Annotated in this window: 472 protein-coding genes, 4 riboswitches and 1 other annotated feature (2 of these 477 running past the window's edge); of the genes, 404 read left to right on the plus strand and 68 right to left on the minus strand. The window is 40.9% G+C overall.

Going from position 1 to position 461,373, the window contains the following annotated elements; translation table 11 throughout:
• From htpX to MHH54_RS06545, 5 genes are all read left to right on the plus strand, one after another.
• Window positions 1-480 carry the 3' portion of a protease HtpX gene (htpX, locus tag MHH54_RS06525; RefSeq protein WP_003212518.1) on the plus strand. The gene continues 420 nt to the left of window position 1, outside the view, so 480 of the gene's 900 nt are visible here — the last part of the coding sequence; its start codon lies off the left edge, out of view; it ends in the stop codon at window positions 478-480.
• Between the two features lie 143 nt (window positions 481-623).
• Complete coding sequence (locus MHH54_RS06530; protein ID WP_342500801.1) at window positions 624-1,970, plus strand: TrkH family potassium uptake protein; 1,347 nt, start codon at window positions 624-626, stop codon at window positions 1,968-1,970.
• A 97-nt stretch (window positions 1,971-2,067) separates the two neighbouring features.
• Window positions 2,068-2,586, plus strand: coding sequence for a YetF domain-containing protein (locus MHH54_RS06535; RefSeq protein WP_003211987.1), 519 nt, complete (start codon window positions 2,068-2,070; stop codon window positions 2,584-2,586).
• 6 nt (window positions 2,587-2,592) lie between these two features.
• Window positions 2,593-2,757 (plus strand): hypothetical protein, encoded by a 165-nt coding sequence (locus MHH54_RS06540; RefSeq protein WP_095117787.1) that lies wholly within the window; start codon window positions 2,593-2,595, stop codon window positions 2,755-2,757.
• Window positions 2,750-2,932: a hypothetical protein gene (locus tag MHH54_RS06545; RefSeq protein ID WP_003211111.1), complete on the plus strand. Its 183-nt coding sequence runs from the start codon at window positions 2,750-2,752 to the stop codon at window positions 2,930-2,932. The genes MHH54_RS06540 and MHH54_RS06545 overlap by 8 nt, the downstream gene beginning before the upstream one ends.
• Before the next feature lie 27 nt (window positions 2,933-2,959).
• Here MHH54_RS06545 and MHH54_RS06550 read toward each other — a convergent pair whose 3' ends face one another.
• Window positions 2,960-3,979: an acyltransferase family protein gene (locus MHH54_RS06550; RefSeq protein ID WP_003212122.1), complete on the minus strand. Its 1,020-nt coding sequence runs from the start codon at window positions 3,977-3,979 to the stop codon at window positions 2,960-2,962.
• A gap of 293 nt (window positions 3,980-4,272) precedes the next feature.
• Between MHH54_RS06550 and MHH54_RS06555 the strand changes: the two genes are divergently transcribed.
• The 3 genes from MHH54_RS06555 (at window position 4,273) to MHH54_RS06565 (ending at window position 7,187) form a co-directional block, all read left to right on the plus strand.
• Window positions 4,273-6,468 (plus strand): PAS domain S-box protein, encoded by a 2,196-nt coding sequence (locus MHH54_RS06555; RefSeq protein ID WP_335365035.1) that lies wholly within the window; start codon window positions 4,273-4,275, stop codon window positions 6,466-6,468.
• Window position 6,469: 1 nt separating this feature from the next.
• The gene (locus MHH54_RS06560; RefSeq protein WP_342500802.1) at window positions 6,470-6,961 is read left to right on the plus strand and encodes a methylated-DNA--[protein]-cysteine S-methyltransferase; all 492 of its coding nucleotides are present in this window, start codon (window positions 6,470-6,472) and stop codon (window positions 6,959-6,961) included.
• Between the two features lie 91 nt (window positions 6,962-7,052).
• A complete protein-coding gene (locus MHH54_RS06565; protein ID WP_003211599.1) occupies window positions 7,053-7,187 on the plus strand; it encodes a hypothetical protein in 135 nt (44 codons plus the stop codon).
• A gap of 25 nt (window positions 7,188-7,212) precedes the next feature.
• On the opposite strand, the gene mtnA is transcribed toward MHH54_RS06565, so the two are convergent.
• Both mtnA and mtnK read right to left on the minus strand, forming a co-directional pair.
• Window positions 7,213-8,274, minus strand: coding sequence for an S-methyl-5-thioribose-1-phosphate isomerase (gene mtnA / locus MHH54_RS06570; RefSeq protein ID WP_106035826.1), 1,062 nt, complete (start codon window positions 8,272-8,274; stop codon window positions 7,213-7,215).
• Window positions 8,275-8,280: 6 nt separating this feature from the next.
• Window positions 8,281-9,474 (minus strand): S-methyl-5-thioribose kinase, encoded by a 1,194-nt coding sequence (gene mtnK / locus MHH54_RS06575; RefSeq protein ID WP_342500803.1) that lies wholly within the window; start codon window positions 9,472-9,474, stop codon window positions 8,281-8,283.
• 79 nt (window positions 9,475-9,553) lie between these two features.
• Window positions 9,554-9,712: riboswitch (SAM riboswitch) on the minus strand.
• Window positions 9,713-9,876: 164 nt separating this feature from the next.
• On the opposite strand from mtnK, the gene MHH54_RS06580 reads away from it, so the two are divergent.
• The 6 genes from MHH54_RS06580 (at window position 9,877) to MHH54_RS06605 (ending at window position 14,925) form a co-directional block, all read left to right on the plus strand.
• A complete protein-coding gene (locus MHH54_RS06580; protein ID WP_342500804.1) occupies window positions 9,877-11,067 on the plus strand; it encodes a pyridoxal phosphate-dependent aminotransferase in 1,191 nt (396 codons plus the stop codon).
• 44 nt (window positions 11,068-11,111) lie between these two features.
• Window positions 11,112-11,213: riboswitch (SAM riboswitch) on the plus strand.
• A gap of 72 nt (window positions 11,214-11,285) precedes the next feature.
• On the plus strand, window positions 11,286-12,536 hold the full coding sequence (gene mtnW, locus MHH54_RS06585) for a 2,3-diketo-5-methylthiopentyl-1-phosphate enolase (protein ID WP_342500805.1): 1,251 nt from the start codon (window positions 11,286-11,288) through the stop codon (window positions 12,534-12,536).
• Window positions 12,537-13,232, plus strand: coding sequence for a 2-hydroxy-3-keto-5-methylthiopentenyl-1-phosphate phosphatase (locus MHH54_RS06590; protein WP_003211553.1), 696 nt, complete (start codon window positions 12,537-12,539; stop codon window positions 13,230-13,232).
• Window positions 13,196-13,834 (plus strand): methylthioribulose 1-phosphate dehydratase, encoded by a 639-nt coding sequence (locus tag MHH54_RS06595; RefSeq protein WP_003210888.1) that lies wholly within the window; start codon window positions 13,196-13,198, stop codon window positions 13,832-13,834. Before MHH54_RS06590 ends, MHH54_RS06595 begins: the two co-directional genes overlap by 37 nt.
• Window positions 13,835-13,850: 16 nt before the next feature.
• The gene (locus MHH54_RS06600; protein WP_003210925.1) at window positions 13,851-14,381 is read left to right on the plus strand and encodes a cupin domain-containing protein; all 531 of its coding nucleotides are present in this window, start codon (window positions 13,851-13,853) and stop codon (window positions 14,379-14,381) included.
• A 301-nt stretch (window positions 14,382-14,682) separates the two neighbouring features.
• Entirely contained in the window at window positions 14,683-14,925 is a 243-nt protein-coding gene (locus MHH54_RS06605; protein ID WP_003211198.1) for an aspartyl-phosphate phosphatase Spo0E family protein, read from the plus strand.
• A gap of 47 nt (window positions 14,926-14,972) precedes the next feature.
• Here the strand turns inward: MHH54_RS06605 and MHH54_RS06610 are convergent, their stop codons facing one another.
• Entirely contained in the window at window positions 14,973-16,478 is a 1,506-nt protein-coding gene (locus MHH54_RS06610) for an ATP-binding protein (protein ID WP_034619953.1), read from the minus strand.
• Window positions 16,479-16,682: 204 nt separating this feature from the next.
• On the opposite strand from MHH54_RS06610, the gene MHH54_RS06615 reads away from it, so the two are divergent.
• Window positions 16,683-17,138 (plus strand): MarR family transcriptional regulator, encoded by a 456-nt coding sequence (locus tag MHH54_RS06615; RefSeq protein WP_003211701.1) that lies wholly within the window; start codon window positions 16,683-16,685, stop codon window positions 17,136-17,138.
• A gap of 29 nt (window positions 17,139-17,167) precedes the next feature.
• On the opposite strand, the gene motB is transcribed toward MHH54_RS06615, so the two are convergent.
• The 3 genes from motB to MHH54_RS06630 form a co-directional block, all read right to left on the minus strand.
• On the minus strand, window positions 17,168-17,932 hold the full coding sequence (gene motB / locus MHH54_RS06620; RefSeq protein WP_003211671.1) for a flagellar motor protein MotB: 765 nt from the start codon (window positions 17,930-17,932) through the stop codon (window positions 17,168-17,170).
• A complete protein-coding gene (gene motA, locus MHH54_RS06625) occupies window positions 17,925-18,719 on the minus strand; it encodes a flagellar motor stator protein MotA (protein WP_003212085.1) in 795 nt (264 codons plus the stop codon). The genes motB and motA overlap by 8 nt, the downstream gene beginning before the upstream one ends.
• 374 nt (window positions 18,720-19,093) lie before the next feature.
• A complete protein-coding gene (locus tag MHH54_RS06630) occupies window positions 19,094-21,202 on the minus strand; it encodes an ATP-dependent Clp protease ATP-binding subunit (RefSeq protein ID WP_034619951.1) in 2,109 nt (702 codons plus the stop codon).
• 244 nt (window positions 21,203-21,446) lie between these two features.
• Here MHH54_RS06630 and MHH54_RS06635 point away from each other — a divergent pair, with 244 nt between their 5' ends.
• The 6 genes from MHH54_RS06635 (at window position 21,447) to MHH54_RS06660 (ending at window position 25,585) form a co-directional block, all read left to right on the plus strand.
• Window positions 21,447-22,490: a hypothetical protein gene (locus tag MHH54_RS06635; RefSeq protein ID WP_003211932.1), complete on the plus strand. Its 1,044-nt coding sequence runs from the start codon at window positions 21,447-21,449 to the stop codon at window positions 22,488-22,490.
• A 71-nt stretch (window positions 22,491-22,561) separates the two neighbouring features.
• A riboswitch (PreQ1 riboswitch) is annotated at window positions 22,562-22,606 on the plus strand.
• Window positions 22,607-22,765: 159 nt separating this feature from the next.
• On the plus strand, window positions 22,766-23,422 hold the full coding sequence (gene queC, locus MHH54_RS06640) for a 7-cyano-7-deazaguanine synthase QueC (RefSeq protein ID WP_003211973.1): 657 nt from the start codon (window positions 22,766-22,768) through the stop codon (window positions 23,420-23,422).
• Window positions 23,423-23,863 (plus strand): 6-carboxytetrahydropterin synthase QueD, encoded by a 441-nt coding sequence (gene queD, locus MHH54_RS06645; RefSeq protein ID WP_003211826.1) that lies wholly within the window; start codon window positions 23,423-23,425, stop codon window positions 23,861-23,863.
• Window positions 23,856-24,587 carry a 7-carboxy-7-deazaguanine synthase QueE gene (gene queE, locus MHH54_RS06650; RefSeq protein ID WP_065097161.1) on the plus strand — a complete coding sequence of 244 codons (732 nt, stop codon included), beginning with the start codon at window positions 23,856-23,858 and terminating at the stop codon, window positions 24,585-24,587. The genes queD and queE overlap by 8 nt, the downstream gene beginning before the upstream one ends.
• Window positions 24,588-24,602: 15 nt before the next feature.
• Window positions 24,603-25,100: a preQ(1) synthase gene (queF, locus tag MHH54_RS06655; protein ID WP_003211403.1), complete on the plus strand. Its 498-nt coding sequence runs from the start codon at window positions 24,603-24,605 to the stop codon at window positions 25,098-25,100.
• A gap of 266 nt (window positions 25,101-25,366) precedes the next feature.
• Window positions 25,367-25,585, plus strand: coding sequence for a hypothetical protein (locus tag MHH54_RS06660; protein ID WP_044139792.1), 219 nt, complete (start codon window positions 25,367-25,369; stop codon window positions 25,583-25,585).
• Window positions 25,586-25,677: 92 nt separating this feature from the next.
• Here the strand turns inward: MHH54_RS06660 and MHH54_RS06665 are convergent, their stop codons facing one another.
• Window positions 25,678-26,202, minus strand: coding sequence for a GNAT family N-acetyltransferase (locus MHH54_RS06665; protein ID WP_003211151.1), 525 nt, complete (start codon window positions 26,200-26,202; stop codon window positions 25,678-25,680).
• Window positions 26,203-26,354: 152 nt separating this feature from the next.
• On the minus strand, window positions 26,355-26,543 hold the full coding sequence (locus MHH54_RS06670; protein ID WP_034324932.1) for a DUF2187 family protein: 189 nt from the start codon (window positions 26,541-26,543) through the stop codon (window positions 26,355-26,357).
• A gap of 167 nt (window positions 26,544-26,710) precedes the next feature.
• On the opposite strand from MHH54_RS06670, the gene MHH54_RS06675 reads away from it, so the two are divergent.
• The 6 genes from MHH54_RS06675 to MHH54_RS06700 all read left to right on the plus strand — a co-directional run bounded on the left by MHH54_RS06675 (window position 26,711) and on the right by MHH54_RS06700 (window position 33,254).
• Complete coding sequence (locus MHH54_RS06675) at window positions 26,711-26,905, plus strand: hypothetical protein (protein ID WP_003212409.1); 195 nt, start codon at window positions 26,711-26,713, stop codon at window positions 26,903-26,905.
• Window positions 26,906-27,212: 307 nt separating this feature from the next.
• Window positions 27,213-27,866: a cell wall hydrolase gene (locus tag MHH54_RS06680; protein WP_003211234.1), complete on the plus strand. Its 654-nt coding sequence runs from the start codon at window positions 27,213-27,215 to the stop codon at window positions 27,864-27,866.
• Between the two features lie 115 nt (window positions 27,867-27,981).
• On the plus strand, window positions 27,982-29,298 hold the full coding sequence (locus MHH54_RS06685) for a polysaccharide biosynthesis protein (RefSeq protein ID WP_342500806.1): 1,317 nt from the start codon (window positions 27,982-27,984) through the stop codon (window positions 29,296-29,298).
• A 54-nt stretch (window positions 29,299-29,352) separates the two neighbouring features.
• Window positions 29,353-29,841, plus strand: a complete 489-nt coding sequence (gene stoA, locus MHH54_RS06690; RefSeq protein WP_342500807.1) for an endospore biogenesis thiol-disulfide oxidoreductase StoA — start codon at window positions 29,353-29,355, stop codon at window positions 29,839-29,841.
• 294 nt (window positions 29,842-30,135) lie between these two features.
• Window positions 30,136-32,055, plus strand: coding sequence for a heavy metal translocating P-type ATPase (locus tag MHH54_RS06695; RefSeq protein ID WP_342500808.1), 1,920 nt, complete (start codon window positions 30,136-30,138; stop codon window positions 32,053-32,055).
• 104 nt (window positions 32,056-32,159) lie between these two features.
• A complete protein-coding gene (locus MHH54_RS06700; RefSeq protein ID WP_342500809.1) occupies window positions 32,160-33,254 on the plus strand; it encodes a Xaa-Pro peptidase family protein in 1,095 nt (364 codons plus the stop codon).
• A 53-nt stretch (window positions 33,255-33,307) separates the two neighbouring features.
• Here MHH54_RS06700 and MHH54_RS06705 read toward each other — a convergent pair whose 3' ends face one another.
• Window positions 33,308-33,451: a hypothetical protein gene (locus MHH54_RS06705; RefSeq protein WP_003211556.1), complete on the minus strand. Its 144-nt coding sequence runs from the start codon at window positions 33,449-33,451 to the stop codon at window positions 33,308-33,310.
• Window positions 33,452-33,544: 93 nt separating this feature from the next.
• Here MHH54_RS06705 and MHH54_RS06710 point away from each other — a divergent pair, with 93 nt between their 5' ends.
• The 10 genes from MHH54_RS06710 (at window position 33,545) to MHH54_RS06755 (ending at window position 45,101) form a co-directional block, all read left to right on the plus strand.
• Window positions 33,545-34,534 (plus strand): LacI family DNA-binding transcriptional regulator, encoded by a 990-nt coding sequence (locus MHH54_RS06710; protein ID WP_342500810.1) that lies wholly within the window; start codon window positions 33,545-33,547, stop codon window positions 34,532-34,534.
• A 55-nt stretch (window positions 34,535-34,589) separates the two neighbouring features.
• Complete coding sequence (locus MHH54_RS06715) at window positions 34,590-35,444, plus strand: transcription antiterminator (RefSeq protein ID WP_003212366.1); 855 nt, start codon at window positions 34,590-34,592, stop codon at window positions 35,442-35,444.
• 202 nt (window positions 35,445-35,646) lie between these two features.
• On the plus strand, window positions 35,647-37,746 hold the full coding sequence (gene ptsG, locus MHH54_RS06720; protein WP_106067350.1) for a glucose-specific PTS transporter subunit IIBC: 2,100 nt from the start codon (window positions 35,647-35,649) through the stop codon (window positions 37,744-37,746).
• A 93-nt stretch (window positions 37,747-37,839) separates the two neighbouring features.
• Window positions 37,840-38,106, plus strand: a complete 267-nt coding sequence (locus tag MHH54_RS06725) for a phosphocarrier protein HPr (protein WP_003211078.1) — start codon at window positions 37,840-37,842, stop codon at window positions 38,104-38,106.
• Window positions 38,106-39,824 carry a phosphoenolpyruvate--protein phosphotransferase gene (ptsP, locus tag MHH54_RS06730; protein WP_003211258.1) on the plus strand — a complete coding sequence of 573 codons (1,719 nt, stop codon included), beginning with the start codon at window positions 38,106-38,108 and terminating at the stop codon, window positions 39,822-39,824. Before MHH54_RS06725 ends, ptsP begins: the two co-directional genes overlap by 1 nt.
• 97 nt (window positions 39,825-39,921) lie before the next feature.
• The gene (locus MHH54_RS06735) at window positions 39,922-40,164 is read left to right on the plus strand and encodes a transcriptional regulator SplA domain-containing protein (RefSeq protein ID WP_044331928.1); all 243 of its coding nucleotides are present in this window, start codon (window positions 39,922-39,924) and stop codon (window positions 40,162-40,164) included.
• Window positions 40,165-40,246: 82 nt separating this feature from the next.
• Complete coding sequence (gene splB, locus MHH54_RS06740) at window positions 40,247-41,275, plus strand: spore photoproduct lyase (protein ID WP_003210815.1); 1,029 nt, start codon at window positions 40,247-40,249, stop codon at window positions 41,273-41,275.
• 118 nt (window positions 41,276-41,393) lie between these two features.
• On the plus strand, window positions 41,394-43,355 hold the full coding sequence (locus MHH54_RS06745; RefSeq protein WP_003212395.1) for a methyl-accepting chemotaxis protein: 1,962 nt from the start codon (window positions 41,394-41,396) through the stop codon (window positions 43,353-43,355).
• Between the two features lie 74 nt (window positions 43,356-43,429).
• Window positions 43,430-44,215, plus strand: coding sequence for an SDR family oxidoreductase (locus MHH54_RS06750; protein ID WP_003212246.1), 786 nt, complete (start codon window positions 43,430-43,432; stop codon window positions 44,213-44,215).
• A 13-nt stretch (window positions 44,216-44,228) separates the two neighbouring features.
• A complete protein-coding gene (locus tag MHH54_RS06755; protein WP_003211880.1) occupies window positions 44,229-45,101 on the plus strand; it encodes an NAD(P)-dependent oxidoreductase in 873 nt (290 codons plus the stop codon).
• A 39-nt stretch (window positions 45,102-45,140) separates the two neighbouring features.
• Here MHH54_RS06755 and MHH54_RS06760 read toward each other — a convergent pair whose 3' ends face one another.
• Window positions 45,141-45,935, minus strand: coding sequence for a CAP domain-containing protein (locus MHH54_RS06760; RefSeq protein WP_003212087.1), 795 nt, complete (start codon window positions 45,933-45,935; stop codon window positions 45,141-45,143).
• A gap of 336 nt (window positions 45,936-46,271) precedes the next feature.
• Between MHH54_RS06760 and MHH54_RS06765 the strand changes: the two genes are divergently transcribed.
• Both MHH54_RS06765 and MHH54_RS06770 read left to right on the plus strand, forming a co-directional pair.
• Window positions 46,272-48,398: a penicillin-binding protein 2 gene (locus MHH54_RS06765; protein WP_106029797.1), complete on the plus strand. Its 2,127-nt coding sequence runs from the start codon at window positions 46,272-46,274 to the stop codon at window positions 48,396-48,398.
• 155 nt (window positions 48,399-48,553) lie between these two features.
• Window positions 48,554-50,383 (plus strand): PAS domain-containing sensor histidine kinase, encoded by a 1,830-nt coding sequence (locus tag MHH54_RS06770; protein ID WP_106029796.1) that lies wholly within the window; start codon window positions 48,554-48,556, stop codon window positions 50,381-50,383.
• Window positions 50,384-50,408: 25 nt separating this feature from the next.
• Here MHH54_RS06770 and MHH54_RS06775 read toward each other — a convergent pair whose 3' ends face one another.
• Window positions 50,409-51,578 carry an aminotransferase A gene (locus MHH54_RS06775; protein ID WP_003210942.1) on the minus strand — a complete coding sequence of 390 codons (1,170 nt, stop codon included), beginning with the start codon at window positions 51,576-51,578 and terminating at the stop codon, window positions 50,409-50,411.
• 292 nt (window positions 51,579-51,870) lie between these two features.
• Here MHH54_RS06775 and MHH54_RS06780 point away from each other — a divergent pair, with 292 nt between their 5' ends.
• Window positions 51,871-52,755, plus strand: a complete 885-nt coding sequence (locus tag MHH54_RS06780; protein WP_342500811.1) for a cation diffusion facilitator family transporter — start codon at window positions 51,871-51,873, stop codon at window positions 52,753-52,755.
• A 60-nt stretch (window positions 52,756-52,815) separates the two neighbouring features.
• Here MHH54_RS06780 and MHH54_RS06785 read toward each other — a convergent pair whose 3' ends face one another.
• Window positions 52,816-52,968, minus strand: coding sequence for a hypothetical protein (locus tag MHH54_RS06785; protein WP_003212049.1), 153 nt, complete (start codon window positions 52,966-52,968; stop codon window positions 52,816-52,818).
• A 301-nt stretch (window positions 52,969-53,269) separates the two neighbouring features.
• On the opposite strand from MHH54_RS06785, the gene MHH54_RS06790 reads away from it, so the two are divergent.
• The 3 genes from MHH54_RS06790 (at window position 53,270) to MHH54_RS06800 (ending at window position 56,227) form a co-directional block, all read left to right on the plus strand.
• Window positions 53,270-53,809, plus strand: coding sequence for an RDD family protein (locus tag MHH54_RS06790; protein ID WP_003211813.1), 540 nt, complete (start codon window positions 53,270-53,272; stop codon window positions 53,807-53,809).
• Window positions 53,810-53,934: 125 nt separating this feature from the next.
• Window positions 53,935-55,245 (plus strand): MFS transporter, encoded by a 1,311-nt coding sequence (locus MHH54_RS06795; protein WP_342500812.1) that lies wholly within the window; start codon window positions 53,935-53,937, stop codon window positions 55,243-55,245.
• A gap of 73 nt (window positions 55,246-55,318) precedes the next feature.
• Window positions 55,319-56,227, plus strand: coding sequence for a chemotaxis protein (locus MHH54_RS06800; RefSeq protein WP_003212225.1), 909 nt, complete (start codon window positions 55,319-55,321; stop codon window positions 56,225-56,227).
• Between the two features lie 33 nt (window positions 56,228-56,260).
• Here MHH54_RS06800 and MHH54_RS06805 read toward each other — a convergent pair whose 3' ends face one another.
• Both MHH54_RS06805 and MHH54_RS06810 read right to left on the minus strand, forming a co-directional pair.
• Entirely contained in the window at window positions 56,261-56,722 is a 462-nt protein-coding gene (locus tag MHH54_RS06805) for a YkyB family protein (protein WP_012009774.1), read from the minus strand.
• A 225-nt stretch (window positions 56,723-56,947) separates the two neighbouring features.
• Window positions 56,948-57,841, minus strand: a complete 894-nt coding sequence (locus tag MHH54_RS06810) for an AraC family transcriptional regulator (protein WP_003210930.1) — start codon at window positions 57,839-57,841, stop codon at window positions 56,948-56,950.
• 112 nt (window positions 57,842-57,953) lie between these two features.
• Between MHH54_RS06810 and MHH54_RS06815 the strand changes: the two genes are divergently transcribed.
• Window positions 57,954-58,850, plus strand: coding sequence for a DMT family transporter (locus MHH54_RS06815; RefSeq protein ID WP_003211579.1), 897 nt, complete (start codon window positions 57,954-57,956; stop codon window positions 58,848-58,850).
• A 195-nt stretch (window positions 58,851-59,045) separates the two neighbouring features.
• Here the strand turns inward: MHH54_RS06815 and MHH54_RS06820 are convergent, their stop codons facing one another.
• The gene (locus tag MHH54_RS06820; RefSeq protein ID WP_003211341.1) at window positions 59,046-59,261 is read right to left on the minus strand and encodes a hypothetical protein; all 216 of its coding nucleotides are present in this window, start codon (window positions 59,259-59,261) and stop codon (window positions 59,046-59,048) included.
• A 159-nt stretch (window positions 59,262-59,420) separates the two neighbouring features.
• Between MHH54_RS06820 and MHH54_RS06825 the strand changes: the two genes are divergently transcribed.
• A complete protein-coding gene (locus MHH54_RS06825; RefSeq protein WP_003211106.1) occupies window positions 59,421-59,597 on the plus strand; it encodes a hypothetical protein in 177 nt (58 codons plus the stop codon).
• A gap of 64 nt (window positions 59,598-59,661) precedes the next feature.
• Here the strand turns inward: MHH54_RS06825 and MHH54_RS06830 are convergent, their stop codons facing one another.
• The 3 genes from MHH54_RS06830 to MHH54_RS06840 form a co-directional block, all read right to left on the minus strand.
• Window positions 59,662-60,939: an MFS transporter gene (locus MHH54_RS06830; protein ID WP_003211422.1), complete on the minus strand. Its 1,278-nt coding sequence runs from the start codon at window positions 60,937-60,939 to the stop codon at window positions 59,662-59,664.
• Between the two features lie 73 nt (window positions 60,940-61,012).
• Window positions 61,013-61,510 carry a L,D-transpeptidase family protein gene (locus tag MHH54_RS06835; RefSeq protein ID WP_034619946.1) on the minus strand — a complete coding sequence of 166 codons (498 nt, stop codon included), beginning with the start codon at window positions 61,508-61,510 and terminating at the stop codon, window positions 61,013-61,015.
• 156 nt (window positions 61,511-61,666) lie between these two features.
• The gene (locus MHH54_RS06840) at window positions 61,667-62,524 is read right to left on the minus strand and encodes a metallophosphoesterase (RefSeq protein ID WP_003211963.1); all 858 of its coding nucleotides are present in this window, start codon (window positions 62,522-62,524) and stop codon (window positions 61,667-61,669) included.
• Window positions 62,525-62,661: 137 nt separating this feature from the next.
• Here MHH54_RS06840 and fadH point away from each other — a divergent pair, with 137 nt between their 5' ends.
• From fadH to MHH54_RS06915, 15 genes are all read left to right on the plus strand, one after another.
• A complete protein-coding gene (gene fadH, locus MHH54_RS06845; RefSeq protein ID WP_003211125.1) occupies window positions 62,662-63,426 on the plus strand; it encodes a 2,4-dienoyl-CoA reductase in 765 nt (254 codons plus the stop codon).
• Window positions 63,427-63,490: 64 nt separating this feature from the next.
• Window positions 63,491-64,711 carry an EAL-associated domain-containing protein gene (locus tag MHH54_RS06850; RefSeq protein WP_050945469.1) on the plus strand — a complete coding sequence of 407 codons (1,221 nt, stop codon included), beginning with the start codon at window positions 63,491-63,493 and terminating at the stop codon, window positions 64,709-64,711.
• 303 nt (window positions 64,712-65,014) lie between these two features.
• On the plus strand, window positions 65,015-65,911 hold the full coding sequence (locus MHH54_RS06855; RefSeq protein ID WP_003210823.1) for a manganese catalase family protein: 897 nt from the start codon (window positions 65,015-65,017) through the stop codon (window positions 65,909-65,911).
• Between the two features lie 183 nt (window positions 65,912-66,094).
• Window positions 66,095-66,337 carry a DUF1797 family protein gene (locus MHH54_RS06860; protein ID WP_003212254.1) on the plus strand — a complete coding sequence of 81 codons (243 nt, stop codon included), beginning with the start codon at window positions 66,095-66,097 and terminating at the stop codon, window positions 66,335-66,337.
• 147 nt (window positions 66,338-66,484) lie between these two features.
• Window positions 66,485-67,000: a ribonuclease H-like YkuK family protein gene (locus tag MHH54_RS06865; protein WP_003212504.1), complete on the plus strand. Its 516-nt coding sequence runs from the start codon at window positions 66,485-66,487 to the stop codon at window positions 66,998-67,000.
• 149 nt (window positions 67,001-67,149) lie between these two features.
• A complete protein-coding gene (gene abbA, locus MHH54_RS06870; RefSeq protein WP_003210802.1) occupies window positions 67,150-67,341 on the plus strand; it encodes an antirepressor AbbA in 192 nt (63 codons plus the stop codon).
• A gap of 146 nt (window positions 67,342-67,487) precedes the next feature.
• Window positions 67,488-67,931 (plus strand): cyclic-di-AMP-binding protein CbpB, encoded by a 444-nt coding sequence (gene cbpB, locus MHH54_RS06875; protein WP_003210874.1) that lies wholly within the window; start codon window positions 67,488-67,490, stop codon window positions 67,929-67,931.
• 95 nt (window positions 67,932-68,026) lie between these two features.
• On the plus strand, window positions 68,027-68,908 hold the full coding sequence (locus MHH54_RS06880; protein WP_003211236.1) for a LysR family transcriptional regulator: 882 nt from the start codon (window positions 68,027-68,029) through the stop codon (window positions 68,906-68,908).
• A 122-nt stretch (window positions 68,909-69,030) separates the two neighbouring features.
• Entirely contained in the window at window positions 69,031-69,450 is a 420-nt protein-coding gene (locus MHH54_RS06885) for a DUF4275 family protein (RefSeq protein WP_342500813.1), read from the plus strand.
• A 186-nt stretch (window positions 69,451-69,636) separates the two neighbouring features.
• Window positions 69,637-70,113: a flavodoxin gene (locus MHH54_RS06890; protein WP_003212484.1), complete on the plus strand. Its 477-nt coding sequence runs from the start codon at window positions 69,637-69,639 to the stop codon at window positions 70,111-70,113.
• Window positions 70,103-70,996 carry a hypothetical protein gene (locus MHH54_RS06895; protein WP_095117790.1) on the plus strand — a complete coding sequence of 298 codons (894 nt, stop codon included), beginning with the start codon at window positions 70,103-70,105 and terminating at the stop codon, window positions 70,994-70,996. The genes MHH54_RS06890 and MHH54_RS06895 overlap by 11 nt, the downstream gene beginning before the upstream one ends.
• A 49-nt stretch (window positions 70,997-71,045) precedes the next feature.
• The gene (locus MHH54_RS06900; protein ID WP_050782665.1) at window positions 71,046-71,471 is read left to right on the plus strand and encodes a flavodoxin; all 426 of its coding nucleotides are present in this window, start codon (window positions 71,046-71,048) and stop codon (window positions 71,469-71,471) included.
• Between the two features lie 109 nt (window positions 71,472-71,580).
• Window positions 71,581-72,291, plus strand: a complete 711-nt coding sequence (dapD, locus tag MHH54_RS06905; RefSeq protein ID WP_003212204.1) for a 2,3,4,5-tetrahydropyridine-2,6-dicarboxylate N-acetyltransferase — start codon at window positions 71,581-71,583, stop codon at window positions 72,289-72,291.
• Between the two features lie 34 nt (window positions 72,292-72,325).
• Window positions 72,326-73,504: an N-acetyldiaminopimelate deacetylase gene (locus tag MHH54_RS06910; RefSeq protein ID WP_050782659.1), complete on the plus strand. Its 1,179-nt coding sequence runs from the start codon at window positions 72,326-72,328 to the stop codon at window positions 73,502-73,504.
• Window positions 73,505-73,554: 50 nt separating this feature from the next.
• Window positions 73,555-73,797: a YkuS family protein gene (locus tag MHH54_RS06915; protein WP_003211408.1), complete on the plus strand. Its 243-nt coding sequence runs from the start codon at window positions 73,555-73,557 to the stop codon at window positions 73,795-73,797.
• A 29-nt stretch (window positions 73,798-73,826) separates the two neighbouring features.
• Here the strand turns inward: MHH54_RS06915 and MHH54_RS06920 are convergent, their stop codons facing one another.
• Window positions 73,827-74,633 carry a mechanosensitive ion channel family protein gene (locus tag MHH54_RS06920; protein WP_003211570.1) on the minus strand — a complete coding sequence of 269 codons (807 nt, stop codon included), beginning with the start codon at window positions 74,631-74,633 and terminating at the stop codon, window positions 73,827-73,829.
• A gap of 271 nt (window positions 74,634-74,904) precedes the next feature.
• Here MHH54_RS06920 and ahpA point away from each other — a divergent pair, with 271 nt between their 5' ends.
• The 3 genes from ahpA (at window position 74,905) to rok (ending at window position 77,040) form a co-directional block, all read left to right on the plus strand.
• Complete coding sequence (gene ahpA / locus MHH54_RS06925; protein WP_003211758.1) at window positions 74,905-75,447, plus strand: biofilm-specific peroxidase AhpA; 543 nt, start codon at window positions 74,905-74,907, stop codon at window positions 75,445-75,447.
• 82 nt (window positions 75,448-75,529) lie between these two features.
• Window positions 75,530-75,988 carry a TlpA disulfide reductase family protein gene (locus MHH54_RS06930; protein WP_050945138.1) on the plus strand — a complete coding sequence of 153 codons (459 nt, stop codon included), beginning with the start codon at window positions 75,530-75,532 and terminating at the stop codon, window positions 75,986-75,988.
• 470 nt (window positions 75,989-76,458) lie between these two features.
• Window positions 76,459-77,040: a transcriptional regulator Rok gene (gene rok, locus MHH54_RS06935; protein ID WP_003210851.1), complete on the plus strand. Its 582-nt coding sequence runs from the start codon at window positions 76,459-76,461 to the stop codon at window positions 77,038-77,040.
• A gap of 52 nt (window positions 77,041-77,092) precedes the next feature.
• Here the strand turns inward: rok and MHH54_RS06940 are convergent, their stop codons facing one another.
• Window positions 77,093-78,010: a sigmaE regulated sporulation protein gene (locus MHH54_RS06940; protein WP_106035814.1), complete on the minus strand. Its 918-nt coding sequence runs from the start codon at window positions 78,008-78,010 to the stop codon at window positions 77,093-77,095.
• Between the two features lie 84 nt (window positions 78,011-78,094).
• Between MHH54_RS06940 and MHH54_RS06945 the strand changes: the two genes are divergently transcribed.
• From MHH54_RS06945 to moaD, 6 genes are read left to right on the plus strand one after another with little or no spacing between them, the layout of a single operon-like run.
• The gene (locus MHH54_RS06945; RefSeq protein ID WP_106029780.1) at window positions 78,095-78,676 is read left to right on the plus strand and encodes a molybdenum cofactor guanylyltransferase; all 582 of its coding nucleotides are present in this window, start codon (window positions 78,095-78,097) and stop codon (window positions 78,674-78,676) included.
• Window positions 78,677-78,706: 30 nt separating this feature from the next.
• On the plus strand, window positions 78,707-79,723 hold the full coding sequence (locus tag MHH54_RS06950; RefSeq protein ID WP_106029779.1) for a thiazole biosynthesis adenylyltransferase ThiF: 1,017 nt from the start codon (window positions 78,707-78,709) through the stop codon (window positions 79,721-79,723).
• A gap of 9 nt (window positions 79,724-79,732) precedes the next feature.
• The gene (glp, locus tag MHH54_RS06955) at window positions 79,733-81,010 is read left to right on the plus strand and encodes a gephyrin-like molybdotransferase Glp (RefSeq protein ID WP_342500814.1); all 1,278 of its coding nucleotides are present in this window, start codon (window positions 79,733-79,735) and stop codon (window positions 81,008-81,010) included.
• Window positions 80,992-81,516: a molybdopterin-guanine dinucleotide biosynthesis protein B gene (mobB, locus tag MHH54_RS06960; RefSeq protein ID WP_003211651.1), complete on the plus strand. Its 525-nt coding sequence runs from the start codon at window positions 80,992-80,994 to the stop codon at window positions 81,514-81,516. The genes glp and mobB overlap by 19 nt, the downstream gene beginning before the upstream one ends.
• Complete coding sequence (locus MHH54_RS06965; RefSeq protein ID WP_342500815.1) at window positions 81,513-82,004, plus strand: molybdenum cofactor biosynthesis protein MoaE; 492 nt, start codon at window positions 81,513-81,515, stop codon at window positions 82,002-82,004. Before mobB ends, MHH54_RS06965 begins: the two co-directional genes overlap by 4 nt.
• Window positions 81,997-82,230 carry a molybdopterin converting factor subunit 1 gene (gene moaD / locus MHH54_RS06970; RefSeq protein ID WP_003210852.1) on the plus strand — a complete coding sequence of 78 codons (234 nt, stop codon included), beginning with the start codon at window positions 81,997-81,999 and terminating at the stop codon, window positions 82,228-82,230. Before MHH54_RS06965 ends, moaD begins: the two co-directional genes overlap by 8 nt.
• 46 nt (window positions 82,231-82,276) lie before the next feature.
• Here the strand turns inward: moaD and MHH54_RS06975 are convergent, their stop codons facing one another.
• Entirely contained in the window at window positions 82,277-82,654 is a 378-nt protein-coding gene (locus tag MHH54_RS06975) for a hypothetical protein (RefSeq protein ID WP_003211488.1), read from the minus strand.
• Window positions 82,655-83,163: 509 nt separating this feature from the next.
• Between MHH54_RS06975 and MHH54_RS06980 the strand changes: the two genes are divergently transcribed.
• The 8 genes from MHH54_RS06980 (at window position 83,164) to lepB (ending at window position 91,461) form a co-directional block, all read left to right on the plus strand.
• Window positions 83,164-83,790: a YIP1 family protein gene (locus MHH54_RS06980; RefSeq protein WP_003211611.1), complete on the plus strand. Its 627-nt coding sequence runs from the start codon at window positions 83,164-83,166 to the stop codon at window positions 83,788-83,790.
• A gap of 9 nt (window positions 83,791-83,799) precedes the next feature.
• A complete protein-coding gene (locus MHH54_RS06985; protein WP_342500816.1) occupies window positions 83,800-84,906 on the plus strand; it encodes an efflux RND transporter periplasmic adaptor subunit in 1,107 nt (368 codons plus the stop codon).
• Window positions 84,903-85,604: an ABC transporter ATP-binding protein gene (locus MHH54_RS06990; protein WP_106032464.1), complete on the plus strand. Its 702-nt coding sequence runs from the start codon at window positions 84,903-84,905 to the stop codon at window positions 85,602-85,604. The genes MHH54_RS06985 and MHH54_RS06990 overlap by 4 nt, the downstream gene beginning before the upstream one ends.
• On the plus strand, window positions 85,591-86,784 hold the full coding sequence (locus MHH54_RS06995; protein ID WP_342500817.1) for an ABC transporter permease: 1,194 nt from the start codon (window positions 85,591-85,593) through the stop codon (window positions 86,782-86,784). The genes MHH54_RS06990 and MHH54_RS06995 overlap by 14 nt, the downstream gene beginning before the upstream one ends.
• A gap of 321 nt (window positions 86,785-87,105) precedes the next feature.
• Window positions 87,106-87,861 carry a DeoR/GlpR family DNA-binding transcription regulator gene (locus MHH54_RS07000; RefSeq protein ID WP_003211999.1) on the plus strand — a complete coding sequence of 252 codons (756 nt, stop codon included), beginning with the start codon at window positions 87,106-87,108 and terminating at the stop codon, window positions 87,859-87,861.
• On the plus strand, window positions 87,858-88,769 hold the full coding sequence (gene pfkB, locus MHH54_RS07005; RefSeq protein WP_003211041.1) for a 1-phosphofructokinase: 912 nt from the start codon (window positions 87,858-87,860) through the stop codon (window positions 88,767-88,769). Before MHH54_RS07000 ends, pfkB begins: the two co-directional genes overlap by 4 nt.
• Window positions 88,770-88,782: 13 nt before the next feature.
• The gene (locus MHH54_RS07010) at window positions 88,783-90,678 is read left to right on the plus strand and encodes a fructose-specific PTS transporter subunit EIIC (protein WP_342500818.1); all 1,896 of its coding nucleotides are present in this window, start codon (window positions 88,783-88,785) and stop codon (window positions 90,676-90,678) included.
• Window positions 90,679-90,888: 210 nt separating this feature from the next.
• On the plus strand, window positions 90,889-91,461 hold the full coding sequence (gene lepB, locus MHH54_RS07015; protein WP_034620046.1) for a signal peptidase I: 573 nt from the start codon (window positions 90,889-90,891) through the stop codon (window positions 91,459-91,461).
• Window positions 91,462-91,526: 65 nt separating this feature from the next.
• Here the strand turns inward: lepB and MHH54_RS07020 are convergent, their stop codons facing one another.
• Window positions 91,527-91,802, minus strand: coding sequence for a hypothetical protein (locus tag MHH54_RS07020; protein WP_034619939.1), 276 nt, complete (start codon window positions 91,800-91,802; stop codon window positions 91,527-91,529).
• A gap of 143 nt (window positions 91,803-91,945) precedes the next feature.
• Between MHH54_RS07020 and MHH54_RS07025 the strand changes: the two genes are divergently transcribed.
• The gene (locus MHH54_RS07025) at window positions 91,946-93,565 is read left to right on the plus strand and encodes an ATP-binding cassette domain-containing protein (RefSeq protein ID WP_003212114.1); all 1,620 of its coding nucleotides are present in this window, start codon (window positions 91,946-91,948) and stop codon (window positions 93,563-93,565) included.
• A gap of 240 nt (window positions 93,566-93,805) precedes the next feature.
• Here the strand turns inward: MHH54_RS07025 and MHH54_RS07030 are convergent, their stop codons facing one another.
• The 3 genes from MHH54_RS07030 to mreBH form a co-directional block, all read right to left on the minus strand.
• The gene (locus MHH54_RS07030) at window positions 93,806-95,038 is read right to left on the minus strand and encodes an aminopeptidase (RefSeq protein WP_106035805.1); all 1,233 of its coding nucleotides are present in this window, start codon (window positions 95,036-95,038) and stop codon (window positions 93,806-93,808) included.
• A 106-nt stretch (window positions 95,039-95,144) separates the two neighbouring features.
• Window positions 95,145-95,276 (minus strand): protein YkpC, encoded by a 132-nt coding sequence (locus tag MHH54_RS07035; protein WP_003210922.1) that lies wholly within the window; start codon window positions 95,274-95,276, stop codon window positions 95,145-95,147.
• A gap of 74 nt (window positions 95,277-95,350) precedes the next feature.
• Window positions 95,351-96,358: a rod-share determining protein MreBH gene (mreBH, locus tag MHH54_RS07040; protein ID WP_003211642.1), complete on the minus strand. Its 1,008-nt coding sequence runs from the start codon at window positions 96,356-96,358 to the stop codon at window positions 95,351-95,353.
• 276 nt (window positions 96,359-96,634) lie between these two features.
• Here mreBH and MHH54_RS07045 point away from each other — a divergent pair, with 276 nt between their 5' ends.
• The 5 genes from MHH54_RS07045 to ade all read left to right on the plus strand — a co-directional run bounded on the left by MHH54_RS07045 (window position 96,635) and on the right by ade (window position 101,906).
• Window positions 96,635-96,913 carry an AbrB/MazE/SpoVT family DNA-binding domain-containing protein gene (locus tag MHH54_RS07045; protein ID WP_003211634.1) on the plus strand — a complete coding sequence of 93 codons (279 nt, stop codon included), beginning with the start codon at window positions 96,635-96,637 and terminating at the stop codon, window positions 96,911-96,913.
• Window positions 96,914-97,055: 142 nt separating this feature from the next.
• Window positions 97,056-98,366, plus strand: coding sequence for an ATP-binding protein (locus tag MHH54_RS07050; protein WP_342500819.1), 1,311 nt, complete (start codon window positions 97,056-97,058; stop codon window positions 98,364-98,366).
• A gap of 4 nt (window positions 98,367-98,370) precedes the next feature.
• On the plus strand, window positions 98,371-99,207 hold the full coding sequence (locus MHH54_RS07055; protein ID WP_342500820.1) for a gamma-glutamylcyclotransferase: 837 nt from the start codon (window positions 98,371-98,373) through the stop codon (window positions 99,205-99,207).
• Window positions 99,208-99,244: 37 nt separating this feature from the next.
• The gene (locus MHH54_RS07060; RefSeq protein ID WP_003211815.1) at window positions 99,245-99,913 is read left to right on the plus strand and encodes a TrkA family potassium uptake protein; all 669 of its coding nucleotides are present in this window, start codon (window positions 99,245-99,247) and stop codon (window positions 99,911-99,913) included.
• Between the two features lie 262 nt (window positions 99,914-100,175).
• The gene (gene ade / locus MHH54_RS07065) at window positions 100,176-101,906 is read left to right on the plus strand and encodes an adenine deaminase (protein WP_003210985.1); all 1,731 of its coding nucleotides are present in this window, start codon (window positions 100,176-100,178) and stop codon (window positions 101,904-101,906) included.
• A 91-nt stretch (window positions 101,907-101,997) separates the two neighbouring features.
• Here ade and rnjA read toward each other — a convergent pair whose 3' ends face one another.
• Together rnjA and MHH54_RS07075 are read right to left on the minus strand one after the other, a co-directional pair.
• Window positions 101,998-103,665 carry a ribonuclease J1 gene (gene rnjA, locus MHH54_RS07070; protein WP_003212511.1) on the minus strand — a complete coding sequence of 556 codons (1,668 nt, stop codon included), beginning with the start codon at window positions 103,663-103,665 and terminating at the stop codon, window positions 101,998-102,000.
• Window positions 103,666-103,670: 5 nt separating this feature from the next.
• On the minus strand, window positions 103,671-103,880 hold the full coding sequence (locus MHH54_RS07075) for a DNA-directed RNA polymerase subunit epsilon (protein ID WP_003211882.1): 210 nt from the start codon (window positions 103,878-103,880) through the stop codon (window positions 103,671-103,673).
• Between the two features lie 395 nt (window positions 103,881-104,275).
• Here MHH54_RS07075 and MHH54_RS07080 point away from each other — a divergent pair, with 395 nt between their 5' ends.
• A complete protein-coding gene (locus tag MHH54_RS07080; protein ID WP_003211252.1) occupies window positions 104,276-105,055 on the plus strand; it encodes a Cof-type HAD-IIB family hydrolase in 780 nt (259 codons plus the stop codon).
• A gap of 39 nt (window positions 105,056-105,094) precedes the next feature.
• On the opposite strand, the gene def (MHH54_RS07085) is transcribed toward MHH54_RS07080, so the two are convergent.
• Together def (MHH54_RS07085) and MHH54_RS07090 are read right to left on the minus strand one after the other, a co-directional pair.
• On the minus strand, window positions 105,095-105,652 hold the full coding sequence (def, locus tag MHH54_RS07085) for a peptide deformylase (RefSeq protein ID WP_003210923.1): 558 nt from the start codon (window positions 105,650-105,652) through the stop codon (window positions 105,095-105,097).
• Between the two features lie 112 nt (window positions 105,653-105,764).
• Complete coding sequence (locus tag MHH54_RS07090; RefSeq protein WP_034620045.1) at window positions 105,765-105,953, minus strand: YjcZ family sporulation protein; 189 nt, start codon at window positions 105,951-105,953, stop codon at window positions 105,765-105,767.
• A gap of 234 nt (window positions 105,954-106,187) precedes the next feature.
• On the opposite strand from MHH54_RS07090, the gene MHH54_RS07095 reads away from it, so the two are divergent.
• The 5 genes from MHH54_RS07095 to lpdA all read left to right on the plus strand — a co-directional run bounded on the left by MHH54_RS07095 (window position 106,188) and on the right by lpdA (window position 112,228).
• A complete protein-coding gene (locus MHH54_RS07095; protein WP_003212388.1) occupies window positions 106,188-106,856 on the plus strand; it encodes a YkyA family protein in 669 nt (222 codons plus the stop codon).
• 410 nt (window positions 106,857-107,266) lie between these two features.
• Complete coding sequence (gene pdhA, locus MHH54_RS07100; RefSeq protein ID WP_003211678.1) at window positions 107,267-108,382, plus strand: pyruvate dehydrogenase (acetyl-transferring) E1 component subunit alpha; 1,116 nt, start codon at window positions 107,267-107,269, stop codon at window positions 108,380-108,382.
• Between the two features lie 3 nt (window positions 108,383-108,385).
• Window positions 108,386-109,363: a pyruvate dehydrogenase complex E1 component subunit beta gene (pdhB, locus tag MHH54_RS07105; protein WP_003211433.1), complete on the plus strand. Its 978-nt coding sequence runs from the start codon at window positions 108,386-108,388 to the stop codon at window positions 109,361-109,363.
• Between the two features lie 107 nt (window positions 109,364-109,470).
• On the plus strand, window positions 109,471-110,811 hold the full coding sequence (locus MHH54_RS07110) for a dihydrolipoamide acetyltransferase family protein (RefSeq protein ID WP_003211261.1): 1,341 nt from the start codon (window positions 109,471-109,473) through the stop codon (window positions 110,809-110,811).
• Window positions 110,812-110,815: 4 nt separating this feature from the next.
• Entirely contained in the window at window positions 110,816-112,228 is a 1,413-nt protein-coding gene (lpdA, locus tag MHH54_RS07115; protein ID WP_003211097.1) for a dihydrolipoyl dehydrogenase, read from the plus strand.
• Between the two features lie 116 nt (window positions 112,229-112,344).
• Here the strand turns inward: lpdA and MHH54_RS07120 are convergent, their stop codons facing one another.
• Window positions 112,345-112,725, minus strand: a complete 381-nt coding sequence (locus tag MHH54_RS07120; RefSeq protein WP_223250645.1) for a hypothetical protein — start codon at window positions 112,723-112,725, stop codon at window positions 112,345-112,347.
• Window positions 112,726-113,041: 316 nt separating this feature from the next.
• Between MHH54_RS07120 and MHH54_RS07125 the strand changes: the two genes are divergently transcribed.
• Window positions 113,042-113,161 carry a GapA-binding peptide SR1P gene (locus tag MHH54_RS07125; RefSeq protein ID WP_003212464.1) on the plus strand — a complete coding sequence of 40 codons (120 nt, stop codon included), beginning with the start codon at window positions 113,042-113,044 and terminating at the stop codon, window positions 113,159-113,161.
• Between the two features lie 43 nt (window positions 113,162-113,204).
• On the opposite strand, the gene MHH54_RS07130 is transcribed toward MHH54_RS07125, so the two are convergent.
• The gene (locus MHH54_RS07130) at window positions 113,205-114,677 is read right to left on the minus strand and encodes an aminotransferase class I/II-fold pyridoxal phosphate-dependent enzyme (RefSeq protein ID WP_268493042.1); all 1,473 of its coding nucleotides are present in this window, start codon (window positions 114,675-114,677) and stop codon (window positions 113,205-113,207) included.
• A gap of 190 nt (window positions 114,678-114,867) precedes the next feature.
• Here MHH54_RS07130 and MHH54_RS07135 point away from each other — a divergent pair, with 190 nt between their 5' ends.
• Window positions 114,868-115,137 carry a UPF0223 family protein gene (locus tag MHH54_RS07135; protein WP_050945118.1) on the plus strand — a complete coding sequence of 90 codons (270 nt, stop codon included), beginning with the start codon at window positions 114,868-114,870 and terminating at the stop codon, window positions 115,135-115,137.
• A 29-nt stretch (window positions 115,138-115,166) separates the two neighbouring features.
• Here MHH54_RS07135 and MHH54_RS07140 read toward each other — a convergent pair whose 3' ends face one another.
• Entirely contained in the window at window positions 115,167-115,802 is a 636-nt protein-coding gene (locus tag MHH54_RS07140) for a DUF1054 domain-containing protein (RefSeq protein ID WP_050945117.1), read from the minus strand.
• A 288-nt stretch (window positions 115,803-116,090) separates the two neighbouring features.
• Here MHH54_RS07140 and MHH54_RS07145 point away from each other — a divergent pair, with 288 nt between their 5' ends.
• On the plus strand, window positions 116,091-116,279 hold the full coding sequence (locus MHH54_RS07145) for a hypothetical protein (protein WP_003211901.1): 189 nt from the start codon (window positions 116,091-116,093) through the stop codon (window positions 116,277-116,279).
• Window positions 116,280-116,412: 133 nt separating this feature from the next.
• Window positions 116,413-117,219 (plus strand): inositol monophosphatase family protein, encoded by an 807-nt coding sequence (locus tag MHH54_RS07150; RefSeq protein WP_268493044.1) that lies wholly within the window; start codon window positions 116,413-116,415, stop codon window positions 117,217-117,219.
• A 157-nt stretch (window positions 117,220-117,376) separates the two neighbouring features.
• Here MHH54_RS07150 and MHH54_RS07155 read toward each other — a convergent pair whose 3' ends face one another.
• Both MHH54_RS07155 and MHH54_RS07160 read right to left on the minus strand, forming a co-directional pair.
• Window positions 117,377-118,012 carry a hypothetical protein gene (locus MHH54_RS07155; protein WP_044142020.1) on the minus strand — a complete coding sequence of 212 codons (636 nt, stop codon included), beginning with the start codon at window positions 118,010-118,012 and terminating at the stop codon, window positions 117,377-117,379.
• A 274-nt stretch (window positions 118,013-118,286) separates the two neighbouring features.
• Window positions 118,287-118,466: a DUF5325 family protein gene (locus MHH54_RS07160; RefSeq protein WP_003211596.1), complete on the minus strand. Its 180-nt coding sequence runs from the start codon at window positions 118,464-118,466 to the stop codon at window positions 118,287-118,289.
• 114 nt (window positions 118,467-118,580) lie between these two features.
• Between MHH54_RS07160 and typA the strand changes: the two genes are divergently transcribed.
• Together typA and MHH54_RS07170 are read left to right on the plus strand one after the other, a co-directional pair.
• Window positions 118,581-120,419, plus strand: a complete 1,839-nt coding sequence (gene typA, locus MHH54_RS07165; RefSeq protein ID WP_003212439.1) for a translational GTPase TypA — start codon at window positions 118,581-118,583, stop codon at window positions 120,417-120,419.
• Between the two features lie 54 nt (window positions 120,420-120,473).
• Window positions 120,474-120,797: a YlaH-like family protein gene (locus MHH54_RS07170; protein WP_003210819.1), complete on the plus strand. Its 324-nt coding sequence runs from the start codon at window positions 120,474-120,476 to the stop codon at window positions 120,795-120,797.
• A gap of 32 nt (window positions 120,798-120,829) precedes the next feature.
• On the opposite strand, the gene MHH54_RS07175 is transcribed toward MHH54_RS07170, so the two are convergent.
• Both MHH54_RS07175 and MHH54_RS07180 read right to left on the minus strand, forming a co-directional pair.
• Window positions 120,830-121,060, minus strand: a complete 231-nt coding sequence (locus MHH54_RS07175) for a YlaI family protein (RefSeq protein ID WP_003210787.1) — start codon at window positions 121,058-121,060, stop codon at window positions 120,830-120,832.
• A 101-nt stretch (window positions 121,061-121,161) separates the two neighbouring features.
• Window positions 121,162-121,779, minus strand: a complete 618-nt coding sequence (locus MHH54_RS07180; RefSeq protein WP_342500821.1) for a YhcN/YlaJ family sporulation lipoprotein — start codon at window positions 121,777-121,779, stop codon at window positions 121,162-121,164.
• Window positions 121,780-121,919: 140 nt separating this feature from the next.
• Here MHH54_RS07180 and MHH54_RS07185 point away from each other — a divergent pair, with 140 nt between their 5' ends.
• On the plus strand, window positions 121,920-123,242 hold the full coding sequence (locus MHH54_RS07185; RefSeq protein WP_034619937.1) for a PhoH family protein: 1,323 nt from the start codon (window positions 121,920-121,922) through the stop codon (window positions 123,240-123,242).
• 16 nt (window positions 123,243-123,258) lie between these two features.
• Here MHH54_RS07185 and MHH54_RS07190 read toward each other — a convergent pair whose 3' ends face one another.
• Window positions 123,259-123,741, minus strand: coding sequence for a peptidyl-prolyl cis-trans isomerase (locus MHH54_RS07190; protein ID WP_342500822.1), 483 nt, complete (start codon window positions 123,739-123,741; stop codon window positions 123,259-123,261).
• Window positions 123,742-123,860: 119 nt separating this feature from the next.
• Here MHH54_RS07190 and glsA point away from each other — a divergent pair, with 119 nt between their 5' ends.
• The 5 genes from glsA (at window position 123,861) to MHH54_RS07215 (ending at window position 131,676) form a co-directional block, all read left to right on the plus strand.
• On the plus strand, window positions 123,861-124,790 hold the full coding sequence (glsA, locus tag MHH54_RS07195) for a glutaminase A (protein ID WP_003211229.1): 930 nt from the start codon (window positions 123,861-123,863) through the stop codon (window positions 124,788-124,790).
• Between the two features lie 122 nt (window positions 124,791-124,912).
• A complete protein-coding gene (locus tag MHH54_RS07200) occupies window positions 124,913-125,194 on the plus strand; it encodes a YlaN family protein (RefSeq protein ID WP_034318078.1) in 282 nt (93 codons plus the stop codon).
• Between the two features lie 210 nt (window positions 125,195-125,404).
• Window positions 125,405-126,616: a putative lipid II flippase FtsW gene (gene ftsW, locus MHH54_RS07205; protein ID WP_044142014.1), complete on the plus strand. Its 1,212-nt coding sequence runs from the start codon at window positions 125,405-125,407 to the stop codon at window positions 126,614-126,616.
• A gap of 80 nt (window positions 126,617-126,696) precedes the next feature.
• The gene (gene pyc / locus MHH54_RS07210) at window positions 126,697-130,143 is read left to right on the plus strand and encodes a pyruvate carboxylase (protein ID WP_342500823.1); all 3,447 of its coding nucleotides are present in this window, start codon (window positions 126,697-126,699) and stop codon (window positions 130,141-130,143) included.
• Between the two features lie 99 nt (window positions 130,144-130,242).
• Window positions 130,243-131,676, plus strand: coding sequence for a deoxyribodipyrimidine photo-lyase (locus tag MHH54_RS07215; protein ID WP_342500824.1), 1,434 nt, complete (start codon window positions 130,243-130,245; stop codon window positions 131,674-131,676).
• Window positions 131,677-131,716: 40 nt separating this feature from the next.
• Here the strand turns inward: MHH54_RS07215 and MHH54_RS07220 are convergent, their stop codons facing one another.
• Window positions 131,717-132,640, minus strand: a complete 924-nt coding sequence (locus MHH54_RS07220; protein WP_003210766.1) for a heme A synthase — start codon at window positions 132,638-132,640, stop codon at window positions 131,717-131,719.
• Window positions 132,641-133,033: 393 nt separating this feature from the next.
• On the opposite strand from MHH54_RS07220, the gene cyoE reads away from it, so the two are divergent.
• The 6 genes from cyoE to ctaG all read left to right on the plus strand — a co-directional run bounded on the left by cyoE (window position 133,034) and on the right by ctaG (window position 139,196).
• Window positions 133,034-133,951: a heme o synthase gene (cyoE, locus tag MHH54_RS07225; protein ID WP_003211774.1), complete on the plus strand. Its 918-nt coding sequence runs from the start codon at window positions 133,034-133,036 to the stop codon at window positions 133,949-133,951.
• 278 nt (window positions 133,952-134,229) lie between these two features.
• A complete protein-coding gene (gene coxB, locus MHH54_RS07230; protein WP_003212202.1) occupies window positions 134,230-135,297 on the plus strand; it encodes a cytochrome c oxidase subunit II in 1,068 nt (355 codons plus the stop codon).
• A gap of 166 nt (window positions 135,298-135,463) precedes the next feature.
• Window positions 135,464-137,335 carry a cytochrome c oxidase subunit I gene (gene ctaD, locus MHH54_RS07235; RefSeq protein WP_050945109.1) on the plus strand — a complete coding sequence of 624 codons (1,872 nt, stop codon included), beginning with the start codon at window positions 135,464-135,466 and terminating at the stop codon, window positions 137,333-137,335.
• Window positions 137,332-137,955 (plus strand): cytochrome c oxidase subunit III, encoded by a 624-nt coding sequence (gene ctaE, locus MHH54_RS07240; protein WP_088001578.1) that lies wholly within the window; start codon window positions 137,332-137,334, stop codon window positions 137,953-137,955. Before ctaD ends, ctaE begins: the two co-directional genes overlap by 4 nt.
• 2 nt (window positions 137,956-137,957) lie before the next feature.
• Entirely contained in the window at window positions 137,958-138,287 is a 330-nt protein-coding gene (ctaF, locus tag MHH54_RS07245) for a cytochrome c oxidase subunit IVB (RefSeq protein ID WP_003211520.1), read from the plus strand.
• A 30-nt stretch (window positions 138,288-138,317) separates the two neighbouring features.
• Window positions 138,318-139,196: a cytochrome c oxidase assembly factor CtaG gene (gene ctaG, locus MHH54_RS07250; protein ID WP_268494188.1), complete on the plus strand. Its 879-nt coding sequence runs from the start codon at window positions 138,318-138,320 to the stop codon at window positions 139,194-139,196.
• Between the two features lie 31 nt (window positions 139,197-139,227).
• On the opposite strand, the gene MHH54_RS07255 is transcribed toward ctaG, so the two are convergent.
• Entirely contained in the window at window positions 139,228-139,593 is a 366-nt protein-coding gene (locus MHH54_RS07255) for a YugN family protein (RefSeq protein ID WP_106029745.1), read from the minus strand.
• 161 nt (window positions 139,594-139,754) lie between these two features.
• On the opposite strand from MHH54_RS07255, the gene MHH54_RS07260 reads away from it, so the two are divergent.
• From MHH54_RS07260 to coaD, 9 genes are all read left to right on the plus strand, one after another.
• Entirely contained in the window at window positions 139,755-140,177 is a 423-nt protein-coding gene (locus tag MHH54_RS07260) for a CBS domain-containing protein (protein ID WP_050945467.1), read from the plus strand.
• Window positions 140,178-140,299: 122 nt separating this feature from the next.
• Window positions 140,300-141,343, plus strand: coding sequence for a CAP domain-containing protein (locus MHH54_RS07265; protein ID WP_003212349.1), 1,044 nt, complete (start codon window positions 140,300-140,302; stop codon window positions 141,341-141,343).
• A 108-nt stretch (window positions 141,344-141,451) separates the two neighbouring features.
• Window positions 141,452-141,865: a YlbD family protein gene (locus MHH54_RS07270; protein WP_003212038.1), complete on the plus strand. Its 414-nt coding sequence runs from the start codon at window positions 141,452-141,454 to the stop codon at window positions 141,863-141,865.
• 19 nt (window positions 141,866-141,884) lie between these two features.
• Window positions 141,885-142,133, plus strand: a complete 249-nt coding sequence (locus MHH54_RS07275; RefSeq protein ID WP_034619936.1) for a YlbE-like family protein — start codon at window positions 141,885-141,887, stop codon at window positions 142,131-142,133.
• Between the two features lie 72 nt (window positions 142,134-142,205).
• Window positions 142,206-142,613: a hypothetical protein gene (locus MHH54_RS07280; RefSeq protein ID WP_050945107.1), complete on the plus strand. Its 408-nt coding sequence runs from the start codon at window positions 142,206-142,208 to the stop codon at window positions 142,611-142,613.
• A gap of 57 nt (window positions 142,614-142,670) precedes the next feature.
• Window positions 142,671-143,120: a YlbF family regulator gene (locus MHH54_RS07285; protein ID WP_007499807.1), complete on the plus strand. Its 450-nt coding sequence runs from the start codon at window positions 142,671-142,673 to the stop codon at window positions 143,118-143,120.
• Between the two features lie 66 nt (window positions 143,121-143,186).
• Window positions 143,187-143,459 (plus strand): YlbG family protein, encoded by a 273-nt coding sequence (locus tag MHH54_RS07290; RefSeq protein ID WP_003212137.1) that lies wholly within the window; start codon window positions 143,187-143,189, stop codon window positions 143,457-143,459.
• Between the two features lie 280 nt (window positions 143,460-143,739).
• Entirely contained in the window at window positions 143,740-144,327 is a 588-nt protein-coding gene (gene rsmD / locus MHH54_RS07295; RefSeq protein ID WP_257736834.1) for a 16S rRNA (guanine(966)-N(2))-methyltransferase RsmD, read from the plus strand.
• Between the two features lie 3 nt (window positions 144,328-144,330).
• Window positions 144,331-144,813, plus strand: a complete 483-nt coding sequence (gene coaD / locus MHH54_RS07300) for a pantetheine-phosphate adenylyltransferase (RefSeq protein ID WP_044142001.1) — start codon at window positions 144,331-144,333, stop codon at window positions 144,811-144,813.
• Between the two features lie 13 nt (window positions 144,814-144,826).
• Here coaD and ylbJ read toward each other — a convergent pair whose 3' ends face one another.
• Window positions 144,827-146,035: a sporulation integral membrane protein YlbJ gene (gene ylbJ / locus MHH54_RS07305; protein WP_113386985.1), complete on the minus strand. Its 1,209-nt coding sequence runs from the start codon at window positions 146,033-146,035 to the stop codon at window positions 144,827-144,829.
• Between the two features lie 158 nt (window positions 146,036-146,193).
• Here ylbJ and MHH54_RS07310 point away from each other — a divergent pair, with 158 nt between their 5' ends.
• Together MHH54_RS07310 and MHH54_RS07315 are read left to right on the plus strand one after the other, a co-directional pair.
• Window positions 146,194-146,973, plus strand: a complete 780-nt coding sequence (locus MHH54_RS07310; RefSeq protein ID WP_034619932.1) for a patatin-like phospholipase family protein — start codon at window positions 146,194-146,196, stop codon at window positions 146,971-146,973.
• A gap of 4 nt (window positions 146,974-146,977) precedes the next feature.
• Window positions 146,978-148,006 (plus strand): SepM family pheromone-processing serine protease, encoded by a 1,029-nt coding sequence (locus MHH54_RS07315; protein ID WP_050945105.1) that lies wholly within the window; start codon window positions 146,978-146,980, stop codon window positions 148,004-148,006.
• A 177-nt stretch (window positions 148,007-148,183) separates the two neighbouring features.
• On the opposite strand, the gene MHH54_RS07320 is transcribed toward MHH54_RS07315, so the two are convergent.
• Window positions 148,184-149,428, minus strand: a complete 1,245-nt coding sequence (locus MHH54_RS07320; RefSeq protein WP_034620043.1) for a nucleotidyltransferase — start codon at window positions 149,426-149,428, stop codon at window positions 148,184-148,186.
• Between the two features lie 206 nt (window positions 149,429-149,634).
• Here MHH54_RS07320 and MHH54_RS07325 point away from each other — a divergent pair, with 206 nt between their 5' ends.
• The 3 genes from MHH54_RS07325 (at window position 149,635) to gerR (ending at window position 151,032) form a co-directional block, all read left to right on the plus strand.
• Window positions 149,635-150,153, plus strand: a complete 519-nt coding sequence (locus MHH54_RS07325) for a DUF177 domain-containing protein (protein ID WP_003210956.1) — start codon at window positions 149,635-149,637, stop codon at window positions 150,151-150,153.
• Window positions 150,154-150,179: 26 nt separating this feature from the next.
• A complete protein-coding gene (gene rpmF / locus MHH54_RS07330; protein WP_008354700.1) occupies window positions 150,180-150,353 on the plus strand; it encodes a 50S ribosomal protein L32 in 174 nt (57 codons plus the stop codon).
• Window positions 150,354-150,492: 139 nt separating this feature from the next.
• Window positions 150,493-151,032, plus strand: coding sequence for a sporulation-specific transcriptional regulator GerR (gerR, locus tag MHH54_RS07335; RefSeq protein WP_106029737.1), 540 nt, complete (start codon window positions 150,493-150,495; stop codon window positions 151,030-151,032).
• Window positions 151,033-151,078: 46 nt separating this feature from the next.
• On the opposite strand, the gene MHH54_RS07340 is transcribed toward gerR, so the two are convergent.
• Window positions 151,079-151,558 carry an N-acetyltransferase gene (locus MHH54_RS07340; protein ID WP_003211702.1) on the minus strand — a complete coding sequence of 160 codons (480 nt, stop codon included), beginning with the start codon at window positions 151,556-151,558 and terminating at the stop codon, window positions 151,079-151,081.
• A 209-nt stretch (window positions 151,559-151,767) separates the two neighbouring features.
• Between MHH54_RS07340 and MHH54_RS07345 the strand changes: the two genes are divergently transcribed.
• The 59 genes from MHH54_RS07345 to MHH54_RS07635 all read left to right on the plus strand — a co-directional run bounded on the left by MHH54_RS07345 (window position 151,768) and on the right by MHH54_RS07635 (window position 213,388).
• Window positions 151,768-152,667, plus strand: coding sequence for a 2-dehydropantoate 2-reductase (locus MHH54_RS07345; protein ID WP_003212350.1), 900 nt, complete (start codon window positions 151,768-151,770; stop codon window positions 152,665-152,667).
• Window positions 152,668-152,732: 65 nt separating this feature from the next.
• Window positions 152,733-154,352, plus strand: a complete 1,620-nt coding sequence (bshC, locus tag MHH54_RS07350) for a bacillithiol biosynthesis cysteine-adding enzyme BshC (protein ID WP_342500825.1) — start codon at window positions 152,733-152,735, stop codon at window positions 154,350-154,352.
• Window positions 154,353-154,480: 128 nt separating this feature from the next.
• Window positions 154,481-154,912: a division/cell wall cluster transcriptional repressor MraZ gene (gene mraZ, locus MHH54_RS07355; protein WP_003211163.1), complete on the plus strand. Its 432-nt coding sequence runs from the start codon at window positions 154,481-154,483 to the stop codon at window positions 154,910-154,912.
• Window positions 154,913-154,982: 70 nt separating this feature from the next.
• The gene (gene rsmH / locus MHH54_RS07360; protein ID WP_342500826.1) at window positions 154,983-155,915 is read left to right on the plus strand and encodes a 16S rRNA (cytosine(1402)-N(4))-methyltransferase RsmH; all 933 of its coding nucleotides are present in this window, start codon (window positions 154,983-154,985) and stop codon (window positions 155,913-155,915) included.
• Window positions 155,916-155,952: 37 nt separating this feature from the next.
• The gene (ftsL, locus tag MHH54_RS07365; RefSeq protein ID WP_044141994.1) at window positions 155,953-156,300 is read left to right on the plus strand and encodes a cell division protein FtsL; all 348 of its coding nucleotides are present in this window, start codon (window positions 155,953-155,955) and stop codon (window positions 156,298-156,300) included.
• 7 nt (window positions 156,301-156,307) lie between these two features.
• Complete coding sequence (locus MHH54_RS07370) at window positions 156,308-158,458, plus strand: penicillin-binding protein (RefSeq protein ID WP_342500910.1); 2,151 nt, start codon at window positions 156,308-156,310, stop codon at window positions 158,456-158,458.
• 125 nt (window positions 158,459-158,583) lie between these two features.
• Entirely contained in the window at window positions 158,584-160,503 is a 1,920-nt protein-coding gene (locus MHH54_RS07375; protein ID WP_034619930.1) for a stage V sporulation protein D, read from the plus strand.
• A 212-nt stretch (window positions 160,504-160,715) separates the two neighbouring features.
• A complete protein-coding gene (locus tag MHH54_RS07380; RefSeq protein WP_034620041.1) occupies window positions 160,716-162,191 on the plus strand; it encodes a UDP-N-acetylmuramoyl-L-alanyl-D-glutamate--2,6-diaminopimelate ligase in 1,476 nt (491 codons plus the stop codon).
• A 135-nt stretch (window positions 162,192-162,326) separates the two neighbouring features.
• Complete coding sequence (mraY, locus tag MHH54_RS07385) at window positions 162,327-163,301, plus strand: phospho-N-acetylmuramoyl-pentapeptide-transferase (RefSeq protein WP_003211854.1); 975 nt, start codon at window positions 162,327-162,329, stop codon at window positions 163,299-163,301.
• Entirely contained in the window at window positions 163,302-164,657 is a 1,356-nt protein-coding gene (gene murD / locus MHH54_RS07390; protein WP_034619929.1) for a UDP-N-acetylmuramoyl-L-alanine--D-glutamate ligase, read from the plus strand. It abuts the gene before it with no gap.
• Between the two features lie 59 nt (window positions 164,658-164,716).
• Entirely contained in the window at window positions 164,717-165,817 is a 1,101-nt protein-coding gene (spoVE, locus tag MHH54_RS07395; RefSeq protein WP_003212197.1) for a stage V sporulation protein E, read from the plus strand.
• Between the two features lie 197 nt (window positions 165,818-166,014).
• Window positions 166,015-167,109 (plus strand): undecaprenyldiphospho-muramoylpentapeptide beta-N-acetylglucosaminyltransferase, encoded by a 1,095-nt coding sequence (gene murG / locus MHH54_RS07400; RefSeq protein WP_003212323.1) that lies wholly within the window; start codon window positions 166,015-166,017, stop codon window positions 167,107-167,109.
• 31 nt (window positions 167,110-167,140) lie between these two features.
• Window positions 167,141-168,052 (plus strand): UDP-N-acetylmuramate dehydrogenase, encoded by a 912-nt coding sequence (gene murB, locus MHH54_RS07405; protein ID WP_342500827.1) that lies wholly within the window; start codon window positions 167,141-167,143, stop codon window positions 168,050-168,052.
• Window positions 168,053-168,179: 127 nt separating this feature from the next.
• The gene (locus MHH54_RS07410) at window positions 168,180-168,959 is read left to right on the plus strand and encodes a cell division protein FtsQ/DivIB (protein WP_003211861.1); all 780 of its coding nucleotides are present in this window, start codon (window positions 168,180-168,182) and stop codon (window positions 168,957-168,959) included.
• Window positions 168,956-169,645, plus strand: coding sequence for a DUF881 domain-containing protein (locus MHH54_RS07415; RefSeq protein WP_342500828.1), 690 nt, complete (start codon window positions 168,956-168,958; stop codon window positions 169,643-169,645). Before MHH54_RS07410 ends, MHH54_RS07415 begins: the two co-directional genes overlap by 4 nt.
• Window positions 169,646-169,665: 20 nt before the next feature.
• Complete coding sequence (locus tag MHH54_RS07420) at window positions 169,666-170,391, plus strand: DUF881 domain-containing protein (RefSeq protein WP_003211224.1); 726 nt, start codon at window positions 169,666-169,668, stop codon at window positions 170,389-170,391.
• The gene (locus MHH54_RS07425; protein ID WP_003210988.1) at window positions 170,391-170,759 is read left to right on the plus strand and encodes a small basic family protein; all 369 of its coding nucleotides are present in this window, start codon (window positions 170,391-170,393) and stop codon (window positions 170,757-170,759) included. The genes MHH54_RS07420 and MHH54_RS07425 overlap by 1 nt, the downstream gene beginning before the upstream one ends.
• A gap of 159 nt (window positions 170,760-170,918) precedes the next feature.
• Window positions 170,919-172,241, plus strand: a complete 1,323-nt coding sequence (ftsA, locus tag MHH54_RS07430; RefSeq protein WP_342500829.1) for a cell division protein FtsA — start codon at window positions 170,919-170,921, stop codon at window positions 172,239-172,241.
• Between the two features lie 33 nt (window positions 172,242-172,274).
• The gene (gene ftsZ / locus MHH54_RS07435; RefSeq protein WP_003211613.1) at window positions 172,275-173,420 is read left to right on the plus strand and encodes a cell division protein FtsZ; all 1,146 of its coding nucleotides are present in this window, start codon (window positions 172,275-172,277) and stop codon (window positions 173,418-173,420) included.
• A 291-nt stretch (window positions 173,421-173,711) separates the two neighbouring features.
• Window positions 173,712-177,215, plus strand: a complete 3,504-nt coding sequence (locus MHH54_RS07440; RefSeq protein WP_342500830.1) for a S8 family serine peptidase — start codon at window positions 173,712-173,714, stop codon at window positions 177,213-177,215.
• Window positions 177,216-177,452: 237 nt separating this feature from the next.
• The gene (gene spoIIGA, locus MHH54_RS07445; RefSeq protein ID WP_003211533.1) at window positions 177,453-178,382 is read left to right on the plus strand and encodes a sigma-E processing peptidase SpoIIGA; all 930 of its coding nucleotides are present in this window, start codon (window positions 177,453-177,455) and stop codon (window positions 178,380-178,382) included.
• Window positions 178,383-178,440: 58 nt separating this feature from the next.
• Window positions 178,441-179,160, plus strand: coding sequence for an RNA polymerase sporulation sigma factor SigE (gene sigE / locus MHH54_RS07450; protein ID WP_003211142.1), 720 nt, complete (start codon window positions 178,441-178,443; stop codon window positions 179,158-179,160).
• Between the two features lie 143 nt (window positions 179,161-179,303).
• On the plus strand, window positions 179,304-180,083 hold the full coding sequence (gene sigG, locus MHH54_RS07455; protein WP_003211879.1) for an RNA polymerase sporulation sigma factor SigG: 780 nt from the start codon (window positions 179,304-179,306) through the stop codon (window positions 180,081-180,083).
• 151 nt (window positions 180,084-180,234) lie between these two features.
• Window positions 180,235-181,173 (plus strand): sugar-binding transcriptional regulator, encoded by a 939-nt coding sequence (locus tag MHH54_RS07460; protein WP_050945093.1) that lies wholly within the window; start codon window positions 180,235-180,237, stop codon window positions 181,171-181,173.
• A gap of 243 nt (window positions 181,174-181,416) precedes the next feature.
• On the plus strand, window positions 181,417-182,661 hold the full coding sequence (locus MHH54_RS07465; RefSeq protein WP_003212501.1) for an SAF domain-containing protein: 1,245 nt from the start codon (window positions 181,417-181,419) through the stop codon (window positions 182,659-182,661).
• A gap of 12 nt (window positions 182,662-182,673) precedes the next feature.
• On the plus strand, window positions 182,674-183,105 hold the full coding sequence (locus tag MHH54_RS07470; protein WP_003212289.1) for a transcriptional regulator GutM: 432 nt from the start codon (window positions 182,674-182,676) through the stop codon (window positions 183,103-183,105).
• A gap of 18 nt (window positions 183,106-183,123) precedes the next feature.
• On the plus strand, window positions 183,124-183,654 hold the full coding sequence (locus MHH54_RS07475; RefSeq protein WP_003210918.1) for a PTS glucitol/sorbitol transporter subunit IIC: 531 nt from the start codon (window positions 183,124-183,126) through the stop codon (window positions 183,652-183,654).
• Between the two features lie 13 nt (window positions 183,655-183,667).
• Window positions 183,668-184,678, plus strand: a complete 1,011-nt coding sequence (locus tag MHH54_RS07480; protein ID WP_342500831.1) for a PTS glucitol/sorbitol transporter subunit IIB — start codon at window positions 183,668-183,670, stop codon at window positions 184,676-184,678.
• A 26-nt stretch (window positions 184,679-184,704) separates the two neighbouring features.
• Window positions 184,705-185,061 (plus strand): PTS glucitol/sorbitol transporter subunit IIA, encoded by a 357-nt coding sequence (locus MHH54_RS07485; protein WP_007499733.1) that lies wholly within the window; start codon window positions 184,705-184,707, stop codon window positions 185,059-185,061.
• Between the two features lie 129 nt (window positions 185,062-185,190).
• Complete coding sequence (locus MHH54_RS07490; RefSeq protein ID WP_034620040.1) at window positions 185,191-185,967, plus strand: ABC transporter ATP-binding protein; 777 nt, start codon at window positions 185,191-185,193, stop codon at window positions 185,965-185,967.
• A 79-nt stretch (window positions 185,968-186,046) separates the two neighbouring features.
• Entirely contained in the window at window positions 186,047-186,283 is a 237-nt protein-coding gene (locus tag MHH54_RS07495) for a YlmC/YmxH family sporulation protein (RefSeq protein ID WP_008344958.1), read from the plus strand.
• Window positions 186,284-186,520: 237 nt separating this feature from the next.
• Entirely contained in the window at window positions 186,521-187,360 is an 840-nt protein-coding gene (pgeF, locus tag MHH54_RS07500; protein ID WP_342500832.1) for a peptidoglycan editing factor PgeF, read from the plus strand.
• A 6-nt stretch (window positions 187,361-187,366) separates the two neighbouring features.
• Window positions 187,367-188,056, plus strand: coding sequence for a YggS family pyridoxal phosphate-dependent enzyme (locus MHH54_RS07505; protein WP_106028978.1), 690 nt, complete (start codon window positions 187,367-187,369; stop codon window positions 188,054-188,056).
• A gap of 1 nt (window position 188,057) precedes the next feature.
• Window positions 188,058-188,516 (plus strand): cell division protein SepF, encoded by a 459-nt coding sequence (gene sepF / locus MHH54_RS07510; protein ID WP_003212271.1) that lies wholly within the window; start codon window positions 188,058-188,060, stop codon window positions 188,514-188,516.
• Between the two features lie 6 nt (window positions 188,517-188,522).
• The gene (locus MHH54_RS07515) at window positions 188,523-188,804 is read left to right on the plus strand and encodes a YggT family protein (RefSeq protein WP_106028977.1); all 282 of its coding nucleotides are present in this window, start codon (window positions 188,523-188,525) and stop codon (window positions 188,802-188,804) included.
• A gap of 53 nt (window positions 188,805-188,857) precedes the next feature.
• On the plus strand, window positions 188,858-189,634 hold the full coding sequence (locus MHH54_RS07520) for an RNA-binding protein (RefSeq protein WP_342500833.1): 777 nt from the start codon (window positions 188,858-188,860) through the stop codon (window positions 189,632-189,634).
• A gap of 26 nt (window positions 189,635-189,660) precedes the next feature.
• Window positions 189,661-190,155 carry a DivIVA domain-containing protein gene (locus MHH54_RS07525; RefSeq protein WP_044141980.1) on the plus strand — a complete coding sequence of 165 codons (495 nt, stop codon included), beginning with the start codon at window positions 189,661-189,663 and terminating at the stop codon, window positions 190,153-190,155.
• A 61-nt stretch (window positions 190,156-190,216) separates the two neighbouring features.
• Window positions 190,217-190,451, plus strand: a binding site (T-box leader).
• 59 nt (window positions 190,452-190,510) lie between these two features.
• Window positions 190,511-193,276, plus strand: a complete 2,766-nt coding sequence (gene ileS, locus MHH54_RS07530; RefSeq protein ID WP_342500834.1) for an isoleucine--tRNA ligase — start codon at window positions 190,511-190,513, stop codon at window positions 193,274-193,276.
• A 160-nt stretch (window positions 193,277-193,436) separates the two neighbouring features.
• Complete coding sequence (locus tag MHH54_RS07535; protein ID WP_050945086.1) at window positions 193,437-193,811, plus strand: TraR/DksA family transcriptional regulator; 375 nt, start codon at window positions 193,437-193,439, stop codon at window positions 193,809-193,811.
• A 94-nt stretch (window positions 193,812-193,905) separates the two neighbouring features.
• Window positions 193,906-194,373, plus strand: a complete 468-nt coding sequence (gene lspA / locus MHH54_RS07540) for a signal peptidase II (RefSeq protein ID WP_003212011.1) — start codon at window positions 193,906-193,908, stop codon at window positions 194,371-194,373.
• The gene (locus tag MHH54_RS07545; RefSeq protein ID WP_003212422.1) at window positions 194,370-195,284 is read left to right on the plus strand and encodes an RluA family pseudouridine synthase; all 915 of its coding nucleotides are present in this window, start codon (window positions 194,370-194,372) and stop codon (window positions 195,282-195,284) included. The genes lspA and MHH54_RS07545 overlap by 4 nt, the downstream gene beginning before the upstream one ends.
• A gap of 170 nt (window positions 195,285-195,454) precedes the next feature.
• Window positions 195,455-195,997 (plus strand): bifunctional pyr operon transcriptional regulator/uracil phosphoribosyltransferase PyrR, encoded by a 543-nt coding sequence (gene pyrR, locus MHH54_RS07550; RefSeq protein WP_003211705.1) that lies wholly within the window; start codon window positions 195,455-195,457, stop codon window positions 195,995-195,997.
• 153 nt (window positions 195,998-196,150) lie between these two features.
• On the plus strand, window positions 196,151-197,479 hold the full coding sequence (locus MHH54_RS07555; protein ID WP_050945084.1) for a solute carrier family 23 protein: 1,329 nt from the start codon (window positions 196,151-196,153) through the stop codon (window positions 197,477-197,479).
• Window positions 197,480-197,609: 130 nt separating this feature from the next.
• Window positions 197,610-198,533, plus strand: a complete 924-nt coding sequence (locus tag MHH54_RS07560) for an aspartate carbamoyltransferase catalytic subunit (protein WP_034620039.1) — start codon at window positions 197,610-197,612, stop codon at window positions 198,531-198,533.
• A complete protein-coding gene (locus tag MHH54_RS07565; RefSeq protein WP_106035795.1) occupies window positions 198,517-199,803 on the plus strand; it encodes a dihydroorotase in 1,287 nt (428 codons plus the stop codon). Before MHH54_RS07560 ends, MHH54_RS07565 begins: the two co-directional genes overlap by 17 nt.
• On the plus strand, window positions 199,800-200,894 hold the full coding sequence (locus tag MHH54_RS07570; RefSeq protein WP_003211459.1) for a carbamoyl phosphate synthase small subunit: 1,095 nt from the start codon (window positions 199,800-199,802) through the stop codon (window positions 200,892-200,894). Before MHH54_RS07565 ends, MHH54_RS07570 begins: the two co-directional genes overlap by 4 nt.
• Window positions 200,879-204,094 carry a carbamoyl-phosphate synthase (glutamine-hydrolyzing) large subunit gene (gene carB / locus MHH54_RS07575; RefSeq protein ID WP_106033179.1) on the plus strand — a complete coding sequence of 1,072 codons (3,216 nt, stop codon included), beginning with the start codon at window positions 200,879-200,881 and terminating at the stop codon, window positions 204,092-204,094. Before MHH54_RS07570 ends, carB begins: the two co-directional genes overlap by 16 nt.
• Entirely contained in the window at window positions 204,091-204,867 is a 777-nt protein-coding gene (locus tag MHH54_RS07580; protein WP_003211895.1) for a dihydroorotate dehydrogenase electron transfer subunit, read from the plus strand. The genes carB and MHH54_RS07580 overlap by 4 nt, the downstream gene beginning before the upstream one ends.
• Entirely contained in the window at window positions 204,861-205,793 is a 933-nt protein-coding gene (locus tag MHH54_RS07585; protein WP_106028972.1) for a dihydroorotate dehydrogenase, read from the plus strand. The genes MHH54_RS07580 and MHH54_RS07585 overlap by 7 nt, the downstream gene beginning before the upstream one ends.
• Entirely contained in the window at window positions 205,765-206,469 is a 705-nt protein-coding gene (gene pyrF, locus MHH54_RS07590) for an orotidine-5'-phosphate decarboxylase (protein WP_342500835.1), read from the plus strand. The genes MHH54_RS07585 and pyrF overlap by 29 nt, the downstream gene beginning before the upstream one ends.
• Before the next feature lie 7 nt (window positions 206,470-206,476).
• Entirely contained in the window at window positions 206,477-207,115 is a 639-nt protein-coding gene (gene pyrE, locus MHH54_RS07595) for an orotate phosphoribosyltransferase (RefSeq protein ID WP_106028970.1), read from the plus strand.
• 213 nt (window positions 207,116-207,328) lie between these two features.
• Window positions 207,329-207,431, plus strand: a riboswitch (SAM riboswitch).
• Between the two features lie 68 nt (window positions 207,432-207,499).
• Window positions 207,500-207,691: a DUF2292 domain-containing protein gene (locus MHH54_RS07600; protein WP_003211143.1), complete on the plus strand. Its 192-nt coding sequence runs from the start codon at window positions 207,500-207,502 to the stop codon at window positions 207,689-207,691.
• A complete protein-coding gene (locus MHH54_RS07605) occupies window positions 207,678-208,379 on the plus strand; it encodes a phosphoadenylyl-sulfate reductase (protein WP_003211029.1) in 702 nt (233 codons plus the stop codon). Before MHH54_RS07600 ends, MHH54_RS07605 begins: the two co-directional genes overlap by 14 nt.
• 13 nt (window positions 208,380-208,392) lie before the next feature.
• Complete coding sequence (locus MHH54_RS07610; protein ID WP_003211192.1) at window positions 208,393-209,457, plus strand: inorganic phosphate transporter; 1,065 nt, start codon at window positions 208,393-208,395, stop codon at window positions 209,455-209,457.
• 57 nt (window positions 209,458-209,514) lie between these two features.
• Complete coding sequence (gene sat, locus MHH54_RS07615; RefSeq protein WP_050945075.1) at window positions 209,515-210,651, plus strand: sulfate adenylyltransferase; 1,137 nt, start codon at window positions 209,515-209,517, stop codon at window positions 210,649-210,651.
• A gap of 14 nt (window positions 210,652-210,665) precedes the next feature.
• Window positions 210,666-211,259: an adenylyl-sulfate kinase gene (gene cysC, locus MHH54_RS07620; protein ID WP_003212173.1), complete on the plus strand. Its 594-nt coding sequence runs from the start codon at window positions 210,666-210,668 to the stop codon at window positions 211,257-211,259.
• 29 nt (window positions 211,260-211,288) lie between these two features.
• Entirely contained in the window at window positions 211,289-212,044 is a 756-nt protein-coding gene (gene cobA, locus MHH54_RS07625) for a uroporphyrinogen-III C-methyltransferase (protein WP_106032936.1), read from the plus strand.
• Between the two features lie 74 nt (window positions 212,045-212,118).
• Window positions 212,119-212,904: a sirohydrochlorin chelatase gene (locus MHH54_RS07630; RefSeq protein WP_342500836.1), complete on the plus strand. Its 786-nt coding sequence runs from the start codon at window positions 212,119-212,121 to the stop codon at window positions 212,902-212,904.
• Window positions 212,885-213,388, plus strand: coding sequence for an NAD(P)-dependent oxidoreductase (locus MHH54_RS07635; RefSeq protein WP_003211818.1), 504 nt, complete (start codon window positions 212,885-212,887; stop codon window positions 213,386-213,388). Before MHH54_RS07630 ends, MHH54_RS07635 begins: the two co-directional genes overlap by 20 nt.
• A gap of 30 nt (window positions 213,389-213,418) precedes the next feature.
• On the opposite strand, the gene MHH54_RS07640 is transcribed toward MHH54_RS07635, so the two are convergent.
• Window positions 213,419-215,128, minus strand: coding sequence for an NFACT RNA binding domain-containing protein (locus MHH54_RS07640; protein WP_342500837.1), 1,710 nt, complete (start codon window positions 215,126-215,128; stop codon window positions 213,419-213,421).
• Between the two features lie 164 nt (window positions 215,129-215,292).
• Between MHH54_RS07640 and MHH54_RS07645 the strand changes: the two genes are divergently transcribed.
• The 17 genes from MHH54_RS07645 (at window position 215,293) to spoVM (ending at window position 232,860) form a co-directional block, all read left to right on the plus strand.
• Window positions 215,293-217,968, plus strand: a complete 2,676-nt coding sequence (locus tag MHH54_RS07645) for a calcium-translocating P-type ATPase, SERCA-type (protein WP_268493068.1) — start codon at window positions 215,293-215,295, stop codon at window positions 217,966-217,968.
• A gap of 83 nt (window positions 217,969-218,051) precedes the next feature.
• Window positions 218,052-218,927, plus strand: a complete 876-nt coding sequence (locus tag MHH54_RS07650; RefSeq protein ID WP_342500838.1) for a YicC/YloC family endoribonuclease — start codon at window positions 218,052-218,054, stop codon at window positions 218,925-218,927.
• A gap of 76 nt (window positions 218,928-219,003) precedes the next feature.
• Window positions 219,004-219,273 (plus strand): extracellular matrix/biofilm regulator RemA, encoded by a 270-nt coding sequence (gene remA, locus MHH54_RS07655; RefSeq protein ID WP_008344898.1) that lies wholly within the window; start codon window positions 219,004-219,006, stop codon window positions 219,271-219,273.
• Window positions 219,274-219,282: 9 nt separating this feature from the next.
• A complete protein-coding gene (gene gmk, locus MHH54_RS07660; RefSeq protein ID WP_003212381.1) occupies window positions 219,283-219,897 on the plus strand; it encodes a guanylate kinase in 615 nt (204 codons plus the stop codon).
• A 3-nt stretch (window positions 219,898-219,900) separates the two neighbouring features.
• Window positions 219,901-220,104: a DNA-directed RNA polymerase subunit omega gene (gene rpoZ / locus MHH54_RS07665; RefSeq protein ID WP_003211647.1), complete on the plus strand. Its 204-nt coding sequence runs from the start codon at window positions 219,901-219,903 to the stop codon at window positions 220,102-220,104.
• Between the two features lie 117 nt (window positions 220,105-220,221).
• Complete coding sequence (gene coaBC, locus MHH54_RS07670) at window positions 220,222-221,439, plus strand: bifunctional phosphopantothenoylcysteine decarboxylase/phosphopantothenate--cysteine ligase CoaBC (protein ID WP_003211524.1); 1,218 nt, start codon at window positions 220,222-220,224, stop codon at window positions 221,437-221,439.
• Entirely contained in the window at window positions 221,436-223,844 is a 2,409-nt protein-coding gene (gene priA, locus MHH54_RS07675; protein ID WP_342500839.1) for a primosomal protein N', read from the plus strand. The genes coaBC and priA overlap by 4 nt, the downstream gene beginning before the upstream one ends.
• A gap of 15 nt (window positions 223,845-223,859) precedes the next feature.
• Window positions 223,860-224,342, plus strand: coding sequence for a peptide deformylase (gene def, locus MHH54_RS07680; RefSeq protein WP_342500840.1), 483 nt, complete (start codon window positions 223,860-223,862; stop codon window positions 224,340-224,342).
• Window positions 224,343-224,347: 5 nt separating this feature from the next.
• On the plus strand, window positions 224,348-225,301 hold the full coding sequence (gene fmt / locus MHH54_RS07685; protein WP_050945065.1) for a methionyl-tRNA formyltransferase: 954 nt from the start codon (window positions 224,348-224,350) through the stop codon (window positions 225,299-225,301).
• Entirely contained in the window at window positions 225,288-226,631 is a 1,344-nt protein-coding gene (gene rsmB / locus MHH54_RS07690) for a 16S rRNA (cytosine(967)-C(5))-methyltransferase RsmB (protein ID WP_342500841.1), read from the plus strand. Before fmt ends, rsmB begins: the two co-directional genes overlap by 14 nt.
• Window positions 226,632-226,634: 3 nt before the next feature.
• Window positions 226,635-227,717 (plus strand): 23S rRNA (adenine(2503)-C(2))-methyltransferase RlmN, encoded by a 1,083-nt coding sequence (gene rlmN / locus MHH54_RS07695; RefSeq protein WP_003212089.1) that lies wholly within the window; start codon window positions 226,635-226,637, stop codon window positions 227,715-227,717.
• Window positions 227,718-227,720: 3 nt separating this feature from the next.
• The gene (locus tag MHH54_RS07700) at window positions 227,721-228,491 is read left to right on the plus strand and encodes a Stp1/IreP family PP2C-type Ser/Thr phosphatase (RefSeq protein ID WP_251191279.1); all 771 of its coding nucleotides are present in this window, start codon (window positions 227,721-227,723) and stop codon (window positions 228,489-228,491) included.
• Window positions 228,485-230,440 carry a Stk1 family PASTA domain-containing Ser/Thr kinase gene (pknB, locus tag MHH54_RS07705; protein WP_003212486.1) on the plus strand — a complete coding sequence of 652 codons (1,956 nt, stop codon included), beginning with the start codon at window positions 228,485-228,487 and terminating at the stop codon, window positions 230,438-230,440. The genes MHH54_RS07700 and pknB overlap by 7 nt, the downstream gene beginning before the upstream one ends.
• A 12-nt stretch (window positions 230,441-230,452) precedes the next feature.
• Window positions 230,453-231,349, plus strand: a complete 897-nt coding sequence (rsgA, locus tag MHH54_RS07710; RefSeq protein ID WP_050945062.1) for a ribosome small subunit-dependent GTPase A — start codon at window positions 230,453-230,455, stop codon at window positions 231,347-231,349.
• Window positions 231,350-231,352: 3 nt separating this feature from the next.
• A complete protein-coding gene (gene rpe, locus MHH54_RS07715) occupies window positions 231,353-232,003 on the plus strand; it encodes a ribulose-phosphate 3-epimerase (RefSeq protein WP_050945061.1) in 651 nt (216 codons plus the stop codon).
• A 60-nt stretch (window positions 232,004-232,063) separates the two neighbouring features.
• Complete coding sequence (locus MHH54_RS07720) at window positions 232,064-232,708, plus strand: thiamine diphosphokinase (RefSeq protein WP_268493064.1); 645 nt, start codon at window positions 232,064-232,066, stop codon at window positions 232,706-232,708.
• A gap of 71 nt (window positions 232,709-232,779) precedes the next feature.
• Window positions 232,780-232,860: a stage V sporulation protein SpoVM gene (gene spoVM / locus MHH54_RS07725; protein ID WP_008354550.1), complete on the plus strand. Its 81-nt coding sequence runs from the start codon at window positions 232,780-232,782 to the stop codon at window positions 232,858-232,860.
• A gap of 69 nt (window positions 232,861-232,929) precedes the next feature.
• Here spoVM and rpmB read toward each other — a convergent pair whose 3' ends face one another.
• Window positions 232,930-233,118 (minus strand): 50S ribosomal protein L28, encoded by a 189-nt coding sequence (gene rpmB, locus MHH54_RS07730; protein WP_003212514.1) that lies wholly within the window; start codon window positions 233,116-233,118, stop codon window positions 232,930-232,932.
• A 271-nt stretch (window positions 233,119-233,389) separates the two neighbouring features.
• On the opposite strand from rpmB, the gene MHH54_RS07735 reads away from it, so the two are divergent.
• From MHH54_RS07735 to MHH54_RS08155, 85 genes are all read left to right on the plus strand, one after another.
• Window positions 233,390-233,752 carry an Asp23/Gls24 family envelope stress response protein gene (locus MHH54_RS07735; RefSeq protein WP_003211680.1) on the plus strand — a complete coding sequence of 121 codons (363 nt, stop codon included), beginning with the start codon at window positions 233,390-233,392 and terminating at the stop codon, window positions 233,750-233,752.
• A gap of 15 nt (window positions 233,753-233,767) precedes the next feature.
• Entirely contained in the window at window positions 233,768-235,441 is a 1,674-nt protein-coding gene (locus MHH54_RS07740; RefSeq protein ID WP_003212056.1) for a DAK2 domain-containing protein, read from the plus strand.
• A gap of 149 nt (window positions 235,442-235,590) precedes the next feature.
• A complete protein-coding gene (gene sdaAB / locus MHH54_RS07745; protein WP_342500842.1) occupies window positions 235,591-236,253 on the plus strand; it encodes an L-serine ammonia-lyase, iron-sulfur-dependent subunit beta in 663 nt (220 codons plus the stop codon).
• 20 nt (window positions 236,254-236,273) lie between these two features.
• On the plus strand, window positions 236,274-237,176 hold the full coding sequence (sdaAA, locus tag MHH54_RS07750; protein ID WP_034620038.1) for an L-serine ammonia-lyase, iron-sulfur-dependent, subunit alpha: 903 nt from the start codon (window positions 236,274-236,276) through the stop codon (window positions 237,174-237,176).
• A complete protein-coding gene (gene recG, locus MHH54_RS07755; RefSeq protein WP_268493062.1) occupies window positions 237,154-239,202 on the plus strand; it encodes an ATP-dependent DNA helicase RecG in 2,049 nt (682 codons plus the stop codon). Before sdaAA ends, recG begins: the two co-directional genes overlap by 23 nt.
• 112 nt (window positions 239,203-239,314) lie before the next feature.
• Window positions 239,315-239,881 carry a transcription factor FapR gene (gene fapR / locus MHH54_RS07760; RefSeq protein WP_003210820.1) on the plus strand — a complete coding sequence of 189 codons (567 nt, stop codon included), beginning with the start codon at window positions 239,315-239,317 and terminating at the stop codon, window positions 239,879-239,881.
• 15 nt (window positions 239,882-239,896) lie between these two features.
• Window positions 239,897-240,895, plus strand: coding sequence for a phosphate acyltransferase PlsX (gene plsX, locus MHH54_RS07765; protein ID WP_003211133.1), 999 nt, complete (start codon window positions 239,897-239,899; stop codon window positions 240,893-240,895).
• 15 nt (window positions 240,896-240,910) lie between these two features.
• On the plus strand, window positions 240,911-241,855 hold the full coding sequence (gene fabD / locus MHH54_RS07770; protein ID WP_003211326.1) for an ACP S-malonyltransferase: 945 nt from the start codon (window positions 240,911-240,913) through the stop codon (window positions 241,853-241,855).
• Complete coding sequence (gene fabG, locus MHH54_RS07775) at window positions 241,855-242,598, plus strand: 3-oxoacyl-[acyl-carrier-protein] reductase (RefSeq protein ID WP_050945057.1); 744 nt, start codon at window positions 241,855-241,857, stop codon at window positions 242,596-242,598. The genes fabD and fabG overlap by 1 nt, the downstream gene beginning before the upstream one ends.
• A gap of 81 nt (window positions 242,599-242,679) precedes the next feature.
• Window positions 242,680-242,913, plus strand: coding sequence for an acyl carrier protein (gene acpP / locus MHH54_RS07780; protein ID WP_003212028.1), 234 nt, complete (start codon window positions 242,680-242,682; stop codon window positions 242,911-242,913).
• Window positions 242,914-243,097: 184 nt separating this feature from the next.
• Window positions 243,098-243,841: a ribonuclease III gene (gene rnc, locus MHH54_RS07785; RefSeq protein ID WP_003211549.1), complete on the plus strand. Its 744-nt coding sequence runs from the start codon at window positions 243,098-243,100 to the stop codon at window positions 243,839-243,841.
• 105 nt (window positions 243,842-243,946) lie between these two features.
• Window positions 243,947-247,507 carry a chromosome segregation protein SMC gene (gene smc / locus MHH54_RS07790; RefSeq protein ID WP_003211380.1) on the plus strand — a complete coding sequence of 1,187 codons (3,561 nt, stop codon included), beginning with the start codon at window positions 243,947-243,949 and terminating at the stop codon, window positions 247,505-247,507.
• 22 nt (window positions 247,508-247,529) lie between these two features.
• Window positions 247,530-248,516, plus strand: coding sequence for a signal recognition particle-docking protein FtsY (ftsY, locus tag MHH54_RS07795; protein ID WP_003211188.1), 987 nt, complete (start codon window positions 247,530-247,532; stop codon window positions 248,514-248,516).
• Between the two features lie 142 nt (window positions 248,517-248,658).
• Window positions 248,659-248,991, plus strand: a complete 333-nt coding sequence (locus MHH54_RS07800; protein WP_003210763.1) for a putative DNA-binding protein — start codon at window positions 248,659-248,661, stop codon at window positions 248,989-248,991.
• Window positions 248,992-249,004: 13 nt separating this feature from the next.
• Complete coding sequence (gene ffh / locus MHH54_RS07805; RefSeq protein ID WP_003211019.1) at window positions 249,005-250,345, plus strand: signal recognition particle protein; 1,341 nt, start codon at window positions 249,005-249,007, stop codon at window positions 250,343-250,345.
• 105 nt (window positions 250,346-250,450) lie between these two features.
• Window positions 250,451-250,723, plus strand: a complete 273-nt coding sequence (gene rpsP, locus MHH54_RS07810; RefSeq protein WP_003212139.1) for a 30S ribosomal protein S16 — start codon at window positions 250,451-250,453, stop codon at window positions 250,721-250,723.
• A complete protein-coding gene (locus MHH54_RS07815) occupies window positions 250,723-250,968 on the plus strand; it encodes a KH domain-containing protein (RefSeq protein ID WP_012009937.1) in 246 nt (81 codons plus the stop codon). Before rpsP ends, MHH54_RS07815 begins: the two co-directional genes overlap by 1 nt.
• Window positions 250,969-251,071: 103 nt before the next feature.
• Complete coding sequence (locus MHH54_RS07820) at window positions 251,072-251,458, plus strand: YlqD family protein (protein ID WP_003211186.1); 387 nt, start codon at window positions 251,072-251,074, stop codon at window positions 251,456-251,458.
• 8 nt (window positions 251,459-251,466) lie between these two features.
• Window positions 251,467-251,991: a ribosome maturation factor RimM gene (rimM, locus tag MHH54_RS07825; RefSeq protein ID WP_003210936.1), complete on the plus strand. Its 525-nt coding sequence runs from the start codon at window positions 251,467-251,469 to the stop codon at window positions 251,989-251,991.
• Entirely contained in the window at window positions 251,988-252,722 is a 735-nt protein-coding gene (trmD, locus tag MHH54_RS07830) for a tRNA (guanosine(37)-N1)-methyltransferase TrmD (protein ID WP_003211682.1), read from the plus strand. The genes rimM and trmD overlap by 4 nt, the downstream gene beginning before the upstream one ends.
• A 137-nt stretch (window positions 252,723-252,859) precedes the next feature.
• On the plus strand, window positions 252,860-253,207 hold the full coding sequence (gene rplS, locus MHH54_RS07835) for a 50S ribosomal protein L19 (protein WP_003212364.1): 348 nt from the start codon (window positions 252,860-252,862) through the stop codon (window positions 253,205-253,207).
• Window positions 253,208-253,295: 88 nt separating this feature from the next.
• Window positions 253,296-254,144: a ribosome biogenesis GTPase YlqF gene (gene ylqF, locus MHH54_RS07840; RefSeq protein WP_050945052.1), complete on the plus strand. Its 849-nt coding sequence runs from the start codon at window positions 253,296-253,298 to the stop codon at window positions 254,142-254,144.
• A 76-nt stretch (window positions 254,145-254,220) separates the two neighbouring features.
• A complete protein-coding gene (locus tag MHH54_RS07845) occupies window positions 254,221-254,985 on the plus strand; it encodes a ribonuclease HII (protein ID WP_003210902.1) in 765 nt (254 codons plus the stop codon).
• A 27-nt stretch (window positions 254,986-255,012) separates the two neighbouring features.
• Window positions 255,013-256,749 carry a hypothetical protein gene (locus MHH54_RS07850; RefSeq protein ID WP_003212009.1) on the plus strand — a complete coding sequence of 579 codons (1,737 nt, stop codon included), beginning with the start codon at window positions 255,013-255,015 and terminating at the stop codon, window positions 256,747-256,749.
• Window positions 256,746-257,021, plus strand: coding sequence for a FlhB-like flagellar biosynthesis protein (locus MHH54_RS07855; RefSeq protein WP_003211418.1), 276 nt, complete (start codon window positions 256,746-256,748; stop codon window positions 257,019-257,021). Before MHH54_RS07850 ends, MHH54_RS07855 begins: the two co-directional genes overlap by 4 nt.
• Window positions 257,022-257,197: 176 nt before the next feature.
• A complete protein-coding gene (sucC, locus tag MHH54_RS07860; RefSeq protein WP_003211841.1) occupies window positions 257,198-258,358 on the plus strand; it encodes an ADP-forming succinate--CoA ligase subunit beta in 1,161 nt (386 codons plus the stop codon).
• Between the two features lie 22 nt (window positions 258,359-258,380).
• Complete coding sequence (gene sucD, locus MHH54_RS07865; protein WP_003212080.1) at window positions 258,381-259,283, plus strand: succinate--CoA ligase subunit alpha; 903 nt, start codon at window positions 258,381-258,383, stop codon at window positions 259,281-259,283.
• 63 nt (window positions 259,284-259,346) lie between these two features.
• The gene (dprA, locus tag MHH54_RS07870) at window positions 259,347-260,249 is read left to right on the plus strand and encodes a DNA-processing protein DprA (protein ID WP_342500843.1); all 903 of its coding nucleotides are present in this window, start codon (window positions 259,347-259,349) and stop codon (window positions 260,247-260,249) included.
• A 193-nt stretch (window positions 260,250-260,442) separates the two neighbouring features.
• Entirely contained in the window at window positions 260,443-262,518 is a 2,076-nt protein-coding gene (gene topA, locus MHH54_RS07875; RefSeq protein ID WP_003212237.1) for a type I DNA topoisomerase, read from the plus strand.
• A 70-nt stretch (window positions 262,519-262,588) separates the two neighbouring features.
• Window positions 262,589-263,893 carry an FADH(2)-oxidizing methylenetetrahydrofolate--tRNA-(uracil(54)-C(5))-methyltransferase TrmFO gene (trmFO, locus tag MHH54_RS07880; RefSeq protein ID WP_003212444.1) on the plus strand — a complete coding sequence of 435 codons (1,305 nt, stop codon included), beginning with the start codon at window positions 262,589-262,591 and terminating at the stop codon, window positions 263,891-263,893.
• A 62-nt stretch (window positions 263,894-263,955) separates the two neighbouring features.
• On the plus strand, window positions 263,956-264,873 hold the full coding sequence (gene xerC, locus MHH54_RS07885; RefSeq protein WP_003211704.1) for a tyrosine recombinase XerC: 918 nt from the start codon (window positions 263,956-263,958) through the stop codon (window positions 264,871-264,873).
• A gap of 14 nt (window positions 264,874-264,887) precedes the next feature.
• Complete coding sequence (gene hslV / locus MHH54_RS07890; protein WP_003211247.1) at window positions 264,888-265,433, plus strand: ATP-dependent protease subunit HslV; 546 nt, start codon at window positions 264,888-264,890, stop codon at window positions 265,431-265,433.
• Between the two features lie 16 nt (window positions 265,434-265,449).
• Window positions 265,450-266,850, plus strand: a complete 1,401-nt coding sequence (gene hslU, locus MHH54_RS07895) for an HslU--HslV peptidase ATPase subunit (RefSeq protein ID WP_003211907.1) — start codon at window positions 265,450-265,452, stop codon at window positions 266,848-266,850.
• 34 nt (window positions 266,851-266,884) lie between these two features.
• Window positions 266,885-267,664: a GTP-sensing pleiotropic transcriptional regulator CodY gene (gene codY, locus MHH54_RS07900; protein ID WP_003210838.1), complete on the plus strand. Its 780-nt coding sequence runs from the start codon at window positions 266,885-266,887 to the stop codon at window positions 267,662-267,664.
• A gap of 286 nt (window positions 267,665-267,950) precedes the next feature.
• Complete coding sequence (flgB, locus tag MHH54_RS07905) at window positions 267,951-268,340, plus strand: flagellar basal body rod protein FlgB (protein WP_012009952.1); 390 nt, start codon at window positions 267,951-267,953, stop codon at window positions 268,338-268,340.
• On the plus strand, window positions 268,340-268,792 hold the full coding sequence (gene flgC, locus MHH54_RS07910) for a flagellar basal body rod protein FlgC (RefSeq protein WP_012009953.1): 453 nt from the start codon (window positions 268,340-268,342) through the stop codon (window positions 268,790-268,792). The genes flgB and flgC overlap by 1 nt, the downstream gene beginning before the upstream one ends.
• Window positions 268,793-268,803: 11 nt before the next feature.
• Window positions 268,804-269,121: a flagellar hook-basal body complex protein FliE gene (fliE, locus tag MHH54_RS07915; RefSeq protein WP_003212183.1), complete on the plus strand. Its 318-nt coding sequence runs from the start codon at window positions 268,804-268,806 to the stop codon at window positions 269,119-269,121.
• 49 nt (window positions 269,122-269,170) lie between these two features.
• Complete coding sequence (gene fliF, locus MHH54_RS07920) at window positions 269,171-270,763, plus strand: flagellar basal-body MS-ring/collar protein FliF (protein WP_034619909.1); 1,593 nt, start codon at window positions 269,171-269,173, stop codon at window positions 270,761-270,763.
• Window positions 270,764-270,774: 11 nt separating this feature from the next.
• Window positions 270,775-271,791, plus strand: a complete 1,017-nt coding sequence (gene fliG, locus MHH54_RS07925; protein ID WP_003210883.1) for a flagellar motor switch protein FliG — start codon at window positions 270,775-270,777, stop codon at window positions 271,789-271,791.
• Complete coding sequence (gene fliH / locus MHH54_RS07930) at window positions 271,784-272,548, plus strand: flagellar assembly protein FliH (RefSeq protein WP_003212485.1); 765 nt, start codon at window positions 271,784-271,786, stop codon at window positions 272,546-272,548. The genes fliG and fliH overlap by 8 nt, the downstream gene beginning before the upstream one ends.
• The gene (gene fliI, locus MHH54_RS07935) at window positions 272,545-273,861 is read left to right on the plus strand and encodes a flagellar protein export ATPase FliI (protein WP_003212478.1); all 1,317 of its coding nucleotides are present in this window, start codon (window positions 272,545-272,547) and stop codon (window positions 273,859-273,861) included. Before fliH ends, fliI begins: the two co-directional genes overlap by 4 nt.
• A gap of 8 nt (window positions 273,862-273,869) precedes the next feature.
• Window positions 273,870-274,313 (plus strand): flagellar export protein FliJ, encoded by a 444-nt coding sequence (gene fliJ / locus MHH54_RS07940; protein WP_034620036.1) that lies wholly within the window; start codon window positions 273,870-273,872, stop codon window positions 274,311-274,313.
• 12 nt (window positions 274,314-274,325) lie between these two features.
• A complete protein-coding gene (locus MHH54_RS07945; protein WP_050945049.1) occupies window positions 274,326-275,024 on the plus strand; it encodes a MotE family protein in 699 nt (232 codons plus the stop codon).
• Entirely contained in the window at window positions 275,025-276,347 is a 1,323-nt protein-coding gene (locus MHH54_RS07950) for a flagellar hook-length control protein FliK (protein WP_113386995.1), read from the plus strand. It begins immediately after the preceding gene.
• Window positions 276,347-276,793, plus strand: coding sequence for a flagellar hook assembly protein FlgD (gene flgD, locus MHH54_RS07955; RefSeq protein ID WP_003211424.1), 447 nt, complete (start codon window positions 276,347-276,349; stop codon window positions 276,791-276,793). Before MHH54_RS07950 ends, flgD begins: the two co-directional genes overlap by 1 nt.
• Window positions 276,794-276,810: 17 nt before the next feature.
• Entirely contained in the window at window positions 276,811-277,602 is a 792-nt protein-coding gene (gene flgG / locus MHH54_RS07960; protein ID WP_003211619.1) for a flagellar basal body rod protein FlgG, read from the plus strand.
• Window positions 277,603-277,639: 37 nt separating this feature from the next.
• Window positions 277,640-277,855, plus strand: coding sequence for a flagellar FlbD family protein (locus tag MHH54_RS07965; protein ID WP_034620035.1), 216 nt, complete (start codon window positions 277,640-277,642; stop codon window positions 277,853-277,855).
• Window positions 277,852-278,280 (plus strand): flagellar basal body-associated protein FliL, encoded by a 429-nt coding sequence (gene fliL, locus MHH54_RS07970; RefSeq protein WP_003212424.1) that lies wholly within the window; start codon window positions 277,852-277,854, stop codon window positions 278,278-278,280. The genes MHH54_RS07965 and fliL overlap by 4 nt, the downstream gene beginning before the upstream one ends.
• A gap of 32 nt (window positions 278,281-278,312) precedes the next feature.
• The gene (gene fliM / locus MHH54_RS07975) at window positions 278,313-279,311 is read left to right on the plus strand and encodes a flagellar motor switch protein FliM (RefSeq protein WP_003212239.1); all 999 of its coding nucleotides are present in this window, start codon (window positions 278,313-278,315) and stop codon (window positions 279,309-279,311) included.
• Complete coding sequence (fliY, locus tag MHH54_RS07980) at window positions 279,301-280,425, plus strand: flagellar motor switch phosphatase FliY (protein WP_003212315.1); 1,125 nt, start codon at window positions 279,301-279,303, stop codon at window positions 280,423-280,425. The genes fliM and fliY overlap by 11 nt, the downstream gene beginning before the upstream one ends.
• Before the next feature lie 27 nt (window positions 280,426-280,452).
• Complete coding sequence (locus tag MHH54_RS07985; protein ID WP_003212360.1) at window positions 280,453-280,815, plus strand: response regulator; 363 nt, start codon at window positions 280,453-280,455, stop codon at window positions 280,813-280,815.
• 18 nt (window positions 280,816-280,833) lie between these two features.
• Window positions 280,834-281,493 carry a flagella biosynthesis regulatory protein FliZ gene (gene fliZ / locus MHH54_RS07990; RefSeq protein ID WP_034619906.1) on the plus strand — a complete coding sequence of 220 codons (660 nt, stop codon included), beginning with the start codon at window positions 280,834-280,836 and terminating at the stop codon, window positions 281,491-281,493.
• Complete coding sequence (gene fliP / locus MHH54_RS07995; RefSeq protein WP_003211147.1) at window positions 281,486-282,151, plus strand: flagellar type III secretion system pore protein FliP; 666 nt, start codon at window positions 281,486-281,488, stop codon at window positions 282,149-282,151. Before fliZ ends, fliP begins: the two co-directional genes overlap by 8 nt.
• Window positions 282,152-282,167: 16 nt before the next feature.
• Window positions 282,168-282,437: a flagellar biosynthesis protein FliQ gene (gene fliQ / locus MHH54_RS08000; protein ID WP_003211206.1), complete on the plus strand. Its 270-nt coding sequence runs from the start codon at window positions 282,168-282,170 to the stop codon at window positions 282,435-282,437.
• Between the two features lie 6 nt (window positions 282,438-282,443).
• Window positions 282,444-283,223: a flagellar biosynthetic protein FliR gene (gene fliR / locus MHH54_RS08005; protein WP_012009967.1), complete on the plus strand. Its 780-nt coding sequence runs from the start codon at window positions 282,444-282,446 to the stop codon at window positions 283,221-283,223.
• A complete protein-coding gene (gene flhB / locus MHH54_RS08010) occupies window positions 283,220-284,308 on the plus strand; it encodes a flagellar biosynthesis protein FlhB (protein ID WP_003211738.1) in 1,089 nt (362 codons plus the stop codon). The genes fliR and flhB overlap by 4 nt, the downstream gene beginning before the upstream one ends.
• Before the next feature lie 29 nt (window positions 284,309-284,337).
• Entirely contained in the window at window positions 284,338-286,371 is a 2,034-nt protein-coding gene (gene flhA, locus MHH54_RS08015; protein WP_003212241.1) for a flagellar biosynthesis protein FlhA, read from the plus strand.
• A complete protein-coding gene (gene flhF, locus MHH54_RS08020) occupies window positions 286,371-287,486 on the plus strand; it encodes a flagellar biosynthesis protein FlhF (RefSeq protein WP_106032949.1) in 1,116 nt (371 codons plus the stop codon). The genes flhA and flhF overlap by 1 nt, the downstream gene beginning before the upstream one ends.
• Complete coding sequence (locus tag MHH54_RS08025; protein WP_012009971.1) at window positions 287,483-288,388, plus strand: MinD/ParA family protein; 906 nt, start codon at window positions 287,483-287,485, stop codon at window positions 288,386-288,388. The genes flhF and MHH54_RS08025 overlap by 4 nt, the downstream gene beginning before the upstream one ends.
• Window positions 288,385-289,458, plus strand: coding sequence for a chemotaxis response regulator protein-glutamate methylesterase (locus MHH54_RS08030; RefSeq protein ID WP_003210900.1), 1,074 nt, complete (start codon window positions 288,385-288,387; stop codon window positions 289,456-289,458). The genes MHH54_RS08025 and MHH54_RS08030 overlap by 4 nt, the downstream gene beginning before the upstream one ends.
• Window positions 289,459-289,463: 5 nt before the next feature.
• Window positions 289,464-291,494: a chemotaxis protein CheA gene (locus MHH54_RS08035; RefSeq protein WP_003212481.1), complete on the plus strand. Its 2,031-nt coding sequence runs from the start codon at window positions 289,464-289,466 to the stop codon at window positions 291,492-291,494.
• 24 nt (window positions 291,495-291,518) lie between these two features.
• Entirely contained in the window at window positions 291,519-291,980 is a 462-nt protein-coding gene (locus MHH54_RS08040; protein WP_003211606.1) for a chemotaxis protein CheW, read from the plus strand.
• A gap of 12 nt (window positions 291,981-291,992) precedes the next feature.
• Window positions 291,993-292,619, plus strand: a complete 627-nt coding sequence (locus MHH54_RS08045) for a chemotaxis protein CheC (protein ID WP_003211405.1) — start codon at window positions 291,993-291,995, stop codon at window positions 292,617-292,619.
• Window positions 292,619-293,119 (plus strand): chemotaxis protein CheD, encoded by a 501-nt coding sequence (locus tag MHH54_RS08050; RefSeq protein ID WP_003212153.1) that lies wholly within the window; start codon window positions 292,619-292,621, stop codon window positions 293,117-293,119. Before MHH54_RS08045 ends, MHH54_RS08050 begins: the two co-directional genes overlap by 1 nt.
• Window positions 293,120-293,143: 24 nt before the next feature.
• Window positions 293,144-293,911 carry a FliA/WhiG family RNA polymerase sigma factor gene (locus MHH54_RS08055; protein WP_012009976.1) on the plus strand — a complete coding sequence of 256 codons (768 nt, stop codon included), beginning with the start codon at window positions 293,144-293,146 and terminating at the stop codon, window positions 293,909-293,911.
• A 21-nt stretch (window positions 293,912-293,932) separates the two neighbouring features.
• Window positions 293,933-294,472: a Swarming motility protein SwrB gene (locus MHH54_RS08060; protein ID WP_106028950.1), complete on the plus strand. Its 540-nt coding sequence runs from the start codon at window positions 293,933-293,935 to the stop codon at window positions 294,470-294,472.
• Window positions 294,473-294,627: 155 nt separating this feature from the next.
• Window positions 294,628-295,362 (plus strand): 30S ribosomal protein S2, encoded by a 735-nt coding sequence (rpsB, locus tag MHH54_RS08065; RefSeq protein WP_003212093.1) that lies wholly within the window; start codon window positions 294,628-294,630, stop codon window positions 295,360-295,362.
• A 91-nt stretch (window positions 295,363-295,453) separates the two neighbouring features.
• Window positions 295,454-296,335, plus strand: coding sequence for a translation elongation factor Ts (tsf, locus tag MHH54_RS08070; protein ID WP_003211584.1), 882 nt, complete (start codon window positions 295,454-295,456; stop codon window positions 296,333-296,335).
• A gap of 134 nt (window positions 296,336-296,469) precedes the next feature.
• On the plus strand, window positions 296,470-297,192 hold the full coding sequence (gene pyrH / locus MHH54_RS08075) for a UMP kinase (RefSeq protein ID WP_003210919.1): 723 nt from the start codon (window positions 296,470-296,472) through the stop codon (window positions 297,190-297,192).
• Between the two features lies 1 nt (window position 297,193).
• Window positions 297,194-297,751, plus strand: coding sequence for a ribosome recycling factor (gene frr / locus MHH54_RS08080; RefSeq protein ID WP_003212469.1), 558 nt, complete (start codon window positions 297,194-297,196; stop codon window positions 297,749-297,751).
• Between the two features lie 129 nt (window positions 297,752-297,880).
• Window positions 297,881-298,663 carry an isoprenyl transferase gene (locus tag MHH54_RS08085; protein WP_003212321.1) on the plus strand — a complete coding sequence of 261 codons (783 nt, stop codon included), beginning with the start codon at window positions 297,881-297,883 and terminating at the stop codon, window positions 298,661-298,663.
• Window positions 298,664-298,675: 12 nt separating this feature from the next.
• Entirely contained in the window at window positions 298,676-299,470 is a 795-nt protein-coding gene (locus tag MHH54_RS08090) for a phosphatidate cytidylyltransferase (RefSeq protein WP_003211667.1), read from the plus strand.
• 39 nt (window positions 299,471-299,509) lie between these two features.
• Window positions 299,510-300,661 (plus strand): 1-deoxy-D-xylulose-5-phosphate reductoisomerase, encoded by a 1,152-nt coding sequence (dxr, locus tag MHH54_RS08095; RefSeq protein ID WP_003211521.1) that lies wholly within the window; start codon window positions 299,510-299,512, stop codon window positions 300,659-300,661.
• A 6-nt stretch (window positions 300,662-300,667) separates the two neighbouring features.
• Window positions 300,668-301,933, plus strand: coding sequence for an RIP metalloprotease RseP (gene rseP / locus MHH54_RS08100; RefSeq protein WP_342500844.1), 1,266 nt, complete (start codon window positions 300,668-300,670; stop codon window positions 301,931-301,933).
• Between the two features lie 79 nt (window positions 301,934-302,012).
• A complete protein-coding gene (locus MHH54_RS08105; RefSeq protein ID WP_106028948.1) occupies window positions 302,013-303,710 on the plus strand; it encodes a proline--tRNA ligase in 1,698 nt (565 codons plus the stop codon).
• A 135-nt stretch (window positions 303,711-303,845) separates the two neighbouring features.
• The gene (locus MHH54_RS08110; RefSeq protein WP_229200392.1) at window positions 303,846-308,099 is read left to right on the plus strand and encodes a PolC-type DNA polymerase III; all 4,254 of its coding nucleotides are present in this window, start codon (window positions 303,846-303,848) and stop codon (window positions 308,097-308,099) included.
• Window positions 308,100-308,520: 421 nt separating this feature from the next.
• On the plus strand, window positions 308,521-310,371 hold the full coding sequence (locus tag MHH54_RS08115) for a glycoside hydrolase family 9 protein (RefSeq protein ID WP_226805187.1): 1,851 nt from the start codon (window positions 308,521-308,523) through the stop codon (window positions 310,369-310,371).
• Between the two features lie 30 nt (window positions 310,372-310,401).
• Window positions 310,402-312,507, plus strand: a complete 2,106-nt coding sequence (locus MHH54_RS08120) for a glycoside hydrolase family 48 protein (protein ID WP_003210908.1) — start codon at window positions 310,402-310,404, stop codon at window positions 312,505-312,507.
• 84 nt (window positions 312,508-312,591) lie between these two features.
• The gene (locus MHH54_RS08125; RefSeq protein WP_106032953.1) at window positions 312,592-313,821 is read left to right on the plus strand and encodes an endo-1,4-beta-xylanase; all 1,230 of its coding nucleotides are present in this window, start codon (window positions 312,592-312,594) and stop codon (window positions 313,819-313,821) included.
• Between the two features lie 18 nt (window positions 313,822-313,839).
• Window positions 313,840-314,970 (plus strand): cellulase family glycosylhydrolase, encoded by a 1,131-nt coding sequence (locus MHH54_RS08130; RefSeq protein ID WP_342500845.1) that lies wholly within the window; start codon window positions 313,840-313,842, stop codon window positions 314,968-314,970.
• Between the two features lie 236 nt (window positions 314,971-315,206).
• Window positions 315,207-315,800, plus strand: coding sequence for a hypothetical protein (locus tag MHH54_RS08135; protein ID WP_003211448.1), 594 nt, complete (start codon window positions 315,207-315,209; stop codon window positions 315,798-315,800).
• Window positions 315,793-316,086, plus strand: coding sequence for a transcriptional regulator (locus tag MHH54_RS08140; protein WP_034619900.1), 294 nt, complete (start codon window positions 315,793-315,795; stop codon window positions 316,084-316,086). The genes MHH54_RS08135 and MHH54_RS08140 overlap by 8 nt, the downstream gene beginning before the upstream one ends.
• Window positions 316,087-316,107: 21 nt before the next feature.
• Window positions 316,108-317,001, plus strand: a complete 894-nt coding sequence (locus tag MHH54_RS08145; RefSeq protein WP_003211121.1) for an ABC transporter ATP-binding protein — start codon at window positions 316,108-316,110, stop codon at window positions 316,999-317,001.
• A gap of 262 nt (window positions 317,002-317,263) precedes the next feature.
• Window positions 317,264-318,010: an ABC transporter permease gene (locus tag MHH54_RS08150; protein ID WP_003212220.1), complete on the plus strand. Its 747-nt coding sequence runs from the start codon at window positions 317,264-317,266 to the stop codon at window positions 318,008-318,010.
• 145 nt (window positions 318,011-318,155) lie between these two features.
• Entirely contained in the window at window positions 318,156-318,875 is a 720-nt protein-coding gene (locus MHH54_RS08155) for a pentapeptide repeat-containing protein (protein WP_342500846.1), read from the plus strand.
• Window positions 318,876-319,212: 337 nt separating this feature from the next.
• On the opposite strand, the gene MHH54_RS08160 is transcribed toward MHH54_RS08155, so the two are convergent.
• Window positions 319,213-319,338, minus strand: coding sequence for a plantazolicin family TOMM peptide (locus MHH54_RS08160; RefSeq protein ID WP_003212531.1), 126 nt, complete (start codon window positions 319,336-319,338; stop codon window positions 319,213-319,215).
• 419 nt (window positions 319,339-319,757) lie between these two features.
• On the opposite strand from MHH54_RS08160, the gene MHH54_RS08165 reads away from it, so the two are divergent.
• From MHH54_RS08165 to mutL, 55 genes are all read left to right on the plus strand, one after another.
• A complete protein-coding gene (locus tag MHH54_RS08165) occupies window positions 319,758-320,456 on the plus strand; it encodes a hypothetical protein (protein ID WP_003211085.1) in 699 nt (232 codons plus the stop codon).
• A 24-nt stretch (window positions 320,457-320,480) separates the two neighbouring features.
• On the plus strand, window positions 320,481-321,461 hold the full coding sequence (locus MHH54_RS08170) for a TOMM precursor leader peptide-binding protein (protein ID WP_003210769.1): 981 nt from the start codon (window positions 320,481-320,483) through the stop codon (window positions 321,459-321,461).
• A gap of 2 nt (window positions 321,462-321,463) precedes the next feature.
• Window positions 321,464-322,810 carry a YcaO-like family protein gene (locus tag MHH54_RS08175; protein ID WP_003211025.1) on the plus strand — a complete coding sequence of 449 codons (1,347 nt, stop codon included), beginning with the start codon at window positions 321,464-321,466 and terminating at the stop codon, window positions 322,808-322,810.
• A 24-nt stretch (window positions 322,811-322,834) separates the two neighbouring features.
• Complete coding sequence (locus tag MHH54_RS08180; RefSeq protein WP_050945016.1) at window positions 322,835-323,644, plus strand: SagB/ThcOx family dehydrogenase; 810 nt, start codon at window positions 322,835-322,837, stop codon at window positions 323,642-323,644.
• 82 nt (window positions 323,645-323,726) lie between these two features.
• A complete protein-coding gene (locus tag MHH54_RS08185) occupies window positions 323,727-324,320 on the plus strand; it encodes a CPBP family intramembrane glutamic endopeptidase (RefSeq protein WP_342500847.1) in 594 nt (197 codons plus the stop codon).
• Between the two features lie 28 nt (window positions 324,321-324,348).
• Entirely contained in the window at window positions 324,349-325,152 is an 804-nt protein-coding gene (locus MHH54_RS08190) for a class I SAM-dependent methyltransferase (RefSeq protein ID WP_003211105.1), read from the plus strand.
• A gap of 658 nt (window positions 325,153-325,810) precedes the next feature.
• Window positions 325,811-326,284 carry a ribosome maturation factor RimP gene (rimP, locus tag MHH54_RS08195; RefSeq protein WP_003211398.1) on the plus strand — a complete coding sequence of 158 codons (474 nt, stop codon included), beginning with the start codon at window positions 325,811-325,813 and terminating at the stop codon, window positions 326,282-326,284.
• Window positions 326,285-326,316: 32 nt separating this feature from the next.
• Window positions 326,317-327,432, plus strand: a complete 1,116-nt coding sequence (nusA, locus tag MHH54_RS08200) for a transcription termination factor NusA (RefSeq protein ID WP_003211013.1) — start codon at window positions 326,317-326,319, stop codon at window positions 327,430-327,432.
• A gap of 15 nt (window positions 327,433-327,447) precedes the next feature.
• Window positions 327,448-327,732, plus strand: a complete 285-nt coding sequence (locus MHH54_RS08205) for a YlxR family protein (protein WP_003210758.1) — start codon at window positions 327,448-327,450, stop codon at window positions 327,730-327,732.
• Window positions 327,725-328,027, plus strand: coding sequence for a YlxQ family RNA-binding protein (locus MHH54_RS08210; RefSeq protein WP_034619894.1), 303 nt, complete (start codon window positions 327,725-327,727; stop codon window positions 328,025-328,027). Before MHH54_RS08205 ends, MHH54_RS08210 begins: the two co-directional genes overlap by 8 nt.
• A gap of 19 nt (window positions 328,028-328,046) precedes the next feature.
• Entirely contained in the window at window positions 328,047-330,167 is a 2,121-nt protein-coding gene (gene infB, locus MHH54_RS08215; protein ID WP_003212253.1) for a translation initiation factor IF-2, read from the plus strand.
• The gene (locus tag MHH54_RS08220) at window positions 330,164-330,442 is read left to right on the plus strand and encodes a DUF503 domain-containing protein (RefSeq protein ID WP_012009994.1); all 279 of its coding nucleotides are present in this window, start codon (window positions 330,164-330,166) and stop codon (window positions 330,440-330,442) included. Before infB ends, MHH54_RS08220 begins: the two co-directional genes overlap by 4 nt.
• A 17-nt stretch (window positions 330,443-330,459) precedes the next feature.
• A complete protein-coding gene (gene rbfA, locus MHH54_RS08225; RefSeq protein WP_003210803.1) occupies window positions 330,460-330,810 on the plus strand; it encodes a 30S ribosome-binding factor RbfA in 351 nt (116 codons plus the stop codon).
• A 68-nt stretch (window positions 330,811-330,878) separates the two neighbouring features.
• On the plus strand, window positions 330,879-331,808 hold the full coding sequence (gene truB, locus MHH54_RS08230; RefSeq protein WP_003211771.1) for a tRNA pseudouridine(55) synthase TruB: 930 nt from the start codon (window positions 330,879-330,881) through the stop codon (window positions 331,806-331,808).
• Window positions 331,809-331,826: 18 nt separating this feature from the next.
• Window positions 331,827-332,777 carry a bifunctional riboflavin kinase/FAD synthetase gene (gene ribF / locus MHH54_RS08235; RefSeq protein WP_342500848.1) on the plus strand — a complete coding sequence of 317 codons (951 nt, stop codon included), beginning with the start codon at window positions 331,827-331,829 and terminating at the stop codon, window positions 332,775-332,777.
• A 155-nt stretch (window positions 332,778-332,932) separates the two neighbouring features.
• A complete protein-coding gene (gene rpsO / locus MHH54_RS08240; RefSeq protein WP_012009997.1) occupies window positions 332,933-333,202 on the plus strand; it encodes a 30S ribosomal protein S15 in 270 nt (89 codons plus the stop codon).
• A 181-nt stretch (window positions 333,203-333,383) separates the two neighbouring features.
• A complete protein-coding gene (gene pnp, locus MHH54_RS08245) occupies window positions 333,384-335,501 on the plus strand; it encodes a polyribonucleotide nucleotidyltransferase (RefSeq protein WP_003211098.1) in 2,118 nt (705 codons plus the stop codon).
• A 174-nt stretch (window positions 335,502-335,675) separates the two neighbouring features.
• Entirely contained in the window at window positions 335,676-336,569 is an 894-nt protein-coding gene (locus MHH54_RS08250) for a polysaccharide deacetylase family protein (RefSeq protein WP_223250646.1), read from the plus strand.
• 33 nt (window positions 336,570-336,602) lie between these two features.
• Window positions 336,603-337,832: a pitrilysin family protein gene (locus MHH54_RS08255; RefSeq protein ID WP_050945004.1), complete on the plus strand. Its 1,230-nt coding sequence runs from the start codon at window positions 336,603-336,605 to the stop codon at window positions 337,830-337,832.
• A gap of 73 nt (window positions 337,833-337,905) precedes the next feature.
• Window positions 337,906-338,829, plus strand: coding sequence for an aminoglycoside phosphotransferase family protein (locus MHH54_RS08260; protein WP_342500849.1), 924 nt, complete (start codon window positions 337,906-337,908; stop codon window positions 338,827-338,829).
• 70 nt (window positions 338,830-338,899) lie between these two features.
• A complete protein-coding gene (locus MHH54_RS08265) occupies window positions 338,900-339,172 on the plus strand; it encodes a YlmC/YmxH family sporulation protein (protein ID WP_012010001.1) in 273 nt (90 codons plus the stop codon).
• A gap of 123 nt (window positions 339,173-339,295) precedes the next feature.
• Entirely contained in the window at window positions 339,296-340,198 is a 903-nt protein-coding gene (gene dpaA, locus MHH54_RS08270; RefSeq protein ID WP_340961103.1) for a dipicolinic acid synthetase subunit A, read from the plus strand.
• Entirely contained in the window at window positions 340,195-340,788 is a 594-nt protein-coding gene (gene dpaB, locus MHH54_RS08275; protein WP_050945000.1) for a dipicolinate synthase subunit B, read from the plus strand. Before dpaA ends, dpaB begins: the two co-directional genes overlap by 4 nt.
• 139 nt (window positions 340,789-340,927) lie before the next feature.
• Entirely contained in the window at window positions 340,928-341,947 is a 1,020-nt protein-coding gene (asd, locus tag MHH54_RS08280) for an aspartate-semialdehyde dehydrogenase (protein ID WP_340961102.1), read from the plus strand.
• A gap of 92 nt (window positions 341,948-342,039) precedes the next feature.
• Window positions 342,040-343,254: an aspartate kinase gene (gene dapG / locus MHH54_RS08285; RefSeq protein ID WP_012010005.1), complete on the plus strand. Its 1,215-nt coding sequence runs from the start codon at window positions 342,040-342,042 to the stop codon at window positions 343,252-343,254.
• A 30-nt stretch (window positions 343,255-343,284) separates the two neighbouring features.
• Window positions 343,285-344,151 (plus strand): 4-hydroxy-tetrahydrodipicolinate synthase, encoded by an 867-nt coding sequence (gene dapA / locus MHH54_RS08290; RefSeq protein ID WP_003211660.1) that lies wholly within the window; start codon window positions 343,285-343,287, stop codon window positions 344,149-344,151.
• A gap of 171 nt (window positions 344,152-344,322) precedes the next feature.
• Window positions 344,323-345,990: a ribonuclease J2 gene (gene rnjB, locus MHH54_RS08295; protein ID WP_003212233.1), complete on the plus strand. Its 1,668-nt coding sequence runs from the start codon at window positions 344,323-344,325 to the stop codon at window positions 345,988-345,990.
• Window positions 345,991-346,109: 119 nt separating this feature from the next.
• Window positions 346,110-346,838 (plus strand): ClpP family protease, encoded by a 729-nt coding sequence (locus MHH54_RS08300; protein WP_342500850.1) that lies wholly within the window; start codon window positions 346,110-346,112, stop codon window positions 346,836-346,838.
• Complete coding sequence (locus MHH54_RS08305) at window positions 346,835-347,071, plus strand: YlzJ-like family protein (RefSeq protein WP_003211099.1); 237 nt, start codon at window positions 346,835-346,837, stop codon at window positions 347,069-347,071. The genes MHH54_RS08300 and MHH54_RS08305 overlap by 4 nt, the downstream gene beginning before the upstream one ends.
• A gap of 110 nt (window positions 347,072-347,181) precedes the next feature.
• Window positions 347,182-349,554, plus strand: a complete 2,373-nt coding sequence (locus MHH54_RS08310) for a DNA translocase FtsK (RefSeq protein WP_342500851.1) — start codon at window positions 347,182-347,184, stop codon at window positions 349,552-349,554.
• A 164-nt stretch (window positions 349,555-349,718) separates the two neighbouring features.
• Window positions 349,719-350,444, plus strand: coding sequence for a GntR family transcriptional regulator (locus MHH54_RS08315; protein ID WP_050944992.1), 726 nt, complete (start codon window positions 349,719-349,721; stop codon window positions 350,442-350,444).
• 99 nt (window positions 350,445-350,543) lie between these two features.
• Window positions 350,544-351,776, plus strand: coding sequence for an MFS transporter (locus MHH54_RS08320; RefSeq protein ID WP_340989469.1), 1,233 nt, complete (start codon window positions 350,544-350,546; stop codon window positions 351,774-351,776).
• Window positions 351,777-352,093: 317 nt separating this feature from the next.
• Window positions 352,094-355,210: an MMPL family transporter gene (locus tag MHH54_RS08325; protein WP_342500852.1), complete on the plus strand. Its 3,117-nt coding sequence runs from the start codon at window positions 352,094-352,096 to the stop codon at window positions 355,208-355,210.
• A 145-nt stretch (window positions 355,211-355,355) separates the two neighbouring features.
• Window positions 355,356-356,636, plus strand: coding sequence for a pitrilysin family protein (locus MHH54_RS08330; protein WP_003212075.1), 1,281 nt, complete (start codon window positions 355,356-355,358; stop codon window positions 356,634-356,636).
• Window positions 356,633-357,925, plus strand: a complete 1,293-nt coding sequence (locus MHH54_RS08335; RefSeq protein WP_003211037.1) for a pitrilysin family protein — start codon at window positions 356,633-356,635, stop codon at window positions 357,923-357,925. The genes MHH54_RS08330 and MHH54_RS08335 overlap by 4 nt, the downstream gene beginning before the upstream one ends.
• Before the next feature lie 153 nt (window positions 357,926-358,078).
• Window positions 358,079-358,555: a MarR family transcriptional regulator gene (locus MHH54_RS08340; protein ID WP_003212512.1), complete on the plus strand. Its 477-nt coding sequence runs from the start codon at window positions 358,079-358,081 to the stop codon at window positions 358,553-358,555.
• Window positions 358,533-361,652, plus strand: a complete 3,120-nt coding sequence (locus tag MHH54_RS08345) for an MMPL family transporter (RefSeq protein ID WP_342500853.1) — start codon at window positions 358,533-358,535, stop codon at window positions 361,650-361,652. The genes MHH54_RS08340 and MHH54_RS08345 overlap by 23 nt, the downstream gene beginning before the upstream one ends.
• Window positions 361,653-361,683: 31 nt before the next feature.
• A complete protein-coding gene (locus MHH54_RS08350) occupies window positions 361,684-362,412 on the plus strand; it encodes an SDR family oxidoreductase (protein ID WP_003212491.1) in 729 nt (242 codons plus the stop codon).
• A gap of 73 nt (window positions 362,413-362,485) precedes the next feature.
• A complete protein-coding gene (locus MHH54_RS08355) occupies window positions 362,486-362,743 on the plus strand; it encodes a DUF3243 domain-containing protein (RefSeq protein ID WP_003211590.1) in 258 nt (85 codons plus the stop codon).
• A gap of 131 nt (window positions 362,744-362,874) precedes the next feature.
• Window positions 362,875-363,666 carry a DUF3388 domain-containing protein gene (locus MHH54_RS08360; RefSeq protein ID WP_003211480.1) on the plus strand — a complete coding sequence of 264 codons (792 nt, stop codon included), beginning with the start codon at window positions 362,875-362,877 and terminating at the stop codon, window positions 363,664-363,666.
• A gap of 23 nt (window positions 363,667-363,689) precedes the next feature.
• The gene (locus MHH54_RS08365) at window positions 363,690-364,601 is read left to right on the plus strand and encodes a helix-turn-helix domain-containing protein (RefSeq protein ID WP_003212257.1); all 912 of its coding nucleotides are present in this window, start codon (window positions 363,690-363,692) and stop codon (window positions 364,599-364,601) included.
• A 75-nt stretch (window positions 364,602-364,676) separates the two neighbouring features.
• Window positions 364,677-365,258, plus strand: a complete 582-nt coding sequence (gene pgsA / locus MHH54_RS08370; protein WP_044141864.1) for a CDP-diacylglycerol--glycerol-3-phosphate 3-phosphatidyltransferase — start codon at window positions 364,677-364,679, stop codon at window positions 365,256-365,258.
• Window positions 365,259-365,274: 16 nt separating this feature from the next.
• A complete protein-coding gene (locus MHH54_RS08375; RefSeq protein ID WP_226805207.1) occupies window positions 365,275-366,525 on the plus strand; it encodes a competence/damage-inducible protein A in 1,251 nt (416 codons plus the stop codon).
• 177 nt (window positions 366,526-366,702) lie between these two features.
• On the plus strand, window positions 366,703-367,743 hold the full coding sequence (gene recA / locus MHH54_RS08380) for a recombinase RecA (protein WP_003211102.1): 1,041 nt from the start codon (window positions 366,703-366,705) through the stop codon (window positions 367,741-367,743).
• A gap of 306 nt (window positions 367,744-368,049) precedes the next feature.
• Window positions 368,050-369,612, plus strand: coding sequence for a ribonuclease Y (gene rny, locus MHH54_RS08385; RefSeq protein WP_003211958.1), 1,563 nt, complete (start codon window positions 368,050-368,052; stop codon window positions 369,610-369,612).
• 88 nt (window positions 369,613-369,700) lie between these two features.
• Window positions 369,701-370,495, plus strand: coding sequence for a TIGR00282 family metallophosphoesterase (locus MHH54_RS08390; RefSeq protein WP_003212177.1), 795 nt, complete (start codon window positions 369,701-369,703; stop codon window positions 370,493-370,495).
• A 201-nt stretch (window positions 370,496-370,696) separates the two neighbouring features.
• Window positions 370,697-370,957, plus strand: a complete 261-nt coding sequence (gene spoVS / locus MHH54_RS08395) for a stage V sporulation protein SpoVS (protein WP_029281188.1) — start codon at window positions 370,697-370,699, stop codon at window positions 370,955-370,957.
• Between the two features lie 202 nt (window positions 370,958-371,159).
• Window positions 371,160-374,204: an efflux RND transporter permease subunit gene (locus tag MHH54_RS08400; protein WP_342500854.1), complete on the plus strand. Its 3,045-nt coding sequence runs from the start codon at window positions 371,160-371,162 to the stop codon at window positions 374,202-374,204.
• 174 nt (window positions 374,205-374,378) lie between these two features.
• Window positions 374,379-375,443: an L-threonine 3-dehydrogenase gene (gene tdh / locus MHH54_RS08405; protein WP_342500855.1), complete on the plus strand. Its 1,065-nt coding sequence runs from the start codon at window positions 374,379-374,381 to the stop codon at window positions 375,441-375,443.
• Complete coding sequence (locus MHH54_RS08410; RefSeq protein WP_342500856.1) at window positions 375,440-376,621, plus strand: glycine C-acetyltransferase; 1,182 nt, start codon at window positions 375,440-375,442, stop codon at window positions 376,619-376,621. The genes tdh and MHH54_RS08410 overlap by 4 nt, the downstream gene beginning before the upstream one ends.
• Before the next feature lie 158 nt (window positions 376,622-376,779).
• Complete coding sequence (miaB, locus tag MHH54_RS08415; protein WP_342500857.1) at window positions 376,780-378,306, plus strand: tRNA (N6-isopentenyl adenosine(37)-C2)-methylthiotransferase MiaB; 1,527 nt, start codon at window positions 376,780-376,782, stop codon at window positions 378,304-378,306.
• 1 nt (window position 378,307) lies between these two features.
• Window positions 378,308-378,742, plus strand: coding sequence for a RicAFT regulatory complex protein RicA family protein (locus tag MHH54_RS08420; RefSeq protein ID WP_003211238.1), 435 nt, complete (start codon window positions 378,308-378,310; stop codon window positions 378,740-378,742).
• Window positions 378,743-379,219: 477 nt separating this feature from the next.
• Window positions 379,220-379,765 (plus strand): outer spore coat protein CotE, encoded by a 546-nt coding sequence (gene cotE / locus MHH54_RS08425; RefSeq protein ID WP_003212450.1) that lies wholly within the window; start codon window positions 379,220-379,222, stop codon window positions 379,763-379,765.
• A 124-nt stretch (window positions 379,766-379,889) separates the two neighbouring features.
• The gene (gene mutS, locus MHH54_RS08430; RefSeq protein WP_342500858.1) at window positions 379,890-382,466 is read left to right on the plus strand and encodes a DNA mismatch repair protein MutS; all 2,577 of its coding nucleotides are present in this window, start codon (window positions 379,890-379,892) and stop codon (window positions 382,464-382,466) included.
• A gap of 20 nt (window positions 382,467-382,486) precedes the next feature.
• The gene (gene mutL, locus MHH54_RS08435; RefSeq protein ID WP_003210950.1) at window positions 382,487-384,388 is read left to right on the plus strand and encodes a DNA mismatch repair endonuclease MutL; all 1,902 of its coding nucleotides are present in this window, start codon (window positions 382,487-382,489) and stop codon (window positions 384,386-384,388) included.
• 209 nt (window positions 384,389-384,597) lie between these two features.
• On the opposite strand, the gene bslA is transcribed toward mutL, so the two are convergent.
• Together bslA and MHH54_RS08445 are read right to left on the minus strand one after the other, a co-directional pair.
• Entirely contained in the window at window positions 384,598-385,134 is a 537-nt protein-coding gene (bslA, locus tag MHH54_RS08440) for a biofilm surface layer hydrophobin BslA (protein WP_050944961.1), read from the minus strand.
• Window positions 385,135-385,259: 125 nt separating this feature from the next.
• Entirely contained in the window at window positions 385,260-385,658 is a 399-nt protein-coding gene (locus tag MHH54_RS08445; RefSeq protein WP_003211318.1) for a hypothetical protein, read from the minus strand.
• Window positions 385,659-386,226: 568 nt separating this feature from the next.
• Here MHH54_RS08445 and MHH54_RS08450 point away from each other — a divergent pair.
• The 3 genes from MHH54_RS08450 to MHH54_RS08460 all read left to right on the plus strand — a co-directional run bounded on the left by MHH54_RS08450 (window position 386,227) and on the right by MHH54_RS08460 (window position 389,077).
• Window positions 386,227-386,700, plus strand: coding sequence for a CarD family transcriptional regulator (locus MHH54_RS08450; RefSeq protein WP_044141851.1), 474 nt, complete (start codon window positions 386,227-386,229; stop codon window positions 386,698-386,700).
• Window positions 386,701-387,013: 313 nt separating this feature from the next.
• Window positions 387,014-387,763: a poly-gamma-glutamate hydrolase family protein gene (locus tag MHH54_RS08455; protein WP_106028923.1), complete on the plus strand. Its 750-nt coding sequence runs from the start codon at window positions 387,014-387,016 to the stop codon at window positions 387,761-387,763.
• A gap of 165 nt (window positions 387,764-387,928) precedes the next feature.
• Entirely contained in the window at window positions 387,929-389,077 is a 1,149-nt protein-coding gene (locus MHH54_RS08460) for a Rap family tetratricopeptide repeat protein (protein WP_003211287.1), read from the plus strand.
• Between the two features lie 91 nt (window positions 389,078-389,168).
• On the opposite strand, the gene MHH54_RS08465 is transcribed toward MHH54_RS08460, so the two are convergent.
• Entirely contained in the window at window positions 389,169-390,494 is a 1,326-nt protein-coding gene (locus tag MHH54_RS08465) for a S8 family peptidase (protein WP_226805216.1), read from the minus strand.
• 584 nt (window positions 390,495-391,078) lie between these two features.
• Between MHH54_RS08465 and MHH54_RS08470 the strand changes: the two genes are divergently transcribed.
• Entirely contained in the window at window positions 391,079-391,813 is a 735-nt protein-coding gene (locus MHH54_RS08470; protein ID WP_003211920.1) for a poly-gamma-glutamate hydrolase family protein, read from the plus strand.
• Window positions 391,814-391,890: 77 nt separating this feature from the next.
• Window positions 391,891-392,340: an OsmC family protein gene (locus MHH54_RS08475; protein WP_003211845.1), complete on the plus strand. Its 450-nt coding sequence runs from the start codon at window positions 391,891-391,893 to the stop codon at window positions 392,338-392,340.
• Window positions 392,341-392,387: 47 nt separating this feature from the next.
• Here MHH54_RS08475 and MHH54_RS08480 read toward each other — a convergent pair whose 3' ends face one another.
• From MHH54_RS08480 to MHH54_RS08495, 4 genes are all read right to left on the minus strand, one after another.
• Entirely contained in the window at window positions 392,388-392,756 is a 369-nt protein-coding gene (locus tag MHH54_RS08480) for a multidrug efflux SMR transporter (RefSeq protein ID WP_003211537.1), read from the minus strand.
• Between the two features lie 15 nt (window positions 392,757-392,771).
• On the minus strand, window positions 392,772-393,089 hold the full coding sequence (locus tag MHH54_RS08485; RefSeq protein ID WP_106032480.1) for a multidrug efflux SMR transporter: 318 nt from the start codon (window positions 393,087-393,089) through the stop codon (window positions 392,772-392,774).
• Window positions 393,089-393,634 carry a TetR/AcrR family transcriptional regulator gene (locus tag MHH54_RS08490; RefSeq protein WP_342500859.1) on the minus strand — a complete coding sequence of 182 codons (546 nt, stop codon included), beginning with the start codon at window positions 393,632-393,634 and terminating at the stop codon, window positions 393,089-393,091. The genes MHH54_RS08485 and MHH54_RS08490 overlap by 1 nt, the downstream gene beginning before the upstream one ends.
• Before the next feature lie 112 nt (window positions 393,635-393,746).
• Complete coding sequence (locus MHH54_RS08495) at window positions 393,747-394,007, minus strand: hypothetical protein (RefSeq protein ID WP_003212477.1); 261 nt, start codon at window positions 394,005-394,007, stop codon at window positions 393,747-393,749.
• A gap of 104 nt (window positions 394,008-394,111) precedes the next feature.
• Between MHH54_RS08495 and MHH54_RS08500 the strand changes: the two genes are divergently transcribed.
• The 9 genes from MHH54_RS08500 (at window position 394,112) to MHH54_RS08540 (ending at window position 400,992) form a co-directional block, all read left to right on the plus strand.
• The gene (locus MHH54_RS08500) at window positions 394,112-394,513 is read left to right on the plus strand and encodes a YmaF family protein (protein ID WP_003211728.1); all 402 of its coding nucleotides are present in this window, start codon (window positions 394,112-394,114) and stop codon (window positions 394,511-394,513) included.
• Window positions 394,514-394,582: 69 nt separating this feature from the next.
• Window positions 394,583-395,539 carry a tRNA (adenosine(37)-N6)-dimethylallyltransferase MiaA gene (gene miaA / locus MHH54_RS08505; protein WP_003211526.1) on the plus strand — a complete coding sequence of 319 codons (957 nt, stop codon included), beginning with the start codon at window positions 394,583-394,585 and terminating at the stop codon, window positions 395,537-395,539.
• 25 nt (window positions 395,540-395,564) lie between these two features.
• Complete coding sequence (gene hfq, locus MHH54_RS08510; RefSeq protein ID WP_003211269.1) at window positions 395,565-395,786, plus strand: RNA chaperone Hfq; 222 nt, start codon at window positions 395,565-395,567, stop codon at window positions 395,784-395,786.
• A 161-nt stretch (window positions 395,787-395,947) separates the two neighbouring features.
• Window positions 395,948-396,280 (plus strand): YmzC family protein, encoded by a 333-nt coding sequence (locus tag MHH54_RS08515; protein WP_003211073.1) that lies wholly within the window; start codon window positions 395,948-395,950, stop codon window positions 396,278-396,280.
• A 79-nt stretch (window positions 396,281-396,359) separates the two neighbouring features.
• Complete coding sequence (locus MHH54_RS08520; protein ID WP_003212415.1) at window positions 396,360-396,572, plus strand: hypothetical protein; 213 nt, start codon at window positions 396,360-396,362, stop codon at window positions 396,570-396,572.
• Window positions 396,573-396,837: 265 nt separating this feature from the next.
• Complete coding sequence (gene nrdI / locus MHH54_RS08525; RefSeq protein ID WP_008360380.1) at window positions 396,838-397,230, plus strand: class Ib ribonucleoside-diphosphate reductase assembly flavoprotein NrdI; 393 nt, start codon at window positions 396,838-396,840, stop codon at window positions 397,228-397,230.
• Window positions 397,190-399,292 (plus strand): class 1b ribonucleoside-diphosphate reductase subunit alpha, encoded by a 2,103-nt coding sequence (gene nrdE, locus MHH54_RS08530; RefSeq protein WP_003212060.1) that lies wholly within the window; start codon window positions 397,190-397,192, stop codon window positions 399,290-399,292. Before nrdI ends, nrdE begins: the two co-directional genes overlap by 41 nt.
• A gap of 17 nt (window positions 399,293-399,309) precedes the next feature.
• Window positions 399,310-400,290: a class 1b ribonucleoside-diphosphate reductase subunit beta gene (gene nrdF / locus MHH54_RS08535; RefSeq protein WP_003212452.1), complete on the plus strand. Its 981-nt coding sequence runs from the start codon at window positions 399,310-399,312 to the stop codon at window positions 400,288-400,290.
• 84 nt (window positions 400,291-400,374) lie between these two features.
• Window positions 400,375-400,992 (plus strand): hypothetical protein, encoded by a 618-nt coding sequence (locus tag MHH54_RS08540; RefSeq protein ID WP_003211636.1) that lies wholly within the window; start codon window positions 400,375-400,377, stop codon window positions 400,990-400,992.
• A 67-nt stretch (window positions 400,993-401,059) separates the two neighbouring features.
• On the opposite strand, the gene MHH54_RS08545 is transcribed toward MHH54_RS08540, so the two are convergent.
• On the minus strand, window positions 401,060-401,818 hold the full coding sequence (locus MHH54_RS08545) for an N-acetylmuramoyl-L-alanine amidase (protein ID WP_003211781.1): 759 nt from the start codon (window positions 401,816-401,818) through the stop codon (window positions 401,060-401,062).
• 320 nt (window positions 401,819-402,138) lie between these two features.
• On the opposite strand from MHH54_RS08545, the gene spoVK reads away from it, so the two are divergent.
• From spoVK to MHH54_RS08615, 14 genes are all read left to right on the plus strand, one after another.
• The gene (spoVK, locus tag MHH54_RS08550) at window positions 402,139-403,098 is read left to right on the plus strand and encodes a stage V sporulation protein K (protein ID WP_003211912.1); all 960 of its coding nucleotides are present in this window, start codon (window positions 402,139-402,141) and stop codon (window positions 403,096-403,098) included.
• Between the two features lie 121 nt (window positions 403,099-403,219).
• Window positions 403,220-404,482 (plus strand): GTPase HflX, encoded by a 1,263-nt coding sequence (gene hflX, locus MHH54_RS08555; RefSeq protein WP_342500860.1) that lies wholly within the window; start codon window positions 403,220-403,222, stop codon window positions 404,480-404,482.
• Window positions 404,483-404,500: 18 nt separating this feature from the next.
• Window positions 404,501-405,781, plus strand: coding sequence for an aminotransferase class I/II-fold pyridoxal phosphate-dependent enzyme (locus MHH54_RS08560; RefSeq protein WP_003211518.1), 1,281 nt, complete (start codon window positions 404,501-404,503; stop codon window positions 405,779-405,781).
• A 90-nt stretch (window positions 405,782-405,871) separates the two neighbouring features.
• Window positions 405,872-406,282, plus strand: a complete 411-nt coding sequence (locus MHH54_RS08565; protein WP_003211674.1) for a MerR family transcriptional regulator — start codon at window positions 405,872-405,874, stop codon at window positions 406,280-406,282.
• Window positions 406,283-406,341: 59 nt separating this feature from the next.
• The gene (glnA, locus tag MHH54_RS08570; protein WP_003211015.1) at window positions 406,342-407,676 is read left to right on the plus strand and encodes a type I glutamate--ammonia ligase; all 1,335 of its coding nucleotides are present in this window, start codon (window positions 406,342-406,344) and stop codon (window positions 407,674-407,676) included.
• Between the two features lie 221 nt (window positions 407,677-407,897).
• Complete coding sequence (locus MHH54_RS08575; RefSeq protein WP_034619886.1) at window positions 407,898-408,371, plus strand: hypothetical protein; 474 nt, start codon at window positions 407,898-407,900, stop codon at window positions 408,369-408,371.
• Between the two features lie 56 nt (window positions 408,372-408,427).
• Window positions 408,428-408,625, plus strand: coding sequence for a hypothetical protein (locus tag MHH54_RS08580; protein ID WP_034619884.1), 198 nt, complete (start codon window positions 408,428-408,430; stop codon window positions 408,623-408,625).
• 452 nt (window positions 408,626-409,077) lie between these two features.
• Complete coding sequence (locus tag MHH54_RS08585) at window positions 409,078-409,701, plus strand: hypothetical protein (protein ID WP_231953223.1); 624 nt, start codon at window positions 409,078-409,080, stop codon at window positions 409,699-409,701.
• Window positions 409,702-409,929: 228 nt separating this feature from the next.
• Window positions 409,930-410,436, plus strand: a complete 507-nt coding sequence (locus MHH54_RS08590; RefSeq protein ID WP_003211709.1) for a hypothetical protein — start codon at window positions 409,930-409,932, stop codon at window positions 410,434-410,436.
• A gap of 49 nt (window positions 410,437-410,485) precedes the next feature.
• Window positions 410,486-410,674, plus strand: a complete 189-nt coding sequence (locus MHH54_RS08595; protein WP_003211444.1) for a hypothetical protein — start codon at window positions 410,486-410,488, stop codon at window positions 410,672-410,674.
• A 1,098-nt stretch (window positions 410,675-411,772) separates the two neighbouring features.
• Window positions 411,773-412,864, plus strand: coding sequence for a Rap family tetratricopeptide repeat protein (locus tag MHH54_RS08600; RefSeq protein WP_342500861.1), 1,092 nt, complete (start codon window positions 411,773-411,775; stop codon window positions 412,862-412,864).
• A 2-nt stretch (window positions 412,865-412,866) separates the two neighbouring features.
• Window positions 412,867-413,001, plus strand: coding sequence for a hypothetical protein (locus MHH54_RS08605; RefSeq protein ID WP_257736826.1), 135 nt, complete (start codon window positions 412,867-412,869; stop codon window positions 412,999-413,001).
• Window positions 413,002-413,128: 127 nt separating this feature from the next.
• Window positions 413,129-415,054: a T7SS effector LXG polymorphic toxin gene (locus tag MHH54_RS08610; RefSeq protein WP_342500862.1), complete on the plus strand. Its 1,926-nt coding sequence runs from the start codon at window positions 413,129-413,131 to the stop codon at window positions 415,052-415,054.
• A gap of 3 nt (window positions 415,055-415,057) precedes the next feature.
• A complete protein-coding gene (locus tag MHH54_RS08615; RefSeq protein ID WP_342500863.1) occupies window positions 415,058-415,534 on the plus strand; it encodes an immunity protein YezG family protein in 477 nt (158 codons plus the stop codon).
• A gap of 79 nt (window positions 415,535-415,613) precedes the next feature.
• Here MHH54_RS08615 and MHH54_RS08620 read toward each other — a convergent pair whose 3' ends face one another.
• Complete coding sequence (locus tag MHH54_RS08620; RefSeq protein ID WP_342500864.1) at window positions 415,614-416,075, minus strand: macro domain-containing protein; 462 nt, start codon at window positions 416,073-416,075, stop codon at window positions 415,614-415,616.
• 200 nt (window positions 416,076-416,275) lie between these two features.
• Between MHH54_RS08620 and MHH54_RS08625 the strand changes: the two genes are divergently transcribed.
• Both MHH54_RS08625 and MHH54_RS08630 read left to right on the plus strand, forming a co-directional pair.
• Entirely contained in the window at window positions 416,276-416,818 is a 543-nt protein-coding gene (locus tag MHH54_RS08625) for a GNAT family N-acetyltransferase (protein ID WP_044141647.1), read from the plus strand.
• A 139-nt stretch (window positions 416,819-416,957) separates the two neighbouring features.
• On the plus strand, window positions 416,958-417,539 hold the full coding sequence (locus tag MHH54_RS08630; RefSeq protein WP_342500865.1) for an undecaprenyl-diphosphatase: 582 nt from the start codon (window positions 416,958-416,960) through the stop codon (window positions 417,537-417,539).
• 52 nt (window positions 417,540-417,591) lie between these two features.
• On the opposite strand, the gene MHH54_RS08635 is transcribed toward MHH54_RS08630, so the two are convergent.
• A complete protein-coding gene (locus tag MHH54_RS08635; protein WP_050944919.1) occupies window positions 417,592-417,963 on the minus strand; it encodes an iron chaperone in 372 nt (123 codons plus the stop codon).
• A 633-nt stretch (window positions 417,964-418,596) separates the two neighbouring features.
• On the opposite strand from MHH54_RS08635, the gene MHH54_RS08640 reads away from it, so the two are divergent.
• The 3 genes from MHH54_RS08640 to MHH54_RS08650 all read left to right on the plus strand — a co-directional run bounded on the left by MHH54_RS08640 (window position 418,597) and on the right by MHH54_RS08650 (window position 420,970).
• Window positions 418,597-418,926 (plus strand): hypothetical protein, encoded by a 330-nt coding sequence (locus MHH54_RS08640; RefSeq protein WP_342500866.1) that lies wholly within the window; start codon window positions 418,597-418,599, stop codon window positions 418,924-418,926.
• A gap of 256 nt (window positions 418,927-419,182) precedes the next feature.
• Complete coding sequence (locus MHH54_RS08645; RefSeq protein WP_342500867.1) at window positions 419,183-420,295, plus strand: Rap family tetratricopeptide repeat protein; 1,113 nt, start codon at window positions 419,183-419,185, stop codon at window positions 420,293-420,295.
• Between the two features lie 456 nt (window positions 420,296-420,751).
• Window positions 420,752-420,970 carry a hypothetical protein gene (locus MHH54_RS08650; protein ID WP_044141425.1) on the plus strand — a complete coding sequence of 73 codons (219 nt, stop codon included), beginning with the start codon at window positions 420,752-420,754 and terminating at the stop codon, window positions 420,968-420,970.
• Between the two features lie 40 nt (window positions 420,971-421,010).
• Here MHH54_RS08650 and MHH54_RS08655 read toward each other — a convergent pair whose 3' ends face one another.
• Both MHH54_RS08655 and MHH54_RS08660 read right to left on the minus strand, forming a co-directional pair.
• A complete protein-coding gene (locus MHH54_RS08655; protein WP_106035491.1) occupies window positions 421,011-421,706 on the minus strand; it encodes a YoaK family protein in 696 nt (231 codons plus the stop codon).
• A gap of 34 nt (window positions 421,707-421,740) precedes the next feature.
• The gene (locus tag MHH54_RS08660; RefSeq protein ID WP_342500868.1) at window positions 421,741-423,606 is read right to left on the minus strand and encodes a DNA ligase D; all 1,866 of its coding nucleotides are present in this window, start codon (window positions 423,604-423,606) and stop codon (window positions 421,741-421,743) included.
• A gap of 116 nt (window positions 423,607-423,722) precedes the next feature.
• Here MHH54_RS08660 and MHH54_RS08665 point away from each other — a divergent pair, with 116 nt between their 5' ends.
• Complete coding sequence (locus MHH54_RS08665; protein WP_003211891.1) at window positions 423,723-424,571, plus strand: Ku protein; 849 nt, start codon at window positions 423,723-423,725, stop codon at window positions 424,569-424,571.
• A 23-nt stretch (window positions 424,572-424,594) separates the two neighbouring features.
• Here the strand turns inward: MHH54_RS08665 and MHH54_RS08670 are convergent, their stop codons facing one another.
• Window positions 424,595-425,038 (minus strand): DUF2188 domain-containing protein, encoded by a 444-nt coding sequence (locus tag MHH54_RS08670; RefSeq protein WP_106028908.1) that lies wholly within the window; start codon window positions 425,036-425,038, stop codon window positions 424,595-424,597.
• A 160-nt stretch (window positions 425,039-425,198) separates the two neighbouring features.
• Between MHH54_RS08670 and MHH54_RS08675 the strand changes: the two genes are divergently transcribed.
• The 15 genes from MHH54_RS08675 to MHH54_RS08745 all read left to right on the plus strand — a co-directional run bounded on the left by MHH54_RS08675 (window position 425,199) and on the right by MHH54_RS08745 (window position 443,381).
• Complete coding sequence (locus MHH54_RS08675) at window positions 425,199-425,672, plus strand: VOC family protein (protein ID WP_106028907.1); 474 nt, start codon at window positions 425,199-425,201, stop codon at window positions 425,670-425,672.
• A 48-nt stretch (window positions 425,673-425,720) separates the two neighbouring features.
• Complete coding sequence (locus MHH54_RS08680) at window positions 425,721-426,134, plus strand: Rrf2 family transcriptional regulator (protein ID WP_106028906.1); 414 nt, start codon at window positions 425,721-425,723, stop codon at window positions 426,132-426,134.
• A 131-nt stretch (window positions 426,135-426,265) separates the two neighbouring features.
• Window positions 426,266-427,117: an SDR family oxidoreductase gene (locus MHH54_RS08685; protein WP_342500869.1), complete on the plus strand. Its 852-nt coding sequence runs from the start codon at window positions 426,266-426,268 to the stop codon at window positions 427,115-427,117.
• A gap of 281 nt (window positions 427,118-427,398) precedes the next feature.
• Entirely contained in the window at window positions 427,399-428,994 is a 1,596-nt protein-coding gene (locus tag MHH54_RS08690; RefSeq protein ID WP_342500870.1) for a M48 family metallopeptidase, read from the plus strand.
• 241 nt (window positions 428,995-429,235) lie between these two features.
• Window positions 429,236-429,952 carry a (Fe-S)-binding protein gene (locus MHH54_RS08695; protein ID WP_268493890.1) on the plus strand — a complete coding sequence of 239 codons (717 nt, stop codon included), beginning with the start codon at window positions 429,236-429,238 and terminating at the stop codon, window positions 429,950-429,952.
• 21 nt (window positions 429,953-429,973) lie between these two features.
• Complete coding sequence (locus tag MHH54_RS08700) at window positions 429,974-431,395, plus strand: LutB/LldF family L-lactate oxidation iron-sulfur protein (RefSeq protein ID WP_268493767.1); 1,422 nt, start codon at window positions 429,974-429,976, stop codon at window positions 431,393-431,395.
• Window positions 431,395-432,117 (plus strand): lactate utilization protein C, encoded by a 723-nt coding sequence (locus tag MHH54_RS08705; RefSeq protein WP_268493770.1) that lies wholly within the window; start codon window positions 431,395-431,397, stop codon window positions 432,115-432,117. The genes MHH54_RS08700 and MHH54_RS08705 overlap by 1 nt, the downstream gene beginning before the upstream one ends.
• Before the next feature lie 143 nt (window positions 432,118-432,260).
• Entirely contained in the window at window positions 432,261-433,169 is a 909-nt protein-coding gene (locus MHH54_RS08710) for a DMT family transporter (protein ID WP_268493772.1), read from the plus strand.
• Between the two features lie 313 nt (window positions 433,170-433,482).
• The gene (locus tag MHH54_RS08715) at window positions 433,483-435,699 is read left to right on the plus strand and encodes an RNA ligase (protein ID WP_342500871.1); all 2,217 of its coding nucleotides are present in this window, start codon (window positions 433,483-433,485) and stop codon (window positions 435,697-435,699) included.
• Window positions 435,700-435,763: 64 nt separating this feature from the next.
• Entirely contained in the window at window positions 435,764-436,474 is a 711-nt protein-coding gene (locus tag MHH54_RS08720; RefSeq protein ID WP_003210832.1) for a DUF421 domain-containing protein, read from the plus strand.
• A 223-nt stretch (window positions 436,475-436,697) separates the two neighbouring features.
• Window positions 436,698-437,276, plus strand: coding sequence for a TetR/AcrR family transcriptional regulator (locus MHH54_RS08725; protein WP_106032495.1), 579 nt, complete (start codon window positions 436,698-436,700; stop codon window positions 437,274-437,276).
• A 21-nt stretch (window positions 437,277-437,297) separates the two neighbouring features.
• Complete coding sequence (locus tag MHH54_RS08730) at window positions 437,298-440,441, plus strand: bifunctional cytochrome P450/NADPH--P450 reductase (RefSeq protein ID WP_342500872.1); 3,144 nt, start codon at window positions 437,298-437,300, stop codon at window positions 440,439-440,441.
• Window positions 440,442-440,833: 392 nt separating this feature from the next.
• Entirely contained in the window at window positions 440,834-441,742 is a 909-nt protein-coding gene (locus tag MHH54_RS08735; RefSeq protein WP_106032497.1) for a trypsin-like serine protease, read from the plus strand.
• Between the two features lie 261 nt (window positions 441,743-442,003).
• Window positions 442,004-442,384 (plus strand): NucA/NucB deoxyribonuclease domain-containing protein, encoded by a 381-nt coding sequence (locus MHH54_RS08740; RefSeq protein ID WP_223251255.1) that lies wholly within the window; start codon window positions 442,004-442,006, stop codon window positions 442,382-442,384.
• A gap of 148 nt (window positions 442,385-442,532) precedes the next feature.
• Window positions 442,533-443,381 carry an STAS domain-containing protein gene (locus tag MHH54_RS08745; RefSeq protein WP_342500873.1) on the plus strand — a complete coding sequence of 283 codons (849 nt, stop codon included), beginning with the start codon at window positions 442,533-442,535 and terminating at the stop codon, window positions 443,379-443,381.
• Between the two features lie 32 nt (window positions 443,382-443,413).
• Here the strand turns inward: MHH54_RS08745 and MHH54_RS08750 are convergent, their stop codons facing one another.
• A complete protein-coding gene (locus MHH54_RS08750; protein ID WP_003211360.1) occupies window positions 443,414-443,956 on the minus strand; it encodes an IseA DL-endopeptidase inhibitor family protein in 543 nt (180 codons plus the stop codon).
• A 294-nt stretch (window positions 443,957-444,250) separates the two neighbouring features.
• On the opposite strand from MHH54_RS08750, the gene MHH54_RS08755 reads away from it, so the two are divergent.
• Window positions 444,251-444,685 (plus strand): hypothetical protein, encoded by a 435-nt coding sequence (locus MHH54_RS08755; protein ID WP_044141410.1) that lies wholly within the window; start codon window positions 444,251-444,253, stop codon window positions 444,683-444,685.
• 46 nt (window positions 444,686-444,731) lie between these two features.
• On the opposite strand, the gene lexA is transcribed toward MHH54_RS08755, so the two are convergent.
• Entirely contained in the window at window positions 444,732-445,352 is a 621-nt protein-coding gene (lexA, locus tag MHH54_RS08760) for a transcriptional repressor LexA (protein ID WP_003212311.1), read from the minus strand.
• A 159-nt stretch (window positions 445,353-445,511) separates the two neighbouring features.
• Between lexA and yneA the strand changes: the two genes are divergently transcribed.
• The 6 genes from yneA (at window position 445,512) to MHH54_RS08790 (ending at window position 449,927) form a co-directional block, all read left to right on the plus strand.
• Window positions 445,512-445,823 (plus strand): cell division suppressor protein YneA, encoded by a 312-nt coding sequence (gene yneA / locus MHH54_RS08765; RefSeq protein ID WP_003211955.1) that lies wholly within the window; start codon window positions 445,512-445,514, stop codon window positions 445,821-445,823.
• 17 nt (window positions 445,824-445,840) lie between these two features.
• On the plus strand, window positions 445,841-446,488 hold the full coding sequence (locus MHH54_RS08770) for a recombinase family protein (RefSeq protein WP_268493779.1): 648 nt from the start codon (window positions 445,841-445,843) through the stop codon (window positions 446,486-446,488).
• A gap of 69 nt (window positions 446,489-446,557) precedes the next feature.
• Window positions 446,558-446,788, plus strand: coding sequence for a DUF896 domain-containing protein (locus MHH54_RS08775; protein WP_003211509.1), 231 nt, complete (start codon window positions 446,558-446,560; stop codon window positions 446,786-446,788).
• A gap of 187 nt (window positions 446,789-446,975) precedes the next feature.
• Complete coding sequence (gene tkt, locus MHH54_RS08780) at window positions 446,976-448,979, plus strand: transketolase (RefSeq protein WP_003211423.1); 2,004 nt, start codon at window positions 446,976-446,978, stop codon at window positions 448,977-448,979.
• Window positions 448,980-449,177: 198 nt separating this feature from the next.
• Entirely contained in the window at window positions 449,178-449,624 is a 447-nt protein-coding gene (sirA, locus tag MHH54_RS08785) for a sporulation inhibitor of replication protein SirA (protein ID WP_003212113.1), read from the plus strand.
• Between the two features lie 84 nt (window positions 449,625-449,708).
• A complete protein-coding gene (locus tag MHH54_RS08790; RefSeq protein WP_003212379.1) occupies window positions 449,709-449,927 on the plus strand; it encodes a YneF family protein in 219 nt (72 codons plus the stop codon).
• 263 nt (window positions 449,928-450,190) lie between these two features.
• Here MHH54_RS08790 and MHH54_RS08795 read toward each other — a convergent pair whose 3' ends face one another.
• Window positions 450,191-450,358, minus strand: coding sequence for an aspartyl-phosphate phosphatase Spo0E family protein (locus tag MHH54_RS08795; RefSeq protein ID WP_003211291.1), 168 nt, complete (start codon window positions 450,356-450,358; stop codon window positions 450,191-450,193).
• A 214-nt stretch (window positions 450,359-450,572) separates the two neighbouring features.
• Here MHH54_RS08795 and MHH54_RS08800 point away from each other — a divergent pair, with 214 nt between their 5' ends.
• Window positions 450,573-451,280: a cytochrome c biogenesis protein CcdA gene (locus MHH54_RS08800; protein WP_065097365.1), complete on the plus strand. Its 708-nt coding sequence runs from the start codon at window positions 450,573-450,575 to the stop codon at window positions 451,278-451,280.
• Window positions 451,281-451,374: 94 nt separating this feature from the next.
• Window positions 451,375-451,857, plus strand: coding sequence for a CcdC protein domain-containing protein (locus MHH54_RS08805; protein WP_342500874.1), 483 nt, complete (start codon window positions 451,375-451,377; stop codon window positions 451,855-451,857).
• A 187-nt stretch (window positions 451,858-452,044) separates the two neighbouring features.
• Here MHH54_RS08805 and MHH54_RS08810 read toward each other — a convergent pair whose 3' ends face one another.
• From MHH54_RS08810 to sspO, 4 genes are all read right to left on the minus strand, one after another.
• The gene (locus MHH54_RS08810; protein WP_342500875.1) at window positions 452,045-452,473 is read right to left on the minus strand and encodes a DUF2621 domain-containing protein; all 429 of its coding nucleotides are present in this window, start codon (window positions 452,471-452,473) and stop codon (window positions 452,045-452,047) included.
• Between the two features lie 260 nt (window positions 452,474-452,733).
• Entirely contained in the window at window positions 452,734-453,135 is a 402-nt protein-coding gene (locus MHH54_RS08815) for an Hsp20/alpha crystallin family protein (protein WP_342500876.1), read from the minus strand.
• Window positions 453,136-453,237: 102 nt separating this feature from the next.
• Window positions 453,238-453,384 (minus strand): small acid-soluble spore protein P, encoded by a 147-nt coding sequence (locus MHH54_RS08820; RefSeq protein ID WP_044141403.1) that lies wholly within the window; start codon window positions 453,382-453,384, stop codon window positions 453,238-453,240.
• 16 nt (window positions 453,385-453,400) lie between these two features.
• The gene (sspO, locus tag MHH54_RS08825; RefSeq protein WP_034660777.1) at window positions 453,401-453,547 is read right to left on the minus strand and encodes a small acid-soluble spore protein O; all 147 of its coding nucleotides are present in this window, start codon (window positions 453,545-453,547) and stop codon (window positions 453,401-453,403) included.
• 220 nt (window positions 453,548-453,767) lie between these two features.
• Between sspO and acnA the strand changes: the two genes are divergently transcribed.
• From acnA to MHH54_RS08860, 7 genes are all read left to right on the plus strand, one after another.
• Window positions 453,768-456,497 carry an aconitate hydratase AcnA gene (gene acnA / locus MHH54_RS08830; RefSeq protein ID WP_342500877.1) on the plus strand — a complete coding sequence of 910 codons (2,730 nt, stop codon included), beginning with the start codon at window positions 453,768-453,770 and terminating at the stop codon, window positions 456,495-456,497.
• 72 nt (window positions 456,498-456,569) lie between these two features.
• A complete protein-coding gene (locus MHH54_RS08835) occupies window positions 456,570-457,073 on the plus strand; it encodes a TlpA disulfide reductase family protein (protein WP_050944895.1) in 504 nt (167 codons plus the stop codon).
• 48 nt (window positions 457,074-457,121) lie between these two features.
• Entirely contained in the window at window positions 457,122-457,271 is a 150-nt protein-coding gene (locus MHH54_RS08840; RefSeq protein WP_223251180.1) for an FbpB family small basic protein, read from the plus strand.
• Window positions 457,272-457,322: 51 nt separating this feature from the next.
• Window positions 457,323-457,466, plus strand: coding sequence for an acid-soluble spore protein N (locus MHH54_RS08845; RefSeq protein ID WP_008357830.1), 144 nt, complete (start codon window positions 457,323-457,325; stop codon window positions 457,464-457,466).
• Window positions 457,467-457,479: 13 nt separating this feature from the next.
• Window positions 457,480-457,722, plus strand: a complete 243-nt coding sequence (gene tlp, locus MHH54_RS08850; RefSeq protein ID WP_342500878.1) for a small acid-soluble spore protein Tlp — start codon at window positions 457,480-457,482, stop codon at window positions 457,720-457,722.
• 104 nt (window positions 457,723-457,826) lie between these two features.
• The gene (locus tag MHH54_RS08855; protein WP_003211985.1) at window positions 457,827-458,249 is read left to right on the plus strand and encodes a thioesterase family protein; all 423 of its coding nucleotides are present in this window, start codon (window positions 457,827-457,829) and stop codon (window positions 458,247-458,249) included.
• Window positions 458,250-458,252: 3 nt separating this feature from the next.
• Window positions 458,253-458,564 carry a hypothetical protein gene (locus MHH54_RS08860; protein WP_342500879.1) on the plus strand — a complete coding sequence of 104 codons (312 nt, stop codon included), beginning with the start codon at window positions 458,253-458,255 and terminating at the stop codon, window positions 458,562-458,564.
• Window positions 458,565-458,603: 39 nt separating this feature from the next.
• Here the strand turns inward: MHH54_RS08860 and MHH54_RS08865 are convergent, their stop codons facing one another.
• Window positions 458,604-458,891, minus strand: coding sequence for a HesB/YadR/YfhF family protein (locus tag MHH54_RS08865; RefSeq protein WP_342500880.1), 288 nt, complete (start codon window positions 458,889-458,891; stop codon window positions 458,604-458,606).
• Window positions 458,892-458,990: 99 nt separating this feature from the next.
• Complete coding sequence (plsY, locus tag MHH54_RS08870; RefSeq protein ID WP_003212462.1) at window positions 458,991-459,572, minus strand: glycerol-3-phosphate 1-O-acyltransferase PlsY; 582 nt, start codon at window positions 459,570-459,572, stop codon at window positions 458,991-458,993.
• Between the two features lie 154 nt (window positions 459,573-459,726).
• Here plsY and MHH54_RS08875 point away from each other — a divergent pair, with 154 nt between their 5' ends.
• Window positions 459,727-460,140, plus strand: coding sequence for a CoA-binding protein (locus tag MHH54_RS08875; protein WP_050944892.1), 414 nt, complete (start codon window positions 459,727-459,729; stop codon window positions 460,138-460,140).
• A gap of 414 nt (window positions 460,141-460,554) precedes the next feature.
• Window positions 460,555-461,373, plus strand: the 5' end (the start) of a protein-coding gene (gene parE / locus MHH54_RS08880) for a DNA topoisomerase IV subunit B (protein ID WP_095117801.1). 1,149 nt of this gene lie beyond the right edge of the window; the window shows 819 of its 1,968 coding nt (coding positions 1-819); it begins with the start codon at window positions 460,555-460,557; its stop codon lies off the right edge, out of view.

Here is a 461,373-nt window from a genome sequence, read left to right on the forward strand (position 1 = left end):
CTTCATGAAATGGATGATGCAGCAGTTGAAGGTGTAATCGCTCATGAAGTTGCTCACGTTGCGAACGGTGATATGGTGACAATGACGCTGCTTCAAGGGATCGTCAACACGTTCGTTGTCTTCCTTTCAAGAATTGCGGCATGGATCGCAAGCCGCTTTGTTTCGCGTGAAGAGCTTGTTCCGATTGTTCATTTTATTGCAGTGATTGTTTTCCAAATCATTTTCTCTGTCCTAGGAAGCCTTGTCGTGTTTGCATATTCTAGACACCGTGAATTCCATGCAGACCGCGGCGGAGCTGATCTTGCCGGTAAAGATAAAATGGTTCATGCGCTTCGCTCACTTGAGGCGTATACGTCAAGAATCAAAGATGATGATCAAACAGCAGTTGCTACGCTTAAAATCAGTGGTAAACGAAAAGCTTCTCTTTTCTCAACACACCCTGATTTAAACGAAAGAATCAGAAGACTAGAAGCAAAATAAGAAAGACGAAAAGACATTCTGCAACAGGATGTCTTTTTCTTTTTGATGAAAAAGAAAATAAAGCATAAAATATCTTTAAAATCATGTCTCTTTTCATTAAAATGATAAAGTATTCGAAAAGATAGATAAAAGAAGGAATGACAATGAATCCTATCAAAAAGCTAATTGACCGGCTGTCAGCATTTCAGCTGATTGCCCTCTATTATTTTCTTGCTGTAACCGTATCACTTATTCTTCTCAGCCTCCCAGTGGCTCATCAAGAGGGAGTGAAATGGACATTTATTGATGCTTTATTTACGGCGGTGAGTGCGGTAAGTGTCACAGGACTCACTGTCGTTGATACCTCGCAAACATTTAGTGTGGCAGGTATGTGGATCCTTGCGTTTGTCCTGCAAATCGGAGGTATCGGCATTATGACGCTCGGTACCTTTGTGTGGATTGTCATGCGAAAAAGGATTGGGATTAAAGAAAGAAAGCTCATCATGGCAGATCAAAACCAGAGCAATTTATCAGGTATTGTGAAATTAATGAAGCAGGTCTTATATTTAATTTTGCTCATTGAGTTTTTAGGCGGTCTGATTTTAAGCATGTATTTTCTCAAATATTACGATGTGCAAGGAGCATTCTTGCATGGCTTCTTCTCAAGTATTAGTGCGACCACCAATGGGGGCTTCGATATTACAGGGAACTCGCTCATCCCTTACAAAGATGATTATTTTGTCCAATTTATTACGATGCTGCTGATCATCTTTGGAGCGATTGGCTTTCCTGTGCTCGTCGAAGTAAAGGATTATTTATTTAATCAGGACCGAAAGCACGCATCGTTTTCATTGTTTACAAAAATCACAACGATTACGTTTGGCGGTCTTGTCGTTGTTGGAGCGATTGGCGTATATGCACTTGAAGCCGGGTTCAGCTTCCTAGGGAAAAGCTGGCACGAAATCTTGTTTTATTCTTTTTTCCAATCGACCGCAACAAGAAGTGGGGGTTTGACAACATTAGATATTACCCAGCTGACAGAACCGACCCTTTTATTTCTATGTATGCTTATGTTTATCGGGGCTTCCCCAAGCTCTGTGGGAGGCGGAATTCGAACAACTACGTTTGCCCTGAATTTACTCGCACTGTTTCATTTTGCTAGGGGAAATAAGTCCATTAAAATTTTCAAAAGAGAGCTTCATCAAGCGGATATTAACAAATCCTTGATGGTGACGATGATGGCTTTTATTTTGGTGTTTGGCGCTACGTTCCTGTTATCCTTATCCGAGCATAATACACTTCTAGAAAATTTATTTGAAGTTTGCTCTGCATTCGGAACAACAGGGCTATCGCTAGGAATCACCTCGGACCTTACGGTGTTCGGTAAATGTATCATTATGGTCGTCATGTTTATTGGACGGATCGGCATTCCAAGCTTCTTATATTTAATTGGCCGAAGAGAAAGCGAAGCGAATTATCATTATCCGAAAGAGCGCGTCATCATCGGCTAAACAGCATTCCGAGCGAATGCTGTTTTTTTATTTCCATTATCTAACTGGCTAAATCACATGGGATGTTCGCAATCTATAGGTAAGAGGTGAACGAGACGTGCTGGATGTAATATGGAAAGCAATTGTCATGCTGCTAGTTGGTACCTTGCTGCTGAGAATAGCAGGGCCTAAATCCATTAGTCAATTAACTGTTCAACAAACAGTGATCATGATTTCAATCGGATCGATTATTATCCAACCCTTTATTGAGCACAATTTACTTGAAACGATTTATGCCGCCGCTACATTTATCATTGCACTCGTCATCATGGAAAAATTGTCTATCCAATCTGATTTCTTTGAAAAATTGGTTTCAGGGAAATCTGTGGTCATTTTGCAGGATGGAGAAATGCTTGATCACAAACTTAAGAAAACGCGGCTCACAAGGGATGAATTCAAAATGCGCTTAAAGCAGCAAGGCATTACAGACATCAGCAGTCTCAAAAAAGCCACCCTAGAAGCCAATGGACAAATCGGCTATGAGTTAAAGCCAGAGGAAAAGCCGGTGACGGTCAAACAAATGAAGGAACTTCTAGACCAATTAAGAGAAGAACTAAATATGTCAAAAAAGGACTGATTTCAGATGAAAAGAAAAGCAGCGAAAAATGAAGCACTGACAAATAATATGACACCGACAGAAAGCATGGCACATGATCAAGGAAAAACGCAATTTGATGAACATTCAAGAGATCGTCAAGCAAACCGAAATTCTCATAAAGGGAAACAAGGGGGAGGATCTCGTGACTAAGAAGCATGTAAAAAGCAAGGACATGAAAGACCATAAAAAGCCAATGGACCCAGATATCTTAGAAGAGGAATTTGGCAGTGAGCTTGGAGATATCAACAGCAGCAAATGGATTGATACGCTTGTAAAGCCTAAGAAAGATGCTGAATGTCACAATGGACACATGAATGAAAAATAGAAAAAACGATCCGTGCGGGATCGTTTTTTATTTGCTATAACTGCCCTGCCTGCCGGTGATTGTACGCATGAGATTGGTCATTTTGAGCTCAATCACTGGCTGTGCAACGGTTTTAACAAAGGTGCTAGACAGGGTAAAGGTTAACAGAATGGTCAGCAGCAATAACATGACCACACTTGCTGCATTCAAGGCCCAGTCATCAAACCAAGTCGTTCTAAGCAGCTTAATGACAAAGCCATGTAATAAATACACATATAACGTTCTTGTGCCCCATTTTGTAAAGAAGAAACGGCGTGTTGGCACTAAAGCAAAGAAGCTGAATGTAGCGCCGAATGCAAGCAGATACCATGCCATTCGTTTCATTGCCGCAATCACTCCCTCATCACCAAGAGAAGCATATGACTGTGATCCAAATAAGAAGGAATAATCAAATTCATAGAAATAGCAAAACAAGAATACAGCCATTAATACAAGAAGTGCTGACAGCTTTCCTTTACTTGTACGGATGAATTCAAAATGCTGCTTTTTTAAATAGAAGCCAGCTAAAAACATCGGCAAAAAGACAAACGTACGCGATAAGCTCAGCGTATTGCTAATACTGTCCACGTAACCGACAAGTAACGCAATCGACAAACTGACGATCATCGCCCAGTGAAATGGCAGTTTAGAAAAAGGAATGAGCAGCAAATTCCAAAAGAATAAACTAATTAAAAACCATAAAGACCATTGCGGATCAATTGGATTTAAATTGGCCATGCTTTGATCCTGCAAGAGATAATAGTAAACGGAATAGATCACCTGAAAAATGAAATATGGGATGATCAGCTTAATAGCAACTTTTTTCATAAAACCTGGCTTTCTAAACCCTTTTGCAAAGAAGCCGGAAACCAAAATAAAGGCAGGCATATGAAAAGTATAAATAAATTTGTATAAATAAAGCATCCAATCATTATCATGAATGAATGATCGTAACAAATGACCAAAAACAACTAGAAAAATCAGAAGAAATTTCGCATTATCAAAATAACTATCTCGTGAAGATGCCATAACATCACCTTTCCTGCTCGATTTTAAACATAAATGTTCTAAGTGCACTGTTCCCGTATTTGCCCCATTTTAAAATACATTTTGGCTCATTTCGCTATTTGATGTGAAATTGTAGAACGGCTGTAAAAGAAGCGTAAGAAAAGAGAATCGAGGTTCGATCCTGTCATCCAAATGAAATAAATGAGACAGTCTTCGTGTAAAAAGTTATCTTTTTTTATGAGTCGAATGAAGGAACAATGAAAATATTGTAGAAATATTGTAGAGGAATGAGGCTGGAAAAGGAGTGTAAGAGAATGACTGAAACGCTCGATGGCGCAGAAGATATCAGAAAATTAGAAAAAGAGAACGAATATTTGCGAACAGAGTTGATGCAGCAAAAAATGCTGTTAAATAAGACGTTAGATGCCATTTTCATATTTGATCAACACCTCAACATCATCCAAGCCAATGAAGCAACATGCAGGCTTGTACAGACACCGAAAGAAGACCTCCTCAATAAATCCGTTCTAGATTTCCTTTACGGCATCCCGAAAGATAAAATTGAATGCTCACTCGATCTATTTTTTCGAAAAGGTACGTTAAAAAGAGAAATCTCCATTCAGCTGGAAAATGGTGAAACAAAATACATTGAATTTGTCGCAGAGCACGACACCATGAATCAGCAATATATTGTCGTCATGCGAGATATTTCCTCAAAGAAAATATTAGAACGAGAACGCTCCATGAATGAGCAGCTGTTCAAAGATTTGTTTGACCGAGCCATTGACGGGATGGTCATTTTTGATCAGGATGGCTGCATGATTGATGCGAATCATTCTTTTTGTCAGAGCTTTGAGCTGCAAAAGACTGATTTAACCGATCGCTATTTACATGAATTTGTCGACGAAGAAAATCTTCCATCCTTACAGCACCTTTTAACGTCACTTAAAGAAACAGGGAAAGCCAAGGGAGAACTTCCCGTTACCCTTCAATCTGGCCAGTACAAATTATTCGAGCTCACCATTACATCAAATGTGATGAGTGGTTTTTATATGTCGATCATGAGGGATATTACAGAAAAAAGGTTAATGGAAGAAAAGCTGTTAAAAAGTGAGGAACGCTTTAGAGAAATTTTTGAAAATGCAATGGATGCGATCATCATATGGGCGGATGATGGAGAGATTGTGAGAGCCAATGAATCAGCCTGCCGCATTTTTGAATTGCCTATGCATTCACTGATTGGCAAGAAACTCACAGACTTTCTCGTGAAATCTGATCAGAGATATAGATCGACTAGAAGACGATATATTCGGAATCATGAAATAAGGGAAGAGCTTTTGTTCAGAATGGCAAATGGTCAGTTTAAAGAGCTCGAGTTTACATCAAAGCATACGGTATTAGAAGGACAGCACTTAACCATTTTACGTAATGTGAGTGATCGAAAAAGGATGGAGGAGGAGCTGCGCGAAAGTGAGCTCAAATTCCGTAAAGTATTTAATGGATCAATGGACGGCATTGTTCTGTTTGATAACCAATACCGCATTATCGAAGTCAATCCATCCGCAAGCGAGCTACTAGGATTGAAAAGTGATCATTTAACGGAAATGAACCTTTTCCATATCCTTGCGCCTTATCAAATTGAACATTTGGCACAGCCTGCCCAGGCGATGTCATTAGATGAAATGGACAATGAAGTGCCATTTGTGCTGAACCACCCAGATCAGCGGATATTGGAATTCTCTTTTAAACGCAACATCATTCATAATATGAATTTGGCGATCTTTAGAGATGTGACAGAGCGGAAGGAATTAGAAGAACGGGTGAGAAAATCAGATACCCTTCATGTGGTCGGAGAGCTTGCCGCTGGAATTGCGCATGAAATTAGAAACCCGATGACAGCATTAAAAGGCTTCATTCAGCTGCTAAAAGGAAATATAGAAGGGGAGTATTCGCTCTATTTCAATGTCATCACTTCAGAGCTGAAAAGAATTGAATCGATCATCACCGAATTTTTGATTTTAGCAAAGCCGCAAGCCATCGTATTTGAAGAAAAAAATGTGGTGCAAATTGTGAAAGACACGATGGATCTGTTGCACGCACAGGCGAATCTTGGCAACGTTCAAATGCATCTCAATGTGATTGATGAGATTCCGCTCATTTATTGTGAACAAAACCAATTAAAACAAGTCTTTATTAACATTTTAAAAAATGCAATTGAAGTCATGCCGAGAAAAGGAAATGTCTATGTGAGCATTCAGCGGAAGGGCGAAGAGCATATTGTCATTTCACTGCGGGATGAAGGGTGCGGAATGGCAGAGGACAAGCTGAGGCGTCTAGGGGAACCATTTTATACGACAAAAGAAAGAGGAACTGGACTTGGCTTAATGGTTAGTTATAAAATTATTGAAGAGCATCAAGGAACGATTGAGGTAGAAAGTGAGGAAGGGGTAGGAACCGTCTTCCATCTCACGCTGCCACTGAGGCAGAAGAAACAAGAAGGAGAGCATTAATGTGTATTATACCGTCTATCACGCACCAATTGGGGCACTATACATACTAGAAAAAGACGATGCCATCATCGAAGTGATGTTTGATGATGAGCCGTTTTTAGCAAAAAAGCAAGCATCCAATTTAAAAGAAGAAGAAACGTCTGTATTACAACAAGCAAAAAAGCAGCTAGATGAATATTTCAAGGGTGAGCGCCAAGTATTCGATCTCCCGCTCAAGCAAAAGGGAACTTCGTTTCAAGAGCAAGTGTGGGAAGCACTTTCGACTATTCCGTATGGTGAAACAAAAAGTTATGCAGACATTGCAAAAGCGATTGGTAACCCAAAGGCTGTGAGAGCCATTGGACAAGCCAACAGACGCAATGCATTACCTATTTTTATTCCCTGTCACAGAGTGATTGGAAAAGACCGTTCTCTGACGGGCTATGCAGGAACGAAGACAGATATAAAAGCGATTCTGCTTGAATTAGAAGGTATCCCATTTGTTCAAAAATAAATCGATTGACCTGTTCCAAATGTTTTCCATGCGACATATCCTTTTATTAAGCTAAAAAAGTTGGTTGAGGGAAAAAGGAGGGCGCTAGGGAATGTTTTGGGACAAAAAGAATAAAATGTATGCCGTCACATCACTATGTGTCAAAATGAAGGTTTTGACAGAAGAACAGAAAAAAGAAATTTTAGCAAAAACGAATGAAATAAAAAAGCGCGGTGCTCTTAAATAAGAAGTACACGGCGCTTTTTTTATGATCAGAGTGAGATGCTTTCAGTGAACAGAGCATCAATCTCTTCTGTATAGTTCGACGTAATAATCCCTTTCTCTGTAATGATCCCTGAAATGAGATGGTGAGGAGTGACATCAAAGGCGGGATTGAATACCTGAACATCAGGTGGTGCAATTTGGACGCCGTTTAATTCCTTTACTTCCAGCGGGTCACGCTCTTCTATTGGAATATCTGCCCCGTTTTTGGTTGAGATATCAAAGGTAGAAAGCGGTGCAGCTATAAAAAACGGAATTTGAAAATGCTTGGCTAAAATGGCGAGACTTAACGTGCCAATCTTGTTCGCCGTATCTCCATTACGGGCAATGCGATCAGCTCCAACAATGACTGCAGAAATTTGTTTTTCTTTCATCGTATGGGCTGCCATGTTATCTGTAATGAGCGTCACATCTACGCCGCCTTGCATGAGTTCCCATGTTGTCAGCCTAGCCCCTTGGAGAACAGGGCGTGTTTCACAGGCATAAATGTGAAGGTCGAGATTTTTCTTTTTGGCTAAATAAAATGGAGCAAGGGCTGTTCCGTACCGGCTCGTGGCGATGGAGCCTGCATTGCAAATGGTCATAATCCGATCACCCGATTTAAAGAGCTGGAGTGCATTTTGACCGATTTGTCTGCATGTTTCTTCATCTTCAATTTGAATTTGAATGGCCTCATGGACAAGGTCTGTTTTGGCTGCATTGACCGAAGCTGCACGATCAATGCGCTGCAACAATCGCTCTAATGCCCAGGCTAGATTCACAGCGGTTGGACGAGCACTGTTTAAATATTCTTTTATCTGAATGACTTCTTGTCTAAACACATCAATTTCTTCTGTCTCAATGTCTTGGGCACTGAGCGCCAGTCCAAAAGCTGCTGTAATGCCAATGGCAGGTGCTCCCCGCACTTTTAACGTGACAATGGCATCATACACGTCTTCTTTTGTATATAGATGCTCAAACTCAGTTTCTGCCGGTAATTTTTGCTGATTCAAAATGTTAATATAGTTTTCTTCCCATTCGACAGAACGGGGGACTTCAAATTCTTTAGACAAAACCCGTCACTCCTTTACAGATTGCTGGAATAATGCGACGAGGTCAGACGCTGTTTCCACTGCATGATATTGTTTGATGAATGTTTTTCCGAGCGTAAGTGCTGCTTTTTTCTGCTGAATCCGTTTAGATGGTGATGGAATCGCATCGAGATCAGCGGCATGAGCAAGGCCAATCGTTCGGCGGACAAGTTCACAGCCTGCAAAGCCTGTCGCTTCTTTTAAAATACGGTTAAAGGTTGTTTCTAAAAAACTGTCAGATACACTAAACGCTTCAATGCTGTCTTCTTTCCAAGCTTTTGCGAACACTTCTTTGAATGTTGCCCATACATTGACGACATGGGCAAAAAGGTGCTGCTGATCATGTTCATTCTCACGAGACAAAGCATTCAGGAACAGGTTAGCGATAAAGTGACCGATATCGAATCCGAAGGGACCATAAAAAGCGAATTCTGGATCAATGATTTTTGTTTCCGTCTCACTTGCAAAAATACTGCCTGTATGAAGATCTCCATGAACAAGTGTTTCGGCAGATGTCAGGAAAATAAGCTTCAATTCAGCTGCTTTTGCCTGCACTTCAAGATCTGCCCAAAGCGCTTCGGCAGCTTCTCTTAATTCTTCTTCGAAATCATTTGTGCCGCTATCAAAGAAAGGATCTGTGAAGACGAGCTTTTCGGTAATGTCACAAAGGTCCGGATTCGTAAATTGCTTCACAAATTGTTTTTTAATTTTAGGATTTGTGGCAAAGTCAGAAGTGTAAAAAAGTGTTTTTCCTAAAAATTCTCCGACATGATCGGATAAATGCGGATATTGTTTTCCGGCAATTAGCCCTTTTCTGACGATTTCGAGGTGTGATAGATCCTCCATTGCCGTCACAGCAAGAGCTGTATCTGAATAATAGACTGCTGGTACGAGGTGCGGTGTATACTCTGACTGCTTGATCAGGGCAGTACTTTCGATTCTCGCACGGTCTAATGTAAGCGGCCAGCTCTCTCCGACCACCTTGGCGTAGGGCAGTGCCTGCTTGATGATCAAACCTTTTTCTTGTTTATGATCAAAAATATGAAAGACGTAATTTAAATTCCCGTCCCCGATTTCCGTACATGTCAAATGACTACTTTCTTGGATCAAGCCAAGTCTAATTGCGAGTGCAACTGCCGAGCTTTCTGTTAATTCTTCATATGATGCCGTAAGTGTAACCAATTGCTTCCCCTCCAAATCATATAAAAAAGCCTCTTTCTCCTGAGAGAAAGAGGCTTGATAGTGTGTATGCTCAAAGCCTCTCTTATCTCTCAGCACATACGTCTGATGGAATTAGCACCGTGCCCTATAAGACGATTGTCTTGGCGCTTACTTGCTGCGCCCCACTTCACAGTGGTATTAACGGTCGGTTGCTGTTGGGGTCAAAAGGCCAAATCCCTCGCCCAACTCTCGATAAGAGAAATCAATATGTAATTGTCTCGTGTCTGTTTGCATTTCTTAATTCAAGATATTATCAGAGCTGCGCTTCACATGTCAATCCTTTTTCAAAATTGCTTTACAATTCGTAAAACAATCCATTACAGTGTTTGTATTGCTACGTAACTTGAATAGAAGGTGAAAAAAATGGAATTCCAGCAATCAGATGTATTGAAACAATTACCGACACAATTTTTTGCATCCCTTGTCCAAAAGGTCCAGAAAAAAGTGCAGGAAGGCGCTGATATTATTAATTTAGGGCAGGGAAATCCTGACCAGCCAACTCCCGCACACATTGTAAAAGCCATGCAGGAAGCGGTATTAAAACCTGAAAATCATCAATACTCGTCATTCCGCGGAACAGCGAAATTAAAAAAGGCTGCCGCTGCCTTTTATGAAAGAGAATATGGTGTCACGCTTGATCCGATGACGGAAATTGCGATTTTATTTGGCGGGAAAGCAGGGCTTGTAGAGCTGCCACAATGCCTGCTGAATCCGGGTGACACGCTCCTTGTTCCAGACCCAGGTTATCCTGATTATTGGTCAGGTGCCGTGCTTGCTGGAGCTCAGATGGTGACGATGCCGCTTCTTGAACAAAATGATTTTTTACCTGACTATGACAGGTTGCCTGAGGATGTTAAGAAAAAAGCAAAGTTGATGTATTTAAATTATCCCAACAATCCGACAGGTGCCACGGCAAGCCGTTCATTTTTTGAAGAAACCGTTACATTTGCAAAAGATCACAAGCTCTGTGTTGTCCATGATTTTGCCTATGGCGGCATTGGGTTTGATGGGGAAAAGCCAATCAGCTTTTTGCAAACAGATGGAGCGAAAGAGACAGGAATTGAAATATACACATTGTCTAAAACGTATAATATGGCCGGCTGGAGAGTAGGTTTTGCAGCAGGAAATCCGTCTGTTATTGAAGCGATTGAGCTTTATCAGGATCACCTGTTTGTTTCACTGTTCAAAGCCACTCAAGATGCGGCAGCGGAAGCTTTGTTAAGCGACCAAACGTGCGTACAGGTGCAAAATGATCGATATGAGAATCGGCGAAATGTGTGGATTGCTGCCTGCAAGGAGATTGGCTGGGAGGTCACTGCACCAAAGGGGTCGTTTTTTGCTTGGCTAAAGGTGCCAGAAGGATATACATCTGAATCTTTTGCTGGCGTATTATTAGAGAGAGCACATGTGGTTGTGGCGCCGGGGAATGGGTTTGGTACTCACGGTGAAGGATACGTGAGAGTAGGACTTTTAACAAATGAGGAGCGGTTAAAAGAAGCCGCTCGGCGAATCGATGCCTTGAATCTGTTTGAAAATAAGCCATTGACAACATGAATAAACGGTGCGATAATTCAGACAATATTTAAGAAAATTGAATATTCTTATCAAGAGTAGGCAGAGGGACTAGCCCAATGAAGCCCGGCAACCGACTTCCATGAAGCACGGTGCTAATTCTTGCAGCAAGCGCTGAGAGATAAGATTCGGATGAATGACACGAAACAACCTCTTTAAGGCGCTGATAAAGCACTTGGAGAGGTTTTTTTATTGACCATATGCATGACGCAATCGAAAGGGGATTCCTAGTGAGTGAATTACTGGCAACATACGTATTAACACATCGAGAGGATGAACAAGTAAACCGAAAAGCGGAGCAGATCGCACTTGGTTTAACAGTTGGATCATGGACGGATTTGCCGCAGCTCAAAAAAGAGCAGCTTCAAAAGCATAAAGGCCGGGTGGAAAAGGTATCAGAAAAGTTTGCTCTAGCCGAAAATGGCCTATATCAATCTGAGGTGACCATTGCTTATCCTGAGGCTAACTTTTCAGCGGATATTCCGGCCGTTTTGACGACGATCTTTGGAAAGCTTTCACTAGATGGAAAAGTGAAGCTAATCGACATTCAATTCTCGGATCGATTTAAAAGAAGTCTGCCAGGACCGGTATTTGGAATTGATGGCATACGAAAAAAAGTAGGCGTGTTTGATCGACCTTTGTTGATGAGTATTTTTAAAGGTGTCATTGGCCGTGATATGGCAGATTTAAAAGAACAGCTCCGTTTACAAGCATTAGGCGGCGTTGACTTTATCAAAGACGATGAAATTTTATTTGAGAGCCCACTAGCCCCTTTTGAAGAACGAATCAAAGAAGGAAAAAAGATATTAAAAGAAACATATGAAGAGACAGGGCACCGAACGCTATATGCCGTTAATTTAACAGGCAGAACCTTTGAACTAAAGGATCGAGCAAGAAAGGCAGCTGAGCTTGGAGCAGATGCACTCTTATTCAATGTTTTTGCCTACGGGTTAGATGTCATGCAAAGCTTAGCTGAGGATCCAGATATTCGATTGCCTATTATGGCCCATCCCGCAGTAAGCGGCGCTCTGACAACATCGCACGAATATGGATTCTCCCATTCACTTCTTTTAGGTAAATTAAATCGATATGCAGGCGCTGATTTGAGTCTTTTTCCCTCACCGTATGGGTCGGTCGCACTTCCGAAAAAAGATGCCTTTGGAATCTATGAAGCTTGTGTAAAAGAGGATTCGGTTCAAAAAACGTTCCCTGTTCCGTCAGCAGGCATTCATCCTGGAATGGTTCCAGTTTTGATGAAAGATTTTGGACTCGATCATGTGATAAATGCTGGTGGAGGAATTCACGGACATCCGCGTGGAGCCATCGGCGGAGGGAAAGCATTTCGATCGATCATTGATGCGGTGATACATGGAGAGTCGATCCAAGAGAAGGCAGCTTCTTGCCAAGACTTAAAAGCAGCACTTGAACTATGGGGAAGGGTAGCAGAATAAATGAAAAAACCAATTGTATGTTGTGATTTTGATGGAACCATTACGAAAAATGATAATATCATTCGCATCATGAAACACTTTGCACCAAGTGAATGGACGAAGCTGAAGGACGATGTTCTCACAAAGGAGATCACCATTCAAGAAGGCGTCGGGCAGATGTTTCAATTACTGACGAGTGATCAAAAAGAAGCCATTCAATCGTTTATTTTAGAAGATACAGAGATTCGAGAAGGATTCAAGCAATTTGTTGATCATGTGAAAAAGGCTGATATTCCCTTCTATGTGCTAAGCGGCGGGATGGACTTTTTTGTTTATCCCATACTCGAGGGCATTGTGGATCGAGACGATATTTATTGCAATCATGCGTCATTTGGGGAAGAGCATATTCAGATTGAATGGCCGCATGCCTGCGATTCGCAATGTCAAAATGGCTGCGGATGCTGCAAGCCGTCAATCATTCGAGAGCTGACCTGTGAGAATGACTTCATTATCATGATTGGAGATTCAGTCACCGATGTGGAGGCGGCAAAGCATGCGGATCTCACATTTGCGCGTGACTACTTGCTAAACGAATGTAAAGAGCTCGGGCTTGTTCATGAAGAGTATGAAACATTTATTGATCTTAAAGCACAATTTGATCAAATAAAGGAAGTGAAGGAATGGCAGACGCAAAGAGCAAGCGCTGGCAGGAGCTAGCAGACGTCAAACGTGAACTGGCACAAAGAGACTGGTTTTATGGAACAAGCGGCAATTTATCGATCAAGGTGTCGGATGATCCAATCACGTTTTTGGTGACGGCAAGCGGCAAAGATAAACGAAAAGAAACAGATGAAGACTTTGTTTTAGTAAATGCAGCAGGTAAGCCTGTTGATCCGAACGAACCGCTTAGACCATCAGCTGAAACATTGCTTCACAACTACGTGTATGAGCAGACGAATGCAGGCTGCTGTCTCCATGTTCATACAATCGATAATAATGTGATGTCTGAGCTGTATGGGGATAGGGGCGAGGTTCGTTTCAAAGGAAACGAAATCATCAAAGCGCTTGGTTACTGGGAAGAGGATGCAGAAGTGTCGTTACCGATTATTGAAAATCCAGCCCATATCCCGCATCTTGCAGCACAATTTGCAAAGCATCTCACTGAAGAGTCGGAATCAGGAGCTGTGCTCATTCGAAATCACGGCATCACAGTCTGGGGAAAAACAGCCTCTGAAGCAAAACGAGTATTAGAGGCGTATGAATTTTTGTTTAGCTACCACTTAAAATTAACGCTTTATCAAAAGCAGCTTGTCACATAAAAAGGAGGAAAAGCAAATGGCGACGATTTTGATTCATAACGAAGAGAACACATTACTTGAAAGCGAGCAAGAGGTGGCAGCCTATTTAGAAAACCAAGGGGTCATTTATGAGCATTGGGATATTGCAAAGCTGCCAAACCGATTATCAGAAAAGTATGATTTAACAGATGAGGAAAAGGAAGAGATTTTGACTGTTTTCCAAAAGGAAATCGAGAGTATATCTGAAAAACGAGGATACAAAGCGCAGGATGTGATTTCATTATCTGACGCCACACCAAACCTAGATGACCTGCTCCAAAATTTTCAGCGTGAGCATCACCATACAGATGACGAAGTACGCTTTATTGTAAGCGGACATGGAATCTTTGCCATTCAAGGTAAGGATGGCGTCTTTTTTGACGTGAGACTGAATCCAGGCGATTTAATTTCTGTTCCGCCACATATTCGTCACTATTTTACACTTCAAGAGGATCGAAAAGTGGTTGCCGTTCGCATATTTGTCACAACTGAGGGCTGGGTGCCAATTTACGAGGAAGAAAAGGTTTAATGACAAAAGCTGATCATTCCGCATGAGGCGGAAGATCAGCTTTTTTTTAGGGAAATAGACATAAAATGAGAAAGAAAATAGTTGATTTTGATCTTCTACATAGGATAAAATTCTGTTTAATCCATGTGTCAGTCCTGTCCAAATTTGAAGTTTACCCCCAAATATGATTGGGTAAGAGGTCTTTAGGCTGTAAAAAATTAAATAAAATTAGCATATTTAATTTAATTTACAAATAAAGTATAATTTTGGTGTCGGATCATTTTGAGCATAGACAGTCGAATTCATTGCGGGAGCTGAGATCATGAATATTTATGTAAGAAAAGAACAATTGCTAATGTCCATTGATGAGAAGAGAAAACAGATGGTAGAAGCTGCTCAAGCAGAAGGCTACACTGGTGAGACGACAATTAAATATAGTCAAGAACTGGACAACCTGATGAATGAGTATCAGCATCTCCTTTTTCATGAGAAACAATCTGCCCCCTCCTTTCATGATCTTGTATCTCAAATGAGTCTTCTATCTGTGAACCGTCCCTCTTATTGACATGAAAAAACCGGTCTTGCCTAAGCAAAACCGGCTGAATGTTTCAGCTATGCTGAGTGAGCAGAAGGAAGCATGATCATGACGGTTGTTCCTTTATTCACTTCGCTCTCGATATCAATTGTTCCGCCATACATCGAAATGATTCGTTTACACACAACAAGCCCAAGACCTGTCCCTTTTTCCTTCGACGTAATAAAAGGGAGGAAGATATGTTTTAACATTTCTTCTTGTATGCCTTCACCCGTATCTTTCACTTTAATAATGACATGTTCTTTTTCAGCCTCAATTAAAATCTTCAAATGACCGCCATTTGGCATCGCTTCTAACGAGTTCTTCGCTACATTTAATACGACTTGTTTAATGTGATCCTTTGTGCAATATACCCCAACATCTTGAATCGTATTAATTTGCAAATCAACCTCAACATTATAAAGGTTCGCCTCAGAGAAAACGATCGGCATGATCTCACTGACAATTTCTTTGACAGAGTTATTCTGCCATTTTTCTGCCGTTGGTTTCCCTAATACAAGAAACTCACTGACGATTTGATTGATTCGTTTAATTTCTTCTTCAATGACAGAAAAATAGAGCTGATCTTCTTCAGAGTGATACTTCTTTTGCAAAAGCTGTATAAATCCACTAATCCCTGTTAATGGGTTGCGAATTTCGTGTGCCGTACTTGCTGCGAGGGTTCCGATTAATTCAAGCTTTTGCGCTTCATTTTGGTGACGCTCCTGCTGGGTTTGACGCCTTAAAATGACATATTGAACAAGTGTGAATAAAATATTTAATAAAATAAAAGCACTGGATAAAGGGATCAGCATAACAGACAGCACTTCACCTGTAGAAGCGCGCTGCGGATAGACCTCTAGCTTCCAGCTGTTTTCATCTAAATATGTAGACACGGTGCTGCCATTTTCTGATGCTGGCTGTGGACCACTTGTAAACACGACATGTCCATTTTGATTCAGCATCTTAAAATGAAGATCAGGGTTCAATACATTCATAATATTTCTTAAATAATCAATTTGAATGGCGGCGACTAGCACATTGGTGACTTCTTCGTTTTCATCCAGCACAGGCACGCAAATGGAAAGAATCCGCTGTTTTGTAATTCGGCTAACATAGTTATCTGTGATCACCGTCTGCTTGGTCACTTGAATGCGCTTAAAGTAATCTCTGAATGATAGGTTGATTTTTTCCTTTAATGGTGTGGTGCTTACTGTTACATTTCCTTTTTTGTCTAGGAGATACAGACCTGAAAAACGAGGTTCTTGTTTATAGATTTTCTCTAGGATGTTTTTTACTTTTTTCGTCTCAAGAGGCTGGTCAAATCCCATGGCAAGTGAAGTTAATCTCGCTTCTGTTTCACTAATTAAATAATTCATTTGGTTTTTGTGAATATTTAACATAAGTGTAGCAGTTTGTTTGTTTTTTAAGTCGATTTTTTCCGTTTCTTTTTCATAGATAAAATAACTAATGATTAGGGTTGGAATCATGACCAAAATAAGGTACAGCCTGATCTTCTTCCAAAACCCTTTCAGTATACTCATCATTCATCGCTCCAACGTATTACCTAATAGACTTATTATAGCATTGAACCTATGTTTATTACGATGACTTGTGTGATTTTTAAAAAATTAGGTGATTCGTTCTGGTCTCATTTTCATGCTAAAGATAGATCAAGATGTTGACATTTTACTTATTGTTTATTAATGTCACATTAGTGGGTTGTATTTCATAAAGGATGATAAAAAATGGAAAATCATAATGTTGAAAAATCTTTGAAATTATTTATTGTATTATCACGTGCCTATCGCTCAATTAATCATCACATGAACAAACATATTGTGAAGCACGGGCTGAATCCGACTGAATTTGCAGTATTAGAATTGCTGTATCATAAAGGGGATCAGCCGCTTCAGCAAATCGGTGATAAGATTTTACTTGCAAGCGGCAGTATCACGTATGTGGTCGATAAATTGGAGAAGAAAGAACTCCTCAGTCGTAAGGCCTGTGCAGAAGACCGCAGGGTCACATTTGCGCATATTACCGAGCAGGGACGAGCTTTGCTTGATGATATCTTCCCAGATCATGCGAAAGAAATTCATGAGATGATCAGTGTCCTGAGCGAAGAAGAGAAGGATGCCTGCATTGACATGCTTAAACATGTGGGACTGCGTGCAAAACATTTATATGATCATAAAGAATAAATAAAAAAGGAAGCCGAGAGCTCCCTTTTTTATTTTGCTTTTTTCTCAATCGGTAAAATAAGTACTTCTACGCGTCGGTTTTTACTTCTGCCTTCTGCTGTGTCATTTGAAGCGATTGGCTTGAATTCACCGAAACCTTTTGTACTAAAGTTTTCTTGGTTTAAATTGCTGTTCTCAAGAAGAATACTTAAAAAGTTTACAGCACGTATGGCACTTAAATACCAGTTGGATTCAAATTCTGAATTTCTGATCGGAACATTATCAGTATGTCCGCTAATGACGATGTCACGAGCGGGGTTAATGACGAGTAGTTTTGAGATTTCCTTTGCTAACGGGACATCTTGAGGGCGAATAATCGCCCGGCCAGAATCAAAGAAGATACTGTCTTCTATCGTAATGAGCAAACCTTCGTCCGTGAGCTTTGTTTCGAGCTTAGCTCCAAGTTTCTTATTGGCAATGAAGGAATCCACTTGCTTTTTGACCTTTGTGAGAACGGCATGATCTCGAGCTTTCGCTTGAGCTTCTTCATCCTCTTCAGCTGCTTTTTTGGTCTGGTTGCTATTTTCAGTTTCTTCAGTGCTTTGCATGCTGGTTTGATCCATGACACCTGTACCGCCCGTAAAGACGACATTAAAAGACTTGGCCATCTGTTCATACTTTGCCGCATCAATCGAACTTGATGCAAAAAGCACAATGAAGAGAGCGAGTAGAAGCGTCAGAAGATCGGCATAAGGGATCAGCCAAGATTCATCTACATGGTCATCGTGATCATGTTTTTTACGTTTCCTAGCCATTTTGTTTTTCTCCTTCTTCAATGACAAGATTTGCACGTTCTTTCGCTGGTAAGTACATGAGAAGTTTTTGTTCAATCACTTTTGGAGATTGACCTTCAAGAACAGAAAGGATCCCTTCGATCATAATTAGACGAAGTTTTACTTCTTCCTTTGATTTACGCTTTAGCTTGTTGGCAAATGGATGCCATAACACATACCCAGTAAAAATCCCAAGCAGTGTGGCAACGAAGGCTGCACTGATTGCATGTCCAAGTGCTTCAATATCTCCCATGTTAGCAAGTGCAGCAATAAGTCCGACAACGGCGCCAAGTACACCAAGCGTCGGAGCGTATGTACCGGCTTGTGTAAAGATTAATGCGCCTGACTGATGTCTTTCAGACATGGCGTCAACTTCCTCTGTTAAGACGTCGCGAATAAATTCTGCACTTTGACCGTCAACCGCCATGCTTAAGCCGTTCTTGAGGAAATCGTCATCTACTTCCTCAATGCTAGCTTCTAATGCTAAAAGACCTTCACGACGCGCAATTTGTGCCCAGTTTGAAAAAAGAGGGATCATTTCTTGAATCGTTGGTAGCTTGTTGTCTTTGAAAATTTTGCCGAACAATTTTGGTGTTTTCTTAATTTCACTAGATGGGAATGCGATGACAACAGCTGCAATCGTCCCAACCACAATGATCAATATAGCCGCTGGGTTGATAAGAGCGGTTAGACTTACACCTTTCAGAACCATACCGACACTCAGTGCAATAAATGCTAAAATAATACCTATTAACGATGTTTTGTCCATTATCTCACCAAATCCTTTAACTATCTTTTTCTATAGTTAATATCGGTGTCTTCTAGAAGGGTTTTAGTCTGAATATCAAATTAAGGCAGTTTCTGTGAAGAATTTTTGACGAAAGCGCTTTCTATTACCTTAAAAAAGAAACTCCCTCTGATATAAAGGGAGTTTCTTTTTAATTTCTTTGAGCGGTTTCAATTAAAAGCAGCTCTTTTAATTTTTCCTCATACATGATTTTGACAAGATCATAGCTCCAATTCATCATGTGATCCACCTCTTTTTCTTTTATCTTAAAGGAATAGAGGCGGGGGAGCGTCGGCGTGCGGATGGAACTTAGACACCGCAACATGATGGAGTTATAGATCCTTCTTAAGATGTACTTATCCTTTTTTTACAACAATTTCGTTATCTTCAACTTCTACAGTAAATCCTGAAAGCTGTTCTTCTTCAAGCAATATTTCCGTCATTTGATCTTCAACATGCTCTTGAATGGTTCTTCGCAGTGGACGAGCACCAAATGCAGGATGGTATCCAAGTTCTGCAATTTTTTCTTTCGCTTCTTTTGTCACATGGACTGTTAAATTTTGCTCTTTTAATTGTTCTGATAGCTCATTGAGCAAAAGATCCACAATCTTCACTAAATCATCTCGATCTAATGAATCAAACTGAATGATGCTGTCAAAACGGTTCAAGAATTCTGGCTTGAAATAGGCGCTGAGTGAATCAATGAGTGATTGCTCCTCAATTGCTTCTTCCTGATCAGACTGGAAGCCGACTTTGACCGTTTTATCTGTGCTGCCTGCGTTACTTGTCATGATAATGACCGTATCTTTAAAGCTGACGGTTCTACCTTGGCTATCTGTTAATCGGCCATCTTCCATGATTTGAAGGAACATGTGCTGCACATCAGGGTGTGCTTTTTCGATTTCATCCAGCAAAATGATGCTGTATGGTTTTCTGCGTACTTTTTCCGTCAGTTGACCCGCTTCATCATGTCCAACATAACCAGGAGGAGAACCGATGAGCTTAGATACTGAGTGTTTCTCCATGTACTCACTCATATCTAAACGGATGATCGCATCTCTCGAACCAAATAATTCTTCAGCTAGTGTTTTTGATAATTCGGTTTTCCCGACACCTGTTGGTCCAACGAATAGGAAGGAGCCAGTTGGTCTATGTTTCGATTTTAAGCCGGCTCTGCTTCTCTTCACAGCTTTCGCTACCTTTTCAACCGCATGTTCCTGACCGATCACTCGTGCTTTTAAGCGGACGTCAATTTCTTTCATTTTGGTTTGTTCGTCTGCTTGCAGTTTGCCGACAGGGATGCCTGTTTTTTGTTCCACAATGGCTTGAATGTCTTCTGCTGTGACGACATGTTCTTTGTCATTTGTTTTGTTTTGAAGTCTAGCTTCAATGGCCTCTTCTTCATCTCGAAGCTTCGCTGCTTTTTCGTATTGTTCTTCTTTTAAAGCGGCTTGTTTTTCAGTAGCAATTTCTCTCAGACGATTTGTTAGTTCATCTTCACTTGCTGCATCAATGGAGAGGTTCGCTTTTGAACCTGCTTCATCCATTAAATCAATGGCTTTATCCGGTAGATGACGGTCTTGAATATACCGGGAAGATAATTGAACACACGCTTGAATGGCTTCGTCTGAATAGGTGACGCCATGGTAGCTTTCGTACTTATCTTGAATGCCTTTTAAAATTTCGATCGCTTCAGCTTGTGTTGGCTCATCTACAATGACGGGCTGGAAGCGTCGTTCAAGTGCGGCATCTTTTTCAATTTGACGATATTCTTTTAATGTCGTCGCACCTACTAGCTGGAGCTCGCCTCGTGCAAGAGCTGGTTTTAAGATGTTTCCAGCATCCATTGACCCTTCGGCAGATCCAGCGCCTACAAGAAGATGGATTTCATCTACAAATAAGATAATATTTTTACGGCTTTGCAGTTCTTTGATTAACTGCTTCATTCTTTCCTCAAATTGACCACGTATCCCTGTATTCGCTACAAGGGAGGAGACATCTAATAAATAGATTTGTTTGTTCTTTAATTTATTTGGTACATCGCCACTTGCAATTTTCAATGCAAGTCCTTCAGCGATCGCTGTTTTCCCAACACCTGGTTCACCAATGAGGACAGGATTGTTTTTATTTCTTCTATTTAAAATCTCAATGACTCTTGCGACTTCTTCATCACGGCCGATGACTGGATCAATTAAACCAGCATTTGCGCCATCTGTTAAATTGCGGCCAAGTTCATCAAGTAAGCCTTTTTGCTTTGGCTGCTCTACGTTTTGCGTATGTCCTGCTTGCTCTTGCCCAGAGAAGAATGAGCTTCCTCCGAACAATTGAGGTCCCATTTTCATTTTTGATTGCTCCATCAAAGAGGTGTAGCAGTCTTCACATAAAACCATTTGGCTCCGGGATGAATTCACTTGCATATTCAGGCGAATAGTTGCTTCATTTACTTGACAATGTTGACAACGCATTTGCCATGACCTCCTTATGATAAAAGTTTGACTTTATTTGACCAATGAATGTTAAAGAAAATGGTCTGTTGTTTGACCATCTTTGACTATAGTATACTCTGACCTATTTTGACTTTCAACTGTTTTGCTCAAAGGCGGGTGAAAATCCTTTTTTGCATTTAATCATGGTTTGTCCTTCTTTTCAAGGAACTTGTCTCATAGGATAAAAAAAGACAATCGAAAGTGATGGGTGCGGAGGGGTCACATGAAACGTTCAAATGAATCCGCTTTTCAGCTTGCCTTTGTATATGTAGGAACAGTGGTTGGAGCTGGGTTTGCGACAGGAAAAGAAATCGTAGAATTTTTTGTTCGTTTTGGCTGGATTGGATTATTCGGAATCTTGATTAGCGGCGCTGTTTTTACTGGACTTGGGGCAAAAATGATGCTCATTTCTAAACGAATTGAAGCAGAGTCTTATCAAGATATGAACGGTTTTCTATTTGGCGCAGCTGCAAGCAGGTATATTAATGTCGTCATGTTTTTTATTTTATTAGGCGTCACTTCAGTGATGATTTCTGGCGCAGGTGCTATATTTGAAGAGCAACTTGGCATATCGAAGGAATATGGGATCTTTTTGACGATCATTCTGAGCGTGATTGTGCTTTTGAAAGGATCAAAAGGATTATTTGGTGTCAATGTTCTCGTCGTCCCAATGCTTATTTTCTTTTCATTGATCGTGTTTCTTGATTCATTCGTTTTTAGCAGTAGTGAAAGTTATGTTCTTGCGCTGCAAATGGGTGCGGGAGAGTGGATTTTATCAGCTATCTCATATGGTGCTTTTAATTTGGCACTTTCTCAAGCAGTGTTAGTGCCCGTCGCAAATGAAATGACCTCTGAAGCGGTGATTAAAAAGGGAGCTGTGCTTGGGGGCGTCATGCTGACAATTATTTTATTTGTATGCTTTTTATCTCTTTCTTCATTAGATATGCTGGAGGCGTTTGATATTCCAATGGCTCAGGTCGTGTATCAAGTAGCAAATTCCATTCACCTCATTTATTTATTTGTGATCTTCGGCGAAGTCTTTACATCCGTCATAGGCAATTTATATGGACTTGAGAGACAAGTGAGGGCGTATATACGAATGAACAGTGTCTTGACAATATCCCTTATTCTCTTATGCTGCTATGTGATTAGTAAAATTGGTTACGGTACATTGATATCAACAGTTTATCCTATTTTTGGCTATGTGAGCATCTTTTTTATCCTCTTTCTTTTTCTAAAAAAAGTGCCTGCATCACATGATAAGTAAAGAAAGGATAGCCTGCATGGAAAATATGTGGTACACTATCCTCTGTGAAAATTGAACAAAAATCCGTGTAAACGGGAGAGGTTCTAGCAAAACCCTCTATAAAAAACTAAGGACTTGCCGTATCCTTGGATGTGGCATTTTTTATTTTTTATGGCTGGGACACCTCGTACACATGTAAAGGTGTCTTTTCTTTTGAGAAAAATAGGGGTTTTCATGAGCCTTTCAGATGCAGCTTTGTACGAGTGTATAGATCTGCAAAAGGAGGAGAACAGAAGATGAAAAATGAAAAAGCAGTCGTTGTCTTTAGCGGGGGACAAGACAGTACGACATGTTTATTATGGGCACTTCAACAATTCGAAGAGGTAGAAACCGTGACCTTTCATTATAATCAGCGTCATCAAGAAGAAATTGATGTCGCCAAAAGAATTGCTGACAAGTTAGGTGTGAAGAACCATCTATTAGATATGTCTCTTTTGAATCAGCTGGCACCAAATGCTTTAACAAGAGATGACATTGACATTGAGGAAAAAGAAGGAGAGCTGCCTTCCACATTTGTACCAGGAAGAAACTTAGTGTTCTTATCCTTCGCTTCTATTCTTGCGTATCAGATCGGTGCAAGACATATTATCACAGGTGTATGTGAAACAGACTTTAGCGGCTATCCAGATTGCCGTGACGAGTTTGTAAAGTCTTGTAATGTCACAGTGAATTTGGCGATGGAAAAACCATTTGTCATCCATACACCACTCATGTGGCTCAATAAAGCAGAAACATGGAAGCTAGCAGACGAGCTGAATGCATTAGATTTTGTGAAAAATGAAACGCTCACTTGCTATAATGGCATCATGTCTGATGGCTGCGGGGAATGTCCTGCGTGTAAGCTTCGGAAAAAGGGCTATGACACTTATATGGAAATGAAGGAGGCAAAATAAATGCTTTCTCAAATCTATCCACAAACGAATCATCCATACTCATTTGAATTGAACAAGGATATGCATATATCAGCTGCCCATTTCATCCCAAGAGAGGATGCAGGTGCTTGCAGCCGTGTACATGGTCACACGTACACCATCAATATAACCATTGCTGGAGATGACCTAGATGAATCGGGTTTCCTTGTCAATTTTAGTACACTGAAAAAACTTATTCATGGACAGTATGATCACACGCTACTCAATGATCATGAGGAATTCTCATCAACTGATCCATACGCGATGCCTACTACAGAGGTTGTGGCAAAGACAGTCCATGACAAAGTCGCAGCATATTTATCGACTTTAGCAAATAAACCAGTATGTGTTCAGGTCTTTGTTAGGGAGACACCAACAAGCTACTGCATTTACCGGCCGAAACGAGTTGAACACAATGGCTAAAGCAATTCCTGTATTAGAAATTTTTGGTCCGACCATTCAAGGAGAAGGGATGGTCATTGGACAAAAAACCATGTTTGTCAGAACAGCTGGCTGTGACTACTCATGCAGCTGGTGTGATTCCTCCTTTACATGGGATGGCTCAGCAAAGCATGACATTCAGTGGCTTCACGCAGAGGACATTGTCAAGGAATTAAAAAGAATAGGCGGACAGGCTTTTTCTCATGTCACCATTTCAGGGGGAAACCCTGCGCTTTTAAAACAAATGGAATCACTTATTGATTTGCTACACGAAGAAGGAATTGATACAGCGCTTGAAACACAAGGGACAATGTATCAGGACTGGTTTTTGAAAATTGATGATTTAACCATTTCTCCGAAGCCGCCAAGCTCTAATATGAAAACAGATTTTACGAAACTCACACGTATTATAGATGAGCTGAAAAACGGAAATAGATTACAGCATGCAAGCCTGAAAGTCGTGATTTTTGACGATCATGATCTAGCCTATGCAAAGGATGTTCATGCGAAATATCCAGAGCTTCCTTTTTATTTGCAGGTAGGAAATGATGACACGACAACAGGTGATGATGCGTACTTATTGACGCACTTATTAAAGAAGTATGAAGCGCTTGTCGATCAAGTAGCGCAAGACCCAGACTTAAATCGCGTAAGAGTGCTGCCGCAGCTGCACACATTATTATGGGGCAATAAACGAGGCGTATAGAAAGGAAGAGACGACATGACGACAAGAAAACCAGAAGAATTAGAAGGTGTCACTTTACTAGGAAATCAAGGAACCAATTATTTGTTTGATTATGCACCACAAGTGCTTGAAACATTTCCGAATAAACATACAAATAGAGATTATTTTGTGAAATTTAACTGCCCAGAATTTACGTCACTTTGTCCGCAAACAGGTCAGCCGGACTTTGCGACAGTTTATATCAGCTATATCCCAAATGAAATCATGGTTGAAAGTAAATCATTAAAATTGTATTTGTTCAGTTTCCGTAACCATGGTGATTTCCATGAGGATTGTATGAATATTATTATGAACGATCTCATTGAATTGATGGACCCAAGATACATTGAAGTATGGGGCAAATTTACACCAAGAGGCGGTATTTCAATTGACCCGTACACGAACTACGGAAAACCTGGTACCAAATATGAAGAAATGGCTTCATATCGCATGATGAATCATGATATGTATCCTGAAACGATTGATAATCGCTAATAAAGGAAAAGACATGCCTAATGACATGTCTTTTTTTATGGGTTTGAATGGGATGAATTAGATTGAAGTGATAAAAAAAGAGAAGAGTCATGTCGCTCTCCTCATAAAATGGGAATAGAACTTGCTAGGACGGCTGGGGGCTACCAGCTCGTAAATTTATTATACATGACAGAACGTATGTTTGTAAAGATAAATTGTGTTTTTTGCTTATCTTATTTGCTTTAAGATAAAATAGAGGCAATGAACGAATAACGGAGGCGTTTGAGTTGGCAAACAAAGAAGAAAAGACAGAGAAGCTGCTGATGGAACTAAAAGAAGAGCTTCAAATGCTCGAACATCAAAACAAAGAACGATATAAATGGAGTGCCTCCACATTGCTTGGAGTGATTGCACTTTTAATCGATAAAGGCGTTATCACCCCAGAGGAGGTTGACATGTACAAAACGAAAGCGGAAATGCAAACCTTTCATACGCAAAAAGACTGACACTAGTACAGGTAAAATAATAAGAAAAGGACATAACAAATTGATGAATCAATTTATGTTATGTCCTTATTTCTGCATCTATTTTTATGGTATTAAACAAGTTTATACATTAAAACATCGTCCCAGTATTCATGTTCACTTATTTTAAATTCTTTTATTTTACGACCTTCTTCTCTGAATCCCATCTTTTTGTACAAAGAAATGGCCTTTTGATTTGTAGAGAATACGGCTAAACTAACCTTTTCGATCGAAGGATTCATTTCTGCCCAATTTAATAACGCTGTTAGCAACATTTCCCCTACGCCTAAACCTCTAAAGCTCTTATGAACCATCAAACCAAATGAACCTGCGTGGGCAGTTCTTTTTCTATTTGATCCATTTTCAAATGCTATAAACCCAATGACTTTTCCGTCTTTTTGAGCAACTATGTACGTTTCGTTTTCGTTCTCTATTCTTTTTTGTATCCAAGCCTTGTGTTCTAAAAGGGTTTTTTTGTTTTCTTCAGGCGTTGTAAGTAAATAATCTGATTCAGCAATCACTGATGACTGTATGTCTAAAGTAGTTTCAGCGTCTTCCATATTCCCAAAACGCACAATGATATCATTTGAATTTTGCATTTTAGTTTCTCCTGTCTAGAGCTAATACTGCATCTCATCACTTTATAAAAATAGAAAGTTGTCTGAAATACTATTCACCTTTTCAACAAATAAATGAACAGCTTTGCTTCGTATTTACGTATGTATCGATAGTCTGAATTGAGGATTGCAAATTAATGTGCGGAGTCTTTGATGATTTTATAGTTTTTATGATTAACGACTGTTAGTGAATCCAGTTCTAAATCTCTATAGTTGTCCATAATGGTGACATCCACAATGACAGAGTTTTCATTCACTTTTTCAACTACACCTGTTAAACCATTTCTAAATTCGATCACATTTCCAATTTTTGCAATCTTCAACCGATCCCTCTCCTTTAAAAACAGATTTCATTCCCTATTAAAAAGTATTTTGCAATATTTTCATACCAATGTAAAGGATAAAGACGTTTTTGTTTCGTTTTCGTTGTATGCTTTCCTAACGGATGATATATTTAATATTTGATGATGGCTGTAAAGGAGCGGTTTATTTGACGGAAGAACAAATGCTCACAATACTTGAATCGTTACGAAATGGGACAGAAAAGCAAGTGACCATTCAGAAAGATGATTTTTTAACGTTTCGTTCGATCTTGGTGAATCAAGATGATTTTAAGTATTTTCGCGGGATTGCGAAACATGGTGGAGATGTTATTTTTGAATATCTTACAGAAGCAAGAAGCTAAAGCTTTTTCTCATGAATGAGAGAAAGCTTTTTTATTTTAGTTCTTTTGTCACACTTCAAACGAGCTTGATACATCTGAAAAGAAAATGTAATAACCCATAATCAGGAGCATAAGGATGATTATAGGCGGAAAAGGGGTCTTTTTAAGCGCTAACAATTCCAGTTGATACGCAATTCAACTAGGACATGCCATTTAATGACGGAATTTGGTTAGGCATGCAAATCTTTGTGCGTGAAAATAGAAGGAGCTCTTGTTAGAGTGGACAAGTATCTTACCGCCTACTTTAATTAAAGGAGGAATGAGGCGAATGATGAAAATTCATACCGCTCTTTTTGTCATCCTTATGCTAATCGCAGCCATGAAGATGGACAACATACAAGAGCAGCAAGGCACATTAAGTCACGAACTTTCACAAGCACCTGTTAAGCATGAGCTTTCATATATAGATCAAGATGAACACGATCAAGTCATCCCAGCATTTTCAGAGGAGAAGCGTCAGCCGAAAGTCAAAATGCTAAGTACGTCTTCAGAAAAAATGTCTTCAAAACCGAAGCAAAAGAAAAGAGTAAAATCAGAAACGACGAACGAGGAAAGCGCCAAACGCTATTCTAATGAGGAAATGGAACTGCTCTCACGATTGGTACATGCTGAAGCGAAAGGTGAATCTTACGCAGGTAAAAAAGCTGTGGCCAGCGTCGTCTTAAACAGGGTGGAGCATCGCTCTTTTCCTGACAGTGTCAAAGGTGTTATTTATCAGCGAAATGCTTTCCAGCCAGTATCGAATGGAAGTATTCATGATAAAGCAGATCAAGATTCTGTTAAAGCTGTGAAGCAAGTAGTGAAAGAACATGACAGAACAACAAAGGCCATTTATTTTTATAATCCCAAAACGGCAACAGATAACTGGATTCGTTCTCGCAAAATTGTAGAACGTATCGGTCGTCATGTATTTGCTGTATAAAGAAATGAAGCGATCAATCAGATCGCTCTTTTTTTTGTCTTCATTTATCAAAATATTTTCAGGACTTGTCTCATAGAATGTGAAAAGAATTTGCTTTAGATAAAGGGGAGGCTACATGAATCGATTTGTAAAAGGGGTCATTCTGCTATCTGTCGCAGCTTTCATTGCGGAGTGTATAGAGTTTTTAGTCAATATGATTTTAGCGAGAGAGCTTGGAGAACATGGAATGGGTCTATATATGAGTATCCTTCCAATCATCATGCTGGTCCTCGTGATTGCCAGCTTAGAGCTGCCAGTCTCCATTTCTAAATTCATTGCAGAATCGCATGAGCGGCTCCATAAAAGTATGCTCCGCCATGCGTTTAAAATGACGCTTGTGGTGACATGTACAACAACGGGGATCGCTGCGATTGTCCTGCCGTTCATTCCAGTGTTTCAGTCGTATCATCCGCTCATGAAAGGGCTTGTGCTGTCTCTTATTCCAATTATTGCGTTTACCTCGATTGCACGCGGCTATTTTATGGGAAAGCAGCAAATGGGCAGGATCGCTCTTGCCAATATGCTGAAGAAAACGATCCAGCTTATCTGCCTGTTTTTGTTCTTCCATTGGTATTCGTTTGATATTGAAACAGCGGTACTCATTGCCATCGGTGTCATTGTCGCGAGTGATCTTGTCGTCTTTATTTATTTATACTCCCAATACGTCATGGCGAAAAATGCTGTCAATGTCAGGTCTGTTGAATTAAGAGGAATTGACGTGAGAAAGCGCCTATTAGCTGTCTCCATTCCAACAACGGGCATGCGGATTTTTCATGCGATCGCAAATGCGATAGAACCGTTTTTAATCAAAGGTGCCCTTATTGCTGCAGGCACCTCTGGCACACTTGCTGTTGATCATTACGGCATGCTGGCTGGTGTCGCGATGTCGATCGGTTTTTTCCCTGCATTTATCGCTCATTCCATCATGATTGTGATGATTCCGAGTGTATCTGAAGCCTATGCTTTAGGTCAGTATGCCCTTGTGAAAAAACGTGTCAGGCAGGCAATAATCATTACGTTTGGGTACGGGGTACCGGCAGTGATGGTGATGTATTATTTTGCTTATCCGCTCACACAGCTCTTTTTTGATTCACCGCAAGCTGCTGTCTACTTACAGCTGCTTTGGCCGTACTTTTTATGCCACCTGTTTGTGATGCCATTTCAAGCGTGCTTAATCGGTATGGGGCTCATTAAAGATGTGTTCCTACATAATATATGGGTGCATGTCGTCTCGTTTTCAATGGTGTATTTTCTCGGATCAATTGAAAGCTTAAATATGATGGGGGTTATATTAGGGATGAATACGGGCATGCTTCTGTTGACTGCACTGCATTATGCGACGATTTGTAAGGAGCTCGGCGTTTCCATGTTTCTTAGAGTGAAAAAAGCATGAATGTCCTCTTCGTCGAGCGGGCAAGCTATAAGAAAACTGGGAAGGAAGATCCTGATGAATCGTAAATATCTACCCGCCTGTCTTCTTATTATGACCTTGCTTCTATTACTCTTAGGCAGCGAGGCTGAAGCGAAAGAGCCCGTTATGGCGCCAAAGATAGAGGCTCCTGCATTAACTGGTGAAACGCAGATGATTCCGGCGAAAGGAAAAAAGACCATTTTGCATTTTTGGACAACATGGTGCCCGTCCTGCAAAATGGAGCTGCCTGTATTTGACCAGCTCGTGAAAGAAAATCAGAGTGATGTTGATATCTTAACGGTGAATTTACTAGGGGCAGAACAAAGTAAACATGCGGTTGCCCAATTTGTGAAAGACAGAAAGTTTACATTCCCGGTCATACTAGATGAGCGAGGGGAAATGATGAAGAAATACCAAATCATCACCATTCCAACCAGCTTTTTGATAAATGAAAAAGGGGAAATTGTGAAAAATCATGTAGGTCCACTGACGAAAAAACATATCAAGGAGTGGACGGATTTTTAGAACGAAACATTATTTCAAGAACCAAGGATCATTCCTTTGGTTCTTTTTTTGTGTTCAATTGCTTTTTATCTGAATAAACTGTGCTCAGAAGAGATGAAAGGGTCTACATCAATAATGATAATTATTATCAAAAAGAAATTATAATAATTATTAATTGAAAATCGGTCAGAACCTGTTATAATGAATAACAGACCTATAAAAAGCTTGAAATAGCAGTAAATATAGATGAAAAAAGGAAACGGGCAACAATTGATGATGTGAAAATCATTATCAATTAGAGAGGAGAAAACAATCATGAATGAGAATACAGCACTTTATCAAACAACAAATCAAAAGGAATCGAAATGGTCCCTTCATCAATGGGCACAGCACGGAGAATTAATAGCAGCAGGTATCTCGGGGATTCTCATTTTGGTTGGATGGATGTTAAAGGATGAGAGCATGTGGAGTATTCCTTTATTTATCCTTGCGTTTATTATTGGAGGTTTTGCAAAGGCGAAGGAAGGAATTGAAGAAACCATTTCGTCTAAAAGCTTGAATGTTGAACTTTTAATGATTTTCGCAGCTATAGGCTCAGCAATCATTGGATATTGGGCAGAGGGCGCGATCTTAATTTTTATTTTCTCATTAAGTGGTGCGCTTGAAACGTATACTTCAAATAAAAGCAAGAAGGATTTAACAGCTTTAATGAGCATCGCACCAGATGAAGCGACTTTTATTGAAGAAGATGGCACGACCATTCAAGTCGCTGCTTCATCATTAACACCAGGTGACCGTATCATGATCAAAGCTGGGGAACGTATTGCAGCAGATGGTGTGATTCTAAGCGGCAGAACAAGTGTGGATGAATCTGCGCTTACGGGCGAGTCTGTGCCCCAGGAAAAAGGGCAAGGCGAAGATGTGTTTGCGGGAACAGTGAACTTAAATGGTTCCTTAACAGTAGAAGTGACAAAACATAATGAAGAAACGCTTTTCCATAAAATTATTAAACTTGTCGAATCCGCACAAGAAAGTGTGTCACCAAGCCAGGCTTTTATTGAAAAATTCGAAGGTGTGTATGTAAAAGGTGTACTGATCACCGTTGCGATTTTAATGGTTCTGCCTCATTTTGTACTAGGCTGGAGTATGAGTGAAACCTTCTACCGGGCCATGGTGTTTATGGTTGTTGCATCACCTTGTGCGCTTGTTGCATCCATTATGCCAGCTGCTTTGTCACTGATCTCAAACGGCGCAAGAAACGGAATGCTCGTCAAAGGGAGCGTCTTTTTAGAAAAGCTAGGCACAAGCAGCATGATTGCTTTTGACAAAACGGGAACGATTACAAGCGGAAAGCCAGCTGTGGAGCAGGTGGTGATCGCTAAAGGACAAGAGGAAGCGGCCTTTTATCAGGCGCTTTATCAAATTGAAAGTCAATCAAACCATCCATTAGCGAAAGCGATCTCTGATATGGCACAAGAGCAACAAATAGAAAGATCAGCTCATGTCACCATTGAAGAAACCTCTGGTTTTGGTGTAAAGGCACAATTGAATGGAGAAACGTGGCGGATTGGGAAGAAAGACTTTGCTGGCAAGGCTTCAATGGACCGCGAGATTGAAGAGGCAGGAGAGCATCTTTCTGAAAAAGGATATACAGTGGTGTATGTTCAGAAGGAGCAAGAAGTCGTTGGATGCCTTGGCCTTAAGGATCAAATTAGACCTGAAGCGAAGAAAATGATTCAAGAGCTGAATGATTTAGGCATCCAAACCGTCATGCTGACAGGAGATCAGCAAAAAACAGCTGAAGCCATTGCGCAGGAAGCCGGCATCCAAACGGTTGTTGCTGAGTGTCTGCCAGATGAAAAGGTCCATGAGGTCAATCAATTTAAAAAACAAGGGAACTCGATCATCATGGTAGGCGACGGAATCAATGATGCACCGGCACTCGCCACAGCAGATGTCGGGGTTGCGATGGGCGGAGGCACAGACGTAGCCTTAGAAACAGCAGATTTGATCTTAATGAAAAACAATTTAAATAACTTAACAAAAATGATCCGTCTTTCAAGAAACATGAATCGAATTATTAAGCAAAATATTATTTTCTCATTAACGGTGATTTGTTTGTTAATTTGTGCGAATTTCTTACAAGTGCTTGATTTGCCTTTTGGCGTCATCGGGCATGAAGGAAGTACGATTTTGGTCATTTTAAATGGATTGCGTCTGCTTCGTGCATCTTAAGCAAATCATCATAGCGCACTTGGCTTTTGCCAGTGCGCTTTTGTGCGAAATAAAGCAAAAACTGATACAATAGATCAGTAGTAAAACGTGTGAGGAGGATCACGATGAACCGAATGAAGAGTTTGTCTTCTTGGCTAAAGGAAAAAGACATTCAAGGTGCATTTATACATACAAAGGAAAATGTGTTTTATCTATCTGGATACTTCACAGAGCCGCATGAAAGAGTAATGGGGCTGTTTGTGTTTCAAGAGGCAGATCCATTTTTTATTTTGCCTAAAATGGAAGTCGAACAGGCGAAAAATGCTGGATGGTCAGGCGATATCATTGGTTACGAAGACCATGAGAATCCATTTGATTACATTCAGTCAGCAGTAGAAAAACGCGGTGTAAGAGCAACTCGACTTGCAATTGAAAAAGAGTCGATTCCGCTTCAAAGAGCAGAACAGCTCCAAGCTGCCACTGGGGCAGAAACTTTTGTCCGAGCAGAAGAAGAGCTCGATCAGCTAAGGCTGATTAAAGATGAATCTGAAATTGCTACACTGAAAAAAGCAGCTCAATTAGCAGATGAAGGGGTAAAAATTGGGGTGAACGCCTTAAAAGAAGGTGTCACCGAAACAGAAGTGCTCGCTGTCATTGAATATGAGCTAAAGAAAAAAGGTATTCAAGGCATGTCCTTTTCGACGATGGTTCTCTTTGGCGAAAAATCAGGAGAGCCTCACGGAAATCCAGGACAGGCAGCCTTAAAAAAAGGCGACTTTGTGTTATTTGACCTTGGAGTTATTGTTGATGGGTACTGCTCAGACATTACAAGAACATTCATCTATCAGGAAGCTTCTGATCAGCAAAAGGACATCTATCAAACCGTCCTGAACGCAGAAATGGCAGCACTTGAAATGAGTAAGCCGGGTGTGAGAATTGGGGACCTGGACTTAAAAGCACGCGGGCTGATCACAGAAGCTGGATATGGAGACTATTTCCCTCACCGCCTTGGGCATGGTCTAGGGGTGTCTGTTCATGAGTTTCCTTCGATGAGCCAGGCAAATGATGATATTCTCCAAGAAGGCATGGTGTATACGATCGAACCGGGGGTCTACGTCCCAGGAGTCGGCGGCGTCAGAATTGAAGATGATGTATTGATCACAGCAGACGGTCCAATCACTTTAACCAATTATCCGAAAGAGCTGACGATCATCAAGTAATAAGAAAATCACGATGAACGTCCAAGTCTTGGAAGTGTCATCGTGATTTTTTGTCACTCTTTTCGATCCTTATCAACAAAAAAATCATCAATTGATTCAAACGGTTTGATTTTATGTTCTTTTCCTAAAGGATGTAGTGCAAAACGAGCAGAAAACAAAACAGTCATACATAATATAATCCATATGATGAAACCCATCTTGAATTCCCCTTTCCATCCAGTGATTTGTTCAGCTCACATACATCTTAAAGTATGAAACGCTTACCATAGCAAGAGAAAGTAGGAGAAAAAATGGCAAACATAAGGGAGATTGCGAAAAGGGCGGGCGTATCTGTGACAACTGTATCACGTGTGTTGAATGATCATCCTTATGTCAAAGAGGAAAAACGAGAACGTGTTCTACATGCGATGAAAGAGCTCAAATATACGAGAAACATTCAAGCTGTCCATTTAGCAATGGGCTATTCAAATATGCTTGGCATCGTTCTCCCGACGATTGAACACTCTTATTTCAGCAGTCTTGTCACAAGTATTGCAGAAAAAGCACAGGCGCGCGGTATGCATTTTGCTTTATTTCAAACGGGGTATGATCCATTAAAAGAAAAAGAAGCGTTAATGAGTTTAAAAGAACGTCGTGTGGATGGTTTAATATTTTGTTCAAATGCGTTAAGTGATGGGCATATTTTAAAGTGGCAGGAATCTGGGCCGATTATATTTTGTCATCCCACGCCGCATGATACATGCTCAACAGTGTCAATTGCACATGATCAAGCATTTAAGGAAGGCCTGCATCATTTGGCAGCATGCGGCCATCAACGAATTGCGATTGTTCTCGCCAGAACAGAAGGAGCGAATAGCGAGTCGCGCCTTCAGGCTTATCAAGACATGATGAAATCGCTCGGGCAGGCCATTGATGAAGAGTGGATCATTGAAGGGAAGCTATCACTTCTTGATGGGAAACGATTGTTTACAGAATGGAAGGAAATGAAAAATCGCCCTACGGCATTATTCATTACAAATGACGATGTCTCTGTAGGCTTTTTATTAGAGGCACAGCGTCATGACATAAAAGTAGGAGAATTTCCAGCCATACTGAGCTTTCAATATAACCAATTAAGTGAGGCTTTGGGGATTTCCAGCATTGATATTCCGCTGAAACGAATGGGTCAGGAAGCGTTTGACTTGTTCGATCGGGCCATAAAGGGAGAGGTGCCAGAGAAAAGAATGCTGCCATTCCGCCTGATCGAGCGATCAACCACCGTTTTCAAAAACAATCGTTGACGCACGTTTCATCTGTTTTGTACGATAAGAGGGATTGAATAAGAAGGAGGTGGGGATGTTCATGGAATCCTTCACCGTTGATAAAGCGTTAAATAATAATGTCATCATTGCAAGACACCCTTCTTTGGGCGAAGTAGTTCTGATTGGGAAAGGAATCGGCTTCGGGAAAAAATCGGGTGATGTTCTCGATCAAGATACATTTGAAAAAATGTTTGTCCTTAAAAATACAAAGGAACAAACAGAATATAAACAACTGCTTCACCACATTGATGAGAACATGATCGAGCTTGCCAATGACGTCATTTATCATATACGAGAAAAAATGGGACACCGTTTGAATGAGCATATTCATATTGCCCTGACTGACCATATTGCCTTTAGTTTTAAGCGGGTGCAGCAAGGATATGATATCACCAATCCCTTTATGCTTGAGACGAAATCGTTGTATCCGAAAGAATACGAGGTCGCAAAGGAAGTCGTTGAGCTAATTAACGAGCGTCCTGATGTCGAAACCAAGCTGCCAGAAGGAGAGATTGGCTTTATTGCGCTCCATATTCACTCAGCTTTAACGAATCGGCCATTATCTGAGGTGAACCGTCATTCGCAGCTCATCACGCAAATGGTCCAAGTCATAGAAGATTCATTTCATATGAAAGTAGACAGAGAAAGTATTCATTATTTACGCTTATTGCGCCATATTACGTTTTCGATTGAGCGTATTAAACGGGAAGAATCTTTAGAGGAGCCAGAAAAATTGCTTCATCTATTGAAAAATGAATATCCTTTATGCTACAATACTGCTTGGAAAATGATCAAAATATTACAACATGCATTGAAAAAGCCTGTACAAGATGCAGAGGCTGTCTACCTAACCCTTCATCTGTACAGATTGACAAATAAAATTTCATAGTTTCCTTGAAACGTGTAACTGATTCGATCAGGCATGAGTGACTTAAGGTAAATACAGGATAAGATCCTGTTATTTGCGCAACCTTATATCACCATGCCTTTTTTTGTGTTTGAAAGTGAAATGTAAACGGTTAACTATGAAATGTATGTCAGGGAGCGTCCCGCTTGTATGTTGTAAGCGAAAATAAAAGGAGGTTCAACTAGTGTTTAAATCACTTTTTGGTGTGTTGCAAAAAATTGGACGAGCACTTATGCTTCCAGTTGCGATCCTTCCTGCTGCTGGTATTTTACTAGCACTTGGGAATGCGATGCAAAATCCGCAGCTGATCGATGTGGCTCAATTTTTAAGCAATGATACAATTCAGCTTGTTGCAAGCGTCATGGAAAATGCGGGGAACATTGTCTTCTCGAATCTTCCGCTCTTATTTGCTGTAGGGGTTGCCATCGGTCTTGCTAATGGAGACGGTGTGGCAGGGATTGCCGCAATTATCGGTTATCTTGTCATGAACGTAACGATGAGTGCCGTATTAATGGCCAACGGATCCATTCCATCCGATTCAATCAAATTGGCTAAGTTCTTTAAGGAAAGCCACCCAGCATATGTTAATATGCTCGGCATACCGACCTTATCTACCGGAGTTTTTGGCGGGATTATTGTCGGGGTATTAGCAGCTTATATGTTTAATAAATTTTACAAAATTGAGCTCCCACAATATCTTGGCTTCTTTGCCGGTAAGCGTTTTGTTCCAATTGTTACATCTATTTCAGCACTTATTTTAGGGCTTTTGATGCTAGTCATTTGGCCGCCAATCCAAGGTGCGCTGAACTCATTTTCAACAGGACTGCTCGCAGCGAATGAGCCGCTGGCTGCCTTTGTATTCGGTGTCATTGAACGCTCATTAATTCCGTTTGGTCTGCACCACATATTCTACGCGCCATTCTGGTATGAGTTCTTTAGCTATAAGAGCTTATCAGGAGATATTATCCGTGGTGATCAGCGTATCTTCATGGCTCAAATCAAAGATGGTGTTCAGCTGACAGCTGGTACATTCATGACAGGGAAATATCCGTTCATGATGTTTGGTCTGCCAGCAGCAGCACTTGCGATTTACCATGAAGCAAAACCAAAGAATAAAAAGCTTGTCGCAGGAATTATGGGATCAGCAGCCCTGACTTCTTTCCTAACAGGAATTACTGAACCGCTTGAATTCTCATTCTTGTTTGTTGCACCAGTGTTATTTGCCATCCACTGTGTATTTGCTGGATTATCCTTTATGATAATGGATATTCTAAACGTGAAAATCGGTATGACCTTCTCAGGAGGATTAATCGATTTCTTCTTATTCGGTATCTTGCCAAACAGAACCGCTTGGTGGCTTGTGATTCCAGTTGGTCTCGCACTTGCTGCTATTTATTACTTCGGATTTAGATTCGCCATTCGCAAATTTAATCTGAAAACGCCAGGCCGCGAGGATGAAGCAGCTGACGGTGCAGATAGTGCTAAGTCTGAAAAGGGTAATGACTTACCTTATGAAATTCTTGAAGCAATGGGTGACCAAGAAAACATTAAACACCTTGATGCTTGTATTACGCGTTTACGTGTCACTGTTAATGATCAGAAGAAAGTGGACAAGGACCGCTTGAAAAAGCTTGGTGCTTCAGGAGTTCTCGAAGTTGGGAACAACATCCAGGCCATCTTCGGTCCTCGCTCTGATAATTTAAAAACACAAATGCAGGACATCATTGCAGGCCGCACGCCTCGTCCAGCGAAAGACCCTTCTGCAAAAGAAGAAGTCAGCCAGCAGGTCGAAGAAGTCATTGCAAAACCGCTTCAAAACGAACTAGGTGAAGAAATCTTTGCATCACCAATTACAGGGGAGCTTCATCCGATTACAGATGTACCAGATCAAGTATTCTCAGGGAAAATGATGGGTGACGGTTTCGCCATCTTGCCAACAGATGGAACGGTGGTTTCACCGGTGAAAGGGAAGATCTTAAATGTATTCCCAACGAAACACGCAATTGGCCTGCAATCTGATGGTGGACTTGAAATTTTGATCCACTTCGGTATTGATACGGTCAGCCTCAAAGGAGAAGGATTTGAAGCATTTGTACAAGAGGGAGATCAAGTAGAGATCGGTCAAAAACTCTTAGAGGTTGATATTGATAAAATTAAGTCTGAAGTACCATCTTTGATGACACCAATTGTATTTACCAACTTAAGTGAAGGACAATTTATTGACCTTCAAGAATCCGGTGAAATCAAAGCTGGTCAAGAAAACATCATGAAAATTTCAAAATAATTTTCATAACTGCCGTTCTTGTTAGATGACAAGCTCGGCAGTATGATATAATATTGTGGATGTATTAATTGTATAAAAAGGAGATTGATAAAAATGGCTCAACAAACATTCAAAGTAACTGCAGATTCTGGAATTCACGCACGTCCTGCAACAGTACTTGTACAAACTGCTAGTAAATATGATGCTGATATCAACTTAGAATATAATGGTAAAACAGTGAACCTGAAATCTATTATGGGTGTAATGTCTCTAGGAATTGCGAAAGGTGCTACAATCACTATCTCTGCTTCTGGTTCTGATGAAAATGATGCACTTGCTGCGCTTAAAGACACAATGAAAAGTGAAGGCCTAGGCGAATAATGCAACAACTGAAAGGAATCGGTGCTTCAGCAGGCGTTGCGATTGCAAAAGCATATCGTCTGGAAGAACCAGATTTAACAGTTCACCAAAAAGACATCAACGATCCAGAGACAGAAGTGAAGCGTTTTGAAGAAGCAATTCATGTTTCTAAACAAGAACTTGAAGCAATTAAAGAACATGCGCTAAAAGAGCTTGGCCAAGACAAAGCAGATATCTTTTCTGCACACCTTCTTGTGTTAAGTGATCCAGAGCTGCTAAACCCAGTAAAGGATAAAATCAACTCTGATAAAGTAAATGCTGAATTTGCTTTAAAAGAAACAGCGACAATGTTTGTTACGATGTTCGAAGCAATGGACAATGAATACATGAAGGAACGTGCAGCGGATATTCGCGACGTAACAAAACGTGTAATTGGACATTTGCTAGGCGTTGACATTCCGAATCCAAGCATGATTTCTGAAGAAGTGGTCATCATTGCTGAAGATTTAACTCCTTCTGATACTGCTCAACTAAACAGACAATTCGTCAAAGGGTTTGCGACAGATATCGGCGGTCGTACTTCTCACTCAGCGATTATGGCAAGATCAATGGAGATTCCAGCTGTTGTTGGAACAAAAGAAGCAACAAAAACGGTGAAAAATGGTGATCTGATCATTGTTGATGGTATTAGCGGAGACGTCATCATTCAGCCTTCTGAAGATGAAGTGAAAGCGTATCAAAAAAAGCATGAAGACTATTTAGCTAAAAAAGTGGAATGGGCGAAACTGGTTGACCAGCCAACGGTCACAAAAGACGGCGTTCACGTAGAGCTAGCTGCAAATATCGGAACACCTGAAGATGTAAAAGGTGTGCTTGAAAATGGCGGCGAAGCAGTCGGATTGTACCGTACAGAATTTTTATACATGGGCAGAGATCAGCTTCCTACAGAAGAAGAGCAGTTCGATGCGTATAAAACTGTTTTAGAGAAAATGGAAGGCAAAGCAGTGGTTGTCCGCACACTAGATATTGGTGGCGATAAAGAACTCCCTTACTTGCAGCTTCCAAAAGAAATGAACCCGTTTCTTGGCTTTAGAGCGATCCGCCTTTGCCTCGAAGAACAGGAGATTTTCAGAACACAACTACGCGCCTTACTTCGTGCAAGTACATATGGAAACTTGAAAATCATGTTCCCTATGATCGCGACGTTATCAGAATTTAGAGAAGCAAAAGCCATTTTACTTGAAGAAAAAGAAGCATTGGTTGCCGCTGGTACAGACGTATCCGATTCCATTGAAATCGGTATAATGGTAGAAATTCCATCAACAGCTGTCATTGCAGACCAATTTGCAAAAGAAGTGGATTTCTTCAGTATTGGAACAAATGACTTAATTCAATACACAATGGCTGCTGATCGAATGAACGAACGAGTGTCTTATCTTTACCAGCCTTACAATCCAGCGATTTTACGTCTGATTACGCTTGTTATTGAAGCAGCGCATAAAGAAGGTAAATGGGTTGGCATGTGCGGAGAGATGGCAGGAGATGAAATCGCAATTCCTCTTCTTCTTGGATTAGGATTAGATGAATTCTCAATGAGTGCAACATCTATTCTTCCAGCAAGAACTCAGCTAAGCAAGCTTTCTAAGGAAGAAGCGGCATCATTTAAAGAGCATATTTTATCACTTAGCACGACAGAAGAAGTGGTTGATTTCGTGAAGAAAACGTTTCAACATAACTAAGTGAATTCAAACCAGACAGTAACCCTGTCTGGTTTTTTTGTCGAATTTTATCATATTGGGTCATATCCGTCAGAGAGAAGGGCATTCTATAAGAAAAATGGAGGTGACCAGATTGCCTTTCTCAGACTATAAACCGGGTGATCAAGTATATGTGATTTATCGAAATCCACATGCAGCAAACGTAGCACAAATTAAAGAAGCAGAAATTGTTTCACATCCATACAACGAAGAGGAGCTTGCCCTATTTTTACTTGAAACGTACCATCCCTTGGCTCCAGATGATGCGGTCTTTCCAACATATGAAGAAGCAGAAGCTCTTTATCAAGATTTGTTTGAATAAGGGAGATTTTAGAAAGGATAAAAGCCATCCTGCACGGTTAAAGTAACGGTATGAAAACCTATAAGGTAAGGATGTGCTAAATATGATCAAACCTTTTGTGCCCCAGCTTGTGTACATTGAACCACGGGCGTTAGAGTACCCGTTAGGACGAGAGCTGAAGGAAAAGTTCGAGGGGATGGGTATTGAAATAAGAGAAACGACTTCACATAACCAAGTAAGAAATATTCCGGGTAAAAATGACTTACAAAAGTATCGTAATGCGAAATCAACGCTTGTCATTGGTGTGAGGAAAACGTTGAAGTTTGATACGTCTAAACCATCTGCGGAGTATGCGATCCCATTTGCAACAGGCTGTATGGGTCATTGCCATTATTGTTATTTGCAAACAACAATGGGAAGTAAGCCATATATTCGAACATATGTGAATGTTGAAGAAATATTAGATCAGGCGGAGCAGTACATGAGTGAGCGTGCGCCAGATATCACAAGGTTCGAAGCTTCTTGTACGTCAGATATTGTAGGAATTGACCATTTGACACATACACTAAAGACAGCGATTGAATACTTTGGCCAGACTGATCTTGGTAAGCTTCGCTTTGTGACAAAATTTCATCATGTCGATCATTTACTTGATGCAAAACATAATGGCCGGACAAGATTCCGCTTTAGCATCAATGCGGATTATGTCATTAAATATTTCGAACCTGGAACATCACCGCTTGATCAGCGGATTGAAGCGGCTGTCAAGGTCGCAAAGGCAGGCTATCCTCTTGGCTTTATTATTGCCCCAATTTACATTCATGAAGGCTGGCAGGAAGGGTATAAAGTTCTTTTTGAAAAGCTAGATGCAGCCCTTCCTGAAGATGTGAGGCACGATATCACCTTTGAAATGATCCAGCATCGTTTTACAAAACCAGCGAAGCGTGTCATCCAAAAAAACTATCCGAAATCAAAATTAGAATTAGATGAAGAAAAAAGAAGATACAAGTGGGGTAGATATGGAATCGGGAAATATATCTACCAAAAAGATGAGGAACAAGAACTAAGACAGACGTTAGAATCATATATTGATCAGTACTTTCCGTCTGCAAAAATTGAATATTTTACTTGAAGCAAGCCTTTTTGGGCTTGTTTTTTCTATTTAAATTTTCTCACAACTATTGAATGCGGTATCAATGATGCCGATATATACAATGAGGTATGAAAGTAGGATATAGGGGTGTGAGGAGATGTTTAAGAAACTTCAAGTGAGAATAGCTGTTTTCATCTCAGTTATTTTAATTTTAACCGTTGTGGCAGTTCAAGTGGGTTCCAACATGGTATTAACACCACTGATTGAACGAGATGCAAAAACGACCGCCACAGCAACGGCAGAAAGCCTGAAAGACATTATTACAGAAAAGCTTGATAATTACGGCAATACAATTAACAAATTGGCAACAGGTAAAATAACTGAAGAATTTGCGCAAAAACAAACAAAGCAAACACTGGATTTTGAAAAAAGTGCAATAAAAAACTTGCAGGAACAGGATAAACTCATTTCGTTTGCTTATATTGGAACAACTGATGGCAAAATGCTCGGCTTCCCGGAGTTTGATCTTGGCCAAGGGTATGATCCATCTAAACAAGGCTGGTTTAAACAAGCAGTCGAAAAGCCTGATCAGGTTGTTTGGACAGATCCATATATTGATGAAGCAACGAAAAAAGTGATTGTCTCAGCCACGAAGGCGATTGTCAAAAATGGAAAGGTCATTGGAGTCGCTGGACTTGATTTGAAGCTCTCCTCCATTCAATCTTATATAAATGAACAAGAGATTCCTTATAAAGGGACCGCTTTCTTAGTTGATAACACAGGCACCATTTTGGCGCATCCAACACAGCAAGGAAAAAACATATCAAAGGTCGCCTCTGTGAAAAAAGCGCTTGACAACTCAGGTATCGATGACAGCAAAGAACTGACGGTCATATCTAAAATCAAAGAAGCCGATTGGACGGTTGGCGTGAGCTTTGAGAAAAAGAAACTGCTTTGGATTACAGAACAAATGAATCAGACAAGTATCATTATATCCGTCATTGCCATTATTCTTGCGATGATCCTTAGCTTCTTATTGGCAAGAAGCATTACAACGCCAATCAAGCGTCTAACAGGGCATGTGCGTAAAGTGTCAGAAGGCGATTTAACAAGTACGCTTGAAGTGAAGTCCAAAGATGAAATTGGTCTCCTCACGAAAAGCTTTAATCAAATGATAGAGGACATTAGGGAGTTAATTGAAAAAGTAAAAGGGGCTTCAGAGCAAGTTGTGACATCAACGGATGAAGTGACCCAAATTTCAAATGAAACCTTGCTGTCGAGCGAACAGATTGCAACGGCCATTCAAGAGGTGGCAACAGGGGCGTCTAAGCAGGCATCAGATGCAGAAACGATTAATGAGAAATCAGAGCATTTGTATGAGAAAGTGCGCCATATGGGTGAGCTTGCCTCACAAATGCAAACCAACTCAAAATCATCTGAAGATGCGAGCTATAAAGGGCTAGATGCACTTGGTGTGCTCGTCCAAAAATCAACAAAAGCGAGCGAAGAATCGAAAAAGGTGGAGCAAATGCTGCTAGACCTTGAGCATAAAACGAAAAATATTGAAAACGTGGTGACAGCGATTTCTCAAATTTCGGATCAAACGAATTTACTTGCACTGAATGCAAGCATTGAAGCAGCGAGAGCTGGAGAAAGCGGAAGAGGCTTTGCTGTTGTTGCAGAAGAAGTTAGAAAGCTTGCTGAACAATCTGCGCAATCAACAAAACACATTAGTGAAACCGTCAAACTCATTCAAGATGAATCGAAGAAGGCGGCTGAAGCGATGACAGTAGCAAGTAAGATGAATGAGGAACAAGGTGACGCCATTAATGCAACAGGCGAGGCGCTGAGCAGCATCACAATGGAAATGCAGGCACTTGTCGGATCAATCGACAGTATTCATTCACAGATCAATGAAATGACAGAAGAACAACAGAAGATGAGTGACTCCATTCAAAGTATTGCGGCAATTTCTGAAGAATCTGCAGCTTCAGCTGAGGAAGTGCATGCGTCTACAGATGAACAAGTTCAAGCGTTAGAAAGAACGAAAACTTCGACTGAACTGCTGAACGAATCAAGCCAGGCGCTCCATCAGGCGGTTGACCGATTTAAAGTGTAATCAAGCAGAAAGGAACCTTGCGACGTGAGCAAGGTTCTTTTTGTATGATAAAATAAAGCAGAGGAGGTGTTGACATGAATGTCAATTTATCTGGAAAAAAAGCATTGGTCGCTGCAAGCAGTCAAGGTATCGGAAAAGCGATTGCCTTTGCTCTAGCAAAAGAGGGAGCAGAAGTCATGCTTTCAGGAAGACATGAGCACACGCTGAAAGAAACGGTGAAAGAATTATCTCCGCTTGTAAAAGGAAAGCTGACTTATCAAGTATGTGATGTGTCTGACGCGCAGCAAATCAAGGCGTTAGTTCAAGCGGCAGCTGGTGATGAGAAGTGCTTAGACATTCTTGTGAACAATACAGGCGGTCCTAAAACAGGGACACTTGAAACCTTAACAGATGAAGACTGGATGGAATCATTTCAGCTTCATTTACTCAGTTATATTCGATTATTAAAAGAGGCATTGCCTTATTTGAAAAAACGCGGTGCACGCGTGTTAAACATTGCGTCTATGTCAGTAAAAGAACCGATCCCAGGCTTGATGCTGTCAAATACGTTTAGACCGGCTATTGTCGGCTGGACAAAAACAGCCGCTCAGGAGCTTGCCAAGGATGAAATTTTGATCAATACGTTAGCCCCTGGGAAAATTGAAACAGACCGCGTCAAACAGCTCGACAAGCACCGCGCGCAGGCAGAGCACCAAACGGTTGAAGAAATCAAAGCACAGGCTGAACGTACGATTCCGCTTGGCCGTTATGGACAGCCAGAGGAATTTGCAGCATATGCAGCCTTTCTTTTATCTGAAGCCAATACATATATGACAGGTCAAACACTTATCATTGATGGTGGATTGACAAAGTCTCTTTAAGGAGGAACAAGTGATGACACAAATCAAAACAGTTGGTTTTATTGGAATTGGTGTAATGGGACGCAGTATGGCTGAACATTTAATGGATGCTGGATATGAAGTTCTCGTTTATACAAGAACAAAAGCGAAAGCAGATGCACTCATTCAAAAAGGCGCATCATGGAAGCCGGAAGTGAAGGAAATTGCACAACATGCAGATGCTGTCATCACAATGGTGGGATATCCATCAGATGTAGAAGAAATCTATTTAGGTGAAGAGGGGCTTGTGGCACATGCTACGCCTGGTACTTATCTGATAGATATGACGACATCGAAGCCTCAGCTGGCAAAAGAAATTGAAGTGAAAGCGAAAGAAAAAGGGCTGTTTGCATTAGATGCACCAGTTTCTGGCGGAGACGTAGGTGCAAAAAATGCAACGCTTGCGATTATGATTGGCGGAGAAAAATCAGCCTATGAAGCGTGTTTGCCCTTATTTGAGAAAATGGGCGAAAACATTCAATATCAAGGACCTGCAGGAAGCGGCCAGCATACCAAAATGTGTAACCAAATTGCGATTGCAGCAGGCATGGTAGGTGTCGCAGAGGCTATGGCCTATGCCGAAAAATCAGGACTTGATCCAGAGCACGTGCTCAAAAGCATCACAACGGGTGCGGCAGGAAGCTGGTCCTTGTCAAACCTTGCACCAAGAATGTTGAAAGGTGATTTCGAGCCAGGGTTCTACGTGAAGCATTTTATTAAAGATATGGGCATTGCACTTGAAGAAGCAGAGCTGATGGGAGAAGAGATGCCTGGGCTCTCACTTGCGAAGTCACTTTATGAGAAGCTGCGCGAACAGGGCGAAGAAAATAGCGGCACACAAAGTATATATAAATTATGGGTGAAATAAAAAAGCCTGTCCTACTTCGGGACAGGCTTTTTAGATAACTTATTTTCCGATGAATTGCTGCGTCCAGTAGTTGCCAGATTTCACATAACCAACACCGATATGTGTATAGTTTTTGTTTAAGATATTGGCTCTATGACCTTCACTGTTCATCCAAGCAGTCACCACTTCTTGTGGAGATCTTTGACCTTGGGCAATGTTTTCACCTGCTGTTTTGTAAGTGATCCCGAATTTCTTCATTTGATCAAATGGAGATCCGTAAGTTGGGCTTGTATGAGAGAAATAGTTTTTATCTTTCATATCTTGAGATTTTGCGCGAGCAGATTTGCTTAGTTTTGAATCAACAGAAAGTGCTTTTAATCCTTGCTTTGCACGCTCTTTGTTTGTAAGCTCAACGACTTCTTTTTCAAATGCATTCAAGCTGCTGTCTGCTTTTGCTGTCGTTGTGTCTTTTTGATCAGCTTTTGTATTGTTGTTTGTATTTTGTTTTGCTGGCGCACTTGGTTTAGAAGCAGTAGGTTTTTTCACTGATTCTTGTTTCTGTTCATTTTTTGCTTTGTTTACTTCTTTTACCACTTTTGTGCCAGTAACAGGTTGACCGCTTTTGATCAGCTTGTTTAAAAGAGCTTCGATCTCTTTTTGATTCGACTTGCTTAGCTTGTTTACATCTGAAGAGATATGTAATTTTGTAGCTAATGTATGAAGATCAATGGTTTGATGCTGTACATGTATTACTTGTTTCAGGTTAAGCTCCTTCGCATCAGCTGAATGTCCCCCAGTGAACGTGATGAGTGCAGCAGCCGTTAGCGCTGAAAAAAAGAATGATTTCTTCTTCATATTGTAACTCCTCCTAAAATCTTTGTTTTGTTTTCTCACAGAAAATCATAACATGGACTTTTTGTTATAAACGTACCAGCATCCTCCATTGACAATGCCTGTTTGTCATTTTTGTTAAAGTCACAAAAAAAACCGCCTCATATCAAAGGATAGGGAATTCTTCCATTTAATGAAAACGACATAAACATACCAATATTTTAAAGTGTTAGTATATTTTTTTGCATAATAGGGATTGACAGCTTTTTTTCGCTTGTTTCGCTGTAACAACTATTACAAAAGTGTTACAATAATGAGTGGTAATTGTAAAAGATTGAAAGGATGAGAGGAGCTACATAAGTGGGAGAGAAACAGCATCAAGGTGGTGCCGAGCAGAAAAAATTCAAGCGCCGGAACGCCTGGAGGATTAATCTCTTTTTCTTCGCTGTCTTTAGTTTGTTTGCTGTGCTTGTGATCAAGCTTGGTGTACTGCAAATCGTCAATGGTGAGGATTATAAAAAGCAGGCTAACCGAACAGAGGTCAAAACAGCATCATACCCGTCACCAAGAGGAAAAATGTATGACGCGAGAGGAAGAATCGTCGTTGATAATGAAAGTGTACCTGCCATCGTTTATACATCAGAAAGCGGTGTAAAAGCGAAGGATAAGATTAAGGTAGCAAGAAAACTTGCGACTTATATAAAAATGGATACTGATTTTTTGAGAGAGCGTGACATTCGAGATTTTTGGCTGGCAAGCCATCCGAAAGAAGCGGATAAGCTCATTTCAAAAGCAGAGCAAAAGAATCTTAAAGCAAAAGATGTCTATCCGCTTCAAGTAGAGCGCGTGCCTAAGGAAGAGGTCAAGGCGATCGAAAAAAATGCAGAGGAAAAAGCAGTTGCAGCGATCTATCGTCGATTTACAGGCGGATATGCCTTTGAGCCTCAAATCGTGAAAGCAATGGACCCAAATGAAGAGAAAAAGGGGGACGAAAAAGTTGCTTTACTCGATGAAACAAAAGAGTCAAAGCAGGCATCATCTGTGAGTTTGACCTATGAAGAGATTTCACTTGTATCAGAGCATCTTGATGAACTGCCTGGTGTGAATGTCATCAATGATTGGACAAGAAAATATCCGTATGAGAAGACCCTTTATAATGTACTTGGCGGTGTGACCACACCAGAGCAAGGGATTATAAAAGAGCGTGAAGATTACTATATGGCAAGAGGCTACTCACGTAATGACCGAGTAGGGAAGAGTTATTTAGAGTATCAATACGAGGATTTTCTGAACCCGGAGAAAGCGACCGTTCAATATACTCAGGTTGGCGGGAAGCTGCTCGATGAAATCAAGCGGACAGAGGGACGAAGAGGACTTGATCTTGCACTGACATTTGATATGGAGCTGCAAAAGGAAGTCGACAAGATCGTCGAATCAGAGCTTAGATCCGCTAGTGCGAGAAACTATATGATGGATCGCGCATTTGTCGTGATGATGGACCCTAACACTGGGGATGTTCTCGCGATGTCTGGCAAGAAAATGGACGGCAGAGACGTCACTGATTATGCCATCGGAACATTTACGACCCAGTACGAAATGGGCTCTGTAGTCAAAGGAGCCACAGTACTTGGCGGTTATCAGGACGGAATGTCGCACAACCAATCCTATATGGATACACCGCTCTACTTTGCAGGAAGTGGTGGAAAGCCGAAACGGTCATACAAAGTTCTTGGATGGGTCAATGATCTTCAGGCTCTCCAAAAAAGTTCCAACGTCTACATGTTCCAAGTAGCGATGAGAATGGCGGGCATCATTTATCAAAAGGATGGTCCGTTACCGGCAAGACCTGAGCACCTGCAAAAAATGAGAAACTACTATGCGCAATTCGGCCTTGGTGTGAAAACAGGGATCGATTTGCCGCAGGAATCAAGCGGGATGCAGACACATCCGAAGACGGTCGGCGGACTTTTGCTCGATGAAGCAATTGGCCAGTATGACACGTATACACCGCTTCAAGTTGCCCAGTACATGTCAACGATCGCCAATGGAGGAAATCGCGTTCAACCAAGAGTGGTGAAAAGCGTTCACCTTCCAACAAAGAAGGATGAAGTAGGCCCAGTCGTGAAAAAATATGAGCCGAAGGTATTGAACACGATTAACAACTCGAAAGCAGATATTGACCGCGTCAAAATGGGACTGAAAATGGTCACATCGACCGGCGGTACTGCCGCAGGCCGCTTTGGTCAGCATGATGTCTCAGGAAAAACAGGGACGGCCCAAACCTTTTACTATGGTGCCAACCGCAGCTGGTGGGGAAACCCCACTTACAATTTAACCTTTGGGGGATATTATCCATCGTCCAATCCAAAAGTGGCTTTTAGTGTCGTGACCCCTTATGTTTCAGACAAAGATTCCGTCATTAAAACCATTCCAAGTAAAATTATTGATAAGTACGTTGAATTACAAAAGAAATACGAAAAGCAGTAAACAGCAGAGAGCACATCAAGAGAATGTGCTCTTTTTTGCTGAAAATATGGACGTTTCCCTCGATGACGGAAGGAAAATACGGGTTTTCTAGCGAATCTTTTTTATACATCAATCTAAGGACAACCCTAAAAAATGAAAAGGAGGGTCGGACGACGATGGAACAAAAAATGAAAGATTCGAATCAGCTTTATTCGAATATCGATTTACATGCCGTTCTTTCTTCTAATGGCCGCTTTCTCTACATTTCTTCTAACTGTAAGCAGCTTTTGCTCTATGAACAAAAGGATTTACTAGGGTGTTTTTTGAAAGACTTTGTTCATACCGAAGATCAATTTCTCGTCGAGAGTTATTTCTACAATCAGCACATGCTAGAGATTTGCCACTTTAGGCTGCTTAGAAGTGATCTAACAGCTGTATGGATTGAAGCTAGTATTGATTTTGTTGCTTGTGATGAGTTAGACAGTGAATTAAGTAGAGAAATGATCCTAAAAATGAGGGTGCTGGACGCTGAACCGCAAAAAGCAGCATTTCAAACAACATCAGAAGTGTCAGAACAGTCGTTAGGCAGTCTGCCGGCTTTCCAACATGTCAGTGAAGCTGAACAATTGATTGCCATGCTGCCAAATCCGTTATGTATTACGATTTTAGGGGAAATTGTTTATGCGAATGATGCGATGCTTCAATTAATGGGGGTATGTACAAGAGATGACATGATCGGTAAAACTGCATTTGACTTTATTGCTGAGGAGTACCATGACATTGTGAGAAGCCGAATTACAAGGCTGCAACAAGGTCTTCCAGTCGGAATGATTGAACAGATATGGAAGCGGAAAGATGGGAGCAGCATTCATATCGAAGTGAAGTCATCACCAACGATCTATCAAAATCAGCGGGCAGAGCTTTTGCTGTTAGTAGACATCTCATCCCGTAAGAAATTCCAAACCGTTCTGCAAAAAAGCCGGGAGCGGTATCAGCTGCTCATCCAAAACTCCATTGATACGATTGCGGTCATTCACGATCACAAATGGGTGTTTATGAATGAATCAGGCATTAAATTATTTGAAGCCGAGCATTACGATAAATTAATAGGAAAAGATATTTTCCATCAAATCCATTCCTGTGACCAGCCAAAAGTGAAAAAGAGCATATCACGTATTATTGAAAGAGCATCAGATTCTGAGATTGTCACGATGAGCTGTCATACATTTAAGCACAAGCTGATCTATACAGAAATGGTGTGTATCCCAACTACATTTTTTGGAGAAACAGCCGTTCAAATTATTTTAAGAGATATATCCGAACGTAAGCAGACAGAAGAGCTCATGCTCCGATCTGAAAAATTATCGATCGCAGGCCAATTGGCTGCGGGCATTGCACATGAGATCAGGAACCCATTGACTGCCATCAAAGGCTTTTTGCAGCTCATTAAACCGAAAACAAAAGATCGGGATCAATATTTCGAGATTGTTTTCTCTGAACTGAGCCGGATAGAAATTATCTTAAGCGAGCTGCTCATGCTGGCAAAACCGCAGCAAACGGCATCGATGCAGACACTTGATTTGAAAAAAATCATCAGCGAAGTCACGGCTTTATTAGAAACACAAGCGAACTTAAATGGCATTTTAATGAATACAAGTGAAATAGAAGAGGATCTCCTGATGAACGGGGATCAAAATCAGCTCAAGCAGGTGTTTATCAATTTAATCAAAAATGCCGTAGAATCCATGCCGGACGGAGGGCAGGTTGACATTACGGCCAAAGCAGAAAGAGATGGAATTCACGTCACCATTCGTGATGAAGGGGTTGGCATTCCTGAATCGGTCATGAAGCGAATAGGAGAGCCCTTTTTAACGACAAAGGAAAAAGGGACTGGACTTGGCCTTATGGTGACATTTAATATTTTAGAAAATCACAACGGGACGATCCGTGTGGATAGTCATCCCGAAAAGGGCACCGTATTTCACATCATGTTTCCTGCAAAATAAAAACAACGGCAGGAGAGCCGTTGTTTCAGTCTGTTAAATGAATGGAACGCTTTTCAAGAACGAATTGTTCTAGGCGGTCAAGTCCTTCTTTCAGTGTTTCAAGTGAATAAGCATAGGATAGACGCACATACCCCTCGCCGAGTGGAGAAAAAGCAGACCCTGGTACGACAGCAAGTCTTGTACTTTCTAACAGCTCCATACAAAAATCAAAGGAACTCATCCCAAACGATTCAATGGATGGAAAAATATAAAAAGCGCCAGAAGGCTTAATGACCGGAAGCCCCATAGAAATGAGCCGATCGTATACATAATCGAGCCTTTTCTTATATTGCTCTCTCATGATGAGTGCATCATCCACACCATTTGTCACAGCTTCAAGTGCCGCCTTTTGTGAGACAGCCGAGGCACAAGACACGTTATATTGATGTACTTTTAATACATGTTTAGCAATTGGAGCTGAAGCAAATAAAAAGCCAATTCTCCAACCAGTCATGCTATGAGACTTAGACAGTCCGTTAATCACAATGGTCTGTTCCTTTAAGAAAGAAGCGATTGAATGATGCGGCCGGTCAAATGTCAGCTCGCTATAGATTTCATCGGATAAAATAAAGATGTCTTTTCCTTCAAGGAGCTGGGCAATCTCTTTCAATTCTTCTTCTGAAAGCGTGACACCAGTTGGATTTGAAGGATAAGGAAGCACAACACACTTTGTTTTTTCCGTTAATGCATCCTCAATCAGCTTGGCATTTAATTTAAAGCCAGCATTCGTTGTGTCGATATGTACGGGCTTCCCCCCGCACATTCGAATGATCGGTTCATAGCCAGGGTAGACAGGTCCAGGTAAAATCACTTCATCACCCTCTGACAAAATGGTTCGAAACGCAGCATCAATCGCTTGACTTGCACCTGTCGTCACAATGATCTCTGACTCTGCATCATAATCAAGGTTGACTTTCTTCTTGATGTAGTGCTGGATTGCTTGTCTTAGCTCTAGGAAACCAGCATTATGAGTGTACGAAGTGAAATTCTCGTCAATGGCTGCTTTTGCAGCTGTTTTGACATGATGCGGCGTATAAAAATCGGGCTGGCCTATCGTCAAAGATACGACATCCTCATATGACGATACGAGATTTGAAAATGTTCGAATGCCTGAAATTTCAATATCCTTTACTCTTGGATTCAGCAAATGCTCCATTTCTCATCACCTTAAAAATTTATGTTTTTATCCTATTTTACCATTCACTGCATAAATGTCACCTGCGAAAGGCACTGGATATCATTATCTGTAGTCTATTCTCCTATTCATCACAGCATGAGTGATATATTGAAGAAAGAGCAACATTTATTATAGCGTAACCTCACGAGAAAATACAGGCTGCGATAACATGATTAGAAAACGGCAAAACGGTGTAAACTGAAAGAACGTGAGAATCAGGGTCATGGGAATTGCTTTCATAGACATACGATCTCCTAAAGGAGGACGATAAATGGAACAATCAGCGAAGACATCAAAAATAGCGTTTCTATCCGTGATGAGTAACACATTTGTTGTCATCTTAAAAATCATTGTAGGTCTGCTCACTGGATCTGTTGCGGTTTTATCAGAAGCCATTCATTCTTTTCTCGATTTAATGGCATCTTTTATTGCATTTATCTCTGTTCGTATTTCAAGAAAGCCAGCAGATTCTAAACATCCTTATGGACATGGAAAAGTCGAAAATATTTCTGGAACGATTGAGACCTTACTGATTTTCGTTGCGGGCATTTGGATCATCTACGAATGTGTTCACAAATTAATGCATCCAGAGCCAGTCAAGCTGCCTGTACTTGGCATTGTGGTGATGCTATTAGGCGCGATCATCAACTTTATCGTATCGAAGGTTGTGAACAAAGAGGCGGAAAGGGTCCATTCTGTCGCCATGAAATCGAATGCATTGCACCTGTTAACAGATGTGTATACGTCATTAGGGGTCGCATTCAGTTTATTGCTTGTCGCATTAACCGACTGGTATTTCTTAGATCCGATCATTGGAATGATACTTGCTCTCTTTATTATGCGTGAAGCATTTAAACTCATGAAAGAAGCCTTCCCGCCGCTCGTAGACGCCCGGCTAACGCCCGAGGAAGAACAATCGATCGAAGCAATCATTCAAGGATTCAGTCAAGAATTCATCGAATATCATGACTTTCGAACAAGACGATCCGGTGCAGAGGAATATATTGATTTTCATTTGATTGTAGATGGCAAGACAACGATAGAAGATGTTCATCAATTATGTGATCGAATTGAAGAGAAGATTCAGCAAGAATTTCCGCATGCACAAATCTTTATTCATGTAGAACCTGAAAGTGAAAGAAACACGCAAACGTAAAAAGGCGATCAACCAACTTAGGTTGTATCGCCTTTTTTACGCTTCATCTATGAAATGAAATCAATATCCATAAGCAGTATCGTAATCTTCATACCAAGAGATATAAGCTGCGTCATCATTTGACAAACCATGCTTCATGTCTAAAAAATCAGCTTCGCAAATATCTTCAATCACAGTCATTTCATTGTTATTTAATAGTACGACAGTTCCCATCATGAACACCTTTCTTTAAAAAATCCTTGACTATTGTACCATGTGAAGAACCATTGTCAACAGTAGAATGGAAACAAGACGAAAATATCACAAAATGTTAAAAAATCAGGAGGTAAAAGAACTAGAAGTACCATGATTTTCACAAATTTTCAGTATTTATTCACATAAATCATTGAGGACGAACTGATCTAAAATATATGTAAAAGTGTAAAGTTACATTGATCTTGCGATATTCATAAGATATAATAACGAATGATTATAAGAAATTTATAGAAAACATACATAATAAAGGAGAAATAGGATGGAAACAAACATAACAGAACCACACATTCAAGAAAAGAAACATCCTGAGCTAGCAGGCGTAGGCTATCGTTTTCTTGCACACCTTTTGGATGGTATCATCATCGGCGTACCATATTCTTTTATCATGTTTATTTTGGCAACACTCTTTTTTGTCTCAAGTCCAGAGGCAGCATTGATGATGGATGACGACAGCTATTACTATTCAACAACTGTTATGACAGATGAGGAATGGGCAGTGATTATGGGACTTATCTTTTTCTATATAGGAGCGATCTTGGTCGGTATTGTGGTGACATGGCTTTATTACGCCATCATGGAATCATCAAAACTGCAAGGAACGCTTGGTAAGATGGCTCTTGGGATTAAAGTGACAAGAGTAACGGGCGAAAAAGTGACATTCGGCCGTGCAACAGGTCGCTTCTTTGCAAAAGGCTTTTTGTCTCCAATCTTATATATTGGCTACATCATTGCCTTTTTCACAGAGAAAAAACAAGCACTTCACGATTTAATTGCAAGTACCATTGTTGTGAAGAAATAATGAAAAAAAGCACCTCTGCTCAATCGTAAGAGGTGCTTTTTGTATAGATTGCTTGTATGGAAGAGGGACGTATGACATAAAATAGAATGATAGTGAAAAATCAGGCAGGGAAGGGAGACAAACGATTGAAAACAGGGGAAAAGACCATGCAGAAAAAAGGGGCAGGCTTCGGTCTGTTTTTGACAGCACCCATTTTGGCCTGGGCATTGTATGACTTTGCAAATACGATATTTTCATCGAATATGATCACCATTTTCTTCCCGTTCTACTTGCAGGAAACAATCGGAGACAGTGCGAGAATGGATCAGATCGCTAGTACATTTATTTCTTATGCAAACGCACTAGCCAGTTTTTTTCTCGTCATTTTCACACCATTATACGGAGTCCTGATCGATCGTACAGGAAAAAAGAAGCGCTATATCACAGTGTTTACTCTAATATGTATAGCTTGTACATTTTTGATGGGGATCTTTGCTGGGATTGATTTCTCAAGCGAATGGTTTGGGCTGCCTGTCTCTTTATTAGTAGTGGTCACCTTGTTTGTGATCGCAAAATTCTTCTATCACTCGAGCCTAGTGTTTTATGACACCATCCTGCCCGATCTTGGGACAAAGGATGAAATACCGCTTATTTCTGGATTTGGCATTGCCGTTGGTTATTTAGGGACACTTGTTGGTCTCACAGTTTATTTACTTGTTGGCAATGACCAATTTCATGAAGCATTTATTCCGACAGCACTATTATTCTTTCTCTTTTTCCTGCCATTTCTCTTTTTTGTAAAAGACCCTCATCCACTGCCGCAGCCAGAGAAAAAGGCGTCATTTTTCAGCGGATATAAAGAAATTATTCGCACGTTTAAAGAGATGAAACATTACAAGCCGGCTTTTATCTTTATGATTGCTTTCTTTTTTATGAATGATGCCTTACAGACAGCGATTGCGATGATGGCGGTGTACGCCAAAATCATCATTGGCTTTACCGCTGGACAATTTATTCTGCTTTATCTTGTGTCGACCATTTCAAGTATCATTGGCTCCTTTTTATTTGGATATATCACAAAAGCGATTGGGGCAAAGCGCTCGATTACAGTCGTGTATGTGATTTTGATCGTTGCCCTGATTCTGGCTGTCACAGCCACAACGGAATGGATCTTCTGGGTGGCTGGCAGTTTATTCGGTATTTCACTCGGCGCAAGCTGGGGGGCATCACGAATATTGATTATCGAGCTGACACCGAAGGAAAAGAGAGGACAGTTTTTTGGTCTCTTCGCATTCTCAGGGAAGGTGTCTTCCATTATTGGACCCATCATTTATGGGTCAGTCACTCTGCTGTTTGCAGAGCACGGAAACCTCGCAAGCCGCCTTGCGCTAGGGTCTTTACTTATTCTTGCAGCGATAGGACTTGTGATTCATCAATTCGTACGAGAGAAAGCGTAAAGAAACGTCAACTTTTTACCTATGCTGCCGATATAAAAAGTACAATCTTATATTGAAGAATAGAGGGATTTCCGTGGCTTTAAACAAACAAGAAATTTTACTTGACTCTGGTACCAATGAATTGGAAATTGTGAAGTTTGAAATTGGTTCAAATCAATTCGGCATTAACGTCATGAAAGTAAGAGAAATCATCCAGCCGGTTGAGGTGACGGCAGTACCGCACTCTCATCAAGATGTAGAAGGGATGATTAGTTTACGAGGCGAGATTTTACCAGTCATCAATCTATTTTCCTTTTTTAATGTCGAGTCAGATCAGTCAGAACAAGAGAAATATATTGTGACTGAATTCAACCAACGGAAATTTGTGTTCCATACAGGAACGGTATCACAAATTCACCGCGTCAGCTGGGAAGAGATTGAAAAGCCAACTGCACTCAATCAAGGGATGGAACGTCATTTGACCGGTATCATTAAGCTTGATGAGAAAATGGTTTTCCTTCCAGATTATGAGAAAATCATTTATGATATTGAATCCGCTTCTGGAGTAGAAACGTATCATATGTTTGACGGTGAGAAAGACGAGAGAAGAACAGGGAAGAAGCTTTATGTCGTTGAAGACTCTCCGCTTCTCATGCGTTTATTAACAAATGAATTAACCGAAGCAGGCTATAAAAACATTGTGACCTTTGAAGACGGGAAACAGGCATATGACCACGTCATGGACCTTGTTAGCAAAGGAATTACTGTGACAGAAGAAATTGATATGATTATTACAGATATTGAAATGCCTAAAATGGATGGTCACCGATTAACGAAACTGTTGAAGGAAAATCCTTTAACAAGTTCCATACCGATTCTTATCTTCTCTTCGTTAATCACTGAAGATTTGCGCCATAAAGGGGAAACAATTGGTGCAGATGATCAAATTAGTAAACCAGAAATTCATCAGCTGATTGAAAAAGTCGATCACTTTATTATCTAAAGGAAAAACCACTCGTCATGAGTGGTTTTTTGTTTAAAAATAACTTTCCCCGAGTCGTTTGAAGACGGGCTTTGTATAATGTGATTTTTGTTTTGTGGCGGTAGGTTTTTCTTTTAAACCGACATACGTTTGAAGCAGTTGCTTTGCTCGGTTTAATGACATATTCGCTTTCGGATTGCGATATGATTGATTTAAATTTCCTAAGTGTGGCAAAAATTCGAAGTCTTCTTTGGTTGGTGGCAGGTGAAAATAATAATCTCCAATTTCAATCAGCACGTCAGACTGTTGTTGACTATATTTGGGATTGTTAGAGAAATGTAGGCCCACTTTTCTTCCTTTACCTTCTTGCAATAGTTTTTGCAGCGCACGTTTTTTCAAAAGATAAAGAAACTTGGGATTTGGTGCGGTTTTAGCATGGCGGTTAACAGTATAAATGGCTTTTGCGATGTTTTCTGCTGTAGGTTCTATGTCTTTAGTATGAGCATAATCGTCCATTTTTTCTCTCCTTTGTCTTTCGTCTTCCTGTGCTTAGTATAAATTATACGTTTTTATTAGTAAATTGCAAATAGACTTATTTTAAAAAGCGATAGGATTTCCATTGTTCTTATTTACAATAGCCATTCATGACGGTTCTAAAACGTGTTTGTATATAAAAATGACAGAATGGTGTGCAAAGACACTAGTATCTATCCATCATGATTTTTCTTCAATCTGTTTCAGTTACAAAGAATGCGGCGCTTTTAATTTTCTATATGCTAAAGGTGTCGTATTTTTTATTCTTTTAAACATACTAATAAAATAACTTGTGCTGTTGAAGCCGACTTTGTAAGCAATTTCTGTTATATTGAAGTCTGTTTCTTGAAGCAGGATGAGACTTTGTTGAACTCTATATTCATTCACATAATGTAGAGGTGTCTTCTTTAGAATATCTTTGAAGTATCTGCAGCATTCAGATCGGCTTAGCTGACCTGCTCGAGCGATATCTTGAAGAAGCACCTTTTCGTGATAATGCTGGTGAATCCAATTCAGCATAGGTTTCATCCGTTCATTTTTATCATGCTGCCGTGCATCATATTTTATTTGAAAGCCATTTTGTAATAAACATTTCCACATGGTGATGAGTTGAATGTTGAGTTCAAGCTCATAATATGCTGGAGTTTCATCAATTAATCGCTGAATGGTTTGAATACATTGATAGATATGATTTGGCCAGTGGTCTTTTCGGTTCAATAAAATATAAGGTGTCTGACTCGCATGCATATAAGGATGAACGAAAGTGGTAAATAATTCATTAGCTGTGATGAAATGTGGGGAAACGTTTAGACAAAGATATGTACAAGTTGTCCCATTCGCATCTTTTGCCATATGCAGGCAGCCACAATTGATGAATACGCCATCTCCTTCCTTCAAACATATCGTCTCTTCATTGATGTGAAATTCAGCTTCCCCCTCTAAAATAAAAACAAATTGGAATTCGTCATGCCAGTGAAGAGGGATGTGGCCGCTTCTATGATCACAAATTTTCGTATGATAAAGAGCGATAGACCAGGTCGTAGTAGAATGCTCCGTTAATTCTTTCAAATTGTAGTCAATAAGAAAATGATAGTTGTTCATGGTTCTCCTCAATATTCTTTTATTTTTATGTTCAATTGATATATCAATATGTAACAAAGTGAACTACTATCAACTATATTATCATGATTGTTTGAGAGTTGAGGAGAACGAAATGGATAGAAATAAGGGAATTTTGCTTGTTTTGATTGGTGCCATCTGTTGGGGAGTAGGAGGAACTGTTTCACAAAAATTGTTTCAGCAATATGGGATTTATGTCAATTGGCTTGTGACTGTCAGGCTGCTTATTTCAGGTGGACTGCTTTTATTTGTTCATTTCATGACAAAAGAACGAGCGCAACTAATTGGTGTGTGGAAAAAGAAGAGGACGGCTATGCAAGTCCTTATATTTGGAGTAATGGGCATGCTAGCTGTTCAATATACTTATATGGCATCCATTCAACTTGGGAATGCAGCTGTGGCGACGCTTCTGCAGTATACGGCCCCTGTTATGATTATCATGTATTTAGTACTTCGCCGCCAATCTACTTTTACCAAAAGAGATATGCTGACGGTGTCATTGGCGTTCATGGGCATGTTTCTCTTGTTGACGAATGGTTCTGTTTCAACATTAACCGTTCCATTTGTCGCAGTGGTTTGGGGAATACTGTCTGCTGTAGCGCTTTCGTTTTATACGCTATATCCAATTAATCTGTTAAAAGAATTTGATTCTCTAGTCGTTGTCGGCTGGGCGATGCTGATTGGGGGAGCCGCCCTTAGCTTAGTCCATCCGCCATGGAAGATAAATCTGTCACATTTACCTGTTGAAGCGTATGTATATTTATTGTTTGTTATCATATTTGGTACAATGATCGCTTTTTGGTTTTACATAGAAAGCTTGCAATATTTATCACCGAAAGAGTCAAGCTTAATTGGAAGTGTCGAGCCCCTTGCGGCAGTTGTCACGACTGTTTTTTGGTTAAAGGAGCCATTTGGTTTTTTTCAATGGGCTGGGACAGCTTGTATAGTATACATGATTTTATTCATGGCATTATATCAGCCGAAAAAATGAGAAGGAAGGGTGTTCAAAGAGAGATTTTCATTGCAAGAAGAATTGACTGGATGAAATATATATGAAGTGAACTATTACTTCGTGATAACTACCTATTTAAATAAATGGGTAGTTTCTCAATTTGTATTCATGTTGCGTCTGAAAATTTACCATATGCCAGACAACATGCCCGAACATATGGTTTAATCACATGGCCTATTTCTTATGACTTGAATAAGCGCAGTAGAAGCAACCATTAAAATCAGTTTCATTCGTCATTTGTTTAGCTTCATCAATGGCACTTTCGCCACTCATGTGCAGACCAATCAATTTACGGCTTGCAGCATCACCTAAAAATGCACAATCTTCTGTATGTACAACATATTGACCTTGATCATCTTTTGTATGAATAAAATAATAACTTTTTAGCATACCCCTCACCTCCAACCTGACTATCCTACTATAAAACTTCCAATGATGTAAAGATTTTTAATTAAAAATATTGCAATTTTATACATATTCCTTTTATTTCATACAAAGAAAAATATGTTATAAGATCAAAGTTAATGAGAACAGAAAGGACTGTTTAGATTGAAAGATATGTTAACTCCTTTATTGGTCGCATTTGTCGTTGGAGGCATTGTGTACGTGATAGATGATCGGTCGATTCATCCTTTGGTTCTATTTCTCATCCTATTTATTAGCATTTATGCAGTTGAAAGAATCATTCATTTTGCTTCCAATCATTTCGATGAGCAGAAAAAATAAGTGCCGTTTGTGTTTCAGTCATGCAAAAAGGACTTTCTATAGAAGAAAGTCCTTTTTGCTTCATTTATTGCGCTCCCTGACCTTTTAGTTCACGCTGCACGTCTAAGTCGTCAGCTTCTCTGCTAAACTTTGGCAGTGTAAAGAAGTAAAAAAGGAAAACGAGTAAAATAATAACGCCCATTCCGTAATAAATATAAGAAACGTTTGTAATGAGTTTTGGAAATAGTACCGCAATCAAACCTAATGTCATGGATTGAGCAAACATGGTAAGTGGGTCAACCCAGCCTGACACACGTCCCATCAGACGAGGGTGGACGATTCTCGGCAGCCAGCCGCCAATGACAATGTTGACTGGGCCAATACATGTACCAATGACAAACGATGTGACATAAAACAACCATAGTGTGTGGGTGGAACCAAGTACAAAAATCAGAATGCCTGCAACCAAAATTGGAAGTGACATGAGATATTGCATCTTTACTTTTTTAGCGAGAACAGAGCCCATTAAGCTGCCAACAAGTAGACCGGCACCGATCGCGATTGTAAAGAATGATGTATGCAGTTCAAAATGGTCCGGTGAAAGGCCATATTTCATTGTAAACATCGGAAGTACAGCAAATGCGCCATTGACTAGACCAAAAACAAAAAAGCCAAAAATTAAAGAAGCCAATAATTTATTTTTTATAATGTAAAGAATGCCTTCTTTAAAATCTTTTAGAGACGTTTTAATGGTCATGCCTCTCCAGCCTGCTTGTCCATTTGGCTGACGTGCTTCAATTGGAATGTTACATGTACGAATCAGGATGCCTGACACAATAAAACTGATCAAATCAATGGTAATGGCACCGTGAAGTCCAATTGTCTTATACATAATCGCACCGATTCCAACACCAAATACCATGAATAAACTAAACAGCATTTGATTTAAGCCAGCGGCTTTTGCATATTGATCTTTATTTAAAATCGCCTGAACGAGAGAGGCTTCAGCTGGATAGAAGAACTTCGTAATGGCACTTCGTATAAACAAGATCAAGAAAATAAGAGGTAGTGAATTGAAATAAATAACAATGAATAAAACAATCGTCAGCCCAGCTCGTATCCAATCGCAATTCTCTGCGACTTTTTTACGATCAAAACGATCTGCTACGACACCGACCATAAAAAAGACAAAGATCGTTGGAAGTGAATACATGAGCTCTGCTAATGTGGCGTAGGCGGGCTGATGACTAAAATGATCGAGCAAATAAAAGGCAAACGCCATATTGCCTACTGTTGTCCCCATTTGCGAAGCAAGTGCTGCAAAAAAGAGACGAACAAAATTTCTGTTTTTAAAAATATCCATAAATACGCTCCTTAACCTGAAGATCCCACTTTATATCATATAAAATTTTAAGCATTCATACAATTGATTTCTCCTACTGGCTAATGGTCACAGGTGTTCCATTTGGAACGATTGAAGCAAGTTCGATGACATTCTGATTATACATACGAATGCATCCTCTAGACACAGCTTTACCAATTGAAGACGGGTTATTCGTACCGTGGATGCCGTAATGAACTTTCGAGAGGCTTAGCCAATAGGCGCCAAAGGGACCTCCTGGGTTTGGCTGTCTGTTCACAATATAATAAGAACCTGTCGGTGTCATATTTAAAATTCTTCCTGTTGCAATCGGATAAGACCGAATCAGCTCTGATCCAGAAAACAAGACGAGACGTTTGCTTGAAATCGAAACAGAAATGCGGTAAGGGATCGTATTAGGATCGGGCAGACCAGGAATGATAATGACCTCATTTTGTAACGGCTCTCGGCCTTGCAGTGAAGGGTTTGCAGCCTTTAAAGCTTCTGTTGTTGTTCGAAAATCAAGCGCTATAGAAGCAAGCGTTTCTCCGCGTTTTACCGTATATCGCAGCACCAAAGGACACTCCTTTTGCTCAAATAAAAGAAGCCATGATGCCTGTCACTCAATCTATATATGGACGGAATCAGGCTAAGGAAGGTTTCTCCTAACATTTGTCATGAGAAAGATCTTTGATTATCTATATGCAAAAAGAAGCGGTTTGGCTTCTGTCTAAATGCGAGAAGAGAGGGTGAAAAAGGTTAATTCAGGTTTGGCTAAAAATCGAAGCGGCAGTCTTGTTGTCCCAAGTCCGCGGTTGACATAGATTCGGTGCTGATAACTTCCGTATAAACCTTCCACATATGTATGGCCAAAAGGTGCTGTGAGAATGGGTCCGTAGAAAGGAAGCTGCACCTGTCCGCCATGGGTATGTCCAGAAAGCTGCAAGTTAATGGGGGTTGTATCCAGCTCCAATGCTGCATCAGGCTCATGTACGAGCAGCAAGGTAAATAAATCAGATGATACTTCTCGCTTAATCAGGTCATAATCCGGCACACTCATCATCAGGTCATCCATTGTAGCAATCTGAATATGCGCCCCTTTTTTTTCTAATGGAAACACATCATTTTTACATATTGTAAAGCCGCATTCTTTCATCGTATTCTCATAAAGATCAATGCCAAATGGTCCGTAGTCATGATTACCGCATATCGCGAGCTTACCAAACGGGGCATGGAGCTCAGTCAAATAGGCTTTCGCTTTTTCATGCTCTTCAATTGATGCTTGAAAATCAACGAGATCACCTGTGAACACAATGAGGTCTGGAGACTCAGCGTTGATTTGCTGGACGACGGATTCTAATTCCTTCGCAGGAAATGTATCACTTAAATGAACATCACTAAATTGAGCAATTTTAAACTGGTCAAATGAAGCTGGAAGCTGAGCATCTCGAATGGTCATTGACACGGTATCGATCATGCGTGGTTCGATGTATCTGGCATATCCGTATCCACATGTTGTAGCTAAAAAACCGAGAATGCTCGCGCCAGCTGCTCCTTTTAAAAACTGTCTCCGAGAAAGTTGCTTCATATAAGACTCCTTTATAAATAAAATTAAGTATAGCATCATATTTAAAGAATCTCCCATATGGTGCATCTAGGGTCAATCATGATATGATAGAAAATAATGAATGAATAGTCATTCAAAACCACAGAGGGGGAGAACAAATGACGAAACAAACAGTGATTGTCACAGGGGGATCAAGCGGAATGGGGAAGGCGATGGCTGTCCATTTGGCACATGAAGGCTGGAATGTCGTGATTACTGGAAGAACAGAAGAAACGTTAGAAAAGGTAGCAAATGAAATAAAACAAAATGGCGGCTCGATCGCTTACTTCCAAATGGATGTACGAAACCCAGAGGATGCCGATCAAATGGTCAAGTTTGCGGTAGATACATTTGGAGATGTGGACGCTCTGATTAACAATGCTGCAGGAAACTTTTTAGTTCCAGCAGAAAAACTATCTCCTAACGGCTGGAAGGCTGTCATTGATATTGTATTAAATGGAACATTTTTTTGCAGTCATGCAGTGGGCAATTACTGGATTCGTCAAAAGAAAAGGGGAAGTATGGTCAATATGGTGGCGACCTATGCATGGGGTGCTGGTGTAGGTGTGGCGCATTCAGCGGCAGCAAAGGCCGGTGTTTTATCTCTCACTCGAACGCTTGCAGTGGAATGGGGTAAGCAATATCGAATTCGCGTTAATGCCATCGCGCCAGGTCCAATCGAGAGAACAGGCGGTGCGGATAAACTATGGGAGTCGGAAGAGGCAGCGCAAAGAACAGTAGATAGTGTTCCACTTGGCAGACTTGGTACACCAGAGGAAATTGCAAAGCTTGCAAGCTTTTTATTATCTGAACAAGCGTCTTATATAAATGGAGATTGTATCACAATGGATGGGGGGCAATGGCTCAACCAATCCCCATTTTGAATGACGATGTAAGACCTGCTTTTGATGTGTTATAATCACACAAAGAGAGAAGCAGGTGATGAAAATGGTCGATCCATTGGATATTTTAACGAATATTGAAGATGTTTTCCCGCACTATCAAGCGATATTCAGTGCGGAAGAGCAAAAAGTGATAGGCTATGAGGTTTTAGGAAGAATGAAGCTCGAGTCTGAAACAGTTAGCCTAGGCTCCTTCTTTACGGATTCATCTATTCCTGACGAATATAAAGTGGAAGTAGATCATAAAGTACTGACGCAAGCACTCGATCTTTTCACAACAGCAGATGATGATTTGCTCATTTTTATTAATCATGATGCCAATATCCTGATGCTTGATCATGGTGAAAGCTTTTTAGAACTCTTGAAGCAATATGAAGCAAGGGGCATTCAGCTTAATCGGTTTGTTATCGAATTTACAGAGCATACGTTTAGCGGCGATATTGAACAGCTTTACCATACGTTAACGTATTTTCGTACATATGGTATTAAAATCGCCATTTCGAATATCGGAAAAGAAAGCAGCAATCTTGACCGGATTGCCTTGCTCTCACCCGATCTATTAAAAATAGATTTACACGCATTAAGGGCATCGGCTCCTTCTCCTTCCTATGAATATGTCTTGTACAGCATTTCATTGCTTGCGAGAAAAATAGGGGCGGCTTTAATTTATGAAGACATTGAAGCAAATTTTCAGCTGCAATATGCTTGGAGAAATGGCGGCAGATACTTTCAAGGGTTCTATCTTCACGAGCCGGCGGCGGAATTAATTGACCGCAATAAACGAAAAGATCAGCTGAGGGAAGAATTCCAGCAATTTATTGCGCATGAGAAAAAGAAACTACAAACTGTCTACGAACATTCTGAAACATTTTATAAGCGAATTCACCAAGCTGTCACGACCTTAAAAAAATCATGCACTACAAATGATGAACTCATCCAAAAGCTGGCATTAGAATTAACGGATTGCAGCTTTCGGATTTATATGTGTAATGAAGAAGGCTTTCAAATCACTGGAAATGTGTTTAAAAAAGAAAAAGAATGGTTGTTCCAGCCTGAATATATCGAGAAAAACTGGAGCTGGCGTCCTTATTTCCTAGCAAATATTCTCCAAATGAGAATGAGCGGGAAAGGATTTTTCAGTGATATTTACAGCGATTTAGAAACTGGTGAGAGGATACGTACGTTTTCTTACCCGTTAGAGGGAGATATGTATTTATTTATAGATCTTCCGTATGCCTATTTATATGAGCAAGATGGATTAATTTAAAAGCACAGAGTGAAGATTATATTAGCCATTTATTAACAATCTGAGTAGCCTTTTAGGCTGCTTTTTTTGATTGAAAAAAAGAAATAAAAAATGGTTGACAATGAAACTGATAATCATTATCATTTAGTTATGGAGAGAAGCTACTCTCTGTTCCCCAACCCCTCTATCAGATCAAGATCCAAAAAACTTGGCGCTACCCCCGCCAAGTTTTTTTTGTGCTTTTCATCTTTGCCTCATGCATAGGACAGCCCAATCCTTCCATACATCTTAAGTGATGACAGTTAGACGGTAGGAGGGAACGTCATGATCAAACGTGACAAGCGGCTGCTGATTGATTTGCCAAGACCAGATCACCCAGATGCAAATGGTGCTGCTGCTGTGCAAGAATTACTCGGCGGAAAATTCGGCGAAATGTCAACATTAAATAATTACATGTTTCAATCCTTTAACTTTCGAGGAAAACGAAAACTCAAACCGTTTTATGACCTCGTATCCAGCATTACGGCTGAAGAATTCGGTCATGTAGAACTTGTGACCACAGCTGTGAATCTTATGATTACAGGGACTACCCATGGCGGAGATCCAGATACGACACCGATGAAAGCGGCTGTCGATAAACGAAATACACAGCATTTTATTCAAACCGCTCAAACAGGCTATCCGTTTGATTCCATGGCAAAACCTTGGACCGGGGAGAATGTGTTCTCAAGCGGAAACCTGATTCTTGACCTCCTTCATAATTTCTTCCTAGAATGCGGAGCACGTACGCACAAAATGCGCGTATATGAAATGACAGATCATCCTACAGCAAGAGAGATGATCGGTTATTTACTCGTCAGGGGCGGAGTGCATGTTGTGGCATATGCAAAGGCGCTTGAGGTAGCCACAGGTGTAGATGTAGGAAAGATGCTGCCAATCCCAAACCTCGACAACAAATACTTTGATTCAGCGAGGAAATTTGAAGATCAAAATGTTCATACAAAGCTGTATACATTTAGTGATACGGATTACAAGGACATTAATAAGATTTGGAAAGGCAGTCATCCGATTGATGGAAAACCGCTCACAGTGATTGAGGGCACCCCGCAAGGAGCACCTGTGCCAGATTATAGAGAATTACCGGAAGAGTTTGCCCCAGGCATTTCCAAAGAGGATTTTGACGAAATTGCCAAACGTCTGATGAGGTCTGCGGGTTTATAAAAACATGGTGCATGAGATTAGAAAAAAGACTCAAACTAAAAAAACAGATTCTTTTTCTTTTTTTGAATTCAAGAGGAAAAATATCATCTGAGAACACTTTATGGTATGATGCTTTGTAGGACTTGTGTATAATCAATACGGGTTCATCTTGAGTTGTTTTTTTGAAAGGAGTCTTTTTTTAGAATGTCACAATTAATGGGTATCATTACAAGGCTGCAAAGTCTTCAAGAGACAGCAGAAGCTGCAAACGAACCGGCACAGCGTTATTTCGAAGTGAACGGTGAGAAAATCTGTAGTGTTAAGTATTTCGAAAAGAATCAAACGTTTGAATTGACTGTTTTTCAACAAGGGGATAAGCCAAATACTTTCCCATTTGACAACATTGATATGATTTCGATTGAGATTTTTGAGCTTTTACAATCCTAAGCTGAATCGTATGAAATGTTTTTTCTAAGGATTCCTTCGTTTATTTGCGGCAATATACATGTGTCATGATTGGCGCAGTGTACAAATGGAAGATGATCATTCAGCGCATATTTCGGATAAGAGACCATTAAAAAGGAGTTCCTTTCTGTGAGTGATTCTTTTTACTACAATCTTTCTGAAGATCATTTAGCGTTTTCTGATGTCGTCATGAGAATGAAAGACTTTATTCGAAAAGACCCTAGATCCGCCTATGTGTTATCAATTGGTACGGACTCTCAGGTCAATCAAAATGTCACAAGATTTATGACTGCAATTCATCTCCACCGGATTGGCAAAGGGGCTTGGGGCTGCCTCACGCAACAAGTGATCAGCAGACCTGTGCAAAGCCTTAGAGAAAAAATTTCATTAGAGACAGCGTTTAGCCAAAAGGTATGTGCAGACATCCTTGAGGGGCCTTTAACAGAACTGATGGATTTGCTTCTTCCGTTTGCTGAGGAAGGGGCAGACCTCCGTTTTGAAGCCCATCTGGATATTGGCAAAAAAGGAAGTACAAAAGATCTGATCCAGGAAATGACCGGAATGATCACAGCTATGGGAATTGAAGCTAAAATAAAACCCGACTCATACGCAGCATTTTGCTATGCCAATCGATACACAAAATAAATTCCGTCATTTTTCTCCAAACCTTGTCGAAACGTGCGGTTGACGATTCGATTCTAGTTCCTTATTCTAGCTGTATAGAGAGGAAGCAGACATTCAAAAGCCTGCTAATCAATATAAAAGCATATATGAAACAGGGGGCCTGATGTTGGATGAGCGTCATCGAAAATCGTTTTAATGAAGAAGAGAAAAAGCTATTATTAAACGTATTGCTGAATCAGGAATATGCTGTCGAATTACTAAGCAGTGAGATCAATGATATAGAATGTGGAACAAAAAATGTCGATGACAATACGTATAAGCAGTTGATCACATTGTATGACAGAGTAAGGTTTGAGAATTAATATTGATTGAACATTCTATTAGATACTCGGGAGCTGAGTATCTTTTTTATGCAGAAAAAATCTTTCGACAAATTTCGTTTTAGTTTATGCTTAATGGTAAAGGGGAATGTATGATTGATGATTGAGAGAAAAGGGGTCGAAGAAACATGATAGAGATAGAACCAACTCAATTGCTTGAGTCAACAGTAGCCGAGCATATGATTGATGCAGATAAAGTGGCACATGTTCAAATTGGAAATAACCTTGAGCATGCTCTATTGGTCCTTACAAAAACAGGATATACAGCCATCCCGGTATTAGATCCTTCTTATCACCTGCATGGGTTAATTGGAACGAATATGATCATGGATAAGATCTTTGGTTTAGAACGAATTGAATTCGAAAAGCTGGACCAACTGAAGGTAGAAGAGGTTATGCTTACTGATATCCCAAGGCTTAAAACGACGGATCCTGTGCTAAAAGGCGTTCACGCTGTAACGAATAATGGATTTGTTTGTGTCGTAAATGAGGAGCAAGTCTTTGAAGGAATATTTACACGACGTGTTGTATTAAAGCGCTTAAATGAAGTGATTCATGCCGCGAAAAAATGAGCTGAAACCCAGCTTATTTTTTTGCCTTCATAAGCTATAATTTATATAATGGCCATATGGAATAAGAAAAACTTATAGAGAGAAAGGGGACGCCCATGCAGCTTCAGGAGTTACATATGCTTGTTGTGCTAAGTGAAGAATTGAATATGAGAAAGGCTTCGGAGCGGCTCTTTGTCTCTCAGCCTGCTTTATCCCAAAGATTGCAGACGATTGAAAAAGAGTGGGGAACCAAAATTTTTTTTCGTTCTCAGAAAGGGCTCACCGTGACTTCGGCAGGTGAACAGATCATTCAATTTGCAAAAGAGGTGACGGTTGAGCAAGATCGAGTGAGAGAGAGAATCGATGAACTTGAAGGGGAAATTCACGGTACACTAAAGCTTGCGGTTGCATCCATTATTGGACAGCACTGGCTGCCGAAAGTGTTAAAGCGGTATGTCGAAAAGTACCCAAATGCGAAGGTATCACTTGTGACCGGCTGGAGTAGTGAAATGCTCAAAAGCTTATACGAGGACCACGTGCACATTGGGATCATTCGCGGAAACCCTGATTGGAAGGGAACAAAGGAATATTTGATGACAGATCATTTATATTTAGTCGATTCCGTTATCAAAGACGTGGACGAGTTAATCGAGACAGAACGCCCGTTTATTCAATTTAAAAGCGACAGCACGTATTATCAGGAAATCCAGCACTGGTGGCATCAAAAATTCAAAGTGTCTCCAAAGCAGACGATTCTAGTGGACCAGATTGAGACGTGTAAACAAATGGCCTACCACGGCATAGGCTACGCCATTTTGCCTTCGGTCACCTTATACGATCACGAAAAAAGTGTTCATAAAACACCGCTTGTTGACGTGAATGGAGAGCAAATCGGACGTGACACATGGCTGCTAGGCTATGAAGCTTCTTTTCAATTAAAACAAGTGCAAGCATTTGTCGGTGTGGTCAAAGAAATGCTTGAAAGTGATGCGGTGTAAGTACCTTCTTGGAAAAGAAAGGTGCTTTTTTTAGGTAAATAATCAGTTTGATTAAATTTACTTATTGTCGCATATCAAAGCAATAGATAGATGGAGCGAATCATAGAGGAGACTTCGATCTTATGAAAAACAATCAATTAATCAAAATGAACAAACCAGAATGGGGAGATCATTTGCGCGTGAGGTGGCGTGAACGTTTTGCTAGTCATCTTTCAATGAAAGAACAAAACGAGATATTAGATGATTTTTTATGGCATTTATGCAGTTTTGGAATGGTTACATGCCTTGAAAATGCTGAAGCGATAGACGCATTTCTTCAACAATCAAAGGATAAGTGTACTGTTTTTTATCAATTTGTTGACGAGGCGTATCTTTTCGAAAATGCCAGCTCTCTTTTAATCAATGATTTACCATATCAATCTAATCATATGGATTATAACGATATGTATGTGATGGATTGGAATGAAAAATGGACATTTGTGGTGACGCACGAAACGGATTATGGTCCATATTTTATTCAAATAGATGAAACGAACGAATGAGAAACCGATGATCTCTTCGATACGAAAAACCCGCCTTCCCATTGGAATGAGCGGGTTTTTCATTGGGTTATCGTATTGATTGGCCAAAGCTTTTTTATGAAATCATTTGACAATGAAAATCATTATCATTTAAAGTGTACATATAATAATTGAAAATGATTATCATTTAGATGGGGTGACCGATAGATGAAAGCACTAATTACATTTGCGAGTATGTCTGGTAATACAGAAGATATGGCAGCGATCATAAAGCAAACACTAGAAGGAATAGGGATCGATACAGAGATGTTGGAATTTGATGATACAAGCGCAGAGGATCTTTCTTCATACGATTATGTGTTCATCGGTTCTTATACATGGGGTGATGGTGATTTACCTTATGAAGCTGAGGACTTTTATGAAGAGGTCTCCACGCTTGAACTAAGTGACATCAAAGCAGCTGTGTTCGGGTCTGGAGATTACAGCTACCCGAAGTTTTGTGAGGCTGTCCATACATTTCATGACATGCTCAAATCAACCGGTGCATCTGTATTTCCTGAAACATTGAAAATGGAGCTTGCGCCTGATACCGATGAGGATGTGGCGTGCTGTCAGGAATTTGCGACAAGCTTTTTAACGTGGGCGGCGCTATCTGAGAAACGAGTTGAAAACCATGTTTCATAAAGGAGCGACAGCTGTTGCTGCATCTAAAAACGGTGGATACTTTGTCGCTGTAAAACGTGAAGGTATTTTTCACTACAGTGTGGAGAGCGGGTGGCAGCAACTGTTTAAGCTCAAGCATAAAATTCATGCCATCAGCTATATTGGACCTTATTTATTCGGTGTTGGTGAAAATGGCACAGTGATTAGATCAGGAGATGAAGGCCATACATGGGCGCTATCATCATTTCCAACAAATGCAGTCGTTTGGTCTATTACAGGACGCAAAGATGGGTTTGTGTGTGCACATGGAAAACATAGTATTTATGTGTCAAATGATTTCGGGATTTCCTGGGAAATTATGAAGCCATTTGCTCATGTGAACCATCCGCCTGTCATTCGTTCCTTATGTGCTGCAGGTGATCATCTTTATATTGGAACTCAGATTCATGATGTTCATGGAGGAATATGGGTGTATGACTTGGAGAGCGAACAGGTTTTCCTCCTAAACAGAGAGGAGCACCGGATGACAGCTTCTATGCTGCTCTGTCAGGAGCATCTGCTTGTTTGCGCATTGGGATCAAAAAAAGGCAAAAAGGGATCTGTTCAAATTTTAGATTTACATACCAATATGCTGCATGATATTCAATCACAAGCCTTTGCTAGAGAGGAATCATTTTTGGATGTGTCAGAGGATAATGGCATTGTGTATGTGACGACTTCACAAGACGAACACGGGTTTTCTAAAGTGTATCAGCTTGATATTGAGCAAAAAGAGCTCAAATGGTTTGATACGATCAAAGGACACGGTTTTCGTGTAGCCAATCAAAATGAAAACTTTTTCTGTGCTGGTTTATATGAAAGCAAGTTTGTAAGACCATATGAGGAGCCGGCATTGATTCATTGATAAGGAGGAAGAAAAAGTGACAGAAAAGGTTTTACTCGTGTATGCCACGATGTCTGGGAATACAGAAGCGATGGCGGATCTAATTGAAAAAGGAATAACAGAAGCAGGAGCTGGCGTGGACCGTCATGAAGCGATGGATATTGATGCAGAACTTCTCAATGATTACACGCACATTATGTTAGGTGCGTACACATGGGGAGATGGTGACCTTCCTGATGATTTTATTGATTTATATGAAGAAATGGAAGAGCTTGATTTAACGGGAAAAGCATTTGCTGTATTCGGTTCCGGGGATACATCTTATGAGCATTTTTGCGGAGCTGTTGATCTAATCGAAGAAAAAGTGAAGGAACTTGGCGGGGACATTGTCCTGCCATCCGTCAAGATCGAGCTAAATCCAGAAGGAGAAGAAGAAGAGAAATTGATTTCTTTTGGTAAACAATTTGTTCATCTTCACCAGCAGGAAGCGGGGTAATCAGTCCCGCTTGTTTTATTTTCCATTGAAGAGTCAACTCTTTCACTTGTCATTAAAACTCTCCTTTGGTACAGTAATGAAGTATAAATTAAGAGGAGGACATACATACATGAAACAAATGGACGCTAATGAAATTATTTCATTTATTCAAAATAGTACAAAATCAACACCTGTCAAAGTCTACATCAAAGGTGATTTAGAAGGTATTGAGTTTGGTGAACATGCAAAAACGTTCATCACAGGAAACACTGGAGTTGTTTTCGGTGAGTGGAGCGACATTCAAGAAGCGCTAGAAACGAACAAAGACAAAATTGAAGATGTTGTCGTGGAAAATGACCGCCGCAACTCTGCAATCCCGATGTTAGATTTAAAGAACATTAAAGCACGTATTGAGCCAGGTGCGATCATTCGTGACCAAGTTGAAATCGGTGATAATGCAGTCATCATGATGGGGGCTTCTATTAATATCGGCTCTGTGATCGGCGAAGGTACGATGATTGACATGAACGTGGTGCTTGGCGGCCGTGCGACAGTAGGTAAGAACTGTCATATCGGTGCTGGATCTGTTCTTGCAGGTGTCATTGAGCCACCATCTGCTAAACCAGTTGTCGTAGAAGATGATGTTGTCATCGGTGCGAACGCTGTAGTTCTAGAAGGTGTAACAATTGGTAAAGGTGCAGTCGTAGCTGCTGGTGCGATCGTTGTGAACGATGTAGAGCCTTACACAGTTGTAGCAGGTACACCTGCAAAGAAAATCAAAGACATTGATGAAAAAACAAAAGGTAAAACAGAAATTAAACAAGAACTGCGTCAGCTTTAATTCATACAATTCGCAGCTGAAGACATAGACGTGGATGATATATCCACGTCTTATTCGTATAGAGGAAAGGAAGCGAGTTCACTTGTTAAATCGTGAGCAATTGATATCCATTCGAAGAGATTTACATCAAATCCCTGAGCTTGGTTTTAAGGAATTCAAAACACAAGCGTACCTCATCAATCATCTTAGTGCTTATTCAAAAGATCGAGTTGAGATAGAAACATGGCGAACTGGACTTTTTGTCAAAGTAAAGGGAACAAATCCTGAGCGCGTATTTGCGTATCGTGCAGATATGGACGGTCTGTCAATTCCTGAGGACACAGGGTATCCATTTCAATCAGTACATGAAGGGAAGATGCATGCGTGTGGACATGACCTTCATATGACCATCGCACTTGGGATCATTGATCATTTCGTTCATGAGCCAATCAAAGAAGATCTATTATTTATGTTCCAACCGGCAGAAGAAGGTCCAGGCGGAGCTGAACCGATGCTTACAAGTGATGTGCTGAAAAAGTGGACGCCAGATTTTATTACAGCACTGCATATTGCACCTGAATATCCTGTCGGAACGATAGCCACAAAGCCAGGGCTGCTTTTTGCCAATACGAGTGAGCTTGTGATAGATCTTGAAGGAAAAGGCGGACACGCTGCTTACCCTCATTTAGCGAATGATATGGTTGTGGCAGCGAGCGCACTTGTAGGTCAGCTGCAATCGGTTATTTCTCGTAATGTCGATCCTCTTGATAGTGCGGTCATCACGATTGGCACGATTACCGGGGGAACGGCTCAAAATATCATTGCACAGCATGCAAAGCTTGATGGCACCATTCGTACACTTTCACCAGAATCTATGGAAAAAGTGAGAAAGCGAATTGAAGCACTAGCAAAAGGGATTGAAATTGGCTACGAATGCAAGGCAACCGTGCGATACCCTTCATCTTATTACGAAGTGGATAATTCAAAGGAACTGACAGAGGAATTTATGTCATATGTCGCCGGAGAAGGGCTTGCGAATGTGATTGAATGCAGAGAAGCCATGACAGGAGAAGATTTTGGCTACATGCTGAAAAAATACCCTGGATTCATGTTTTGGTTAGGGGTCGATTCAGAATATGGCCTGCATCATGCAAAACTTATGCCTGATGAAAAAGCGATAGAAACCGCAGTAAACGTTATGACGGCTTATTTCAAAAAGCAAGCAGGTGAATGAATAATCAAGCTACCTCCTGTACACCTTATGAACAGGAGGTGTTCTTGATTATGACAAGAATTGGTGTAGAACCATCTTTATCCGATGTAGAAGAACTACTGAAGCAAAAAGGGTATGACGTCGTACGTATTCAAAATGAACAGCAAATGGATCAGTGTGACTGCTATGTAGTCACAGGGCTAGATTCAAATGTTCTTGGCATTTCAGACACAACGACAAAGGCATCTGTGATTACCGCGTCTGGTATGACGGCTGATGAAATTTGTCAAGAAGTAGAACAGCGTGTTCAATAAAACAAACAAGAAAAAGAACCGGTAGATTATCATCCCGGTTCTTTTTGCTCTTTTTCTATATCGAGTACTTCTTTCATTTTTTTGCGCAAGATTCGTTCTACCCGCCATTGCTCCATTGTTTCGGTTTTTGCAATGATGCGCAGTACAAGGGAAGAGGATCCGAACGCCTCCACGCCGACAACTTGAGGGCCTTCGATAATTTGAGGAATGTCTTTTCGTACCTCATCACACGCAGCTTGAAGGGCTGTGATCATTTGATCCACATTCTCTTCTGGAGATAGCTCGATATCAACGAGTGCCTGCATAGTCCCTCTTGAATGATTGCTCACGTTCAATATGCTTCGATTTGGAATAAAATGAAGGGTGCCGTCAAAGCTTCGAAGCTGCGTGGTTCTAAGTCCAATTTGTTCTACGATCCCTTCAAAGCCAGCAACTGTTATGTATTCTCCCACATCGAATTGTTTCTCTAATAATATAAAGAATCCTGTCACAATATCACTCACTAGTCCTTGAGCGCCAAAACCGATTGCAAGCCCCACAACGCCTGCGCCAGCTAGCAAAGCGGTCGGGTTATAATGAAATAAGTCGAGGATCATGACAACTAAAATAAAAATCAATATGTAGGCGAAAATATTTAGCGTGAGACTTTGCAGCGTCTGAGCTCTTGATAAAGAGACGTCATGCCTTTCAGAGAAAGTGGAATAGGCACGCTTAATCATCTTATTTCCGATGGCTCTGATGATAAAATAAATCACAAAAATAGCGATTAGTTTTAGCAAAATCATACTGCTATTGAGGATAATGGAAACCCAATCTACTTGTTCAAATGCTTTCATGATCTTCAAAACCTTTCTATGTATGCTCTAATAGAGAAGCTAATCATTTGTTCCCTTCTGCAAGACATGTTAAACTTTTGTTAAGTGAAGCAAGAGATTGTGACAAATCGTTAATTAAATTTATTATTAATTAATATTGACTAAAAACCGCTTAAGTATTATAATTGTAATTGTGAAGTTATTAACTAAATGAGAATTTCAACTTTTGATTCTCATTTTATATACAGCTTAGAAGTCTGTATAAAGATATTATTTTTGGAGGGATTTACATATGGCAGAGCGTTTTGTAGGAAAACAAGCTCCACGTTTTGAAATGGAAGCAGTACTTGCTAACAAGGAATTTGGTAAAGTAAGTTTAGAAGAAAACATGAAGAATGACAAATGGACAGTTCTTTTCTTCTATCCGATGGATTTCACATTTGTTTGCCCAACTGAAATTACAGCAATGAGCGATCGTTATGATGAGTTCGAAGATTTAGATGCTGAAATCATTGGTGTATCTACTGATACAATCCATACGCATCTTGCTTGGATCAACACAGACCGTAAAGACAATGGTCTAGGCGAATTGAAATATCCGCTAGCTGCTGACACAAACCACACAGTATCTAGAGAATACGGCGTTTTAATTGAAGAAGAAGGAATTGCACTTCGCGGTCTATTCATTATCAATCCTGAAGGCGAACTTCAATATCAAACAGTATTCCACAACAATATCGGTCGTGATGTAGATGAGACATTACGTGTTCTTCAAGCATTACAAACTGGTGGACTTTGCCCAGCGAACTGGAAGCCTGGTCAAAAAACACTTTAATTGATAGCTGAAGAAACAGGAGGGTCTAACTAATGTTAGACCTTTTTGTTTCGACACATACAATGGATGGAGGCGCTTCATAATGAAATTACGTCAACCAATGCCAGAACTAACTGGTGCAAAAGAATGGTTAAATGGAGAAGTAACAAAAGAAGATCTAATTGGTGAGAAACCAACATTGATTCATTTCTGGTCAGTCAGCTGTCATCTTTGTAAAGAGGCAATGCCTCAAGTCAATCAATTCCGTGATGAATACAAGGATCAACTAAACGTGATAGCCGTTCATATGCCGCGATCAGAGGATGACCTAGATCTGGATAAGATCAAGGAAGTTGCGAAAGAGCATGAAATCACGCAGCCAATTTTTGTGGATAGTGATCATAAGTTAACAGAAGCCTTTGAAAATGAATATGTACCAGCATATTATGTATTTGATAAAACAGGTGCTCTGCGCCACTTCCAAGCTGGCGGAAGCGGAATGAAAATGCTTGAGAAACGTGTCAATCGAGTGCTTTCTGAGTCTGAAAAGGCTGCAGAATAGGCTTTCCCCCATAAATGGGGGTTTTTTCATGGACAAAAATAGGCGACCTATTGCACGGAATGGACTTCGCCTTCCTAAGAAAAGAGAAATTGGGGGAGTTTATTAAAAAATATTCCTGAAACAAAAAGACCTAAAGACCTATTTACATTTTTGTTTTGAAATGAAAATGTAAAGATTTTAACTTTTTACTATTCAGAACGTTTTTGCACAAAAGAAATTTCAGTTTGGTAAATAACGATGTAAATCAAGTAGTATAAGTGTTTATTCAAATTTTTTACAATATTTTAAGGTTTGTCAAAAGCCTTTAGTGGCAATGAAATGGCTGCCGATTGTTCCTCTTTGGCAAAATTTTAGTTGGAAATACCTATCTGATAACAAACTGTAAAATGATAAAAAAATAGTTGATAAAATTAGTTTTCTAATCTAATATTTACTATAGAATATTTTTTATATGATGAGGGGGAAATCCATTGTTTAATGAGAGGGAAGCGTTACGATTACGATTGGAACAATTAAACGAAGCAGAAGTAAAGGTCATCCGTGAATATCAAATTGAGCGAGATACGATTTATGCAAAATTAAGAGAATTAGACCGTCATGGAACAGGTCTAGTGTCAGATACAAAAAAAGAAGTGCGTACAGAAAGAAAAACGGATTCACTGCCTGTATTAGCTGAACTGGCTGCACAAGAAATGAGAAGCTACCAGCCGCCTGCACAATCACAATCAAATGCTGTATCAACTTTAGGAACAGGACAGCTAAACGGTGCACCTGTAGGTATTCCTGAAGGATCTACAAGACGCAGAAGAGGCACAGCTCGCCCTGGTTCAAAGGCAGCTAAGCTTCGTGAAGCTGCGATTAAAACGTTAAAGCGTCATAATGCAGCGATTAAAAGCTCTGAACTTCAAAAAGAAATTGAAAAAGAGAGCGGTCTTGAAATTCCAAATATGACAACGTTTATGCAAAGCTTAATTAAAATGTATCCTGAAGTGAAAAAGCCATATCGCGGACAGTATATTTTAGAAGGCGATATTCAAACAGAAGACGAATAAATAAAAAAGAAACTGCTGACGAAAAAAGCCAGCAGTTTTTTTATTGCGAGAATTACTTTTTTTGATCAACAGTATAGACAATTTTTCGTTCCTTTGACAGGTGATCACGCTGCTTTTTGAAGCCTTCAATCTTCACTGTCATGACATCTCCATTTTGCTGCACCGCATCGACTTGTGCTTGTAGCGTTTGAACTTGTTCATTCAACTTTTTCAAGATGGGTTCGATTTCTTCCGTTGTTTGCAGGAGGCTGTCTCGAGAGAATGGCTGTGAATTTGTTTGAGCTGACTGGTCAATATCAGCAAAATGAGATGCGATCCATTCCTCACTTTCGGCTAACTGCTTTTGATAGCTTGTGAGCGTTTCATAAAAAATCGCTTCCTTTGCTTTTTCAATTTGCAGTAATTTCTCTTGTGTTTCATAAAAACGCTCCTGCAGGTGTTTTACGCCTTCCTGTAATAGATTGAGCTCTGCGTTTTTATCACCTAATGTTTGCTGCAGTTTCTCAATCACAGCGGATAAAGTATTTCCTTTTTTCTCCTCTTTTGCAAGCCGTTTATCTTGATCTTGCACCCGTTCATTTAATTGTTGAGAGATTTCTTTATATTTGATGACTTTTAAATGCAGCCGGTGTTTTTCTTCCGTTTCTTTCCTTCTATGAAAGGTTTCTTTTTGGAGCATTTCATGAAGAAGGATTATTTTATGTAATAATTCAGATTTGCTGTAGGAAAGATCCTGTATTTTTGAGGCTGCATGATCTTGATCAATGGTCATTTCATCCAATTGTTGCTTTAATTGCGTGTAATCCTTTTTCATCTCGTGATATTCTTGAGTTAACTTCTTGTTTTTAGAATACGTATATGAGGACTGTAAATCAGAGATCATTTGTTGATATTTGGCTGTTTCCGCTTTTAAGTATAAATTCTCTTGAGATAGGTCATGGAATAGGGGAGAAGCATGGCGCCTGTTCATCGATAGACCCTCCTTATTCATGTTACCAATAAAGTATGCGAGATGAGAGTGATTAGAACAACCATATCAAAGGAGGGTGAGTGGATGGACATAGTCAATGTCATTTTAGCTGGAGGAGCATCCAGACGTTTTGGAGAGCCAAAGGCAAGTTATATGTATCAAGGAAAACCACTATATGAGCATGTGAAAAAGCAGCTTTTGAAAGGACAGATGGTCATCATCAGCCATCCATCACTTCTGACCTTTTTTAAAGAAAGGGGTGAACGAGATGTGTGGTTGGATGATGAAGAGGTGCTCGGATGCGGGCCGCTTGCCGGCATGTATACAGCGATGCAAAAGCAAGAAGCAGCATGGTATTTAGTGACGGCATGTGACATGCCTTTCGTGCGGAGAGAGACCGCCGAAGCATTATCGTCCTATTGCAACGAGCACGTAGATGCAATCATCCCGCTTGTTCAGGGCAGATTACAGCCTTTATTTGCACTTTATCACCGCCGCTGTCTGCCGTCCATTGATGCGTGTTTAAAAGAGAAACAATTAGCCATCAAAGAGTTAATTCAAAGGCTTAAGGTGCGTATCGTCTCAGAAGAGGAACTGAACGTAACACCAAATGAATTCCGAAATATCAATAAAAGAAGCGATTTACCTGAAAACGGTATGATATGATACATAAAAAATGGTGAGGAGAGAACAGCATTGAATGATCGATATTCAAGACAAATCTTGTTCCCTCCGGTGGGGGAAAAGGGTCAGCGTGCGCTTGCTGACAGTCATGTTCTAATTGTTGGAGCGGGTGCACTTGGAACGGCCTCTGCGGAAGGGCTTGTCCGGTCTGGGATCGGCACGTTGACGATTGTTGATCGTGATTATGTAGAATTTTCAAATTTACAGCGGCAGCAGCTGTATACAGAACATGACGCAAAGGCACATGTGCCAAAAGCAGCTGCGGCAAAAAAACGTCTCCTAGAGATCAATCATGAAGTGACCATACACGCCCTGATTGAAGATGCAGGGGTTGAGCTGTTAAGACCGTTATTTCACAGCGCAAATATTGTCATTGATGCGACGGATAATTTTGAGACGAGAATGGTCATGAATGATTTATCGCAGGAAACGAAGACGCCGTGGATATATGGTGCTTGTGTGAGCAGCCAGGGGATGTATATGACCATTTTGCCAGATAAAACGCCGTGTTTATCGTGTGTCTTTACAGAACTGCCTGTTGGCGGTTTGACGTGTGATACAGCGGGGATTATTTCTCCAGCAGTTCAGATGGTTTCTGCTTATCAGCAAACAGAGGCGCTAAAGTATTTAACAGGACATGAAGATCAAATCGAACGGAAATTTGTCACATTTGATCTTTGGCAGGCGACATCGTTTAAAATGGATTTGTCTCTTACTAAGCAGAAGAACTGTCCATCTTGCGGCAAAGATAGAACCTATCCTTATTTACACGATCAGCGTAAAAAAACGACGATTCTTTGCGGGCGGGATACAGTCCAAGTTGTATCTAAGGATCTAGCTAATCTATCATTTCAGCATGTGAAAGAGCGGCTGTCATCCATTTGTGAGGTAGAAGTGAATGACTTCTTAATCCATGTCCGCTATGAATCTTATCGTATCGTCTTTTTCAAAGGTGGACGTGCATTAATCCATGGGACAAATGATGAAAAAGCAGCCAATTCATTACTAGCAAAACTGCTAGGGATATAGGAGTGAAGTGTGATGGAAAGACGTCAGCCAATTCCAGTACAAGAAGCCATTCAAAAAGTCCATCAATATGAAAAGCATGGAGAAGCAGAATGGGTGCCTTTAAGAAATAGCCTTGAAAGGTTCATTGCAGAAGATATTTTGGCAGATCAAGATGTGCCTGCATTTGATCGGTCCCCGTATGATGGTTTTGCACTTCGGGCAGACGATACAAAAGAAGCGTCAAGCGAGCATCCGGTTGAATTTGAGGTCATTGATCATATTGGGGCAGGAGTGGTCTCAGCAAAAACCATCGGTCCCTTTCAAGCCATTCGTATCATGACAGGAGCAAAAATCCCGAATGGAGCAAATGTCGTCATCATGCTTGAGCTGACTAAAACCTTTGAAAAAGATGGGAAATCATACATGTCACTTAAAAGACCGCTGAAAAAAGGGGACAATATTTCTCGTCAAGGAGAAGAGGTACTTGAAGGGAATGTGATGCTCAAAAAAGGAACCAAAGTAACTCCGGGCGTTACGGCCTTATTGGCGACATTCGGATATGCGGTAGTTCCAGTTGTCAAAAAGCCAGTGATCGGCATCATCTCAACAGGTACAGAGCTTCTTCAAGTGAGTGATGCGATGGTGGACGGGAAGATTAGAAACAGTAACCTTAGCATGGTTTATGCCCAGATCCTTAAGGCTGGGGGAGAGCCGCTTGATTTAGGCGGTGTGTCCGATGATTTTGACAAAAGCTATCATGCAGTCAAAGCAGCCTTAAGCAAGGTAGACTTCTTAATTACAACAGGCGGAGTTTCAGTAGGTGATTTTGACTTTCTCCCCGCAATTTATGAAAAGCTGGGAGCTCAGGTGCTATTTAATAAAGTGGCCATGAGACCCGGCAGTGTAACGACGGTTGCTGCAATGCCAAATGGTCAACTGCTGTTTGGCCTATCAGGAAATCCTGCTGCCTGTTTTGTTGGCTTTGAATTATTTGTGAAACCGATGATCTATAAATGGTCTTTCAAGAAACAGCCGTTCCCCGATTTTGCTGAGGCGAAGCTGACACACGATTTCCCAAAAGCTAATCCGTTTACTCGATTTGTTAGAGCGGCACTTGAGTTCACGGGCAGTCAGCTCAGTGTGACCCCAACAGGTCTCGATAAATCAAGTGCCGTGACCTCAATAGCAGAGGCTAACTGTTTCATTGTTCTGCCAGGTGGAACAAGAGGTTTTAAGGCTGGTGATCAGGTGCATGTTCTGCTGTTTCAGCACGAAGGCGAGGGTTCCCCATGCTGGATGACACATTAAGTATATTACAGGTGGTCGGTTATCAAAACAGCGGAAAAACGTCGTTGATTGAAAAGCTCTGTCAGCTGGCTGTACTTGATGAGCTGAAGCTAGGCTGTTTTAAACACCATGGACATGGCGGTAAACCAGATCGTCTTTTGAAAGAAAAAGACACCGATCGATATGTCGGGGCAGGTGCATTTGCCGCTGGCGTAGAAGGAGAGGGTGAATTTCACTTTTCAATGCAGCACATCACGTTAAAGCAATTGCTAAACATGTGTCAGTATCTTCCATTAGACGCGGTCTTGATAGAAGGGTATAAACAGGCACCATACCGCAAAATCGTTTGTGTGAAGAATGAAGAGGAGCTCATTGATCTTTCAACACTTTCCAATATACAAGCAGCTATTTATTTTTCTCAAGAGTTTCAGTTAGCCAAAAATTACTCTTTTCCAGTGTTTTCAGCCTTTGAAAAGGATGCGAATACATTTTGTTATAACTTATTGAAGGGAGGCGGCTCTATTTGAGTGAACTTTTTAAAATAACAAAAGTGCCGATTGATGTGAATGAATTGATTCAGCATGTGACAAAGCGGAAGGCAGGGGCCATTACGACGTTTATCGGGACGGTCAGAGAGTGGACAAACGGTAAGAAAACGCTGCGCTTAACTTACGAAGCTTACATACCAATGGCAGAAAGCATGCTAAGTCAGATTGGACAAGAAATCAAGAAACGATGGCCTGATACTGAAGCTGCCATTGTGCACAGGGTCGGGACACTTGATATAACGGATATTGCTGTTGCGATAGCCGTTTCATCTCCTCATAGGAAGGCTGCATACGAAGCGAACGAATATGCCATTGAGCGAATTAAGGAGATTGTGCCGATTTGGAAAAAAGAATATTGGGAAGACGGGGAAGCCTGGGTAGGTGATCAGCTTGAAACAGTTTCATATCCAGAGGGGAAACCTAGTGATCTTCAACTTGCAAAGAAAGAAGGTGATCAGGTTGATTAGTGTATTATTGTTCGCCGGCCTTGCTGAGAAGGCCGGTAAACAACAAATCATCATTCAAAAAGATCAAACAACGGTTGATGAGATTAAATTAGAATTACAGGAGGTATATGGTGTTGATGCTGCACAAAATGTGATGGTTGCAGTCAACGAACGATATACGAGGGGAAACGCTGAAGTGTGTAGCGGGGACACTGTTGCATTCATTCCTCCTGTAAGCGGTGGATAATAGATATTAGAGGATTTGGTTATGGCCAGCGGCTGTAACCAATTTTTTATGTGTGAAAAGATTGTAGAGGTATTTGGGTGTGATCTTCGTAAATAAAACATCCCCTTCGTGCTTTAGAAATGTGAGGATCGAGCTGCTGAATCAGATCATACAATTCACTAATTCGTCTCACGTTGAAATCTGTCTGGGCTTGAAGCTGTTCTTTTAATTCTTTTGTGCTCACAATGCTACCCTTTTTCTCTTTAATAATATCTACACATCTAGCAGCGTAGTATATTTTGTCATTAGAGGGTCTGCTTTCTTTCATATCAAGTAATTTGAGCTCATGATAAATCAGTTCTCTTTCCTTTCGAAAGTATTGCCATGCTTCTTGTTCCTTTTCATAAAGTAAAATCAATTGCGTTTTCAATTTTTCTCTTAACATTCACTTGACTCCATTTCCACTATCATTTAACCTACCTCTATTTTACATTATATGAAAAAATAACTTTTGATCAAGTAAAATCATGATATTTTTAATTTTTTAATATGAAAGTATTGTTACTAAAGGCTCATTTGTTCTATAAAAGAAACCAATCGTAGTCCTATAAAGCCGGGATTTGTTGAAATTACTAGGATTATTTTAACAAAAAATTGTTGTGTCTCACGAAGACCAACCGAATTCAAAGGAAAAGGATATTTATTCCGAAAGACATGGTTTTTTTTTGATAAAATGTTTTTAGGTCAGAAAAACCTTTATTTCTTGATATGAATATGGTCTAGTCATGGTGTCATTTGGAGGATTTCATTCATGATAATAGATAATTTTTCCCTCAATGAAAATAAGAAAATCAAATCACCCATCACTTATTGGCAATCTTTTGATAAAATAGAAAGAATAAGAGAGAGCATGTGCGTTTGCATACTTGCATGACATAGAGAGGATGACATTTGATGAAAGAAAATATGCAAAAGCCTACGATCATTGGAGTGAGCACAAGGCCTTCGGAGCACCTGAAAAGAGTATGGGAAAATCCGGTGGTTTGGTGGCCTTTATCCTGCGTACTTTTTTTAACAGTGATTGTGACTTATTTGTCAGAGCTGGTGAATGAAGGAATGTGGGCAGATTTAAGCTTGCCGGTATCGGTCGTTTATGTGGTGACGCTAATTGGTCTACTTCTCGGGCTTGTGGTTAATGCTGCAATATATAAGTTCATCGTTTTTTTAGCAAAGGGTGATGCATCGTTTCAGCAGCTGTTTTCAGCGGTCCTGTTTATTACACCAGTTACGATCGTTGGTACGATTATTTCTCATCTGTCCATCATTCTGTTCCATGTGCCAAAAAACATCACAATCACCTCATTAAATGCACTCATTCAAACGTCTGGTCCATGGCATGCTGTGCTTGCCAATATTGATCTATTTGTGATCTGGAACCTTGTTTTAACAGGCTTTTTATTGATGAAAGTAGGCCATATATCGCCAAGAATCGCTTGGACCATTATAGGAGTCTTTTATCTCTTATCTATCATTTTTCAATATGTAGGAACTGCAATCACCATATCAGTAAGCTGGGGGTAGAATGTCTTTATGAGAAAGAAAATCATCATCGGATCCATTTTTATTATTGTTATCGGTCTATTTATTGGCTTTAACATTGCGAAAAATCAATCAAAGCCTGCTTCGACAGCAGCTATTAAAACAGTAAAACCTACGCAAAAAGAAATCACCACTACGGTCATGACGCCAGGGACACTTTCATTCTCTGAAGAGCAGTTCATTTATGCAGAAGAGGAAAAGGGACATTTGAAGGGGATTTCTGTGAAAGAAGGAGAAAAGGTAAAGCCTGGAACGCCGCTTCTTACATATGAAAATAGAGAGCTGGAACTTGAAGAAGAGCAGCAAGCTCTTGCGGCTGAATCCAGTACGTTAAAACGCGAACAATTACAAAATAGATTGAGCGAATTAGATAAAAAACAAGGAGGCGACTCCGTTGCCAATCCTAAAACCGAGCGAGACCAGCTTGAACTAGAGCTGAAAGCGGCTGAATTAGAACAAAAACAAGCAGAGATCAGCCAAGAAAAAGTAAAAGCACAAATAGAAGATTTAATCGTACATAGTAAAATTGCCGGTACAGTCATTTCCATTGAGCAAGAAGAAGGGGCAGGAAAGCCAGAAGAGAGACAGGCGATCATTCATATTGGCAATGAGAAAAAAATGATTGTAATAGGATTGATTTCTGAATATGACGCCATAAAAGTGAAAAAGAAACAAAAAGTAAAGATAACGTCTGATGTTATTCGCGGAAAGAGCTGGCAAGGGGTCGTGAAAAAAGTGGGGGTTGTACCTGCTCAGGCAGCATCCGAAACAACTGCAGGTGATCAAACGGTGCAATATCCAGTTGAAATCGAAATAAAAGGAAAAAAACCTGAAGCAAAACCTGGTTTTAAAATGATCATGGAAATTGAAACAGATAAGCGTCAAGCCCTAACGATTCCTGAATCAGCTGTAAAAAAAGAGGATGATGGACAATACGTTTATGTTGTCAAAAAGAATGTACTTAAAAAAGTAAAAGTAGAGCTAGGGGAAACGTCAGGTCATGATCTTGAAGTGACAAAAGGTGTCATAGCAGGGGATCAAATCATTTCTCATCCATCAGATGACATGTATGACGGAATGGAAGTGAATGCTGAATGATTCAGCTTTCAAACGTGACAAAAAGCTATGAGGTTGCCGAGGAATCATTTGATGTATTAAGTGAGGTCGATCTTGTCATCGAAAAAGGCGAGTATATGTCCATTATGGGCCCGTCCGGCTCTGGAAAATCGACGTTAATGAATATCATTGGCTGTTTAGACCGGCCAACTACAGGACAATATCATTTTCAAGGAGGAGAGCTGTCAGCAGCAAAGGATCAAGACCTCGCAGTGATTCGAAATCAATTCATTGGATTTGTCTTTCAGCAATTTCATCTGCTGCCGAGGTTAAATGCGAGGCGTAATGTTGAGCTTCCGATGATTTACGCTGGTATCAGTCAAAAGGAAAGAAAAGAACGTGCAGAGATGGCACTTGAAAAGGTTGGTTTGGCAGACCGAATGAAACATATGCCAAGTGAGTTGTCGGGAGGGCAAAAGCAAAGAGTGGCAATAGCCCGTGCAATTGTCAATAAGCCGCAGCTTATCTTAGCAGATGAACCGACAGGCGCTCTTGACTCAAAAACAAGCTTCTCAATCATGGAACAGTTTACTAAGCTGAATGAGGAAGGGACAACGATTGTACTTGTCACCCATGAAGAAGAAATAGCTGCGTATACAAATCGGACGGTCGTTGTAAGAGATGGACGACTCGTTGAAGATAGATTGACACAAGGGGACGCTATGAATGAAACTCTTTGAAAATATCAAAATAGCGATGAATTCTGTTTTAGCTCATAAATTACGTTCTATTTTAACGATGCTTGGGATTATTATTGGTGTTGGATCAGTCATTGCGGTCGTGGCTATCGGTCGAGGCGGCGAGCAAATGCTAAAAGGGTCGATTTCAGGTCCAAACAATACCGTTGATATGACATATACGCCTTCTGACGAAGAGTTAAATGCAAATCCCAACGCTTTATTCGACGCCACATTTACTGAGGAAGACATAAAAAGCATTAAGACAATCAATGGGGTGAATCAGGTTGCCTCTTCGACTGCGCAAGGAATGCAGCTGAGATTTCAAGATACGACAGTGGATGCGACAGTTAACGGTATAAATGAAGGGTATACAAATGTACATTCATTACAAATAGCAGAAGGGCAGAATTTAAGAGATATTGACTTTAGAAGCGGCAGAAGAGCCGCCCTTATCTCTGAAGGCTTACAAAAAGAATTATTTAATGGACAGAAGGCATTGGGCGAAATGATTTGGATGAACGGACAGCCGGTTGAAGTCATCGGTGTTTTAGCCAAACAAAAAGGGATGCTTTCATTCGATATGAATGAAATATATGTCCCATTCGCCATGCTCACCTCCACATTTGGGATCAATGAATACGATAAGTTGTCAATTCAAGTCGCACATGCTGATCAAATGAAGGAAGTAGGAAAGAATGCGGCTGCATTATTAAATGAAAATCATCATACAGAAGATGCTTATGAAATGATCAACATGGAAGAAATCGCAGAAGGCATCGGTCAAATCACGTCTGTTATGACCACAATCATTGGCTCAATAGCTGGAATTTCTTTACTTGTCGGCGGTATCGGCGTGATGAATATCATGCTTGTTTCTGTGACAGAGAGGACAAGGGAAATCGGTATTCGAAAAGCGATTGGAGCAACGAGGGCTCAAATACTCGTTCAATTTTTAATTGAGTCTGTCGTCTTAACCTTGATCGGCGGGTTGATGGGGATTGCACTAGGTATAGGCGGTGCCTCGTTAGTATCACTCATTGCCGGCTGGCCGTCCTTAGTATCTTGGCAAATCATCTGTGTAGGTGTGCTGTTTAGTATGTTTATTGGGATTGTTTTTGGGTTAATTCCTGCGAATAAAGCAGCAAGACTAGATCCGATTGATTCTCTTAGATATGAATAATTTCGAGAAGAACAAAAGTATACAAACAGTGTGAATTCCGCTGTAATCAAACATCAAAAGCTTTTATGCACATCGCATAAAAGCTTTTTTTAGTTCTATTGAATGAAATGAAAAATGATAGAAATGCTAAGATCATGACTTTCATCTTAATGTCACATATTTTTCAGTTTACAAATGGTACATATAAAGGTAAGATGACCATTGTGAAAGATTTTGATAGTTATTGAATGTATTTGATTGTTTTGTATTGATAATGTTGAAAAAAGCGATTACAATAAAGGTGCGCGCAAAATGAATACGTTTTCAAAAGGGGGTGTTTTCATGTTAACACCGGAAAGACATCAACTCATTATCGACTGTTTAGAAGAAAATGATGTCATCAAAATACAGGACTTAACGATTATGACGGATGCGTCTGAATCTACTATTAGAAGAGATTTATCAGCCCTTGAAGAAAAAGGATTTCTTAAAAGAGTTCATGGGGGAGCAGCCAAGATATCAAGTATCCGTCTTGAACCAGATGTATTTGAGAAATCTGCCAAAAACCTTCAAGAAAAGTCATTGGTTGCAGAGGCAGCTGCTTCACTTTTAAAACAAGGCGATTGTATTTATTTAGACGCTGGTACGACCACACAGCAAATGATTGAATATATCGATCCAGAACAAGATATTGTTGTGGTGACAAACGGTGTTATGCACATTGAAGCACTCATGAGAAAAGGCATTTCTTTTTACCTGATAGGCGGATCAGTGAAACATCGAACAGGAGCCATGGTGGGAGCCGCAGCTTTGACGGCGATGGAAAATTACCGTTTTGACAAAAGCTTTGTTGGGACGAACGGCATTCATCCCGAGGCAGGGTTTACAACACCTGATCCAGAGGAAGCGCTCATGAAAAAAAGGGCCATGAAGCAGGCGAAAAAAACCTATATCTTAACAGATGCCTCTAAATTTGGCGAAATATCGTTTTCAACCTTTGCTAGTTTACAGGAAGCCACCATTATCACAAACGACGCAAAAGAGGATTCATTCGATAATTACCATGAAAAAACGGTTATAAAGGTAGTGAAAACATGATTTATACAGTTACTTTAAACCCATCAGTTGATTACATCGTACACGTGGAGGATTTCGCAGTCGGCGGTTTGAATCGTTCAACCTATGACAAAAAATATCCGGGCGGAAAAGGGATCAATGTCTCAAGGCTTTTAAAACGTCACGGTGTTGAATCAAAAGCGCTTGGATTTATAGGCGGATTTACAGGCAAATATATTCAAGACTTTTTACAAAACGAACAATTACAAACAGCCTTTCACGAGGTGTCAGAAGATACAAGAATCAATGTGAAGCTAAAAACAGGTGAAGAAACCGAAATCAACGGACTCGGCCCATCAATTACTGAAGCGCAATTTGAGTCGTTTCTGTCTCAATTTACCTCATTGATTGAAGGAGATGTCGTTGTGTTAGCTGGCAGCATTCCTTCTTCGTTGCCTCATAACACATATGAACGTATTGCTGAAGTGTGCGAAAAGCAAGGCGTTAGAGTTGTTCTTGATATTTCCGGGGAAGCCCTTAAAAAAGCAGCAGGCTTGAAACCGTTCTTAATGAAGCCAAACCATCATGAACTAGGTGAAATGTTTGAGACGAGCATCTCTACTGCAGAAGAAGCCATTCCTTATGGGAAGAAGCTGTTAGAACAAGGTGCTGAACATGTCATCGTATCCATGGCTGGAGATGGCGCTCTCTTATTCAGTAAGGAAGGGATTTATCAGTCCAATGTTCCAAAGGGTACGCTTGTTAATTCGGTTGGTGCAGGGGATTCAGTCGTTGCAGGATTTTTAGCCGGCGTTTCGAAAGGCCTTTCGATTGAAGAATCATTTAAGCTTGGCGTCACATCAGGCAGTGCTACAGCATTTTCTGAGGAGCTTGGGACAAAAGAGCTTGTCGACACACTATTACCACAAGTAAAAGTCACACGCATTTAAAGGAGGAGTCATCATGAAAATAACAGAACTACTCACAAAGCAGACCATTAAGCTTCAATTAGACAGCCAGCAGAAAGAAGCAGTCATTGAAGAACTAGTCACTGTTTTAGATACAGCTGGCAAGTTAAATGATAAAGAGGGCTACAAAGAAGCAGTGATCAACCGTGAAAAACAGAGCTCTACTGGTATTGGTGAAGGAATTGCTATCCCTCACGCTAAAACAGCAAGTGTCAAAGAGCCTGCCATTGCATTTGGCCGCTCGGTAGCTGGTGTAGATTATGAATCACTGGACGCGCAGCCGAGTCATCTTGTCTTTATGATTGCAGCAACTGAAGGCGCAAACAACACGCACTTAGAAGCACTTTCTCGTTTATCAACACTTCTGATGCGTGAAGAAATCAGAAAGCAGCTTCTTGAAGCGGCTACTGAAGATGAAATCATCGATATCATCAATACGCATGATAAGGACGACGATGAAGAAGAAGAGGAAGTTCAAGAGGAGCCGGCTGCATCAGGTAAACCAGCTAAGATTTTAGCAGTAACAGCTTGCCCAACAGGTATTGCACATACATTTATGGCAGCAGATGCTTTGAAAGAAAAAGCGAAAGAAATGGGCGTTGACATTAAAGTTGAAACAAACGGCTCTGGCGGTATTAAACACGCTCTTACCGCAAAAGAAATCGAAGAAGCACCAGCCATCATTGTGGCAGCGGACAAGCAAGTTGAAATGGAACGCTTTAAAGGCAAACATGTCATTGAAGTACCTGTGACAGCAGGAATCCGTCGTCCGCAGGAATTGATTGAAAAAGCAGTCAATCAAGATGCGCCGATCTATAAAGTCTCTGGCGGCAGTTCTTCAAGAGACGAACATGAGTCATCTGGCAAAGGGAGAAGTGGTTTTTACAAGCACTTAATGAGCGGTGTAAGCAACATGCTTCCATTTGTTGTCGGAGGCGGTATCCTTGTTGCAATTTCATTCTTCTGGGGTATTAAATCAGCTGACCCTAATGACCCTTCATTTAATTCATTTGCAGCTGTTTTAAAAGGAATTGGTGGAGATAATGCACTTGCCTTAATCGTGGCTGTATTAGCCGGATTTATTGCGATGAGTATTGCAGATCGTCCAGGTTTTGCGCCAGGTATGGTCGGTGGATTTATGGCATCGGCAGCAGGTGCTGGATTCTTAGGCGGACTCATTGCCGGTTTCCTTGCTGGTTATGTCGTTGTGTTACTTAAAAAAGTATTCACATTCGTACCGCAGTCACTCGACGGAATTAAACCGGTTCTGCTCTATCCATTGTTCGGTATTTTCTTCACAGGTATCATTATGCATTACGTTGTTAACACACCAGTAAAAATGGTGATGGACGGATTAACTCATTGGCTTGAAACTTTAGGTACTGGAAACCTTGTCTTAATGGGCATTATTTTGGCAGGTATGATGGCGATTGATATGGGTGGGCCAATTAACAAAGCGGCTTACACATTTGGTCTTGCGATGATTGCTGCTGGAAACTATGCACCACACGCTGCCATTATGGCAGGCGGAATGGTACCACCATTAGGTATTGCACTTGCTACAACAATTTTTAGAAATAAATTCTCAAAACGTGACCGAGAAGCAGGAATTACATGCTACTTCATGGGAGCGGCCTTCATCACTGAAGGGGCGATCCCGTTTGCAGCGGCTGATCCTCTACGCGTGATTCCTTCAGCTGTCATTGGAGCAGCTGTGGCTGGCGGATTAACGGAATTCTTTAGAGTCACGCTTCCTGCACCGCACGGCGGACTATTCGTTTTCTGGGTAACAAATCATCCGATACTTTATATCATCAGCATCTTAATCGGTGCCGTTGTAACAGCGATTTTACTTGGTATTTTGAAAAAACCAGTGAAACTAGAAGCGTAAAGTAGAAGAGAAGCATCGTGAACAGCGGTGCTTCTTTTGTTTAATTATGAACAAATTAGGAAAAAATATCTAATTGAATGGTTGTCTTGTGAATTTTTAAATGACATGTGATAAAGTAAAGTTATTCAATTCACGTTTCAAGTCTTTTAGCAGAAAGTCTTAGGAGGAAGCAGTATTTTGAACGAAGAAAACAAACAAAACGAAAATGATATTCAATCTGATGCAAAGCAAGCCAAAACAGAGAAGAAAAGTTCACTGTTTGAATGGATCAAAGCTATTTTAATTGCACTTGCACTCGTCTTGCTCATCCGTACGTTTATATTTGAGCCGTATGTGGTGGAAGGAGAGTCAATGGAACCGACCCTTCATGATGGGGAAAAGCTGTTTGTCAACAAAACCATTAACTATCTAGGTGGTGTCAAACGAGGTGACATCGTGATTATTAATGGAAAAGATGGCCAGAAAATTCATTATGTAAAACGATTGATCGGTCTTCCGGGAGACACGATTGAAATGAAGGATGATACGCTTTACATTAATGGTAAAAAAGTAGATGAGACTTATTTAAAAGAGAACAAGGCACATGCGAAAGAGTATGAAGTGCATTTGACAGGTGATTTTGGTCCAGTGAAAGTACCGAAAAACGATTACTTTGTGATGGGGGACAACAGACTCAATTCCATGGACAGCAGAAATGGACTTGGACTCATTGAAAAGGATCGGGTTGTCGGGACATCAGAATTTGTTTTCTTCCCATTTGGCGACATTCGGCAAACAAAATAAAAGCACCCTTCTCAGGTGTGTGAGAAAAGTGCTTGAATGGGCGACCCTTAAAAGAAGGGTCGTTTTTAATTTGGCGTGAGCACTGTAACAATGAGCACAATGGCCAACACAGAAGCGAAGACAGACCCAGTAATGGCTAAAACGGACCGAAACAATCCGATCTTATGATTTTCTTTCCCTCGCTTTTGTAAAAAGCGTTTCGAAAAGATGTGTACCAGTGTGTAAATAAGCACAAGCCCAATATAAAGGCCAAAATCCCTCGCATTAAAGCCTGTTGCAGATAAATAAATACCCATAAAGAAAATCAATAAACAGTATTCCATCAGTGTAAGTAATCTCAAATCGCACGAACTCCTTCAATAAATCATTCCCACTTATTATACCATATTGGACAATTTGCCTTCGTTCTTAGTGAGAGACGTTTCTATCAAACGTTATTCATGTTATACTTCATAATGATGAATGAGTGATGGAGGATTAATAAATGATTGCAGTAAATAATGTTAGTTTGCGATTTGCTGATCGTAAACTATTTGAAGAAGTAAATATTAAATTCACTCCTGGCAACTGCTACGGTTTAATTGGTGCCAATGGAGCTGGTAAATCAACGTTTCTAAAGATTCTTTCAGGTGAAATTGAGGCTCAGACGGGCGATGTTCATATGAGCCCTGGTGAGCGTTTAGCGATTTTAAAACAGAACCACTTTGAATACGAAGAATTTGAAGTATTAAAAGTCGTCATGATGGGTCACAAGCGTTTATATGATGTGATGCAGGAGAAAGATGCGATCTATATGAAACCTGATTTCTCAGATGAAGACGGGATTCGTGCAGCAGAGCTTGAAGGTGAGTTCGCTGAGTTAAACGGCTGGGAAGCAGAAAGTGAAGCAGCGATCTTATTAAAAGGTCTTGGCATTCCAGAGAGCCTTCAATCGAAGAAAATGTCTGAGCTTGGTGGTTCTGAAAAGGTAAAAGTACTACTAGCCCAAGCGTTATTTGGCAAGCCTGACGTCCTTCTTCTGGATGAGCCAACGAACCACTTGGACTTACAAGCCATCCAGTGGCTAGAAGAGTTCCTTATTCATTTTGAAAATACCGTCATCGTCGTTTCGCATGACCGTCACTTCTTAAACAAAGTGTGTACACATATTGCGGACCTAGACTTCGGAAAAATTCAAGTATATGTCGGTAACTATGATTTCTGGTATGAGTCTAGCCAGCTAGCGCTGAAACTCAGCCAAGATGCAAATAAGAAAAAAGAAGAGCAAATTAAGCAGCTTCAAGAGTTCGTTGCCCGGTTCAGTGCGAACGCTTCTAAATCGAAGCAAGCGACGTCAAGAAAGAAATTGCTTGATAAAATCTCTTTAGACGATATTAAGCCCTCTTCACGTAAATATCCGTATGTTCATTTTGCGCCAGAGCGTGAAATCGGAAATGATGTCCTTCAAGTAGAAGGTCTATCGAAAACAATTGACGGTGTGAAAGTACTTGATAACGTCAGCTTTATCATGAATCGCGAGGATAAAATTGCGTTCCTAAGCCGTAATGAGCTTGCTGTGTCTACTTTATTTAAAATTCTTGCTGGTGAGATGGAGCCAGACAGCGGGACATATAAATGGGGCGTCACAACATCTCAAGCCTTTTTCCCGAAAGACAATAGTGAATACTTTGAAGGAAACGATGTCGATTTAGTGGATTGGCTTCGCCAATATTCTCCTAATGATCAAAGCGAAAGCTTCTTACGCGGATTCTTAGGACGTATGCTTTTCTCTGGGGAAGAAGTAAAGAAAAAAGCAAGCGTCTTATCAGGAGGAGAAAAGGTTCGTTGTATGTTATCGAAAATGATGCTGTCAGGAGCGAATGTACTGCTTCTGGATGAGCCGACGAACCACTTAGACCTAGAATCCATTACGGCGCTAAATAACGGTTTAATGAGCTTTAAAGGAGCGATGCTCTTCTCATCTCATGACCATCAGTTTGTTGAAACAGTGGCAAACCGTATTATCGAAGTGACGCCAAATGGCATCGTCGATAAACAAACAACATATGATGAGTTCTTATCAGATCAAGAGATTCAAAAGAGACTCGTTGAGCTTTATGCGTAAATAAGAAAAGACATCCAATTGTGGATGTCTTCAGCATGTAGACAAACCCTCGCATTCGTTGTCAGTCCTGCGCGCCGGTGCTCACGAATGTCAAATTCGCTCCGCTCCGGTACTCGCCCTTCCTAGACTGCAAAGGTTTTCTATCACGCTGAAAAGAAGACAAAGGGCTAAAATCAAGATCATTTTAGCCCTTTGTCAACAATCTGAAGACATCCAATTGTGGATGTCTTTTTTTTTCGATTAAATCGCCCAATTCCCATTACGGAAGATCGGTTCACGTTTTCCGTCTTTTGTAATACCGTCAATATTCATTTCCTTTGAACCAATCATGAAATCGACGTGTGTGATACTGTTGTTTACACCAGCTGCATCCAATTCTTCACGATTCATCTCTTTTCCGCCTTCGATATTGAACGCATATCCGCTGCCGATGGCAAGGTGGTTCGATGCGTTTTCATCATAAAGGGTATTGTAATAGAGAATATTCGAGTTTGAGATTGGTGAATCATCTGGTACGAGAGCAACCTCACCTAGATAATGAGAGCCTTCATCTGTTTCAACGAGCGAAGTTAAAATGTCTTCGCCTTCCTTCGCTTTCACATCGACAATTCGGCCATTTTCAAATGTTAAAGTAAACTCATCAATGATATTTCCTGCATAGCTGAGCGGTTTTGTGCTTGAGACAGTCCCATTTACACCATCTTTTTTAGGTACGGTAAAGACTTCTTCTGTTGGCATGTTGGCCATGAAAGAGACGCCGCGCTCACTCACGCTGCCGGCACCTACCCAAATGTGCTGCTCAGGGAGCTCAATCGTTAAATCAGTGCCAGGAGCATCATAATGAAGCTTGTGGTAGTGGCGCTCATTTAGGATTTTGACCTTTTCATTTAGCAACTCATCGTGCTTTTTCCAAGCCTCCACAGGATCTGCTTGATCAGCGCGAGCGACTTTAAAGATTTGATCCCATAATAAAGCGACAGCTTCTTCATCTGTCTGGTCAGGGAAAATCTTTTTCGCCCAATCTTTTGATGCAGCGCCTACGACCGTCCAAGCCACTTTGTCTGATTGAACGTATTGGCGATATGTATGAAGGGCGGATCCAGCGGCTTTTTGCTGTGCAGCGATTTTTTTCGAATCAATGCCTCGCAGAAGGTCAGGGCTTTCTGACAAGATCGTGATAAAAGCGCCGCCGCGTTTTGCGATGGTTTCCATCATCTGTGCTTCCCATTCTGGGAATTGCTCAAACACATCCTGCGGTGCATGTTCATATTTTAAACGAGCAAGAACACCATCACTCCAGCGGATATGTACGTTTTTCGCCCCGTGCTCATACGCATGTTTCGCGACAAGACGAACAAGGTCTGCAGATTCAGTAGATGCAGATACGACGACTTCTTGTTCTTTTTGAACATTCACACCGACTTCAACGATGGTCTTCGCATATTGATCTAATTGTTTTTCAAATGAATTCATAAAAACCCTCCTTTAGTCATGTTCATCATATCAGATTTAAGACCGAAAAGGAAAATGGGGAGCACGCGAAAAGCCAAAATAAAAAAGCCGCTTTCATGCGGCTTTTTTAGCGGTTCAGTTGTTTCACAGGCTGTGCATTAGAAGGGGGCATATGTGAAAACGACAGGCTCATTCCTCCTAATATAATACCCGTTAAAATGACTGTGACAACGACCCGTTTACCTAAATCAAGCAACATGTTCTTCCTCCTTCACGTTTATCCATTCCTCACGATATGATCGAAATGATAAAAAAAGAAGTAGAACAAGAAGATTATTTTAATGTTTTTTGCAATTTATGAATGACTTCTAGTGAACGACCTGTTCCGATTGCGACAGACTCAAGTGGATTTGCTGCAATATGAACTGGAACGACAATCTCCTGTGAGAGCCATTCTTGAATCCCGTTTAACAAAGCGCCACCGCCGGTTAAGATCACGCCGCGGTCTACGATGTCACCACTAAGCTCTGGAGGGCTGTCCTCTAATGTGGCACGAATCGCCTCTAAAATATGAAGAAGTGACTCTCGCATGGCACCTTGAATTTCATGAGATTCAAGTGTGATCGTTTTTGGAAGACCTGTCACCAGATCACGTCCACGTACTTCTAATGACTCTGGCTCATGCTCAATGAGACAATAACCAATTTCCATTTTAACTTGCTCAGCTGTCCGCTCGCCGATTAATAGGTTATATTTCTTTCGGACAAACGTAATGATATCTTCATCCAGCTGATCTCCGCCAATTCGAATGGAATGACAAGAGACAACGCCGCCAAACGAAATGATGGCAACTTCCGTTGTTCCTCCGCCAATATCAACTACGACGTTTGCAACAGGCTCATCTACTGGGAGATCAGCGCCGATTGCGGCTGCAACAGGTTCTTCTATTAAATGCACGTGCTTTGCTCCGCAGTTTTTCACAGCATCACTGATGGCACGACGCTCAACAGCTGTTGAACCAGAAGGTGTACATACGACGACCGTTGGTTTTCTGAAGGTAAACCCGATATTTTTTCCTGCTTTTTTCATGATTTGTTTGAGTAAATCTGTTGTCATATCATAATCAGCGATGACACCGTCTTTCATCGGACGGATCGCCACAATTTTCCCAGGTGTTTTCCCAATCATTTCTTTTGCTTCTGTTCCGACGGCAAGTACAGTTTTTGTTTCTGTATCGACTGCCACGACGGATGGTTCATTTAAAATAATTCCCTTATTTTTACTATAAACCAATATGTTAGCTGTTCCTAAATCAATTCCAATTTCGGCATTTTGAAACATGTTTTCACCCAATCTCTATTTTTGCTGTTTTAAACAATTTTACATTTAAAAGTTCAGAGGGTTGAGGTCATTTGTGGGGGTTTGTGATGACCTTGAAATGAACTTGTAAAATTCAAGTATCATTTTGACAATCACAATAAATTTTCCCTTTGTTTTTTCTTTTATAAAAAAATTTTTTATAGAGGAGAAACCTTTTGAGAATCTCTTACGTCTACGATATATCAATTGGTGAAAAACAGATTGATCTTGAGCTAATGAAAGAAAGAGGGAACGAAATTGAAATCTATCGGAGTCGTAAGAAAAGTAGACGAACTAGGGCGTATTGTGATGCCAATCGAATTAAGAAGAGCACTTGATATTGCCATTAAAGACAGTATGGAATTTTTTATAGATGGGGAGAAAATCGTCTTGAAAAAATACAAGCCAGAGGGTGTTTGCCTCATGACTGGTGAGATTACATCAGAGAACCATGATTATGGAAATGGTCAAATTACATTAAGCGCTGAAGGCGCAGAACTACTCTTAAAAGAGCTACAAGAAGCTCTTCAGCAGTAATGAAAAAAGCCTGCTCTCTTCCTTTGTGCGGAGAACAGGCTTTTTTTCTGAAAAAGTTCCTTAAAAATGCCCCATCTCCCTCAAAAAATAAGTGGAAAATGGTACAATTGACAAAGAATCTCAGGGCGGCAGGTGGAATCATTTGAACAAAACATATCAAGTGCGGATCGTGTTATCTGTTCTTGCATTTATTTTAATATTAAGCTGGGATTTCTTTTATTATCTAGGCGGCTATCAAATTAATTGGCCGCTCGATCTAGCCTTTACAGTCCTTGTTCTAACAGGGATCTGGGTTGTCTCAGGCTATGTAGACCGCTTAAATCTATTTGTGTCAGACTTAAATACGAGAGAGAAAGAAGCACAGGAACTGACAGAGCGGCTGAATCGAATCACAGATAACTTGCAAGAAATCGTCTTTGAAACAAACGAAAAAGGTGAAATTATTTTTTTAAATCAAGCATGGACACAAATGACAGGCTATGACATTGATGAATGTCTAGGCACCATGTACAATCAGTACTTTGATCAAGAGGAACGCGTGGTGCAGCATTTGTTATCTGTGATCAAGGAGCATAAGGATGCGGGGCGGGTAGAACTGCAGCTTCTACATAAAGAGGGAAAGAAGGTATGGGGAGACGTTCATTACAAGCTCTATTTTGATGAGCATCACCAGTTTACCGGAGGAATTGGAACAGTAGCTGATATTACGAAACAAAAGCAGGCAAAGCTTGAGCTTGAAAGATCCAATCAGCAATTGCAAATGCAGGCGCAAAAGCTGGCCGTCGCTGGACAAATAGCCGCTGGAATCGCCCATGAAGTCAGAAATCCACTGACATCAGTAAATGGTTTTTTACAGCTGATGAAGACACAATATCCTGAAAGAACCGATTATTTTGACATTATCTTCTCTGAAATTAAACGGATTGATTTTGTTTTAAGTGAGTTGCTTGTATTGGCTAAGCCTCAAGCGGTCCAATTTCAAGAAGTCCAGCTTCATGAGCTTCTAGAACAAGTGATTACTTTATTAAAAACAAATGCCGTTCTTTCAAATATTGATCTCAAGCAGCCATTTAAAAGGCAGGATGCCGGTGCAATCCTAGCAGACGCTAACCAAATGAAGCAGCTGTTCATTAATTTAATCAAAAATGCGATTGAGGCAATGCCAGAAGGTGGCAGCATATACATATCTACAGAAAAAGTATTGAATGAATGGAAGATTACCATTCAAGATGAAGGAAAAGGGATGTCTGAAGAAGATATTCAAAAAATATATGACCCTTTCTTTTCCACGAAAAAAGAAGGGACAGGGCTTGGTCTGACCATCTGTGCGACAATTTTAAAAGATCATCACGGAAGAATGGACGTGTCTAGTGAGCTTGGAAAAGGCACAGCTTTTCATATTTATTTGCCTGTGTGTCAAAAAAGCAGACAGCAGCAAGTTGAGAGGACGTGAAGACATGACGGTGAAAGCTTTATTTGTAAATGGGAAGCTATTGCAGCATGAAGAGCACCACGAAGCGTACATGAAGGAAAGTAGACTATTAGCTAAATCTGCTTGGATGAATGGAAGAATCTACGATACAGGTCAAGGATATCCAGCGTGTGTTCCCGCAGAAAAAGGCACTGTATACGGGGAATTGTACGAGGTGACCGCTGACACGTTGAATAAGATAGACGCACTAGAGGAAGAGTATGACAAGCAGGAAATCAATGTCATGACGGATCAAGGTCAGGTAGCAGCCATGACATACACTTTGCCAGAGCAGAAGGCATCAGCACTGAAAGAAATAAAGAGAGGGTGCTGGAAAGCTTATAAACTGTGGCATCAGAAGCCATCATCCTTCTATTATTTTGCCTATGGCTCCTGTATGGATGATGCTAGATTTAAGCTCGCAGAAGTCGATCATCACTTCAGACAAATCATCGGCGGTGGTGTACTAAACGGTTTTACTACGAGATTTACATTGGTGAGGCCAGATGGATCAAGAGCTGATATGGTAGAAGACGGCGGCGAAACAGAGGGTGTATTATATGAAGTTCCTTTTGATGCCATTCGTTATTTGTATAAACGAGAGGGAGTATATGAAGGCACATATCGTCCAGCTTTTGTCGATGTCAAAATAGGTGATCAAATTTATGAGGACTGTTTAACCTTTCTTGTGCTTCAAAAGAGCGAAGAAATCGCTCCGCCAGCTCATTATCGCAGTGAAATCGAAAAAGGAGCAGACCTTTACTTAAGTGAAGCGTTCCGTAAAAAAATTCGTTCCCATATGGATTCATTAATCAAACCGTAGTAAAATGCATGGTAAGTGAAATAAAAGGAGTCTGAACATGAAAAAGGAATATGCAGTCATTGGTCTTGGACGCTTTGGCGGAAGTATTTGCAAGGCGCTGAGCGAAGAAGGACTTGAAGTCATGGCGATGGATATGAATGAAGATCGAGTAAACGAGTACGCGAAAATTGCCTCACATGCGGTCATTGGTGATTCGACGGACGAAAACGTTTTAAAAAATCTTGGTATTCGCAATTTTGATCATGTCATCGTTGCAATCGGTGAAAATATTCAGGCAAGTATTTTAACAACGATTATGCTGAAAGAGCTTGGCGTCAAAATGGTCACCGTGAAAGCGCAAAATGACTACCATGAAAAGGTGCTCAACAAAATTGGAGCGGATCGCATCGTTCATCCAGAGCGAGATATGGGTAGACGGATTGCACATAAAATCATTTCAAATAACGTGCTTGATTACCTCGAGCTGTCAGATGAGTACAGCCTGATTGAGATTGTGGCAAACAGCAGGCTGGCGGGACATTCTCTTTTAGATCTTGATATACGGGCAAAATACGGCATCAACATTGTGGCCATTAAGCGCGGAAAAGAAGTCATTGTTTCCCCGCTGGCAGATGAAATGATTCAAAAAGAAGATATCCTCATTGTCATTGGGGCAGTAGCCGATATAGGACGCTTTGAAAAACGAGAAATGCAGAACGATTATTAAGCACTCCGATGACGGGGTGTTTTTTTACATGAATGTGTTCATGACAGGTGGACATTGAGACGGAAATTGACACTGAAAAGGGTTGCTTTGTTCATGTATAACCGCAAAAATGAATCATCTTATTTTTCGTGCAATTATCACTATTCAGAAATAAAAATCAGTGTTTTGATATGGTTGATTTTCTCTAAATGTCATTGACTGGACAAACAGATTCGTTTACGATAAGAAACATTATATTGTTTACTTGGAGGAGGCAGTGTCGTTGGATAAGGAGCTTTTCAGACATCAAATTGAGGTAGCAGCAAAGAGAAAAAAAGCAGCCCTCGTGATTAAACATGCGAAAGTCATGGATGTGTTTAACCAGGAATGGATAGACGCTGATGTCGCTGTTGAAAATGGACAAATAGTCGGGATAGGGGAGTACGAGGGAGAACAGGAGCTTGATGCAGCAGGTCAAATGCTTGTGCCTGGTTTTATTGATGGCCACGTTCATATCGAGTCTTCAATGGTTACCCCTGCTGAATTCTCCAAAGCTGTCGTTCCGCGCGGTGTGACAACTGTCGTAACAGATCCGCATGAAATCGCCAATGTGTCAGGTATAACAGGCATCCAATTTATGCTGGAAGAAGCGAGAAAAGCTGCCTTACATATTTATTTCATGCTGCCATCCTGTGTACCGGCAGTCAGTTTTGAACGATCAGGTGCTACATTAATAGCCAAAGATTTAAAGCCTCTTTATAAAGAAAAGGAAGTGCTTGGTCTTGCTGAGGTGATGGACTATGTCGGTGTGGAGCAGGCAGAAGAAGATATGCTTCAAAAGCTGCTTGATGCCCAAAACGAGAATAAACTGATTGATGGCCATTTAGCAGGCTTAACAGATCGTTTAATCAACGTCTACCGGACGGCCAATATCCAAACAGACCATGAGGTGACAACTGCACAGGAAGCCCTTGAGCGTGTGAAAAGGGGCATGTATGTGATGCTGAGAGAAGGATCTGTTGCCAAAAACGTGAAAAATGTTTTACCCGCTGTCAATGAAAAGAATGCGAGACGCTTTTTCTTTTGCACAGATGATAAACATTTGGATGATTTAATGGCACAGGGAAGTATTGATGAGCAAGTACGGATGTCCATAAAAGAAGGCTTAGACCCATTTTTAGCCTATCAAATGGGAAGCTTAAATGCCGCAGAGTGTTTTGGTCTTAAAACAAAGGGAGCCATTGCACCAGGCTATGATGCTGATTTTATGCTTGTCTCGGACTTTCATCATGTAGACATTACAAGCGTATTTATCGCAGGTGAATTGGTTGCACAGAACGGAGAGTACAAGCCGAGTGTCGAAAAGATCGCACCAAGCCCAGCATTATTACAATCTGTTCATGCAGTAGATGTTCAAGAGGAAGACATTGCACTACCTATCACGGGCGATCAACATATGAATGTGATCCGTATTATTCCGAATCAGCTTGAAACAAAGTTAGAACAAGTCTCTCCTTCAGAAATGAACGGACAATTTACAAGTGATACAGGCAGAGATGTATTGAAAATGGTGCTTGTTGAACGTCATCAAGGTTTATCTGAAATGGGCGTAGGGATTGTCAGCGGCTTCGGCATCAAACAGGGCGCGATTGCAACAACGGTTGCACATGATTCCCATAACTTAATTGCAGTTGGCACAAATGATGCTGATATCATCAAAGCGATTGAGGCGTTAAAAGAAGCAGGCGGCGGTTTGACTGTTGTTAAAGAAGGGCGTTCTCTTCATACGCTGCCATTACCGATCTCTGGTTTATTGTCAGATCAGCCGGCACATCTCGTCAATGAAAGCCTTCATACACTTCATGAAGCGCTTAAAGAAACAGGTTTTACCTTAGACTTTAATCCGTTTTTGACGCTGTCCTTCTTGGCACTTCCAGTCATTCCTGATGTGAAAATGACGACAAAGGGCTTGTTTGATGTCAGAAACTTTCAGCACCTCCCAATTCAATCATAAAAAGTGAGAAACCGCATGTTATATATGCGGCTTTTTTCAATACTGATGAAAAAAAGAGACACAGCCAGTCGGCTCGTGTCTCTTTTTGTGATTACACTTCCATAATAATCGGTAAGATCATTGGGCGGCGTCTTGTTTTTTCGTAAAGGAAAGGAGCAAGTGTGTCCGTAATTTCGTTCTTAATTTCCGACCACTGAGTTGTCTTACGTTCCATTACTTTTTCAAGATGCTTTGAAATGAGATCTTGTGCGTCGTTGATGAGGTCTCCAGATTCTCTCATGTAGACAAAGCCTCTTGAGATGAGATCAGGACCAGCAGAGATTTTGAATTCTTTCATGTCCATGCTGACGACCACAATGACAAGACCTTCTTCAGAAAGAATGCGGCGGTCTCTTAAGACGATATTCCCGATATCGCCAATTCCGCTTCCGTCGATATACACGTTACCTGATGGAATTTTGCCAGCGACACTCGCTTCGTCACCTTTTAGTGCAAGTACTTCACCGTTATCCATGATAAAGCAGTTTTCCTCAGGAATTCCGCAATCATTCGCAAGTTTAATATGCGTTTTTTGCATGCGGTATTCACCGTGAATCGGCATAAAGAATTTTGGTTTAATTAAACGGAGCATCAGCTTTTGTTCTTCTTGTCCACCATGACCAGATGTATGAATATTATTAAGTGAGCCATGAATAACCTCAGCGCCAGCACGGTACAGCTGGTTAATGGTGCGGCTTACGCTAATATTGTTACCTGGAATCGGTGAAGATGAGAAGACAACAGTGTCTCCAGGATTAATCGAAATCTGGCGGTGAGTGCCGTTTGCAATACGAGAAAGAGCAGCCATCGGCTCACCTTGGCTCCCAGTACAAAGAATAGTCACTTTGTTTGCTGGTAGACGGTTGATTTCATTATGTTCAATGAACGTGTTTTTTGGACATTTAATGTAGCCAAGATCTTGTCCAATATCAATGGCAGACTCCATACTTCGTCCAAACACCGCAACTTTTCGGCCGTTGGCAACAGCGGACTCGATCACTTGCTGAAGTCTGTGAATGTTTGAAGCAAACGTAGCAAAGATAATACGTCCGTCGACTTTTCTAAAGATGTCATCAATGCTTTCGCCTACGCGTCTTTCAGACATCGTAAATTCTGGAATTTCACTGTTTGTACTATCGGATAAAAGACATAGAACGCCTTCTTTCCCGATTTCAGCCATTTTTGTTAAGTTGGCAGGTTCGCCAACAGGCGTAAAGTCAAACTTGAAATCACCTGTATGTACGATGTTACCAGGAGGTGTCTTCACGACAATTCCATAAGAATCTGGAATACTGTGTGTAGTTCTAAAGAAAGACACAGCTGTTTTTCTGAATTTAATGGTATCTTCTTCTTCATAAATGTGAAGTTTTGTTTGTCTCAAGAGACCGTGCTCTTCCAATTTATTACGAAGTAGGCCGATTGCGAGTTTGCCGCCGTAAACTGGAATATTCACTTGCTTGAGAAGGTAAGGGATACCGCCGATGTGGTCTTCATGTCCGTGAGTGATGAAAAGACCTTTGATTTTATCTTCGTTTTTAACTAAGTACGTATAGTCAGGGATGACGTAGTCAATTCCAAGAAGCTCATCTTCAGGGAACTTAATACCAGCATCAATTAAAATGATTTCATCTTGAAATTGAACGCCATACGTGTTTTTACCGATCTCGCCTAAACCGCCGAGCGCAAAAACTGCCGCCTGATCGTTTTTTACAAATTTCATTCCTCTCATAGCTCCAATACTTTAAAATTTTCACTTTCTCGTTCATAGTCTAAAAAAGCACCGTCTACAGGCTGAATGAATTCAATGTTGTAGCTATGTTTTTTCAACTTATCACGTACGTCTCTTTCAGAAACTGCTTCAACGTATAGTGAATCTGTGTGTTCTCTTACAGGTACCTCAGTAGTACTTGCCTGAAAAAATACCTTATATATCATCCAAATCTCTCCTTAAATACCGTATGTTACACTCGCTATTTCTATTATATTAAAAAAACGCGCATAAGAAAAGTCTCTGAGAAAAAAGGACCTTCAGCAAATGTGCGGAAGATCCTTTTAAGCGATCGATTTTTTACGAAGCATGTCCTTCCATTGTCTTCTAATTTTCTTGCGCAGACGACGAAGCATCGCAGGTCGCCTCCTTTCGAATTGAAGTTAGATTAGACCTTGTATTCCGTTCTCTCTTTATACTTGTATTATATGACGTTTCCATTGAATGTTACATGGTTATATGTGGGAAATGGGCGTTTTAATAGGAATTGGTTTCGAAAGCAGAAATCTTTCTGTATGATGAAAGGGAGTGGGTATACATAACAAGAGACAGGAGACGGGATATGAATAAAAAAGTCATCTTCTTTGATATCGACGGTACTTTATATGATCATGATAAAAAAATACCTGAATCAACGAAGAGAGCAGTTCGTTTATTAAAAGAAAAAGGCCATCATCTCTTCATTGCATCTGGGCGTTCGCCTTTTTTAATTAAGCCTATTTTAGAGGAATTAGGGCTTGACTCCTTTATTGCTTATAACGGTCAGTATGTCATGTATGAGGGAGAAGTCATTTACGGCAATCCGCTTAAACTGGAGCTAATGGAGCAAATTTATGAAACAGCGGATCATCATGATCATCCGCTTGTTTTCATGGGGGAAAAAACGATGAAGGCTTCTGTGCCAAATCACCCGTTTATCCATGAGGGGATTGGGACTTTAAAAACAGAGCATCCTGAACATGATTTATCTTACTTTAAAGAAAACGAGATTTTTCAAATGCTGTTATTCTGTAAGGCAGAAGAGGAAGTCCAATACGAGGCGTTCCGCGAAGAAATTGATCTTGTCAGATGGCACGAGCTGTCAACAGATGTCTTGCCAAAAGGCGGATCAAAGGCTGAAGGCATTAAACGAGTTATCGAAAGACTGCCTTACGAGCAAAAGGATACCGTTGCCTTTGGAGACGGTCTGAACGATCGAGAGATGATTTCGTTTGCTGGTACAGGCGTCGCCATGGGAAATGCTGTGAATGAACTAAAAGATTTGGCTGATTTTGTGACAAAGCCAGTAGATGAAGACGGCATATTCCATGCAGTGACTCATTTAGGCCTGATTGAAGAATAAAAAAAGAAGACCCTTAGGTTATTGGGTCTTCTTTTTATTTTATGATCTGCCGATCGCAACAGAGTTGTCAGGCTCAGCGAATGGCTGATCCTTTTGAATATGATCATAAAACATAATGCCGTTTAAATGGTCGATTTCATGCTGAAACACAATGGCCGGAAACCCTTTTAGGCGAATATCAATGTCTTCTCCTTCAAGCGTTGTACCCTTCACCCTGATCTTTTGATATCGAGGGACAAATCCAGGAATGGCTTCATCAACAGATAAGCAGCCTTCACCAGTCGTTAAATAAGCTCTTTTGACGGAATGACTGACAATGCGCGGGTTGAAAAGGGCATAGCTGTATTCCACTCCATCTTCATCCTCACAGTGAACAGCGATCATTCGTTTACTGACATTAATTTGCGGAGCCGCGAGTCCAACGCCGGGTCTGAGTCCATACTTTTCAGCCATGTCAGCATCCTGACTATTTTTAACGAATTCAATCATGTCAGCTAATTGCTGTTTTTCCTCTTCTGTCGGCGGGAGCTCGACCGCTTCAGCTGTTTGTCTTAAGACGGGATGTCCGTCCCGTACGATATCTTCCATGGTAATCACAAATCTTCACTCCTATTTCCTTTGTATGTAAAGTATATAAAATGATACACAACATATGCAATGAAATAAAGAAGACCGGTCCTATAAGACCGGTCAGAGGCTTAAACAGCCATTAGCAGCAGCCGCCACCGCCGCCTAAGAATGCTGCGCCAACGATGATTAATAGGATGAAAAGGACAACGATTAAAGCGAATGTCCGTCCCCCGCCGTATCCGCAGCCACTTCCATAACTTGGGTAACAACAACCACCGCCATATCCACCACCGTATCCATACCCGTAACCGCCGTATCCACCATACATACTTCCATGACTATAATTAGACATACTTTTGACCTCCTTTGGAAATACACTCGGCCTTTCATAAGTGAAGGCGAAGCGTGTAATATAAACTATGTATGAATGCACTATTTGTATAGTCATGCGCCTATCACTTGAAAAAAATCTTCTTCGGCTCATCAAAATGACCTCTTTCCTTGTCACAAACGCCTATAAAAATTATAGTGGTATGTGGAGATGTAAAGGGGGAACCTTGTGATGAAAGAAATAAGAAGAAGCATGAAAGCAGGTGCTGCTTTAGCGGGGATATGTACCCTTTTGCTGGCGGGATGCGGAGGTCAAAGTCCATTTCATGACATCCAGAATGCGATGACGAAAATGAGCGAAAAAGAGGCATCTTTTGAAAAAGAGCAAGGTACACTGCAAAGCTATGAGAAAAAAGAGCAGCAGCTCTATAAAAAAATGATTCAAACCACAAAGGATCACACTAAAACAGTGTCAAGCCTTTCTGATCAGGCGTTAGCATCTGCAGCGAAACGAGAAGAACATTTGAAAACAGAAAAAGACAGCATGGATGAATCGAAAAAAGAATTGAAAACGGTCAAGGAATCTGCGGGACGTATACAAGATACGAATTTAAAAGAAAAAGCAGATGAAACGGTCAAATCGCTTGAGAAAAGATATGCGTCGTATGACCAGCTTTACAAGGAATATCAAAAGGCGTTGAAACAAGATCAGCATTTATATCAATCTTTAAAGAAAAAGGACTTAGGATATAAAGAGCTAAAATCCAAGCTGAAGACTGTGAACCGTTCTTATAGCAAAGTCAGAAAAGAAGGTAAAAAGTTCAATCAATATACAAAGCAATTGAATGAGCATAAACAGGCTTTGTCTAAAGTGGCAGATCAAGAGTCCAAAAAGAGCTGAAAAAACAGCTCTTTTTTTATTTTTCGACAAAAACAAACATTTTCTATTGTAGTACAGTAGTACACACTATACTAGTACAGTTCGATGTGTTTGTTAAACAGATTGATACAGCTCACCATAAAAAGTAAAGCGAATACATTTATTTAAATAAAGCCGTTAAATCAATTGACGGACTATTTTTCTTGTTGTAAACTAGTCCTTGTTAACAGAAGTTGTATTAGTTATTTGTGAACTATCGTTAATACAGTTAGAAGAACTCAAAAACGAGCGATCATCTTATGTTTCGACAACGATCCTAGTGGCTATTAAATACAGGAGTCATATGTGTATTTTGGGTTATCCTATATCTGTATGTATAAATGGATTCACGACAAATTGACTGTTAAAAGAAAGGAAGAGGTGACTTTAGAATGGCTGCAAAAACAAAAAAAGCAATTGTTGATAGCAAAAAGCAATTTGATGCCATCAAAAAGCAGTTTGAAACGTTTCAAATTTTAAACGAAAAAGGCGAAGTCGTAAACGAAGCGGCAATGCCAGATCTCTCAGATGACCAATTAAAAGAATTAATGCGCCGTATGGTGTTTACACGAGTATTAGATCAACGTTCAATTTCATTGAACCGTCAAGGACGTCTTGGCTTCTATGCGCCAACAGCTGGACAAGAGGCTTCTCAGCTTGCAACTCACTTTGCACTTGAGAAAGAAGATTTCATTCTTCCAGGATATCGTGATGTACCACAATTAATCTGGCATGGCCTTCCATTAACAAAAGCGTTCTTGTTCTCTCGTGGACACTTTGTTGGTAACCAAATGCCTGAAGATTTGAATGCACTTTCACCACAAATCATTATCGGTGCACAAATCATTCAAGCTGCTGGTGTAGCTCTTGGTTTGAAAAAGCGTGGTAAAAATGCTGTTGCAATCACTTACACTGGTGATGGCGGAGCTTCACAAGGTGATTTCTACGAAGGTATTAACTTTGCAGGGGCTTACAAAGCGCCAGCGATTTTTGTTGTCCAAAACAACAGATATGCGATCTCTACTCCTGTTGAGAAGCAATCTGCTGCGCAAACAATTGCACAAAAAGCGGCTGCAGCTGGTATCGTAGGCGTACAAGTTGACGGTATGGATGCATTAGCTGTATATGCAGCAACTGCTGAAGCTCGTGAGCGTGCTGTAAATGGCGAAGGTCCAACATTAATCGAAACTCTTACATTCCGTTACGGCCCACATACAATGGCTGGTGACGATCCAACAAGATATCGTACAAAAGAAGATGAAAACGAGTGGGAGCAAAAAGATCCATTGGTACGCTACCGCAAATTCTTGGAAAACAAAGGCCTATGGTCTGAAGAAGAAGAGAATAAAGTCATCGAAGATGCAAAAGAACAAATCAAACAAGCGATCAAAGAAGCTGACGAACAGCCTAAGCAAAAAGTCACTGACTTGATTGAAAATATGTACGATGTGAAACCATTCAACTTAGTTGAACAGCTTGAAATTTACAAACAGAAGGAGTCGAAGTAAGCCATGGCGCAAATGACAATGATTCAAGCGATCACTGATGCGTTACGCACAGAACTGAAAAATGACGAAAACGTTCTCGTTTTCGGAGAAGACGTTGGTAAAAACGGCGGCGTATTCCGTGCGACTGAAGGATTGCAAAAAGAGTTTGGTGAGGATCGTGTATTCGATACACCACTTGCTGAATCTGGTATTGGCGGTCTTGCAATTGGCCTTGGACTACAAGAATTCCGCCCAGTAATGGAAATTCAATTCTTCGGATTCGTTTACGAAGTATTAGATTCTGTTTCTGGACAAATGGCTCGTATGCGTTACCGTTCTGGCGGACGCTGGCATTCTCCAGTGACAATCCGTTCTCCATTCGGCGGGGGAGTTCACACACCTGAGCTTCACGCTGATAGCTTAGAAGGTCTTATCGCACAACAGCCTGGTATCAAGGTGGTCATTCCTTCAACACCTTACGATGCAAAAGGACTATTAATTTCTGCAATCCGCGACAATGATCCGGTTGTATTCCTTGAGCATATGAAACTTTATCGCTCTTTCCGTCAGGAAGTTCCTGAAGAAGAGTACACAATTGAAATCGGTAAAGCTGACGTGAAACGTGAAGGTTCTGACCTTTCAATCATCACTTACGGTGCAATGGTTCACGAATCACTTAAAGCTGCTGAAGAGCTTGAAAAAGAAGGCGTTTCTGCTGAAGTGATCGACCTTCGTACAGTAAGCCCGCTTGATATTGAAACAATCATCGCTTCTGTTGAAAAAACAGGTCGTGCGATCGTTGTTCAAGAAGCACAAAAACAAGCTGGTATTGCTGCAAACGTAGTAGCTGAAATCAATGACAGAGCAATCCTTAGCCTAGAAGCACCAGTACTTCGTGTAGCTGCACCTGATACTGTATTTGCTTTCTCTCAAGCTGAGACCGTATGGCTTCCAAACCATAAAGATGTGCTTGAAACAGCTAAGAAAGTTCTTGAATTTTAATTAAATGACTGAGGGGAAAAGAATTTATTTCTCTTCCCCTTTATCAATTACAAGTCCGTGTAAACATACACAACAAGGATTCAACAAAATCTAGGAGGCGAAAAACAGTGGCATTTGAATTTAAACTTCCGGACATCGGAGAAGGTATCCACGAAGGTGAGATCGTTAAGTGGTTTGTAAAACCAAACGACGAAATTAATGAAGATGACGTTTTAGCAGAGGTACAAAACGATAAAGCAGTTGTAGAAATTCCTTCACCTGTTAAAGGAAAAGTATTAGAATTAAAAGTTGAAGAGGGAACAGTTGCAACTGTAGGACAAACAATCATTACGTTTGATGCACCTGGTTACGAAAATCTTCAATTTAAAGGCAGCGAAGAAGAAGGCGAAGCAAAAACTGAAGCTCAAGTACAAGGTACTGCTGAAGCTGGTAACGAGCCTGAGAAGAAAGAAGTGGCACAAGAAGAAGCGGCAGCAGCAACTGGTGCAGGTGCACAAGAGCAAGTAGATGCTGATCCAAACAAACGCGTTATCGCTATGCCATCTGTACGTAAATATGCTCGCGAAAAAGGCATTGAAATTTACAAAGTTGCAGGTTCTGGTAAAAACGGACGTGTGTTAAAAGAAGATATCGACAGCTTCGTTAATGGTGGTTCTGCAGCTCAAGAAGCAGCACCTCAAGCAGCTGAAAGTGCGAAAGAAGAAGCAGCTCCTAAAGCGGCAGCAGCTCCAGTTCTTGAAGGGGAATTCCCAGAAACTCGCGAGAAAATGAGCGGAATCCGCAAAGCGATCGCGAAAGCAATGGTAAACTCTAAGCATACAGCTCCTCACGTAACATTAATGGATGAAGTTGATGTAACGAACCTTGTTGCACATCGTAAACAATTCAAACAAGTTGCAGCTGATCAAGGAATCAAGTTAACTTACTTGCCTTACGTTGTAAAAGCTCTTACTTCTGCTTTGAAAAAGTACCCAGTACTTAACACTTCTATCGATGATAAAACTGATGAAGTTGTTCAAAAGCATTACTACAACATCGGAATTGCAGCTGATACTGAAAAAGGCCTGCTCGTTCCAGTTGTGAAAAATGCAGATCGCAAAGCTATTTTTGAAGTGTCTAACGAAATCAACGAGCTTGCAACAAAAGCACGTGATGGTAAATTGGCTCCAGCTGAAATGAAAGGTGCATCTTGCACAATCACAAACATCGGTTCTGCTGGTGGACAATGGTTTACTCCAGTCATCAACCACCCAGAAGTAGCGATCCTTGGTATTGGCCGTATCGCTGAAAAAGCGGTTGTTCGTGATGGCGAAATCGTTGCAGCTCCAGTCTTAGCTCTTTCCCTAAGCTTTGACCACCGTATGATCGACGGAGCTACTGCGCAAAATGCCCTTAACCACATCAAGCGTTTATTGAATGATCCACAATTAATTTTAATGGAGGCGTAATGTCATGGTAGTAGGAGATTTCCCAATCGAAACAGATACTCTTGTCATCGGTGCAGGTCCAGGTGGATATGTAGCTGCTATTCGTGCTGCACAGCTTGGACAAAAAGTAACAATCGTTGAAAAAGGAACACTTGGCGGTGTATGTCTAAACGTTGGTTGTATTCCTTCAAAAGCATTAATCAATGCTGGCCATCGTTTCGAAAATGCTAAGCATTCTGAAGACATGGGTATCAAAGCTGAAAACGTAACAGTTGATTTCACAAAAGTTCAAGAGTGGAAAGCTTCTGTTGTTAACAAATTAACAGGTGGAGTTCAAGGTCTTCTTAAAGGAAATAAAGTAGACATCGTTAAAGGTGAAGCTTATTTCGTAGACAGCAACTCTGTACGTGTAATGGATGAAAATTCAGCACAGACTTACACTTTCAAAAATGCAATTCTTGCAACTGGATCTCGTCCAATTGAATTGCCTACTTTTAAATACACAGATCGCGTGATCAACTCAACTGGTGCTTTAGCGCTTAAAGAAGTACCTAAGAAGTTAGTTGTTATCGGTGGTGGATATATCGGTACTGAGCTTGGTACTGCTTATGCAAACTTTGGAACAGAAGTTGTCATCCTTGAAGGTGGAGACGAAATCCTTCCAGGTTTCGAAAAGCAAATGAGCTCATTGGTTAAACGTAACCTGAAGAAAAAAGGAAACGTTGAAATCCATACAAACGCTCTTGCAAAAGGCGTTGAAGAAAAATCTGATGGTGTCACTGTTACTTTCGAAGTAAAAGGTGAAGAAAAAACAGTTGATGCTGATTACGTACTTGTTACAGTTGGTCGTCGTCCAAACACAGATGAGCTTGGTCTTGAGCAAGTTGGTGTTGAATTGACTGACCGCGGAGTTGTCAAAACAGACAAACAATGCCGTACAAGCGTATCTAACATCTATGCAATTGGTGACATCGTTGATGGACCACCACTTGCACACAAAGCTTCTTACGAAGGTAAAATTGCAGCTGAAGCAATCGCTGGAGAGCCAGCTGAAATTGATTACCTTGGTATTCCTGCTGTTGTATTCTCTGAGCCAGAACTTGCAACTGTTGGATACACTGAAGCAGAAGCAAAAGAAGAAGGAATCGACATCGTTGCAGCGAAATTCCCATTCGCAGCAAACGGACGTGCACTTTCTCTTGACGCAACTGATGGCTTCATGAAAATGATCACTCGTAAAGAGGATGGTCTTGTGATTGGTGCACAAATCGCAGGTGTTGGCGCTTCTGATATGATTTCAGAGCTTAGCCTTGCAATCGAAGCTGGAGTGACTGCTGAAGATATCGCAATGACAATTCACGCTCACCCAACTTTAGGTGAAATTACAATGGAAACGGCTGAAGTAGCAATTGGAAGCCCAATCCATATCGTAAAATAATGAACCTATAAAAACCCTCTCCAACAAGGAGAGGGTTTTTTGAGTGCTGCATGAGAAAAACCCCTCATTTCATGAGGGGCTATTTCATATGGATATATAAGTGCAAGGTGAGACCATTAATTTGTATTCACGCGGTCTAAAGCGTGGCATAAGGGCGATAAAATATCCTCTTTGCTGCTGACATTTCCTTCAACCTTCACTATGACTTTTTCATTATTTACAAGTAAAATAGCCGGCAATTCGTCTACTTCATTTTTCCAGCCTTTACGATCTTCTTTCACAATCATCTTTGACATTTCCTTCGGGTATTCATTCTTTAAATCGAGGACTGCATCATAATAAGGACTTTCTTTATCAAGATTTTCTGCATCTGTAAAAAAGAGAATTCTTGGTTTTTGAATATGACTGACTTGGTCTGTCTGATTCGGTATGATATACGCAAATGAGCATGAACTAAGTACAAAGAGCATGGGGAATATAATGAGAAGTGTCCTCATAAAATTCAATCTATTCACCTCAAAATCTTTTGGGGTTGTCCCAACATTTTTAGGAGCTGGTTACCTGTTAGTTACTCTAGTGTATCATGTCCTTTTTGACAATTTTCGATTGTTACTCAATTGTTACAGAATTGATATGAAGCAAAATACAATTGAAACGTTCCCTCAATATGATGAGAAAATAGCACATATTCATAAAAAATAATTAAATGTGTCATACAATTAACCGTTGACAACTTAAATGTGACATCATATTATAGAAGTGTGAAATAGATTAAACGCTTTCAAATATTGAATGAAGAAAAGGGGAATGTACGTGGGTACAATTATTTGTCAAGATTGCAATGAGACCATTGATCAATTTGAAAATGAAAAAGTGACAACACTATACGGAACGTGTGGTCACTGTCATTGCTGTGATGAAGCCTCTGAATAAATAAAAAAGCATGCAGCTCCATTTGGGGCTGCATGTTTCTTTTTTATAAAATTGCTTTCTGTTCTTTAATCACGCGGATCATTTCTAGCGTTGAATCTTCTGGTCCTTGGACAGGGAGACCAATTTCAATGTTTTTAAAGATATAGGAGATATTTTCTTCTGTGATAATCTCTCCTGGTATAAAAATAGGTATGCCTGGCGGGTACACCATGACAAACTCTGCGATGATGCGGCCAGCTGCTTCTTTTAACGGAACCACTTCAGTTGTGGCGTAAAAGGCATCACGCGGCGTCATGGCAAGCGATGGAATCTCAGGAAGCAGGACTTCAGTTACCGCTTGTGTGCCGCTCTCACTTGTAGAGGTTGCGGCAATGTCTTTCATAGCCGTTATAAGCGTATCGATTGTTTCATCAGAATCACCAGGGGTCACAATACATAAAATGTTGTAAAGGTCAGAAAGCTCCACTTCAATCCGGTAGCTTTCTCTCAACCATTTTTCGACATCATGGCCATTGAGGCCAAGGTCTTTAATTGAAATAATTAATTTTGTTGGATCGTAATCATACGTAGAAGCTGAACTGAGTATTTCCTTGCCAATACACGTAATGCCATCAATTTGATTCAAACGGTTTCTCGCTGATTCAGCTAAACGGATGGCTTCATCTGCTAGTGCCTTTCCTTCAGTGGCTAATCGCTTTCGAGCGACATCAAGTGACGCCAAGAGCAAGTAAGAAGTAGACGTTGTTGTCAGCATGCTCAAAATCGATTGCACGCGATCTTTTGAGATAAGCCCTTCCTTCATATTTAAAATAGAGCTTTGGGTCAGGGAACCGCCGAGTTTGTGGACACTTGTTGCTGCCATGTCGGCACCTGCCTGCATGGCAGATAGCGGGAGCTTATCGTGAAAATGAATATGCACGCCGTGTGCTTCATCGACAAGGACAGGCACATGAAATGAATGGGCAATGTCTACAATCGATTTTAAGTCTGCTGAAACGCCAAAATACGTCGGATTAATCACAAGCAGACCTTTTGCATCTGGGTGCTCCGTGAGTGCCTTTTTCGCTGATTCTGGTGTAATGCCGTGAGAGATGCCAAGCTCTTTGTCTATTTCTGGATGAATAAAAACAGGAACTGCGCCAGAAAATACAATCGCGGACATAATCGATTTATGGACGTTACGCGGAACGATGATTTTATCCCCAGGTCCGCATACGGTCATCACCATTGTCATGATGGCGCCGCTTGTTCCTTGAATACAGAAAAACGTATGGTCAGCACCGAAGGCTTCAGCAGCTAAATCTTGTGCTTCTTTTATCATTCCTCGAGGTGAGTGTAAATCATCGAGAGGTTCTATATTAATGAGATCAATGCTTAGTGCATTGTCGCCAATGAATGCTCTAAATTCAGGGTCCATTCCGGCTCCTTTTTTATGGCCAGGAATGTGAAATTGAACTGGATTGGTTGCTGCGTGTTTTTTTAGTCCAGTGTATAAGGGTGTATCATGTTGTGACAATTGCTTTCCCACCTTCATCGAAATACCTGCTATTATTGTGCCAATAACGACAGATTTCATTGCATAAAACAAAAGAATTATATTATGAACTGATCGGAATGTAAAGCATAAAATCAATCGGTTTCTGATCGAACAGATGCTATAATAAAAGTTCAAATAAGAAATGAGTGTTAAAGTGAGGGACAAGTAAATGGAATATCAATATCCAATGGACGTCGACTGGACAACAGAGGAAAAAATTGCGGTTATTTCGTTTTTTCAAGCTGTTGAAAAAGCCTATGAAAAAGGAATAGCGAAACAGGAGTTATTAGATACTTATAAACGCTTTAAAGAGATTGTGCCATCAAAAGCAGAAGAAAAGACGCATTGTGCAGCGTTTGAAAAGGAAAGCGGGTATTCTCCTTATCGTACAGTGAAAACGGCAAGAGAGGCAGAAGAGTCCGCCATTATACGTATGTAAGAAAAAACGAGCCTAGAGGGCTCGTTTTTTTATACAGATTGTTTTTGTGTAAAGCGGTATAGATAAGTCAACGTGCGGAAGGCATCTTCGATTTTTGATAAAAATTCTTCATTATTCATTTGAACGACTTCTTCTCTAGGCAGCTGAATACCGCAAAGGAGCTCGGCTTTTTTCACCGTTTGGACACGTTCAAACAGCGTTTTTAGCTGTTCTGCATCGAGTTCGCTGTGACGCATGACATCTGGTTTCATATGATCTTTAGACCAAACAAAATCTTGCGGTATTTTCTTCTGAATGGTATCTAGTTCTTTTTCGAATAACTGACCATATTCGCCTTTCACAGGGGATTCATAAATGAGAGCAAACCATACAAAGACATGTGTTTTCCAAAGCCCAATTTGAAAATGAGGGAGTTTTTTATACCCACGCTTGCTGTTTGCAAAAGCAACCCACGTATCATTTGGCGGATTGACTGATCTTCTAGCATGCTTTGCGACGTGTACAAACATTTCGTCTCCTGTAATAGAAGAAAGAAGTGGTGCAAAGTGTTCTCCAAGTGCCTCAAGCTTTGGACGGACTCTTTCTTTTAATACGGTCATTCGTTCATCTAAACCGTCAACTGTAAATGTCTCAAAATCTTCATCTCTAAAACGCATTTCACTCATAGTATGCCTCCTGTATTCTTTCGCTGATCATATTTTATCATAGCTTGGGTTAAGCTCAAAAAAAGATGCACCGTCATGTCAAAGATTGTAGAGGAAGTAGGGCAGCGTTTAAAAACAACGATTTTGTGGTACATAACAAATAGGTAAAAACACAATTTTCAGAATGTCGTTGCGGTTATGCGATCGCTTCATACGATATAAGCAAGAACCAATTCTCTTATCGATTGAATTTTTTATCAATGAAAACTGACAAGGAATGAATCATTCTCTGGAAGGGGCGTTGACCAAATGAAGCAAATCGTGAAGCAGGGGTATAGACAGGAGAAGAAGAATCGCATCGCTGTGTGGAGATTAGAGGTGGACTATGAGCTTTCTACGCTTCATGAAGCCATCGAGCAAAAAGATGACATCCAAATCGAACGCAGCAAACGAAAGCTTGAGCGCCTAAGAAAAGAATGGGAGCAGCTTAAAGGGTAAAACAAGGTGAGGTAAAAACGAACCAATTCATCGGTTCGTTTTTGTATGAAGCTGCTTTTTTCTTGCTTTTACGCACATAATATCAGTATGCTATTACAAATAGGTATTACATAGAAAAGAGGTTTACAGTCTGATGACAAACTGGGTGGAAATTGACCGTCTTGCAAAGCTTTGGGTAAAAGAAGCAGGAAGCCGTATTAAAGCGTCCATGCAGGATGGTCTATCAATTGAAACAAAATCAAATCCAAATGATCTTGTCACAAATATCGATAAAGAAACAGAACGTTTTTTCATTGAAAAGATACAATCGACATTTTCAGATCATCATATTTTAGGTGAAGAGGGACAAGGGGAAGAGGTGACCTCACTTGATGGGATCGTGTGGATCATTGATCCAATCGATGGCACAATGAACTTTGTCCATCAAAAACGCAACTTTGCCATTTCAATCGGGATATTTGAAAATGGCATAGGGAAAATCGGTCTCATATATGACGTCATTCATGACGAGCTTTACCATGCGGTCAAAGGAGAAGGGGCTTATATGAATGATACCCTGCTTCCTCCATTAAAAGATGTAGCGATTGAAAAAGCCATTGTTGGCATTAACCCGACCTGGGCGATCGAAAGCCCTTATTTTGATGCTAAACCGTTTGCCCGTCTTGTACGTGACGTGAGAGGGACACGAACGATTGGATCAGCTGCCCTGGAGCTCGCTTATATCGCAAGCGGCAGAAGTGACGCATACGTCACGTTAAGGCTTGCGCCGTGGGATTATGCAGCAGGCTGTGTGCTTTTGGATGAAGTAGGGGCAGTCTACTCAAATATACACGGAGAACGCCTAACGTTTCTAGACAAAAACAGTATCGTCGCCGGAAATCGATCCGTTTGTGAAAAAATCTTGCACGATTACATAAAAGGCAGTGGAAATAAAAAATAAACCAAATCACTTCATGAGAATGAAGTGATTTGGTTTATTTGATGAAACTTATTAATGAAGCACAACTGGCTATCGATATGAAAAAGCCAGATGATCCTTCTTTATTGGCTGAAATAAAAAACCCCCATCTGGGCGATCCAGGTGGGGGTTTTCGAGCTTAGCTTAATTTTTCTTTAGCAATTTGAATGGCATCATAGACCGATTTTAATTGCTCTTGAGGAATTTTCTTCAGCATCTGGTTAAAAACAAGTAATTCAGTAGAGCTGAATCCAATACCTTTTGCGATTTTTGAATCAATGACAACATTACCTTTTTTGTCTAGAACAAGTGCATCACCAGCAAGGTCAGCAATTCTGATCACTGATTTCAACAGTTTTTCAAATTTAGCTGCTTCTTCTTTTGTAAGACCAAGTTCAACAGCTTTCGCTGCATCAAAAACCAATTTTCCTTTTTCGTTTTTAGTGATGCTTTCACTGAAAACGATTGTCAGAACAGCTGCGCGATCTAAGAATTTCTCAGCAGTCGCCGCTTCTTCTTCAGTTAGTCCGAGCTCAACAGCTTTTTTCACATCAAATGTGTAGTTGTTGTCTTCCTCAACAAATGAGTTGATGAGAATGTTGATGACACGCTCGTTTTTCTCCAATAATTCTTTAATGACTTGCTGCTGCTCGAAAGGAATCCCTTTGAAAGTTGCAGCGCTTGCTTGCCCAGGAGCTACTGTTGTGAAAGTAAGAATAATAGCTAAAGCGAAAAATACAACAGAGCTGAGCGATTTGCTCAAAATCTTCTTCATGCTTCTTTTCTCTCCCTTTTCTGTTAAATTTTGTTGCAAGAACAGCATATCACGAGAAACTTTGTGGAAGAATAGGAAAATTGTAACTTTCTGTTTGATTTTGGAGAACTATAAACGTTATTGTCGAAAGATGGAGAGGTTCAGATGGCTTACTTTTGCCAAGCCTAAATGATATGTTCTGTCTTTATACACGACCTTTCATAGGTGGTTGGTCTTGTTTTTACCCAAAATAAAAGCCTTCTACATATAGAATGTAAAAGGCTTTTGAGAAATTTTATGATTGCACGTTTAATTTTCTTTTTAATGTAAATCCTGTACCCATGAAAATCATGGCAAACACAATACTTAAACAAATACCCAGCACGTTTTTTTCTGCAAGAGTTACCCCAATAAACGCCATACTGACAACCGCAAGTAATGCACATAATAATAGAAGCCATTTGATTTGTTTCATTTGTCCCCATCCCTTTTTTTTAGAGTTAATATAAGTTTACAGAAAAACGATCGGCATTTAAAGGGGATTGTGATATAATATGAAAGTTATCTAATTATTTTAGGAGATGAAAATGTGAAACTTCGAAAAGATCTTCGCAACATCGCAATTATTGCCCACGTTGACCATGGTAAAACGACGCTTGTTGACCAATTGCTCCATCAAGCTGGTACTTTCCGTGCGAATGAAAATATCGCTGAGAGAGCCATGGATTCAAATGATTTAGAGCGAGAGCGCGGTATTACGATTTTAGCTAAAAATACTGCGATCCATTATAAAGATACACGCATTAATATTTTAGATACACCAGGACACGCCGATTTCGGTGGTGAGGTTGAGCGTATCATGAAAATGGTAGATGGTGTACTTCTCGTTGTGGATGCTTATGAAGGCTGTATGCCTCAAACACGCTTTGTGCTGAAAAAAGCACTTGAGCAAAACTTAACACCAATCGTTGTTGTCAACAAAATTGACCGCGACTTTGCTCGTCCGGCTGAAGTAGTCGATGAAGTAATCGACTTGTTCATTGAATTGGATGCAACAGAAGAACAGCTTGAATTCCCAGTTGTCTATGCATCAGCAATCAATGGTACAGCAAGTAACGATGCGAGCAAGCAAGATGAAAACATGGAATCTTTGTTTGAAGCCATTGTTAACCATATCCCTTGCCCAGTTGATAACCATGAAGAGCCGCTTCAATTCCAAGTGGCACTACTTGATTACAATGATTATGTTGGAAGAATTGGGATCGGCCGTGTATTCAGAGGAACAATGCAAGTAGGACAGCAAGTAGCCTTAATGAAAGTTGACGGCAGTGTGAAACAATTCCGTGTGACGAAGATTTTTGGTTTCCAAGGGTTAAAACGAGTGGAAATCAACGAAGCGAAAGCAGGAGATCTTGTTGCTGTTTCTGGAATGGAAGACATCAACGTAGGTGAAACGGTTTGTCCGGTTGAACACCAAGAGGCTTTGCCAATCCTTCGTATTGATGAGCCGACACTTCAAATGACGTTTGTTGTTAACAACAGCCCATTTGCAGGCCGTGAAGGGAAATACGTAACATCACGTAAAATTGAAGAGCGCTTAGAGCAGCAGCTTCAAACAGACGTCAGTCTTCGTGTTGATCCAACTGCTTCACCTGATGCGTGGGTTGTATCTGGACGCGGAGAGCTTCACTTATCCATTCTTATTGAGAATATGAGACGTGAAGGATTTGAATTACAAGTATCGAAGCCAGAAGTTATTGTAAAAGAAGTTGACGGTGTTCGATGTGAGCCTGTTGAACGCGTTCAAATTGATGTACCAGAAGAGCACACTGGCTCTATCATGGAATCAATGGGCGCACGAAAAGGTGAAATGATTGACATGATCAATAATGGTAATGGTCAAGTTCGCCTGATCTTTACAGTGCCTTCACGTGGTTTAATCGGATATACAACTGAATTTCTTTCATTAACTCGTGGTTTTGGTATTTTGAACCATACGTTTGACAGCTACCAGCCAATGCAGTCTGGTCAAGTCGGCGGACGCCGTCAAGGAGTTCTTGTTTCAATGGAAACAGGTAAAGCGACTGCTTACGGAATCCAAGGCGTTGAAGAGCGCGGTGTGATCTTCGTTGAGCCGGGTGTTGAAGTATACCAAGGAATGATTGTTGGTGAGCATAACCGTGAGAACGATCTTGTTGTCAACGTAAGCCGTATGAAACAACAAACAAACGTGCGTTCAGCGACGAAAGATCAAACGGTGAGCATGAAAAAACCACGTATTATGTCACTTGAGGAATCTCTTGAGTACTTGAATGAGGACGAATACTGTGAGGTTACACCTGAATCAATTCGTTTAAGAAAGAAAATTTTAGATAAAAACGAACGTGAGAAATCAGCGAAGAAGAAAAAGCTAGCAGGATTATCTTAATTCCATGAAGAATTAAAGAGATAGAACCCTGAAAGATAAGGGGAGGGAATCTTTTTGAATGATCAGGAAGTAAGTGAAAATCTATCCTTTTTCGCGATGCTGTTTCGTGTCGATGAAAATCCGCAAACAGGGATGTGGCTCCTATATGGCACCATCCTTGTTTTAGCGATTATTGTTTTTAAGCTCGGCTTTGCTAGACGTTTACCGATTTTAAAAGCGCTCGTGATTTACTTGTTTTTGATTTTTGGCTGCACGTTTCTCACATTTCTAGGAATCTTCTTGCCAGTAGCGGAAGGCCTAGTTGTGGCAGCTGCCATTTTGATTATTTATAAAATACGGCTGCATCGTGCGAAAAAAGAAGGAACAGTGAATACGTAAAAAAAGACCTGACACATGTGTCAGGTCTTTTTTTATGTCTTTTGTTCTTTTTTTCCTTTTTTCTTCTTTTTCTCTTTCGTCGCAGGATCTTGATAAAGAGAGAATCTGCCAGTCTTGATGCGTGCTTCTGTCTTTACTTTAATACGTTCCTGACAGTCATCGCACATATATGTATGAATCGGTCGATTTCTTAACCGCTTAGCAACGAGTGTATCATCATCAATGGTTTCAAGCTTCTCACATATTGAGCACTTCACTCTCATCCTTTTCACCTCACTTATTGCATTTATTATAGCATGTTTTCCAGCTACTTAAAATCAGCGTATAAAACGGCTTATATCACAGGAGATATAAGCCGTTCTCTTTATTTCTTCTGATTCATATGATGGTTTGATTGATCGTTTTGATGTTCGTCTAACTGCTTTTGATCATTTTGTTTGAGCTGATCATTCGGCTCATTTGTCGGATCTGTTTCGTGGCGATCAATTTCATTTCTCGGCATCTCTGGCATCACGCGGCCGACGATGGCGGCTAGTTCATCCATAATCCCACTGACAGGACGGCCTGCTTGTATTTCTTTGCCCATTTCTTTTAACCGGCTGACTGTATCCGGATCAGCGACCACAACAGCATTCGCACCTTCTGGATCATTTTTCAGTGCTTTTGCAACTGAATATTTAATGTTTTCTACTTTGCTTCTATCTAAATCATCTTTTACATCAATACCAACAACAGCATAGCGGCCGATGACGATCGCCGTTGCATCATTGACATCTGCTACGTGCTCTGTCACTTTGACAAGATGCTGCGCAACATCTGTAGATGACCGGACTTGATTGGTCTTTTTCTTCGTTGAGTCTGACACCCGTACTACGTGCTGGCGTCCATCTTGCTTGTCTAGTGCCTCTGGCTTTTCTTGCTGCTGACAAGCGCCCAACAGAATGATGGCTTGAATCATGAATAATGTCAAAAATAGTCGCATCTGTATTCCCTCCTTCACAAACTGCATGATTTATTTTATTGTTGAATTAACCTTCTAACTTTATTCATGAAAACATATATTTTAACAATCGTTTTGGGAAAGACAAGGATGAATGAAACCCCGATCAGGAGGCGAAGGACCTGAGTAAAATTTATGTATTAGACACAAATGTGTTATTACAGGATCCGAATTCAATCTTTTCATTTGAAGACAACGAGGTCGTCATACCAGCCGTTGTGTTAGAAGAAGTAGACTCAAAAAAGAGATATATGGACGAGGTTGGACAAAATGCCCGGCGCGTCTCACGCCTAATCGACGGTTTAAGATCGAAAGGGAAACTGCATGAAAAAATTACACTAGAGTCAAAAGGGACGCTACGCATTGAACTGAATCACCGCTCTTTTCATGAGCTTCAAGAAATTTTTATTGAAAAAACGAACGATAATCGAATTTTGGCAGTCGCGAAAAATTTAAGCTTAGAGGAAGAAACAAAGCCTCATGGCAGGCCTGTTATTTTGGTCAGCAAGGATGTGTTAGTGCGGGTAAAGGCGGATGCTATAGGGCTTCAAGCAGAAGACTTCTTAAGTGACCGTGTTTTGCAAAATGAGGACATCGATAATGGCTATCATGAGCTCTACATTCCGACTGAGCAATTGAATACATTTTATAAGCAAAATCAATTACCAATAAAAGAGGTCACAAGCGCACCATTCAACCCTCATCAATTTGTCATCATGAAGGGAAATGAAGGTGGTTCTGCTTTAGGAATGCTTGATCAAAAGGCAGAGCATGTAAAACGTCTCGTTTATGATCAAGAGCATATTTGGGGAATCCGTCCAAAGAATGTCCAGCAGACGATGGCACTCGAGCTGCTTTTGCGCCGTGACATTCCGCTCGTGACACTGATTGGAAAAGCGGGGACTGGTAAAACATTGCTTGCACTTGCTGCCGGATTAATGCAGACAGAGGACCTCGGTATGTTTAAAAAGTTGATCGTGGCGCGCTCCATCGTGCCTGTCGGGAAAGATATAGGATATTTGCCTGGAGAAAAGGAAGAAAAGCTCAGACCATGGATGCAGCCGATCTATGACAACCTAGAGTTTTTATTTAATACAAAAAAGCCGGGCGAGCTTGATGCGATTTTGGCGGGAATTGGATCTATTCAAGTCGAAGCATTGACGTATATTCGGGGAAGAAGTATACCTGATCAATTTATTATCATTGATGAGGCGCAGAATTTAACAAAGCACGAGGTGAAAACATTATTAACGCGAGTCGGAGAGGGAAGTAAAATTGTGCTCATGGGAGATCCAGAGCAGATTGATCACCCTTATTTAGACAGCTTAAATAATGGGCTTACGTATGTGATTGAACGGTTCAAAGGGCAGCAAATATCTGGACATGTCAAGCTTGTCAAAGGAGAAAGGTCTGGACTTGCACAGCTTGCCGCTGATTTGCTATAGTCCAGACCCTCTGTTCTTATGTAATGATCAGCTCTTTGACACCTTTTATCGGCTGAGTGAGGTTGGACTGATCCGCGAAATAGACGTGGATGGGTCCTTCTTCTGTGATTGGCTTACCATGTTGGCTGAAATGAGCAATGCTTTCCATTGCCTGAGAAAGCGGCACTGCAATTGTACCTGTCTCTGTGACAAATTCGCATGTATCCGCATGTTCAAGCGGCGCAGCATTTTTTAGCATATCGCCAAGCTTCATCCCGAAGCTGCCTGTGACGAGTCTTTCCTTTTCGTACTTCTTCTCTGTTTTTAACGTAGGTGGAAGAGTTTGACCTTCTCTTATAACCCGCTCTTGGTCAAGCTCCTGATCTAGCTGTTTCTCTTCACTTGCTGCATTTTTTTCAAAGAATGAATCCATTAAAAATTTGCGGTCATCAAAAATCCATACACTTGGATCAATGGTGATCTTGTACTGTACGTTCCCCTTGATTTGAATGATACTCATGTTCAAGACAACCCCTTTCCAACATAAATTATAGAAGTTTTCTCCCGCTTTGTCACTTTCATAAACATGCTGCACCTTGTACACACTAATCATACATGAAAGATAGGGAGTGTATGAGCATGGCATGTCGCGACAATGAAGAGCTTCAGCGATTTGTAGAAGAAGCAAAAAAAGTGGCCAAAGATGGTCAAGTAGCATCCTATATTCCCGCTCTCGGCAAAGCGGATCAGACGGATTTATCTGTGGCAGTGTATCATGTGAGTAATACGTGCCACTCAGCTGGAGATGTAGATAAACGATTTACGCTTCAAAGCATTTCAAAAGTATTAGCACTGGCGCTTGTGCTCTCAGAAGAAGGGCCAAAAAAAGTCTTTCAATTTGTTGGACAAGAACCAACAGGTGACCCGTTTAATTCAATGATCAAACTGGAAACAGCGAGTCCGAATAAACCGCTGAATCCAATGATTAATGCAGGGGCGCTCGCAGTCACGAGTTTAATCAGAGGAGCGACTCCGCAAGATCAGCTGGGCCGGTTGCTTAGCTTCATTAGAGAGCTTGCAAATGACAAAAGCATTACATACTGCAAGGAAACAGCAGCCTCCGAATTTGAGACATCCATGATTAACCGGGCGATGTGCTATTATATGAAGCAATATCATATTATTAGAGGGAACGTAGAGGAAGTCATGGACGTCTATACGAAACAATGTGCCATCATGATGAACAGCTTGGATTTGGCGAAAATTGCTTGTGTTTTTTCATTAGACGGCAGACATCCAGAAACGGGGAAGCAAATTCTTTCGAAAGATGTCGCTAGAATTTGTAAAACCTTTATGGTGACGTGCGGCATGTACAATGCGAGCGGAGAATTTGCCATTAACATCGGAATTCCTGCAAAAAGCGGTGTCTCAGGCGGGATTATGGGAGCTGCACCATATGATTTTGGAATCGGTATCTTCGGTCCGGCTCTGGATGAAAAAGGGAATAGTATTGCTGGGATTAAGCTGCTTGAGCTGATGAGTGAAAAATACGAGATGAGTATCTTTTAATGAAGGAGGGCTTCTTTTTATTTTTACAAAGCGAACTGTACAAATCTGCTTGCAATTTTGGGCGTTTCGCTTTATGATAAATAGAAGAATTAGGTACTCGCCTGGGGAACGGAGGGATACTTTTGGCGTCAGAAATTTTAGTCGATCATCGGCAAAAAGCACTGTCTTTATTAAAATTGGATGCAGATAAAATTTTAAAATTGATCCAAGTGCAAATGGACAACTTAACGATGCCGCAATGTCCTCTTTATGAAGAGGTTTTAGATACTCAAATGTTCGGATTATCGAGAGAAATTGATTTTGCTGTCCGGCTTGGATTAGTTGATCAACATGAAGGTAAGAAACTACTCGATAAACTTGAGAGAGAGCTTTCCGCACTTCATGATGCGTTCACAAAAAAATAATGATTGAAAACTCAAACTTCCTTAACATAAGTTTGAGTTTTTTTGTCCTCTATTTTCTTTTCATTGTTTCATGTCAAACGGACTTGATTCTTTCATGAATGACGAACAATATAAAAGAGGTAAAACGAGATCAAACAGAGAAAATGTAGTAGAATAAAAACAGCTAAGAGGATATCAAGCAGTAGAAACAGACGTTAGGAAGAGGATTATATGTTAAAGAGAATGCTAAAATCGTATGACTACTCATTATTGTTCGCCATTATTTTAATTAGCGCATTCGGTTTGGTCATGGTGTATAGCTCAAGTATGATTACATCTGTGATTAGATACGATGCCGCGCCAGATAATTTTTTTAAGAAACAGCTTTTATTTATGATCGTTGGAGCGGTCATCTTGCTCTTTACGGCACTCGTTCCATATCAGCTGTTTTCAAATAAGAAATTTCAAATCGGTATGCTGCTGCTATCCGTTTTTTCCCTCATCTATGTGTACTTTGGCGGTCATATTGCAGGGAACGCAAGAAGCTGGATTAAAGTAGGCCCATTCAGTCTTCAGCCTGCGGAATTTGTGAAGATAGTCGTTATTATCTATCTTGCTGCTGTGTATGCAAAAAAGCAGCATTATATTGATCATATTTTACGAGGAGTCACACCTCCAATCGTGATTGTTTCGATCTTATGCGGATTTATCATTTTGCAGCCAGACTATGGGACAGCCTTTATCATTGGCATGATTGCTCTTGCCATGATTTTATGCTCAGGGTTTAGCGGGAAAACACTTGCTAAGTTGCTGGCGTTATTTAGTGCCGTGATGGTCATCGTAACCCCATTTATTATTCTATTCTGGGATAAAATATTCACGCAAAATCGCCTCGGGCGTTTTGAGAGTTTCCAAGATCCCTTTAAAGATGCAGGGGATACTGGACATCAATTGATTAATTCCTATTACGCCATTGGATCAGGCGGCTTTTTTGGACTGGGTCTAGGAGAAAGCGTTCAAAAGTACGGGTATCTTCCAGAGCCGCACACAGATTTTATCATGGCAATCATTTCAGAAGAGCTTGGCTTTTTCGGCGTATTTTTTGTACTCGCTCTCCTTGGCTTCATCGTCGTGAAAGGTTTTTATATTGCAAGAAAGTGTGAAGATCCATTTGGAAGTTTGCTTGCAATAGGAATTTCCTCCATGATTGCGATCCAAACATGCATTAATTTAGGCGGTGTTTCAGGTCTGATTCCGATTACTGGGGTCACTCTTCCGTTTATTAGCTACGGGGGATCGTCCATCATTTTACTGAGCGGTTGTATGGGAATATTGCTGAATATCAGCATGTTTACTGAATATAAAGAGCGTTACAAAAAGAAAAAATCAATGAGCAAGCCATCAGTTCAAAAAAATGGATTGCAGAAAACTTTGAATCTTTAGAAAACAAAAGTGTACAGTTTTCATTTCTTCCTTTATTATAGAGTACATATAAAATTTTAAGGGATATGGAGGAGTGAGAAATGTCACAGAGAACAATTCAAAAGGTTCTAGTTGCAAACAGAGGGGAAATTGCTATCAGAGTCTTCAGGGCCTGTACGGAGCTCAATTTACGTACAGTAGCCATTTATTCCAAAGAAGACTCGGGCTCTTATCATCGCTATAAAGCAGATGAAGCATATCTAGTTGGAGAAGGGAAAAAGCCGATTGATGCCTACCTTGATATCGAGGGGATCATCGAAATTGCAAAACGAAATGACGTGGATGCGATTCATCCAGGATACGGATTTTTATCTGAAAACATTCATTTTGCAAGACGATGCGAAGAGGAAGGCATTCAATTTATCGGTCCAACTTCTCAACATTTAGATATGTTTGGAGATAAAGTAAAGGCAAGAGAAGAAGCGAAAAAAGCTGGAATTCCAGTCATTCCAGGAAGTGATGGACCAGTTGATTCGGCCGAAGAAGTCGAAAAATTCGGTGAAGAATACGGTTACCCGTTTATTATTAAAGCTTCACTAGGCGGCGGCGGCCGGGGTATGCGGATTGTCAGATCAAAAGAGGAGCTGAATGAAGGCTATGACCGTGCAAAGTCAGAGGCGAAAGCTGCTTTTGGAAATGACGAAGTATATGTTGAGAAACTGATTGAAAATCCGAAACATATTGAAGTGCAGGTGATTGGTGATAATCACGGCAATATCATTCATTTATATGAGCGTGACTGCTCTGTTCAAAGGCGGCATCAAAAAGTTATTGAAGTGGCGCCAAGTGTGTCTCTTACAGATCAACTGCGTGAAGACATTTGCGAAGCGGCTGTTAAGCTGGCTCGGAATGTATCATATATTAATGCAGGAACTGTAGAATTCCTTGTTGCAAATGGAGAGTTTTATTTTATTGAAGTCAATCCTAGGGTACAGGTGGAACACACGATCACAGAAATGATCACAGGTGTCGATATCGTACAAACCCAAATTCTTGTCGCAAAGGGTCATGATCTCCATAGCAATGAAGTCGGAATACCAAAGCAAGAAGATATCTTCACACATGGATTTGCCATTCAATCAAGGGTCACGACAGAGGATCCTTTAAATAACTTTATGCCGGACACAGGAAAAATTATGGCCTACCGTTCAGGTGGGGGATTTGGTGTACGCTTAGATGCTGGGAACAGCTTCCAAGGTGCGGTCATTACATCTTATTACGATTCATTATTGGTCAAGCTTTCCACATGGGCGCTCACATTTGATCAGGCTGCTGCTAAAATGGTCCGTAATTTACAAGAATTCAGAATTCGCGGGATTAAAACAAACATTCCGTTTCTTGAAAACGTGGCAAAGCATGAGAAGTTTCTAAAAGGGGAATACGATACGTCGTTTATCGATTCAACGCCAGATCTATTTAATTTCCCTAAACAAAAAGACCGTGGAACGAAGATGCTGACTTATATTGGTAACGTGACCATTAATGGATTCCCTGGTATTGCGGAGAAAAAGAAGCCTCATTTTGACAAGCCTATTGTACCGAAGCTTCCTCTCAAGCAAGAGATGCCATCTGGGACTAAACAATTGTTAGATGCGCATGGACCTGAGGGCCTTGCCAATTGGGTGAAAGAACAAAAGAGCGTCCTTTTAACAGATACAACCTTTAGGGACGCGCATCAGTCTCTACTTGCGACCCGCTTCAGAACTCATGATTTAAAGAAAGTTGCCCAGCCAACAGCAGGTTTATGGCCAGAGCTGTTTAGTATGGAAATGTGGGGCGGTGCTACATTTGATGTTGCGTACCGTTTCTTAAAAGAAGATCCTTGGCAGCGATTAAAAGAGCTTCGTCAAGAAGTTCCGAACACCTTGTTCCAAATGCTTTTAAGATCATCAAACGCTGTCGGATATACAAACTATACAGATAATGTAATTAAAGCATTTGTAAAGGAATCGGCTGAGGCAGGCATTGACGTGTTCCGTATTTTTGATAGCTTAAACTGGGTCAAAGGCATGACGCTTGCCATAGATTCTGTTCGTGAATCAGGCAAAGTGGCAGAGGCAGCCATTTGTTATACAGGGGACATTCTCGATCCATCTCGTCCGAAATATGATCTTAAGTATTATGTATCTCTTGCGAAAGAGCTTGAATCTGCCGGTGCACATATTTTAGGTATTAAAGATATGGCGGGATTATTAAAGCCGCAGGCAGCTTATGAGTTAGTCTCTGCTTTAAAAGATGAACTCACGATCCCTATCCATCTTCATACACATGATACGAGTGGAAATGGACTGTTCACCTATGCAAGGGCAATTGATGCAGGTGTTGATATTGTCGATGTGGCCGTTAGCTCTATGGCGGGGCTCACATCGCAGCCAAGTGCGAGCTCACTGTACTATGCTTTAGATGGACATGAAAGAAAGCCAGACATGAACGTCCAATCTGTCGAACACCTTTCTCAATACTGGGATTCTGTCAGAAAATACTATCATGAGTTCGAAAGCGGCATGAATTCGCCGCATACAGAAATTTATGAGCATGAAATGCCTGGCGGTCAGTATAGTAACTTGCAGCAGCAGGCGAAAGGTGTCGGACTTGGCGACCGCTGGAACGAAGTAAAAGAAATGTACAGACGTGTGAATGACATGTTTGGTGATATTGTGAAGGTGACACCATCCTCTAAAGTAGTCGGAGACATGGCACTTTATATGGTGCAAAATGATTTAACAGAGGAAGATGTCTATGAAAAAGGAGCAACTTTAGACTTCCCGGATTCTGTTGTGGAACTATTTAAAGGCTATTTAGGCCAGCCGCATGGCGGTTTCCCTGAAAAATTGCAAAAGCTGATTTTAAAAGGAGAAGAACCGCTCACTGTCAGACCTGGTGAAAAGCTGAAGCCAGTTGACTTTGAAGCTATTCAGCAGCAGTTCAAAGAATCTCATGACCTGACGCTGACAGAGCAAGACGCGATTGCGTATGCCTTATATCCGAAAGTCTTTTCTGAATTTGTCCAAACAGCAGAAAGCTACGGAGACATCTCTGTTCTTGACACACCTACGTTCTTCTACGGGATGAGGCTTGGTGAAGAGATAGAGGTAGAAATTGAAAAAGGAAAAACCCTCATTGTAAAACTCGTGTCAATTGGAGAACCGAATCCAGATGCCACAAGAGTTCTTTACTTTGAGCTAAATGGACAGCCGCGTGAAGTCGTGATTAAGGATGAAAGCATCAAATCATCCGTTCAAGAAAAAATGAAGGCGGACCGTTCAAATCCAAATCACATTGCCGCATCAATGCCAGGCACTGTCATCAAAGTGCTCGTGGAAAAAGGACAGAAAATCTCGCAAGGTGAGCATTTGATGATCAATGAAGCCATGAAAATGGAGACGACTGTACAAGCCCCATTCACTGCGGTCGTAGATGAAATACATGTGACAAATGGAGAACCGATTCAAACCGGAGATCTGCTGATTGTTTTAAAGCCTGAATAATAAGTGAGACACATCCATCGTGATGTGTCTTTTTTTGAGCGCATTAAAATGTGCAGCAGCCTGCGAGAGTGATTACACTATAGAGTGAGGTGAAGAAAGTTGGAAATTGTCGTGATTTGGTTTCGCCGAGATATGCGATTGGATGATCATATCGCCTTGTCAAAAGCGATCACTTATGCAAAAAAACACGAGTACAAATTGTTGGCTCTTTATCATCTAGATCCATTCTTTACTGAAATGGAAATGGATATAAATAACGAACATTTCTTTCAAAACTTGGCGCATTTCGTCAAGGAAGCGAGAGAATCTCAAGTGTATGTTCACCTTCTCCATGATGATGTCCTGCGCGCCTTTCAGCAGGTCATGGAAGTGTATGACATCAAAGCCGTCTTTTTTAATGAAGATGAGGTGGGGATCGGTCAAAGGCGTGACAAGCAAGTAACCGATTTTTTAGAAAAGAAGGGCATTCATGTGTCAACATGGCAAGATACACACCTTCACGGGGCGCGAGATATTTTAAAAGCAGATGGATCACATTATCAAGTGTTTACTCCATACTATCAATCATGGCGTAAGCAAGAAAAGCAGCCTGTGATAAAAGTTGACAAATCATTTTTTAGCAGCGAGCATACGATTTGTGATGAGCCACTTTCGCAAAAAGGAAATGATAAACTGCGAGAATTGATAAAGGGCTGCTCAAGGAAGTTTGATCAAATCGGCTCAGACAAAGCGATGAACACGCTTCATCAATTTATCCAAAAAAGATTAACGCGTTACCATGAGAAACGAGATATTCCGTCTGTTTTTGGAACGAGCAAGCTGTCGCGGTTCTTAAAAACAGGCACTATTTCGATTCGAACAATCTTTCATGCGATATATGAAGAACCACTCTATGAAGACGAGGGCAGAGAGACTTTTATCAAAGAGCTGGCATGGCGTGATTTTTATCATATGATTTATGCGCATTATCCTGAGATGAAAGAAAAAGAAATCAATTCGGCGTTTCAAGGAATGAAATGGAATGAAGATGAGACGCTGTTTGAAGCTTGGTGTAAAGGAGAAACAGGCTTTCCGCTCGTTGATGCAGGGATGAGACAGTTAAATGAGGAGGGCTGGATGCATAACCGCTTGCGAATGGTTACAGCTTCATTTTTAACAAAGGATTATTTGATTGATTGGAGAAAGGGCGAATCGTATTTTGCAAAAAAACTTGTGGATTATGATGAGGCGTCAAATATCGGAGGATTTCAGTGGGCAGCCTCCGTCGGAACAGATGCGGTGCCGTACTTCCGCATTTTCAACCCGACGACTCAGTCAAAGCGATTTGACCCGAGCGGGGAATTGATTAGAAAATATGTACCAGAGCTAGAGCGTGTCGATGAAAAATGGATTCATGAACCAAGTAAAATGCCGATTGATGAGCAATTGAAATCGGGCTGTGTGCTAGGTGATACATATCCGCTGCCGGAAGTTGACCACCAGGAAAGACGCAAAAAAGCCATTTCGCTATTTGAAGAAGCAAAACAACAATAAAACAAATCCCCCATTCCATATGGAAGGGGGATACAAATTCTTATTTGAATGGTTCTTTGCTTTCATATTTAAACCGGGCAATGAGTAGACAGAAGTAACAGAGTACTCCAAACAAACAGGAAATAAAGAATGAATGAGCCAGCGCATAACCTAGTGCGAGCTGAGAATACACAGACATCACACCTGAAATCGCTTGAAGTGTAATGAGAATGGCTGAAATGATCCATCCATAATACAGCTGCTTCTGTTCTTTATAATGTTTCATGGCATGGAACATCGCAACAAATATCCAGACGAATAAAAGAAGTGCTGCTGCTCGGTGAGACATTTGCACCCACTGATTAAAGTATGCTGGAAGTGCACCGTCTTTTGAACAAAACGGGAAAACAGAGCAAGCAAGGCTTGACTTTGTATGCCTCACATAAGCACCCGTGTACACCACGATATACGTATAGGTGATCAAACCATAAATATGAAACTGCATTTTTTTGCCGATATGAAGCGGCTTCACAAGCTTTGTTTCAGATCTGGTTGCCTCAAATACAAGAAGCGCAAGCAATAACACTGAAGCAAAAGAAATGAGTGAAATACCGAAGTGCAGTGCCATGACAAGTGCGTTGGAACCAAACACGACGGCAAGAGCCCCTAACAGCGCTTGTAGCAGTAAGAATATAATCGACATGATGACCAAAAATTTGGTTTCACGGAATACTGGACTAATCTTTTTCCAGCATAAGACCGCCAGTGCCAAGACAAGAATGGTTGAAACCCCTGTTGACATGCGGTGACTCCATTCGATGATGGAAGCAGGGTTCATTTCAGGGAAGAAACGACCGTGACAAAGGGGCCACTGCCTGCCGCAGCCAAGACCCGAGCCGGTTTTCGTCACAAGCGCACCGCCAATCAAAACGATCAGCATCACAAACGTTGTGATCACGCTCAATAACCTTAAAGCAAATTTCATCAAATTATTTCACCTTCTCTAAAAAACTTCTGATCTAATTGAAAAACCTCACATGCTCTCAAGTTTAAGCCAAATGCGTGTTCTGTTGCAATTCATAATGACCAAAGTTCACAAAAAAATGATATGTTAGTTCACAAAGTTTACAGATTTAGAGTGCTTGATCTTTCTTTCACAGTCTGATAGAAATAGAGGAGAGAATATTTCATTTTGCACCGCCTTCTGAAACACAGATAAATCCTAATAAATTCACTAAAAGTTCACAAATAACTTCGAGATTGTCGTTTATTATTTAATAGGATGTTTTTTTACAGCTGTTTATCTTGTATGATAGAGTTGTAACGAATTTACGTTTCATTGTTTGTTTGAAGGTTTGGGCAAGGGAGGTTATACACATTGGCAAATTCCAAAACAGCCGCGGAAGCAGCTATTCATGGACAAATAGAAGAAACAACAGCTTGGAAAGATTTTCTTGCTCTGATTAAAATGGGCATCGTCAATTCCAACTTCATTACAACATTTACTGGAATGTGGCTTGCTTTTTATTTTACAGGGATGAGTTTCCTTGGGAATCTTGATATTGTGCTGTTAACAATGATTGGTTCTTCTCTTATTATTGCCGGTTCATGCGCCATTAATAATGCGTTTGACCGTGATATTGATATATTAATGGAAAGAACAAAAACAAGACCGACGGTTACAGGTAAGATTCAGCCGGGGCAAGCGTATGCATTTGGTATTTTGCTTGTTGTACTTGGACTCATCATGCTTCTGATGACAACTATCACATCAGCAGTGATTGGATTTATCGGAGTCTTTACTTATGCGGTTCTTTACACCATGTGGTCTAAACGCCATTACACCATTAATACCGTTATTGGAAGTGTATCTGGTGCGGTGCCGCCATTAATCGGCTGGACAGCTGTCACAGGTACAATCGACACAACGGCTTGGGTTTTGTTTATGATTATGTTCATTTGGCAAATCCCGCACTTCCTGTCACTTGCGATTAAGAAAACGGAAGATTACCGTAAGGCAGGTATTCCAATGCTGCCAGTCGTTTATGGCTTTGAAGTCACGAAGCGCCAAATCATCATTTGGACAGCATGTCTTCTCCCGCTTCCATTTTTCTTAGGTGGATTAGGATGGCCGATTGTAGCACTTGGCACATTGCTGAATATTGGATGGCTCGTCATTGGCCTTATGGGCTTTAAAATGAAAGACGTCATGAAGTGGTCAACGCTCATGTTCGTTTATTCATTAAACTACTTAACCATCTTTTTCGTCGCGATGATTATTATTACACTATTCTAGAGTAAAATACACTTTGATCACATCAAAACAAGGCTATATCTTATAACACAACATTTTCTAACAACTATGAAAGCCGCCTGATATTCAGTTCTATTTAGGCGGCTTTCTGTTTATACATAGATGGTATTTTGAGTAAAAACATCATTTTTTTATGAAAACAGGAAATGTAAGTGCTTTTATAAGAGGCGGGGGTTATGGATGGGTGAAAAGTGATTTTATAAATAAGAGGTAAAAAGCGAAAGGCAAAGGAGATCAAGCAAAAGGGGTTGGGACAAATTATGATAAGAAAATGGCGTGTTTATTCACTGTTTCTCTTATTGACGCTCGTTTTGGCGGGCTGTGGTGAACCATACTTATCAACACTCAAACCAGTTGGGGAAGTAGCAGATAAACAATTTTTCCTAACGGTACTGAGTACACTCATTATGGTTCTTGTCGTCATTGTTGTATCGATCATTTTCTTTTACGTCATCATTAAATTCAAACGTTCTAAAGTTGGAGAAGATACGATTCCAAAGCAGGTGGAAGGGAACCGTAACCTAGAAATTACGTGGACAGCGATTCCGATTCTTCTCCTCATTATTCTCGTTGTGCCTGTTGTGGCATACACGCTTGAGCTTGGGGATACAAGCGCTATGGATAAGAAAAAACGAGATCCTGAAAAGACACTTGTTGTCAATGTAAGAGCCAGTTTATATTGGTGGGAATTCGAATACCCTGATTATGGGATTGTCACGAGTCAGGAATTGATTGTACCGACAGATCAAAAGGTCTACTTCAAGCTGAAAGCATCTGATGTGAAACACTCTTTCTGGGTTCCATCGGCTGGCGGTAAAATTGATACAAACACAGACAATGAAAACAAGTTTTATTTAACCTTTGATTCAAAACGAACGAAAGATGCAGGAGAATATTTCTACGGGAAATGTGCGGAGCTTTGCGGTCCCTCGCATGCTTTAATGGACTTTAAAGTTAAAACGCTTTCTCAAGATGAGTTTTTAGGATGGACGAAAAAAATGGCTGATTACAAGAAGCCTACATCCACAAAAGATCTTGCCCTTGAAGGTGAAAAATTATTTAAAGAGAAAAACTGCTTGAGCTGTCACGCAGTAGAGCCTGGGGACGAACGGCCGGAAGCAGCAAGGACAGCACCAAACCTTGCAACCTTCGGAGAGCGAACGAAAGTAGCTGGAATTAAAGACATGAACAAAGAAAACGTGAAAGCATGGCTGAAAGATCCAGAGAGCTTTAAACCAGGAAATAAAATGACAGGGACGTACCCTAAATTAAATGACTCAGAAGCAGATGCACTTTATGAGTATTTAAAAGGACTTAAAATCGAGTAATTTCTAATAGGAATGTGTAAGAGGGTAATTAATCGATGTGAAGTTTTTGTTAAGAGCTCCCGAATATGTCTCTACAACCAAGAAGTAGCCATCTGTCAGACACAGTCTGTGTAAAGTTAAAACATCTATATGAAAAGGGACAAATGGGAGATAAGAGGGGGATTTCATGGTGAGTACTATAGCTAAAAAGCGGGGGTTTGGCGCTGTCTTATGGGATTACTTGACGACGGTTGACCACAAAAAAATTGCCATACTATATTTAGTGGCAGGGGGATTTTTCTTTTTAATTGGCGGCCTGGAAGCGATGATAATCCGTATTCAGCTAGCCATCCCAGAAAATGATTTTGTAAGTGCAGGGTTTTACAATGAAGTCATGACGATGCATGGAACAACGATGATTTTCCTTGCAGCAATGCCGCTTTTATTTGCATTAATGAATGCGGTTGTACCTATTCAAATTGGTGCACGTGACGTAGCGTTTCCATTTGTGAATTCACTTGGTTTTTGGCTGTTCTTTTTCGGAGGAATTTTCTTAAATCTTGGATGGTTTATGGGCGGGGCACCTGATGCAGGCTGGACTGCATACGCTTCGCTCACGCTGAATTCAGAAGGACACGGCATGGATTTCTATATTTTAGGGTTGCAGATAGCGGGTATTGGTACGCTAATTGCCGGAATCAACTTTCTTGCAACGATTATTAATATGAGAACGCCTGGTATGACGTATATGAGAATGCCGCTCTTTACTTGGACGACATTTGTCGCCTCAGCACTGATTTTATTCGCATTCCCGCCGCTTACTGCAGGGCTTGCGATGCTGATGCTTGATAGAATGTTTGATACGAGCTTTTTTAATCCAGAGCTCGGCGGAAATACAATCATCTGGGAGCATTTGTTCTGGATTTTCGGACACCCAGAAGTTTATATCTTAATCCTGCCAGCATTCGGAATATTTTCTGAAATCATTCCAGTGTTTGCAAGAAAAAGGCTGTTTGGCTATTCGTCTATGGTGTTTGCGACTGTATTGATTGGTTTCCTTGGATTCATGGTGTGGGCGCATCACATGTTCACAACTGGACTTGGTCCGATTGCCAATGCGATCTTTGCTGTAGCCACAATGGCGATTGCGGTGCCTACAGGAATTAAAGTATTTAACTGGCTGCTCACCATATGGGGCGGTAATGTGAAGTTTACAACGCCGATGCTGTATTCCGTTGCCTTTATACCGTCGTTTTTACTTGGCGGGGTAACCGGAGTCATGCTTGCAGCAGCTGCAGCAGATTATCAGTTCCATGATACGTACTTTGTTGTGGCGCATTTCCACTACGTCATTATCGGCGGGGTTGTATTCGGTATTTTAGCTGGTGTGCATTACTGGTGGCCGAAGATGTTTGGAAAAATACTGAATGAGAAGCTTGGGAAAATTGGCTTTGTGCTGTTTTTCGTCGGTTTCCATTTAACCTTCTTTATCCAGCATTTTCTCGGTCTTTGGGGCATGCCGCGCCGAGTCTTTACATTCTTGCCGGGTCAGGGGCTAGACCTTGGGAACTTGGTCAGTACGATTGGGGCACTGTTCATGTTTGTAGCTGTTGTCATCATGCTGATTAATATCATCTGGACGACAGCAAAAGGGGAGCGTGTATCGGGCGATCCTTGGGGAGATGGAAGAACGCTTGAATGGGCAGTGTCTTCACCTCCGCCAGAATATAACTTTAAACAGCTTCCGCTTGTCAGAGGACTAGATCCATTATGGATTGAAAAAATGGATGGTAAAAAAGGAATGACAGCATCTGAACCGCTCGATGATATTCACATGCCGAATAATTCCATCTTACCTGTCATTATCTCATTCGGTCTATTTGTGTCAGCGTTTGGCTTCATGTATCGTCAAGAGCATAGCTGGGGGCTTCCAGTGATTCTCATTGGTCTTGGCATTACATTTGCAACCATGCTGGTTCGCTCTCTTAAAGACGATCATGGGTACCATATTCACAAAGAAGATTTGACCGATGACGATGATAAAGGGGTGAAAGCATAATGGAACCACAAAAAATGACAGCAGAAACTTTTCCGGCTTCTCCTGAGAAAGCCACGTTAGAAGGAAAGAATAAGTTCGTCGGGTTCTGGTTGTTTCTTGGGGGAGAAACCGTTCTGTTTGCATCGCTCTTTGCCACGTATTTGGCGCTGAAAAACTCTAATGCAGGCGGAGCAAAAACAACTGATATGTTTGATCTCACGCTTGTCTTTATTGCCACGATGCTACTACTAACGAGCAGTTTAACGAGTGTGTATGCAATGTATCATATGAAAAACTTTGCCTTTAAAAAGATGCAGCTTTGGCTTGGTGTGACTGTGCTATTAGGTGCTTCATTTTTAGGGGTTGAGATTTATGAGTTCTATCATTATGTGCATGCGTATGATTTTACCATTACCAGCTCAGCTCTTGGTTCCTCCTTCTATACACTTGTAGGAACTCACGGGGCTCACGTCGCCTTTGGACTTTGCTGGATTACCGCTCTTATGATTCGAAATATGAGACGCGGACTCGATTTATACAATGCGCCGAAATATTATGTGGCAAGTCTGTATTGGCACTTCATTGATGTTGTGTGGGTCTTCATCTTTACCGTTGTATATTTAATGGGAATGGTGGGATAAGAATGGGAAATAAAAACACAAATCAGTCTAAAGTCGATCTTGTATACCGTAAAAAGAAAAATGCCGAAGAAATGAAGCATCAGCTCATTTCTTTCGGCTTGATGATTGGATTAACCTTTGTTGCCTTTTTAACAATCGCTTCTGAAGACGTAGGAAACTGGTTCGCAGTACCATTTATTTTACTGCTTGCCGTTATTCAGGTGGCTTTTCAGCTTTATTATTTTATGCACATGAACCAAAAAGGGCATGAAACACCCGCATTGTTTCTTTACTCAGGTGTGTTTGTCGCGTTTATTACCGTATTAGCCTTTTTGACCATTATTTGGTGGTAAGCCCGCTTTGCCCTTGAAGGAGGCGCAGCAATGGAGAACTTAGAAATATTCGGATTTCGGGCATTATGGAGCCCTTACTATTTGACTAGTATTGTCATAGCAGCTGCTCTTTATCTGCTTCTTGTGACAAAGGGGAAGCATCGTGCGACGGTAAAAGAGAAAACGTTGTTTCTGACGGGGCTTGTTCTGTTATACGCCGTAAAAGGAAGCCCAGTTGATTTAATGGGGCATATTATGTTTAGTGCACATATGGCGCAAATGGCGGTGCTCTATTTAGTCATTCCGCCTCTCCTTATTACAGGATTACCTGTGGCCATTTGGGAGCGGATCATACAAATACCAGGCATTCAGCAGATGTTTCGTTTGTTTTCCAAGCCTTTAATTGCATTGCTAGGATTTAACGGCTTGTTTTCGATGTACCATATTCCGCTTGTGTTTGACTTTGTGAAAACAGATCCGTTTTATCATGCGCTGATGACAGTGGTCATTTTTATCGCTGCCTTTTTCATGTGGTGGCCGCTCGTTCATAAAGTCCAAAGTCAGCCTCAGATTACAGGCATTTTAAAGCTTGGTTATATCATGGCAGACGGGATATTAATGACTCCTGCGTGTGCACTCATCATGTTTAGTGAGGCACCGATCTATGCAACCTATTCTGATGCTGGTGCTTGGATACAGGCGCTGCATCTATGCGTACCAAGTGATACGCTGGCAGGTCTTGCGCTCACAGGTCCTGAAATGTTCCATACCTTGCCGCTGCTAGAAGACCAGCAGCTAGGTGCGATTTTGATGAAAATTATTCAGGAGATTGTGTACGGCTCGATCCTTGCTGTTGTCTTCTTTGACTGGGCAAGAAAAGAAAGAGCGAAAGATGCCGTACCAGATGCCCTGATTCCGAAATATGAATGAAAAAAGCACAGCCGGATGGCTGTGCTTTCGTTTATGCTTCTGCAGTCATTGCTTCTAGTTTTTCTTTCAGCTGTTCAAGTGTTTTTTTGCTTGATTGGATGAGAGACTTAGGGAAATCTTCGCCTTCGCCGTATTCAACACCGTGCGGATAATAATGTTTTCCGAGTAAAGGTGTGAGAAGCTGTATGTGTGCTCTTTTTGAACCAACATCCCCTTCGGTGGCGTAGCCGGAAATGCGTAAATAAAAGGTTCCCTCTACCATGTTATACTTTCTGTCGTACGTCACACGCTCATAATCCCATTGATCGGCTCGTACAAATCCTTCACTTTCCATGATGAAATCTAATTTATTTAAGTCAGCTGCTACCTTTTCAATCCCCGTACCTTCAAACTTCACCCAAAACCCCTCCTTATAAAAATTCCCTTTACTGACAATCATAGTATGAAAGCGTTAAACTTTCAACTGTGAAAGGTATGTTCTTTTATAACCTGGTTACAGTAATAAAGAAAATAACAGATGGAGGAATCAACGTGAAAACAAAAAAAATCAAAGATATTATGACAAAAAAAGTAGTGACATGTCAGCAAGATGACAATACGTATGAAGCGGCAGTCAAAATGAGAGAAGCAGACATTGGAGCCATTCCCGTGGTTAACGGAGATCAGCTCGTTGGTATCGTGACAGACCGTGACCTTGTACTCAGAGGCATTGCAGAAAAAAAGCCAAACTCACACGAAGTAGGCTCGCTGATGACGAAGGAAGTACTGACAGCAGAAGAAGATGCAACGCTTGAAGAAATTGTCCGGCTGATGTCAGAGCACCAGCTTCGCCGCATTCCTGTTGTGAAGAACGGTGCATTAACAGGGATTGTCGCTCTTGGAGATTTATCCGTCGAAGATTTATCGAATGATCGCGCAGGAGATGCACTGACAGAAATCTCTCAGCAGGATCAAGATCATGGGCAAGGATTTCTTCATTAAGAGGGGCATATTTTAAATTCGTGTTAAATAGGCTGTATTGTCGTTGATAAATAGAGCGAGTTTTGTTTAAATGACAGTAGAAGGTACTTTTTGTACCTTGCCAATTTAACGGAGGTGTTTATTTGAAAACTGTGCTCAAAACACTCCTCATCCTCCTGATTATATCTGGAACGTACGTTCTGTTTATTCAATATGGATCTTCACCAGAAAAAGAAAACAGCAATGAACCGAAGGTGTCTAATGAAGAAACATCTAGCGATAAGCCGATCAACATCCCGAAAAAGGGGCTCATGTCCTTTATGGGGAAATCTTCAAACGAAGTGCTTAAACAGCTGGGAGAACCAGATCGCATTGATCCTTCCGCATATGATTATGACTGGTGGATATACAATCAATCGAAGAAGCACTATATTCAAGTAGGGGTAAAGGATAGTAAAGTGGTGACATTGTTTGCAACAGGAGACGGGCTCAATGTTGAACCGTTTAAAATCGGTCAAGCCACAAGTGAGGTATTTAAAAAAACACAAATTGCACCTTACATTCATGTAGAGGATGAACAAAATTCATACCGCTTTGAATTCTCAGAAGATGATATGAATACAAGACCTACCGTGAAAGTGGACGATGATGTATATGTTCAGCTTTACATGGATAAGTTTGAAAGCACCCTTTCAAGTATTAGGGCGTTTAACGCAGATACATTTGTGAAACAAAAGCCATACGAAGTCGTCTATCGTGGTCAATTGATAGAACCAGAGGCAATATCGGGTGAAAAATGGAAAGAGATCGAAGCTTCCAGTCAAAAACAAATTTTTGATATGACCAATATAATTCGTCATAAGTACAAACTGCCGATCTTAAAGTGGGATGATGAAACCTCTGAAGTGGCATTCATGCATAGTGAGGACATGAAAGAGAATCATTATTTCTCCCATGAATCTAAAAAATACGGTACGCTGAAAGACCGATTAGAAAGAGGCGAGGTGGCATTTCAGCTCGCAGGTGAAAACATTGCCTATAATTATGTAGATGGACCTGCAGCGGTAGAAGGCTGGCTCAATAGTGAAGGTCATAGGAAGGCGTTATTAAATAAAGATTACACACACCTTGGCGTCGGTGTGAAAGAAAAATACTACACCCAAAACTTCATTAAAAAAACATCTTAAACGAAAGCAGCTGCACCATCGCAGCTGTTTTTTTGATTGAAAAAGAGGCTCACCAAAATAACTGCTGATGTATATAGTATAGTAGGCATTTGTATGGGGGGTGAGGATATGACAAACAAGCAAAAACAAACATCCATTGATGAATTTAAACAATTCGTCAGACGCCATCCGAAGTTAATTCAAGAAGTGCAAACGCAAGAAAAAAGCTGGCAAAGTGTATACGAAAATTGGGTCATGTTTGGTGAGGAAGATGAGATGTGGTCTCCTTACCGGCAAACGCAATCTGGAGACGTGAAAGAAGAAAAAGACTCTAAGCCAAGTGAAGCGGGAAAAGCCGATTTTATGTCTAAAATGGTTTCTGCTGTGAAAAAAATGGACGCTGATCAAATGAATGAACAAATCAACAAAATGAGCCAGTCTATTTCCTCTTTACAAAGCTTACTCGGACAATTTTCATCAAATGGCTCAAAGAAAGGTTCATCTGGAGGCAGTCAGCACCCATTCTCCTTCAGGAAAGATTAAGTGAAAGGGGATGCTTTTGGTGCGGAAAGAAGTACTGGAGTTTGTCATGGCCGAAGAGGATCGAATCAAATTCATCAGACAGCGTCCTCTCTGGTACAGACAGCTGACTCGACATCCTGATAAGCTATCGTCCTTTGAATTAGATAAAATGAATTTTTACGAAAAAACCATTCCTCATCGTGTGAGTCAGTTGAGTAACAGTGTCCAAATGGCTGAAATGATGATTCAAATGTTCCAAGCAATGCGCAATCAAAATGGAGCCGGATGAGGCTTTTTTGAGTTGATTAAGATGTCTATTTCCTGAGCATCCTATAAAAGTAGATGAAAGGAGAATCAGATGATGAAATGGATGCTGTCAATATGCGCATTGCTTTTTCTTGTCACCGGGTGTCAAAGTCAACATGAAGAGAAGCAAGTCATAAAGCAAGATCCAGCTGTACATGTGATGCAGCAAGCCCAAAGCGAAATGAAGCAGCAAGGTTTTTTAAAATACAAAGTGCAGGGGTCTTCTGTTTATATAGAAAGTACACTGCAAGATTTTCATCTTGAGCCTACGCGACTAAAAAAGGATGAGAAGGCGGGATATTTTACAGTGTATGTAGACGGAAAACGTGCAGGCAATGAATATACTGCTGCATTTGTGGTCAAGCATCTCTCAAAAGGAAAGCATAAAATGACCGTTGTGCTCAATTCTCGTCATCCAGAATATAGGCAGAAAAGAGAGACATGGGATGTATTTGTGACGTAAAAGCATTTTCTGATCCATAGGTTTCGTGGTAAACTATGAATTGGAGGTGCATCATTTATGTATGCGACAATCGAATCTGTGGAGCTCCAAGAGGAAGCGAATCAATTGGCTGCCATGATTCTTCAGTCGGAGGAGGCTGAACATTACCGCAACTGCTTTAAGCGTCTCCAGCAAGACGAAGAAGCCCAACAAATTATTGCCCATTTTACAAAAGTAAAAGAGCAATATGAGGATGTGCAGCGGTTCGGCAAATACCATCCGGACTATAGAACGATCTCAAAGGAAATGCGTGAGGTCAAAAGAAAGTTAGATCTTCACGATACAGTGGTTGATTTCAAAAAAGCAGAAACAGCGATTCAATCCATCTTAGATGAGATTAGTATTGAAATCGGTCAAGCTGTATCAGCATATATCAAAGTTCCAACAGGGAACCCATATTTTGATGGTCTATCATCATGCGGCGGTGGCTGTGGATCTGGTGGCAGCTGTGGCTGTAAAGTATCTTGACGAGACTTGAATGTCTCGTCTTTTACATAATGACTGAAAAGAATTGAAAAAGCGGCAGGTGAAAAGATGGAAACCAAACGTCAAGGGATGGTCGTTTGGCTGCATTCGTTAAAGCAGTCAAAGGCGCTAAGAAAATTTGGAAATGTTCACTATATTTCACGGAAAATGAAATATGCAGTGATCTATTGTGATATGAATGATCTCGAGCGCCATATGGCTAAGCTCAGCTCATTGCCATTTGTGAAACGTGTTGAGCCTTCATATAAACCCTTTATTAAATTAGAGTACGAATCCAAATTGGACAAAGCAAAAGAGTATGATTATAAAGTGGGCTTTTAAAGACACAAAAAAACCCCCGCGGCATCACCCGCGGGGTCCTTCTATTCTTAATGATTCATTAAGGAGAAGGCAAAGGGAGAGGAGAAACCGGAGGAAGAACTTATGGGGAAACGTAAGTCTTCTCCGCGGTTGGCAACAGCACCACATCAGATGCTGTTATAAGTAGTATGACCCCGCTTTCCTTGATCTATACATAGTAAATGAATGAAAGTCTGCGCATTGTCCCCTGCGGAGTGTTGTGGTAAGATAATGTTGGATTTTTTGTCATACACAATAACCAATAGAAGCAAGCAGAAAAAGTGGTGGAAAAATGAGAGTCATCTCTGGAACGAGAAAAGGCCGCACACTTAAAGCGGTACCAGGTCAATCAACAAGACCGACGACAGATAAGGTAAAAGAATCGATATTTAATATGATCGGCCCGTATTTTGATGGCGGATGGGCCCTTGATTTATTTGCGGGAAGCGGTGGTTTAGGGATTGAAGCGCTTTCTAGAGGATTCGATCATTGCATATTCGTTGATCGAGATATGAAGGCGATTCAAACGATAAAAGGAAACCTCAATCAATTGGAGCTGATTGATCAAAGTGAAGTGTTTCGAAACGAGGCAAAGCGTGCACTTGCAGCCGTTGTGAAACGAGAGGAATCCTTTCAAGCGATCTTTCTTGATCCGCCTTACAAAGATCAACAGCTAAAAGCACTTCTTGACATGATTGACGAGCATGCCTTATTAACAGATGACGGCGTAATCGTGTGTGAGCATGATAAGGACGTTATACTGCCAGAGGAAGCTGGACAGCTTTACATATCAAGACAGGAACTGTACGGGTTGACTGGTATTACGATCTATAGAAAGCGGGGAAATTAAAGCATGGGGAACATAGCCGTTTGTCCGGGTAGCTTCGATCCAGTCACATTGGGCCATTTGGATATCATCAAAAGAGGTGCAAAGATCTTTGATGAAGTGTATGTATGTGTACTAAATAACTCATCCAAGAAACCGTTATTTACCGTTGAAGAACGGTGTGAGCTCATTCGCCAAGCGACGAAGGATCTGCCAAATATCAAAGTCGAATCCTTTCACGGTCTGCTTGTTGATTATGCGAAACAAAAAGAAGCCAAAGTCATTTTACGCGGATTAAGAGCTGTGACAGACTTTGAATATGAAATGCAGGGCACATCAATGAATAAAGTGTTAAACGATGACATTGAAACGTTTTTCATGATGACCAACAATCAGTATTCCTTCTTAAGCTCAAGCATTGTCAAAGAAGTAGCGAAATATGATGGTTCAGTCAAAGACCTTGTGCCAAAAGAGGTAGAAGAAGCGCTGATAGAAAAATTTAAAGGATGAGTGCACTGTGCACTCATCCTTTTTTTAATTTCTGATAGTATAGCGCCGTATACAAGATCAAGCTGCATAGCGTGATCAAAGGGCCAACTGTCACAAGCTGATTCCAAAGCACACTGCTGTACATGACGACCTGCTGGCTTGCTTCAAAGGCACCTGCTGGGAGAGCCATGTCAGATCGAGAGACATAAAGAGGCTTGAACAATAAGAAGGCAAAAACAGCTGCATAAATCCCGTGAAGCAAACGAGCGAAGAAAAACGGTTTAAAGCGTATATCTGTTGCCGCCAGAATGCCAGCGACCTGAGCTTGAACAGAAAACCCGCTGAATCCTAATATAAAGCTGACGACAATCGTTTTAGCAAGAAGGGTGACTTCCTGTGACCCTGTCAGCTGACTTCCTAATGTGATTTCAAATAAACCGGCAATCATCGCAAGATCTAATTCTGGCGGAAGGTGCATCGTTTGCAGCATATATCCGATCCCTATGGATAAGAGATCCGTCACATGAACAACTGACAGCATTTTGCTAAACACAGAAAATAAGATAATAAAGCCGCCAATCATAAAGAGTGTTTGGACTGATGACATGACCGCATCACTTAAAATTTGGCCGAGCGGTCTTTTCTCTGCGAGTCTTGCTGTATGAAGAGCGCTGAATGCCTCTTGAAACGGTGGGAATAAAATTTGCTTACGGCTTCTCAGATGTGCATCATGCCGTGCTTTATATCCTCGCATCGTCACCCCAACAGCGAGATTCCCTAAATAATGTGCGCAGGCCAAAACAATTCCTAAAGCTGGATGATGAAAAAAACCAACAGCCACCGCACCGAAAATAAACAATGGGTTCGATGAATTTGTAAAAGAAACGAGGCGCTCTGCTTCGATTTGTGTCAGTTGTCCTTCTTGCCTGAGTCTTGTGGTTAATTTCGCACCAGAAGGAAAGCCTGATGCCATTCCCATCGCTAGGACAAATCCGCCTACACCAGGCACTCGAAAGATGGGGCGCATAAATGGCTCTAATAATACCCCGACAAATCTGACAATCCCGAAACTAATTAATAGCTCGGACAAAATAAAAAAAGGAAGCAATGATGGAAATACAACCTCCCACCACATTGCAAGTCCATTTTTAGACGCTTGCAAAGAGGCTTGTGGATGTGTAATCACAGTGGCTGTTAAAAAGATAAAAAAAGCAGCGATGAACAGAGTGTTCCATTTTTTCATGGAGATTTCGCCCCTTGCCGTTATGATCTATTGGCGAGCTCGTGATCAAAAAAGAAAGAAACTAGCCGAGCCTGTCTTCTATTACTATACGAGCAGAAGGGGCATGTTTAGACCAATAGATTCGTATATATGCATAGAAAAGAGGAGGGTGGATTTTCATGAGGCGACCAGTCATCGGGCTTGCGTTAGGCTCTGGAGGTGCGAGGGGAATGGCACATATCGGAGTTTTATCTAGTCTTGAGAAACAAGGTATTCAGGTAGATATGATTGCTGGCAGCAGTATTGGCGCACTTGTTGGGAGCTTTTATGCGGCAGGACAGGACGTAGAAAAAATGAAAAAACTTGCACTTGTCTTCAGAAAAAAGTATTATGCTGACTATACACTGCCAAAAATCGGTCTTTTAAAAGGAAATCGAATTTTGCAGCTGATTCACACGTTTACATATGGGAAAAAATTCGAAGAATTAAAAATGCCCCTTGCAGTGGTTGCCTGTGACCTCGAGACAGGGGAGAAGGTCGTGTTTAAAAAAGGGTCTGTCTCACAAGCAGTCAGAGCAAGCATCAGCATTCCGGGCGTGTTTGTTCCTCATGAAATGGGCGGCAGACAGCTAGTGGATGGAGCGGTTGTGGACCGCATTCCTGTGTCTGTTTTAAAAGATATGGGCGCAGACCTCATCATCGCCTCTGATGTATCAAGAGTGAAAAAAACGGAAAAGGCGACGAGATTATCGGATGTGATTATGCAAAGTTTGGACATCCTTCAAAATGAATTGGTCCGTCATCAAACCATTCACGCTGATGTCATGATTCGGCCGAGGCTTGAAACATTTAGCTCGAGTGCGTTCGCGCAGGTGCAGGAGATGATTGAAGCAGGTGAGCTTGCCGCAGATCAACTAACAGGTACACTGAAAGATGTCATTGATAAATGGGAGTGTTAATCGAATGAAAAAATTAAATATTCGCTGGCTCAGCTTTTTTGTCGTTATCCTTGTATTATGTGGCTTAACCTTTGTCAAACTGCCATATTACGTGACAAAGCCGGGTGATGCAACCGAGATTGCTCCCCACATTCAAGTAGACGGCGGATATGGCGAGAAGGGCAGCTTCTCTCTTATGACAATTAAAGTAGGTCCAGCCAATCCGTATACGTATTTGCTTGCGAAAATGAATAAATATGATGAAATCGTCCCAGAAGAAAATATTAAAGCGGACGGGGAGTCGGATCAAGATTATATGAAACGGCAGCTTCAGCTGATGAAAAGCTCGCAAGAAAATGCCATGATTGCAGCATATACAAAAGCAGGTAAAAAAGTAGATTATACGTTTAACGGCGTATATGCAAGCTACGTGATGAAAGGAATGCCTGCTTACGGCAAAATTGAAGTGGGCGACCGAATTAAAAGCGTTGATGGCAAGACCTATGATTCTGCTGATAAAATGGTTTCGTATATCAGCAGCAAAAAAGCAGGTACATCTGTCCGTTTTGTCCTTGAACGAAATGGCAAAGACATGACGGAGAAAGTGACGTTAAAACCATTTAAAGAAGAGCCGAATCGAGTTGGAATTGGCGTATCATTATTTACAGACCGAAATGTGAAAGTCTCACCTTCTATTAAGGTGGATATTGAAAATATCGGCGGACCGTCAGCGGGTCTTATGATGTCACTTGAAATTTATAACCAGCTGACAAAAGAAGACGAAACACATGGCTATGCGATTGCAGGAACGGGAACGATTGACGCCGATGGAACGGTCGGTCCAATTGGTGGAATCGATCAAAAGGTCGTGGCGGCAGATAAAGCAGGAAAAGATATATTCTTTGCACCGAATGATAAAGGTGATCCAAATTCAGACTATAGAAATGCTGTCAAAACAGCGAAAGATATTAAAAGTGATATGAAAATTGTGCCTGTAGATACAATGCAAGATGCCCTGAACTATTTAAACAAATTAAAAGAGAAAGCATCTTAATCAAAAAAGAGCAGCCTTCATAAAGGCTGCTCTCAGCATGTAGACAAACCTTTGCATTCTTTGTCAGGACTGCAAAGGCTTTCTATTATGCTGAAAAGAAGACAAAGGCTAAAATAAAGATCATTTTAGCCCTGTGTCAACAATTTGGAGCAGCCTTCCGCAAGGCTGCTTTTTTTGCTAAGACTGGAAGAGACCAGTCTCTTCATCATATCGGATCGGTGAGGTTTTAAATTCCGCTTCCGTTAAGTTCGTTTGCATCGGCTCACTAACGGGCAGGCTGAAGACGCGGGATGCGCGAATATCAAGATTAAGTGCGGGATGTGAAAAGGCAGACAGCTTACTGACGAGCGGCACGTCCAATTCTTTTTTCACAAGAGATAAGTATTGCTGCCCTTTCTTTGACATACCAAGTAAACGAATATAAGGCGCTTTTTTCTCTTTCAGCAGCTCATGCATGGCACTCTTTTTCACCCTCATTAAGAGATGTGTGTTCATCCGTTGCAGCCTCGTCCACGTATAGCGTTTTGTTTTCACAAGTGATAGATATTCCTCGTAGGAGGACGCATGTGTAATCGCCTTTTGCATGCGGTGTTCGATGCCTTCTTCGATTTCATAGATGCCTTCTAGTTCTGCCGTATCCATTGTGTGAAAAACGTGTTTTAAGAAGCTAAAGTAGGCTTCTTGTGTATGTAGAAGACCATATGAAGAATGATAGTCATGTAATTGCTTGAGCGTAGCTTCTGGGAGATAAGGGGCGACTGTTTCAAATGTACCATGATCTTTTAACGCTTTTCGTATACTTGTTGCGCTTGCGATTTTCTGATTTTCAGGTAGTTCTTCATCATGATAACCAGATGAAATCCTTTGAGAGGTAAAGGGCTGCATGTGAGGGGATCTCTCCAAGATGGCTTTGACATAATGGAAACCTAAAATGTTATTGGGCAGAGACAGATCCAGTAAGTGCTTAGGATCAATCACCTCTTGAAACGCAGCAGCAGCTGCAGCTGGATAACTAAGGCCCTCTTTTACTTTTCCTTTTGTGAAAAGGTCAATTTCTTCTTTTTTCTCATGCCAAGCACGAGCTGTTCGCTCGAATGCTTTGATGTCACCATCCTCGCTGCCGAAAAAAAGGGAGCGGCATTTTAAAGCATCTAGAATCGCCACAGCACCGTTTGCAAAGGTTTCTGCCTTTTGCACTGCGTATATGTATGGAAGCTCACACACAATGTCTACACCGTTTTGCAGTGCCATTTTTGTCCGCGCCCATTTTGAGACGATGGCAGGCTCACCGCGCTGGAGGAAGGAACCGCTCATGACGGCAATGGCAACATCTGAGGAGGTATGTGTTTTCGCCTGACGAACATGATAGGCATGTCCATAATGAAATGGATTATACTCGACAACGACTCCTGTTGCTTTCAATAGATGTTCCGCCTTTCTTGCTATGGTTAAATGGTCTATGCTACAGTAGCATAAGAGAAAAATGAAGCCCATTTTTTTCAGTGTAGGCATTCCGAGAACTGATGTCAAACAACGCTCTGACATCACAAAGGACTGTAAAGAAAAAATATTGACAAATAACATGAGGAAAGCTATAATCATGTTTGTTGCTCTTAGAGGTGATACAATTGAAATGGACAGTTTATCAGTTACATCAAAAAGCTAAAAACAGCTTCGATTTTCATGAGACGGTTGACTTAAATGAACTTACTAGCCTTCATTCAGATATACGTCGCATTTCACCGGTAGAGGTGAAAGGGACTGGAGTGATCGAATCAAAGCAAGTCGCATTTGATTTAACCATCACAGGTGAAATGACATTGCCTTGTTCAAGAACGCTTGTTGATGTAAATTATCCATTTGCGATTTCAACGAAAGAACTATTTGTACTTCATAAGACAGACGACATAGAAGATGAAGACGTTTCTATTGTAGAAGACGATATCATCGACTTAACGCCTTTAGTCAAGGAAGAAATTCTTCTTGAAGTGCCGATGCAAATCTTTTGCGACCAAACGGACGTAAAAGGTGCTGCACCACAAGAAGGGAATGACTGGGCGGTCATTTCGGAAGATGCACATCAAAACCGAATTGATCCGCGTCTGGAAGGCTTGAAGAAGCTCTTAGAAGAAAATAATGAATCTTAACTTAACTCTTTAAGGAGGTGGGAATAATGGCTGTACCTTTTAGAAGAACTTCTAAAATGAAAAAAAGATTGCGTCGTACGCATTTCAAACTACAAGTACCTGGTATGGTAGCTTGCCCAGAATGCGGTGAAATGAAAATTTCTCATCGTGTCTGCAAATCTTGCGGAACATACAAAGGCAAAGACGTAAAAAGCAACTAATGCTTGATAAAAAAACGTGAGGGAATTCTTCCCTTGCGTTTTTTTATTTGTCTATTTTTTAGGATTCTCTCCTGCAAATAGTCTATCTACTCTAGTAGGCGCATATGATGTGGTATTCAGATTCAGGGGGGATGATCAATTGACAATTACAAGGCAGGACGCATGGACACAGGATGAAGATTTACTTTTAGCAGAAGTTGTCTTAAGGCACATTCGAGACGGAGGAACGCAGCTTTCCGCATTTGAGGAAGTCGGGAAAGCATTGTCAAGAACAGCGGCAGCATGTGGTTTCAGGTGGAACTCATACGTTAGAAAACAATATCAGGCAGGCATAGAGCTGGCAAAAAAACAGCGGAAAGAATTGCGCAAAAAAATAGGTATTCATTCCTCTGGTTTACCACAGCATGCGTTAACCATAGAAGAGAAGACTACTTCAAATCAGGCTGAATTGACCCTTCGAGAAGTGATTCAGTTTTTAGAGCAGCTTGAAAAAGAACCTGATGGACCTACTCATTTACGCGAAGAACTGGCAGATGCACAGCATCAATTGAAGTCACTTACAGAAGAAAATGAACACTTAAAGCGGCAATTAAAAATGACAGAAGAAGATTACCGGGCACTCATAAGTATTGTTGAAAGAGTCAAACAGAATATCAGCTTAAAAGAATATGCTAAATAAAGAGACGCCCCTCACAAAGAAAGGAGGGGCGTTTTGTGATCAGGATTTAAGCGGATTCACCTGTATTTTTTTGAATATGTGCGGGCTCCCAGATGAGGGGATTTTCACCCTTATCGCGCTCCATATCATATTTGACTGCTTCAAAGCCCATTTTATCCCAAAAACCAGCAGATTTGACGCGCGGATTGGTCCGAATTGGCAATCCGAACGATTTAGCGAATTCAACAAGTGCTTCGCCGTACCCTTTGCGCTGATACCCAGGAAGCACTTCCAGCTTCCACAGCTCTAAATAATCATGGTTGTGGTTAAAATACGTTGTCGTTGAGCCGTCCACTTGATAAAGGCTCATACGTGCCACTAGCTTATCTCCAAAATAAATCCCATAAAATGGAGAGTTGCTGTCATTTTCAATCATATTGCTTTCAAGGTCTTCGAGCATGGATAGCTCTTGTATGCCGTATTCCTTAAATTGTTTAAATTCCTCTAACGTTTTGTAATTAATTAGAAGTCGTTTTACTTGTGCCATATGATCTTCCCCCTTACACACATAATGTCGACAGTGATGTCATTGAAGGCGTTTTCATCCCACCCGCCTCAAAAAGTTTTTACACTTATTATTATAGTTTTTAAATTAAAAAAATTCAATCATAGCGCGCCATCTGCTTTTTGCATCACGACATGAACCTGTTAAAATAGTTGATATCATGAAGTAAACGAAAAAGGGATGTGCGGCAGTTGAATATTGGAATCATTGGCGGCGGTGCGATTGGTCTGCTTTGTGCTAGTTATTTATCACAGCATCATGACATCACAGTCTTTACAAGAAGAAACGAACAGGCAGAAGAGATTCGAGCAGTAGGCATTGAGCGAACAGTAAAAGGAGAAACATGCCAGGCGGCTGTTCATGCACAGACAGGAATAACAGGAGAATTTGATTTGCTCATCGTGACAGTGAAATATCATCATTTGCAAGATGTACTTGGTGAACTATCGACATTACCTCCTCATCGTATCTTATTCTTACAGAACGGAATGGCTCACTTATTAGATTTGGAGAATTGGAAAACGGGACATTCATTATACATAGGTGTGGTAGAGCACGGAGCTATGAAGATGTCAGATCATGCAGTGAACCATACAGGTATCGGTGTCATTAAGTGGGGGGCATTTCAGCATGAAGAAGCAGCTGATATAAAAAAAGCATTGAATGAGACATCATCTCATTTTCAGATGATCTATACGGATGAATGGAAAAAGGTGCTGGAGGAAAAACTGCTTGTCAATGTCTGTATTAATCCGCTCACGGCTTTGCTGCATGTGAGAAACGGGGAATTGATCGCAAACCCTTCATATGAATACATGATGAAATGTGCATTTGAAGAAGCAGTTTCCATCTTGAGCTTACATGAAAAAGAGCGGCTCTGGTCTTATGTAGTCTCTGTTTGTGAGAAAACGGCTGAGAATCAGTCGTCTATGCTTCAAGATATAGTGAAAGGCCGCCAAACCGAAAGAAAAGCCATCCTTGGCTATCTTTTAAAAAAGGCTCAAGCTCACAGCGTTGCGGCGCCACATCTCACTTTCTTTGATCGAAGCTTGGAAGTATTGGAAAAAAAGCAAACAAAATCTTTTGAGTGAGCTCATTTACATGCTATACTTTTTTCGGGAAACTAACTATTTATTGAAGAAAGGAAGTTCTAAACATGCAATTGACTGAACTTTCCATCCGAAGTCAGAATTTATTCATACGTGATTATATAGAAGAAAAAAAAGAGATGACGACTTTTTTTGATTATGATATACATTCTGAGCACACATGGAAAAAGAGATACGACGATCTCATGGAAATGAGCTTCCCGCGCGAGGCTTTAGCGGATTATATGAGCGCGTACCACGCAAAGTTTGAATCGAAAGCGATGCGCCAGAACATTGAAAAGATCCGTGATGAACGGAGTGTCATGGTGGTCGGAGGACAGCAGGCTGGTCTATTAACAGGACCGCTTTATACCATACATAAAATCATATCCATCATTCAGTTTGCAAAAGAAAAAGAAACAGAGCTTGGCGTCCCGGTGATTCCGGTCTTTTGGGTAGCCGGTGAGGATCATGACGTAGATGAAATTAATTTTGTGTACACATCTGGCGAAAAAGGGCCAGTGAAACAAAAGCTGTCATTACATAACGTCAAAAAAGCGGCTGCGAAAAGAATCCCGCTTGATCAAGAAAAAACCGAGACATGGCTCCGTGATGTGTTTTCAACGTATGAAGAATCTGCATACACCAATGACTTGTTTGATCAGCTTCTTCGATGTTTACGCAAATCACAAACGTTTACTGATTTCTTTGAATGGATTGTATGTGACCTCTTTGAAGAGGATGGGCTGCTTTTATTTAATTCAGGTGACTTAGGTGTCAAACCACTCGAGCGTCCGTTATTCAAGCACATTGTCGAGACAAATGATGCAGTTACTGCTCGCTTAAATGAATCACAGGCTGCTATGAAACGAGCAGGATATCAGCCAATTATTGAAGCTGGTGACAATCAGGCGAATCTGTTTTACGAATATGATGAGGAACGTTTCCTGATTGAAAAAGAGAACGGCCGGTTTTCTATATCAGAAGTGGGGCTTACGTGGACGAAGGAAGAGCTTTTGCAGGAAGTGGAGGAGCACCCAGAACGGTTTAGCAACAATGTGGTGACGCGTCCCTTGATGCAGGAAACCCTTCTCCCGACACTTGCCTTTATGGCAGGACACGGTGAGGTTAACTATTGGGGAGAACTGAAAGGAATCTTTGAGCATTTTAAATTAAAGATGGCGCCTGTTCTTCCGAGACTGCATGTAACCCTTCTTGAAAGGCACATCGACAAGAAACTGCCAGTTAGAGAACTGTCGGTAGAAGAAGTGCTGACAAATGGAGTGAAAAAAAAGAAAGAAGCGCACTTTCAGCAAAGTCTTCCAGACAGCTTTGTTCAAGCGGTTCAACACGCCAAACGTGAATTAGCAAATGCTCATGACGTGATGAGACAAGAAGCACTGGAGATTGAACCAAACTTCGAGCAGCTGCTAGATAAAAATGCCAAATTTATTGAAGACCAGCTTCAATTTGTTTATCAAAAGGTTGCGCAGCGTGTGGAAGAGAAGGAAGGATATATCCTTCGGGACTTTGAACGGATTGAAAATAGTTTAAAACCACTAGATGCTCCGCAAGAAAGAATTTGGAATATCATGTACTTTTTAAACAAATATGGTCCAGAATTCTTCAAAACATTCAAAAATATGCCATTTTCATTTCAAAACAAGCAACAAATTGTCAAACTTTGAAATAAAGTTTTAATGAACCCTGACTAGTTCAGGGTTTTTTTTTATGTAGAAACAGTGTAGAATAAGTTTTGTGGAGAGAAGTGGTGGATAGTGGAGAGTATGGGTGAGAAAGTGGGGCTCTGATTATCATGTTCATGGGTGAATACCAACATACGATTGATACAAAAGGGCGCATGATCATCCCTGCTAAATTTAGAGACGGTCTCGGAGAACAGTTTGTGCTGACGAGAGGGCTTGATCAATGTTTATTTGGCTACCCTATGAGTGAGTGGAAACTAATCGAAGAGAAACTCAAAGCACTACCGCTAACGAAAAAAGATGCACGTGCGTTTACCCGGTTCTTCTTCTCTGGCGCAGTCGAATGCGATCTGGACAAGCAGGGGCGTATCAACATCGCATCAAACCTACTCCAATATGCAAAACTCGAAAAAGAATGTGTGGTCATCGGCGTTTCAAATCGAATTGAGTTGTGGAGTAAGTCGATCTGGGAACAATATACAGAAGAGCAAGAAGATTCTTTTGCTGAAATTGCTGAAAACATGATTGGATTTGATATATAATAATCCCTTGTGCAGCAAGCTTTCTACACATTCATTCATTTCTATTTGAAAAAGGTGGGACCATAACATCATGTTTCAACATGAGACAGTATTATTAAAAGAAACAGTTGACGGTTTAAACGTAAAAGAAGACGGTACATATGTGGACTGCACGCTAGGCGGAGCAGGTCATAGCTCATATTTACTATCTCAATTATCAGAAAAAGGAACATTGATTGGATTTGACCAAGACGATGCTGCACTGGATCATGCACGAGAGAAGCTCGCGGATTCTAAAGCGAACATTCTTTTCATAAAAAGCAACTTCCGATATTTAAAAGAACGTCTGAATGAACAAGGTATTACAAGCGTAGACGGTGTGATTTTTGACCTTGGGGTATCATCTCCTCAGCTCGACACACCAGAGAGAGGCTTTAGTTATCACCATGATGCACCTCTTGACATGCGAATGGATCAATCAGCCGCATTGTCGGCAAAAAAAGTGGTAAATGAATGGCCATTTGAAGATCTAGTTCGGATTTTCTACAAATATGGGGAAGAAAAGTTCAGCAAGCAAATCGCACGCAAAATTGAAGAAGCAAGAAAAAAAGCACCAATTGAAACAACGGCTGAGCTTGTTGACATTATCAAAGAAGGAATTCCGGCACCTGCAAGACGAACTGGCGGACATCCAGCGAAAAGAGTGTTTCAAGCGATCCGAATTGCCGTAAATGATGAATTGAAAGTATTTGAAGAAGCACTAGAACAAGCAATAGAGTTACTCAATCCGAAGGGGAGAATTTCTGTCATTACATTCCATTCACTTGAAGACCGGATTTGTAAAAGTACATTTAGAGAAATGTCTTCTCTTCCAGAACTTCCGCACGGACTACCAGTGATTCCAGAAGGACTTGAACCAAAGCTGAAGCTGATCACGAGAAAACCGATCGTTGCATCAGAACAAGAGCTGGAACATAACAACCGTGCCCGTTCAGCGAAGCTCCGAATTGCAGAAAAAAAGTAAAACGACACCATAGATGATGATAAAAAGGAGGTTTCTTATGAGTAATTTGGCTTATCAAAGAGAAGTGAAGCAACATCAAACAGAGCAGCAAGGCCAATCGGTTGTCATTAAAAGAAGAGGTTCTATCACACTTGGTGAAAAAATCTTACTTGTCATGTTTGTCATGGCTCTTATGTGCAGCTCGATTCTCATCATTTCTAAAGCCTTTGCTGTCTATCACGCCAATATCGAAGTGCAGAAGCTAGAACAGCAAGTATCTTTAGAATCGAAGAAGATCACTGAGCTACAAAAGGAAAAAGACTTGCTGAGTGAACCAGAAAGAATCATTGATGCCGCAAAAAAAGCAGGCTTAACTATTTCGAAAGATGTTAAGAAGGTCGATTAACATGGCGATGCCTAAAAAGAATAAAATGATGAACAGAGGCGCGGCAATTGCGAGTATTTGCTTCGCCCTGTTTTTCTTTATCATCCTAGCACGTTTTATCTATATTCAAATTACAGGAACGGTTGATGGACAAGTATTAGCTGCCAAGGCAAATGAACAATATCAATCGAAGAAAACACTTGAAGCAAAAAGAGGATCTATTTTAGACCGGAATGGAAATGTGATCGCTGAGGATACATCTGTGTATAAGCTCATTGCGGTCATGAGCAAGAAAATGACAGTGGACCCTAAGCATCCAATGCATGTCGTCGATAAAGAAAAGACGGCAAAAGAGCTCTCGAAAGTCATCGATATGAGTGAAAGCGAAATTTTAAAGCGTCTCAATACAAAAGATGCATTCCAAGTGGAGTTTGGTAAAGCGGGGAAGGATATTAGTTTTTCAACGAAGGAAAAAATTGAAAAGCTAAAGCTTCCAGGTGTTGCTTTTGAAAAAGACACGAAGCGATATTATCCTAACGGCATGTTTGCTTCTAACCTCATCGGTTATGCCAGATTAAATGAGGCGACAAAGGACATGTCAGGTGCAATGGGACTTGAGAAGGCACTGAACAAATTTTTAAAAGAAAAAGACGGCTATGTGACATATAACAGTGACAGAAGCGGATGGGCATTGCCGAATAGTAAAGAAGACATTGTCGCCCCGAAAGACGGGAAAAATGTCACGCTGACCATCGATCAGAAAATTCAAGCGTTTCTTGAAGAAAGTATGACGCAGGTTGCCAAAAAGTATAAGCCGAAGAAAATCATTGCCACAGTCGTTGATCCGAAAACTGGGAAGGTTCTCGCGATGGGGCAGCGGCCAAGCTTTAATTTAAATGAACTAGACATTACGAATTATAACAATGATGTGATTTCATATGCGTTTGAACCAGGTTCAACGATGAAGATCTTTACCCTCGCTGCGGCGATCCAAGAAGGGGTCTACCAAGGCAATGACAAATATCAATCTGGTACTTATAAAGTAGGCGGCGGACTTGTCCGAGACCATAACAACGGAAATGGCTGGGGGAAAATTGACTTTCATCAAGGAGTTCTTCGCTCGTCAAATGTGGCCTTTGCAAAGCTGGCAAAAGAAAAACTAGGTTTCACACGATACGAACAATATTTGCAGAAGTTCCATTTCTATGACAAAACGGGGATTGACTTGCCGAACGAAGCGTCTAGTAAAATCAATTATAGATATGAATATGACAAAGCATCGACAGCTTATGGTCAAGCATCAGCCATCACACCGATTCAACAAATCGAAGCAGCCACTGCGATAGCAAACGGCGGAACAATGATGAAGCCATATGTCATTGACCATATTACAGACCCGAACACAAACAAAACGATTTTGCAGCACGAACCAACAGCGGCAGGAAAACCGATTTCATCTGATACAGCGAAGCAAGTTCGTGACATTTTAGGTGAGGTTGTTTCCTCGAAAATTGGAACAGGTCAGCCTTATCAAATCAAAGGCTTCGACGTTGCTGGAAAAACAGGAACTGGACAAATTGGCGGTGCCGGCGGTTACCTCCAAGGAAGAAACGATTATGTCTTTTCATTTATGGGAATGGCGCCAAAAGATGATCCGAAGCTACTTGTTTATGTGGCTGTCCAGCAGCCGCAGCTGTCTGAAACAGAAACGGGGTCAGCTCCGGTTTCTCAAATCTTTAACCCTGTCATGAAAAATAGTTTGCTATATTTAAATATTGCACCAACAAAAACAGACGATAAGAAATCAGGCGAACAAAAAGTGAAACAAGAAACGATGCCTTCATTCCTGGATTTAGAAGTGAAGCAGGCAGAAACAAAAGTCAAAAATAAACACTTAACACCTGTTGTCATCGGCGACGGTCTGTCCATTAAACGCCAGTGGCCGAGTGCGGGCTCTGAATTCTCTGAAAGCCAGAAAGTCTTCTTGAAAACAGCAGGGAAAACCATTAAGATGCCTGATATGACAGGCTGGTCCAGAAGAGAAGTCCTTCAATATGCTTCGATTGCCGGTGTGCATATAGAAACAAATGGACAAGGCTATGCTGTGAAACAAAGTGTCAAAAGTGGAGCGGAGATTTCAGACAAAGTCGTCACTGTGACATTTAAAAGCCCAAATTAACTGTAAACCTAGCAAATCACTTGCTAGGTTTTTTCTTTTGCTCCAGCAGAATATCACGGTGCGTTCTACAAAAGGACGGGCCTGCATATGATGAAAACAAGCCATATGTAAGGAGTGAACCGGGCGTGCGAGTGTCGAGTGTAACAGTGAGAAAACGATTGCTTTTCGTGCTGCTGTTTGGGGTGATCATTTTTTTCATCATAGATACTAGATTAGGATATGTGCAGTTTATTATGGGTGAGAAGCTGACAAGCTTAGCAAAAGATTCATGGAGCCGAAATCTTCCATTCGAACCAGAACGAGGAGATATTTTGGACCGGAATGGGGTAGAGCTTGCGACGAACAAAAGTGCTCCATCTATTTTGGTCGTCCCTCGGCAAATTAAAGATCCCGCAGAAACAAGCAAGAAATTGGCAGCTGTGCTGAATATGTCTGAAGAAAAAGCGTACAAGCACGTCACGAAAAAAACATCAATTGAACGAATTTCTCCTGAGGGCAGAAAGGTATCACATGAAAAAGCAAAAGAAGTAAGAGAGCTTGATTTAGAAGGCGTGTATGTAGCAGAAGACAGCATCAGACATTATCCGTTTGGCAGCTTTCTTTCACATGTACTCGGCTTTGCTGGAATCGATAATCAAGGCTTACTTGGACTTGAAGCCTACTATGACGATGACCTAAAAGGCGAAAAAGGGTCTGTGAAGTTTTATTCTGATGCAAAAGGGCAGAAAATGCCAGATGAAGCAGACGATTATACACCGCCTAAAGATGGTCTTGATATGAAATTAACAGTCGATGCAAAAGTACAAACCATCATAGAACGGGAATTAGACAACGCGCAGGCAAAGTATAATCCAGATGGTATGATTGCGATTGCGATGAATCCGAAAAATGGTGAAGTGCTAGGAATGTCAAGCAGACCAGATTTTGATCCAGCTGACTATCAATCAGTTGACTCAAAAGTGTTTAACCGAAATCTTCCGGTGTGGAGCACATATGAGCCGGGTTCGACATTTAAAATTATTACACTTGCAGCAGCATTAGAAGAGAAGAAAGTGAATTTAAAACGCGATTCATTTTTTGACAGCGGATCTGTGGCAGTTGATGGTGCAAGACTCAGGTGCTGGAAAAAAGGCGGGCACGGATCACAGTCATTCTTGGAAGTAGTTCAAAATTCCTGTAACCCCGGCTTTGTAGAGCTAGGAGACCGTCTTGGTAAAGAAAAATTATTTTCTTATATCAAAAATTTCGGATTTGGCCAAAAAACCGGAATTGACCTTCAAGGAGAAGGACGGGGCATTTTGTTCCCGCTTGATCGTGTAGGTCCTGTAGAGCAGGCGACCACCGCCTTTGGTCAAGGTGTATCTGTTACGCCAATTCAGCAAGTAGCTGCAGTAGCAGCTGCAGTAAATGGCGGTACACTTTACACGCCTTATATTGCAAAAGAATGGATAGATCCAATCACAAAAGAGGTTGTGAAAAAGCAATCACCGATTGCCAAAAAGAAAGTGATTTCAGCAGAGACATCTAAAGAAATCAGGTATGCACTTGAAAGTGTAGTCGCTCAAGGAACTGGCCGAAATGCATTTGTTGAAGGGTATCGGGTTGGCGGAAAAACAGGAACAGCACAGAAGGTAAAGGACGGAAAGTATATGGAGAATAACCACATTGTGTCGTTTATCGGATTTGCGCCTGCAGATGACCCAAGTATCGTAGTCTATGTAGCTGTGGATAACCCAAAAGGCACCATTCAATTTGGTGGTACCGTTGCCGCACCAATTGTTGGTCATATTATGCGGGATAGCCTGCCTGAGATGGGTGTGAAAAAAAGAAAAGGCCAAATTGAAAAGAAGTATCAGTGGCTGGACACAAAAACCATTGAAGTACCGAATCTTGTAGGAGGATCTGTTTCAGATCTTGAATCCCTCTTGATCAACCTAAAGATCGATGCCTCAGGAACTGGCAGTAAAGTAGTGAAGCAATCACCTGCTGCTGGGACAAAGGTCAAAGAAGGCTCCACGATCAGATTATACTTAAACGATGAATAATAAAGAATGAACAGAGGGTAGCCGCACTCATTTGGCTGCCTCTTTTTGTTGAAAGAGAAGGCGAGTTTGAAAAAAAGAGTCTAAAGTGTGTTTTTTCCAACAGAAACTTAAGGAATACGCTGGATGTATCCTTTTTTTTACGATAAAATATAGACTGTGTGTTTTTTTCACAAGACATGCACGTGAACGAATTTGAGAGGTTTGATATGAAAATGAAATTACAAGAACTGCTTACATACTTTAAAAGTGAAAACAACGAATTGATAAACGAAAATCCTGATATCACTTCCATTGAAATGGATTCAAGAGAGGTGAAAAAGGGAAGCCTTTTTGTCTGTATAAAAGGCTATACAGTAGATGGACACGATTATGCTGAAAAAGCGGTGAAAAGTGGGGCTACTGCCATTGTAGCAGAACACCCTCTTAACATAACAGAGGTACCAGTCATTATTGTGAAACACTCTCAAAGAGCACTTGCAAGAATAGCTGATGCGTTTTATGAACAGCCCACTCATAAGCTGAATCTCATCGGGATCACAGGCACAAACGGAAAAACCTCAACAACACATATGATCGAACAAATGATGAGAAAAGCCGAGAAGAAAACAGGCTTAATCGGTACGATGTATATGAAGGTGAATGATGACATTCTCGACGTGAAAAACACCACACCTGAAAGTGTCACACTTCAAAAAACGTTTAAACAGATGCTTGATCAAGATGTAGACACAGCCATCATGGAAGTATCATCACATGCCCTCCATCTTGGCAGGGTGCATGGATGTGATTATGATATTGCTGTTTTCACAAATCTTACGCAGGACCATCTTGACTACCACAACACAATGGAAGAATATAAACATGCGAAAAGCTTGCTGTTTTCTCAGCTCGGAAGTGCCTTTCATCACAATAAACCGAAGCATGCGATTTTAAATGCAGATGATGAGGCTTCGAGTTATTTTGAAAAAGTTACAGCTGCTGAAGTCATGACATATGCCCTAGAGCGAAAAGCAGATGTCATGGCAAAAAATATTCAAATCATGCCGAAGGGAACTCAATTTGATTTGGTCACTCCAATCGGCACCAAGAAAGTGACGGTTGCCCTCGTCGGAAAGTTCAATGTGTATAATATCCTCGCAGCTGTATCAGTTGGGATCGTATCTGGCTTAACATTTGAGACGATCGTGAGTGCGATTGAAGAGCTGGAAGGAGTCAAGGGCAGATTTGAACTTGTAAACTGCGATCAAGACTTCCCTGTCATCGTCGATTACGCACATACACCTGATAGTTTAGAAAATGTCCTCACAACATGTAAAGAATTAACAGAGGGCAAAATTTTCTGCGTGATTGGCTGCGGCGGCGACCGTGATAAAACAAAGCGTCCTCAAATGGCTCAAATCGCTGTGAAATATGCAGATGAACCTGTATTTACATCAGACAACCCAAGAAGCGAAGATCCTTCAGCCATTTTAAAAGATATGGAAAACGGGGTACCAGACGCATATTATCATAGCTTTGTGAATCGAAAACAAGCGATCTTCTTTGCCATTGCCAATGCGAAAAAAGGCGATACAGTCTTAATAGCCGGTAAAGGCCATGAGACCTATCAAATTATTGACGATCAAGTCTATGACTTTGATGATGCAAAGGTTGCTATTGACGCTATTTTAGATCTAAACAAATCTTAAAATGATGAAAAGAGTGTAATGAAATGAAGCATTTTGTACAAAAACAACATACGAAGAACGCGAATGAATACCATAATAATGAATGCAATTTTCTGATGGAAAACGGCTTTGGAAATTCGGAAGGAGTAAAGAACGATGCTTGAACAGGTGATATTGTTTACAATCATAATGGGATTTTTAATCAGTGTTCTTTTATCCCCGATTTTTATACCGTTTTTAAGAAGACTAAAATTTGGTCAAAGTATTAGAGAAGAGGGCCCGCAGTCCCACCAAAAGAAATCTGGGACGCCGACAATGGGCGGCATCATGATTATCTTTTCTATCACTATTACAACAATTGTGATGATCAACAAATTTTCTGAGATTAGTCCAGAAATGTTTTTACTGTTATTTGTCACACTTGGTTACGGCCTATTAGGATTTTTAGATGATTATATTAAAGTAGCGATGAAACGAAATCTTGGATTAACATCGAAACAGAAATTAATCGGTCAAATTGTGATCGCTGTGATCTTTTATGCAGTTTTCCATTATTATCAGTTTGCAACGACGATTCGCATTCCAGGAACAGACGTCAGCTTTGATTTAGGATGGGCTTACTTTATCCTTGTTGTTTTCATGCTTGTCGGAGGTTCTAATGCCGTAAACTTAACAGATGGACTGGATGGCCTCTTATCTGGAACCGCTGCTATTGCTTTCGGAGCATTTGCTATACTGGCTTGGAATCAATCCCAGTATGATGTAGCGATCTTTTCAGTAGCTGTTGCAGGAGCCGTTCTTGGCTTCCTTGTGTTTAACGCACATCCTGCAAAAGTATTTATGGGTGATACAGGTTCTCTAGCATTAGGCGGAGCCATTGTAGCAATTGCGATTTTAACGAAGCTTGAAATTTTACTTGTCATTATTGGTGGAGTATTTGTTGTTGAGACGTTATCCGTTATTCTTCAAGTCATCTCCTTTAAAACAACCGGCAAAAGAATCTTTAAGATGAGTCCGCTTCATCACCACTATGAGTTAGTTGGCTGGTCAGAGTGGAGAGTAGTTGTCACCTTCTGGACAGCTGGTTTATTACTTGCTGTTTTAGGAATTTACATCGAGGTGTGGTTATAATTGAATAAGATGCAAATGTTAAAAAACGAACATGTACTAGTATTAGGTCTTGCTAAAAGCGGATATGCGGCAGCTTCAATTCTTCATGAACATGGAGTAAATGTGACGGTAAATGATCAAAAACAGTTTGAAGAAAATGAACCTGCTCAGCTACTTTCTGAAAAGGGGATTGATGTCATTTGTGGCAGTCATCCTCTTCGTATATTCGAAGATAAAGACATTACAATTTTAATTAAAAATCCAGGCATTCCATATGAAAATGTGATGGTTCAAGAAGCGCTTCGCCGCCAAATTCCAGTTTGGACGGAAATAGAATTAGCGTATCATTTAACCTCATCTCCTTTTATTGGGATTACTGGATCGAATGGAAAAACCACTACCACGACATTGATTTATGAAATGCTGAAACAAGACAGCCAAAAAACATTAGTGGCGGGTAATATTGGAACAGTTGCCAGTGAAGTCGCTGCAAATGCAGCTGGCGATGAGTGGATCGTAACAGAACTCTCTTCTTTTCAGTTAATGGGAACAGTTGAATTTAGACCTAAAATCAGCTTAATATTAAATATTTTTGATGCACATTTAGATTATCACCACACTCGTGATGAATATGAAAAAGCAAAGCAGAAAGTATTCGCACATCAACAAGAAGATGACATCGCTGTAATTAACCTAGATGATCCTTCCGTTGTAAAACTAGCAGAAGGTTCAAAAGCAAAAAAAGTGTTTTTCTCAGTGAAAGAGCCAGTAGAACATGGTGCGTTTATTCAACATGGTGCAATTTACTACATGAATGAACATATCATTGATGTAAAGGATGTTGTCCTTCCTGGTGAGCATAATCAAGAAAACATTCTGGCAGCTATTTGTGTTGTAAAAAATGCAGGCTGCTCAAATGAAGCGATCACACGCGTACTCACCACATTTGGTGGGGTGAAGCATCGTCTGCAATTTGTAGATACAATTCAGAGTCGGAAATTTTATAACGATAGCAAGGCGACCAATATACTGGCAACAACTAAAGCATTGTCAGCCTTCGAACAACCGACTATTTTATTAGCAGGTGGACTTGATCGAGGCAATGAATTTGATGAGTTGAAACCTTTTATGAAACATGTAAAAGGAATTATCACATTTGGTGAGACTGCACCTAAGTTTGTGAAGCTTGGTGAAGAGCTTGGAATACATCACGTAAAACATGTCGATAATGTTGAACAAGCAGTACCTGCGGCGTTTAACATATCTGAAGAAGAAGACGTGATTTTATTATCTCCGGCTTGTGCAAGCTGGGATCAACATAAAACATTTGAAGAACGTGGAGACATGTTTGTAAACGCCGTGCATATGCTTAAATAAGGGCTTGTCTCTCATATGACTGACAGCCCAAATGAAATTATGCTTGGGGTGTCGGTCTCTTGACGAATAAGAAAACTTCTCCGGATTTTTTGCTTGTTGTCATTACGTTACTTTTATTGACGATTGGTTTAATTATGGTGTACAGCGCTAGTGCAGTGTGGGCATCGTATAAATTTGATGATTCGTTTTATTTTGCAAAAAGACAGCTTTTGTTTGCCGGAATCGGAGTTATCGCAATGTTTTTCATTATGCGAGTCGATTATTGGACGTGGCGGACTTGGTCAAAGATATTGATTGCTGTTTGTTTTCTCCTTTTGCTGCTTGTACTTATTCCTGGTATCGGTATGGAGAGAAATGGATCAAGAAGCTGGATCGGTGTCGGTGCGTTTAGTATTCAGCCCTCTGAATTTATGAAGCTTGCGATGATTGCGTTTCTTGCAAAATTCTTATCTGAAAAGCAAAAAAATATCACATCCTTTCGAAAAGGTTTTGCCCCAGCTTTAGGCATTGTATTTTCTGCATTTGCCATCATCATGCTTCAACCGGATCTGGGAACAGGAACGGTGATGGTTGGAACCTGTATTATTATGATATTTGTTTCAGGTGCGAGAATTGCTCACTTTATATTTCTCGGTCTTATAGGGCTCAGCGGGTTTGCTGCACTTGTCTTATCAGCACCCTACCGAATAAAACGAATTACATCTTATTTAAATCCTTGGGAAGATCCACTAGGCAGTGGGTTTCAAATTATTCAGTCCTTATACGCTGTTGGTCCAGGTGGTCTGTTCGGAATGGGACTTGGTCAAAGTAGACAAAAATTCTTCTATTTACCTGAGCCCCAAACGGACTTCATCTTTGCGATATTGTCTGAAGAGCTTGGCTTTATAGGGGGATCACTCATTTTACTCCTCTTTAGTGTTCTATTATGGAGAGGCATACGAATAGCACTTGGAGCCCCAGACTTATATGGGAGTTTCCTAGCAGTTGGTATTATTTCAATGGTTGCCATTCAAGTAATGATTAACATCGCAGTTGTCACTGGACTTATTCCTGTGACAGGTATCACGCTCCCATTCCTTAGTTATGGCGGCTCATCATTGACATTAATGCTGATGGCGATTGGCGTACTTTTGAATGTCAGCAGGTACGCAAGATATTAGCGTGCTGAAGCTAATGAAACCATGTTGACGTTTATTTTGCAAAAGTATAAAAAAATGATTTGAAGAGTGAAAATGACAGTTTTTGTTTCGAAAACGTTTATTTTGACTCTTCTTTACAGGTTTTAATGGAGCCCTGTTGTTTAAAACAGGGTTTATACTTTGTTCAGAGCAGAAAAAAATTGAGGGGAAATGGTATAATGCGTATAGTAATCAGTGGAGGCGGAACAGGCGGACATATTTATCCGGCCTTAGCCTTTATTAAAGAAGTGAAAAGACTGCATCCTGATGTGGAATTTTTATATATCGGTACTGAAAATGGACTTGAAAAGAAAATTGTAGAAAGAGAAAATATCCCTTTCAAGGCAATAGAAATTTCTGGTTTTAAACGAAAGCTTTCCTTTGATAACGTCAAAACGGTGATGAGATTTTTAAAAGGCGTTCAAAAAAGCAAATCTTACTTAAAAGAATTCAAGCCTGATGCGGTTATTGGAACAGGCGGTTATGTGTGTGGGCCTGTTGTTTATGCGGCTTCTAAGCTGAAGATCCCGACCATTATACACGAACAAAACAGCCTGCCTGGTATTACAAATAAGTTCCTAGCGAGATATGTTAATAGGGTAGCCATATGCTTTGATGAGGCAAAGGCACATTTTCCTTCTGAAAAGGTTGTATTTACGGGAAACCCTAGAGCCTCTGAAGTCGTCTCTATAAAAGAGGGGAAATCTCTTAAAGAATTCGGGCTCGATGAAAAGAAAAAAACGGTTCTTATTTTCGGCGGGAGTCGAGGTGCTGCTCCTATCAATAGAGCAGTGATCGAAATGCAAGATGATTTAAAGGCTAAAAACTACCAGCTTTTATATATCACAGGTGAGGTTCATTATGAAAAAGTGTTGAATGAACTAAAGGAAAAAGGTGCAGCACCTAATATGATCACCAAACCTTTCTTGCATCAAATGCCAGAGTACCTGAAATCGATCGATGTGATTGTTGCAAGAGCAGGAGCTACAACAATTGCTGAAGTAACGGCTCTTGGAATCCCAACCATTTTTATTCCGAGCCCATACGTGACGGCAAATCATCAGGAAATCAATGCAAGATCACTTGAAAAACATGATGCTGCGATTGTTTTAAGAGAATCAGAGCTTTCAGGGGATCGTTTGCTGCATGCCATTGATGAAATTGCTGGTAATGAAGAAAAACTCAACCAAATGAGCCGTTTAACGAAAGAACTCGGAGTACCAGATGCGGCTACACGTTTATATAATGTGTTAAAAGAAATTACAACTACATGATGGAATGATATTAGGTAAGGCGGAGGATAATATGGAGAACTTGAAGAATGAATTATTAGAAGCGCAAGTTGGTAAAGTACTTGAAAATGAGCCGCTTGCAAATCATACAACAATGAAAATAGGCGGACCAGCAGATCTTTTGATCATCCCAAAAGATATCGATGCAGTGAAAATGATCATGGATCATGTGAAAAAACACCATACGAATTGGACGGTCATTGGAAGAGGATCTAATTTACTTGTCCTTGATAAGGGAATTCGAGGAGTTGTCCTAAAGTTAGGTGCTGGACTGGATCACCTAACTGTAAATGATGAAGAAATTACAGTAGGCGGCGGCTACTCTGTCGTAAGGCTCGCGACATCACTTAGTAAACAGGGGCTTTCAGGACTGGAATTCGCAGCTGGTATTCCGGGATCTATTGGAGGCGCTGTTTATATGAACGCAGGTGCACATGGATCTGATATCAGTAAGATTCTTGTGAAAGCCAGAATCTTATTTGAAGATGGAAGCATCGAGTGGCTCACAAATGAACAAATGAATTTTAGCTATCGAACGTCAGTCCTACAAAAGGAACGACCTGGCATTGTTTTAGAAGCTGTGTTTAAGCTCAAGCAGGATGACCGCGAAAAAATCACAAAGAAGATGCAGCAAAATAAAGATTATCGTAAAGAAACTCAGCCTTATAACCGGCCATGTGCTGGCAGTATTTTTCGAAATCCGCTGCCTGAATATGCAGGACAGCTTGTAGAAAAAGCGAATTTAAAAGGATACCAAATCGGCGGAGCTAGAATTTCTGATATGCACGGCAACTTTATTGTCAACGCTGGTGGAGCGACTGCTCAAGACGTGCTGGACTTAATTCAGTTCATCCAAAAGAAAATTAAAGAAGACTACAACGTAGAGATGCATACAGAAGTAGAAATTATCGGTGAAGAAAATTAACAGCTAGTTTTTATGAATGATGGCATCTGAGGAAAACAAACGGCATGAAAGAATGCCGTTTGTTTTCTCATCAAAATGATGACCCAAAGGTGTGGACAAGCAGCTTTGAATGAGGTGAAGAGTATATATGCGGCCTGATCATGAAAATGAAAAGATCGTCAATATAGAAGAGCGAATTCCTAAAATTAAAGAACAAAGGAAGCAAAAAGCGAATCGGAGACTGATCTCTTTTATACTACTGTTTTTTATCATGGTTTTAATTATTATTTATTTGCAGACACCTATCAGCAAAATTTCTTCTTTAACCATCACAGGTAACGAGCATGTCTCAACAAAACAGCTTGTTAAACTTTCACAAATTAAAGAAGGCGAAACAGAGTTTTGGAATTTAAATAAAGATTTAACAGCAGATCATATGAAACAAAATAAATTGATTAAAAGTGTCAGTATCAAAAAGCATTTCCCAAATAAAGTGAGTATTGCTGTCAAAGAATATGCAAATATTGCGTATCTTCAAAAAGGAAATCTATATTATGAGCTTCTTGAAAATGGGACCGCTTTACCAGAAGAAGTGACACCGAGTCATGCAGGACCTATTTTTGTCGATTGGGACAATAAGGAGAAGCTGAAGCAAACTGTTAAATCTTTAAATCAACTACCAGCCTCTATTCAGGAGCTCATCTCAGAAATATATTATGTGCCGACCAATTCAAACAAGTGGCTAGTTAAATTTTATATGAATGACGGAAACACTGTGATTGCATCAATTAAAACATTCGGTGATAAAATGAAAACCTATCCAGCCATTGTAAAAGAACTTTCATCATCTGAAAAAGGCACAATCCATATGGAAGTCGCTACGTATTTCGAAGCGTTTAAATCTAAGAAAAAGGAAGATGAGCGTTGAGAGGCAAAACAGTTATATTCTCGATTGTCATGCTTGTTCTTGGTTTTCTGATTTCTTTTTCATACCAATATACAAAGCAGCATCAGGCAGATGTCATTCGAACAGAGCAATGGAAAAAAGAATACTCTCTGAAAAGTCAGCTCACAACGCAAGAAAAGGCGAATCAGAAACTCGAAAAAGAATTATATAGTCTTCAATCAAAGGTACAAGCAACGGAGTCCAATTTGAAAAATGAAAAAGAGCAATATTTTAATGTGCTGGAAGATGTTGAGAAATATAGAATGTTTACAGGAGAGATCGGTGTAAAAGGAAAAGGGGTAAAAGTGTATCTTGAAGATGCATCTTATATCCCGAGTGGACAAAATGTTAATAATTACATTGTGCATGAGAGCCACATTTTTCATGTGATAAACGAACTATTTATATCAGGGGCTTCTGCTGTATCTATTAATGGGCAAAGAATCACACACCAATCATACATACATTGTAACGGTCCAGTTGTCACAGTAGATGGTGTTCAGCATCCAGCACCATTTGTCATATCTGCTATTGGTGATCCAGCTGTGTTAATACCTGCTTTAAATATTGCAGGGGGAGTGGTCGATCAGCTGACAAGTGATCACATTTCAATGACGATCGAGAAAACGGATATTCGTATGAACCCTCTTTTAAGAAACAAAGATTAAAAGTGAAAAGGTGAGTGGTGTTGAGGAAAAAGAAGCCTTTACTTAGTTTAACAGCTTTAATGATCATATTTGGCATCATGGTCTCCATCCAATTTAATTCCTTACAAAAGCCCAAAGTTCGTGATACTCGTGATGTGTGGGAACTGAGAGAGGATTTATCTGCATCTAAAAGTAAGGAATTGGATTTGCTCAAAGAAATTGATAAATACGACGAGATGCTAAAAAAATATGGTCATCAAGGAGACCGATCAAAAGAAGCACAATTAACAAAAACATTAAAGGATTTAAAAGAAAAGGCTGGTTTTACAGAAGTGGAAGGGGAGGGGATTGAAATTGAAATATCTCAGCTTTTTTCCAAGGACCTTACCGGAGAAGAAGTGAAAAATATCCCACCTGATCTTCTGAAAAAGTTAATGAATGAAGCCAATATGTTTGGGGCAAAACATATTTCCATCAATGATCGCCGTGTCATTAATACAAGTGTCATTCGAGATATTAATGGCACGACAAAAATGGATGGCTACAGCCTAGATAGTGATGAAGTCACCATTAAAATAATTAGTGAGCAGGCTGACAAATTATACAGCCGTTTAAATGTATCAGATATTGGTGATTTGTTTGCTCAGGAAAACTTCAGCTTGAGTATGAGCCAGCCGAAGAAAAAAATCCACTTAAAAGCATATGACGGTGCAATTCAAGTAAACGAATTGAAGCCTCTTGATGATGTAAAGGAGGGAAAATCTTAATGTGGCTTCCTGTACTTGGCTTAATCATAGGAGTTGCGATCGGTTTCTTAACTAATTTTACGATACCGAATGAGTATTCTAATTATCTTTCCCTCGCTGTACTTGCTGCGCTTGATACATTGATTGGTGGAATCCGGGCACATCTGCAAGGGGCATACGATGAACTAGTGTTTGTATCAGGCTTCTTCTTTAATATTATACTGGCAATAAGTTTAGCTTTTCTGGGCGTCCATCTTGGTGTAGACTTGTACTTAGTCGGAATGTTTGCATTCGGCGTTAGATTGTTTCAAAATATAGCAGTTATTAGAAGAATTCTCCTAACAAAATGGACAATTTCTAGAGAAAAAAAGAAAAAAAGTGAGTCATAAAAAAGGATATACATATGATGTAACGAATATTTTCAGTAATCCTAATAAAAAATGTTGATTTTTTAAGTTTTGTTACACACTTGTAAAAACACATTCATTGTATTGTTGTTCAGCAAATAATAGAATAGAAAGTATTGATATGTGAGGAGGTGCCATAGAATGAACAACAATGAAATTTACGTCAGCCTTGACATCGGTACATCCAATATAAAAGTCATCGTCGGAGAAATGGCGGATGATTCGCTTAACATTATAGGTGTTGGAAATGTCCCTTCAGAGGGGTTAAAAAAAGGATCGATTGTTGATATAGATGAGACAGTTCATTCTATTAGACAAGCATTTGAACAGGCTGAGAGAATGGTAGGTTTTCCTTTACAAAAGGCGATTGTCGGAATTAACGGAAACCACATTCATATTCAGAATACGAGCGGCGTAGTCGCAGTATCTAGTGAAAACAAAGAAATACATGCTGAAGATGTGAGACGTGTCTTAGATGCTGCACAAGTAGTATCTATTCCTCAAGAACATCTCGTCGTAGACGTGATTCCGAGACAATTTATCGTCGACGGAAGAGATGAGATCACAGATCCGAAAAAAATGCTTGGTGTTCGGCTAGAGGTGGAAGGATCGTTAATTACAGGTTCTAAAACGATTCTACATAACTGGCTCCGATGTGTAGAAAGAGCTGGAATTGAAATACTGGATATATGCTTGCAGCCACTCGCATCGGGCTCGGCAGCATTATCGAAAGATGAAAAAAATCTTGGGGTAGCTCTTGTCGATATTGGCGGCGGATCTACAACGATTTCCGTATTTGAAAACGGGCATCTCTATTCTACTCACAGTATCCCTTTGGGCGGAGAGAACATAACAAAAGATTTGTCTATAGGACTTAGAACTTCCACTGAAGAAGCTGAACGAATCAAAAAACAATTTGGGCATGCGTTTTATGATGAGGCATCGACTGAGGAGACATTTGAAGTTTCTGTGATCGGTACCGATCAAAAACAAACGTATACACAAATTGATGCGGCTAACATTATTGAAGCGCGGCTGGAAGAAATCCTGCTCTTTGTGGCAGAGGAATTAAGAAATATGGGTGTCCATGATTTGCCTGGTGGATTCGTTCTAACAGGTGGACAGGCAGCCATTCCAGGTATCCTTTCTCTTGCACAAACAGTCTTGCAAAACAATGTCAGGATTGCAAGTCCGAATTATATCGGGGTGAGAGAGCCTCAATATATGACAGGAGTGGGTCTGATCCATTTTGCTTATCGCAATGCAAAGATTCAGGGCAGACAAGTTGGATTCCAAATGCCAGATGAGGCGTTTCATGAAGTAGGCGCATCCATGGAGCCGGTTTCTTCTGCACCACAAGTGAAAGAAGCGCAGCCAAGACCGAAAGTAAAACAAAAAGCACAACAAGAGACAAATAAAAAACCGGGCAAAATGAAAAAACTATTTAATATGTTCTGGGAATAGAATTAGATTTTCGACGGATTAGGAGGATTCAGCATGTTGGAGTTTGAAACAAATATAGACGGCCTAGCATCAATTAAAGTAATCGGAGTAGGTGGCGGCGGGAATAACGCTGTCAACCGAATGATTGAAAATGACGTACAAGGTGTCGATTTTATTGCAGTCAATACTGATGCACAGGCGTTAAATCTATCAAAAGCAGAAACTAAAATGCAAATCGGTGCTAAGCTGACAAGAGGGCTTGGAGCAGGTGCGAATCCTGAAGTCGGTAAAAAAGCTGCTGAGGAAAGCAAAGAGCAGATTGAAGAAGTATTAAAAGGCGCAGACATGGTCTTCGTTACAGCTGGTATGGGCGGTGGAACTGGTACGGGTGCTGCACCTGTCATTGCAAAAATCGCAAAAGATTCTGGTGCATTGACAGTTGGAGTTGTGACTCGTCCTTTCACATTTGAAGGAAGAAAGCGTCAGCTTCAAGCAGTTGAAGGAATTGCTTCTATGAAAGAAGCCGTTGACACATTAATCGTGATTCCAAACGATCGCTTGCTTGAAATTGTTGATAAAAACACGCCAATGCTGGAAGCATTCCGCGCGGCAGATAACGTGCTTAGACAAGGTGTTCAAGGGATTTCAGATTTAATTGCAACACCAGGTCTGATTAACCTTGACTTTGCTGACGTGAAAACCATCATGTCCAATAAAGGTTCAGCTCTTATGGGTATTGGTGTCGCAACAGGTGAAAACCGTGCTGCGGAAGCCGCGAAGAAAGCCATTTCCTCGCCACTTCTAGAAACAGCAATCGATGGTGCTCAAGGTGTCATCATGAACATTACGGGTGGAACGAACCTAAGTCTTTATGAAGTGCAAGAAGCGGCGGATATTGTGGCTTCTGCATCTGACGAAGATGTAAACATGATTTTCGGGTCTGTTATCAATGATAACTTGAAAGATGAAATTGTGGTGACTGTGATCGCTACTGGATTCATTGAGCAAGAACCAGAAGTGACAAAATCACAAAGAAACCCATTAGGACAAGGATTAAAGCAAAATCAATCCATTCCTCAAAAACGTGAAGTAAAACGTGAAGAACATCAACAGCCATCATCTCAGCCAAGACAAAATACACAATCAAGTGATGATACGCTAGACATTCCAACGTTCTTACGCAACCGCAATAAACGCTAATCGAGTATAGCTTAACCCCTTCCATTGGAAGGGGTTTTTTTATGTCTCAACTTATAAGGGTTTCTAATCAAAAAGTCATAAATACGTGAAAGCTACTTCAATTTCCATATGTAATTTGACTTATGGTGTTTAAGAAAAAAGAATCATTTTTACTCCCTCTTACAAAAAACGACAAAATGATGAACTTTATTTGACTACATTAAATAGAACACCATGAATCTTGTCATGAACAACAGAAGGAAAGGAGTGGGACCTATACTCTGTTTGGACATTTGAGGAGGAGGGATTTGATTGAAATTGAAGTTTCGCAAGACCGCCGGCTATCGTTTGATGAGTCTTTTGGTGATTGGTACTTTAACGATGACAAGCTTTGGGACGGTTCAAGCAACATCGACTTCTACCTCATATCAGGAGGAAGCTGTCTCCTCTAAGACTACAAAAGCAAAGATCTCATCTAGATTAATGAAGCAGTTTCAGCAGGATGATCAGGTGACTTTTTTAATCAAAATGAAAGAGCAAACAAATACGCAAAATGTGGCGAAGGAAGCGGTGATCAAAGCCGAAAAACAGAAATTAACAGCGGCTAAAACGCAATACACAAAAAGATCAGCTGTCGTATCCGAATTAAGAGCAACGTCTGAAAAGACGCAGGAAGCGCTCCTTACGTATTTACAAAAGGAACAAAAGAAAAAGCAAGTGAAGGAGATTCATTCGTACTATATTGTGAATGGTTTAGCGGTGACGGGAACGAAAGAAGTCATGGAAAAGGTGGCTGCCTTCCCAGAAGTAGATCAAGTGTTGCCAAATGAAACCCGTCAAATTCACCGGCCGGTTGATTTGAAGACGAAGCAGAAAAAACAAATGAAAGCAGTAGGTGGAGTCGAGTGGAACATTTCTCAAGTTCATGCTCCAGAAGCGTGGGCTTTAGGTTATGACGGTACTGGTACAGTTGTGGCAAGTATTGATACAGGAGTGGAATGGGATCATCCTGCTTTAAAGGAAAAATACCGCGGATTTGATCCAGCACATCCGAATGAACCAACTCATGAATTCAATTGGTACGATGCTACGACAGGATCTGAAGCGCCATATGATGATTTAGAGCATGGTACACATGTAACGGGAACGATGGTTGGCTCTGAGCCAGATGGAAAGAATCAAATCGGAGTCGCACCGGGCGCAAAATGGATTGCGGTGAAAGCTTTCTCAGAAGATGGTGGGACAGATGCTGATCTGCTTGACGCAGGTGAGTGGATTTTAGCACCAAAAGATGAGGCCGGCAACCCGCATCCAGAAAAGGCACCAGATGTTGTCAATAATTCTTGGGGAGGTGGACCTGGCCTAGATGATTGGTATAAAGATGTCGTCAATACTTGGAGAGCGGCGGACATCTTCCCAGAGTTTTCAGCTGGCAATACCGATTTATTCAACCCTGGTGGTGAAGGATCTATTGCGAATCCTGCGAACTATCAAGAGGTCTTTGCAACGGGTGCTACGGATCAAGATAACAAATTGGGGTCTTTCTCGCTGCAAGGTCCGTCTCCATATGGTGGCATGAAACCAGACATTGCCGCCCCAGGGGTAAACATTCGTTCATCCATTCCTGGGAAAGGGTATGAGGATGGCTGGAATGGGACGTCGATGGCTGGTCCGCATGTTTCAGCTGTTGTGGCTCTTCTTCGCCAAGCACAGTCAGATCTTTCTGTTGAAGAGATTGAACAAATTCTGATTGATACAGCGAAGCCGTTAACTGATCAGCAATTCCCGGAATCCCCAAACAATGGCTATGGGGCAGGTTTAGTTGATGCAAGAGAGGCGATTACGGCATTAACAGATGGAATTGGCATGATTGAAGGACAGGTGACAAACGAAGATGTTCATTTAGATGATATGAAAATAACAGATCAAGCCTTGACTCAAAAAGATAAGGCGGTACACCCACATAAGAAGCCTGCGAACATAAAAGAATTGAAAAAGGAAAAAAATCTAGCTGGTCCGTCCATCAAAGCTCTTCCAATGAAAGCGGAAATTAGTGTTCTTGAAAGCGGCAAGTCAACGTACACAGATGAAGCGACAGGGAGATATCAGCTTCCTCACAGTGCAGGAAAATTCACAGTGAAAGCGGAAGCTTACGGATTTGAATCACGCACACAAACCGTCCATATTTCTTCAAATAAAACGGCAGAGGCGAATTTCGCCTTACAGCCACTAAAGAAACGAACGATATCTGGCACAATTGCCAACGAAACAACGGGTGAAAAGATAAAGGATGCCACGGTTTATCTTGTAGAGGATGCGAAAATTAAGCCGGTGAAAACAAATGAATCTGGCGAATTTTCTCTAGAGGCATTGAGCGGTGTCTATACCGTCAAAGTATTTGCCAAAGGATTTAAAGGATATTCTTTTACAGCAGATGTGACAGAAAAGCCAGTTGGAAAAAACATTCAGCTAGAGCCATTCATCGGCTTTGCTGGGGAAATTGGCTACGATGATGGAACAGCTGAAAATGCGAGAGCCTTCTATGATCCTGGCAATGGCTGGGCTGTGAAGTTTTCATTAGAAAAGGGGAAGAAACAAGCGCAACTCACAGGAGGGCTTTTCCGTTTCTGGTCATCAGAGTGGCCAGCTCCTGGAGGGAATGAATTTGCAGTTGAAGTGTATGACGTTTCTGGGAAGAACGGAGCTCCAGGGGAGAAAATGGCAGGACCTCTAAAAGCAAAAGCGCTGCGTAATGGGGAATGGACAAAAGTAGATTTAGAAGATCAAGCCATTACGGTGGATGGAGATTTCTATCTTGTCTATATTCAAACGAAAAAGAATACGGAATCTCCAGGGCTTGCAACTGATGAAGATGGACCAAATGCTGAAAGAAGCTGGCAGCTGACAAGCGGTGCATTTTCTCCTTCTCCAAAAGAAGAGGGAAATTATATGATTCGTGCGCTTGTTGACTATGAAGCAGATGTGCCAGAGATTACATCTCCAAAGGCAGGCGTCATTACGAACAAAGATGAACTGGAGATTGAAGGCAAAGCCTCTCCTGGGCTTGATGTAGCGATCTATCAAAACGACGAAGAGATTGCCAAAGTGAAAGCAGATCAGTCAGGCGCCTTCAAAGAAAAGGTCACAGTTTCAAGTGGAGAGCATGTATTCACGGCTGCAACTGTTACGGATAAAGGTGCAACAAAACGATCTACACCAGTAAAGGTAATCATTGATCAAACAGCGCCAGCGCTCACTATCGATACACCGAAAAAAGGGGAAAAGACGAATAAAGAATCGCTCACTGTAGAAGGAAAGGTGACAGATGATCATCTTGATCAAGTCACCGTAAATGGAAAAAAGGCAACCATAAAAGAAGGGAAGTATTCCGTAAGAATACTGCTTGAGAACGGGAAAAATATGATCAAAGTCACAGCGAAAGATGCAGCAGGAAACAAAACAACTAAAAAAATCAATATCGATGTCCAATACGAGGCACCTGAGATTTCTAAGCTGACTCCAGCAGAGAATGTCCATCTGGCATCAGGGGAGTCTGTTAAAATTTCATTTCACAGCAGAGAAAAGCTAGACGCAACGTTTGTCATTCACATGCCGCTGACAAATGCGAGATCAAAGCTTCAAAATACTACAGAGCTGCCGCTTCGCGAAGTATCGAGCGGAACGTATGAAGGCTACTGGACTGCTACTTCTACCGCCAAAGCAAAAGGTGCGGTCATTGAAGTAATTGTACGAGATGATTATGGAAATGTCACAAGACAAAAAGCTTCAGGCACATTAAACATCAATGAAAAGTAACTTAAACAAAAGACACGACTTCTTGGAGCGTGTCTTTTTTCTTTCAACAATTGTTTGAAGGCTTGTCCAGAAGAATACTCTCTCTCATTCCTCGACAAAAACAATAACAATCCACCAAAAGTTCTCTATCATCCCCAACAAGAATTGACAGACTTCCATCTCATGACTGTTTTATACTGGTACAAACAAGTGCAAGTACTGCTTTTGATTCTTTGTTTCAGATGAAAGGAGCAGAAGGTGGTCATTTATTTAGATGTGATTTGGCTGTTAAACTTTTGTTTTGATCTATTGCTTCTCTTACTCACTGCATTTATTCTCAAACGACAAGTAAAAAAAAGGCGATATATGTTAGGAGCTCTCATTGGATCGAGCATTGTTCTCTTGCTCTTTACACCATTTGCAATGGTTGTGTCACACCCTTTAGGCAAACTACTTTTTTCTGTCTTCATTGTTCTTGCAACCTTTGGTTTTCAAAGATTTCGTTCCTTTTTTCAAAATCTGTTTGCTTTTTACTTTGTAACATTTTTGATGGGAGGAGGCATGATCGGGGTTCATTCATTTTTGCAAACCAATACAGTGATTCAAGATGGCCTGCTGATTTCTCAAAATGATGGCTTTGGTGATCCGATTAGCTGGCTTTTTGTTTTAACTGGGTTTCCTGCGATTTGGCTGTTTTCAAAGAAAAGATTAGGCGAGGTGGGTACGAAAAAAAGACAGGTTGATGAACAAGTGCTTGTGGAAATACACATTCATGGAGAGACCATCCGTTTAAAGGGACTCGTCGATTCTGGCAACCAGCTGTATGATCCTATGACAAAAACACCTGTCATGATCGTCCAGGCCGACCAGCTAACGGCCATTTGCGGAGAGCCATTTATAGAGCTCATGAAACAGTCTCATCCTGTTGAAGTCATGCAAAAGATCGATGATCAATTTCCTCTTCTTGATCGATTAAGACTTGTTCCATATCGAGCGGTCGGTCATGATCACGGCTTTCTACTATGCCTAAAACCAGATACAGTCTTCATTTATTCAAAGACGCATATGATTCAGCCAGCTAAGTGTTTTGTTGGGTTGAGTCTCAGCGGTTTATCGGCAGATCAGGAATTTCAATCCATCATTCATCCAGATATGTTAGACGGGAAAATCATCCAGGGGGTGTCGTAGTTTTTGGTGATGTCTTTTATCTTACGAGGTCAACTTGACATTTAGAAGGGAGAAGAAGATGAAAAAATTAAAATTTAAACTCACTTACTACTGGTATAAACTCCTCATGAAGCTAGGTCTAAAGAGTGATGAAATTTATTATATTGGTGGAAGTGAAGCGCTCCCGCCTCCATTATCAAAGGATGAAGAGCAGGAGCTGCTTGTCAAATTACCAAAGGGTGATCAAACCGCAAGAGCGATTCTGATTGAAAGAAATTTGCGTTTAGTCGTTTACATCGCAAGAAAATTTGAAAACACAGGTATTAATATTGAGGATTTAATCAGTATCGGAACCATTGGTCTGATCAAAGCAGTCAATACATTTAACCCAGAAAAAAAGATCAAGCTTGCAACATATGCTTCGAGATGTATTGAAAATGAGATTTTGATGTACTTACGTCGAAATAATAAAATCCGGTCAGAAGTTTCGTTTGATGAGCCGCTCAACATTGATTGGGACGGAAATGAACTGCTTTTATCAGATGTACTTGGAACAGATGATGATATTATCACACGCGATATTGAAGCAAATGTAGATAAAAAATTGCTGAAAAAAGCGCTCGAGCAATTAAATGACCGCGAAAAGCAGATCATGGAACTAAGATTTGGCTTAATTGGTGGTGAGGAAAAAACCCAAAAAGATGTCGCTGACATGCTTGGGATTTCACAGTCTTATATTTCGAGGCTTGAAAAAAGAATTATTAAACGATTACAAAAAGAATTTAATAAAATGGTCTAAAAAATTTTTTTAAAAAGCTCTGTCCCTGCACTGTCAAAGGAAACAACCTTTTTTTTCATGATTCTCGTCATCGCTCGTGCATATTTTTCCATCCCAAGGAGATACTGAACTTTGTACAACAGCTCCTGTAGGGAGGGAAAAAAGTGTCCAGAAATAAAGTGGAAATCTGCGGAGTCGACACCTCCAAGTTGCCTGTTCTGAAAAACGACGAGATGAGAAAATTGTTCAGACAGCTGCAAGATGAGGGTGACGATACAGCAAGAGAAAAGCTAGTCAATGGCAATTTACGGTTGGTTTTAAGTGTGATTCAGCGTTTTAACAACAGAGGCGAATATGTCGACGATCTCTTCCAAGTAGGCTGTATCGGATTAATGAAATCAATTGATAATTTTGATTTAAGCCACAATGTCAGATTTTCAACTTATGCGGTTCCTATGATCATAGGAGAAATCCGTCGATACTTGCGTGATAACAACCCGATTCGGGTGTCTCGCTCGCTAAGAGATATTGCCTATAAGGCACTTCAGGTCCGTGAGAGGCTGATTAGTGAGACAAGCAAGGAGCCAACAGCAGAAGACATTGCCAAAGTGCTGGAAGTGCCTCATGAGGAAATTGTCTTTGCCCTAGATGCGATTCAAGATCCTGTATCTTTGTTTGAACCGATCTATAATGACGGAGGAGATCCGATTTATGTGATGGATCAAATTAGTGATGAACGGAACAAAGACACACAATGGGTGGAAGAATTGGCCTTAAAAGAGGGCATGCGTAGGTTGAACGACAGGGAAAAAATGATTCTTCGCAAACGCTTCTTCCAGGGCAAAACGCAAATGGAAGTTGCCGAAGAGATCGGGATTTCTCAAGCACAAGTCTCTAGGCTTGAAAAAGCAGCCATTAAACAAATGAATAAAAACATCTTTTAAAGCCGCCGCTTCATGGGCGGCTTTTTTCATTCTTATGAGAGAACACTCCTCTAGTATTGACTCTGTTATTTTTTTCATTTAATCTGTCTTTAACAAATGTTATTTTAGATAGCATTTGTTAGGGAACACTTAAGCGGAAAGAAGGGTTATTATGACATTCCATGATGAAAGAAGGCTGCTCATTAAGGTTGCGCATATGTATTATGAAGAAGGCGCCACTCAATCTAACATCGCAGAAGCGGTTGGGGTTAGCCGTTCGCTCATATCGAAATATTTGGCAAAAGCACGTGAAGCAGGAATCGTGGAAATCATTATTCATGATGAAGTCAACCAACAGTATGGATCGTTAGAAAGAAAAATAGAACGTAAATATGGGCTCCGAGAAGTCGTCTGTGTGGAAACACTCAGCAAAGACACAACCAAAAGCCGAATCGGTGCCGCGGCGGCAAGCTTTTTATTAAAAGTGATGAAGGATGGACAAGTTATTGGGTTTTCCTCTGGGACAACGCTGCATGAGATGGCGAAAGCGGTTACGTCTGTTCAGCACTATCCATCCGTGACATTTGTTCCGCTTGTCGGAGGTGTGGGAAATGAAGATGTCGATATCCACGCCAACTATATTATTGCGAGATGCACAGAGGCGCTCAAATCTAAATGTGAGTTTTTACATGTACCTGTCATGCTTGATACGAAAGAAGCGAAAGATGTACTGATCCGGCAGCCGTCAATCAAAAAAGTGATTGAACTAGGAGAATCATCAAATATCGCGGTTGTCGGAATTGGTGGTGTTCCGCAGCATTCAACGATGGTGAAATCTTATATGACAAGCGGTGAAGAGGACATCCTTCAAGCAAAGGATGTAGCAGGTGACATTTGCTATAACTTTATTGATCATCAAGGGGAAGTATATCCCCACCCATGGAACGACCGGGTGATGGGCATAAGCCCCCAAAAGCTAAAAGAAATTCCACTTGTCATAGGTGTCGCTGGTGGCGAAGAAAAAATTGAAGCAATTCGGGCGGCATTAGCAGGTGGATTAATTCATGTATTAATTACCGATGAACGAACTGGAGATGCCTTATTAAAGTAACTACCTAATATCATTAGGTAGTTTTTTTGAGTCTTTAGACTCAAAAAGATTGAAAATTTTATCGATTTTATCTTGACACAAAGTTGACACATCATATAAACTAAGTTCATAACAAATGATAAACAAAATAACAAATGTTACAAGAAACAGATTTTTGTTAATTTTTATAACATTTGTTAAAAGTTTCAGATTATATTTCTAGCAATCTATTGAGAAGCAAGAAAACCTGAAAGGATGATTTAGATGTCAATCTATCAACAATTGTTAGCTCGAGAACGCAGTGGAGATCCAATCAAAGTAGGGATTATTGGAGCAGGCCAAATGGGCTTTGGACTCATTTCACAAATTTCTAAAATTCCAGGCATGATTGTTGCTGGTGTTTGTGATATTCACCTTAGTGCAGCAGAGAAGGCAGCGAATTTTTACAAGCAGCATGCAAAGCCGCATCAAATGGTTGTCACAAATGATTACAGAGAAGTGATTCAATCAGATTCCGTAGAAGTTGTCGTAGATGCAACAGGTGTCCCAGAGGTCGGAGCAAACATTTCTTTGGAAGCGCTTAATTCAAAAAAACATCTCGTTCTTTTAAATGTAGAAGTTGATATTACCATCGGGTTGGTCATGCATAAGTTATTCACAAATGCAGGACTTGTTTACTCAGGATCAGCTGGAGACGAACCAGCAGCAACACTAGAATTATATGAATTTGCGAAAACAATGGGTCTTGAGGTACTCGTTGCTGGGAAAGGAAAGAACAACCCATTCTTCCCAGAAGCAAATCCAGATACGTGTCAAGCAGAAGCAGATAGTAAACATATGAGTTCACATATGCTGGCTGCATTCCAGGACGGAACAAAAACAATGGCGGAAATGAACTTATTAAGTAACGCGACAGGGCTTCTGCCAGATAAAGTCGGTATGCACGGAGTCGAAGCAAATTTAGAAAATGTAGCAGATAAATTGAATCAAAAACAGCAAGGCGGCGTGCTTGATAACTTCGGAGTCGTTGAATATGTAAATGGACTTGCACCAGGTGTATTTGTCATCGTGAAGAGTGACCTTGAGCCTGTAGATGAAGAGCTGCGCTACTTAAAAGTTGGAAAAGGCCCACACTACACACTTTACCGTCCTTTCCACTTAGCGAGTCTTGAAACACCTGTTACCATCGCAAAAGCGGTCTTACAGCATGATTCATCCATTCACCCAATTGGTGTACCAGTATCAGAAACAGTCGCTGTGGCAAAAAGAGATATTAAAGCTGGAGAATCACTTGACGGGATTGGCGGATACTCTGTAAGAGGTGTTCTTGAAACACATCAAGACATGAAAACGAACGGCCACATTCCAATTGGTTTAATTAGCGGAAAAGTCGTAGCGAAAAAAGACATCAAATTAGGACAATTCCTGACTCATGATGATGTAGAGCTTGATTCAAACACAACGGTCTGGAAGCTGCGATCATTACAAGATCATTTATTTCAATCATAAGGACGTGAAGCTGTGGAAAAATTAGCGATCGTACTTTGTATCATTCTCATTGTGCAGTACGGGTTATCTTTTATTCAAATCAAGTACTACCGCAAGAGCATGGATTCACTTATTGATGATTACAGAGGGAAGCAGGGCTATCACTTATTTTCAGGAATGGAGCGGCGCAAAGTTGGCCCTGGAGCCATTGCGCTCATCATTGTAGATGAATCGTATATCATTCAAAAATGCCATGTGCTTGGCGGTGTGTCGATCTTATCTAAATTTAAAGAAGTCCCTTCATATGAAGGAAAGCATGTAGGGGCTGTGTTAGACGAGCACCATATGATGAAGCAGACGTTGAAAAAACGTAAAAAGGGGCCAGCTGTCATGCACGCACTTTCCATGGCGGCTGAACAGGCACTTGTCTCGATTTCGAAAAAAAATATAACAAATGTGAACTAAAGAAAGGGGAGATGAAACATGGAATGGATTCAATGGTTTGGAGAGCACTTTATCGGAATGTTTGAAGCCGGCGGAAAGCAATTCATGGGTCTTGTTACAGGTATCGTTCCAACGCTTGTTGTGTTACTTACTTTCACTTATGCTGTCATGAAGTTTATTGGAGAAGAGCGAGTGAATAGAGCGATTCAGTTTGCTGCGAAATATACAATTTTGCGCTACACGTTAATGCCGATCTTATCCGTTCTTATTTTGACAAACCCGATGGCTTATACGTTTGGCCGCTTCTTACCCGAAAAACAAAAACCAGCATTCTATGATTCAGCTGTTTCATTTGTTCATCCGGTGACATCACTGTTTCCGTATGCCAACGCAGGAGAACTGTTTGTCTACTTAGGGATTGCGAACGGTATTAAAGAAGCAGGATACTCAATGTCAGAGCTTGCTGTACGGTACTTCTTAGTCGGGATCGTCGTCATTTTACTTCGCGGTATTATTACTGAATGGATTACAAAGTACTTAGCAGGAAAAATGAAAGCGAATTCACAATAGGGGAGGGTTAGACATGACAAACCACAAAGTATTTGTTGCAAAAGGTGCTGGAGGATGGGGAGAAGGCTTGGAGCTTGAACCAACCGGTAAAAAAAGAAAGGTTGTTTCCATTACAGGGGGAGGCATTCACCCAGTTGCACGTAAAATTGCAGAAATGACAGGGACAGAAGCATGTGATGGCTTTAAAAACTCGATACCAGAAGATGAAATGATGTGTGTTGTCATTGATTGCGGAGGAACCGCACGAATCGGACTTTATCCAATGAAGCGCATTCCAACTGTAGACGTTTTGGCATCCTCTCCTTCTGGACCGCTTGCAAAACATATTACAGAGGATATCTTCGTATCAGGCGTTACAGAAAAAGATATTTCCTTTGCGGAAGCATCAAGTGGTGAGGCAAAAGTAGAAGGTCAGGAAAACAGTGAGCCGATTGACAAGGAGAATTTCAAAGAAACCTATTCAAAACTGAAAGAGGAAAATCTCGAGCGTCAGGAAAAAGGTAATTTCCTGATGAGGTTCTCAAGAGGAATTGGGAAAGTCACCGGTACGTTCTATCAGGCTGGTCGTGATTCCGTTGATATGCTTTTGAAAAACATTATTCCATTCATGGCATTTGTCAGTATGTTAATTGGAATTATCAATTATACAAAAATTGGTGACTTGATTGCCCATTTTCTATCACCACTGGCAGGATCTATTTGGGGACTCTTACTGCTCGTTGTGGTCTGTACATTGCCATTCCTATCACCTGTCTTAGGACCTGGTGCAGTCATTGCACAAGTGATCGGTGTTCTGATTGGTAGTCAAATTGCACTAGGAAATATTCCGCCTCAATTTGCACTTCCTGCACTATTTGCCATCAACGGTCAAGTAGGGTGTGATTTCATTCCAGTGGGTCTGTCACTTGGTGAAGCGAAGCCGGAAACGGTACAATATGGAGTACCAGCTGTTTTGTATAGCCGTCTCATTACAGGGGTTCTATCTGTTGTGATCGCATACGCTGCCAGCTTCGGTATGTATTAAACGTATTAAAGGAGGAATCGATATACATGGTCACACAATCTGTCGTAAAAGAAATCGGGATCTTAGTCCCGCAATTTAAAGAAGATAAGCTGATTGTTTTATTTGGACCCGCAGCGCCTCAGGAATTAAGAGATATGTCCGTCATTCATGAGTTCGAACATTTAGAAGAAGAGCCGTTGAAACTGGGTGGTACTATTCAAGTGGGCGATCAAACGTACACGATCACAGCCCTCGGCAATAAAGCAAATGACAACTTTAAAGAACTCGGCCATATTTCGATCTACTTCCAAGAGCCGTTTGATGATGTATTACCGGGAGCTGTCTTTGCATCCCCGCACACGTTTCCTGATATAAAAGAAGGCGTACGAATTGAAATTTCGTAGCTATGAAGAAAAGCTGTTCCGTAAAAGGAGCAGCTTTTTTATGTGAGGTTTACCAGAAAGAGCAATTGCGATATGCTGTAAACATTCATTATTTGTTTATTCGGAATTTTTAATCAGGGGGAAATGATGGTGTCACTTGAATTGAAGAATGTTTCTTTAAAACGAAATGGAAAATGGCTGCTTCAGTCTGTTGACTGGCATGTGAACAAAGAGGAGCACTGGGTGCTTTACGGTTTAAATGGTGCGGGGAAAACCGCTTTATTAAATATGCTCTGCTCATATTATTTCCCTACATCAGGTGAGATGACCGTGCTGGGACATATCTTTGGCAAGGAGGCTCTCGGCGAAAAGCTCAGGAAGAAAATTGGCCTCATTTCTGCGGGACTTGAAAAGAAACTGCACAGAGACGACAATGCATTTGAAATTGTTCTCAGCGGGGCATTTGCCTCTATCGGGCTTTATGAAACCCCGACAGATGAGATAAGGGAGAAAGCCATTGATCTATTAAAAGCATTTGGTTCGTTCAAATATGCAAACCGGACATATGAAACACTCTCACAAGGAGAAAAGCAGAAAGTCCTGATTGCGAGGGCTTTAATGAATGATCCCAAGCTCCTGATTTTAGATGAGCCTGTGACAGGTCTTGATTTTTTAGCAAGAGAACAGGTGCTAGAGACCATCTCATTCATTGCTTCAAAGCCTGATGCGCCTACTTTGCTTTACACGACCCATCATGCAGAAGAGATTTTGCCTGTTTTTCAGCACACCTTATTATTAAAAGATGGGACTGTTTTTGATCAAGGGAAAACAAAAGAAATGATGACAAGCGACTTGCTTTCTTCCTTCTTTGAATGTCCGGTAGATGTGATGTGGAGAAATGGCCGTCCTCACTTAAGTAAATTGTAGATAAAAGAAACTATTGGTCTGCGTCCCTGCTTTTCCATCATACATATTATAGTAGAAAACGAAAGGCGGGGAAGGACAGATGATCAGTATTTCTGAATTCCAAATCAAGGATGTTGTCGATGTGTCCAGCGGAAAAAAACTAGGCACCATTGGGGACATTGATATTAATGTTACGAGTGGTAAAATACAAGCAATCATTATCGGCGGTACAGGTAAAATGATGGGATTTTTCGGAAAAGAAGAGGAAATGATTGTCCCGTGGCGAAATATAGTAAAAATTGGCGAAGATGTGATACTTGTCCGATTGTCTTCTTAAAATTCGTATAACTCCTCAATGAATCATTTAATGATCCTTAACATAAGCTCTCCATTCTCAGCAAACAATGTCTTTTTCGGGTAAAAAGATTACGTTTTCATATCAATTTGCAAAAAAACCTGTAGAAAGGGCACATTTGAGTGTAATATTTAATGAATCCCACTAACTGTCTACGCATGTCTTGTGGTAAAATAGGAGCGATATAAAGAGAGATGAATGAAAGGTGGGAGGGCAGCTTTGACACACAATTATGACCCCTTTCAGCAGAAATCACCTTATGCAATGATGATTCATGATTGGACGAACATGACATGTTCTGGTAAAGAGGTATTAGCCGGATTTACGACAAAAAATGGCGGCTTCAGCCTTTCTCCATATCAATCATTGAACACTGGACTCCATGTAGGAGATGATGCTTCTAGTGTCCAAATGAATCGTCAAGTCATAGCAGATGCTACTGCTGTGCCGCTCTCTGATTGGGTGTTTGCAGACCAAACACACGAGGACCGCATCAAGAAAGTCACCAAGGAGCAAAGAGGAAGAGGAAGTCTTCATTATCATGAGGCACTGCCTGGAACAGACGGCTTATATACGTCTGAACCGAACATCATGCTCGCTCTTTGTTTCGCCGATTGTGTTCCGCTTTATTTTCTAGCTCCGCAACATGGACTCATCGGAACAGCCCATGCCGGGTGGAAAGGAACCGTCAAGCAAATTGGTGCAAAAATGATAGATCTATGGGTCAATCAAGAAGGTGCTAAGACCGATCAAATACAAGTTGTCATTGGACCATCCATTGGCAGCTGCTGCTACATAGTTGATGATGTGGTCTTGAATCAAGTGAAACAGCTTCCCTGTTCTACAGAGGATGTGTATTCCGAGATATCACAAGGACAATATAAATTAGACTTAAAAACATTAAACAAAAACGTATTGCTACATGCAGGGATGAAAGAAGAAAACATACATGTCAGTTCGATGTGCACAAGCTGTAATGATCAGCTATTCTTCTCACACCGGCGTGATCAAGGAAAAACAGGACGTATGATGTCTTTTGTCGGGTTTAAGGAGGCATAAGAGCAATTGAATGTACGAGAGAATCTCAGACAAATAAATGAACAAATAAACGAAGCATGTAAAAGAGCCGGCCGGAACCCAGACGATATATCAGTCGTCGCTGTCACAAAATATGTCTCAATTGAACGAGCACAAGAAGCCAAGGAAGCAGGAATTTTGCATTTTGGTGAAAATCGTGACCAAGGGTTACTTGAAAAACAAGCGGCTATAACCGATGAAAGCATTAGCTGGCACTTCATCGGCAGTTTACAAACACGAAAAGTAAAATCTGTCATTCAGAGCATTGACTACTTACATTCGCTCGACAGGATCTCTCTTGCGAATGAAATTGAAAAAAGAGCAGATCACACGGTTCGCTGTTTTGTACAGGTGAACACATCGCTGGAGGAGTCAAAACATGGCTTACAAAGTGAAGACGTGATCCCATTTGTCAAGCAGCTCGCTGATTTCAAACACATTGAAATTGCTGGACTGATGACGATGGCTCCATTTACAGATGATCACACTGTGATACGAAACTGCTTTAAAACATTAAAAAACCTTCAAGAAGAAGTAAAACATCTTAACCAAGTAAATGCACCTTGTCAGCATTTATCGATGGGCATGTCAAATGATTTTGAAATCGCAATTGAAGAAGGTGCGACATTCGTTCGGATTGGCTCTTCACTTGTTGGAAATGAAACAGGAGGTGCGTGACATGAGCATAAAAAATAAGTTTAAAAGCTTTTTCACTCTCGACGATGAAGAGTATGAGTACGAATATATTGATGAAGAAAGAGAACCAGTCCAAGAAGAAAAAGGAACAAAGGACAAAGCGGCATTTCAAGAGCGTCCGCAGACAGGAAAACAAAATGTCGTCAGCTTGCAAAGCGTGCAGAAATCCTCTAAAGTGGTGTTAAGTGAGCCGCGTGTTTATGCAGAAGCGCAGGAGATTGCAGACCATATTAAAAACAGACGTGCAGTCGTCGTCAATTTGCAGCGCATTCAGCACGATCAAGCAAAGCGAATCATCGACTTCTTAAGCGGCACTGTATATGCAATCGGTGGAGATATCCAGCGTATTGGCTCGAATATATTCCTCTGTACACCTGATAATGTAGATGTATCTGGCACAATATCAGAACTTTTGACAGAGGAAGAACCTCAGAGGTGGTAAATCATAGTGATTCTAAATTACATTTTCCAGCTTTTACAGACTGTATTAACGATTTACTCATTCGCGATTATTATTTACATCTTTATGTCATGGGTGCCATCAGCAAGAGAAACATCAATTGGGCGTTTTCTGACAAATATTTGCGAACCATATTTAGAACCATTTCGTAAAATTATTCCGCCAATTGGCATGATTGACATCTCGCCAATTGTGGCATTGCTTGTGATTCGTTTTGCATCAACATATGGACTAACTGGTCTTTACAATATGATTGCACGCTTCATGTAGACAGGCTGCCGGGCTTGGCGCTGCCAGGCTCTTTTACATAAGAGGGGAACAAAATGAGCGATATTTATCAACATTTTAGAAAAGACGAACAGCCATTTGTCGACCAAGTGTTAGGCTGGAAAAAAATCGCACTCGACCAGTATCGAATGAAATTAACAGACTTTCTTGATCCGCGTGAGCAGTTTATTACCCAGTCCGTCATCCAGCATGCTGATGAGCTTGGAATCATGTTTTTTGGCGGGTATGAAGGAGCGGAGCGTAAAAGAGCTCTTATTTATCCTGAATATTTACAACCGGCTACTCAGGATGCTGAGCTGTCTTATTTTCAGGTGAACTATGCGGAAAAGTTTATTTCGTTAGAACACCCGAAGCTTCTTGGTTCACTGATTGGGACAGGCTTGAAGCGTCAAAAGTTTGGAGATTTGTTATTTTCAGAGGAAGATGTGCAGTTTATTTGTACGAGTGATGTCGCCGATTTTGTTCGAGCGCAGCTGACGCATGTCGGCAGAGCCTCCGTTTCATTAGAGGAAATCACGCAAGCAGATTTAAAGCCGGTTAAGAGCAAGACTGACATCAAAGAAGATACGATTTCTTCACTGCGGCTTGATGCGGTATGTGCTGCAATCAGCCGTCAGTCTCGGCAAAAGGCACAGCTTTTGGTCAAAAATGGGCTTGTCAAAGTTAACTGGAAAGTCACTGAGGACCCTTCCTTTACAATCGGCGAAGGCGATCAGCTCTCTGTCAGGGGATTTGGCCGCTTTAGCCTCAAAACGATTGATGGGAAGACCAAAAAAGATAAATTTAAAGTAACATTTGAGCTTCTGACATAACGAACTTGAATCTGGAGGTGGCGAGGTTGCCATTAACACCTAATGATATTCATAATAAAACGTTCACAAAAAGCTTTCGCGGATATGACGAAGATGAAGTAAACGAGTTTTTAAGCCAAGTACGTAAAGATTACGAAATCGTACTTCGCAAAAAGAATGAACTCGAAGAAAAAGTAAACGAGCTTGACGAAAGACTAGGTCATTTTGCAATAATTGAAGAAACATTAAACAAATCAATTCTTGTGGCGCAGGAAGCAGCAGAAGACGTCAAACGTCATTCTGATAAAGAAGCGAAATTGATTATTCGTGAAGCGGAGAAAAATGCAGATCGTATTATCAACGAAGCGCTATCTAAATCACGAAAGATTGCGATGGAAATCGAAGAGCTCAAGAAGCAGTCGAAAGTCTTTAGAACTCGATTCCAAATGCTCATCGAAGCTCAGCTTGATCTTCTAAAAAATGACGATTGGGATCATTTACTGGAATATGAAGTTGACGCTGTCTTTGATGAAAAAGAATAAGCGCATCATCTTGACATGATGTGTGCAAGTTGCATATAATACCATCATAAATTAACAAGAGATAAACGTTTGAAAGGGACACTCGCAGTTGTGATATGCGTAATAAAGCGAATCAGGGATGGTGGAAGCCTGACATTACGAGACGCTGCAATGAGATCACCCCTTTAGTTCCTTTTCTGAAATGACCAGTAAGAAAAGGCGTCTGATCACGTTACGATTTTAGAGTGGATAAGCGGCTGTGTCATAGCGCTTGTCTAAAAGGGTGGTACCGCGAGACAAGCCTTCTCGTCCCTTATGGGATGAGAGGGCTTTTTTTATTGTTTTTTAATCAGAATTTGCATATGGAGGAATGGGTATGAACTACAAAGACACCTTATTAATGCCGAAAACAGAATTCCCAATGAGAGGGAACTTGCCGAACAAAGAGCCTGAAATCCAAGAGGAGTGGGCAGAAAAAGACATCTATCAAATGGTTTTAGAGCGTACAAAAGGACGCCCGACCTTTATTTTGCATGATGGACCTCCATATGCGAATGGTGACATTCATATGGGGCACGCACTCAATAAAATCCTAAAAGATTTTATTGTCCGTTTTAAATCAATGAATGGCTTCCATGCACCGTACGTACCGGGCTGGGATACACACGGCTTACCAATTGAAACAGCGCTCACTAAAAATAAAAAAGTCAAACGTAAAGAAATGTCGACAGCTGAATTCCGCAAACTATGCGAGGAGTATGCTTGGAAGCAAATCGAAGGTCAGCGCGATCAATTTAAGCGATTAGGCGTCAGAGCAGACTGGGATAATCCATATGTCACGTTAAAGCCTGAGTATGAAGCGCAGCAAATACTTGTCTTCGGTGAAATGGCGAAGAGAGGCTATATTTACAAAGGACTAAAACCTGTTAACTGGTCTCCTTCAAGTGAGTCAGCTCTTGCTGAAGCGGAAATTGAATATAAAGACAAACGTTCACCATCCATTTACGTTTCATTTAAAGTGAAAGATGGAAAAGGCGTACTTGAAAACGGCGAACAATTCATCATCTGGACAACAACACCTTGGACACTTCCTGCAAACCTTGGCATTTGTGTTCATCCAAACCTAGAGTACAGCGTTCTTCAAGTAGGTGCTGAGCGATATGTTGTCGCATCTGAGCTTGTTGAACAAGTGGCAAAAACGCTTGGCTTTGAAGAGTATGAAGTCGTGAAAACATTAAAAGGAAAAGAATTAGATAACGTCGTTGCAGAGCATCCGATCTATGGTAGAGATTCCCTTGTGATGCTTGGTGACCACGTGACAACGGATGCAGGTACAGGCTGTGTTCACACAGCACCAGGTCACGGGGAAGATGACTTTAATGTGAGTATGAAATACGGTCTTGATGTGCTATGTCCAGTAGATGAAAAAGGTGTCATGACAGACGAAGCACCTGGTTTTGAAGGACTATTCTACGAGGATGCCAATAAAGCCATCACAGAACAGCTTGAAGCAAAAGGCGCGCTGAAAAAGCTCGACTTTATCACGCACTCTTACCCGCATGACTGGAGAACGAAAAAACCAACGATTTATCGTGCAACCGCTCAGTGGTTTGCTTCGATTAAAGACTTCAGAGAAGCGCTATTAGACAATATTAAAGAAACGAAATGGGTGCCAGCATGGGGCGAAACGCGCCTATTCAATATGGTGCGTGACAGAGGCGACTGGTGCATTTCAAGACAGCGTGTATGGGGCGTTCCAATTCCGGTCTTTTATGCAGAAAATGGTGAGCCGATCATCACAGATGAAACCATTCAGCATGTCTCTCAATTATTTAGAGAACATGGCTCGAATATTTGGTTTGAAAAAGAAGCGAAAGAGCTCTTGCCAGAAGGCTTTACACATCCAGGTAGCCCGAACGGTGAATTCACAAAAGAGCAGGATATCATGGATGTATGGTTTGATTCTGGTTCTTCTCACCAAGCCGTTTTAGAAGAAAGAGAGGACCTTGTCCGTCCAGCAGACCTTTACCTTGAAGGATCTGACCAATATCGCGGCTGGTTTAACTCATCTTTATCTACTTCTGTAGCTATCACAGGAAAAGCACCTTACAAAGGAGTGGTTAGCCATGGAATGACTTTGGATAAAGAAGGACGTAAAATGAGTAAATCCTTAGGAAATACCATTGAACCTGCCAAAGTAGCTAAACAACTAGGTGCTGAAATTCTTAGACTTTGGGTATCTTCTGTCAACTATCAAGCCGATCACCCGGTGTCTGATGATATCTTAAAACAAGTAGCAGAGGTCTATCGTAAAATCCGTAACACGTTCCGCTTCCTGCATGGTAACCTATTTGACTTTGATCCAGCAGTCAATGCAGTACCTGTAGAAGAGCTTCGCGAAGTGGATCAATATATCTTGATCAAATTAAACAAATTGATTGATAAAGTGAAAAAGGCTTATGATGATTACGAATTTGCGGTCGTGTATCATGCGATTCACAATTTCTGTACAATTGAGCTAAGCTCTTTCTATCTCGACTTTGCAAAGGATGTCGTGTACATTGAGCATGCGGATCATCCAGACCGCCGTAGCATGCAGACGGTCTTCTACGAAACATTAATGGCATTAGTGAAGCTGACTGCACCAATTCTTCCGCATACAGCAGATGAATTATGGAGCCACTTAAGCTTTGTTGAAGAGCCAAGTGTTCAGTTAACAGATATGCCAGAAGGTGTGGCTGTTTCTCAAGCGGAAGCGACAGAAGCGAAGTTTGACCGCTTTATGGAAGTGCGTGACGATGTGCTAAAAGCGCTCGAAATTGCGCGTAACGAGAAAGTCATCGGACGTTCTCTTGAAGCAAGTGTGACCCTTTATGCGACAGAAGAAGTGAAAAACCTTCTTGCATCCATTAAAGAAGATGTGAAGCAGCTCTTTATCATCTCTGAATTAACGGTAGAAGATGAGCAAAATGCTGACACATCAGCACCTGAATACACTTCAGGAAGAATTTTGGTTCAAAAAGCAGAAGGAGAACTATGCGAACGTTCTCGTATTATTTCAAAAGATGTTGGTGCAAATCCGAAATACCCAACATTGTCACTGAAAAATGCTGAAATCGTGGAAAAATATTACCAGAATTAACAGTGTGATATGACCAACTAGCGCCCCGCCATATGCGGGGTGTTTTCTTTTTTGCGGAAATGACAGCGTTTAGAACGAAAGGAAAAATCTTATGGCTTTAAAGTGGACAGCCGGGGCAACAATATGATTATCACGACAGGGCAGGAGTTGAAATAGCGACATGAATGGCGATCTAGAGACGATTTACACGGAACTCCTTCAAATGAAAGAAGAGCTGCAAGCTAAACTGTTTGAATACGCATCATTTCGTTCACCCGCTGAGCATGTCTCAATGAACGAGGTCCAAACGGCCACGCTTCTTTATCACATCAAAGAAGAACTTCAAGATGTGTCTCTCGCTATTGCAAAAATTGAGCAAGGAACCTTTGGTATATGTGAGGCGACAGGTGATGTCATTCCGCTTGAACAAATGAGTATTCTTCCTACCGCCCGCACGGCTGACGACTTTTTATATCATAAGCAATACGAGAAAAAAGCATTCACTCCTTATCCTCATGAATCAGATGATTCTCATTTTGAAGCCTTCCATATGTAGGGAGGTTTTTGTCTGTCAACTAAAGTTTCTTTACTCCTTCCTGTTTTCTTGATAAAATGCATAAAGATCAAAGTATGAAGATGGAGGAACGTGTGTGTTCTATTACATAATCGCATTCGTGATGATTTGTTTAGATCAATTAACAAAATGGCTCATTGTCAAAAATATGATGCCCGGAGATTCTTATCCAGTGATTGATGGTTTCTTTTATATCACGTCTCACCGAAATTCAGGCGCCGCATGGGGAATTCTCCAAGGACAAATGTGGTTTTTCTATGTGATCACACTCGTTGTTATTGCAGGAATTGTTTATTATTTGCAAAAGCATGGACAAAAGGACAAGCTGCTTGGAGTTGCGCTGGCCTTAATGCTTGGCGGAGCGATTGGGAATTTTATCGACCGCGTTTTCCGTCAGGAAGTGGTAGATTTTGCTCATTTCGTCTTTGGGAATTATCACTACCCAATCTTTAATATTGCAGATTCTTCTCTATGTGTAGGAGTTATTCTGCTCTTTATTCAAATGCTTTTAGATGGAAAGAAAACGAAGGAGTCAACTACATGAATCAAGTAAATATTGCCGTTTCAGAAGAACAAACGAGTGAACGGCTTGATAAATTTCTAAGCACGACAGAACCAGAATGGTCAAGAACCCAGGTCCAGCAGTGGGTAAAGGATGGGCTGATCGAAGTAAACGGGAAACAAGTGAAAGCCAATTACAAAGTACAAGCTGGAGATCAGATTAAAGTCGAGATTCCAGAACCAGAAGTACTAGATGTAGAAGCAGAACCAATGGATCTTGATATTTATTATGAGGATGCAGATGTGCTAGTGGTGAATAAACCACGAGGAATGGTCGTTCATCCAGCACCAGGTCACGTGTCAGGAACACTTGTAAATGGCCTGATGGCACATTGCACGGACTTATCAGGGATTAATGGTGTGATGCGTCCTGGAATTGTCCATCGTATTGATAAAGACACATCTGGGCTGTTAATGGTCGCAAAAAACGATATGGCGCATGAATCACTCGTCAATCAGCTTGTGGCTAAAACTGTCACAAGAAAATATACGGCCGTTGTCCATGGTATTATCCAGCATGATACAGGCACAATTGATGCCCCAATTGGCAGAGACAAAAAAGACCGCCAAAGCATGACGGTCACAAAAGAAAGTGCAAAACAAGCCGTCACTCACTTTGATGTGATTGAACGCTTTCAGGATTTCACGGTGGTGGAGTGCCGACTTGAAACAGGAAGAACACACCAAATTCGTGTTCATATGAAATATATCGGCTATCCGCTTGCAGGAGATCCGAAATATGGACCGAGAAAGACAGTCGATTTCAATGGTCAGCTGCTGCATGCAGGTGTTTTAGGATTTGATCATCCTAGAACAGGAGAATATATCGAGTTCACAGCACCGATTCCTGCTGATATGCAAGCTTTTATCGATTCATTAAGAAATAACGATTGACAGGCCGTTCTTTTTTTGAAATAATAAACGAAGAAATGAAGATTCTTTAAAACAGTCCAGAGAGGCTGAGAAGGATAACGGATCAATTTGTGCACGTGTATGCACAAATGAACGCCCCTCTCTGCCCTTTGCAGAAGGGGCTTTTTATTTGTCAAAAAGAGGTGTAAAAGATGGAACAAAAAGCAGTCATTCTTGATGAACAAGCGATCAGACGAGCGCTTACCCGAATTGCACATGAAATGATTGAGCGCAACAAAGGGATGAAAGATGTCATCCTTGCGGGGATCAAGACTAGAGGTATTCATCTTGCAAAGCGCCTTGCAGAGCGCATCGAGCAAATTGAAGGAAATCCAGTCATAGTGGGTGAACTTGATATTACGCTATACCGTGATGACCTGACAAAAAAGACAGAGAACCAAGACCCGCTTGTGAAGGGTGCAGACATTCCAGCTGACATTAATGACAAAACACTGATTGTCGTTGACGATGTCCTGTTTACAGGCAGAACCGTCAGAGCAGCCATGGATGCCCTTGTGGATGTAGGAAGACCATCTTCCATTCAGCTTGCTGTTCTCGTCGACCGGGGACACCGGGAGCTACCGATTCGAGCGGATTATATCGGGAAGAACATTCCGACATCAAAAGCAGAGACAGTTATGGTTCAACTGAATGAAGTAGATCAAAACGACCTTGTCGCTATATATGAAAAATAACCTTTTTAAATGCATTCCAGAGAGTTTGCAAAGAGGGCAATAACAGAGATACCGAGCACGGCAAACATGACGTGTACGGTTTTTCTAGGCCTCTTTGCGCATACTCTCAAAGAGGCTTTTTTAATGAAAAAGGACACATCTAGGAGGAAAATCATGAGTCAGCAAAAAGCCAATTTAGGCATTCGAGATATCCCAAAACCGTTCACATGGCTGTCACTTAGCCTTCAGCATTTGTTTGCCATGTTTGGTGCAACCATTCTAGTACCAAAAATCATCGATATGAGTCCAGCGGTCGCGCTCATCTCAAGTGGTGTTGGAACCATAGTTTACTTAATCATCACAAGAGGCCAAATTCCAGCGTATCTTGGATCGTCCTTTGCCTTTATCGCCCCCATACTGAATGTCAAAGCAACAGGCGGCCCTGGAGCCGCCATGGTGGGTGCCTTCATGGCGGGTGTCGCTTATGCACTCATTGCACTATTTATTAAATGGCTCGGTACAGGCTGGCTGATGAAACTTCTACCGCCGGTCGTCGTAGGGCCGGTCATTATGGTCATCGGACTCGGACTCGCTGGAACAGCTGTCAACATGGCGATGTATGCTGATCCGAATGCAACCGAGCTTGTTTACAGCCTGAAGCACCTAATGGTCGCCGGCTTCACACTGGCTGTCACGATTATCAGCATGATTTTCCTAAGAGGATTTCTTAGCTTGATCCCAGTATTAATCGGCATTATCAGCGGCTATCTCTTTGCCTTATCACAAGGCATTGTGAACTTCCAGCCGGTCATTGATGCAAAATGGTTTGCTGTACCAGACTTCGTTGTACCATTTGTGGACTACACACCAGCTGTGACTTTAAGCATTCTCACCGTAATGGTGCCGGTTGCCTTTGTGACAATGTCTGAGCACATCGGCCACCAAGTGGTGTTAAGTAAAGTTGTAGGGCAAGATTTCATTAAAAAACCTGGTCTTCACCGCTCCATTTTAGGAGACAGTGCGGCGACAATTTTCGCTTCACTCATTGGCGGACCGCCGACAACAACGTATGGAGAGAATATCGGCGTCCTTGCCATCACAAGAGTGTTCAGTATCTTCGTCATCGGCGGAGCAGCAGTATTTGCAATCTGCTTCGGCTTTGTCGGAAAAATCTCAGCATTAATCAGTACAGTGCCGTCCGCGGTCATGGGAGGCGTTTCATTCCTGCTCTTTGGAATCATTGCCTCAAGCGGTCTGAGAATCCTGATTGATCATAAAGTGAATTTTGAAGAAAAGCGTAATCTCATTATCGCATCAGTCATCTTAGTCATCGGAATTGGAGGGGCATTCATTGAGGTGAAACAAATCAACCTCACACTATCTGGAATGGCACTTGCTGCCATCACGGGTGTCCTGTTGAACCTGATCCTGCCGCAGCAAAAAGCGGAGGATGACGAGTCAAATGAATCGAATACAGAAAACCTTTTAAAAGAAGTCCAGTGAGGCTGACAAGGGTTCTAAAATGAGCAGAATGCACGAACGTGCCGCTGCTTCTTTTGGAGAACCCTAAGCTGCCGAGGCTTAGGGTTTTTTTGAACCTGAAAGTGATGAAAAACTAGAGGGGGAAGAAAAAATGAATGATCTATCGACAATGAGCAGCTTATCTAAAGAAGAGATTTTACAGCTGATTGAAGAAGCAACGGCTCTCAAAAAGGGGAAGCAAGAGCTTGGTTTAGCGGGAGAATTTGTAGCAAATCTCTTTTTTGAACCAAGCACAAGAACACGATTTAGCTTCGAAGTCGCCGAAAAGAAGCTGGGGATGAATGTACTAAGCTTAGATGCGGCAAGCACCTCTGTTCAAAAAGGCGAAACTCTTTACGATACGGTAAAAACGCTCGAATCCATCGGCGTGAAAGCTTGTGTGATCAGAGACAGCACCGATGAATATTACAACGAACTGATCGGGAAGGTTGGGATTCCTATCATCAATGCTGGAGATGGCTGCGGGCAGCACCCGACCCAATCACTGCTTGACCTAATGACCATCTATGAAGAGTTTGGCGGCTTTGAGGGCTTAACGATTTCGATTCATGGAGACATCAAGCACAGCAGGGTGGCAAGGTCGAATGCGGAAGTACTCTCAAGGCTCGGAGCGACAGTCCTTTTCTCAGGACCTGCTTCCTTCCAAGATGAGCAAAATCCTCACGGAACGTATGTCCAAGTAGACGAAGCCATTAGACAATCTGATGTGGTGATGCTGCTTAGAATCCAGCATGAACGGCACGCTAAAAAAATGGGTAATGAAGAATACTTATCGACTTATGGATTAACAGTAAACAGGGCAAACAACATGAAAGAACGAGCCATTATCATGCATCCAGCACCAGTAAACAGAGGTGTGGAGATAGATGATTCTTTAGTGGAATCAAAGCAGTCACGAATTTTCAAGCAAATGGAAAATGGCGTTTATGTCCGAATGGCGGTATTAAAAAGAGCTTTTCAAAATAGCAGACTACATCAAAAAGGGAGAGATTCTGTCTATGTCGTATCTCATTAAAAACGGTTTTATCTTAACAAGCACAGGTGAAAAAGTGCAGCAGGATATTAGGGTAGAAGGAAAAGTGATTCAAGCGATTGGTCACTTAGAAAGAGAAGACGGAGAAGAGGTCATTGATGCTAAAGGGCTATTTGTTTCACCAGGCTTAATTGATCTGCATGTACATTTAAGAGAGCCAGGCGGAGAGAAGAAGGAAACGATTGAAACAGGCTCTAAAGCAGCAGCAAGAGGCGGCTATACGACGATTGCAGCGATGCCGAATACACGCCCAGTTCCAGATACAAAAGAGCAAATGGAATGGCTCATGAATCGAATCGAAGAGACCTCTTCTGTCAGAGTACTGCCATACGCCTCCATCACAACTAGACAAATTGGGGAAGAGATGACAGACTTTGCAGCACTAAAAGAAGCAGGCGCCTTCGCTTTCACAGATGACGGGGTTGGCATCCAAACAGCAGGAATGATGTACGAAGCGATGAAAAAGGCAGCAAGTCTTGATCAAGCCATTGTCGCGCACTGTGAGGATAACTCGCTCATTTACGGAGGATGCGTTCATGAAGGAGAATTTTCAAAAGCGAATGAATTAAACGGAATACCGTCCATTTGTGAATCGGTGCATATTGCAAGAGATGTTCTTTTAGCAGAAGCAGCGAACTGTCATTATCATGTATGTCATATCAGTACGAAAGAATCTGTGCGAGTCGTTCGCGATGCAAAAAAAGCAGGCATCCGTGTGACGGCAGAGGTGTCACCGCATCACCTGCTCCTATGTGATGCAGACATCCCAGGGCTTGATACGAACTATAAAATGAACCCACCTCTTAGAGGAAAAGAGGATCGCGAGGCACTAATCGAGGGACTGTTAGATGGAACGATTGATTTCATCGCAACAGACCATGCACCGCATACAGAAGAAGAAAAGAACGAAACGATGCAGCGCGCACCTTTTGGAATAGTCGGGCTTGAAACAGCGTTCCCGCTTCTTTACACGCGATTTGTCAAAACAGGCGAATGGACATTAAAAGAACTCGTTGATTATATGACGATCAAGCCAGCAGAAGCCTTCTCCCTTCCTTATGGAAAGCTGGAAGAAGGACAAACAGCTGATATTACACTCATTGATCTAAACAAAGAAATGGCAATCGATAAAAAGAGCTTCTTATCAAAAGGACAAAATACACCGTTTGACAAATTGACTGTATCAGGATGGCCGGTCATGACACTTGCATCTGGGAAAGTCGTGTATGAAGAGGGGAGACTAGTAAAATGAAGAGACGCTTAGTGCTAGAAAACGGAACAGTATTCGAAGGAACAGGCTTTGGCAGCTTAGAATCGTCAGTCGGAGAAGTCGTCTTTAATACAGGGATGACAGGCTATCAAGAAATTTTGTCTGATCCATCATACTGCGGACAAATTGTCACACTCACTTACCCGCTTATCGGCAACTATGGGATTAACCGTGATGATTTTGAATCGATCACACCATTTGTCAAAGGGCTGATTGTGAAGGAGCTTTGTGAAAAGCCCTCAAACTGGCGCTCTTCATACTCGCTTGATGAGTATTTGAAAATGAAAAACATTCCAGGGCTTAGCGGAATCGATACACGAAAGCTGACGAGAATGATTCGAAGTGCAGGCACATTAAGAGGGGCATTTGCAGGACCGGATGAAGAAGTAGAAGACGTGGTCCGCCGCCTTCAAACAATGCAGCAGCCAACAGATCAAGTGAGTCAAGTTTCTGTGAAAAATGCGTATCCAAGCCCAGGGAGAGGAAAAAGAATTGTCCTTGTCGATTTCGGCATGAAGCACGGCATTTTGCGCGAGCTCAATAAACGGGACTGCGATGTCATTGTGGTGCCGTATAATATCACGGCAGATGAAGTACTGCAGTTAAAGCCTGATGGAATCATGCTTTCAAACGGCCCTGGGGATCCTGTGGATGTACCAGAAGCAGTCGAGATGATTCAGCAATTGATTGGAAAAGTTCCACTCTTTGGCATTTGCCTTGGACATCAATTATTCGCGCTTGCATGCGGCGCAAGTACTGAAAAAATGAAATTCGGTCACAGAGGATCGAATCACCCAGTGAAAGAACTAGCAACCGGCAAGGTCACACTGACATCTCAAAACCACGGCTACACAGTTAGTGCCATTAACGAGGACGTGCTCGAAGTCACACACATCGCACTAAACGACAATACAATTGAAGGCTTAAAACATAAAGAAGCACCAGCATTCACTGTCCAGTACCACCCAGAAGCATCACCAGGTCCAGAAGATGCGAACTACTTATTCGACCAGTTCATGGACATGATTCATACAACTGAGAAAGAAGGGGAAGAAGTATGCCAAAACGCGTAGACATCAAAAAGATTTTAGTTATCGGTTCAGGTCCAATCATCATTGGTCAGGCAGCGGAGTTTGACTATGCAGGCACACAGGCTTGCTTAGCACTAAAAGAAGAAGGCTATGAAGTCGTTCTTGTGAATTCCAATCCAGCGACCATCATGACAGATACAGAAATGGCCGATAAGGTATACATCGAACCACTGACACCAGAATTCTTAACACGAATCATTCGAAAAGAACGTCCTGATGCGATCTTGCCAACACTTGGCGGACAAACTGGACTTAACCTTGCTGTTGAATTATCAGACCTTGGCGTATTAGCTGAATGTGGTGTTGAAGTATTAGGAACAAAACTTTCAGCTATTCAAAAAGCAGAGGACAGAGATCTATTCCGTAATTTGATGAATGAACTAAATGAGCCTGTACCAGAAAGTGAAATCATCCATAACCTAGAAGAAGCGATGGCGTTTACGAATCAAATCGGTTTCCCTGTCATTGTAAGACCAGCTTATACATTAGGCGGAACAGGCGGCGGAATTTGTACAAACGAGCAAGAGCTGAAGGAAATCGTCGAAAACGGTTTGAAGCTAAGCCCAGTCACACAATGCTTACTTGAAAAAAGTATTGCAGGCTTTAAAGAAATTGAATATGAAGTCATGCGTGATAGCGGTGATCATGCGATCGTTGTTTGTAACATGGAAAACTTTGATCCAGTCGGTATCCACACAGGAGACAGTATCGTTGTGGCGCCAAGCCAAACGTTAAGTGACCGTGAATATCAGCTGCTTCGCAATGTGTCGCTCAAGCTGATCCGGGCACTTGGGATTGAAGGCGGATGTAACGTACAGCTGGCAATTGACCCAGACAGCTTTCAATACTATATCATCGAAGTAAATCCGCGCGTGAGTCGCTCTTCTGCACTTGCGTCGAAAGCAACTGGTTATCCAATTGCCAAACTTGCAGCGAAAATTGCTGTCGGTTTAACGCTTGATGAAATGATGAACCCAGTCACAGGTAAAACCTATGCCGCCTTCGAACCGGCACTCGACTATATTGTGTCTAAAATTCCGCGCTGGCCGTTTGATAAATTCGAATCGGCCAACAGACGTCTTGGTACGCAAATGAAAGCAACGGGTGAAGTGATGGCGATCGGCCGTACATTAGAAGAGTCTCTTCTAAAGGCTGTTCGTTCACTTGAAGCGGATGTGCACCACATTGAATTAAAAGATGAAGCAGATATCACAAACGAAGTGCTTGAAAAGCGGATTATCAAGGCGGGAGACGAACGATTATTCTATATCGCTGAGGCACTTAGAAGAGGCTATACGGTTGAACAAATACATGAGTTCTCAAAAATTGATTACTTCTTCCTTCATAAACTGGAAGGCATCATCGCTTTTGAAAAGACATTAAAAGAAAACAAAGGCAATACAGACGTATTAAAAGAAGCGAAAGAAAAAGGCTTCTCAGACATCTATATTAGCCGCGAGTGGAATATGAATGAAGCGGATGTCTATACGCTAAGACAAGAAGCAAGCATCGTACCTGTTTACAAAATGGTAGATACTTGTGCGGCTGAATTTGAATCCGAGACGCCATATTTCTACAGCACATATGAAGATGAAAATGAATCAGAACGTACAGACAAGAAAAGCGTCATCGTATTAGGCTCAGGTCCTATCAGAATCGGTCAAGGAGTAGAATTTGATTATGCGACCGTTCATTCTGTGTGGGCAATTAAACAAGCAGGGTATGAAGCGATCATTATTAACAACAACCCTGAAACGGTCTCAACAGACTTTAGTATTTCGGACAAGCTCTACTTTGAACCACTCACTGTAGAAGATGTGATGCACATCATCGATCTAGAGCAACCTGAAGGAGTCGTTGTCCAGTTCGGCGGACAAACAGCGATCAACCTAGCAGATGAATTATCAAATAGAGGGGTGAAGATTCTCGGCACATCTCTTGAAGACCTAGACCGAGCCGAAAACAGGGACAAGTTTGAACAAACATTAGAAGCACTCGGCGTGCCGCAACCTAAAGGGAAAACAGCTACGTCTGTGCCGGAAGCTGTAGCGATTGCCAATCAGATCGGCTACCCAGTCCTTGTCCGCCCTTCCTATGTATTAGGCGGTCGTGCAATGGAAATCGTTTATCAAGAAGCCGAGCTTCTTCATTACATGGAGAATGCAGTGAAAGTCAATCCGCAGCACCCAGTCTTAATTGACAAGTATTTGACAGGAAAAGAAATCGAAGTAGATGCCGTGTCTGATGGCGAAACTGTCGTGATCCCTGGCATTATGGAACACATTGAAAGAGCTGGGGTTCACTCTGGTGACTCGATTGCGGTTTACCCGCCGCAAACATTGTCTGAAGAGATCAAAGCGAAGATCGCAGAATACACGATCAAGCTTGCAAAAGGGCTCAACATTATTGGGCTGCTAAACATTCAATTTGTTCTCTCAAAAGGTGAAGTGTTCGTACTTGAAGTGAATCCGCGTTCAAGCCGGACAGTTCCTTTCTTAAGTAAAATCACAGGCATCCCGATGGCAAACCTGGCGACAAAAGTCATTTTAGGAGAAAAACTCAAAAACTATGGCTACGAGGAAGGACTTCACACAGAACAAGAAGGGGTGTACGTCAAAGTTCCAGTCTTCTCTTTTGCAAAACTAAGAAGAGTGGATATTACACTCGGACCTGAAATGAAATCGACAGGTGAAGTCATGGGGAAAGATGTCACAATCGAAAAAGCTCTCTACAAAGGATTAATTGCATCAGGCATTCAAATTCCTAAAGACGGGACAGTTCTTCTGACAGTTGCTGACAAGGATAAAGAAGAAGGACTGGAGATTGCGAGAAGATTCCATTCAATCGGCTACCATATTTTAGCGACAGAAGGAACAGCGAATTACTTAAAACAAGCCTCCATCCCATCAAGTGTTGTCGGCAAAATAGGAGAAGAAGGCAAAAACCTTCTCGATGTCATACGAAACGGGGAAGCCCAATTTGTCATCAACACTCTGACAAAAGGAAAACAGCCGGCAAGAGACGGCTTTAGAATCAGACGTGAAGCTGTTGAAAATGGCGTAGCTTGCTTAACGTCGCTAGATACAGCAGAAGCGATTTTAAGAGTACTAGAAAGCATGACATTTAGAGCGGACGAAATGCCAGAAGTGAAAACGAATGCTGAGGTGACAGTAACGATATGAAAAAAGCATACTTGACGGTCGTCTCAAATCGAGAGATCGCTGATCATATTTACGAAATGACATTAAAAGGTGACCTTGTGGACTCCTTTCAAACGGCTGGACAATTTCTTCATATCAAGGTCAGCGAGTCCATGACACCGCTGCTGAGAAGACCGATCAGTATTGCCAATATTCATGCCGAGAAGCAAGAAGCAACCATCATCTATCGCGCAGAGGGAGAGGGCACAAAGCTTCTTTCCCAAAGGCGGGATGGGGAATCCATCGATGTCTTAGGGCCGCTTGGCAACGGGTACGATCCTTCAGTTGTTCAGCCAGGTCAGACAGCGTTACTAGTCGGTGGTGGAATTGGAGTACCGCCTTTATATGAGCTGTCCAAACGTTTAACGAAAAAAGGCGTCATCGTCAAGCATGTCCTTGGCTTTCAATCGAAAAAGGATGTATTTTACGAGGAGAAATTCCAAGCACTCGGAGATACATTTATCGCAACAGTTGATGGGACATACGGCGCAAAGGGCTTCGTGACAAGTGTCATTGAAGAGAATGATTTGAGCTTTGATGTCATGCTTTCCTGCGGGCCGACCCCTATGTTAAAAGCACTAAAAGACTCTTACCCCGATAAGCCTGTCTACATTTCAATGGAAGAACGAATGGGCTGCGGAATTGGTGCTTGCTTTGCATGTGTCTGTCATACCGATCAGCACGAAAAAGCTTACGTCAAAGTCTGTCTGGACGGACCTGTATTTAAAGCAGAGGAGGTGGCGTTGTCATGCTAAACGTTGAGTTACCCGGCTTATCTTTAAAGAATCCGATTATCCCTGCATCAGGCTGCTTTGGATTCGGGAGAGAATTTGCTTCATTATATGATTTATCCGTGCTTGGCGGTATCATGATCAAAGCCACAACCTTAGAACCGAGATTTGGCAACCCGACACCAAGGGTAGCGGAGACAGGTGCCGGGATGCTCAATGCCATCGGTCTTCAAAATCCTGGCCTAAAAGGAGTGCTGGAAAATGAATTGCCTTGGCTTGAGCAGTTTGATACGCCTATTATTGCAAACGTCGCTGGCTCACAGGTCGATGATTATGTTGAAGTAGCGAAGCAGATCAGCCAAGCAAAAAATGTCCATGCCCTTGAACTGAATATCTCGTGTCCAAATGTCAAAACAGGCGGAATTGCCTTTGGTACAGATCCTCAAATGGCAGCAGCATTGACAAAAGCGGTGAAGGACGTGTCCTCCGTTCCTGTCTATGTCAAACTGTCTCCTAACGTAGCTAATATTGTGGAGATTGCTCAAGCGATTGAATATGCTGGAGCGGATGGACTCACGATGATTAACACGTTAATCGGTATGCGTTTAGATTTAAAAACAGGGAAACCGATTCTTGCCAATAAAACAGGCGGATTATCAGGCCCTGCGGTCAAACCTGTCGCTGTGCGCATGGTACATGAGGTCAGTCAAGCGGTTTCTATCCCGATTATCGGAATGGGCGGAGTGCAAAATGCTGAAGATGTACTTGAATTTTTACTAGCAGGTGCGAGTGCAGTAGCTGTTGGCACAGCCAATTTTGTAAACCCATTTATTTGCCCAGAAATCATAGAAGAACTGCCAAATGTATTAGCAGCCTATGGGTATTCATCTGTAGAGGAATGTATCGGAAGGAGCTGGAAATATGAAGCACTTGCCCATCATCGCGCTTGATTTTCCATCAGGGCAGGAGGCGCTTGCCTTTTTAGAACCCTTTGAAGGGACACCATTATTTGTGAAGGTCGGCATGGAGCTGTTTTACCAAGAAGGACCTGCCATCCTTGACGCACTTAAAGAAAAAAATTGCCACATTTTCCTCGACCTCAAATTACATGACATTCCAACAACGGTGCAAAAAGCAATGAACCGGCTTGCCGCACTTGGCGTTGATCTAGTCAATGTACATGCTGCTGGCGGGAAACAGATGATGCAAGCTGCGTTAGAAGGGCTTGAAAACGGAACGCCTGCTGGGCAAAAACGTCCGGGCATTATTGCAGTGACTCAGCTGACGAGTACATCTGAAGACATGATGAGAAGCGAATTACTCATAGACCGTCCGCTGCAAGAGACTGTCATCCGGTACGGTCAATTGGCACATGAAAGTGGACTAGACGGTGTTGTTTGCTCTGTTCATGAATCCAAAGCTCTTCATGAGCACATCTCACCTGACTTCCTCACTGTTACGCCAGGGATTCGTTTACTAAATGATCAAACCGATGATCAAAAGCGTGTGGCAACCCCTGCTTATGCAAAAGAGCAAGGTGTTTCACAAATTGTTGTCGGAAGGTCAATCACAAAAGCTAAAAAACCATTGGAAGCCTATCATCAAATTTTGAAAGAGTGGGAGTGACTGCCAGATGAAAACAAAAATTGCTAAACACCTATTACAAATCAAAGCGGTCTCATTGAAACCAGACGAACCGTTTACATGGGCAAGCGGTATCAAATCACCGATCTATTGTGACAACCGTCTCACCTTGTCCTATCCAGAAGTTAGACACGACATTGCTGAAGGTCTTAAAGAGTTGATTCTCACTCATTTTGAGGGAGCGGAGGTGATTGCTGGTACTGCAACAGCAGGCATCCCGCATGCGGCATTAGCAGCAGATCGTCTAAACGTCCCGATGTGTTATGTCAGAAGTAAGCCAAAAGCACATGGAAAAGGAAATCAAATTGAAGGTGCCGTATCAAAAGGCCAAAAGGTGGTCGTCGTAGAAGACCTGATTTCAACAGGAGGCAGTGTGCTTGAAGTGGTCGCTGCTCTTCAAGAAGCGGGCTGTGACGTACTAGGCGTTGCCGCGATCTTCACATACGGACTGCCAAAAGCTGCGGCAGCATTCCAAGAGAAAAACATTCCATATGTCACCCTAACAAACTATGACACCCTGACAGACGTGGCACTTGAGCTGAAAGCGATTGAGCCTTCTGCTATGAATAAATTGAAACGCTGGAGACAAGATCCTTCCTCTGAATCTTGGATGGAAGAAATCGTCTAAATAGCTTCGTGTAGACAAACCCTCGCATTCTTTGTCAGGACTGCAAAGGTTTTCTATCACGCTGAATACAATATGAAGCTGCGCATACCCGCACAGCTTTTTTATTTGGTTAAAAATAGTAAAATAGACTCAAATTTAAATAAAAACTAATCCTATCAATAAAGTCGGGTTGACTTTTGTTTGAATTGTGTTAATATTTAAGACAAATTAAAAAACTTATCCAGAGAGGTGGAGGGACTGGCCCGATGAAGCCCGGCAACCTGCAATTTGCAAGGTGCTACTTCCTGCAAAATGATTCTATTTTGAAAGATAAGGAAATCGTGAGCTTCCTCATCTTTCTTTCGGAATGAAAGGAAGTTTTTTTATTTTAACGGTGAGGGGGAAGTGAAGCAAAAGCAGGATGAAGACTTAATTGAAGCCTATGCAGAAACTGATTGGGGATATGAATTCAGTTTAGTTACACTGATTGTTCAGGACGGTCAAGTGATCCAAGTGGAAGAAGACAGAAAAAATTCAGTTGACGTAGTGCGGAGAGTAGTGATACTCCGGAAGGGGAGAAACAATGTTAACTTATGAAAATTGGCAAGAGCCGTCCATTACATTTCAAGAAGATGATTTGTATAAAGGGGCCTTATCTGTGCTGAAATGGGCATACGGTCATTATGGTGATCAGCTCGTTTATGCATGCAGTTTTGGTATTGAAGGCATCGTCCTCATTGATTTGATTGCGAAAGTAAAAAAGGATGCAAGAATTGTCTTTTTAGATACAGGTCTGCATTTTAAGGAAACGTACGACACAATTGATGCGGTAAAGGAAAGATACCCGGGTTTAGATATTGTGCTGAAAACCCCTGAGCTGACGGTTGAGGAGCAAAACGAGCAGCATGGTGATCAACTATGGAAAACAGATCCTCAAAGCTGCTGTCATATGCGTAAGGTCATTCCTTTGCAAGAAGCGCTATCTGGCTATCCGGCATGGCTTTCTGGCTTAAGGAGGGAGCAGTCTCCTAAGCGAGCAGGGACGAACTTTTTAAATAAGGATGAAAAATTCAAATCAGTGAAAGTATGTCCGCTTATCCACTGGACGTGGAAGGACATATGGAGATATGCATCTAGAGAGGAACTTACTTATAATCCGCTACATGATCAGGGATATCCAAGTATCGGGTGTGCCCCGTGTACACAGCCAGCATTTACTGCCGAGGATCTGCGGTCTGGCAGATGGTCAGGCACAGCTAAGACTGAGTGCGGATTACATGAGTAAGGGAGCATAGTGTATGGAAATTGCCGCAATTTTATTTAGTTTATTTTTCGCTCTAAACATTGGCGCGAGTGGTGCAGCAGCTTCGATGGGCATCGCGTACGGATCAGGTGCGATTCGAAAGCCGATCTATGCACTCAGTGTATGTGCAGTTGGGATTTTAGCAGGTTCAGTTATTGGCGGTGGTGAGGTTGTCAAAACGATTAGCTCTGGAATTATGCCTGAATCCGTCATTACACTTGAAATTGTTTGTATTATTATTGGTTCTGCTGCATTATCACTCTTTATAGCGAATCTGATGGCCATCCCTTTATCAACGAGTGAGGTGACAGTAGGAGCTGTAGTTGGTGTCGCGGTCGCATATAAAGTATTGTATGTGAAATCCATTTTAGTCATTGTGGCATTTTGGGTTATCATTCCGCTTGTCGCCTTTCTTTTTACCTTTGTTGTAGTCAAAATCATCAGAATGTTCCCTAAACGTAAGCTGTCTAAAAAAGGAACAGTCATTTTATCCATTGTTTTAATCCTTAGTGGATTTTTAGAAGCATTTTCAGCAGGTATGAACAATGTGGCAAATGCAGTCGGTCCACTTGTTGCCGCGGGCGTTTTGTCAGTTGGGCAAGGAACACTTTACGGCGGAATCTTCGTCGCCATTGGAGCCCTCTTGCTTGGTAGAAGAGTACTGGAAACAAACGGAAAGAAAATTACCCGCTATCAAACGGGCGAAGGGATATTGCTTTCCGGTACCGGTGCTGGACTTGTCATCGTCAGCTCTATTTTTGGGCTGCCAGTTCCACTTACCCAAATCACCTCCTCGTCTATCATTGGGCTTGGCATGGCAAAAGGCGGACCTAATATTTTTCATAAACATGTGGTGAAAAAAATGCTGAAAGTGTGGGTAGTATCACCCTTTTTATCACTTAGTCTATCGTATTTGCTAGTGAGTCTTTTCTTAAAAGGGGACTATTACTCTATCTTTATCATGATGAGTGTACTGCTTGCCTCACTTGGTGCGCTAAGTCTGATGAAGGCAGTCAAAAATGAAAGCAGCTCGATTCATGAACAGGGCGGCGGGATTTAACGACAAATCCGACTATTTACATCTAATAAATATGAACATTGAGAGGAAGATGAACAAATGAGTTTAACACCACATGGTGGCGTATTAATTAATCGAGTAAATGAAGAGTATGACCTCAGCACGGCTGCAAAGGAAATTGAACTAGATGCTATCTCTTTTGCAGACCTTGAACTCATAGCAATTGGCGGGTATAGTCCAATTGAAGGGTTTTTAACAAAAGCTGATTATGAAGCGGTTGTGAGCAGTATGCGGCTAGCAAGTGGTGTCGTTTGGTCTCTTCCTATTACACTGCCAGTGACAAAGGAAAAGGCAGCGGAAATCCATCGAGGCGAGATTGTGCGTCTATCGTATAATGGAACTGTATATGGCGTGATTGAAGTAGAGGATCAATACACACCAGATAAGGAAAAAGAAGCGGTAAATGTGTATAAAACTGATGACCGCAATCATCCAGGCGTGAAAAAATTATTTGAACGCGGTGATACGTACATTGGTGGTAAAATTACACTGACGAAACGAAGCGAAAAACCATTCCCTCAATTTACGTATGAGCCGGAAGAAACAAGACGTCATTTTAAAGAGAACGGCTGGAAAACGATTGTTGGTTTCCAAACGAGAAACCCTGTTCACCGTGCCCATGAATATATTCAAAAGACAGCACTTGAAACCGTCGATGGTTTGTTTTTAAATCCACTTGTCGGTGAAACAAAATCAGACGATATTCCGGCAGACGTGAGAATGAAAAGCTATCAAGTGTTATTGAACGGTTATTACCCTAAGGATCGCGTCTTTTTAGGTGTTTTTCCTGCGGCAATGCGTTATGCTGGACCAAAGGAAGCAATCTTTCACGCGCTTGTTCGTAAAAATTACGGCTGTACTCACTTTATTGTGGGAAGAGATCATGCAGGTGTTGGTGATTATTACGGCACATACGAGGCGCAGGAGTTATTTGAACAATTTACAAGCGAAGAAATTGGCATTACCCCGTTAAAATTTGAACATAGCTTCTACTGTAATACATGTGAAGCAATGGCAACACCAAAAACATGTCCTCACGATAAAAGCGAGCATGTCATTCTTTCAGGTACAAAGGTTCGAACGATGCTGAGAAACGGAGAATTACCGCCAAGCACGTTCAGCCGAAAAGAAGTCATTGAAACATTAATCGAAGGATTAAAAACGACGGTATCTTAATGGGAGGGTATGACATGAGCAACGAACATATCGTGTGGCATGATTCATCTATTACAAAAAAAGAATATCAACAAAAAAACAATCATAAAAGCGGCATTATTTGGCTCACAGGTCTAAGTGGATCAGGTAAATCTACAATCGCAAATGCAGCGGCTAGAGAGCTGTTTGAACAAGGTTATCAAGTCACTGTTCTTGATGGCGATAATGTGCGGCATGGTCTGAATAAAGATTTAGGGTTTTCAGATGATGACAGAAAAGAGAACATCCGACGTATCGGAGAAGTGGCGAAATTATTTGTTGAGCAAGGAACAATTGTCATCACGGCTTTTATTTCACCATTTCAAGAAGACCGCCGCATTGTTAGACAGTTAGTTGAAGCGGGAGAATTTCACGAAGTGTTTGTGAAATGTGATCTGAACGTATGCGAAGAGCGTGACCCAAAAGGTTTATATAAAAAAGCTAGAAATGGCGAAATTCCATTTTTTACCGGGATTGATTCACCGTATGAAGAGCCAGCTGCACCTGAGCTTGTTCTAGATACAGGTGAATTATCGCGTGAAGAGTCCAAACAGCGTCTTGTTGATTATGTAAAGGGAAAAGCGAAATAATCGCCTGATGGCAGGGGGAGAAAAGCACGATGGGGAAAGTATACATTGTGGGGGCTGGACCTGGGGATCCAGACTTAATTACATTAAAAGCCCTTAAGGCAATACAGCAGGCAGATGTCATTTTATATGATCGTCTTGTCAATCAAGAAATACTCGCCCACGCCAAACCCGAGGCGGAATTAATCTATTGCGGCAAGCTCCCGAATCATCATACGATGAGACAGGAAGCCATCAATGAAGCCCTTGTGACCCATGCAAAGGAAGGGAATGTTGTCGTCCGTCTGAAAGGCGGCGACCCCTTTGTATTTGGCCGAGGCGGTGAAGAAATCGAATGTTTAGCTGAGCACGGAATTCCATATGAAGTTGTCCCGGGGATTACCTCTGGTATTGCAGCAGCTGCTTATGCAGGCATTCCCGTGACGCACCGTGAATTCAGCTCAAATGTTGCGTTTGTCACGGGTCACTATCAAAAGGATGAGCATTTTGAAGAAAAGTGGGAGGCACTGGCTACAGGGATTGATACCCTTGTGATTTACATGGGCGTCAAAAACGTAGAAAGAGTGCAGCAGCTTCTTATAAAAAATGGACGTGATCCTGAAACGCCAGCAGCGTTTATACACTGGGGAACCACGACGAGGCAAAAGACGACTTGCTGCACTGTGGCGACACTGTCTGAAACCGTTGAAAAAGAAGGCATCGAGCATCCAAGCTTAATAGTTGTTGGAGATGTCGTTCATTTTCACCAAAAGCTGAACTGGTTTGAACCGGCTCTCATTGAGAATTGAGAATGTTAGAGAAAAGACACGTGCATTGATCGTGTCTTTTCGTCTGAACAAAACAAGTAAGAAGGAGGAGTCACATGAAACAAGCTGTACTTTATGTTGGGCATGGAAGCAGGGTAAAAGAAGCACAAGATAAAGCCATTTCTTTTATGAAAAGCTGTATGCCGTTAGTAGAAGCCGAAATACAAGAAATTTGTTTTTTAGAACTAACAGCCCCTTCTATAGAGGAAGGCTTTGAAGCCTGTGTGAAAAAAGGAGCTACACACATTGCGATCGTCCCGCTCCTCCTTTTAACTGCTATGCATGCTAAATCGGATATTCCAGTTGAGATTGAGAAACTTCAAAAACGATACCCGCAAGTGAAGGTCACATACGGGAAACCAATTGGGGTCAATCAAGAAGTGACAAAAGCAGTTGCTGCAAGAATTGAAGAAGCAGGATATCAAGGCGGGAAAGCACGGATTCTTTTAATTGGCCGCGGAAGCTCTGATCCAGATGTGAAGCGAGATGTGTTTGGCATTGCGGACGATGTCCGGCACCTGCTTCCTCTTGCTGAGGTCTTGCCATGTTTTATTACGGCATGTGAGCCAAATTATCGAGATGTTCTTGCGCAATTAACAGCAGATGATGATGCGCCTGTTTATCTCGTTCCTTACTTGTTGTTTACGGGTATTTTAATGAAAGAGATTGAAAGCGAAGCGGCTCAGGCGAGAGAGAGGCTGAAAGACGTCCGGGTATGCCGGTATATTGGCTTTCATCCGCATGTAAAAGCAGCTTATATTGAACGCGTGCAAGAAACCATTTTAAACAAAGACGATGCGTTTCATTTCCAAGGAGAAAGCCATGCTTCCAGTCCATCTTGATTTAACCAATCAACAAGTGCTCATCGCCGGCGGTGGAAAAATAGCCGCAAGAAGGGCAGAGGTGCTATGCATAGAGCCTTGCCATATCACCATCGTGAGTCCTGATATTTCTAAAGAGATGGCACGTCTCATTGATACATACAACCTGAATTGGAAAGAAAAGAAAGTGGAAGCTCAAGATGTAGAGGATGCATTTTTCATTGTCGCTGCTACAAATGATCCGGTGGTAAATGAATGGATTGCACAAACAGCACGGCCTCACCAGCTTGTGAATTGTGTGAGCCAATCAGAGCTTGGCAATGTGATCGTGCCAAAGGTGGTCAAAGCAGGGAAAGTGACGATTTCAGTCTCTACAAGCGGTGCAAGCCCAGCCCGGACAAAACAGCTGGCTGCGGAAATTGAGACATTGCTTGAACAAGAGGATGTAGATGCACTTGATGCTCTCTATATCGAAAGAAAAAAACAACAAAGAAAAAGCCGATAAAATCTCTTGAAAGGATTTTATCGGCTTTTATTATTTTCGCAGCTTTAGAACCACATCTTCGTCAGGTGTGACAAATAATGTTTGCTGTTGATCATACGTCACAAATCCGGGCTTGGCTCCCTTTGGTTTTTTCACATGCCGGATTTTCGTGTAATCGACAGGAACGGAGCTCGACTCCTTTGCCTTCGAGAAGTAGGCAGCGATTTGAGCCGCTTCAAGCAGCGTCTGTTCGTCAGGCGTTTGATGACGGATGACGACATGTGATCCAGGAATATCTTTCGTGTGCAGCCAAATATCGTCACGGGCAGCCGCCTTTGTGGTTAAATACTCGTTTTGTTTGTTGTTTTTTCCGACTAATATCGGAATCCCTTGAGACGATTCATACGTTTCAAGCTGAATGGCCGCCGTTTTTTTCTTTTTGGCGTTGCGCTTTTGTTTGGCGCGTAAATATTTCCCTTCAACAAGCTCTTCTCTCATTTCCTCTAAATCCTTCGGTGAGGCAGAGGACAGCTGCTGAATCAACTCATCAAAATAAGCAATCTCTTCATGCGTCCGCTCAATTTGTTCATTGACCGCTTCCACTGCATTTTTTGCCTTTTGATATTTTGTGAAATATGCTTGCGCATTTTCAGAAGGGGTTTTGTTTGTTTTGAGCGGTATCGTGATCTCTCCACCATCTTCATCGTAATAATTGATGACAGTCGCTTCTTTATCCCCTTTTTTGATGGCATATAAATTGGCTGTTAGCAATTCGCCATAGAGCTGGTATTTATGGGCATTTTGAGATTCTTCAAGGGTTCTGTTCAGTTTTTTGAGCTTGTTTTCATTTTTCTTTTTTTCATTTATGACAAACCGTTCAAGGTCAGACGCTTGTTGTTTCACTCTGTCTCTTTCAGCTTTGCCGAAATAAAAGCGGTCAAGCAGCTGGCTGAGAGAGTCGAATGTCTTCATCTCGCCTTGGACATGCTGTAGTTCTAATAAATAGAAATACTCCTTCCCATCTTTTCTTGTCAGCTGCGGGGTAAAGGAATGCATGCGAATCAGCTGGAACATGTCGAGCAATGTATTTGGAATTGTTTCCTGATTGGCAAGACCGGCCCTGTGAACAGCTTCCTTTGCAAACAGCGGAGAAACCCCAGAGAATGTATCGACAATTTGCTTTGTGATCATTCCTTCTTGAAAGCGTAAATGCTTTAAAATATCGTCCTTCGTTACTGCAAACGGATTTAATTTTTGCTGCGCAGGCGGCAGAAGGTATTCGTGCCCAGGAAGCACTGTTCGATAGCTGTTTACAGATGGAGAAAGATGCTTCAAGCCATCGATGATCTGCTGCGTATCATCTTCGACAAGAATCAAATTACTATGCCTTCCCATGATTTCAATGTAGAGCTTTCGCGTCTGTTCGTCGCCAATTTCATTGCGGCTTCGTACATGAAGTACGATCACCCGGTCAAATCCAATTTGTTCAAAACGCTCAATAAATCCGCCCTCAAGATGCTTTCTAAGGAGCATACAAAACATTGGAGGTTCGCTTGGATTGTCATATTGCTGCTCTGTGAGCTGCACTCTAGCGTAGCTCGGATGGGCGGATAAAAGGAGCTTATGATTCTTTCCGTTTGCCCGGATATGAAAAATCAGCTCGTGCTTATATGGCTGATGAATTTTTGAAATTCTTCCGCCAGTTAATGTCTCTTGCAATTCATTTGTCATACCATATGTAAAAATGCCGTCAAATGACATGTTGGATACACCCTCTTCTTTCACACAAATCTACTGAAAGAACCTTCCATTTCTCGTTCTTTAGGCAGTCTTATTATTATAGCATGATTTAGGACGAGTCTGAATAAACTGGCTTATAGAACACTGCATATGAGAGAGAACAAAAGAGGAGTGGACGAGGTCAAATGAATTGGCATGAACTGAACCAAACCGATTTATTAAAAACAATGAATACATCGATAGGTGACGGACTGTCAGAAAAAGATGTACAAAAACGGCTTGAAAAACACGGGTCAAACGAATTGCAGGAAGGGAAAAAGGCGTCAGCTCTGATCATTTTTTTAGCGCAATTTAAAGACTTTATGGTGTTAATCTTGCTTGCAGCAACGATCATTTCTGCTTTTCTAGGCGAATACATTGATGCGGTAGCCATTGTATTGATTGTTCTGATTAATGGAGTGCTCGGCTTTTATCAAGAACGCCGGGCGGAAAAATCCCTTCAAGCTCTAAAGGAATTATCAACCCCGCATGTGTATGCAAGGAGAAATCATGAATGGATCAAGATCCCATCTAAACATCTCGTGCCAGGGGATATTGTGAAATTTTCAAGCGGAGACCGGATTGGGGCAGATATTAGATTACTAGAAACAAAGAGTCTGGAAATCGAGGAGTCTGCTCTCACTGGCGAATCCATCCCAGCAGTCAAACACGCAAGTCCGCTTTCTAGCAATCATGTCTCGCTTGGAGATTTGACGAACATGGCCTTTATGGGGACGCTTGTCACTAGAGGAAGCGGCGTGGGCGTTGTCATTGGTACAGGAATGAATACAGCGATGGGGCAAATTGCCGGCATGCTGGATGCTGCAGGGAATATGGAAACACCGCTGCAAAGACGTCTCGAACAGCTGGGGAAAATCCTCATTGTGGCTGCTTTATTTTTAACGGTGCTCGTTGTGGTTCTTGGCGTTGTGCAAGGACATGATTTGTATCATATGTTCCTGGCGGGAGTATCACTTGCGGTTGCTGCCATTCCTGAAGGCCTGCCGGCGATTGTCACCGTCGCACTTTCCTTAGGAGTGCAGCGGATGATCAAACAAAAATCGATTGTCAGAAAGCTCCCGGCGGTGGAGACTCTTGGCTGCGCGTCGATCATTTGCTCAGATAAAACAGGAACCATGACGCAAAATAAAATGACTGTGACCCATGTATGGGCAGAGGGCAAAACGTGGAATATTTCTGGTACGGGCTATGAGCCATCTGGTGATTTCACCTTGAACGGAGAACTTGTCCATGTAGACAAACATCCAAGCCTGCAAAAGGTGTTATTATATGGGGCGCTTTGTAATACATCGACCATCGTTGAAAAAGATGGCGAAATGAGGCTTGATGGTGATCCGACAGAGGGTGCACTTCTCACCGCAGCACGTAAAGCGGGTTTTACAGAGCAATTCATCGAAGCAGGATTTCACGTGGTAGAAGAGTTTCCTTTTGATTCAGAAAGAAAGATGATGTCAGTCGTCGTCGAAACGAATCAAAAAGAGCGGTACGTCATTGCAAAAGGTGCGCCGGATGTCCTGATGAACCGTTCAAGCCATATCATGCACGGCGGACGCACAGCTTCATTTTCAGCCACTCACAGGCAAGAAACAGAGGCTGCGATTCAAGGTTTAGCAAGACAGGCGCTGAGAACGATTGCCATTGCGTATAAAAAAGTTGGTCTGACCGAAACAATCACCACTGTCCAGCAGGCTGAAACTGATTTAACATTTATCGGACTAGAGGGCATGATCGACCCGCCTCGTCCTGAAGTGAGACGAGCGATTAAAGAGTGCAGGGATGCGGGCATAAAAACAGTCATGATTACAGGGGATCACGTGGAAACAGCCAAAGCGATCGCAAAAGACTTGAGCCTTTTACCAAAGCAAGGAAAGGTGCTCGACGGAAAAGCGCTGGATCAGCTGAGTGACAAAGAGCTTGAGCAAACGGCTGAAAATGTATACGTCTTTGCACGGGTATCACCGGAGCATAAGCTGAGAATTGTGAAGGCTTATCAAAAAAATGGACATATTGTAGCGATGACAGGTGACGGGGTCAATGATGCGCCTGCAATTAAGCAAGCAGATATCGGTATCTCCATGGGCATCACTGGAACAGACGTAGCCAAGGAAGCGTCCTCTCTTATTTTACTTGATGACAACTTTGCGACCATTAAATCGGCCATTAAAGAAGGCCGAAATATTTATGAAAACATTCGTAAGTTTGTTCGCTATTTGCTCGCATCAAATGTGGGAGAAATTTTGGTTATGCTGTTTGCGATGCTTCTAGCGCTTCCGCTTCCTCTCGTTCCTATTCAAATTTTATGGGTCAATCTCGTCACAGATGGTCTCCCGGCGATGGCGCTTGGTATGGATAAGCCAGAAGGCGATGTCATGAAAAGGAAGCCGAGGAATATGAAAGAGGGGATTTTTGCTAGAGGGCTCGGCTGGAAGGTTGTATCTAGAGGGTTCCTCATTGGACTTGCGACCCTTTTAGCATTTATGTTTGTGTATCACCGTGATCCAAACAACCTGCCATATGCACAGACTGTTGCATTTAGTACGCTTGTGTTGGCGCAACTCATTCATGTATTTGACTGCCGCAGTGAACGATCCATCTTTGAACGCAATCCATTCGGGAATCTCTACTTAATCGGTGCGGTTTTGTCATCACTTTTACTGATGTTTGTGGTCATTTATTATCCGCCGCTTCAGCCGATTTTCAAAACGGTGGCGATCGCACCAATTGATTGGCTGCTGATCATCGGTATGTCTGCACTGCCAACTTTTTTACTGGCAGGATCACTTTTGACAAGAAAAAAATAATTCGTTATGGTATAATTTTGAGGTAATAGTGTCTGCTATTACCTTTTTCATTTTATTAATATGAAAGAATTGGGTGTTTTGACATGATACGCAGTATGACGGGATTCGGCCAAGCGAGTAAAACGGATGGAGAACTGACAGTGTCAGTTGAGCTAAAATCGGTCAATCACCGTTTTAAAGAGGTTCATGCCCGTTTGCCGAGGCCGCTTTTATATTTCGAAGACACATTAAAAAAAATCATTCTTCGTCACGTGCAGCGCGGTAGAATTGAGCTGTTTGTTACGATTGAAGGCGGTAAACTAGCAAGCCGGTCCTTGCAGATCGACTGGCCGCTGCTTGATGAATACATGAAAGCCGCAAAAGATCTCGAGAAACGCTATCACATTTCAGGCATTCAGCATGCACATGACTTACTGGGGCTGGATCATGCCGTTCAAGTAGAAGAATCGGCTAGCCGAAATGAGCAATTAGAGCAATTGCTGATGGAAGCTTGTGAAACGGCTGTCAAGGAGCTTTGCTTCATGAGAGAGCAGGAGGGAACATCACTTCAAAAAGACTGTGAGCTGAGGCTTTCTGAATTAGAGGCCTATACAGAAGAAATCAAAGTCTTTGCACCAGAGGTTGTGAGTCAGTATAAAGACAGGCTCAATCAGCGATTGCAAGAATGGATCGGAGAGGCGCTTGACGAAAGCAGATTGACAACAGAGGCTGCGATCTTTGCTGACCGCTGTGACATTACAGAAGAGATTACGAGATTGAAAAGTCACTTTCAGCAATTCCAGCAAATCTTGATGCAAGGCGGTGCTGCTGGCAGAAAACTTGATTTTCTAGTACAGGAGCTCAACCGTGAAGTGAACACCATTGGCTCAAAAGCGAACCATCATCATTTAACTAAGCTGGTGGTTGAAATGAAAAGTGCTATTGAAAAAATAAAAGAACAAGTGCAGAATATAGAATAGTCATTGTGTATGCTGTTTACAGTACGTCTCTTTCGGCGAGACTAGAGACGTTTATAATACAGGGGGACGTTAGAAGATGACCATAAAGTTGATCAATATCGGATTTGGAAACATCATTTCAGCGAATCGGATGATTTCGATCGTCAGTCCGGAATCAGCACCGATTAAACGAATGATACAAGACGCAAGAGATCGAGGCATGCTCATAGATGCTACATACGGAAGAAGAACCCGTGCTGTTGTCATTATGGACAGTGACCATGTCATCTTATCTGCCGTTCAGCCTGAGACTGTCGCGCAAAGACTTTCTGTAAAAGAAGAAATCATAGATGAAGGGCAGGGGTAATACGCCATTATGAAAGAAAGAGGACTTTTAATCGTTCTCTCTGGACCTTCGGGAGTTGGAAAAGGAACGGTCAGACAAGCCATTTTCTCCCAGGAAGATACGAAATTTGAATACTCAATTTCTGTGACAACACGTAAACCGCGTGAAGGTGAAAGAAATGGTGTCGATTATTTCTTTAAATCCAGGGAAGAATTTGAACATATGATTGAAAACAAAAAGCTGTTAGAATGGGCAGAGTATGTCGGGAATTACTACGGCACGCCTGTTGACTATGTAGAACAGACATTAAGCGAAGGAAAAGATGTTTTCCTTGAAATCGAAGTGCAAGGTGCACTTCAAGTAAGAGAAGCATTCCCAGAAGGTCTTTTTATTTTCCTTGCACCGCCTAGTCTTTCAGAACTTCAGAACCGCATCATTACACGTGGTACAGAGTCTGAGGAGCTCATTCGAAATCGAATGGCTGCTGCAAAAGAAGAGATTGAAATGATGGATGCTTACGACTATGTCGTGGAAAACGATGATGTCGAGCTTGCTTGTGAAAGAATCAAAGCGATCGTCCTTGCAGAACACCTGCGCAGAGACAGAGTCGCACCAAGATATAAAAAAATGCTGGGGGTAGAATAAACTATGTTAGATCCTTCAATTGACTCATTGATGAACAAACTTGATTCAAAATACACACTTGTGACAGTGTCTGCACGTCGTGCACGTGAAATGCAGATCCACCAAGATCAGCAAATCGAAAATACGAAATCTTACAAATTTGTAGGTAAAGCACTTGAAGAAATTGATGCCGGTCTTTTGACATTTGAAAAAGAGGATCAAGAATAACACATCGCTTCTGCTATGCAGATACGATACGTTCAAAAAAGTCAAAACTATGATTGGTTTTGACTTTTTTGAATTGTAGACGAATTTGTGAAAAAGGCCGTTAAGGGGGACAAACAAATGTTACAGTCAAAAAATATTTTGCTCGGCGTCAGCGGAGGAATCGCCGTATATAAAGCAGCTGCACTTACTAGTAAACTCGTACAAGCAGGCGCAAATGTAAGAGTGATTATGACAGAATCTGCCCGTGAGTTTGTGTCTCCGCTTACCTTCCAAGCTCTGTCTCGACATGAGGTGTATGTGGATACATTTAAAGAAAACAATCCAAAAGTCATTGCGCATATTGACGTAGCTGACTGGGCCGATCTCATCCTTGTTGCCCCTGCAACAGCACATACGATTGGTAAAATGGCGGCAGGGCTTGCAGATGATATGCTCACGACGACCTTACTTGCTTCAACTGCTCCTGTATGGATCGCACCAGCTATGAATGTGCATATGTATGATCACCCGGCTGTAAAGCGGAACATTCGCACATTATATGAGGACGGCTACCAGTTTATTGAACCGAGTGAAGGTTATTTAGCCTGTGGCTATATTGGAAAAGGGCGATTAGAGGAACCTGAAAAAATAGTTGAGCACATCCGTGCTTTTTTCGAAGAGCCAAAAAACTTACCGCTTTCAGGTAAAAAAGTCGTGGTGACAGCAGGTCCTACACGAGAAGTCATCGATCCTGTGCGTTTCTTTACAAATCGATCGTCTGGAAAAATGGGCTATGCGATTGCAGAGGCTGCGCAGCAAATGGGGGCTGATGTCACGCTTATTTCAGGACCTGTTTCTTTAACGGCACCTAATCATGTACATGTGGTGCACGTTGAATCGGCAGAGGACATGTATCAAGCCGCATTAGCTGTGTACGAGGAAGCGGACCTTGTCATTAAATCAGCAGCAGTCGCCGACTATACCCCTGTGACCTCATATCCTCATAAAATGAAAAAACAGGACGGCGCCTTAGAGATTGAATTCACCCGGACAAAAGATATTTTAAAAGAGCTGGGGAAAAGAAAAGAGCATCAAGTGCTTGTCGGTTTTGCAGCTGAAACGCAGGATGTAAAATATTATGCGAAAAAGAAAATCGAATCCAAGCATTTAGATATGATTGTGGCCAACAATGTCACAAAAGAAGGTGCAGGCTTTGGCACAGACACAAATGTAGCAGCAATCATCAAAGCAGATGGTACAACAACAGAACTGCCGATGATGAGCAAAAAAGACCTCGCTTTTGAAATCTTAAAGGAGGCAAAACAGCTGTTGCCAAAAGAGCGTGATCGCGCATGATTGCTGAAGTCATCGTAGATGTCACAACGAAAGCCATTGACCGGCCATTCGATTACCGTGTACCAGATCGATTCAAAGATCTCGTCAAAGCGGGAATGAGGGTGGTCGTTCCCTTTGGCCCTAGGAAGATTCAAGGGTTTGTGACAAAAGTCAAAGAAGAAACAGACGTAAAAACAGGAAGCATAAAGGACATTGTCGATTTATTTGATTTATCACCTGTTCTGACAGATGAGCTATTGGAGCTTTCCCACTGGCTGACGGAAAAAACATTGTCCTATCACATTACGGCACTTCAATCGATGCTGCCTGCAGCCATGAAGGCGAAGTATGAAAAAGAAATTCAAGTGCTGTCAGATGAAGAACTTCCGCAGTCATTGAAAGAGCTTTTCGGTCAGCGAGATAGCATTCTTTACGCTGACATCCCAGCCGAACAACTAAAACAGATTCAAAAGCATGTCCAAAAAGGTCATCTAGAGGTAAGGTATCACGTTTCCCAAAAATCTGGAAAGAAAAAAGTGCGCACGCTCCAATTAGCTGCATCAAAAGATAAGCTTGAAGAAAAACAGCAGCAGCTGAAAAAAAATGCGGTGAAACAAAAGGCTCTGCTCTCCTTTTTGCTTCAAGCGAGTGAGACGACCTTTTTAGCGAAAGACTTGCAGCAGCAAACAGGCGCGAGTTCTCAAACGCTTAAAACCTTTATTCAAGAAGGGCTGCTAACAGAAAGCTATGAAGAGGTCTACCGGGATCCTTATCGTGACCGGGCATTTACACCTTCTTCTTCACTTGACCTTATGCCAGAACAAGCAGAAGCGGCAAAACATATACATCAAGCAGTCAGCGATGACCGGCATGAAACCTTTCTGCTGCACGGGGTGACAGGAAGCGGTAAAACGGAAATATACTTGCAGACGATTGATCATGCCCTACAAAAAGGAAAAGAAGCGATCGTCCTCGTTCCAGAAATCTCGTTAACCCCTCAAATGGTTCAGCGGTTTAAAGAACGATTCGGTTCAAATGTGGCTGTACTTCATAGCGGATTATCGACAGGGGAAAAATATGATGAATGGCGGAAAATCCACCGCAAGGAAGTCAAACTTGTCGTGGGCGCGAGATCGGCTGTTTTCGCACCATTTGAAAATCTAGGCATGATTATCATAGATGAAGAGCATGAATCTTCTTATAAACAAGAGGAAATGCCTCGTTATCATGCCAAGGACGTCGCCATTGAAAGAGCCAAAAGGCATCGATGCCCAGTTGTTTTAGGTAGTGCAACTCCTTCACTTGAAACCTACGCGCGTGCCAAAAAAGGCGTGTTTACATTGCTGACGCTCAAAAACCGAGTCAACCAGCAGCAGCTGCCGCACGTTTCGTTAATTGATATGAGAGAAGAATTGAGAAATGGCAACAGGTCCATGTTTTCAGAAGAATTAATGCTCAGATTAAAGGAAGTGCTTGAAAGAAAAGAACAAGCCGTCTTATTTCTGAATAAAAGGGGCTATTCATCCTTTGTGATGTGCCGTGATTGCGGATATGTGGAGCAATGTCCTCATTGCGAAATTTCTCTCACCTATCACCGCTATCAAAAACGGCTGAAATGCCATTATTGCGGTCACGAGGCACCGGTGCCAGCTGAATGTCCAGAATGCCATAGTGAGCATATTCGCTATTTTGGTACGGGTACGCAGCGTGTAGAAGAAGAGCTGACAAAAGTACTGCCAGAGGCAAGAGTCATCCGAATGGATGTAGATACAACGTCTCGTAAAGGTGCTCACGAAAAGCTCCTCACATCTTTTGGCAATAAAGAAGCAGACATTTTGCTCGGGACGCAGATGATTGCAAAAGGGCTAGATTTCCCAGATGTCACACTTGTTGGTGTTCTAAGTGCGGATACGTCTCTTCATATCCCTGATTTCCGTTCAAGTGAAAAAACATTTCAGCTTCTCACTCAGGTCAGCGGCAGGGCAGGACGACATGAAAAAGCGGGCTCTGTGATCATTCAATCGTATACGCCTTCTCACTATAGTATTGAATTAACGAAGCAGCATGACTACGAAGCCTTTTATGAACAGGAGATGCTGCATCGCCGCCACCAGTCCTATCCGCCGTATTACTTTTTGGCGATGGTGACAGTATCACATGAGGAAGTGACGAAGGCAGCGCATGTCACGGATCAAATTGTTCAGTTCCTAAAAATGAACTGTGCACCGAATACAAGAATTCTTGGTCCGGCTGCATCACCAATCGCTAAGATCAAAGATAGATATCGATATCAATGCGTGATAAAATACAAAAGGGAAAATGAACTGGCAAGTTTACTACGGAAAATACAAGATCATTATCAAAAGGAAATGGAACAAAAACAATTGATGATTTCAATAGATATGAATCCATATATGATGATGTAAAACGGAGGGCTTTAAGTGGCAGTCAAACCAATAGTCATGCATCCGGCAGAAGTACTCGAACAAATGGCAGAGCCTGTCGATACGTTCGATAAAAAGCTCAAAAAACTGCTTGATGATATGTATGATACAATGCTTGAGCTAGATGGAGTCGGACTAGCAGCACCACAAATCGGCATTTCACAAAGAATTGCTGTTGTCGATATCGGAGAAGAAACGGGCAGAATTGATTTAGTGAATCCCGAGGTTCTTGAAGTGAAAGGAAGTCAAACAGATATTGAAGGCTGCTTGAGCTTTCCATCTTTATACGGCACAGTAGAAAGACCGAGCTATGTGAAGGTAAAAGCCTTTGATAAGAAAGGCAAACCATTTACAATAGAAGCAGAAGGATTTTTAGCAAGAGCCTTATTGCACGAAATTGATCATTTAGACGGCATATTATTTACGTCGAAAATCATTCAAACCTATACAGAAAAAGAACTTGCGGAAATGGAAGGGTGAAGAAAATGGCACGTATTGTATTTATGGGAACCCCTGATTTCTCAGTACCTGTGCTGCAGACACTTATAACAGAAGGATACGAAGTTGTCGGGGTCGTCACGCAGCCAGATCGCCCGAAAGGCAGAAAACGAGTACTCACGCCGCCTCCTGTGAAAGTAGAAGCCTTAAAGCACGGCATTCCGGTCTTGCAGCCTGAAAAGGTACGCCTTGATGAAGAAATTGATAAAGTGCTTGCCTTAAAGCCAGATTTAATTGTCACGGCGGCATTTGGACAAATTCTACCAAAACGATTACTAGATGAACCTCAGTTCGGCTGTATCAATGTACATGCCTCGCTGCTGCCAGAACTAAGAGGGGGCGCGCCGATCCATTATGCGATCCTTCAAGGCAAAAAGAAAACAGGCGTCACGATCATGTACATGGTGGAACGGCTCGATGCAGGGGACATGATCAGTAAAGTAGAAGTGGAAATCGACGAATTAGACAATGTCGGTACATTACATGATAAATTAAGTGTAGCAGGCGCCGCACTATTGAAAGATACTGTGCCGAATGTTCTAAGCGGATCTATTTCTCCAATTCCGCAAAATGAAGAAGCGGCAACGTATGCACCTAATATAAAGCGAGAGCAGGAAAGGTTAGACTGGACAAAGACCGGAGAAGAGCTTTACAACCAAGTTCGCGGCTTAAATCCGTGGCCAGTTGCCTATACTGAATGGAACGGGGCTCATCTAAAAGTATGGGAAGCGAAAAAAGTTCCACTCGAAGCGCAAGAAGAACCTGGGAAAGTGATTGAGCTTCAAAAAGAAGGTCCAGTCATTGGAACTGGGAATAAACAAGGCCTTTTATTAACAGGTGTACAGCCAGCTGGTAAGAAAAAGATGAGCGGCGAAGACTTCTTAAGAGGCGCAAATATCGAAATGGGACAGAAATTAGGGTTAATGAATGAAGAAAAGTAATGTGAGAGAAGTAGCGCTGGACGCTTTAATCAAACTCGAACAAAACCAAGCTTACAGTAATTTGCTTTTGCAGTCAGTTATGAAAGACAAAGACTTGGCAGATCAGGACAAACCGCTCTTAACAGAGCTTGTGTACGGTACACTGCAAAACAAGCTGGCATTAGATTATATGCTGGCACCATTTGTGAAAAAACCGCAAAAGGTGGCTCCGTGGGTCATGCAGCTTTTGCGGATGTCCCTTTATCAAATGGTCTACCTTGAAAAGATTCCAGATCGTGCAGCCATCCATGAAGCGGTTGAGCTAACGAAAAAGAGAGGGCACAAGGGCATTTCTTCACTTGTGAACGGCGTTCTTCGATCCGTGCAAAGAGAAGGCGTTCCGGCTTTTGATGACATCAAAGATCCAGTCAAGCGGCTTTCGATTGAGACAAGCCACCCATTATGGCTCGTGCAGGAATGGGTTCAGTCGTACGGATTTGAAGCGGCAGAAAGCATGTGCCGCATTCATTTGGTCCCGCCAAAGCAAACCCTTCGTGTCAATCGAATGAAAACTGACCGCGCGGCACTGCAGCAAGAACTGATGGATGCAGGAATTGAAACGGAGCTCGGTAACTTATCTGAAGATGCACTTAAATTGATGAAAGGGTCCATCGTTTCAACTCCTTCTTTTCAAGAAGGTTATGTGACCATTCAAGATGAGAGCTCAATGCTTGTCGCAAGAGCACTAGACCCTCAGCCGGGAGAAGCTGTGCTTGACGCCTGTGCGGCTCCAGGCGGAAAATCAACACATATCGCAGAGCGTATGAACGACGAAGGACAAATTGTTTCACTTGATTTGCACGAACACAAAGTGAAACTCATCAAACAAGCAGCAAAACGTCTGAACCTTACTCAGATTGAAGCAAAAGCGCTTGATGCAAGGAAGGCAAAAGACGATTACAGCGAAGCTTCATTTGACCGGATTCTGATTGATGCGCCGTGTTCTGGTTTTGGCGTCATTAGACGAAAACCAGATATGAAATATACAAAGTCTCCAGAAGACTCAGCAAGGCTAGCTGCAATTCAGCAGGCAATCTTAAAAGAAACAGCTCCGCTTTTAAAGCCTGGCGGAACCCTTGTATATAGTACATGTACAATGGACCCAACAGAAAATCAACAAGTGATTCATGCGTTTTTACAAGAACACCAAGACTTCGAACCCGATCTATCTCTTAATGAACGGCTGCCTGAGCAGGTTGCTCCGTTTGTTCAAAACGGAAGTGTGCAAATTCTTCCTCATTATTTCGGAACAGATGGTTTCTTTATTTGCAGCATGAGAAAGAAGGGATAAAAAATGACAGAACAAAAAGTAAGAAAAGAACTGAAAACAGATATGCCGTCGATCTATTCATTTGAGCTTCACGAAATGAAAGAATGGTTAAAAGAACAAGACGAAAAGCCTTTCCGCGCAGCGCAAATTTTTGAGTGGCTTTATGAGAAACGTGTGACATCCTTTGATGAAATGTCTAACCTCTCCAAAGATTTAAGAGAAAAATTAAAAGATCAATTTACAATCACAACATTAAAAACTGTGATCAAACAAACGTCTCAAGACGGAACGATCAAGTTTTTATTTGAACTGCATGATGGTTATACAATTGAAACAGTTCTTATGCGTCATGAATATGGAAACTCTGTCTGTGTGACAACGCAGGTTGGCTGTAGAATTGGCTGTACATTCTGTGCATCTACACTCGGCGGTTTAAAACGAAACCTTGAAGCCGGAGAAATCGTTGCACAAGTATTAAAAGTACAGCAGGCACTTGACGAAACAGACGAGAGAGTCAGCTCTGTTGTCATCATGGGAATTGGCGAACCGTTTGATAACTTTGAAGAAATGCTTGCTTTCCTTAAAATCATCAACCATGATCATGGCTTAAATATTGGTGCACGCCATATTACGGTTTCGACAAGCGGAATCATTCCAAAGATCTATCAATTCGCTGATGAGCAAATGCAAATCAACTTTGCTGTGTCATTGCACGCACCGAACACAGAGATCAGAAGCCGCCTAATGCCGATCAATAAGGCATATAAGCTGCCAAAATTAATGGAAGCCATCGAATACTACATTCAAAAGACGGGTAGACGTGTCAGCTTTGAATACGGCCTGTTTGGCGGAGTAAATGATCAAGTTCACCATGCAGAAGAACTTGCAGACCTATTAAAAGGAATCAAGTGCCACGTGAACCTCATTCCGGTGAACTATGTACCAGAGAGAGATTATGTGAGAACACCTAGAGAACAAATCTTCCTATTTGAAAAAACGCTAAAAGAACGAGGCGTAAACGTAACGATTAGACGAGAGCAAGGCCATGACATTGATGCTGCTTGCGGTCAGCTAAGAGCGAAGGAGCGTCAGGAAGAGACGAGGTGACGAATGTTGATAAGGGCAGCCTTTCTTACCGATACAGGAAAAGTCCGTCAGCATAATGAAGATGATGCAGGTATTTTTGAAGCAAAAGAAGATTCACTTCTCGCTGTTGTAGCAGACGGCATGGGAGGTCATCTTGCTGGTGATGTCGCCAGCAAGATGGCAGTCTCTTCTTTAAAAGAATACTGGGAAGAAACATCTTCAATTCCAGAAAAGCCAGCCGATCAAGAAAGCTGGTTAATCTCAAAAATCAGTGACATTAATGACCAAGTTTATGAACATGCGCAAAACAATGAGGAGTGCCAAGGAATGGGGACGACTATTGTATGCGCGCTCGTTCATTTGCAAACGGTCACAATTGCGCATATTGGAGACAGCCGCTGCTACCTGCTAAGAGAAGGAGCGCTGACCCAATTAACAGATGATCATTCACTCGTGAATGAGCTTGTGAAAACAGGTGAAATTTCAAAAGCGGATGCAGAATATCATCCAAGAAAAAATGTGCTCACGAAAGCATTAGGAACAGATAAACGTGTTCAAATTGATGCACGCACTTTTGAAGTGGACCCAGGAGATCAAATCCTGCTTTGCTCAGATGGTCTATCGAATAAAGTAGAAGAAGAGAATTTGACTCATATATTAACGCAAACGACCGCACCAGAGGAAAAAGTAACAGAGTTAATACAAACAGCGAATGACAACGGCGGTGAAGATAACATTACAGCAGTACTGTTAGAAATCTCCTCCCAGCCAGAGGAGGGTGACAGCGAGTGTTGATCGGAAAAAGGATCAGCGGCCGTTATCAGATTCTTCGCGTCATAGGCGGAGGCGGAATGGCCAACGTCTATTTGGCGGAGGATATGATTTTAGATCGCGAAGTAGCGATTAAAATTTTGCGGTTTGACTTTGCGAGCGATGATGATTTTATTAGACGTTTCCGGCGGGAAGCGCAGTCAGCTGCAAGCTTAGATCATTCGAATATTGTCAGCATCTACGATGTTGGGGAAGAAGATGACATTTATTATATTGTCATGGAATATGTCGAAGGGATGACGCTGAAAGAATACATACACGCCAATGGCCCGCTTCATCCGAAAGAAGCCGTTCGCATCATGGAGCAAGTCGTTGCGGCGATGGAAGAAGCCCATGCGAAACAGCTCGTCCACCGAGACATTAAGCCTCACAATATATTAATAGACAATATGGGGAACATCAAAGTCACTGATTTTGGGATTGCCATGGCACTCAGCTCAGCGACCATTACCCATACAAATTCTGTCCTAGGCTCCGTGCACTACTTGTCTCCAGAACAAGCACGCGGGGGTCTTGCAACGAAAAAATCAGACATCTATTCACTTGGGATTGTGCTCTATGAACTCATCTCAGGACGCATGCCATTTGAAGGAGAATCGGCTGTCAGTGTTGCACTGAAGCATTTGCAATCAGAGCCACCATCTGTGAGAAGATGGAATCCTTCTGTTCCACAAAGCGTGGAAAACATCATTTTAAAGGCGATGGCCAAAGATCCATTTTATCGATATGAAGATGCATCTGAAATGCAAAAAGACTTAAAAACCGCTTTCGATCCAGCCAGATTAAAAGAAAAACGCTTTGTTATTGAAGAAGACCATGAAGCAACGAAAGCGATCCCAATCATTCAAGATCATCAAATCGATCAAGACAATGAAAAAACAGCCGTCCATCCGGCTCAAAAACCGAAGAAAAAAGAGAAACAAAAGCCGAAAAAGAAACGAAAAAAATGGCCATGGATTGTGGCATCCATCTTATTTATATTGACTGCTGCGTCAATTTTAGCCATCACTGTGTTTCCAGGGCTGCTTTTTCCAAAAGATGTGGAAGTCACAGATGTATCTGGCATGACGGTTGAAAAAGCAGAAGATACCTTAAAGAAAGCTGGGTTTACCGTCGCTTCGGAGTCAATAGAGATCGCTGATGAGAAAATTGAAAAAGGTCTCGTCGTCAAAACAGACCCGAAAATCGGCACAAAGGTCAAAGAAGGAACAGAGATTCAGCTTTACGAAAGTACTGGCAAGGAAAAGACCGAATTACCTGATGTTACAGGCGAAAAGGTCGATAAAGCAAAAGAAATATTAGAGAAAAAAGGATTTAAACAGGTCGTTGTGGAGGAAGTGAATGATAATGACACCGAGTCTGGGATTGTCATGGAACAGAGTCCTTCCGCGAATACTGAGCTTGTAGCAGCAGATGAAGAAGTCACGTTGACTGTCAGCATAGGTCCTGCCGATATTACATTACGTGATTTAACGACGTATAGTAAGCAAGCGGCATCGAATTATTTAGAGGATAACGGCTTAAAGCTCGATGAAAAAGAAGCGCATTCTGACGATGTGCCAAAAGGCGAGGTCATGAAGCAGGAACCAGGAGCAGGAACGGCTGTTAAACCAGGTGATACGGTCAAGATTACATTCTCTCTTGGACCGAAGGAAAAACCAGCTAAAACGGTAACTGAAAAGATTGAGATCCCTTATGAACCAGAAGCGGAAGGGCAGGAGATGAATGTCCAAATTTCCATTGATGATGCGGAGCATAGCATCTCTGATTCATACGAAAGCTTTAAAATCACTGCGCCGACTGAACGGACCATTAAATTTAAGATTGAACCAGGTCAAAAAGGATATTATCAAGTGACGGTTGATGATAAAGTCGTCAGCTCGAAAACGATCGAATACCCTGATGATGAATAAAGGAGGGACTTTATGCCTGAGGGCAAAATTATTAAAGCATTAAGCGGATTCTACTATGTGCTGGATGAGTCGCAAGAGAGTGGAAAAGTAGTTCAGTGCAGAGCGAGAGGCATCTTTCGAAAAAACAAAATTACACCTCTTGTTGGCGATTACGTCGTGTATCAAGCAGACAATGATAAAGAAGGCTACTTATTAGAAGTAAAAGAACGGACAAACGAACTTGTTCGTCCGCCTATTAGTAACGTTGATCAAGCGGTACTTGTTTTCTCAGCGGCAGAACCAGCCTTTAGCACCTCACTTTTAGACAGATTTTTAGTGCTTGTAGAAGCCAATCATATTGAGCCGATTATCTGTATCACTAAAATTGACTTATTGAAAACAGACGAAGAGCGTGAAACCATCAAGGCATATGCAGACGACTATCGGCAAATTGGTTATGAGGTTCATTTAACCTCTACGATTGAAGGAGATGGCATTGAGAAGCTGACCCCGCATTTTCACAATAAAATCACGGTATTTGCCGGTCAGTCTGGTGTAGGCAAGTCCTCCCTTTTAAATGCGATGAGTCCTGAATTGGCGCTGAAAACAGATGATATCTCATCCCATCTCGGACGAGGAAAGCATACGACAAGACATGTCGAACTCATTCGAACAGCAGACGGGCTCATTGCAGATACTCCGGGCTTTAGCTCGCTCGAATTTACTGGCATCGAAGCAGAAGATCTAGGTCTATACTTTTTAGATATTAGAGACCGGAGTGCAGATTGCAAATTTCGAGGCTGCCTGCATGTGAAAGAGCCTGGCTGTGCGATAAAAGATGCGGTCGAGCATGATCAAATCAAAGAATATCGCTATCAGCATTATTTAGAGTTTTTAACTGAAATCAAAGACAGAAAGCCGAGGTACTAAATCATGGTTTATATTGCCCCTTCCATTTTATCAGCAGATTTTGCCAATTTGGAGAAAGATATCCGTGATGTGGAACAAGGCGGTGCAGACTACATTCACATCGATGTCATGGACGGTCATTTTGTTCCGAATATGACATTTGGGCCAAATGTCGTTGAAGCGATCAGACCACATACGCGTCTTCCGCTTGATGTTCACTTAATGATTGAGCAGCCAGATCGGTATATTCCTGCATTCGCAAAAGCAGGCGCTGATATTATCTCTGTTCATGTGGAAGCTTGTCCGCACTTACACCGAACAATACAACATATGAAAGAACAAGGTGTAAAAGCAGGGGTCGTCTTGAATCCGCACACACCTGTTTCTCACATTGAGCATGTATTAGAAGATGTGGACCTTGTGTTATTCATGACAGTGAACCCTGGTTTTGGGGGACAGGCATTTATTCCATCTGTCCTCACGAAGGTAAAAGAAGTAAAAGCACTGAGTGAACAAAAGGGCTTAACCGATTTACTAATAGAAATAGACGGCGGTGTCAATGTAGAGACTGCAAAGAGTTGCAAAGAAGCAGGCGCTAATTTACTAGTAGCGGGCTCTGCGGTATATGGTAAAGAAAACCGCGCAGCAGCGATCCAGGCAATTCGAGAAGCGTAAAGGAAGGAACCAAAGTCATTGTGATCTTTGGTTCTTTTTACATGGAGAGGAGCGTGTATCATGCACATACATATCGTAGCCGGCGGTCCTTTTGAATACATCCCGCCACTTGAACGTGAAGCATCACAGGAGGATGTTCTCTGGATTGGCGTAGACCGTGGAACCCTCTTCTTACTAGAGCACGGTATTACCCCTGCCAAAGCCTTTGGTGATTTTGACAGTGTGACAGAAAAAGAGCTTCGGGAGCTGAAAGAGAAATTGCCTGCTCTGAATGTATTTCAAGCTGAAAAGGATGAAACCGATTTAGAGCTTGCACTGAACTGGGCACTAAGTCAGCACCCAGCACATATTTACATCTATGGTATTACAGGAGGAAGGGCGGATCATTTTCTAGGAAATATCCATCTTCTTTACAAAGGGATTCAGCACAAGCAGAATATCACCCTTGTAGACAAACAAAATATCATTCAAATGTTTGAACCTGGTACATACGAAATAAAAGAAGATCAGGATAAAAAATATGTATCGTTTTTACCCTTTGGAACACCGGTTGAAAAGCTGACGTTAAAAGGTTTCAAATATCCTCTGAAAAATTGTCATATTGAGCCTAGTTCCACACTATGTATTAGTAACGAACTCATCCACTCAAATGGTACTTTTTCTTTTCATGAAGGCATATTAATAATGGTAAGAAGCAAAGATTGACCAACCTATCAATGTGGATGGCTGATTAAGCTCAATTGTGCTGCAAGCGGTACTTTTAGGAGGGGGACAAAATGAAATTTTATACAATCAAACTGCCTAGATTTCTTGGCGGCATTGTCCGTGCGATGCTTGGTTCATTTAAGAAAGATTAATGAGTAATCTCCTTTATTTCCACATAAAAACGCCTGCTACAAGTTATTGTAGCAGGCGTTTACTCTTGCTTATACACGCTCAACTTTACCAGATTTCAAAGCTCGAGCTGATACATATACTCTTTTAGGCTTACCGTCCACTAGAATACGAACTTTTTGAAGGTTCGCGCCCCATGTACGTTTTGTAGAGTTCATTGCGTGAGAACGATTGTTCCCAGCTTTTGTTTTTCTGCCTGTAATAACGCATTTACGTGCCATTTGTTTCCCTCCTAACTGCGAAAACATCATCATATTCTTCATATACGTACTTAGAGATGCCTCAAGATACTTTAATAATTTACCACAGCTTCAAGGGGTTTGCAAGGATTGTTTACTCCTCTTTCAAGAAAAATACCTTGACATCTTGATAAAAAATCAAGGCTATAGTATAAGTAGGATTGGGTCGGATTGAATGATTTCTTTTAAAAAGAAGGGTCTTATAGTAAAATAGTGATAACTCAGGGCAATTTCTCAAAAAGGGGGAACCAATGTGTCCATTGAACTTAGAACGAAATACGGACAAATTGATATATCAAATGAAGTCATTGCAATGGTGGCAGGAGGCGCTGCGATCGATTGCTATGGTATTGTTGGGATGGCGTCCAAAAATCAAATCAAGGACGGCTTGACGGATATTCTCCGTAAAGAGAACTTCAGCCGGGGTGTTCTTGTGCGTCAAAAAGAAGACCGCATTCATATTGATATGTACATCATCGTCAGCTACGGTACAAAAATATCAGAAGTCGCACATAATGTTCAAACGAAAGTCAAATATACGATTTCTCACACAGTTGGACTTTCTGTTGATTCGGTCAACATTTATGTACAAGGAGTAAGAGTTACGAACCCGTAGTAAGGAGGAAATATATTGTCTATTAGAAATCTTGATGGCCGCTCATTTGCAAAAATGATTCTTGCAGGTGCTCACCATCTTTCTCAAAACGCACAAATTGTGGATGCGTTAAATGTTTTTCCAGTGCCAGACGGAGACACGGGGACAAATATGAATTTGTCAATGACTTCAGGGGCAAAAGCAGTTGAAGAAACAAATACCGATCATATTGGGAAGGTCGGCGTGGCCTTGTCAAAAGGGCTATTGATGGGCGCAAGAGGAAACTCAGGTGTCATCCTATCACAGCTCTTTAGAGGTTTCAGTAAAAATATAGAACAAAAAGAGACGATTGACGCCAAAGAATTTGCCCTTGCCTTGCAGGCCGGTGTTGATACAGCCTATAAAGCCGTGATGAAACCGATTGAAGGGACCATCTTAACGGTCGCAAAGGATGCAGCAAAGAAAGCGGTTGCTGTTTCAGCAACCGAAAATGACATTGACCGCGTTCTTGAGTTAACGATTGAGGAAGCGAGAGCATCACTTGATCGAACGCCAGATCTACTTCCTGTTTTAAAAGAAGTAGGCGTTGTCGATAGTGGAGGTAAGGGACTTCTCTGCGTATATGAAGGTTTCCTTGCTTCATTAAGAGGAGAGGACCTCCATCTGAAAGCGTCCTCTTTGCCAACGTTAAAAGAACTTGTCAGTGCAGAGCATCATAAAAGTGCACAAAGCCATATGAACACTGAAGATATTGAATTTGGTTATTGTACTGAATTTATGGTGAAATTTGAAGAAGAGAAACAGTCCTTTGATGAGAATGCCTTCAGAGAAGACTTAAGCGAATTCGGAGATTCACTTCTTGTGGTATCTGATGAAACGCTGGCGAAAGTTCATATTCATGCAGAGCAGCCTGGAGATGTCTTATCCTATGCACAGCGCTACGGCAGCCTGATCAATATGAAAATTGAAAACATGAGAGAGCAGCATAGCTCGATTGTGAACGAAGAAAAAGAACATGCGCCCGCTGCACCAAAGGCACCTGCTGCTGAAAAACAGCGCTTTGGAGTCGTCAGTGTCGCAATGGGAGAAGGAATTGCTGACTTGTTTAAAAGTATCGGAGCTTCCGTCGTCATTGAAGGCGGACAGACGATGAACCCAAGTACAGAAGACATTGTCACAGCAATTGAAAGCGTACATGCCGAAACCGTCTTTATCTTACCTAATAATTCTAATATTGTCATGGCAGCGAAACAGGCGGCAACTGTCTCGAGTCGTGAGGTTGTTGTCATTCCAACGAAGACCGTTCCTCAAGGAATGTCGGCACTTCTTTCTCTCAATGAAGCAGCTTCAAATGAAGACAACGAAGCGGCGATGCTAGAAGCGATTGACCACGTGAAAAGCGGGCAAATTACCTTTGCGGTGAGAGATACCCAAATTGATGGAATCGACATTGCCAAAGGAGATTATATGGGTCTCTTTAACGGAAAAATCACCTTAACTGCGAAAAATCAATTAGATGCAGCAAAAGAACTTTTGACCAAAATGGTGACAGAAGATGATGAGATTGTTACGATCATTAAAGGGGAAGATGCATCATCTGAAGAGATGGATGAGTTAGAAGCCTTTATTGAAGAAACATTTGAAGATATAGAAGTTGAAGTCCACGATGGAAAACAGCCGCTTTATTCATATATTTTGGCTGTCGAATAACGAAAGAAGGGCAAATAAAGCCCTTCTTCTTCTTTTGCAATTTTTTACTAACGATTCAACGGTGAAATGAGTTGCGGGAAACGATTGAATCCATTAGTCTAAAGAAAGAACCAAACCAATATGTGAGTGGTTATGAGAGGGGAAGACCTATGAAATTTAGAAGTGTGTTTGATATTATTGGACCCGTCATGATTGGTCCATCAAGTTCGCACACAGCGGGTGCGGCTCGAATAGGAAGAGTGGCTCGCAGCTTATTTGGAAGAGAACCGAAGCGAATTGTCGTTTCATTTTATGGCTCTTTTAAAGATACGTATAAAGGACATGGTACAGATGTCGCCATGGTCGGCGGCGTTCTTGACTTTGATACATTTGATGAACGCATCAAAACAGCGATCGATATTGCAAAAAGCAAAGGGATCGACATTGAATTTAAAGAAGAAGATGCGGTACCAGCGCATCCGAATACAGCAAAAGTAGAGATATCAGATGCGAACGGAAGCCTTGAATTAATCGGGATTTCCATCGGCGGTGGTAAAATCGAAATTACTGAACTGAATGGCTTTGAGCTCAGACTTTCAGGAAATCATCCTGCCATTCTTGTGGTTCATAACGATCGCTACGGCACGATTGCGGCAGTCGCCAACGTGTTAGCGAAATTCGCCATCAACATCGGTCATATGGAAGTGGCGCGTAAAGATGTCGGGCAAGAGGCTCTGATGACCATCGAAGTGGATCAAAATATTGACCCAGCTGCCTTATCAGAGCTTGAAACACTGCCAAACATTATTCAAGTCACACAAATTGCAGAGTAACAACAAGGAGGTTATGAATGATGTTTAAAAACGTCAAAGAACTCGTGCAGCTAACAGAAGAACGGAATACCTCCATTTCAGAAATCATGATTACGCAAGAAATGGAAGTAACAGGGAAATCACGTGAAGATATTTTCTCCCAGATGTACCGCAACTTAGAAGTGATGGAACAAGCCGTAGAAAACGGGCTAAAAGGTGTGAAATCATTATCCGGTTTAACAGGCGGAGATGCGGTCAAACTTCAAGCGTATATCGCATCAGGCAAAACATTGTCTGGTCATACGATATTAGATGCTGTTAGTAAGGCAGTGGCAACAAATGAAGTCAATGCCGCAATGGGGACGATCTGTGCAACGCCTACAGCAGGCTCAGCAGGTGTTGTGCCAGGTACGTTATTTGCAGTAAAACAAACATTAAAGCCAACAAAGGAACAAATGGTCAGATTCCTATTCACTTCTGGCGCATTTGGTTTTGTTGTGGCCAATAATGCGAGCATCTCTGGTGCAGCAGGTGGCTGTCAGGCTGAGGTAGGCTCAGCATCAGGGATGGCGGCAGCAGCCATTGTCGAAATGGCAGGCGGTACACCTCAGCAATCTGCTGAAGCAATGGCGATTACACTGAAAAATATGCTTGGACTTGTTTGTGACCCAGTAGCTGGACTTGTTGAGGTACCGTGCGTAAAACGAAACGCCATGGGTGCATCAAATGCGATGATTGCAGCAGATATGGCACTTGCCGGCATCACAAGCCGTATCCCATGTGATGAAGTCATTGATGCGATGTATAAAATCGGTCAAACCATGCCAACGGCACTTCGCGAAACAGCACAAGGCGGACTTGCTGCGACACCGACAGCAAGAGAGCTTGAAAAGAAGATTTTCGGAGGTGTGACCCCATCTCGTGATACAGAAACTGCAAGATAATGTCTCAGTCCTTAAGGGGATTGGAGAAGAAACCGAAAAAACACTCAATGAACTTGGAATTCACACAGTAGCCGATTTACTTGGCTACTTTCCTTATCGATATGACGACTATGAGCTTCGTAACTTAGAAGAAGTAAAGCATGACGAACGTGTCACAGTTGAAGGAAAAGTGCACAGTGAGCCCGTCCTCACCTATTATGGAAAAAAACGAAGCAGGCTGACATTCAGGCTGCTTGTCGGGCGTTTTCTCATCACAGCAATTTGCTTCAATCGTCCTTATTTAAAACGAAGCCTTGTGTTAGGTGATACGGTATCCGTCACTGGCAAATGGGATAAAAACCGTCAATCGATCATGGTGCAGGAATTTAAAAAAGGGACGCACGAGCAAGATGGCAGTATAGAGCCTGTTTATTCAGTAAAAGAAAATGTAACCGTGAAAATGATGAGGCGTTTTGTCAAACAAGCCTTGTCACTTTATGTAGATAAAGCTGAAGATCCACTGCCAAAGCAGCTTGTCTCTACCTATAAACTCATGTCCTATCAGGAAGCATTAAAAACCATTCACCTGCCAGAAACAAGAGACTCGCTCAAGCAAGCAAGACGCCGCTTTGTGTACGAGGAATTTCTTATTTTCCAGCTGAAGATGCAGGCCATCAGAAAGAAAGAACGAGAAAAAACATCGGGCATCCAGCATCCGTTTTCTAAAGACGCTGTTTTTGAGTTTGTTCACAGTCTGCCATTTCCGCTGACAAAGGCACAATCAAGAGTGCTTGATGAAATTATGACTGATATGGCGTCCCCGTACCGGATGAACCGTCTGCTGCAAGGGGATGTAGGTTCAGGGAAAACTGCTGTTGCAGCTATTGCACTATATGCCGCTCATTTATCCGGCTATCAAGGTGCATTAATGGTTCCAACAGAGATTTTGGCAGAGCAGCATGCAGATTCCCTTTATCAGCTGTTTGAAAAATGGGGACTAAATATCGCTCTACTAACAAGCTCTGTGAAAGGAAAGCGCCGCAGAGAATTGCTAGAACGTCTAAAAGAGGGCGAGATTGATATATTAGTCGGAACGCATGCGCTCATCCAAGACGAAGTCGAATTTCAGCAGCTCGGTCTTGTGATCACAGATGAGCAGCACCGGTTTGGCGTCGAGCAAAGGAAAAAACTAAGAAGTAAAGGGCAGGACCCAGATGTCTTATTCATGACTGCCACACCTATTCCGCGCACACTTGCGATCACTGTTTTTGGAGAAATGGACGTTTCCGTCATTGATGAATTACCAGCCGGCAGAAAACAGATCGAAACGTATTGGGTCAAGCATGACATGCTTGATAGGATTCTTGCATTTGTAGATAAAGAGCTAAAAAAAGGAAGACAGGCATATATTATTTGTCCACTCATAGAAGAATCGGACAAGCTGGATGTCCAAAATGCGATTGATGTCCACAGCATGCTGACAGAGGCATACCGCGGTAAGTGGTCGATCGGCTTAATGCACGGGAAACTGGCGAGTGATGAAAAAGATCAGGTGATGAGAGACTTTACAGCAAATGAAGTACAAATCCTCGTTTCAACCACAGTCGTTGAAGTGGGTGTCAACGTGCCGAATGCGACCATCATGGTCATTTACGATGCAGACCGCTTCGGACTGTCTCAGCTTCATCAGCTCAGAGGCCGGGTTGGACGCGGAGAGCATCAATCATTTTGTGTTTTAATGGCGGATCCAAAATCGGAAACCGGGAAAGAGCGGATGAGGATTATGTCCGAAACAACCGACGGCTTTGAGCTGTCTGAAAAGGACTTAGAGCTAAGAGGACCCGGTGATTTCTTCGGTAAAAAACAAAGCGGAATGCCTGAATTTAAAGTAGCCGATATGGTTCATGACTACAGAGCACTGGAAACCGCTAGAAAAGATGCGGCAGAACTTGTGCAGTCAGATGCATTTTGGACAGATTCCGAATACAAAGAACTTCGGCAAACACTTGTAGACAGCGGGGTGCTGGGCGGAGATAAATTAAGCTGATCAAGCGCTGGAGGAATTTTCTTGTCTTTTTGAAACAAGGATTGATTTATCATCTATGAGATTATATACTACTATTAGTACCTAGTCATAAATGTACGGATGGTGTCTGCATATGAAACTAAATAAAAAAGAACGTCAAAAGCTTCTCCAGCAAACGATCAGCTCGACTCCGTTCATTACTGATGAAGAATTGGCAAGTAAATTCGGTGTAAGCATTCAAACGGTTCGTCTTGATCGTTTGGAACTGTCAATTCCTGAATTACGCGAAAGAATTAAGCATGTGGCCGAAAAGACATTAGAGGATGAAGTGAAGTCACTTCCGCTGGATGAAGTGATTGGAGAAATGATTGATGTAGAGCTTGATGACCAAGCCATTTCCATTTTAGAAGTGAGAAAAGAGCATGTATTTAGCCGAAACCAAATTGCCAGGGGACATCATCTCTTCGCCCAGGCAAATTCGCTTGCAGTAGCGGTCATTGACGATGAACTGGCTTTAACAGCAAAAGCGAATATTAAATTTACAAGGCAGGTTAAACAAGGCGAACGAGTTGTCTCAAAAGCCAAAGTAGCCTCGCATGATAAAGAAAAAGGCAGAACTGTAGTTGAAGTAAACAGCTATGTCGGTGAGGAAGTTGTCTTCTCAGGTGACTTCGTCATGTATCGCTCAAAACAAAAGTAAAAGGTGGCACGTAATATGAGAATTGCAGTCGATGCAATGGGGGGAGACCATGCCCCTAAAGCCATTATTGACGGTGTGCAAAAAAGCTTAACGGCATTTTCAGATATCGAGATTACACTTGTCGGCGATGAAAATAAAATCAAACCATACATAACAAATAACGAGCGCATCACGATTTTAGATGCAAAAGAAGTCATTGAACCGACAGATGAACCAGTGCGTGCAGTTAGACGTAAAAAGGATTCATCTATGGTGAAAATGGCGCAAGAAGTATCCGAAGGACGAGCAGATGCTTGTATTTCAGCAGGAAACACTGGCGCACTCATGACAGCAGGACTGTTTATCGTAGGAAGAATTGATGGCATCGATAGACCGGCACTTGCTCCAACACTGCCAACACTTGATGGCAGTGGGTTTTTATTACTAGATGTCGGCGCAAACGTTGATGCCAAACCAGAACACCTTGTGCAATATGCGATGATGGGTTCAATCTACGCAGAGCGTGTTTTTCCAAAGAGCAATCCGCGTGTAGGATTGTTAAATGTAGGAACAGAAGATAAAAAAGGCAACGATCTCACAAAAAAAACCTTTGAATTATTGAAAGCATCAAATTTGAATTTCGTAGGAAATGTGGAGTCTCGTGATTTACTAGAAGGTGTAGCTGATGTCGTTGTCACAGATGGTTTCACAGGAAATATCGCCCTGAAAACGATTGAAGGCACAGCTCTTTCTGTCTTTAAAATGCTGAAAGAAACATTAACATCCAGCTTCACAGCAAAAATAGCGGCTGGCATGATGAAGCCGAAATTGATGCAGATGAAGTCTAAAATGGATTACTCCGAATATGGCGGTGCCGCTTTATTTGGTTTAAAGGCACCTGTCATTAAAGCGCACGGTTCCTCTGATGAAAACGCCATTTTTCATGCCATTCGTCAGGCACGTGATATCGTAGAAAAAGACGTTTCAGCCATCATTCATCAAGAGGTCCAAAAAGAAACCACGAACGAGTCTTAATGGAGGTATAGCAGCATGACTAAAATTGCATTTTTATTCCCTGGCCAAGGCTCTCAAAAAATTGGCATGGGAAAAGATTTATTTGACCAAGAAGAAGTATCTAAAGCTGTATTTGAAGAAGCAGACAAGACCCTCGGTTTTGACTTATCTTCAATGATTTTTGAAGGAGATGCAGAAGAGCTGACGCTCACTTATAACGCGCAGCCAGCTCTTTTAACGACAAGTATCGCCATCTTAAAGAAATTTGAAGAGAGCGGAATCAAAGCAGATTACGCAGCAGGACATAGCCTTGGTGAATATACGGCCCTCGTTGCGGCAGGCGCACTTTCGTTTCAAGATGCTGTCTATGCAGTGAGAAAACGCGGCGAATTAATGAACGAAGCTGTTCCGGCAGGAGAAGGCGCTATGGCAGCGATCCTTGGCTTAGATCAAGCTGCGCTTTTAGAAGTGACAAAAGAAGTGACAGAGAGTGGTCATCTTGTAGAACTCGCTAACTTAAACTGTCCTGGTCAAATCGTGATCTCTGGTACAGCAAAAGGGGTCGAACTCGCTTCAGAGAAAGCGAAAGAAAAGGGCGCAAAACGTGCGATTGCCCTTGAAGTGAGTGGACCTTTCCATTCTGCCTTAATGAAACCAGCCGCTGAAAAATTCACAGATGTTCTGTCAAAGCTAAACATTACAGATGCCAAAACACCAGTGATCTCAAATGTCACAGCAGACATCGTTACATCTCGTGATGCTATTGAAACAAAGCTCATTGAACAATTGTATTCTCCTGTTCGATTTGAAGAAAGTGTAGAACGTCTGATTGATTTAGGCGTGACAACGTTTATTGAAATTGGCCCGGGCAAAGTGCTTTCAGGTCTTGTGAAAAAGGTCAATCGCCGCCTGACAACTATTTCAGTTTCAGATCAGGAAACAATTGAAGCAGCCATTGAAACATTGAAGGAGGATTCTTGATGCTTACAAATAAAACAGCCGTTGTAACAGGTGCATCACGCGGGATTGGCCGTTCTATTGCGATCGATTTAGCAAAGAATGGTGCAAATGTTGTCGTCAACTATTCTGGAAACGAAGCAAAAGCAAATGAAGTCGTAGACGAAATCAAAGCACTTGGCCAGCAGGCATTTGCCGTTAAAGCTGATGTTTCAAATGCTGAAGAAGTACAATCGCTCATGAAACAAGCGATTGACACATTTGGCTCAATTGACATTCTTGTCAATAATGCAGGGATCACAAAGGATAACCTGCTCATGAGAATGAAAGAAAATGAATGGGATGACGTCATTAACATAAACTTAAAAGGTGTCTTTAACTGTACAAAAGCCGTGACACGTCAAATGATGAAACAGCGCAGCGGAAGAATCATCAACTTGGCTTCAGTAGTTGGCGTATGTGGAAATCCTGGACAAGCAAACTATGTTGCAGCAAAAGCTGGTGTCATCGGATTAACGAAAACAACAGCAAAAGAGCTGGCAACTCGTCATATTACAGTCAATGCAGTAGCACCAGGCTTTATTTCTACAGATATGACAGACAAGCTTGATGAGAATGTACAAACTGAAATGCTTAAGCAGATCCCGCTTGCACGCTTTGGTGCACCTGAAGATATTAGCAACGTTGTTGTCTTTTTAGCTTCAGAAGGAGCAGGTTATATTACAGGCCAAACCATCCAAGTAGATGGCGGAATGGTCATGTCCTAAGAAATATCAAAATTTCATTAGGTTTTCTCTAGTTTTTTAAAAACGAATCAACTATAATACTTTGAGGGGAGGTGAAAGGCAATGGCAGACGTATTAGAGCGTGTATCAAAAATTATTGTAGACCGCCTTGGCGTTGATGAGGCTGACGTGAAAATGGAAGCTTCATTTAAAGAAGATTTAGGCGCTGATTCCCTTGATGTAGTTGAGCTAGTTATGGAACTTGAAGATGAGTTCGATATGGAAATTTCTGACGAAGATGCTGAAAAAATTGCAACAGTCGGTGACGCTGTGAACTACATAAATAGCCAGCAATAAGCGTAACAAAGTCCCGTCTGTTTTCATGACGGGACTTTCAAAATTTATGTTAGTTTCAACATATTCAGCTGATCAATTGTCAGCCTTTTTCAGATGCTAAGGAGCAATGTTTCCTTGCATGTAGAAAGAGAGACTCCATATAATCAGTATCCTTAAAGGCGATTAAGCCTACCTGGAGGTTGCTATGCCAAAACAATATAAAGACAAACAGAAACAGAGCAAAAAACTAGAGCAATTTAGAGAATTCCAGCAGCGTATTTCTGTACACTTTCAAAATGAAAAACTTCTATATCAAGCCTTTACGCATTCCTCTTATGTGAATGAACACCGGAAAAAGCCATACGAAGATAATGAAAGACTTGAATTTCTAGGAGATGCTGTTTTAGAATTGACCATCTCTCAATTCTTATTTGCGAAATACCCTGCGATGAGCGAGGGAGATTTAACAAAACTAAGAGCAGCGATCGTATGTGAACCGTCACTTGTGTCTCTGGCACATGAGCTGTCCTTCGGAGACCTTGTTCTTTTAGGAAAAGGCGAAGAAATGACAGGCGGGAGAAAACGCCCAGCGCTTTTAGCGGACGTATTCGAGGCGTTTATCGGGGCACTTTATTTAGATCAAGGGCTTGAGCCAGTGGAGCGATTCCTAGAAGCCTATGTTTATCCGAAAATTAATGATGGAGCGTTCTCGCATGTCATGGACTTTAAAAGCCAGCTGCAAGAATTCGTTCAGCGCGATGGAAAAGGTGTACTTGAATACCACATTCTGCATGAAAAAGGACCAGCACACAACCGGGAATTTGAAGCAAATGTCTCCCTTCGCGGAGAAGTGCTTGGAATTGGAAATGGCCGCAGTAAAAAAGAAGCAGAACAGCATGCTGCACAGGAAGCACTTGCTAAATTGCAGAAACATCATATGAACCAATAAAATCCCCCTCGTCATTCAGGGGGATTTCACTCTGTTTTCCATCATCTTTTTTCACTTCATATGGTAAGATAATAGTACTTTAAATACATAAGGAGGATCACTCTCATGTTCCTCAAACGTTTAGACGTGATAGGATTCAAATCTTTTGCACAGCGAGTGACCGTGGACTTTGTCAAAGGGGTCACCGCTGTTGTTGGACCAAACGGAAGCGGCAAAAGTAATATTACCGATGCCATCCGCTGGGTACTTGGAGAACAATCAGCGAAAAGCCTCCGTGGAGGAAAAATGGAAGACATCATTTTTGCAGGAAGCGACTCAAGAAAAAGAGTCAATCTAGCAGAAGTGACTTTAACGTTAGATAACGAAGATCACTTTTTACCGATCGATTTTCACGAAGTCAGTGTGACAAGAAGAGTCTATCGTTCAGGAGAAAGTGAATTTCTCATAAACAATCAATCTGTCCGCTTAAAAGATATTATTGAACTTTTCATGGATTCAGGTCTTGGAAAGGAAGCTTTTTCGATCATCAGCCAAGGAAAGGTAGAGGAAATTCTATCTAGTAAGGCAGAAGAGAGAAGAAGCATCTTTGAAGAAGCGGCTGGTGTTTTGAAATATAAAACAAGAAAGAAAAAAGCCGAGAATAAACTGTTTGAAACGCAGGACAACTTAAACCGAGTAGAAGATATTCTGCATGAACTAGAAGATCAAGTAGAACCATTAAGAATGCAGGCATCTATTGCAAAGGACTATTTGCAAAAAAAAGAAGAGCTTGAAAATGTCGAAATCGCCTTAACTGTCCATGACATCGAAGCACTTCATGAAAAATGGACAACACTTGGTGAAGCTGTCGAGCGGTTCAAACAAGATGAAATGAAGCAATCCACAGATATTCAAGCAAAAGAAGCTAAAATTGAAGAGTCAAGAGACCGCATTCAAGCACTTGACGAATCAATTAATGACCTGCAAGAAGTTCTTCTTTTCACAAGTGAGGAATTAGAAAAGCTTGAAGGTAAAAAAGAAGTACTAAAAGAACGGAAGAAAAATGCAGCCGCAAACCAAGGGCAGCTAGAAGAAACGCTCATTCGCTTAACTGAAAAGCAGGCGCAGCTAATCGAAAAGATTCAGCAGCAGAAAATCGCGCGGGACAGCCTTCAAAAAGAAGTGCAGCAGCTAAAAGATGAAGTGAAAACAAAGCAGCATCAACTGTCGCTTCATACTGAAGATGTGGAAGGTCAAATTGAACAGCTGAAAAGCGATTATTTTGATCTGCTCAATGAACAGGCTTCCATCCGCAACGAACGCAAATTATTAGAAGAACAGCAGCGCCAAGCGGCCATGCAGCTAGATCGGCTCACGCAAAACAACCAAAAACACATTGAAGAACGTGTGTCTGTCAAAGAGAAGAAAACAGAGGCTGAGCAGCAGCTTTCAGCCATAGAAGAAGACATTCTGGCTCAGGTCAAGCGTTTTAGAGAAGCGGAACAAAAGCTTGAGCAAATGAAACGTCAATACGAGAAAAAAGAAACGGCTCTTTACCAAGCCTATCAATATGTGCAGCAGGCAAAGTCAAAAAAAGAGATGCTAGAATCCATGCAGGAAGACTTCTCAGGCTTTTTCCAAGGAGTAAAAGAGGTCTTAAAGGCAAAAGAACGGTTAGGCGGTATTCACGGTGCCATTGCAGAGCTGATTCAAACAGATCAGCAGCATGAGACAGCGATTGAAATCGCGCTAGGCGCAGCAACGCAGCACGTCGTCACAGAAAACGAAGCCGCAGCGCGACAAGCAATTGCATACTTAAAGCAGCACTCCTTTGGACGAGCAACCTTCCTGCCAATGAATGTGATCAAAGAAAGAACCATTCAGCATAGAGACGTCCAAACAGCCGAGCAGCACGCTGCATTTATCGGTGTAGCAAGTCACCTTGTTTCCTTTGAAGAAAAGTATCAAAAGGTCATACAGAACTTGCTTGGAACGGTTCTGATCGTTAGAGACTTAAAAGGCGCCAATGAACTGGCAAAAATGCTTGGTCATCGTTATCGCATCGTGACCCTTGATGGAGATGTTGTGAACCCCGGCGGTTCAATGACTGGTGGCGGTGTAAAGAAAAAGAACAACTCCCTTCTTTCAAGAAACCGAGAGATCGAAACATTAACAAAGCAGCTTGTTAAAATGGAAGAAAAAACGACGATCCTTGAAAAGGAAACAAAAGAAACGAAGCAATTGATTGCAGCAAACGAAAGTCAATTAAACGAACTGCGTCAGCGGGGAGAAACGCTTCGAGAACAGCAGCAAGAGCTCAAAGGGAAGCTATACGAACTGCAAGTAGCAGAAAAAAATATTAATGCCCACCTTGAACTCTATGACCAAGAAAAAGAAGAATTGCAGCTGCGTTCTACTGAACTTACAGATAAGGACAAAAAGCAGGCAGCTCTTGAAGTTTCTATAGGGGAGAAATTGACCACCCTTGATCAAGAGATCAATACATTAACAAAGCGTAAGCAGACCCAAAGCTCAACGAAAGAAACCATTTCTGCCGAATTAACAGAGCTGAAAATCTCGCTTGCCAAAAAAGAGCAGTCCTTAGCGAATGAACAAGAAAAGCTTTCGAGCTTAATGGCCGAATTAGAAGAGGCTGAACAAACGCTGACGGAAACAAAAGAAGATCTGTCACTCTTAACAAGTGAAATGACATCTAGCTCAAGCGGAGCAGAACAGCTGGAAGAAGCGGCGAAAGAGAAGCTGGAAAATAAAAACAAAACAACCGCGCTCATTTCAGAGCGGCGCAAACAGCGTCTTGCTCTTTCTGAAACGTTAGAATTTGCTGAACGTGAACTGAAAGAACAAAAACGCCTTTACAAGCAGCTCACCACAAGCTTAAAAGATGAAGAAATTAAGCTTGGCCGTATGGAAGTTGAGCTCGACAACCTCATCGCTTATTTGAACGAAGAGTATGCTCTTTCGTTTGAAGGGGCAAAAGAGATGTATCATCTAACGTTATCGCCAGATGAAGCAAGAAAACGAGTGAAGCTGATCAAATTAGCCATTGAAGAGCTAGGAACAGTGAACTTAGGCAGCATTGATGAGTATGAACGAGTAAATGAACGCTACCTTTTCTTAACAGAACAGCGAAATGATCTGACAGAAGCGAAAAATACATTATTCCAAGTGATCGAAGAAATGGATCAAGAGATGACAAAGCGCTTCTCTGAAACATTCTCGCAAATTCGGGGGCATTTTGAATCAGTTTTCCAAGCATTATTTGGCGGCGGGAAAGCAGATCTTAAGCTGACAGATCCAAACGATTTACTAAACTCTGGCGTTGATATTGTCGCGCAGCCGCCAGGGAAAAAGCTGCAAAACTTAAGCCTTCTTTCAGGCGGTGAGAGAGCATTGACAGCGATCGCTTTACTATTCTCTATTTTAAAAGTCAGACCTGTTCCATTCTGCGTGTTAGATGAGGTAGAAGCGGCGCTTGATGAAGCCAATGTTTTCCGCTTTGCACAATATTTAAAAAAATACAGCGAAGAAACACAATTCATAGTCATTACGCACCGCAAAGGAACAATGGAAGAAGCAGATGTGCTCTACGGTGTTACGATGCAGGAGTCAGGTGTTTCTAAGCTTGTATCTGTCAAACTAGAAGAAACGAAAGAGCTTGTCCAGTAATTAAAGGAGGTTTTTGAACCAAATGAGCTTTTTTAAGAAATTAAAAGAAAAATTTACGCAGCAAACCGATTCAGTATCAGAAAAGTTTAAGGATGGACTTGAAAAAACGAGAAACTCCTTTCAAGGAAGAGTAAATGAACTCATTTCACGCTACCGTAAAGTTGATGAAGACTTTTTTGAAGAATTAGAAGAAGTTCTGATCGGCGCGGATGTCGGTTTCACAACGGTGATGGAACTGATTGATGAGCTGAAAAAAGAAGTGAAACTAAGAAACATTCAAGACCCAAGTGAAGTACAATCGGTCATCTCTGAAAAACTGGTTGAAATCTACAATAGCGGAGAGGAACAAATCTCTGCGCTGAATATTGAAGACGGGCGATTAAATATCATTTTATTTGTCGGTGTCAATGGCGTTGGGAAAACAACGACGATCGGCAAACTTGCAAATAAGCTGAAAAATGATGGGAAATCCGTCATTTTGGCAGCAGGTGATACATTCCGTGCCGGTGCGATAGAGCAGCTTGAAGTATGGGGAGAGCGTTCAGGTGTCCCTGTTGTCAAACAGACGGCTGGCTCTGACCCAGCAGCGGTGATCTATGATGCCGTTCAATCAGCAAAAGCGAAAAATGCGGATGTCCTTATCTGTGATACAGCAGGAAGACTACAAAACAAAGTCAACTTGATGAAAGAACTGGAGAAGGTCAAGAGAGTCATTGAACGCGAGGTTCCAGATGCACCGCATGAAGTGCTGCTCGCTCTTGATGCAACAACGGGTCAAAATGCGATGGCACAAGCGAAAGAATTTTCTAAAGCGACGAATGTGACAGGAATTGCTTTAACAAAGCTTGACGGCACTGCAAAAGGCGGGATTGTCCTTGCAATTCGAAATGAGCTAAACATCCCCGTGAAGCTCGTCGGTTTAGGTGAAAAGGTAGACGATCTGCAAGAATTCGATGCAGAATCGTATGTGTATGGATTATTCTCAGACGTGATTGATCAAGAGGACTAACAAAAATGCCGGCAAAAATTGCTGGCATTTTTATTTATACGCCGCTTCATGCAGTGACAAGATAAAAACTTGACACACAGTAAAGAACCGTGTAAACTTAGTTGATGTAAAGGGAATGAACTTAACAAAGGGGAGAGAGCCCATGACGCTTGAAAAAACAACGAGAATGAACTACTTGTTTGACTTCTATCAATCGTTGTTAACCGCAAAGCAAAAGAGCTACATGTCGCTTTACTACCTAGACGATTTTTCCCTCGGTGAAATTGCGGATGAATATGAAGTATCAAGACAGGCTGTTTATGATAATATTAAACGGACTGAAGCGATGCTTGAACAATATGAAGAAAAGCTGCTCTTGTTTAAGAAATTTAAAGAGCGTAAAGAACTTCTCAAAAAAATGAGTGAGCTCGTAGCAGATTCCGCTCAGATGGAAGAAGCAGAAGCTTTAATTGAATCGCTTGAGAAATTAGATTAGGAGGCGGCACAGTATGGCATTTGAAGGATTAGCCGACCGACTGCAGCAGACGATTTCAAAAATCCGCGGCAAAGGAAAAGTGTCAGAACAAGATGTAAAAGAAATGATGCGCGAGGTACGCCTTGCCCTTCTTGAAGCTGACGTCAATTTTAAAGTAGTCAAAGACTTTGTGAAAAAAGTAAGTGAGCGGGCAGTTGGACAAGAGGTCATGAAAAGCCTTACCCCTGGACAACAGGTCATTAAAGTTGTAAAAGAAGAACTCACTGAATTAATGGGCGGAGAAGAGAGTAAAATCGCTGTAGCGAAAAAATCTCCGACCGTCATTATGATGGTTGGTCTTCAAGGGGCAGGTAAAACCACCACAACTGGGAAGCTTGCCAATTTACTTCGCAAAAAACATAATCGCCAGCCGATGATGGTGGCTGCAGATATTTACAGACCAGCAGCGATCCAGCAGCTTCAAACGCTGGGGAAACAGCTTGATATGCCTGTGTTTTCATTAGGTGATCAAGTCAGTCCTGTCGAGATTGCCAAACAGGCAATTGAAAAAGCGAAAGAAGAACACCATGATTATGTCATTTTAGATACAGCAGGACGCCTTCATATTGATGAAGAATTGATGGATGAACTTCAGAAAGTAAAAGAAGTAGCGAGTCCAGAAGAAATTTTCCTTGTTGTTGACTCTATGACAGGTCAAGATGCTGTTAATGTAGCGAAAAGCTTTAATGAACAGCTTGGTTTAACAGGTGTCGTTCTAACGAAACTAGACGGGGATACACGAGGCGGTGCAGCACTTTCCATTCGAGCTGTCACCAATACGCCGATTAAATTCGCCGCGCTAGGTGAAAAGCTTGACGCGATTGAACCATTCCACCCAGAACGGATGGCTTCAAGAATTCTTGGCATGGGAGATGTGCTTACACTGATTGAAAAAGCACAGGCAAACGTGGACCAAGATAAAGCGAAAGAGCTTGAACAAAAAATGCGGACCATGAGCTTTACACTCGATGATTTCCTCGAGCAGCTTGGCCAAGTTCGTAACATGGGTCCACTTGATGAATTGATCCAAATGATGCCGGGAGCCGGTAAAATGAAAGGGCTCAAAAACGTCCAAGTAGACGAAAAGCAGCTCAATCACATCGAAGCGATCATAAAATCAATGACGACCGAGGAAAAAGAACAGCCAGAGGTCATCAATGCAAGCCGAAGAAAACGGATTGCAAAAGGAAGCGGAACATCTGTACAGGAAGTCAATCGCCTTTTAAAGCAATTTGACGAAATGAAAAAGATGATGAAGCAAATGACCAACATGTCCAAAGGAAAGAAAAAAGGCTTTAAATTACCATTTATGTAATTGGTTATACATGATAAAACCGTTGTTAAGAAAAAACACTTTACAAACCCTTTTATCATTGTTAATATACTATCTTGTTGAAATATTTTCGGAGGTGCTAGTAAAATGGCAGTAAAAATTCGTTTAAAACGTATGGGATCAAAAAGATCTCCTTTCTATCGTATTGTAGTAGCAGATTCTCGTTCACCACGTGACGGTCGTTTCATCGAAACAGTTGGAACATACAATCCAGTGTTATCACCAGCTGAGGTGAAAATCAACGAAGAATTAGCTCTTAAATGGCTTCAAAATGGTGCGAAACCATCTGATACAGTTCGCAACCTTTTCTCAAGCCAAGGAATTCTTGAAAAATTTCATAATGCGAAAAACAGCAAATAATGAATGAGCTGTCCTTGGAAGAATTGATTGTATCCATCGTCGAGCCACTTGTTGATTTCCCTGAAGATATTCACGTATCTTCATTAGAAAAAGATGAGCAAGTGATTTACACACTGTCTGTCAATGCTGAAGATACCGGAAAGGTGATCGGAAAGCAGGGACGTACAGCGAAAGCGATACGAACAGTCATGTTTGCAGCAAGTGCAGAGTCTTCTAAGAAAGTTCAACTTGAGATTGCTGACTAAAAAGGGAGAGGGCTTAGGACCTCCCCTTTTTTTACACGTTTAAATCTATTTTTCGTTATAATGTAGAGGACAAATGCCTTCGGATAGGGGGACAAAAAGGAAGATGCAGATCATTCAACATGTCACCGTCATGCAAGTATTAACTGAAAGCAGTAAGGACAAACTGTTAACGACTTTTTTGGAGAAAAAAGAAAGACTAGAACGTGAATGCAATCAACTATATTTTCAACTGAAAAAACATGAAAAAGAACCACATCAGCAAGAAGCCATCCCTCAATTCCAAAAAGCCATCGATAAACGGCAGGAGAAAATCCAGCAAATTGACTTTCAAGTAGAGCAGCTGCATATTTTGCCGCTTGGAAGTGAAATGAAAGAGACAGAAGTGGATGCGCTGGTTGAAGTGAACATAGGTGATAAATGGGATGACAAGATGCAAGACAATGTCATCGTCGTGAAAGACGGCACCATTGTGGAAATACGTCAGGGGTGATTGAGAACATGGTACAAGAATGGTTGAATGTTGGAAAGATTGTCAATACACACGGAGTGCGCGGAGAAGTACGCGTCGTGTCAAAGACAGATTTCCCAGAAGAACGTTACAAAAAAGGAAGCGTCCTCTATATTTTTAAGCAAGGTCAAGGGGAGCCGCTAAAAGTCACTGTCGCATCACATAGGCAACACAAACAGTTTGATTTGCTCACATTTGAAGAAATTAGCTCATTAAATGAAGCAGAGCTATTGAAAGAATCAATCTTAAAAGTAGAAAAAGAACATCTCGGCTCTTTAGATGAAGGAGAGTTTTATTTCCACCAAATCATTGGCTGTGAAGTATACGATGAAGAGGATCAGCTTGTCGGCCAAATCAAAGAGATTTTAACACCAGGGGCAAATGATGTCTGGGTGGTCGGAAGAAAAGGCAAAAAAGATGCCCTAATTCCTTATATCCCATCTGTCGTCAAAAAGATCGATATCGCATCCAAAACCATACACATTGAAGTGATGGAAGGACTCATTGACGAATGAAAATCGACTTCTTAACACTTTTTCCTGAAATGTTCGAAGGTGTGCTCCACTCATCGATCTTAAAAAAGGCACAGGAGAAAGAAGCTGTCTCATTCAATGTTGTCAATTTTAGAGAGTATTCAGATCATAAGCACAAAACAGTAGATGATTACCCATATGGCGGCGGTGCTGGTATGGTACTGAAAGCACAGCCCGTATTCGATGCGGTAGAAGATTTAACGAAGAAAGCAAGCAAGAAGCCCCGAATTATTCTTGTCTGTCCTCAAGGAGAAAGATATACACAAAAGAAGGCAGAGGAACTTGCAAAAGAAGAACACCTTATGTTCATTTGCGGCCATTATGAAGGCTACGATGAGCGCATCAGGGAGCATCTTGTCACAGATGAAATCTCAATCGGAGATTTCGTTCTCACAGGCGGAGAGCTGCCAGCGATGATGATTGCAGACAGTGTGGTCAGGCTTTTGCCTCATGTGCTTGGAAAAGAAGCGTCTCACATTGAAGATTCATTTAGTACAGGTTTGCTAGAGCATCCTCACTATACAAGGCCAGCCGATTATAAAGGACTAAAAGTGCCGGAAGTGCTCCTCTCTGGAAATCATGCCAAAATTGAAGAGTGGCGGCGCAAAGAATCCTTGAAGCGAACCTATACAAGAAGGCCAGATTTGATCGATTCATGCAAAACGTTAACAGATGAAGAAAAAAGATGGCTTTGGCAGCTTCATAATGACTAGATTGTATTGCACACTGCATAGAGGTATGGTATGATACTACTTGTGACTTGGACGGCTTGCCGATTCAAGTTTGAAAACGATGTTCCGCTGCAATGAAGAAAGAGGACATGAGCATCTGTTGGAAGGAGTTGAAAACGATGCAACATTTGATTGAAGAAATCACAAAAGAACAATTACGCACTGATCTTCCTGCGTTCCGTCCTGGTGACACTTTACGTGTACACGTTAAAGTTGTCGAGGGTACTCGTGAGCGTATCCAGATCTTTGAAGGTGTTGTAATTAAGCGTCGTGGTGGTGGAATCAGCGAAACTTTCACAGTTCGTAAGATTTCTTACGGTGTAGGCGTTGAGCGTACATTCCCTGTACACACACCAAAAATCGCTAACATCGAAGTTGTACGTCACGGTAAGGTACGTCGTGCGAAACTTTACTACCTACGTGAACTTCGCGGTAAAGCGGCTCGTATCAAAGAAATCAGACGATAATGATATCAAAGGAAAGAGCTTGTTACCTGTAACAGGCTCTTTTTTTGTACGATGTATAGAGATAATCGATAGAAGAGAAGGTGCACATATGACGATTCAATGGTTTCCAGGCCATATGGCAAAAGCAAGACGTGAAGTCACAGAAAAATTAAAGCTCATCGACATCGTATTTGAATTAACTGATGCTAGAATTCCGATGTCCTCTAGAAACCCAATGATCGAAGAAATCCTTCAGAATAAACCCAAAATCATGCTATTAAACAAAGCAGATAAAGCGGATCCTCGTGTGACAAAGGAGTGGCAGGCGCACTTTGAGCAGCAAGGCGTTCGGTCACTTGCTATTAACTCTGTCGATGGACAAGGGTTAAATCAGATCATCACAACTTCAAAAGAAATCTTAAAAGAAAAATTCGACCGCATGAAAGCAAAAGGTGTTAAACCACGTGCAATCCGGGCGCTGATTATCGGGATTCCCAACGTCGGGAAATCGACCTTAATCAATCGTTTAGCGAAAAAGAACATTGCCAAAACAGGAGACCGTCCTGGTATTACCACCTCACAGCAATGGGTGAAGGTAGGGAAAGAATTGGAACTGCTCGATACACCTGGAATCCTCTGGCCGAAGTTTGAAGATGAGAAAGTAGGACTTAGGCTAGCGGTAACTGGAGCGATCAAAGATTCTATCATCAACTTACAGGATGTCGCTGTATATGGACTTCGCTTTCTAGAAGAAAACTATCCAGAGAGATTAAAAAAACGCTATGACCTAACGGAGATCCCTGAAGATACGGCTGAGCTGTTTGATGCAATAGGTACAAAGCGCGGCTGTCTCATGAGCGGTGGATTGATTAATTACGACAAAACCACCGAAATCATTATTCGGGATATTCGAACAGAAAAATTTGGTCCCCTCACTTTTGAGAAGCCTGAAAGCTAAAAGACACGCAGCTCATGCGGGTCTTTATTTTTTGCGGAAAACTGCCGATATAAAGAAGGAGGCTGACGAAAAGCCTATGTACACAGTGAAACAAATAAAAGAACTGATAGAAAAGCATTCGCAAGACGAGTCATACATTCATGAGCTTGTAAAAGATGATAAGAGAAAAAGTGTCCAAAAACTGATAGAGAAGTGGCACAAAGAGAGAGAAAAGCAGCAGCAACTTCATGTAGCATGGAATGAGATGCTGCAATTTGAAAACAATGCTAAGGCGCAGGGATACACATGTATTGCTGGAATAGATGAAGCAGGAAGAGGACCGCTGGCAGGCCCCGTTGTAGCAGCAGCTGTCATATTAAAGGAAGATACAGTCCTGCTCGGTTTAAACGACTCAAAGCAATTATCTGAGAAAAAAAGATTGGCATATTATGACCTGATCCAAAAAGAAGCACTTGATATCGGTATCGGCATTGTTGATGCGGCTACGATTGATGAAATCAATATTTACGAGGCATCAAGACTGGCGATGGTGAGAGCGGTGGAGCAGTTAACTCATACACCTGATTATCTACTCATAGATGCCATGACGCTCCCACTTCCTATTCACCAGGAGAATATCATCAAAGGAGATGCAAAAAGTGCATCCATCGCAGCAGGTGCATGTATTGCAAAGGTGACAAGAGATCAGATGATGGAAGAATACGGGCGTAAGTACCCTGAGTATCAATTTGAAAAACATAAAGGGTACGGAACAAAAGAGCATTTGGCTGCCATTCAAACACATGGAGCTGCCCCAATCCATCGATTATCGTTTGCACCAGTGAAATCCGTTATCTCATAAATTTTTGACCTAAGGAGGCTGCCTGTGATGACAAGAGTTGAGGACATACATACAGCACTGAATAGCCGGTTAAGTGCGGCAGAATCTGTGCCATTAAACACCGAAGGAAAGGAAAATGTGCATCGGCTGATTCTCGGTAAAGTACTGAAAATGCTTGGAGATGATACAGCCCTTGTTCAAATAGGCTCAACAAAAATAAAAGCACAGCTAGCGGCTCAGCTTAAAGCAGACGCATTTTATTGGTTCCAATTTGAACAAGAGGGTGGAGACAGCCTCAATAAACTAAGGCCAGTCCAGCAATTTGATCAAGATCCTAAGACATTAAAGGATGCCGCTGCCAAACTATTAGAAGGTCTCTCTCTGAAAAGCGGACTTGAAAACATTCTAACAGCCACAGCTTTTTTAAAAGAAAAATCGGTTATCAACGAAACAGAGTTAAAAACGGCAGTGAAGTGGATCGAACAGCTTCAAGGAGCTGATGTGAAAAAAGGTCTCCAGGCACTTCTATTTGCTTTAAAGAAAGACTTGCCGATCCAGGAAGGAGTGCTTCAATCCATTTTAGCTGTGAAATCATCCTCTGCTCTTCATCAGGATATGACAGCGCTGCTAGAACGCTTAACACAGCTCCCGAAGCACTCAGACGCCACACAGGCGCTTACACAAGCCGTTCGATCAGTCATAGATGCTGAGACGTCTGTCCATGCAGAAAAGCTCTTATCGGTCCTTCTAGCAGCGAGAGAAGGGGCGACGAAGCAAGGAGGAAGTCTGCCTGTAACGCCTCAGCCCAATCTGACTCAACCAAAAGAAAATAGCCAAACTCCAATCGCTCAAGAGCGTCAGACGACCCAAGTTCTTCAATCTAACGTGCAGCAATCAATAAGCCCAAAAGAGCTGCAAATCCCGCCTCAGCAAATTGAGCGGATACTTACAAGTTTAATAAAACAAGGCGCAGATGGGCAGCAAGAGCCTAGCTTAAAACAGCTCACATCATTGCTGCAAGGGCTTCAGCAGGCTGGATCTCAGCCTGACGCAAAAGCATCTGTGCTTCAAAAAGAATTTCCGTTCCTGTCAAAAACAGAGGCAAAAGCATTGGCTCAGGTGGTGCAGCAGACGGAACCCGCATTAAGCAATAAAACCGATGTGCTCGATTTACTCATGACGATGAAAAAGGCAATAGGTGTACGTGACGAAATCGGTATGCTGAAACTACTCGAAAAAGGCAACCAGGATGTAAAAAATCAGGAGCTTCACCAATTAAAGCTCGTCTTAAATGATGTGAGACAGTCCGATTTACCAGAGCCCGTAAAAAAAGAAGTCGATCAATTGTTTCATAGATTGAACGGGCAGTTATTTGTGCAGCAAGAGAACCAAACCATCAGCCAAATGATGGTCTCTTATCCGCTCTTTTCAAAACATAGTGTTCAAGACTTAACCTTTATTCTAAAAGGACATAAGAAAAAAGATGGCTCTATTGATATTTCTCAGTGTCGCCTTATGTTTTACTTAAACATGGAAAACCTCGAAGAAACATTAATCGACTGTACGATTCAGCAAAAGGTCATGTCAATTACAGTTGAAACCGGTCATGAACTTCAAGGAACCATTAATCCAATGATTCCAGCAGTTCGGGAGAATTTAAATGCCTTGGGATACAGCCTTACGGGAATTACAGCAAAGAAGAGACAAGAGCCAGTAGATCCGTCTCACTTTCTAGATGAACACTTTCATAAAATCAGCGAGAAAGGGCTGGACTTACGAGTATGAAGGATTCAAAACCGCTTAGAAGGGCGGTCGCTCTACATTATGATGAAGAAAAACAAAAGGCGCCAAAAGTCGTTGCAACAGGGAGCGGCTATGTAGCAGACCATATTATTGAAGAAGCAAAAAAGTCGGGAGTTCCTATCCAAGAAGACCGTAATTTAGTCGAACTCATGCGCCACTTAACGCTGGATGAGGAGATCCCTGAAGCGTTATACGATACTGTAGCAGAAATATTTTCGTTTATCTATAGGTTAGATCAAAAAATGAAAAAATAAGGTAAAATAAGTGTTTTGAATGAAAAATTTATATTTTTAATAAAATAAAAGTTTGAATGTTTAGAAGGATTTTACGATTTTACATAGAACCCTAGACATTCTCTTTTTTATTCTTTAAAATGAAAGCGCAGTCTATTTTATAATTTTTGTTTCTACATATGTTGGGAGGATGGGAAATGAATATCCATGAGTACCAAGGAAAAGAAATCCTAAGAAAATATGGGGTTTCAGTTCCAAATGGTAAAGTAGCATTTACACCTGATGAAGCAGTGAAAGCATCAGAAGAGCTAGAAAGCTCTGTATATGTCGTAAAAGCACAGATTCATGCAGGCGGCCGTGGTAAAGCAGGCGGGGTAAAAATTGCAAAAACAAAAGATGAAGTGAAAGGGTTTGCAGAGGAATTGCTCGGCAAAACACTTGTCACACATCAAACTGGGCCTGAGGGGCGCGAAATAAAACGCTTACTTATTGAAGAAGGCTGCGATATTCAAAAGGAGTACTACGTTGGACTTGTTTTGGACAGAGCGACATCAAGAATTGTATTGATGGCTTCTGAAGAAGGCGGTACTGAAATTGAAGAAGTAGCAGAAAAAACGCCAGAAAAAATCGTCAAAGTGGTCATTGACCCAGCGATTGGATTGCAAGGCTATCAGGCGAGAGAAGTAGCGTTTAAAATTAATATTCCAACAAAATTAGTTGGCCAAGCTGTTAAGTTTATGACAAGTCTTTACAATGCGTTCGTTGAAAAAGATTGTTCAATTGCTGAGATTAATCCACTTGTTGTAACAGGCGATGGAAAAGTCATGGCACTTGATGCGAAATTAAACTTTGATAGCAATGCCTTATATAGACAAAAAGATATATTAGAATACCGTGACCTTGATGAAGAGGATCCAAAAGAAATTGAAGCATCTAAATATGATCTAAGCTACATTTCTCTAGATGGAAATATTGGCTGTATGGTCAATGGTGCAGGTCTTGCGATGTCTACAATGGATATCATCAAGCATTACGGCGGGGACCCTGCAAACTTCCTGGATGTTGGCGGCGGTGCAACAGCTGAAAAAGTAACGGAAGCATTTAAAATCATCTTATCTGATCAAAATGTAAAAGGGATTTTCGTGAACATTTTTGGCGGCATCATGAAATGTGATGTCATTGCAGAAGGTGTCGTTGAAGCGACGAAACAAGTCGGCTTAACATTACCACTCGTTGTACGTCTTGAAGGAACAAACGTTGAATTAGGGAAGAAAATCCTGAGCGATTCAGGCTTAAATATCACTTCTGCTGAGTCTATGGCTGACGGGGCAGAAAAGATTGTATCTTTAGTCAAGTAGAGCAGAAAGGCAGGGAACCTAAATGAGTGTATTTATTAATAAAAATACGAGAGTAATTGTTCAGGGGATTACCGGTTCAACCGCATTGTTCCATACAAAACAAATGATTGAGTACGGAACAAATATTGTTGGCGGTGTCACACCTGGAAAAGGTGGAACTGAAGTAGAAGGAGTTCCTGTATTTAATACAGTATCTGAAGCTGTTCAAACAACTGGAGCAAATGCTTCTGTTATCTATGTACCAGCACCATTTGCAGCAGATGCCATTTTAGAGGCTGTTGATGCAGAAGTCGATCTAGTCATTTGTATTACAGAACATATTCCAGTACTTGACATGGTCAAAGTAAAACGGTATATGGAAGGGAAAAAGACAAGACTTGTTGGCCCTAACTGCCCAGGTGTCATTACACCTGAAGAATGTAAGATTGGGATCATGCCAGGCTACATTCATAAAAAAGGTCATGTGGGGGTTGTTTCTCGTTCTGGAACGCTTACATATGAAGCGGTACATCAGCTTTCAGAAGCTGGCGTTGGTCAATCGACAGCTGTAGGAATCGGCGGAGACCCTGTCAATGGGACAAACTTTATTGATGTATTAAAAGCATTCAATGAAGACCCTGATACACATGCTGTCATTATGATCGGTGAAATTGGCGGTACGGCTGAAGAAGAAGCAGCTGAATGGGTAAAAGCAAATATGACAAAGCCAGTTGTTGGCTTTATTGGCGGTAAAACGGCGCCTCCAGGAAAACGCATGGGACATGCTGGTGCCATTATTTCTGGTGGTAAAGGAACAGCTGATGAAAAAGTAAAAACAATGCGTGAATGTGGAATTGAAGTGGCAGAGACACCATCTGTCATGGGAGAAACTTTGATTAAAGTACTAAAAGAGAAGAATCTCTTTGAAGCTTGTAAAACGCATTAATGACACAAGAAGACTTGTTCTTTGACAAGTCTTCTTCTTTCTATCTTAAACAGGAGGAATGGTATGTACAACGTGTCCGAAAGAATGATTTTTCACCGCTTAAAAGGCCTCATCTCACCCTCTTTGTTAACAAAATGGTGGAAAGTCGATCCTGAGCTATATATAAATGAAGAAACACATCATTTCAAACAGGATCGATCATTACAAACAATCGACTTTACCCGCTTAAAACAAGCCGAAGAAAAAGAATTCCCCATTTTTCAACACATCGTTCAAGCCTATTTAAAGCAAAACATTCACATGATTCCCATCACATCACCCTTATATCCCAGCACACTAAAACATATTTATGATCCTCCCCCTGTGTTATTCCTAAAAGGAAACATATCGTATTTAAATGAAGAAAAAAGTTTAGGTGTAGTAGGCACACGAGTTCCATCGTCTTATGGAGAAGCATGTGTGAAGAAAATTGTTGGTGATCTTGTAAAGGAAGAGTGGACGATTGTCAGTGGCTTAGCAAAAGGCCTTGATGGACTTGCACATAAAGAGTGCATTAGGAATAAAGGGAAAACGATCGGTATTATAGCAGGCGGATTTCAGCACTTATACCCAAAAGAACATGTGCAAATGGCTGAATACATGGGCGAGCATCATTTGCTTTTATCCGAGCATCCGCCTTACGTCAAACCAGAAAAGTGGCATTTCCCCATGAGGAATCGTTTAATTAGTGCGCTCACAAGTGGAACCATCGTGATTCAGTGCAAAGAAAAGAGCGGTTCACTCATTACCGCGTATCAAGCACTTGAGCAAGGCAAAGAGGTATTTGCGGTTGCAGGATCAATCTTTGATCCTAATTCCACAGGTCCAGCCAGACTTATACAGCAGGGAGCAAAGCTTGTTCATTCAACGAAGGATATTTTAGAGGAATTCTCCTTCCGCAGCGTTCAATATACTGAACTCTCATAAAAATATCGTTTGACAAAAGACATAGGAATATTTAATAATAGTGAGGATTTAAGTTTACACTTTGTTTTTCGTGTTTATAATGATGTTCATCATAAAGAATTTTTCATGATTGCCTGTTAGATAGGTGCAATTAACATAAATATGAATTGTGAAATGTATAAAGAGAGAACACCTCTTAAGGGGGATTTTGAGTATGGCTGATTATTTAGTCATCGTTGAGTCGCCAGCCAAGGCGAAAACGATTGAGCGTTATTTAGGTAAAAAGTATAAAGTAAAGGCTTCAATGGGGCACATAAGAGATTTACCGAAAAGTCAGCTTGGTGTTGACACTGAGCATGACTTCGAACCGAGGTATATTACAATTCGCGGGAAAGGCCCCGTATTAAAAGAATTAAAAACAGCTGCGAAAAAAGTAAAGAAAGTCTATCTCGCAGCTGACCCCGATAGAGAGGGAGAAGCGATTGCTTGGCATTTAGCGCATAGTCTTGACCTTGACCTCTCTTCTGACTGCCGCGTTGTCTTTAACGAGATTACAAAAGATGCTATTAAAGATTCCTTTAAGCATCCACGCATGATCAATATGGATTTAGTTGATGCACAGCAGGCAAGACGGATCTTAGATCGTCTCGTTGGGTATAAAATTAGTCCGATTTTATGGAAGAAAGTGAAAAAGGGCTTAAGTGCTGGTCGTGTTCAATCAGTTGCACTCCGCCTGATTATTGATCGCGAGAATGAAATTAATGAATTTAAACCAGAAGAATACTGGACAATTGACGGTACATTCCTAAAAGGAAAAGAAAGCTTCGAAGCGAGCTTCTTTGGCGTCAATGGCAAAAAGCATCCACTGAAAACAAAAGAAGATGTAAAAGAAATCCTTTCGAAACTAAAAGGGAGCAAATTCTCTGTAGAGAAAGTGACGAAAAAAGAGCGTAAACGCAACCCAGCTGTTCCGTTTACAACATCTACTTTACAGCAGGAAGCTGCGAGAAAATTAAACTTCCGTGCGAAAAAGACGATGATGATTGCACAGCAATTATATGAAGGAATTGATCTTGGTAAAGAAGGTACAGTCGGACTCATTACATACATGAGAACGGACTCAACACGTATTTCCAATACGGCGATTGAAGAAGTATCTGCTTTCATTGATCAGACGTACGGTAAGAATTTCTTAAATACAACAAAACGAACCGCTAAAAAGAATGAAAATGCACAAGATGCTCACGAAGCCATCAGACCGACATCTACGCTAAGAAAACCAGCAGATGTCAAACATGTTTTAAGCCGAGATCAACTTCGTCTGTATAAATTGATTTGGGAACGATTCGTCGCAAGCCAAATGGCGCCGGCTGTTCTTGATACAATGAGTGTGGACCTTGATAATAACGGGCTTACATTCCGTGCTAACGGAAGCAAAGTGAAATTCCCTGGATTCATGAAGGTATATGTAGAAGGAAAAGACGACCAGCTAGAAGAAAAGGACAAAATGCTGCCTGATCTTAAAGAAGGTGATACGGTTCTTTCAAAAGATATCGAACCTGAACAGCACTTCACGCAGCCGCCTCCGCGCTACACTGAGGCAAGACTTGTCAAAACGCTTGAAGAGCTAGGTATAGGCCGTCCGTCTACGTATGCACCAACATTAGATACGATTCAAAAGCGTGGCTATGTCGCACTTGATAATAAACGGTTTATCCCAACAGAGCTTGGGGAAATCGTTCTCAACTTAATCATTGAATTCTTCCCTGAAATCATTAACGTGGAATTCACAGCGAAAATGGAAAAAGAACTTGATAGCGTTGAAGAAGGTACGATCGAATGGGTTCGTATTATCGACAGCTTCTATCAAGACTTTGCAAAACGGGTCGAAAAAGCAGAAGCAGAAATGCAAGAAGTTGAGATTGAGCCTGAATACGCCGGAGTTGACTGTGAAGAGTGCGGACATCCGATGGTGTACAAAATGGGTCGATACGGTAAGTTCATGGCTTGCTCTAACTTTCCTGACTGCCGTAACACAAAACCAATTGTGAAAGATATTGGTGTGAAATGCCCGACATGTCATGAAGGAAACATTGTTGAACGAAAATCTAAGAAGCGCCGCATTTTTTATGGCTGTGATCGTTTTCCAGAGTGTGAATTCGTCTCTTGGGACAAACCGATTGAAAGAAAGTGTCCAAAATGCGAAAATATGCTTGTAGAGAAAAAGCTGAAAAAAGGCATGCAAGTTCAATGTGTGAACTGTGATTATAAAGAGGAACAACAAAAATAGCGGTGAGCAGCCTTGTTCACCTGCTTTTTTATGTCATCAAACAGAACTTACGAAATAGGAGAGTTGTACAATGAGTCAATTTGTAAATGTGATCGGAGCAGGTTTAGCTGGAAGTGAAGCGGCATGGCAAATTGCTAAACGCGGAATTAAAGTCAACTTGTATGAAATGAGACCTGTCAAACAAACGCCAGCTCACCACACAGATAAATTTGCAGAGCTTGTATGCAGCAATTCACTGCGTGCCAACGCTTTGACAAATGCGGTCGGTGTATTAAAGGAAGAAATGCGTCATTTAGATTCAGCGATTATCGCAGCTGCAGATGAAAGCTCAGTTCCTGCTGGCGGAGCGCTTGCAGTAGATCGTCATGAATTTGCAGCAAACGTTACTGATCGCGTAAAAAATCACCCGAATGTGACAGTTTTTCAAGAAGAAGTGCAAAGCATTCCAGAAGGTCCAACAATTATTGCGACAGGCCCGCTTACATCTGAAGCACTTTCAAAAGAATTAAAATCGTTAACTGGTGAAGAATATCTGTACTTCTACGATGCAGCGGCACCTATCCTAGAAAAAGATAGCATTGATATGGATAAGGTGTACTTGAAATCACGTTATGACAAAGGAGAAGCTGCTTATTTAAACTGTCCAATGACAGAAGAAGAATTCGATCGTTTTTACGACGCGCTTATTTCTGCTGAAACTGTGCCATTAAAAGAGTTCGAAAAAGAAATCTTCTTTGAAGGCTGTATGCCAATTGAAGTCATGGCGAAAAGAGGAAAGAAAACGATGTTGTTTGGTCCGATGAAGCCAGTAGGACTTGAAGATCCGAAAACAGGAAAAAGACCTTATGCTGTTGTTCAATTAAGACAAGATGATGCAGCAGGCACTTTATATAACATCGTCGGCTTCCAGACACATCTGAAGTGGGGCGACCAAAAGGAAGTATTCCGCTTGATTCCAGGTCTTGAAGAAGCAGAGATTGTTCGTTATGGCGTGATGCACCGCAATACATTCATTAACTCACCAAGTCTTTTAAAACCAACGTATCAGTTTAAAAATAGAGAAGATCTATTCTTTGCTGGACAAATGACAGGCGTTGAAGGCTATGTCGAGTCCGCAGCTTCCGGACTAGTGGCTGGAATTAACGCCGCTCGTTTTGTCAAAGGAGAAGAGCTTGTGACACTTCCGGAGGAAACAGCGATCGGCAGCATGGCTTATTACATCACATCGACAAACAAGAAAAGCTTCCAGCCAATGAATGCGAATTTTGGTTTGTTGAAAGATCTTGGTGTTCGCATTAAAAACAAACAAGAGCGTTATGCGGAGTACGCTAAGCGCGCAATCGAAACTATTCAAACTATTTCGAAATCTCTGTAGTAAATCATTGCACGGAAAGCAAGATATGTGATACCATTTAAAAGCCTTAAAGAGGTGTAAAAATGACGAATAAACAGCGTCTTGTCCACTTATTCATTGAATATCTGCAAATTGAAAAAAACTATTCTGCTTTAACCATCTCAGGATATACAGAAGCGATTGAAGAGTTTGTCAGATTTATGAACGTTCAAGGAATAGACGGTTTTGAAGAGGTATCCTATCAAGATACGAGAATTTATTTAACAGAAGCTTATGAAAAAGGCCTGACAAGAAGAACGATTAGTAAGAAAGTCTCTGCGCTTCGCAGCTTTTATAAATTTCTATTAAGAGAACAGCTTGTGAAAGAAAATCCTTTTTTACTCGTTAGCTTACCAAAGCAGGATAAGCGAATTCCTTCATTTTTGTATGAAGAGGAACTGAAAGAGCTTTTTACAGTTTCTGATGTCAGCACACCGCTTGGGCAAAGAAACCAAGCGATTTTAGAACTTCTTTATGCAACAGGTATGAGGGTCAGTGAGTTATGTTCATTAAAAGAATCTGATCTTGATTTATCGATGGATACAGTGCTTGTTCATGGAAAAGGCAGCAAGCAGCGGTATGTTCCTTTTGGTTCATATGCTCATGAAGCGCTCATCACTTATTTAGAGGATGGAAGGCTAAAGCTGAAAGCGAAGGGGAATGATCGTGCTGATGCATATGTGTTTTTGAATCAGCGCGGGGCGCCTCTTACAGACAGAGGCGTTCGATTCATTCTCACTGAACTAATGAAAAAGGCGTCAGGCACATTACATATCCATCCTCACATGTTAAGGCACACCTTTGCCACACACCTCTTAAATGAGGGGGCAGATTTGAGAAGTGTTCAAGAACTTCTTGGTCATTCGAATTTATCATCAACTCAGGTGTACACGCATGTATCAAAAGATTCTTTAAGGAAAACATACATGTCTCATCACCCAAGGGCTTTTAAACGATCCTAAAAGGAGGTTTTTTCATGTCATCATTTCATGCAACAACCATCTTTGCCGTTCAACATAAAGGAAAAAGTGCGATGGCTGGAGACGGTCAAGTCACTTTCGGGCAGGCTGTCGTGATGAAACACACAGCAAAAAAAGTGCGCCGTCTTTTCGGAGGCAAGGTGCTTGCAGGTTTTGCAGGTTCAGTAGCAGATGCATTTACACTCTTTGAAAAGTTTGAAACGAAGCTTGAAGAATATGGTGGTAACTTAAAGCGGGCAGCCGTAGAACTAGCAAAAGAATGGCGTAGTGACAAGATGCTTAGACAGCTTGAGGCCATGCTGATCGTTATGAACAAAGACAGCATCCTGCTTGTCTCTGGGACAGGAGAGGTCATCGAACCAGATGACGGTATTTTGGCCATCGGCTCAGGCGGCAATTATGCGCTTAGCGCCGGGAGAGCACTCAAAACACATGCAGGTGATCATCTCACAGCAAGAGATATTGCAAAGGCAGCTCTTGAAACCGCTGGAGAAATCTGTGTCTACACGAACGATCAAATCACTTTAGAAGAGCTTGAATAGAAAGGACATGAGACGTATGGAGAAAAAGCCGTTCACCCCAAGAGAGATAGTTGAAAAGCTTGATCAATACATTATTGGTCAGCTTGATGCGAAAAAAGCAGTGGCGGTGGCTTTAAGAAACCGTTACAGAAGAAGCCTTTTACATGATAAGCTAAAGGATGAAGTCGTTCCGAAAAACATTTTAATGATCGGCCCAACAGGTGTGGGGAAAACAGAGATTGCCCGCAGAATTGCAAAAATTTCTGGTGCGCCTTTTATTAAAGTGGAAGCGACGAAGTTTACTGAAGTTGGTTACGTCGGCCGTGATGTAGAATCGATGGTCAGAGATCTAGTTGAGACAGCGATCCGAATTGTCAAAGAAGAAAAGATGAAAGACGTTCAAGAAGAAGCAGAAAAACAAGCAAATAAACGTCTTGTTCATTTACTTGTTCCTGGCAAGAAAAAAAGCCAGTCTGTGAAAAATCCTTTTGAGATGCTGTTTGGTGGTTCTGATGAAGATGACCGTGATCGAGATCAATCAAGTGAAGAAGTTGAACTTGAATCGACAAGAAAGCGAATCGCTCATCAACTGGCTATGGGCGAACTTGAAGATCATTACGTCACGATCGAAGTCGAAGAGCAGCAGCCATCCATGTTTGATATGCTTCAGGGCTCGGGTATGGAGCAAATGGGCATGAACATGCAGGATGCGCTCGGCAATCTCATGCCTAAAAAGAAAAAACGCAGAAAGCTGACCGTCAGAGAAGCAAGAAAGGCGTTAACAGCTGAGGAAGCTTCAAAACTGATTGACATGGATGAAGTCAGTCAAGAAGCTGTCTATAAAGCAGAGCAGCAAGGAATTATTTTTATCGACGAAATCGATAAAATCGCTAAAAGCGGTGGTGCATCATCTGCAGATGTTTCTCGTGAAGGGGTTCAACGTGATATTTTACCGATTGTAGAAGGTTCAACTGTGATGACGAAATATGGGGCAGTGAAAACAGACCATGTGCTTTTTGTAGCAGCAGGTGCATTTCATATGGCAAAACCATCAGATTTGATTCCAGAGCTTCAAGGGCGCTTCCCAATTCGTGTAGAATTAGATAAATTAAGTATCGAAGACTTTGTGAAAATCTTAACGGAACCAGATAATGCATTATTAAAGCAATATAAAGCTTTACTTGAAACAGAAGGTATATCTCTTGAATTTTCTGACGATGCTATTCATAAGATTGCCGAAGTGGCTTATCATGTCAATCAGGAGACAGATAACATCGGTGCAAGAAGGCTTCATACCATACTTGAAAAGCTGCTTGAAGAGCTTTCATTTGAGGCGCCTGATATTACACTAGGGACAGTGACCATTACCCCTCAGTATGTAGAAGAGAAGCTAGGAAAGATTGCGAATAACAAAGACTTAAGTCAATTTATACTTTAACAAATGAATAAAGTAATCTAGGAGGATCATTAATATGGCGTTACTACAAAAAACAAGGATTATTAACTCAATGCTGCAAGATGCAGCGGGGAAACCAGTTAATTTTAAGGAAATGGCAGAAACGTTGAGAGATGTCATTGATTCAAACATTTTCGTATTAAGCAGAAGAGGGAAGCTTCTAGGCTACTCGATCAACCAGCAGATTGAAAATCCGCGTATGAAGAAAATGCTTGAAGACCGTCAGTTCCCTGAAGAATATACAAAGAGTCTATTTAACATCCCTGAAACATCTTCAAATCTTGACATTAACAGTGAGTATACAGCTTTCCCGATTGAGAACCGTGATTTATTTGAATCAGGTTTGACAACCATTGTTCCAATTATCGGAGGAGGGGATCGTTTAGGGACGTTAATCCTGTCTCGTTTGCAAGATACATTCAAAGATGATGATTTAATTCTTGCTGAATACGGTGCAACAGTTGTTGGAATGGAGATCCTTCGTGAGAAATCAGAGGAAATCGAAGAAGAAGCAAGAAGTAAAGCTGTTGTCCAAATGGCGATTAGTTCTCTTTCATATAGTGAGCTTGAAGCCATTGAGCACATCTTTGAAGAACTTGATGGCAACGAAGGGCTTCTAGTGGCAAGTAAAATTGCTGACCGTGTAGGAATCACTCGTTCAGTGATCGTGAACGCCTTACGTAAGTTAGAAAGTGCAGGCGTCATCGAATCTCGTTCTCTTGGAATGAAGGGAACGTATATCAAAGTGTTAAACAACAAATTTTTAATTGAACTTGAAAATTTAAAATCTCATTAATCAAAAACCCTTTTCAGCAGAAATACAAGCTGAAAAGGGTTTTTTTTTATAAAAAAAGAGGATTTGTCCGAAAAATGACACTCTTTTTTCCAAGAAAACCCTTACAATTCTTAGTTCTTTGAATCTAGGTCTTTATACCTATTCGTAAAATAGATATATATTACGAGTTTTTTTTACATATACATCATAGACTTTAATCCTATTATTTCTTACAATGAACATATGGTTTTACAAATCTCGACATGATTAAATGGAATGAAATACATATGATTGGAGGTATATGGTTTTGGATATATTTTCTGGAACGATAAGCAACCTTGAGAATGCCTTGGGCAGAGCGAATGTTAAGCAAAAAGTCATAAGCAATAATATCGCGAATATAGACACACCGAACTACAAGTCGAAAAACGTCGCATTTCATGATATGCTAAACGATGCGTCGATCAAGTTAGATGCTAAAAAAACATACCAAGGTCACATTGATTTTTCTAAAACAGGGTCTAATTATTCAGTTGTTTCGAGCAACCGTACTTCATATCAAGAAAACGGAAATAATGTCGATATTGATCAAGAGATGAGTGAACTCGCTAAAAACCAAATTCAGTATAATGCGTTGGTTGAAAGAATGAGTGGAAAATTCAATTCTCTTAAAACAGTTTTGACAGGAGGTAAGTGATGTCAATTTTTTCAGGCGTTAACGCTTCGGCCTCTGCATTAACAGCACAGAGGCTCAGAATGGACGTTGTATCCTCTAACCTTGCAAATATGGATACAACAAGAGCGAAACAGGTTGATGGCAACTGGGAGCCTTATAGACGTAAGCTCGTCACATTACAGCCGTCAGGTGAATCGTTTTCATCTATATTAAACTCAAGCATGAATTCGAGCGGTAAATTAGGAAACGGCGTGAAAGCAACGAAGATTACAGAAGACGAAACTCCATTCAACCTTCAATATGATCCTACAAATCCCGATGCCAATGAAAATGGATATGTTCAAACACCTAATGTTGATCCATTAAAGGAAATGGTTGACCTCATCAGCAGCTCAAGGTCATATGAAGCAAACGTGACCGCGCTAAATGCGAATAAAAGCATGTTGATGAAAGCTTTAGAAATAGGAAAGTAAGGTGAAAAGAATTGGTTAACGCAATATCTCCTTTCCAGCTTCAAGCTGCTCAGCAAGCAAGTGAATTGACAAATGCATCGTCCGTTCATGCGGCTGCACCTAAAAGTCAAACGAATTTCTCTGATGTGCTGAAGAATTCCATTGAGGCATTAAATCAATCACAGCTTAAATCAGACCAGTATACAAATGCACTTGCACAAGGAAAAGATGTCAATCTCGATGAAGTCATGATTGCCTCGCAAAAAGCGAGTGTGACACTCACAGCTGCAACGGAGTTTCGAAATAAAGCGGTCGAAGCGTACCAAGAGATTATGAGAATGCAGATGTAGGAGGTGCTGACGGACAAAAAAAGACTGAATGGAATGACCGGGGGTTAAGATGAATCGTACTTTAATGCAATTAAGAACAAAAACAGTTGAGTTTTGGCGAAATCGATCAAAATTACAAAAAATACTTATGATTGGCGGCGTTGCTGCCCTAGCAATCATTATTACGGTTGTTAGCATCTTTGCTTCTTCTGAAAAAATGGTTCCATTGTTTAGAGATTTGTCTGAGGCAGAAGCTGGGCAAATCAAACAGGAACTAGATGGCAAAAACGTTAAATCGGAACTTGCGAATAATGGAACAACGATTCTCGTTCCAGAAAAGCAGGCCGACTCTTTAAAAGTAACACTCGCATCTGAGGGTCTCCCTAAGACAGGGAATATTGATTACTCCTTCTTTGCGAATAATTCCGGCTTCGGTTTAACAGATAATGAATTTGATGTTCTGAAAGTAGACGCAACTCAGACAGAACTATCCAATCTAATCAACACGATTGATGGGATCAAAGATTCAAAAGTTATGATTAACCTGCCAAAAGATTCCGTTTTTGTTGGAGAAGAGCAAAGTAATGCATCAGCATCCATTGTGCTGCAAGTTGAACGTGGCTACACGCTCGCGCCGCAGCAAGTAAAAGGCCTTTATCATCTTATTTCAAAAAGTGTACCGAATTTAAAGACAGAAAACATTGTCATTATGGACCAAGATTCCAACTACTACGATTTAAACAGCAGTTCCGATTCCTATGCAAGTGGAATGGATGCACAGCAGCAGAAAAAAGAAGAAATTGAAAAGAACCTTCAAAGAAAAATTCAACAGCTGCTCGGAACAATGATGGGTCAAGAAAAAGTCGCTGTATCGGTCACAACAGACATTGATTTTACTGAAGAGAAAAGAAAAGAAGACCTTGTAGAACCAGTTGATAAAGAAAACATGCAAGGCATCGCTGTCAGTGCTGAAAAGATTGCTGAAACTTATTCAGGAAATGGTGCAGCAGCTGGTGGAACCGCTGGAACAGGCGACGATGATGTCACAAACTATCAAGGCGCCGATGGAGCGAATGGTAGCGGAGATTACGAAAAGAGCGAAGATCGTATCAACTATGAAGTCAACCGCATTCATAAAGATATCAAAGAGAGCCCTTATAAAATTAGAGATGTTGGCATTCAAGCATTGGTCGAACCACCAACTGCAAACGATGTGAACTCTTTAACAGCTGAAAGGCAAGATGATATTAAAAAGATTCTTTCAACGATCATTAGCACGTCAATTGATAAAGAATACACAAATGGTCAAGCGCTCACTCAAGCGGACTTAGATAACAAAATTGTTTTATCTGTATCAAAATTAGACGGTAAACAGCAAACTGCAGCAGAAAACCCATCAAACAATATTCCAATTTGGGTTTATATTGTAGGCGGTGTGCTACTACTTGCAATTATCGCTCTCATTATTCTTCTTGTGCGTAAACGCAGAAAAGAAGAGGAAGAAGAGTTTGAGTTTGATGAACATACACCAATTCATGTTCCTGATATCGACACTGAACCAGAAACAGAAGAAATGGTGAGGAAAAATCAGCTTGAAAAAATGGCAAAAGATAAACCAGAAGACTTTGCTAAATTGCTACGCAGCTGGCTGTCCGAGGATTAGGAGGAATACACATGTCGAGAAAAGATTCAAATCGACTAACAGGCAGACAAAAAGCAGCAATCCTAATGATTTCCTTAGGGCTAGAGGTGTCAGCATCTGTATACAAACATCTGTCTGAAGACGAAATAGAAAAATTAACATTGGAAATTTCCAATGTGCGAAGTGTAGATACTGCTAAAAAAGATGAAATCATTGAAGAATTTCACAGCATCGCCATCGCGCAGGACTACATATCACAAGGCGGTCTTATGTACGCAAGACAAGTGCTTGAAAAAGCGCTTGGTGAGGACAAAGCGGATAGTATCTTAAACCGATTAACATCCTCACTTCAAGTGAAACCGTTTGATTTTGCTCGAAAGGCTGACCCAGAACAAATCTTAAACTTTATCCAGCATGAGCATCCACAAACCATTGCGCTCATCCTTTCCTACTTAGATCCAGTTCAAGCAGGGCAGATTTTATCTGAATTAGGTGAGGAAGTACAAACAGAGGTTGCGAGACGTATTGCTTTAATGGATCGCACATCTCCAGAGATCATCAATGAAGTGGAACGCATTCTTGAACAAAAACTTTCTTCAACCTTTACGCAAGACTATACGCAAACGGGCGGAGTCGAAGCGGTTGTAGAAGTACTAAATGGTGTAGACCGTGCGACCGAGAAGACCATTTTAGACACTCTTGAAATTCAAGATCCTGAGCTTGCTGATGAAATTAAGAAACGTATGTTTGTCTTTGAGGATATTGTCACTCTTGACAGCAGAGCGATTCAGCGCGTGATCAGAGATGTTGAAAATGATGACTTATTGCTTGCACTCAAAGTGGCAAGCGAAGAGGTCAAAGAAATTGTCTTCCGCAACATGTCACAGAGAATGGTCGAAACGTTCAAAGAAGAAATGGAGTTTATGGGACCTGTCCGGCTTAGAGATGTCGAGGAAGCACAAACCCGTATTGTCAGCATCGTAAGACGACTCGAGGAAGCTGGAGAAATCGTCATAGCTCGAGGCGGAGGAGACGATATCATTGTCTAGGATTATCAAACATGAAACATCTGTTATTCCTGAGCAAGGCCGGCAAACGATTCCTTTGCAGCAAGTGGAGTTCAAAAAAGAACATCATGAAGAAGAGCTTGTCAATGAAACAGAAGTGTCGCAGCTTGTACTAAGTGATGCTGAAGATCAAGCAAGCCGTATAGTAGAACAAGCAAATAGTGAGCTTGAAAAAACAATGGCTGAAATCAATCAGCGCCGCGCTGATTTTGAAGAAGAAAGAATGCAGCTTATTGAAGAAGCGAAACAAGCAGGTTACCAAGATGGCTTCCAAAAGGGTGAAGCAGATGCGATGAGTCAGTACCGATCAATTCTTGATCAAGCAAATGACATTGTCAGTCTTGCCAAGCAGGATTACGAAGAAAAAATTGAAAGCTCCGCAGAAAAAATTGTGGAACTGGCTTTTGAACTCGCCAAACGTGTTTGGTACTCGGCTGAGGACACGAAAGATCAATTTTTGGCTCTCGTGAAGCAGGTCATTTCTGAAGTGAAAGAATATGACGATATTTCCATCTATGTTGACCCTGAACATTACGATCATGTGATGGAGTATAAAGACGAATTAATCAGAATCCTTCAAAAGGATACACACCTTGCCATTTACTCGGATGAAAAAGCGCCAAAAGGGACTTGTTACGTAGAAACAAGCTTTGGAAAAGTGGAAGCGAGTGTTGATACACAAATGAATCAGTTGAAAGAAAAGCTACTAGAAGTTATTGATTCAGGTGATCACAAATGAACATCGATGTGTTAAAAGAAACGATTGAAACCGCAGATCCTTATAAACGATTTGGTAAAGTCAATCGAGTTGTTGGACTGATGATTGAATCTAAGGGGCCGGAAAGTTCTATCGGAGACGTGTGTCTCATTCATAAAAAGGGGCGTAAGCACGATCCAATAAAAGCAGAGGTCGTAGGGTTTAGAGATGAAAATATTCTGCTCATGCCTTATGTAGAAGCATCCAATATTTCACCAGGAAGTCTAGTTGAAGCGACAGGTGAGTCGCTGAAGGTCAAAGTTGGGACTGGGTTAATTGGCGAAGTTGTTGATGCCTTCGGTGAACCGCTGGACGGCAGTATGCTTCCAAAGGGACTTGCACCTGTTTCGACAGATCAGTCACCTCCAAACCCGATGGACAGGCCACCTATTCGTGAAAAAATGGGCGTTGGTGTCAGAGTGATCGACAGTCTGCTTACAGTCGGCACTGGTCAGCGGATCGGTATTTTTGCCGGAAGTGGTGTTGGAAAAAGTACCTTAATGGGGATGATTGCTAAGCAGACAGAAGCAGACCTCAATGTCATTGCCCTTGTTGGAGAGCGTGGCCGGGAAGTTCGTGAGTTTATTGAAAAGGATTTAGGTACCGAGGGACTAAAGCGATCGATTGTTGTCGTCGCAACTTCTGACCAGCCTGCACTGACGAGAATGAAGGCTGCTTATACAGCAACAGCTATTGCAGAATATTTTAGAGACAGAGGCAAAAACGTCATGTTCATGATGGACTCTGTTACACGGGTCGCTATGGCACAAAGGGAAATCGGTCTTGCAACTGGTGAACCGCCAACGACAAAAGGATATACGCCTTCGGTGTTCGCTATACTGCCAAAATTACTTGAACGAACTGGAACGAATCAGCTTGGTTCCATCACAGCGTTTTACACAGTGCTTGTTGATGGTGACGATATGAATGAGCCAATCGCTGATACAGTCAGGGGAATCTTAGATGGCCACATTGTACTTGATCGTGCTTTAGCCAACAAAGGACAATTTCCTGCTGTCAATATTCTGAAAAGTATCAGCCGTGTTATGAGCAATATCGCAAGTCATGATCACAAGGAGGCGGCCAACCGGTTCCGCCAGCTTTTATCCACTTATCAAAACGCTGAAGACCTCATTAACATTGGAGCATATAAAAAAGGCTCCTCGAAAGACATCGATGATGCCATGCAGGCTTATCCTCATCTGATTTCATTTTTGAAGCAGGATGTAGAAGAGGCTGTATCTATTGACGACAGTGTGAATGTATTGCTCGGTTTGATGAATAGAGAGGATTGACGAAAACATTGAGATATCAATACAAATTTCAAAAGCTCTTAGAACTGAAAGAAAGTGAAAAAGACAAGTCACTCGCAGCGTACCAACAATCCGTTTCGGCATTTGAGCAAGTCGCTGAAAAGCTCTATGAAAATATGAGTAAAAAAGAATTAATGGAAAAAAGCAAAGAAGAAAAGCTGAGAAGTGGTATGAGTGTTCAAGAAATGCGTCATTATCAGCAATTTGTGACCAATTTAGATAACACCATTCAGCATTATCAGCAGCTTGTGATCATGAAACGCCATCAAATGAATGAAAAACAATCTGATTTAACTGAAAAAAACATCGAGTTTAAAAAGTTTGAAAAAATGAAAGAAAAGCAGTATGAAAAGTTTTCCCTTGAACATAAGGCCATTGAAATGAAAGAAATGGATGATATCTCTATCAGCCAATTCATGTTTCAAGGACATTAGGAGTCGAGATGAATGCCTAAGAAGGAAAAAACGAAAGAATCAAGCGGCGGTAAATTTCAATGGATCTTGTTTATTGTCATCATCCCATTGATTGTGCTTGTGTTAGTGACTGGCACAATCCTTTATATGGCAGGTTTTGATCTAAAGAAACCGCTCCAAAACATTCCGGGCGTCAGTAGTTTGGTTGGTTCAGATGACACCTCAAAAACGTCATCTTCACATAATAATCAAAGCGATGCAGAATTGAAGGAACTGAAAAAGACCATTAAAGAGCAAAAGAATGAACTTGAAATTGCACAAAAAGACTTAAAAACAAGTGATGAAGAGATTAAAAGACTGAATCAAAAAATCAGTTCACTTGAAAAAACATCTGAAAATGATGCGAATGATAAGTCAGCGGATGACAGTTCATCAAATAGCAGCTCATCAAGCGATACATCAGGTAATAATGCATCAGGGACAACTTCTGATGGGGCAGCAGCCTCTAACCAGAAACCGAAAGGGAAGATTGCCAGTATCTATGAAAGCATGGACGCAGGGAAATCCGCCAAAATTTTATCAGAATTAAGTGATAAAGAGGCATTGAAGATTCTTGAAGAGCTGAGCAAAAATAAACTAACAGACATATTAGCAAAACTAACACCTCAGAAGGCAGCTACGTTTACGAAAGAGCTTTCTAAAAAAGAAAGTGAAAATGGGGGTGGACAATAAGTGAAGCTATTGGATATTGGAGCCTTACAGCAATCGTCTCAAGGTCTCTCGGGACCAAAGGGGAGCGGCGCGGCATCTGCAAGCGGGTTGTTTAAACAATTACTTAGCGGGGCAGGCGCACAAAGCGCCCTTGTGAATGCTGAGACAGCGGGTGCCACTCTTTCCATCAATGATGCGATGCAAATCATTGAAAAATGGATGCAATCGCCTGAAGAAGGCATCAACGGAGACCTTCTTAGCGCGCTTCAAACACTTCAAGGTCAAACGCTTGATTCGTCTGATCTCAAGTCACTAGAAGAGCTATTTCAAAAAATGGAATCATCCATTTACGGTGATCAAACGGATAAGTCAGCTTCTGAACATAGTGAGCAGCTCATACAAGTCCACTTTTTCATATATCAACTACTCAATCAACAGCCGCTCAGCTTTGATGCAAAGCTAGTGCAAGATATTGAAGCAAAGGGTCAAGACTTCATTCACTTTCTTTCAAAAAATGGAGTAGATGAGAAACTGATTCAGCAAGTAAAAGAGCAGTTTTTCTCGCAGGGTTCAGCACCAAAGCTGAATTCGATGTCTCAAAGTGAGCTGAAACACTTTAATCAGTTAATCGACCATATGATGGCAAATGCAAAAGGGTCAGACAAAGAGTTGAAGATTGCTTTAGGAGAGTTAAAAGAATTGGTCTCTCCAAGACAAGAATCTACTCTTGCTACTCCTGCAAAAGGGGCTAACTCTCTTGAATGGCTCATCAAAAAGGAAGTTGTCAAAGGACAAAGCACTGCTGCACCTGCTTCTGAAAAAACAATCACTCATACGCTGTTGCCAGGTCATAAGCAGTTTTTTCAACTGCAATCAGCAGCTCCTGTTCAGCAGACACAAACAACTGATGAAAAGCCGGGAACGGTTGATCAGCAAATTCTAAATACGTGGAAGCAAATGAAATTCACGCCATTTGGCAACTCAAGTGGGCGCTTTACAGTTCGGTTAAATCCAGAAAATCTCGGATTTATCACGATTCAGCTGACGAAGCAAAATGGTATGTATGCGAGTAAAATTACAGCTTCGACACAGGCAGCAAAAGAACTGCTAGAGCATCACCTTCCGCAGCTCAAGCAGGCGCTTCCGAATATGTCGGTTCAAGTGGACCGTTTCCATATACCGCTTCAATCAAATGAGCAGCCGTTATTTGGACAATTTAACGAAGAAAACAAGCAGCAACAGTCAAAAGGGCAGAATTTCCAAAAGCCTGATGAACAGGAAGCAGAATTCCAAGATGTACTGGATGCTCTTGTTGGGTCAGATGAAGAAGAGGAGGAAATCTAATGGCAACAGTTGATGCTACGAATAGAACAGTCGCACAAACAGACACTTCTTCAAAAGCAGAAAAGAAAACAGATACGCTCGGCAAAGATCAATTCTTGAAAATATTGCTGACACAGCTTCAAAACCAAGATCCGACAAACCCACTAGATGACCGTGAGTTTGTCACACAGCTTGCAACATTTTCATCTTTAGAACAGCAAACCAATATGAACGATTCTATCACCAAGCTGAATCAGCTCATGTCTACATTTGTTGCACACCAAGATCCGTTTACGACGTATGTAGGGTGGATCGGTAAAGAAGTATCGGGCAAATTGGATGATAAAGATATATCAGGCACTGTGAAATCTGTTAAAAACATAAACAATGAATACTTCCTATATTTAGAAGATGGAACGAAAATCAGCCCTTGGGATGTTACAGCAGTTGGAGAAAAAACGAAGTAATTCGAGGAGGAAAATAAATGTTACGCTCACTTTACTCAGGAATTAGTGGAATGAAAAACTTCCAAACAAAATTAGATGTTGTAGCCAATAACGTAGCCAACGTCAATACACACGGATACAAAAAAAGCCGTATCACTTTTAAAGATATGGTCAGCCAAACCATTTCAAGTTCTGGTGGACCGACGAACAACTCTGGTTCAATCAACTCAAAACAAGTTGGTTTAGGATCATCTTTATCTTCTATTGATAAAATCATGTCAGCAGGAGCTTCTCAAAATACGGATAGAGATTATGATTTCTACATCAATGGAGATGGATTTTTCCGTATTGAAAAACAAGGAGAAGTTCTTTATACCAGAGCAGGGAACTTTACTCGGGATTCAGAGGGAAGTTTAACCACTTCTGACGGAAATTACGTGCTTGGAATGAATGGACAAAAGATAACGATTCCAGATGGCATTTCAAGTGTAAGTGTTGGTCCAGATGGAACAATATCTGTTGTTGAAAACAACGTATCTAGAAATGTTGGACAGGTTTCACTCGTATCTTTCAGTAACGCAGCAGGATTAGACAAAGTTGGTGAGAACCTATACCGCCAAACGTTAAGCTCAGGTGCACCAAGTAATCCTATCGTTCCTGGTGAACAAGGAACGGGCATCATTCAAACAGGTCGACTTGAAATGTCAAATGTTGATTTAACAGACGAGTTTACCGAAATGATTATCGCGCAGCGTGGATTCCAATCGAATGCAAAGACGATCACAACATCTGATGAAATCCTGCAAGAGCTTGTGAATCTGAAACGATAGGAGGTAGGGGGAGCGGATGATCGCTTCTCTGCTTAATATGATCGAAGTGACAAGATTGAATGGCAAAGGATTTATGCTGAACGCTCTCCATATCGAGCAAATCGAAAGCTTTCCAGACACGACCATTACATTAGCCAATGGAAAGAAATTCGTTGTGAAAGAAAATGAAGAGCAGCTTCAAGAGAAAATCATTTCTTTCTACAGAAAAATCCAAGTCATTTCATTGAATCAAGGAATAGAGGAATTTGAATGAAGAAGAAATTAGTCGTAGTAATGCTAATCATGATTATTGCCATCGGCGGAATAGGAGCAGGCATCATTTTTCTTCTGAATGGTTCAGAAGAAGCAAAAGCTGAAAAAGAGCCAACAGCAGATGAAGTCGTAAAAGCTTCTGTTGAAATTCCTGAGATTATCACCAATTTAAAGTCTGAAGGAAATGCCGTCAAACTTGTATTGAATATTGAAACAGACTCTGAAAAAGCAAAAGAAGAGCTCGAGAAAAGAAGTTTTCAAGTGAAAGACGCCGTAATTGACATTTTATCAGACACGAATGCAGATGAACTTGATGGCAAAAAAGGCAGAGAACATTTTAAAACACTAGTTAAAAACAAAGTGAATAACTATTTGCAAGATGGCAAGGTGAAAGAAGTATATATAACCTCCTTTAATCTGCAATAGAGGCGATTAATTGACACGATGGAGGTGAAGAAATGTCAGGAGAAGTGCTTTCCCAGAATGAGATCGATGCATTATTATCCGCCATATCTACAGGCGAAATGGATGCAGAAGAGCTGAAAAAAGAAGAAACGACGAAAAAAGTAAAGGTGTATGATTTTAAACGTGCACTTCGCTTTTCGAAAGACCAGATTCGAAGTTTAACAAGGATTCACGATAACTTCGCTAGACTGCTCACCACACACTTTTCAGCTCAGCTAAGATCATATATTCAAATTACTGTCAGCTCGGTTGACCAAGTACCATACGAAGAATTTATTCGTTCGATTCCTAATATGACATTATTAAACTTATTTTATGTCAGCCCGCTTGAAGGAAGAATCATGCTTGAAGTGAACCCAACAATCGGCTATGCCATGATGGACAGGCTGATGGGCGGGATAGGCATTAGTCATAATAAGACAGAATCACTTACAGAAATCGAAACAAAGATTATCTCAAACATGTTTGAGGGAGCTTTGGAAAATTACAGAGAAGCGTGGCAGTCCATAACCGACATCGAGCCTGAAATGGCAGATTTCGAGGTAAATCCCCAATTTGTTCAAATGGTGTCACCAAACGAAACAGTTGTCGTCATTTCTCTTAATACACAAATTGGTGAGGTAAGCGGGGTTATTAACCTATGTATTCCTCATGTTGTATTAGAGCCTATTATTCCAAAGCTGTCTGTACACTACTGGATGCAGTCTGAACGAAATGAACCAAAACAACAAGAAACAAAGGCTATTGAAAAACGGATTATGACGGCAAAGATACCGGTAGTCGCAGAGCTAGGGGAATCGGAAATGACGGTGGAAGAGTTTTTGAATTTGGAAATTGGTGATTGTATTGCCTTGGACAAACCAGTAAATGCGCCTCTTACTGTTATGGTCGGAAATAAACCGAAATTCTTGGGACAGGCCGGCCGCGTGAATCGGAAACAGGCGATTCAAATTCTAGATCACGACATAAGAGGTGAAGAAGATGGAGAATAACGGAAGTAAATTATCACAAGACGAAATCGATGCGCTCCTTAAAGGAGGCAGCAATGACGATATAGAGCCTGAAACAATCCTTTCTGCAATGGAGCAAGATGCCATTGGAGAAATCGGAAATATTTCATTCGGCAGTTCTGCTACAGCACTTTCAACCCTATTAAATCAAAAAGTGGAGATTACCACTCCAACTGTTACAGTGATTCAAAAAAGTATGCTGAATGAGGAATTTCCTCATCCGTATGTCGCGATTGAAGTGAATTATACGGAAGGCTTCAGCGCAAGTAACCTGCTTGTCGTCCAGCAAACAGATGCAGCAGTCATTGCGGACTTAATGATGGGCGGAGACGGGACAAATGCTGACCCTTCTTTAAGCGAGATTCACTTAAGTGCAGTGCAAGAAGCGATGAACCAAATGATGGGTTCTGCTGCGACATCCATGTCGACGGTCTTTAATAAAAAGATTGATATTTCTCCGCCTCGCGTCGAATTACTTGATGTGAAAGAAGGAGAAGGAACAGACCGGATCCCAGCTGCAGAAATGCTTGTCAAAGTGTCCTTCAGATTAAAAATAGGAGAGCTCATTGATTCAAATATTATGCAGCTTTATCCTATTACATTTGCGAAAGATTTAATCGCAGAATTAACAGACCCAGCGCAGGAGGAAGAGCCGGTTCAAGACACGCAAGTGAGCACACCTGAACCTCAGCAGGCAGCACCTCAAACGCAGTCTGCACCAGCGCAGCAAGCTGCTCCGCCGAAAAGACAGGCGAAGCCAAAGCCGGCAGCACCTGTAAATGTGGCACCAGTTGAATTTGAAGCGTTCAGTGAGCCTCAGCATACAACAAGCCAGCTTGGAAATCTTGATATGCTGATGGACATTCCGCTTTCCATTACGGTGGAACTTGGAAGAACTCAGCGAAGTGTCAAAGAAGTCCTTGAGCTTTCAGCAGGAAGTATCATTGAACTGGACAAACTTGCTGGTGAGCCAGTAGACATTCTAGTGAACAAACGAATCGTCGCCAAAGGGGAAGTCGTTGTCATTGATGAGAACTTTGGTGTTCGTGTGACTGATATTTTAAGTCAGTCAGAAAGACTTTCTAATTTAAAATAAACAAACATACAGGGAGAGAATAAGTAAATGGCTACTAAGGTATTAATCGTAGATGATGCAGCATTCATGAGAATGATGATAAAGGATATTCTTGTAAAAAACGGATTTGATGTAGTAGGAGAAGCAGAAAACGGCGCTCAAGCAGTTGAAAAATTTAAAGAAACATCTCCTGATCTTGTCACAATGGATATCACAATGCCAGAAATGGACGGGATCACAGCATTAAAAGAAATTAAACAAATCGACGCTTCTGCAAAAATCATCATGTGTTCAGCAATGGGCCAGCAGTCAATGGTTATTGACGCGATCCAAGCAGGTGCAAAAGACTTTATCGTGAAGCCGTTCCAGGCAGACCGTGTACTTGAAGCAATTAATAAAACGTTAGGCTAAAAAAGGGTGTAAGACTTGTTGAAAAAACGTTTGATATGTATAGCAATGATCAGTTTTATGCTTTTCTTAACGATACAGCCTGCCTCACTGTTTGCTGAAACGAAAGATCCTGAAAATGGCACAGTGAATGACTGGCTCAAAGAAGAGAAAGGCAGCAAAAAGGATACAGAAAAGACAACCACTGACAATCAAACGAATCCGGCAGAAGAAGTTCCCTCTTCTTCTGTCTCCATTATGGATTTTGTCAAAATGATTGGTGCCTTACTTTTTGTCATCCTGCTCATATATGGATTGGTGAGATTTGTTGGTAAGCAAAACCGCTTACTTAAACCATTTCGCTATGTTGAAAATATTGGCGGAACGACGGTTGGCCAAAACCGTTCAGTCCAGCTTATCAAAGTGGGCAAACGAGTATTAGTTGTCGGAGTAGCGGACTCAATCCAGCTGCTAAAAGAAATTGATGATGAACAAGAATGTGAAGCGATCGTGAAACAATATGAAGAAGCGATGGAAAGCAAAACTGATTTACCAAAAATCGTTCAAAAATTCACATCTCAGATAAAGAAACAGGATCAGCCAACCACTTCTTCTTTTTCAGCCAATTTGAAGGCGCAGCTAGCCGAATTGAAAAAGACCCAATCAGAAGTCAGAAAGAAAGGCCCGAAACAAAATGAATGAGTTTATCGATTTATTTAATTCCAGCGGTGCAGGGAATATTAGCACGTCTGTCCGTCTTCTTTTACTTTTAACCGTATTTTCGGTTGCACCAGGTATTCTCATTTTAATGACGTGTTTTACACGAATTGTGATTGTACTTTCATTCGTTAGAACGTCACTTGCAACCAACTCAATGCCGCCAAACCAAGTGCTTGTAGGGCTTGCATTGTTTCTCACATTTTTTATCATGGCACCCACGTTCTCAGAGATTAATAAAGAGGCACTCACGCCGCTTTTAAATGATGACATTACGCTCAATCAGGCATATGAAAAAGCCGAAGTGCCCATTAAAGAATTTATGAGTAAACATACGAGACAGAAGGATTTGGCTTTATTTCTTAGTTACGCAAAAATCGATACACCTGAATCGATAAAAGATATTCCGTTAACGGCGATGGTACCCGCTTTTGCGATTTCAGAATTAAAGACGGCATTTCAAATTGGTTTCATGATCTTTATTCCCTTTTTAATTATTGACATGGTGGTCGCAAGTGTTCTGATGTCAATGGGGATGATGATGCTTCCGCCGGTTATGATATCGCTCCCTTTTAAAATATTGTTATTTGTTTTAGTCGATGGATGGTATTTGATTGTTAAATCTTTGCTGCAAAGCTTTTAGAGTAGGTGCTTAAAACATGAGTTCAGAATTTGTCATTACGATGGCTGAAAGATCAGTGTATGTGGTATTGCTTGTCAGTGGGCCGCTTCTAGCGCTCGCTCTTATTGTGGGACTGATTGTCAGTGTGTTTCAGGCGACAACCCAAATTCAAGAACAGACGCTTGCGTTCATTCCTAAAATTGTTGCAGTTCTTATCGGGCTTGTTGTGTTTGGTCCATGGATGCTGTCAACCATTGTGTCCTTTACGACAGAGCTGTTCTCGAATTTAGATCGATTTGCAGGTTAACGAGCGATGTCAATCATAGAATTATTCCCTGCTTTTCTATTAGTTTTTATTCGGATCACCGCTTTTTTTGTGACAGTACCGCTTTTAGCGCATAGAACGATCCCAGCTGTACACAGAGTTGGATTCTCTCTGTTTTTAGCCGTGATTAGTTTTAGCACGATTAAGGAACCGCCAGCACTCGACATAGACGGTCTTTATATGATGCTTGCGGTGAAAGAAGCAATGGTCGGACTTCTGCTTGGTTTGATTGCATATATCATGGTGTCCGCTGTTCAAATTGCCGGCTCATTTATTGATTTTCAAATGGGCTTTGCGATCGCCAATGTGATTGATCCGCAAACAGGGGCGCAAACGCCGCTGATGGGGCAGTTTTTTTATACGGTCACATTGCTATTGATGCTGGCAACCAATGCACACCACCTGCTGCTTGATGGAATCTATTACAGCTTTCAATATATTGCAGTTGATCAGTACGCACTGAATTTCGGCAGTGAATCCTTTGCTTATTTTATTGCAAAGAGCTTCAACCAAATGTTCATCATTGCCTTTCAAATCTCAGCACCGGTCGTTGCCAGCTTGTTTTTGGTCGATTTGGCACTGGGCATTGTGGCACGAACAGTTCCGCAGATGAACGTTTTTGTTGTCGGACTTCCTATTAAAATGGGTGTGAGTTTTATTATGATCATCATCTGTATGGGCGTCATCTTCGGGGTTGTCCAAAATACATTTGATACGATTGTACTCACCATGAGGAATTTCTTAGCATTGGTCGGTGGTTCGTCATGATGACAAGACTTAGACTAGACTTGCAATTTTTCGCAGGCGAAAAAACAGAAAAAGCAACGCCGAAAAAGAGACAAGATTCACGTAAAAAAGGTCAGGTTGCCAAAAGTACCGACGTCAATACAGCCATCTCATTTCTATTAATCTTTTTATCATTCTTTTTTATTGGGCCTTTTATGAAAGAGCGTATTATTGCGCTCATTGAACGTTTTTATTCAACAACGATGCTAATGAAGGTTAGCACATCTAATATTCATCAACTATTTGTGCAATTGCTTCAGGAAACAGGAATCCTCCTCATGCCAATCCTTGGTGTTGGTATGCTGGCAGGGATCATCAGTAACTATTTGCAAGTTGGTTTTCTCTTTTCGACAGAAGTAATCAAACCAAAATTAGAAAAACTCGATCCAATCAAAGGGTTTAAACGGATATACAGTATTCGAGCCCTCGTAGAGCTATTAAAATCCATTTTGAAAATTGGTTTAATTGGTTTTGCGACATTTATTGCACTTTGGATGCACTTTGACGAAATCCTGAGGCTTCCTTTATTAACAGCAGAGGAAACCCTTCATTTCGTCGCAAATATGACCTTGATTATGGGGCTATATGCAGCAGGTGCTCTCATGATCTTAGCAGGGCTTGATTATATGTATCAGAAATTTGATTATGAAAAAAACTTACGGATGTCCAAACAAGACATCAAAGATGAGTATAAAAAATCAGAGGGTGACCCGCTCATAAAATCTAAGATTAAACAGCGCCAGCGGGAAATGGCCATGAGACGGATGATGCAGGAAGTCCCAAAAGCGGACGTCATCATTACAAACCCAACCCACTATGCAATTGCTTTGAAATATGACGAAGAAAAGATGGACGCGCCCTTTGTTGTGGCAAAGGGAACAGATATTTTAGCTTTGAAAATTAGAACGATTGCGAAAGAGCACGATATCATGACCGTAGAAAACCGGCCGCTCGCTCGGGCACTATATGATCAGGTCGACATCGACCAAGCGGTCCCAGAGGAATACTTTAAGGCGATCGCAGAAATTTTAGCTTACGTCTATAAAACGAAACAAAAGATTTTATGAATTTTTGGTTTTAAAAGGAGAGAACAGGCATGTCAGCAAGAGATTTATCTGTTATATTCAGTGTTATTTTAATTGTGGCGATGCTGGTCATACCGTTTCCGCCAATGCTATTAAGTATTTTAATCATTATTAATATTTCTCTTGCGCTTATCGTGCTTCTCACCACTATGAACATGCAAGAACCACTGGAATTTTCAATTTTTCCATCATTGCTTTTGCTCTTAACACTGTTTCGTTTAGGGCTTAACATCTCTACAACACGTTCTATTCTTTCAACAGGAGATGCTGGAAAGGTTGTAGAAACGTTTGGTTCATTTGTTGTTGGAGGAAATATCATCGTTGGTCTCGTTGTTTTCCTTATTCTGATCATCATTCAGTTTATTGTTATTACTAAAGGGGCTGAGCGTGTATCAGAGGTTGCGGCAAGATTTACACTTGATGCGATGCCAGGTAAACAAATGAGTATTGACGCTGATTTAAATGCAGGGATGCTGACAGAAAGTGAAGCAAGAAACCGCCGTGAAAAAGTAGCGAGGGAAGCAGACTTTTATGGAGCGATGGACGGTGCCAGTAAGTTCGTTAAAGGGGACGCCATCGCTGGTATTATCATCGTTATCATCAATATTATATTTGGAATTATTATTGGGATGCTTCAGCAAGGCATGTCGATTCAAGAATCAGCTTCCCACTTTACCCTGTTAACAGTAGGGGACGGAATTGTTTCTCAAATTCCGGCACTCCTCATTTCAACGGCGACAGGGATTGTTGTTACGAGAGCAGCTTCTAACGGAAACCTTGGATCAGACATTACAGGTCAGCTCTTTGCATTCCCAGCCATGCTTTATGTCACAGCAGGCACGATCTTCCTTCTTGGGCTGTTTACACCAATCGGCATACTTTTGACAGGACCGATCGCAGGTTTAATTGCACTTGGCGCATACATGATGTCGAAAAACAAACAAGACCAAGAAGAAATTGAAGAGGTACTGGAGGAACAGGCAGAGGTAGAAGAGATGAAAAGTCCAGAAAGCGTCATTCATCTTTTGCAAATGGATGCCATTGAATTTGAATTTGGCTACGGCTTGATTCCGCTAGCCGATGCAAATCAAGGCGGGGACCTGTTAGACCGAATTGTGATGATCCGAAGGCAGCTTGCCCTCGAACTAGGTCTTGTGATTCCAGTTGTCCGAATTCGAGACAACATTGCACTTAACCCAAATGAGTATCGACTTAAAATAAAAGGGAACGAAGTAGCAAAAGGAGAGCTGCTGCTTGATCATTACTTAGCGATGTCTCCAACGCCTGATGATGATCCGATTGAAGGGATTGAAACAATTGAGCCATCCTTTGGTCTTCCGGCTAAATGGATCTCAGAAGCAGAAAAAGATCAGGCTGAGATGCTTGGCTATACGGTTGTAGATCCTGCATCGGTTGTGTCTACTCACATCACAGAGAAAATTAGACAAAACACACACGAACTGCTCGGGCGCCAAGAAACGAAGCAATTAATCGATCATCTAAAAGAAAGTTATCCTGTCTTAGTGGATGAGGTGACGCCAAACCCACTAGCAGTTGGTGATATTCAAAAAGTGTTGGCAAAACTGCTGAAAGAAAAGGTTTCTATTCGAAATCTTGTCACCATTTTTGAGACGCTTGCAGACTACGGAAAATTAACGACGGATACAGATTTGTTAACAGAGTATGTCAGACAGGCGCTGGCAAGACAGATTACTGCACAATATGCGAGAGAAAATGAATCGCTCAAAGTCGTGACATGCTCAGGCCGAGTGGAAAAGGTGATTGCTGACAGCGTACAGCAGACAGAGCATGGCAACTACTTATCGTTAGATCCAGAATCCTCTGAAAGTGTGATTCAATCAGTGGCGAGAGAAATTGAACAGCTTTCGCTTCGTCAGGAAACGCCGGTTCTATTGTGCTCACCTCCTATAAGAATGTACGTCAAGCAGCTGTTAGAAAGATATTTCCCGGATTTACCGGTACTATCTTATAACGAACTAGAAGCAAATGTGGAAGTACAGAGCATCGGAGTGGTGGATATCTAATGAAAATGAAAAAAATCACAGCGAATTCAATGCAGGAGGCAACGATTCAAATTAGGCAGCAGCTTGGAAAGGATGCCGTCATTTTAAATTCCAAAACCGTTGTGAAACGAAAGCTGTTCGGTTTAAAGAAACAGCAAATGGTTGAAGTGATTGCAGTGCTGGATCAAGATTTTGAAGAAAGAGCGGGTAAAGGTGGACACCCTGCGCCTCCTCTTCCAGTATTTCCGAAAAAGGAGCAGATTCAACACCGGCCTGAAGAGCCGTCTCTTGCTCCTGAGGCAGTGAAACCAGTACCTTCTCAAGCTCAGCCTTTAGAATATGCGAGGAATGAGCGGCATGCTGGTATTCTGCCTGATCCTCTCATGGCAATCGATCAAAAACTGAAGGATCAAGGTCTTGATGATGTCATTCGAGACGAATGCCTCAAAGGTCTTTTAACGAAGGGTGCTGTCAAGGAAGATCAAATTCAAAAAGAACTTGAACAACAGCTGACAGATATGCTGCCGGCTCACACCTCTGATGAGCCGATGATTCGTTCAAAATACATTGTGCTGTTTGGTTCAACTGGAGCTGGTAAAACAACAACGATTGCAAAGCTCGCTGCCAAAACGGCCATTCAGAAGCAAAAGAAAATCGCTTTTATTACAACAGATACGTACCGAATTGCAGCGATCGAACAACTGAAAACATATGCGGAACTGCTCAATGCACCGCTTGAGGTTTGTTATTCGAGAGAGGATTTTGTAAAAGCTCAAGAGACGTTTAAAGAGTATGATCATATTTTCGTAGACACAGCGGGTCGTAACTTTAAAGAAGAAGCGTATATCAAAGAGCTGACAGACATCATTCCATTTAATGAAAGCATTCAAAGTTTCCTAGTGATGAGTGCGACCTCGAAGTATCAGGACATGAAAGCCATGGTTAAACGCTTTGAACACGTTCCAATCGATCAATTCATTTTTACAAAGGTAGATGAAACAGACACGATGGGAACCATCTTTCAAATCATTGCAGACTCTCAAATTGGACTTGGCTTTTTAACAAATGGTCAAAATGTTCCTGAGGATATTCTTGAGGGCTCTCCTCTTGAATTAACAAGGATGGTCTTACAATGATGAAGCCCGACCAAGCAGAAGGTTTAAGAAAGCTCGTTCAGCAGAATCAAACGATCACACCAGCTCCTCTTGGTATAAGCGGACAGGCAAAAACCATTGCTGTCATGAGCGGTAAAGGCGGGGTTGGAAAATCGAATTTGACACTGAATATGGCACTGTCTATCGCAAATGCAGGGAAGCGAGTGTTAGTCATCGACCTTGATTTTGGTATGGGGAATATTGATATTTTACTAGGAAAAACTTCGACTAGCTCTATATTAGATGTTCTTGTCAGGAAGAAATCCTTCCAAGCAGCTATGACCCAAGGCACGAACAACCTTTATTACATTTCTGGTGGCAGCGGACTTGAACAGCTGTTTTCTTTAGATAAAGATCAATGGTCGTTCTTTCTAGAGGAAATGGAAAGAATGATGCACGACTTTGATTGTATCTTCTTTGATATGGGGGCTGGCTTGTCTAAAGATCAACTGCCTTTTGTTTTATCAGCAGGAGAAGTTGTGGTTGTGACAACGCCAGAACCAACATCAATCATGGATGCCTACAGCGCAATTAAACACTTAGCGATTCATCAGTTCGAACAATCTGTGCAAATCATTGTCAACCGTTGTAAAACCCCGTCAGAAGGGTCAGAAACCTACCGGAAATTAGCAGGAGTGGTCACATCATTTCTACACAGAAAACTAGTATTTGCTGGTGCTGTGCCGGATGATCCTGCGGTTCCAAAAGCGGTGGCTGAACAAATTCCATTTTATATGAAGCAGCCTCATTCACGGCTGAGTAAAACGATCAAGATGCTGGCAGAAACACTTTATCAACAGCAGATAAGAGAGGCACAGAGAGAGCAGCATACGTTTATAGATAAGTTGTCCTCTTTTTTTAAAAGGAGGAAGGTGGACTCATGATTAGAGTGCTTGTAGTAGATGACTCGGCTTTTATGCGAAAGCTCATTAGTGATTTCCTAAGTGCCGAGCAAGAAATAGAAGTCGTCGGAACGGCGCGAAATGGGGAAGATGCCTTAAAACGGATCAAGGAACTGAATCCAGATGTCGTCACATTAGATGTGGAAATGCCTGTTTTAAATGGAACAGAAGCATTAAAACAAATTCTGGCTGAACACGACCTTGCCGTGATTATGGTGTCAAGCCAGACAAAGCAAGGGAAAGATTTAACCATCCATTGCTTAGAACTTGGTGCTTTTGACTTTGTGACAAAGCCTTCAGGAAGTATTTCGCTCGATTTACACAAAGTAAGAGGCCAAATTGTAGAGCGGGTGCTTGCGGCAGGGCTGTCAAGGAAACGCACTGAAGTACAGGTTTCTCCAAAGCCGGTGATGAAGCCGCCAATTCCAGTGGCTACACCTCGCCCGCAAGCCGTAAAAAGTGGCTCACTCCGAAAGATTATTTCAATCGGAACATCAACGGGAGGGCCAAGGGCACTTCAACGAGTTGTCACGAAGCTGCCCAAGGACATAGAAGCACCTATTTTGATTGTGCAGCATATGCCGGCAGGATTTACAGCATCACTTGCTACTAGGTTAGACCATTTATCTCAAATTTCGATTAAAGAAGCACAAGATGGAGACATCGCTAAAAATGGAGTGGCTTACATAGCGCCTGGTGGAATGAATATGTCACTTCATGAACAAGGGGCATCCTTAGTCATCAGGCTTTCTCCAGAGGACACGGAAAGCCGGCACAAACCTTCTGTTAACTATTTATTTGAATCCATCAGTCATATAAAGGGTTACGAGAAAATTGCTGTCATTATGACAGGCATGGGTAGTGACGGCACAGAAGGTGTCAAAAAAATGGTCGCAAGCGGTCATACAAAAGTCATTGCAGAAAAAGAAGAATCATGTGTTGTTTTCGGAATGCCTAAATCAGTCATTAAAGCAGGCCTTGCACATGAAACAAGGCATGTGGATGACATCGCACATGCAATTATAAGCTCCATGAAAAAAGAGAGGGCGTGAACACGTTGGATGTAAACCAATACTTAGATATCTTTTTAGATGAAAGCAGAGAACACTTACAAACTTGTAATGAAAAACTTCTTGATTTAGAAAAGAACCCAACCGACTTGCAGCTAGTGAATGATATATTCAGAGCGGCTCACACATTGAAAGGCATGAGTGCAACGATGGGCTACGCTGATATGGCTCAGCTAACACATCATTTAGAAAACATGTTTGATGCCATTCGAAATGAACAAATGATTGTCACACCTGAGTCAATGGACACAATGTTTGAAGCACTTGATCACCTTGAAGCAATGGTTCAATCAATTGCAGAAGGCGGAGATGGGAAACGCGATGTCACAGAGATTAGTAAAAAGCTAGATGTGACAGGAAGCCATGCTGAGGCAGCTCCTAGTGTTGAAACAGCGGCTGTATCAGCGGCTGCTGCTAATGACTTAGACTATAACGAATTTGAACGAACAGTGCTTGATGAAGCGAGAGAACAAGGCTTTAAATGCTATGAACTCAATGTAACATTAAGTGACGCATGCCTATTAAAAGCCGTTCGTGTCTATATGATCTTTGAAAGACTGAACGAAGCAGGCGAGGTCGTCAAAACAGTTCCAAATGCAGAACTTTTAGAATCAGAAGATTTCGAATCTGAATTCAGTATTTCTTATTTATCTAAACAACCGATGGACGAAGTGAAAAAAATCGTGATGACGATCTCAGAAGTTGAACAAGTTGAGATCTCAGAAGTTTCTGCATTTGAAGAAGCGAATCCAGCTGAAAAACAAGAAGCAAAACCTGAACAGAAAAAAGAAGAAGTCTCCGTGCCTGCTGCGAAAGCACCAGCAAACGATGCACCAAAAGCAAATGGCAATAACGGTTCAGCTGCAGGAGGCACAAAAACGATTCGTGTCAACATCGATCGTCTAGACTCTCTTATGAATCTATTTGAAGAACTGGTGATTGACAGAGGCCGTTTAGAACAGATTGCCAAAGAGCTTGAAAATAACGAACTCACTGATACGGTCGAAAGAATGACACGTATTTCAGGCGATCTGCAATCGATCATCCTGAACATGAGAATGGTACCTGTAGAAACGGTGTTTAACAGGTTCCCGCGTATGATCCGTCAATTGACGAAAGAGCTCAATAAAAAAATTGAACTGATCATTGAAGGTGCTGATACTGAGCTTGATCGAACAGTCATCGACGAGATTGGAGATCCGCTCCTACACTTACTTAGAAACAGTCTAGATCACGGAATTGAATCGCCAGAAGAACGTGTGAAAAAAGGCAAGCCAGAAAAAGGAACCGTTCTATTAAAGGCGTATCATAGCGGAAACCACGTCTTCATTGAAGTAGAAGATGATGGCGGCGGAATTAACCGTAAGAAAGTGCTTGAAAAAGCATTAGAGCGCGGGGTTATTACAGAAAGAGAAGCGGAAACCATTGAAGATCATCAAATTGATTCATTGATCTTTGCAGCAGGATTCTCTACAGCTGATGAGATATCTGACATCTCAGGCCGCGGTGTAGGTCTTGACGTCGTGAAAAACAAGCTGGAATCACTAGGCGGATCTGTAAGCATCAACTCAACAGAAGGACAGGGCTCACTATTCTCGATCCAGCTTCCGCTTACATTATCGATTATTTCTGTACTTCTTGTAAAACTGGAAGAGGAAACATTTGCGATTCCGATTTCTTCTATTATTGAAACGGCTGTCATTAAGAAAAGCGACATCCTTCAAACGCATGATCGCGAAGTAATTGATTTCCGCGGATTTATCGTACCGGTCGTGTACTTGAAGAAACAATTCCACGTACCAAATGCGAATGAATTAGAGGAAGAACTGCACATCATCGTTGTTCGTAAAGGAGATAAGCTGACAGCATTTGTGGTCGATTCATTTATTGGTCAGCAAGAGGTTGTATTGAAATCACTAGGAGATTACCTGCCAAACGTGTTTGCGATCTCAGGCGCAACAATCCTAGGCGACGGTCAAGTTGCACTCATCGTTGACTGTAATGCACTGATCAAGTAAAAAACAATAGAGGAGCGGTCTGAAATGAGTACAGATATCAAAACTGGCGAAAAGATGATTGTGTTTATCGTAAACAAAAAAGAATACGCCATTTCAGTATCAGAAGTAAAGTCCATTGAAAAATGGCAGCAGCCGACAAGAGTCCCTGGCGTTGCCCCTTATATATGCGGTGTTATTAATCTGCGCGGTGTCGTGACGCCTGTCATCGATCTTAGAGTGAGACTTGGATCAAGTGACAACGAAATTACAGATGAAACAAGAATGATTATTGTACAAGTTGGTGACATTGAAGTCGGCTGGATTGTTGATGAAGCGAATGATGTCATTACAGTCCATCAAGAAGAAGTAGAATCTTCTCCTGAGTCAGCTGAAAAAGAAGGACAATCATGGGTAACAGGTATCATTAAGCATGATCAGCGTCTATTTAATATCATTCACCCTGGTGCTGTCCTCGACAAGAGCGTTCAAGATGCACCTGTTCATTAAGGAGGATGTGAAATGAGCATTTTCAATGAAATAAAAGATGAACAGCTGGATGTATTAAGAGAGGTAGGGAATATTGGAGCAGGCCACGCCGCGTCTGCTCTTGCCAGCCTTTTGGATCGCAAAATAGATATGGCTGTTCCGTTTGTCAAGGTTCTCTCGTTTGAAGAATTAATGGATTTCTTTGGCGGTGCAGACCTCCCAGTTGCAAGCATTTTCCTGCGAATGGAAGGAGATTTATCTGGCTCTATCTTTTTCATTATGCCCTTTGAGCAAGCTGAGCAATTTGTAAGAGAGCTTGTACGAGATCCAGCATTTGATATTGATACCATTCACGAGCATGTGATGGGGACGTCAGCACTACACGAGCTGGGAAATATTTTAGCAGGCTCTTATTTATCAGCCCTTGCCGATTTAACAAAATTGCAGCTTCACCCAAGTGTTCCAGATGTTACGCTCGATATGTTCGGGGCTGTCATTAGCGAAGGGTTAATGCAATTCAGTCCTCTAGGTGATCAGGCAATTGTGATTGATACATCAATTTTTGATGATCAAAATAAGCAAGAGCTGAAAGGAAATATGTTTCTATTACCAGACTTTGAATCGTTTGAAAAACTATTCAAAGCATTAGGTAACCTTTAATGAACGTTCAGATTCCAGCAGTTGTAAAGGTTGGTATAGCGGATGTTCAGCTTGTGAAAACACCGGACCGCATTCGGACATCCGGACTTGGTTCTTGTGTAGGGCTTGTTCTGTTTGATCAAGAAAAAAAACTGGCAGGTCTTGTCCATGTCATGCTTCCAGACTCATCCCTTGCAAAAGGGGCAGTGGAGAACTTGGCTAAATATGCAGATACAGGTGTCAAGCATACAATTGATCTGCTCCTTAAAGAAGGAGCGCGCAAACATGCGCTAAAGGCAAAACTTGCTGGTGGCGCAGAAATGTTTAAGTTTAAGTCAACCAATGATCTGATGAGAATTGGACCTAGAAACGTATCAGCTGTTAAAGAACATCTGTCTCTTTATCGCATCCCGATCATTAGTGAGGATACGGGCGGGAACAATGGTCGTACGATTGAATTTGACCCGCTTACGACAGAGCTTGAGATCCGCACTGTGAAGCAAGGCATTATGAAGATATAACTAAGGAAGTATAGGGGGAGAAAGATGCAATCCTTAAATTACGAAGATCAGGCGCTATGGGCTAGATGGAAAGAGTGGAAGGACCCAGCTGCTGGAGATGATCTTATGCGCCGCTATATGCCGCTCGTCACATATCATGTTGGAAGAATTTCCATCGGTCTCCCGAAGTCAGTGCATAAAGAAGACTTGATCAGTCTAGGGATGCTCGGTTTATATGATGCCCTTGAAAAATTCGACCCCGGAAGAGATCTGAAGTTTGATACATATGCATCCTTCAGAATCCGCGGGGCCATCATCGACGGTCTTCGTAAAGAGGACTGGCTGCCTCGTACATCAAGAGAAAAAACAAAAAAAGTAGAAGCGGCTATTGAAAAGCTTGAACAACGCTATTTACGAAATGTGACGCCGACAGAAGTGGCAGAGGAACTTGGCATGAGTGAACAGGATGTTGTCACAACAATGAATGAAGGTTTCTTTGCAAATCTGCTTTCAATCGACGAGAAGCTGCATGATCAAGAAGACGGTGAAAACGTCCAAGTCATGATTCGCGACGAGAAAACTGTGACACCTGAAGAGAAGATGCTGAAAGATGAATTAATAGAACAGCTTGCTGAAAAAATGACCGAGCTATCTGAAAAAGAAAAGCTCGTGATCAGTCTTTTCTATAAAGAGGAACTGACGTTAACGGAAATCGGTCACGTGCTCAATTTATCGACCTCACGCATTTCGCAAATTCATTCAAAGGCATTGTTCAAGCTTAAGCATCTGCTTGATAAAGCCATTCAATCTTAAAGAGTTAGTGAGTGAAAAAATATGTTATGGCTGATTAGCTTCATGCTTCATGCTGCACTTATTTATTTTGTGATCATTTTATATACGAGAATGAATTCGCTGAAGGCAACTGAACAAAAGCAGCGAGAACTTCTAGAAGAAACGGAAAATACCCTGGCTGCATTTTTGATGGAAGTCAAAGAAGAGAATGACAAACTATCAAAAGTGGCAGCCGCTTCCCCTGATTTTTCTGCTGAAGAGCTGAAAACAGATTTTCAGACACCAAAGCAGCCACAAACACCAATTGAATCCCAGCAATCGGTAGAAAGTGAAGATCCAGTACCAGAGCACTTGTCGGCTCTCCTTAGCGAAGTCGAAGTGCAGGAAGAGAAGGTAAACGAACCCGTTCCACATCTTGAATCAGACGCTTCTGCGTCTTCTGAAAGTGAAGTAGAAGAAACATTCGAGGACCAAGTGAAGACCTTATATGACCAAGGGCATTCGCTAGAAGAAATAGCGAAAGAACTGAAAACGGGCAAGACAGAAATCGAGCTTTTATTAAAATTTAGCGGAAAGCTGTAAAGGATTCTTGATTGTCAGTCCATCATGTGTTATATTATTTCTTGGTGTTAAATACACACGCTTAATGATTCATATGAAGGTGCTGCCGTGGCGCAGTTTTATGTGAACATGACTTGAGCGGAGGAAAAAAAACCATTATATTAGGAGGCAACAACATGTCAGTTATTTCTATGAAACAATTGCTAGAAGCTGGTGTTCACTTCGGTCACCAAACGCGCCGCTGGAACCCAAAAATGAAGCGTTACATCTTTACAGAGCGTAACGGTATCTACATCATCGATCTTCAAAAAACGGTGAAAAAAGTAGAGGAAGCTTACAACTTCACGAAAAACCTTGCTGCTGACGGAGGAAAAATCCTTTTCGTTGGTACGAAAAAGCAAGCACAAGATTCAGTGAAAGAAGAAGCAATCCGTTCTGGTATGTTCTATGTGAACCAACGCTGGCTTGGTGGAACTTTAACAAACTTTGAAACAATCCAAAAACGTATCAAACGTTTAAAAGATATTGAAAAAATGCAAGAAAACGGTACATTCGATGTTCTTCCTAAGAAAGAAGTCGTTCAACTGAAAAAAGAATTAGAACGTCTTGAAAAATTCCTAGGCGGAATCAAAGACATGAAAGGTCTTCCGGATGCACTTTTCATTATCGACCCTCGTAAAGAGCGTATTGCAGTTGCAGAAGCTCGTAAATTGAATATCCCAATCATCGGTATCGTTGACACAAACTGTGATCCAGACGAAATTGATGTTGTGATCCCTGCAAACGATGATGCAATCCGTGCTGTAAAACTTCTAACTGCTAAAATGGCAGATGCGATTCTTGAGTCTAAACAAGGCGAAGAAGAAGCTGTTGTAGAAGAAACGACAGAAACTGAAACAACAACTGCGTAACCTATTCAAAAGGTGATAAGAGGGAAATGCCTTTTATCACCTTTTTTTCACCTAGTAATCCGTGTTTTAACATAGAAGGAGGAAATGTAAAATGGCTATTACTGCTCAATTAGTTAAAGAACTGCGTCAAAAAACTGGTGCAGGTATGATGGACTGTAAAAAAGCGTTAACAGAAACTGATGGTGACATCGACAAAGCAATCGATCTTCTAAGAGAAAAAGGAATTGCAAAAGCTGCGAAAAAAGCAGACCGTATTGCTGCAGAAGGATTAACTCTTATCAAAACTGACGGCAACACAGGCGTGATCCTAGAAGTGAACTCTGAGACTGATTTCGTTTCGAAAAACGAAGGGTTCCAATCACTTCTTAACGAACTTGCTGATCATTTGCTTGCTGCTAAACCTGCAACAATTGAAGAAGCTCATGCTTCTAAAATGGAAAACGGTTCAACAGTTGAAGAGCATATCACATCTGCGATTGCGAAAATCGGAGAGAAAATCACTCTACGTCGTTTCTCTGTTATCACGAAAGAAGATAACGCAGCATTCGGTTCTTACTTACACATGGGCGGACGCATCGGTGTGTTAGCTGTTCTTAACGGAACAACTGACGAAGAGCTTGCAAGAGACATCGCAATGCACGTTGCTGCTGTAAACCCTAAATACATTTCTCGTGACCAAGTGTCAGAAGAAGAAGCAAACCGTGAGCGCGAAGTATTAACGCAGCAAGCGCTTCAAGAAGGAAAACCTGAAAACATCGTAGCTAAAATGGTAGAAGGCCGTCTAAACAAATTCTTCGAAGAAATTTGCTTACTTGACCAAGCTTTCGTTAAAAACCCAGATGAAAAAGTGAAACAAGTAGTAGCTGCGAAAAACGCAAGCGTTCAAACTTATGTTCGCTATGAAGTGGGCGAAGGCATCGAGAAGCGTCAAGACAACTTTGCTGAAGAAGTGATGAGCCAAGTGAAAAAATAATGTTTGAAAAGCTCTCTGGGGCTTTTTTAGGGAGCACAAGCACTGTGTTCCCTATTTTTTAGAGGATATTGATTTACAAAAGGCAGTTTCTTACGCATAATAAGAGACGGTATAGTTTACACTTGGAGGTTATCATGAGCAAACCGAAATATAATCGCATTGTACTGAAGCTAAGTGGCGAAGCACTAGCAGGTGATGCTGGAAATGGAATTAACCCAACTGTCATTCATTCAATTGCAAAGCAAGTAAAAGAAATTGCAGAGCTAGATGTTGAGGTTGCAGTTGTTGTAGGCGGAGGAAACCTTTGGCGCGGTAAGACAGGTAGTGACTTAGGAATGGACCGTGCAACAGCAGACTACATGGGCATGTTGGCAACAGTGATGAATTCACTCGCGCTACAAGACAGCCTAGAAACGCTTGGCATTCAGTCTAGGGTACAAACCTCTATCGAAATGAGACAGGTTGCAGAACCATACATAAGAAGAAAAGCGATCCGTCATCTTGAGAAGAAACGTGTCGTAATTTTTGCTGCAGGTACTGGTAACCCTTATTTCTCTACAGATACAACGGCAGCACTTCGTGCAGCAGAAATTGAAGCAGATGTCATTTTAATGGCAAAAAATAATGTAGACGGTGTCTACAGTGCTGATCCTCGTACAGATGCGGATGCAGTAAAATATGACAAGCTTTCATATCTTGATGTGCTAAAAGAAGGGCTTGCAGTAATGGATTCTACTGCGTCCTCATTATGTATGGACAATGACATTCCATTAATCGTATTCTCTATTATGGAAGAAGGAAATATTAAACGTGCCGTAAATGGCGAATCAATTGGAACGATTGTGAGGGGGAAATAACGTGTCAAAAGAAGTATTGAACCAAACGAAAGAAAAAATGGAAAAAGCCGTTCAAGCATACGGACGTGAACTTGCAACTGTTCGTGCGGGCAGAGCAAATGCTTCATTGCTTGATAAAGTGACGGTTGATTATTACGGTGCACAAACACCACTTAACCAAATCGCGTCAATCACAGTGCCAGAAGCACGTATGCTGATTATCACACCTTATGATAAAACAGCTATCGGTGATATTGAAAAATCGATCCAAAAGTCTGATCTTGGCATCACGCCAACAAGTGACGGAAATGTGATCCGTATTGCGATTCCTGCACTAACAGAAGAAAGACGTAAAGAGCTTGTGAAAGTGGTAAGAAAATATTCAGAAGAAGCAAAAGTAGCTGTTCGTAATGTTCGTCGTGATGCAAACGATGAGTTGAAAAAGCTCGAGAAAAATGGTGAGATCACTGAAGATGAATTAAGATCATCAACAGAGGATGTTCAAAAATTGACAGATGAATATGTCGCTAAAATTGATGACGTGACGAAAGATAAAGAAAAAGAAATCATGGAAGTTTAAGAAAAAACTATGTACAATAGATAATAGTGAAAAGACCCTCTTCATGTTTACAGGGGGTTTTTTTGTTAATACTGTTGGTGACTATATTATTAGCGGAAACGCAACCTTTTTGGGTGATGGAGGAATCTCATGCTCAATATACTCAAAAATTGGAAGAATCAGCAAACTGCAGCTTCCAACTTAGAAAGTCTGACAAAAGAAGACATATTAAATGGAGAAATTCCTGAACATATCGCCATTATCATGGATGGGAACGGAAGATGGGCAAAAAAACGTGCTCTTCCGCGGGTAGCAGGACATCATGAAGGAATGAAAGTCGTCAAGCGCATGACAAAGCTTGCAAATGAGCTGAATGTCAAAGTGCTGACTTTGTATGCTTTCTCTACAGAAAATTGGAAGCGTCCAAAACTAGAAGTTGACTTTTTAATGAAACTTCCTGAAGAATTTTTAAACATCTACCTGCCCGAGCTCATCGAGGAAAATGTCCGTGTTCGCTTAACAGGTGATCCAGACGGCCTCCCGCAGCATACGAAAAGAGCGGTAGAGAACGCAGTAAAGAGTACGACGAATAACGACGGGCTCATTTTGAATTTTGCGCTCAACTATGGAGGGCGCACAGAAATCGTCTCCGCATGCAGACAAATTTCTGAAAAAGTCAAAGAAGGTAAGCTTCAAGCAGAAGACATCACAGAAGAGATGTTTTCAGCTTATTTAATGACAGAATCTCTTCAAGATCCGGATTTACTTATTCGCACAAGTGGAGAAATTAGATTAAGCAACTTCATGCTTTGGCAAATTGCGTACAGCGAATTTGTCTTTACGGATGTGCTTTGGCCTGACTTTTCTGATGAGCATCTTATAGGCGCTATCGGAGAATACCAGCGCCGCGGCCGGAGGTTCGGTGGAATTTAGAGGGTGGTGCAGATGAAACAAAGAATTTTGACGGGTGTTTTGGCAGCTGCAGTCTTTTTACTTGCAGTTATATATGGACAGATGCCATTTACCCTGCTGATTTACTTAATGGGAAGTGTCGCTCTCTTTGAGCTTCTAAGAATGAAAAAGATATCGATTTTCAGCTTTCCTGGTATTGTCAGCTTAATATTACTTTGGCTTTTAATGGGCGGAGAGAACAGCTTCTTCCCGAACGTAGACGCATCAAAAATGCAGATTGCTTTATTTGCAGTCTTAATTCTTTTAACTTATACAGTGTTGAGCAAAAACTCTTTCACATTCGATGAGGTTGCTTTTGTAATATTAGCGACATTATATATTGGCGTCAGTTTCTATTATTTTATTCAAATTAGAGGCTTGTATGGCATGAGTGCGATCTTCTTCGCAGCAGTGATTATTTGGTCCACTGACTCAGGTGCCTATTTTATTGGGAAATCGATGGGGAAACGAAAGCTCTGGCCAGAGATCAGCCCAAACAAAACAGTAGAAGGATTTATCGGCGGAATCGTCACAGCGGTCGTGTTGTCATTTGTGTTTCAGGCGATTACAGGATTTTTGCCATCATATCTGCTCGTTATGTTTATTACGCTTTTGCTCAGTATCTTTGGACAGCTTGGCGACCTTGTGGAATCTGCTTTAAAGCGTCATTACCACGTGAAGGATTCAGGGACAATTCTCCCTGGACATGGCGGGATTTTGGACAGGTTTGACAGCTTTTTATTCGTTCTGCCGTTTTTATATTTATTGCTTGCAACGTTTGCCAGCTAACCTCATAGAAACTTATTGAACGAGAGAAGGAGTGGCAATTTGAGATATATTTCGCTATTAGGCGCAACAGGATCAATTGGAGAACAAACATTAGATGTGATGAGGCAGCACCCAGACAAATTTAAGCTAAAAGCCATGACGTTTGGCCGAAATGTAGACAAAGCCATACCAATCATTGAACAGTTTCAGCCTGAATTTGTCGGTTGCTTAAGTGAAGAGGCCTATCACACGCTAAAAGGTCATTCATTTGAATACGATGTCAAAATGGCTGCTGGTGATGAAGCCAACATCGAAGCAGCGACCTATGATGCAGTGGACGTTGTGGTCAATGCCCTTGTCGGAAGTGTCGGGCTTGTTCCAACATTAAAGGCCATTGAACAAAAAAAGACGATTGCACTCGCAAATAAGGAAACACTTGTGACAGCTGGTCATATAGTAAAAGAGTACGCGAAAAGATATGATGTACCTTTACTTCCTGTCGATAGTGAGCATTCCGCTATTTTTCAATGCCTGCAAGGTGAACAAGCTAAAAACATTGAACGCTTAATCGTGACAGCCTCAGGTGGTAGTTTCCGAGATAAAAAACGAACTGAACTTGAAGGTGTTACGGTTGAAGAAGCGCTGAACCACCCAAACTGGTCGATGGGAGCGAAAATTACCATTGATTCAGCGACGATGATGAATAAAGGGCTCGAGGTGATTGAGGCACATTGGTTGTTTGATATACCGTATGAACAAATTGATGTGCTGTTACATAAAGAGAGCATTATCCATTCGATGGTGGAATTTCACGACAAAAGCGTCATGGCTCAGTTAGGGACACCTGACATGAGAGTGCCCATTCAATATGCACTCACATACCCTGACAGGGCGCCATTACCAGAAGCAAAATCATTGAACCTTTGGGAGATTGGACAATTGAATTTCCAAAAAGCGGATTTTGACAGGTATCGCTGCTTACATTTTGCTTATGAATCAGGTAAAATAGGAGGGACAATGCCTGCTGTGCTCAATGCAGCAAATGAAATGGCAGTCGATGCATTTCTGAAAGGCAAAGTAACATTCCTGCAAATTGAAGAATTGATTGAAAAGGCACTAAACAGACATCATGTGATTTCAACGCCTAGTTTGCAAGATATCCATGAAGTGGACAAAGATACACGAGACTTTGTTCAATCAATCCTCACATAAGGTGGTATGTTCGTGAATACAGTGATTGCGTTTATTATTATTTTTGGAACGCTCGTTTTTTTCCACGAGCTTGGCCATTTAATTATGGCGCAGCGAGCGGGGATTTTATGCCGTGAGTTCGCAATTGGTTTTGGGCCGAAGATTTTCTCCTTTAAACGAAAAGAAACCGTTTATACCATTAGACTTCTCCCTATTGGCGGATTTGTTAAAATGGCAGGAGAGGACCCTGAAATCATTGAAATTAAACCAGGTCATACAGTGGGGCTCTTATTCAATGAGCAAAATGAAGTAGAAAAAATCATTTTAAATGATAAAGAAAAATATCCTGATGCACTTGTCATCGAAGTTGAGCAGATTGATTTAGATCATGCCATGAGAATCTCAGGATATGAAGCTGGAAATGAAGATATTTTGACTGGCTACAATGTGAGTCAAACAAGCTTTTATATTGCAGATGGTGAAGAAATTCAAATCGCACCATACAATCGTCAATTTGGATCAAAAACGGTATGGCAGCGTATTAAAGCGATCGCAGCTGGACCGATTATGAACTTTATTTTGGCGTATGTGATTTTGGTTGCTTTAGGGTTTATTCAAGGGGTCACCGTTGATGATCCTGTACTCGGCAAGCTGACGAAAGACGGCCGAGCGGCAGAAGCTGGACTCATGCAGGGAGACCACATCGTGTCCATTAACGGGGATAAAATGAATTCTTGGACAGACGTCGTTCAAACCGTTCAAAAGAACCCTGAGAAAAAAATGAATGTCGTCATTGACCGAGACGGCAAAGAAAGCACTGTGCAGGTTGTACCAGAAGCTGTGAAAGCAGACGGAAAAAACATTGGCCGTTTCGGATCTTATCCGCCAACGGAAAATGGATTTCTGAAGGTTATTTCATCCTCAGGAACGACTGTGATTTCAACAGCAGGTCTGATTTTAACGAACTTACAAAAGATTGTCACAGGGCAATTTTCACTAGATATGTTAGCAGGTCCTGTTGGGATCTATGACATGACAGGAGAAGTAGCTAAGCAAGGTGTGTTAACATTAATGCAGTTTGCGGCGTTCCTTAGTATTAACTTAGGTATCGTGAATTTATTGCCGATTCCTGCACTAGACGGAGGACGTTTACTATTCTTGTTTGTTGAAGCCATTCGCGGTAAACCAATTAATCGTGAGAAAGAAGCACTTGTTGTCTTTATCGGTGTTGCATTCCTCATGCTGTTAATGCTAGTGGTTACGTGGAATGACATCCAGCGATTATTTTTATAAAACCAATGTCTCTTGTTTCTCATTACGGGAAACAAGAGTTTTTGTGAGAAGTCCTATTTCATAAATGAGGTGTAACGACATGAGACAATCCCTGACTTTCATACCAACTCTTCGAGAGGTGCCAGCAGATGCTGAGGCAAAAAGTCACCAGCTCTTAGTAAGAGCTGGGTTCATTAGACAAAACACAAGCGGAATCTATCATTATCTGCCGCTTGCTCATAAAGTCATCCAGCATATTCAATCCATCGTTCGTAAGGAGATGGAAAAGGCGGGAGCAGCTGAGCTGTTAATGCCAGTGCTGCAGCAGGCAGAAATGTGGCAAGAGTCAGGAAGATGGTATACATACGGTCCAGAATTGATGCGTATGAAAGATCGTCATGGCCGTGAGTTTGCACTTGGCCCAACGCACGAAGAAGTGATTACATCACTTGTACGCAGCGAAGTGAAATCGTATAAGAAGCTTCCTTTAACTCTTTATCAAATTCAATCAAAATTCCGCGACGAACAGAGACCGCGTTTTGGGCTACTACGCGGACGTGAATTTATTATGAAGGATGCGTACTCATTCCATTCTTCACCAGAAAGCCTTGATGACACTTACAACAAGATGTTTACAGCTTACTCCAATGTATTCTCAAAAGTAGGTCTTAATTTTAGACCAGTTATTGCAGATTCTGGTGCAATGGGAGGAAAAGATACACATGAGTTTATGGCACTGTCAGAAGTAGGAGAAGATACAATCGCATACTCTGATACATCTTCCTATGCTGCGAACATTGAAATGGCTGAAGCTGTTTATCGAGGAGAAGAAACAAATCCTGCGGACTTCAAAGAACTTGAAAAAGTCCATACACCGCAAGCAAAAACGATTCAAGACATCGCTGGATTTTTAGAAGTTGATCCTTCTCTTTGTATCAAGTCTGTTTTGTTTAAAGCAGATGATGCGTATGTTCTCATCCTGACGAGAGGCGACCATGAAGTAAATGATGTGAAAGTGAAAAACTTGGTAGGAGCACAGCTTGTAGAGCTTGCTACTCGCGAAGAAGTACTAGAAGTCATTGGAACAGAGCCTGGATTTGTTGGTCCAGTGAAGCTGGAAGCAGAAGTCGATATTTATGCAGACCTTGCGGTTAAAGGCATGACAAATGCTGTTGCAGGTGCAAACGAAGCGGATTATCACTTTGTCAATGTCAATCCTGCGCGTGATGTGTCAGTGAAAGAATTCACAGATCTCCGTTTGATCCAAGAAGGCGACGTTTCTCCAGATGGAGAAGGCACAATCCAGTTTGCTAAAGGGATTGAAGTAGGACAAGTCTTTAAACTAGGCACTCGTTATTCTGAGTCAATGGATGCGACGTACCTTGATGAGAATGGTCGAGCGCAGCCAATGATTATGGGCTGCTATGGTATCGGTATCTCTAGAACGCTTTCAGCGATTGTTGAACAGCATCACGATGAGAAAGGAATCATTTGGCCGGAAGCTGTTGCGCCATATGACCTTCATCTCCTTGCATTAAATATGAAAAACGATGCTCAAAAAGAGCTAGCTGAAACGTTATACGAGCGCTTAGAAGATGAGGGCTTTGACGTACTTTTCGATGACCGTCAGGAGCGAGCAGGCGTGAAATTTGCAGACAGTGATTTAATTGGGCTGCCAATTCGCATTAGCTGCGGAAAACGTTCAGAAGAAGGCATTGTTGAAGTGAAGTTTAGAAAATCAGGGGAATCACACGAAGTATCTGTTGATGAGCTGATTTCTTTTATACGCCAAGCATAAAAAACGAACAAAAAAATGAAGGTACCTCCTGTAGAAAAGAGGTACCTTTCTGATTGACAAAAGGAGGGTCCTGTCTTGGATGAACAATTACCGATCACACGGCGGCAATTTCATATATTACTCAATCAGATTCAAATGACAGATGATGACCTCAGTCGTTACTTTGAAGAAGGAGAAATCGTCAAATTGACGGTGCATAAGGCGGCGAAAACGTGGCATTTCCTTTTTAAATTTAAGGCGCTTTTGCCTTACAAGGTATATGCCATGTTTCTCAGCAGGCTGACAAATGCATTTTCTCATATTGCACAAGTCACTTGCACGATTGAAGTCAATGATTCGAGCATCTCTGAAGAGCTCGTTCAATCGTATTGGTCACATTGTGTGGAAGAGCTTCAAGGAATTTCTCCTCCAATTATCAGCTTGCTTCAGCAGCAAAAACCATCGCTGTCTGGACATAAAATCATCATCAAAACGAAAAGCGAAACAGAGGCTTTGGCCATCAAGAAGAAGTACAGTCCAATGCTCCAGGCTGCTTTTAAACAAGTAGGCTTTCCAGAATTGCAATTTGATACAGAAATTTTTGTATCAGATCAAGAGATTCAGAAGTTCAGAGAACAAAAGCTTGCTGAAGATCAAGAAAGAGCGATGCAAGCCCTCACTGAGATGGAGAAGAAGGAAAGTGAGGAGCAGGAAGAAGGTCCGTCTGGCCCACTCATGATTGGCTATCAAATTAAAGACAATGAAGAAATTCGTACGCTTGATAGTATTATGGATGAGGAAAGAAGAATCACCGTTCAGGGCTATGTATTCGATGCAGAAACGCGTGAGCTGAAAAGCGGCAGAACGCTTTGTATCTTTAAAATTACAGATTATACAAACAGTATTTTAATTAAAATGTTTGCAAGAGAAAAAGAAGATGCCCAGCTGATGAAATCATTGAAAAAAGGCATGTGGGTCAAAGCAAGAGGAAGCATTCAAAACGATACGTTTGTTAGAGACCTTGTCATGATTGCCAATGACGTCAATGAAATGAAACCTCAGCTGAAAGAGGATACGGCACCTGAGGGTGAAAAGCGTGTCGAGCTTCATTTGCATTCCCCAATGAGTCAAATGGATGCTGTTACTGGCATCGGCAAGTTGGTGGAACAAGCAAAAAAATGGGGACATGAAGCGATTGCTCTGACGGATCATGCGGTTGTACAATCCTTCCCAGATGCGTATGCAGCAAGTAAAAAGCATGACATCAAAATGATGTATGGTGTGGAAATCAACTTGGTTGACGACGGAGTACCTATTGCCTATAATCCAGAGCACCGTTTGTTAGAGGATGCAACGTATGTTGTATTTGACGTAGAGACAACTGGACTTTCAGCTGTGTATGACACGATTATTGAGCTGGCAGCAGTGAAAATAAAGGGCGGAGAAATCATTGACCGTTTTGAGGCATTTGCAAATCCTCATCACCCACTATCAGCGACAACGATCGAATTAACAGGTATCACGGATGATATGGTCAAAGATGCTCCAGATGTCGTCGATGTCGTACGGGATTTCAAAGAATGGATTGGACAAGATATCCTTGTTGCGCACAATGCAAGCTTTGATATGGGCTTTTTAAATACAGCGTACAAACGCCTGTTAAAAACAGATAAAGCGTCAAACCCTGTGATTGATACACTGGAACTTGGCCGATTCCTTTACCCAGAATTTAAGAATCACCGGCTGAACACACTTTGTAAAAAGTTCGATATAGAACTGACGCAGCATCACCGGGCCATTTACGATGCAGAGGCGACAGGCTACCTCATGCTGAAAATGCTAAAAGATGCGGCTGAAAAGGATATTGCCTATCACGATCAATTGAATGAAAACATGGGTCAGTCTAATGCTTACCAGCGCTCACGTCCTTACCATGCCATTCTGATCGCACAAAATGAGACAGGGCTGAAAAATTTATTCAAGCTTGTTTCTCTTTCTCATATTCATTATTTCTACCGAGTGCCGCGCATTCCGCGCTCACAGCTTGAGAAATATCGAGAAGGTTTAATTATTGGGTCTGCCTGTGATAAGGGTGAAGTGTTTGAAGGAATGATGCAAAAATCACCTGATGAGGTGGAAGACATTGCAGCATTTTATGACTATTTAGAAGTTCATCCGCCAGAAGTGTATCAGCATCTGCTGCAGCTGGAGCTTGTTCGAGATGAACGTGCGTTAAAAGAAATCATCACAAACATTGTGAAGCTTGGCGAAAAGCTGAATAAACCAGTCGTAGCAACCGGAAATGTGCATTATCTGCATCCAGAAGACAAAATTTATCGTAAAATCTTAATTTCATCACAAGGTGGAGCAAATCCGCTGAATCGTCATGAACTGCCAAAAGTTCATTTTAGAACGACAGATGAAATGCTTGAAGCATTCTCCTTTCTAGGAGAGGAAAAAGCGAAAGAGATCGTCGTGACGAATACGAAAAAAGTCTCTGAGATGGTCGAAAGCATTAAACCAATCAAAGATGACCTATACACACCAAAAATTGAAGGTGCAGATGAAGAAGTACGGGAAATGAGCTATCAAATGGCGCGCAGCATCTATGGAGATGATTTGCCGAAAATCGTAGAAGACCGTATTGAGAAAGAATTAAAAAGTATTATCGGGCATGGATTCGCCGTTATTTACTTAATCTCTCATAAGCTTGTAAAGAAATCACTTGATGACGGATATCTTGTTGGTTCAAGGGGATCTGTCGGCTCATCTCTTGTTGCAACTTTAACAGAGATTACCGAAGTGAACCCGCTTGCGCCGCATTATGTATGTCCAAGCTGTAAGCATTCCGAGTTCTTTAACGACGGATCTGTTGGTTCAGGCTTTGACCTTCCTGACAAGGACTGCCCGGAATGTGGCACGCCGTACAAAAAAGACGGACATGATATTCCGTTTGAAACGTTCTTAGGTTTTAAAGGAGACAAAGTCCCTGATATCGACTTGAACTTCTCAGGTGAATATCAGCCGATTGCCCATAACTATACGAAAGAGCTGTTCGGTGAAGAGTATGTATACCGAGCAGGTACGATTGGTACTGTTGCAGAAAAAACAGCATATGGTTACGTGAAAGGCTACGCTGGAGATCATAATCTTCATATGAGGGGCGCAGAAATCGACCGGCTTGTACAAGGCTGTACAGGGGTAAAACGGACAACGGGCCAGCATCCAGGCGGTATTATTGTAGTGCCGGATTATATGGACATTTACGATTTCTCACCTATTCAATTTCCAGCAGATGCGACAGGTTCTGATTGGAAAACGACGCATTTTGATTTCCACTCAATCCATGACAACTTGCTCAAACTTGATATACTAGGGCACGATGATCCTACGGTTATTCGTATGCTTCAGGATTTAAGCGGAATTGATCCAAAGACGATTCCAACAGATGATCCAGAAGTGATGAAAATTTTCCAAGGAACAGAGCCTCTTGGTGTAACAGAGGAGCAAATTGGCTGTAAAACAGGTACACTCGGTATTCCAGAGTTTGGGACAAGGTTTGTTCGGCAAATGCTTGAGGATACAAAACCAACAACCTTCTCAGAGCTCGTTCAGATCTCTGGATTATCACACGGGACGGATGTATGGCTCGGGAATGCGCAAGAGCTCATTCACAATAAAACGTGTGAACTAAGTGAAGTGATTGGGTGCCGTGACGATATTATGGTCTATCTCATCTATCAGGGCTTAGAGCCGTCACTTGCCTTTAAAATCATGGAGTCTGTTCGTAAAGGAAAAGGACTTCCCCCTGAATGGGAAGAAGAAATGAAGAATAATAATGTACCGAACTGGTATATTGATTCTTGTAAAAAGATCAAATACATGTTCCCTAAGGCCCACGCAGCTGCTTATGTATTAATGGCTGTACGGATTGCCTACTTTAAGGTGCATCATGCACTTTTATACTATGCGGCTTACTTTACCGTTCGTGCAGATGACTTTGATATTGAAACAATGACAAAAGGATCGAATGCGATTCGAGCGGTCATGGACGATATTAACTCAAAAGGTTTAGATGCTTCACCGAAAGAAAAGAACCTATTAACTGTACTAGAGCTTGCCCTTGAAATGTGTGAAAGAGGCTACCATTTCAAAAAAGTGGATCTCTATCGATCAAGTGCAACAGAGTTTATCATTGATGGAGATGGATTAATTCCGCCATTCAACTCAATCCCTGGACTCGGAACGAACGTTGCGTTAAATATTGTTCGCGCACGTCAAGATGGGGAATTCCTTTCAAAAGAGGATTTACAAAAACGCGGAAAAGTGTCGAAAACGATTCTAGAATATTTAGATCGTCAAGGCTGCTTAGAAGCACTTCCTGATCAAAACCAGCTTTCTTTGTTTTAATGCGATCAATGAAGAGCGCCCTTAAAGGGGCGTTTCTTTTTTATATATACAATAATATTATTATGTTAACTAATAAAGAATTTCCACCAAATGGAATCATTTTCTAATTCATTCATATACCTTGATTTAGCGTGATGTTTTAAAAGAAGAGATTGTATGTCATTCTTTCTACCCAAATAGAGCAAAAAAGAGAATTTCGCCGTCTGAAATGTTCTCAATCGACATATGATCATTCTGGGTACAGTCACAGAAAGAATCAAGAGAAAAAAACTTCGATGAGCGCAAAGCTGATTGCTGTTTACTATGCTTATTTTTGAAACATATTTGATTCTTTTCAAAGCTGTTCAAATCACGTTCTGAATCAAAGGAGGTGGCTTGTCTATTCATGTTTGACTAAATAGAAGGGGTGAGTCATACAGAAATGGCATCGTATAACTATGTAGAGGTTCTTCAAAAATCCTTGTTGTTTTATGAAGCGCAGCGGTCTGGAAAACTGCCTAAAAGCAGCCGTCTCAACTGGCGGGGAGATTCTGGACTAGAGGACGGGAAGGATGTAGGGCATGACTTAACTGGCGGCTGGTATGACGCAGGTGATCATGTGAAATTTGGACTTCCAATGGCGTACTCAGCAGCTGTGCTTGCATGGACAGTATATGAATACCGAGAAGCCTATGAAGAGGCAGAACTGCTTGATGACATCCTCGATCAAATCAGGTGGGCAACAGATTATTTTTTGAAAGCTCATACAGGTCCGAACGAGTTTTGGGCGCAGGTAGGTGATGGGAACGCTGATCATGCTTGGTGGGGACCGGCAGAAGTGATGCCGATGAGCCGGCCAGCTTTTAAAATTGATGAAAATTGTCCAGGAACAGAAGTGGCCGCACAAACTGCGGCAGCTTTAGCAGCGGGCTCTATCATTTTTAAAGAGACAGATGCCCCTTATGCAGCAAAGCTTCTGACGCACGCGAAACAGCTGTATGAATTTGCTGACAGGTATCGCGGCGAGTATACAGATTGTGTCACAAACGCTCAGCCGTTTTACAACTCATGGAGCGGCTATATTGATGAACTCATTTGGGGGGGAATCTGGCTGTACTTGGCAACAAATGAAGAAACCTATTTAAATCAAGCATTAAAAGCTGTAGAGGAATGGCCGAAGGATTGGGATTATACGTTTACCATGTCTTGGGACAATACTTTTTTTGCTTCGCAAATCTTACTCGCCAGAATCACGAAAGAGAATCGATTTATAGAATCGACTGAGCGTAATCTTGATTACTGGACCACAGGTTTTGTTCAAAATGGAAAAGTCGAAAGAATCACTTATACGCCTGGCGGTTTGGCATGGCTTGATCAATGGGGCTCGCTTCGTTATACAGCAAATGCAGCATTTTTAGCCTTTGTTTACGCTGATTGGGTGTCAGATGAAGAAAAAAAGAATCGATACCAAACGTTTGCGATCAACCAAACTCACTATATGCTTGGTGATAATCCGCTTAATAGAAGCTATGTCGTTGGGTTTGGCCAGAACCCGCCGAAGCATCCACACCACCGAACTGCACACGGTTCATGGTCTAATCAACTGACAAATCCTTCGAATCATCGTCACACTCTTTATGGGGCGCTCGTTGGCGGACCTAATGCACAGGATCAATATGACGATGACATCTCTGATTATGTATCAAACGAGGTGGCGACGGACTATAATGCCGCTTTTACAGGAAATATAGCCAAAATGGTGCAGCTGTTTGGAAAAGGGCAATCAAAGCTGCCAAATTTCCCGCCTCAAGAACAACCAGAGGATGAGTTTTTTGTAGAGGCAGCAGTGATGAATAATGATACAACATCTACTCAAGTAAAGGCGGTTCTATACAACCGGTCCGGATGGCCGGCTAGACGTAGTCAAACGCTCTCCTTTAGATATTACGTCAATCTGAGTGAGGTCTTTGCAAAGGGATTCACTGAAAAAGATATTCAAGTGACAGCCGCCTACAATGAAGGCGCTTCCTTATCTCCGCTCAAGGTATATGACGCATCAGCTCACGTGTATTATGCAGAAATTGATTTTACGGGCGTAGCGATTTTTCCTGGAGGAGAATCAGAGCATAAGAAGGAAATACAATTTCGATTATCTGCACCAAATGGGTCGAATGTATGGGATGCCTCAAATGATTATTCCTTTCAAGGCTTAACATCCAATATGCAAAAAACAACGAGAATTCCTGTTTTTGATGATGGTGCTTTAGTATTTGGTACACTTCCAGACAAATAAAAATCAAGATTTTTTGAAAGGGTGAAGGATTTGTCAAACAAAGAACGGTTTTTAACGCTTTATCATCAAATTAAAAGTGATGGGAATGGATATTTTTCATCAGAAGGAATTCCGTATCATTCAATTGAGACGCTTATTTGCGAAGCGCCTGATTATGGGCATATGACAACGTCAGAAGCGTATAGCTATTGGCTGTGGCTAGAGGTGTTGTACGGACATTACACAGGGGATTGGAGCAAATTAGAGGCAGCCTGGGACAATATGGAGAAGTACATCATCCCAGTAAATGAAGATGGAAATGATGAGCAGCCGCATATGAGCGCCTACAATCCTTCTAGCCCAGCCACATACGCAGCGGAAAAACCATATCCAGATCAATATCCTAGTCAGCTGAGCGGAGCTCGTCCTGCTGGTCAAGATCCGATTGATGGTGAATTGAAATCAACCTATGGAACGAATGAAACGTATTTAATGCACTGGCTGCTTGATGTCGATAACTGGTATAAATATGGGAACTTACTCAATCCATCACATACAGCCGCATATGTAAACACGTTCCAGCGCGGGCCGCAGGAATCTGTATGGGAGGCGATCCCACATCCATCACAAGATGATCAATCTTTTGGGAAGCCAAATGAAGGCTTTATGAGCTTGTTCACAAAAGAAAACCAAGCACCAGCTGCTCAGTGGCGCTATACCAATGCGACGGATGCTGATGCGCGTGCAATACAAGCGATGTATTGGGCAAAGGAACTCGGCTACAATAATTCAACCTATCTTGATAAAGCGAAAAAAATGGGTGATTTTCTCCGTTACGGTATGTACGATAAGTATTTTCAAACGATTGGAAGTGGCAAGCAAGGGAATCCGTACCCTGGAAACGGAAAGGGTGCCTGTCATTACTTAATGGCGTGGTATACCTCTTGGGGCGGAGGACTTGGCGACTATGCAAACTGGTCATGGCGTATCGGAGCGAGCCACTGCCACCAAGGGTATCAAAACCCTGTCGCCGCTTATGCTTTGTCCTCAGACAAAGGTGGTTTAAAGCCATCTTCCGCTACCGGTGCAAGCGATTGGGAAAAAACATTAAAAAGGCAGCTTGAATTTTATGTATGGCTTCAATCAAAAGAGGGAGCGATAGCAGGAGGCGCAACCAATAGCTGGAATGGAGACTATAGTGCATATCCGGCGGGAAGAAGTACTTTTTATGATATGGCATATGAGGATGCACCTGTTTACCATGATCCGCCTTCTAATAACTGGTTTGGGATGCAGGCATGGCCGATGGAGCGCGTAGCAGAGCTTTATTATATTTTTGTGAAAGATGGAGACAAAACTTCTGAAAATGTCCAAATGGCGAAATCTTGTATCACAAAATGGGTCGACTATGCATTAGATTACATTTTTATCGGCAGCCGTCCTGTGTCGGATGAAGAGGGGTATTTCTTAGATGACCAAGGACAAAGAATTCTAGGAGGAACAAATGCTGCTGTTGCTACAACGAGTGCACCTGGCGAGTTTTGGCTTCCTGGAAATATTGCTTGGAGCGGACAGCCTGACACGTGGAATGGGTTCCAGTCTGCAACAGGAAATCCAAACTTAACAGCTGTCACAAAAGATCCAACTCAGGATACGGGCGTACTAGGGAGTCTCGTCAAGGCTTTAACATTCTTTGCTGCTGCTACTAAGCTAGAAACAGGGGATTATACAGCGCTTGGCGTAAAAGCGAAAGATGCAGCCGCACAGCTCCTTGAGGTGGCGTGGAATTACAATGATGGCGTGGGCATTGTGACAGAGGAAGACAGAGAGGACTATGACCGCTTCTTTAAAAAAGAAGTGTATTTCCCAAATGGTTGGAGCGGGACCTTTGGTCAAGGGAATCAGATTCCTGGATCAAGCACTATTCCTTCTGATCCGCAGCGAGGAGGTAATGGGGTCTATACGAGTTTTGCTGATCTTCGTCCAAACATTAAACAAGATCCAGCATGGTCTTCACTCGAGAGTAAATATCAGTCTTCATTTAATGAAGCAACAGGCAAATGGGAGAATGGGGCACCGGTTTTCACCTATCACCGTTTTTGGTCACAAGTGGATATGGCCACTGCCTACGCAGAATATCATCGTCTAATCAACTAGCAGGTGAAATTTAAGCTGCCGGTTTCTTTGAGCCGGCAGTTTGTTTAAGAAATATAAATACAGTGAAGATAAGGGTGTTTTTACATGGTCAAAGAAAGAAGTTTTCTTCATCAATCAATAAACAAGGGCGAAAATGAGCAGATCAATCTGATGTGGAAAAAAGAGGCGAATGATCGAATCTCAGAGCATAGACAAAGAGATCTTGAAATAAACGTCACAAATCACGATAAAAAGCCAATAGCAGGAATAGAGGTTGAGTTGAAGCAAATTAGGCATGAATTTGCATTTGGTTCAGCGATGAATGACCAAGTGTTATTTAATCAACAATATGCCGATTTTTTTGTGAAGCATTTTAATTGGGCTGTTTTTGAAAATGAGGCAAAATGGTATGCAAATGAGCCGGAAAGAGGGAGAATCACCTACGAAAAAGCAGATGCGATGCTGAATTTTGCAGATAAACATCAACTTCCAGTAAGGGGGCACGCTTTATTTTGGGAGGTAGAGGATGCCAATCCAAGCTGGCTGAGGTCACTACCGAATCACGAAGTGTATGAAGCCATGAAAAACCGGCTTGAGCATGCGGGCAATCACTTTAAAGGAAGATTCCGTCACTGGGATGTAAACAATGAAATGATGCATGGTTCATTTTTTAAAGACCGATTCGGGAAAAATATTTGGAAATGGATGTATGAAGAAACGAAAAAAATTGACCCTCAAGCACGATTGTTTGTGAATGATTATAATGTGATCTCATATGGTGAGCACCATGCTTATAAAGCACATATCAATGAACTTCGTCAGTTAGGCGCACCTATTGAGGCGATTGGTGTACAAGGACATTTTGAAGAACGGGTCGATCCAGCCGTTGTAAAAGAGAGGCTCGATGTGCTTGCTGAGCTTGGACTTCCTATATGGGTTACAGAGTACGACTCTGTTCACCCTGACGCTAATAGAAGAGCGGATAACCTAGAGGCTTTATATCGTGTCGCATTTAGTCATCCAGCCGTAAAAGGAGTGCTAATGTGGGGATTTTGGGCAGGTGCCCATTGGAGAGGTGAGCATGCGGCCATCGTGAATTACGATTGGTCTTTAAATGAAGCAGGTAGACGTTACGAAAAGCTTCTAAATGAGTGGACGACACAAAGAGTTGAAAAAACAGATGCTAATGGCAATGTGACATGTCGAGCATTTCACGGGACATATGAGATTCGAATCGGTAAAGAAAGTAAACTGTTGAAACAGCAGACAATTGAACTTGATTCAAATGAAAAAACACCACTTCGGCTAGATGTGATCATACCTGAAGAAGGATAGATTGTGAGGAGAATGTAATTGAAAAAGTGGACTCAAAGAGTGTCCTTCTTCATAATTGTGGTCGCTATATGGGCCGGATGGTTTTCACTGACGATTAAAGCCGCCGCTTATGTACAGACGTCTGGCACACAATTTACGCTGAACAATCAACCATTTTACTTTGCTGGTACAAATAATTACTATTTCCATTACAAATCTAAAAAGATGGTAGATGCAGTGTTCGATGATATGAAAGCAATGAATTTAAAGGTCTTACGTATTTGGGGATTTCACGACGGAGCCCCTCAAGAAAACTCCGTTTTACAATCTAGTCCAGGGGTCTATGAAGAATCGGGTTTTCAAAAACTAGATTATGCGATTTATAAAGCGGGGCAGGAAGGAATAAAACTTGTCATTCCACTAGTGAACAATTGGGATGACTTTGGCGGGATGAATCAATACGTAAAGTGGTTCAATGCAGGATCACATGATGCCTTTTATACAGATCCTCGTATTCAACATGCTTACAAAAATTATGTGCGTTATGTTTTAGAAAGAACGAATACGTACACAGGTGTTCAATATAAGGACGATCCAGCTATTATGACTTGGGAACTAGCCAATGAGCCGCGTGTGCAGTCAGATCCAACGGGTAATATACTAGTCAAATGGGCAGATGAAATGAGTACATGGGTCAAATCGCTGGATCGTCACCATCTTGTTGCAGTAGGAGATGAAGGATTTTTTCGCATACCAGGCCATGAAGATTGGTTTTACAGAGGCGGAGAAGGCGTCGATTGGGACCGTTTGACAGCTCTCTCTAATATCGATTATGGAACCTACCATCTGTACCCAGATCATTGGAACAAGTCTGCTGCTTGGGGAGTGAAATGGATCGAAGACCATATCACCCGCGGGAAGACAATCGGAAAACCAGTTGTGTTAGAAGAGTTTGGCTATCAAAATCAATCAGCACGTCCTGACGTATACCAAAGCTGGCTGTCAGAGGTTGAGCGGCTCGGAGGGGCTGGTAGTCAATTTTGGATTTTAACAAGCATTCAAGACGATGATTCTCTCTATCCCGATTATGACGGTTTCCGCATCATAAAAGGGAGCAGGGAGGCAGCCCTTATCAGTGAACATGCGAAAAGAATGAACGAAAAGAACTGATGGCGAATGCTTGCTGAATAAGGAACTTCATTTGCTGTTTATATTGCTTAAACCAAGTTTTCAGAAAGGATCAAGTGACAGAAGGTATTTATGAGATTTCGTTCCCCATAAAAAAGGAGGTGGTTATTTTTATTTTTTATCTTAATTTGTAAAAAACATTTCCAATAACTTGACTAAATGGAAATTTAATTCTATACTCTGTAGTACAGAGTTCTTTGTGGAAGAGGAGTTTATTTATGCCGAATGAAAAATCGAATAATTCAGAAATATTAGAGAATTTATCTCATATCAAGACGATTACAAACTATAAAACAGAGTATTGTAAACAAACAAGTATTTATTTTATCATTTGGGGCCTTATTTGGATAATGGGGTATTCAATACCTTTACTTTTTGCTAATCCAATAACTATAGGTGTCTTTTGGCTTGTTTTAGGTATTGTGGGCTGGGTTATCACTTTAACTACATATTTTAAACAAAGGAAAATGATACCAATGCCCTTGTTTTTAAGAACTCAATTGCAATACACATGGCTTGGCCTTGGAATCATTTTAGGTATCTTTATTTTTTTAATATGTGTTGGTTTATTACCATATACAGTAGATAATTTACCCTTTTATATTGTTTTATTGGTATCCATAATGTATTTACTTTTAGGTATTGTTCTAGCTAAAGAGATTTTTATTATGGGGTTCTGGTTAAGTGTTTTAGGTGTAACTACATTTTTATTATTTCCTAGTTTAATGAACATTATTTTTGCTTTTATTGGTGGAGGAAGTTTGTTATTAACTGGTGTGATTTTAAAAAGAAAAGGACAAGGAAATGAGTAATGTCAATAGTTTAAATGATTTAATCCATCCAAAAGTCCGGTTAGGGATTATGAGTTTATTAATGATTTATGAAACATGTGATTTTACCTTCTTAAAAGGTTCTTTATCTGTAACAGACGGGAATTTGGGCTCGCATTTGAAAAAATTAGAAGAAGCTGGCTATGTGCTAATTACAAAGACCTTTGTGGATAAAAAACCAAAAACAATAGTTAGTATAACAGATTTAGGAGAGCACGCTTACAAAGAATATTTGAGTGTTATTGAAGCCATTTTAAAAAACAAATGAGATGAAAGGAAAGGGTGCCGAATGTTGAAAATAGAAAACGTCAGTAAAAAATACGGAGCTTCCCAAGCGTTAAGAAGTATTACATTAACGATTCCAGAAGGAGTTTGTTATGGATTAATAGGTCCAAATGGCTCTGGTAAATCAACCTTAATGAAAATTATATCTCATATAATTAAATCTTATGAAGGCAAAGTTGAGCATGTTGGTGAGTCTAAAAGTGCGCTAGGCTACATCCCCCAAGACATCAGCTTGGAGGAAAAATTAACAGCTAAAGTAAATATGGAGTTTTTTGGACAGATTTATGGTTTAAAAGGGAAGAAATTAGATGAAAGAGTAGAAAAAACACTAAAAGATGTAGGGTTGTGGGAAAGAGCAAATGATATAGTTGAACATTTTTCAGGAGGAATGAAACGCCGTTTGAATATTGGCTGCGCTCTCATGCACGCCCCTGAGTTAATTCTTTTAGATGAACCGACAGTGGGGGTAGATCCTCAATCAAGACGCTATATTTTTGACATAATCAACAAATTGAAGGAAGAGGGAAGAACTATTATCTATGTTAGTCATTATATGGAGGAAATAGAGAGTTTATGTGATTATGTGGCTTTCATTGATAAAGGAAAAATTGTTGAAGAAGGAAAAATAGGTGAACTTTTGAATCGTTATGCAGAAACATCTGTCTTTTTTGATTCTATGATTCCTAATAAAACATTAACTAGTCTCGGGTATGATTTTGTAACTTATCAAGGCGGTGTGTTAGTTAAAACAACAAAACCCTTAGAAACTTTAGAAGATTTGGCTAAACTGAGTAAAAAAGAATCATTGGTTCCCCAACAATTATCTTTGTACAGACCTAGACTCGAAGATGTATTTTTTCAATTAACAGGAACAGATTTACGTGATCAATTCCAATAAAAATGTCTTTATGAATGAAAACCACTCTCGTATTTTAATTCATATAACTTATAAGAGTGATTGACATAGTTAAGAGGCATACATCAAACGAACAGAATTACCTTGTGTGAACCTTCAATTTAAAATAATAAGTAGGTTAGTTAAGATTATTTGACTAATTATAATTAAATACATCTATAAATGGTAAAATAATTAAAAAATGTGATTATTTTAAAAGTGATATAAGAAAGCGAATTAAATTAATATAACGGGAGTGATTTTTATGTGGCCATTAGTCCGCATCGAATCCATAAAACAAGTGAAAGATCGATCTTTGTTGTTCTGGACCATTTTGTTGCCAGTTGCTTCAATTATTCTTTTAATAGAATTATTTACATCAGGTAGTTCACAAGCACAAAAAACATTAGTTGCTTCTCAATCGGTTACAGGAATGAGTGTGTTTTTTTCCACATTTGTTATTATTTCAATTGTAATTAGCTTTGTAAAAGATCGAGAGAAAGGAATTGTGGCAAGGCTGGCAAGTACTCCCTTACAGCCGCATAATTTTTTTCTTGGAAAGTGTGTTCCGTTCTTTGTCATCATTTTATTTCAAGTTTTGTTGTTAACCATTTTGGGTGTTTACTTATATGGTATTGAAATCACACAATACAGCTCGTATTTCTTAGTAGTTGTCCTATTATCAATGCAAGTCACTTCATGGGGAGTAGCCATCGCCGCATTTGCTAAAACTGAGAATACAGGTTTAGTGATGACGAACATGATTGCTTTAGGGACAGCGGTTGCTTGTGGTTTATGGACTCCATTTGATCAATTACCTAGTTATTTAAAAATAATTGGAATGCTCTTCCCACAGTATTGGGCACATCAAGGCTTAGTGCAATCAGTATCAACACTACCCGGGGGGGAGAATTTGATCTTAGTAACAGTAGTCCTTATAGGTTATACACTGTTAGGATTTATTCTTTCGTTGGTTGGTTATAAAAAATATATAAAGAGAGCCAGAGGCTAGGCTAAAAAAATTTCAGCTGAATGTTATGCACATAAACTAACTTAAATTTTAATGATTTATCTAAACTTCAATTAGTCTATTTCTAGAACGTTGACCGAAAAATCAATACTTGTAAGCCGTCTTTTTATATAAAAGGAGTGGGGCAATGTTAAGTGAAAAGTTAGAATTATATGTTGAAAGTTGTTTTCGGCCATATAAAAAAGACAAAACATATGAAGAAAAGAAAAAAGAATTATTAGAGATGCTTGGAAAAGTTAAATTAAAACTGGATAATGCTGGAACAAAAGATGAAGAAGTTCAGGATATGCTTATTGAAAAGCTGAAATCAGGTGAAATAAGCATTGATGTCAATACATTAGATATTGATGATCATAACCGAGTAGAGCATGTGAAAAAAATATTTGTTAATGCTGATTTAGATTGGTTGACTTTTATAAATGTTAAGTATAAGTTGTGCGATTTTAAAGGGCTATCGATCGTACAAAAAGTGATGAACCATTCAGAATTTAATGGGTGTTATCTGAGAAAAATGAATGTTAGCAATTCTAAAATTTCCACATCAACTTTTGAAAAGAGTGATTTGACTCAATCTCATTTTGAACATTGTGAGATAACGAATTCATCTTTATATGGCTGTCATTTACCCAATGTTCGTATTGATGAATCAACTTTAATAAATGTTTCATTTGAAAATTGTTATTTTAAAAACATCTCTTTTGAGAATTCTAAATTAATAAATGTTAATTTCAAATCATGTACGTTTAAAAAATTAAATTTTATTGGAGTGACAATGGATAAAATGACCTATTATATCTTAGAAGGAGAAGGGGCTGATTTAAGCGGTGTGAAAGTAATCGATAGTTAATGTAGTAGGCTGTTGAGAAAAATCTCAATAGCCTTTTTTGTTTTATCCACTATCTCTAGATTACCCCATTAGTATCATGATCACCGTGTCTTTGGGTTGAAATTCAAATATATGTAAGAGAAATAGTTGTGTTGAGAATTTAAATTGAAGTACAAGAATTAGTTTAATTATAAGAGGGAGCTTTACAAAAGCGAGTTAAATGCAAGGTTTTCGTTAAGGAGTGTGGAAAATTTCTATTTTTCCAAATAAAAGATGACCACACACCTAACTAATCTGCTTCGCTAAGTGTGTGGGAGGTTTTTTCAATCATATATATTACGAAAAAACCTAAAGTTGATTAGAAAGTTGAAGAACTTGAGATGATTGTTGTGCAAGTGCAGCGCGCAGCCATTGGTTCAAATAAATGTTGACCTTCCCCATGTACCTTAGCAGACAAAGCAGTTGGAATTGTAATTTTAGTCATCTTTAAACCTCCTTAAATAAAATTTATCAACATAGATTATGTAGTTGATATATTACATATGATGGTTCATAAGTCTTTATTTGTCAATAATTAAGTGTGAAAGTTTTATATTTTCTGAAAAGTACATTGATAACACCAAAAAAGTGTGGTTTAATATGACCATGGAAAATAATACTATAATTAAAATTTTATGTATTTAAAGTCATTATATGGTCTAGATGTTATTTTTTAATTGAGGGGTGATGTTAATTTGGATCAATTATTTTGGGTATTTAGATATTAAGTTAAGTAAATGTATGAAAAAAGTCGAGGTTAACTATGTTATGAAGAACTCAAAAAGAAGATTACTATTTCTGTTAAAAGTTTAATCATTTTATCTAACTGAGAGATAAGAAAGAGAAAAGAGGGAAGTGCTGTTTATGAGTATTCATTATGTCGGTATTAGAGAACCAATAAAAGTCTATTTAGAGAAGATGAAAGTTGATTATGACGACTACCCTGTTCAAGTTATTGATTTGGGCGGAGCGGTCAATTATGACAAAGAATTTTTTATAAATAATACTGATTTTCAAACGGAAACAATTCTTTTATCTAATAGAAGGCATAATGTCGAGGATGAACTAGGTTCTCTTGAAAGTGAATTATTGAAAATTTATCAGAATAGTATACTTTATAGGACTTCACCGCTTGATATCAATATAGAACTTTATAGAGGATGGGCAGGTGCTACTGGAAAATTAATAACTGCATTTTCTCCCGAGGGAGTTAATTGGATTAATACAATTGATGTTATAAAGGCATGTTTGATCCCTAAAAAAGATGTTAGAAGTCGCGCTGGAAAAGCATATGATTTAACAGGGCCAGAGTTAGTAAGTATGAGTAGGCTTAAGGATATCTTTGAAAAGGATTTAGACATGAAAATTGAATTATATTGTAAAAGTAAAGAAGAGGTTATAACAATTTTATCCCAAAATAATATGCCTTTAGATGTATTAGAATGGTTAGTCGGATTTCAGGAATATTCTTCTTCAAAACAATTACAGCCATTTACGAAAACGCTAGAACAAATAATTGGTCATCCCCCAACAAGTGCACAATTATTTAAAAATACAAATTAGTTATTCTTAAAGGAGGAATAATGTATGTTTGTTAAAGAACAAGAAAGCACGAGATATAAATTAGCACCACACGTTACGCTGGGTAAATTAGAAGACAGTTTGATTGGTTTAAAAGCGCAAACTGTCACCAAAATTGAAGGTGAAGGAATTATTGAATTTATTCAAGAAATTTCTAATCATCTCACGAAAGATAATGGGGTTTCAATTAAAGAGCTAGAGGAGAATTTTGAAATTGAGAGTGATCAATTAAAACATGTCCTCGAATTTTTAGTTGCGAATGGAATATGTGTTAAGACTGATATGAACTTTGATTTGACTGCGCTTTTGTCTTATGAAAGAGCCGGTGGCCAAGTATTGGTTGAAGATATACTAGATCGTTTAAAAACAGGGATTGTTGAAGTGATTGCGCAGGATCACAATCCAGTTGCTGTAGAATTCATTCGTCATTTGCAAGAGGCAGGGCTACATGTAGTGCTTAAGGGAGAAATAACTAAGCAACCAAATATCAGGGTTGCTATTGGTAAATCTCATTTAGATCCGATTTTGGAAGAAATAAATGACCTAGCATTAGAAGACCATATACCTTGGTTAAGCATTGTGCCATATGATGGACAGACATCTTGGGTAGGTCCATTTTTCATACCACATCAATCAGCTTGTTTACATTGTTATAACCTTCGAAAATCAGCGAACTTTTCTGACGAAGTACTGCGTTCAGACTTAATGAAAATCAAACCTGTAAATCCTGAAAAGAAGCCGGTTTATCATATGCCGATTAATTTAGTTCAAATCGGGATTGCAAGTAATTTAATTCTAGAATGGCTCACTTTAAAAGATTACGCACCAAGTGCAACACCAGGTGGATTTACAACAATTAATTTAGATGATAAGGGAGTATCTGTTCATAATCATCGTGTTTATAGAGTACCAAGATGCCCTAAGTGTTCTCCAGCTGCAGATACCGGTTTTCCTCAAGTTTGGTTTCATGGTGAGGTGAAAAATTAATTATGGTTAATAAATGGACAACATTAGAAGAGTCATGGGAGATACTTGACCAATTGGCGGATCCTTATGTTGGGATAGTCCGTAGAGAGTATAGAAAACTCAGAGACGTTGATGATATATGGGGTCATTCATATGGAGCGCATGGTACAGACAGCAATATTTTATTTGGAGTACCATCTAATTCTTATAATGGGGGAGGGTCTGCTAATCCAGCAGCAGCCAGATTAGCAGCTATAGGTGAAACGGTAGAAAGATATAGTGCAGCTTATTTACCTTTAAACTCTGATGTAGTTTGTTTTGGAACACAAAAGGACTTAATCAATGAAAACAAATCAGTAATTGGCTTTGATAAGTGGGAAATGTATGCTGTCACCCAATATGAAGATCCGAATTTTCCTCATAATGTATGGAATGAAGATACAAAATTATGGTGGAGAAAAGGTCATATTGCTGAAAATAATGAAGAAGTTTGGACGCCTGCTCAATTAATTCATATTGCAAACTATACTGAGTGGCCAGGAGACCCAAATATTGGTCATGCAACTAGTAATGGACTAGCATGTGGTATTACATATCAAGAAGCGGCAATCTCAGGTTTATTTGAAACAATTGAAAGAGATGCATTTATGCTTACTTGGTACAATAAGTTAAGTTTACCGCAGATCGATATTAATACTTCACCTAGATTAAAACATTTCTATGAACGATATATTAAACCTACATCTCTTGATTTGCATTTAGTAGATATGACCGTTTTTTCTGGTGTACCTACTATTTTGGCAGTGATAAGAAATCCTCATACAGATTTAGCTCCATTTGCTATTGGCGCTGCCTCTGCTCATTCAATTGAAAGAGCATGTGAGAAAGCTGCAATAGAGGGAATGTATACAAGAACTTGGGTAAAAACAGAACAACGATTAGGGAATGCGCTAGTAGATGTAGATTATCATCGTGATATAAATAGTTTTGAAGATCATATTAAACTCTATGCTGGAACAGCTATTGTGAAAGAAGCTGATTTTTTAACTGCGAGTAAGAAATTAGTGGATGTTAATGATTATACACCGTTTGATGATGGTTCTCCAGATATCTTATGGACTAGTCTCGTCAGTCATTTATCAAAACAAGGATATCATGTAGCAACTTTTGATTTAACCAGTCCTGATATAAAAGATGCTGGTGCATATGTCGTAAAATCAATTATTCCTGGATATAAACCGATTGACGTTCTATATAGAGGTAGAATGTTGGGTGGAGAACGAATTTTAAAACATTCTTATCAATTAGGTTTAGTAGATAAACCTTTTAAATTAGAAGAACTGAATCCAATTCCGCATCCATTTCCTTAATATCGTAGAAAGGTGATTAAATATATGAATAGTATTGAAAGACATGCTACTAATTTGGCTGATGTTGTGTATGGAAACGAAGCATTACGGTTTGATGATCCTTCTGAAAATTGGTTTGAAGCAACAAAAATCTATAGAGGTTCAATGGCATGGGACGCACCTGGTGTTGCAGGACTGCTTCGATCTCAAACTTTGCAAAAGATTGCTACACATGCAAGTAAAAGATTTGATGACCTACCATTAATTTCACTACCTAAACCATTAAATACAAATATATCTTTAGACGATGTCATTAAGGGACGAAGAAGTGCAGATTATTTTAGCGGGGGGAGTGTTTCATTAGAACAACTCTCAACAGTTTTACAGAAGAGTTATGGATTGGTAGAGCGTAAAGAAGGACCTAGACGTCCTATACCATCTGGTGGTGCGCTCTATCCTCTAGATCTATATATTGTAGCCAATAAAGTGGATACTTTAGACAAAGGTGTTTATCATTTCGATCCGTATAGAAGAGGATTGACTAAAATGGGTGATTACTCCGAAAAAGAATTTGAGAAAATAATGTTACAAGAAGAATCAGTTCAAGATTTTGCATTTGCTATAGTCATTTCAGCTAATTTTTGGCGTTCTCGATTTAAGTATGGACATCGTTCTTATCGCTTTGTTTTTATGGAGGCAGGACATGTCATGCAAAATATGATCATGCTATCTACTGCACAGAAGATTAATAGTCGACCGTTCGGAGGGTTTATCGATGATGAGTTGATGGAATTGATCGGTGGATTTAATGGGGTAGATGATGCCCCAATTTATACATTGATTGCGGGTACTTAAATAAATGATTTCAATCATAGCAGCTTTAGGGATCCTCATTCACTTTTTGGGTCCCTTAAGTTCTAAAATGGTTGTCAAAATCATGAGAGATAAATCAACAACCAATCGAAGGCTAACAACATATATCACACCTCAGAGGAGCTATGATGGACTCACCATTATCGGAGCTTCTATATGCTGTGGTGCGCTTTCTCAAGAACTCTTTGTTGAAGTCTCCAATAGTAAAAATGTATTTGGTATTTTATTTTTCTTTTTGTTAGGAGTACTTTTACCATCAGTGCTATGGAAAATAAAAAACAAAGTGATTGTATTTAAAGGTAGATATGCTGTCAATGTTGATTCAATCGTTTTTCTTCCATTGACTGCTCTATCAGAAGAAGTAATTTGGCGCTTTATTCTTCCGGCTTTATTAATGAATTTATGGGAATCTATTGCAATATCAATCTGTGTAAGTTCGATAGGATTTATATTGCTGCATATACCATTAGGCGGTGCTAAGTCAACTGCTTATATGTCTCTTTTTACATTAATTACAGTTATTTCATACTTTGCATTTGGGATTTTAGCAGCGATAGCATTTCATATTTCTCATAATTTGTTCATTCATTTTTTTCACCCTCTCAAAGTAAAGGAATTCAAAACGAAACCTCCCGTATTATCTGAAACTGACTGGTGAGGCTTTTATAAAGGTGGTAAACCCTGTGATGATACAAGAAAAAATCAAAGAGCTTGAAGTAAAAAGAGCTCTGGCTCAGTCATGGTTTTCGGATCCAGATAAAAGAAAAATAAGTTCAAATTATGATAATAGAGAAACACCATTTACTCGATTTCTATCAGCTGAAACTTTCACTTCTTATTATCAACTAACATTCAAAAAAACACCTGTCTCTATTTTAGATATAGGATGTGGACAAGGTCAGATGCTTGAGTATATATCTAAGCAATTACCTCTAGCTGATTTGACTGGGATTGATTCATCTGAAGAAGCCATACATTGTGCAAATAAATTAAATATAAAAGCCAATTTTATTTGTACAGATATAAAAAATTTTTCATCACATGCTAAAATTTATGATGTGATTTTAATACATCTGTGTTTTGGGCTATTTGAAAATCCGATCGAATTATTAGAACAGTTACTTCCTTATTTATCAAATGAATCTATGATTTATATTGTTGATTTAAATCGAGATAGTATAGAAAGTGGATTGAGTTCAGTTCAGAGCAAAGAAGAAGAACTGTATATATATGATCAATATCATGCCTCGTTGACATTATCTGAGTTTGAACAGTTACTCACCTATATTACCAAACCGAGAGAAGATATGATGTATAAGATTGGTACTTCTATAATTGGAGGATTTAGCCCATTTAGTATGGAATTTTTATCGTTAATAGGAAATGGAAATTTACAACAAACGTTAAGACAGGCTCCAGATCAATATAGCAGTTCAACGCAGAAAGTACCTGTACTTTTACATGCGTGGCTTATTAAAAATTCTGGCTAAATAACTCCATCTAAACATGGTCCTTTCTTTATGTGTAATGTTAAGGTTATCAGTACAGTATTCCGCCTACTCTCCCATGGAGTTCAATGTGAATTTTTTCTCAATTTTATTCGCTAGAAACAAGTTGGAAGGGTTTTCTTTGAAATGAGGGAGCAAAGGCAAAGCGATTAAAATGGAAGCCTGCTTATTTCTTTAACATTTACACTCTTTTCTTCTATATTAAATATCAACCATTCTGTTTAATACAAAATGCTTTTTCGACATAAAAATGATTTAGTGCAGATGGAGATCATCTTTCATAGTGAGTTCTGTTCTTCGCCCATAGTATACAGCTGCGATTATCACCAGCCCGTTCTGTTCATATTGGCATATATAATAAAGGAAGAGAGAGGTATGATTGGTTTAAAGTAAACGATTTACGAGTACCTGTTATAAGGAAGAACTTCATTTGCATAAAAAAATTGGATATGGTATAGTTTTTATGGAAATGCTAACGATTACCGAGACAAGAGTGGGGAAACCCGCTCTTTTGTATTGAACAGGCAATTTTTGTCTCGACATTATTCATCCGTTTTCTGCTCCCCCTGCTCACATAAAGCAGGGTTTTTATGCAGAATGATTGATAAGAGCGTTTATCGAAAGCACAAGGAGGAAGAGAATGAGCAAAAAAGTAGTGGATGTCGTAAGCGAAATGGTACAGCCAATTTTAGATGGCTTACAGCTTGAACTCGTTGATGTTGAATTTGTCAAAGAGGGTCAAAACTGGTTCCTTCGCGTGTTTATTGACTCTGATAAAGGCGTCGATATCGAAGAATGTGCCAAAGTGAGCGAAGCCTTGAGCGAAAAGCTTGATGAGGCAGATCCGATTAGCCAAAACTACTTTCTTGAAGTGTCCTCTCCTGGAGCGGAGCGCCCATTAAAGAAAAAAGCTGATTTTGAAAAAGCACTTGGAAAAAATGTTTTCATGAAAACATATGAACCAATTGATGGTGAAAAAGCATTTGAAGGTGAGCTTACAAGCTTTGATGGTGAGATTGCAACAGTGACAGTGAAGATCAAGACAAGAAAGAAAGAGATCAATATTCCATACGAAAAAATAGCTAACGCAAGATTAGCAGTTTCGTTCAATTAACCTTTTCATTGATATAAGGGGGAACCATAAAAATGAGTAGTGAGTTGTTAGATGCCCTGACTGTTCTCGAGAAAGAGAAGGGTATTAGTAAAGAAATTATTATTGAAGCGATAGAAGCTGCACTCATTTCTGCATATAAGCGTAACTTTAATCAAGCGCAAAATGTTCGTGTTGATTTAAACCGCGAAACGGGAACAATTCGCGTATTTGCAAGAAAAGATGTTGTAGATGAAGTGTATGATTCTCGCCTTGAAATCTCTGTAGATGATGCAGCCAATATGAACCCGAATTACATGGTAGGTGACGTCGTTGAAATTGAAGTCACGCCAAAAGATTTCGGACGCATTGCAGCTCAGACTGCGAAACAAGTGGTGACGCAGCGAGTGAGAGAAGCAGAGCGAGGTGTGATCTACACTGAGTTTATCGATCGCGAGGAAGACATTATGACGGGAATCGTTCAGCGAATTGACAGTAAATTCATTTACGTGTCACTTGGCAAAATCGAAGCCCTTCTTCCGGTCAACGAACAAATGCCAAATGAGGACTACAAACCACATGACCGTATTAAGGTGTTTATTACAAAAGTCGAAAAAACAACAAAAGGACCACAAATTTATGTGTCTAGAACACATCCAGGTCTTTTAAAGCGTTTATTTGAAATTGAAGTGCCAGAAATTTATGATGGTACTGTAGAGCTTAAATCGGTTGCTAGAGAAGCTGGGGACCGTTCTAAAATCTCTGTTCGTACGGATGATCCTGATGTTGACCCAGTTGGTTCTTGTGTTGGACCAAAAGGCCAGCGTGTACAAGCAATTGTCAACGAGCTAAAAGGCGAAAAAATTGACATTGTCCATTGGTCTAATGACCCGGTTGAATTTGTTGCCAATGCATTAAGTCCATCAAAAGTACTTGATGTTATTGTGAATGAAGAAGATAAGGCGACAACAGTCATTGTCCCTGATTATCAGCTGTCGTTAGCCATTGGTAAAAGAGGTCAAAATGCTCGTCTTGCAGCAAAGCTGACTAGCTGGAAAATTGACATTAAAAGCGAAACAGATGCAAGGGAACTCGGTATTTTCCCAAGAACTGAAGACTCTGAATCTCTTTTCTTAGAGGCTGAACCAGTAGCTGAGGAATCTGACGAATAAGAGGTGATGTAAAAGGTGAATAGCCGAAAAAAAATCCCGCTTAGAAAATGTGTCGTGACGGGAGAAATGAAACCAAAGAAAGAACTGATCCGTGTTGTTCGTTCTAAAGAAGGTGAAGTGTCTGTTGACGCAACCGGAAAAAAGAACGGACGCGGAGCTTACCTTTCTCTCGATAAAGAAACCATTCTTGCGGCAAAGAACAAACGCAGTTTACAGCAGCAATTTCAGACACAGATTGACGAACACATATTTGAAGAATTACTAGAACTAGCTGAAAAGGTGAAAAAACCAAATGACTGATTCTAAGTGGTATCCTTTGCTTGGTCTAGCAAATCGAGCTCGTAAAGTCGTGTCAGGAGAAGATCTTGTGATCAAAGAAGTTAGACATGCGCGTGCTAAGCTGGTTCTTCTTGCAGCAGATGCCTCACCGAACACAGAGAAAAAGGTATCTGACAAATGCAAATTTTATAATGTTCCGGTTAGAAAAATTGAAGACCGTTCCGTTCTCGGACGTTCTATTGGGAAAGAAGCTCGCGTAGTTGTCGCTGTCACTGACCAAGGCTTCGCTAAGAAGCTTATAAGCTTGCTCGATTAATTTATTTGGGGGTGAACGAATGGCTAAAGTGAGAGTATATGAATACGCAAAAGCCATAGATGTTTCAAGTAAAGATATTATAGCAGCGCTTAAGGATATGAATGTGGAAGTGAACAACCACATGGCGACGCTTGAAGACGACACTGTGAAAAAGCTAGACGCTATCTATAAAAAAGCCAAAGCAAAAGAGACAACTAACGAGAAACCCGCAGAACAAAAAAAACAATCATCTAACAAAAACAATGATAGAAAGAAGAATGACGTGCAGAATAATCAATTTAATAAAAACAAAAAAAACAACAACCAAAACAAAAACAAAAATAAACGCGGTGGGAATAACAAATCGCAGCATCAACAAGCTAGACCTGTGAAGCCTAAGAAAGAGCTTCCTGAAAAAATTGAATTTACAAATTCAATGACAGTCGGCCAGCTGGCTGAAGAGCTTGGAAAAGAAACAGCTGAAATTATCAAAAAGCTGATGATGCTTGGTGTAATGGCAACCATTAACCAAGAGCTGGATAAAGATACAGTTGAACTAATCGCTTCTGAATATGGCGTTCCAGTAGAGGAAGTCATTATTTTAGAAGAAACTGAACTTGAAAAGTATGAAGTGGAAGATAAAGAAGAAGATATGCAAGTACGCCCTCCAGTTGTGACGATCATGGGACACGTTGACCACGGGAAAACAACGCTTCTTGACAGCATTCGTAAGACGAAAGTCGTTGAAGGCGAAGCTGGTGGAATCACGCAGCATATCGGTGCATACCAAATTGAAGAAAACGGCAAGAAAATCACGTTCCTTGATACACCTGGACACGCAGCCTTTACAATGATGCGTGCACGTGGTGCCGAGGTAACGGATACAACCATTCTAGTCGTGGCAGCAGATGATGGTGTGATGCCGCAAACGGTAGAAGCTATTAACCATGCGAAAGCAGCAGAAGTGCCAATCATTGTTGCTGTCAACAAAATTGACAAACCAACAGCGAACCCTGACCGTGTGATGCAGGAATTAACGGAGCATGGTCTAGTACCAGAAGCTTGGGGCGGCGAAACGATCTTCGTTCCTCTATCTGCAAAAACAGGTGAAGGCATTGACGAATTGATCGAAATGATCCTTCTTGTCAGCGAAGTTGGAGAACTGAAAGCCAACCCAAATCGTGCGGCAAAAGGGACTGTTATCGAGGCTGAGCTTGATAAAGGAAGAGGGTCAGTTGCAACCCTTCTTGTTCAAACTGGTACGCTTCAAGTAGGTGACCCAATCGTTGTCGGAAATACATTTGGGCGCGTTCGTGCAATGGTCAATGACATCGGACGCCGCGTGAAAACAGCAGGACCATCGACACCTGTTGAAATCACTGGTTTAAACGATGTACCAAATGCAGGGGATCAGTTCCTCGTATTCAAAGATGAAAAAACAGCTCGTCAAGTAGGTGAGGCGCGTGCTTCGAAACAGCTTGATGAACAGCGTTCAGACAAAGCGAAATTATCTCTAGATGACCTATTTGAGCAAATCAAACAAGGTGAAGTGAAAGATATCAACTTGATCGTGAAAGCAGACGTACAAGGTTCTGCTGAAGCACTGACGGCCGCTCTTCAAAAAATTGAAGTAGAAGGCGTAAAAGTGAAAATCATCCATACGGGTGTTGGAGCGATTACAGAATCTGATATTATTTTAGCAAGTGCTTCTAATGCGATCGTGATCGGATTTAACGTACGTCCTGATGGAAACGCGAAGAGCACAGCTGAAACAGAAAACGTAGATATCCGCTTACACCGCATTATTTATAAAGTCATCGATGAAATTGAAGCGGCGATGAAAGGAATGCTTGACCCTGAATATGAAGAAAAAGTCATCGGTCAAGTTGAAGTTCGTCAAACGTTCAAAGTATCTAAAATCGGTACAATTGCTGGTGGTTATGTCACTGAAGGAACCATCACAAGAGATAGTGGTATCCGCTTAATTCGTGACGGCGTCGTTATTTTTGAAGGCGAAGTCGACGTATTAAAACGATTCAAAGATGACGTGAAAGAAGTTTCACAAGGTTATGAATGTGGTATTACCATTAAGAAATACAATGATATCCGTGAAGGCGATGTTCTGGAATCATTTGTTATGCAAGAAATCGAAAGAAAATGATCGGTTATACCGAATGTGAGTGCATCATTTATGATGCCTCCTCACTGAAGGAAAAACGTGCGGTTCTTCAGCGTATATTGACAAGAACGCGCCATAAATTCAATGTAACCATGGCTGAAATGGATTACCAGGACACATGGCAGCGTACATCAATTGGAATCGCCGTGATTTCCTCATCCCGGGTTCAAGTGGAAAAGGAATTGCAGCGTGTTTTAAGCTTTATTGATTCTTTTCCTGAAATTGAACGAACGATCACGAAAACTGAGTGGTTTTAATTAGAGGTGATATGATCATGAGTATGAGAGCAACCCGCGTGGGTGAGCAGATGAAAAAAGAATTAGGCGACATCCTAGGCAGAAAGCTAAAAGATCCAAGAATCGGCTTTTTGACTGTAACCGATGTCGAAGTAACCGGTGATTTGCAAATTGCGAAAGTTTACATTTCTGTTCTCGGTGACGAGAAGAAAAGAGAGGAAACCTTAAAAGGCCTTGCTAAGGCTAAAGGGTATATCCGCTCTGAAATTGGCAATCGAATTAGACTTCGCAAAACACCAGAACTGCACTTTGAATTCGATGAATCCGTGGATTACGGAAACAGAATTGAAAGCCTAATTGCTGAACTAAACACAAAAGATCACGAATAAGACGTTGAAATAAGGATAGGCGATGATCGTCTGTCCTTTTTCATCGTTTACGAAAGGAGAGAGCGCAGATGGTAAATGGTGTTCTTTTATTACATAAAGAAATAGGGATGACCTCTCACGACTGTGTGTTCAAAGTGAGAAAGCTCTTACATACAAAAAAAGTCGGACATACAGGCACCCTCGACCCCGAGGTATCAGGTGTTCTGCCCATTTGTATTGGAAGAGCAACGAAGATTGTCGAATACTTAACAGATAAATCGAAAACGTATGATGCAGAAATCACGATTGGATTTTCTACAACAACAGAAGACCAAACAGGTGAGATCGTAGAAGAAAAAAAGGTACAAAACCCCATCTCAGAAGAAGACATTGATGCTGTGCTGAAACAGTTTCAAGGAACCATTGAACAAATTCCTCCTATGTTTTCGGCTGTGAAAATTGGCGGAAAAAAACTCTACGAATATGCAAGAGAAGGCATTGAAATTGAGCGGCCGAGCCGCGAGATTACGATTCACCGTATCGAGCGGACAACACCTGCTTTATTTGAAAATGGAAAAGTATCATTTAGATTCACCGTTTTATGTTCAAAAGGAACGTATGTCAGAACCTTAGCAGTTGATATTGGAAAGAAACTAGGATTTCCAGCTCATATGTCACATCTCATTCGCACAGGATCAGGTGATTTTACACTAGATGAGTGCATCACCCTTGATGAGCTGCGAGATATAAGCGAAGAAGGCACAGTAGATGAGCACCTTGTCTCGATCGAGCGCGCGCTCAATCATTTGCCGAAATGGGAGATAAATGATACATTAGCAAGTAAAGTGGAAAACGGTGCAGTCCTGCCCATGCCTGATGAATTCGCTCATTTCGCAGAGGAAGATCGTGTCGCTGTCTTTGCTCCTTCAGGTCGGTGTATGGCGATATATATGAAGCATCCGACCAAACAGAATCTGATGAAGCCGGCGAAGATCTTATCTCAGGACAAGCAATCTTAAAGAAAAGGTGACCATCTCGTGAAGACTATACATATTTCACACCCACATACATTGAATCAAAAGGATCAAGACCCGTCTGTTATGGCTTTAGGGTATTTTGACGGTGTTCACCTCGGACATCAAAAAGTGATTGACGCAGCAAAAAGCATTGCGAGAAAAGAAGGATTGGCTTTAGCGGTCATGACCTTTCATCCGCACCCATCACATGTTTTGCAAAAAGCACGTGAACCCAAGGACTTAATTACACCGCTTGAGGATAAAATTGATTTCATCGAACAACTGGGCGCTGACTATTTATACATTGTGCAGTTCAGCGAAAGCTTTGCAGCGCTATCTCCTCAAGAGTTTGTCGATCAATATTTAGATGAGCTGAATGTGAAGCACGCAGTAGCTGGTTTTGATTTTACGTTTGGCCGTTTTGGTGCAGGTACAATGGAAACCTTCGATGAGTACGGAAAAGGGCGTATTATGGCCACCATCGTTCCTAAGTTGTCCAATCAAGACCGAAAAGTCAGCTCAACACTCATACGCTCTGCATTGAAAAATGGGGATGTTGAATATGTGAGTGAGCTTTTAGGAAAACCGTACCAGCTGCGCGGTATTGTCATTCATGGTGATAAACGAGGACGGACGATCGGCTTTCCGACTGCGAATGTCGGTTTATCTGCTGAATATATCATTCCGCCAACAGGGGTTTATGCAGTAAGAGCAGAAGTGAAAGGCAAAGTGTATGACGGTGTTTGTAATGTTGGCTATAAACCAACCTTTTATGAAAAACGCCCTGATCAGCCTGCCATTGAAGTAAACCTCTTTGATTTTAACGAAGAAATATATGGTGAACCAATTAAATTACAGTGGTTCAAGCGCATTCGCAGTGAGCAAAAATTTAACGGAATCCAGGAGTTAACGGCTCAAATCAGTCAAGATAAAGAAGAAGCGATTCAGTTTTTTCAACATCAGCGAAAGTAAACAAAAAATTCATAGAAAAACTGCTCTACCATTTGCAAATTCAGCATATTTTTAGTATGATTATTCCTGTAGCTTTAAAACCACTTACTTGGCAGGCCGACTTCACCGACGGTTGCGAGGTAGATGGGGCTAACATGATTTGGAGGTGAAACAGGATGGCTATTACTCAAGAGCGTAAAACTCAATTAATTAGTGAGTTCAAAACACACGAATCTGATACTGGATCTCCAGAAGTTCAGATCGCTGTCCTAACAGAATCAATTAACAACTTGAACGAGCATTTACGTACTCATAAGAAAGATCACCACTCACGTCGCGGTCTTTTGAAAATGGTAGGTAGACGTCGTAATCTTCTTACGTATCTACGTAATAAAGACGTAACTCGTTACCGTGAGTTAATTAACAAACTAGGCTTACGTCGATAATCGTAAAAAGCGGGAGGATTCCCGCTTTTTTATCGTATAATCACTAATATTTTATGGTTAAAATGTTGAAAGAATGGCAAAAACCCTTCTACATACACCTTTCACATTGATATGTGAAAATCATTTTGTTCATAATAAGAATTAACTAAAATTTCAAGATAAGAGAGGAGTTTTTCTCAGAATGGGACAAGAGAAACATGTCTTCACCATAGACTGGGCTGGACGTCAACTGACAGTTGAAACTGGCCAGCTTGCAAAGCAAGCAAACGGAGCGGTCCTCGTACGCTACGGAGATACAGCTGTGCTTAGCTCAGCAACAGCTTCTAAAGAACCAAAACCACTTGATTTCTTCCCGCTCACTGTGAACTACGAAGAAAGATTATACGCAGTAGGTAAAATTCCTGGTGGCTTCATTAAAAGAGAAGGCCGTCCAAGTGAAAAAGCGATCCTTGCGAGCCGCTTAATTGATAGACCAATCCGTCCATTATTTGCTGATGGATTTAGAAACGAAGTACAAGTTATTAGTATCGTCATGAGTGTGGATCAAGATTGTTCATCTGAAATGGCTGCAATGTTTGGCTCATCTTTAGCATTATGTGTGTCTGACATTCCATTTGAGGGACCAATCGCTGGCGTTACAGTAGGACGAGTTGATGGAAAGTTTATCATCAATCCAAATGTAGAACAGCTTGAACAAAGTGACATCAACCTTGTAGTCGCTGGAACAAAAGATGCGATCAACATGGTTGAAGCTGGTGCTGATGAAGTACCAGAAGAAACAATGCTTGAAGCTATCATGTATGGTCACCAAGAGATCAAACGTTTAATCGAATTCCAAGAGGAAATTGTCAAAGCAGTCGGTAAAGCAAAAATCGATATTCCTCTATATGAAGTAGATCAAACGTTAGCAGACGAAGTAAAAGCACTTGCTGAAACAGACCTGCTGAAAGCGATTCAAGTACATGAGAAGCATGCACGTGAAGATGCAATCAGTGCAGTGAAAAAAGCTGTGGTTGAGAAATTTGAAGAAGAAGATCGCGACGAAGCGACAATTAAACAAGCGAAAGACGTATTAAACAAGCTTGTCAAAAATGAAGTTCGTCGTCTGATCACTGAAGAGAAAGTACGTCCAGATGGACGTGGTGTAGATCAAATCCGTCCACTTTCTTCAGAAGTAGGACTTCTACCAAGAACGCACGGTTCAGGTCTATTTACAAGAGGACAAACACAGGCGCTCAGTATTTGTACATTAGGTGCACTTGGCGATGTGCAAATTCTTGATGGTCTAGGCGTTGAAGAATCAAAACGCTTCATGCACCATTACAACTTCCCTCAATTCAGTGTTGGTGAGACAGGTCCAATGCGTGGCCCAGGCCGCCGTGAAATTGGACATGGAGCGCTAGGTGAACGGGCATTAGAACCAGTGATCCCATCTGAAAAAGATTTCCCTTATACGGTTCGCCTTGTGTCTGAGGTACTAGAATCAAACGGATCTACTTCACAAGCAAGTATTTGCGCAAGCACACTTGCGATGATGGATGCGGGTGTTCCAATTAAAGCACCAGTTGCAGGGATTGCAATGGGACTTGTGAAATCCGGTGAATACTACACAGTGCTGACAGACATTCAAGGAATGGAAGATGCACTTGGTGATATGGACTTTAAAGTTGCAGGTACATCAAAAGGTGTAACAGCACTTCAAATGGATATCAAAATCGATGGTCTATCAAAAGACATTTTGGAAGAAGCGCTCCAACAAGCGAAAAAAGGAAGAATGGAAATCTTAGATAGCATGTTGTCAACGATTCCTGCTTCTAGAGGAGAGTTGTCTCGTTATGCACCAAAAATCTTAACGATGAAAATCAATCCTGATAAAATTCGCGATGTCATTGGACCAAGCGGTAAACAAATCAATAAAATCATTGAAGATACCGGTGTGAAAATCGATATTGAACAAGATGGTACAATCTTTATCTCTTCTACAGAAGAAGACATGAACCAAAAAGCGAAGAAAATCATTGAAGATCTTGTGAGAGAAGTTGAAGTAGGACAACTTTACTTAGGTAAAGTAAAACGCATTGAAAAATTCGGTGCTTTTCTTGAAATCTTCAGCGGCAAAGATGGACTTGTTCATATTTCTGAGCTTGCGCTTGATCGTGTAGGCAAAGTAGAAGATGTCGTGAAGATTGGCGATGAATTACTTGTTAAAGTCACTGAAATCGATAAACAAGGCCGTGTGAACCTTTCTCGCAAAGCTGTTTTACGTGAAGAAAAGGAAAAAGAAGAAAAACAGTCTTAATGAAATATGTTAGAAGCCAGGTATCCGTACCAGGCTTCTTTCTTTTCTTGCGCTAACAATAGTTCTAGCTTGTTTCTCCCCATCATAATTTGTGATAAAGGGGAGGGACAACCATTGAAAAAAACATTACCATTCATTGTGTTTGTATTTTTACTGCTCGTGTCATATCAAACGATGAAGCAGCCGGCTGCTGTTACATATATTGAATCAATGAAAGAGCATGCTGAGGTTGCATCTGTTTCAAAAGATATTTTATATCAAGAGATTGAATCGAAGTCTTCTGACTATGAAGTGAAGGCGCAAAATGCTAAGATTGATAAAGTGTGGAAAAAGATGCCTGGTCTAAATGGACAGACGGTCAATATCGATGCCTCTTATGAAAAAATGAAAAAACAAGGGTCATTTGATGAAAAGCTGCTTGTTTTCAATGAAACAAAACCTTCTATTCATTTACATGAACTTGGTGCTGAACCCATTTACAAGGGACATCCAGATAAAAAAATGAATGCTTTCCTCATCAACGTCGCTTGGGGTGACGAGCATTTAATCAAGATGTTAAAGACACTGGAAAAGCATCAGGTCAAGGCGACCTTTTTCTTAGAGGGCAAATGGGTGAAAAAAAGCACGGATCTTGCTAAAAAGATCGTGGCAGATGGTCATGAAATTGGAAACCATTCATACAATCACCCAGATATGCGCACACTGACAAGAGAACGAGCATTAGAGCAGATTACCAAAACAAATCGTCAAATTGAAGAATCCCTTGGAAAAAAACCGAAGTGGTTCGCCCCTCCAAGCGGTAGCTTTAAAGAAGAAACAGTGAAGCTTGCCGCAGAAGAAGGAATGGAAACCATTATGTGGACGGTAGACACCATTGACTGGCAAAAACCGTCACCAAACGTACTACAAAAACGGGTGCTTGGAAAAATTCACAATGGGGCGATGATATTAATGCATCCAACAGATTCGACGGCGAAAAGTCTTGACGCACTTATCACTCAAATCAAGGAAAGAGGATATGAATTAGGAACGGTTTCTGACCTCCTAAGTGAAAAAAGACATCCGTGATCCGATCTGTTTGTTGAATAGGAGGAGCAAAACTTGGTCAAAACGTATACATGCCAAAACGGAGTAAGAATTGTACTTGAAAACAATCCCACTGTAAGATCTGTCGCAATTGGCGTCTGGATTGGAACGGGTTCTAGACATGAGACACCAGAAATTAACGGAATCTCACACTTTTTAGAGCATATGTTCTTTAAAGGGACAAAGACGAGATCTGCACGTGATATCGCAGAATCCTTTGACCGCATCGGTGGTCAAGTAAATGCCTTTACGTCAAAAGAATACACTTGCTACTATGCAAAGGTGCTTGATTCACATGCCGGCTACGCCCTCGATGTATTAAGCGACATGTTCTTCCACTCTGCTTTTGATGAAGAAGAGCTGAAAAAAGAAAAAAATGTAGTATATGAAGAAATCAAAATGTATGAGGATACACCTGATGATATCGTTCACGATCTGTTGAGCAAAGCGATTTATGGTGATCATTCTTTAGGGTTCCCGATTTTAGGAACAGAAGAAACACTTTCTACCTTTAACGGTGACTCTCTTAGAGCTTATATGGATGAATTCTACACGCCGGACCGCGTCGTTATCTCTGTTGCAGGGAATGTGGATGACACATTCATTAGTGAAGTTGAAAAGTTGTTCGGTTCGTATGAAACGAAAGGAAAAAAACAGCCTGTAGAAGCGCCGCAATTTCACTATGACAAGCTCACACGCAAAAAGGAAACAGAGCAAGCGCATCTATGCATGGGCTTTAATGGCCTCCCAGCTGGAGACAAAGGCATCTATGACTTAATCGTCTTAAATAATGTTCTTGGGGGAAGCATGAGCAGCCGCTTATTTCAGGATGTAAGAGAAGACAAAGGCCTCGCCTATTCCGTTTTCAGCTATCACAGTTCATTTGCGGATAACGGCATGCTGACGATTTATGGCGGGACTGGAGCGAAGCAGTTAAACCTGCTCTCTGAAACCATCTTACAAACGCTAGACGTCTTAAAGCGTGAGGGAATCACGCAAAAAGAGCTTGAAAACTCTAAGGAACAAATGAAAGGGAACCTAATGCTCAGTCTTGAAAGCACAAACAGTAAGATGAGCCGAAACGGTAAAAATGAACTGCTCCTTGGCAAACATCGTACACTTGATGAAATTATTGAAGAAATCAATAAAGTCACATTAGATGGTGTGAATAACTTATCAAAACGAATCTTTACTGAGGATTATGCGCTCTCGCTTATTAGTCCTACGGGTGATCAGCCATCATAATGTAAACAACACGGCAGGCTTCTTATGAGGTCTGCCGTTTATTGTATATCAAGTAGAAAGGGGCACTGCTTACATGGAACGTGAAAAACTGAAACTCCTCTCTCCGCTTCTGACACAAGCCATCTCCTTTCAGCCGATGACATCTGGCTTTTCTGGAAACCGTACTTACCTCGTCACAACATCCTCAAGTGAAAAGCTGGTGCTCAAGTTATCAAATCTCAAAACGTATACTAATTTTAAAAGAAAAGCGTCAGTTCAGCAAAAGTTTAAAAATCGAGGGCTTCTATGTTCTGAAGTCATGGAGGTTGGAATGAATCCTGAACTTAACTGTACCTATCGTATTTTCTCTTTTATTGAAGGAGAGAACGCTAGAGCAACCATCCATCTGCTTACAAATGAAGAGCAGTATGAAATCGGAAGACGGGCAGGCAGAGAGCTGAATTTCATGCATACATGTCCCGCACCTTCTCATGTCGCGCCATGGGATGAGAGAGTCATGTCGAAACATGAACGGTATGTACATGCCTATCAATCAAGTGGAGTGACCTTTACGAAAGAGCAATTCGTATTAGATTTTATCAAATCACATGCTGATGCGGTAAAGACGAGACCTAATCAATTCCAGCATGATGATTTTCATTTGGGGAATATCATCATACAAGAAGGTGAGTATGCCGGCGTCATTGATTTTGATCAATCTGACTGGGGTGATCCAGTTCATGATTTTTATAAATTGTCCTTATTTAGCCGAGAAAATAGTATTCCGTTTTCAGCAGGGCAACTGGATCACTATGTAAATACGCAGGCCACAGACGATTTTTGGCTTCTTTTTTCTATCTATACAGCAATGAGCTGCTTTTCTTCTATTGTTTGGACGCTTTCTTATGACACTGAACATGTACAAGATATGGTGAACCGAGTGGAGAGAATGCTGGCAGACCATGATCACTTTCATCAACTGAAACCAGCTTGGTATTCAAATTGGCATCATGCATAACTTGCAAAAGCGGGACGGTCTATTTCTTCTTGTGGCTGCATATATGATACGGAAGGGAAGTGATGCGATTTTGAGGCTAAGTGAGCTGTCAGGAAAAGAGATCGTCGATATCAAAAGAGCGGAGCGGCTTGGCGTGCTTGGACAAACCGACCTTGAAATCAATGAACAGGACGGTCAAATCACAGCACTCATCATACCTTCGGTGAAGTGGTTTGGCTTTCGAAAGCAAGGAAATGACATCCGCGTCCCGTGGAATCACATTCAAAAAATAGGATCAGATATGATCATTCTCGATGTGCCTGAAGCACTTCAGCCGCCCGGGGAAAAAGAGCATCCATCATAAATGGGTGCTCTTTTTCTTTTCTCTCTTCGATTTGTTCACAGGCTGAATCCTCTCCTCATATGCTAAAAGGGAGATTCAGAAAATATTACAGACTTTTTTAAATAAAGAAGGTGAACGGTCAGTATGTTGAGCGGTTTAACGGTTGCGGTGATCGGGGGAGATGCAAGGCAGCTTGAAATTATTCGCAAGCTGTCACAGCAGCATGCCAAAGTGTTTTTGGTTGGATTTGATCAGCTGGATCACGGATTTATTGGGGCTGAAAAGCTAAAAATGTCAGAACTACCATTCGAACAGGTAGACAGTATGATCCTGCCAGTATCAGGGGCAACGGATGAAGGTGTTGTCGCGACAGTTTTCTCAAATGAGCAGGTGTTACTAGAAGCAACATATTTAGAAAGAACCCCTGCCCATTGTACCTTGTACTCAGGTATTTCTAATACGTACTTAGACAATCTGGCAAAGCAGGTGAACCGAAAACTTGTGAAGCTGTTTGAGCGAGATGATATTGCCATATATAACTCTATTCCAACAGTTGAAGGGATTATCATGATGGCCATTCAGCAAACGGATTATACGATTCATGGATCACGTGTCGCTGTTCTTGGACTCGGAAGAACAGGACTCACCATTGCCCGCACATTTCGGACACTCGGTGCGGATGTAAAAGTAGGGGCAGCAGATACAGCGCATTTAGCGCGGGCCTTTGAAATGGGACTCGATCCATTTTCAATGGACCGGTTAAAAGAAGAAGTAACAGATGTAGATATCATCATCAATACCATTCCAAGCCTTGTATTAGATTCATCTGTCATCGTCAGCATGACACCAAAGACACTCATTTTGGATATCGCCTCCCGCCCAGGAGGAACAGACTTTGACTTTGCACAAAAACACGGAGTGAAGGCGCTTCTTGCACCTGGACTCCCGGGAATTGTTGCACCAAAGACAGCAGGGCAAATCATTGCAAAAGTGCTTTCTGGGCTCTTATGTGAACTTGCAGAGGAAAAAAGGGGGATGGAATCATGACAACATTAAAAGGGAAAAGAATCGGCTTTGGCTTAACTGGTTCCCACTGTACGTACGAAGCGGTTTATCCGCAAATCGAAGCACTTGTAAAAGAAGGAGCAGAAGTGCGTCCAGTGGTGTCATATACGGTCCAGAACACGAATACAAGATTCGGAGATGGGGCGGACTGGATTGAGCGGATCGAGAAGCTGACTGGCTTTAAGGCGATTGACTCAATCGTGAAAGCAGAGCCGCTCGGGCCTAAGCTACCACTTGATTGTATGGTCATTGCTCCATTAACAGGGAACTCGATGGCGAAATTCGCAAATGCCATGACAGACAGCCCTGTTTTAATGGCTGCAAAAGCAACCATTCGAAATCATCGTCCTGTCGTTTTAGGAATTTCAACAAATGATGCGCTAGGCTTAAATGGTACAAATCTGATGAGGCTGATGTCGACAAAAAATATTTTCTTTATTCCATTTGGCCAGGATGATCCATTTAAAAAACCGACCTCCATGGTCGCGAACATGGATTTGCTTTCTCAAACAGTAGAAGAGGCACTTCAGCATAGACAAATTCAGCCAATTTTAATTGGACCAAGCGAATAATAGATTCACTAGAAAATCATGAAAGATTCAAAAAAGATGCTTCAAGCCTTGCTTTTCTATGGTAAAATAAAATGTAAAAAGTCATAGGATGGCCATCCGAAAGAAAAGAATCATGGATGGGTCGGAAGGAGTTTTACTGATGGGAAGAGGATTGCATGTAGCTGTAGTTGGAGCGACTGGAGCTGTCGGTCAACAAATGTTAAAAACACTAGCTGACAGAGATTTTGAAATGGATACACTGACTCTACTATCCTCAAAACGTTCTGCTGGAACAAAAGTGACATTCAGAGGTCAAGAGTATACTGTACAGGAAGCAACACCTGAAAGCTTTGAAGGAGTAAGTATTGCATTATTCAGTGCTGGAGGAAATGTTTCCAAGGCGCTAGCTCCTGAAGCAGTCAAACGAGGTGCGATTGTTGTAGACAACACAAGTGCTTTCCGTATGGACGAAAACATCCCTCTTGTCGTACCAGAGGTAAACGAAAAAGACTTGCATGACCATAAAGGAATCATTGCAAACCCTAACTGTTCAACGATTCAAATGGTTGCGGCATTAGAACCGCTTCGTCAGGCGTATGGCTTGAAAAAAGTCATCGTGTCCACTTACCAAGCCGTATCAGGTGCAGGACATGAAGCCATTGACGAGCTATATAGCCAATCACAAGCCATTTTAAATAAAGAAGATGTGAAGCCAGAAGTCATGCCTTATCAAATTGCATTTAATGCGATTCCGCAAATTGATAAATTCCAAGACAATGGCTATACATTTGAAGAAATGAAAATGATCAACGAAACGAAAAAAATCATGCATATGCCAGAGCTGGAAGTAGCGGCAACATGTGTGAGACTTCCAATTGAAACAGGACATTCAGAATCTGTTTACGTCGAACTAGCATCAAACGACGCAAAAGTTGAAGACGTCAAGTCCATTCTAAAAGATGCTCCAGGCATTACACTGCAAGATGATCCGTCTCAGCAAATTTATCCAATGCCTGCAGATGCTGTTGGGAAAAACGACGTATTTGTCGGCCGCATTCGGAAAGATTTGGACCGTCCAAACGGATTCCATATGTGGATTGTATCTGATAACCTGCTAAAAGGCGCTGCATGGAACTCCGTTCAAATTGCAGAAAGCTTAAAAGCATTAAAATTAGTTTAACATTCAATGGATGATGAGGACGAACAGAAGAGAGTTAGGCATCTTTCGCCAGCTCTCTTCTGTTACGTCAGAATGAACTTGGAGTGAAAACAGTGAAAATAATTGTCCAAAAATTTGGCGGTACATCTGTCAAAGATGATCAAGGTAGAAAAAGGGCACTTGCACATATCTTATCGGCAAAAGAGAAAGGCTATAAATCTGTTGTCGTCGTTTCCGCAATGGGACGAAAAGGCGATCCTTATGCGACAGATACGCTGCTTGGTCTGCTTTACGGCAGCGCGCAGCATATGACAAATCGAGAAAAAGACTTGCTCGTTTCCTGCGGAGAGAATATTTCAGCTGTTGTGTTTTCAAGCATGCTGAATGAAAACGGGCTAAAAGCTGTAGCGATGACAGGCGCACAGGCTGGCTTTGTGACAGATAAGGAACATACGAGTGCGAAAATTATTGATATGAAGTGCGAACGTCTCGAGGCGGCACTATCTGAACATGATGTTGTCGTTGTTGCTGGGTTCCAAGGAGCCGCGAAAAATGGAGACGTGACCACAATTGGACGAGGCGGCAGTGATACGTCCGCAGCTGCTTTAGGTGCTGCATTACAGGCAGACTTTATTGATATTTTTACAGATGTAGAAGGCGTCATGACGGCAGATCCCCGCATTGTTGAAAATGCAAAGCCGCTCAGAGTCGTGACATATACAGAAATTTGCAACCTTGCATATCAAGGAGCAAAAGTCATTCACCCGAGAGCTGTCGAAATTGCGATGCAAGCAAAAGTACCAATGAGGGTCCGTTCAACATACTCTGATGAAGAGGGCACACTCGTCACGTCACACTACTCAGATAAAATGAGCCATGATGTGTACGACCGCCTCATTACGGGTATTGCACATGTCAATGATGTGACGCAAATCAAAGTCCCGGCAAAAGAAGGGCAATACAGCGTCCAAACTGAGGTCTTTAAAGCAATGGCTAATGCACAAATCAGTGTTGATTTCTTCAATATTACACCGAGTGAGATTGTGTATACCGTGACAGGTGCAATGACTGAAAAGGCAACCTCGATCCTAAAAGATCTTGGTTATACGCCAATTGTCACAACAAATTGTGCGAAAGTATCAGCTGTTGGCGCAGGCATCATGGGTGTACCAGGTGTCACATCAAAAATTGTATCGGCTCTATCCGAGCAAAACATTCCGATTTTACAATCGGCTGACAGCCATACGACCATTTGGGTGCTAGTGAACGAAGAAAACATGAGAGCGGCTGTCAATGCCCTGCACGAAGTGTTTGAACTTTCAAGATAAATGTGATTGAATCATGATGAGGTGAAAAAAATGAATTTCGGAAATATCGCAACAGCTATGATTACACCTTTTGATAAAAAGGGCAACATTGATTTCCAAAAGCTATCAATTCTCATTGATTACTTGTTAAAAAACGGCAGTGACTCATTAGTCGTTGCAGGGACAACAGGCGAATCGCCAACTTTATCGACTGAGGAAAAAGTCGCTCTTTTTCAGCAATCGGTAAAATTAGCAAATGGTCGTTGTAAAATCATTGCAGGAACAGGCAGTAATAATACAAATGCGTCTATCAAACTAACGAAAAAAGCAGAAGAAGCGGGCGTTGATGCAGTGATGCTTGTCGTACCTTACTACAACAAGCCATCACAGGAAGGCATGTATGCACACTTTAAAGCCATTGCCGAGTCTACATCTCTTCCTGTCATGCTTTACAATGTACCAGGGAGAACGGCTGCGTCATTAGCCCCAGAAACAACCATTAAGCTTGCGCAAATACCTAACATTGTCGCAATCAAAGAAGCAAGTGGTGATCTTGATGCCATGACAAAAATCATTGCAGAGACACCAGAGGATTTCGATGTCTATTCAGGTGACGACAGCTTAACACTTCCAGCTGTATCTGTTGGTGCAAAAGGAGTAGTCTCTGTGGCGTCTCATATCGTAGGGCTTGATATGCAGCAAATGCTGAAAAGCTATGCTTCAGGTCAAACGGCCAATGCCGCATTGATCCATCAAAAGCTGCTTCCAATCATGAAACAGCTATTCTCAGCGCCAAATCCAACGCCTGTCAAAACAGCTCTTCAGCTGAAAGGACTAGATGTCGGATCGGTTCGTCTTCCGCTTCTACCTTTGTCAGAAGAAGAGAGACTGGATTTAAGTAGCGTCTTAAACAGCTGATCAAAACAAAAGATTTCGTAAGCGGTCATTCTCAGATGTCCCTGAGTATGACCGTTTTTTATACATAAACACTTTCTTAAAATGTGACTTCATCTTGTTTTCTAAAATTAGATTCAGTTATAATAGCATTAAGCGATGATGGACGGGCTTGAGACTAGGAGGATAAGAATTTTGAAAAAGAAAAATACAGAGAACGTAAGAATTATTGCACTTGGAGGCGTTGGAGAAATCGGGAAAAACTTATATGTCATTGAAATTGATTCGGACATATATGTGGTAGATGCAGGCTTGATGCATCCAGAAAACGAAATGCTAGGCATTGACGTTGTCATTCCTGATATCTCTTATTTAACAGAACGTGCTGATCGGGTGAAAGCAATTTTTCTTACCCACGGACATGATGAAGCAATCGGAGGCGTATTCCATTGCTTAAGCAAATTGTCTGTACCAGTTTACGGAACGAAGCTGACCCTTGCGTTACTTCGAGAAAAATTAAAACAGTATGGCTTCAATCAAAAAGCTGATTTGCGTGAGGTACATGCAAAATCAGTCATTACGTTTGAAACAACAAAGGTATCATTCTTTAGAACGAATCACAGCATCCCTGATTCAGTTGGGATCAGCTTCAAAACCTCTCTTGGTTCAATCGTATGCACAGGTGATTTTAAATTTGATCAAACCCCAGCGCTTAACCAAGCCTGTGACATCGGAGAGATTGCGAAAATTGGAAACAATGGCGTTTTAGCACTTCTTTCAGACAGTGCCAATGCTGAAAAACCAGGCTATACACCTTCTGAGGCGCTCGTCCAAGACGAAATCTCAAATGCGATGTACAATGCTGAAAATCGTGTCATTGTGGCTGTATCTTCATCTAACATTAACCGAGTGCAGCAGATCATTAATGCAACAAATCAAAATGGCCGTAAGCTTGCCGTAGCAGGAAAGAATATGATGACGACTCTTCAGCTGGCGATCAAACTTGGTTATGTCACAGCAGACGAAGAATTATTTGTACCAGTTCAAGAAGTGAAGAAAATGGCGAAAAACGATGTGGTCGTCCTGACAGCTGGAAGCCACGGAGAACCTCTTGCTGCGTTAACAAAAATGGCGAAACAAAATCACAAACAGCTTCATATTGAAAAAGATGACACGGTTGTGATTGCATCTACACCTCTTCCTGGACAAGAACTTACCTATTCAAAAACAGTGGATTTCCTTACAAGAAGCGGCGCACAAGTCATTTTTGCACAAAAACGTGTGCATGTTTCTGGACATGGCTGCCAAGAAGAGTTAAAGCTCATGCTGAACTTACTAAAACCGAAGTATTTAATTCCGGTGAATGGCGAATATCGTATGCAAAAAGCACATTCTCGTGTTGCTGAAGAAGTGGGAATGAAACGAAGTGACATTTTCTTGATTGATAAAGGGGATGTTGTGGAGTTTAGAGGACAGAACGTCAAGATTGGTGAAAAAGTTCACCAAGGCAATATTTTGATCGATGGTCTTGGCGTTGGTGATATCGGGAACATTGTGTTACGCGATAGACGCCTATTGTCTCAAGATGGTATCTTAATTGTCGTCATTACGCTCGATAAACAAAAGAAACAATTAATTTCTGGACCTGAAATCATCACAAGAGGATTTGTGTATGTCAGAGAATCTGAAGAGCTGATTGTGAAAGCGACAGAAATGGTCAAAGGGATTGTCAAAGAGCAAACGGAAAACTCAATTGTTGAATGGTCAACATTGAAACAATCCATGCGTGACGTACTCAATCAATTCCTATATGAAAAAACAAAACGTAAGCCGATGATCATTCCAATTATTATGGAAGTATAATGAGAAAGCCCAAGGAGCATAAGCTCTTTGGGCTTTTTTGATGTGGTGCGAGGAATGCGGATTGAATACGGCCTTCTTGTTCATAATAGGAGGAGAGTTTGAGGAAAGGATGGAGACAAATGGACGAAAAAAATGAACAGCAGCCTGAGCGAAAGCCAGAAGAAAAAGACAGCATTATGAGCAAAATACAGCAGCTTGGTGAAACAGCCATACCACAGCTGCCGCAAGATACAAATATCCATTGCCTCACCATTATTGGACAAATTGAAGGGCACATGCAGCTTCCACCACAAAATAAAACAACCAAATACGAGCATGTCATACCGCAAATCGTAGCAGTAGAGCAAAACCCAAAGATTGAAGGGCTTTTGATCATCTTAAATACAGTAGGCGGCGATGTTGAAGCGGGACTAGCGATTGCAGAAATGCTTGCGTCTTTATCAAAACCGACTGTATCGATTGTACTTGGCGGCGGCCACTCCATTGGTGTCCCGATTGCTGTATCGTGTGACTATTCCTATATTGCGGAAACAGCCACGATGACCATTCATCCTGTGCGTTTAACTGGTCTTGTGATTGGTGTCCCGCAAACCTTTGAATACTTAGATAAAATGCAGGAAAGAGTCATTAACTTTGTGACAAGCCACTCCAATATTACAGAAGAGAAGTTCAAAGAGCTCATGTTCTCAAAAGGCAATTTGACAAGAGACATTGGAACAAATGTTGTTGGTCATGAGGCGTCAGAATACGGACTCATGAATGAAGTAGGCGGTGTAGGACAAGCGATTAAAAAGTTGAACGAGCTGATTGGAGAAAGGGCATCTCAAAACGAGGGGCTGATCCAATGATTTTATACACACCTATGCCATATGAAGCCATTTACGCAGAGGAACAAGGAGACCGTAAACTTCAGCAGGTAAACATCCAAGGCGTGCCAGTTATGGTTGAAATGAAAGAGGATGAAGCAGAAATCGTTCAAGTCATGAGCACCAATCCAATGGACTTTTTGAATCAAGAGCTTGCACCAGGCAAGCGATTGAAGTTACAATTAGGCTCCAATCAAACCGACTCATATGAATGATTCTATGCTATAATAAAGGGAAAACTTACAACAAGATGCAGCCAAAACCAGGCTGCTTTCTTTCTGATCTTTCGGTAGGTTATATTTTCTTTCGTAGTAAGGTGATGAGTATGGCTAAAAAGAGAAAACGGAAAACGAGAAAAAAACAAAATAAACAGCTAAAACTGAAATATGAATTAAATGGGTTAGTCTGTATTGCCATAGCGATCATCGCCATTTTACAGCTAGGCGTCGTTGGACAAACCTTCGTACATTTATTCCGATTTTTTGCAGGTGAATGGTTCATTCTCTGCCTTATCGGATTATTTCTTTTTGGCGTGACCATCTTCTGGAAAAAACAAATCCCAGATATGTTGACAAGGAGAAAGGCAGGGCTATACTGCATCATTGCGAGTATCTTGCTTTTGTCTCATGTGAAGCTTTTTCAGCACCTTTCATCTGCGGGTGCGATAGGCTCTCAAAGTGTGATCAGAAATACATTTGAGCTTTTCTTGATGGACATGAAAGGTGAGACGGGGTCGCCTGATTTAGGAGGCGGCATGATCGGTGCCGTATTATTTGCTGCTTCTTATTTCTTATTTGCACAAGCAGGCTCTCAAATCATGGCAATCGTTCTGATGCTGATTGGAATTGTTCTGATTACAAATCGATCTCTTCAAGAAATGGTGAAAAAAGTGACGCTGCCTGTCTCACAATTTATGGTGAAGCAGTGGAAAGCGTTTGTTGAAGATATGAAAGGAATCAGGCAGGCGAAAAAGAGCGCGCCCTCTCAGAAAACGGTCGAAAAGAAAAAACGGTCTCGTATTCAAGAAGAGGACGAAGATGATCAGATCTTAATGGAAGAGGAAGCGCCAGTGCCTGACAATAGTCAGCCGATTATCTCAAGCTTTGCTGACAGAGATGACATTCTCACCCCGCTCGTTCAAAAAGAGCAGGCGGCAAAAGAGACTTCGCCTCTTCAAGAATCTGTACAAAGTACGCCGGTTCCATCAGATTCAGCTGATGAACCAAAAGAGGCGCCGCCGATGACGTTTACTGAACTTGAAAACAAAGATTACGAATTGCCGTCACTGGATATTTTGGCAGAGCCGCAGCACTCAGGGCAGCAAACAGACAAGAAAAATATATACGAAAATGCAAGAAAGCTTGAAAAAACGTTTCAAAGCTTTGGCGTCAAAGCAAAAGTCACACAGGTTCACTTAGGACCGGCTGTTACCAAATATGAAGTTTATCCAGATGTTGGCGTGAAGGTAAGTAAAATCGTCAATCTAAGTGATGACTTAGCCCTTGCTCTCGCAGCAAAAGATATTCGGATTGAGGCGCCGATTCCTGGTAAATCAGCCATCGGTATTGAGGTTCCGAATGCAGAAATTGCGATGGTTTCTTTAAAAGAGGTATTAGAATCGAAGCAAAATGACCGTCCAAATGCGAAGCTACTGATTGGACTCGGCCGCAATATTTCGGGTGAAGCCGTTCTGGCTGAAATGAACAAAATGCCGCATTTACTTGTAGCAGGTTCGACTGGAAGCGGAAAAAGTGTGTGTATCAATGGCATTATCACAAGTATTCTGATGAGAGCGAAACCTCATGAAGTGAAAATGATGATGATTGATCCGAAAATGGTTGAACTAAATGTGTATAATGGCATTCCGCATCTGCTCGCTCCCGTTGTAACGGACCCTAAGAAAGCCTCACAGGCACTGAAAAAAGTCGTCAGTGAAATGGAACGCCGCTATGAATTATTTTCTCATACGGGGACAAGAAATATTGAAGGGTACAATGATTACATTAAACGAATGAATCAATCAGAAGAGGCGAAACAGCCAGAACTTCCTTATATTGTTGTCATTGTAGACGAGCTTGCAGATTTAATGATGGTCGCTTCCTCTGATGTGGAAGATTCTATTACAAGACTTTCGCAAATGGCTCGTGCAGCCGGAATTCATTTAATTATTGCCACACAAAGACCTTCTGTCGATGTCATTACAGGTGTCATTAAAGCCAACATCCCATCTCGCATTGCCTTTAGCGTGTCCTCGCAAACCGATTCAAGGACGATCCTTGATATGGGGGGCGCAGAAAAACTGCTCGGCAGAGGGGATATGCTGTTTCTACCAGTTGGAGCAAACAAACCAGTTCGTGTGCAGGGCGCCTTTTTATCAGATGAAGAAGTAGAACATGTCGTTGATCATGTGATCACTCAGCAAAAAGCACAATATCAAGAAGAAATGATTCCAACTGAAGAAACGCAGGATCAGCTTACAGCTGTGGATGACGATTTATATGATGAAGCAGTGGAACTCATCATCGGCATGCAGACGGCTTCTGTCTCTATGCTTCAAAGAAGATTCCGCATCGGCTATACCCGGGCCGCCCGCCTGATTGACGCAATGGAAGAGCGAGGCGTTGTCGGTCCTTATGAAGGAAGTAAACCGAGAGAAGTCCTGCTTTCAAAAGAACAATATGACGAGCTCTCTTCATAAATCGAAGAGAGCTTTCTAAAAAAGAAGTGAACAATAGTATGATTATGTTAACTGGAAGTCAGACTATTTATTTATTTGCAAAAACATGATATAGTTATGTTCAACTTATCTCGGAATAGAGATTTCTCATCTTATCATTTGCATTGATTAGACGGAGGGAAAACATGTCGACCAAAACAGACAATCGCCATTTATATTTGAAAGTGATTGACCGTATTAAAGAAGATATACAATCAGGCGTATATGCCGAAAAAGAAAAGCTGCCTTCTGAGTTTGAGCTCTCAAAGCTTTTAGGCGTGAGCAGAGCGACACTGCGTGAAGCCCTTCGTATATTAGAAGAAGAGAAATATTTAATTAGAAGGCATGGTGTGGGTACGTTCGTCAACACAAGACCACTCTTTTCAACAGGCATAGAACAGCTGGCAAGTGTCACGAAAATGATAGAGCAGGTCAATATGACGCCTGGTACCATTTTTTTATCCTCCCAAGAAGGGGAACCAACAGAGAATGATGTGATTCGTTTTCAGTGTGATGAATCTGATGAGATTTTTTCAATGGAGCGCGTTCGGACGGCAGATGGACAGCCCGTGGTTTACTGTTTAGATAAAATTCCGGTCAAGCATCTTCCCGCTTCTTTTACACATGAAGAAGAGTCTCTTTTTGAGCTGTTTGGAAGAGAACCACATAGCGGGATAAAATATGCAGTTGCTGACATTGAACCAATCGGCTACCACGATCAGGTTTCACCGATACTAGAATGTGACCCTGAAACAGCATTATTACTACTGAAACAAATGCACTATGATCAGGATGATCAGCCGGTCTTATACTCGCTTAATTATTTTCGAGCGGATAAATTCAGCTTTCATGTGATACGTAAACGATTTTAACGAGCAGTCGCTTTCATAAGCGGTTGCTTTTTGTTTGCCCATACATAATACCCGTAAAACTTGCCACACTAATACGTAACAGTATATAGAATTGGGTGAATGATGTTGGGCGAGAAAACAGTCAGTAAAAAGAATATTATTGCATTATCATCAGTGCCTTTAATCATGACACTTGGGAACTCGATGCTCATTCCCGTATTGCCACAGATAGAAAAGACACTTTCCATTACTTCCTTTCAAGTCTCCCTCATTATTACGGTATACTCCGTTGTCGCGATCTTATGTATTCCGATCGCCGGCTATTTATCAGATCGAATCGGGCGAAAAAAGGTACTCCTGCCGTGTCTGTTAATCGCAGGACTTGGAGGGGCTGTGGCAGCAGTTGCCTCAACGATCATGAAAGAACCGTACATGTGGATTCTATTTGGCAGGGTCCTTCAAGGTGTTGGCTCAGCCGGGGCAGCACCTGTCGTGATGCCGTTTATTGGAGATTTGTTTCATGATGATGAAGAAGTCAGTGCGGGACTAGGCGCCATTGAAACCTCTAACACTGCTGGAAAGGTATTGAGCCCAATTATTGGGGCGCTTTTGGCTTCATGGTTTTGGTTTGTGCCATTTTGGTTTATTCCGCTCTTCTCAATCATCAGCTTTCTCATGGTACTGTTCATGGTAGAATCCGCGAAAAAAGAGGAGGACCCACCTTCATTCAAAGAATTTTTAAAATCAACAAAGACCATATTTAAGCATGAGGGACGCTGGCTGTATGCCATTTTTGCAATTGGCGGTTTTATTATGTTTCTTCTTTTTGGTGTGCTTTTTTACTTATCTGATAACCTAGAGGCAGCTTATCAAATTAAGGGTGTCAAAAAAGGGCTCCTGCTTAGCATTCCGCTCCTTTTTCTATCCATCAGCTCATACGTTGCTGGGAAAACAATTGGAAAAGAAAAAGGGAAAATGAGAATCTTTTTAATCGTAGGCATGGTCTTGTTATCACTTTCCTATATGCTTTTATGGTGGAATCACAGCTTTTATGTATTGTTTATCTGCTTAAGCATTGGCGGTGTTGGCATCGGTATTGTCCTGCCTGCACTTGATGCCCTGATCACAGAAGGAATTGAAAAAGAGCAGTGCGGAACCATTACGTCGTTTTACAGCAGTATGCGTTTTATCGGTGTCGCTTTAGGACCTCCGATTTACGCTTATCTCATGGATAAAGGGGACTCCATCGTTTTTATTCTCTCGACCATTTGCAGTCTTATTTCTCTATTTTTGGTCATCTTCTTCATCCAGCCAGATGAAGAAGATGAAAGTGAACAATTAAAAACGGTTTAATCTAGAAAAAAGACGGTATTTTGCCATCTTTTTTCTTTTTTATAAATTGACATGTAAAATTTTGATAGTTAAACTAATGTATAGTAATATCTTTTAAATTATTCCAAACGGGAGGTGTTCAAAAACATTCATTTTCTGTCCTTCTTTAGGCGGAAATTGAGTTCGCGTGGTGATGATGAATGTGTGTTTCTTCAACACGAAAAGACAATTGAATAGGTCATCCTGCCATTAGCACGTTGAAGGAGACGCAGTCAGCACTTCAGACACGCTCAAATATAGCAAATTGATTGATGAACTAGAAGGAGCTTGAAGCAGCTATGTTGCAAATAATTAAAGCAAGATGGATTGTATTAGTGGTGTGGATGATAACAGCTGTGATTCTGTTTATTACTGCGCCCAATTTAGAGGAATTAACAAGAGAAAAAGGGCAATTAAAGGTTCCGGAGGGGACACCAACAGCTGAGGCACTTCACTTATTGGATAAGCTCACAGATCAAAACGGGAAAAAAGATACGGGTGTCATTGTATTCTCCGAACAACATCTGTTCCCAAAGAAAGAGCAGGAATTAAAAAAGGCTTTATCTGCACTCATGACACATGCTCCAGACCTCCACGTTGACGGAATTACTTCGTATTTTCATGTAGATCCGGACATTCAAAGACAACTTTTATCAAAGGATAAAAGTACACTTCTTGTTCCATTCAAATTCGACCACTACGAAACAAAAGCTGTGAAGCTTAAAGAACAAATTGAGGAAGTTTTAAAGCCCTATCATGTCTCATATGAAATGACGGGACAAAAATTTGTGGATTCAGATGTCATTCAAAGCTCTCAACAAGGTCTGAAGAAAACTGAACTTATAACGATCATTTTTATTTTCTTTATTTTAATCATTGTTTTCAGATCGATTTTGGCACCTGTTGTTCCGCTCATTACGATCGGCATTTCTTATGCTGTCAGCCGGTGTATTGTGGCTTTTCTAGTAGAATATATGCAATTTCCTCTATCTAATTTTACTCAGATTTTTATGGTAGCGATTATGTTCGGTATAGGAACAGATTATTGTATTTTGCTGTTAAGCCGTTTTAAAGAAGAAATCGGTCAAGGTCGTGATGTCAAAGAGTCGATTATCATCACATATAAATGTGCAGGGAAAACGGTCCTTTTCAGTGGCTTAGCCGTGTTAGTCGGCTTCTCAAGCATTGGGTTTGCCAAATTTCAATTGTATCAATCAGCCGTTAGTGTTGCTGTTGGAGTTGGTATCCTGCTGATCGCCCTTGTCACCATCGTTCCCTTTTTTATGTCTGTTTTTGGAAAATCCCTTTTCTGGCCATCTAAAAGAGAAAACATTCGCCACCCGCAAAGTAAAATGTGGGAATGGGCTGGGCGTTTTTCATTTAAAAGGCCGCTGATCAGCCTAGGTTTAGTTGCACTCATTACGGTGCCTCCTATTCTGATGTACGACGGGACTCTTTCTTATAACAGCTTAAATGAGATTGGGACAAAGTATGAATCAGTGTCTGCATTTAATACGATATCAGAGCAATTTGGCTTTGGGGAAGCGCTGCCCCTGAATGTACTTGTTGAAAGTGACAATAAGTTAGATAACCAAGAAAAGATTGTCATAATTGAAAAACTGACCCGTAAATTAAATGACATTGACGAAGTAAAAACAGTTCGCAGTGTCACTCGGCCTGTTGGGGACGGGCTAAGTCAGCTTTACGTCACCTCTCAAGCAAAAGAGCTGGGCGGAGAATTAGGAAAAGGCCATGAAGGAATCGGAAAAATTTCAGATGGTTTGACCGAAACAAATCTTGCCCTTCTTAAACAAAAACCAAAAATTCAAGAATCCGCTAAAGGCATTGATCAGCTGATTGATGGAACAAAAGCGATCAAAAGCGGCATTGGAGAAGTAAGGGTGTCCCTGATCTCTTTAGAAGATGGGGTGAGGCGCAGTAAAGATGGCGTCGGAACCATTCGAAGTAAAATCAAAGAAACAAAAAAGGAATTAGAGCAAGAATATCGAAGCAGTGAAGCGATGATTCAAGAGCTTAAACGAATGGTGAGTACGCTTGAACGTCATGCGAAATCAAATCAGCAGCTAATAACCACCATTAAAAAAGTAAAAAGTTCGTATGAAAATGTATCGTTTGAAGCACTTGAAAAACGGCTTCCAGAAGTAAAAGATATGGATGAATATAAAGAAATAAAGAAAGTATTCAAAGACACAAAAGGAATGCTTGATCAAGCAGGGGACCAAATGAGTCTGTATGAAGAGGAAGCCTCTGTCTTTAAAGAAAAGATCAAAAAAGCAGATTCAGTGATTCAAAGCCTATCAAGCAAGCAAAAAGAAGTAAAACGTCAAGTACAAGCGCTCATGGAAGGACTGGATCAAATTTATGCCGGTCTTGATCAAACAAATGAGGGTCAAAAACAATTGATTAAAGAAATGCCTAAAATTGAAGATGGCGCAGACCAGCTGACAGACGGTCAAAAAGCCATCAAAAAAGGATTTAGCCAGCTTTCATCAAAACTCACATTGTTAACAGATGGTTTAGATGAAAGTATTGAAGGGCTTGAGCAGGTCAAAAGCGGCTTCACAGAGGCGGACGGCTATTTAAAGCAGCTTCAGAAAGCGCCAGATGAAGAAATAACAGGCTGGTTTATTCCAGAAGAAGTACTGAAACGCCCTGAATTTAAGCAAATCTTTCATACGTATATGTCTCCAGATCGTAAATTAACAACCTTTGAAGTTATTTTAAATGTGAATCCATACAGCAATGAAGCGATGAAAGGCGTTGCGAAAATTGAGGACACCCTTGATCAATATTTACCTGTCAGCGGGTTAAAGAATGCAAATTACGGTGTGTCTGGTATCTCAAGTTTAAATGTAGATTTAAAAGAAACATCTGACGGTGACTTTATTCGAACGGTCATTTTCATGGTAGTTGGCATCTTTATCATTTTAATTATATTATTACGGTCAATCGTCATGCCGATATACTTAACACTTTCACTCATTTTAACGTATTTTACATCCGTCGGTTTAACAGAATGGATCTTTAAAACATTTTTTGGCTACGACGGTCTCAGCTGGGCTGTCCCATTTTTCAGCTTTGTCATTCTTGTCACCCTTGGCATTGATTATTCGATCTTCTTAATGGATCGCTTTAATGAATGGAAGGGAGAGCATGTGCAAGCATCAATGATATCAGCGATGAGAAATATGGGTTCCGTCATTATTTCAGCAGTCGCGATATTAGCGGGGACCTTTGCCGCTATGCTGCCGTCCGGTGTATTATCACTTGTTGAAATTGCAACGGTCATACTCATTGGGCTTTTATTATATGCTTTTGTTGTATTACCGCTCTTCATCCCGGTCATGGTTCGTATTTTCGGTAAATGGAATTGGTGGCCTTTTAGAATGAAATAACGACCGGCGTCTCTGCTTATAGCAGAGGCGTTTTTATTTCCTATCCTTTCCTCTGATTGATATAATGTCTATTAAATGGCTGTTTTACGTATATATCAGCTATGTTCTAATACATAATAAATAGGATGAACAAAGGAGGTTTCTCATGACGTACTTACAAGAGAAGACACTAGACACACCTGGTCTTCATACTCATATTGTCAAAACAGAAAAATTTAAAACGGTCACAATCCTTTTTAAAATGCTTGCGCCTCTATCGAAAGATGACGTCACCATGCGTTCACTTTTCCCGCATGTGCTGTTAAGAGGAACAGAGAAAATGCCGAAAACAGGAGAATTGCGTGCTTATTTTGATGAGCTTTATGGTGCTACGGTTTCAGCAGACATGGCGAAAAAAGGGGAGAATCACATCATTACCTTCCGCCTGGAAATGGCGAATGAGAAATATTTAAAGGATCAAACCCCTTTACTAGAAAAAGGGATTGCCTTACTATCTGATCTACTATTCCATCCGTATGTTGAAAATGGAGCGTTTAGTCAATTATATGTAGATCAAGAAAAACGTACTTTAAAACAGCGAATTCAAGCAGTGTATGATGATAAAATGCGTTACTCGAACTTAAGGCTTGTGCAGGAAATGTGCAAAGGTGAACCGTATGCACTGCACGTCAATGGAGAAATGGAAGATATCGAAACGATCACAGCTCAATCGCTGTTTGAAGCATATAAGCATGCGCTTCAAACAAATCAGCTTGATCTTTATGTTGTGGGAGATGTAGACGAACAAGACATCAGCCGAATGGTCTCTCAATACTTCAAAACAAGTAATAGAGAACCGGTCAAACAACACGCTGAATCAGCAAGCACGCAAAGAGAAGCAAAAGAAGTCATCGACGAAGAAGACGTGAAGCAAGGCAAACTGAATATCGGCTTTCGCACGCATACGACGATTGCAGATGACGATTATCCGGCTTTGCATTTGTTTAATGGCATATTCGGCGGCTTCTCACACTCGAAGCTATTCATCAATGTTCGGGAAAAAGCAAGTCTTGCGTACTACGCTGTGTCTAGACTTGAGAGCTTTAAAGGCTTGATGATGGTCATGTCAGGGATTGAAGTCGGCAACTATCAGCAGGCAGTAGACATCATAAAAGAACAATTTGAAGCGATGCAAAAAGGTGATTTTTCAGATGAAGCGATTGACCAAACAAAAGCTGTCGTCAAAAATCAGCTGCTTGAAACGATCGATACATCTTATGGGACAGCGGAATACCTGTATCAGCATGCCGTTGTGCCAACAGGGGAAACGCTTGATTCCTTTTTAGAAGCACTTGACCGAGTGACAAAAGAGGACATCATCAAAGTGGGTCAGAAAATCGAATGGGATACGACCTATTTTCTTAAAGGAACGGAGGGTGCTTCATGACAGTGAAAACAATTCAATTCGACCAGCTGCAAGAAACGGTCTATCACGAAAAAATGGAGAGCGGACTTGACGTCTATGTGCTCCCAAAGCAAGGGTTTAACAAAACCTATGCGACCTTTACAACCAAATATGGCTCTGTCGATAACGAATTTGTGCCGCTTGGCAAAGAAGACATGATTCGAGTGCCTGACGGAATTGCCCATTTCTTAGAGCATAAACTGTTTGAAAAAGAAGACGGAGACGTATTTCATACATTTAGTAAACAAGGAGCATCCGCAAATGCTTTTACGACATTTACGAGAACAGCTTACTTATTCTCAAGCACCTCAAATGTCGAACAAAATCTTGAGACACTCATTGATTTTGTTCAGGAACCTTATTTTACTGAAAAAACGGTCGAAAAAGAAAAAGGCATCATTGGTCAAGAGATTAACATGTATGATGACAATCCGGACTGGCGTTTATTCTTCGGTCTGATTGAAAATCTATATCAAGAGCACCCCGTGAGAATTGATATAGCTGGAACAGTAGAAAGCATTGCTCCGATTACAAAAGATCATTTGTATGAATGCTATGAAACGTTCTATCACCCGAGCAATATGCTTCTATTTGTTGTCGGTCCCGTTGATCCGAAGCAAATATTAGATCAAGTTCGAGCAAATCAGGCGAAAAAGCCATTTACAGACCAGCCAGAGATCAAACGAAAAGAAATCAATGAGCCTGAAGGTGTGTACCGAAAAGAATACGAACTTCCAATGAACGTACAAGGCTCAAAATGTATGTTCGGTTTGAAAACAAAAAATCCTCATAAAAAAGGAAATGAGCTGCTAAAACATGAGCTCGGAATGAATCTCATTTTAGAGACACTGTTTGGTAAAAGCTCCTTACAATATGAACAAATGTATGAAAAAGGCTTAATTGATGAGACCTTCAGCTACGATTATACGGAAGAAGGCGGCTTTGGCTTCACGTCAGTTGGCGGAGACACAAATGATCCTGATCAACTGGCAAAAGTATTAAAAGAAACCCTTCTTCAAGCAAAGAACTTGATCTCAGAAGAGAAAATTGAGCTCGCGCGCAAGAAGAAAATCGGCAGCTTTTTAAAAGCCATGAACTCTCCTGAATACATTGCGAACCAATTCACTCGATATGCATTTTTAGATATGAGCTTATTTGATGTTGTGACCATGCTGGAACAGATCCAATTAACCGACATTCAGCAAATTTTAGAGGAAGAAATTGATGAAGAACGGATGTCCGTTTTCAAAGTCGTCCCGAAAACAAAATAAATAAAGAGAGACAAACTCAGATCAAATGAGTTTGTCTTTTTTATGTCTAATGAATAAAAGCCTGTGATGTGTGAGGATTTTCATTGACAATCATTTTGTTCATTAGTTAAACTCTTTAATAGTTAAACACTTAAACTAAAAAAGGAGCAGCGTATGGAACAAAATAAAATTGCACAGCTCATTCAGAGATATGCAGACGTCTATCTCATGATGGAAAAAAAGGTATCAAGTATGATCACGGAAAAGCTTGATAAAGAGCTGACACTTGATCAGTATTACTCACTTCGATACATCAATTTACATCCTGGATGTACGTCAACTGACCTTGCAAATGTATGCAATGTGAATAAAAGTGCGGTAACCTCCATGACCAATCGTCTTTTTACAAAAAACTATATTGTCCGTGAGCACGATAAAGCCGATCGAAGAAATGTTCACCTTTACGTCACGCCAGAGGGCAAAGATGTGGTCAGCCGAATGGAAAAGCAGCTTCAGGATCTCGTTCGATCTTATTTTGAAAAGCTGGAAGAAAAAGAAATGGAATCATTTATTCAAACATATGAAAAGATCTATCAAGTAATCATCGAAGAGGAGGCACAAAGTACTAATGAGAGCAATCATAAAGGGTAGATGGCTGATCACGATTTTATGGATCGTATTAGCGGCAGTGTTACTCATCACCGCCCCTAATATGGCGCAATTAACAAAAGAAAAAGGGCAAATTTCAGTACCAGACGGCTATCCGTCCTCATATGCAAATCAGTTATTAAAGAAAATGTCTGAAAACGGTGATACAGAAAAATCAATTGTCATTGTCTTTCAAGAAAAAAACATCGTCAAAGAAAGAGAAACATCTTTAAAAAAGGCAATGGAGATTTTAGAAAAGGACCAAGATCTACATGTCGAGGACATCACTTCTTATTTTGACGCCAATAAAGATATCAAAAAACAGATGCTTTCTAAAGATCGCACGACGCTCCTTGTTCCAGTTACATATGACTCAAACAAAATCAAAGCTTCCGATTTTAAAGAAAGAGTCAATGAAAAGCTGAAGAGCTTAAATCTAACATATGAAATGACAGGACAGCCGTTAATTGATGATGACGTGATCACAAGCTCGCAAGAAGGTCTGAAGAAAACAGAGTTCATTACGATTGGGTTTATTCTTATCGTTCTTGTCCTTGTCTTTAGATCAGCTGTGGCGCCTTTCGTTCCATTAGTCGCAGTAGCTTTGTCTTACTTGGTGAGTCAATCCATCGTGGCTTATTTAGTTAAATATCTCGACTTCCCGCTCTCGACCTTTACCCAAATTTTCATGGTCGCGATCATGTTTGGAATAGGAACGGACTACTGCATTCTACTTCTCAGCCGCTTTAAAGAAGAAATCGCACACGGTAAAGATAAAATTGAGGCAATTCTCATTACGTATAAAACAGCAGGAAAGACTGTTTTATTCAGCGGAATTGCTGTGCTCATCGGTTTTACATGTATTGGCCTGGCACAGTTTCAGCTCTATAAATCAGCTGTTGCAGTAGCAGTTGGTGTTGCTGTGCTCATTGTGGCGCTTCTCACGATTGTTCCGTTCTTTATGGCGGTTTTAGGAAAAGTGTTATTTTGGCCGATTAAAGGTGATATTGCGCATCCGCAGTCAAAAATGTGGGAAACAGCAGGACGCTTTTCATTTAAAAAACCACTTTTCAGTTTACTAATCGTAGGAGTCATTACGCTTCCTCCCATTCTCATGTATAAAGGAACGCTTTCTTATAATAGCTTAGATGAAATCGGTAATAAATATGAATCAGTCAATGCATTCAATACGATTTCCGACAAATTTGGGCCAGGAGAAGCTCTACCGGCAACGATTGTCGTGAAATCAGCTGATCTGTTAGACAACAATAAAGGGCTGATTGCTGTTGAAAAACTCAGCCGTGCAATTGAACAAACAGATGGCGTAAGTAAAGTGAGAAGTGCGACACGTCCTGTCGGTAAAGGGCTGAGTGATCTATACGTGAAATCACAAGCAAAAGAACTAAATACCGGACTTGATAAAAGTAATGAAGGCTTGAAAAAAATCCAAGATGCACTGACGACAATGAGTCAATCCATTGAGGATCAAACGCCGCAAATCAAATCATCTGGAAAAGGCATTAACAAATTGATTTCTGGTACAGAATCAGTGAAAACAGGCATTCAAAACATCGAAAAATCGTTAAGAGATTTACAAGGCGGAATCGATCAAAACAAAAACGGTGTTGCACAGATTAAAGAAAAAATTAAAGGTGCGAAAAAAGAATTAACGACTCAAGTCGCACAAGTAAATCAGCAAGTGTCGCTGTATAAAAGCATTTCCAAAGAATTAAAGGCAGCATTGGCGCAGGTGGATACGTCCTCCTCTGCCGCAGCGGATGTAAAAGCATTAATCACACAAGCAAATAAACAATTTAGTACACTTGAAAAACAAATTCCGCAAGTGAAAGAAAATCAATCGTATCAAGCCATCAAAGCTTCATATAATGAACTTTCTACGACCTTGCAAGAAGGCGCAAAACAGGCAGACAGCTATGCCAAACAAGCGAAAGAAGCTAGAAAACAGCTTGAAGCAGCGGATGCCTTTATCGCAAAAGCTAGAGAGCAGCAAAACGTTTTGACGAGTCAAATCGATGAACTCATTGCTGGCTTAGATGCAATTGAAACTGGATTGGATAAAACGTCTAAAGGTCAAGGGCAAATAGCTGATAATATGCCAAAGCTTGCAAATGGTGCCGGGCAAGTGATTGATGGTCAAAAACAAATGAAAGAAAAGATTGGCGGTTTTGGTGATGACCTGACCAAACTGACAGATGGGCTGAACAAAAGCGTCGATGGCTTAGAGAAAATTTCAAGCGGATTAATGGGTGCAGGTGACTACTTAGACGAACTGAAAAATGCACCAGATCAAGACATGGCCGGCTGGTTTATCCCAAAAGACGTGCTGAAAAACAAAGCATTTAAGCAAGTATTTGATTCATACATGTCGGATGACCGCAAGATGACAAAGATTGATGTCATTTTAGAAAAAAATCCATATGGTAATGAAGCCTTGTCGACGATCAAACAAGTAGAAGCTTCTGTCGAGCGGGCACTTCCTGAAACAAATTTAAAAGATGCATCATTTGGTGTTTCAGGTGTATCAAGTATGAATGCTGATTTAAAACAGCTGTCAGACCAAGATTTCAATAAGACGGTTCTTTACATGATGATCGGTATTTTCCTCATCCTTGTGATCCTGTTCCGTTCGCTTGTGATGCCACTGTACTTGGTAGGTTCACTTATTTTGACTTACTTTACAGCTATCGGAATGACAGAATTTATTTTCACTCATTTCTTCGGATATCCGGGCATTAACTGGGCAGTTCCATTCTTTGGATTTGTCATATTAATGGCGCTCGGAGTCGATTATTCGATTTTCTTAATGGAGAGGTTCAATGAATACAAAACAAAAGACATTCAGTTTGCGATGACCGAATCAATGAAGAATATGGGCTCTGTCATTATGTCTGCTGCTGTTATTTTGGCAGGAACATTTGCAGCCATGCTTCCTTCAGGAGTGCTGTCTCTCCTGCAGATTGCAACACTTGTTCTCACAGGACTTTTGCTGTACGCACTCGTTGTGCTACCATTGTTCGTACCTGTGATGGTGAAATTGTTCGGATCAGCGAACTGGTTCCCATTTAAACGAAAAGAATAGATATTTCAAATAGAAAGTAGGAATCCATGTGATGAGTCGTTGGGCGCTGATAACAGGTGCCAGTGGCGGGATTGGGCAGGCTGCGGCAAAAAAGCTTGCCCAGGAAGGCTGCCATGTGATACTCCATTATCACAAAAATGAACAGACAGCCGTTCAGCTTGCCGCTGAGCTGGAAGAAACATGTCATATTCAGACGCATGTCGTTCAAGCGGATTTAGCTAAAACGGGCGGAGCAGATGAGCTCGTCAGCCGTCTGCCTGTATGTCCAGATATTCTTGTATTAAATAGCGGTAAGAGTCATGTCGGATTAGTGACAGATACAGAAAAAGACGTATTAGCCAGTATGGTGCAGCTTCATGTCACAAGTCCATATGAGGTCACCCAGCACCTATTGCCAGCCATGATTCAAAAAAAAGCAGGTCATATTGTTGCGGTAAGCTCAATATGGGGAGAAACAGGTGCATCGTGTGAAGTGCTGTATAGCATGGTAAAGGGGGCGCAAAATGCGTTTATTAAAGGTCTGGCAAAAGAGCTTGCCCCAAGTGGAATTAGAGCAAATGCTGTTTCGCCAGGTGCTGTCCATACAGACATGATGAAAAGCTTCACACAAGAAGATATTGACATGCTGGAGGAAGAAATCCCGCTTGGCCGGCTTGCATCACCTGAGGAGATTGCAGATGTCATTTGGTTTCTCGCCTCAAAGCAGTCAAGTTATATGACAGGTCAAATTTTATCCGTTAATGGCGGATGGTACTGTTAAAAAACGTGTATAATTCGTCTCTCCATGACAAAAGCTATGGCTGTAATTCATCTTTTCGAATGGAGGAATCGACATGTCAGTACTTGAGAACTGGGACCATTGGAAAAACTTTTTAGGTGACCGTTTAAATCATGCGCAGGATAAAGGCTTAAAAGATGATACCATCAATAACCTTGCGTATGAAATTGGCGGATATTTAGCTAACGAAGTTGAAGCAAAGAACGAGCAAGAAAGAGTACTTGCTGACCTTTGGAGCGTTGCATCAGAAGATGAGCAGCGCGCTATTGCCAATATGATGGTCAAACTGGTTGAAAATAATAGCTCGCACTAAACAAAAAGAGGGGTCGTTTGTGCCTCTCTTTTTATTTTAACTGTTTCACAACATTGTGCTTTCTAAAAATGTGAAAATGCTTTATGATATAGGAAGGTAAAAATTTGCCACAATGAAGGGGGTAATATCATTTGGCAAAGCTCGAATGGTATTTTGAATATGAGATACAGGTAAACCGTCCCGGACTTTTAGGAGACATTTCATCTCTAATGGGGATGCTTTCAATTAATATTGTGACAATTAATGGTGTTGATGTATCAAGACGCGGAATGCTTCTGCGCTGTGACCATACAGATCAAATTAAGCGCCTTGAATCAATTTTAAATACAATGGAAACGATAAAAGTAACGAAATTAAGACAGCCAAAACTTCGTGACCGCTTAGCGGTTCGTCACGGCAGATATATTCAGCGTGATGCAGATGACAAAAAGACGTTCCGATTTGAAAGGGACGAGCTTGGTCTTCTTGTTGATTTTATGGCTGAGCTATTTAAAAAAGAAGGACATAAATTGATTGGGATTCGCGGGATGCCGCGTGTCGGAAAAACAGAATCAATTGTGGCTTCAAGTGTATGTGCCAGCAAGAGATGGCTTTTTGTATCGTCCACTCTTTTGAAACAGACGATCCGAAGCCAGCTGATTGCGGATGAATACAGCCCAGATAACGTCTTTATTATTGATGGAATTGTGTCGACGCGAAGAGGTTCTGAGAAGCACTTGCAGCTTTTAAGAGAAATTATGAGACTGCCGGCAACAAAAGTAGTTGAGCATCCAGACATCTTTATTCAAAATTCAGAATATACAATGGATGATTTCGACTATATCATTGAATTGCGTAATAGTGCAGACGAAGAGATTACATATGAGCACGCTGAAGAACCACAAGTGTTTGATCATTCTGGTTTTTCTGGCTTCGATTTTTAATATGGTAATGGTAGGTGTTTGTTTTGACTGAATTGGGAAAACGGCTCATTGAGGCCAGAGAGGAAAAAGGGATGTCGCTGGAGGATCTTCAGACGGTGACCAAAATCCAAAAGCGCTACTTGCTAGCAATCGAACAAGGAAACTATGATATTATTCCAGGTAAATTTTACGTCAGAGCGTTTATTAAACAATATGCCGAAGCCGTTGGACTAAATCCTGAACAATTGTTCGAAGAATTTCGTAAAGATGTGCCGAGCACGTATAACGATGAAGTATCTGATAAATTATCAAATATTAAGCCGCAAAGAGAGCTGCCTAAGCCTGCCTCGAAGGTGCTTGAGTTGCTGCCGACCATTTTGATTATTGGAGGCGTCCTTGTGGTCATCGCGATCATTTATGTCATCGTGCAGGCGGTCAATCATGATAGCGGACAGAAGAACAACCAGACGGCTCCTCAGCAGTCAGAATCTAAGTATGAAGTATCTGAGGATTCATCTCTTGCCAAGGATCAAAAGAAAAAAGAAAAAGCTTCGTCAGATGATCAAGAAAAATCATCTAAAAAAGATGACTCATCAAAGGATTCATCCAAAGACGATGAAACGGTCTCTTTGAAGGCAGCGAATACAGAAGGCTCAACGACAACGTATGAAGTGTCAGGCGCAGATGAGATGGAGTTAACCATTTCTGCTACAAAAGCTTCTTGGCTGCGCGTCAGAGACGAATCTGGAAAAGTGCTGAAAATGGGTGAACTAAAAGATGGTGAATCGTTTAAAACAGACCTGTCTGAGCTCTCTCAGGTCGATATCCGTCTAGGCAATGCGACTGGAATTGATATTAAGGTGAATGACGAGACACTTAAGTACGAATTAGACCCTAAGAACACCATGACACAAAACATTGTGATTGTGAATAAAGGAAAGGAAAAGTCATCTTAAGCAAGTAGATGACTTTTCTTTTGTTCCTACTATTATATATACATAAAAAAATGGCTTATTGGAGGATTGAAATTCATGTTTAACTTACCGAATAAAATAACTCTTTCTAGGATCGCCTTGATCCCTGTTTTTATGATTATTATGCTTGCACCTTTAGATTGGGGCGTTGCACGTTTTGGTCACGTCAGCATCGAAGTGACGCATCTTGTTGGAGCAATCCTGTTTATTGTTGCTTCGACAACGGACTGGATTGATGGGTACTATGCGCGTAAACTGAACTTAGTGACGAATTTTGGTAAATTTTTAGATCCGCTTGCAGATAAATTGCTTGTTTCAGCTGCTTTAATTATACTTGTTCAGTACAACCTCACGCCGGCATGGATGGCGATTGTGATCATTAGCCGTGAATTTGCTGTAACTGGTCTAAGACTTGTCCTAGCCGGAGGCGGTGAAGTGGTAGCGGCTAATATGCTTGGAAAAGTGAAAACATGGGCGCAAATCATTGCGATTTCAGCTCTTCTATTGCATAACCTGCCGTTCGAACTTGTATCATTCCCGTTTGGTGACCTTGCGATGTGGGTAGCAGTGTTCTTCACTGTTGTGTCAGGCTGGGATTACTTTGTGAAAAACTGGGAATCTTTAAAGAATGCTAACTAAAAAGGACGTGTACGCTTTGAAGTCAGAGAGAAAAGCAGAAATTATTGCAGTCGGTTCCGAACTTTTGCTAGGGCAAATTACGAATACGAATGCACAATTCATCAGCAAACAGCTAGCTGAAATTGGTGTGAATGTGTATTACCATACAGCAGTTGGTGACAATCCAGAGCGTTTAAAAAGGGCCATTCAAGTGGCGCAGGAAAGATCGAATTTTATTATCTTCTCAGGTGGTCTTGGACCAACGAAAGATGATTTAACAAAAGAAACCATCGCGAGTACACTTGGAAAAGAGCTCGTGCTAAATGAAGAAGCATTTGAATCCATTCAAGAATACTTTCGAAAGACTGGACGAGACATGTCACCGAATAACCGGAAGCAGGCACTCGTTCTAGAAGGATCTGATGTGCTCGTGAACCGGTTTGGGATGGCCCCAGGTATGTTTATTCAAGAAGACGATACGTTTTATATGCTACTTCCTGGACCACCAAGTGAACTGCATCCAATGTTTGAGAACGAGGCGAAGCCGCTGATATGTGAGAAACTGGATTTGAAGGAAAAAATCGTGTCTGTTGTTCTCCGCTTTTTCGGAATCGGTGAATCACAGCTTGAAACAGACCTAGAAGATTTAATTGATGCTCAAACCAACCCAACGATTGCACCTCTCGCATCTGACGGTGAAGTGACACTTAGGCTCACGGCTAAGCATGAGGATGAAAAAGAAACGGAGCGTCTGTTAAAAGAAACGGAAGCGAAAATTTTAGCGCGTGTAGGAGAGTACTTCTACGGGTATGGTGATACATCACTTGTCCGTGAAGCTTCCAAGGCCCTGCACGAACACGGGAAAACAGTGGCAGCGGCTGAGAGCCTGACAGGCGGAATGTTTTCTGAATGGCTGACAGACCTTGAAGGTGCATCGTCGATTTTAAGCGGCAGTATCGTTTGTTATACAAACCAAGTCAAACAGCAGGTGCTTGGCTGCCGGGAGGAAACATTGTCTTCTCATGGTGCTGTTAGCAAAGAGTGTGCTTTAGAGCTTGCTGAAGGTGCTAGAAAGCTTACGGGAAGTGATATTGGCATTAGCTTTACGGGTGTAGCGGGCCCTGATACCCATGAGGGACAGCCTGTCGGAAAAGTGTTTATCGGGCTATCTACGAAAGACCACACAGACGTGTTTGAATGGATGTTTACAGGAAGCCGGTCGGGTATTCGAAAGCGCGCTGTGAAATACGGACTGCATCACTTGCTCAATTTATTAAAAGAGAGTTAATTTTGTTTTTTGTTAGGTTTACTCCTTTATAAAAGAGTGTTTTTTCTAATAGAAATCACTCTTTTCTTAAAAATCTGCCAAGAAAAAAATCGAATATGTGTTCGTTTTTTTCTTGGCAAATGACGTGAAACAAGGTATAGTATAGATAGTGGAATTGATAAAGGAGGAAACAATAGAATGAGTGATCGTCAAGCAGCCTTAGATATGGCTCTTAAACAAATAGAAAAACAGTTTGGTAAAGGCTCTATTATGAAACTAGGAGAGCGAACAGATACACGTATTTCAACAGTACCGAGTGGTTCGTTAGCACTTGATACTGCACTAGGAATAGGTGGATATCCTCGCGGTCGTATTATTGAAGTATATGGTCCAGAGAGTTCTGGTAAAACGACAGTAGCACTTCATGCCATTGCTGAGGTTCAGCAGCAGGGAGGACAAGCTGCATTTATTGATGCAGAGCATGCGCTCGATCCAGTTTATGCTCAAAAACTAGGTGTCAATATTGATGAGTTGTTACTTTCTCAGCCTGATACAGGAGAACAAGCACTTGAAATTGCAGAAGCTCTTGTCCGCAGTGGTGCAGTTGACATTGTTGTTATTGACTCAGTAGCTGCTCTTGTGCCAAAAGCAGAGATTGAAGGAGACATGGGTGATTCACACGTTGGTCTACAAGCACGCTTGATGTCCCAAGCACTTCGTAAACTATCTGGTGCCATTAATAAATCAAAAACCATTGCCATCTTTATTAACCAAATTCGTGAAAAAGTTGGGGTCATGTTCGGTAACCCTGAAACAACGCCAGGTGGACGTGCGCTGAAGTTCTATTCATCTGTTCGTTTAGAAGTGCGCCGTGCTGAACAGCTGAAGCAGGGCAATGACATTATGGGGAATAAAACGAGAATTAAAGTAGTGAAAAACAAAGTAGCACCGCCATTCCGTATTGCAGAAGTAGACATTATGTACGGTGAAGGAATTTCAAAAGAGGGCGAAATCATCGACCTTGGAAGCGAACTAGATATCGTACAAAAGAGCGGTGCTTGGTATTCTTACCAAGAGGAACGTCTTGGACAAGGCCGCGAAAATGCGAAACAGTTCCTTAAAGAAAACAAAGATATTCTTCTCATGATTCAAGAACAAATTAGAGAGCACTACGGTTTGGATACAAACGGAGTGAAAGCAGCTGAAGAAGAAGAAGGTCAAGAGGAATTGGAAATTTAAAGACTAAAAGACGCTGAAAAGCGTCTTTTTTTTACATTTACATGACAGCTAGCAGGTCAAAAGTTCTGTCTTTGCTTGAAATAACGACTTACGCTTCAGTCTGACTAGCTTGACAAGTATTTCCGACACAATTACAATGGAAATGTATCACTTGTTTTTCTTAACATGATTGATAACTAATTTAAACTTGACAAGGGCAGTGAGGATCTCATTCCCTGTGAAGGCCCTGTATGTTGAGACACAAAACAATGTACATGCCGACACTTTATTTGTAAAACCAAGTTCATAGCAAGAGGAGGTGAAAATATGTCGCCTACGATGTTTACGATCATCTCCATTTTGCTGAGCCTAATCTGTTTAGTTGTTGGCTACTTTGTTCGTAAAACCATTGCAGAAGCAAAAATATCCGGCGCAAGAAACATGGCCGAACAAATTGTTGAGGATGCAAAGCGTGATGCGGAAGCATTGAAGAAAGAAGCGCTCTTGGAAGCGAAAGATGAAATTCATTCCTTTCGTGTAGAGGCGGAGCAAGAAGTTCGTGAAAGACGTAATGAGCTTCAAAGACAAGAAAACCGTTTACTTCAAAAAGAGGAAAATCTTGATCGCAAAGATGAATCTTTAGATAAACGGGAGTCCCTGTTGGAGAAGAGAGATCATTCTCTGAATGAACGACAACAACATATTGAAGAGATGGAAAGCAAAGTGGATGATATGATTCGTTTGCAGAAAGCCGAGTTGGAACGTATTTCAAGTTTAACTCGAGATGAAGCGAAACAAATCATTCTGGATCAAGTTGAAAATGAGCTTTCCCACGACATTGCAGTCATGACGAAAGAATCTGAAAACCGAGCGAAAGAAGAGGCTGATAAAAAGGCGAAAAACATTCTTTCACTTGCGTTACAGCGTTGTGCAGCTGATCATGTAGCTGAAACGACGGTATCTGTAGTCAATCTTCCAAATGATGAGATGAAAGGTCGTATTATCGGACGTGAAGGACGAAATATCCGTACGTTAGAAACGTTAACAGGTATTGACTTGATCATAGATGATACACCTGAAGCTGTTATCCTATCGGGCTTTGATCCGATTAGACGTGAAACAGCGAGGATAGCTCTGGACAAGCTAGTCCAGGATGGCCGCATTCATCCTGCACGAATTGAAGAAATGGTGGAAAAATCACGCCGTGAAGTCGATGATTATATCCGTGAGATGGGTGAGCAAACGACATTCGAAGTCGGAGTTCACGGTCTGCATCCGGATCTCATCAAAATTCTCGGTCGCTTAAAATTCCGTACAAGTTATGGACAAAATGTCCTGAAGCATTCAATTGAGGTTGCACATCTTGCAGGTCTCATGGCTTCAGAGCTTGGAGAAGATGCAAAGCTTGCAAAACGAGCAGGTCTTCTGCATGACATTGGAAAAGCCATTGATCATGAAGTAGAAGGAAGCCACGTAGAAATTGGCGTTGAGCTTGCGACGAAATATAAAGAGCATCCTGTTGTCATCAACAGTATTGCCTCTCACCACGGTGATCAAGAACCGACATCTATTATCGCTGTTCTTGTTGCGGCAGCAGATGCATTATCTGCAGCACGCCCTGGTGCAAGAAGTGAGACGCTTGAAAATTACATTCGGAGACTTGAGAAATTAGAAGATATCTCTGAATCTTATGAAGGTGTTGAAAAATCGTTTGCGATACAGGCTGGACGTGAAGTACGTATTATGGTGAAGCCAGATTCAATTAATGATCTTGAAGCTCACCGTCTAGCAAGGGATATTCGTAAGCGGATTGAGGACGAGCTCGATTACCCTGGTCACATTAAAGTGACGGTCATTCGAGAAACTCGCGCAGTAGAGTATGCAAAATAGAGCGGTGCGCTTAGCGCCGCTTTATTTTTTTGTGTAAATATGCAACACTGATAAGAAGTCAATTTATAAGAGAAAGGGTTCAAAGCGCATGAAAATATTATTTGTTGGAGATATTGTCGGTTCACCTGGACGAGACACACTGAAAGAATACTTACCAAAGCTAAAGAAGAAATATCAGCCTCACTTTACCATTGTCAACGGAGAAAATGCTGCTCATGGAAAAGGGATCACTGAAAAAATCTATCATGAACTGCTGCAAGCCGGAGCTGACGTGCTCACAATGGGTAACCATACTTGGGATAAAAGAGACATTTTTGATTTCATCGATGACGCTGCCAACATGGTTCGTCCGGCGAACTTCCCAGAAGGTACACCTGGTAAAGGTCTGACGTTTATAAAAAAACAAGGGAAAGAATTAGCCGTCATCAACCTGCAAGGACGTACTTTTTTACCCCCACTTGACTGCCCATTTCAAAAAGTAGACGAGTTAATTGCGGAAGCATCCAAACGTACCCCGTTTATTTTTATTGATTTTCATGGTGAAGCCACAAGTGAAAAGCTAGCGATGGGCTGGTATACAGACGGCCGTGCATCATGTGTCGTTGGAACGCATACACATGTTCAAACAGCAGATAATCGCGTTTTGCCAAAAGGAACTGCGTATATTTCAGATGTGGGAATGACAGGACCTTATGATGGCATTTTAGGTGTTGATCGGGAGACGATTATTAAACGATTCAAAACAAGTCTTCCAGTCCGTTTTGAAATTGCAGAAGGCCGCACGACATTAAGTGCAGTGATCGTAGAAATTGACGAACAGTCGAAAAAAGCTGTCAAAATTGATCGAATTTTGATAAATGATGACCATATTTTCTTTGAATAAATGTTCACATATTTATTTCAGAAAAATATTAATCAGAAAGAAGGAATATGCGCCCTCTATCGTGAATATAGTAAAAATGGTAGGTAGCCTGCTATTTTTGAAAAACATTTTGGGGATGGATTTTCAAAAAATAGCATCATCTAACAAAGATTGTTCTAATGAACACTCACTTATCCATTGTAAATTTAAGGGGGAGCAGAAATGGAAATTTTAAAAGTTTCAGCAAAGTCAAATCCGAATTCAGTAGCAGGAGCATTAGCAGGCGTTTTACGTGAACGCGGTGCAGCGGAAATACAAGCAATCGGCGCTGGAGCGCTGAATCAGGCGGTCAAGGCTGTAGCCATAGCAAGGGGATTTGTTGCACCAAGCGGAGTGGATTTGATATGCATTCCAGCCTTTACTGACATTCTTATCGATGGAGAAGAAAGAACAGCCATCAAATTGATTATTGAGCCACGATAATTCTAATTTTATTATTTTCAACCTGCTTACATCATGTAAGCAGGTTGTTTTTGTTTACCACTATACATTTCTTATATAACATATTCAGTTCATGAAATAGATAAAAATGACATATTAGAGCTTGCATTTTTTCACCATGATGATAAATTAAGATTAAGTTAAAAATACTTCATCAAAAATAAATATTTAAGTAGGTGAAATAATGGTTGAAGCTTTTTTGAAAAGAGGAAAGCTTGTTTTTATTTTATTTTTTATTGTTCTCATTGCTGGCGGCTATTTATTTACGCAGCTTCCTAAGCGAGAACTGCCAGAATTCCAAGCGAATATTGTCACAATTTCCACCGTGTTCCCAGGTGCGGATGCAAAACAGGTGGAAATTGATGTAACCAATAAGCTCGAATCAGCCATATCTGATATCAATGGTGTAGAGAAAACGAGCTCTGTTTCTGCCATTGGTTTTTCAAATATTGTGCTTGAAATTGATGATCAAGCCGACTTTCAAAAGGTGGCAAGTCAAATTAAGAACGAAACCACAAGTGCTGCATCGTCCTTTCCTGACGGAGTGATGGAGCCAGATGTAAAGGATGAGTTCGGCAACGTGCCCGTTGGTTCATACATGATTGTGTCCAGTAAGTCATCAGACTTAGCAAAAAGTCAGGAATCGCTGCGTGCGTTGAAGGAAAAGGTTGAGGACATCAAAGGGGTAGACAGTGTCGTCATCAAAGGATTCAATGACAAGCAAGCGGTATTAAACTTAGATTCAAGCAAACTGGAGGAAGAAGGGTTAAATGTAACGGATGTCACAAATGCCATCAATCAGGAGTTTGACACATCTCCACTAGGCGACATTCGGGCAGGCGGCGATAAGGTCAAGCTGTCCATCAATACCTACGACCGTTTGAATCAAGTGAAAAAGCTTGAGCTTTTCTCCAAAACGAACCGTGAACCGGTCACAATCAGTCAGCTTGGCAGCTTAAAAGAAGTAGAAAAAGAGAAAAGTGATATTGTGTCGTATAACGGAGAGCCTGCCTATTCATTTACAGTCAATATCAAACCAGGGCTTGATATCCCTAAAATGTATAACAAAGTCAGTGATGTTATTGAGAAAGAGAAAGAGCTTCCAAGTGATGTCGAGTGGGTAAACTACTATTCACAAAAAAGTGAAGTGGATGCCATTTTTAATGATTTGATAAAAGAAGCCATTGTTGCGGTCATCGCTGTTATTGTGGTCACCACACTTGGTCTCACTATTGGCGGTGCGTTTATCGTTTCACTTGCCATCCCATTATCCATCACCATCGGAACGATTCCGCTGCCATTTTTACAAGTGGACCTCAATCAGATTTCGATTATCGGCTTTATCATTGCCCTAGGAATACTTGTCGATGATGCCATTGTCGTCAACGATAATATTTTAAGGCAGATGAAAAAATATGAAAGTCCGCTGAAAGGAACGATTGCAGGTGTCAAAGAAGTGGCAGGGTCTATTTTGACATCAACACTTGCGGTTGTGTTTGCTTTCTTGCCACTTGTTTTCCTATCAGGTGCAAACGGTTCATTTATACGAGCATTACCGTCTGTCCTCGTAACGACTGTACTTGCGTCTATGGTGATTTCTCTGACACTAGTGCCAGTCTATCAATATACTGTGAACCGAAAAAGACAGAACAAGAAAATTCAAAAAGAGCCAGGATTCCTAGGCAAACCGTTAAAAAAATTAGCTGATTTTTATGCAGACCGTGTGCTGACGAACATTGTGAAGCGTCCGCTGCTTATTGGCTTAAGTGGTTTGCTTGTTGCAACGCTTGCCTTTTTATTGATTTTCGTCACACCATTTGAATTTTTCCCTGCAGCGAATAAGAAAGAAGTGGTTGTCACTGTCACACTTCCAAGTGAAACAACATTAGACAAAACAAATGAAACATTAGAGAAAATAGAACAAGAGATGAAACAGCAGAAAGGCATTGAAGAGACGGCGATCTTTGCAGGCGGCGGTGTACCGAACCTGTTTAATGAAAGTATCTCAAATGCAAGTGATCATACTGGTCAGGTTGTCGTGAGAGTAGACAATGATCAGATGACGAGTAAACAATTGATCGATCGTATGACAGAGCCATTGCGTAAGAAATTTAAAGATGCTGATATCTTTATGAAAACCATTGTTCAAGGACCTCCAACTGGTGCACCTGTGACAGTAACCATTGCGGGTGACTCTTTTGCAAAGCTCATTGATGTCAAAGAAACGCTCACAAGTGAAATGAAAGAAAAAGGAGCGAGCTTGATCACTGACGATGTCAATCAGCCGGTAAAAACGATCTCCTTTGAACTAAACCGTGACCGAATGGCAGAGGATGGCCTCAGCGCTCAGCTTGTCAGCAGACAGCTCGGTCTTGTGACAGAAGGCATGCCATTAGGCAGCTTTAAACAAGGAACAAAAGATATCGATTTAGTGGTCAAACAGGATGTAGGTACACATCAAAATGGATTAAAGCTAAAAGAAATAAAAGTGCCTGTTAATTCAAATGAAGGCGGTATGCCTTCACTCGAGCCACTTAGCCGATATGTAAAAGAAAAAGAAACAGAGCAGTACGAAAGCATTCCACATGAAAATGGAATTCCGACCATTACGCTGAAGGCGTACCCTGGCACGTCAGAGTCGTTTAAAGGCGACATGAAAGAAGTCGTCGATCAAGTAGGAAAAACAGATGCAGCGAAGGATCTAGCTATTTCTCAAGGCGGAGAAAATGAAGATCAAACCAAGTTCTTTATTGAAATTAGTCTCTTATTTGGGGTTGTCTTGCTTCTCATTTATGTGACCATCGCTTTCCAGTTCAATTCATTGATGCTTCCACTATTAGTTCTAGGAACGGTTTACTTAGCGATATCTGGAGCTGTTATCGGACTATTTGTCACACAAACGCCGTTCAGCTTTATGGCAACAATGGGAATTGTCTCATTAGCTGGTATCGTGGTCCGAAATGCGGTTGTCTTGTTCGAATTTATTGAGCAGCGGCGTAAGCAGGGATTCGATCAACAGACAGCTGTCATTGAAGCGGGAAGAGCAAGGATTAGGCCTATTTTGCTGACAGCATTTACAGCACTTGTCGCCCTTATGCCTGTAGCACTAAGTAATGATCCGCTCTTTAAACCGCTGGCCATCTGCATTGTATCGGGCGTGTTTTTCTCAACAATTTTGACATTATTAATCGTACCTGCCTTATATATTGCCGTTTCAAAAAGACGGTGAATCAAAAAGTAAATCTCCTTTTCTACGGGGATTTTCTTTTTTTTTAGAAAAATATCCAAAAAAATATGTGGAGTGTTCATTTGTATTTTTGAGGAGGACAGTGGTATTTACGACGAAAAAAAGACGTGTTAAAATCTCAGTGGGAGAAGTTTTTTAACAAAGGGGTTGTACGTCATGTGTGGAACGATGAAAGCAATTGTTAAAAAAGAAAGCGCTTACGGAGCGGTGCTGATGGAGATGTCGATTCCAGAAATCAATGATCACGAAGTATTGATTCAGGTGAAAGCCACTTCGATATGCGGAACAGACGTGCATATTTACAATTGGGATGACTGGGCAAAGGGAAGAGTGAAAGCGCCCTACATTTTTGGACATGAATTTACAGGGGAAGTTGTCAAGACGGGGAAGCGAGTCTCACGTGCAAAAGTAGGGGATTTTGTATCGGCAGAGACTCATGTTGTATGTAATCAGTGCTCTATGTGTTTAACAGGTCAACAGCACTTGTGCAATGAAACGAAAATTTTAGGGGTAGACATTGACGGATGTTTTGCTGAATATGTCAAAGTACCTGAACAAAATGTGTGGCACAATCCAGCTCAAATGCCAGTAGAGCTTGCGTCTATTCAAGAGCCGCTTGGAAATGCGGTTCATACAGTGCTTCACACACCTGTTTCAGGTAAGTCAGTGGCGATTTTTGGCTGCGGACCAATCGGTTTAATGGCGATCGCCGTCGCGAAAGCTTCCGGTGCTGTCCAAGTGTTTGCTGTCGATCAAAACGAATACAGGCTGAATCTTGCCCAGGAAATGGGAGCAGACCATATCGTGGATATTGGAAAAGATGATCCTGTTGAGATGATTAAGCAGTTCACGCGGATGGAGGGGGCAGATGTGATATGCGAGATGTCAGGACATCCAGTTGCCATTAATCAAGCACTCGAAGCTTGTGCAAATGGAGGGAAAGTCAATATACTAAGCTTGCCAGAACGACCAGTGACAATTGACATTACGAATCAAATTGTTTTTAGGGGATTAACCGTGCAAGGGATCACGGGGAGAAAAATGTTTGAGACGTGGCGTCAAGTATCTGAGCTATTAAGAACAAATACCATTGATGTCAAGCCAGTTGTCACCCATACACTACCATTTGAACAGTTCGAAAAGGGATTTGAACTCATGAGAAATGGGATGTGCGGAAAGGTCGTACTGATGATGCCATCAAATCAAAGGGGGAAGAAATGATGAAAGAATTCACGTATTTACAAGATGAACTGGAAACAATGAAGCAGCAAGGCACTCACCAAACATTGAAAGAGATTGACTCAAAACAATCATCCACTGTGACATTAAATGAACAATCTGTCATACAGCTCTCCTCAAATAACTACTTAGGCCTCACCTCACATCCAAGGCTGATGAAAGCGGCAAAAGAGGCCATTGATCAATTCGGTGCTGGTACGGGGTCGGTACGAACGATCGCTGGCACAATGACGATGCACGAACGTCTTGAAAAAAAGCTCGCTGCATTTAAAAAGACCGAGGCAGCCCTTGTATTCCAATCAGGCTTTACGACCAATCAAGGGGTCTTATCAAGTATCCTGACAAAAGATGATATTGTGATTTCAGATGAACTGAATCATGCCTCAATCATTGACGGCATTCGGTTAACAAAAGCAGATAAAAAAGTATATGGTCATTCCAATATGGAAGAGCTTGAGAAAATTTTAAAGAAATCTATGAATTACCGCGTTCGTCTCATCGTCACAGATGGTGTGTTCTCGATGGATGGAGATATTGCGCCACTTCCTGAGATTGTCAGGCTCGCAGAAGCATATGATGCATTTGTGATGGTAGACGATGCACATGCCTCGGGCGTGCTTGGTGAAAATGGCCGCGGGACAGTCAACCATTTTAAACTCGACGGCAGAGTGCACATTCAGGTTGGGACACTTAGTAAGGCTGTCGGAGTCCTTGGCGGCTATGTAGCGGGTTCAGCCGTTTTGATTGATTATTTAAAGCATAAAGCAAGACCGTTTTTATTCAGCACCTCACATCCGCCAGCTGTGACTAGAGCGTGTGAAGAAGCGATTGAAGTGCTGTTAGATGAACCGGAGCGAATCGATACACTTTGGGAAAACGCCGCCTATTTTAAAGAAAAGGTCATCAGTCTTGGGTTTCAAGTTGCACCGACAGAGACACCGATTATCCCCATCTTGATTGGAGACGAAGCCCTTACTTTTCGCTTTTCAAAGGCTTTAATAGAACGAGGCGTGTTTGCTCAAGGCATCGCCTTCCCAACTGTGGCAAAAGGAAAAGCGAGAATTAGAGCCATCATCACAGCCGAGCACACAAAAGAAGAACTAGACCGTGCACTGACGATCATCGAAGAAGAAGCAAAAAAACTAAACATACTTGATTGAGAGAGCGCAGGCTCTCTTTTTTTAATAAAGAGATTGGCTGTGACCTTCTTGATGAATAGCCATTTTTTATAGAAAGACTGTATATGAATTTATTTTCAATTCATCACAAAATAGTCTATACTGTAGGGTGGAGCTTGGTTTGAAAGGAGTACAAATTCATGAATGAAGAGCAGAGAAAAGCGAGCGGACAAGTAAGTTCATCGGACAAAAAATCCGAGAAGGACTACAGCCAGTATTTTGAAGCTGTGTACATTCCGCCTTCCTTAAAAGATGCAAAAAAACGGGGTAAAGAAGAAGTCGAATACAATCAATTTCAAATTGACGAGCGTTTTCAAGGGTTAGGAAATGGGCGCAAGTTTTATATTCGCACATATGGCTGTCAAATGAATGAGCACGACACAGAAGTGATGGCTGGTATTTTTATGACGCTTGGTTATGAACCGACAAACTCAACGGAGGATGCAAATGTCATCTTATTAAACACTTGTGCAATTCGTGAGAATGCGGAAAACAAAGTGTTTGGAGAGCTTGGTCATTTAAAAGCATTAAAGCGTGAAAAGCCAGATTTAATTTTAGGTGTCTGCGGATGTATGTCTCAAGAGGAATCTGTCGTCAACCGTATTTTGAAGAAACATCCATTTGTTGATTTGATTTTCGGTACACACAACATTCACCGCCTGCCAGAGCTGTTATCTGAATGCTATCTTTCAAAAGAAATGGTCATTGAGGTTTGGTCAAAAGAAGGCGATGTCATTGAAAACCTTCCGAGAGCCCGCCAAGGAAAAATTAAGGGCTGGGTGAATATTATGTACGGTTGTGATAAATTCTGTACATACTGTATCGTCCCTTACACGCGCGGTAAAGAAAGAAGCCGCCGTCCTGACGAAATTATTCAAGAGGTCAGACGTTTAGCGGCAGAAGGATATAAGGAAATTACCCTTCTTGGTCAAAACGTGAATGCGTACGGAAAAGATTTTGAAGACATGGAATATGGTCTTGGACACCTGATGGATGAGCTGCGAAAAATCAATATTCCACGTATCCGTTTTACAACAAGCCACCCGCGTGACTTTGACGATCACTTAATTGAAGTGCTTGCTAAGGGTGGGAACCTTCTCGATCATATTCATTTGCCAGTTCAATCAGGCAGTTCTTCTGTCTTGAAGCTTATGGCGAGAAAATATGACCGTGAGCGTTACCTTGATCTTGTGCGCAAAATCAAAGAAGCGATGCCAAATGCTTCATTAACAACGGATATTATTGTTGGGTTCCCAAATGAGACAGATGAGCAGTTTGAAGAAACACTTTCCCTCTATCGCGAGGTTGAGTTTGATGCTGCTTATACGTTCATTTACTCTCCAAGAGAAGGAACACCAGCAGCAAAAATGCAAGACAACGTGCCAATGCATGTGAAAAAAGAACGTCTGCAACGCCTGAATGCCCTCGTGAATGAAATTTCCGCAAAAAAAATGAAGGAATATGAAGGGCAGACTGTCGAAGTATTAGTAGAGGGTGAAAGTAAAAACAACCCTGAAATCCTAGCCGGATATACAAGTAAAAGCAAGCTTGTGAATTTTAAAGCACCAAAAGAAGCGATTGGCAACATCGTCAAAGTGAAAATCACACAAGCCAAAACTTGGTCTCTTGACGGAGAAATGGTTGGAGAAGCTATCGAGGTGAATTAAAATGACGCTTTATTCAAAAAAAGAGATTGTCGAGCGCGCAAGAGAGCTCGCTAAAATGATTTCTGAAACAGAAGAAGTTGATTTCTTCAAGAAAGCAGAAGCGCAAATCAATGAAAATACAAAAATTTCAACGATTATTAATCAAATTAAGGCGCTTCAAAAACAAGCTGTGAATTTAAAGCATTACGGCAAACATGAAGCCTTAAAGCAAGTCGAAGAAAAAATCGATGCCCTGCAAGAAGAACTGGATGAAATTCCAGTGATTCAAGAATTCAAAGAATCACAAGTGGAAGTCAATTCCCTGCTTCAGCTCGTAGCGCATACGATTTCTAATCAAGTAACAGATGAAATCATTCTTTCAACCGGCGGTGACCTCTTATTAGGAGAAACCGGTTCAAAAGTGAAAAACTCATCACCAAGTTGCTCCATTAAATGAGAAAACCCCGCAGATGCGGGGTTTTTTTTGTTATAGAATATATGTAATTTATATTTTGCTACTGCATCAACATTTTGTTGTTGATGCAGTAGCCCTTTATTTTTAACGTAAAGTAATAATATGAAAATGTTAGAAAGAAGCTTATTGAACGAAGGTTAATTGATTTTACAGATTAAAAGATTTGAAGCGAAACTCAACGCTTAAACCAAAAATACTTATGATAATATTAAATTCTTTCATGATATCTCCTCCTTATATAAAGAAGGACTACTATCTGTATTAAATCAAATTAAACCATTCCAATCAACCTCAATCTCTCACTCTCCAACTTTTCCAATTTTCAAGGCAAGTTTATGGGCGACCATGCATACACTGAAACAGAAATGAATTTAATTGAACATGAAGTTCAAAATCGTGACACACTAGACGAATGCCCAGCATAAGATAAAACGATCAAGAACAAGGAGGCATGACGGAATGTCTGAATACAGAGAAATTATTACAAAAGCGGTGGTTGCAAAAGGGAGGAAATTCACCCAAAGCACACACACCATTTCTCCATCGCAAAAACCAACCAGCATCCTAGGTGGTTGGATCATTAATCATAAGTATGATGCTGAAAAGGTCGGTAAAACTGTTGAGATTGAAGGAACCTTTGATATTAACGTATGGTATTCTTACGCTGATAACACAAAAACAGAAGTCGTCACAGAACGGGTGAAATATGTAGACATCATCAAACTGAGATATAAAGATAAAAATTTCCTTGATGATGAGCACGAAGTGATTGCAAAAGTGCTGCAGCAGCCGAATTGCTTAGAAGTGACCATTTCTCCAAACGGCAATAAAATTATCGTTCAAGCAGAGCGGGAGTTCATTGCTGAAGTGGTAGGAGAAACAAAAATTGTTGTAGAGGTCAATTCAAGCTGGAAAGAAAAAGATGATCATGAGTGGGAAGAAGAGGTGGATGAGGAGTTAGAGGATATTCATCCAGAATTCCTAGCGGGTGATCCAGAAGAGTAATTGATGACTAGGGCGCATATCCCCCTAGTTTTTTTGTGTCCTATCTAGGAGAAAAAAGGTGATTTTTTATGCTATAATGAAAGATGGTATGAATTCGAATGTAATATAGTGAGGGATTAGAAATATGGCAAGTTATACGCCCATGATACAGCAATATTTAAAAATCAAGGCAGAGTATCAAGATGCCTTTTTATTTTTTCGCTTAGGCGATTTTTATGAAATGTTTTTTGATGACGCAAAAGAAGCGTCACAAGAATTAGAAATCACGCTAACAAGCAGAGATGGCGGGACCATACCAATGTGCGGTGTTCCTTATCATTCTGCTTCTGCATACATAGAACAATTGATTTCAAAAGGCTACAAGGTCGCGATTTGTGAGCAGGTGGAAGATCCTAAAACGGCAAAAGGTGTGGTTAAAAGAGAAGTCGTTCAACTCATTACACCAGGTACGGTGATGGATGGTAAAGGCTTAAGTGAAAATGAAAACAACTTCATTGCCTCTGTGACAAAATTTGAAAGTGGATATGGACTTGCACTTTCCGATTTATCTACTGGTGAAAACATGGCGGCTTTCATTGATCGATTAGATGAAGTCGTGTCTGAAATTTATTCTGTCGGTGCAAAAGAAATTGTGGTGTCAAAGCAGCTGGATGAGGAAACAGTCAAGACCTTAAAGGATCGGTGCCAAGCGACCATTTCATACGAAGATAGTGATGAATTGATCGATGAAGCTGAGCGACTCGTGTCCCGCTTGAGCGAGCAACTAAGATCGGCCTTTTTGACATTATATGCCTATTTAAGAAGAACGCAAAAAAGAAGTCTCGATCACCTTCAGCAAGTTCAAGTGTTTGAGCTCAAACAAACAATGAAAATTGATCTTTACTCAAAACGAAATCTTGAATTAACAGAGACGATCCGCTCAAAAAGCAAGAAGGGCTCTTTGTTATGGCTGTTAGATGAAACAAAAACAGCAATGGGTGGAAGGCTGCTCAAGCAATGGATCGACCGGCCGTTAATTCGGCTTTCGCACATTAAAGAACGTCAGGAAATGGTGCAAATTCTCATGGACCATCTCTTTGAACGAGAGGATCTGCGTGAACGGTTAAAGCAAGTATATGATCTCGAACGTTTAGCGGGCCGCGTCGCATTTGGCAACGTAAATGCCCGTGATCTCATTCAGTTAAAGGAATCCTTAAAACAAGTACCAGCCATTAAAGAGCTTGTGCACTCACTGCCAGAGGAAATGGCAAAATCAAGAGCGAATGAGATTGATCCTTGTGGCGACTTGCTTAATTTATTAGAAGATGCACTTTATGAAAATCCGCCGATGACGATAAAAGAAGGCAATTTGATTAAAGATGGCTACAATGCAAAATTAGATGAATACCGTGATGCCAGCCGAAACGGAAAGGACTGGATTGCACGTCTTGAACAGCAGGAAAGGGAATATACCGGCATTCGCTCCTTAAAAGTCGGGTTTAATAAAGTGTTTGGTTATTATATCGAGGTGACACGCGCAAATACACATCTGCTGGAGGAAGGCCGTTATGAAAGAAAACAAACGCTTGCCAATGCAGAGCGGTATATCACACCTGAATTAAAAGAAAAAGAAGCACTGATACTTGAAGCAGAATCAAATATTAACGAATTGGAATATGAACTATTCGCAGCTCTCAGAGAACAAGTGAAAGTCTATATTCCGAGATTACAGCTGCTCGCAAAACAAATGAGTGAGCTGGATGCGCTTCAATGCTTTGCGACTGTCAGTGAAAAACGCCGTTATATCCGTCCGGAATTCTCAGAGGATGAGGTGGATGTCATAGATGGTCGTCACCCAGTCGTTGAAAAAGTGATGGATCACCAGGAGTATGTACCAAATGACTGCCATATGGGAAATGGCCGGCAAACCTTACTCATTACTGGACCGAATATGTCAGGGAAAAGTACGTATATGAGACAAATGGCGCTTATCTCCATTCTTGCGCAAATTGGCTGCTTTGTGCCAGCATCGAAGGCAACTCTTCCGATCTTTGACCAAATCTTTACACGCATTGGGGCGGCAGATGATTTGATTTCTGGTCAGAGTACTTTTATGGTAGAGATGCTCGAAGCAAAAAATGCAATGGTGCATGCAACGAAAAACAGCTTGATTTTATTTGATGAAATTGGACGCGGGACAAGCACCTATGATGGAATGGCTCTTGCGCAGGCGATCATTGAATTTGTTCACGATCATATTGGTGCCAAAACGCTTTTTTCCACACATTATCACGAGCTGACAGTTCTTGAATCTCAATTAAGCGAGCTGAAAAATGTTCATGTACGTGCTGAAGAGCATGAAGGCACGGTCGTTTTCTTACATCAAATCAAAGAGGGTGCAGCTGATAAAAGCTATGGTATTCATGTAGCGCAGCTTGCTGAATTGCCTGATGCGATCATCGATAGGGCCCAGACCATTTTGACGGAGCTTGAGAGCGGATCACATGAAGTGACTCCGCACGTATCTGCAGCTCCAAAAACAGAAAAGGCTGAGGAAAAGCAGCAGCTTTCTTTCTTTGAAGTAGAAGAAAAACCGCAAACCAAACCAGTTCTAAAACAGAAAGATCAAGCGGTGATCGAGGAATTAAAGTCATTCAATCTAATGGATATGACTCCGCTCGAAGCGATGACTAAGCTATATGAATTGCAAAAGAAATTATAATGTAAGGTGAGGTGAGCAAAATGGCAAAGATTATTCAGTTATCCGATGACCTATCCAATAAAATTGCTGCAGGTGAAGTAGTCGAACGTCCAGCTTCTGTCGTAAAAGAGCTTATGGAAAATGCAATCGATGCAAGTAGTACAGTGATTGAAATCGATGTAGAAGAAGCAGGTCTTTCTTCTATTAGAATGATTGATAATGGTGTTGGAATCGATGCTGAAGATTGTAAGCTCGCCTTTCAGCGCCATGCAACGAGTAAAATCAAAGATGAAAATGACCTGTTCCGTGTCAGAACGCTCGGTTTCAGGGGAGAGGCGCTGCCAAGTATCGCATCTGTCTCTCATCTAGAAATGAAAACAAGTACTGGTGAAGGAGCTGGAACGCACCTGGTGCTGCAAGGCGGAAAGATCATTTCAGAGAAAAAAACCTCTAGTCGCCGCGGTACCGAGATCGTCGTTACCAACTTATTTTACAATACACCGGCCCGCCTAAAATACATGAAAACCGTTCATACGGAGCTTGGCAATATATCAGATGTCGTCAATCGAATTGCGCTGGCTCACCCAGAAGTATCGATTCGCTTGCGTCATCAAGGAAAAGTCCTGCTTCAGACGAATGGAAACGGGGATGTGCGGCATGTGCTTGCGGCCATTTACGGAACAGCTGTTGCGAAAAAAATGGTGCCGCTTCACGTGCAATCACTTGATTTTGAAGTGAAAGGATATATCTCCTTGCCAGAAGTGACAAGGGCATCACGGAATTATATGTCTTCTGTTGTAAACGGCAGATATGTTAAGCATTTTCCGCTCGTGAAAGCGGTCCATGAAGGGTATCACACGCTGCTACCGATTGGCCGCCACCCGATTACATTTATAGAGATGAAGATGGACCCCATTTTAGTGGATGTGAACGTTCATCCTTCGAAGCTTGAAGTGAGACTTAGTAAAGAGCAGGAACTTCATGAGTTAATTAAGCAAGGAATTAAGGACGTATTTCAAAAGCAGCAGCTCATTCCAAGTGCTTCGGTGCCAAAGAAAGCACCAATGCCAGCGATCAAAAATGAGCAGCAATCCTTAACCTTTGATGCGAAAAAAGGAAACACAAGCGAGGCGGAAACGCCGCTATCCTATCAGCCGGAGCCGCTCGAATCGGTCTTATATGAGACAAGCCATACCGAAGCATACGGAATGCCTAATCAAGAGAAGACGGAACCATCATCACCAGTATTTTATGAAGAAGCCTCATCTGAGCGAGTTCAGTTAGAGGAATCCGCCGCTTCACTAGAATATGAAGAGTCAGAACTAAGAGAAGATGCTGCAGAAGCCATTTCAGAAAACGAACGCGTCCCTGTGATGTATCCCATCGGACAAATGCACGGCACATATATTTTGGCTCAAAATGAACGTGGGCTTTATATTATTGATCAGCATGCGGCCCAGGAGCGAATCAAGTATGAGTATTATCGTGAGAAGGTAGGAGAGATCAAACAGGAAGTGCAAGAAATGCTCGTCCCATTAACATTCCATTACTCGAAAAACGATATGCTGATTATTGAAGAGCATAAAGAGATACTAACGAAAGTGGGTGTCTTCTTAGAGCCTTTCGGTTCAGGAAGCTACATTGTACGGTCGCATCCGCAGTGGTTTCCAAAAGGAGAAGAGGCTGAACTGATCGAAGAGATTATTGAGCAAGTGCTGGATGAGAAGCGTGTAGATATCAAAAAATTAAGAGAAGAAGCGGCGATTATGATGAGCTGTAAAGGCTCAATCAAAGCAAATCGTCATTTGCGAAATGATGAAATCAAAGCCCTATTAGATGAACTCAGGCAGACAAAGGACCCTTTCACTTGTCCGCACGGCCGGCCGATCATCATTCATCACTCGACATATGAAATGGAGAAAATGTTTAAACGGGTCATGTGATCAAATAAAAAAAGCGCTCTTATTAAGGCACCTCAGCGTGTAGACAAACTATTGCGCGAGCTGGTGCTCACGAATGTCTAATCCGCGCCAGAACTCGTCCTTCCTAAGCTACAAAGGTTTCTATCACACTGAAAAGAAGACAAAGGGCTAAAATAAACATCATTTTGCCCTTTGTCATTTGAAGCGCTCTTATTAGAGCGCTTTTTTATTTAGCATCCACACGGATCTGGCGGTGTGACCACAACTGGTCGTGTATTAATATCAATCGTATCTTCTGCATAAAATGTGGAACCGATGCTAATTGCTCGATTTTCTGCGCGGAACGTATATGTACCTGCGGCAGGGAGTACTTTATGTGAAAGCTTTAATGTATATTTGGAAATTCCAAGTAAATCCAATCTAAGCGGAATACGGACGGTTTGTCCGTTGTTCAAAATGTAGCTGTCTTTTAATGCTTTACCGTTCATAATGTCTTTAGTTGTTGCTTGGAAACCCTTTGGCAGTGTGAACTCAACCGCACCAAGACTTAAAATAGAATTTGGGCTGTACGTTAGTTCAATGTCAGAAAAAGACCATTCCTGCTTACTTGTACCTGTAATTTTTGCGTAAAGGGCAGCTGGTTTTGCATTGGTTGATGCTTTGCTTTCCTCTGTTTTGGCTCCTTCAGCAGATGCAGAAAGCGGCACTGACAGCGCCATAACCAATGTGAGCATCCCCATCATGATCATCGTCCATGTTTTTTTCATTTCTTCCTTCCCCCTTGTTGAATATAGGTAAATAATAGATGATTACACCCATTATTTACCTATAATGTTACCATATCCCTACATGGTATTAAATGGTATATTATACCCTTATTTTGTCATTTTGTTTAGTAATAACGGGGAAAATGCGCATTTGGTTGGTTCATTCCGTAACCAAAGCCTGGCATTTGCTGATTCGGCATCATCATATGCATATCTTGATATCCGTATGGATGATATGGCATCATTCCATATCCACCATAGTGGCCATGATGATGGTGATCCTTCATTGGAACATGCGAAAAGGGGTCATGCTGATTTGGAAAAGGCGGATAGGCTGAATGATGATGCGGATAATGTCCGCTGTACTTATCCTTTTTACCGGTATGATAATGGTTTGGCATATTCATATGATCATGCATGTTTGGCGCGACCACATGCTCATGATTGGCTGTATACACATTCTCAAACGTATGGTACGGATTTCCTTCGTGATGATAATTCATTTGGCTATTCATATTGTTCATTTGATATCTCATCCTTTATGTCAGGTTGCCATATCCTATGAGCATGATCCGTTTCATGAGCCTATCCATATGAAAAAAACCGGCTTTTCAGCCGGGAAAACAAAAAGCAGTTGAAAGCGTCAGGTGCTAATATGAGAAGCCATGTCTTCTTCTACGACGCTTCTTACAACTGCTGCAGACACTTTTAGGGTAATAATAGGGATCGTAGCTTCTAGAAGTATCCCAGAAATCGCTCTCAAACCAATCATCTTTTTTATGATGAAACTTTTTTTCTTTACATGGGTCCTCATGGCAATGATCGTCATGCTTTTTATAACAGTTTGAGTGGGAATGTTTGCACTTGCATTTGCACATTGTCATCCCTCCTAAATGTGACTCAATGCTAGTATATGCACGAATAAGACAAGGGGACTGGATGGTGGCGCATCTTTTGTAAAAAAAGGCTTTTTCTGAAAAATTCAAATGAAAAGAATTGACTAGTGCTAAAATAACATGATAAAATATAAATTTTTATCCGCCGATGAAATGTGTTATAATCAAATTGTGAATACTTTCGGAGGTGGCGGATTTGTTTCAAATAGGTGATAAAATTGTTTATCCTATGCATGGTGCCGGTGTGATTGAAGGAATGGAAGAAAAAGAGATTTTAGGTAAGACGGAAGAATATTTTCTGATTCAAATGCCGAATATGCAGATGATGATCCCAAGAGGCAGAATCAATCAACTAGGTATACGTCAGGTAGCAGATCAAGCAACGCTGAAAGTTGTGATGAACAATTTTGCAGAAGAAACAAACGACGACACGCTTACTTGGAAGCAAAGATATGATGAAAATATGAAAAAGCTAAAAACAGGTGCGATCGAAGATGGTGCAGACGTTGTCAAAGATCTGATGAGACGAAATCAGAAGAAAGCATTAAATTCAAGTGAAAAGAAGATGCTTGAAGATGCTCGAGGCATGTTAGTGAGTGAAATTTCTCTTGCACAAGGGCTTTCACAAGATGAAGTCCTTTCAGCTTTAGAGAATGAACTAAGAGTTTAATGATGGATATACAGTAATTGGCTGTAAACAGAAGGGTATCCCTTTTGTTTACGGCTTTTTTTGTTTGAAATCAGAAGAATATGTCCATTTTTGTAGGTGATTTTAACTAAAGCTAAAATAAGGTCATACGATGCAGTTTTTATTCAAGCAGCGAATGATTCAAAGAAGTCAGAAATACCTAGAGAGGCATAAAAAAACAGGAAAGTTCTCCTGATTCATTTAAATGAGCCGGACAACCTTTGAATTCTGTTAGCCATTGATAGTAAAATAATGCGATAAGATGACACCTAAGAGAATGAAAAGGAGCGGTGAAATGAAAAGGCTACTGATATGTGGATTCATCTTTCTGATCCTATGTGCTCTTTTAATGGTGAAATGCAGCCATTCTGTTCAAGAAAAAAAAGAGCAAAAGCAACATCAAGAAGAGGTAGAAAAGTATCAAAAAGAGCGAAAAAAAGGGGATCGATACGACAGTTTTAAACAGCTTATTCGGCATGAAAGAAAAGGGTATGAAATAGAATTTCACGAAAAGGGCGGAAGTGATTTACTCGTCTTTTCTCCTCATGGAGGGGAAATTGAACCAGGAACAAGTGAAATTGTAGAAGCATTTCAAGAAAGATACTCGACGTATTTGTTTGAAGGAACGAAACAAGACAACAATCGTGATTTGCATATTACAAGCACCAAGTTTGATGAACCGATATTGGTCCAAATGATTAAAACGTATCCCTTCTCCATTTCCATCCACGGCTATAAAAGTGATAAAAAGCACACGCTAGTTGGCGGGACAAACGAAAAAATGAAAAGAGCAGTTGTACGAGAGTTAAAAGATCGAGGATTTTCTGCAGAAATGGTGCAAGAAGGCGAACGGCTTTCAGGAACAGATCCTAAAAATATTAATAATCGAAATGCAAGTGGTGAAAGCGTTCAGCTAGAAATTAGTACGGCGCAGAGAGAATCTTTTTTCGACCATTTTGATACGAGAAAAGGAAAGAAAAAAGCATTCAGACGTTATATCCGTGCTTTAAAAGAAGTATTAAGAGAATTTGACCCAACTTCGTAGTGAAATCGTTTTGATGGGTAAAAGTACTCCATTTAAACTTGGTAAAAAAGATAGAAATATGCGAAATGAACATAAATCATGCAATAAATTACAATTTGCCTTAAAAACATAAATTATGTAAAATAATAGTTATCAGTTTGATATGATAGAATGGGGCTGAAGTGGATGGCACATAAAATACCATCTTCCGAAGTAGGTGTAAAGATCAATCAATGGTACACGCATATTTGCAAATTTGAAGTCGAACAAGCAAACGATATGAAGCGCCTTGTTGAAGAAGAAATTCATGAGATGGAAGAGGATCAAGATTTGCTTCTATATTATTCTCTAATGGATTTTCGCCATCAACTGATGCTTCAGCATTTAACGCCAGTCCATGCAGGGAGTGAAACACTTCAAGCCGTGTCTTTTCCGAAAGAAATGGAAGATGGAGAAGATGAGATGACAGGCTTACTTGGCTATTACTTTCATTTTTTTCATGGAATGTATGCGTTTATCCAGCGCCGATACATCGAGGCCATTTCCTATTACAAGCATGCGGAACATCAACTGATCTTAGTGACAGATGAGATTGAAAAAGCGGAATTTTACTATAAAATCGCTGAAGTATACTATCATATGAAACAAACTTATTTCTCCATGCATTATGCTAAAAAGGCGAGAGACATTTATAAGAAACATCAGCTTTATGGAAAAAGAAGCATTCAATGTGATTTTGTCATGGCAGGTAATTGTATTGATGTGAGTCAGCACCAAAAAGCGCTTCCTTACTTAGAAAAAGCGTTAAAGGTTTGTGAAGCGATGGAGCGGAAAGAGTGCACATCTTATTTTAAAGCGATGGCTCTTAATAACTTAGGAGCTTGTCATTATAGTATGGGAACGTACCATACAGCGACAGTCTTTTTTGAACAAGCCATTTCCCTTTATCAAAAAGATCAAGCATCCACGATGATCAAATCATTATTTTCACTTGCTCTTACCTGGTTTAAACTCGGAGATATCGAGCGGGCGGGTGAGGCTATACGTAAAGGAATGAACGAGGCTTGTTTATTGGAAGATGAAATTTATCAGTTGAAATTTCAATTTTTACAGGCGCTTTATATAGAAAAAGACAGCTGTGAGCAATTAAGATCGGCACTATTTGGACTGCGAAGCAAAAAAATGTTTGCTGATTTAGAGGAATTAGCACTTGATGCGGCTAATTATTATAAGGAACGCGACATGTACAAGGAATCCTCCACTTTTTTTGAGATTGTGATCGAAGCGCGTACGCACATTCAAAAAGGAGATGAGATGTATGAGAACGAAGCATAACATGTCAGCTGATCAAGTAGATGAAAGACTTCACACGTAATAACAGACAAAAACAACACCCTTTACGAATCAACGTAAAGGGCTTTTTTATTTATTCTTTGATGGCTTTTTCTGCGTCAATGGCACCTGCCCCGTAAATCATCGGGTCATCCCCAGACCACTTGCTTGTATTTTCTTTTAACAGGGTTTTGACCTCATCGGGCGTTAAATCTGGTGAATGCTCTAATAGAAGAGCACAAATACCAGCGCAAATCGGTGTTGCCATAGATGTGCCAGATAACGTCGTGTAATCATCATCGACTCTGCTTGATTTGTCGAGTTTATCTAGAAAGGATCTTGGTGATCTGAGAGAGACGATGTTTACTCCTGGTGCAAGGATATCAGGCTTTGTCTCACCATAAACAGTAGGACCTCTGCTTGAAAATGGTGCCACGATATCATCGTTTGATTCTGGTGTATTCCGGTCATCAAAAGCGCCAACCGTAATCACTTTTTGACTGACGGCAGGGCTCGCAATCGTTTGACTGTTAGGACCAGAGTTTCCGGCTGCGACGCATACTACAATGCCTTGATCCCAAGCAGCATTGACAGCACGCACCATCGGATCGTCCTGTTCGTCATCATAACGCTGAGCATCTCCGCCTAGTGACATACTCATAATATGAATCGGATCATCAGGGTGATCTTCATTGAACTGGATGCACCATTCAACCCCTTCTATAATAGTAGAAAGCGATCCAGCCCCTTGTTTATTTAACACTTTTACGCCAATTAAATGAGCTTTTGGAGCAGGTCCTTTGTACAAGCCATCTGAGGCCGCTCCGTCTCCAGCTACATCTCCAGCGCAGTGAGTACCATGCCCGTTATCATCATAAGGCTTTGTTTTTTGCTTGACTAAGTCCACAAAATCGCGAATCCTTCCTTCTAAATCTTCATGCGGATAAATTCCTGTATCAATGACAGCGACCGTAATGCCTTCCCCTGTTAAGGCTGTACCGTTGCGGAAGACTTCATCCGCGTGACTGGCTTGTGTGGCCACATCCAGAAGTGCATGAACTTTCCGGTCTAAATAAATTTTACGAATATGCTCACCATTTGCTAACAGCTCCTCTAAAGCGGCCGGTGTTATGTCTGCAGCGCAGCAGTCGATATGTGAAAAGTGCCGTTTGATATTTGTTTTTCTACTTTTTTTCATGAGCTGTTTTGTGCTTTGAATCCCTGCTTCGACCGCGTCTTTCTTAAATTCAATAATTACACGAAGCTTCTTTCTCTTCTTTAATCTTCCTTCAAAGAAACGATGAAGAAAGCATGGCGTCCATTTAAAAGGTTTATAAAGGTGAAGGACGGTCTCTCTTAAAGGCTGATCTAGTTTACTAGCATGTGTCCTGACCATTTGCACCATAGAAAATCCAAACATGTGATGCCCTCCATTCTAGCTATCCATTCTTGTACACTCTTACGTTATGAGAATGAGAGCTGCTTTGTTCGGATTCTTGTCCCTTCTTTTCTTCATATTGGCGGCTTACTCATTTCTGATGAAAAAGAAAAGCGCTTACATTTTGTAAAATAATAGAAAAAGGTGGAAAACATGTAGAATCAGCCGATGATAGGTGGGAGAGTTCTTCTTAGAGAACCGGTGAAACAAACGATTTTGCAGAAAAAAGGAGGGGTTAGACAGGGTCAATGCTCATACAAATGTGACTTGTCACAGAGGAAAAAAATCAAATCCATATAAAAACAAGCCGAATTAAAGAAAACAGACTGGATAGAACTAGGTCATTTTAAACATAACTTCGTTTGTCTGTCATACTATTCTAACTCTGTTTTCAAAGACGAGAGGCGTTTCTGTGTATATAAATGCAATTATCTTATTTTTGAGGAATCTCATGATCTAGAGTGTTATGATCAAATTTGAAGAGAAAAAGTGGAAAAAATGAAAAGAAATGATGATTCAATATAAATCATAGAAACGGCTTAGAAATCTGTTAAAGGAGAACGGGAATGAAGAAGTTTTTTGCTTTGCTTCTCCTGCTTGCGATCGGATGGGGCGTTTATTATACAATGCAAGCACAGGAACATGATGAGCCATTGTCATCAGGTGGGGAAGACGAAAGCGGTTCAAATGATATTTATCGCAATTTTAAAGAACTGGAAGAAAACGAATCAACAAGCAGCTATCAAATTACAGCCAACCCAGTGCCTGGAAGCCGTCTTCTTGTGATGTCACCCCATGGCGGGAGAATTGAAGGCGGCGTGAGTGAGATCGTCCATTTTTTCGATAATGATTTCTCTACGTATTTGTTTGAAGGTTTAAGAGAGAATGCGTCAGAACTTCATGTGACAAGTACAAACTTTGATGAGCCAGTCGGCGTCGCGCAGGCAAAAGCACACGATTATATCTTAGCAGTGCATGGATACAAAGGTGAGGAAGGCATTGACCATACGCTCGTTGGCGGAACAGATTACGACCGTGCAGAAAAAATAGTGAATTCATTAGAGCGAAACGGATTTTCTGCTGAACTGGCTGTCGCACACGCAACCCTGAGCGGAACAAGCAATCATAATATTAATAATCTTACTAAAACAGGGCAAAGTGTACAGCTAGAGATTAGTAGAAGTCAGCGTGAAGCTTTATTTGACAGTTTTGACTTTCGGCGGCGGTCGAGTACAAAAAACGAGACGTTCTACCGGTATGTCAGGGCGATTCGGACAGTGCTGGATGAGGAATATACATAAAGATGGTGCACATGTTAAGACAAGTAGCGTGAATTCTTGTTACACTATAAAAAGTGATAACAAAAGGAGAGACGAATATGGCGCGTCATCATTTTCATCTTCAGGCGAGCTGGCCTGGCCTGCGTAACGATGTGGGTACAATCTCATGCGAACAGTTAAAAACGAAGATTTCAATTCCGAAAGAAATGGACGGTCCCGGCATCGGAACAAATCCAGATGAGATGCTCTTAGGTGCAGCGGCTACGTGTTATATTATTACACTTGCCGCTATGATGGAGCGGAGCCAATTAGAAAAAGAGGATCTCACAATGAGTTCTGAGGCTGTCGTAGATGTGACAAATGGTGTGTTTACATATGAAAAAATCATTCACCGGCCTGTCATCATCCTCAAAGCCTCTGCTTCTCCGCAAGATATTGAGCTTGCCCGCAAGCTCGCGCACAAAGCCGAAAGCTCATGTATGATCTCAAGAGCTGTTCAAGGAAATGTGGACATTTCCTTAGAAGAAACCATTCAAGTCGACGGGTAAAAACAAAAAGTCATTTTCTCTTAATGAAATGGAGAAAATGACTTTTTTTATGACGTCCATTCGGTTTGATCGATTTGTTCTTTGTTTTCTTCCTTTTGTTTTTTTGACAGGTTCAAGACAATCACGCCGCATATCACAAGTGCAAGACCAATGAAGCCTTTTATGTGAATGGTTTCGTTAAATAGCACGAACCCGATAAGAGCAGTAAGTGCTGTTCCAACACCAGACCATGTTGCATAAGCAGACGAAAGGTCAATCGTTTTAAGTGCCAGACTGAGGAAGGTAAAGGCACACCCAAATCCGATCAGGACCCCAATACTCGGCAGCAGTTGCGAAAAACCTTGGGAAAGCTTCAGCATCGTACTGCCAAAAACCTCTGTCAAAATAGCCCCTGTTAAATAGAGCATTCCTTTCATGATCTCTCACATCCTTTATGACATATTTAAAAGTACGACCCCTGAGACAAGCATCGCCATCCCAATGATTGCTCTTTGGTTCAAGGTTTCTTTGAAAAAAAGCACGCCAAAAATAGCCGTGAGGACTGTACCAACCCCAGACCATGTTGCATAAGACATGCTAAGCGGAATGATATTCAGTGTCAATGACAGCATATAAAAGGCAAGTGTATACCCAGCAACAACGACAGCGCTAGGCTTAAAGCGAGTAAAGCCATTTGAGAATTTTAACATCACGGCGCCAACGGCTTCTGAAAAAATGGCCACAGCTAGAAAAAGATATCCGAGGATCATCATGTTCCCTCCTCTAAAAGGTGTAAAATCCGATGAAGTAAAAGGGTTTTTTCCTCTCGGTTCAGCGGTTCAAGCTGAAACATCTCTGAAAACCATATCCCATCACATGCAAGTCGGATCAGTTGGCTCAGCGCAGAATCATTTATTTCCTCTGCTGCTTTCTCTTTAAACTCTGCATAAAAATCACGCCAAGGGTTCAATAACGCTTCATCAAATGACATGGTGGCCAGCATGCTTGTACATAACTGGGTCGTGTTTTGCATATCAAGATCATTTAATGTCGCCAAAATATATGCACGTACATAAGGAGCCTTTTCGTTTTTGTATGTTTCCTGATACGACTCAAGCTGCTGACGAAAGCAGACAACTGCGTGCTCATTCATTTTTTGGATGAGCTCTTCCTTGCTTGAAAAATGATAAAGCAGGCCGGCCTTGGTCATATGTGCATGCTCTGCTACCTTCTGAAGGGTAAGCTGACTTAATCCTTCTTTTAAAAGCGTACGAGCAGCTGCCTCAAAAATTTGCTCTTTTTTGGTTTTAGACATAAAAAAAACACCTACTTTACTGAACGGTCGGTAAAGTAAATGTTAACCCATGAAAAACTAGTGTGTCAATCGATTCATTTTATGAAAGGTTGTTTTCACTTAAAAGTCATATCTAATAATAAGGGTATGGTCCATATGGCGGGTACGGAGGCGGATAAGGGTACCCATAGCCATAGCCTGGTGCAAGCAGGGACCCAGCAAGTAGTCCTCCAGCAAAACCACCTAAAAATGGAGGTCCAAAAAATCCAGGTCTCCCAAACCCAAATCCAGGTCTTCCAAACCCAGGGCCTCCAAATCCAAATCCAGGTCTTCCAAATCCAAAAGGTCTTCTCATGTCTTCTTGCATAAATGGCGGTGCATCAAAATAATTCATAAAAAAAGGCTCCTCTCACATAAAATCACTGTAACTGACATCAGTGTATTCGATTGGCCTATATGTGTTTGGATGAACGCCTATTATAAGGAGGAATGTTAAAAATGGGCCTGTATCCATCTGATTGGGCAAAATGCCCGCCGCATGCTCATGCCTATAAAGCACGAACGGATGTAACAGAAGAGCATTATCATTTAATAGAAGGTATTTCTCAGCCTGTCAATGGGAGCAATACCGATCAGCATACTCATTACTATCGCGGGGTCACCTCTTTTGAGAGAGGGCATTTCCACAGATACTACGGCGTCACAGGGCCTGCGATACCGAGATTAGATGGTACGCACTATCACGAGATTGAGGAAGTCACGTTTTCAGCCTATAACGATTCTGTCCCCATTCCATACGGAGGAGTCGTCTATAGTCCGGACGAAGAGCGGCCGACGCATACGCACCGGTTAAAAGGAAAGACATATGAAGTGGTCGGAAATGAACCACTCGGCTGGTGATAGGCCCTATATAGGAGAGAAAGAGAAGTTATGCTATACTGTAGGCAGTTTGTAAAAGAGAGTGATGTTATGAAAAAAACGAAACAACCAGTGATTGTATTAGTAGGACCGACGGCTGTCGGCAAAACAAAACTGAGCATTCATATAGCCAAAGCATTTAATGGAGAAATTATCAGTGGTGATTCTATGCAGATTTATAAAGGAATGGACATTGGAACAGCTAAAATCACCCCTGAAGAAATGGATGGTGTCCCGCACCACTTAATTGATATTAAAGAGCCAGATGAATCCTTTTCTACAGCTGAATTTCAGCAACTAGTCCGTATGAAAATCAAAGAGATTGCCGCTAGAGGGAAAACACCCATGATTGTCGGCGGAACAGGTTTGTATATCCAATCTGTTTTATATGATTACACATTTACCGATGAGAAAAGTGACCCTGCTTTTAGAGAAGAAATGGCGCTGTTTGAACAGCAGCATGGCTCCCTTCAGCTGCACGAAAAGCTAAAAGCAGTAGACCCTGATGCTGCAAAAGTCATTCATCCGAATAATGTCCGCCGCGTGATCCGGGCGCTGGAAGTGATCCATACAACAGGTCAGAAAATGTCGGAGATGCAAAATGGTCATCAAGAAGTTCCTCTTTATGATACAGCCTTCATTGGGCTCAAAATGGATCGAGAGCTTTTGTACGAGCGCATTCACCAAAGAATTGATATGATGATAGATGAAGGCTTAATTGAGGAAGTGAGCGCACTTTATCAATCTGGCTTGAAGGATTGTCAATCGGTTCAAGCGATTGGTTATAAAGAGTTGTATGCGTATTTTCAAGGTGACTGCTCACTTGATGAAGCTATCCAGCAATTAAAGCAAAATTCCCGTAGATATGCGAAGCGTCAGTTCACGTGGTTCCGTAATAAAATGGATGTCACTTGGTTCGACATGACACCGCCTTGCCACTTTTCAGACAAAAAAGAGGAAATTTTCGCATATATAGCAGGAAAGCTTGGACTTAAAGCGAAACTGTAGTTATCAGAATCAAGGAGGACGAAACATGAAACCGATTAATATTCAGGACCAATTTTTGAATCAAATTCGTAAAGACAATACATTTGTTACAGTATTCTTACTGAATGGCTTTCAGCTTCGCGGTCAAGTGAAAGGCTTTGACAATTTCACGGTGCTGCTTGAAACAGAAGGGAAGCAGCAGCTTATTTATAAACACGCCATTTCTACATTTGCACCTCAAAAGAATGTAAATCTAGAATTAGAATAGGATATGTTCGACCTAATAGCCCCATGCATCTGCGAATAAACCGGCCGGAACCCGCTACGTTTTTTGTCAGTGCAGAGGGGCTATTTTGCATGCCATGAAACTTTTCTGCCTATTCTGCGTATAATCCCTTATTGGATATGAAGAAAGGTGAGGGAAGCGATATGGAAAATGCAGAGCTTGAATTAAGAAGGATTAGAGTGATCCTTCTATTGATTGGGATTGTTGTCTTATTTGGATCATGCGCCATTTCAAACATTGAATCAAGACAGGAAAGCTGGCATAACTATTCTAATCAAGATGATCATGGACATATAGATGGCCTATTACAATCAGCTGTTGCACTAAAAAATAATCACTTTGCTGTTGTGAAAGATGATGAAGTACATGTGTACCGGTTTGATGAAAAAGAGGGAGAACTCACCCTTATTAAAACAAAATACATAGATGAGTGGGACGAAGATTATGATGATGATGACGATTCTGTAGAAGAGTAAGCACGTAAATTTACAAATGAATGTGAAGTCGCTACACTATAATCATGCATCAGACATCTAGACAGAAAAGGATGAGTTCATGACACACAAAATTAAAATTAATCATTGGGAACAAACTTGTGAAGACGACTCCTGTTTTGAATATGGAACAAGCGTTTCTGTAAATGGGAAAGAATTAGTCAGAGAAGCTTCAATCGTCTCTGCGCTTGAAGCGGTGCTAAAAGAATTAGGTGTTGAAGTGGAAATTACAGAAGTGTCAGAAGATTTACAGTGCGATGCCTACAAAAAATAAAACAAAAAGTCTAGTCTACTAAGCGATTTTTTTTCGTGTTATGATAGATTTCGGTTTCAGTTGAATAGAGAGTAGAGCAGTCTATTTTTAGATCCTGTTCTGCTCTATTTATTTGAACGTACGAGTTCGGCTATGAATGTTCGGCCGGGTTGGTTGATTTTTTTCGTTTCGAACATCTATATGTTGTGTTTTGAAAAAACATAGTATACTATATATAGTGAATAACGAAATGATCAACAATACTAAAAACTAGGTCGTGATGGAATTGATTCAAATCGTATTTGATTCAAAAACAGGAAATGTTCAACGCTTTTTGGACAAGACCCCTTTTACAGACAAACGAAAATTGACTGGAGAAGAGTTTTTGGATACGCCGTTTATTCTCGTCACCTTTACGACAGGATTTGGACAAGTCCCTAGTACTACTCAATCCTTTTTAGAGAAAAATGCTCACCTTTTACTAGGTGTAGCGGTGAGTGGAAACAAAGTATGGGGAGATAATTTTGCCAAAAGCGCCGATACGATTTCTAAACAATATCAAGTTCCTATTTTGCACACCTTTGAACTAAGCGGAACAAAAAGGGATGTTGAATTGTTTACACAGGAGGTAGAAAGAATTGTCACAAAATCAGGTTCCAAAGTGGATACAATTAAATAACGAGATTATGATTCAGAAAGAAGGAAAGTTTCAGTTCGATAAGGACAAAGAAGCTGTACATAGTTATTTCGTAGATTATATTAATCAAAACACAGTCTTCTTTCACAACTTAGAAGAGAAGATTGATTACTTAATAGAAAACGACTACTATGAGGAAGAATTTTTAAGACAATACAGCATGGCAGATATTAAAGAGGTATTCGAAGCTGCATATGCGAAGAAATTTAGATTCCCATCATTCATGAGTGCGTTTAAGTTTTACAACGACTACGCACTGAAAACAAATGATAAAAAGAAAATCCTTGAACGCTATGAAGACCGCATTTCAGTTGTAGCGCTTTTCTTTGCGGGCGGAGATAAAGAAAAAGCCCTTGAGTTTGTAGAACTGATGATCAATCAGGAATACCAGCCAAGTACACCAACATTCTTAAACGCTGGACGTAAAAGACGCGGTGAGCTTGTGAGCTGCTTCTTGCTTGAAGTGAATGACTCATTAAACGATATTTCAAGAGCGATTGATATTTCAATGCAGCTTTCAAAATTAGGCGGCGGCGTCAGCTTGAACTTGTCAAAGCTTCGTGCAAAAGGCGAAGCAATTAAAGATGTTGAAAACGCGACAAAAGGTGTCGTCGGCGTGATGAAGCTTCTTGATAATGCATTCAGATATGCAGATCAAATGGGACAAAGACAAGGATCAGGTAGTGCCTACCTTAATATTTTCCACAGAGATATTAATGATTTCTTAGATACAAAAAAAATCTCTGCAGATGAAGATGTGCGTGTGAAAACATTGTCCATCGGTGTCGTCATCCCGGATAAATTTATTGAGCTTGCCAGAGAAGATAAAACAGCTTACACCTTCTATCCGCACACAGTCTATAAAGAATATGGACAGCATCTTGATGAGATGGACATGGAAGAAATGTATGATGAGCTTGTAGAAAACCCGAAAATCAAAAAAGAAAAAGTCAATCCGAGAAAGCTTCTTGAAAAATTGGCTGTTCTTCGCTCAGAATCTGGCTATCCATATATCATGTTCCAAGATAATGTGAATAGAGAGCATGCATTAAACCATATTTCACGAGTGAAATTCTCAAACCTTTGCTCAGAAGTGCTTCAAGCTTCAGAGGTCTCTTCTTACGCGGACTATGATCAAGAAGATGAAATTGGTCTTGATATTTCTTGTAACCTTGGTTCATTAAATATCATGAATGTCATGAAAAACAAATCGATCGAAAAAACGGTCAAACTAGCAACAGACTCACTCACGCTTGTATCTGAAACAACAGATATTCGCAATGCACCGGCTGTTCGAAAAGCGAACAAAGCGATGAAATCAATCGGACTTGGTGCGATGAACCTTCACGGGTATTTGGCTCAAAACCAAATGGCCTATGAAAGTGAAGAAGCAAGAGATTTCGCGAATACGTTCTTTATGATGGTGAACTACTATTCAATTAAACGTTCAAGTGAGCTTGCAAAAGAAAAAGGAGAAACATTCCATCGTTATGAAGGCTCTGGCTACGCAACGGGCGAGTACTTCAATAAATACGTGGAGAATGATTTCACACCAAAAACAGAAAAAGCAGCAGCATTATTTGAAGGCATGCACATTCCAACAAAAGAAGACTGGGCAGCACTCAAAGACTTTGTAGCGGAAAATGGCATGTACCATAGCTACCGCTTATGTATTGCACCAACAGGTTCCATTTCTTATGTGCAATCGGCAACAGCCTCTGTTATGCCAATTATGGAACGTATCGAAGAAAGAACATACGGCAACAGCAAAACGTATTACCCAATGCCAGGTCTTTCAGCGCAAAACTGGTTCTTCTATAAAGAAGCGTACGATATGGATATGTTTAAAGTGGTCGATATGATCGCAACGATTCAGCAGCACGTCGATCAAGGAATCAGCTTTACACTATTCCTGAAAGATACGATGACAACGCGTGACCTAAACCGCATCGATCTGTATGCACACCATAAAGGCATTAAGACACTTTATTATGCAAGAACGAAGGATACAGGGCAGGAAGGCTGTCTTTCTTGTGTTGTTTGATTAAAGGAGAGTTTAACGTGACAAAAATTTATGATGCAGCCAACTGGTCAAAACACGAAGATGATTTTACACAAATGTTTTACAACCAAAATGTGAAGCAGTTCTGGCTTCCTGAAGAGATTTCCTTAAACGGGGACCTCTTAACATGGAAATATCTAGGTGAAAAAGAGCGAGATACGTACATGAAGGTACTTGCTGGATTGACTTTACTTGATACAGAACAAGGAAATACAGGGATGCCGATTGTGGCTGAACATGTAGAAGGCCATCAGCGTAAAGCGGTATTAAACTTTATGGCCATGATGGAAAATGCGGTACATGCGAAATCATACTCAAATATCTTCATGACACTCGCACCAACTGAAACGATCAGTGAAGTGTTTGAATGGGTCAAAAAGAATAAATTCTTGCAAAAGAAAGCAGATATGATTGTCAGTTTATACCGTTCGATTCAAAAGGACGATCCGATTTCTCTCTTTAAAGCAATGGTTGCTTCTGTTTATTTAGAAAGCTTCCTATTTTACAGTGGTTTTTACTACCCGCTTTATTTCTATGGACAAGGAAAGCTCATGCAAAGTGGTGAAATCATCAACTTGATTTTGCGTGATGAAGCGATTCACGGTGTATATGTTGGATTATTAGCACAAGAAATTTACAACAAACAAACACCTGACGTGCAAAAAGAGCTATATGATTTCTCGATTGACCTCTTGAACGAGCTTTATGAAAATGAACTTCATTACACGGAAGATATATATGATCAAGTCAATTTATCGCATGATGTGAAAAAGTTCATTCGTTACAATGCCAATAAAGCGTTAATGAACCTTGGATTTGCCCCTTACTTTGAAGAAGAAGAGATCAATCCAATTGTATTGAACGGACTCAATACAAAAACAAAATCGCATGACTTCTTCTCAATGAAAGGGAACGGCTACAAAAAAGCAACGGTTGAGCCGTTAAAAGATGACGACTTCTTCTTTGGAGATGAATCATAAGTAAGGCGTAAAAGTCAAAACGCATCACTCGTTTTGGCTTTTTGCCATTTCATATAATGCGTTACATACTGGAGGTTACCGAACATGGGAAAAATGGATGAAATCATACTAGTTGCACCGCGCACACGCGTATTCCAAAACGAATCGCTTGCGTTTAATGGTGTGAATAGTGAAGAGAAAACAATCAACACCATTATGAAAGAAATCGAAGAGCACTTCAAGCAGATGCGCAGAGGCGATGCGGAAGAAAATCCTGACTTCAAGCAGCCGATTCCTTATGTCGTGATTAAGCGTGACGACGAAGTGTATGTATATGAAAGGCTTCAAGGCGGGGGAGAGACTCGATTGCATCATAAGTTATCTCTTGGCTTTGGTGGTCACATGAATTTCATCGAAGGCAAAAACTTTGCTGAAATTCTAAAAGAAAATACGGATCGTGAACTAGACGAGGAACTTTCTATTCAAGAAGAAGACAAACTTGAGATGAAAACCCTTGGTTTAATTAATGATGATGACAACAGTGTCGGCCGTGTGCACATTGGACTGTTATCGGCGCTTGAATTATCTCCAGGCGCTCATGTAGAAGTGAAAGAAACAGATCAAATCTCAGGAAAATGGATGAAAGCATCCGATTTGAAAAAGCCTGAATACTTCGATCGACTTGAAACGTGGTCTCAATTTGTCGTGAACATTTTAGCATAAAGGAATCAATCATAAACCGGCTCAGCAGCAGACTTGAGCCGGTTTATTTCGTTATAACAAGCTTCAGTTATTGGAAAACGAATGCGTCATGACCGGCCTGTTTCAATCTTGCGACGAGGTCATCCGCATTTTGCTTTGTACGAAAAGCCCCGGCTTGCACTCGGAACATGCCGCCCTCTAATACAACGAAGGCGTCAAAGCCTTTGGATTTCAGCGTGGCTGCTAATTCATCTGCATTGGCTTTCACCTTGAAAGCTCCAGCCTGAACTTTATAAAGATTACTAGCTTTTTTTTTCAGCTGAAAGGCTTTCTCTAATCCAGTGGCATGAGCGCGAGCGATGCCTTGAAGGAAGGTTGCGTTGCGGAGCTTATTTGCATCAGCTGTCGTATCGATGAAACCATTCTCTGTTAAAATAGCGGGCATAGAAGTTTCTCGAAGAACGTGGAAGTTCGCTGTTTTCTTGCCGCGGTTGGCAAAATCCACCGAGCGAACAATTTCATCATGAAGGGCATTGCGATACGTGGTGGTTGGTGCTGAAACGCCAGGATACACATAGCTTTCAAAACCTGTGCCCCCGCCTGCATTAACATGAATAGACACGAAATAGTCAGCTCCCCAGCTGTTTGCCGCATTTGTACGCTGGGCCAAAGTAACGGATTGATCAATTGAACGACTTAAGCGGACGGAAACGTCATCATAATCACTAATCAACATATCTCTCAATAAAATCGCGATTTGCAGTGTGATATTTTTCTCCAAAAGTCCATTAGCAGCAGCTCCAGAATCTGTTCCTCCATGGCCAGGATCAATAAAAATTTTCACCATCTATTCATCACCTCGTCTTTATTTTATGAGAAAATAGAAAAATTGCCTGTACAAAATGCGGAAATCATTGAGACTCTTTTCTGCACAATTTGTGATGAGAAAGCTACATTTTTCTAAGAAAAAACAAATTGTTGGTTTGTCCGCCTAAATGGGATGAATACAATGGAAATAGCACATCATTTCCTGGGAAACCGCAGAAATCCCTACAATATTCGGAATCTCGGGTCATTTTGACAGCAAACTTGGGCTTAAGCGGGCGATTGTCACGATTACAGCTCCACCCGAATAGAATAAAGAGAGAAGAGCGAGAGGTGAATACGTTGGAGCGAGCTGTCACATATAAAAACAACGGCCAAATCAATATTATACTTAACGGACAAAAGCAAGTATTGGTTGATGCAGATTCAGAGGCAGAATACCTAGAAGCCTTGCAGAAAAATGAGGCAAAACACAGCATCTTACGGGAAATAGAGCGTGAAATGAACAGCCTTGTCGGTATGGATGAAATGAAACGAAACATAAAAGAGATTTATGCTTGGATCTTTGTCAATCAAAAAAGGCAGGAACAAGGGTTAAAGGTAGGTAAACAAGCGCTTCATATGATGTTCAAAGGGAATCCGGGCACAGGGAAAACAACGGTTGCAAGACTTGTCGGGAAGCTTTTCTTTGAAATGAATGTCCTCTCAAAAGGTCACTTAATTGAAGCGGAACGCGGAGATCTAGTCGGCGAGTACATCGGTCATACTGCTCAAAAAACAAGGGATTTAATTAAAAAATCACTAGGCGGCATTTTGTTCATCGACGAAGCCTATTCTCTTGCCCGCGGAGGCGAAAAGGATTTTGGGAAAGAAGCGATTGATACCCTAGTAAAACATATGGAGGACAAACAGCACGAATTCATTCTCATTCTTGCTGGCTACTCCAAGGAAATGGATCATTTTCTATCATTAAACCCCGGCCTGCAATCGAGATTTCCAATCAATATCAGCTTTCCTGATTATACCGTCGATCAGCTCATGGACATTGCCAAACGGATGATGGCTGACAGAGAATATATATTTACTCAAGAAGCTGAATGGAAGCTACGAGATTACTTAATGCACATTAAAAGCACCACGAGTCCTGCAAAATTCAGCAACGGCCGTTTTGTGCGAAACACGATTGAAAAGGCCATTCGAACCCAAGCGATGAGACTCCTGCTTGTGGATCATTATGACAAAAAAGATTTGCTCACGATTAAAAGTCACGATCTCCAAATGAAAGAGGATACGCCTACTTAAAATGGCGTATCCTTTTTATAAAGAGATACTAAAATAAACCATCCGAATAGTGGTATACGTGTGATGTGTTTGGTATGATGGTACTACTGAAAACTTAAGTACAGAAAGGAAACAACTGACATTGAATGAACATGAAATGACAGAAAAAGCGATCCTTGTTGGCTGTCAATTGCCGCATGTCACGGATGAACGCTTTCAATACTCAATGGAAGAATTAGCTTCCTTAACCAAAACGGCTGGCGGTGAAGCTGTCAGCGTAATGACGCAGAAGAGAAATAGACAAGACAGCGCAACATATATCGGTAAAGGGAAAGTAGAAGAGCTTGAAGTGTTTTGTGAGGAATTCGAATGTGATGTCATTATTTTTAACGACGAACTATCTCCAAGTCAGCTAAAAGCTTTGGCAATTGCCTTAGATGTGAAAATTATCGATCGGACACAATTGATTTTAGACATCTTTGCAAAAAGAGCCCGTACAAGAGAGGGGAAGCTGCAAATAGAGCTTGCCCAGCTTCAGTATGCCTTGCCGAGACTAAGCGGACAAGGGATCAGCCTCTCAAGGCAAGGTGGAGGAATTGGCGCAAGAGGTCCAGGTGAAACAAAACTTGAAACAGATAGACGCCATATTCGAAACCGTATTCACGAAATTAACGGGCAATTATCTACAGTCAAAGAACACCGTACAAGATACCGGGAACGCCGGAAAAAAAATGGTGTGTTTCAAATTGCCATTGTTGGGTATACGAATGCCGGAAAATCTACTTTGTTTAACCAATTAACAGATGCAGATAGTCATGAAGAGGATCTGCTATTTGCGACACTTGATCCAATGACACGTAAGATGACATTAGCTTCTGGCTACAGTGTGCTGATTTCAGACACCGTTGGTTTTATCCAAGACCTCCCAACAACACTCATTGCGGCATTTCGTTCCACTCTTGAAGAAGTGAAGGAAGCTGATTATTTGCTTCATGTCATTGATTCTTCTAATGAGGATTACGAAGGTCACGAGCGGACGGTTCATGAGCTTTTAGAGGAATTAGAAGCAGATCGTATTCCAATGCTGACGGTTTATAACAAAGAAGATCAAATCAGACCGGATTTCATCCCATCTTCAAAGCATCGTCATCTGTTAATCAGTGCGAGACGCGAAGAAGATGTGAAGCGGTTAAAAGCGGATATTAAGGCAGAACTGAAACAAAACTTTTTAAAGCCATATCATGTGAAGATTCCTGCGTATGAAGGAAAGCTCATCTCCGCATTAAAATCAGAAACGCTCGTGGAATCACTAGAATTTCAAAAAGAAGCAGAACTTTATGACATCACCGGGTTTAGCGGTGAGGAGCAGACCATATTAGGTCAAATCAAGAAGTATATGTTGTAAGAAAGGAATTAAATCAAGATGTTTCATACATTAAAACACGGCAGTATTTTAGAAAAAGTAGCAGCAGAAACAGAACAAGACATTTTACACATGCATCAGCAAATTGATCAAAAGAGCGAACAAAATGAGTGGCGGGTGCTTGAAAGCTACCGAAAGCATAGAGTCAGTGACTCTCACTTTAATCCAACAACTGGATATGGCTACGATGATATGGGAAGAGACACGTTAGAAAAAATTTATGCGGACGTCTTCGGGGGAGAAAGCGGCCTTGTGCGTCCGCAGATCATTTCCGGCACACATGCGATTTCCATTGCGTTATTTGGTGTGCTAAGACCTGGCGATGAATTGATCTATATGACGGGAAAACCATACGATACGCTAGAAGAAATTGTAGGGATTCGCGGCAAAGAAGGGACAGGCTCATTAAAAGACTTCCAGATTGATTACAAGGCCATTGATTTAAGGCAAGATGGATCCGTCGATTATGACAAAGTAAAAGAGTCGATCTCCTCTAAAACAAAAATGATCGGCATTCAGCGTTCAAAAGGCTATGCTTCAAGACCTTCCTTTACAATAGAAGAAATCGAGCAAATGATTTCATTTGTAAAAGAGATCAATGAAGAAATCATTGTGTTTGTGGACAACTGTTATGGTGAATTTACTGAATTACAAGAGCCATGTCATGTGGGAGCGGATCTTATGGCGGGTTCCCTTATTAAAAACCCAGGCGGCGGGCTTGCCAAAACAGGCGGCTACATCGTTGGAAAAGAAAAATGGGTAGAAGCTTGCTCTTATCGAATGACATCTCCGGGCATCGGCAGTGAAGCGGGTGCCTCGCTTTATGCGCTTCAGGAAATGTATCAAGGATTTTTCTTAGCACCGCATGTTGTGGCACAAAGCTTAAAAGGTGCAGTGTTCACGGCTCGTTTTCTTGAAAAGATCGGGTTCCAAACGAACCCAGCGTGGAATGCGAAAAGAACGGATTTAATTCAATCCGTCGAATTTGGCGATCCTAACAAAATGATTGCATTCTGTCAGGCGATTCAATACGCATCTCCGATCAACAGTCACGTCACACCGCATGCAAGCTATATGCCGGGATACGAGGATGATGTCATTATGGCAGCGGGCACCTTCGTCCAAGGAGCTAGTATCGAGTTATCAGCCGATGGACCGATCAGACCTCCTTATACAGCCTACGTTCAAGGCGGACTCACGTATGCCCATGTGAAAAATGCGATTTGCAGTGCTGTAGATGCCTTATTGGAACAAGGTTTTATCGACATACCTGCTCGATAAAAAATCCATGTTAATATTCCTAACATTTCGTTGACACATAATATAACATGACATATAATAAATTTAAGCAAAGAGGAGGAGACAGTTGAGATGAGTGATAACATTCGCCGCTCAATGCCTTTATTCCCAATTGGGATTGTCATGCAGCTAACAGAATTATCTGCAAGGCAAATTCGCTATTATGAGGAAAATGGTTTAGTATTTCCAGCAAGAAGTGATGGGAATCGCCGATTATTTTCTTTCCATGATGTTGATAAATTACTAGAAATTAAAAATCTCATCGAACAAGGTGTAAACATGGCAGGAATCAAAAAACTTTTTGCCAAAGCTGAGGCAGAACATCCAGCGTCTGATGCAAAGACCGAGGAGAAAACCACAGCCAAGCACAACTTGACAGATGATGAACTCAGGAAGCTACTGAAAAAGGAACTCATTCAGGCTGGACGTTTCCAACAAGGAACGACCTTTAGGCAGGGGGATATGTCAAGGTTCTTCCGTTAACCAATTAGCAAAAGCATTGCTATACAATTTTACCTTTTGTAGGGGAGGAGTTTTACGAAATGGCAAAATACACAAGAGAAGATATCGTAAAATTAGTAAATGAGGAAAATGTAAAGTACATCCGTCTGCAATTTACAGACATTCTCGGAACGATTAAAAATGTTGAAATTCCTGTGAGCCAGTTAGAAAAAGCTCTCGATAACAAATGTATGTTTGACGGTTCATCTATTGAAGGTTTCGTACGTATTGAGGAATCAGATATGTATCTATACCCAGATCTCAACACATTTGTTATATTCCCTTGGACAGCAGAAAAAGGTAAAGTTGCACGCTTTATTTGTGACATTTACAAGCCAGACGGGACGCCATTTGATGGAGACCCGCGTAACAACTTAAAGCGTGTCTTGAAGGAAATGGAAGACCTAGGATTTAGTGATTTCAACCTTGGACCTGAGCCAGAATTCTTCTTATTTAAATTAGATGAAAAAGGCGAGCCAACGCTTGAATTAAACGATAAAGGTGGATACTTTGACCTTGCACCAACAGATCTAGGCGAAAACTGCCGCCGTGATATCGTGCTTGAGCTTGAAGAAATGGGCTTTGAAATTGAAGCGTCTCACCATGAAGTAGCACCTGGACAGCATGAAATTGACTTCAAATATGCAGGCGCCATCCGTTCTTGTGATGACATTCAAACGTTCAAACTCGTTGTCAAAACGATCGCGAGAAAGCATGGTCTTCATGCGACATTCATGCCAAAACCATTGTTTGGTGTAAACGGATCTGGTATGCACTGTAACCTATCATTATTCAAAAATGGCAAAAACGCATTCTTTGATGAAAAAGCAGATTTACAATTAAGCGAGACGGCTAGACACTTTATCGCAGGTATCGTCAAGCATGCAACTAGCTTTACAGCGGTCACAAACCCAACGGTGAACTCTTACAAGCGTCTTGTACCTGGTTATGAAGCACCTTGCTACGTGGCATGGAGTGCACAAAACCGTAGCCCATTAATCCGTATCCCTGCATCACGCGGCATCAGCACACGTGTAGAAGTGCGCAGCGTAGACCCATCTGCAAACCCATACCTTGCACTAAGCGTATTACTTGCAGCAGGTCTTGACGGAATCAAAAACAAACTAGACGCACCAGCACCAATTGACAGAAACATCTATGTCATGGACAAAGAAGAGCGCCTTGAAAACGGCATCGCTGACCTTCCTGCAACACTTGCAGAAGCACTTGAGCTGCTGAAATCAAACGAAGTCATGGTCAACGCGCTAGGCGATCACTTATTCGAACACTTCATCGAATCAAAAGAAATCGAATGGGATATGTTCCGCACCCAAGTACACCCATGGGAACGCGATCAGTATATGTCTCAGTATTAATAATAAAAACCCCTTGGAGCCATTGGCTTCAAGGGGTTTTTAAAAAGGATTTGGTGGTCAAATTTATAGTGACCAGAATCAAAATGAAGATTGGCCACTTTTTGACCACCAAATTCAACAGAAAATTTCAAAAGCAAACATAACTTTTAGATCAAATAAATCGATATTCACTCCATGACTCTGAGTTCGGTAAATCAAAAGTTAAATAACTTAGTGAACAGATGCAAAATGAACAGCTTGTTTTAGATAAATTCCTAAAAGATCGTGAAAACTCTAAGCGTAAAGAAGCGCTGCAATATCAGCTTGAAAAAGTCGAAAAATCAATTAACGCAAAGTATGATGATCTTATTAATGCTGAGCATGGGTTCAAGGATTTAGAAGGAAAATTGATGAACGATAAGATTATCGATATCAATAAACAGCTTTCTGAATTCACTAAGTTTATCAATTCAAATATGGAGTCAATCGGCAAGTCTATCTCTAACAATTTTATTGATAAGCTTAAAGAGGCTTTAAATGCTCTCGGTGTTGTCGTTAAGGGTAATACTACTGGCCAAAAGATCCCTCGTTTCAAGACTGGTGGATCAGTTGGTAAAGTCCCAGCTCAAGGAGCATTAGCTGTAGTAGATGATGGAGAAATTGTCCTTAATAAACAAGGCTCAGTTAACATGCTTAAAGCTGTTGAGTTTACTTAGAGAAACAAAGATAGAAGATAAAAGCAATAGCAAAGAGCTACGAGTCAATACGAAGTATGTTTAACAATGTAGCTTCTTCAGTTGCTATCGCTAAACTTTCAGTTCCAGGATTTGAAGTGTCAGAGTCCAAGAATGTTACTAGCAATTATTCAGTGAATATGCACATCGATAAAATGGTCGCTGATGAAAAAAGGGCTAATAATGCTTTAGAAACTATTAGAAAAGGATTAAAGCAAATGAAAGGAAAGGTTTGAAAACCGAATCTATAAATTTTCAAGTGTAAATTTAAGGTGCGTAATTAAACTTATAAAACTAATTAAAGGCTTATGAGTTAATTACTATAACATTTAAATAATTTTGATGAATTTGCAATGATACCAGCCCATTCTAACTTATTTTTAATCTATATTCAATAGTTCACAACTGAATAGAATCAGTCTATGCTCATGGATCAAGGTGTTGTCTTTAGTGATGCCTAATTTAAGGGTGAGGCTGTCGTGGAATGCGCTAACAACGTTAAACTTGAAAGAGTAGTGACTCAGCCGATGCGATAAATGAGGATAGGATATCTCTGTGCTTCCCTATTTGCACATGTATCTGAAATTAACAGACGCAACTCAGTATCAAGAAATTGTAAACAAAATGGGAATTATGCCGATAATATAATAACTATTTAAAAGAAGAACATTATTTGGAGGGTGAGTAAGTGAGTTTATGGAATACTATTAAGAATATGATTTTTAAACAAGAAGCAAAAAGTACTGTGAACACTTTAGAAGAAATAGCTGATCCGCCCCTGAAAATTGATGAATATCCAAAGTATGTGAGTGAAACTTCATACTCAGTAAAGTATGAAGAGGAAGATGCATTTTTTGAATATATCACATTCAATGTTGCTGGAGTAAGCTATTATCAAAAAGAAATAAAAAAGGCCATTGCCCAAGAAAAAGACAATTATAATTTTGAAGAAAAATATAATGGAATGACCAATACTGAAATATTAGAATACACTTATGACGAGCCTATTTTCCTTCATCAGGATGAATTTTTTTCTGATTGTTATTTGCAACTTGAGGAGGACAACGAACATGATCCTCAAGCTATTGCAGTCTATGTTAATGATTTGAAAGTAGGGCATGTTCCACTTAAAGATTATAAAAAAGGCAAGGAATTTATATTCAGATATCTTAAAGATGGTATTTCCCATCCTGTTTCATCGAGATTGTATGGTGGGAAATATAAAATTAACCGTGATGATATAAAAGTTGATACTGGTGAATCCACTTACAAAATCGAGTGTCAAATAGTTATTAAGACGAATAAGCAGTAAGACAGATGGTTTTCAAATAAGATGATGTTTTTATGGATTATCAATAATATGTATATTGAACCATTAAAGGTATGCAACCAAAACCCTATTTACTTCATTTATTTACAAATGATAGCATAAAACCGAGGAGGGTTATTCTTAACAGCTGAAACAAAATATTGAATTACAAAAATATGCTTAATATTTGTTAGAAGTATAGCCACTAAATATTTAAAATTAGGAGTTATTATGAAAAATTTAAGCACTTCAAAAGGATTATTACTCTCAATGGTTGCTGGAGTTTCTTTTTTAACAGTCACACCTTTTGCAGAAGCAAATGCTGCTAAAGCTCTCGAAAAAGAACAGTCCTATTCTTATTCATCTGTAAAATCTTCTTTTGATCAATCAAAAGAGCCTACAATAGATGAGATTGCACAGTATTGGAATCTAAATGAAGAAGAAACAGTAAAATTCAAAAAAACTATACAAGAATTTCAAGAAAAGGAAAATGGGGAAGCCTCTGTACATGGTAAATTCACATCGGCTATAAAAGCAATAAAAGGTGCTTATGACCAATTACCGAAAAAACTTAAGGTAATGATAGGCGGTGTTACTGGGTTAGAAACGATTCTAATGACTCTAGAACATTATACAGGCGCTCTAGAACATGGTATCTATTTAGGCGCTCTTAAAGTTACTGGAAATGAAAATGCTGCGTGGTGGGTCGCTAAAACCATAATGCTGTTTGTTTTTTAAACTTAGCTAAAACATCCTAATGGTAAAATTCAAGGAGGTGCTTAATTAGATGACACAGGAAAATAAGGCATCTAAAAGTGTGTTAATTACTTTACCTATCGCTATTATAGCTGTTGTGTTGGTTTTAAGTAAAATTGATACACCTGTCACTAATGTTTTATTTTATATTGTAGCTTTTGGTGTTATGGGTTTAACTGTTTCAAGTTTAATAAAAGATCACAAAAAAAAGAAAAATTAATCACTTATGAGGGGGCTACGTTTATAGCTCCCTGTTTTTGATTTTTAATCTATTTCGGATATCTGTTTCTTGTAATAAACAGAAAGGGTAGATATGTTGATAACAAAAACACTTTCCTCGCCGACATTTAAATTTCAGGTATTGATGGGTATCGTATTAGTTACACTAATAGAATTATTAAACAATATCATTCTTTTATATTATCCGAAGGGGATTAAATAACGAGCACTTACAATAAAATTTTTGAGAAGGTTAAATTAGACTTAACTGCAAAACATATTGACGTAACAAAACCTGGATTTTATGATGATCCAAATTTTATAGAGAATGAGAAAGTAGACTCGAAATTTTTAGAGAATTATGCAAAGTTTGTTCTGTACAAAGAATACAAGGATGATTATAAAAATCATGCACAAAAGTTCTTTCATTTGTTGCAGAACTATTGTATGAAGAACTAAAAACTGACGGAAGGCAAAACGCTTGTGTAGATATGGCAGGAGTGCTATCGAAGCAGAAGGAGTATGGAACTATATAGTATTTGGAGCCTTGACAATAGATTTCCCTAAAAATAGCGGTTTATCTCAACTCCATTATTGGCCTGTTAGTTCTGGCTCCTTGCAAAAAACTGCAGCACATGCTTGGTGCGTAGTGCTTCCTTTTGGTGTAGTTGATTTAACCATAAAAAACAAGGTTTATCTAATAAACACAAAACATTAATCCCAGACTATGATCTATATTTAAAAAGAGAATGAGTGTTTCGGAAGAAAATGTTTTAAAGTTGTTTCTACGCCACCAACTTCAATACCACTTCTAAGCAATTCTTCATGTTTTAAGCATCAACTTGCTCTTCTTTTTTGTACTAAATCCACCTTTAGAAAGCTCTGTTACTTCCTGTGTTACAGGATCCATATTTATAATTCTGTACTGCCAGGCTGTTCCTCTTTTTATGCACTCTACATAAAACATAGCTTTTATAGAAACGTATTTTTGCATTTTGCGGGATACCGAAAACTTTTAAAATGACCACCTCGACTTTACATATGTTGTAAATAACGTGTTAAAATTATACAAAGAAAATAATAGCAAGGGGGTAATGTGATGTCGAATTTGATTTCTTCAGTAGATGTAGCAAACACTCTCAACAAATGGTATTTACATATTAAAAAGAGGGAAGTTTCACAAGCAGTAGAGTTGAGGGATGAGATTCAAGAGATGTTAGGTGAAATGGAAGAAAATCAAGATGTTTTACTCTATTTCAATATTCTTGATTATAGATTTAAGGTACTTATGGAAGATTTAGTGGGGCAGCCAACAATAACAGAAAGCGAAAGAGTCAAAACAGATGACATGCTAAGGTTTTACTTTTATCTTTTCAAAGGTATGTACGAGAGTGCAAGGAATAATTATTCAGAAGCTCTAGTCCTATTTAGAGTAGCTGAGAGACAATTGGACAAGGTACATGATGAAATTGAAAAGGCTGAGTTCCATTATAAAATTGGCACACTCTACTATTTCAATAAGGTCACGCTCCTTTCTCACCATCATCTACAAACAGCAAAGGACATCTACAAAGGTCATGAAGGTTACAGCATACAGACCATAAACTGTAATATGTTGTTGGCACTGAATTTGATTGATGATGGTAGACTAGACAAAGCTGAAAAAATGCTTTTGGAGTGTGTTGATAGACTGATTGAGAAGAATGATAAGAGATTGTTAGCGTTGGCTTATTATGATTTAGGATTTCTCAAAATTCAGGATGACCACCATATAGAAGCAATTGAATATTTCAACAAAGCAATTTCCGCAGATGATCTAAAACAGTCAGCCCCTGTTTCATACTTACAATGTGCGTATGAATTTGCAAGATCAAGCTATAAATCAAATCAATTGGATCAGGCAATAAGTTGGGTTGCTGAGGGGAAATCCTTTTCTAAAGAACAGCAAAACACAAACTTTATTTTGAAATTCAATATCCTTGAGAAATGTTATATAGCTCCACGAGAAAGCTATGAGGATATCAAGAAAGGGCTATGTTTTTTGGAAGAAAGAAAAGCATATGTTGATATAGAGGCTTTAGCTCCTGATGTTGCATCCATTTATAAGAAGTTAAATCTTTATGAAGAAAGTAACTACTCCTTGGAATTGGCTTTAAAATCTTGTACGCTTATAGGAAAGGAGGTCATATGATCATGAAAAAAATAATGATGATGATTACTACTGCTTTGCTATTAGGTACAATTCTTGGAATGCCTGTTGGACAACAAACTCAAGCAGATGCTAAAAATGAGGTAGTGTTACTTTTCTCTAGAGGTGCAGGATCATAAAGCGCGATAGGGTTTTAATCCACCACTACGGAGGATAATTGGTTAAAAAACGATAAAGTGGATTAAAGTGTCAGGCTCCTTATGGTATTCTAGTAAAAGAATATTCCATAAAAGGAGTCTTTTTTATATGAAAATATTAGATGCTCCATCTTTACTATCAGCTGTCGAACAGAGGTCAAAGGCCTATCATAAGCTTCAAGAAGAGATGAAACTTGTGAAAAAAGCATTAAAAGGTGTATCGGGATTAGGTGATGAGTTTACTGGAAAAGGTGCAGATAATATCAAGGATTTTTATAATGATCTTGCACTTTATACGGATTCTTACCTTGATTTTATCGATATGCAAAAGGCTTTTTTAGATGGAGTGAAAGGAAAGCTTGATGATGAATCATTAGGCGGTAGTACATTTATTGACGAGCACTTCTTAGACGCTCAATTGAAGCAAGGCATTCAGAACAATAAAGATATGGTCAAGGAACAAAAAGAAGCCCTTACGGCTATTTTTGACGATATCAGTGATTTAATGGATTTGCGCACGTTTTCCAGCAAAGAGGTAGACGAGCATTTAGATGATGCGAACAAAAAAAGAAAAGATGCGATTGAGGCATTACATAAAATAGACCATGATCTAAAAACAGAATACGCAAAGTCAGAAGCGATTGAAAAACATCTTGCAACTTTTTATTCAAAAATGATGGCTGCTACAGGAAAAGGTAAGAACGCTCAGCCCATGTATTATGATGCAAAAGCATTTCACGAGACAGATGTGTACAAGAATCATGATAAAATCGATGCACAGGTGAAAGCTTATTTAAAAGTGAAAAAAGAAGAAAAAGAGAAACGAAGAATCAAAGAATTGAAAGAAAAGCTCAATGATCCTTCGTGTATATCAGAAGCGAAATACTTTGAGATTGTAGACGAAATTGGATATGAAAATCTTTCTTACGATCAAAAAATGTATTATAGCCAGCTTCTCCAAATCAAAGCGCAGGAAGAAGCATCAGAGGTATTCGTTGATAGTGTAAAAGGTGCTGCAGTTGGTCTATATGATGTGGCCAAAGATACAGTGACCGGAATATATGATCTTGTGACAGACCCTGGTGGTGCCGTAGAATCAGTCATTACGGCTGTTTCTCATCCAATTGAAACATCGAAAGCGATTGGAAAATCAATTTCAGACTCATTCCAAAAAGAAGTCATCGATGGTGATGCGTATTCTCGATCACACTGGTTCGCCTATGCGACTGGTTCACTAGCAGAAATCGTCTTTGGTTCTAAAGGGGCAGGAGCCATTACAAAAACGGGGACAACCGCGGCGAAAACAACAGTGAAGAAAGGGCTTGAACAAGGAGCAAAATCATTAGACAGAGTCTCTATTCCTAATCTATTGCCGTACTCACCAAAGTTTCAAATGGCTGGTGGACCGAAGCTTCCGTACAATGTATTTGACGGCGAAAATCTCAAAAATAAACTCCTCTCCATGGCAAAGCGTCTCGACAACAATTCAGGCTACGGAATCTCTAAGACAGGCAGACGATTACCAGCACCTAAATCACCACCGGCTGTTGTCAGTTACGGAGATCACTATGTGAGATGGAAACGTAAAAAAGTATTAAAACCAAATGTCGTTTATTCAACAAAGCAAGGCTACACCTACACAACCGATCACTACGGACGTATTGTCAAAGTTGAAGCAAGTGATTTAAAATACGGAGAGGTCAAAAGAAACCAATACGCCCAATCTAATTCAGGCAAGCCAGATCGATTACTGGATGATGATGGTGGTCATTTAATTGCGTCAATTTTTAAAGGTTCAGGTGATATTGATAACCTGCTTCCGATGAATTCACAGATTAATCGTAGTGGCGGGAAATGGTATGAGATGGAGCAAAAGTGGAAAAAAGCATTAACGGCTGATCCTCCAAAGTATGTAGAGGTCAAAATTGAGCCTGTTTATATAAATGATTCATTAAGACCTGCAGAATTTCTTGTAGAATATAAAATCGGAGACCAAAAGAGATTTAGAACTATTAAAAATAAGCCAGGAGGTTGAATTGTGGAAAAAATAGAAGAAAACTATAAAGAAATAGCAGAAATATTAAATGAAATGATTCCTGTTGAATGGGATAAAGTTTGGATGTATGCAGAAATCGTGGATGATTCGTCAGAAGTGAATTTTTATTTCTGCAACTCAGACAGTGAAGAATTGATTTATGGTCATAATATTCCTGAAAAATATAGTGTTAGTAACTCTATCTATAAAAAGTTATTGTTAAAACTTCTCCATTCTTTAGAAAACTTAAAAAAAGAATATATAAAAAATGGATTCGGAGATTGGTCGACTGCAATTATAAAAATGGAGCAACCAGGAAAATTCTTTATTGAGTATGGATACAAAGATATTTATTCATTAGGAATTGATGGTGATCAAAGAATAGCAGTTTGGGAATATGAAACCTTCGGATTTCTCCCTGAAGATGAGGAAGATAAAGAAGCTGTATTAAATTATTTAAAAAATAAAGACGACAACTAACACGCATTCCCCTCCTAATCAAGGAGGGTTTTTATGTGCCTGTATTTGATATATTTCATATCAAAAAAAACTCATTCCATTATTTAAACCGATAAAATATCACTTCACACCCACCCAATACCTCTTCAATCATGCCTTCAACAATCGCCCAATCGCCGCCCGCCAGTCCGCAGCCGATCCCGTAAGGAATGGCGATGGAAGTTTGGTTTTTCTCTTCATGTGAATGGGTTACCGTGTCTTTTAGGCTTTGTAAGCAGCTGCGTAAGGCGTCGTAATCCGTTTGCTTTCTTGTTCTTCCATACCCAGCTTGGGCAAATAAGTTGGCAATAGTTTTTCCGTCAGTTGTTTTGATGAGTTGAACGGAGCTTAACAAGTCATCTCCATGTTCTGTACATAATTGTTTATACTCTTTGTGCACATTGGGATATTTGCTTTTGATTTGTTTGGCTAATCCAGCACCCATGACCCCTTTACAGTTCACCTGGTGACAGATGATGTCTTCACTTGCCTCTAAAATGTTGCCATCCACTGTTTTGATCATATCGTGTAACCCCTTTTTAATAAAATAGAAACTTATGTTCTATTTTATCAGTTTTGATCAAATGATTTAATAGCAAAATGCTTTTTATGAGTTTCATTTATTGAAGACAGTTTACAACAACTTGATTGTCAAAGCTTGCTCATGTCATCTAAAATATGGAGAGACTAGAAAATACGAAATGATGCAAAGAGGAGTTATTTATGAATCAATTAGAAACGAATCGTTTAATTCTTAGACCGTTTTGCAATGAAGATGCGGCAGGGATGCTTGAGTACTTGTCTAATCCAAGAGTAAATTGTTTTCTCACTGATCGAATTTCTTCATTAGAAGAAGCTTTGGCTATAGTGCAAAAGAGAAAAAAAGACCATTCATATGTAGCGGTTTGTTTGAAAGAAAGTGGGCAGATTATCGGTGAGTTGTTTCATTTAAAAGAGGAGCCTGATACGTATTCAATCGGCTGGAATTTCAATGCGGCATATGAAGGGAAGGGGTATGCACGAGAGAGTGCTGAAGCATTTTTGTCCTATTTATTTGTAGAAAAGGGAGCAAGGCGGCTTTATGCCTATGTAGAAGATGATAATGTCCGTTCGCAGGCATTATGTGAGCGATTAGGCATGCGGAGAGAAGGCCTTTTTCTTGAGTTTATTTCATTTACTACATATGAGGATGGCACCCCTAAATATGAAAACACGTACCAATATGCTTTACTAAAAAAGGAATGGGAGCAGCGTCACTCTCTATAGAGCAGTAAGTAAATGATGTCAGTGACAGCAAAGTGACAAACATGTCATATGGTTCCATGGTTTGTTCGTTCAATCGATGGAAGAGTCATCTTATTTCAATTATCCTTGTCATAAATCGAGGAAAAAGGAATGAAATGAGATGCAGGGATATAATGAAGATTTATTTAGGTGGGTGAATCAGCTCAGTATCGATCATGGTTATTTGAATCCGATATTCATTGGACTAGCTGAATATACTGTGCTGTTAGCAGCGCTCACGTGTCTGTTCATATGGTTTCAAAATCGAAGTAGAACCAATAGGGGGATGATTGTATCTGCTGGACTTACTTTCATATTGGCAGAGTTAATGGGGAAAATTGCAGGAATTTTTTATTCCAACCAGCAGCCCTTTGCCGAAATGAGTCATGTCAATCTTTTGATTCAAAAGGAAGTGAATAACTCTTTTCCGAGTGATCACACCATCTTTATTTTTTCTGTATGTCTGATCTTTTGGCTTTTTCACAAACGCCATGTTTATTGGCTGATCATAGCGTGCGCTGTTGGTTTTTCAAGGATTTGGGTAGGTGTCCATTATCCATTTGATGTCTTAGCAGGTGCTGTCATAGCGAGTTTAACAGCGGTTGCAGTTGTCTATTTGCCGATATGTCAAAGGAGCGTGAATGCCATCTTGTCATGTTATGAGTGGCTTGAGCAGAACGTTGTAAGGAAGAGAACAAAATAACATGTTGCAGCAAAATGCCCCGATCTGATAATGGCTCAGATCGGGGTACTTTTTATTTTCGCCAAAACGTTGTACAATCCGCTTTGTCTTCGATATTAAATTCGATGATTTTCTTTAGGAGAGGATAATCAACTGGTAAGCTTTCCTTCATGCGAAACATCTTTTTTCCATGATCGTAACCCGCTTGTACAATGTCAGCTGAAAAGTGATCGATTCCTTTTCCTTCTGGTGCGACAGAAATGTGATGTTTTGCCACGCTAAACCCAATAATAAATGTGCCATGGTCTGTGAACATGGGCTGATTCCAAGCAATTTTTGGTTCTAATTGAGGGAATGTGTCTAATATCCATTGTAAAATGTCTTGCGTGCGCTGCTTCAGCTCTGGATTACCGATGTTGCTTACATATTCTTTAAACACATGCATGATGTTTTATCCTCCAATTTCATCGACCTCATAAGCCTCAGACGGGATTCGAACCCGCACTCCTTTCGTAAGCATAGGCTAGGGGGCAACACGCTTCCCTACGGAATTTCACCGACAGGAGTTTCACCTGTCTCAGCTCATTTGCTTTTCGGTGCTTCTGAAACCCTTGCCTTGCGACCCGCCAGCTACAATTGTTTTACGGCGCTCTTCCCTTCTAGAGCTACTGAGGCACGGAAGTTATTGATCATATTATATAAAGAAACTGGATAAATGAAAAGCTGCGCTGATAATTAGTTTACTGATCTTTAGGAGAAACGCACAAAATAGTCAAAGACACATATGATAAAAGACCATAAGGATTGTATACAGCATTGAATTGGGCTGATGGAAAGTGACAAACCTGTTGATGAGTAAACTGAAAGAGATCAATATTCAAACAAAAAATGAAGGCTTTACTCACAAATGTCCAATAAGTTCTCCTTTATTGCTCATCAGGAAAGATGCGGAATCTTTCTACTCATGGGTGTTCTTTGATAGAAGTGTCCAACAGGAATAACCGATCCTGCACAATTGTAACCGCTAACTCAATGTACGCCTCCAGTGCTTGTTGTCCTAGGCGGGACAGCGGTTTCTTTGCCTAATAATCAGAGTTTAGATGGTTTTACGGCAAGTGGTGGAAATACGATTTTTACAGTGCCAGTCTCGGGTCGCTATTTCATCACTTATCAAGTGAACACAAATGCAGCGCTGCTTGCTGGAACAAGGCTGGTTAACAGCGGATCTGCCATTCCTGGTTCTATATTAACATCCGCTTTATCGGCATCTACCTACAACGTATCACTCATTACAACACTTGCAGCAGGTAACCAAATTTCTCTCCAAATTTTCGGTTTAGTCGCAACAGTGGTGTTACTTGGGGGAGGTTCTGTTGGAGCGGCACTTACCATCATACGATTGGAATAAGTACAAAAAGCCCCCAAAAAGGGCTTTTTTCATTTCATCCCGAGATGATTGTTTATTTTAAAACCGAAAAAAGGCGGAATTTTTACGCAAACATCATTGGTTAGAAAAAAGAAAAGCTTTTTCAAAGGAAACGGTTATTGAAGATTTAAGTGATTCATATTAAAATGATCTCGAATGGACTAATTAGCAATTGCTAATAGAAGTTCCATATTTAGTGAAATCATGTGATGCAGCTGAAGGTGATTGGGGGTGTAGAATGAGCAAGATTCCTGTTGCGGAATTGGCATCATTATTAAATGACTGGAACATGGAAATTAAAAAAGATCATGCAGATGAGGCAGAACGGCTATTTGCTAAAGCGAAACAAGCAGTAGAGGAAATTGATGATGCGGACATCCTTATGTACTATTCTCTTCTTGAGAAGAGGCATCACATTCTCATGTACAATTTAAGAGGTCAAAAGGGCAGTGTTTCAACGAAAAGTATGGAAGGTCTTCACGGGAAAAAAGAGGATGACTTATCTAACCGCCTTGCCTACTATTTTGATTTTTATGAAGGTGTGTATGAACAGCATCAAGGGAATTACGAGGTTGCATTGCAAATGTATCAAAGTGCTGAAAAGCTCTTAGATAAAATTCCAAGTGAGATCGAACGTGCTGATTTTGATTTTAAGGTGGCTTGGCTTTACTATCGTCTTAGTCATATTATGCTCTCATTAAGCTATATTCGCAGAGCCCTCCACGTCTATAAACGTCACAAACAGTATGAAAGAAGAACGGCACTTTCATACTCTCTCGTTGCAGCGAATCTAACAGAGATCGGCCGGTACGAAGAGGCACTTGAGAATTATCGTCTGGCGGAAGAGGTTTTGACAAGCGAGCAGGATGACTTTATGCTGGCTCAGCATCACCACAATGTGGCTATTTTATATTCATTTTGGAACAAACCGAAAGAATCAATACGTCATCTTGAAAAAGCGCTGTCCCATCAAGAGTATTATGATTCAGATTTCTTTTTCCATTCTACGTATCTGATCAGCCGGGAACTCTGTGTGATTGGTGAAACGCAGCGTGCAAGCCAATATATAGAGGCTGCATATGCCAAAATAAAAGATGCTTCTCATGAAGTGTTTCAGCTCAAAATAGGCATCGTCCATGATCTTTACTTAACGAATGCGCCACAAAGATTTCAGCAAATTGATGAGAAATTAAGAAAGTTAGAAGAGAAGAATGAATATCATGAAGTAAAAGAGCTTTCACATTTTGCGGCAAAATATTGTGAAAAGCAAGCACTTTTTGAGAAGTCTGTTTTTTACTTGAACAAAAGTTTAGAAGCGGATTTACATATGAAAAGAATGGGGTTGATTTAAGATGAAAACAGGATTGAAAGTATTATTCGTTGTAGGTTTAGCTATCGCTGCGTCTGTTCTAACTCAAAACGTTGCGGGTTCATTCGAAGTAGCAGAAAAAATCATTGGTGGTTAATCACTAATCCATATCTCGCCCTTGTTGATGATCGTCAGCAAGGGTTTTTTGTTTAAATAGGCTCTTCTTATTAAACGCTACAAGAGCGTTTAATAAGAAGAATTCGCAACAAAGGGGGTGTGCAAATTTGTTACCTGCCCCATTATTCTAAATAAACATAGGGCAGAGCAACAAGTTAAAAAGGTCACCTTTCTTTGCTTAATTTAATTTTTTGCAGGACTTTTCATTCAAATTTTATCAGATTGGTCTATTGTACATAGAATTGAAAGAAAAAGTGTGAACACCGCTCCGTTTGTCATGCATATGATGAGATCAAGTGTATCTAGAAGGTAGGTGATTGTATGGATCCACGGGTGTATGGAGGCTTTCACGGAGGCGGTTTTAGTGGAGGAGCAGTGGGCCCTCATATCGGCTTTGGCGGGTATTATGTGAGCCCTGGTGTGTTCTCTGGTTTAGGTGGTTTCCCTGGATACGGTGGATTCGGGACATTTTCTGGATATCCGTATGGCTCCACGTTCATTATGGGGCGTCCTCCTGGTTTTTATGTAAGAAGTTATTAGTGTTTCATTACAGTGATTGAAATAGCCATCTAACGATTGGCTATTTCAATTGATGAAAGTGCTTAAATGCAGCAGTTATCACAATGACTCCCAGGATAGAGATAGGAAGCCAAATGATGATAAACGGATCGTATGCATCAGTGTATGCCGCTAAAGCAGCACCTAGGCAGTAAAAGACAATAGAGCCTATTCGCATGAAACTGACAGGCTGAATGGGAGCTGTTCTTTTTTCCCGATGTGAAATGCGCTGAGCCAAATCCTCAAATAGGTTGGCGAGTGTATTCGTTAGAACCGTTGTGGAAATGCCAGCCACATTTAATTTGCGGGCGGCCGCTGTCTGTAGGCCCATGGCCATACTTAAAAGGATAATGAGCATAAAATAAGCACCTTGTGTATAAGGGAAAATGGTCATGAGAGCAAATAGAAGCAGTATCAGGACTTCTATGATAAAGATACGTGTAACGGCTTTTGGCCAAAACGTTTTCTCATGCTTTCCGCCTATCACAACAGCAAGTAAAACCCCTAAAACAAATCCACTTAGTGCGGTGATGGAATGAAGGGCAGTAAGCTGCAAGGAGCTTCCTGCTGCAATGCCAAGCAGCACAATATTACCTGTCATATTGGCTGTAAATACATGCCCTAAGCTCAAATAGCCAATCACATCCACAATACCTGCTGCAAGGCACAAGAAAATAAGTGCTATATTTCGAAATGAATGTGCGGTCAAAATGGTCATCCCTTTCTTACTCTCTAATGAGTAAGTGTAACGCTTAATGACCGCGTATGTCCATCTTATGTGCCGGGATAATGTCCTCAAGCCGGTGCAAAACTTGTCTGAAAGTGTCATCATTTGCAAGGTGCCTCATGCGTCGGAATGGATCGCCCTTTTCCTTTAGACGCTCTATCACAGCTGGCATGGTAAACAAAGAAGGATGAAGTCCATCTTGATGAAGTTCGTCCCATTCAAGCGGTGTCGCTACAAGTCCAAGCTCATTTCCTCTTGGTGAATAGGGCGCAATGATTGTTTTTCCAGCATCGTGCTGAATATAGTCTAAATACAAGCGCTTGCCGCGTTTTTTCTTAAGACGTTCCAGAGTAAATAGCTCAGGGGCTTGTTCACATAAAAATTGGCATATAAACGCGGTAAATGTTCTCGTTTCTTCGTATGTGAAGGCATTTTTCTTTAATGGAATATACACTTGTAGTCCTTTACCACCGCTTGTTTTAATAAAGGCTGTGAGAAAGAGGCCGTCTAAAAGCGTTTTGATTCGCTTGGCAGCTTCTATGGCTAGATGAAACTCGTTAACAGACGGCGGGTCTAAATCAAAGACGATTTCGACCGGCCGGTTCGTATCCCTTGTTTCAAAAGGAATATGAAATTCCATTGCAAGCTGGTTGCCAAGCCAAAGAAGCGTCTGAGGGTCATTACAGACCGTGTAAGCAATATCATCAGCTTGATCGGTCAACACATAATCTGGCGCATAATCAGGTGTCGACTTTTGATAAAAGAATTCATCCCCGGCGCCATGAGGAAACCGAATTAAAGTCAGCCGTCTTTCACGTAAAAAGGGCAAGAGATAGGGAGCTGCTTGTCTCAAATAAAGTAAGTAATCTGCCTTGTTCAGATGAAGAGCTGGCACAATCGGTTTTTCGGGATGAGTGATGTCAATCACAGCAGGGAGCGGATACAGCTGTTTGAGCATTTGCTGAAACGTACACGTCGCTGGATCAGTATCTAGTAAAAAGGAAGAAAAACGCGGCTCTCTTAAGGCGGATCCATCAAAGGAGATACAAGCAATGCTCGCGACGATAGAAGGTGGGATTTCATATCTTGATGCCCCTGCCTGCTTGCCTTTTGTTTGAAAGAGCCTACCAAGCGTTTGTTCTTCTTCTTTAGAAAATCCATGCTTGAATTGGACAACCTCGGTGAGTTGATGATCTTGATAAATACAGCCTTGAAAGTAGCCATTTTCTTTATCAAAATGAGTCACTATGACAGAGACATATCGCCAGTTTTTGATTTTCAACCATTCTTTTGACCGGGTATTGTCGTGCCATTTACTCGCCCCTTTTTTCGCAACGAGTCCTTCTGCTAAATACGTCGTCATTAGCTTTTTCATATGTTCAGGATTTGTGTCTGTATGAATGAGTTGAAGAAGGGAAGGGTGCTCAAGCTGTACAGATGGCGGAAGTTTTGCTGCTTGGAAAACTTGCTGTAACTGTTTTTTCCTTTCCATCAACGCCAAATCAATTAGAGATTGCCCTTTGCATCTTAATAGATCAAATGCGATCAAATGACATGGAAATCGCTTAGCCTGAAGCTTTATCGCCTCTTTGTTTTTCAGCCTGCCTCTTTGCTGAACCCTCGCAAAATCGCTTTGCTGTTCATCCAGTAAAAAGACCAATTCCCCGTCAAACGTCAGAGGTAAAAAAAGAGCAAACTGATCCCTTAATTGTTCGCACTGTTCAATCACCTCAGGAAACTGTTCATTTAATCGTTTTCCGGCTCTGCTTTCTAAATGAATTTTGTTTTGATCCCACGTCAGAATGACTCGAAAGCCGTCATATTTTAATTCATACACCCAGTCTGCACCGGTAGGAACATCATGTGCAGCCGTTAATCGCATAGGTTTCATTTGTGCATGTCACTTCCTCGTATGATGTGTTCTTAGAGTGGGATGAAATTTTCATTCACATACATAAGTCTAACGAAAACATTGCATAGTAAGGAGAAAAGAACGGAGGCGACGCGATGCATACAGTTTGGAAAGGCGGCATTAGCTTTGGACTAGTCAATATTCCAGTGAAGCTGTTTACCGCTACAGAGAACAAAGACATTAAATTAAGACAGCTGCATAAAGAGTGTCACACGCCCATTAACTATAAAAAGGTTTGTGCCAACTGCGGGGAAGAGGTGGCACCAGAACAAATCGTCAAAGCGTACGAGTATGCGAAAAATAAATTCATTGAATTAGACGAGGAAGAGCTTGAAAAGCTGCGAAAAGAAAATGAAGAAAAAGCCGTTGAAATCATTGATTTTGTGAAGATAGAAGAGATTGATCCAATCTATTATGAAAGAAGTTACTTTTTATCACCAGATACCGGCGGAGCGAAGGCTTATTCATTATTAAGAAAAGCTTTAGAGGAATCGGGGAAAATTGGTGTCGCAAAGATTATGATCCGCTCAAAGGAGCAATTAGCAATCGTTAGATGCTATGAACATATTTTACTGATGGAAACCATTCATTTCCCTGATGAAATTAGACAGGTATCAGATGTACCGAATATCCCCCAAGAAGAAAACATTGTAAAAAAGGAGTTAGATACAGCGCTTCTTTTAATCGAGCAATTAACCACAACTTTCGATCCAGCTGCCTATCAGGATGAATACAGAGAACAGCTGATGAATTTAATTGGAGATAAAATATCTGGAGAACATACAGTTCAGCCAGAAACGACAGGCAAAAAAGATCCTGCATCCAATGTGACCGATTTAATGGCAGCTCTACAGGCTTCAATCGACCGATCAAAACCAGCCAAAGCGAAAAAGGCAGCACCTAAAAAAAGAAAAGCACCAGCGAAAAAAGAAAAGAATGCATAAAATAAGACCGCTTTTGAGCGGTCTTACTGCGGTTTTAACACATCCTGAATGTTCCCATCTTTTCTATGGATAACAACAGAAGTCCCTTTATTAGATGCAATCTCACTTGCCCGGTCGATGGCTTCTTGTTTCGTTTCTTTGACCTCACTTGCTCGTTTTGCTTTCTCTGTTTGAACCGCCCAGCCTTCTTCGTGTTTGACGACATGCTGCGCATGATCCATAAGCTCTGGTCTTGCGGAGCTGCTGTCTTTAGATGGCGTGACAGAACCATGAGCTGAGACATTCTCGATCTCTTTCTCCGTTGCGTTCTTTTTCCATTCTTTCGCTTGACTGATTGCAATTGGGATGGCTCTACTTTCGTCATAGCCTTCCTGCATCATTTTGTTCGCAATCTCAAGCGCTTTTTTTCGAATGACGTTGTCTAATGATTTAAATGAAGCAGGATAATCATTCATCGTCCAAGGCATATAAAGCGCTCCTTTCTTTTATTTGAACAACTTCCCCCATATGTAATCGATCAAACATATCATTCTTCTCAAACCAATGAAGGGGATAAAATACATCGTTTTGCTGAGGCAGAATCTCATCAATTCCCGCAGAATAGAAGGTAGAAAAGGAGTGATTTTGATGATGATAAAAGGTTTGTATGAAGCCCATTTACCTGTGAGTGACTTAAAGACATCTATTGCGTTTTATGAAAAATTGGAATTGACACTTGCTCACGCAAATGAACGAGTTGCTTTTTTATGGATTGAGAAAGGGAAGAGCTGGCTTGGCTTGTGGAAAGTAGATATCAATGACTTCCCATATCATCCCTCGACACGGCACGTTGCTTTTCAAATTACAACGTCTAGTATCGAACAAATCAAGGCTTGGCTGGTTGAAAAAGGCATCAGCATTCACCCAATGTTTGGCTTTTCAGAAGAGAAGCAGCCTTTAGTTCTCGATAATCCGCCGCAATTTCATGCAGCGATCTATTTTCTTGACCCGGATGGAAATCTGCTTGAATGCATTGCCCCGCTTGAGCTTGATACAGAAGAAGACTACGATATCATGACATATGAGGACTGGGATCGAAAGAAAAATCCGTTTATTGATTGACAAAACCACTCATTGTAACTATATTGATTACAACGGTGGTGAAAGATTGTGAAACAAATTAGCAACAGGTATCCGATTGCTGTTCATATTTTGTCATTTATTGCAGGTGTTCAAAAAGAGTGTACAGGGAATTTTATTGCAGAAAGTGTGAATTCAAATCCAGCCATTGTTCGAAAAATGATGGCAATGCTCAAACGGGCAGGTCTCATTGAGATACGCCGCGGAGTAGGTGGTGCTTACTTAAAAAGGCCGGCAGAGGAAATCACGCTGTTAGATGTGTACCGTGCTGTCGATGTAAGCGAGGATGAAGAATTGTTTAACTTCCATCAGCCAGTCATCGCATGTCCGATTGGTCAAGCGATGGATACAAGACTGAGAAGTGAACTAAAAGAAGCTCAATCAGCGCTTGAAAATCACCTCAAACAAGTGACCATCCAGCAATTGTTGACAGAGCCAGAATAAAAGAAGCTCAGGCTGAACTTGAGCTTTTTTTACACCAATTGTTGTAATCGAAATGGTTATAACGAATAAACGGATACGTAAAGGGATACCAAAACATCACCGTGAATCACAAAATGAGGAGGTCAAACATTATGAAGTTATTAGTAACAGGCGCAACAGGACAGCTTGGATCGCTCGTCGTCCAGCATTTACTTAAAAAGGTACCAGCTGAACAAATTGCGGTGAGTGTTCGAGATCCGCAAAAAGCAGCACATTTAAAGGAAGCCGGGGTGGATGTACGCCGCGGAGACTTTACTCAGCCAGACACCCTTAAGGCAGCCTTTCAAGGCATTGACCGCCTTTTGATCATTTCAACTGCGGATGGTGACCGCGTGCAGCAGCATACGGCTGCCATCCAAGCGGCGAAAGCAGCCAGTGTATCCTTTATTGCTTATACAAGCGTTGTGAATGCAAGAGAGAGTCAGCTTGTCCTTGCACACGACCACGCAAAAACTGAAGAAGCCATTGTGGCCTCTGGCATTCCTCATGTGTTTCTAAGAAACAACTGGTATGTAGAAAATGAAAAAGATACGATACTAGCAGCGGTTAGCGGCGCACCATTTTTAAGTCCAATTGGTGATGGCAAGGTTGGCTGGGCAACAAGAAATGACTACGCAGAAGCGGCGGCAAATGCGTTAACACTTTCTAAACATGACAAGGAGATATATGAACTGTCAGGCCCTCTTCGGACACACACTGAACTTGCTCACATTGTCAGTGAGGTGAGCGGAAAAGAGATTAAAGTGGAGCCAATTGATGTCGACACATTTGGGGAATTTTTAGCTTCTAATGGTGTACCAAAAGAAGCTGTTCCATTTGTCAAAGCCATTCAAAGCGGAATTCGCGATGGTGCCTTAGCCGTTGGAAGCCATGATTTCGAAACCTTATTAGGCCGGCCTTTAACGCCTATCGACGAAAAAATTCGTGAAATGATTTCAAAATAAATTTTCTCAAACGTCCTATCAAAAGGGCGTTTTTTTCATTCAAGCTACACGAGCACTTCATTGAAATTGCAGGAAGTTGGGACTAAAATGGAATTTAGGCTTATTATTTGTTTATTCTTCCTGTTTAATTGAGAAAGTGTACCCTAGCATAGGGAAGCTAATAATAAGGGGTAGATTTTCAATAAGTTCTTATTCTTATGGAAAATGGACGTATATAATGGCTATCACTCTTTCTTAACATATGCAACCTTATTAAACCTACATAAGCAGGAGGTGATGTAATGTTACGAAAAGCCTCACTTTCTTATTTTATTGCAAGCATTATTACAATAATAGTCATTTTGATTGAAGTTGGTATCCGTTCAGCAGTTGTTTCTCCATTTGTTCTACTTGATTCGAACAAAGATAATAATCTAAAAGTATTAATCTCCCATTCTCTTTATCAGGGTGATTTTTTATTAACCTATCAAGATGATGACTCCAAAGATCGTTCAGAAGCAGCCTTTCAATTGGGGGAAAAGCAAATAAATTTCACGGAGATTCCCTCTAGGAATGGAATTAGCACAATTGAAACTGACAAATTAATGAAAGATCAGGCAACGGTTTTTCTAAGAATAGGTTTTGTACTTATTCATGATGATAAAATTAAGATGGAGCAGGTATCGCAAAATCCTTTTTTCTCTAAATACAATCTAACGAATCTAACAGAAACCACTAAGGTCAAAACAGGTTTTAAGCATAATACCACATATATTATATTCATTACCTTAATGGGAATCCTTTTTCCAGCTATGTTATTTTTATTTTTTAATCTTCATGAATCTATGAAAAACCTATTCACATTATTTATTCCCTTTGTTCTAACCATTTTTCTTCCTTTGGGATTAAATTATTTTTTCTTAATGGGATATGTGCTATCAATAACAGGCTCTTATGTCTTAAGTATTATTCTCTCTATACTTGTACCTAGTTTCCTGTCAGTCTTATTGACAGCTTATTCATTTGAGTATACTACAAAAGATACGCCTGAAGATTTAGAAGAGAATGAAGGCGCGTCAGGAAATTCGTTCTTAATGAATGTTAGGGAGCAAGTCGTTTTGTTTGGTGCTACCACATTATCCTTGTTATATTTCGGATCTTATTTATTACTTCCTTTGTCATTTCAAGCGGAGATCATGGATAACCTTTTTCTATTTTGTGGCTGGTACTTCGCTCTAATCATATTATTTATTATTGGTTACTCAATCATTCAAAAAATAATAAACAAATATGAAGTTTTAAATACGGAAGCATTCATGTATATTCGCAAGGATATTGAGTATAAGACAAACAAAAAAGTGAATATTTGGGTGAAAAAAGACTCTAAACAGGATGTGAATGCCTGGATATATTCTTTTAAACTTCCTTTTAGAAGAAGAGTCGATGTGTATGTAACAGAAGGGTTGCTAGATAAGTTTGATAAAGAGGAAATTCGTGCTATCTTATACCATGAAATGGGACATGCGAAGTTAAAACACGCACATTATACCTTGTACCTAACTTTGATCGTAACATTACTTATGGGCATCAGTATGTATTACGCTAGACAGGTTATGCTTGCTAACGGATGGTGGCAATATGTTCTTATTTTCCCAATAGGAATAATTCTCATGATCTTCATTACGGAATGGCTGCCAAAGAAAATCAGCCGGTTGTTTGAAATTCAAGCTGATAACTTTGCTGTTTCCCATCTTGAGAATAAAACATTGTACCTCAATACTTTGATTAAATTAAGCAATCTTATTGAAGAAGAAGATGGAGATTATGGAAGAAAGTCTGAATGGCGTGAAAGTCACCCCTCTTTCGAAATAAGAATTGAGAACATAAAGAAAAATTAGGCCACCTCACACCTATCAAAGAAAGAATTCATGAAATGATTTTAAAATAAACATATGAAAAACGTCCTATCAAAAGGGCGTTTTTTTCATTCAAGCTACACGAGCCACATGTCCAAATTTAGACAAATCACCTCGTTGAAATTTCAGAAATTTGGGATTAAAATGAAAATAAGGCCTGTTATTTCGTCATCAGATGACCAAATTGATGAATCAAATTGCAGCAAAGAAGGGAAGTTCGCCGATGAAAGTCCATTTATTCGTTACTTGTTTAATTGACACCATGCAGCCAAATGTAGGAAAGGCCACAGTGGAAGTATTAGAAAGGCTCGGTGTAGAAGTGGAATTTCCAGAGGCACAAGTGTGCTGCGGGCAGCCAGCCTTTAACAGCGGCTATACAAAAGAAACCATTAAAGCAGCAAAAAACATGATCAAAGCCTTTGAATCAGCTAAATATGTCGTGACGCCATCAGGTTCTTGTAAGGCGATGTTTTTAGAATATCCTCATCTTTTAAAAGAAGACCCAGTGTGGTCAGCAAAAGCTAAGGCACTTGCTGAGAAAACATATGAATTAACCGAGTTTATTGTTGATATATTACACGTCACAGATGTCGGAGCGAGCCTGAAAGGAAACGCAGCCTATCACACATCCTGTCATATGACGAGACTGCTGCGAATTAAGGAAGCCCCTTTCACACTGTTGTCAAATGTCAAAGATTTAACGATGACACCATTGCCGCGCGCCGAAAATTGCTGCGGATTTGGAGGAACCTTTTCAATAAAAATGACTCCTATTTCTGAGCAAATGGTCGATGAGAAAGTCCAAAGCATAGAGGAGACAGACGCTGAATACATCATTGGTGCTGACTGCGGCTGCCTGCTGAATATTGGCGGGAGGCTGAATCGTCTTGATAAGCCCATTCAAGTGATGCATATCGCAGAGGTATTAAATAGCCGCTGACTTTAAGAGGGGGAACGGCACATGAGTATGAAAATTGGAGAGAAGGCCTTTAAAGAACGAATCGGAGAAGGATTAGAAGATACGGTCATGAGAGGGGCTGTTTCCTCAGCGCAGGAACGCCTGTATGAAAGGCGGCTATCTGCGAGCGAAGAGCTTGGCAACTGGGAAAAGTGGCGAGAGCTTGGCGAGGAAATCCGCCAGCATACGCTGACGCATCTTGATGACTACTTATACCAATTAAGTGAAAGTGTTAGTGCACGCGGGGGACATGTCTTTTTTGCAAAAACAAAGAAAGAGGCATCGGCGTATATTCAACATGTGGCACAGAAAAAGGCGGCCCAAAAGATCGTTAAATCAAAATCAATGGTCACAGAAGAAATTGAAATGAATCAAGCCCTTGAAGAGATCGGCTGTGAGGTGGTGGAAAGCGATCTTGGCGAGTATATTCTGCAAGTAGATGATCATGAACCTCCTTCACATATTGTGGCACCTGCTCTTCATATGACGAAAGAACAAATACGAGAAGTCTTTCACGAAAAGCTCGGATATGAGATGTCAGAGACACCTGAAGATATGACGAGTTTTGTGAGAGCCATCTTACGTGAAAAGTTCCTCGAAGCAGATATTGGTGTCACCGGCTGTAATTTTGCTGTCGCCAATACAGGTTCCATTTGCCTTGTGACAAATGAAGGGAATGCTGATCTTGTTACGGCTATACCGAAGACACATATCGCCGTTATGGGCATGGAACGGATTGTTCCAACGATGGAGGAACTAGATGTCCTCGTTGGTCTTTTGTGCAGAAGTGCAGTCGGTCAGAAATTAACGAGTTATATTTCTGTCGTCGGACCAAAAGGAGAAGAAGAAGTGGATGGACCAGAAGAATTTCACTTGGTCATTGTGGACAATGGGCGGTCCAATATATTAGGTACGGCCTTTCAGCCTGTTCTCCAATGTATCCGGTGCGCAGCCTGCATCAATGTATGCCCCGTTTACCGGCATGTGGGCGGACATTCATACGGATCGATTTACCCGGGGCCAATTGGTGCTGTTTTATCGCCGCTTCTTGGCGGCTATGATGACTACGAAGAGCTTCCCTTTGCATCTAGTCTTTGCGCGGCTTGCACAGATGCTTGTCCAGTAAAGATCCCGCTTCACGAGTTATTAATAAAACATCGACAAGTCATCGTGGAAAAAGAGGGGAGAGCGCCTAAAGCTGAAATGATGGCGATGAAAATGTTCGGTATGGGCGCATCGACTCCCGGGATGTATCAATTCGGAACAAAAGCAGCTCCTGTATTGATGAATCGTATGGCTTCAAACGGACAGATTTCAAAAGGAATAGGTCCTTTAAAGAATTGGACAGATATTCGTGACCTACCAGCTCCAAGTAAAGAAAGATTCAGGGATTGGTTTAAAAAGAGACAGAAGGGGGAGCAGTGATGAAGGGAACTATTTCTCACCGAGAGTCGTTTTTAGCTCATATCCGTAAGCAATTAGGGAAGGATTCCTCCTCGTCTGCATCTATTCAGCGCCCGACTTGGAAGCATCAAGTTCAGTGGGAAACAAACGGACTTTTGTCTAAAGAAGAGCTAGTCGAGCAATTGAAGGTGCAATGTCAACGAATTCATACAAGAGTGGTCGAAACAACACCAAAGGAAGCGGCCTCTGTATTACGATCATTGATGACAGAGTATGGAGAGGGTTCTGTGATGACATCGGGCGATCATCGTTTTGAACAATATGGTTTTTATCCGATGTTTGACAGCTTGCAGCACGAAGGATTCGCAGTCACCAGCTGGAATGCTGAGGCTTCAAGGGAAGAAAATATCAGGCTGGCAGAGCAAGCGGCGTATTCGGTTGTATTCAGTGATTACACCTTAGCAGAATCAGGGACAGTCGTCCTTTCATCCCATCAGAGCCAAGGAAGAGCGCTCCATTTTTTACCGATGATGTATATCGTGTGTATCGAAAAAAGCACGGTGGTTCCGCGGATGATTCAAGCTGTTTCGGCTCTTAATCGCTTGGTAGAAGAGGGGGAGCAGGCGAAAGGTGCGATTCATTTCATATCAGGTCCGAGTAACTCTGCGGATATTGAGATGAATTTAGTGGTAGGGGTTCATGGTCCAGTTCGGGCGGTTTATCTATTGATAGATGATGAATAGGGCTTTCGAGATGAAAGCCTTTTTTCATGCAAAAAAGCTTACATAAGTTTTAAAATCATCTTGCCTCTAGCGGATTGGACATAGTAAGATGACGACATACAAGATGAACTTCTCATCTACTGCTGATGTAAAGGAAGCTGCTTATGGACATGAAGTCAACTGCTCAAAAGAAATCAATTGCACTACCGCTTGTGATTTCAATTATTGCCATTTCGTTTTCTGCTATTATTGTGAAATGGTCAAATGCACCTGCTGCTATTTTAAGTATGTATCGTATGATTTTTGCCGCGATCTTTATGCTGCCGTTTATCCTGCCACGAAAAAAAGAATTTCTCTCGATTCAGCGAAGAGACTGGTTTTTCTTATGTATGTCAGGCTTCTTTTTAGGATTCCATTTTGTGTTGTGGTTTGGCTCACTGAAGCTGACGACTGTGGCAAGCTCTACTATTATCATCGCCCTTCAGCCGATGGTCTCCTTATTAGGCGGCTTTCTCATTTTCCGTGAACGAACCACGCTGCCTGCACTTTTGACGATGTGTGCCGCGATTGTTGGTGCACTTATGATTGGGTGGGGAGACATAGGTCATAGCCACGAAGCCATCCTAGGAGACATTTTATCCTTTTTAAGTGTGATCGCAGTTGTTTGTTATTTATTAATAGGTCAACAGGCTGTCAGAAAGATATCTCATTGGATTTATAGTTTTTGTGTGTTTGGTTTTGCCGGTCTTTTTTTAATTTTATTCAATTTGATTCAGCAAACGCCTTTTACAGGCTATCCGGGTAAAGAGTGGGGAATCTTTTTATTGCTTGCGATCATTCCCACCATGTCTCATGTCATTAATAATTGGCTTTTAACCTATGTCAATGCCACAACCATTTCAATGAGTATCCTTGGCGAACCTGTTGGAGCCACGATTCTTGCTGTATGGCTGCTTGGAGAGAAAGTCACGCTGCTCCAAATGTGTGGCGGTTTTCTTGTCCTTTTAGGCGTCTTTTTCTTTTTGATGCAGCAGCGGCAAGGGATTGTGATGAAACAAAAAAAATCCGGTTAAATTCCGGATTTTTACTCTTTTAAATCGTTTTTTTCAATCACTTTGTTCAATCTTTCCTCAACCTTCTTCAATTCCATTCGTTTTCTTCTGATCATTCGAAAAGCGATGACAATGATCGTCACGATAGCAGCAATGAATAGAAGAGAGAACACTTAAAATAGAAGATCACCAATATTAAATGCGATATTCTCCCCATTAGACATACGTAAAACCTCCCTTTCTATCTATATATTACCATAATCGATAAAAGATTGAGATTTATCCATCATTTATCTATAATAGGTAAAATATCACTTATTAAAGGAGAACCAATATGAGAACTTTAGTCCTTTTACGAGGTCTCCCAGGCGTAGGGAAATCAACTTGGATCAAAGCCCAAGGCTTAGAGCCTTACACATTATCAGCGGATCAGATTCGTCTTTTGACCCAGCCTCCGCAGTTATCTGTCAATGGGAAACCAGAAATTTCAAGCAAGCATGACCACAAAGTCTGGTCTTTATTATTTGAATTGCTTACAGCACGTATGGAACGCGGAGACTTTACTGTGATTGATGCCACGCATATTTCAAGCAAATCGATATCTCAATATAAATCGCTGGCCACATCGTATCGTTACAGGGTGTATGTCGTCGATTTCACGCAGGTGCCGCTTGAAACAGCTCTCCTGCAAAATCGCTCACGGGAAGCTCACAAAGTTGTGCGGGAGTCTGTTTTATATCAAATGAACGAGCGGTTAAAAACAGAAAAGGTCCCATCATGGGTGACTGTCTTGCAGCCTGAGGAATATCCGCAAGTGATGACCTATCAGCCTCGATCCTTCGACCAATATGAGGCCATTCATGTTTTTGGAGATATTCACGGCTGTCATACCGCTCTGACCACCTATTTGCAAGAAGATATTAAAGAAAATGAACTTTATATCTTTGCAGGTGATTTGCTTGATAGAGGCATAGAAAACAAGGAAGTATTAGAATGGATGCTCGCACATAGAGAATGCCGGAATGTCATCGTGATTGAGGGAAATCATGATCAGTATTTATACCGGTTTGCACATGGTGAAAAAGTAAGAAGTAATATGTTTAACCGGCATACTGCACCTGAGATTGAAGCAGCAGACTTTGATTTAAAAGAAGTACGGAAGTTTGTCAGAACATTTCATCAGCTTACTTATTTTACGTACCATGGCAAGACATTTCTTGTTACCCACGGGGGGCTTGCTCATTTGCCAGAAGAGCTATTGCATGTCTCAACACAGCAGCTCATCCACGGTGTAGGTGAATATTCAGATGACATTGATCATTTGTTTGTTCAAAATACTGCTGGATTAGATGTCATTCAAATTCACGGGCATCGCAATTTATACAGGCTGCCTATTCAAGCAGCGGAAAGGTCTTATAATCTAGAAGGCCAGGTTGAATTCGGGGGACAGCTGAGGGTGTTGAAAATCACAGCTGACGGGATTGAGACTCATGAAATTGACAACCCAATCTATAGAGCTTCTGAGAAAAAACCATCAGCCACTATTCAACCAGATATCTCACTAGATGACTTTTTAGCTCACTTAGATCAGCATGAGTATGTACAGGAATTAAAGCTTCCGCACCATATTTCATCTTTTAATTTTACGAAAAAAGCGTTTAGTGAACGGCAGTGGGATGATGTGAATGTGAAGGCAAGAGGTTTGTTTGTCAATATGGTGTCAAAGCAGATTGTTTCAAGAAGCTACAACAAATTTTTTAACATTGATGAGCGTCCGGAGACAAAAATGCATCATCTAGTAAACCACCTTCAATTTCCTGTCACCGTCTATGATAAAGCAAATGGATATTTAGGGACGGTTGGGTATAACGAAATGGAAGATGAATTGGTGTTTACGTCCAAATCGTATGCATCTCATGTGAAACAAAATCAGCATGCTTCCTGGGTCGAGGAGTTATTCTATCAGACCTTCGGAGACGTGCAGGTCGACTACATCAAATCATACGTACGTGACCACAATGCATCTCTTGTGTTTGAAGTCATTTTGCCAGAGAAAGACCCACATATTATCACATATGATCATGATCAACTCATTTTGCTTGATATAGTGAAGCGTCAGCTAAGCTATGAAAAGGCACCATTTACTGAAGTGAAAAGAGTAAGCGAACAGCTTGGAATATCCAGCAAGCAGGAAGTGGCTGTGTTCCATGATTGGACGTCTTTTTATAAATGGTATCAGGCCGTTTCTCATGACGACTCGATCAAAGAAGAGGGATATGTCATTGAGGATGATCGCGGCTTGATGACCAAGCTCAAACTTCCTTATTATCAATTCTGGAAACAGATGCGCGCGATCAAACAACGCGTTGCAGAGAAGCGTTCCACGCAAAAATATATGCAGGCATTGCAAACAGCAGAGCAAGCTAGATTTTATACGTGGCTTCTTGAGCAAGATGCCCATGTTGTGAGAAATAGCTCCATTATCGAGCTGCGCTCACATTTTGAGCAAAGCGATGCAGCCCAATTGAATAATGATGGAATAAATGCATAGTCTAAAAAGGAGTCTTTTCTAAGGAAAAGGCTTTTTTTGATGCAATTGAAAGGTGGACCCTGACATGCCTGACCATATTGAAGTCATTTTACGGACGATGTTTGCTTTTGCGATTTTATTTGGCGGAGCACGTCTTCTTGGAAAGCAAACCATAGCGCAAATGAATATTTTTGATTTTATAGCAGCCATTAGCTTAGGTTCAATTGCGGCGAGTCTCGCGTTTAATACAACGCTTCCGTTTCATCACACGACGATTTCCTTTGTCACGCTTGTCATGATCATTTATGTGATTTCGCTCATTGCTTTAAGGAGCCGGAAATTGAGAGGATTTATGGCCGGTAAACCAACCCTTGTCATACAAAATGGCAAAATTCTTGAAGAGAATATGAAGGGAATGAGATATACCCTTGATTATTTAAATCAGCAGCTGAGAGAAAAAGACATTTTTGATATTAGCGAAGTTGAATTTGCTATGATTGAAACAGATGGGCATATGTCAGTGAAAAAATATCCTTCGTTTGAAAATGTCACTCGAAAGGATCTTCAATTGTATATGAAGGCAGAGGGCTACATGCCTATTGAAGTGATCATGGACGGAAAGCTCATTTTGAAAAACATTCAAGAAAATCAATTAACAGTGGAGTGGATAGATGAAGAGCTTAAGAAAAGGCAGCTCTCCTTAAAGGACATTGTATACGCAGTCCGTTCAAGTAATGGCAGCTTATATATTGATACATATGACGACCACATTCACTCTCCGATTGACCAAGAATGAAGGTATAGTGCGGAGGTCACCCGCATGACACATATCCGTCAATGTTTATAAGTCGTTTGGATGCTGTCTGACTAGGCATCATTTCTCAATTATTATTATTTTCAGAAAATGTGATGACGGAAAAAAATAAATGTGTTTAAGTGTATATAGAACAAATTAAAATATTAATATAATATACCGTTTGCGGAATGAACGTTCATTCCTGTGGCGAGGAGGGGATGAAGTGCCAGCAGTGACTGATAAACAAGAACAGATCATGAAGGCTTCACTAGACTTATTTATTGAACGGGGCTTTGATGGGACCACGATGCCAATGATTTCAAAAAGAGCAAACGTCGGAGCGGGAACCATTTACCGTTATTTCGACAGTAAAGAGGCACTCGTCAATATTTTGTACCAGCGCAGCCTTTCTGCATTTATCGAAAAAATGAACACAAACATTCCAGATCCAAAGGCGAGTATTCGGGCGTACTTTAAGCATGTATTTTATTGCTTGGTTTTATTTACAAAGGAGAATCCAAGCGGGCTATATTTCTTAGAAATTGATAAACGATCCCATTACTTAGACGAGACGAGCAAAGAGAAAATGCAGCATTTGTTACATGAGCTATTCCTTATCTTTGAAGAAGGGAAAAAGGATGGGATTCATCCAAATCTTTCAGGTAGAACCATTCTATCGATTGTATTTGGTGCCTTTGTACAGCTGCATAAACAAATTCTTGCAGAAGAAATAGAGCCAACGATTGAATTTCTAGAGGACATTGAGCAAAGTTTATGGCGCGCTATCAGCGTCGCATCTTAATGAATGAAAAGGAGTGGGCACATGCAACAAACATCAATCATTCCAAAACCAAAAACATACGGACCTTTTAAAAATATTCCCCATATCAAAAAGGGGGAGCTTTCTCAAACCTTTTGGCGGCTGGCAGATGAATTAGGACCGATCTTTCAGTTTGAATTTTCAAAAGCAACAAGTATTTTTGTTTCTAATCATGAACTTTTCCAAGAAATATGTGATGAGAGCCGTTTTGATAAATACATTGGGACTAGTCTCAATAAAGTAAGAGCATTTGCAGGGGATGGGTTATTTACGAGCTGGACAGAAGAACCGACCTGGAGAAAGGCTCACCACATCTTGATGCCGGCGTTTAGTCAGCAGGCCATGAAGGGCTATCATGAAATGATGCTCGATATTGCCACACAGCTTGTACAAAAATGGCAAAGAACAGGCCGTGATGAAGAAATTGAAGTAGCAGAGGATATGACAAAGCTTACTTTAGATACGATCGGACTTTGTGGTTTTGATTTCAGGTTTAACAGTTTTTATAAAGAAAATCAGCATCCATTCATCGAAAGTATGGTGAATGGTTTAAGCGAAGCGATGGATCAGGCGAGCCGGTTGCCGGTTGCAGATAAGCTAATGATCAAAAGAAGAAAAAAATTTGAAGAAAATGTCGATTTTATGAAGCAATTAGTAGATGACATTATTCAAGAACGGAAAAAACAAGATAAAACGGGCGATGATTTACTGTCCCTCATGCTGCATGCAAAGGACCCTGAAACAGGAGAGCGCCTGTCAGATGAAAATATTCGCTATCAAATCATTACCTTCTTAATAGCTGGGCACGAAACAACAAGCGGGCTACTATCCTTTGCGATTTATTTCTTATTAAAGAATCCTGAAAAATTAAAGAAAGCTGTCCAAGAAGCAGATGATGTGCTGCAAGGCGGACTGCCAACATTTAAGCAGGTACAAAAACTAAATTACACACGTATGGTTTTAAATGAATCTCTTCGCCTCTGGCCAACAGCGCCTACGTTCTCTTTTTATGCGAAAGAGGACACCGTCATCGGAGGGAAATATTCGATTAAAAAGAACCAAAGTGTCTCCGTGCTGCTACCTAAGTTACATCGTGATCAAGCGGTATGGGGAGAGGATGCGGAAGAATTTAAACCAGAGCGGTTTCTACACCCTGAAAAGATCCCGCAGCATGCCTACAAGCCTTTTGGGAATGGACAGCGTGCATGTATCGGCATGCAATTCGCCCTTCATGAAGCCACAATGGTACTGGCAATGGTCCTGCACAACCTGGAATTGATTGATCACACATCATATGAACTTGATTTAAAAGAATCTCTGACGATTAAGCCAAACGATTTTAAAATCAAAGTGCGGCCAAGAAAGCAGCAACTCTTTATGGCACCACCGAAAGAAGAGGCGAAAAAAAGCACAAAATCTGATGAGTCAAAAGTGGAGAGTCATGGTACACCATTGCTTGTTTTATATGGATCAAATCTTGGCACAGCGCAGCAAATCGCAAACGAATTGGCTGAAGAAGGAAAAGCAAAAGGGTTTGATGTGACCACTGCTCCGCTTGATGACTATACACGTCAATTACCAGATAAGGGTGCAGTCTTCATCGTGACCGCTTCATATAATGGACATCCGCCTGACCATGCGAAAAAATTTGTGGATTGGGTCACGCAGGATAAAGAGCAGGATTTAACAAACGTGACGTTTGCTGTGTTTGGATGCGGAGATCGAAATTGGGCGAGTACGTACCAGCGTATTCCTCGTCTCATTGATGAAGCACTTGAAAGAAAAGGTGCGAAGCGTGCAGCTGATTTAGGAGAAGGTGATGCAGGCGGAGATATGGATGAGGATAAAGAAGCATTTCAGAAAACGGTCTTCAAGCAGCTCGCAAAAGAATTTAAGCTCACCTTCCAAGAAAAAGGTAAAGAAAACCCAAAGCTATCAGTTGCTTATACCAATGAGCTAGTAGAACGTCCTGTGGCGAAAACATATGGTGCTTTTTCAGCTGTTGTACTGAAAAATGAAGAATTACAATCTGAAAAAAGTGAGCGGCAAACAAGACATATAGAGCTGCAATTGCCTGAAGAGAAAAAGTACAAAGAAGGGGATCATATCGGAATTGTTCCGAAAAATAGTGATGCACTCGTGCAGCGGGTGATCAATCGCTTCAATCTAGATCCTAAGCAGCACATCAAGCTTTCTTCTGAGAAAGAAGCAAATCATTTACCTTTAGATCAGCCGATTCAAATGAGAGAATTACTTGCGTCGCATGTTGAGCTTCAAGAGCCTGCAACACGTACGCAGCTAAGAGAGCTCGCCGCATATACAGTTTGTCCGCCTCACCGCATGGAGCTTGAGCAAATGGCTGGTGAAGCGTATCAAGAAGCTATTTTAAAGAAACGAGTCACCATGCTTGACTTACTAGTTCAATATGAAGCATGTGAGCTGTCATTTGTGCACTTTTTAGCACTTTTACCAGGTTTGAAGCCGCGCTATTATTCTATTTCTAGCTCACCAAAGGTCGATGAAAAAAGAGTCAGTATCACAGTGGCGGTTGTGAAAGGGAAAGCGTGGAGCGGCCGCGGTGAATATGCCGGAGTCGCATCAAACTATTTATGTGGTCTGCAGGAAGGTGAAGAAGTCGCCTGCTTCCTTCACGAAGCGCAGGCAGGATTCCAGCTGCCGCCTTCATCTGAAGTACCGATGATCATGATCGGACCGGGTACAGGAATCGCTCCATTTAGAGGGTTTGTTCAGGCAAGAGAAGTATGGCAGAAGGAAGGCAAGCCACTAGGCGAAGCTCACCTATATTTTGGCTGCCGTCACCCTCATGAAGATGATCTGTATTTTGAAGAAATGCAGCTTGCAGCGCAAAAAGGAGTTGTCCACATCCACCGGGCTTATTCTCGTCACAAAGAGCAAAAAGTATATGTCCAGCATTTGTTGAAAGAAAACGGCGACATGCTGATCAAGTTACTTGACCAAGGTGCGTATCTTTACGTGTGCGGGGACGGAAAAGTCATGGCACCAGATGTAGAGGCTACACTGATCGACCTCTATCAACACGAGAAACAATGCTCGAAGGAAGCAGCTGAAAATTGGCTGACAACCCTTGCGAATAATAATAGATATGTAAAAGATGTATGGAGCTGACAAGAGGGAAGACCGCCAATTAGGCGGTTTCAGCGTGTAGACAAACCCTCGCATTCGGTGTCAGTCCTGTGCGCTGGTGCTCACGAATGTCAAATTCGCTCCGCGCCAGTGCTCGTCCTTCTAGGGCTGCAAAGGTTTTCTATCACGCTGAAAAGAAGACAAAGGGCTAAAATAAAGATCATTTTATCCCTTTGTCAACAATCTGAGACCGCCAATTAGGCGGTTTTTTCTGTTTCATCAAGAGAGGTGAGATCGATAGAATGAAAGTTTGAAAGATACAAAACACCTAATTTGAAAATGAAATATTTTGTAAAAAATAAGAATATTCTCTCATTTACTCCAATATGGAACAATCGTATCATTTTTGATATAGGACATAAAGGAGGAATATGATGAAAAAGGTGAAAATGTTACTCCCTTCTCTACTCGTTTTTGGTGCTTTAAGTGTGCCTAGTTTTGCCCATGCCGCATCGGATTCAGTACTAACATCTGATTATGACATGGTGACTTCTGATGGAAAGGTGATCTCTTCAAGTGATTTCCACAATGATTCGAAATCCCCCTCATCCTTTGATAAAGTGGATGATCTATCTTCAACTGTTGGTGAAAAAGTAAAACCACTATCAAAATATGTAAAAGACTTTCAAACTAAAGTCGTCATTGGAGACGATGGTAGAACAAAAGTAGCAAATACAAGAGTAGCACCATATAATTCAATTGCTTATATTACATTTGGCGGCTCAAGCTGTACGGGGACACTCATTGCCCCTAACAAAATTTTGACAAACGGACACTGCGTGTACAATACAGCATCAAGAAGTTATAGTGCAAAAGGATCGGTGTATCCAGGGATGAATGATAGCACTGCGGTAAATGGGTCAGCGAATATGACAGAGTTCTATGTACCAAGCGGATATATCAATACAGGTGCGAGCCAATATGATTTTGCCGTGATCAAAACAGATACGAACATTGGCAATACAGTCGGTTACCGTTCCATCCGTCAGGTGACAAACTTAACTGGAACAACGATTAAAATTTCTGGATATCCAGGTGATAAAATGAGATCGACTGGCAAGGTGTCGCAGTGGGAGATGTCAGGTCCTGTGACAAGAGAAGATACGAATCTCGCATACTATACGATTGATACATTTAGCGGAAATTCAGGCTCAGCGATGCTAGATCAAAATCAGCAAATCGTTGGGGTTCATAACGCAGGGTATTCAAACGGAACGATTAATGGCGGTCCAAAAGCGACAGCTGCCTTTGTTGAATTTATCAACTATGCTAAAGCGCAATAAAAGCTAGAACATAAAGCTTGTTTCCTTCATAGGGGACAAGCTTTTTTATGTGGATACAAGTGTCTATCTGTCTATGCTTGAAAGATTCATTGAGTTCTAGCCTCTTCATTTTTTTCACATGTCATTCGTGAACAACTCATACATTAAAATGACACATTTCCTTTATGTCAAGATTCTACTTGAGAAAAATGAGGAGGTCACGCATTTTTGAAAATGAGAAGAGGCTGGATTACTGCTGTCGCCTTATGCTTTGTGATATGGATGGGCACGCTATTAGGTGGATTTGGGGAGGAACATGCGGCAAAAGGTGCCGATCGATATGATCATGTCATTCAATTTCCAAAGGAACGGTACCCTGAAACAGGCAGTCATATTCAAGAAGCCATTCGAAAAGGGCATTCAGATGTGTGTACGATAGACCGAAATGGAGCAGATGCCCGCAGGCAAGAATCATTAAAAGGCATTCCGACAAAACCTGGCTTTGACCGGGATGAATGGCCGATGGCGGTTTGTCTTGAGGGAGGAAAAGGCGCAAGTGTTCAATATGTCAGTCCATCTGATAATAGGGGAGCAGGCTCATGGGTCGGGCACCAAATCAGCGGATTTCCTGATGGGAAAAGAATATTATTCATTGTGAAATAAATCTGAGGAAAAGGCACCCCTCAATCGGGTGCCTTTTTTTTATATGATCAGAGCGTATCCGAGCTGGCAGGGAAAAAAGATTCAGTGGTACAATCAATCTATAAGGTACAAAGACTGACAAGAAGAAAATGTGAAGGGACATTTGCTTATGGATAAGAACCGTGCATTATACGATTTTTTTATGCAGCATGCAGAGAAGTTGACTGAAACATGGTATGAATCAATTGAGGACGATGATCCAGAATCCATATACCGTTCAACAGATTCCAGCATCATATCAGAGCTAAAACGGCAAAATCAAGATTATTACCAGCATTTTATACGTGCTCTTATTGAAGACAAGACGTATTTACATACTGAGTTTAAAAAGTGGTCTGAAGACTTAGCCAGTGACCCAAAGCATTTAAACACACCATTAGATTATGTTGTGAGAGAATACATGTCCAATCAAAGAGTGGTCCTTCATTACTTAAAAGAATTTATTAAACAGCGTCAAGATGAAATTGATATTGACCGCATCTTTTATTGGTATGATTTAATTTCAGAGGCGTTTAATATTTCCATTCATATGTTCATCCAGCAATATGTGAAAAATACAACGAGGAAGCTCGTGGCACAAAGAGACATGATTTACGAGCTGAGCTCACCTGTCATTGTCTTAAAAAGTTATATTGCGTTATTGCCGTTAGTAGGTGATATTGATACAGCGAGAGCAAAGGTTATTTTAGAAAATACGCTGAAACAGTGCTCACAGAAAGGTGTACAGCATTTATGTATTGATTTATCGGGCGTTGTCATTATTGATACAATGGTGGCTCATCAAATCTTTGATCTTGTCACATCACTTCGGTTAATTGGAGTAGAGACAACTATTTCAGGAATCAGACCAGAAATTGCCCAAACCGCTGTGCAGCTCGGGCTTCCATTTAATGAATTTCGCACGGCATCATCACTTGCTCACGCCTTAGACCGCATGACTGAATTTACTTCAATATAAAAACCAGGCCGATTGAATGGCCTGGTTTTTATTTAGATAACAGCGTCAATTTTAGTGACTTTCCAATCTTTTTGTCCTTTTTCGAACGTAACCGTTCTTTGTACTTTGCGTCCATCAAGTGTTGGGACAGTGAATTCATATGTGCGGACTGTTTGTTTTTTAGAGACAAGTTTAGGTGTCGCTTTATCCCAATTAAGCATATTGTCTCCGTCGCCGACTGGAACAGCCATTTTGCCTTTATGAACAATGAACTGGTAGTCTTTTAAACCTTGATTGATGGCTTCTTTTGTGAAAACTTGAGATAGGTAGCTGTTTAGTTTTTTCTTTGTATCAAATGTTTTAGAAAGATAGTTGTAAGTCATGTCTTTATAGCTAAATGATTTTAATTTGTAATCAGAATGTTCATTAATTTTGTAGCCTGACATCGCACTCCAAAAGTGTTCCCGTGCATCAAGGGCAATATGTAACGCTTCTTTATTTGTCAAAGTGGCTGGTTTTTTAGAAGCGGCCAATGTTGTAGATTGTAATGAGATCATAAGCATAATAGCAGTTAATAAAACGAATAATTTTTTCAAGGCGATTGCCTCCTTTTCTCAATGAAAACTTCTTATGTTACAAATGTTACAATAATTACAGTGATATTACAAGTATTAAATTGAAATGTTTTTTATTTCTTTTCTTTCTATATATATAACGTTTGAGGGTGGCAAAAAGTTTTCATTTTTTTATTTTTTCTTTATATCTACTATTTAACCGTTCTAAAGAAGAACAAAACGTTTTTTGGAAAAGTTTCTGTTTGGACGTTCAACACGCTTTTTCATTTATGACATATACTATCGTGATGAATGTCTAAGAAAGTGGTGTTGAATATGTATTATCCGTATGAAGGTATGTGGAATGGGTACTCATATGATAGGCAGATGCAAGGTTGGCCGTCGCTCCCTTCTCAAGGTGGAGGATTTCCAGGGTTTCCAATCGGAGGAGGAGGCACTGGGCCCGGATCTAGTGGATCAGCCCCGCCAGCCCCACCACAGCATATTATTTCGCAATATCAGCAAGCATTATCACAGCCTCAAAGCATGCAGTCACTTATTTCAGGGCAAACAGGTGGAGGTCAGCAATCGGTTCAATTTGCCGCGGGATGTAATAGAAGGTGGACGATTGTGTTTATGAGAAACGGTCAAGTATTTTTAATGTATGTCCTATCCTCACAGCCTTTCGGGAGAACAACTGGCTTTATTTGGCCGAACTTTACCTTTGGTTCCTTCCCAAGCTCGAGTATTCTTGCCTATTCTTGTTCATAAAAAAAAAGCCGGTTCTCATCATTAACTGATGAAATACCGGCTTTTTTTAGTGAATATTTCTAAATACGCCAATCACTTTACCTAGTATACTTACATTCTGTAAAATAATCGGTTCCATAGATGGATTTTCTGGCTGTAATCTAAAGTGTGTATCTTCTTTATAGAAACGTTTCACTGTCGCTTCATCTTCCTCTGTCATGGCGACGACAATATCTCCATTGTTAGCAGTGCTTTGCTGACGCACAATGACATAGTCCTTGTCCAAAATTCCTGCGTCAATCATACTTTCTCCCATAATTTCAAGCATAAATACTTGTTCATCTGGTGCTGCAAAAGTCTCTGGAAGAGGGAAGTACTCTTCTACATTCTCAACAGCCGTAATAGGCAGGCCTGCTGTTACTTTTCCGATGACTGGTACGTTCATTACAGCACTCTTTGGAATATTCATTTCCTCTTCATCTAGTACTTCGATCGCTCTAGGTTTTGTCGGGTCTCTTCTAATTAAGCCCTTCGTTTCTAGTCTAGCTAAATGTCCATGAACCGTTGAACTGGATGCTAGACCGACAGCTTCTCCAATTTCACGAACGGATGGGGGATAGCCCTTGCTTTTTACTTCTTCTTTGATGAATGTCAGGATATCGAGTTGTCTTTTTGATAGCTTCGTCATCTTTTGCACCTCAAAACGTCAATTTTAAAGAAATTATAGCATGTTTTTCCTAACAGTACAAACATAGGTTCGAAAAAAACGTTTGACAGAAACGTTTGTTCGTATTTATAATAAGTGTCAGAAAGAACGAACACACATTCTATTAGGAGAGATGACATTATGAGGTTAAAAGAATCTATTATTTTTATTGGGGTATTCTCATTCATCGTTGGCATATTTCTCTCACTTATTGCAGTCACAAGCCATAATGATCCAAATCAGTATGTTAAAATAGAAGTTCAATCAGGGGATACTCTTTGGGGGTTAGCTGATCAAGTAAACGACAGCAAATCAATCGATAAAAATGCGTTTATTGACTGGGTCACTCAGCACAACGATCTTGCTTCAACAGAAATCCAGCCTGGTGACATCCTTGTCATACCAGTCAAAAAAGAGCATCCAGTCGTATATCAACTTGCAACAGTACAGTAGAAAGGTCGATTGAAGACATGAATGCAATCATCTATGCGAGAGTAAGCACTGTCAAAGAAGAGCAGGAAACCTCACTGAAGAGACAAGAAGAAGAATTGCTAGCTTTAGCTGCTATGCACAAGATGAATGTGGTTAAAGTCATTAAAGAAAAAGCAAGCGGGTATGATCTAGATCGCGATGGTGTGTTTGATATGCTAGCTACACTAAAAGAAGAGTCAATTGATGCTGTTCTTATCCAGGATGAAACACGTCTCGGAAGAGGACAAGCAAAAATTGCGCTTCTTCATTGTCTTTTTAAAGAGAATGTAAAGGTGTACAGTACGTTTCATAGAGGCGAACTTGAGCTTTCAGAAGCAGATGAAATGGTGATTGAGATCGTAGGAGTCGTTGAAGAGTATCAACGAAAAATTCATAACCTGAAAATCAAGCGAGGAATGAGAAGAGCCGTTGAACGAGGGTATCAGCCCGAACTGAATTTAAAACAGCAGGATCATGCGCCTGGCCGTGAGCGTATTGAAGTGCCGATTTCAGAAATTGTTCGATTAAGAAAAAATAACATGACCTTCGCAGAAATCGCAGTAACTCTTCAGGCACTAGGTTTCGACATTTCAAAAGCAACGGTCCATAGAAGGTATCAAGAATATGAAAAAGGTCTGACCACCTAAAGCTTGATTTGTTGTCAAAATGATTGATATTTAGTAGTATGTAGAGAAAATGCTTTAAAGGAGTTAGTCATGATTTCTAAAAATCAGCTTGCAAGAATCAATGAGCTTTCAAAAAAGTCAAAAGAGACCGGTTTGTCAGACGCTGAAAAAACAGAACAAAAGCAATTAAGAGAAGAGTATTTAAAAGCTTTTCGTTCTTCTATGAAAAATACACTTAAAACCGTGAAAATCGTTGACCCTGAAGGAAACGATGTCACACCAGAAAAATTAAAAAGAGAAAGAGATCAAAACCTTCATTAAGTTTTCGGTTTCTTGAATTTTGAAAAGATGGGAAGGATATTCTCATCTTTTTTCATATTTGCATAACTTTTTAGGTGATCGATAAACTAAATGTGACAAAATCACTCTTTTTCAGCGTGAAATAGTTGTGAAAAAAGGACAGTAGATTTATGATAATGGTGTACACAAGATACGGAAGGGGATTTATATGGAAACGATTGAATTGAAATCTATTGCAACAATACGTACTCTCTCCATAGACGCAATTGAAAAAGCGAATTCCGGCCACCCTGGAATGCCGATGGGTGCTGCGCCAATGGCATACGCTTTATGGACGAATCACTTAAACGTAAGTCCGCAAAACCCAAATTGGTTTAACAGAGACCGTTTTGTATTATCTGCGGGACATGGTTCTATGCTTCTATATAGCATGCTTCATTTAAGCGGATACAACTTGAGCATCGATGATCTAAAACAATTCCGCCAATGGGGTAGCAAAACACCTGGACATCCTGAATTTGGACATACAGAGGGCGTCGATGCTACAACAGGTCCTTTAGGACAGGGGATTGCCATGGCAGTTGGTATGGCACTTGCAGAAAGACATCTTGCGGAAACGTATAACAAAGACAACTTTAATGTTGTAGATCACTATACATACAGCATTTGCGGAGATGGAGACTTAATGGAGGGAATTTCCTCTGAAGCTGCTTCCCTTGCTGGTCATTTAGGCTTAGGCCGTTTAATTGTCCTTTATGATTCAAATGATATTTCTTTAGATGGCGACCTAGATCGTTCATTCTCTGAAAATGTGAAGAATCGTTTTGAAGCGATGAACTGGGAAGTTCTTTATGTGAAAGACGGCAACAACATTGAAGAAGTGACGGCTGCTATCAAAAAGGCAAAACAAAGCACAGACAGACCTACACTGATTGAAGTGAAAACAACAATCGGTTTCGGATCGCCAAACCGTGCAGGAACTTCTGGTGTGCATGGTGCACCACTTGGCAGCGACGAAGCCAAGCTGACGAAGGAAGCTTACTCTTGGACGTTTGAAGAAGACTTCCATGTACCTTCTGAAGTGTACGATCATTTCAAAGAAGCTGTAAAAGACGCTGGTCAGAAAAAAGAAGCAGCTTGGAATGAATTATTTGCGCAATATGAAAAAGAATACCCTGAGCTTGCAGCTCAATTGCAGCTTGCGATTGAAGGAAAGCTTCCGGAGAATTGGGATCAAGAGGTTCCTGTTTATGAAGCAGGTTCAAGTCTTGCCTCCCGCGCTTCTTCAGGCGAAGTATTAAATGGCATTGCGAAGCAAGTACCTTTCTTCATTGGCGGGTCTGCTGACCTTGCAGGTTCAAACAAAACAACGATTAAAAACACAGACGATTTTGGTAAAGATCATTATGCTGGTAAGAACATTTGGTTCGGCGTCAGAGAATTTGCAATGGGTGCCGCGTTAAACGGTATGGCGCTTCACGGCGGCCTTCGTGTATTCGGCGGAACGTTCTTTGTTTTCTCAGATTACTTAAGACCAGCGATTCGTCTTGCTGCCTTAATGGGACTTCCAGTCACTTATGTCTTTACTCATGACAGTATCGCTGTTGGTGAAGATGGTCCGACGCATGAGCCGGTTGAACAGCTTGCTTCATTACGTGCGATGCCGAACCTTTCTGTCATTCGCCCTGCGGATGGAAACGAAACAGCTGCAGCGTGGAAACTTGCTGTATCTTCAACGGATAAACCGACAGCACTAGTTCTGACTCGTCAAAACCTTCCAACGATTGACCAAGCACCTGAGAAGGCATATGAGGGAGTAGAAAAGGGTGGATACGTCGTCGTTGAAGCTGCTGATGCGCAGCCAGAAGCACTTCTACTCGCATCTGGATCTGAAGTCGGTTTAGCGATTGAAGCGCAAAAAGCACTTGAGAAAGAAGGAATCCGCGCGTCTGTTGTCAGTCTTCCTGCATGGGATCGTTTCGATCAGCAGTCAGACGAATACAAAGAATCAGTCCTTCCTACAGCAGTGCGGGCTCGTATTGCGATTGAAATGGGGGCTTCACTTGGCTGGGAGCGTTACACTGGTCTTGATGGTGACGTAATTGCCATTGATAAATTTGGCGCTTCTGCACCTGGTGAAACCATTATTGAGAAATACGGCTTTACGGTCAGCAATGTCGTCAGCCGTGTGAAAGCGAAGCTGAACAAATAACGAAGTCTCCAAGCATCATGCTTTTTTTCATCTGTTTGCAGAGCATTTTCATCCGCTCTGCAAACTTTTTTCTTTTTTCTTGTTTTTTTGACAAAACTAGTTTCTTCTTGCTTCATATATAGACAATTCTTTCTTTCACATTTTTGTATAATACAAGCAATATACGAGATTGACGAAATGTGAAAGGAAGGGATAGACATGGAACGCCATTATTATATTTATTGGATTGAGGATGAATTTGCGCATCATTATTTTGGCAGAGAATCAATTTTGTTTCATTTGTTTGAGTCGTTACACTGGACGAACCGCACGGAAGATGAATTGGTGATGCTTGTGAAACAAGTGGATTACGTGACGAAACGAATCCCTGCTTTTCATATGCATCAGCGATTAATGAACAACTTAACGAACGTTCACTATACACAAATTGGCTCGATATACAGCGCTTCCTTACCTGATGGAAAAGGAACGGCTGCATTTATCATAAAAGATCGTTATATCCAAATGTCTGCCACCGGTAGTTATGAAGCAGAAGCAGTGTTTTTTGAAGTGCTGAGAAAAATTAGTCCTTGCTTCCTTGCGATGGACTTCGGTTCAAAGAAGCACGGGTGGCTCAATCCGGTAAAAGTGAGGAATTTTGTTTAAAAAAATAAAATTGAACGTGAAATGTTGTATAATAGCCTTTTGTTTAGTACACTTTATACGAGACAACATGAAGGAGGAAGAATTATGGATTTATGGGTTGTCATCCTTGTAGGCGTTGTTGCACTGCTTGCAGGAGTTGCACTCGGATTCTTTATTGCTCGTAAGTATATGATGAGCTACTTGAAAAAGAATCCACCAATTAATGAACAAATGCTTCGAATGATGATGATGCAAATGGGCATGAAACCGTCCCAGAAGAAAATCAATCAAATGATGAAAGCCATGAACAACCAAGCGAAATAATACGTACGATATTATGATCATAGATGGAACATGGTTATAAAGAATGGACAAGCGTTGTCCTTTCTTTATTGAATTCACCTTCATCAGACGCTTTAAAACCACTGTACTTGCCTAAATGAAGCAGGGAAGGTGGTTTTTATTTTGGCGTCAGCTTCCTGTAAAAAAACAAAAACCCCTGTTATCAGAGGTTTTTGTTTCGTTTATGGTCACACATATCAACTGTTCTAAAAATCGTGCAGCATGATAAATATCATGAGATATGATTAGTTGGCTGAGTTTGAGTGTAAGTGTCGTTGATATTGTAAGAGGAGATGATCTAGCTGCTGGCTATGTTCGATGGTCACTGTTGATGTCATCCCATTGTGCATCACAACTTTCATCAGCTCTTCTCTTTTTTCTTCGATTTGAGTTAATAATGATGTTTTTACCAAAGTCATGTTCCTTTCATGCAAATCTTGATAAAAAGAATCGATTCTATTATATCCATTTTCAGGTTTATTTTCAAATTTAAAGGATTCGTTATCTCGATGTCAAATTAAATTATATAAGGTTTTAAGAGAATAGACCATCTTTATTGAGAGGATGTAAAAAAAATGAAATGATTTTGTCATCTCTTATTGTATATTGTAAGAAGGGGGTGTTCTTTTGACAGATTTGAATTACTTTTTAGCTTTCGGAGCAGGATTCCTTTCTTTTATCTCACCGTGCTGTCTGCCGCTTTACCCAGCGTTTTTATCTTATATTACGGGCGTTAGTATGGATGAAGTGAAATCTGAGAAGGTGATGCTGAGAAGAAGAAGTCTGCTTCATACCTTATTCTTTTTAATTGGTTTCTCTATTATCTTTATTGCGATAGGCTTTGGGACATCGTTTGTTGGGAAGTTTTTTGATGATTACCATCAAGCGATTCGCCAGGTTGGAGCTATCCTCATTATTTTCTTTGGTTTTATGACGCTTGGTGTATTTCAGCCTTCTTTCCTCATGGGCGAAAAGAGAATGCAGTTCAAAAATCGTCCTGCTGGTTTTTTTGGATCGATTCTCATTGGAATGGGCTTTGCCGCTGGTTGGACACCTTGTACAGGACCTATTTTATCTGCCGTTATCGCACTTGCTAGTAACAATCCAGAGTCGGCTGTGCCTTATATGATTGCGTATGTATTTGGATTTGGCGTTCCATTTTTTGTTCTCTCCTTTTTCATTACGAAAATGGCGTGGATCAGAAAGCGTCAGCAGCTTATCATGAAAATAGGCGGGATCATTATGATTGTGGTAGGGCTATTGCTGTTCTTTGATCTTCTCACATGGATTATCATCATGTTCTCATCATTGTTTGGCGGATTTACAGGCTTTTGAAATCGTTTTCTACAGTCGCGGCGAATGGTTTTTTTTCGTCAATTGGAGTATATTATACATAGGCTGACCTTAAAGAATAAAGGAATGATTTGATATGATGGTCTTAATCTCTTCTATAATTGCAATATGTATGGCGGTAGCCGTCATGTTTATTCGCATTAAGTCATCTGCGAAACCGGCAACCGCAAAAAAAATTATATTACCTCCTATTTTTATGAGCACTGGTGCACTGATGTTTTTTGTTCCAATGTTTCAGGTAACTGGAGCTGAATTTCTTGAAGCGATCACAGTGGGGATGTTTTTCTCCATCTTTTTAATCAAAACATCAAAGTTTGAAATTATAGGGAACGAGATTTACTTAAAGCGGTCAAAAGCATTTGTGTTTATTCTCATTGGACTTCTTGTTCTTCGTATCGGGATGAAGACGATCCTGAGTTCTTCTATTGATTATGGCTCTCTAAGCGGAATGTTTTGGATACTTGCTTTTGGCATGATTGTACCTTGGCGCGTTGCTATGTATTTGTCGTTTAGAAAGATATCTAAGCAATTAGATCCGCAACAGGTTCAAATGAATTAAACCTCCTTTTTATAAGGAGGTTATAGATTGTTGACAAAGTGCTAAAATGATGTTTATTTTAGCACTTTGTCTTCTTTTCAGCGTGATAGAAAACCTTTGAAGTCTAGGAAGGGCGAGCACTGGCGTGCAGACCTGACAACGAATGCGAGGGTTTGTCTACACGCTTAAACCTCCTTTTATAAGGAGGTTATTTTAATAATGCTTCATATGGCGTATGATCGATGTTTTTTTCTTGAAGGCGCTTCAACAAAAACTTATGATCACGCTTTGGTGTAGCGATAATATAGCCGCGAATGATTAAGTCTAAATTAATGCTGGCAGCTTGTTCTTTTAAAGCCAGCTCGCCAATTTTTCCTGCAATTTTTTCTTTGGCGACATCTCTAAACAGCTCTGGAACAGGTAATACAAGTTCATTTAAAAGCTGTTTGTCTTCTTCCCGCCATAGGTGGAGGCTCTTTTGAATATAATCATCCTGCCAATCAAGCTCTGATTTCCCATCTTCCTTCGGCAATCGTTTTAAAAATTTGCGAAACATAAAAAAGCCACCGATTGCGAGTAATCCGATCATCACCGTGCCCCAAAATAAAATGAACCACAAAAACCAGCCGCTTAACATGCTCTCACCCCTTATACCTCTCGTCTCTCTATCTTATTTTACATGAAGACATGATAGAAGAAAATAACAAAAATGTATGTCTCTCATCTCTATGAACGCCTTTTTTCATTCATAACTGCCCATTTACTAGAAAGACCCAAACCATCTAGTAGAAAAAGAATACCTTATCATATAGCGACTCTACTATTTGGCCATGGTGGTTCGCAAAAGGTATTGACTTGACACGAACGGAAGAGAGCCCACCAAATGAAGGTGGGCTCTTAATGTTTGAAGTGCGGAATTTGAAAGGAAAATGCTCTGCTTGAATGGTCAGAACTTTTTTTAATTCTTATCGAAATGATTCTGTTTTCGTATTCTGTTTCAATCTCTTTGTCGTTCAAGTAAAAAGGGAGCATGACACTTTTTTCAATTGGCTGTTCGCCTTTATCATTTGGCTTTTTTACTGTGTAAGCGAGAGTGAGCTCATGTCCAGCGAAGGTCAGCTTTACATCAGCGATCGACAGGGTGGAGACATCAATCTCAATAATATAATCACGGCTTGTTTCATAAAGGTCAATTGGGAGGTGTTCATCATACCAGGCAAATGGATCATCCATTAAAACATTAAGCCAATCATCTATTTCTAGAAAATCAGAGGAATTCGATTGCTTTTCATTCTCCATAAACACTCCTCCATCACATCTCATAATAAATGATATGTTGAGAACTGAAATGTGTGAACGACCTAAAACATCCCGCTTTGCCACGGGATGAGAGGAGAATGTTTACATATCGTGATGAGAATTGTGCTTTTGTCTTGTATGGTTGCGGTTTTTCACTTTTTTACTGCCTGATAATGGCTCAGGCTGTCCGCCTTGATGCTCCTTAGGCGAGTTTTGACGGATGTCTTTCCCTGAGTTTTTATTCGTCATGATGCTTGCTCCTTTCTTATTGGTTTTTTTTACGTTTTTTATTGTTTTGTCTTTGTTCTTCTGTTAAAACGAGTTGGTCATCTTCAATGTAGCCTGCACCATTCCCTTGGCTTTTGGCTGCATTCATGCCGTCAATCACATGATTTGCTTTACGTTTTGTCATGTTCTATCACCTCAATTGTAGTATGAACCTGCCCTGCTTGGATTATGAAGAGTAATCATTTCCTAGTGATAAGATAAACTTATTGAATTTAATAAAAGCATTGTTATTTACTTATGTATGAATTTGTTTTAAGATGAAATTGTGAGAAAATTGTGGTGAAATACGACGATTTTTCTGAGAATTGAAATTGATCTTGATCATCAAAAGGGGGATTTTGGATATGTCGAAACAGCAGCAAGTCGCTAAACAAGACGCTTTTCAATCTAGAAAAACGTTTTCGACAAATGGGAAAACGTATCACTATTATTCGTTAGAAGCACTAGAGAAACAAGGAATCGGAAATGTTTCTAAGCTGCCTTATTCCATTAAGGTACTTTTAGAATCAGTGCTTCGCCAAGTAGACGGTAGAGTGATCAAAAAGGAACACGTTGAAAACTTGGCAAAATGGGGAACTGCCGAGGTCAAAGAAATTGATGTTCCATTTAAACCTTCTCGTGTTATTTTACAAGACTTCACGGGTGTACCAGCCGTCGTTGACCTTGCTTCATTAAGAAAAGCAATGGCAGATGTAGGTGGGGATCCGGATAAAATCAACCCTGAAATTCCAGTTGACCTTGTTATTGATCACTCAGTACAAGTTGATAAAGCTGGAACTGAAGATGCATTAAACATTAACATGGATTTAGAATTCGAACGTAACGCAGAGCGTTATAACTTCCTTAGCTGGGCAAAGAAAGCGTTTAATAACTATCAAGCTGTTCCGCCTGCAACAGGGATTGTTCACCAAGTAAACTTAGAGTACCTTGCAAGTGTTGTTCATGCGATTGAAGAAGATGGAGAGATCATCACTTACCCAGATACATTGGTTGGTACTGACTCTCATACAACCATGATCAACGGTATCGGCGTGCTTGGATGGGGCGTTGGCGGTATTGAAGCGGAAGCTGGTATGCTCGGTCAGCCTTCATACTTCCCAGTACCAGAAGTCATTGGTGCTAAATTAGTTGGAGAACTTCCAAACGGAACGACTGCAACTGACCTTGCACTAAAAGTGACACAAGTTCTGCGTGAAAAAGGCGTGGTCAACAAGTTCGTTGAGTTCTTCGGACCAGGTGTTGCACAGCTGCCGTTAGCGGATCGCGCAACGATTGCGAACATGGCGCCTGAATACGGGGCTACTTGCGGATTCTTCCCAGTAGATGAGGAAGCTCTTGCTTACCTTCGCCTTACTGGACGTGATGAAGAGCAAATTAATGTCGTTGAAGAATATTCTCGCGCAAATGGCTTATTCTATACGCCAGATGTAGAGGACCCAATTTTTACGGATGTTGTGGAAATTGATCTTTCTAAAATTGAATCAAACTTATCTGGTCCAAAGCGTCCACAAGATTTGATTCCACTTTCAGAAATGAAAGAGACGTTCCATCAGCACATCGAAAGCCCAGCCGGTAACCAAGGGTTTGGATTAGAAAAATCAGAGCTGGATAAACAAATTGAATTTGATCTAGCAAATGGTGAAAAAGCTGTGATGAAGACAGGTGCGATTGCGATTGCAGCGATTACGAGCTGTACGAATACATCAAACCCTTACGTCTTAATCGGAGCAGGTCTTGTTGCGAAGAAAGCAAGTGAGCTTGGCATGAAGGTGCCAAACTACGTGAAAACGTCACTAGCGCCAGGTTCTAAGGTTGTGACAGGATACCTCGTGAACTCAGGACTTCTTCCATACTTAAGAGACCTTGGATTTAACATCGTTGGGTATGGCTGTACAACATGTATCGGTAACTCAGGACCGCTTGCGCAAGAAATTGAGGATGCTGTCTCTGAAAATGATCTGCTGATCACTTCTGTTTTATCAGGTAACCGTAACTTTGAAGGACGTATCCATCCGCTTGTAAAAGGAAACTACCTCGCATCTCCACCATTAGTTGTGGCATATGCACTTGCTGGTACGGTCAATATCGATTTAACAAAAGACCCTATCGGTGTGGATAAAAACGGTGAGAACGTTTATTTCAATGACATTTGGCCATCAATGGACGAAATCAACAGTGTCGTGAAAAGCACAGTCACACCTGAACTCTTCCGTTCAGAGTATGAAACTGTATTTGACAGCAATGACCGCTGGAATGAAATTAAAACGACAGATGATGCTTTGTATAAATGGGATGAAAATTCCACATACATTGATAACCCGCCATTCTTTGAAAACTTATCAGTTGAGCCTGGTAAAGTTGAACCGCTTAAAGGCTTGCGCGTCGTTGCCAAGTTCGGTGACTCTGTGACAACTGACCATATTTCTCCTGCTGGAGCGATTGGTAAAGACACACCTGCGGGTAAATACTTGCAAGAAAGAGGCGTATCTCCTAGAGACTTTAACTCATATGGATCTCGCCGTGGTAACCACCATGTCATGATGAGAGGTACTTTTGCAAACATCCGTATTAAGAACCAAATCGCACCAGGAACAGAAGGCGGATATACAACGTACTGGCCAACTGGTGAAGTGACATCCATTTATGATGCATGCATGCGTTATAAAGAGGATGGCACAGGTCTTGCGATCTTAGCAGGTAAAGACTACGGAATGGGTTCTTCCCGTGACTGGGCTGCAAAAGGAACAAACCTTCTTGGAATTAAATTCGTTCTAGCTGAAAGCTTTGAGCGTATCCACAGAAGTAACCTTGTCTTCATGGGTGTACTTCCTTTACAGTTTAAAGACGGAGAAAGTGCAGAAACTTATGGACTAACAGGAACAGAAACATTTGAAGTTGAAGTTGATGAAACAGTTCGTCCACGTGATCTTGTCACTGTGAAAGCAATTGATACAGATGGCAATGAGAAAACATTTGAAGTGGTTGTTCGCTTTGACAGTGAAGTCGAAATTGACTACTATCGTCATGGTGGTATCCTTCAAATGGTACTTCGTGAAAAATTGGCAAGCAACTAATACTCATACAGCAAAGAAGAGAAGGCGCCTAGACAGCTTTCTCTTCTTTTTTAAAATAGTGGAGGATCAATCATGTGGAAAAAAGGAATAGCAAGCGCTGTTTTACTTGTATTGATTGGTTTACTTGTGTGGAATTTACTTGAACCAAAAGAGCCCGCAATCGGTCTTGAAAAAGGGGATCAAGCCCCTGATTTTGAACTTAAAACCCTTGATGGTCAAACGGCCTCGTTATCTGATTACAAAGGGAAAAAGGTGCTCGTCAATTTTTGGGCGACATGGTGTAAGCCATGCAGGACAGAAATGCCAGATCTAGACGCAATTAGAAGCGAATATGATCAGGTCGAAGTACTTGCAGTGAATTTAACGACCACTGAAAAAAGTGAAGATCATGTTGCAGCATTTGCAGATGAATTAAAACTGAGCTTTCCTATTTTATTGGATCAAAAAGGCATTCAAGCACGATATCAGGTGCTTTCATACCCAACAACATACATATTAGATGAAAAAGGACGCATCATGTCTGTGAAGCATCAAATGCTGACAAAAAAAGAAATTGAGCAAGAGCTGGATCTATAATGATTCAGCTTTTTTTGCTTATTTTCTAAATGTTTTGGCGAAAATGAAATACAAACACTGGAGGTGAGTACAATGAGAAGAAGAAAACGACGTACATTTGAAGAGCTTGTACTTGAAAATAAAAAAGAATTATTAAGCAATGAGGAATTTTTAAACCAGCTTGAAGAAAAGTTGGAAGAGCGTTTTAGACAGAAATAAGTTATGAATTATCCTTTTTCGTTCATCCTAAAGAGGAGGGAGGGATGAATGATGGGTAGAGAGCATGATAAACAAGCGCAGTTTACACCAGACCATTTAGGGACAAAACCTGTAGCATACAAACGCAATAAAGGTAAAAAGATGCATAATAAATCAAATGAACAGCCTGATGTGATCCAGACGAAGGGCGAATAAGGAGGGAATCAAGATGAATGGAAAGTCATATCAATCCAATCCAGATGATCGTTCTGATAATGTTGAAAAGCTGCAAGATATGATTGAAAACACCCTTGACAATATCGATGAATCTGAAGCAGCGATGGCCCTTTCGACAGATCAAGAAAAACAGATGATTAAGCAAAAAAATGAAAATCGAAAAATGAGCATAGATGCGATGCGTTCTGAAATCAAGGACGAAGAAGCAGCAAGAAAAAATAGCTATACTGAATAAACCAGGGATCCCTGGTTTATTTTTATTGCCTCCTTTTAGAAGAACCATTTCGATTGTGGTAAAATGGCAGAGATCTTAGGTTTTGATAGGAGAGCGATGAAAACGTGTATGTATCTAAAAAAGAAATAGAAGTCCGTTATGCAGAAACAGATCAAATGGGCATTGTGTATCATGCCAATTATTTAATCTGGATGGAAGTCGGCAGAACAGCACTGATTAAAGAATTAGGATTTTCCTATGCGCAGCTAGAAGCAGACGGCGCTCTTGCACCCGTTATAGATTTGCAGGTGAAATATAAAAAACCACTCCTGTACGGTGAAACAGCGACCGTTCATACTTGGATTGAAGAATACAATGGACTCAAAACGGTGTATGGCTACGAAATTCAAAAGCCTGATGGACAAACAGCGATTACAGGGACAACCTCGCATATTTGTGTAGACAAAGACACCTTTAGACCTATTCAATTTAGAAAAGCATTTCCTGCCTGGCACAAAGTATATGAACAGTCGAAGAAGCAGGTTTAACTTATGGCGTTTGGTCTTAAAAGAAGCGATCTAAATGCGTGGAAATCAGCTGTTCAGCAGGGAAAAATGGCCTTTTTAACCCATTATTGGCTTGATGACCGTTTCCCGCATGCTAATACCGTCACTAAAGCAGCCTGTCAGGATATGAAGCAGTTAATTAAGTGGGGAGAAAAGCATGGACTTAAAAAAGAATGGATTCATGACCGCGCAGGGTTTCCTCACTTTGACTTGATCGGTGAACCACAAAAAAGAATCCTGCAACAGGAGCGGTCTTTAGGAAACATTCAGGAGTTTGGGCTATATATTGAAGGATAAAACAAAAAAGATACCCGAGGGATGAGGTATCTTTTTTGTTTATTCATAATGAAATTCTGGTTCTTTTACAGACTCGTTATAATCAATATGCAGATCATGGTTGTCAAAATACCAAATATCACTTTCTTCCACGAAGAAAGTAATACCTTCTATTTTAGCGGTTGCGCCGGCATTTTGAGGTTCATCTTTTGCGACGCCGAGAGAAAAGCCTTTTTGTACATTACTGCACCCGCCATATCTCACAAAAAAGCGAACTTGATCACCTTTTTCTAAATCTAATTCATCCTTGTACCAATTAAGTGCATCTTCTTTTATCGTTAATTTCAATGTGATCGCCCCTTTTTGAAGTCATGCTGTTTTTTAAAATGCAGGATGCAAAAAACAGCTTTTCTTTACTTTTACCACAGAATGAAACTTATGAAACGGCTAGAGCCATTTGATTTTCGGTTCAGTTTTGTTGAGGATTCGTTTGAGGTTGGCGATGTGTCTGTAGATCACAAAACCAGCAAGAACGGCAACAACAATGATTAAGAATACGTCTTTGGTGAATATGCTGTAAATGAATGTATAGATGCCGGTCAGCATAGATGATAATGAAACATATTTACTAATGTATAAAAATAAGAAAAAAGCAGCGATCATCGTGATAAATAAGAATGGGGCATAAAATAATAACACGCCGCCAGATGTAGCGACTGCTTTTCCCCCTTTAAATTTTGCAAAGATAGGAAAGCTGTGACCGATAACAGCAGCAACCCCTACTAATAAGGGATGAATGTCCAGTTGCATGAAAAACGGTAAAGCAGAAGCTAGAGTCCCCTTTAAAATATCAGCAGAAATAACGATAGACCCTGCTTTTACGCCAAGCGTACGAAATGCATTCGTCGCACCTAGGTTGCCGCTGCCATGTTCACGGATATCAATCCCCTTTGCAGCTTTCCCGACAATGAGACCGGATGGAATACTGCCGAGAAGATAAGCCAAAATAAACATCAAAGCAATTAACATCTGCATAACTCCTTTATATTCTCCCTCTTGTCTTACATTTTAACATGATCTTATGAAAAACATGGGGATCTTTTTTTGAAAAAATCAAAAGCAGATGGATTCAGCTTTGTTTTTAAGCAGAAGTTCGCTAAAATAGAGGAAAAGGGGTGTTTGGATGAATCATCCTTCGAAACAAGAAATTGGCCGCATATTAAAAAGCAGTAAACGAATTGCTGTTGTTGGTTTATCAGATCAACCGCACCGAACGTCATATATGGTGTCTAAAGCGATGCAGGATGCCGGTTATGAGATCATTCCGGTGAATCCAACGATCGATGAAGCACTTGGTGTGAAAGCAGTCGCTTCACTAAAAGATATCAAAGAGCCTGTTGATATCGTGAATGTTTTTAGACGTTCAGAGTTTTTGCCCGAGGTAGCAGAAGAATTTCTTGAAATAGACGCACCTGTTTTTTGGGCGCAACAAGGCATTTATCACGAAGAAGCGAAAAGGCTGATTGAGGAAAATGGCAAGGTCGCCATCATGGATGTATGTATCAAGGTGGCTCATGCAATGACAAAAACTCATTAAATCGTCAAAAATCCTTGGTTTTCAAGGATTTTTGCTTTTTTGTTACAGAAATATATTTGCGATTCTAGAAGAAAGCGATAAAATAAGGCGACAGGGACATATCGGTGATCTTGCATAACAAGAAAAAGAGCGATAAGATTAAAATAGAACATTTGTTCCGTTTTGTAAAAATCATCATATGATTGCATTTGGCTTATCAAACAGTCTTGTTTATAATGGACTTCTAGTTCTCATTGCAGAATGTAGAACTTTCTCATAGCCGTGCAAAGGAGCATGTTTTGTTGAACCATACATGCATGGTGATGATGCAGCTTATTAAAGTGGACAGTAATGAGCAGCATGATCATCATTAAATCTAGAGAGATCATTTGATGGTTTGCCGGTTATGTTTGTTAGTGAAAGGGGATTAAGCATTTGGTTAAAAAGCAGCAAGTAGATTATAACGATGATTCTATTCAGGTGCTAGAGGGACTTGAAGCGGTCCGTAAACGTCCAGGGATGTATATTGGGTCAACGGATTCACGCGGTCTTCATCACCTTGTCTATGAGATTGTAGACAACTCTGTCGATGAAGTACTCGCTGGCCATGGAGATCATATCGTTGTCAAAATACATAAAGATAATAGCATTTCCGTCCAGGATAAAGGACGCGGGATGCCTACTGGTATGCATAAGCTTGGAAAACCGACACCTGAGATCATTTTAACAGTCCTTCACGCAGGCGGAAAATTTGGTCAAGGCGGATATAAAACAAGTGGTGGGCTTCACGGAGTTGGGGCATCTGTTGTAAACGCGCTGTCAGAGTGGCTTACTGTCACAATTGAACGTGATGGCTTTATTTATCATCAGCGCTTTGAAAACGGCGGAAAGCCTGCCACATCACTTGAAAAAGTCGGAAAAACGAAAAAAACCGGGACATTGATTCATTTTAAACCAGATCGATCTATGTTCAGCGTTACAACCTATAATTTCGATACGTTATCAGAACGTTTAAGAGAATCTGCCTTTTTATTAAAAGGATTAAAAATAGAGCTGATTGATGAACGACATGATGTACAAGAAACCTTTTATTATGAGACAGGCATTGAAGCCTTCGTTGCTTATTTAAATGAAGAAAAAGATGTTCTGAGTGAAGTGGTCTCATTTGAAGGAGAGCATCAATCCATCGAAGTAGACTTTGCATTTCAATTCAATGACGGCTACTCGGAAAATATTCTTTCTTTCGTCAATAAC

Source organism: Bacillus sp. FSL K6-4563 (genome assembly GCF_038630405.1).
Lineage (GTDB): Bacteria > Bacillota > Bacilli > Bacillales > Bacillaceae > Bacillus > Bacillus pumilus.

Coding starts and splice junctions, on each gene's coding strand:
- MHH54_RS06530 (WP_342500801.1), top strand. CDS start 624: ATGAATCCTATCAAAAAGCTAATTGACCGGCTGTCAGCATTTCAGCTG.
- MHH54_RS06540 (WP_095117787.1), top strand. CDS start 2,593: ATGAAAAGAAAAGCAGCGAAAAATGAAGCACTGACAAATAATATGACA.
- MHH54_RS06550 (WP_003212122.1), bottom strand. CDS start 3,979: ATGGCATCTTCACGAGATAGTTATTTTGATAATGCGAAATTTCTTCTG.
- MHH54_RS06555 (WP_335365035.1), top strand. CDS start 4,273: ATGACTGAAACGCTCGATGGCGCAGAAGATATCAGAAAATTAGAAAAA.
- MHH54_RS06565 (WP_003211599.1), top strand. CDS start 7,053: ATGTTTTGGGACAAAAAGAATAAAATGTATGCCGTCACATCACTATGT.
- MHH54_RS06580 (WP_342500804.1), top strand. CDS start 9,877: ATGGAATTCCAGCAATCAGATGTATTGAAACAATTACCGACACAATTT.
- mtnW (WP_342500805.1), top strand. CDS start 11,286: ATGCATGACGCAATCGAAAGGGGATTCCTAGTGAGTGAATTACTGGCA.
- MHH54_RS06590 (WP_003211553.1), top strand. CDS start 12,537: ATGAAAAAACCAATTGTATGTTGTGATTTTGATGGAACCATTACGAAA.
- MHH54_RS06595 (WP_003210888.1), top strand. CDS start 13,196: ATGGCAGACGCAAAGAGCAAGCGCTGGCAGGAGCTAGCAGACGTCAAA.
- MHH54_RS06600 (WP_003210925.1), top strand. CDS start 13,851: ATGGCGACGATTTTGATTCATAACGAAGAGAACACATTACTTGAAAGC.
- MHH54_RS06605 (WP_003211198.1), top strand. CDS start 14,683: ATGAATATTTATGTAAGAAAAGAACAATTGCTAATGTCCATTGATGAG.
- MHH54_RS06610 (WP_034619953.1), bottom strand. CDS start 16,478: ATGAGTATACTGAAAGGGTTTTGGAAGAAGATCAGGCTGTACCTTATT.
- MHH54_RS06615 (WP_003211701.1), top strand. CDS start 16,683: ATGGAAAATCATAATGTTGAAAAATCTTTGAAATTATTTATTGTATTA.
- motB (WP_003211671.1), bottom strand. CDS start 17,932: ATGGCTAGGAAACGTAAAAAACATGATCACGATGACCATGTAGATGAA.
- motA (WP_003212085.1), bottom strand. CDS start 18,719: ATGGACAAAACATCGTTAATAGGTATTATTTTAGCATTTATTGCACTG.
- MHH54_RS06630 (WP_034619951.1), bottom strand. CDS start 21,202: ATGCGTTGTCAACATTGTCAAGTAAATGAAGCAACTATTCGCCTGAAT.
- MHH54_RS06635 (WP_003211932.1), top strand. CDS start 21,447: ATGAAACGTTCAAATGAATCCGCTTTTCAGCTTGCCTTTGTATATGTA.
- queC (WP_003211973.1), top strand. CDS start 22,766: ATGAAAAATGAAAAAGCAGTCGTTGTCTTTAGCGGGGGACAAGACAGT.
- queD (WP_003211826.1), top strand. CDS start 23,423: ATGCTTTCTCAAATCTATCCACAAACGAATCATCCATACTCATTTGAA.
- queE (WP_065097161.1), top strand. CDS start 23,856: ATGGCTAAAGCAATTCCTGTATTAGAAATTTTTGGTCCGACCATTCAA.
- queF (WP_003211403.1), top strand. CDS start 24,603: ATGACGACAAGAAAACCAGAAGAATTAGAAGGTGTCACTTTACTAGGA.
- MHH54_RS06665 (WP_003211151.1), bottom strand. CDS start 26,202: ATGCAAAATTCAAATGATATCATTGTGCGTTTTGGGAATATGGAAGAC.
- MHH54_RS06680 (WP_003211234.1), top strand. CDS start 27,213: ATGATGAAAATTCATACCGCTCTTTTTGTCATCCTTATGCTAATCGCA.
- MHH54_RS06685 (WP_342500806.1), top strand. CDS start 27,982: ATGAATCGATTTGTAAAAGGGGTCATTCTGCTATCTGTCGCAGCTTTC.
- stoA (WP_342500807.1), top strand. CDS start 29,353: ATGAATCGTAAATATCTACCCGCCTGTCTTCTTATTATGACCTTGCTT.
- MHH54_RS06695 (WP_342500808.1), top strand. CDS start 30,136: ATGAATGAGAATACAGCACTTTATCAAACAACAAATCAAAAGGAATCG.
- MHH54_RS06700 (WP_342500809.1), top strand. CDS start 32,160: ATGAACCGAATGAAGAGTTTGTCTTCTTGGCTAAAGGAAAAAGACATT.
- MHH54_RS06705 (WP_003211556.1), bottom strand. CDS start 33,451: ATGGGTTTCATCATATGGATTATATTATGTATGACTGTTTTGTTTTCT.
- MHH54_RS06710 (WP_342500810.1), top strand. CDS start 33,545: ATGGCAAACATAAGGGAGATTGCGAAAAGGGCGGGCGTATCTGTGACA.
- MHH54_RS06715 (WP_003212366.1), top strand. CDS start 34,590: ATGTTCATGGAATCCTTCACCGTTGATAAAGCGTTAAATAATAATGTC.
- MHH54_RS06725 (WP_003211078.1), top strand. CDS start 37,840: ATGGCTCAACAAACATTCAAAGTAACTGCAGATTCTGGAATTCACGCA.
- ptsP (WP_003211258.1), top strand. CDS start 38,106: ATGCAACAACTGAAAGGAATCGGTGCTTCAGCAGGCGTTGCGATTGCA.
- MHH54_RS06735 (WP_044331928.1), top strand. CDS start 39,922: ATGGAGGTGACCAGATTGCCTTTCTCAGACTATAAACCGGGTGATCAA.
- splB (WP_003210815.1), top strand. CDS start 40,247: ATGATCAAACCTTTTGTGCCCCAGCTTGTGTACATTGAACCACGGGCG.
- MHH54_RS06745 (WP_003212395.1), top strand. CDS start 41,394: ATGTTTAAGAAACTTCAAGTGAGAATAGCTGTTTTCATCTCAGTTATT.
- MHH54_RS06750 (WP_003212246.1), top strand. CDS start 43,430: ATGAATGTCAATTTATCTGGAAAAAAAGCATTGGTCGCTGCAAGCAGT.
- MHH54_RS06755 (WP_003211880.1), top strand. CDS start 44,229: ATGACACAAATCAAAACAGTTGGTTTTATTGGAATTGGTGTAATGGGA.
- MHH54_RS06760 (WP_003212087.1), bottom strand. CDS start 45,935: ATGAAGAAGAAATCATTCTTTTTTTCAGCGCTAACGGCTGCTGCACTC.
- MHH54_RS06770 (WP_106029796.1), top strand. CDS start 48,554: ATGGAACAAAAAATGAAAGATTCGAATCAGCTTTATTCGAATATCGAT.
- MHH54_RS06775 (WP_003210942.1), bottom strand. CDS start 51,578: ATGGAGCATTTGCTGAATCCAAGAGTAAAGGATATTGAAATTTCAGGC.
- MHH54_RS06780 (WP_342500811.1), top strand. CDS start 51,871: ATGGAACAATCAGCGAAGACATCAAAAATAGCGTTTCTATCCGTGATG.
- MHH54_RS06785 (WP_003212049.1), bottom strand. CDS start 52,968: ATGGGAACTGTCGTACTATTAAATAACAATGAAATGACTGTGATTGAA.
- MHH54_RS06790 (WP_003211813.1), top strand. CDS start 53,270: ATGGAAACAAACATAACAGAACCACACATTCAAGAAAAGAAACATCCT.
- MHH54_RS06805 (WP_012009774.1), bottom strand. CDS start 56,722: ATGGACGATTATGCTCATACTAAAGACATAGAACCTACAGCAGAAAAC.
- MHH54_RS06810 (WP_003210930.1), bottom strand. CDS start 57,841: ATGAACAACTATCATTTTCTTATTGACTACAATTTGAAAGAATTAACG.
- MHH54_RS06815 (WP_003211579.1), top strand. CDS start 57,954: ATGGATAGAAATAAGGGAATTTTGCTTGTTTTGATTGGTGCCATCTGT.
- MHH54_RS06820 (WP_003211341.1), bottom strand. CDS start 59,261: ATGCTAAAAAGTTATTATTTTATTCATACAAAAGATGATCAAGGTCAA.
- MHH54_RS06830 (WP_003211422.1), bottom strand. CDS start 60,939: ATGGATATTTTTAAAAACAGAAATTTTGTTCGTCTCTTTTTTGCAGCA.
- MHH54_RS06840 (WP_003211963.1), bottom strand. CDS start 62,524: ATGAAGCAACTTTCTCGGAGACAGTTTTTAAAAGGAGCAGCTGGCGCG.
- fadH (WP_003211125.1), top strand. CDS start 62,662: ATGACGAAACAAACAGTGATTGTCACAGGGGGATCAAGCGGAATGGGG.
- MHH54_RS06850 (WP_050945469.1), top strand. CDS start 63,491: ATGGTCGATCCATTGGATATTTTAACGAATATTGAAGATGTTTTCCCG.
- MHH54_RS06855 (WP_003210823.1), top strand. CDS start 65,015: ATGATCAAACGTGACAAGCGGCTGCTGATTGATTTGCCAAGACCAGAT.
- MHH54_RS06860 (WP_003212254.1), top strand. CDS start 66,095: ATGTCACAATTAATGGGTATCATTACAAGGCTGCAAAGTCTTCAAGAG.
- abbA (WP_003210802.1), top strand. CDS start 67,150: ATGAGCGTCATCGAAAATCGTTTTAATGAAGAAGAGAAAAAGCTATTA.
- cbpB (WP_003210874.1), top strand. CDS start 67,488: ATGATAGAGATAGAACCAACTCAATTGCTTGAGTCAACAGTAGCCGAG.
- MHH54_RS06880 (WP_003211236.1), top strand. CDS start 68,027: ATGCAGCTTCAGGAGTTACATATGCTTGTTGTGCTAAGTGAAGAATTG.
- MHH54_RS06885 (WP_342500813.1), top strand. CDS start 69,031: ATGAAAAACAATCAATTAATCAAAATGAACAAACCAGAATGGGGAGAT.
- MHH54_RS06890 (WP_003212484.1), top strand. CDS start 69,637: ATGAAAGCACTAATTACATTTGCGAGTATGTCTGGTAATACAGAAGAT.
- MHH54_RS06895 (WP_095117790.1), top strand. CDS start 70,103: ATGTTTCATAAAGGAGCGACAGCTGTTGCTGCATCTAAAAACGGTGGA.
- MHH54_RS06900 (WP_050782665.1), top strand. CDS start 71,046: ATGTCTGGGAATACAGAAGCGATGGCGGATCTAATTGAAAAAGGAATA.
- dapD (WP_003212204.1), top strand. CDS start 71,581: ATGAAACAAATGGACGCTAATGAAATTATTTCATTTATTCAAAATAGT.
- MHH54_RS06910 (WP_050782659.1), top strand. CDS start 72,326: ATGATATATCCACGTCTTATTCGTATAGAGGAAAGGAAGCGAGTTCAC.
- MHH54_RS06915 (WP_003211408.1), top strand. CDS start 73,555: ATGACAAGAATTGGTGTAGAACCATCTTTATCCGATGTAGAAGAACTA.
- MHH54_RS06920 (WP_003211570.1), bottom strand. CDS start 74,633: ATGAAAGCATTTGAACAAGTAGATTGGGTTTCCATTATCCTCAATAGC.
- ahpA (WP_003211758.1), top strand. CDS start 74,905: ATGGCAGAGCGTTTTGTAGGAAAACAAGCTCCACGTTTTGAAATGGAA.
- MHH54_RS06930 (WP_050945138.1), top strand. CDS start 75,530: ATGAAATTACGTCAACCAATGCCAGAACTAACTGGTGCAAAAGAATGG.
- MHH54_RS06940 (WP_106035814.1), bottom strand. CDS start 78,010: ATGAACAGGCGCCATGCTTCTCCCCTATTCCATGACCTATCTCAAGAG.
- MHH54_RS06945 (WP_106029780.1), top strand. CDS start 78,095: ATGGACATAGTCAATGTCATTTTAGCTGGAGGAGCATCCAGACGTTTT.
- mobB (WP_003211651.1), top strand. CDS start 80,992: ATGCTGGATGACACATTAAGTATATTACAGGTGGTCGGTTATCAAAAC.
- MHH54_RS06975 (WP_003211488.1), bottom strand. CDS start 82,654: ATGTTAAGAGAAAAATTGAAAACGCAATTGATTTTACTTTATGAAAAG.
- MHH54_RS06980 (WP_003211611.1), top strand. CDS start 83,164: ATGAAAGAAAATATGCAAAAGCCTACGATCATTGGAGTGAGCACAAGG.
- MHH54_RS06985 (WP_342500816.1), top strand. CDS start 83,800: ATGAGAAAGAAAATCATCATCGGATCCATTTTTATTATTGTTATCGGT.
- MHH54_RS06990 (WP_106032464.1), top strand. CDS start 84,903: ATGATTCAGCTTTCAAACGTGACAAAAAGCTATGAGGTTGCCGAGGAA.
- MHH54_RS06995 (WP_342500817.1), top strand. CDS start 85,591: ATGAAACTCTTTGAAAATATCAAAATAGCGATGAATTCTGTTTTAGCT.
- MHH54_RS07000 (WP_003211999.1), top strand. CDS start 87,106: ATGTTAACACCGGAAAGACATCAACTCATTATCGACTGTTTAGAAGAA.
- pfkB (WP_003211041.1), top strand. CDS start 87,858: ATGATTTATACAGTTACTTTAAACCCATCAGTTGATTACATCGTACAC.
- MHH54_RS07010 (WP_342500818.1), top strand. CDS start 88,783: ATGAAAATAACAGAACTACTCACAAAGCAGACCATTAAGCTTCAATTA.
- MHH54_RS07025 (WP_003212114.1), top strand. CDS start 91,946: ATGATTGCAGTAAATAATGTTAGTTTGCGATTTGCTGATCGTAAACTA.
- MHH54_RS07030 (WP_106035805.1), bottom strand. CDS start 95,038: ATGAATTCATTTGAAAAACAATTAGATCAATATGCGAAGACCATCGTT.
- MHH54_RS07035 (WP_003210922.1), bottom strand. CDS start 95,276: ATGTTGCTTGATTTAGGTAAACGGGTCGTTGTCACAGTCATTTTAACG.
- mreBH (WP_003211642.1), bottom strand. CDS start 96,358: ATGTTTCAAAATGCCGAAATTGGAATTGATTTAGGAACAGCTAACATA.
- MHH54_RS07055 (WP_342500820.1), top strand. CDS start 98,371: ATGACGGTGAAAGCTTTATTTGTAAATGGGAAGCTATTGCAGCATGAA.
- MHH54_RS07060 (WP_003211815.1), top strand. CDS start 99,245: ATGAAAAAGGAATATGCAGTCATTGGTCTTGGACGCTTTGGCGGAAGT.
- rnjA (WP_003212511.1), bottom strand. CDS start 103,665: ATGAAATTTGTAAAAAACGATCAGGCGGCAGTTTTTGCGCTCGGCGGT.
- MHH54_RS07075 (WP_003211882.1), bottom strand. CDS start 103,880: ATGATATATAAGGTATTTTTTCAGGCAAGTACTACTGAGGTACCTGTA.
- MHH54_RS07080 (WP_003211252.1), top strand. CDS start 104,276: ATGAATAAAAAAGTCATCTTCTTTGATATCGACGGTACTTTATATGAT.
- MHH54_RS07090 (WP_034620045.1), bottom strand. CDS start 105,953: ATGTATGGTGGATACGGCGGTTACGGGTATGGATACGGTGGTGGATAT.
- MHH54_RS07095 (WP_003212388.1), top strand. CDS start 106,188: ATGAAAGAAATAAGAAGAAGCATGAAAGCAGGTGCTGCTTTAGCGGGG.
- pdhA (WP_003211678.1), top strand. CDS start 107,267: ATGGCTGCAAAAACAAAAAAAGCAATTGTTGATAGCAAAAAGCAATTT.
- pdhB (WP_003211433.1), top strand. CDS start 108,386: ATGGCGCAAATGACAATGATTCAAGCGATCACTGATGCGTTACGCACA.
- lpdA (WP_003211097.1), top strand. CDS start 110,816: ATGGTAGTAGGAGATTTCCCAATCGAAACAGATACTCTTGTCATCGGT.
- MHH54_RS07120 (WP_223250645.1), bottom strand. CDS start 112,725: ATGAGGACACTTCTCATTATATTCCCCATGCTCTTTGTACTTAGTTCA.
- MHH54_RS07135 (WP_050945118.1), top strand. CDS start 114,868: ATGGAATATCAATATCCAATGGACGTCGACTGGACAACAGAGGAAAAA.
- MHH54_RS07140 (WP_050945117.1), bottom strand. CDS start 115,802: ATGAGTGAAATGCGTTTTAGAGATGAAGATTTTGAGACATTTACAGTT.
- MHH54_RS07145 (WP_003211901.1), top strand. CDS start 116,091: ATGAAGCAAATCGTGAAGCAGGGGTATAGACAGGAGAAGAAGAATCGC.
- MHH54_RS07150 (WP_268493044.1), top strand. CDS start 116,413: ATGACAAACTGGGTGGAAATTGACCGTCTTGCAAAGCTTTGGGTAAAA.
- MHH54_RS07155 (WP_044142020.1), bottom strand. CDS start 118,012: ATGAAGAAGATTTTGAGCAAATCGCTCAGCTCTGTTGTATTTTTCGCT.
- MHH54_RS07160 (WP_003211596.1), bottom strand. CDS start 118,466: ATGAAACAAATCAAATGGCTTCTATTATTATGTGCATTACTTGCGGTT.
- MHH54_RS07175 (WP_003210787.1), bottom strand. CDS start 121,060: ATGAGAGTGAAGTGCTCAATATGTGAGAAGCTTGAAACCATTGATGAT.
- MHH54_RS07180 (WP_342500821.1), bottom strand. CDS start 121,779: ATGCGACTATTTTTGACATTATTCATGATTCAAGCCATCATTCTGTTG.
- MHH54_RS07190 (WP_342500822.1), bottom strand. CDS start 123,741: ATGAGTATCATTCAAATCAAGGGGAACGTACAGTACAAGATCACCATT.
- glsA (WP_003211229.1), top strand. CDS start 123,861: ATGGCATGTCGCGACAATGAAGAGCTTCAGCGATTTGTAGAAGAAGCA.
- ftsW (WP_044142014.1), top strand. CDS start 125,405: ATGTTAAAGAGAATGCTAAAATCGTATGACTACTCATTATTGTTCGCC.
- pyc (WP_342500823.1), top strand. CDS start 126,697: ATGTCACAGAGAACAATTCAAAAGGTTCTAGTTGCAAACAGAGGGGAA.
- MHH54_RS07220 (WP_003210766.1), bottom strand. CDS start 132,640: ATGAAATTTGCTTTAAGGTTATTGAGCGTGATCACAACGTTTGTGATG.
- coxB (WP_003212202.1), top strand. CDS start 134,230: ATGATAAGAAAATGGCGTGTTTATTCACTGTTTCTCTTATTGACGCTC.
- ctaD (WP_050945109.1), top strand. CDS start 135,464: ATGGTGAGTACTATAGCTAAAAAGCGGGGGTTTGGCGCTGTCTTATGG.
- ctaF (WP_003211520.1), top strand. CDS start 137,958: ATGGGAAATAAAAACACAAATCAGTCTAAAGTCGATCTTGTATACCGT.
- ctaG (WP_268494188.1), top strand. CDS start 138,318: ATGGAGAACTTAGAAATATTCGGATTTCGGGCATTATGGAGCCCTTAC.
- MHH54_RS07260 (WP_050945467.1), top strand. CDS start 139,755: ATGACAAAAAAAGTAGTGACATGTCAGCAAGATGACAATACGTATGAA.
- MHH54_RS07270 (WP_003212038.1), top strand. CDS start 141,452: ATGACAAACAAGCAAAAACAAACATCCATTGATGAATTTAAACAATTC.
- MHH54_RS07280 (WP_050945107.1), top strand. CDS start 142,206: ATGAAATGGATGCTGTCAATATGCGCATTGCTTTTTCTTGTCACCGGG.
- MHH54_RS07285 (WP_007499807.1), top strand. CDS start 142,671: ATGTATGCGACAATCGAATCTGTGGAGCTCCAAGAGGAAGCGAATCAA.
- MHH54_RS07290 (WP_003212137.1), top strand. CDS start 143,187: ATGGAAACCAAACGTCAAGGGATGGTCGTTTGGCTGCATTCGTTAAAG.
- coaD (WP_044142001.1), top strand. CDS start 144,331: ATGGGGAACATAGCCGTTTGTCCGGGTAGCTTCGATCCAGTCACATTG.
- ylbJ (WP_113386985.1), bottom strand. CDS start 146,035: ATGAAAAAATGGAACACTCTGTTCATCGCTGCTTTTTTTATCTTTTTA.
- MHH54_RS07310 (WP_034619932.1), top strand. CDS start 146,194: ATGAGGCGACCAGTCATCGGGCTTGCGTTAGGCTCTGGAGGTGCGAGG.
- MHH54_RS07315 (WP_050945105.1), top strand. CDS start 146,978: ATGAAAAAATTAAATATTCGCTGGCTCAGCTTTTTTGTCGTTATCCTT.
- rpmF (WP_008354700.1), top strand. CDS start 150,180: ATGGCTGTACCTTTTAGAAGAACTTCTAAAATGAAAAAAAGATTGCGT.
- MHH54_RS07340 (WP_003211702.1), bottom strand. CDS start 151,558: ATGGCACAAGTAAAACGACTTCTAATTAATTACAAAACGTTAGAGGAA.
- bshC (WP_342500825.1), top strand. CDS start 152,733: ATGCAATTGACTGAACTTTCCATCCGAAGTCAGAATTTATTCATACGT.
- mraZ (WP_003211163.1), top strand. CDS start 154,481: ATGTTCATGGGTGAATACCAACATACGATTGATACAAAAGGGCGCATG.
- rsmH (WP_342500826.1), top strand. CDS start 154,983: ATGTTTCAACATGAGACAGTATTATTAAAAGAAACAGTTGACGGTTTA.
- ftsL (WP_044141994.1), top strand. CDS start 155,953: ATGAGTAATTTGGCTTATCAAAGAGAAGTGAAGCAACATCAAACAGAG.
- MHH54_RS07370 (WP_342500910.1), top strand. CDS start 156,308: ATGCCTAAAAAGAATAAAATGATGAACAGAGGCGCGGCAATTGCGAGT.
- MHH54_RS07380 (WP_034620041.1), top strand. CDS start 160,716: ATGAAATTACAAGAACTGCTTACATACTTTAAAAGTGAAAACAACGAA.
- mraY (WP_003211854.1), top strand. CDS start 162,327: ATGCTTGAACAGGTGATATTGTTTACAATCATAATGGGATTTTTAATC.
- murG (WP_003212323.1), top strand. CDS start 166,015: ATGCGTATAGTAATCAGTGGAGGCGGAACAGGCGGACATATTTATCCG.
- murB (WP_342500827.1), top strand. CDS start 167,141: ATGGAGAACTTGAAGAATGAATTATTAGAAGCGCAAGTTGGTAAAGTA.
- MHH54_RS07410 (WP_003211861.1), top strand. CDS start 168,180: ATGCGGCCTGATCATGAAAATGAAAAGATCGTCAATATAGAAGAGCGA.
- MHH54_RS07425 (WP_003210988.1), top strand. CDS start 170,391: ATGTGGCTTCCTGTACTTGGCTTAATCATAGGAGTTGCGATCGGTTTC.
- ftsA (WP_342500829.1), top strand. CDS start 170,919: ATGAACAACAATGAAATTTACGTCAGCCTTGACATCGGTACATCCAAT.
- ftsZ (WP_003211613.1), top strand. CDS start 172,275: ATGTTGGAGTTTGAAACAAATATAGACGGCCTAGCATCAATTAAAGTA.
- sigE (WP_003211142.1), top strand. CDS start 178,441: ATGAAAAAATTAAAATTTAAACTCACTTACTACTGGTATAAACTCCTC.
- MHH54_RS07460 (WP_050945093.1), top strand. CDS start 180,235: ATGACATTCCATGATGAAAGAAGGCTGCTCATTAAGGTTGCGCATATG.
- MHH54_RS07465 (WP_003212501.1), top strand. CDS start 181,417: ATGTCAATCTATCAACAATTGTTAGCTCGAGAACGCAGTGGAGATCCA.
- MHH54_RS07475 (WP_003210918.1), top strand. CDS start 183,124: ATGGAATGGATTCAATGGTTTGGAGAGCACTTTATCGGAATGTTTGAA.
- MHH54_RS07480 (WP_342500831.1), top strand. CDS start 183,668: ATGACAAACCACAAAGTATTTGTTGCAAAAGGTGCTGGAGGATGGGGA.
- MHH54_RS07485 (WP_007499733.1), top strand. CDS start 184,705: ATGGTCACACAATCTGTCGTAAAAGAAATCGGGATCTTAGTCCCGCAA.
- MHH54_RS07495 (WP_008344958.1), top strand. CDS start 186,047: ATGATCAGTATTTCTGAATTCCAAATCAAGGATGTTGTCGATGTGTCC.
- sepF (WP_003212271.1), top strand. CDS start 188,058: ATGAGCATAAAAAATAAGTTTAAAAGCTTTTTCACTCTCGACGATGAA.
- MHH54_RS07520 (WP_342500833.1), top strand. CDS start 188,858: ATGAGCGATATTTATCAACATTTTAGAAAAGACGAACAGCCATTTGTC.
- ileS (WP_342500834.1), top strand. CDS start 190,511: ATGAACTACAAAGACACCTTATTAATGCCGAAAACAGAATTCCCAATG.
- MHH54_RS07535 (WP_050945086.1), top strand. CDS start 193,437: ATGAATGGCGATCTAGAGACGATTTACACGGAACTCCTTCAAATGAAA.
- MHH54_RS07545 (WP_003212422.1), top strand. CDS start 194,370: ATGAATCAAGTAAATATTGCCGTTTCAGAAGAACAAACGAGTGAACGG.
- pyrR (WP_003211705.1), top strand. CDS start 195,455: ATGGAACAAAAAGCAGTCATTCTTGATGAACAAGCGATCAGACGAGCG.
- MHH54_RS07555 (WP_050945084.1), top strand. CDS start 196,151: ATGAGTCAGCAAAAAGCCAATTTAGGCATTCGAGATATCCCAAAACCG.
- MHH54_RS07560 (WP_034620039.1), top strand. CDS start 197,610: ATGAATGATCTATCGACAATGAGCAGCTTATCTAAAGAAGAGATTTTA.
- MHH54_RS07565 (WP_106035795.1), top strand. CDS start 198,517: ATGTCGTATCTCATTAAAAACGGTTTTATCTTAACAAGCACAGGTGAA.
- MHH54_RS07570 (WP_003211459.1), top strand. CDS start 199,800: ATGAAGAGACGCTTAGTGCTAGAAAACGGAACAGTATTCGAAGGAACA.
- carB (WP_106033179.1), top strand. CDS start 200,879: ATGCCAAAACGCGTAGACATCAAAAAGATTTTAGTTATCGGTTCAGGT.
- MHH54_RS07580 (WP_003211895.1), top strand. CDS start 204,091: ATGAAAAAAGCATACTTGACGGTCGTCTCAAATCGAGAGATCGCTGAT.
- MHH54_RS07585 (WP_106028972.1), top strand. CDS start 204,861: ATGCTAAACGTTGAGTTACCCGGCTTATCTTTAAAGAATCCGATTATC.
- pyrF (WP_342500835.1), top strand. CDS start 205,765: ATGAAGCACTTGCCCATCATCGCGCTTGATTTTCCATCAGGGCAGGAG.
- pyrE (WP_106028970.1), top strand. CDS start 206,477: ATGAAAACAAAAATTGCTAAACACCTATTACAAATCAAAGCGGTCTCA.
- MHH54_RS07605 (WP_003211029.1), top strand. CDS start 207,678: ATGTTAACTTATGAAAATTGGCAAGAGCCGTCCATTACATTTCAAGAA.
- MHH54_RS07610 (WP_003211192.1), top strand. CDS start 208,393: ATGGAAATTGCCGCAATTTTATTTAGTTTATTTTTCGCTCTAAACATT.
- sat (WP_050945075.1), top strand. CDS start 209,515: ATGAGTTTAACACCACATGGTGGCGTATTAATTAATCGAGTAAATGAA.
- cysC (WP_003212173.1), top strand. CDS start 210,666: ATGAGCAACGAACATATCGTGTGGCATGATTCATCTATTACAAAAAAA.
- cobA (WP_106032936.1), top strand. CDS start 211,289: ATGGGGAAAGTATACATTGTGGGGGCTGGACCTGGGGATCCAGACTTA.
- MHH54_RS07630 (WP_342500836.1), top strand. CDS start 212,119: ATGAAACAAGCTGTACTTTATGTTGGGCATGGAAGCAGGGTAAAAGAA.
- MHH54_RS07635 (WP_003211818.1), top strand. CDS start 212,885: ATGCTTCCAGTCCATCTTGATTTAACCAATCAACAAGTGCTCATCGCC.
- MHH54_RS07640 (WP_342500837.1), bottom strand. CDS start 215,128: ATGTCATTTGACGGCATTTTTACATATGGTATGACAAATGAATTGCAA.
- MHH54_RS07645 (WP_268493068.1), top strand. CDS start 215,293: ATGAATTGGCATGAACTGAACCAAACCGATTTATTAAAAACAATGAAT.
- MHH54_RS07650 (WP_342500838.1), top strand. CDS start 218,052: ATGATACGCAGTATGACGGGATTCGGCCAAGCGAGTAAAACGGATGGA.
- remA (WP_008344898.1), top strand. CDS start 219,004: ATGACCATAAAGTTGATCAATATCGGATTTGGAAACATCATTTCAGCG.
- gmk (WP_003212381.1), top strand. CDS start 219,283: ATGAAAGAAAGAGGACTTTTAATCGTTCTCTCTGGACCTTCGGGAGTT.
- rpoZ (WP_003211647.1), top strand. CDS start 219,901: ATGTTAGATCCTTCAATTGACTCATTGATGAACAAACTTGATTCAAAA.
- coaBC (WP_003211524.1), top strand. CDS start 220,222: ATGTTACAGTCAAAAAATATTTTGCTCGGCGTCAGCGGAGGAATCGCC.
- priA (WP_342500839.1), top strand. CDS start 221,436: ATGATTGCTGAAGTCATCGTAGATGTCACAACGAAAGCCATTGACCGG.
- fmt (WP_050945065.1), top strand. CDS start 224,348: ATGGCACGTATTGTATTTATGGGAACCCCTGATTTCTCAGTACCTGTG.
- rsmB (WP_342500841.1), top strand. CDS start 225,288: ATGAAGAAAAGTAATGTGAGAGAAGTAGCGCTGGACGCTTTAATCAAA.
- rlmN (WP_003212089.1), top strand. CDS start 226,635: ATGACAGAACAAAAAGTAAGAAAAGAACTGAAAACAGATATGCCGTCG.
- MHH54_RS07700 (WP_251191279.1), top strand. CDS start 227,721: ATGTTGATAAGGGCAGCCTTTCTTACCGATACAGGAAAAGTCCGTCAG.
- rsgA (WP_050945062.1), top strand. CDS start 230,453: ATGCCTGAGGGCAAAATTATTAAAGCATTAAGCGGATTCTACTATGTG.
- rpe (WP_050945061.1), top strand. CDS start 231,353: ATGGTTTATATTGCCCCTTCCATTTTATCAGCAGATTTTGCCAATTTG.
- MHH54_RS07720 (WP_268493064.1), top strand. CDS start 232,064: ATGCACATACATATCGTAGCCGGCGGTCCTTTTGAATACATCCCGCCA.
- spoVM (WP_008354550.1), top strand. CDS start 232,780: ATGAAATTTTATACAATCAAACTGCCTAGATTTCTTGGCGGCATTGTC.
- rpmB (WP_003212514.1), bottom strand. CDS start 233,118: ATGGCACGTAAATGCGTTATTACAGGCAGAAAAACAAAAGCTGGGAAC.
- sdaAB (WP_342500842.1), top strand. CDS start 235,591: ATGAAATTTAGAAGTGTGTTTGATATTATTGGACCCGTCATGATTGGT.
- sdaAA (WP_034620038.1), top strand. CDS start 236,274: ATGTTTAAAAACGTCAAAGAACTCGTGCAGCTAACAGAAGAACGGAAT.
- fapR (WP_003210820.1), top strand. CDS start 239,315: ATGAAACTAAATAAAAAAGAACGTCAAAAGCTTCTCCAGCAAACGATC.
- plsX (WP_003211133.1), top strand. CDS start 239,897: ATGAGAATTGCAGTCGATGCAATGGGGGGAGACCATGCCCCTAAAGCC.
- fabD (WP_003211326.1), top strand. CDS start 240,911: ATGACTAAAATTGCATTTTTATTCCCTGGCCAAGGCTCTCAAAAAATT.
- fabG (WP_050945057.1), top strand. CDS start 241,855: ATGCTTACAAATAAAACAGCCGTTGTAACAGGTGCATCACGCGGGATT.
- acpP (WP_003212028.1), top strand. CDS start 242,680: ATGGCAGACGTATTAGAGCGTGTATCAAAAATTATTGTAGACCGCCTT.
- rnc (WP_003211549.1), top strand. CDS start 243,098: ATGCCAAAACAATATAAAGACAAACAGAAACAGAGCAAAAAACTAGAG.
- smc (WP_003211380.1), top strand. CDS start 243,947: ATGTTCCTCAAACGTTTAGACGTGATAGGATTCAAATCTTTTGCACAG.
- ftsY (WP_003211188.1), top strand. CDS start 247,530: ATGAGCTTTTTTAAGAAATTAAAAGAAAAATTTACGCAGCAAACCGAT.
- MHH54_RS07800 (WP_003210763.1), top strand. CDS start 248,659: ATGACGCTTGAAAAAACAACGAGAATGAACTACTTGTTTGACTTCTAT.
- ffh (WP_003211019.1), top strand. CDS start 249,005: ATGGCATTTGAAGGATTAGCCGACCGACTGCAGCAGACGATTTCAAAA.
- rpsP (WP_003212139.1), top strand. CDS start 250,451: ATGGCAGTAAAAATTCGTTTAAAACGTATGGGATCAAAAAGATCTCCT.
- MHH54_RS07815 (WP_012009937.1), top strand. CDS start 250,723: ATGAATGAGCTGTCCTTGGAAGAATTGATTGTATCCATCGTCGAGCCA.
- MHH54_RS07820 (WP_003211186.1), top strand. CDS start 251,072: ATGCAGATCATTCAACATGTCACCGTCATGCAAGTATTAACTGAAAGC.
- rimM (WP_003210936.1), top strand. CDS start 251,467: ATGGTACAAGAATGGTTGAATGTTGGAAAGATTGTCAATACACACGGA.
- trmD (WP_003211682.1), top strand. CDS start 251,988: ATGAAAATCGACTTCTTAACACTTTTTCCTGAAATGTTCGAAGGTGTG.
- rplS (WP_003212364.1), top strand. CDS start 252,860: ATGCAACATTTGATTGAAGAAATCACAAAAGAACAATTACGCACTGAT.
- ylqF (WP_050945052.1), top strand. CDS start 253,296: ATGACGATTCAATGGTTTCCAGGCCATATGGCAAAAGCAAGACGTGAA.
- MHH54_RS07845 (WP_003210902.1), top strand. CDS start 254,221: ATGTACACAGTGAAACAAATAAAAGAACTGATAGAAAAGCATTCGCAA.
- MHH54_RS07850 (WP_003212009.1), top strand. CDS start 255,013: ATGACAAGAGTTGAGGACATACATACAGCACTGAATAGCCGGTTAAGT.
- MHH54_RS07855 (WP_003211418.1), top strand. CDS start 256,746: ATGAAGGATTCAAAACCGCTTAGAAGGGCGGTCGCTCTACATTATGAT.
- sucC (WP_003211841.1), top strand. CDS start 257,198: ATGAATATCCATGAGTACCAAGGAAAAGAAATCCTAAGAAAATATGGG.
- sucD (WP_003212080.1), top strand. CDS start 258,381: ATGAGTGTATTTATTAATAAAAATACGAGAGTAATTGTTCAGGGGATT.
- dprA (WP_342500843.1), top strand. CDS start 259,347: ATGTACAACGTGTCCGAAAGAATGATTTTTCACCGCTTAAAAGGCCTC.
- topA (WP_003212237.1), top strand. CDS start 260,443: ATGGCTGATTATTTAGTCATCGTTGAGTCGCCAGCCAAGGCGAAAACG.
- trmFO (WP_003212444.1), top strand. CDS start 262,589: ATGAGTCAATTTGTAAATGTGATCGGAGCAGGTTTAGCTGGAAGTGAA.
- xerC (WP_003211704.1), top strand. CDS start 263,956: ATGACGAATAAACAGCGTCTTGTCCACTTATTCATTGAATATCTGCAA.
- hslV (WP_003211247.1), top strand. CDS start 264,888: ATGTCATCATTTCATGCAACAACCATCTTTGCCGTTCAACATAAAGGA.
- hslU (WP_003211907.1), top strand. CDS start 265,450: ATGGAGAAAAAGCCGTTCACCCCAAGAGAGATAGTTGAAAAGCTTGAT.
- codY (WP_003210838.1), top strand. CDS start 266,885: ATGGCGTTACTACAAAAAACAAGGATTATTAACTCAATGCTGCAAGAT.
- flgC (WP_012009953.1), top strand. CDS start 268,340: ATGTCAATTTTTTCAGGCGTTAACGCTTCGGCCTCTGCATTAACAGCA.
- fliF (WP_034619909.1), top strand. CDS start 269,171: ATGAATCGTACTTTAATGCAATTAAGAACAAAAACAGTTGAGTTTTGG.
- fliG (WP_003210883.1), top strand. CDS start 270,775: ATGTCGAGAAAAGATTCAAATCGACTAACAGGCAGACAAAAAGCAGCA.
- fliI (WP_003212478.1), top strand. CDS start 272,545: ATGAACATCGATGTGTTAAAAGAAACGATTGAAACCGCAGATCCTTAT.
- MHH54_RS07945 (WP_050945049.1), top strand. CDS start 274,326: ATGCCTAAGAAGGAAAAAACGAAAGAATCAAGCGGCGGTAAATTTCAA.
- flgD (WP_003211424.1), top strand. CDS start 276,347: ATGGCAACAGTTGATGCTACGAATAGAACAGTCGCACAAACAGACACT.
- flgG (WP_003211619.1), top strand. CDS start 276,811: ATGTTACGCTCACTTTACTCAGGAATTAGTGGAATGAAAAACTTCCAA.
- MHH54_RS07965 (WP_034620035.1), top strand. CDS start 277,640: ATGATCGAAGTGACAAGATTGAATGGCAAAGGATTTATGCTGAACGCT.
- fliL (WP_003212424.1), top strand. CDS start 277,852: ATGAAGAAGAAATTAGTCGTAGTAATGCTAATCATGATTATTGCCATC.
- fliM (WP_003212239.1), top strand. CDS start 278,313: ATGTCAGGAGAAGTGCTTTCCCAGAATGAGATCGATGCATTATTATCC.
- fliY (WP_003212315.1), top strand. CDS start 279,301: ATGGAGAATAACGGAAGTAAATTATCACAAGACGAAATCGATGCGCTC.
- MHH54_RS07985 (WP_003212360.1), top strand. CDS start 280,453: ATGGCTACTAAGGTATTAATCGTAGATGATGCAGCATTCATGAGAATG.
- fliP (WP_003211147.1), top strand. CDS start 281,486: ATGAATGAGTTTATCGATTTATTTAATTCCAGCGGTGCAGGGAATATT.
- fliQ (WP_003211206.1), top strand. CDS start 282,168: ATGAGTTCAGAATTTGTCATTACGATGGCTGAAAGATCAGTGTATGTG.
- fliR (WP_012009967.1), top strand. CDS start 282,444: ATGTCAATCATAGAATTATTCCCTGCTTTTCTATTAGTTTTTATTCGG.
- flhB (WP_003211738.1), top strand. CDS start 283,220: ATGATGACAAGACTTAGACTAGACTTGCAATTTTTCGCAGGCGAAAAA.
- flhA (WP_003212241.1), top strand. CDS start 284,338: ATGTCAGCAAGAGATTTATCTGTTATATTCAGTGTTATTTTAATTGTG.
- flhF (WP_106032949.1), top strand. CDS start 286,371: ATGAAAATGAAAAAAATCACAGCGAATTCAATGCAGGAGGCAACGATT.
- MHH54_RS08025 (WP_012009971.1), top strand. CDS start 287,483: ATGATGAAGCCCGACCAAGCAGAAGGTTTAAGAAAGCTCGTTCAGCAG.
- MHH54_RS08030 (WP_003210900.1), top strand. CDS start 288,385: ATGATTAGAGTGCTTGTAGTAGATGACTCGGCTTTTATGCGAAAGCTC.
- MHH54_RS08040 (WP_003211606.1), top strand. CDS start 291,519: ATGAGTACAGATATCAAAACTGGCGAAAAGATGATTGTGTTTATCGTA.
- MHH54_RS08045 (WP_003211405.1), top strand. CDS start 291,993: ATGAGCATTTTCAATGAAATAAAAGATGAACAGCTGGATGTATTAAGA.
- MHH54_RS08050 (WP_003212153.1), top strand. CDS start 292,619: ATGAACGTTCAGATTCCAGCAGTTGTAAAGGTTGGTATAGCGGATGTT.
- MHH54_RS08055 (WP_012009976.1), top strand. CDS start 293,144: ATGCAATCCTTAAATTACGAAGATCAGGCGCTATGGGCTAGATGGAAA.
- MHH54_RS08060 (WP_106028950.1), top strand. CDS start 293,933: ATGTTATGGCTGATTAGCTTCATGCTTCATGCTGCACTTATTTATTTT.
- rpsB (WP_003212093.1), top strand. CDS start 294,628: ATGTCAGTTATTTCTATGAAACAATTGCTAGAAGCTGGTGTTCACTTC.
- tsf (WP_003211584.1), top strand. CDS start 295,454: ATGGCTATTACTGCTCAATTAGTTAAAGAACTGCGTCAAAAAACTGGT.
- pyrH (WP_003210919.1), top strand. CDS start 296,470: ATGAGCAAACCGAAATATAATCGCATTGTACTGAAGCTAAGTGGCGAA.
- MHH54_RS08085 (WP_003212321.1), top strand. CDS start 297,881: ATGCTCAATATACTCAAAAATTGGAAGAATCAGCAAACTGCAGCTTCC.
- MHH54_RS08090 (WP_003211667.1), top strand. CDS start 298,676: ATGAAACAAAGAATTTTGACGGGTGTTTTGGCAGCTGCAGTCTTTTTA.
- rseP (WP_342500844.1), top strand. CDS start 300,668: ATGTTCGTGAATACAGTGATTGCGTTTATTATTATTTTTGGAACGCTC.
- MHH54_RS08105 (WP_106028948.1), top strand. CDS start 302,013: ATGAGACAATCCCTGACTTTCATACCAACTCTTCGAGAGGTGCCAGCA.
- MHH54_RS08110 (WP_229200392.1), top strand. CDS start 303,846: ATGACAGATGATGACCTCAGTCGTTACTTTGAAGAAGGAGAAATCGTC.
- MHH54_RS08115 (WP_226805187.1), top strand. CDS start 308,521: ATGGCATCGTATAACTATGTAGAGGTTCTTCAAAAATCCTTGTTGTTT.
- MHH54_RS08125 (WP_106032953.1), top strand. CDS start 312,592: ATGGTCAAAGAAAGAAGTTTTCTTCATCAATCAATAAACAAGGGCGAA.
- MHH54_RS08135 (WP_003211448.1), top strand. CDS start 315,207: ATGCCGAATGAAAAATCGAATAATTCAGAAATATTAGAGAATTTATCT.
- MHH54_RS08140 (WP_034619900.1), top strand. CDS start 315,793: ATGAGTAATGTCAATAGTTTAAATGATTTAATCCATCCAAAAGTCCGG.
- MHH54_RS08145 (WP_003211121.1), top strand. CDS start 316,108: ATGTTGAAAATAGAAAACGTCAGTAAAAAATACGGAGCTTCCCAAGCG.
- MHH54_RS08150 (WP_003212220.1), top strand. CDS start 317,264: ATGTGGCCATTAGTCCGCATCGAATCCATAAAACAAGTGAAAGATCGA.
- MHH54_RS08155 (WP_342500846.1), top strand. CDS start 318,156: ATGTTAAGTGAAAAGTTAGAATTATATGTTGAAAGTTGTTTTCGGCCA.
- MHH54_RS08160 (WP_003212531.1), bottom strand. CDS start 319,338: ATGACTAAAATTACAATTCCAACTGCTTTGTCTGCTAAGGTACATGGG.
- MHH54_RS08165 (WP_003211085.1), top strand. CDS start 319,758: ATGAGTATTCATTATGTCGGTATTAGAGAACCAATAAAAGTCTATTTA.
- MHH54_RS08170 (WP_003210769.1), top strand. CDS start 320,481: ATGTTTGTTAAAGAACAAGAAAGCACGAGATATAAATTAGCACCACAC.
- MHH54_RS08175 (WP_003211025.1), top strand. CDS start 321,464: ATGGTTAATAAATGGACAACATTAGAAGAGTCATGGGAGATACTTGAC.
- MHH54_RS08180 (WP_050945016.1), top strand. CDS start 322,835: ATGAATAGTATTGAAAGACATGCTACTAATTTGGCTGATGTTGTGTAT.
- MHH54_RS08185 (WP_342500847.1), top strand. CDS start 323,727: ATGAGAGATAAATCAACAACCAATCGAAGGCTAACAACATATATCACA.
- MHH54_RS08190 (WP_003211105.1), top strand. CDS start 324,349: ATGATACAAGAAAAAATCAAAGAGCTTGAAGTAAAAAGAGCTCTGGCT.
- rimP (WP_003211398.1), top strand. CDS start 325,811: ATGAGCAAAAAAGTAGTGGATGTCGTAAGCGAAATGGTACAGCCAATT.
- nusA (WP_003211013.1), top strand. CDS start 326,317: ATGAGTAGTGAGTTGTTAGATGCCCTGACTGTTCTCGAGAAAGAGAAG.
- MHH54_RS08210 (WP_034619894.1), top strand. CDS start 327,725: ATGACTGATTCTAAGTGGTATCCTTTGCTTGGTCTAGCAAATCGAGCT.
- infB (WP_003212253.1), top strand. CDS start 328,047: ATGGCTAAAGTGAGAGTATATGAATACGCAAAAGCCATAGATGTTTCA.
- MHH54_RS08220 (WP_012009994.1), top strand. CDS start 330,164: ATGATCGGTTATACCGAATGTGAGTGCATCATTTATGATGCCTCCTCA.
- rbfA (WP_003210803.1), top strand. CDS start 330,460: ATGAGTATGAGAGCAACCCGCGTGGGTGAGCAGATGAAAAAAGAATTA.
- truB (WP_003211771.1), top strand. CDS start 330,879: ATGGTAAATGGTGTTCTTTTATTACATAAAGAAATAGGGATGACCTCT.
- rpsO (WP_012009997.1), top strand. CDS start 332,933: ATGGCTATTACTCAAGAGCGTAAAACTCAATTAATTAGTGAGTTCAAA.
- pnp (WP_003211098.1), top strand. CDS start 333,384: ATGGGACAAGAGAAACATGTCTTCACCATAGACTGGGCTGGACGTCAA.
- MHH54_RS08250 (WP_223250646.1), top strand. CDS start 335,676: ATGAAGCAGCCGGCTGCTGTTACATATATTGAATCAATGAAAGAGCAT.
- MHH54_RS08260 (WP_342500849.1), top strand. CDS start 337,906: ATGGAACGTGAAAAACTGAAACTCCTCTCTCCGCTTCTGACACAAGCC.
- dpaA (WP_340961103.1), top strand. CDS start 339,296: ATGTTGAGCGGTTTAACGGTTGCGGTGATCGGGGGAGATGCAAGGCAG.
- dpaB (WP_050945000.1), top strand. CDS start 340,195: ATGACAACATTAAAAGGGAAAAGAATCGGCTTTGGCTTAACTGGTTCC.
- asd (WP_340961102.1), top strand. CDS start 340,928: ATGGGAAGAGGATTGCATGTAGCTGTAGTTGGAGCGACTGGAGCTGTC.
- dapA (WP_003211660.1), top strand. CDS start 343,285: ATGAATTTCGGAAATATCGCAACAGCTATGATTACACCTTTTGATAAA.
- MHH54_RS08300 (WP_342500850.1), top strand. CDS start 346,110: ATGGACGAAAAAAATGAACAGCAGCCTGAGCGAAAGCCAGAAGAAAAA.
- MHH54_RS08305 (WP_003211099.1), top strand. CDS start 346,835: ATGATTTTATACACACCTATGCCATATGAAGCCATTTACGCAGAGGAA.
- MHH54_RS08310 (WP_342500851.1), top strand. CDS start 347,182: ATGGCTAAAAAGAGAAAACGGAAAACGAGAAAAAAACAAAATAAACAG.
- MHH54_RS08315 (WP_050944992.1), top strand. CDS start 349,719: ATGTCGACCAAAACAGACAATCGCCATTTATATTTGAAAGTGATTGAC.
- MHH54_RS08320 (WP_340989469.1), top strand. CDS start 350,544: ATGATGTTGGGCGAGAAAACAGTCAGTAAAAAGAATATTATTGCATTA.
- MHH54_RS08325 (WP_342500852.1), top strand. CDS start 352,094: ATGTTGCAAATAATTAAAGCAAGATGGATTGTATTAGTGGTGTGGATG.
- MHH54_RS08330 (WP_003212075.1), top strand. CDS start 355,356: ATGACGTACTTACAAGAGAAGACACTAGACACACCTGGTCTTCATACT.
- MHH54_RS08335 (WP_003211037.1), top strand. CDS start 356,633: ATGACAGTGAAAACAATTCAATTCGACCAGCTGCAAGAAACGGTCTAT.
- MHH54_RS08340 (WP_003212512.1), top strand. CDS start 358,079: ATGGAACAAAATAAAATTGCACAGCTCATTCAGAGATATGCAGACGTC.
- MHH54_RS08345 (WP_342500853.1), top strand. CDS start 358,533: ATGAGAGCAATCATAAAGGGTAGATGGCTGATCACGATTTTATGGATC.
- MHH54_RS08350 (WP_003212491.1), top strand. CDS start 361,684: ATGAGTCGTTGGGCGCTGATAACAGGTGCCAGTGGCGGGATTGGGCAG.
- MHH54_RS08355 (WP_003211590.1), top strand. CDS start 362,486: ATGTCAGTACTTGAGAACTGGGACCATTGGAAAAACTTTTTAGGTGAC.
- pgsA (WP_044141864.1), top strand. CDS start 364,677: ATGTTTAACTTACCGAATAAAATAACTCTTTCTAGGATCGCCTTGATC.
- recA (WP_003211102.1), top strand. CDS start 366,703: ATGAGTGATCGTCAAGCAGCCTTAGATATGGCTCTTAAACAAATAGAA.
- rny (WP_003211958.1), top strand. CDS start 368,050: ATGTCGCCTACGATGTTTACGATCATCTCCATTTTGCTGAGCCTAATC.
- MHH54_RS08390 (WP_003212177.1), top strand. CDS start 369,701: ATGAAAATATTATTTGTTGGAGATATTGTCGGTTCACCTGGACGAGAC.
- spoVS (WP_029281188.1), top strand. CDS start 370,697: ATGGAAATTTTAAAAGTTTCAGCAAAGTCAAATCCGAATTCAGTAGCA.
- MHH54_RS08400 (WP_342500854.1), top strand. CDS start 371,160: ATGGTTGAAGCTTTTTTGAAAAGAGGAAAGCTTGTTTTTATTTTATTT.
- tdh (WP_342500855.1), top strand. CDS start 374,379: ATGTGTGGAACGATGAAAGCAATTGTTAAAAAAGAAAGCGCTTACGGA.
- MHH54_RS08410 (WP_342500856.1), top strand. CDS start 375,440: ATGATGAAAGAATTCACGTATTTACAAGATGAACTGGAAACAATGAAG.
- miaB (WP_342500857.1), top strand. CDS start 376,780: ATGAATGAAGAGCAGAGAAAAGCGAGCGGACAAGTAAGTTCATCGGAC.
- MHH54_RS08420 (WP_003211238.1), top strand. CDS start 378,308: ATGACGCTTTATTCAAAAAAAGAGATTGTCGAGCGCGCAAGAGAGCTC.
- cotE (WP_003212450.1), top strand. CDS start 379,220: ATGTCTGAATACAGAGAAATTATTACAAAAGCGGTGGTTGCAAAAGGG.
- mutS (WP_342500858.1), top strand. CDS start 379,890: ATGGCAAGTTATACGCCCATGATACAGCAATATTTAAAAATCAAGGCA.
- mutL (WP_003210950.1), top strand. CDS start 382,487: ATGGCAAAGATTATTCAGTTATCCGATGACCTATCCAATAAAATTGCT.
- bslA (WP_050944961.1), bottom strand. CDS start 385,134: ATGAAAAAAACATGGACGATGATCATGATGGGGATGCTCACATTGGTT.
- MHH54_RS08445 (WP_003211318.1), bottom strand. CDS start 385,658: ATGAACAATATGAATAGCCAAATGAATTATCATCACGAAGGAAATCCG.
- MHH54_RS08455 (WP_106028923.1), top strand. CDS start 387,014: ATGAAAAGGCTACTGATATGTGGATTCATCTTTCTGATCCTATGTGCT.
- MHH54_RS08460 (WP_003211287.1), top strand. CDS start 387,929: ATGGCACATAAAATACCATCTTCCGAAGTAGGTGTAAAGATCAATCAA.
- MHH54_RS08465 (WP_226805216.1), bottom strand. CDS start 390,494: ATGTTTGGATTTTCTATGGTGCAAATGGTCAGGACACATGCTAGTAAA.
- MHH54_RS08470 (WP_003211920.1), top strand. CDS start 391,079: ATGAAGAAGTTTTTTGCTTTGCTTCTCCTGCTTGCGATCGGATGGGGC.
- MHH54_RS08475 (WP_003211845.1), top strand. CDS start 391,891: ATGGCGCGTCATCATTTTCATCTTCAGGCGAGCTGGCCTGGCCTGCGT.
- MHH54_RS08480 (WP_003211537.1), bottom strand. CDS start 392,756: ATGAAAGGAATGCTCTATTTAACAGGGGCTATTTTGACAGAGGTTTTT.
- MHH54_RS08485 (WP_106032480.1), bottom strand. CDS start 393,089: ATGATCCTCGGATATCTTTTTCTAGCTGTGGCCATTTTTTCAGAAGCC.
- MHH54_RS08490 (WP_342500859.1), bottom strand. CDS start 393,634: ATGTCTAAAACCAAAAAAGAGCAAATTTTTGAGGCAGCTGCTCGTACG.
- MHH54_RS08495 (WP_003212477.1), bottom strand. CDS start 394,007: ATGAATTATTTTGATGCACCGCCATTTATGCAAGAAGACATGAGAAGA.
- MHH54_RS08500 (WP_003211728.1), top strand. CDS start 394,112: ATGGGCCTGTATCCATCTGATTGGGCAAAATGCCCGCCGCATGCTCAT.
- miaA (WP_003211526.1), top strand. CDS start 394,583: ATGAAAAAAACGAAACAACCAGTGATTGTATTAGTAGGACCGACGGCT.
- hfq (WP_003211269.1), top strand. CDS start 395,565: ATGAAACCGATTAATATTCAGGACCAATTTTTGAATCAAATTCGTAAA.
- MHH54_RS08515 (WP_003211073.1), top strand. CDS start 395,948: ATGGAAAATGCAGAGCTTGAATTAAGAAGGATTAGAGTGATCCTTCTA.
- MHH54_RS08520 (WP_003212415.1), top strand. CDS start 396,360: ATGACACACAAAATTAAAATTAATCATTGGGAACAAACTTGTGAAGAC.
- MHH54_RS08540 (WP_003211636.1), top strand. CDS start 400,375: ATGGGAAAAATGGATGAAATCATACTAGTTGCACCGCGCACACGCGTA.
- MHH54_RS08545 (WP_003211781.1), bottom strand. CDS start 401,818: ATGGTGAAAATTTTTATTGATCCTGGCCATGGAGGAACAGATTCTGGA.
- MHH54_RS08560 (WP_003211518.1), top strand. CDS start 404,501: ATGTTTCATACATTAAAACACGGCAGTATTTTAGAAAAAGTAGCAGCA.
- MHH54_RS08565 (WP_003211674.1), top strand. CDS start 405,872: ATGAGTGATAACATTCGCCGCTCAATGCCTTTATTCCCAATTGGGATT.
- glnA (WP_003211015.1), top strand. CDS start 406,342: ATGGCAAAATACACAAGAGAAGATATCGTAAAATTAGTAAATGAGGAA.
- MHH54_RS08575 (WP_034619886.1), top strand. CDS start 407,898: ATGCAAAATGAACAGCTTGTTTTAGATAAATTCCTAAAAGATCGTGAA.
- MHH54_RS08580 (WP_034619884.1), top strand. CDS start 408,428: ATGTTTAACAATGTAGCTTCTTCAGTTGCTATCGCTAAACTTTCAGTT.
- MHH54_RS08590 (WP_003211709.1), top strand. CDS start 409,930: ATGAAAAATTTAAGCACTTCAAAAGGATTATTACTCTCAATGGTTGCT.
- MHH54_RS08595 (WP_003211444.1), top strand. CDS start 410,486: ATGACACAGGAAAATAAGGCATCTAAAAGTGTGTTAATTACTTTACCT.
- MHH54_RS08600 (WP_342500861.1), top strand. CDS start 411,773: ATGTCGAATTTGATTTCTTCAGTAGATGTAGCAAACACTCTCAACAAA.
- MHH54_RS08605 (WP_257736826.1), top strand. CDS start 412,867: ATGAAAAAAATAATGATGATGATTACTACTGCTTTGCTATTAGGTACA.
- MHH54_RS08610 (WP_342500862.1), top strand. CDS start 413,129: ATGAAAATATTAGATGCTCCATCTTTACTATCAGCTGTCGAACAGAGG.
- MHH54_RS08620 (WP_342500864.1), bottom strand. CDS start 416,075: ATGATCAAAACAGTGGATGGCAACATTTTAGAGGCAAGTGAAGACATC.
- MHH54_RS08625 (WP_044141647.1), top strand. CDS start 416,276: ATGAATCAATTAGAAACGAATCGTTTAATTCTTAGACCGTTTTGCAAT.
- MHH54_RS08630 (WP_342500865.1), top strand. CDS start 416,958: ATGCAGGGATATAATGAAGATTTATTTAGGTGGGTGAATCAGCTCAGT.
- MHH54_RS08635 (WP_050944919.1), bottom strand. CDS start 417,963: ATGCATGTGTTTAAAGAATATGTAAGCAACATCGGTAATCCAGAGCTG.
- MHH54_RS08645 (WP_342500867.1), top strand. CDS start 419,183: ATGAGCAAGATTCCTGTTGCGGAATTGGCATCATTATTAAATGACTGG.
- MHH54_RS08650 (WP_044141425.1), top strand. CDS start 420,752: ATGGATCCACGGGTGTATGGAGGCTTTCACGGAGGCGGTTTTAGTGGA.
- MHH54_RS08655 (WP_106035491.1), bottom strand. CDS start 421,706: ATGACCATTTTGACCGCACATTCATTTCGAAATATAGCACTTATTTTC.
- MHH54_RS08660 (WP_342500868.1), bottom strand. CDS start 423,606: ATGAAACCTATGCGATTAACGGCTGCACATGATGTTCCTACCGGTGCA.
- MHH54_RS08665 (WP_003211891.1), top strand. CDS start 423,723: ATGCATACAGTTTGGAAAGGCGGCATTAGCTTTGGACTAGTCAATATT.
- MHH54_RS08670 (WP_106028908.1), bottom strand. CDS start 425,038: ATGCCTTGGACGATGAATGATTATCCTGCTTCATTTAAATCATTAGAC.
- MHH54_RS08675 (WP_106028907.1), top strand. CDS start 425,199: ATGATGATAAAAGGTTTGTATGAAGCCCATTTACCTGTGAGTGACTTA.
- MHH54_RS08685 (WP_342500869.1), top strand. CDS start 426,266: ATGAAGTTATTAGTAACAGGCGCAACAGGACAGCTTGGATCGCTCGTC.
- MHH54_RS08690 (WP_342500870.1), top strand. CDS start 427,399: ATGTTACGAAAAGCCTCACTTTCTTATTTTATTGCAAGCATTATTACA.
- MHH54_RS08695 (WP_268493890.1), top strand. CDS start 429,236: ATGAAAGTCCATTTATTCGTTACTTGTTTAATTGACACCATGCAGCCA.
- MHH54_RS08700 (WP_268493767.1), top strand. CDS start 429,974: ATGAGTATGAAAATTGGAGAGAAGGCCTTTAAAGAACGAATCGGAGAA.
- MHH54_RS08705 (WP_268493770.1), top strand. CDS start 431,395: ATGAAGGGAACTATTTCTCACCGAGAGTCGTTTTTAGCTCATATCCGT.
- MHH54_RS08710 (WP_268493772.1), top strand. CDS start 432,261: ATGGACATGAAGTCAACTGCTCAAAAGAAATCAATTGCACTACCGCTT.
- MHH54_RS08715 (WP_342500871.1), top strand. CDS start 433,483: ATGAGAACTTTAGTCCTTTTACGAGGTCTCCCAGGCGTAGGGAAATCA.
- MHH54_RS08720 (WP_003210832.1), top strand. CDS start 435,764: ATGCCTGACCATATTGAAGTCATTTTACGGACGATGTTTGCTTTTGCG.
- MHH54_RS08730 (WP_342500872.1), top strand. CDS start 437,298: ATGCAACAAACATCAATCATTCCAAAACCAAAAACATACGGACCTTTT.
- MHH54_RS08735 (WP_106032497.1), top strand. CDS start 440,834: ATGAAAAAGGTGAAAATGTTACTCCCTTCTCTACTCGTTTTTGGTGCT.
- MHH54_RS08740 (WP_223251255.1), top strand. CDS start 442,004: ATGGGCACGCTATTAGGTGGATTTGGGGAGGAACATGCGGCAAAAGGT.
- MHH54_RS08745 (WP_342500873.1), top strand. CDS start 442,533: ATGGATAAGAACCGTGCATTATACGATTTTTTTATGCAGCATGCAGAG.
- MHH54_RS08755 (WP_044141410.1), top strand. CDS start 444,251: ATGTATTATCCGTATGAAGGTATGTGGAATGGGTACTCATATGATAGG.
- lexA (WP_003212311.1), bottom strand. CDS start 445,352: ATGACGAAGCTATCAAAAAGACAACTCGATATCCTGACATTCATCAAA.
- yneA (WP_003211955.1), top strand. CDS start 445,512: ATGAGGTTAAAAGAATCTATTATTTTTATTGGGGTATTCTCATTCATC.
- MHH54_RS08770 (WP_268493779.1), top strand. CDS start 445,841: ATGAATGCAATCATCTATGCGAGAGTAAGCACTGTCAAAGAAGAGCAG.
- MHH54_RS08775 (WP_003211509.1), top strand. CDS start 446,558: ATGATTTCTAAAAATCAGCTTGCAAGAATCAATGAGCTTTCAAAAAAG.
- tkt (WP_003211423.1), top strand. CDS start 446,976: ATGGAAACGATTGAATTGAAATCTATTGCAACAATACGTACTCTCTCC.
- sirA (WP_003212113.1), top strand. CDS start 449,178: ATGGAACGCCATTATTATATTTATTGGATTGAGGATGAATTTGCGCAT.
- MHH54_RS08790 (WP_003212379.1), top strand. CDS start 449,709: ATGGATTTATGGGTTGTCATCCTTGTAGGCGTTGTTGCACTGCTTGCA.
- MHH54_RS08805 (WP_342500874.1), top strand. CDS start 451,375: ATGATGGTCTTAATCTCTTCTATAATTGCAATATGTATGGCGGTAGCC.
- MHH54_RS08810 (WP_342500875.1), bottom strand. CDS start 452,473: ATGTTAAGCGGCTGGTTTTTGTGGTTCATTTTATTTTGGGGCACGGTG.
- MHH54_RS08815 (WP_342500876.1), bottom strand. CDS start 453,135: ATGGAGAATGAAAAGCAATCGAATTCCTCTGATTTTCTAGAAATAGAT.
- MHH54_RS08820 (WP_044141403.1), bottom strand. CDS start 453,384: ATGACGAATAAAAACTCAGGGAAAGACATCCGTCAAAACTCGCCTAAG.
- sspO (WP_034660777.1), bottom strand. CDS start 453,547: ATGACAAAACGTAAAGCAAATCATGTGATTGACGGCATGAATGCAGCC.
- acnA (WP_342500877.1), top strand. CDS start 453,768: ATGTCGAAACAGCAGCAAGTCGCTAAACAAGACGCTTTTCAATCTAGA.
- MHH54_RS08835 (WP_050944895.1), top strand. CDS start 456,570: ATGTGGAAAAAAGGAATAGCAAGCGCTGTTTTACTTGTATTGATTGGT.
- MHH54_RS08845 (WP_008357830.1), top strand. CDS start 457,323: ATGGGTAGAGAGCATGATAAACAAGCGCAGTTTACACCAGACCATTTA.
- tlp (WP_342500878.1), top strand. CDS start 457,480: ATGAATGGAAAGTCATATCAATCCAATCCAGATGATCGTTCTGATAAT.
- MHH54_RS08860 (WP_342500879.1), top strand. CDS start 458,253: ATGGCGTTTGGTCTTAAAAGAAGCGATCTAAATGCGTGGAAATCAGCT.
- plsY (WP_003212462.1), bottom strand. CDS start 459,572: ATGTTAATTGCTTTGATGTTTATTTTGGCTTATCTTCTCGGCAGTATT.
- MHH54_RS08875 (WP_050944892.1), top strand. CDS start 459,727: ATGAATCATCCTTCGAAACAAGAAATTGGCCGCATATTAAAAAGCAGT.